The sequence below is a fragment of the Kribbella italica genome, assembly GCF_014205135.1.
Taxonomy (GTDB): Bacteria; Actinomycetota; Actinomycetes; order Propionibacteriales; family Kribbellaceae; genus Kribbella; species Kribbella italica.
Genome location: NZ_JACHMY010000001.1, coordinates 2783439 through 3242445, shown reverse-complemented (window position 1 = coordinate 3242445; position 459007 = coordinate 2783439). Strand labels below are relative to the sequence as shown.

428 protein-coding genes, 1 tRNA gene and 1 pseudogene (2 of these 430 only partly in view) are annotated in these 459007 nt (G+C 69.5%); 280 read left to right on the top strand and 150 right to left on the bottom strand.

The window, feature by feature from the left end:
• On the bottom strand, window positions 1-1364 hold the 5' portion of the coding sequence (locus tag HDA39_RS14980; protein ID WP_184795828.1) for a UvrD-helicase domain-containing protein. Its footprint begins 2302 nt before the window's first position; only the first 1364 of its 3666 coding nucleotides appear in the window; its start codon is at window positions 1362-1364; the stop codon falls past the left edge of the window.
• Window positions 1357-4452: a PD-(D/E)XK nuclease family protein gene (locus HDA39_RS14975; RefSeq protein ID WP_184795827.1), complete on the bottom strand. Its 3096-nt coding sequence runs from the start codon at window positions 4450-4452 to the stop codon at window positions 1357-1359. Before HDA39_RS14975 ends, HDA39_RS14980 begins: the two co-directional genes overlap by 8 nt.
• A 221-nt stretch (window positions 4453-4673) precedes the next feature.
• Here HDA39_RS14975 and HDA39_RS14970 point away from each other — a divergent pair, with 221 nt between their 5' ends.
• The 9 genes from HDA39_RS14970 (at window position 4674) to HDA39_RS42350 (ending at window position 11916) form a co-directional block, all read left to right on the top strand.
• Window positions 4674-4871, top strand: coding sequence for a hypothetical protein (locus HDA39_RS14970; RefSeq protein WP_184795826.1), 198 nt, complete (start codon window positions 4674-4676; stop codon window positions 4869-4871).
• Between the two features lie 7 nt (window positions 4872-4878).
• The gene (locus tag HDA39_RS14965) at window positions 4879-5274 is read left to right on the top strand and encodes a VOC family protein (RefSeq protein WP_184795825.1); all 396 of its coding nucleotides are present in this window, start codon (window positions 4879-4881) and stop codon (window positions 5272-5274) included.
• A 124-nt stretch (window positions 5275-5398) separates the two neighbouring features.
• Window positions 5399-8149 carry an FtsK/SpoIIIE domain-containing protein gene (locus tag HDA39_RS14960; protein WP_184795824.1) on the top strand — a complete coding sequence of 917 codons (2751 nt, stop codon included), beginning with the start codon at window positions 5399-5401 and terminating at the stop codon, window positions 8147-8149.
• Complete coding sequence (locus tag HDA39_RS14955; protein WP_184795823.1) at window positions 8146-8823, top strand: hypothetical protein; 678 nt, start codon at window positions 8146-8148, stop codon at window positions 8821-8823. Before HDA39_RS14960 ends, HDA39_RS14955 begins: the two co-directional genes overlap by 4 nt.
• A gap of 16 nt (window positions 8824-8839) precedes the next feature.
• On the top strand, window positions 8840-9100 hold the full coding sequence (locus HDA39_RS14950) for a hypothetical protein (RefSeq protein WP_012922179.1): 261 nt from the start codon (window positions 8840-8842) through the stop codon (window positions 9098-9100).
• Between the two features lie 11 nt (window positions 9101-9111).
• The gene (locus HDA39_RS14945) at window positions 9112-10440 is read left to right on the top strand and encodes a hypothetical protein (protein ID WP_184795822.1); all 1329 of its coding nucleotides are present in this window, start codon (window positions 9112-9114) and stop codon (window positions 10438-10440) included.
• On the top strand, window positions 10427-10888 hold the full coding sequence (locus tag HDA39_RS14940) for a hypothetical protein (RefSeq protein WP_184795821.1): 462 nt from the start codon (window positions 10427-10429) through the stop codon (window positions 10886-10888). The genes HDA39_RS14945 and HDA39_RS14940 overlap by 14 nt, the downstream gene beginning before the upstream one ends.
• Before the next feature lie 252 nt (window positions 10889-11140).
• Window positions 11141-11368, top strand: coding sequence for a hypothetical protein (locus HDA39_RS14935; protein ID WP_184795820.1), 228 nt, complete (start codon window positions 11141-11143; stop codon window positions 11366-11368).
• Window positions 11365-11916, top strand: coding sequence for a hypothetical protein (locus HDA39_RS42350; protein ID WP_238356060.1), 552 nt, complete (start codon window positions 11365-11367; stop codon window positions 11914-11916). Before HDA39_RS14935 ends, HDA39_RS42350 begins: the two co-directional genes overlap by 4 nt.
• Before the next feature lie 90 nt (window positions 11917-12006).
• On the opposite strand, the gene HDA39_RS14925 is transcribed toward HDA39_RS42350, so the two are convergent.
• The gene (locus tag HDA39_RS14925) at window positions 12007-12321 is read right to left on the bottom strand and encodes a hypothetical protein (RefSeq protein ID WP_184795819.1); all 315 of its coding nucleotides are present in this window, start codon (window positions 12319-12321) and stop codon (window positions 12007-12009) included.
• Window positions 12322-12482: 161 nt separating this feature from the next.
• On the opposite strand from HDA39_RS14925, the gene HDA39_RS14920 reads away from it, so the two are divergent.
• Both HDA39_RS14920 and HDA39_RS14915 read left to right on the top strand, forming a co-directional pair.
• Window positions 12483-13475 (top strand): NAD-dependent epimerase/dehydratase family protein, encoded by a 993-nt coding sequence (locus HDA39_RS14920; protein WP_184795818.1) that lies wholly within the window; start codon window positions 12483-12485, stop codon window positions 13473-13475.
• Between the two features lie 4 nt (window positions 13476-13479).
• Window positions 13480-13971, top strand: coding sequence for a metallophosphoesterase family protein (locus tag HDA39_RS14915; RefSeq protein ID WP_184795817.1), 492 nt, complete (start codon window positions 13480-13482; stop codon window positions 13969-13971).
• Here HDA39_RS14915 and HDA39_RS14910 read toward each other — a convergent pair.
• Window positions 13968-14123 carry a hypothetical protein gene (locus tag HDA39_RS14910; protein ID WP_184795816.1) on the bottom strand — a complete coding sequence of 52 codons (156 nt, stop codon included), beginning with the start codon at window positions 14121-14123 and terminating at the stop codon, window positions 13968-13970. The genes HDA39_RS14915 and HDA39_RS14910 overlap by 4 nt on opposite strands.
• Before the next feature lie 117 nt (window positions 14124-14240).
• On the opposite strand from HDA39_RS14910, the gene HDA39_RS14905 reads away from it, so the two are divergent.
• The 4 genes from HDA39_RS14905 to HDA39_RS14890 all read left to right on the top strand — a co-directional run bounded on the left by HDA39_RS14905 (window position 14241) and on the right by HDA39_RS14890 (window position 17084).
• The gene (locus tag HDA39_RS14905) at window positions 14241-14774 is read left to right on the top strand and encodes a hypothetical protein (protein WP_238356059.1); all 534 of its coding nucleotides are present in this window, start codon (window positions 14241-14243) and stop codon (window positions 14772-14774) included.
• Between the two features lie 85 nt (window positions 14775-14859).
• A complete protein-coding gene (locus HDA39_RS14900; RefSeq protein ID WP_184795814.1) occupies window positions 14860-16107 on the top strand; it encodes an exonuclease domain-containing protein in 1248 nt (415 codons plus the stop codon).
• A 15-nt stretch (window positions 16108-16122) separates the two neighbouring features.
• Window positions 16123-16638, top strand: a complete 516-nt coding sequence (gene pyrE / locus HDA39_RS14895) for an orotate phosphoribosyltransferase (protein WP_184795813.1) — start codon at window positions 16123-16125, stop codon at window positions 16636-16638.
• Between the two features lie 26 nt (window positions 16639-16664).
• Window positions 16665-17084 carry a hypothetical protein gene (locus HDA39_RS14890; protein ID WP_184795812.1) on the top strand — a complete coding sequence of 140 codons (420 nt, stop codon included), beginning with the start codon at window positions 16665-16667 and terminating at the stop codon, window positions 17082-17084.
• A gap of 55 nt (window positions 17085-17139) precedes the next feature.
• Here HDA39_RS14890 and HDA39_RS14885 read toward each other — a convergent pair whose 3' ends face one another.
• The 3 genes from HDA39_RS14885 to HDA39_RS14875 all read right to left on the bottom strand — a co-directional run bounded on the left by HDA39_RS14885 (window position 17140) and on the right by HDA39_RS14875 (window position 18756).
• A complete protein-coding gene (locus HDA39_RS14885; RefSeq protein ID WP_184795811.1) occupies window positions 17140-17973 on the bottom strand; it encodes a DUF429 domain-containing protein in 834 nt (277 codons plus the stop codon).
• Window positions 17909-18163 carry a hypothetical protein gene (locus HDA39_RS14880; protein WP_184795810.1) on the bottom strand — a complete coding sequence of 85 codons (255 nt, stop codon included), beginning with the start codon at window positions 18161-18163 and terminating at the stop codon, window positions 17909-17911. The genes HDA39_RS14885 and HDA39_RS14880 overlap by 65 nt, the downstream gene beginning before the upstream one ends.
• Window positions 18164-18267: 104 nt before the next feature.
• Complete coding sequence (locus HDA39_RS14875) at window positions 18268-18756, bottom strand: FBP domain-containing protein (RefSeq protein ID WP_184795809.1); 489 nt, start codon at window positions 18754-18756, stop codon at window positions 18268-18270.
• Window positions 18757-18987: 231 nt separating this feature from the next.
• Between HDA39_RS14875 and HDA39_RS14870 the strand changes: the two genes are divergently transcribed.
• Window positions 18988-19542: a YceI family protein gene (locus tag HDA39_RS14870; RefSeq protein ID WP_184795808.1), complete on the top strand. Its 555-nt coding sequence runs from the start codon at window positions 18988-18990 to the stop codon at window positions 19540-19542.
• 453 nt (window positions 19543-19995) lie between these two features.
• Window positions 19996-20502, top strand: a complete 507-nt coding sequence (locus HDA39_RS14865; protein ID WP_184795807.1) for a hypothetical protein — start codon at window positions 19996-19998, stop codon at window positions 20500-20502.
• A 157-nt stretch (window positions 20503-20659) separates the two neighbouring features.
• On the opposite strand, the gene HDA39_RS14860 is transcribed toward HDA39_RS14865, so the two are convergent.
• The gene (locus tag HDA39_RS14860; protein WP_184795806.1) at window positions 20660-21220 is read right to left on the bottom strand and encodes a hypothetical protein; all 561 of its coding nucleotides are present in this window, start codon (window positions 21218-21220) and stop codon (window positions 20660-20662) included.
• A 214-nt stretch (window positions 21221-21434) separates the two neighbouring features.
• Here HDA39_RS14860 and HDA39_RS14855 point away from each other — a divergent pair, with 214 nt between their 5' ends.
• The 6 genes from HDA39_RS14855 to pgm all read left to right on the top strand — a co-directional run bounded on the left by HDA39_RS14855 (window position 21435) and on the right by pgm (window position 27414).
• A complete protein-coding gene (locus HDA39_RS14855; protein WP_184795805.1) occupies window positions 21435-21917 on the top strand; it encodes a hypothetical protein in 483 nt (160 codons plus the stop codon).
• A gap of 9 nt (window positions 21918-21926) precedes the next feature.
• Complete coding sequence (locus HDA39_RS14850; protein WP_184795804.1) at window positions 21927-23108, top strand: sensor histidine kinase; 1182 nt, start codon at window positions 21927-21929, stop codon at window positions 23106-23108.
• Between the two features lie 8 nt (window positions 23109-23116).
• The gene (locus HDA39_RS14845; protein WP_238356058.1) at window positions 23117-23758 is read left to right on the top strand and encodes a response regulator; all 642 of its coding nucleotides are present in this window, start codon (window positions 23117-23119) and stop codon (window positions 23756-23758) included.
• 12 nt (window positions 23759-23770) lie between these two features.
• Window positions 23771-24124 (top strand): MmcQ/YjbR family DNA-binding protein, encoded by a 354-nt coding sequence (locus HDA39_RS14840; RefSeq protein WP_184795802.1) that lies wholly within the window; start codon window positions 23771-23773, stop codon window positions 24122-24124.
• 110 nt (window positions 24125-24234) lie between these two features.
• Window positions 24235-25725: a fused MFS/spermidine synthase gene (locus HDA39_RS14835; RefSeq protein WP_184795801.1), complete on the top strand. Its 1491-nt coding sequence runs from the start codon at window positions 24235-24237 to the stop codon at window positions 25723-25725.
• A gap of 63 nt (window positions 25726-25788) precedes the next feature.
• A complete protein-coding gene (gene pgm / locus HDA39_RS14830) occupies window positions 25789-27414 on the top strand; it encodes a phosphoglucomutase (alpha-D-glucose-1,6-bisphosphate-dependent) (protein ID WP_184795800.1) in 1626 nt (541 codons plus the stop codon).
• Here pgm and HDA39_RS14825 read toward each other — a convergent pair.
• Window positions 27411-27809: a DUF3037 domain-containing protein gene (locus HDA39_RS14825; protein ID WP_184795799.1), complete on the bottom strand. Its 399-nt coding sequence runs from the start codon at window positions 27807-27809 to the stop codon at window positions 27411-27413. The genes pgm and HDA39_RS14825 overlap by 4 nt on opposite strands.
• Window positions 27806-28543, bottom strand: coding sequence for a HipA family kinase (locus HDA39_RS14820; RefSeq protein WP_184795798.1), 738 nt, complete (start codon window positions 28541-28543; stop codon window positions 27806-27808). Before HDA39_RS14820 ends, HDA39_RS14825 begins: the two co-directional genes overlap by 4 nt.
• A 55-nt stretch (window positions 28544-28598) precedes the next feature.
• Between HDA39_RS14820 and HDA39_RS14815 the strand changes: the two genes are divergently transcribed.
• Window positions 28599-29654, top strand: coding sequence for a carboxylate-amine ligase (locus tag HDA39_RS14815; RefSeq protein WP_337925749.1), 1056 nt, complete (start codon window positions 28599-28601; stop codon window positions 29652-29654).
• Here the strand turns inward: HDA39_RS14815 and HDA39_RS14810 are convergent.
• Both HDA39_RS14810 and HDA39_RS14805 read right to left on the bottom strand, forming a co-directional pair.
• On the bottom strand, window positions 29651-31441 hold the full coding sequence (locus tag HDA39_RS14810; protein WP_184795796.1) for a glycerophosphodiester phosphodiesterase family protein: 1791 nt from the start codon (window positions 31439-31441) through the stop codon (window positions 29651-29653). The two genes, HDA39_RS14815 and HDA39_RS14810, sit on opposite strands and share 4 nt — an antisense overlap.
• Window positions 31442-31560: 119 nt before the next feature.
• Window positions 31561-32559, bottom strand: a complete 999-nt coding sequence (locus HDA39_RS14805; RefSeq protein WP_184795795.1) for a helix-turn-helix domain-containing protein — start codon at window positions 32557-32559, stop codon at window positions 31561-31563.
• A gap of 148 nt (window positions 32560-32707) precedes the next feature.
• Between HDA39_RS14805 and HDA39_RS14800 the strand changes: the two genes are divergently transcribed.
• Window positions 32708-36052: a S8 family serine peptidase gene (locus HDA39_RS14800; protein WP_184795794.1), complete on the top strand. Its 3345-nt coding sequence runs from the start codon at window positions 32708-32710 to the stop codon at window positions 36050-36052.
• A gap of 251 nt (window positions 36053-36303) precedes the next feature.
• Here HDA39_RS14800 and HDA39_RS14795 read toward each other — a convergent pair whose 3' ends face one another.
• Window positions 36304-36912, bottom strand: coding sequence for a hypothetical protein (locus HDA39_RS14795; protein WP_184795793.1), 609 nt, complete (start codon window positions 36910-36912; stop codon window positions 36304-36306).
• A gap of 331 nt (window positions 36913-37243) precedes the next feature.
• On the opposite strand from HDA39_RS14795, the gene HDA39_RS14790 reads away from it, so the two are divergent.
• The 8 genes from HDA39_RS14790 to HDA39_RS14755 all read left to right on the top strand — a co-directional run bounded on the left by HDA39_RS14790 (window position 37244) and on the right by HDA39_RS14755 (window position 45262).
• The gene (locus HDA39_RS14790) at window positions 37244-37642 is read left to right on the top strand and encodes a hypothetical protein (protein ID WP_238356057.1); all 399 of its coding nucleotides are present in this window, start codon (window positions 37244-37246) and stop codon (window positions 37640-37642) included.
• Window positions 37643-37731: 89 nt separating this feature from the next.
• Entirely contained in the window at window positions 37732-38850 is a 1119-nt protein-coding gene (locus HDA39_RS14785; protein ID WP_202893003.1) for a GNAT family N-acetyltransferase, read from the top strand.
• The gene (locus tag HDA39_RS14780; RefSeq protein WP_202893757.1) at window positions 38822-39772 is read left to right on the top strand and encodes a potassium channel family protein; all 951 of its coding nucleotides are present in this window, start codon (window positions 38822-38824) and stop codon (window positions 39770-39772) included. The genes HDA39_RS14785 and HDA39_RS14780 overlap by 29 nt, the downstream gene beginning before the upstream one ends.
• 292 nt (window positions 39773-40064) lie before the next feature.
• Window positions 40065-41054: a substrate-binding domain-containing protein gene (locus HDA39_RS14775; protein WP_184795791.1), complete on the top strand. Its 990-nt coding sequence runs from the start codon at window positions 40065-40067 to the stop codon at window positions 41052-41054.
• A complete protein-coding gene (locus tag HDA39_RS14770; RefSeq protein ID WP_184795790.1) occupies window positions 41051-41989 on the top strand; it encodes a carbohydrate ABC transporter permease in 939 nt (312 codons plus the stop codon). Before HDA39_RS14775 ends, HDA39_RS14770 begins: the two co-directional genes overlap by 4 nt.
• Complete coding sequence (locus tag HDA39_RS14765) at window positions 41986-42819, top strand: carbohydrate ABC transporter permease (RefSeq protein ID WP_184795789.1); 834 nt, start codon at window positions 41986-41988, stop codon at window positions 42817-42819. Before HDA39_RS14770 ends, HDA39_RS14765 begins: the two co-directional genes overlap by 4 nt.
• A 14-nt stretch (window positions 42820-42833) precedes the next feature.
• Entirely contained in the window at window positions 42834-44114 is a 1281-nt protein-coding gene (locus HDA39_RS14760) for an ABC transporter substrate-binding protein (protein WP_184795788.1), read from the top strand.
• The gene (locus HDA39_RS14755; protein WP_184795787.1) at window positions 44114-45262 is read left to right on the top strand and encodes an ADP-ribosylglycohydrolase family protein; all 1149 of its coding nucleotides are present in this window, start codon (window positions 44114-44116) and stop codon (window positions 45260-45262) included. The genes HDA39_RS14760 and HDA39_RS14755 overlap by 1 nt, the downstream gene beginning before the upstream one ends.
• Window positions 45263-45268: 6 nt before the next feature.
• Here the strand turns inward: HDA39_RS14755 and HDA39_RS14750 are convergent, their stop codons facing one another.
• The gene (locus HDA39_RS14750; protein ID WP_184795786.1) at window positions 45269-46090 is read right to left on the bottom strand and encodes a galactose-binding domain-containing protein; all 822 of its coding nucleotides are present in this window, start codon (window positions 46088-46090) and stop codon (window positions 45269-45271) included.
• A 12-nt stretch (window positions 46091-46102) separates the two neighbouring features.
• A complete protein-coding gene (locus HDA39_RS14745; RefSeq protein ID WP_184795785.1) occupies window positions 46103-47695 on the bottom strand; it encodes an alkaline phosphatase D family protein in 1593 nt (530 codons plus the stop codon).
• A gap of 74 nt (window positions 47696-47769) precedes the next feature.
• Here HDA39_RS14745 and HDA39_RS14740 point away from each other — a divergent pair, with 74 nt between their 5' ends.
• The 7 genes from HDA39_RS14740 to HDA39_RS14710 all read left to right on the top strand — a co-directional run bounded on the left by HDA39_RS14740 (window position 47770) and on the right by HDA39_RS14710 (window position 56210).
• Window positions 47770-49080 carry an ADP-ribosylglycohydrolase family protein gene (locus HDA39_RS14740; protein WP_184795784.1) on the top strand — a complete coding sequence of 437 codons (1311 nt, stop codon included), beginning with the start codon at window positions 47770-47772 and terminating at the stop codon, window positions 49078-49080.
• Window positions 49073-49957 (top strand): PfkB family carbohydrate kinase, encoded by an 885-nt coding sequence (locus HDA39_RS14735; protein ID WP_184795783.1) that lies wholly within the window; start codon window positions 49073-49075, stop codon window positions 49955-49957. The genes HDA39_RS14740 and HDA39_RS14735 overlap by 8 nt, the downstream gene beginning before the upstream one ends.
• Window positions 49954-51945, top strand: coding sequence for an SUMF1/EgtB/PvdO family nonheme iron enzyme (locus tag HDA39_RS14730; RefSeq protein WP_184795782.1), 1992 nt, complete (start codon window positions 49954-49956; stop codon window positions 51943-51945). The genes HDA39_RS14735 and HDA39_RS14730 overlap by 4 nt, the downstream gene beginning before the upstream one ends.
• Window positions 51942-53129: a CoA transferase gene (locus HDA39_RS14725; RefSeq protein ID WP_184795781.1), complete on the top strand. Its 1188-nt coding sequence runs from the start codon at window positions 51942-51944 to the stop codon at window positions 53127-53129. Before HDA39_RS14730 ends, HDA39_RS14725 begins: the two co-directional genes overlap by 4 nt.
• 187 nt (window positions 53130-53316) lie before the next feature.
• Window positions 53317-54144 (top strand): aldolase/citrate lyase family protein, encoded by an 828-nt coding sequence (locus tag HDA39_RS14720; RefSeq protein WP_184795780.1) that lies wholly within the window; start codon window positions 53317-53319, stop codon window positions 54142-54144.
• Between the two features lie 486 nt (window positions 54145-54630).
• Window positions 54631-54801 (top strand): hypothetical protein, encoded by a 171-nt coding sequence (locus HDA39_RS14715; RefSeq protein WP_184795779.1) that lies wholly within the window; start codon window positions 54631-54633, stop codon window positions 54799-54801.
• Window positions 54801-56210, top strand: coding sequence for an N-acetylmuramoyl-L-alanine amidase (locus HDA39_RS14710; RefSeq protein ID WP_184795778.1), 1410 nt, complete (start codon window positions 54801-54803; stop codon window positions 56208-56210). Before HDA39_RS14715 ends, HDA39_RS14710 begins: the two co-directional genes overlap by 1 nt.
• On the opposite strand, the gene HDA39_RS14705 is transcribed toward HDA39_RS14710, so the two are convergent.
• Window positions 56197-56349 (bottom strand): hypothetical protein, encoded by a 153-nt coding sequence (locus HDA39_RS14705; RefSeq protein ID WP_184795777.1) that lies wholly within the window; start codon window positions 56347-56349, stop codon window positions 56197-56199. The two genes, HDA39_RS14710 and HDA39_RS14705, sit on opposite strands and share 14 nt — an antisense overlap.
• Window positions 56350-56477: 128 nt before the next feature.
• Between HDA39_RS14705 and HDA39_RS14700 the strand changes: the two genes are divergently transcribed.
• Window positions 56478-58064 (top strand): phytoene desaturase family protein, encoded by a 1587-nt coding sequence (locus HDA39_RS14700; RefSeq protein ID WP_184795776.1) that lies wholly within the window; start codon window positions 56478-56480, stop codon window positions 58062-58064.
• A gap of 405 nt (window positions 58065-58469) precedes the next feature.
• On the opposite strand, the gene HDA39_RS14695 is transcribed toward HDA39_RS14700, so the two are convergent.
• The 3 genes from HDA39_RS14695 to HDA39_RS14685 form a co-directional block, all read right to left on the bottom strand.
• Entirely contained in the window at window positions 58470-58709 is a 240-nt protein-coding gene (locus HDA39_RS14695; RefSeq protein ID WP_184795775.1) for a hypothetical protein, read from the bottom strand.
• Window positions 58706-59242: a GNAT family N-acetyltransferase gene (locus HDA39_RS14690; RefSeq protein WP_184795774.1), complete on the bottom strand. Its 537-nt coding sequence runs from the start codon at window positions 59240-59242 to the stop codon at window positions 58706-58708. Before HDA39_RS14690 ends, HDA39_RS14695 begins: the two co-directional genes overlap by 4 nt.
• Window positions 59243-59400: 158 nt before the next feature.
• Complete coding sequence (locus tag HDA39_RS14685; RefSeq protein WP_184795773.1) at window positions 59401-61170, bottom strand: ABC transporter transmembrane domain-containing protein; 1770 nt, start codon at window positions 61168-61170, stop codon at window positions 59401-59403.
• Window positions 61171-61273: 103 nt separating this feature from the next.
• Between HDA39_RS14685 and HDA39_RS14680 the strand changes: the two genes are divergently transcribed.
• Together HDA39_RS14680 and HDA39_RS14675 are read left to right on the top strand one after the other, a co-directional pair.
• Window positions 61274-61873: a TetR/AcrR family transcriptional regulator gene (locus HDA39_RS14680; RefSeq protein ID WP_184795772.1), complete on the top strand. Its 600-nt coding sequence runs from the start codon at window positions 61274-61276 to the stop codon at window positions 61871-61873.
• On the top strand, window positions 61870-63117 hold the full coding sequence (locus HDA39_RS14675; RefSeq protein WP_184795771.1) for an RNA polymerase sigma factor: 1248 nt from the start codon (window positions 61870-61872) through the stop codon (window positions 63115-63117). Before HDA39_RS14680 ends, HDA39_RS14675 begins: the two co-directional genes overlap by 4 nt.
• 12 nt (window positions 63118-63129) lie before the next feature.
• On the opposite strand, the gene HDA39_RS14670 is transcribed toward HDA39_RS14675, so the two are convergent.
• A complete protein-coding gene (locus tag HDA39_RS14670) occupies window positions 63130-64683 on the bottom strand; it encodes an MFS transporter (protein WP_184795770.1) in 1554 nt (517 codons plus the stop codon).
• Window positions 64680-65114, bottom strand: coding sequence for an alpha/beta hydrolase (locus HDA39_RS14665; RefSeq protein ID WP_184795769.1), 435 nt, complete (start codon window positions 65112-65114; stop codon window positions 64680-64682). The genes HDA39_RS14670 and HDA39_RS14665 overlap by 4 nt, the downstream gene beginning before the upstream one ends.
• 121 nt (window positions 65115-65235) lie before the next feature.
• Here HDA39_RS14665 and HDA39_RS14660 point away from each other — a divergent pair, with 121 nt between their 5' ends.
• The 7 genes from HDA39_RS14660 (at window position 65236) to HDA39_RS14630 (ending at window position 73506) form a co-directional block, all read left to right on the top strand.
• Window positions 65236-66444 (top strand): alpha/beta hydrolase fold domain-containing protein, encoded by a 1209-nt coding sequence (locus tag HDA39_RS14660; RefSeq protein ID WP_184795768.1) that lies wholly within the window; start codon window positions 65236-65238, stop codon window positions 66442-66444.
• A gap of 59 nt (window positions 66445-66503) precedes the next feature.
• Window positions 66504-67823 carry an acyl-CoA dehydrogenase family protein gene (locus HDA39_RS14655; RefSeq protein ID WP_184795767.1) on the top strand — a complete coding sequence of 440 codons (1320 nt, stop codon included), beginning with the start codon at window positions 66504-66506 and terminating at the stop codon, window positions 67821-67823.
• On the top strand, window positions 67823-69034 hold the full coding sequence (locus tag HDA39_RS14650) for an acyl-CoA dehydrogenase family protein (RefSeq protein WP_184795766.1): 1212 nt from the start codon (window positions 67823-67825) through the stop codon (window positions 69032-69034). The genes HDA39_RS14655 and HDA39_RS14650 overlap by 1 nt, the downstream gene beginning before the upstream one ends.
• 105 nt (window positions 69035-69139) lie before the next feature.
• On the top strand, window positions 69140-70423 hold the full coding sequence (locus HDA39_RS14645; RefSeq protein WP_184795765.1) for an ABC transporter substrate-binding protein: 1284 nt from the start codon (window positions 69140-69142) through the stop codon (window positions 70421-70423).
• 7 nt (window positions 70424-70430) lie between these two features.
• The gene (locus HDA39_RS14640; RefSeq protein ID WP_184795764.1) at window positions 70431-71312 is read left to right on the top strand and encodes a carbohydrate ABC transporter permease; all 882 of its coding nucleotides are present in this window, start codon (window positions 70431-70433) and stop codon (window positions 71310-71312) included.
• Window positions 71302-72126, top strand: a complete 825-nt coding sequence (locus tag HDA39_RS14635; RefSeq protein WP_184795763.1) for a carbohydrate ABC transporter permease — start codon at window positions 71302-71304, stop codon at window positions 72124-72126. Before HDA39_RS14640 ends, HDA39_RS14635 begins: the two co-directional genes overlap by 11 nt.
• A gap of 9 nt (window positions 72127-72135) precedes the next feature.
• Window positions 72136-73506, top strand: a complete 1371-nt coding sequence (locus tag HDA39_RS14630) for a Gfo/Idh/MocA family protein (RefSeq protein WP_184795762.1) — start codon at window positions 72136-72138, stop codon at window positions 73504-73506.
• Here HDA39_RS14630 and HDA39_RS14625 read toward each other — a convergent pair.
• The 8 genes from HDA39_RS14625 to HDA39_RS14590 all read right to left on the bottom strand — a co-directional run bounded on the left by HDA39_RS14625 (window position 73455) and on the right by HDA39_RS14590 (window position 83140).
• On the bottom strand, window positions 73455-74438 hold the full coding sequence (locus HDA39_RS14625; RefSeq protein ID WP_184795761.1) for a LacI family DNA-binding transcriptional regulator: 984 nt from the start codon (window positions 74436-74438) through the stop codon (window positions 73455-73457). The genes HDA39_RS14630 and HDA39_RS14625 overlap by 52 nt on opposite strands.
• 65 nt (window positions 74439-74503) lie before the next feature.
• A complete protein-coding gene (locus tag HDA39_RS14620; protein ID WP_184795760.1) occupies window positions 74504-76075 on the bottom strand; it encodes a glycoside hydrolase family 88 protein in 1572 nt (523 codons plus the stop codon).
• Between the two features lie 83 nt (window positions 76076-76158).
• Window positions 76159-78306 (bottom strand): GMC oxidoreductase, encoded by a 2148-nt coding sequence (locus tag HDA39_RS14615; protein WP_184795759.1) that lies wholly within the window; start codon window positions 78304-78306, stop codon window positions 76159-76161.
• On the bottom strand, window positions 78299-78715 hold the full coding sequence (locus HDA39_RS14610; protein WP_184795758.1) for a Dabb family protein: 417 nt from the start codon (window positions 78713-78715) through the stop codon (window positions 78299-78301). Before HDA39_RS14610 ends, HDA39_RS14615 begins: the two co-directional genes overlap by 8 nt.
• Window positions 78716-78740: 25 nt before the next feature.
• The gene (locus HDA39_RS14605) at window positions 78741-79595 is read right to left on the bottom strand and encodes an SDR family oxidoreductase (protein ID WP_184795757.1); all 855 of its coding nucleotides are present in this window, start codon (window positions 79593-79595) and stop codon (window positions 78741-78743) included.
• A 30-nt stretch (window positions 79596-79625) separates the two neighbouring features.
• Window positions 79626-81026: an MFS transporter gene (locus HDA39_RS14600; RefSeq protein ID WP_202893002.1), complete on the bottom strand. Its 1401-nt coding sequence runs from the start codon at window positions 81024-81026 to the stop codon at window positions 79626-79628.
• A 79-nt stretch (window positions 81027-81105) separates the two neighbouring features.
• A complete protein-coding gene (locus tag HDA39_RS14595; protein WP_184795756.1) occupies window positions 81106-81654 on the bottom strand; it encodes a TetR/AcrR family transcriptional regulator in 549 nt (182 codons plus the stop codon).
• Window positions 81655-81712: 58 nt separating this feature from the next.
• The gene (locus HDA39_RS14590; protein WP_202893001.1) at window positions 81713-83140 is read right to left on the bottom strand and encodes an alpha/beta hydrolase; all 1428 of its coding nucleotides are present in this window, start codon (window positions 83138-83140) and stop codon (window positions 81713-81715) included.
• A 122-nt stretch (window positions 83141-83262) separates the two neighbouring features.
• Between HDA39_RS14590 and HDA39_RS43710 the strand changes: the two genes are divergently transcribed.
• The 3 genes from HDA39_RS43710 (at window position 83263) to HDA39_RS14575 (ending at window position 85933) form a co-directional block, all read left to right on the top strand.
• Complete coding sequence (locus HDA39_RS43710) at window positions 83263-84414, top strand: histidine kinase (protein ID WP_202893000.1); 1152 nt, start codon at window positions 83263-83265, stop codon at window positions 84412-84414.
• Window positions 84411-85016, top strand: coding sequence for a response regulator (locus HDA39_RS14580; protein ID WP_184795753.1), 606 nt, complete (start codon window positions 84411-84413; stop codon window positions 85014-85016). Before HDA39_RS43710 ends, HDA39_RS14580 begins: the two co-directional genes overlap by 4 nt.
• 95 nt (window positions 85017-85111) lie before the next feature.
• A complete protein-coding gene (locus HDA39_RS14575; protein ID WP_184795752.1) occupies window positions 85112-85933 on the top strand; it encodes an ACT domain-containing protein in 822 nt (273 codons plus the stop codon).
• 10 nt (window positions 85934-85943) lie between these two features.
• Here HDA39_RS14575 and HDA39_RS14570 read toward each other — a convergent pair whose 3' ends face one another.
• Entirely contained in the window at window positions 85944-86369 is a 426-nt protein-coding gene (locus tag HDA39_RS14570; protein ID WP_184795751.1) for a VOC family protein, read from the bottom strand.
• An 84-nt stretch (window positions 86370-86453) separates the two neighbouring features.
• Between HDA39_RS14570 and HDA39_RS14565 the strand changes: the two genes are divergently transcribed.
• Window positions 86454-87038: a TetR/AcrR family transcriptional regulator gene (locus HDA39_RS14565; protein WP_238356056.1), complete on the top strand. Its 585-nt coding sequence runs from the start codon at window positions 86454-86456 to the stop codon at window positions 87036-87038.
• A 23-nt stretch (window positions 87039-87061) separates the two neighbouring features.
• Here HDA39_RS14565 and HDA39_RS41840 read toward each other — a convergent pair whose 3' ends face one another.
• Window positions 87062-88000, bottom strand: coding sequence for a GNAT family N-acetyltransferase (locus tag HDA39_RS41840; protein WP_202892999.1), 939 nt, complete (start codon window positions 87998-88000; stop codon window positions 87062-87064).
• A 126-nt stretch (window positions 88001-88126) separates the two neighbouring features.
• Between HDA39_RS41840 and HDA39_RS14550 the strand changes: the two genes are divergently transcribed.
• Complete coding sequence (locus HDA39_RS14550; RefSeq protein ID WP_337925747.1) at window positions 88127-90331, top strand: penicillin acylase family protein; 2205 nt, start codon at window positions 88127-88129, stop codon at window positions 90329-90331.
• A gap of 3 nt (window positions 90332-90334) precedes the next feature.
• Here HDA39_RS14550 and HDA39_RS14545 read toward each other — a convergent pair whose 3' ends face one another.
• On the bottom strand, window positions 90335-90817 hold the full coding sequence (locus tag HDA39_RS14545; RefSeq protein ID WP_184795749.1) for a CGNR zinc finger domain-containing protein: 483 nt from the start codon (window positions 90815-90817) through the stop codon (window positions 90335-90337).
• A gap of 83 nt (window positions 90818-90900) precedes the next feature.
• Between HDA39_RS14545 and HDA39_RS14540 the strand changes: the two genes are divergently transcribed.
• Together HDA39_RS14540 and HDA39_RS14535 are read left to right on the top strand one after the other, a co-directional pair.
• Window positions 90901-91767: an alpha/beta fold hydrolase gene (locus HDA39_RS14540; RefSeq protein WP_184795748.1), complete on the top strand. Its 867-nt coding sequence runs from the start codon at window positions 90901-90903 to the stop codon at window positions 91765-91767.
• Between the two features lie 33 nt (window positions 91768-91800).
• Entirely contained in the window at window positions 91801-93159 is a 1359-nt protein-coding gene (locus tag HDA39_RS14535) for a hypothetical protein (protein WP_184795747.1), read from the top strand.
• Here HDA39_RS14535 and HDA39_RS14530 read toward each other — a convergent pair.
• Window positions 93149-93793, bottom strand: a complete 645-nt coding sequence (locus tag HDA39_RS14530) for a response regulator transcription factor (protein WP_184795746.1) — start codon at window positions 93791-93793, stop codon at window positions 93149-93151. The two genes, HDA39_RS14535 and HDA39_RS14530, sit on opposite strands and share 11 nt — an antisense overlap.
• A complete protein-coding gene (locus tag HDA39_RS14525; protein ID WP_184795745.1) occupies window positions 93778-95022 on the bottom strand; it encodes a sensor histidine kinase in 1245 nt (414 codons plus the stop codon). Before HDA39_RS14525 ends, HDA39_RS14530 begins: the two co-directional genes overlap by 16 nt.
• 159 nt (window positions 95023-95181) lie before the next feature.
• Here HDA39_RS14525 and HDA39_RS42340 point away from each other — a divergent pair, with 159 nt between their 5' ends.
• Together HDA39_RS42340 and HDA39_RS14520 are read left to right on the top strand one after the other, a co-directional pair.
• The gene (locus HDA39_RS42340; RefSeq protein ID WP_337926128.1) at window positions 95182-95490 is read left to right on the top strand and encodes a SidA/IucD/PvdA family monooxygenase; all 309 of its coding nucleotides are present in this window, start codon (window positions 95182-95184) and stop codon (window positions 95488-95490) included.
• Entirely contained in the window at window positions 95426-96229 is an 804-nt protein-coding gene (locus HDA39_RS14520; RefSeq protein ID WP_337926127.1) for a SidA/IucD/PvdA family monooxygenase, read from the top strand. The genes HDA39_RS42340 and HDA39_RS14520 overlap by 65 nt, the downstream gene beginning before the upstream one ends.
• Window positions 96230-96283: 54 nt before the next feature.
• Here the strand turns inward: HDA39_RS14520 and HDA39_RS14515 are convergent, their stop codons facing one another.
• Window positions 96284-97093, bottom strand: coding sequence for a peptidoglycan recognition protein family protein (locus HDA39_RS14515; protein WP_184795744.1), 810 nt, complete (start codon window positions 97091-97093; stop codon window positions 96284-96286).
• Entirely contained in the window at window positions 97093-97251 is a 159-nt protein-coding gene (locus HDA39_RS14510; protein ID WP_184795743.1) for a hypothetical protein, read from the bottom strand. Before HDA39_RS14510 ends, HDA39_RS14515 begins: the two co-directional genes overlap by 1 nt.
• Window positions 97252-97471: 220 nt before the next feature.
• Here HDA39_RS14510 and HDA39_RS14505 point away from each other — a divergent pair, with 220 nt between their 5' ends.
• The 4 genes from HDA39_RS14505 to HDA39_RS14490 are packed head-to-tail and all read left to right on the top strand — an operon-like array spanning window position 97472 to window position 102288.
• Window positions 97472-98908, top strand: coding sequence for a GuaB1 family IMP dehydrogenase-related protein (locus HDA39_RS14505; protein WP_184795742.1), 1437 nt, complete (start codon window positions 97472-97474; stop codon window positions 98906-98908).
• Window positions 98905-100290, top strand: a complete 1386-nt coding sequence (locus tag HDA39_RS14500; RefSeq protein WP_184795741.1) for a M14 family zinc carboxypeptidase — start codon at window positions 98905-98907, stop codon at window positions 100288-100290. The genes HDA39_RS14505 and HDA39_RS14500 overlap by 4 nt, the downstream gene beginning before the upstream one ends.
• A gap of 20 nt (window positions 100291-100310) precedes the next feature.
• The gene (locus HDA39_RS14495; RefSeq protein WP_184795740.1) at window positions 100311-101276 is read left to right on the top strand and encodes an iron-siderophore ABC transporter substrate-binding protein; all 966 of its coding nucleotides are present in this window, start codon (window positions 100311-100313) and stop codon (window positions 101274-101276) included.
• A gap of 4 nt (window positions 101277-101280) precedes the next feature.
• Window positions 101281-102288, top strand: a complete 1008-nt coding sequence (locus HDA39_RS14490; protein WP_184795739.1) for a methyltransferase — start codon at window positions 101281-101283, stop codon at window positions 102286-102288.
• Here HDA39_RS14490 and HDA39_RS14485 read toward each other — a convergent pair.
• Entirely contained in the window at window positions 102240-103583 is a 1344-nt protein-coding gene (locus HDA39_RS14485; RefSeq protein WP_184795738.1) for a TIGR01777 family oxidoreductase, read from the bottom strand. The two genes, HDA39_RS14490 and HDA39_RS14485, sit on opposite strands and share 49 nt — an antisense overlap.
• 366 nt (window positions 103584-103949) lie before the next feature.
• Here HDA39_RS14485 and HDA39_RS14480 point away from each other — a divergent pair, with 366 nt between their 5' ends.
• The 3 genes from HDA39_RS14480 to HDA39_RS14470 all read left to right on the top strand — a co-directional run bounded on the left by HDA39_RS14480 (window position 103950) and on the right by HDA39_RS14470 (window position 106016).
• Window positions 103950-104549, top strand: a complete 600-nt coding sequence (locus HDA39_RS14480) for a hypothetical protein (RefSeq protein WP_184795737.1) — start codon at window positions 103950-103952, stop codon at window positions 104547-104549.
• A 63-nt stretch (window positions 104550-104612) separates the two neighbouring features.
• The gene (locus tag HDA39_RS14475; RefSeq protein WP_184795736.1) at window positions 104613-105221 is read left to right on the top strand and encodes a hypothetical protein; all 609 of its coding nucleotides are present in this window, start codon (window positions 104613-104615) and stop codon (window positions 105219-105221) included.
• Window positions 105222-105377: 156 nt separating this feature from the next.
• Complete coding sequence (locus HDA39_RS14470) at window positions 105378-106016, top strand: SGNH/GDSL hydrolase family protein (protein WP_184795735.1); 639 nt, start codon at window positions 105378-105380, stop codon at window positions 106014-106016.
• On the opposite strand, the gene HDA39_RS14465 is transcribed toward HDA39_RS14470, so the two are convergent.
• Window positions 106013-106918, bottom strand: a complete 906-nt coding sequence (locus HDA39_RS14465) for a serine/threonine-protein kinase (RefSeq protein ID WP_184795734.1) — start codon at window positions 106916-106918, stop codon at window positions 106013-106015. The two genes, HDA39_RS14470 and HDA39_RS14465, sit on opposite strands and share 4 nt — an antisense overlap.
• A 250-nt stretch (window positions 106919-107168) precedes the next feature.
• Between HDA39_RS14465 and HDA39_RS14460 the strand changes: the two genes are divergently transcribed.
• From HDA39_RS14460 to HDA39_RS14435, 6 genes are all read left to right on the top strand, one after another.
• Complete coding sequence (locus HDA39_RS14460; RefSeq protein ID WP_184795733.1) at window positions 107169-107822, top strand: HAD family hydrolase; 654 nt, start codon at window positions 107169-107171, stop codon at window positions 107820-107822.
• Window positions 107823-107933: 111 nt separating this feature from the next.
• Complete coding sequence (locus HDA39_RS14455) at window positions 107934-108746, top strand: hypothetical protein (RefSeq protein WP_184795732.1); 813 nt, start codon at window positions 107934-107936, stop codon at window positions 108744-108746.
• A 165-nt stretch (window positions 108747-108911) separates the two neighbouring features.
• Window positions 108912-110558: a type 2 periplasmic-binding domain-containing protein gene (locus HDA39_RS14450; RefSeq protein ID WP_184795731.1), complete on the top strand. Its 1647-nt coding sequence runs from the start codon at window positions 108912-108914 to the stop codon at window positions 110556-110558.
• Between the two features lie 5 nt (window positions 110559-110563).
• Complete coding sequence (locus HDA39_RS14445) at window positions 110564-111562, top strand: ABC transporter permease (RefSeq protein WP_238356055.1); 999 nt, start codon at window positions 110564-110566, stop codon at window positions 111560-111562.
• Entirely contained in the window at window positions 111559-112452 is an 894-nt protein-coding gene (locus tag HDA39_RS14440; RefSeq protein ID WP_184795730.1) for a carbohydrate ABC transporter permease, read from the top strand. Before HDA39_RS14445 ends, HDA39_RS14440 begins: the two co-directional genes overlap by 4 nt.
• Before the next feature lie 15 nt (window positions 112453-112467).
• Window positions 112468-113457 (top strand): LacI family DNA-binding transcriptional regulator, encoded by a 990-nt coding sequence (locus HDA39_RS14435; protein ID WP_202892997.1) that lies wholly within the window; start codon window positions 112468-112470, stop codon window positions 113455-113457.
• On the opposite strand, the gene HDA39_RS14430 is transcribed toward HDA39_RS14435, so the two are convergent.
• Both HDA39_RS14430 and HDA39_RS14425 read right to left on the bottom strand, forming a co-directional pair.
• A complete protein-coding gene (locus HDA39_RS14430; RefSeq protein ID WP_184795728.1) occupies window positions 113450-114181 on the bottom strand; it encodes a hypothetical protein in 732 nt (243 codons plus the stop codon). The two genes, HDA39_RS14435 and HDA39_RS14430, sit on opposite strands and share 8 nt — an antisense overlap.
• On the bottom strand, window positions 114181-114729 hold the full coding sequence (locus HDA39_RS14425) for a SigE family RNA polymerase sigma factor (RefSeq protein WP_238356054.1): 549 nt from the start codon (window positions 114727-114729) through the stop codon (window positions 114181-114183). Before HDA39_RS14425 ends, HDA39_RS14430 begins: the two co-directional genes overlap by 1 nt.
• 118 nt (window positions 114730-114847) lie before the next feature.
• Here HDA39_RS14425 and HDA39_RS14420 point away from each other — a divergent pair, with 118 nt between their 5' ends.
• Window positions 114848-116305, top strand: a complete 1458-nt coding sequence (locus tag HDA39_RS14420; protein ID WP_184795727.1) for a glycosyltransferase family 87 protein — start codon at window positions 114848-114850, stop codon at window positions 116303-116305.
• Here HDA39_RS14420 and HDA39_RS14415 read toward each other — a convergent pair.
• The 6 genes from HDA39_RS14415 to HDA39_RS14390 are packed head-to-tail and all read right to left on the bottom strand — an operon-like array spanning window position 116302 to window position 121644.
• Window positions 116302-117228: a threonine/serine dehydratase family protein gene (locus tag HDA39_RS14415; protein WP_184795726.1), complete on the bottom strand. Its 927-nt coding sequence runs from the start codon at window positions 117226-117228 to the stop codon at window positions 116302-116304. The genes HDA39_RS14420 and HDA39_RS14415 overlap by 4 nt on opposite strands.
• A 24-nt stretch (window positions 117229-117252) precedes the next feature.
• On the bottom strand, window positions 117253-117510 hold the full coding sequence (locus HDA39_RS14410; protein WP_184795725.1) for a WhiB family transcriptional regulator: 258 nt from the start codon (window positions 117508-117510) through the stop codon (window positions 117253-117255).
• Window positions 117511-117523: 13 nt separating this feature from the next.
• The gene (locus HDA39_RS14405; RefSeq protein WP_184795724.1) at window positions 117524-118378 is read right to left on the bottom strand and encodes an ATP-grasp domain-containing protein; all 855 of its coding nucleotides are present in this window, start codon (window positions 118376-118378) and stop codon (window positions 117524-117526) included.
• 25 nt (window positions 118379-118403) lie between these two features.
• On the bottom strand, window positions 118404-119750 hold the full coding sequence (locus tag HDA39_RS14400; RefSeq protein ID WP_184795723.1) for a glycosyltransferase 87 family protein: 1347 nt from the start codon (window positions 119748-119750) through the stop codon (window positions 118404-118406).
• Window positions 119747-120988, bottom strand: coding sequence for a DUF2064 domain-containing protein (locus HDA39_RS14395; RefSeq protein ID WP_184795722.1), 1242 nt, complete (start codon window positions 120986-120988; stop codon window positions 119747-119749). The genes HDA39_RS14400 and HDA39_RS14395 overlap by 4 nt, the downstream gene beginning before the upstream one ends.
• Window positions 120985-121644, bottom strand: a complete 660-nt coding sequence (locus HDA39_RS14390; protein ID WP_184795721.1) for a glycosyltransferase — start codon at window positions 121642-121644, stop codon at window positions 120985-120987. Before HDA39_RS14390 ends, HDA39_RS14395 begins: the two co-directional genes overlap by 4 nt.
• A 111-nt stretch (window positions 121645-121755) precedes the next feature.
• Between HDA39_RS14390 and HDA39_RS14385 the strand changes: the two genes are divergently transcribed.
• Together HDA39_RS14385 and HDA39_RS14380 are read left to right on the top strand one after the other, a co-directional pair.
• Complete coding sequence (locus HDA39_RS14385; RefSeq protein ID WP_184795720.1) at window positions 121756-122454, top strand: response regulator; 699 nt, start codon at window positions 121756-121758, stop codon at window positions 122452-122454.
• Entirely contained in the window at window positions 122451-123620 is a 1170-nt protein-coding gene (locus tag HDA39_RS14380) for a sensor histidine kinase (protein WP_184795719.1), read from the top strand. Before HDA39_RS14385 ends, HDA39_RS14380 begins: the two co-directional genes overlap by 4 nt.
• Here the strand turns inward: HDA39_RS14380 and HDA39_RS14375 are convergent.
• Both HDA39_RS14375 and HDA39_RS14370 read right to left on the bottom strand, forming a co-directional pair.
• Window positions 123610-124629, bottom strand: a complete 1020-nt coding sequence (locus HDA39_RS14375; RefSeq protein ID WP_184795718.1) for an NAD-dependent epimerase/dehydratase family protein — start codon at window positions 124627-124629, stop codon at window positions 123610-123612. The two genes, HDA39_RS14380 and HDA39_RS14375, sit on opposite strands and share 11 nt — an antisense overlap.
• Window positions 124626-125549: a phosphorylase family protein gene (locus tag HDA39_RS14370; RefSeq protein WP_184795717.1), complete on the bottom strand. Its 924-nt coding sequence runs from the start codon at window positions 125547-125549 to the stop codon at window positions 124626-124628. Before HDA39_RS14370 ends, HDA39_RS14375 begins: the two co-directional genes overlap by 4 nt.
• 76 nt (window positions 125550-125625) lie before the next feature.
• On the opposite strand from HDA39_RS14370, the gene HDA39_RS14365 reads away from it, so the two are divergent.
• Together HDA39_RS14365 and HDA39_RS14360 are read left to right on the top strand one after the other, a co-directional pair.
• Window positions 125626-126114 (top strand): hypothetical protein, encoded by a 489-nt coding sequence (locus tag HDA39_RS14365; protein ID WP_184795716.1) that lies wholly within the window; start codon window positions 125626-125628, stop codon window positions 126112-126114.
• Window positions 126111-127076 carry an RNA polymerase subunit sigma-70 gene (locus HDA39_RS14360; RefSeq protein ID WP_184795715.1) on the top strand — a complete coding sequence of 322 codons (966 nt, stop codon included), beginning with the start codon at window positions 126111-126113 and terminating at the stop codon, window positions 127074-127076. Before HDA39_RS14365 ends, HDA39_RS14360 begins: the two co-directional genes overlap by 4 nt.
• On the opposite strand, the gene HDA39_RS14355 is transcribed toward HDA39_RS14360, so the two are convergent.
• Complete coding sequence (locus tag HDA39_RS14355; RefSeq protein ID WP_184795714.1) at window positions 127058-128716, bottom strand: bifunctional 3'-5' exonuclease/DNA polymerase; 1659 nt, start codon at window positions 128714-128716, stop codon at window positions 127058-127060. The genes HDA39_RS14360 and HDA39_RS14355 overlap by 19 nt on opposite strands.
• A gap of 188 nt (window positions 128717-128904) precedes the next feature.
• Here HDA39_RS14355 and HDA39_RS14350 point away from each other — a divergent pair, with 188 nt between their 5' ends.
• From HDA39_RS14350 to HDA39_RS14340, 3 genes are all read left to right on the top strand, one after another.
• On the top strand, window positions 128905-137487 hold the full coding sequence (locus tag HDA39_RS14350; protein WP_184795713.1) for a right-handed parallel beta-helix repeat-containing protein: 8583 nt from the start codon (window positions 128905-128907) through the stop codon (window positions 137485-137487).
• Window positions 137488-137581: 94 nt separating this feature from the next.
• Window positions 137582-139027: a sensor histidine kinase gene (locus HDA39_RS14345; RefSeq protein WP_184795712.1), complete on the top strand. Its 1446-nt coding sequence runs from the start codon at window positions 137582-137584 to the stop codon at window positions 139025-139027.
• A complete protein-coding gene (locus HDA39_RS14340; protein ID WP_184795711.1) occupies window positions 139024-139680 on the top strand; it encodes a response regulator in 657 nt (218 codons plus the stop codon). Before HDA39_RS14345 ends, HDA39_RS14340 begins: the two co-directional genes overlap by 4 nt.
• A gap of 80 nt (window positions 139681-139760) precedes the next feature.
• Here HDA39_RS14340 and HDA39_RS14335 read toward each other — a convergent pair whose 3' ends face one another.
• Entirely contained in the window at window positions 139761-140264 is a 504-nt protein-coding gene (locus tag HDA39_RS14335; RefSeq protein ID WP_184795710.1) for a hypothetical protein, read from the bottom strand.
• 220 nt (window positions 140265-140484) lie between these two features.
• Here HDA39_RS14335 and HDA39_RS14330 point away from each other — a divergent pair, with 220 nt between their 5' ends.
• A complete protein-coding gene (locus HDA39_RS14330) occupies window positions 140485-141840 on the top strand; it encodes an aminotransferase-like domain-containing protein (protein ID WP_184795709.1) in 1356 nt (451 codons plus the stop codon).
• Between the two features lie 79 nt (window positions 141841-141919).
• Window positions 141920-142819 carry a pyridoxal 5'-phosphate synthase lyase subunit PdxS gene (gene pdxS, locus HDA39_RS14325; RefSeq protein WP_184795708.1) on the top strand — a complete coding sequence of 300 codons (900 nt, stop codon included), beginning with the start codon at window positions 141920-141922 and terminating at the stop codon, window positions 142817-142819.
• A gap of 140 nt (window positions 142820-142959) precedes the next feature.
• Here the strand turns inward: pdxS and HDA39_RS14320 are convergent, their stop codons facing one another.
• Window positions 142960-143826: a hypothetical protein gene (locus tag HDA39_RS14320; protein ID WP_184795707.1), complete on the bottom strand. Its 867-nt coding sequence runs from the start codon at window positions 143824-143826 to the stop codon at window positions 142960-142962.
• A gap of 142 nt (window positions 143827-143968) precedes the next feature.
• Here HDA39_RS14320 and hrpB point away from each other — a divergent pair, with 142 nt between their 5' ends.
• The 10 genes from hrpB to ruvB all read left to right on the top strand — a co-directional run bounded on the left by hrpB (window position 143969) and on the right by ruvB (window position 153457).
• On the top strand, window positions 143969-146533 hold the full coding sequence (hrpB, locus tag HDA39_RS14315) for an ATP-dependent helicase HrpB (RefSeq protein ID WP_337925746.1): 2565 nt from the start codon (window positions 143969-143971) through the stop codon (window positions 146531-146533).
• Window positions 146534-146576: 43 nt separating this feature from the next.
• Window positions 146577-147140, top strand: coding sequence for a DUF6891 domain-containing protein (locus HDA39_RS14310; RefSeq protein ID WP_184795706.1), 564 nt, complete (start codon window positions 146577-146579; stop codon window positions 147138-147140).
• Window positions 147137-147757 (top strand): pyridoxal 5'-phosphate synthase glutaminase subunit PdxT, encoded by a 621-nt coding sequence (gene pdxT, locus HDA39_RS14305; protein ID WP_337925745.1) that lies wholly within the window; start codon window positions 147137-147139, stop codon window positions 147755-147757. The genes HDA39_RS14310 and pdxT overlap by 4 nt, the downstream gene beginning before the upstream one ends.
• Before the next feature lie 32 nt (window positions 147758-147789).
• Window positions 147790-148551, top strand: coding sequence for a YebC/PmpR family DNA-binding transcriptional regulator (locus HDA39_RS14300; RefSeq protein ID WP_184795705.1), 762 nt, complete (start codon window positions 147790-147792; stop codon window positions 148549-148551).
• A 52-nt stretch (window positions 148552-148603) separates the two neighbouring features.
• Window positions 148604-149065: a hotdog fold domain-containing protein gene (locus HDA39_RS14295; RefSeq protein ID WP_184795704.1), complete on the top strand. Its 462-nt coding sequence runs from the start codon at window positions 148604-148606 to the stop codon at window positions 149063-149065.
• A 30-nt stretch (window positions 149066-149095) separates the two neighbouring features.
• Window positions 149096-149890 (top strand): CPBP family intramembrane glutamic endopeptidase, encoded by a 795-nt coding sequence (locus tag HDA39_RS14290; RefSeq protein WP_184795703.1) that lies wholly within the window; start codon window positions 149096-149098, stop codon window positions 149888-149890.
• Between the two features lie 22 nt (window positions 149891-149912).
• Window positions 149913-151085: a GNAT family N-acetyltransferase gene (locus HDA39_RS14285; protein WP_184795702.1), complete on the top strand. Its 1173-nt coding sequence runs from the start codon at window positions 149913-149915 to the stop codon at window positions 151083-151085.
• A 91-nt stretch (window positions 151086-151176) separates the two neighbouring features.
• Window positions 151177-151803, top strand: a complete 627-nt coding sequence (gene ruvC, locus HDA39_RS14280; RefSeq protein WP_184795701.1) for a crossover junction endodeoxyribonuclease RuvC — start codon at window positions 151177-151179, stop codon at window positions 151801-151803.
• Window positions 151800-152399, top strand: coding sequence for a Holliday junction branch migration protein RuvA (ruvA, locus tag HDA39_RS14275; RefSeq protein WP_184795700.1), 600 nt, complete (start codon window positions 151800-151802; stop codon window positions 152397-152399). Before ruvC ends, ruvA begins: the two co-directional genes overlap by 4 nt.
• Before the next feature lie 5 nt (window positions 152400-152404).
• The gene (gene ruvB, locus HDA39_RS14270) at window positions 152405-153457 is read left to right on the top strand and encodes a Holliday junction branch migration DNA helicase RuvB (protein WP_184795699.1); all 1053 of its coding nucleotides are present in this window, start codon (window positions 152405-152407) and stop codon (window positions 153455-153457) included.
• A 51-nt stretch (window positions 153458-153508) separates the two neighbouring features.
• Here ruvB and HDA39_RS14265 read toward each other — a convergent pair whose 3' ends face one another.
• Entirely contained in the window at window positions 153509-153919 is a 411-nt protein-coding gene (locus HDA39_RS14265; protein ID WP_184795698.1) for a hypothetical protein, read from the bottom strand.
• A gap of 282 nt (window positions 153920-154201) precedes the next feature.
• Here HDA39_RS14265 and yajC point away from each other — a divergent pair, with 282 nt between their 5' ends.
• The 5 genes from yajC to HDA39_RS14240 all read left to right on the top strand — a co-directional run bounded on the left by yajC (window position 154202) and on the right by HDA39_RS14240 (window position 160739).
• Window positions 154202-154672 (top strand): preprotein translocase subunit YajC, encoded by a 471-nt coding sequence (yajC, locus tag HDA39_RS14260; RefSeq protein ID WP_184795697.1) that lies wholly within the window; start codon window positions 154202-154204, stop codon window positions 154670-154672.
• Window positions 154673-154756: 84 nt separating this feature from the next.
• Window positions 154757-156511, top strand: a complete 1755-nt coding sequence (gene secD, locus HDA39_RS14255; RefSeq protein ID WP_184795696.1) for a protein translocase subunit SecD — start codon at window positions 154757-154759, stop codon at window positions 156509-156511.
• Complete coding sequence (gene secF, locus HDA39_RS14250) at window positions 156511-157686, top strand: protein translocase subunit SecF (RefSeq protein WP_184795695.1); 1176 nt, start codon at window positions 156511-156513, stop codon at window positions 157684-157686. The genes secD and secF overlap by 1 nt, the downstream gene beginning before the upstream one ends.
• A 22-nt stretch (window positions 157687-157708) precedes the next feature.
• Window positions 157709-158248, top strand: a complete 540-nt coding sequence (locus HDA39_RS14245) for an adenine phosphoribosyltransferase (RefSeq protein WP_184795694.1) — start codon at window positions 157709-157711, stop codon at window positions 158246-158248.
• A gap of 118 nt (window positions 158249-158366) precedes the next feature.
• Window positions 158367-160739: a RelA/SpoT family protein gene (locus HDA39_RS14240; RefSeq protein WP_420488719.1), complete on the top strand. Its 2373-nt coding sequence runs from the start codon at window positions 158367-158369 to the stop codon at window positions 160737-160739.
• Window positions 160740-160851: 112 nt separating this feature from the next.
• Here HDA39_RS14240 and HDA39_RS42335 read toward each other — a convergent pair whose 3' ends face one another.
• The 3 genes from HDA39_RS42335 to HDA39_RS14225 all read right to left on the bottom strand — a co-directional run bounded on the left by HDA39_RS42335 (window position 160852) and on the right by HDA39_RS14225 (window position 164241).
• The gene (locus HDA39_RS42335; protein ID WP_238356053.1) at window positions 160852-161427 is read right to left on the bottom strand and encodes a LysR substrate-binding domain-containing protein; all 576 of its coding nucleotides are present in this window, start codon (window positions 161425-161427) and stop codon (window positions 160852-160854) included.
• Between the two features lie 687 nt (window positions 161428-162114).
• Window positions 162115-162963, bottom strand: a complete 849-nt coding sequence (locus HDA39_RS14230) for an endonuclease domain-containing protein (RefSeq protein ID WP_184795691.1) — start codon at window positions 162961-162963, stop codon at window positions 162115-162117.
• 51 nt (window positions 162964-163014) lie between these two features.
• Window positions 163015-164241: a DUF349 domain-containing protein gene (locus HDA39_RS14225; protein ID WP_184795690.1), complete on the bottom strand. Its 1227-nt coding sequence runs from the start codon at window positions 164239-164241 to the stop codon at window positions 163015-163017.
• 235 nt (window positions 164242-164476) lie between these two features.
• Between HDA39_RS14225 and HDA39_RS14220 the strand changes: the two genes are divergently transcribed.
• From HDA39_RS14220 to HDA39_RS14200, 5 genes are all read left to right on the top strand, one after another.
• Window positions 164477-165157 (top strand): MBL fold metallo-hydrolase, encoded by a 681-nt coding sequence (locus HDA39_RS14220; RefSeq protein WP_184795689.1) that lies wholly within the window; start codon window positions 164477-164479, stop codon window positions 165155-165157.
• A 4-nt stretch (window positions 165158-165161) separates the two neighbouring features.
• On the top strand, window positions 165162-166508 hold the full coding sequence (gene hisS / locus HDA39_RS14215; protein WP_184795688.1) for a histidine--tRNA ligase: 1347 nt from the start codon (window positions 165162-165164) through the stop codon (window positions 166506-166508).
• Window positions 166505-168301 (top strand): aspartate--tRNA ligase, encoded by a 1797-nt coding sequence (gene aspS / locus HDA39_RS14210; RefSeq protein WP_184795687.1) that lies wholly within the window; start codon window positions 166505-166507, stop codon window positions 168299-168301. The genes hisS and aspS overlap by 4 nt, the downstream gene beginning before the upstream one ends.
• A 117-nt stretch (window positions 168302-168418) precedes the next feature.
• Window positions 168419-169372: a glycoside hydrolase family 19 protein gene (locus HDA39_RS14205; RefSeq protein ID WP_184795686.1), complete on the top strand. Its 954-nt coding sequence runs from the start codon at window positions 168419-168421 to the stop codon at window positions 169370-169372.
• A 181-nt stretch (window positions 169373-169553) separates the two neighbouring features.
• Window positions 169554-170495, top strand: coding sequence for a glycoside hydrolase family 19 protein (locus tag HDA39_RS14200; RefSeq protein ID WP_184795685.1), 942 nt, complete (start codon window positions 169554-169556; stop codon window positions 170493-170495).
• A gap of 7 nt (window positions 170496-170502) precedes the next feature.
• Here the strand turns inward: HDA39_RS14200 and HDA39_RS14195 are convergent, their stop codons facing one another.
• The gene (locus tag HDA39_RS14195; protein WP_184795684.1) at window positions 170503-170949 is read right to left on the bottom strand and encodes a hypothetical protein; all 447 of its coding nucleotides are present in this window, start codon (window positions 170947-170949) and stop codon (window positions 170503-170505) included.
• A gap of 79 nt (window positions 170950-171028) precedes the next feature.
• On the opposite strand from HDA39_RS14195, the gene HDA39_RS14190 reads away from it, so the two are divergent.
• The 6 genes from HDA39_RS14190 (at window position 171029) to HDA39_RS14165 (ending at window position 176237) form a co-directional block, all read left to right on the top strand.
• Window positions 171029-171490, top strand: a complete 462-nt coding sequence (locus HDA39_RS14190) for a helix-turn-helix transcriptional regulator (protein ID WP_184795683.1) — start codon at window positions 171029-171031, stop codon at window positions 171488-171490.
• Window positions 171487-171915, top strand: coding sequence for a VOC family protein (locus HDA39_RS14185; protein WP_184795682.1), 429 nt, complete (start codon window positions 171487-171489; stop codon window positions 171913-171915). The genes HDA39_RS14190 and HDA39_RS14185 overlap by 4 nt, the downstream gene beginning before the upstream one ends.
• 63 nt (window positions 171916-171978) lie before the next feature.
• Window positions 171979-172854 carry a hypothetical protein gene (locus HDA39_RS14180; protein WP_184795681.1) on the top strand — a complete coding sequence of 292 codons (876 nt, stop codon included), beginning with the start codon at window positions 171979-171981 and terminating at the stop codon, window positions 172852-172854.
• The gene (locus tag HDA39_RS14175) at window positions 172854-173708 is read left to right on the top strand and encodes a hypothetical protein (RefSeq protein ID WP_184795680.1); all 855 of its coding nucleotides are present in this window, start codon (window positions 172854-172856) and stop codon (window positions 173706-173708) included. The genes HDA39_RS14180 and HDA39_RS14175 overlap by 1 nt, the downstream gene beginning before the upstream one ends.
• Window positions 173705-174058 (top strand): GntR family transcriptional regulator, encoded by a 354-nt coding sequence (locus HDA39_RS14170; RefSeq protein WP_184795679.1) that lies wholly within the window; start codon window positions 173705-173707, stop codon window positions 174056-174058. Before HDA39_RS14175 ends, HDA39_RS14170 begins: the two co-directional genes overlap by 4 nt.
• 124 nt (window positions 174059-174182) lie before the next feature.
• Window positions 174183-176237, top strand: coding sequence for a GxGYxYP domain-containing protein (locus tag HDA39_RS14165; RefSeq protein WP_184795678.1), 2055 nt, complete (start codon window positions 174183-174185; stop codon window positions 176235-176237).
• A 7-nt stretch (window positions 176238-176244) separates the two neighbouring features.
• Here HDA39_RS14165 and HDA39_RS14160 read toward each other — a convergent pair whose 3' ends face one another.
• Entirely contained in the window at window positions 176245-176841 is a 597-nt protein-coding gene (locus HDA39_RS14160; protein ID WP_184795677.1) for an AMIN-like domain-containing (lipo)protein, read from the bottom strand.
• 83 nt (window positions 176842-176924) lie between these two features.
• On the opposite strand from HDA39_RS14160, the gene HDA39_RS14155 reads away from it, so the two are divergent.
• From HDA39_RS14155 to HDA39_RS14145, 3 genes are all read left to right on the top strand, one after another.
• Window positions 176925-177722 (top strand): GNAT family N-acetyltransferase, encoded by a 798-nt coding sequence (locus HDA39_RS14155; RefSeq protein ID WP_184795676.1) that lies wholly within the window; start codon window positions 176925-176927, stop codon window positions 177720-177722.
• A gap of 69 nt (window positions 177723-177791) precedes the next feature.
• Window positions 177792-180278: an accessory Sec system translocase SecA2 gene (gene secA2, locus HDA39_RS14150; RefSeq protein WP_184795675.1), complete on the top strand. Its 2487-nt coding sequence runs from the start codon at window positions 177792-177794 to the stop codon at window positions 180276-180278.
• 41 nt (window positions 180279-180319) lie between these two features.
• Window positions 180320-181708 carry an AAA family ATPase gene (locus HDA39_RS14145; RefSeq protein WP_184795674.1) on the top strand — a complete coding sequence of 463 codons (1389 nt, stop codon included), beginning with the start codon at window positions 180320-180322 and terminating at the stop codon, window positions 181706-181708.
• Here HDA39_RS14145 and HDA39_RS14140 read toward each other — a convergent pair.
• A complete protein-coding gene (locus HDA39_RS14140; RefSeq protein ID WP_184795673.1) occupies window positions 181705-182139 on the bottom strand; it encodes a SitI3 family protein in 435 nt (144 codons plus the stop codon). The two genes, HDA39_RS14145 and HDA39_RS14140, sit on opposite strands and share 4 nt — an antisense overlap.
• Before the next feature lie 314 nt (window positions 182140-182453).
• On the opposite strand from HDA39_RS14140, the gene HDA39_RS14135 reads away from it, so the two are divergent.
• The 10 genes from HDA39_RS14135 to HDA39_RS14090 all read left to right on the top strand — a co-directional run bounded on the left by HDA39_RS14135 (window position 182454) and on the right by HDA39_RS14090 (window position 193305).
• Window positions 182454-182873 carry a DUF948 domain-containing protein gene (locus HDA39_RS14135; RefSeq protein WP_184795672.1) on the top strand — a complete coding sequence of 140 codons (420 nt, stop codon included), beginning with the start codon at window positions 182454-182456 and terminating at the stop codon, window positions 182871-182873.
• Window positions 182870-183121, top strand: a complete 252-nt coding sequence (locus tag HDA39_RS14130) for a DUF6167 family protein (RefSeq protein WP_184795671.1) — start codon at window positions 182870-182872, stop codon at window positions 183119-183121. Before HDA39_RS14135 ends, HDA39_RS14130 begins: the two co-directional genes overlap by 4 nt.
• A 5-nt stretch (window positions 183122-183126) precedes the next feature.
• Entirely contained in the window at window positions 183127-185796 is a 2670-nt protein-coding gene (gene alaS / locus HDA39_RS14125) for an alanine--tRNA ligase (RefSeq protein WP_184795670.1), read from the top strand.
• A gap of 43 nt (window positions 185797-185839) precedes the next feature.
• Window positions 185840-186334, top strand: a complete 495-nt coding sequence (gene ruvX, locus HDA39_RS14120; protein WP_184795669.1) for a Holliday junction resolvase RuvX — start codon at window positions 185840-185842, stop codon at window positions 186332-186334.
• Between the two features lie 22 nt (window positions 186335-186356).
• Window positions 186357-187547 (top strand): endolytic transglycosylase MltG, encoded by a 1191-nt coding sequence (mltG, locus tag HDA39_RS14115; protein WP_184795668.1) that lies wholly within the window; start codon window positions 186357-186359, stop codon window positions 187545-187547.
• Window positions 187547-188374 (top strand): shikimate dehydrogenase, encoded by an 828-nt coding sequence (locus tag HDA39_RS14110; RefSeq protein ID WP_184795667.1) that lies wholly within the window; start codon window positions 187547-187549, stop codon window positions 188372-188374. The genes mltG and HDA39_RS14110 overlap by 1 nt, the downstream gene beginning before the upstream one ends.
• Window positions 188361-189833 carry an FAD-binding protein gene (locus tag HDA39_RS14105; RefSeq protein ID WP_184795666.1) on the top strand — a complete coding sequence of 491 codons (1473 nt, stop codon included), beginning with the start codon at window positions 188361-188363 and terminating at the stop codon, window positions 189831-189833. The genes HDA39_RS14110 and HDA39_RS14105 overlap by 14 nt, the downstream gene beginning before the upstream one ends.
• A gap of 14 nt (window positions 189834-189847) precedes the next feature.
• Window positions 189848-190861, top strand: coding sequence for a DUF2330 domain-containing protein (locus HDA39_RS14100; RefSeq protein WP_184795665.1), 1014 nt, complete (start codon window positions 189848-189850; stop codon window positions 190859-190861).
• 54 nt (window positions 190862-190915) lie between these two features.
• The gene (locus tag HDA39_RS14095; protein ID WP_337925744.1) at window positions 190916-191614 is read left to right on the top strand and encodes an A24 family peptidase; all 699 of its coding nucleotides are present in this window, start codon (window positions 190916-190918) and stop codon (window positions 191612-191614) included.
• 101 nt (window positions 191615-191715) lie between these two features.
• Window positions 191716-193305, top strand: coding sequence for an FAD-binding protein (locus HDA39_RS14090; RefSeq protein ID WP_184795664.1), 1590 nt, complete (start codon window positions 191716-191718; stop codon window positions 193303-193305).
• A gap of 151 nt (window positions 193306-193456) precedes the next feature.
• On the opposite strand, the gene HDA39_RS14085 is transcribed toward HDA39_RS14090, so the two are convergent.
• Genes HDA39_RS14085 through HDA39_RS14070 form a run of 4 tightly spaced genes read right to left on the bottom strand, consistent with a single transcriptional unit; the run spans window position 193457 to window position 198790 of the window.
• Window positions 193457-194569 (bottom strand): ADP-ribosylglycohydrolase family protein, encoded by a 1113-nt coding sequence (locus HDA39_RS14085; protein ID WP_184795663.1) that lies wholly within the window; start codon window positions 194567-194569, stop codon window positions 193457-193459.
• A gap of 50 nt (window positions 194570-194619) precedes the next feature.
• Window positions 194620-195579 carry a cupin domain-containing protein gene (locus HDA39_RS14080; protein ID WP_184795662.1) on the bottom strand — a complete coding sequence of 320 codons (960 nt, stop codon included), beginning with the start codon at window positions 195577-195579 and terminating at the stop codon, window positions 194620-194622.
• On the bottom strand, window positions 195576-196631 hold the full coding sequence (locus tag HDA39_RS14075; protein WP_184795661.1) for a hypothetical protein: 1056 nt from the start codon (window positions 196629-196631) through the stop codon (window positions 195576-195578). Before HDA39_RS14075 ends, HDA39_RS14080 begins: the two co-directional genes overlap by 4 nt.
• Complete coding sequence (locus HDA39_RS14070; protein ID WP_184795660.1) at window positions 196628-198790, bottom strand: DUF4135 domain-containing protein; 2163 nt, start codon at window positions 198788-198790, stop codon at window positions 196628-196630. The genes HDA39_RS14075 and HDA39_RS14070 overlap by 4 nt, the downstream gene beginning before the upstream one ends.
• A gap of 290 nt (window positions 198791-199080) precedes the next feature.
• Here HDA39_RS14070 and HDA39_RS43240 point away from each other — a divergent pair, with 290 nt between their 5' ends.
• From HDA39_RS43240 to aroB, 4 genes are all read left to right on the top strand, one after another.
• Entirely contained in the window at window positions 199081-199203 is a 123-nt protein-coding gene (locus HDA39_RS43240) for a hypothetical protein (protein ID WP_273481784.1), read from the top strand.
• Window positions 199204-199297: 94 nt separating this feature from the next.
• The gene (gene aroC / locus HDA39_RS14065) at window positions 199298-200503 is read left to right on the top strand and encodes a chorismate synthase (protein WP_184795659.1); all 1206 of its coding nucleotides are present in this window, start codon (window positions 199298-199300) and stop codon (window positions 200501-200503) included.
• Window positions 200500-201264 (top strand): shikimate kinase, encoded by a 765-nt coding sequence (locus HDA39_RS43705; RefSeq protein ID WP_337925743.1) that lies wholly within the window; start codon window positions 200500-200502, stop codon window positions 201262-201264. Before aroC ends, HDA39_RS43705 begins: the two co-directional genes overlap by 4 nt.
• The gene (gene aroB, locus HDA39_RS14055) at window positions 201261-202604 is read left to right on the top strand and encodes a 3-dehydroquinate synthase (RefSeq protein WP_238356052.1); all 1344 of its coding nucleotides are present in this window, start codon (window positions 201261-201263) and stop codon (window positions 202602-202604) included. Before HDA39_RS43705 ends, aroB begins: the two co-directional genes overlap by 4 nt.
• A gap of 102 nt (window positions 202605-202706) precedes the next feature.
• On the opposite strand, the gene HDA39_RS14050 is transcribed toward aroB, so the two are convergent.
• Together HDA39_RS14050 and HDA39_RS14045 are read right to left on the bottom strand one after the other, a co-directional pair.
• Window positions 202707-203063 (bottom strand): hypothetical protein, encoded by a 357-nt coding sequence (locus HDA39_RS14050; protein WP_184795658.1) that lies wholly within the window; start codon window positions 203061-203063, stop codon window positions 202707-202709.
• Between the two features lie 36 nt (window positions 203064-203099).
• Window positions 203100-203453 (bottom strand): hypothetical protein, encoded by a 354-nt coding sequence (locus HDA39_RS14045; RefSeq protein ID WP_184795657.1) that lies wholly within the window; start codon window positions 203451-203453, stop codon window positions 203100-203102.
• 264 nt (window positions 203454-203717) lie between these two features.
• Between HDA39_RS14045 and aroQ the strand changes: the two genes are divergently transcribed.
• Both aroQ and HDA39_RS14035 read left to right on the top strand, forming a co-directional pair.
• The gene (gene aroQ, locus HDA39_RS14040) at window positions 203718-204158 is read left to right on the top strand and encodes a type II 3-dehydroquinate dehydratase (RefSeq protein ID WP_184795656.1); all 441 of its coding nucleotides are present in this window, start codon (window positions 203718-203720) and stop codon (window positions 204156-204158) included.
• A 1014-nt stretch (window positions 204159-205172) separates the two neighbouring features.
• A complete protein-coding gene (locus tag HDA39_RS14035; protein ID WP_184795655.1) occupies window positions 205173-205841 on the top strand; it encodes a helix-turn-helix transcriptional regulator in 669 nt (222 codons plus the stop codon).
• Window positions 205842-206152: 311 nt separating this feature from the next.
• Here HDA39_RS14035 and HDA39_RS14030 read toward each other — a convergent pair whose 3' ends face one another.
• On the bottom strand, window positions 206153-209368 hold the full coding sequence (locus HDA39_RS14030) for a BTAD domain-containing putative transcriptional regulator (RefSeq protein ID WP_184795654.1): 3216 nt from the start codon (window positions 209366-209368) through the stop codon (window positions 206153-206155).
• A 185-nt stretch (window positions 209369-209553) separates the two neighbouring features.
• Between HDA39_RS14030 and fxlM the strand changes: the two genes are divergently transcribed.
• Together fxlM and HDA39_RS14020 are read left to right on the top strand one after the other, a co-directional pair.
• On the top strand, window positions 209554-210756 hold the full coding sequence (fxlM, locus tag HDA39_RS14025; RefSeq protein ID WP_184795653.1) for a methyltransferase, FxLD system: 1203 nt from the start codon (window positions 209554-209556) through the stop codon (window positions 210754-210756).
• Between the two features lie 9 nt (window positions 210757-210765).
• The gene (locus HDA39_RS14020; protein ID WP_184795652.1) at window positions 210766-211200 is read left to right on the top strand and encodes a VOC family protein; all 435 of its coding nucleotides are present in this window, start codon (window positions 210766-210768) and stop codon (window positions 211198-211200) included.
• A gap of 9 nt (window positions 211201-211209) precedes the next feature.
• On the opposite strand, the gene HDA39_RS14015 is transcribed toward HDA39_RS14020, so the two are convergent.
• On the bottom strand, window positions 211210-212013 hold the full coding sequence (locus HDA39_RS14015; protein ID WP_184795651.1) for a hypothetical protein: 804 nt from the start codon (window positions 212011-212013) through the stop codon (window positions 211210-211212).
• A 139-nt stretch (window positions 212014-212152) separates the two neighbouring features.
• Here HDA39_RS14015 and efp point away from each other — a divergent pair, with 139 nt between their 5' ends.
• Entirely contained in the window at window positions 212153-212716 is a 564-nt protein-coding gene (gene efp, locus HDA39_RS14010; protein ID WP_184795650.1) for an elongation factor P, read from the top strand.
• Window positions 212717-212749: 33 nt separating this feature from the next.
• Window positions 212750-213160: a transcription antitermination factor NusB gene (gene nusB, locus HDA39_RS14005; protein ID WP_184795649.1), complete on the top strand. Its 411-nt coding sequence runs from the start codon at window positions 212750-212752 to the stop codon at window positions 213158-213160.
• A 539-nt stretch (window positions 213161-213699) separates the two neighbouring features.
• Here nusB and bldD read toward each other — a convergent pair.
• A complete protein-coding gene (gene bldD / locus HDA39_RS14000) occupies window positions 213700-214215 on the bottom strand; it encodes a transcriptional regulator BldD (protein ID WP_184795648.1) in 516 nt (171 codons plus the stop codon).
• 216 nt (window positions 214216-214431) lie between these two features.
• On the opposite strand from bldD, the pseudogene pyrR reads away from it, so the two are divergent.
• The 15 genes and pseudogenes from pyrR to coaBC form a co-directional block, all read left to right on the top strand.
• Window positions 214432-214995: pseudogene (gene pyrR, locus HDA39_RS13995) on the top strand (bifunctional pyr operon transcriptional regulator/uracil phosphoribosyltransferase PyrR); the annotation flags it as partial.
• 224 nt (window positions 214996-215219) lie between these two features.
• Window positions 215220-216164 carry an aspartate carbamoyltransferase catalytic subunit gene (locus HDA39_RS13990; protein ID WP_184795647.1) on the top strand — a complete coding sequence of 315 codons (945 nt, stop codon included), beginning with the start codon at window positions 215220-215222 and terminating at the stop codon, window positions 216162-216164.
• Window positions 216161-217453, top strand: a complete 1293-nt coding sequence (locus HDA39_RS13985) for a dihydroorotase (RefSeq protein ID WP_184795646.1) — start codon at window positions 216161-216163, stop codon at window positions 217451-217453. The genes HDA39_RS13990 and HDA39_RS13985 overlap by 4 nt, the downstream gene beginning before the upstream one ends.
• Window positions 217450-217941 (top strand): PH-like domain-containing protein, encoded by a 492-nt coding sequence (locus HDA39_RS13980; RefSeq protein WP_184795645.1) that lies wholly within the window; start codon window positions 217450-217452, stop codon window positions 217939-217941. The genes HDA39_RS13985 and HDA39_RS13980 overlap by 4 nt, the downstream gene beginning before the upstream one ends.
• Window positions 217938-219059: a glutamine-hydrolyzing carbamoyl-phosphate synthase small subunit gene (gene carA / locus HDA39_RS13975; RefSeq protein ID WP_184795644.1), complete on the top strand. Its 1122-nt coding sequence runs from the start codon at window positions 217938-217940 to the stop codon at window positions 219057-219059. Before HDA39_RS13980 ends, carA begins: the two co-directional genes overlap by 4 nt.
• Window positions 219059-222382: a carbamoyl-phosphate synthase large subunit gene (carB, locus tag HDA39_RS13970; RefSeq protein WP_184795643.1), complete on the top strand. Its 3324-nt coding sequence runs from the start codon at window positions 219059-219061 to the stop codon at window positions 222380-222382. Before carA ends, carB begins: the two co-directional genes overlap by 1 nt.
• Window positions 222383-222386: 4 nt before the next feature.
• The gene (locus tag HDA39_RS13965; RefSeq protein ID WP_184795642.1) at window positions 222387-223463 is read left to right on the top strand and encodes a quinone-dependent dihydroorotate dehydrogenase; all 1077 of its coding nucleotides are present in this window, start codon (window positions 222387-222389) and stop codon (window positions 223461-223463) included.
• A 17-nt stretch (window positions 223464-223480) separates the two neighbouring features.
• On the top strand, window positions 223481-224317 hold the full coding sequence (gene pyrF, locus HDA39_RS13960; RefSeq protein WP_184795641.1) for an orotidine-5'-phosphate decarboxylase: 837 nt from the start codon (window positions 223481-223483) through the stop codon (window positions 224315-224317).
• Window positions 224317-224763 carry a hypothetical protein gene (locus tag HDA39_RS13955; RefSeq protein ID WP_184795640.1) on the top strand — a complete coding sequence of 149 codons (447 nt, stop codon included), beginning with the start codon at window positions 224317-224319 and terminating at the stop codon, window positions 224761-224763. Before pyrF ends, HDA39_RS13955 begins: the two co-directional genes overlap by 1 nt.
• 175 nt (window positions 224764-224938) lie before the next feature.
• Window positions 224939-225307, top strand: coding sequence for a hypothetical protein (locus tag HDA39_RS13950; RefSeq protein WP_184795639.1), 369 nt, complete (start codon window positions 224939-224941; stop codon window positions 225305-225307).
• A 133-nt stretch (window positions 225308-225440) separates the two neighbouring features.
• Window positions 225441-225812, top strand: coding sequence for a hypothetical protein (locus HDA39_RS13945; RefSeq protein ID WP_184795638.1), 372 nt, complete (start codon window positions 225441-225443; stop codon window positions 225810-225812).
• A gap of 59 nt (window positions 225813-225871) precedes the next feature.
• Window positions 225872-226186: an integration host factor, actinobacterial type gene (gene mihF / locus HDA39_RS13940; protein WP_184795637.1), complete on the top strand. Its 315-nt coding sequence runs from the start codon at window positions 225872-225874 to the stop codon at window positions 226184-226186.
• Between the two features lie 44 nt (window positions 226187-226230).
• Window positions 226231-226923, top strand: coding sequence for a guanylate kinase (gmk, locus tag HDA39_RS13935; RefSeq protein WP_238356051.1), 693 nt, complete (start codon window positions 226231-226233; stop codon window positions 226921-226923).
• 2 nt (window positions 226924-226925) lie between these two features.
• Window positions 226926-227237: a DNA-directed RNA polymerase subunit omega gene (rpoZ, locus tag HDA39_RS13930; protein WP_184795636.1), complete on the top strand. Its 312-nt coding sequence runs from the start codon at window positions 226926-226928 to the stop codon at window positions 227235-227237.
• A 10-nt stretch (window positions 227238-227247) separates the two neighbouring features.
• On the top strand, window positions 227248-228723 hold the full coding sequence (gene coaBC, locus HDA39_RS13925) for a bifunctional phosphopantothenoylcysteine decarboxylase/phosphopantothenate--cysteine ligase CoaBC (RefSeq protein WP_184795635.1): 1476 nt from the start codon (window positions 227248-227250) through the stop codon (window positions 228721-228723).
• A 139-nt stretch (window positions 228724-228862) separates the two neighbouring features.
• Here the strand turns inward: coaBC and HDA39_RS13920 are convergent, their stop codons facing one another.
• Together HDA39_RS13920 and HDA39_RS13915 are read right to left on the bottom strand one after the other, a co-directional pair.
• Window positions 228863-229030, bottom strand: a complete 168-nt coding sequence (locus HDA39_RS13920; protein WP_184795634.1) for a hypothetical protein — start codon at window positions 229028-229030, stop codon at window positions 228863-228865.
• Window positions 229031-229513: 483 nt separating this feature from the next.
• Entirely contained in the window at window positions 229514-229897 is a 384-nt protein-coding gene (locus HDA39_RS13915) for a VOC family protein (protein WP_184795633.1), read from the bottom strand.
• 88 nt (window positions 229898-229985) lie between these two features.
• On the opposite strand from HDA39_RS13915, the gene HDA39_RS13910 reads away from it, so the two are divergent.
• Entirely contained in the window at window positions 229986-230993 is a 1008-nt protein-coding gene (locus HDA39_RS13910) for a WYL domain-containing protein (protein WP_184795632.1), read from the top strand.
• Here the strand turns inward: HDA39_RS13910 and HDA39_RS13905 are convergent.
• Genes HDA39_RS13905 through HDA39_RS13895 form a run of 3 tightly spaced genes read right to left on the bottom strand, consistent with a single transcriptional unit; the run spans window position 230926 to window position 233440 of the window.
• Window positions 230926-231702 (bottom strand): ABC transporter permease, encoded by a 777-nt coding sequence (locus HDA39_RS13905; RefSeq protein WP_184795631.1) that lies wholly within the window; start codon window positions 231700-231702, stop codon window positions 230926-230928. The two genes, HDA39_RS13910 and HDA39_RS13905, sit on opposite strands and share 68 nt — an antisense overlap.
• Window positions 231699-232463 (bottom strand): ABC transporter permease, encoded by a 765-nt coding sequence (locus tag HDA39_RS13900; RefSeq protein ID WP_184795630.1) that lies wholly within the window; start codon window positions 232461-232463, stop codon window positions 231699-231701. The genes HDA39_RS13905 and HDA39_RS13900 overlap by 4 nt, the downstream gene beginning before the upstream one ends.
• On the bottom strand, window positions 232460-233440 hold the full coding sequence (locus HDA39_RS13895; RefSeq protein ID WP_184795629.1) for an ABC transporter ATP-binding protein: 981 nt from the start codon (window positions 233438-233440) through the stop codon (window positions 232460-232462). Before HDA39_RS13895 ends, HDA39_RS13900 begins: the two co-directional genes overlap by 4 nt.
• A gap of 54 nt (window positions 233441-233494) precedes the next feature.
• On the opposite strand from HDA39_RS13895, the gene HDA39_RS13890 reads away from it, so the two are divergent.
• From HDA39_RS13890 to HDA39_RS13880, 3 genes are read left to right on the top strand one after another with little or no spacing between them, the layout of a single operon-like run.
• A complete protein-coding gene (locus HDA39_RS13890) occupies window positions 233495-234433 on the top strand; it encodes a helix-turn-helix transcriptional regulator (protein WP_184795628.1) in 939 nt (312 codons plus the stop codon).
• Between the two features lie 42 nt (window positions 234434-234475).
• Window positions 234476-235483, top strand: a complete 1008-nt coding sequence (locus HDA39_RS13885) for a 1-aminocyclopropane-1-carboxylate deaminase (protein WP_184795627.1) — start codon at window positions 234476-234478, stop codon at window positions 235481-235483.
• 37 nt (window positions 235484-235520) lie between these two features.
• Window positions 235521-236669 (top strand): winged helix DNA-binding domain-containing protein, encoded by a 1149-nt coding sequence (locus HDA39_RS13880; RefSeq protein ID WP_184795626.1) that lies wholly within the window; start codon window positions 235521-235523, stop codon window positions 236667-236669.
• Here HDA39_RS13880 and HDA39_RS13875 read toward each other — a convergent pair.
• On the bottom strand, window positions 236647-237207 hold the full coding sequence (locus tag HDA39_RS13875; RefSeq protein WP_184795625.1) for a carboxymuconolactone decarboxylase family protein: 561 nt from the start codon (window positions 237205-237207) through the stop codon (window positions 236647-236649). The two genes, HDA39_RS13880 and HDA39_RS13875, sit on opposite strands and share 23 nt — an antisense overlap.
• Before the next feature lie 91 nt (window positions 237208-237298).
• Here HDA39_RS13875 and HDA39_RS13870 point away from each other — a divergent pair, with 91 nt between their 5' ends.
• The 3 genes from HDA39_RS13870 (at window position 237299) to HDA39_RS13860 (ending at window position 241172) form a co-directional block, all read left to right on the top strand.
• Window positions 237299-237637 carry a winged helix-turn-helix transcriptional regulator gene (locus HDA39_RS13870; RefSeq protein ID WP_184795624.1) on the top strand — a complete coding sequence of 113 codons (339 nt, stop codon included), beginning with the start codon at window positions 237299-237301 and terminating at the stop codon, window positions 237635-237637.
• Window positions 237638-237838: 201 nt separating this feature from the next.
• Window positions 237839-239032, top strand: coding sequence for a methionine adenosyltransferase (gene metK, locus HDA39_RS13865; RefSeq protein WP_184795623.1), 1194 nt, complete (start codon window positions 237839-237841; stop codon window positions 239030-239032).
• Between the two features lie 106 nt (window positions 239033-239138).
• Entirely contained in the window at window positions 239139-241172 is a 2034-nt protein-coding gene (locus tag HDA39_RS13860; protein ID WP_184795622.1) for a primosomal protein N', read from the top strand.
• 30 nt (window positions 241173-241202) lie between these two features.
• On the opposite strand, the gene HDA39_RS43700 is transcribed toward HDA39_RS13860, so the two are convergent.
• The gene (locus tag HDA39_RS43700; protein ID WP_184795621.1) at window positions 241203-242201 is read right to left on the bottom strand and encodes a helix-turn-helix domain-containing protein; all 999 of its coding nucleotides are present in this window, start codon (window positions 242199-242201) and stop codon (window positions 241203-241205) included.
• 93 nt (window positions 242202-242294) lie between these two features.
• Here HDA39_RS43700 and HDA39_RS13850 point away from each other — a divergent pair, with 93 nt between their 5' ends.
• Complete coding sequence (locus HDA39_RS13850; RefSeq protein ID WP_184795620.1) at window positions 242295-243518, top strand: MDR family MFS transporter; 1224 nt, start codon at window positions 242295-242297, stop codon at window positions 243516-243518.
• A 12-nt stretch (window positions 243519-243530) separates the two neighbouring features.
• Here the strand turns inward: HDA39_RS13850 and HDA39_RS13845 are convergent, their stop codons facing one another.
• Window positions 243531-244199, bottom strand: coding sequence for a TetR/AcrR family transcriptional regulator C-terminal domain-containing protein (locus HDA39_RS13845; protein WP_184795619.1), 669 nt, complete (start codon window positions 244197-244199; stop codon window positions 243531-243533).
• Between the two features lie 94 nt (window positions 244200-244293).
• Here HDA39_RS13845 and HDA39_RS13840 point away from each other — a divergent pair, with 94 nt between their 5' ends.
• From HDA39_RS13840 to HDA39_RS13830, 3 genes are read left to right on the top strand one after another with little or no spacing between them, the layout of a single operon-like run.
• A complete protein-coding gene (locus HDA39_RS13840) occupies window positions 244294-244725 on the top strand; it encodes a DoxX family protein (RefSeq protein ID WP_184795618.1) in 432 nt (143 codons plus the stop codon).
• Entirely contained in the window at window positions 244722-245177 is a 456-nt protein-coding gene (locus HDA39_RS13835; RefSeq protein ID WP_184795617.1) for a hypothetical protein, read from the top strand. The genes HDA39_RS13840 and HDA39_RS13835 overlap by 4 nt, the downstream gene beginning before the upstream one ends.
• A 19-nt stretch (window positions 245178-245196) precedes the next feature.
• Window positions 245197-245820 carry an HAD family hydrolase gene (locus HDA39_RS13830; RefSeq protein ID WP_184795616.1) on the top strand — a complete coding sequence of 208 codons (624 nt, stop codon included), beginning with the start codon at window positions 245197-245199 and terminating at the stop codon, window positions 245818-245820.
• Window positions 245821-245823: 3 nt separating this feature from the next.
• Here the strand turns inward: HDA39_RS13830 and HDA39_RS13825 are convergent, their stop codons facing one another.
• Both HDA39_RS13825 and HDA39_RS13820 read right to left on the bottom strand, forming a co-directional pair.
• Entirely contained in the window at window positions 245824-246990 is a 1167-nt protein-coding gene (locus HDA39_RS13825; protein WP_238356050.1) for a TolB-like translocation protein, read from the bottom strand.
• A gap of 4 nt (window positions 246991-246994) precedes the next feature.
• Window positions 246995-248422 carry a hypothetical protein gene (locus HDA39_RS13820; protein ID WP_184795615.1) on the bottom strand — a complete coding sequence of 476 codons (1428 nt, stop codon included), beginning with the start codon at window positions 248420-248422 and terminating at the stop codon, window positions 246995-246997.
• A 211-nt stretch (window positions 248423-248633) separates the two neighbouring features.
• Between HDA39_RS13820 and def the strand changes: the two genes are divergently transcribed.
• Genes def through HDA39_RS43695 form a run of 4 tightly spaced genes read left to right on the top strand, consistent with a single transcriptional unit; the run spans window position 248634 to window position 252568 of the window.
• Window positions 248634-249182 carry a peptide deformylase gene (gene def / locus HDA39_RS13815; RefSeq protein ID WP_184795614.1) on the top strand — a complete coding sequence of 183 codons (549 nt, stop codon included), beginning with the start codon at window positions 248634-248636 and terminating at the stop codon, window positions 249180-249182.
• Complete coding sequence (fmt, locus tag HDA39_RS13810; protein WP_184795613.1) at window positions 249179-250108, top strand: methionyl-tRNA formyltransferase; 930 nt, start codon at window positions 249179-249181, stop codon at window positions 250106-250108. Before def ends, fmt begins: the two co-directional genes overlap by 4 nt.
• On the top strand, window positions 250105-251523 hold the full coding sequence (locus HDA39_RS13805; RefSeq protein ID WP_184795612.1) for a transcription antitermination factor NusB: 1419 nt from the start codon (window positions 250105-250107) through the stop codon (window positions 251521-251523). Before fmt ends, HDA39_RS13805 begins: the two co-directional genes overlap by 4 nt.
• 49 nt (window positions 251524-251572) lie before the next feature.
• A complete protein-coding gene (locus HDA39_RS43695) occupies window positions 251573-252568 on the top strand; it encodes a DMT family transporter (protein WP_184795611.1) in 996 nt (331 codons plus the stop codon).
• Between the two features lie 6 nt (window positions 252569-252574).
• Here HDA39_RS43695 and HDA39_RS13795 read toward each other — a convergent pair whose 3' ends face one another.
• From HDA39_RS13795 to HDA39_RS13775, 5 genes are all read right to left on the bottom strand, one after another.
• Complete coding sequence (locus tag HDA39_RS13795; RefSeq protein WP_184795610.1) at window positions 252575-252898, bottom strand: YciI family protein; 324 nt, start codon at window positions 252896-252898, stop codon at window positions 252575-252577.
• An 18-nt stretch (window positions 252899-252916) separates the two neighbouring features.
• Window positions 252917-253732: a phosphotransferase gene (locus HDA39_RS13790; RefSeq protein WP_184795609.1), complete on the bottom strand. Its 816-nt coding sequence runs from the start codon at window positions 253730-253732 to the stop codon at window positions 252917-252919.
• A gap of 60 nt (window positions 253733-253792) precedes the next feature.
• Window positions 253793-254449 carry a hemerythrin domain-containing protein gene (locus tag HDA39_RS13785; RefSeq protein ID WP_202892995.1) on the bottom strand — a complete coding sequence of 219 codons (657 nt, stop codon included), beginning with the start codon at window positions 254447-254449 and terminating at the stop codon, window positions 253793-253795.
• Window positions 254450-254507: 58 nt separating this feature from the next.
• Window positions 254508-255494 (bottom strand): DMT family transporter, encoded by a 987-nt coding sequence (locus HDA39_RS13780; RefSeq protein ID WP_202892994.1) that lies wholly within the window; start codon window positions 255492-255494, stop codon window positions 254508-254510.
• A gap of 65 nt (window positions 255495-255559) precedes the next feature.
• A complete protein-coding gene (locus HDA39_RS13775) occupies window positions 255560-256354 on the bottom strand; it encodes an NAD(P)H-binding protein (RefSeq protein WP_184795607.1) in 795 nt (264 codons plus the stop codon).
• 94 nt (window positions 256355-256448) lie between these two features.
• Here HDA39_RS13775 and HDA39_RS13770 point away from each other — a divergent pair, with 94 nt between their 5' ends.
• The 7 genes from HDA39_RS13770 to HDA39_RS13745 all read left to right on the top strand — a co-directional run bounded on the left by HDA39_RS13770 (window position 256449) and on the right by HDA39_RS13745 (window position 263446).
• Window positions 256449-256820 (top strand): winged helix-turn-helix transcriptional regulator, encoded by a 372-nt coding sequence (locus HDA39_RS13770; protein ID WP_184795606.1) that lies wholly within the window; start codon window positions 256449-256451, stop codon window positions 256818-256820.
• Window positions 256821-256961: 141 nt separating this feature from the next.
• Complete coding sequence (locus HDA39_RS13765) at window positions 256962-258152, top strand: cysteine desulfurase-like protein (RefSeq protein ID WP_184795605.1); 1191 nt, start codon at window positions 256962-256964, stop codon at window positions 258150-258152.
• Window positions 258153-258172: 20 nt separating this feature from the next.
• On the top strand, window positions 258173-259192 hold the full coding sequence (locus tag HDA39_RS13760; protein ID WP_202892992.1) for a hypothetical protein: 1020 nt from the start codon (window positions 258173-258175) through the stop codon (window positions 259190-259192).
• 24 nt (window positions 259193-259216) lie between these two features.
• Window positions 259217-260668, top strand: coding sequence for an alpha-amylase family protein (locus HDA39_RS13755; RefSeq protein ID WP_238356049.1), 1452 nt, complete (start codon window positions 259217-259219; stop codon window positions 260666-260668).
• Window positions 260649-260786 carry a hypothetical protein gene (locus HDA39_RS42320; RefSeq protein WP_238356048.1) on the top strand — a complete coding sequence of 46 codons (138 nt, stop codon included), beginning with the start codon at window positions 260649-260651 and terminating at the stop codon, window positions 260784-260786. Before HDA39_RS13755 ends, HDA39_RS42320 begins: the two co-directional genes overlap by 20 nt.
• Before the next feature lie 30 nt (window positions 260787-260816).
• On the top strand, window positions 260817-262142 hold the full coding sequence (locus HDA39_RS13750) for an ROK family protein (protein WP_184795604.1): 1326 nt from the start codon (window positions 260817-260819) through the stop codon (window positions 262140-262142).
• Between the two features lie 32 nt (window positions 262143-262174).
• Entirely contained in the window at window positions 262175-263446 is a 1272-nt protein-coding gene (locus tag HDA39_RS13745; RefSeq protein ID WP_184795603.1) for a glycoside hydrolase family 125 protein, read from the top strand.
• Here the strand turns inward: HDA39_RS13745 and HDA39_RS13740 are convergent.
• The 6 genes from HDA39_RS13740 to HDA39_RS13715 all read right to left on the bottom strand — a co-directional run bounded on the left by HDA39_RS13740 (window position 263443) and on the right by HDA39_RS13715 (window position 268833).
• Window positions 263443-264294 carry a PIG-L family deacetylase gene (locus tag HDA39_RS13740; RefSeq protein WP_184795602.1) on the bottom strand — a complete coding sequence of 284 codons (852 nt, stop codon included), beginning with the start codon at window positions 264292-264294 and terminating at the stop codon, window positions 263443-263445. The two genes, HDA39_RS13745 and HDA39_RS13740, sit on opposite strands and share 4 nt — an antisense overlap.
• A gap of 2 nt (window positions 264295-264296) precedes the next feature.
• Entirely contained in the window at window positions 264297-265142 is an 846-nt protein-coding gene (locus HDA39_RS13735) for an ABC transporter permease (protein ID WP_184795601.1), read from the bottom strand.
• Window positions 265132-266049 (bottom strand): ABC transporter ATP-binding protein, encoded by a 918-nt coding sequence (locus HDA39_RS13730; RefSeq protein ID WP_184795600.1) that lies wholly within the window; start codon window positions 266047-266049, stop codon window positions 265132-265134. The genes HDA39_RS13735 and HDA39_RS13730 overlap by 11 nt, the downstream gene beginning before the upstream one ends.
• Window positions 266050-266127: 78 nt before the next feature.
• Window positions 266128-266793 carry a response regulator gene (locus tag HDA39_RS13725; RefSeq protein ID WP_184795599.1) on the bottom strand — a complete coding sequence of 222 codons (666 nt, stop codon included), beginning with the start codon at window positions 266791-266793 and terminating at the stop codon, window positions 266128-266130.
• A gap of 187 nt (window positions 266794-266980) precedes the next feature.
• The gene (locus HDA39_RS13720) at window positions 266981-267640 is read right to left on the bottom strand and encodes a response regulator (protein WP_184795598.1); all 660 of its coding nucleotides are present in this window, start codon (window positions 267638-267640) and stop codon (window positions 266981-266983) included.
• Between the two features lie 14 nt (window positions 267641-267654).
• Window positions 267655-268833, bottom strand: a complete 1179-nt coding sequence (locus HDA39_RS13715; protein ID WP_184795597.1) for a sensor histidine kinase — start codon at window positions 268831-268833, stop codon at window positions 267655-267657.
• 93 nt (window positions 268834-268926) lie between these two features.
• Here HDA39_RS13715 and HDA39_RS13710 point away from each other — a divergent pair, with 93 nt between their 5' ends.
• Both HDA39_RS13710 and HDA39_RS13705 read left to right on the top strand, forming a co-directional pair.
• Entirely contained in the window at window positions 268927-269424 is a 498-nt protein-coding gene (locus HDA39_RS13710; protein WP_184795596.1) for a DUF6069 family protein, read from the top strand.
• A gap of 13 nt (window positions 269425-269437) precedes the next feature.
• Window positions 269438-269989 (top strand): class I SAM-dependent methyltransferase, encoded by a 552-nt coding sequence (locus tag HDA39_RS13705; protein ID WP_184795595.1) that lies wholly within the window; start codon window positions 269438-269440, stop codon window positions 269987-269989.
• On the opposite strand, the gene HDA39_RS13700 is transcribed toward HDA39_RS13705, so the two are convergent.
• Complete coding sequence (locus HDA39_RS13700; RefSeq protein WP_184795594.1) at window positions 269979-270764, bottom strand: FCD domain-containing protein; 786 nt, start codon at window positions 270762-270764, stop codon at window positions 269979-269981. The genes HDA39_RS13705 and HDA39_RS13700 overlap by 11 nt on opposite strands.
• Before the next feature lie 81 nt (window positions 270765-270845).
• On the opposite strand from HDA39_RS13700, the gene HDA39_RS13695 reads away from it, so the two are divergent.
• Window positions 270846-272057, top strand: coding sequence for an alpha-hydroxy acid oxidase (locus HDA39_RS13695; RefSeq protein ID WP_184795593.1), 1212 nt, complete (start codon window positions 270846-270848; stop codon window positions 272055-272057).
• On the opposite strand, the gene HDA39_RS13690 is transcribed toward HDA39_RS13695, so the two are convergent.
• From HDA39_RS13690 to HDA39_RS13680, 3 genes are all read right to left on the bottom strand, one after another.
• Window positions 272037-273188: a sensor histidine kinase gene (locus HDA39_RS13690; RefSeq protein WP_337925742.1), complete on the bottom strand. Its 1152-nt coding sequence runs from the start codon at window positions 273186-273188 to the stop codon at window positions 272037-272039. The two genes, HDA39_RS13695 and HDA39_RS13690, sit on opposite strands and share 21 nt — an antisense overlap.
• A gap of 78 nt (window positions 273189-273266) precedes the next feature.
• Entirely contained in the window at window positions 273267-273905 is a 639-nt protein-coding gene (locus tag HDA39_RS13685; RefSeq protein ID WP_184795592.1) for a pyridoxamine 5'-phosphate oxidase family protein, read from the bottom strand.
• Complete coding sequence (locus tag HDA39_RS13680; protein ID WP_184795591.1) at window positions 273905-275131, bottom strand: MFS transporter; 1227 nt, start codon at window positions 275129-275131, stop codon at window positions 273905-273907. Before HDA39_RS13680 ends, HDA39_RS13685 begins: the two co-directional genes overlap by 1 nt.
• A 119-nt stretch (window positions 275132-275250) precedes the next feature.
• On the opposite strand from HDA39_RS13680, the gene HDA39_RS13675 reads away from it, so the two are divergent.
• Complete coding sequence (locus HDA39_RS13675; protein WP_184795590.1) at window positions 275251-275736, top strand: hypothetical protein; 486 nt, start codon at window positions 275251-275253, stop codon at window positions 275734-275736.
• 690 nt (window positions 275737-276426) lie between these two features.
• Here the strand turns inward: HDA39_RS13675 and HDA39_RS13670 are convergent.
• On the bottom strand, window positions 276427-277071 hold the full coding sequence (locus tag HDA39_RS13670) for an alpha-ketoglutarate-dependent dioxygenase AlkB (RefSeq protein WP_184795589.1): 645 nt from the start codon (window positions 277069-277071) through the stop codon (window positions 276427-276429).
• Window positions 277072-277246: 175 nt separating this feature from the next.
• Between HDA39_RS13670 and HDA39_RS13665 the strand changes: the two genes are divergently transcribed.
• Window positions 277247-278578 carry an amidohydrolase gene (locus tag HDA39_RS13665; protein ID WP_184795588.1) on the top strand — a complete coding sequence of 444 codons (1332 nt, stop codon included), beginning with the start codon at window positions 277247-277249 and terminating at the stop codon, window positions 278576-278578.
• Between the two features lie 295 nt (window positions 278579-278873).
• Window positions 278874-279461 carry a dihydrofolate reductase family protein gene (locus HDA39_RS13660; protein WP_184795587.1) on the top strand — a complete coding sequence of 196 codons (588 nt, stop codon included), beginning with the start codon at window positions 278874-278876 and terminating at the stop codon, window positions 279459-279461.
• 56 nt (window positions 279462-279517) lie between these two features.
• On the opposite strand, the gene HDA39_RS13655 is transcribed toward HDA39_RS13660, so the two are convergent.
• Entirely contained in the window at window positions 279518-280069 is a 552-nt protein-coding gene (locus tag HDA39_RS13655; protein WP_184795586.1) for a nucleoside/nucleotide kinase family protein, read from the bottom strand.
• A gap of 191 nt (window positions 280070-280260) precedes the next feature.
• Here HDA39_RS13655 and HDA39_RS13650 point away from each other — a divergent pair, with 191 nt between their 5' ends.
• Entirely contained in the window at window positions 280261-281715 is a 1455-nt protein-coding gene (locus tag HDA39_RS13650) for an amidase (RefSeq protein ID WP_202892991.1), read from the top strand.
• Between the two features lie 582 nt (window positions 281716-282297).
• On the opposite strand, the gene HDA39_RS13645 is transcribed toward HDA39_RS13650, so the two are convergent.
• Window positions 282298-282663 (bottom strand): winged helix-turn-helix transcriptional regulator, encoded by a 366-nt coding sequence (locus tag HDA39_RS13645; protein ID WP_184795585.1) that lies wholly within the window; start codon window positions 282661-282663, stop codon window positions 282298-282300.
• 55 nt (window positions 282664-282718) lie between these two features.
• On the opposite strand from HDA39_RS13645, the gene HDA39_RS13640 reads away from it, so the two are divergent.
• Entirely contained in the window at window positions 282719-283984 is a 1266-nt protein-coding gene (locus HDA39_RS13640) for an MFS transporter (protein ID WP_184795584.1), read from the top strand.
• A 106-nt stretch (window positions 283985-284090) separates the two neighbouring features.
• Here HDA39_RS13640 and HDA39_RS13635 read toward each other — a convergent pair whose 3' ends face one another.
• Window positions 284091-286940 carry a S8 family serine peptidase gene (locus HDA39_RS13635; protein ID WP_184795583.1) on the bottom strand — a complete coding sequence of 950 codons (2850 nt, stop codon included), beginning with the start codon at window positions 286938-286940 and terminating at the stop codon, window positions 284091-284093.
• Between the two features lie 159 nt (window positions 286941-287099).
• On the opposite strand from HDA39_RS13635, the gene HDA39_RS13630 reads away from it, so the two are divergent.
• Together HDA39_RS13630 and HDA39_RS13625 are read left to right on the top strand one after the other, a co-directional pair.
• Complete coding sequence (locus tag HDA39_RS13630) at window positions 287100-287432, top strand: YciI family protein (protein WP_184795582.1); 333 nt, start codon at window positions 287100-287102, stop codon at window positions 287430-287432.
• 52 nt (window positions 287433-287484) lie between these two features.
• Window positions 287485-288291: a dienelactone hydrolase family protein gene (locus HDA39_RS13625; protein ID WP_184795581.1), complete on the top strand. Its 807-nt coding sequence runs from the start codon at window positions 287485-287487 to the stop codon at window positions 288289-288291.
• Here the strand turns inward: HDA39_RS13625 and HDA39_RS13620 are convergent, their stop codons facing one another.
• Window positions 288292-289509, bottom strand: a complete 1218-nt coding sequence (locus HDA39_RS13620; RefSeq protein WP_184795580.1) for an epoxide hydrolase family protein — start codon at window positions 289507-289509, stop codon at window positions 288292-288294. It abuts the gene before it with no gap.
• Between the two features lie 7 nt (window positions 289510-289516).
• Complete coding sequence (locus tag HDA39_RS13615) at window positions 289517-289948, bottom strand: MarR family winged helix-turn-helix transcriptional regulator (RefSeq protein ID WP_337925741.1); 432 nt, start codon at window positions 289946-289948, stop codon at window positions 289517-289519.
• Between the two features lie 325 nt (window positions 289949-290273).
• Between HDA39_RS13615 and HDA39_RS13610 the strand changes: the two genes are divergently transcribed.
• Window positions 290274-291236, top strand: a complete 963-nt coding sequence (locus HDA39_RS13610) for a hypothetical protein (RefSeq protein ID WP_184795578.1) — start codon at window positions 290274-290276, stop codon at window positions 291234-291236.
• A 55-nt stretch (window positions 291237-291291) separates the two neighbouring features.
• On the opposite strand, the gene HDA39_RS13605 is transcribed toward HDA39_RS13610, so the two are convergent.
• The gene (locus HDA39_RS13605) at window positions 291292-292815 is read right to left on the bottom strand and encodes a glycoside hydrolase family 99 protein (RefSeq protein ID WP_184795577.1); all 1524 of its coding nucleotides are present in this window, start codon (window positions 292813-292815) and stop codon (window positions 291292-291294) included.
• Window positions 292816-293029: 214 nt separating this feature from the next.
• Between HDA39_RS13605 and HDA39_RS13600 the strand changes: the two genes are divergently transcribed.
• From HDA39_RS13600 to HDA39_RS13565, 8 genes are all read left to right on the top strand, one after another.
• Entirely contained in the window at window positions 293030-294310 is a 1281-nt protein-coding gene (locus HDA39_RS13600) for an ROK family transcriptional regulator (RefSeq protein ID WP_337925740.1), read from the top strand.
• A 29-nt stretch (window positions 294311-294339) separates the two neighbouring features.
• Window positions 294340-295848: a sugar ABC transporter ATP-binding protein gene (locus HDA39_RS13595; protein WP_337925739.1), complete on the top strand. Its 1509-nt coding sequence runs from the start codon at window positions 294340-294342 to the stop codon at window positions 295846-295848.
• Window positions 295848-296942: an ABC transporter permease gene (locus HDA39_RS13590; protein WP_184795575.1), complete on the top strand. Its 1095-nt coding sequence runs from the start codon at window positions 295848-295850 to the stop codon at window positions 296940-296942. Before HDA39_RS13595 ends, HDA39_RS13590 begins: the two co-directional genes overlap by 1 nt.
• 44 nt (window positions 296943-296986) lie before the next feature.
• Window positions 296987-298039, top strand: coding sequence for a substrate-binding domain-containing protein (locus tag HDA39_RS13585; protein WP_184795574.1), 1053 nt, complete (start codon window positions 296987-296989; stop codon window positions 298037-298039).
• Between the two features lie 16 nt (window positions 298040-298055).
• Window positions 298056-299219: a Gfo/Idh/MocA family protein gene (locus HDA39_RS13580; RefSeq protein ID WP_184795573.1), complete on the top strand. Its 1164-nt coding sequence runs from the start codon at window positions 298056-298058 to the stop codon at window positions 299217-299219.
• Window positions 299216-300376: a xylose isomerase gene (gene xylA / locus HDA39_RS13575; protein WP_184795572.1), complete on the top strand. Its 1161-nt coding sequence runs from the start codon at window positions 299216-299218 to the stop codon at window positions 300374-300376. The genes HDA39_RS13580 and xylA (HDA39_RS13575) overlap by 4 nt, the downstream gene beginning before the upstream one ends.
• Before the next feature lie 99 nt (window positions 300377-300475).
• On the top strand, window positions 300476-305869 hold the full coding sequence (locus HDA39_RS13570) for a ThuA domain-containing protein (protein ID WP_184795571.1): 5394 nt from the start codon (window positions 300476-300478) through the stop codon (window positions 305867-305869).
• A 228-nt stretch (window positions 305870-306097) separates the two neighbouring features.
• On the top strand, window positions 306098-307042 hold the full coding sequence (locus HDA39_RS13565) for a sugar phosphate isomerase/epimerase family protein (RefSeq protein WP_238356047.1): 945 nt from the start codon (window positions 306098-306100) through the stop codon (window positions 307040-307042).
• 105 nt (window positions 307043-307147) lie between these two features.
• Here HDA39_RS13565 and HDA39_RS13560 read toward each other — a convergent pair whose 3' ends face one another.
• Window positions 307148-308089, bottom strand: a complete 942-nt coding sequence (locus HDA39_RS13560) for a DUF1996 domain-containing protein (protein ID WP_184795570.1) — start codon at window positions 308087-308089, stop codon at window positions 307148-307150.
• A 301-nt stretch (window positions 308090-308390) separates the two neighbouring features.
• Between HDA39_RS13560 and HDA39_RS13555 the strand changes: the two genes are divergently transcribed.
• From HDA39_RS13555 to HDA39_RS13545, 3 genes are all read left to right on the top strand, one after another.
• On the top strand, window positions 308391-310595 hold the full coding sequence (locus tag HDA39_RS13555; RefSeq protein ID WP_184795569.1) for a discoidin domain-containing protein: 2205 nt from the start codon (window positions 308391-308393) through the stop codon (window positions 310593-310595).
• A gap of 93 nt (window positions 310596-310688) precedes the next feature.
• Window positions 310689-311711: a LacI family DNA-binding transcriptional regulator gene (locus HDA39_RS13550; RefSeq protein WP_184795568.1), complete on the top strand. Its 1023-nt coding sequence runs from the start codon at window positions 310689-310691 to the stop codon at window positions 311709-311711.
• Complete coding sequence (locus tag HDA39_RS13545) at window positions 311666-312241, top strand: hypothetical protein (RefSeq protein WP_184795567.1); 576 nt, start codon at window positions 311666-311668, stop codon at window positions 312239-312241. Before HDA39_RS13550 ends, HDA39_RS13545 begins: the two co-directional genes overlap by 46 nt.
• A gap of 95 nt (window positions 312242-312336) precedes the next feature.
• Here HDA39_RS13545 and HDA39_RS13540 read toward each other — a convergent pair whose 3' ends face one another.
• The 3 genes from HDA39_RS13540 to HDA39_RS13530 all read right to left on the bottom strand — a co-directional run bounded on the left by HDA39_RS13540 (window position 312337) and on the right by HDA39_RS13530 (window position 314178).
• Window positions 312337-312816, bottom strand: coding sequence for an SLOG cluster 4 domain-containing protein (locus tag HDA39_RS13540; RefSeq protein WP_184795566.1), 480 nt, complete (start codon window positions 312814-312816; stop codon window positions 312337-312339).
• 12 nt (window positions 312817-312828) lie between these two features.
• Entirely contained in the window at window positions 312829-313065 is a 237-nt protein-coding gene (locus tag HDA39_RS13535) for a hypothetical protein (protein WP_184795565.1), read from the bottom strand.
• Between the two features lie 141 nt (window positions 313066-313206).
• Window positions 313207-314178, bottom strand: coding sequence for a hypothetical protein (locus tag HDA39_RS13530; protein WP_184795564.1), 972 nt, complete (start codon window positions 314176-314178; stop codon window positions 313207-313209).
• A gap of 290 nt (window positions 314179-314468) precedes the next feature.
• On the opposite strand from HDA39_RS13530, the gene HDA39_RS13525 reads away from it, so the two are divergent.
• The 10 genes from HDA39_RS13525 to HDA39_RS13480 all read left to right on the top strand — a co-directional run bounded on the left by HDA39_RS13525 (window position 314469) and on the right by HDA39_RS13480 (window position 320138).
• Window positions 314469-315773: an NsdA family TPR-like regulatory protein gene (locus tag HDA39_RS13525; RefSeq protein WP_184795563.1), complete on the top strand. Its 1305-nt coding sequence runs from the start codon at window positions 314469-314471 to the stop codon at window positions 315771-315773.
• A 10-nt stretch (window positions 315774-315783) separates the two neighbouring features.
• Window positions 315784-316731: a phosphotransferase gene (locus tag HDA39_RS13520; RefSeq protein WP_184795562.1), complete on the top strand. Its 948-nt coding sequence runs from the start codon at window positions 315784-315786 to the stop codon at window positions 316729-316731.
• Window positions 316732-316901: 170 nt separating this feature from the next.
• Window positions 316902-317069, top strand: a complete 168-nt coding sequence (locus HDA39_RS13515; RefSeq protein WP_184795561.1) for a hypothetical protein — start codon at window positions 316902-316904, stop codon at window positions 317067-317069.
• Complete coding sequence (locus HDA39_RS13510; protein WP_184795560.1) at window positions 317069-317269, top strand: hypothetical protein; 201 nt, start codon at window positions 317069-317071, stop codon at window positions 317267-317269. The genes HDA39_RS13515 and HDA39_RS13510 overlap by 1 nt, the downstream gene beginning before the upstream one ends.
• Entirely contained in the window at window positions 317266-317664 is a 399-nt protein-coding gene (locus tag HDA39_RS13505) for a hypothetical protein (RefSeq protein ID WP_184795559.1), read from the top strand. The genes HDA39_RS13510 and HDA39_RS13505 overlap by 4 nt, the downstream gene beginning before the upstream one ends.
• Window positions 317661-318065 carry a recombinase family protein gene (locus HDA39_RS13500; RefSeq protein ID WP_184795558.1) on the top strand — a complete coding sequence of 135 codons (405 nt, stop codon included), beginning with the start codon at window positions 317661-317663 and terminating at the stop codon, window positions 318063-318065. The genes HDA39_RS13505 and HDA39_RS13500 overlap by 4 nt, the downstream gene beginning before the upstream one ends.
• Window positions 318066-318245: 180 nt before the next feature.
• On the top strand, window positions 318246-318470 hold the full coding sequence (locus HDA39_RS13495; RefSeq protein ID WP_184795557.1) for a hypothetical protein: 225 nt from the start codon (window positions 318246-318248) through the stop codon (window positions 318468-318470).
• Window positions 318460-318972 carry a DUF6879 family protein gene (locus tag HDA39_RS13490; RefSeq protein ID WP_184795556.1) on the top strand — a complete coding sequence of 171 codons (513 nt, stop codon included), beginning with the start codon at window positions 318460-318462 and terminating at the stop codon, window positions 318970-318972. Before HDA39_RS13495 ends, HDA39_RS13490 begins: the two co-directional genes overlap by 11 nt.
• A 9-nt stretch (window positions 318973-318981) precedes the next feature.
• On the top strand, window positions 318982-319833 hold the full coding sequence (locus HDA39_RS13485; protein ID WP_184795555.1) for a helix-turn-helix domain-containing protein: 852 nt from the start codon (window positions 318982-318984) through the stop codon (window positions 319831-319833).
• Between the two features lie 62 nt (window positions 319834-319895).
• Window positions 319896-320138: a hypothetical protein gene (locus HDA39_RS13480; protein WP_184795554.1), complete on the top strand. Its 243-nt coding sequence runs from the start codon at window positions 319896-319898 to the stop codon at window positions 320136-320138.
• A 547-nt stretch (window positions 320139-320685) separates the two neighbouring features.
• Here HDA39_RS13480 and HDA39_RS13475 read toward each other — a convergent pair.
• A complete protein-coding gene (locus tag HDA39_RS13475) occupies window positions 320686-321456 on the bottom strand; it encodes a hypothetical protein (RefSeq protein WP_184795553.1) in 771 nt (256 codons plus the stop codon).
• A gap of 544 nt (window positions 321457-322000) precedes the next feature.
• Between HDA39_RS13475 and HDA39_RS13470 the strand changes: the two genes are divergently transcribed.
• The 5 genes from HDA39_RS13470 (at window position 322001) to HDA39_RS43690 (ending at window position 324877) form a co-directional block, all read left to right on the top strand.
• Window positions 322001-322237 carry a hypothetical protein gene (locus tag HDA39_RS13470; RefSeq protein ID WP_184795552.1) on the top strand — a complete coding sequence of 79 codons (237 nt, stop codon included), beginning with the start codon at window positions 322001-322003 and terminating at the stop codon, window positions 322235-322237.
• Window positions 322238-322324: 87 nt separating this feature from the next.
• Entirely contained in the window at window positions 322325-322759 is a 435-nt protein-coding gene (locus HDA39_RS13465; RefSeq protein WP_238356046.1) for a MarR family winged helix-turn-helix transcriptional regulator, read from the top strand.
• Window positions 322760-322831: 72 nt separating this feature from the next.
• Window positions 322832-323026, top strand: a complete 195-nt coding sequence (locus HDA39_RS13460) for a hypothetical protein (RefSeq protein ID WP_184795551.1) — start codon at window positions 322832-322834, stop codon at window positions 323024-323026.
• The gene (locus HDA39_RS13455; RefSeq protein ID WP_184795550.1) at window positions 323023-323844 is read left to right on the top strand and encodes a GNAT family N-acetyltransferase; all 822 of its coding nucleotides are present in this window, start codon (window positions 323023-323025) and stop codon (window positions 323842-323844) included. The genes HDA39_RS13460 and HDA39_RS13455 overlap by 4 nt, the downstream gene beginning before the upstream one ends.
• Before the next feature lie 76 nt (window positions 323845-323920).
• Entirely contained in the window at window positions 323921-324877 is a 957-nt protein-coding gene (locus HDA39_RS43690; RefSeq protein WP_184795549.1) for a LuxR C-terminal-related transcriptional regulator, read from the top strand.
• A gap of 38 nt (window positions 324878-324915) precedes the next feature.
• Here the strand turns inward: HDA39_RS43690 and HDA39_RS13445 are convergent, their stop codons facing one another.
• Window positions 324916-325506 carry a dihydrofolate reductase family protein gene (locus tag HDA39_RS13445; RefSeq protein ID WP_184795548.1) on the bottom strand — a complete coding sequence of 197 codons (591 nt, stop codon included), beginning with the start codon at window positions 325504-325506 and terminating at the stop codon, window positions 324916-324918.
• Complete coding sequence (locus HDA39_RS13440; protein ID WP_184795547.1) at window positions 325503-326330, bottom strand: metalloregulator ArsR/SmtB family transcription factor; 828 nt, start codon at window positions 326328-326330, stop codon at window positions 325503-325505. Before HDA39_RS13440 ends, HDA39_RS13445 begins: the two co-directional genes overlap by 4 nt.
• Window positions 326331-326456: 126 nt before the next feature.
• Between HDA39_RS13440 and HDA39_RS13435 the strand changes: the two genes are divergently transcribed.
• Both HDA39_RS13435 and HDA39_RS13430 read left to right on the top strand, forming a co-directional pair.
• Window positions 326457-326846: a YciI family protein gene (locus HDA39_RS13435; RefSeq protein ID WP_184795546.1), complete on the top strand. Its 390-nt coding sequence runs from the start codon at window positions 326457-326459 to the stop codon at window positions 326844-326846.
• Window positions 326847-326890: 44 nt separating this feature from the next.
• Window positions 326891-327505 carry a class I SAM-dependent methyltransferase gene (locus tag HDA39_RS13430; protein WP_184795545.1) on the top strand — a complete coding sequence of 205 codons (615 nt, stop codon included), beginning with the start codon at window positions 326891-326893 and terminating at the stop codon, window positions 327503-327505.
• Between the two features lie 11 nt (window positions 327506-327516).
• On the opposite strand, the gene HDA39_RS13425 is transcribed toward HDA39_RS13430, so the two are convergent.
• The gene (locus tag HDA39_RS13425; protein ID WP_202892990.1) at window positions 327517-328311 is read right to left on the bottom strand and encodes a GDSL-type esterase/lipase family protein; all 795 of its coding nucleotides are present in this window, start codon (window positions 328309-328311) and stop codon (window positions 327517-327519) included.
• Between the two features lie 76 nt (window positions 328312-328387).
• On the bottom strand, window positions 328388-328984 hold the full coding sequence (locus tag HDA39_RS13420) for a nitroreductase family protein (RefSeq protein WP_184795544.1): 597 nt from the start codon (window positions 328982-328984) through the stop codon (window positions 328388-328390).
• Window positions 328985-329063: 79 nt separating this feature from the next.
• On the opposite strand from HDA39_RS13420, the gene HDA39_RS13415 reads away from it, so the two are divergent.
• Complete coding sequence (locus tag HDA39_RS13415) at window positions 329064-332168, top strand: sacsin N-terminal ATP-binding-like domain-containing protein (protein WP_184795543.1); 3105 nt, start codon at window positions 329064-329066, stop codon at window positions 332166-332168.
• On the opposite strand, the gene HDA39_RS13410 is transcribed toward HDA39_RS13415, so the two are convergent.
• Together HDA39_RS13410 and HDA39_RS13405 are read right to left on the bottom strand one after the other, a co-directional pair.
• A complete protein-coding gene (locus tag HDA39_RS13410) occupies window positions 332165-333985 on the bottom strand; it encodes an AfsR/SARP family transcriptional regulator (protein ID WP_184795542.1) in 1821 nt (606 codons plus the stop codon). The two genes, HDA39_RS13415 and HDA39_RS13410, sit on opposite strands and share 4 nt — an antisense overlap.
• Window positions 333986-334065: 80 nt before the next feature.
• The gene (locus HDA39_RS13405; protein WP_184795541.1) at window positions 334066-334881 is read right to left on the bottom strand and encodes a class I SAM-dependent methyltransferase; all 816 of its coding nucleotides are present in this window, start codon (window positions 334879-334881) and stop codon (window positions 334066-334068) included.
• Between the two features lie 327 nt (window positions 334882-335208).
• Between HDA39_RS13405 and HDA39_RS13400 the strand changes: the two genes are divergently transcribed.
• The 15 genes from HDA39_RS13400 to HDA39_RS13335 all read left to right on the top strand — a co-directional run bounded on the left by HDA39_RS13400 (window position 335209) and on the right by HDA39_RS13335 (window position 354654).
• Window positions 335209-337041 carry an ABC transporter substrate-binding protein gene (locus HDA39_RS13400; RefSeq protein WP_184795540.1) on the top strand — a complete coding sequence of 611 codons (1833 nt, stop codon included), beginning with the start codon at window positions 335209-335211 and terminating at the stop codon, window positions 337039-337041.
• Window positions 337038-337793 carry an ABC transporter permease gene (locus HDA39_RS43685; RefSeq protein ID WP_337925738.1) on the top strand — a complete coding sequence of 252 codons (756 nt, stop codon included), beginning with the start codon at window positions 337038-337040 and terminating at the stop codon, window positions 337791-337793. Before HDA39_RS13400 ends, HDA39_RS43685 begins: the two co-directional genes overlap by 4 nt.
• Window positions 337793-338131, top strand: coding sequence for an ABC transporter permease subunit (locus HDA39_RS43210; protein ID WP_273481759.1), 339 nt, complete (start codon window positions 337793-337795; stop codon window positions 338129-338131). Before HDA39_RS43685 ends, HDA39_RS43210 begins: the two co-directional genes overlap by 1 nt.
• Window positions 338132-338136: 5 nt before the next feature.
• Complete coding sequence (locus HDA39_RS13390) at window positions 338137-339012, top strand: ABC transporter permease (RefSeq protein ID WP_184795539.1); 876 nt, start codon at window positions 338137-338139, stop codon at window positions 339010-339012.
• On the top strand, window positions 339005-339823 hold the full coding sequence (locus HDA39_RS13385) for an ATP-binding cassette domain-containing protein (RefSeq protein WP_184795538.1): 819 nt from the start codon (window positions 339005-339007) through the stop codon (window positions 339821-339823). Before HDA39_RS13390 ends, HDA39_RS13385 begins: the two co-directional genes overlap by 8 nt.
• Window positions 339820-340707 (top strand): ATP-binding cassette domain-containing protein, encoded by an 888-nt coding sequence (locus HDA39_RS13380; RefSeq protein ID WP_184795537.1) that lies wholly within the window; start codon window positions 339820-339822, stop codon window positions 340705-340707. The genes HDA39_RS13385 and HDA39_RS13380 overlap by 4 nt, the downstream gene beginning before the upstream one ends.
• Window positions 340708-341100: 393 nt before the next feature.
• Complete coding sequence (locus HDA39_RS13375) at window positions 341101-342516, top strand: family 2B encapsulin nanocompartment shell protein (protein WP_337925737.1); 1416 nt, start codon at window positions 341101-341103, stop codon at window positions 342514-342516.
• A 7-nt stretch (window positions 342517-342523) separates the two neighbouring features.
• Window positions 342524-344848 carry a terpene synthase family protein gene (locus HDA39_RS13370; RefSeq protein WP_184795536.1) on the top strand — a complete coding sequence of 775 codons (2325 nt, stop codon included), beginning with the start codon at window positions 342524-342526 and terminating at the stop codon, window positions 344846-344848.
• Window positions 344845-346236 carry a family 2B encapsulin nanocompartment shell protein gene (locus HDA39_RS13365; protein ID WP_184795535.1) on the top strand — a complete coding sequence of 464 codons (1392 nt, stop codon included), beginning with the start codon at window positions 344845-344847 and terminating at the stop codon, window positions 346234-346236. Before HDA39_RS13370 ends, HDA39_RS13365 begins: the two co-directional genes overlap by 4 nt.
• Before the next feature lie 10 nt (window positions 346237-346246).
• The gene (locus HDA39_RS13360; RefSeq protein ID WP_184795534.1) at window positions 346247-347320 is read left to right on the top strand and encodes a family 2 encapsulin nanocompartment cargo protein polyprenyl transferase; all 1074 of its coding nucleotides are present in this window, start codon (window positions 346247-346249) and stop codon (window positions 347318-347320) included.
• A gap of 15 nt (window positions 347321-347335) precedes the next feature.
• Window positions 347336-348271, top strand: a complete 936-nt coding sequence (ispH, locus tag HDA39_RS13355) for a 4-hydroxy-3-methylbut-2-enyl diphosphate reductase (protein WP_184795533.1) — start codon at window positions 347336-347338, stop codon at window positions 348269-348271.
• Window positions 348268-349374 carry a flavodoxin-dependent (E)-4-hydroxy-3-methylbut-2-enyl-diphosphate synthase gene (gene ispG / locus HDA39_RS13350; protein WP_184795532.1) on the top strand — a complete coding sequence of 369 codons (1107 nt, stop codon included), beginning with the start codon at window positions 348268-348270 and terminating at the stop codon, window positions 349372-349374. The genes ispH and ispG overlap by 4 nt, the downstream gene beginning before the upstream one ends.
• Window positions 349371-350138: a bestrophin-like domain gene (locus HDA39_RS13345; RefSeq protein ID WP_184795531.1), complete on the top strand. Its 768-nt coding sequence runs from the start codon at window positions 349371-349373 to the stop codon at window positions 350136-350138. The genes ispG and HDA39_RS13345 overlap by 4 nt, the downstream gene beginning before the upstream one ends.
• Window positions 350139-350273: 135 nt before the next feature.
• A complete protein-coding gene (locus tag HDA39_RS13340; RefSeq protein ID WP_337925736.1) occupies window positions 350274-351536 on the top strand; it encodes a DUF6923 family protein in 1263 nt (420 codons plus the stop codon).
• Window positions 351537-351876: 340 nt separating this feature from the next.
• Window positions 351877-354654, top strand: a complete 2778-nt coding sequence (locus HDA39_RS13335) for an AAA family ATPase (RefSeq protein ID WP_184795530.1) — start codon at window positions 351877-351879, stop codon at window positions 354652-354654.
• 44 nt (window positions 354655-354698) lie between these two features.
• On the opposite strand, the gene HDA39_RS13330 is transcribed toward HDA39_RS13335, so the two are convergent.
• Window positions 354699-356753, bottom strand: coding sequence for a phosphocholine-specific phospholipase C (locus HDA39_RS13330; RefSeq protein ID WP_184795529.1), 2055 nt, complete (start codon window positions 356751-356753; stop codon window positions 354699-354701).
• 201 nt (window positions 356754-356954) lie between these two features.
• Between HDA39_RS13330 and HDA39_RS13325 the strand changes: the two genes are divergently transcribed.
• Complete coding sequence (locus HDA39_RS13325; RefSeq protein WP_184795528.1) at window positions 356955-357767, top strand: amidohydrolase family protein; 813 nt, start codon at window positions 356955-356957, stop codon at window positions 357765-357767.
• Window positions 357764-358441 carry a histone deacetylase gene (locus HDA39_RS13320; protein ID WP_184795527.1) on the top strand — a complete coding sequence of 226 codons (678 nt, stop codon included), beginning with the start codon at window positions 357764-357766 and terminating at the stop codon, window positions 358439-358441. The genes HDA39_RS13325 and HDA39_RS13320 overlap by 4 nt, the downstream gene beginning before the upstream one ends.
• On the opposite strand, the gene HDA39_RS13315 is transcribed toward HDA39_RS13320, so the two are convergent.
• The 7 genes from HDA39_RS13315 to HDA39_RS13285 all read right to left on the bottom strand — a co-directional run bounded on the left by HDA39_RS13315 (window position 358377) and on the right by HDA39_RS13285 (window position 366344).
• Window positions 358377-358844, bottom strand: a complete 468-nt coding sequence (locus tag HDA39_RS13315) for a multidrug transporter (protein ID WP_238356044.1) — start codon at window positions 358842-358844, stop codon at window positions 358377-358379. The two genes, HDA39_RS13320 and HDA39_RS13315, sit on opposite strands and share 65 nt — an antisense overlap.
• A gap of 17 nt (window positions 358845-358861) precedes the next feature.
• Entirely contained in the window at window positions 358862-361519 is a 2658-nt protein-coding gene (locus HDA39_RS13310; RefSeq protein WP_184795526.1) for an FtsX-like permease family protein, read from the bottom strand.
• Window positions 361516-362274 (bottom strand): ABC transporter ATP-binding protein, encoded by a 759-nt coding sequence (locus HDA39_RS13305; protein WP_184795525.1) that lies wholly within the window; start codon window positions 362272-362274, stop codon window positions 361516-361518. Before HDA39_RS13305 ends, HDA39_RS13310 begins: the two co-directional genes overlap by 4 nt.
• A 212-nt stretch (window positions 362275-362486) precedes the next feature.
• Complete coding sequence (locus HDA39_RS13300; RefSeq protein ID WP_184795524.1) at window positions 362487-363440, bottom strand: NAD(P)-dependent alcohol dehydrogenase; 954 nt, start codon at window positions 363438-363440, stop codon at window positions 362487-362489.
• A 2-nt stretch (window positions 363441-363442) separates the two neighbouring features.
• Window positions 363443-363664 (bottom strand): helix-turn-helix transcriptional regulator, encoded by a 222-nt coding sequence (locus tag HDA39_RS13295; RefSeq protein WP_184795523.1) that lies wholly within the window; start codon window positions 363662-363664, stop codon window positions 363443-363445.
• Complete coding sequence (locus HDA39_RS13290; protein ID WP_337925735.1) at window positions 363658-364086, bottom strand: hypothetical protein; 429 nt, start codon at window positions 364084-364086, stop codon at window positions 363658-363660. Before HDA39_RS13290 ends, HDA39_RS13295 begins: the two co-directional genes overlap by 7 nt.
• A gap of 125 nt (window positions 364087-364211) precedes the next feature.
• Window positions 364212-366344, bottom strand: coding sequence for a M6 family metalloprotease domain-containing protein (locus HDA39_RS13285; RefSeq protein ID WP_337925734.1), 2133 nt, complete (start codon window positions 366342-366344; stop codon window positions 364212-364214).
• Between the two features lie 219 nt (window positions 366345-366563).
• Here HDA39_RS13285 and HDA39_RS13280 point away from each other — a divergent pair, with 219 nt between their 5' ends.
• Window positions 366564-367922: an NAD-dependent succinate-semialdehyde dehydrogenase gene (locus tag HDA39_RS13280; protein ID WP_184795522.1), complete on the top strand. Its 1359-nt coding sequence runs from the start codon at window positions 366564-366566 to the stop codon at window positions 367920-367922.
• A gap of 162 nt (window positions 367923-368084) precedes the next feature.
• Complete coding sequence (locus HDA39_RS13275) at window positions 368085-368927, top strand: phosphotransferase (protein WP_184795521.1); 843 nt, start codon at window positions 368085-368087, stop codon at window positions 368925-368927.
• On the opposite strand, the gene HDA39_RS13270 is transcribed toward HDA39_RS13275, so the two are convergent.
• A complete protein-coding gene (locus tag HDA39_RS13270; protein ID WP_184795520.1) occupies window positions 368924-370090 on the bottom strand; it encodes an MFS transporter in 1167 nt (388 codons plus the stop codon). The two genes, HDA39_RS13275 and HDA39_RS13270, sit on opposite strands and share 4 nt — an antisense overlap.
• Before the next feature lie 157 nt (window positions 370091-370247).
• Window positions 370248-371150, bottom strand: coding sequence for a hypothetical protein (locus tag HDA39_RS13265; RefSeq protein ID WP_184795519.1), 903 nt, complete (start codon window positions 371148-371150; stop codon window positions 370248-370250).
• 186 nt (window positions 371151-371336) lie between these two features.
• Between HDA39_RS13265 and HDA39_RS13260 the strand changes: the two genes are divergently transcribed.
• Together HDA39_RS13260 and HDA39_RS13255 are read left to right on the top strand one after the other, a co-directional pair.
• Window positions 371337-371957 carry a papain-like cysteine protease family protein gene (locus HDA39_RS13260; RefSeq protein ID WP_184795518.1) on the top strand — a complete coding sequence of 207 codons (621 nt, stop codon included), beginning with the start codon at window positions 371337-371339 and terminating at the stop codon, window positions 371955-371957.
• A gap of 2 nt (window positions 371958-371959) precedes the next feature.
• On the top strand, window positions 371960-372700 hold the full coding sequence (locus HDA39_RS13255) for a hypothetical protein (protein ID WP_184795517.1): 741 nt from the start codon (window positions 371960-371962) through the stop codon (window positions 372698-372700).
• A gap of 68 nt (window positions 372701-372768) precedes the next feature.
• On the opposite strand, the gene xylA (HDA39_RS13250) is transcribed toward HDA39_RS13255, so the two are convergent.
• From xylA (HDA39_RS13250) to HDA39_RS13235, 4 genes are all read right to left on the bottom strand, one after another.
• On the bottom strand, window positions 372769-373935 hold the full coding sequence (xylA, locus tag HDA39_RS13250; protein ID WP_184795516.1) for a xylose isomerase: 1167 nt from the start codon (window positions 373933-373935) through the stop codon (window positions 372769-372771).
• A gap of 21 nt (window positions 373936-373956) precedes the next feature.
• Complete coding sequence (locus HDA39_RS13245) at window positions 373957-374844, bottom strand: carbohydrate ABC transporter permease (protein ID WP_184795515.1); 888 nt, start codon at window positions 374842-374844, stop codon at window positions 373957-373959.
• 1 nt (window position 374845) lies between these two features.
• Window positions 374846-375688, bottom strand: coding sequence for a carbohydrate ABC transporter permease (locus tag HDA39_RS13240; protein ID WP_184795514.1), 843 nt, complete (start codon window positions 375686-375688; stop codon window positions 374846-374848).
• 95 nt (window positions 375689-375783) lie between these two features.
• Complete coding sequence (locus HDA39_RS13235; RefSeq protein WP_184795513.1) at window positions 375784-377130, bottom strand: extracellular solute-binding protein; 1347 nt, start codon at window positions 377128-377130, stop codon at window positions 375784-375786.
• Window positions 377131-377337: 207 nt separating this feature from the next.
• On the opposite strand from HDA39_RS13235, the gene HDA39_RS13230 reads away from it, so the two are divergent.
• A complete protein-coding gene (locus HDA39_RS13230) occupies window positions 377338-379707 on the top strand; it encodes a glycoside hydrolase family 3 N-terminal domain-containing protein (RefSeq protein WP_337925733.1) in 2370 nt (789 codons plus the stop codon).
• 4 nt (window positions 379708-379711) lie between these two features.
• Window positions 379712-380758, top strand: coding sequence for a substrate-binding domain-containing protein (locus HDA39_RS13225; RefSeq protein WP_184795512.1), 1047 nt, complete (start codon window positions 379712-379714; stop codon window positions 380756-380758).
• Here HDA39_RS13225 and HDA39_RS13220 read toward each other — a convergent pair.
• Complete coding sequence (locus HDA39_RS13220; RefSeq protein WP_184795511.1) at window positions 380755-381768, bottom strand: substrate-binding domain-containing protein; 1014 nt, start codon at window positions 381766-381768, stop codon at window positions 380755-380757. The genes HDA39_RS13225 and HDA39_RS13220 overlap by 4 nt on opposite strands.
• A 115-nt stretch (window positions 381769-381883) precedes the next feature.
• Here HDA39_RS13220 and HDA39_RS13215 point away from each other — a divergent pair, with 115 nt between their 5' ends.
• The 3 genes from HDA39_RS13215 to HDA39_RS13205 all read left to right on the top strand — a co-directional run bounded on the left by HDA39_RS13215 (window position 381884) and on the right by HDA39_RS13205 (window position 386135).
• Window positions 381884-384217, top strand: a complete 2334-nt coding sequence (locus tag HDA39_RS13215; protein WP_184795510.1) for a polysaccharide lyase family 8 super-sandwich domain-containing protein — start codon at window positions 381884-381886, stop codon at window positions 384215-384217.
• Window positions 384218-384334: 117 nt separating this feature from the next.
• The gene (locus HDA39_RS13210) at window positions 384335-384847 is read left to right on the top strand and encodes a CBS domain-containing protein (RefSeq protein WP_238356042.1); all 513 of its coding nucleotides are present in this window, start codon (window positions 384335-384337) and stop codon (window positions 384845-384847) included.
• Between the two features lies 1 nt (window position 384848).
• The gene (locus tag HDA39_RS13205) at window positions 384849-386135 is read left to right on the top strand and encodes an SLC13 family permease (protein WP_184795509.1); all 1287 of its coding nucleotides are present in this window, start codon (window positions 384849-384851) and stop codon (window positions 386133-386135) included.
• On the opposite strand, the gene HDA39_RS13200 is transcribed toward HDA39_RS13205, so the two are convergent.
• Window positions 386108-386653 carry an SPFH domain-containing protein gene (locus tag HDA39_RS13200; RefSeq protein ID WP_184795508.1) on the bottom strand — a complete coding sequence of 182 codons (546 nt, stop codon included), beginning with the start codon at window positions 386651-386653 and terminating at the stop codon, window positions 386108-386110. The genes HDA39_RS13205 and HDA39_RS13200 overlap by 28 nt on opposite strands.
• A 157-nt stretch (window positions 386654-386810) precedes the next feature.
• On the opposite strand from HDA39_RS13200, the gene HDA39_RS13195 reads away from it, so the two are divergent.
• Both HDA39_RS13195 and HDA39_RS13190 read left to right on the top strand, forming a co-directional pair.
• Window positions 386811-387776 (top strand): HAMP domain-containing sensor histidine kinase, encoded by a 966-nt coding sequence (locus HDA39_RS13195; protein ID WP_184795507.1) that lies wholly within the window; start codon window positions 386811-386813, stop codon window positions 387774-387776.
• Window positions 387773-388417 (top strand): response regulator transcription factor, encoded by a 645-nt coding sequence (locus HDA39_RS13190; protein WP_337925732.1) that lies wholly within the window; start codon window positions 387773-387775, stop codon window positions 388415-388417. The genes HDA39_RS13195 and HDA39_RS13190 overlap by 4 nt, the downstream gene beginning before the upstream one ends.
• 1 nt (window position 388418) lies before the next feature.
• On the opposite strand, the gene HDA39_RS13185 is transcribed toward HDA39_RS13190, so the two are convergent.
• Window positions 388419-391268, bottom strand: coding sequence for an ATP-binding protein (locus HDA39_RS13185; protein WP_202892988.1), 2850 nt, complete (start codon window positions 391266-391268; stop codon window positions 388419-388421).
• Window positions 391269-391486: 218 nt separating this feature from the next.
• On the opposite strand from HDA39_RS13185, the gene HDA39_RS41835 reads away from it, so the two are divergent.
• Both HDA39_RS41835 and HDA39_RS13175 read left to right on the top strand, forming a co-directional pair.
• A complete protein-coding gene (locus HDA39_RS41835) occupies window positions 391487-394429 on the top strand; it encodes a S8 family serine peptidase (RefSeq protein WP_202892987.1) in 2943 nt (980 codons plus the stop codon).
• Window positions 394430-394566: 137 nt separating this feature from the next.
• Complete coding sequence (locus HDA39_RS13175; protein ID WP_184795506.1) at window positions 394567-395343, top strand: phytanoyl-CoA dioxygenase family protein; 777 nt, start codon at window positions 394567-394569, stop codon at window positions 395341-395343.
• Window positions 395344-395449: 106 nt separating this feature from the next.
• Here HDA39_RS13175 and HDA39_RS13170 read toward each other — a convergent pair whose 3' ends face one another.
• Window positions 395450-395797 carry a TraR/DksA family transcriptional regulator gene (locus HDA39_RS13170; RefSeq protein ID WP_184795505.1) on the bottom strand — a complete coding sequence of 116 codons (348 nt, stop codon included), beginning with the start codon at window positions 395795-395797 and terminating at the stop codon, window positions 395450-395452.
• Window positions 395798-395824: 27 nt separating this feature from the next.
• Here HDA39_RS13170 and HDA39_RS13165 point away from each other — a divergent pair, with 27 nt between their 5' ends.
• Complete coding sequence (locus tag HDA39_RS13165) at window positions 395825-396130, top strand: NIPSNAP family protein (RefSeq protein ID WP_184795504.1); 306 nt, start codon at window positions 395825-395827, stop codon at window positions 396128-396130.
• Between the two features lie 55 nt (window positions 396131-396185).
• Here HDA39_RS13165 and HDA39_RS13160 read toward each other — a convergent pair whose 3' ends face one another.
• Window positions 396186-396389: an antitoxin gene (locus tag HDA39_RS13160; protein WP_184795503.1), complete on the bottom strand. Its 204-nt coding sequence runs from the start codon at window positions 396387-396389 to the stop codon at window positions 396186-396188.
• A gap of 217 nt (window positions 396390-396606) precedes the next feature.
• Window positions 396607-397533, bottom strand: coding sequence for a class A beta-lactamase (gene bla / locus HDA39_RS13155; protein ID WP_184806016.1), 927 nt, complete (start codon window positions 397531-397533; stop codon window positions 396607-396609).
• Between the two features lie 97 nt (window positions 397534-397630).
• On the opposite strand from bla, the gene HDA39_RS13150 reads away from it, so the two are divergent.
• From HDA39_RS13150 to HDA39_RS13130, 5 genes are all read left to right on the top strand, one after another.
• Complete coding sequence (locus HDA39_RS13150; protein WP_238356041.1) at window positions 397631-398545, top strand: LysR family transcriptional regulator; 915 nt, start codon at window positions 397631-397633, stop codon at window positions 398543-398545.
• Complete coding sequence (locus HDA39_RS13145) at window positions 398542-399420, top strand: serine hydrolase (protein ID WP_184795502.1); 879 nt, start codon at window positions 398542-398544, stop codon at window positions 399418-399420. The genes HDA39_RS13150 and HDA39_RS13145 overlap by 4 nt, the downstream gene beginning before the upstream one ends.
• 131 nt (window positions 399421-399551) lie before the next feature.
• A tRNA-Leu gene (locus HDA39_RS13140) sits at window positions 399552-399637 on the top strand.
• Between the two features lie 274 nt (window positions 399638-399911).
• A complete protein-coding gene (locus HDA39_RS13135; RefSeq protein WP_184795501.1) occupies window positions 399912-400499 on the top strand; it encodes an SRPBCC family protein in 588 nt (195 codons plus the stop codon).
• Between the two features lie 50 nt (window positions 400500-400549).
• Complete coding sequence (locus HDA39_RS13130; protein WP_184795500.1) at window positions 400550-401212, top strand: TetR/AcrR family transcriptional regulator; 663 nt, start codon at window positions 400550-400552, stop codon at window positions 401210-401212.
• Here HDA39_RS13130 and HDA39_RS13125 read toward each other — a convergent pair whose 3' ends face one another.
• Together HDA39_RS13125 and HDA39_RS13120 are read right to left on the bottom strand one after the other, a co-directional pair.
• Window positions 401213-401752 (bottom strand): GNAT family N-acetyltransferase, encoded by a 540-nt coding sequence (locus HDA39_RS13125; RefSeq protein WP_184795499.1) that lies wholly within the window; start codon window positions 401750-401752, stop codon window positions 401213-401215.
• A 155-nt stretch (window positions 401753-401907) separates the two neighbouring features.
• Window positions 401908-402681, bottom strand: a complete 774-nt coding sequence (locus tag HDA39_RS13120) for an LLM class F420-dependent oxidoreductase (RefSeq protein WP_337925731.1) — start codon at window positions 402679-402681, stop codon at window positions 401908-401910.
• A 76-nt stretch (window positions 402682-402757) separates the two neighbouring features.
• On the opposite strand from HDA39_RS13120, the gene HDA39_RS13115 reads away from it, so the two are divergent.
• Both HDA39_RS13115 and HDA39_RS13110 read left to right on the top strand, forming a co-directional pair.
• Window positions 402758-403441 carry a TetR family transcriptional regulator gene (locus HDA39_RS13115; RefSeq protein ID WP_184795497.1) on the top strand — a complete coding sequence of 228 codons (684 nt, stop codon included), beginning with the start codon at window positions 402758-402760 and terminating at the stop codon, window positions 403439-403441.
• A 144-nt stretch (window positions 403442-403585) separates the two neighbouring features.
• On the top strand, window positions 403586-404230 hold the full coding sequence (locus tag HDA39_RS13110; protein WP_184795496.1) for a DUF3159 domain-containing protein: 645 nt from the start codon (window positions 403586-403588) through the stop codon (window positions 404228-404230).
• 7 nt (window positions 404231-404237) lie between these two features.
• Here the strand turns inward: HDA39_RS13110 and HDA39_RS13105 are convergent, their stop codons facing one another.
• The gene (locus tag HDA39_RS13105; RefSeq protein WP_202892985.1) at window positions 404238-405353 is read right to left on the bottom strand and encodes a GlxA family transcriptional regulator; all 1116 of its coding nucleotides are present in this window, start codon (window positions 405351-405353) and stop codon (window positions 404238-404240) included.
• Window positions 405354-405697: 344 nt separating this feature from the next.
• On the opposite strand from HDA39_RS13105, the gene HDA39_RS13100 reads away from it, so the two are divergent.
• From HDA39_RS13100 to HDA39_RS43205, 5 genes are all read left to right on the top strand, one after another.
• The gene (locus tag HDA39_RS13100; protein ID WP_184795495.1) at window positions 405698-407083 is read left to right on the top strand and encodes a GDSL-type esterase/lipase family protein; all 1386 of its coding nucleotides are present in this window, start codon (window positions 405698-405700) and stop codon (window positions 407081-407083) included.
• 160 nt (window positions 407084-407243) lie between these two features.
• A complete protein-coding gene (locus tag HDA39_RS13095) occupies window positions 407244-407660 on the top strand; it encodes a cupin domain-containing protein (RefSeq protein ID WP_184795494.1) in 417 nt (138 codons plus the stop codon).
• A gap of 37 nt (window positions 407661-407697) precedes the next feature.
• Window positions 407698-409251: an alpha/beta hydrolase fold domain-containing protein gene (locus HDA39_RS13090; RefSeq protein WP_184795493.1), complete on the top strand. Its 1554-nt coding sequence runs from the start codon at window positions 407698-407700 to the stop codon at window positions 409249-409251.
• Window positions 409252-409274: 23 nt separating this feature from the next.
• Window positions 409275-410102, top strand: coding sequence for a hypothetical protein (locus tag HDA39_RS13085; protein WP_184795492.1), 828 nt, complete (start codon window positions 409275-409277; stop codon window positions 410100-410102).
• 209 nt (window positions 410103-410311) lie between these two features.
• Complete coding sequence (locus tag HDA39_RS43205) at window positions 410312-411067, top strand: ANTAR domain-containing protein (protein WP_184795491.1); 756 nt, start codon at window positions 410312-410314, stop codon at window positions 411065-411067.
• Window positions 411068-411123: 56 nt separating this feature from the next.
• Here HDA39_RS43205 and HDA39_RS13075 read toward each other — a convergent pair whose 3' ends face one another.
• Window positions 411124-411741: a CGNR zinc finger domain-containing protein gene (locus HDA39_RS13075; RefSeq protein WP_184795490.1), complete on the bottom strand. Its 618-nt coding sequence runs from the start codon at window positions 411739-411741 to the stop codon at window positions 411124-411126.
• Between the two features lie 64 nt (window positions 411742-411805).
• Here HDA39_RS13075 and HDA39_RS13070 point away from each other — a divergent pair, with 64 nt between their 5' ends.
• A complete protein-coding gene (locus tag HDA39_RS13070; RefSeq protein WP_184795489.1) occupies window positions 411806-413140 on the top strand; it encodes an MFS transporter in 1335 nt (444 codons plus the stop codon).
• A gap of 430 nt (window positions 413141-413570) precedes the next feature.
• Here the strand turns inward: HDA39_RS13070 and HDA39_RS13065 are convergent, their stop codons facing one another.
• Window positions 413571-414950 carry an MFS transporter gene (locus HDA39_RS13065; RefSeq protein ID WP_202892984.1) on the bottom strand — a complete coding sequence of 460 codons (1380 nt, stop codon included), beginning with the start codon at window positions 414948-414950 and terminating at the stop codon, window positions 413571-413573.
• Between the two features lie 338 nt (window positions 414951-415288).
• On the opposite strand from HDA39_RS13065, the gene HDA39_RS13060 reads away from it, so the two are divergent.
• The 7 genes from HDA39_RS13060 to HDA39_RS13030 all read left to right on the top strand — a co-directional run bounded on the left by HDA39_RS13060 (window position 415289) and on the right by HDA39_RS13030 (window position 420708).
• Window positions 415289-416656 (top strand): mycothione reductase, encoded by a 1368-nt coding sequence (locus HDA39_RS13060; RefSeq protein WP_184795488.1) that lies wholly within the window; start codon window positions 415289-415291, stop codon window positions 416654-416656.
• 465 nt (window positions 416657-417121) lie between these two features.
• Window positions 417122-417388 (top strand): hypothetical protein, encoded by a 267-nt coding sequence (locus HDA39_RS13055; protein WP_184795487.1) that lies wholly within the window; start codon window positions 417122-417124, stop codon window positions 417386-417388.
• Between the two features lie 145 nt (window positions 417389-417533).
• Window positions 417534-418319 carry a CPBP family intramembrane glutamic endopeptidase gene (locus HDA39_RS13050; protein WP_184795486.1) on the top strand — a complete coding sequence of 262 codons (786 nt, stop codon included), beginning with the start codon at window positions 417534-417536 and terminating at the stop codon, window positions 418317-418319.
• A gap of 121 nt (window positions 418320-418440) precedes the next feature.
• A complete protein-coding gene (locus HDA39_RS13045; RefSeq protein WP_184795485.1) occupies window positions 418441-418782 on the top strand; it encodes a PadR family transcriptional regulator in 342 nt (113 codons plus the stop codon).
• Complete coding sequence (locus HDA39_RS13040; protein WP_184795484.1) at window positions 418782-419150, top strand: DUF1048 domain-containing protein; 369 nt, start codon at window positions 418782-418784, stop codon at window positions 419148-419150. The genes HDA39_RS13045 and HDA39_RS13040 overlap by 1 nt, the downstream gene beginning before the upstream one ends.
• Complete coding sequence (locus tag HDA39_RS13035) at window positions 419147-419947, top strand: ATP-binding cassette domain-containing protein (RefSeq protein ID WP_184795483.1); 801 nt, start codon at window positions 419147-419149, stop codon at window positions 419945-419947. The genes HDA39_RS13040 and HDA39_RS13035 overlap by 4 nt, the downstream gene beginning before the upstream one ends.
• A complete protein-coding gene (locus tag HDA39_RS13030; RefSeq protein WP_184795482.1) occupies window positions 419944-420708 on the top strand; it encodes an ABC transporter permease in 765 nt (254 codons plus the stop codon). The genes HDA39_RS13035 and HDA39_RS13030 overlap by 4 nt, the downstream gene beginning before the upstream one ends.
• A gap of 50 nt (window positions 420709-420758) precedes the next feature.
• On the opposite strand, the gene HDA39_RS13025 is transcribed toward HDA39_RS13030, so the two are convergent.
• Both HDA39_RS13025 and HDA39_RS13020 read right to left on the bottom strand, forming a co-directional pair.
• Window positions 420759-420923, bottom strand: a complete 165-nt coding sequence (locus HDA39_RS13025; RefSeq protein WP_184795481.1) for a hypothetical protein — start codon at window positions 420921-420923, stop codon at window positions 420759-420761.
• Window positions 420924-420947: 24 nt separating this feature from the next.
• Window positions 420948-421346 (bottom strand): hypothetical protein, encoded by a 399-nt coding sequence (locus tag HDA39_RS13020; RefSeq protein ID WP_184795480.1) that lies wholly within the window; start codon window positions 421344-421346, stop codon window positions 420948-420950.
• A 180-nt stretch (window positions 421347-421526) separates the two neighbouring features.
• Between HDA39_RS13020 and HDA39_RS13015 the strand changes: the two genes are divergently transcribed.
• The 4 genes from HDA39_RS13015 (at window position 421527) to HDA39_RS13000 (ending at window position 423824) form a co-directional block, all read left to right on the top strand.
• Window positions 421527-421733 (top strand): CDGSH iron-sulfur domain-containing protein, encoded by a 207-nt coding sequence (locus HDA39_RS13015; protein WP_184795479.1) that lies wholly within the window; start codon window positions 421527-421529, stop codon window positions 421731-421733.
• Window positions 421734-422049: 316 nt separating this feature from the next.
• Window positions 422050-422280, top strand: a complete 231-nt coding sequence (locus tag HDA39_RS13010; RefSeq protein WP_184795478.1) for a hypothetical protein — start codon at window positions 422050-422052, stop codon at window positions 422278-422280.
• A complete protein-coding gene (locus tag HDA39_RS13005) occupies window positions 422273-422641 on the top strand; it encodes a hypothetical protein (protein ID WP_184795477.1) in 369 nt (122 codons plus the stop codon). The genes HDA39_RS13010 and HDA39_RS13005 overlap by 8 nt, the downstream gene beginning before the upstream one ends.
• A gap of 265 nt (window positions 422642-422906) precedes the next feature.
• A complete protein-coding gene (locus HDA39_RS13000; RefSeq protein ID WP_273481753.1) occupies window positions 422907-423824 on the top strand; it encodes a MerR family transcriptional regulator in 918 nt (305 codons plus the stop codon).
• Window positions 423825-423847: 23 nt separating this feature from the next.
• On the opposite strand, the gene HDA39_RS12995 is transcribed toward HDA39_RS13000, so the two are convergent.
• Together HDA39_RS12995 and HDA39_RS12990 are read right to left on the bottom strand one after the other, a co-directional pair.
• Window positions 423848-424537: a hypothetical protein gene (locus tag HDA39_RS12995; RefSeq protein ID WP_184795475.1), complete on the bottom strand. Its 690-nt coding sequence runs from the start codon at window positions 424535-424537 to the stop codon at window positions 423848-423850.
• Between the two features lie 285 nt (window positions 424538-424822).
• Window positions 424823-425284, bottom strand: a complete 462-nt coding sequence (locus HDA39_RS12990) for an SRPBCC family protein (RefSeq protein WP_184795474.1) — start codon at window positions 425282-425284, stop codon at window positions 424823-424825.
• Between the two features lie 301 nt (window positions 425285-425585).
• Here HDA39_RS12990 and HDA39_RS12985 point away from each other — a divergent pair, with 301 nt between their 5' ends.
• The 6 genes from HDA39_RS12985 (at window position 425586) to HDA39_RS12960 (ending at window position 431853) form a co-directional block, all read left to right on the top strand.
• Window positions 425586-426221, top strand: a complete 636-nt coding sequence (locus tag HDA39_RS12985; RefSeq protein ID WP_184795473.1) for an RNA polymerase sigma factor — start codon at window positions 425586-425588, stop codon at window positions 426219-426221.
• A 47-nt stretch (window positions 426222-426268) separates the two neighbouring features.
• Window positions 426269-428401, top strand: a complete 2133-nt coding sequence (locus HDA39_RS12980; RefSeq protein WP_184795472.1) for an MMPL family transporter — start codon at window positions 426269-426271, stop codon at window positions 428399-428401.
• Window positions 428401-430068 carry a cytochrome bc1 complex cytochrome b subunit gene (qcrB, locus tag HDA39_RS12975; RefSeq protein ID WP_337925730.1) on the top strand — a complete coding sequence of 556 codons (1668 nt, stop codon included), beginning with the start codon at window positions 428401-428403 and terminating at the stop codon, window positions 430066-430068. The genes HDA39_RS12980 and qcrB overlap by 1 nt, the downstream gene beginning before the upstream one ends.
• On the top strand, window positions 430052-430561 hold the full coding sequence (locus tag HDA39_RS12970; protein WP_184795471.1) for a pyridoxamine 5'-phosphate oxidase family protein: 510 nt from the start codon (window positions 430052-430054) through the stop codon (window positions 430559-430561). Before qcrB ends, HDA39_RS12970 begins: the two co-directional genes overlap by 17 nt.
• A complete protein-coding gene (locus tag HDA39_RS12965; protein WP_184795470.1) occupies window positions 430558-430944 on the top strand; it encodes a nuclear transport factor 2 family protein in 387 nt (128 codons plus the stop codon). The genes HDA39_RS12970 and HDA39_RS12965 overlap by 4 nt, the downstream gene beginning before the upstream one ends.
• 75 nt (window positions 430945-431019) lie before the next feature.
• A complete protein-coding gene (locus HDA39_RS12960) occupies window positions 431020-431853 on the top strand; it encodes a sigma-70 family RNA polymerase sigma factor (RefSeq protein ID WP_184795469.1) in 834 nt (277 codons plus the stop codon).
• A 39-nt stretch (window positions 431854-431892) separates the two neighbouring features.
• Here HDA39_RS12960 and HDA39_RS12955 read toward each other — a convergent pair whose 3' ends face one another.
• The gene (locus tag HDA39_RS12955) at window positions 431893-432147 is read right to left on the bottom strand and encodes a hypothetical protein (protein ID WP_184795468.1); all 255 of its coding nucleotides are present in this window, start codon (window positions 432145-432147) and stop codon (window positions 431893-431895) included.
• A 107-nt stretch (window positions 432148-432254) separates the two neighbouring features.
• Between HDA39_RS12955 and HDA39_RS12950 the strand changes: the two genes are divergently transcribed.
• Complete coding sequence (locus HDA39_RS12950) at window positions 432255-433427, top strand: alcohol dehydrogenase catalytic domain-containing protein (protein WP_184795467.1); 1173 nt, start codon at window positions 432255-432257, stop codon at window positions 433425-433427.
• A 13-nt stretch (window positions 433428-433440) separates the two neighbouring features.
• Here the strand turns inward: HDA39_RS12950 and HDA39_RS12945 are convergent, their stop codons facing one another.
• The 5 genes from HDA39_RS12945 to HDA39_RS12925 form a co-directional block, all read right to left on the bottom strand.
• Window positions 433441-435000 (bottom strand): FAD-dependent oxidoreductase, encoded by a 1560-nt coding sequence (locus HDA39_RS12945; RefSeq protein WP_184795466.1) that lies wholly within the window; start codon window positions 434998-435000, stop codon window positions 433441-433443.
• A 37-nt stretch (window positions 435001-435037) separates the two neighbouring features.
• A complete protein-coding gene (locus HDA39_RS12940; protein WP_184795465.1) occupies window positions 435038-435481 on the bottom strand; it encodes an SRPBCC family protein in 444 nt (147 codons plus the stop codon).
• Window positions 435482-435518: 37 nt separating this feature from the next.
• Window positions 435519-436346, bottom strand: coding sequence for an SDR family NAD(P)-dependent oxidoreductase (locus HDA39_RS12935; protein ID WP_184795464.1), 828 nt, complete (start codon window positions 436344-436346; stop codon window positions 435519-435521).
• Complete coding sequence (locus HDA39_RS12930; protein WP_184795463.1) at window positions 436343-436780, bottom strand: SRPBCC family protein; 438 nt, start codon at window positions 436778-436780, stop codon at window positions 436343-436345. The genes HDA39_RS12935 and HDA39_RS12930 overlap by 4 nt, the downstream gene beginning before the upstream one ends.
• A 104-nt stretch (window positions 436781-436884) precedes the next feature.
• Complete coding sequence (locus tag HDA39_RS12925; protein WP_184795462.1) at window positions 436885-437283, bottom strand: STAS domain-containing protein; 399 nt, start codon at window positions 437281-437283, stop codon at window positions 436885-436887.
• Window positions 437284-437573: 290 nt separating this feature from the next.
• Here HDA39_RS12925 and HDA39_RS12920 point away from each other — a divergent pair, with 290 nt between their 5' ends.
• From HDA39_RS12920 to HDA39_RS12895, 6 genes are all read left to right on the top strand, one after another.
• Window positions 437574-438206 carry a GAF domain-containing protein gene (locus tag HDA39_RS12920; RefSeq protein WP_184795461.1) on the top strand — a complete coding sequence of 211 codons (633 nt, stop codon included), beginning with the start codon at window positions 437574-437576 and terminating at the stop codon, window positions 438204-438206.
• The gene (locus HDA39_RS12915) at window positions 438203-438550 is read left to right on the top strand and encodes an ANTAR domain-containing protein (protein WP_184795460.1); all 348 of its coding nucleotides are present in this window, start codon (window positions 438203-438205) and stop codon (window positions 438548-438550) included. The genes HDA39_RS12920 and HDA39_RS12915 overlap by 4 nt, the downstream gene beginning before the upstream one ends.
• Before the next feature lie 360 nt (window positions 438551-438910).
• Window positions 438911-439552: a GAF and ANTAR domain-containing protein gene (locus HDA39_RS12910; RefSeq protein ID WP_184795459.1), complete on the top strand. Its 642-nt coding sequence runs from the start codon at window positions 438911-438913 to the stop codon at window positions 439550-439552.
• 160 nt (window positions 439553-439712) lie between these two features.
• Entirely contained in the window at window positions 439713-440480 is a 768-nt protein-coding gene (locus HDA39_RS12905) for a class I SAM-dependent methyltransferase (RefSeq protein ID WP_184795458.1), read from the top strand.
• A 77-nt stretch (window positions 440481-440557) separates the two neighbouring features.
• On the top strand, window positions 440558-441433 hold the full coding sequence (locus HDA39_RS12900; RefSeq protein WP_184795457.1) for an NAD(P)H-binding protein: 876 nt from the start codon (window positions 440558-440560) through the stop codon (window positions 441431-441433).
• An 85-nt stretch (window positions 441434-441518) separates the two neighbouring features.
• The gene (locus HDA39_RS12895) at window positions 441519-442217 is read left to right on the top strand and encodes a hypothetical protein (protein ID WP_184795456.1); all 699 of its coding nucleotides are present in this window, start codon (window positions 441519-441521) and stop codon (window positions 442215-442217) included.
• Window positions 442218-442364: 147 nt separating this feature from the next.
• Here HDA39_RS12895 and HDA39_RS12890 read toward each other — a convergent pair whose 3' ends face one another.
• From HDA39_RS12890 to HDA39_RS12875, 4 genes are read right to left on the bottom strand one after another with little or no spacing between them, the layout of a single operon-like run.
• Window positions 442365-446474 (bottom strand): TIGR02680 family protein, encoded by a 4110-nt coding sequence (locus HDA39_RS12890; RefSeq protein WP_184795455.1) that lies wholly within the window; start codon window positions 446472-446474, stop codon window positions 442365-442367.
• On the bottom strand, window positions 446471-447709 hold the full coding sequence (locus HDA39_RS12885; RefSeq protein WP_184795454.1) for a TIGR02678 family protein: 1239 nt from the start codon (window positions 447707-447709) through the stop codon (window positions 446471-446473). The genes HDA39_RS12890 and HDA39_RS12885 overlap by 4 nt, the downstream gene beginning before the upstream one ends.
• Window positions 447706-449241 carry a TIGR02677 family protein gene (locus HDA39_RS12880; protein WP_184795453.1) on the bottom strand — a complete coding sequence of 512 codons (1536 nt, stop codon included), beginning with the start codon at window positions 449239-449241 and terminating at the stop codon, window positions 447706-447708. Before HDA39_RS12880 ends, HDA39_RS12885 begins: the two co-directional genes overlap by 4 nt.
• Before the next feature lie 49 nt (window positions 449242-449290).
• On the bottom strand, window positions 449291-450520 hold the full coding sequence (locus tag HDA39_RS12875) for a TIGR02679 family protein (protein ID WP_184795452.1): 1230 nt from the start codon (window positions 450518-450520) through the stop codon (window positions 449291-449293).
• A 240-nt stretch (window positions 450521-450760) separates the two neighbouring features.
• On the opposite strand from HDA39_RS12875, the gene HDA39_RS12870 reads away from it, so the two are divergent.
• A complete protein-coding gene (locus tag HDA39_RS12870; RefSeq protein WP_184795451.1) occupies window positions 450761-452578 on the top strand; it encodes a hypothetical protein in 1818 nt (605 codons plus the stop codon).
• A gap of 24 nt (window positions 452579-452602) precedes the next feature.
• Here HDA39_RS12870 and HDA39_RS12865 read toward each other — a convergent pair whose 3' ends face one another.
• On the bottom strand, window positions 452603-454972 hold the full coding sequence (locus HDA39_RS12865) for a sialidase family protein (RefSeq protein WP_184795450.1): 2370 nt from the start codon (window positions 454970-454972) through the stop codon (window positions 452603-452605).
• 149 nt (window positions 454973-455121) lie between these two features.
• Between HDA39_RS12865 and HDA39_RS12860 the strand changes: the two genes are divergently transcribed.
• The 3 genes from HDA39_RS12860 to HDA39_RS12850 form a co-directional block, all read left to right on the top strand.
• Window positions 455122-457605: a glycoside hydrolase family 20 zincin-like fold domain-containing protein gene (locus tag HDA39_RS12860; protein WP_184795449.1), complete on the top strand. Its 2484-nt coding sequence runs from the start codon at window positions 455122-455124 to the stop codon at window positions 457603-457605.
• 147 nt (window positions 457606-457752) lie between these two features.
• Window positions 457753-458562, top strand: coding sequence for a LamG domain-containing protein (locus HDA39_RS12855; RefSeq protein ID WP_184795448.1), 810 nt, complete (start codon window positions 457753-457755; stop codon window positions 458560-458562).
• A 50-nt stretch (window positions 458563-458612) separates the two neighbouring features.
• Window positions 458613-459007, top strand: the start of a protein-coding gene (locus tag HDA39_RS12850; protein WP_184795447.1) for a helix-turn-helix transcriptional regulator. Its footprint extends 607 nt past the window's final position; 395 of the gene's 1002 nt are visible here — the first part of the coding sequence; the start codon lies at window positions 458613-458615; its stop codon lies off the right edge, out of view.

The window sequence follows — 459007 nt, the reverse complement described above, 5'->3', positions numbered from 1 at the left end:
GTGGGTTGGGCGTCTGGGGCGGGGGTGATGAGGGTGGTGAAGACGGTGTTGATCCAGGTGAGGACGGGGGTGAGGGTGCGGAAGTTGGTGGTGAGGGTGACGGTTTCGCCGAGGAGGGACTGGGCGGTGAGGTAGGTGGCGATGTTGGCTCGGCGGAAGCGGTAGATGGATTGCTTGGGGTCGCCTACGACGAAGAGCGAGCCGTTGGGGATGTCGATCTCGCGCCAGTCTTCGGCGGTGGCTGAGGCGCCGGCGGCGATGCGGACGGCGAGCTCGATCTGGATGGGGTCGGTGTCTTGGAACTCGTCCAGGAGTAGGCGTTGGTAGCGGGTTTGGAGGGCTGAGCGGACCTGGGGTTCGCGGCGGAGGAGGTTGCGGGCCAGGACCAGGAGGTCGTGGAACTCCAGGCGGCCTTCGGAGCGGCGGTGTTCGGCGGACTCGAGGACCCGTTCGGCGATCCAGTGGGAAAGGTGCCTTAGGCAAGAATCTAGGAGCAGCTCGACCAAGGAGCCGGCGACCTCGACGACTTCGGTGCAGTCGGCGCGGTTGCGGGTGATGTCGGGCCAGTTCTCCTTGCGGCCGATCTTGCCGATCTTGAGGGTGCGGAGGTTCTGCAGGATCGCGAGCTGGGTCTCGGCGTCGGTCGCGGCGGCGAGCATCAGGCCGAGGTCGCGGATCCGGTGGAGCTTGGGGAGCAGGCGGTCGTCGTCGGCTCGGCAGTCGGTGGCGGCGGCGCCGATCTGGGCCGCGGCGGCGATCAGGCCGGTGAGGTCGGGCATGGCGACCAGCTCGGGCGGGTCGACCAGGACGCGTTCGCCGATCAGGTCCCAGTCGTTGCCGAACAGGCGGGCCAGGGAGCGGAGGTGTTTGAGTTCGACCCCGACGGCCATCGCGAGCAGGAGAGGCTCGGCGATGGTGTCGTCGTCGAGGAGTTGCTGCTGGAGCTCGGACCAGCGTTCTTCGAAGGCGACGGAGGAGCCGACTTCGTCGAGGACGTCGATCAGCGGTGGCAGGCCGGCCTCGATCGGGTGGGCGAGGAGGATCTGCTGGGCAAACGAGTGCAGGGTGCCGATCGAGGCGGAGTCGAGGTCGTCGAGGGCTTCGTCGGCGCGGGCGCGGTCGGGGCCCTTGCGAGCCTTCTCGAACTCGACGCGGAGGCGGTCGCGGAGCTCGGCCCCGGCCTTCTCGGTGAAGGTGACCGCGGCGATCGTGCTCAGGGGTACGCCGTCACGGAGAACCAGGGTCGTCACCCGGTCGACCAGAGCGTGGGTCTTGCCCGAGCCGGCACCGGCTTCGACGAACAGCGTGGTCTCGGTGTCGTTGCGGATCTGTTCGCGGGCCTCCGCGTCGAGCAGTTCAGCCATCGAGGGCCACCTCCTCGAAGGCGGGGAGTGCGCCGGGGTCGATCAGGCGGACCAGGCGTTCCAGGGTCGGGTCGAAGCGTTTGCGGTCGTAGCGGGCGCGGACCTCGCTGTGGCCGATGCCGTCCGGGTTGCAGTACGGGCATTGGACCCAGAGGAAGTCCGGGATCTCGGGCGCCTTCGCGGGGAAATAGCCGGCGGCGATCGACGAGACGATCACGTCGAGGGCGTGCACGTACCGGTCGGCGACCTCGGGAGTCAGTGGCACCGGGATCCGGCGGCCGCCCTTGCGGACGAACCAGTACGACGCCTCGACGGGTGTCGACTCCTCGCCGAGTCGGGCACGGGCGGCGTACGCGTAGACGGGAAGCTGCAGCTTGGTTCCGGCGGCGACCGGGTCGGACTCGATCGCTTCGTAGCGGGAGAAGCCGCCGGTCTTCACGTCGGTGACGTAGATCGTGCCGTCCCGGCCGAGGTCGACCTTGTCGGCGGAACCGCGCAGCAGCACCCGGCCGGACGGCACCGGGATCTCCACCGGCGGCTCGCCATCGAGGCCGAAGCGCAGCTCACTGGCGACGACCGACGCGTTGTGCGCGGCGCGCCAGCGATCGTCGTCGTCGAGCAGGACCAGGAGGTCGCCCAGGATGCGCAACCGCTCGCGTTGCCACAGGCGTGGATGTCCGGTCAGGCCTTCGGCCTCGAAGCGGGCGGCGAAGTCGGCCCCGATCGTCAGGAGGAGCGAGCGCTGCTCAGCGGTCCATGGTTCGCCGAAGCCGGGGAGTGAACCGGCGAACCGGCTGACGAAGGCGTCCAGGCTGTTGTGGATCAGGTTGCCGATCTGGACCGGCGAGATCACCAGCAGGTCCTCGGGTGCCTCCAGCGGCTCGACCTGGAGGAGGCGTTCGACGAAGTACGCGTGCGGGCAGGATGCGTACGACTCCAGCGACGTCGGCGACGCGATGCGGTCCTCGACGGCGTAGTCCGGCAGGCCGTCGACGCCGGACAGGTTTCCGTCGAAGCGGGTGAACTCGTCGGTGGAACGGGCCCGCAGCAACAACCGGGCACGGTCGACGACGCCGTCCGTCAAGGTCAGTCCGGCGGTCGCGGCGCGGACCTGCCAGTCCTGCTCGGTGGCCGGCATCCTTGCCGTGGTCAACGATCCCGCGTACGACGCCGAGGTGAGTAGACGGTCGCCGTACGACGTCTGGTCCCACAGCGTGGCCGCTAGCGCATGGTCGCCGCTCAGGTCTCGTAAGGTGCCGAGCAGCCAACGGGTCGGCAGGCGGCGGCTCGAACGGCGGAGGTCGCCGCGGGGGAACGACGCCACCACCCGCGACGATCCGGCCGAGAACGCGGCGAGAAGATGCCGCTGCTTCTCGTCCAGCCGGTCCCGCGCGGATGCCAACTCGGGCGCCGCTGCCTCGCGGACGCGATGGGGGAGCAGAGCATCCTCGTGCAGACGACCTGGATAGAGGTCTTCCGCGAGTCCGACGACGTAGACCACGTCGACGGACAGCCCGACGGCCGCTGACAGCGGAGCCACCAGGACGCCGGTGCCGAACGTGCCGATGCGGGGAAGGGACTGCTGCAGCTCGAGATCGAGGACGTCGCGCAGGACGCTCAGGCTCGCCGGTGTGCCCAGCTCGTCGAGCGTCGACAGTCCGCGCAGTGATCCCTCGACGGCGACCGCGGCGTACTGCTCCTCGACGGGCAGCGACACGTAGTCGCCGAGGAGGTCGTGGAACAGCCGGAGCACGACCTCGGACAGCTGCGACCAGCTCTCCATCACCGCGGCGGCGCCCAACCTGCGACGCAGCTCGACGGCGAAGGTGTGCATGCGATGGGCGTTGGACGCGTTGTACTGCGCGCGGCGGACCGCCGCCGGGCGAGGGTCGTCCGCGAGCTGCTCCTGCTCGGCGGTCCGGCGCTCGGCCTCGGCGTACGCGCCGAGTCGGACCTCCCAGTCGTCGCCGCGGACGACGCCGGCCACTCGCGACAGCCGCTCCCACTGCGGGACCGGGATCCGCTCGCCGGTGAAATCGCGGGTCGGTGCGTTGGCCAGTGCGCGGAACAGGTCGGCCCGCGGCAGGTCGCGGTCGACCAGTGCGAGGACTTCCAGCAGCGTCCGGGCCAGGGCTCGCTCGTGCACCGGGCGGGTGCCGGGACCGTTCGCGGTGATCTTGGCGGCCGCGAGGTGCTCGTGCAGGAGTCGTGCGTACGGCGAGGCAGCGGCGTACAGGACGGCGACGCGATGGGCTGGCGTCGTCTCCAGCACCGTGACGAGATCCCTGACGACGCAGCGAATCTCGTCGTCGGCGTCGGACGCGTTCAGCACCTCGGTGGCGACCGGGTAGTTCTTCGAGATCGACGGCGGTAGCTCGATCCCGATGCGTTCCAGCGATCGTCGTACGGCGCGATCGGCACGCCGTACGTCGGTCAGGCCGACGATGACGGTCAGGTCGGCGGCCGCGATCCCGAGGGAGGCGACGAACGACGCCTCGGCCTGGCTCAGCTCCTGCGGCAGGTACAGAACCAGCGATCCGAGCTCGGTGGCCACGGCCGGCTCGGCCTCGGCGCGAGCAGCCGCGGCCCGGAGCAGGTCGGTCTCGTCGTACCAGTCGCTGCTGAGCTCGGCGCAGACCGTGCGGTGCAGACGGATCAGCGACGGTCCGAGCCCGGACGCGGCCGACACCTTCTCCAGCGCGGGATCGCTGAGGTCGCGGAGCTCCCGATGGGCTGCAGCAAGCGCTTGGATGGTGGACGGATGGTCGGCGACCTCCTCGAACACCCCTGGCGCTTTGGACAGCGCGGTCCGCCAGGTCGCCGCGACGATGGGCCGGGTGGCCGGCCGTCGGGGCGCCAGCACGCCGGCGGACAGCTGCTCGGCGAGGCGGGGCAGCGTCGCCAGATACAACGCCGCAATGCCTGTGGAGGCAAGGAATCGGCGCGCCACGACGCCGGTCAGGTTGTCCGGCAGCAGCAATGTGACGGGCTTCATCGGGTCGTCGGCCTTCAGCCGCGCGACGACCTCGGCCAGCCGCTCCAGCGCGGCCGCGCCGTACGCCGTGGTCTCGATCCGGGTCCCGCTCACTGTGCCCCCGATCCTGGTGCTTGTCGTGAAAGACGCTAAACCCTGCCACGGACAATCCTTCCGCGGCCGCGGTGGTGAGCCCATGACCTGAACCGGCATTCATCAGGAACTCTTGAGGAACCGGCCCGGAACCGCCGCAAGAACCACCGCGGAACGCCGCGGGGAAAGGCGAAGGCGCGCCGTGTCGCTGCGAGGGCGGCGATCGGCTCCGACAATGAAGTATGACCAAGGAGACCACCGTGGCGCGGGCGTTGCTGGTGCTCGTCTTCGCGCCTGCCGGTGGGCTGTTCGGGAAGGCCGTGGCGACGGCCGCGGCCGGGCAGGAGTGGTGGCCGTGGCTGGTCGCCTCGGCGGTCTGGCTGGTCGTCGCGGGGCTGGTTTCGATGGCGGTGTCGAACCGTCTCGACGAGCACAGATAATGCTCCGATGGCCGCCGCGCTGCACCACGTCGAGATCTGGGTCCCGGACCTGTCCCGTGCCGTCGAGAGCTGGGGCTGGATCCTCGGCCGCCTGGGCTGGAAGGACGGCGACAGCTGGCCCGGCGGACAGATCTGGACCGCCTCCGACGGCAGCTACCTGGTGGTCGAGCAGAGCCCCGCGCTGAGCGCCACCGAGCACGACCGGCTGCGGCCCGGGATGAACCATCTCGCGCTGAACGCGGGCAGCCGGGCCGAGGTCGACGCGATCGTTGCCGAGGCCTCCGACCAGGGGTGGACACTGATGTTCGCCGACCGTCACCCGTACGCCGGTGGGCCGCGGCATTACGCCGCGTTCCTGCACAACGGCGACGGCTACGAGCTCGAGATCGTCGCGCCGCTCTGAGGCGGCAGACGGAGGGGTCGGCAGGTGAGACTTGTGATGCCTGGAGTGACACCGGGGACTGATGGTGTGACATGGTTGACCGCGGTAGTGAAGGTCGCGGGGCGAAGGTGGAAGGACGGTGCTCGTGACGGAGGCGCCTGACGGGGGAACGACGCCCGGACCGGTTTCTCCGGAGGTGCTGGAAGCCCGGATCCGCGGTCTGCAACACGCGCTGGCGCAACTGCTCGACAACGCCCACCAGTTGACACGTGGCGAGCACCAGCGCGCCGTCCAGCTGCACCGTCAGCTGCAGGAGCAGACAGCGATCGCGCGGCGTGAGTCCAGCGGGCTGGTCGCGGCCGCGACCGCGGAGGCGTTGGCCACTGCTGAGCCGACCGCTCGGCTGCTGGCCGATCGGCTCGCTCCCGGACTCGCTTCCATTCCTCCGAACGACGCGCGCTGGCGCTCCCGCCAGCTCGTCGGCGCCGGCATCCCGTCGTACGTGCGGGTCGGTGAGCTCGACGCCGGTACGCCGGTGGTCGCGCCGCTGCTGCGGACCAACGGATGGCGGGTCACCGCGGACCGGCCCGAATCGGCGCGGCAGCTGCTGCAGAGCACAGCCCTGCGGCTGATCGCGGCGGCCGAGCCGTTCCGGTTGCGGATCGACTCGTTCGACCCGCGGCTGACCGGGATGATGGGCCTGCTCGGCCACCTGACCACGAAGTACCCGCAATTGGTGCCTAGGGCAACACACACCGCGGAGCAGCTGCACTCGGTACTGTCCAGCCTGGTCGACGTGTCGTCGCTGCGGGCCAGCCGGCAGGCGCAGCTGGGCCACAAGCGGTTCGAGGAGCTGATCCGGGAGACCGGCCGCGTCACCGATCCGTACCGGCTGATCGTGCTGTTCGACTACCCGGCCGGCATCGACACGCTCGCTCAGCGGGACCTGCTCCGGCTGGCCGCGACCGGTGGTGAGCGAGGCATCTGTTTCCTGGTGCACCACGACCCGGCGATGGCGTCGGAGTCCGACGTCGACGCGCGGCAGCTGCTCGATCTGCTCACACCGGTGTCGGTGACGAACGGCAAGGTCGAGGTGGCGCAGCTGGCCAACGTACCGGCCAAGCTCGACCCGCCGTTCGAGGCGAACGTTGCCACCGGCATCTGTGACGTCGTGGCCGAGCTGGCGGAGATCGCCGTCCTGCCGACGATCGACTTCGAGCGGACACTGCCGGACCGATTGACCTGGTGGAACCCGGTCAAGGACGAGCTGAGCACGGTCATCGGGTACGACGACCGCACGCCCGCGCTGATCCGGCTGCGCAGCGGCAACCCGGCGCTGCCGCACGTCCTGGTCGGCGGTGCGGTCGGCCAGGGCAAGTCGAACCTGTTGCTGGTGATGATCCACGGCCTGGCCGCCCGGTACGCGCCGGACGACCTGGAGATGTACCTGCTCGACTTCAAGCACGGCGTGGAGTTCTCGGCGCTCGGACCGGCCGCTGAGCGCGAGCACTGGCTGCCGCACGTCCGGGTGCTCGGTATCCACAGCGACAGGGCGTTCGGGCTCGCCGTACTGCGGCACCTGTCCGACGAGCTGGCGCGGCGCAGTGAGATCTTCAAGGCGCACGGGAACGTCGCGGACATCGCCGAGCTGTCTCCCGGGCCGGAGCGGCCGCCACGGATCCTGGCGGTGCTGGACGAGTTCCAGGTGCTGCTGGAGGACGACGACGAGCTGGCTGACGAGGCTGCGCGGCTGCTGGAGCGGCTGGTTCGGCTCGGTCGTGCGTACGGCGTCCACGTAGTACTGGCCACGCAGACGATCGAAGGGGTCAAGCGGCTGTCGACCCGGCGCGACTCGATCTTCGGCCAGGTGCCGTACCGGATCGCGCTGAAGACGACACCGGCCGACTCCCAGGCGATCCTGCGGACCGGGAACACCGCGGCCGCGGAGCTGCAGTTCCGGGGCGAGGCGGTGCTCAACGCGAACTTCGGCTCGCCGGACGACAACCAGCACGTGCTGGTCAGCTTCGCCGACAAACCGGTGCTGGACGATCTGCGGCACGAGCTGTGGCGACGGTCCGGTACGACGAGGGCGCCGCGGGTCTTCCACCTGGCCGAGCCGGCGCGGCTGACCGACACGGCGGCTGCCGTGAAGGCCGAACTCGGCCGGCCCTGGATGGGGCTGCCGATCGCGGTGACTGAGGAGCCGGTGGCTATCGAGGTGCAGCCGGAGCCGGGCGCCGGCGTACTGGTGCTTGGGGACGGGCCCGCTGACGCGCTGGGTGTGCTGACCGGGCTGGCGGTGTCCACCGCGGCTGCTGCCGCCGTGCCGCCGCGGTTCGTGTTCCTGGACGGGACGGACTCGGCCCCGGCGGTTGCTGAGGGCAAGGGCGCGCTGATCCAGGCACTGCGGTTGCTGGGTTGCGAGGTGGAGACGGTCGACAAGCACGGGGACGTCGCGCCGAAGCTGTTCGGGCTGCGGGACCAGGTGAAGGAGGGACGGGTCGGCGGTACGACGTACCTGCTGGGCTTCGGGCTGCACGCCGTACCGAAGATGCAGGTGCACGCCGAGGGGTTCTTCGAGAGCCCGGCGAACGCGCTGCAGGAGATCGTGCGTGACGGGCCGACGCAGGGGCTGATCACCTTCGGCTGGTGGAACCGGCTGCACGTCTGCACCGAACAGCTGGGGTACGGGCGGGCCAACGTGGCTACCCACCTGTTCTTGCGGCACCCGCAGGAGGGGGTGCGTGCAGTGGCCGGTCCGCTGGTGCGCTGGGCGTCGGAGCCGCACCGCAGCCTGCTGTGGGACGGGCTGCACCCGGAGGCGCAGGTCGTCGTACCGTACGCGCCGTTGCGCGTTGACGAGGTCGACCGGTACTTGGAGCTGGTGCGGCGATGAAGACCGAAGAGCAGGAGTGGGCCGAGTACGCCCGGGAGCTGCGGCGCGTGGCTGGTGCCCGTGCGGACGCGCAGCAGGAGCAGGACCGGCGTACGGCGGCCAAGACCCAGGCGGAGGCCACTGCGATGGCTGAGGCCAACGCGATGGCCGAGCGGGGGCACAAGCTGGAGGTTCGGCTCAACGGACTGGCGGAGAAGGCCGCGGTGAGCCTGCAGCGAGCAGGACTGCCCTCGGACGGCAAGCGGACGCCGGTGCCGCTGCCGGAGATCAGGGCGATCGCCGACATCGAGGTGGTGGCTTCCCGGATCACCAAGCAGCTGGCGGAGACCGTCGACCAGCTGGAGGCGGTCCGGGCGGAGGCCCTGGCTGAGCAGGAGCGACGGAAGCGCCGTACGATCAGCGCCGCCCTGACTGTGGCCGCCCTGCTCATCGTGTGGGTGGCCCAGTCGTTCTTTGCCGGCGTCGAAGCGGCCGCGATCGCGGCGGTGACGATGCTGGCCGCGTCCCGGGTGCTGGGCCTGCCCCGGCTGCCCGGAGCGCGCTGGTGGGGCTGGGGCGGGGCCGTGCTGGTCGTCGTACTGATGGCGGCCGGGCTGCCCTGGTGGCTGGCGATCGGCGTACCGGTGCTGGTGTCCGGTACGGCGATCGTGCTGCCGAAGAAGCGCAACTCCTAGGGAAGAGGCAGTCGACGTGTCGGACGTACAGCGGCTCAAGGAACAGCTGCACCAGGTATCTGCGGAGGCCAAGCAGGCAGCTGGTGGGCTGGCCGGGTTCAAGCTGCGGTTCACGCAGCACAGCGCGCAGGTGGAGAGCCTGATCGCCGGTACGGCGACCGGGGTGGACCGGGACATCTCGGAGATCCTGGACGCGGCCGGCAAGGCGGTCGAGCAGGCCGCTGAGGCGCTGGAGATCGCGTCGGCCGGCTGCAAGAGCTACGCGGACCAGATCTAGGGTCCCTGCTCGTGCCGTCTGATCTGCAGCGGGTGGCTCGGGGACTGGTCGAGTGCCTGGACGAGGTGCCGCAGGTGGTGCTGCACCTGCAGCGGACGGCCGACCGGTGCCGGGAGAACGCGGCACTCGCGATCGTGGCGTCGCAGGGGCGGGCGACGGTGGCGGCGCAGCAGCTGGATGCGGCGGCTCGGGCTTGTGAGGCCGCCGCGCACTACCTGTCCATGGCGCCGCCGAAGGCGAAGGCGTGGGCTGAGCGGTTGGTCGGGGAGGGGCGGTCCTCGAACCGGCCTGACTCGGGGTCGGCGGACCGCAACAAGGCGACCGGTGGAGTTGGCGAGCGGGACTCGCGGGGTCGGACTCGGTGGTTGGAGGCGCGGTTCAAGCCTGGGGAGGATCCGGAGGCTGGTGAGGCGCCGCTGATCCGCGTGGCGCGGAAGGCTTTCGAGGAGCTGCGGAAGCAGCAGGAGAAGGACGCCGAGGAGTGGGATCGGTCGGAGTCGCCGGAGGAGCTCGAGGTCGAGCTCGTGGTCGATCCGAAGGGGGAGCTTCGAGTTGCGGGGAAGGCGGCTGCTTCTGCTGATGAGGACGAGGATGCTGAGCGCCAGGAGCCGGCGTACGAGATCGTGGTGGATCTGGGGGATGCGGCGCGGGAGCTGCTGGAGGCGATGGCGGCGTCGGGGGAGCAGGTGTGGGAGCGCGCTGAGCTGGTGATCGCGGTGGATCGGGTGACGGCGACTTTCGAGTACGGCGAGGATGGGCCGGAGGTCGTCGTACCGGTGGTTGATGTGGAGCTGCCTGAGTTCGAGGTGGGTGAGGTGCCGGGGGCGGTCGACGTACCGGTGCTGGATGTTGAGGTGGGGGAGACGGAGTTCGATCCGGCGTTCGAGCCTCGGGCGTTGGGGGTGGATTTTGCGCCGGGGGTGCATGATCCGGGTGGTTCGTTCAAGCCGCACGAGATTCCGACGGCTGAGCGATTGGCCGAGAACGGGTGGCGAGTCGATGCGCGGCCGCCGGACCACAAAACGCAGCGTCACAAGAATCCCGACGTGATGCTGAGAAAATCTGGTCAGGATCCTGGCGTCAGGGTGGAGATCAAGGCGCCGATCAGCAGCAAGCTCAGTGCGATCAAGCGCAACATCAGAGACGCCAGCAAGCAGGCGAAGGAGGGCGGCGAGGTGGTGATCGACGGACGAACGATCGATCTCTCGGAGTTCGACATGCACGAGGCGTTTCGCAGTGCGTGCCTGCAGGAAGGGTCGCCGGTGTCTCGACGGGTGCACTTCATCCTCGGCGACGGGCGGCTCGTGACACTTCTCAAGGAGATGCATGTCCGACAGTGACGAGGTGTTCCTGGCGAGCGACAAGCCCTTGGCCGAAGTCGCGGCGCGGGCGGCAGAGGTGCTGGGGCTGGAGCTCATGGGGGAAGAGAACGGGGAGTACCAGTACCGGGCGCGGGGGAGGTCGTTCGACGGTTGGATCGGGGTGTTCATCGAGGCGAACGACTACTATCCGGAGCCCGGCGAGGTGCAGGCGATGGATCTGTATCCGGTCCGCGTGGATGTGCAGAGCCGTGCGCTGAAGGAGACCCAGCCGGAAGAAGCGCGGTTGGCGTTCGAGTTGCTGAGCGTTGGACTCCCCGAGGTGCCGGCTCTGCTGTCGCACAACCTGGAGGTCCTGGTGGCCGCGAGTCGGCCAGGGGTGGGGATCCACTACTTCGGTGAGAACGTGTGGCTCGATCCGCCTGAGGTGGAGCCGTGGCGGCCGTGGGTGTTGCTGGCCGATGATTGACGGCTGACCTGAAGGAATCGGCGTGGAGCTCTGAGTCCCGCGAGGCCCGGCGGGCGGGAGTTGGTGCTGCGGAGGCTGGGTAGGAAAAGATTTCTGGAAGTCGCGTCATGAAGCTTCGTGGGGGCCGTCACTATCTGTGAACCCATCCCCACAGGGAAGTGGAAGTGATGACGTGATGTGCGAGTTGTCGATGTCGCTGGTGGGTAGGTCATGGGGCGGTTCTCGCCTCCTGGTTTTGCGTCGGGTGCACTGATGGGCGGGGACCATGCGGGGCCGCAACGGCGGCGGGTGCGGGTCTGGTTCGGGGACCATGTGGTCGCGGACTACTGCGCCGAGGCGGAGCTGGCGGATCGGTACGCGGCGGCGATGTCGCGGCGGTTCGCGGGGCTTCGGGTGACCAGCGAGCCGGTGTCGGCGGCTGATCCGGGGTCGGGGCGGCCGTTGCCGGGGGAGCGGTTGTGGGAGGTCGCGCCGAAATGAGATCTCGCCGGTTTCGGTTGATGCGGCACGAGGACGTGTCCGGGGTGAGTGGGACCGGGCCTGTCGCGGAGGGGGTCCAGTTCACCGACGGGGCGGTCGCGCTGCGGTGGTACGGGGACTACCCGACGACCACCGTGTGGGACGGGATCGACTCGGTGGTCGCGATCCATGGGCACGGCGGTGCTACCGAGGTCGAATGGCTCGACCCGGATCCAGGGCCGGACCCGGCGGTCGCGCGGCGGGAGGACCTGCCGCCGCAGCCGTGGCCCGAGTTGCATCAGGCACCGGAGTCCGAGGACGAAGGGCCGGGTCCTAGTTTGACCAGGTCTGGCGATGCGCACGGTTCAGCCGGTACGACGGGCGCTGCGGACAGCGCGGCCGGGCCGGATGCTGACAAGCCCCGGGCGACCAGGCCGATCTTTCCCGCGGAGCACGGGTCCTGGGGGCCGGTGTTCCCGGGTGGGCGCGCCAAGGAGCCGTTCTCGGAGTTCATGGACGACTCGGCCGGTTCGGCGCGACGTCGTACCGGGTTCACCGACCTCCTCTGACCAACGACCGGGTCCGGCGCCGCGGACCTGGTCCTCCCCCCCGAGCGGGCCGCGCACCGAACTCCCTCCGGTGCCGGCCCGCTCGTAGTCTCAGGGCTTGTACTCCTCCGTTTCCAGCTGGTCGAAGTTGCGGAAGGTCGGCGGCCCGTCGCACAGGCCTGCCAGCGTGGCGGCGAACGCGCCGGTGTCCTCGCGGCCGGAGTTCTCCATCGCCTCCTCGTACGACGCGAACTCGATCACCGCGCAGTACCGGCCCTCTTCGTCGCGGTCGGCGCACGACATCGCCCGGACCGGGCTGGGGCCGTCGCCGGCCTCCTGCCGCTTCTGGCGGAAGTCGCTCATCAGCGTGGCGATCTCGTCCTGCCGGGACGTGCGGTACTCGATGAACTGCACGAAGCCAGTCATGTCATCCCCCTTGGATTAGGCCTCTTCTGCTGACAGTGCGCCGCGCCCTGGCGGTCCGCAAGGCTCTGGGCGCCCTGATGACTCGCTGCTGGCGGCAGGCAACCATCTGCTGTCAGCAGAGGTACTGGGAATCGGCCCGGCGGGCTGCTTGGCTTGGTGCCATGCAGATTCTGGTACTGGGCGGCACGGCCTTCCTGGGGCGCGAGATCTCGGCACAGGCACTCGCGCGGGGACACGCGGTGACCTGTGTGGCTCGGGGCGAGAGTGGTGGGGTCGTGGACGGCGCCACGCTCGTCACGGCCGACCGGAGCAAGCCGGGCGCGTACGACGGCGTACCGGTGCGGGAGTGGGACGCGGTGTTCGAGGTGTCCTGGCAGCCGGGCTTCGTCAGGGAGGCGCTGAGCGCACTGGGCGAGCAGGCGAAGCACTGGACCTACGTGTCGACCGGCAACGTGTACGCGGACTTCAGTACGCCGGGTGCCGACGAGTCAGCGCCGTTGCGTGAGCCGAGCGAGTCGGACTCGGCTGACCGGGACCAGTACGGCGAGGCGAAGGTCGCTTGCGAGCAGCTGTCGTCAGCGGCGGTAGGGGATCGCCTGGTGATAGCGCGGGCCGGTCTGATCGGCGGACCAGGTGACCGGAGCGACCGGGCCGGGGCCTGGGTCGCCCGTGCGGCCAGGGCGCCTGAGGAGCCGTTGCTGGTGCCGGACACGCCAGAGCTGCCCTCCTCTGTCATCGACGTACGGGATCTTGCCTCCTGGTTGCTGGACTGCGCTGAGCAGGGCGTGACCGGGACGTACGACACCGTTGGGCCGGTGCTGCCGTTCGGTGAGTGGATCGAGCTGTCGCGCCAGGTCGGTGGCCACACCGGTCCGGTCGTACTCGCGCCGAGGAGCTGGCTGGAGGAGCAGAAGGTCGAGCAGTACATGGGACCGGACTCGCTGGCCATGTGGCTCACCGAGCCGGGCTACGAGGGCTGGTCGAACCGCAGTGGCCAGGCGGCGGTCCAGGCCGGCCTGCGGCACCGGTCGCGGGAGGAGGTCGTCCGGGACACGCTGGAGTGGGAGCGTGAGCTGGGGCTCGACCGGGAGCGCAAGGCAGGGCTCAGCCCGGCGCGGGAGCAGGACCTGATCGCGCAGCTCGGCACAGACTGAGGGCATGAAGCTGCTGCTGATCTCGGACACCCACCTGCCCGTCAGGGCGAAGAAGCTGCCGGAGCCGGTCTGGGACGCCGTCGACGACGCCGACGTGGTGATCCACGCCGGTGACTGGGTGAACGTCGAACTGCTGGACGAGCTGACCGAGCGAGCGCGGCGGCTGATCGGCTGCTGGGGCAACAACGACGGCCCGGAGCTGCGGAAGCGGCTGCCGGAGGTGGCCCGGGAGACGCTCGACGGACTGCGGGTGGCCGTCGTCCACGAGACCGGCGGCAAGCAGGGACGTGAACTCCGCGCCGAGAAGGCGTACCCGGACGTGGATCTGCTCGTCTTCGGGCACAGTCACATCCCGTGGGACACGATGTCGCCGCGGGGCCTGCGGCTGCTCAACCCGGGATCACCGACGGATCGCCGTAGCCAGCCGTACTGCACCTACCAGACGGCCACGATCACCTCGGGCCGGCTGAAAGATGTTGCCCTGCACAACCTTTAGGCGTTGGCTGCTTCCTTGACCCGGGCCTTCAGACGGTCACGAACCTCTTCGGGCGTGTACGCACGCCGCTTCCGTTCGCCCCGCGCGACCACCACACCGGTCGCGGCGACACCCACCAGGCCGGCGACTCCGAGCACCTTCCATACCTTCATGAGCACTAATCTAGCGACGTGGAGACGCGGATAACGCTGGACGACGCTACGGAACTGACACGAACAGGTGACATTTGGCTGTTTCGCGGGGAGTCCGCGGCCGATCGGGCGATCCAGTTGACGACCAACAGCCCGGTCAACCACGTCGGGATGGCGATCGTGATCGAGGACCTGCCGCCGCTGATGTGGCACGCCGAGCTCGGTCGCTCGCTGCCCGACGTCTGGACCGGGAACCACCAGCGCGGCGTACAGCTGCACGACCTGCGCGACGCGGTGACCACCTGGGCGCGCAGGTACGGCCAGCGTGCCTGGCTGCGGCAGCTGGACCCGGAGGTCGGCCAGGAGATGGAGGACGCCGTACTGCGGGTTGTGGCGCGCCTGGACGGTACGCCGTTCCCGTCGACCGCCCGGCTGGCGTCGCGGTGGATCCGTGGGCGGGTGCCGGCGTTCCGGCGCGGGGACCGCGACCTGGTGCTCGAGACGGCGTACTGCGCCGAGGTGGTCGCGCTGACGTACGAGGAGATGGGGCTGCTGCCGGGCGGGCGGCGGCCGAACTGGTACGACCCAGGCCGGTTCTGGAGCGGCGACGACCTGGACCTCGGGCTCGGGGCGACGCTCGGCGAGGAGATCGCGGTCGACGTACCGGCCTGAGGTCGGGTGGACCGGAATTGTCGGTGGGCTGTGATTGGCTGGTCGCAGTAGGAAACCACGGACCGATTCCGAGGAGGCGTCGCCGATGTATGCCGTCATCGACACCGAGACGACCGGCCTGCTGCCCGGGCACCGGCACCGGGTGATCGAGGTCGCCGTCGTGCTGCTGGACGCCCAGGGGCGGTTCGAGGACGAGTGGGTGACGCTGCTGAATCCGCAGCGCGACCTCGGCCCGCAACACATCCACGGGATCCTGACCGCCGACGTGCTGGCCGCGCCGGAGTTCGTCGACGTCGCGCGGCGGCTCGGCGAGCTGCTCGCGGGGCGGATGGTGGTGGGGCACAACGTCGAGTTCGATCTCGGGTTCCTGCGGGCTGAGTTCGCGCGGCTCGGGCACGTCGTACCGCTGGTCACCGAGCGGTCGATGTGCACGATGGCGTTAGCCGGGTATCTGTTTCCTGGGTCGCGGCGGACGCTCGGGGCGTGCTGTGCGGCGGCCGGGATCACCTTGGAGGGTTGGCATTCGGCGCTCGCGGACACGCGGGCGACGGCTGAGTTGTTCAGTGCGTATCTGCGGTCGTTCCCGTCGCCGCCGCCGTGGCAGTGGGCGTACGACGAGATTCGCGAACTGCCGTGGCCGGAGTTGCCGGGGACGCATCGGGGGCCGACGGTTCGGCCGGTGCACGCGGGTGGTCGGCACGGGTGGATGAGTCGACTCGTCGATCAGTTGCCACGGGTTCCGGAGCCGCCGCAGGCTGACTCGTATCTTGCGGTGCTGGACACGTTGCTGGCGGATCGGGAGATCGACGCGGCGGGGGCCGATCTGTTGGTGCATGTGGCAACGGATCTGGGGCTGACGCGGTCGCAGGTCGATCAGCTGCACGGGGTTTATCTGGACGAGCTGGCTGCGGCGGTTTGGCTGGACCGGGAGATCAGCGACGAGCAGCGGGCGGATCTGGATCGGGTGGCGACGATGCTCGGCCGGCAGGCCGGGGATGTGGACGACGCGTTGGTTGCCGCTAGCAACGGGCAGTACGTCGTACCGGCGCGGCCTGGGGCCGGTGGGTTTCCGCGGGGGAGCACGGTGGTGTTCACGGGCGACATGGTGGAGGCGCGGGAGGTGTGGTGGGACCGGGCGGTGGCGGCCGGGTTCAGTCCGCAGGAGTCGGTGCGGGCGGAGACCACGTTCGTGGTGGCGGCCGATGTGGACAGTTTGTCGTTGAAGGCTCGGGCGGCGCGGGAGTTCGGGGTGCCGATCATCGCGGTGGAGGCGTTTCGGCGGTTGCTGCCGGCTGAGGTGCTGCCTGTTGATGACGAGCGGAAGGCGGGGTGATCTAGGGTCGTTGGCGTGGAGAGAGCAGAGTTGGGGCGGCGGATCTACGAGGTGGCGCATCTGACCGGGGAGTTCACACTGCGGTCGGGGGTGACGACCGATCACTACTTCGACAAGTACCGGTTCGAGGCGGATCCGGTGCTGCTGGAGGCTGTCGCCGAGGCGATGGTTCCGTTGGTGCCGGCGGGGACCGAGGTGCTGGCCGGGCTGGAGATGGGCGGGATTCCGGTGGTGACCGCGTTGGGGCGGCAGACGGGGTTGCCGTGTGCGTTCGTGCGGAAAGAGGCGAAGGCGTACGGGACGTGCCGGTTGGCCGAGGGCGCCGAGATCGCGGGGCGCCGGGTGCTGGTGGTTGAGGACGTGGTGACCAGCGGCGGGCAGATCGTGCTGTCGACGCGCGAACTCCGGGCGCTGGGTGCGGACGTGCGCGAGGCGTTGTGCGTGATCGACCGCGAACAGGGCGGGGCCGCGGCGCTGAAGGAGATCGACCTCGGGCTGCTCTCGTTGCTGAAGGCGGCTGACCTTGGGTAGTTGAGGGCTGAGCTTGGGTGCTGGGGGTGGCTGACGTCGGGGCGCTGGACGCCGCTGACGTCGGGGCGCTGAAGGCCGCTGAGGTCAGCTCGCTGAAGGTGGCTGGCCGCGGAATGCTGGACGCGGTTTGCTGGAGGCGGCGGGTCTCGGGTTGCTGGAGGCGGCGGGCCAGCGTCATCGGCCGGCTGTCGGCGCTCTCGTACTGCTGCCTCGGGTTGCCGAAGGTTGGTGACGTCGGGTTGGAGGAGGTGGCTGGCGTCGGGTTGCCGAAGGTTGGTGAGCTCGGGTTGCTCGAGGTGGCTGGCGCCGGGTTGCCGAAGGCTGGTGGCGTCGGGTTGGAGGTGGCCGGCCTCGAGTTGTTGCTGGAGGCCGCTGACGTCGGGGCGCTGGAGGACGCTGACCGTTGGGTCGCTGATGGCTGCTGGGGTGAGGCGTGGCGACGGTGATCCGGTCGAGCGACGGGACGCTCGGGCGGATCGTGTAGCTGCTGGCCCTGGGTGGTCAGAGACGTTCGGTGTGGAGTGCTTGGTCGTAGCGGGCTGCTTGGGCTGGGGTGACGGGGGCGAGGATTTGGCCTGACTCGGGGGTGCCGAAGGAGCGGACTCGAGCTGGGTGGGTTGCTGCGTAGGCGGCGATGTAGGCGCAGACCACGCCGTCCAGGGCGTCCTCGACGCGTTTGAGGTCGGCCTTGCGGGTTGCTTGGGTGAGGGCTTGGCGGAGTTGCTGCCAGGCGGGGTTGGCCTTGACCTGCAGGGGTGGGGAGGCGTCGGCGAGGGACTCGACGTACTCGGCCAGGCGGAGCATCTCGGTGTGCAGGTGGGTGAAGTCGCGGCCGGGTTTCGACTTGTACTGGAGGATGCGGGGGAGGTCGAAGAGGGTGACGATCGCGGGGTGGGGGTAGACCTCGGCGGCGCGGCGTTCGGCGGTGGGGGCCAGGTCGAGGTCGAGGGCCTCGATCAGGCGGAGGGCTCGGGAGCCGTTGGCGAAGCTGGGGTTCTTGGTGTTGGCGGCGTGGCAGGACGCGCCGAAGCGGCCGTAGTACTGGGAGATCAGGCGTTCGCAGGGGCGGTGGCCGGTGGCGTTGCGGACGATGATCGGCGCGTCGAACGCGACGAAGGACGGACCGGCGGTCCAGCGGCGTAGCCAGGTGAGGAGGTCGTCGTCGGTCTGCTGGACGGTGACGTCCAGCAGCTCACCGGACGCGTCCAGTACGGCGAGGCCGGTGACGCCACGCTGCCCCCAGGCGAGGTCGACGCCGACGTACCGGATCTCAGTCCTCCGCGTCCTCGCGTTCGATCTCGAAGCGGAGGCTCTTGCCGGAGCGGATGCGTTCAACCGCGGCGAGACAGGCTTCGGGGCTCATGTGGACGCCGATCTCGCCGAGGCGGTTGCGCAGGACCAGCGCGGCGTCCTCGGCCGACCGGGCGCTCGACTCGTTGATCGCGTCGATCGTCGCGGTGGTCAGCTTCTCGCGGATGTCCGGGTGGACCTCGTGGATCTCGTGGGTGATTCTGAACTCCGACATCGCGACCTCGTTCTCCCGTCCAGCCCGTGATGTGATCCCAGGCTAGGGCACGTCTCCCGATTCCCGGACCAGCCTGCCGAAGCATTCTGTCGCTCCGGACCGCGCTAGGCGAGTACCCGCGACACGAAACTCTCAAGCCGGTGGCCCAGGCGCTCGATCCGGACCTCGGAACCGACGGTCTCGCCCTGGGGGACCTCGGGCTCGCGCAGGCCGCGCAGGTAGAGCGAGCAGGCCAGGTCGGCGCAGATGTAGGTGCCGACCGTGTTGCCGGCGCGACCGGCCGAGCCGGCGCGGCGGGCGGCGAAGAGCGCGACGTCGATGACCTTGTGCGCGGTGTGGCAGAGATCGCACAGCCCGGTGCCGCGGCGGGGCTTGCCGGTGGCGGAGGTGTTGAGCGCGATGCCGAGCACACCGTCCTCGCGCGGTACGACGAGGTAGGCGCGGGCCGGAGCCTTGGCGTCCCGCCAGCCGAGGAAGTCCAGCGATTCCCAGGGCAGCTCGGTCAGCCCGGCCGGCATCGTGACCGCCTTCACCTGGCTCTTGGACGAGTTGACGAACGATCGCCGGATCTCGTCCGCGTTCAGCGCCTGCACCACGTACTCCTCACCTCGACGGTCTGCCGCCCCACTCAACCCGCGACGCGCGGTCGCGGCAACCGAATATGGGTGGCTGGAAGGACGCCTTCGTGCAGGTCGCCGGCGCCGGATCGTGACAGTCAGATGGCGATCCGGCAACATGCGTGGCGGGGGAGTGGACTTATCAACCTGAGGCTGGCAGCATGAGATGTACAAACTTCAACTAAGCGCCCCCGGAGGACACCAGCTATGAGCACGACCGACTACGCCACGCTCACCGGCGACTACACGATCGACACCGCGCACAGCCGGACCGGCTTCGTCGCCCGGCACGCGATGGTGACCAAGGTCCGCGGGTCGTTCAACGAGTGGGAGGGCTCGGCCCACCTCGACGGCGAGAACCCGGCGAACTCCTCGGTCAAGGTGACGATCCAGGCCAAGAGCATCGACACCCGCAACAGCCAGCGCGACGACCACCTGCGCAGCAACGACTTCTTCGAGATGGACGAGCACCCGGAGATCACCTTCGTCTCGACCTCGGTCGCGGCCAAGGGCGACGACGTCTTCGCCGTCACCGGTGACCTGACCATCAAGTCCATCACCAAGCCGGTCACGATCGACTTCGAGTACACCGGTACGGCGACCGACCCGTTCGGCAACACCCGGGTCGGCTTCGACGGCGCGGTCACGATCAACCGCAAGGACTGGAACGTCACCTGGAACGCGGCCCTCGAGGGCGGCGGCGTCCTGGTCAGCGAGAAGGTCACGCTCGAGATCGAGGTCTCGGCGATCAAGAACGCCTGAGCTCTCCCGTACGACGCGTCGCGCCCGGCGGGAAGCTGCGCACCGAATCGGCCGCAGCCACATCAGGCGGCGTCGCAGGCGGGAACACGTGCGCACCCGCTCGCCCAAGAACGACACCGGCCGCTCGGGCGGCCGGCGAGCAACCGGGGTCACCGATGATCGGTGGCCCCGGTTTCGTTCCAGGGACAGGAGGCGCTGGTGGGATGGTGGTGCCGGTGTCGTCGGCGGCGACAGGTCGATGCCGCGGTCCTGCCCGCAGGCCGCCGGCCGTCCACATCACCAGCACCCGTGTCTTTCTCGGTGCCGGTTTCTGATAGGCGGCGGCCCGCGGGGGTGTCGGGTTCGTCGCGGTGGGGTCACGATCGGCCTTCGGTGCGGGCGGGGAGGTTTTGCTGCCCCCGTGCGCTGGAAAACTCTTGGCTGAGTGACGACCTAGGGCCAGGGGGTCCGCCGATGATCGACACCAGGCTCTACCGATGGTTCCTGCCGCTGATCGGGCGGCGCCGGCCGGTACGGAGTACGCCGGAGTCGTTCCGCCCGCGCGGGACGAGTTCGCGGGTGAGCCGGCTCGCGGCGCGGTACGACGCCGACGTGGACGAGGCGCTGCAGCGGCTCTGGCCGAAGGCGCGGGTCTACCACGATCGCGAGTTCGCGCGGGACCGCGCCGACTTCCTGCTGGTGGTGCGCGGGCGTGGGGTGATGGTCGAGACGAAGGTGAAGAGCGATCCGGGGTTGTTCCGCGGGTCGACCTTGCCGCCGTTGCTCGACCGGTTGCAGCGGGACGGCAGGCGCCTGGTGGTCCTGCTGAACCAAGGCGATCCGACGCCGGCGCGGGAACTGGTGGCCGAGAAGCTGGGTGACAAGGCGCGGATCGTGGTGTGGTCCGGGCCGGATCAGGACTGCGAGCTGCGGGCGGCGGTCGAGGAGTTGATCGCGCAGGAGTCGCGCCACCCGCTGTGAGAGTGCGGATCAGGCCACAGTGAGGTTGGGAAAGCCGACAGCGCGGAGAGATGGACTCTCCGCGCTGTCGGCTGACTCCGGATCGCGAGGTGTGCCCGAGGGCGGCGATCAGGAGTCGTGTTCTCCTCCGGCAAGGCCCGGAGGTTGCTTCAGGGGGTCAGCACTTCTTTGCGGTGGTGCTCCCGCCGTCGACGACCCAGCGGCCGTCGCGCTGCTCGACGCGCATCTCGTCGATCCAGCGGGTCGGGGACTTGGCCGGGATCACGCCGCGGCCCTTGGCGTCGACCGTCCGGGCCGCCTTCGTGTCGTAGCAGGCGCGGATGATCACGCCCGACGCGGCGATCGTGCGCTTGGCCCAGATCACCTTGGTGGCGCCGGTGTTGCGCAGCTTGCGGGCGCGGTAGTACTTGGCCTGCTGGCTGTACGCCTTGTAGAGCCGCGGTGTCATCACCGGGGCCAGCTGCTTGGTCGCCTTGCCGCCGCTCTTCATCATCGTGTCGAGGGCGGCGCGGTAGTCGTAGTACGCGTTGACGACCGGGTCGTCGGACGCCGGTGGCGCCTCGGGCTGGGCCGCGCCGACCGGGACGTCGTTGTGCTTGGACGCCTTCTGGGCGCCGGGGGACGAGGCGGCCACGTCGGCCGATTCGCCGCCGGCGCAACCGGCGAGCATCAGGACCGGGATCAGCGTGGCGGTCACCGCCAGGTCTCGAATGCGCATGGAACGAACCTCCTGTCGGGTGCCGCCGGGAGCGGACTGCCGCTACCACCGGCACTGTTCGTGTAACGCGGCGACACGGACCGTGGTCACTGTGACCTGGGTCACATTCGACCCTGTACCGGGGTACTGGGAGCGGTTTCGCTCCCTGGCCGGATGTGCCGGGGCCCGCGAATTTCTAGCCTCGATCTCGACCACTGAGACCGAGGAGAGCGCGATGACGGACACCAGGACGAGCACAGCCGGCACGCACGGCACACCCGCAGGCCGGCCTGCGCCGCGGACCGAACCGCCGCGGACTGAACCCCCGCGGACCGAACCGCCGCCGGCTGAGCCGCGCCGGCCGTCCACGGCGTTGCGGGTCGCCCATCGGGTGATCACGGTCGCCCACGGACTGCTGGCGCTGTTCCTGATCGGCCTGTGGGGGATCGCGGTGGTCCGGGGACCGTTCTTCGGCCTGGTCGAGCACGGCCCGTTCGGGCCGGAAACGTGGGGTGGACCGACGTTGGCGGGAGCCTGGGCCGTCCATGCCGCGGTGGCGGTGCCGGTGATCGTGCTGATCCCCCTTGCCCTGTTGGGAATCCGCAGACTGCACACCACGATGACCCGCGAGCCTCTCCGCTGGTGGACCTGGCCAGTCGCGGTACTGATCGCTGTGGCCGGTGTGGTGCTCTTCGTCGCCTGGCTCCAGCAGCTCTAGGGTCGCCAGATGACGGGATGGCCGCAGGGTAGATGGGCGTGGGTCGCGGGCGCCGGTACGGCGGCGCTGTTGGTGCTCACGGCGATGGACCTCGGCCAGCACTACCAGCTCCCACTGGGTGCCGCGCTGGCACTGGGCGCGGCCCGGGCTCTGACGCTCGGACTGGCGTGGGTCCGGCCGAAGCTCAGCCTGCCCGGGTCGCTCGCCACAGCCGTCCTGACTGCCGCAGTGTGCGTGCCGGTGAGTGCGGACGAGCCCTGGCCGTGGCCGGTGACGAGTGTGTTCGGGCACTCGATCGTGCTGGCCGTCATCGCCGCGCGTGCATCGCGACGACGCGCACCGGGCGGACCTGCCGGTGATCACGTCCAACGCGGCCCTCTGGCCGGCTGGTGGGTGGCCACCCAGCTGACAGGTGTCGGAGCGATGCTGCTGGCGCCCGAGCGCGGGTCGTGGGTCGGGCTGCTCACCATGGCGGTGTTCTCCCTGGTTGCTGTGGTCATCGGCGACCTCCAGAGATCGCGTGCCGAGGCGCGGCAGCAGCTGGTGGAGCAGGAGGAGTTGACGGAGGCGGAGCGGGCCGAGCGGGCCCTGTGGCAGGAGCGGGCGCGGATCGCTCGGGAGCTGCACGACGTGGTGGCGCATCACCTGTCAGTGGTCGTCGTACGGGCGGACAGTGCGCCGCACCGACTGCAGACGCTGCCAGAGGAGGTCCGGACCGAGTTCGCAGGGATCGCTGAGGAGGCGCGGTCGTCGCTGACCGAGATGCGGCGCGTACTGCGGCTGCTGCGGTCCGAGCCGGGGGAACTGGAGCCGCAGCCGGGGCTGGAGGATCTGGCGGGGCTGGTCGAGCGGGCTCGGCAGGCGGGGGCGTCGATTGAGCTGGACGCGACGACAGAGGAGGTGGACCCTGCTGTGGCCCACACGGCGTACAGAGTGGTGCAGGAGAGCATCAGCAACGCAGTACGGCATGCACCGGGTGCCGCGATCACAGTGGTGGTGCGACAGGTTCAGAACGAGCTCAGGGTCACGGTGGCCAACAGCACGGGCGGTAGCGGCACCAAGAACACAACAGGGCATGGGCTGTTGGGCATGCGGGAGCGGGTGAGCCTGGTGGATGGGACCGTGAGAGCCGAGAGCACGCCGGACGGCGGGTTCGTGGTGGAGGCGGTCATGCCGGCGCAGGCCCGATGATCAGGGTGATGGTGGTGGACGACCAGGAGATCGTCCGCGCCGGGTTCAGCGCGCTGCTGGGATCGCACGACGATCTCGAGATCGTCGGCCAGGCCGGGGACGGCGCCGAGGCGATCGAGGTCGCGCGAGACGTCAGGCCGGACGTGATCCTGATGGACGTGCGGATGCCGGTCCTGGACGGGATCGCGGCGACCCGGCAGATCCTCGCCGAGAGCAGCGAGCCGAAGGTGATCGTGCTGACGACCTTCGATCTCGACGAGTACGTGTACGACGCACTCCGCGCGGGTGCCAGCGGTTTCCTCCTCAAGCACGCCTCGCCCGGCGAGCTGGCGGCAGCGGTCCGCGTCGTCGCCGCGGGCGACGCGTTGCTCGCGCCGTCGATCACCCGGCGCCTGGTCGAGGACTTCGCGAAGGCCCGTCCCGTCCTCCCACCGGTCGACGCGACCCTCACCCCGCGCGAGACCGACGTACTGCGACTGCTTGCCAAGGGCCGGTCGAACCGCGAGATCGCGGCCGACCTCGTCCTCGCCGAGCAGACCGTGAAGTCGCACGTGAGCCGCATCCTGACCAAGCTGGACCTGCGAGACCGGGCGCAAGCTGTTGTCTACGCGTACGAGGCCGGCGTCGTCGCGCCCGGACCGAAACGCTGAAGGGCGGAGAGTATGGACGGGTTGGAACGACTGCGGGCCCTGTGCCTGGCGTTGCCGGAGGTGACCGAGCGGCTGAGTCACGGTGAGCCGACGTGGTTCATCCGGGACAAGAAGACGTTCGTCATGTTCGCGAACCAGCACCACGACGACCGGATCGGCTTCTGGTGCGCGGCCCCCGAAGGCGCGCAGCAGGAACTGCTCACGACCGACCCGGACCACTTCTTCCGTCCGCCGTACGTCGGGCACCGCGGCTGGCTCGGCGTCTACCTCGATGTCGACGACGTCGACTGGGACCAGCTCGCCGAGCTCGTCCGCGACGCCTACCGGCAGGTCGCGCCCAAGTCCCTGGCGGCGTTGGTCGACTAGGTGGCGCTGGTGGTCGGGTCCGTCGGAGAGCTCACTCTGAGCTTGACGGATGAAAGGCGCCGGAATCGACAACGTAAAGCAGGGTTGGGTTCCACCGATAGGGTGGCGCGGTGAGTGACACTGAGGTCCGGGTCCGTGGGATCGGGGACAAGCTGGCGATCGGGCTGTCGTTCGGGAGCTCGGCGGCGGTGATGGTGCTGGAGCTGGTTTCGCTGCGGCTGGTCGCGCCCTATCTCGGGCTGACCCTGGAGACGAACACCGCGATCATCGGCGTCGCGCTGGCGGCGATCGCGACGGGTGCGGCGCTGGGTGGGCGGTTCGCCGACACGGTGCCGCCGACGAAGACGCTGGGGCCGTTGGTGATGTTCGGCGGGGCGCTGGTGCTGCTGGTGCTTCCCGTCGTGCGGTGGACCGGGGAAGCCGTGCGCGGCGGTGGCGAGAACACGGTGTTCCTCGCGGTCGCGGTCGCGATGTTCGTGCCGGCGGCGTTGCTCGCGGCGGTGACGCCGATGGTGACCAAGCTCCGGCTGTCGACGCTGACCCAGACCGGCACGGTGGTCGGCCGGCTGTCGGCGTACGCGACGGTCGGCGGGATCTTCGGGACGGTGCTGACCGGGTTCGTGTTCGTCGCGAAGGTGCCGACGAGTGTGATCGTGCTCTGCCTCGGTGGGCTGCTGGTGGTCGTCGGCGCGGTGCTGACGATCTTCCTGCGCGGTGTCCAGGCGGCCGCCCGGCCGCTGGTCCTCGCGCTGATCGGCGGTGGACTGACGCTGGTCGCGCCGCGGCCGTGCGAGGTCGAGACCGCCTACCACTGCGCCCGGATCGAGTCCGACCCGAACAGAGCCAGCGGCCGGATCCTGTACCTCGACCAGCTGCGGCACTCGTACGTCGATCTCGAGGACCCGACCTACCTCCAGTTCGAGTACATCAAGAACTTCGCGGACCTGATCGACACCGAGTTCCCGGCCGGTCAGCGGATCGACGCGCTGCACGTGGGCGGCGGCGGGCTGACCATGCCGCGCTGGCTGACCGCGACCCGGCCGGGCACGCACAACAAGGTGTACGAGATCGACCCCGGCGTGATCGCGCTGGACAAGGCCGAGCTCGGCGCCGAGTCGGGACCGGAGCTGGACCTGCAGATCCGCGACGGGCGGCTCGGCGTCCGGTCCGAGCCGACCGACAGCCGCGACCTGGTGATCATGGACGCGTTCGGCGGCGTCGCCGTGCCGTGGCACCTGACCACGCGCGAGATCGTCGCCGACGTCCACCGGGTCCTGCGGCCGGGCGGGCTCTACACCGCCAACATCATCGACTTCGGCCCGCAGAACTTCCTCAAGGCCGAGGTCCGGACCGTCGCCGAGGAGTTCGAGAACGTCGCGATCGTCTCGACCCGCGCGGCGCTCGCGGGGGAGCAGGGCGGCAACTTCGTCCTGGTCGCCTCCGACGAGGAGCTGCCGGTCGCCGCGCTGCGGACCCGGCTGGGCGCTCGCGCCGAGGTCCTGGCCGGAGCGGACGACGTCCGCCGGTTCGTCGGCGACGCACCTGTCCTGACCGACGACTTCGCGCCGGTCGACCAGCTGCTGACCCCGTTCCCCAGCTGACCGGAAGCTGGGCAACCGGCGGCCGGAGTTGTGCTCGGCGCCCCGGGCTTGTTGCATGTGCACATGCACCCACGCGCAGGTCAGCCCGCCCGGCCCGAGGATCTCGTCGACGTCGACGCGTTGCTCGCGGCGTACGACGGGATCACCCCGGACGTCGACAACCCCGCCCAGAAGGTCGTCTTCGGGACGTCGGGCCACCGCGGCTCGAGCCTGGACGGCGCCTTCAACGAGGCCCACATCCTGGCGATCACGCAGGCCGTCTGCGAGTACCGCGCCGGTGAGGGCACCAGCGGTCCGCTCCTGGTCGGCCGGGACAGCCACGGCCTGTCCGAGCCGGCCTGGCGGACCGTGCTCGAGGTCCTCGCGGGCAACGGCGTGCAGACCCTGGTCGACAGCGCCGACCGGCTGACCCCGACGCCCGCGGTGTCGCACGCGATCCTGCGGCTCAACCGCGGCGCGGGAGCAGGTGCCGACGGCATCGTCATCACCCCGTCGCACAACCCGCCGCGGGACGGCGGCATCAAGTACAACCCGCCGCACGGCGGCCCGGCCGACTCCGACGCGACCGGCTGGATCGCCGCCCGCGCCAACGAGCTGATCGCCGGCGGCAACCGTGAGGTACGCCGTACGCCGTTCGAGCAGGCCCGGAGCCAGGCCGGCGACTACGACTTCCTCGGCCACTACGTCGACGACCTGCCGTCGGTGATCAACCTGGACGCGATCCGTTCCTCCGGGCTGCGGATCGGCGCCGACCCGCTCGGCGGCGCGAGCGTCGACTACTGGGCCGCGATCGGTGAGCGGCACGGCCTCGACCTGACCGTGGTGAACCCGCGGGTCGACCCGGCCTGGTCGTTCATGACGCTCGACCACGACGGCAAGATCCGGATGGACTGCTCCTCGCCGTACGCGATGGCCTCGCTGGTCGCGCAGAAGGACCGGTACGACCTCGCGACCGGCAACGACGCGGACGCCGACCGGCACGGCATCGTCACACCGGACGCCGGGCTGATGAACCCGAACCACTACCTCGCCGCGGCGATCTCGTACCTGTTCGCGAACCGTCAGTGGGGTCCGGACGTCGCGGTCGGCAAGACGCTGGTCTCGTCGTCGCTGATCGATCGGGTGGTCGCGGATCTCGGCCGGCGGCTGTGGGAGGTGCCGGTCGGGTTCAAGTGGTTCGTGCCGGGGCTGATCGACGGGTCGGTCGGGTTCGGCGGCGAGGAGTCGGCGGGCGCGAGCTTCCTGCGGTTCGACGGCAGTGTCTGGACGACGGACAAGGACGGGATCCTGCTCGCGCTGCTGGCCAGCGAGATCACCGCGGTGACCGGGGAGACGCCGTCGCAGGCGCACGCGAAGCTGGTCGAGCGGTTCGGCGCTTCGGCGTACTCGCGGGTGGACGCACCGGCGACCCGCGAGCAGAAGGCGAAGCTCTCGGCGCTGTCGGCCGATGCTGTCACCGCGACCGAGCTGGCCGGCGAGCCGATTCTCGATCGGCTGACCAGTGCGCCGGGCAACGGCGCGGCGGTCGGTGGGCTGAAGGTTACGACCGAGTCCGCGTGGTTCGCGGCCCGGCCCTCGGGGACCGAGGACCTGTACAAGATCTACGGCGAGTCGTTCAAGGGCGCCGAGCACCTGGACGAGGTGTTCGTCCAGGCCCGCGAGGTCGTCTCGAACGCGCTCGACAGCTAACGCACGAAGGCGTCCACCAACCGGTCCAGGTCCGTGGCGGGGCTCGTGGTCAGCCCGCTGTGGATCGGACCGGGGTGGACGACGGTACTGCGTGGCGCCGCGAGCCACCGGAAGCGTTCACCGATTCGCGTCGCCGCCGCCGGTCCGCCCGCCGGGTCGCCCGCGCAGATCGCGCGGATGTGCTCCAGCGACGCGCACACCACGTCGACGTCCACGGCCGGGTCCAGCGAGCGCAGCCGGGCCGGGTCGACGTCCCAGGCAGCGCCGAGGAAGTCCATCCCGCGGCAGTAGATCACCGCGCCGACGTTGACGAACTCGCCGCGGTGGATGCGTGGCGCGGCGCGCAGGATGACGTAGTCGAAGGGGACCAGGTCGCCGGTCTCGAGGTCGTTCATCGCGCACCACCCGGCAGCCACGCGGACCGGTCGGCCAGCCGGGCGGTCAGGTGCCCGAGGTAGCGATCCCGGTCGCCGTCGGCGATCCACGCGTCCGGGACCAGCGCGATCACCTCGGTCAGCAGCTCCGGCGTGAGCTCGGCCGCCAGGGCCGCGTCGATCGCCGGTACGGCGGGAGCGTCGTCGCGGAAGACGTGGTCGGTCGCGTCGTACGGCAGGGCGGCGAAGCGCTCGGCCGACATCCAGGAGTGGTGGAAGTACAGGGCCGCGCCGTGGTCGATCAACCAGAGTTCCTTGTGCCAGACGAGCAGGTTGGGGTTGCGCCAGGAGCGGTCCACGTTGGCGATGAACGCGTCCAGCCAGAGGATCCGCGCGCGGGTCGCGGCGTCCGGCGTACCGCTGGAACCGTCGTAGCCGAACGAGCCGGGCAGGAAGTCGACCGCGAGGTTGAGGCCGGCGCTGCGGACCAGCAGGTCCTGGATCTCCTCGTCGGGCTCGGACCTGCCGATCGCCGGGTCGAGCCGGCAGAGCTTCAGCTCCGGGATCCGCAGCCCGAGCCGGCGGAACAGCTCGCCCGCGATGATCTCGGCGACCAGCGCCTTCGGCCCCTGGCCCGCGCCGTGGAACTTCAGCACGTAGGTCCCGAGATCGTTGCCTTCGACAACTCCCGGCAGCGACCCGCCCTCGCGCAACGGCAGCACGTAGCGGGTGGCGGTGACAGTCGGCAGACTCACCCGGCAGAGCCTAGAGGGCGGTTTCTCACTGGATGGCGCCGGGTACCGGCTCCGGGTGAAGCATCCGTCCATGGGCGTAGAGGAAGAGTTGCTGCTGGTCTCCGCCGCCGGGCAGCCGCTACCGAGGAGCAAGGCGGTCAAGGACGAGACCGACGGGGTCGACGTCGAGCTGGAGCTGACCCGCGCGCAGGTGGAGACCAACTCGCCGGTGTGCGAGACCTCCGACGAGCTGCACCGGCAGCTGAGCGCGATGCGGTCCAGGCTGGCCGCCGCCGCGGCCGAGCACGGCGGGCGCCTGCTGGCGATCGCGGCGCCGCCGACCGGTGCGGCCGCGCATCTGGTGACGCAGCAGCCGCGGTACGAGGAGATGGAGCAGCGGTACGGGTTGCTCGCCCGCGAGCAGGCCGTCTGCGGATGCCACGTGCACATCGACGTACCGGACAAGGAAGCCGCGATCCGGGTCAGCAACCACCTGCGTCCCTGGCTGCCGGCGTTGCTCGCGCTCAGCGCCAACTCGGCGATCTACCTCGGCGCCGACACCGGCTTCGCCAGCTGGCGGGCGATCATGTGGTCGCGCTGGCCGTGCGTCGGTCAGCCGCCGTACTTCGAGTCGGCCGCGCACTACGACGCGCTGGTGGAGACGCACCTCGCGTCCGGCAGCATCATGGACGAACGGATGGTCTACTGGGACGTCCGGCCGTCGTCGCACCTGCCGACGGTCGAGGTACGGGTCAGCGACGTACCGCTGACCGTGGCCGAGACCGTGCTGCACGCGACGCTCGTCCGCGCGCTGGTGATGACCGCGCTGGCGGACGGCACCCTCGGTCCGGAGCTCCAGCCCGAGGTGTTGCGCGCGGCGTACTGGCTGGCGGCGAAGGACGGCCTGACCGGCAACAACCTCGATGTCCGGACCACCGAGGTACTCCCGATCGAGAAGGTCCTGGACCTGCTGATCCATCACGTCCGTCCGGCGCTCGAGCTGCTGGACGAGGTCGAGCGCGTCGAATCCACCGTCGGGCGGCTGCTCCGCGAGGGCAACGGTGCGATGAAGCAGCGCCGGGCCTTCCGTGAGGGCGACGACCTGATCGCCCTCACGGAAGCCACGCGCTAGCCGCGGAGGAAGTCCTCGAGGCCGTGCAGGTCGTCGGTGTTGAGGTGGTCGACGCCGGCGGCCGCGAGCTCGGACCACAGCGCGTCGCGGGCCGCGCCGCGAGTGTCGGGGGTGGCCCAGAAGCGGACGCGGTAGCCGGCGCGGTGGGCGGTGGTGACGATCTGGCGGAGCTTCTCGCGTTCGGCGGCCGGGAACGCGCCGACTCCCTGCCAGGTGAAGTTGTTCGTCCAGTTGTCGCTGACCAGCGGCATCAGGGACGCGGGCAGCTTCGAGTTCAGGTCGGACAGGCGGCCGTCGTACCCGGCGTACCGGACCTTCTGGGCCTTCAGTACGTCGAGCGGCCGGTTGCCGCTGATCACCGCGGTGACCGGGCCGCGGAAGGTGCGGCCGGCGGCGAAGATCGTGCTGATCCCGCGGTACTTGCGCAGCGCGGCGTCGATCGCGGCGTACGTCGTCGGGCCGTCGCTCTTGATGTCGATCAGCAGCTGGAAGTCGCGCCCGCGCTGGTAGACCTCGCCGCGGTTGGCGCGGATCCGGTCCGCCAGGGGCTTCAGGTACAGGCTCTCCAGCGTGCGGCCCGGTACGACGTTCTCCAGGTCGTGCGCGACCCGCAGCTCACCGTCGACCAGCCAGACGTCGGCCTCGACCGAGTTGAACCCGCGGTCCAGCGCGTCCTGCAGCGGACGCCGGTGCTCGTAGTCGTTGTGCGCGTGCGCCGACGCCAGCGGCCGGATCGCCGGGGCGTCGTACGCCTTGGGCAGCCGGAAGCCGTTGTCCCGCGCGACCTGGCGCAGGCGGTCGGGGTAGTCGGTGATGATCCCGTCGACACCCTTGCCGATCAGCGACTCCATCGTCGCCGGGTCGTCGACCGTCCACGGCACGACCTTCAGGCCCACCTTGTGCGCCGACTTGACCATCGCCTCGGTCACGTACGGCCGGTACGCCGGGTCGCCGATCTTGCCGTCCTGCGGGAACCCGTGCACCGGCGAGATCGCGCTCGCGCCGAACGACTTGGCCGCCTTGACCAGGTCGCCGCCGAAGTCGTCGATGTCGATCCCGCCGAGCCACGGCGACTTGCCGGGCTGACCGGTCTGCAGGAAGTCGTAGTTGGTCAGCGCGACCAGCGGCAGCTCGGGAGCGACCTGGCGCATCCGCATCAGTGCGCCCCAGTCGAAGCTCTGGATCGTGACCTGCCGGGCGATCCGCGCCTTGCGGATCTCGCGGTTGACGACCTGGACGAACTGCTCGCGCGGCGCGGTCTCGGTCGGTGCGCCGGCCTCGACCTTCGTCTCGATGTTCAGCTTCACGTCGTTCGCGCGGAAGCGGTGGACGAGCGCGAACACCTCGCGCAGCTCCGGCATGCGCGCGCCCGGGTCGGGCGTCTGGCCCGGGTAGGCGGCCTGGGTGAGCGAGCCGCAGTCGAGCTGGCGGACCTGATTGAAGGTCAGCGTGTTGACGTACTTGCCGACGTACGGGTACTCGGGATCGCCGGCCGTGTACGGCGCGGTGTCCTTGCACTTGGACCCGGTGACCTTGCGGTCGTGGGTGACAACGGCGTGGCCGTCCTCGGTGATCTGGACGTCCAGCTCGAGAGTGCTGACTCCGGTCTCCAAGCCGCGGGTGAACGACGCGATGGTGGACTCGACGGTCAGTCCGAGGCCACCGCGGTGGGCCTGCAGGTCGAGCGCGCGGCCGCGGTACGCGGACGCCTCGACGGTGACCAGGCCCTGGCCGAGCAGTGCGGCGGTGAGGGCGAGCGGGAGCAGCGCGCGGGGGAGGCGGCGCATGAGGGGATCCTGTTCGTCGGCGGAGGGGATGGCTGCGATGCTTCAGGGCGCCGGGGTACCCGGCGCCTCCCGAAGGTAACCAACAAAAGGCTGACTGGTAACCGCCAGGCGTCGATCACTCACCGTGCGCAGTGGATCAGAGCCCAGCCGCGGCGGGCCGCGTGATAGCCCAGCTGCAGCCTGGTGTCGGCCGACACCAGATCCATCAATGCCCGGACCCGGCGCTGCACGGTGCGCATCGACAGGCCCAGCTGGTTCGCGGCGGCCTGGTCGGTGAGTCCGGCGAGCAGCAGCCCGAGGATCCGGGCGTCGATCTCGGGCAGCCCGTCGGCGGTCGGGCTCTCCTCGATGACGCCCTCGCTGCCGAACACCAGCGGGATCGCCTCCCGCCAGACCCGGTCGAACAGCGCCAGCAGGCCGTCGAGCATGCCGCTGCTGTGCACGATCAGCGCCCCGATGTCGCGGTGCGCGCCGGACAGTAACGGGACCAGGGCGATCCGCCGGTCCACGATCAGCAGCCGGATCGGCAGCTCGGGCACGACCCGCACCTCTTCGCCGGCCCGCAACGAGTCCGCGGCGGCCGGGAAGAAGCCGGGCCGGTCGAAGGAGTTGCGCTCGATCACCACGCGGTACCGCACGCCGCGGTTGACGGCCGCGTCCTCGGCGGTGTTCTCCTCGGCCGCGACGGCGGCGATCTCCGCCTTGACGAACCCGAGCACCTCCTCGCGGGCCGACATCTGGAGCTGCGTGAACCGCTGCCCGACGGCCTTGGCACCCCGTACGACGTCGACGACATCGCCGACCGACCGCTCGGTGTCCGTGCCGCGGTAGATCTCGGCGAGCGACTCGATCTCCCGCTGCGCCCGCCGGAGCTCCTCCTCGCGCTGCACGGCCAGCGCGGCCAGGGCGACCGACGGCGGCGAGGCGACGTACCGGTCGGTGCCGCTGCTGGAGCGCGCGGCCAGCCCGCCGCTCTCCAGCGCGGCCAGCGAGCGGGCGGCCTCCACCGGGAGACAGCCGAGCCGCTCGGCCAGCTCGGCCGCGTCGTACGACGGGACCTCGACCAGCGCGCGGTAGGCGAGTTCTTCGGTGTCTGCGAGTCCGAGCACGTCGAGCACGATGCCTCCCTGATCACTCCGGTACGGCGGCCGGCCGCTGGCGGATTCCCGAATTGTCGCAATCCTGCCAGGTGATCCCGAGATTCCGCTGGCGGTTTTGCGATGAACTGACGCCCGACATCGCCCTGCCCCCGAAGGTGGTCCTCCGATGCTTTCCCGCTTCCTGGTCGGCGCAGCCGTCACCTCGCTGCTCGCCACCGCCCTCGTCCCCGCCGCGGCCACGCCGGGCGCGGACCCTCCTCCTGGTCTTCCGCTCGGCGTCGACGGCGCCAAGGTCGTCACCCTGCTCACCGGCGACAAGGTCCAGCTCACCCCGGCCGGCGGTGGCCGCAGCAACGTCCGCTTCGTCGCCGCCGACCCCTCCGCGAGCGGGTACGAGACGCGGACGGTCGGCAAGGACCTGTACGTCGTACCCGACAGCGCCGCCGAGCTCGTCCAGAGCGGCAAGGTGGACGACGCGCTGTTCAACGTGAGCGGCCTGATCCGCCAAGGCTTCGACGACGCCGGCACCGATCGCGTGCCGGTCATCACCACCTACAAGTCGACAACGCGGTCCCAGCCGGCGGTCCCGGCCGGCTCCGAGCGCACGCGGTCCCTGCCGTCGGTCGGCGCTTCGGCGCTGCGGACCGAGAAGACACAGGCTCGCGAGACGTGGCGGGCGCTCACCTCGCCGACCGACCCGGCCGGGCGCGAGCTGGACAAGATCTGGCTGGACGCGAAGGTCACCAAGACCCTCGACGAGAGCGTCCCGTACGTCGGTGCTCCGCAGGCCTGGCGGTCCGGGTACGACGGCGCCGGCACCACGGTCGCCGTACTGGACTCCGGTGTGGACGCCGAGCACCCGGACCTGGCCGGTGCCGTCAAGGCGCAGCAGAACTTCACCGACAGCCCGGACGTCGCCGACCACGACGGGCACGGCACCCACACCTCGTCGACGGTCGCCGGTCGCGGTACGGCGTCGGGCGGCCGCAACAAGGGCGTCGCGCCCGGCGCCGAGTTGCTCTCGGGCAAGGTGCTGAACGACTCCGGCAGCGGCGCGCTGTCCTGGATCATCGCCGGGATGGAGTGGGCCGTCGCCGAGGGCGCCGACGTGATCAGCATGAGCATCGGGACCTCCGAGCCGGTCGACTGCACCGATCCGATGGCCGAGGCCGTCGACCGGATCAGCGCCGCCTCCGGCGTCCTGTTCGTGGTCGCCGCGGGCAACCTGTACGGCCCGTCCGAGACGATCACGAGCCCGGGCTGCGCGGCGTCCGCGCTGACCGTCGCTGCCACCGACCTGACCTCGAAGACCGCCGACTTCTCCAGCCGGGGTCCCGTGATGGGCAACCACGCGGTGAAGCCGGACATCGCCGCTCCCGGAGTGGACATCACCGCCGCCCGGGCCGGCGGCCGCGGCGACACGGCGTACACCGACATGAGCGGTACGTCGATGGCGACGCCGCACGTCGCGGGCGCGGCCGCAATCCTCAAGCAGCAGCACCCCAACTGGACCGGGCAGCAGCTCAAGTCCGCCCTGCAGAGCAGCGTGCGATCGGCGTCGACCACCGGGGTCTACGACCAGGGCGCCGGTGAGCTGAACGTCGCCAACGCCGTCGCGCAGCAGGTCACCGGACCGGGCACGGCCGACCTCGGCACGTTCGCCTGGCCGCACAAGCCGTCGGAGAAGGTCACCAAGCCGCTGACCTACACCAACTCCGGCAAGACGCCGGTCACCCTCCGGTTCTCCGCCGACGTCCGCGGCAACAACGGCAAGCCGCTGCCGCGGTCGGCCGTTCAGCTCGGCGTCACCACGCTGAAGGTCCCGGCCGGCAAGTCGGCCGCGCTCCCGCTGAAGATCGACCCGTCGGCCAAGCTCGACTACGGCCTGTACGGCGCGGTCAGCGCAAGGATCGTTGCTACCAGCAACGATGGACGGACCGTCGTCACCCCGGTCGGGTTCTACCTCGAGCCGCAGCACGTCGACGTCACCGTCAAGCTGATCGACCGCAACGGCAAGCCCGCCGCGTCGATCACCTCGCTGGACGTCTTCGACCTGGACAGCATCGCCGCGCAGCGGATCGGGTTCGAGGGCGCCGACCAGACCCTGCACCTGCGCGCCGGCAGCTACTCGCTGGCCGCGTCGGTCGCGACCGAGGGCGCGGACGGGCTGGTCGAGTCCTACACCTTCCTCGGCGACCCCGAGCTGAAGCTCACGAAGAACACCACGATCACGTACGACGCCCGCAAGGCCGTCCAGACCAAGGTCGTCACCGAACGGCCGAGCGAGCGCCGCGGCGGAAGCCTCACCTACGGCCGGGTGGTCGACGACTGGGTGCTGTCGAGCAGCCGCAGCTTCATCCCCTCGGTCAAGGCGGTCTACCTCGCCGACACCGGGACCAAGGCCAAGCGCGGCACCTTCGAGGTCGTCGAGGGCTGGCAGCTGGAGTCGCCCGACTGGGCGCCGGCGCCGTACCTCTACAGCCTCGCCTTCACGCACGCCGGGCAGGTCAAGGGCAACACCACGCACAAGGTGAAGGACCGCGGGCTCGCCTCGATCGACGCGACCTACTACACGCCGGGCAAGAACTACACCTACTCCGAGTACGTCGATGTCTGGCGCCCGTGGAGCCTGAACCTGATCCCGACCGGCGAGCGGGGTCAGGTGGCCGCGCCGAACCGGGTCGAGCACCTGGTCACGGCGGAGAAGAACACCAAGGTCAGCCAGATGGTCGGGCACTCCGACGCGATGGCCTGGCCGTTCGCGACGCTGATGACGTCGACGGCCAAGGCGTACAAGGCGGGCACCCGGCACCAGGAGACCTGGTGGAAGGCGGGGCTGCGGCCGGGCATGCTCCGCAACCAGTCGACCGGGCTCACCGTCGTACCGGCGGCGCGGACCGGTAACACGGTGTGGAGCAACTTCCCGACCTGGTCCGACACCGAGCCGGGGCACTTCTCGATGGGCGGCTTCCTCGACCTGGGCGGCACCGAGCTGCTCGCGAACGGCGTCTCGCTCGGTGAGTACGGGTGGTTCGGGCAGGGCAACTGGGACGTCCCGGCGCAGCCGACCGACCTGGAGCTGGTCTACAAGCTGATGCACTGGCAGCGCGGTGACTACTCCTGGGAGTCGCCGACCGACGCCGAGACGCGCTGGCGCTGGAAGTCGTCGGCGGCCGACTCGGGCAAGGCGCTGCCGCTGCTCTGGCCGGACTACGACCTGAACGTCGACGCGAACGGGCGAGCGCCGAAGGTGGCGAACTACCCGGTCTCGATCACGGTCGGCGCGGGGGAGTGGTACCAGCCGGGGCGGATCACGGGCGCGAAGGTCTGGGCGTCGTACGACGACGGCGCGACCTGGGTCGAGGTGCCGGTGAAGAACAACGGCAAGAAGGTGACCGCGACGGTCGACAACACGCCCGCGACCGGGTTCGTCACGCTGAAGACCGAGGTGACCGATGCCGGGGGCAAGAGCGTGACGCAGGTGCTGAAGCGTTTCTACGGAATTCGCTAGACGGAGTTTCTTGAGAAAAAGGAGCTGGGCGCCCGCTCTGGGGCGCCCAGCTCTCGTCACGATTGTGGTGCCGGACCGGGAAGCGCCTCACGGCGCGTGGCCGCTCGTAGCGGCTATATTTGGGACCCGGGGCTACCGCGGCCCGACACCTGCACCATTGTAGCCGGTGCCCAAACGCCTTGTCCTGTTGAGCTTTCCGGCCCGGGATCGCTTAGCACCAACGGTGGATCTGTGCAAGTGTCGTCGCCGGACTACCAGAGCTGACCGGCACGCTCCGTGCGTGCCGCGGTCGCCAGCTGGTCGGCCATCTCGACCAGCTTGGACGCCGACCGGACCTGCTCGTGCCCGTCGTCGGCCAGGTGGGCCCGGCCGGTCGCGACGATCCGGGCGAACGCCGCCGCGCGGTCCAGCGTGGTCGCGAAGTCGCCGGTCGCCACACCGCGCAGTACGGCGTCGACCATCGCGCGCACCTCGTCCGGGCCGGGCGGGTCGGCGACGCCGGCCACCACCGCGTGGACCTCGGCGTACTCGCGGCCGGTCGCGTACTCCCGGGCGACGTCCGCCGGGCTCGAGTGCACCCAGGAACGCAGCACGTAGAGCCGCCAGAGCGTGCCGGGCAGGGAGTCGGCGGGTGCGTCGGACCAGAGGTCGGCCAGCTCGTCCAGACCGTAGTCGTCGGCCAGCTTGACCACCCGCGCGACCACCTCGGCGTCCTCGCTCGACCGAGCCCCCCGGACCAGCAGCTCGGCGGTCCGGTGCGCCACCTCGGCCACCTTCGCCGGGTCGGCCGCCGCACCGGGCAACGACTCGAACAGCTGGTTACCCGGCAGGATCGGCCGGCGCGGAGTAGGAACGGTCACGCAGCCATGATCCCCGACCCACCCGCCCCTCGCACTCCGACCCGCCCCGCCAACTCCCGCCCCTCCGCCCCGACTCCCGTCCCCTCGACTCCGCCTCCACCCCGCCCCACCCTCCGCCGCCGCTTCATCCGCCGCCGCCTCCGCCGCCGCCGCTTCCTCCTCCGCTCCCGACCTGCTCCGCCCCAACCCGTACTCCCTCCGCTCCACTCCCTCCTTCGTCTTCGTGCACGGCTCAGCCACGATTTCCGCGCGGAGATGGCTGGGCCGTGCACAAAGTCGCGTGGGGGCTGTCGGGTGGGGGCTGTCGGACCAGGCCAGTACAGTCGACGGCATGGCAGCTCCTCAGCGCGGGCGACTGGCGAAGAACCTCGTGAAGTACGGCGTGCGGTACGGGCCGATGGCGTTCGAGGCGGTCAAGCACGGGCGCGAGCCGGCTCAGCAGGCGATCCAGGCCGCGCTGGCGAAGCGGACGGCGCGGAGGAAGGCGGTCGAGCACGCGCTGACCGTGCGGGACGGGTCGCTGCTCAAGGTGATCAAGGACGGCTCGGCGATCTTCTTCGTGTTCAGCGGCGACGCGATCGTCACGACGTACCCGCCGGTCCCGCAGGCGACGTACCCGGAGCTGCTCCGGCACGCCGACCTGGACCGGCGCGAGCAGGCCGCCGTCCTGGCCGCCGCGCAGCGGCCGAAGCTCACCGACCGGTTGCCGAAGCCACGCCGTCGCAGGTGAGGTTTGACAAGGGCGTAACACGGCGGACCCGGTGTGGTCACACCCTCCCCGCACAGTGGAGAGCACGATCCACGAGGGAGGGCGTCCGCATGCTCTGGAAGATCAGGACCGAACTCGCCGACCGGCCGGGTGCACTGGCCGAACTCGCTGCACGGTGTGGTGCGGACGACATCAACATCCTCAGCCTGGAGGTCTTCACCGCCGAGAGCGGAGCCGTCGACGAGCTGGTGGTCTCCACCGGCGTCGGCTGGACCGCCGACGACCTGGCCGCGCTCACCGTCGAGGCCGGCTGCGTCCGTACGACGGTCAGCCCGTGCCAGGCCGACGTACTGAGTGACGCCCCGACCAGGTACCTGCGGGCCGTGCTGCGCCTGATCGACGACCCGCTGGCGGTCGACGAGGAGCTGGAGGCGCTGCAGGGGTTCGGCGAGTACACGGCGGCCGAGTGGGCTCGTGCCGACGTACTGGTCGAGATCGCCGGCCGCTTGTCCGTCCAGTACGCCGAGGAGGTGCAGGACGCGCCGAGGCCCGGCGACGGCGCCGTACCGGACCTTCGGCGGGCGACTGTCGAGGACGCCGCGGCAGTGGTCGCCATGCACGACCGGTGCTCGTACGAGAGCCGCACCCGGCGCTACCACGTCCCCATGCCGCGGCTGACCGCCCGCACCGCTCGCCACCTGTCTGCCCCGGCCGGAGGGGTGTCGGTCGTCGCGGTGGTCGACGGTGCGGTGATCGGCATGGCCACGGCCGCGCCCTGGGAGGAGCTGGGCGGGTCGGCGATGGAGATCGCCGTACTGGTCGAGGACGGGTGGCAGGGGCAAGGACTGGGGTCGCAGCTGCTGCGCCAGGTGATCCGCGAGTCGCGGCTGCTCGGCGCCGACCGGGTGGTCTGCATGGTCCAGCCGGACAACGCGGCGATGCTCCGGACGGTCGAGGGCCTGCGGATGCGGACGCGCGTCGTACCGGACGGCGACCACCTGATGGTGGCCATCGCGCTGTCCGACCAGAGCCTGTCGCATTCCGTGGATCGGGGGCCGGTGCCCTATCGTCAGACCCGTGCCATCCCTGCCCACCGGTCGCAATCCGCACGGTCTACTGGTCAACCTGCCCGCGAGCACGCGCTCGCCGGTCCTGGAGCTGTTCCGCCGGCTCCTGATCGCGGTGGGGCTGCTGACCGTGATGGTGCTGATCGTGGTGGTCGACCGTGACGGCTACAAGGACACCTACGACGGTCACGTCGACCTGATCGACAGCATCTACTACGCGACGGTGACGCTGACCACCACCGGGTACGGCGACATCACTCCGGTGACGCCCGCGGCCCGGCTGGTCAACGCGTTCATCGTCACCCCGCTGCGCATCTCGTTCCTGGTGGTCCTGGTCGGCACGACCCTGGAAGTCCTGGCGAACGAGGGCCGTCGCATCATGCGCGACTCGCGGTGGAGGAAGCACATGAAGGACCACGTCGTTGTCGTCGGCTACGGCACCAAGGGCCGCTCGGCGGTGCAGACCCTGCTGAGCAACGGGGTGAAGCGCGAGGACATCGTCGTGATCGACCCGCGCGCGCAGGCGATCGGGGACGCGGGCAACGACCAGATGGCCGCCTTCCACGGCGACGCCACCAACCGTACGGTCCTGCGGCGGGCGGAGGTGTCGGTCGCCCGCGAGGTGATCGTGACAACGGACCGCGACGACTCCGCCGTACTGGTGACGCTGGCGGTCCGGCAGCTCAACCCGGACGCCCACATCGTGGTCGCGGTCCGCGAGGAGGACAACGTCCCGCTGCTGCGGCAGTCCGGCGCGGACGCGGTCGTCACGTCGTCCGAGGCGGTCGGCCGGCTGCTCGGGCTGTCCGCGGTCAGCCCGAACCTCGGCGAGGTGATGGAGGACCTGCTGACGTACGGCGAGGGCCTCGAGGTCGCCGAACGCCCGGTGCTCGGCCGCGAGGTCGGCAAGGCGCCGTCGTCGGTGCCCGACCGCGTCGTCTCGGTCGTCCGCGACGGCAAGGTGCACCGGTACTACGACTCGAACGTCTCGGTGCTTGCGGCCGGCGACAAGCTGATCGTCGTCCGGCCGGCAAAGGAAACCCCGTGGGCCGAGCGCCCGGGCGCCGACGACCAGGACGAGTAGCCCGCCCCGCCCCGCCCAGCCCCGGCACGCGGCCCAATGCCGGCCGTTTCCCCGACTGCTCCCTTGTTCGACGACTGCTGTGGTACATCGCGTCAGTCGTCGTACAAGGGAGCAGTCGTCGTACAAGGAGTCAGTCAACCGGCGAGCTGACGCCGCCACGTCCGCGACCGGGCATCGGGTGGTTGCGGTAGGTGTGGACCAGGTGACTGAGTGGTCCGTTCTTGACGGGGCTTGTGGGGCGTTTTAGAGTCGATCCTGTAAACGATTACAAGAACGATTACAGGAGCGCCGCGTGAGTCGTCCGACGATCGCCGCCGTGGCCCGGGCCGCGGGGGTTTCGGTGGCCTCGGTGTCGCGCGTGCTGAACGGTCTGCCGGCCACCGAGGAGATGGCGAAGCGGGTGCAGCGCGCGGTCGCCGAGCTCGGTTACGTGCCGGACTCACGGGCGCGCTCGCTGAAGGTCGGGCGGACGTTCCAGCTGACGCTCGCGGTCGCCGACGTCGGTAACCCGGTCTACGTGACGATGATGCGTGCCGTCGAGGAGGTCGTCTCCGCGGCCGGTTACCGGCTCGTGGTCACCACCACCGGCCCGGACGTCGTCGACGAGGTCGCCCTGGTCCGCGGCATGGCCCGCGGGTACGCCGACGGCCTGGTGATCAGCCCGCTGCGCGTCGACGACGACCTGATCAAGTCCATCCAGGAGTGCGACGTCCCCGTGGTGGTCGCCGGTAACGTCCCCGCCAAAGCCGGCGTCGACACCGTCCGCGCGAACTCCCCGAAGGGCATCCTGCTCGCCGTGGAGCACCTCCTCACCACCCACCGCCACAAGGTTGCCTTCATCAACGGCCCGGTCGACACCGTCCCCGGCACCGCCCGCGCCAAAGGCTTCACCGACGCGATGAAGGCCAACAGCTTGCAACCGGTCGCCCAGGTAGAAGCCGAAGACTTCACCTTCGCCGCCGGCCGCAAGGCTGGTGGTGAGTTGCTGGACCACTCCACAGACCTGGACGCGGTGATCGCGGCGAACGACCTGCTTGCGGTGGGGGTGATGCACGAGTTGGCTGCTCGTGGGCTGCGGGTTCCTGATGACGTGGCCGTGATCGGGATGGATGACAGTGAGTTGGCCGAGCAGACCTTTCCGCCCCTGACGAGTGTGAACCTCGGGTCGGCGGAGCGGGGGCGGCGGGCGGCTGAGTTGCTGCTGGCAAGGATCGAGGACGACACCCGGACCCCGCGCCGGATCGTGGTGCAGCCGTCCCTGAGTGTGCGGAGATCTTCATGACCACCCAAGCTGTTCTCGCGCCGGAGAGCGCGGCCGGGAAACCACCGGGCCGGGGCACCGGCCGCCCGAGGCAGAACCGGGAAGCGATCTTCCTGTTCCTGCCCGCGCTGCTCCCGGTGCTGCTGCTCAGCGTGTACCCCCTGGTGAGGGGTATCGCGCTCGGTTTCACCGACGCCCGCGCCGGCCTCAACGTCGACACCAACTTCATCGGCTTCGGCAACTTCGCCAAGCTGCTGCACAACGACCTGTTCTGGGACTCCTTCCGGATCGGCCTGATCTGGACGGTCTCGGTCACCGTCCTGCAGTTCGTCGCCGCGCTCGGCCTGGCCCTGCTGCTCAACACGAACATCAAGTTCCGCGGCGTCGCGCGCACCCTCGCGCTGATCCCGTGGGCGATGCCGCCGGTGGTCGTCGCGATCATGTGGCGCCTGCTGCTGGACCCGACCAAGGGCCCGGTCAACGACATCCTGCAGACCACGCACCTGACCGACCAGCCGATCAACTTCCTCGGCGACTTCAGTACGGCGTTGCCGGCGGTGATCGTGGTCGGCATCTGGGTCGGCATGCCGATGACCACGGTCACGCTGCTGGCCGGCCTGCAGGGCATCGACCGGTCCCTGTACGAGGCGGCCTCGGTCGACGGCGCCGGCGCGTGGCGCCAGTTCTGGTACATCACGCTGCCGCAGCTGAAGACGGTGATCGTCGCGATCACCAGCCTGGACATGATCTGGAACTTCAACTCGTTCGGCCTGGTCTACGTACTGACCGCGGGCGGCCCGGGCGGCAAGACGATGCTGCCGATGCTGTTCGCCTACAACGAGGCGTTCCGGTACGGCAACTTCGGGATGGCCGCCGCGATGGGCGACGTGATGGTCGTGATCATCATCGTGTTCCTGGCCTTCTACCTCCGCAACCGGCTGAGGAGCGAGGCATGAGAACGCGCCCGACCACCCGAGTGGCCCAGTACGTCGCCGTCCTGGCCTACCTGATCTTCCTCGGCTTCCCCCTGGTCTGGCTGATCTCCGCGTCGCTGAAGTCGCCGCGGGAGTTCGCCAACCTCAACCCGACCTTCCTGCCGCAGTCGCCGACGTTCTCGAACTTCACCGATGCGCTCGAGGAGCAGGGCCTGGTCCGCTCGATGCTGAACAGCCTCCAGATCTCGGTCGCCACGACCGTGCTGGTGCTGATCGTCTCGCTCCCGGTCGCGTACGGACTGGCCCGGCTGCGCAGCCGCCTGCGGCCGATCACCAACGGCTGGATCCTGGTCAGCCAGGTGTTCCCGGTGATCCTGATCGTGATCCCGCTGTTCGTGATCCTGCGTCAGCTGCACCTGACCAACACGCTCCCCGGCGTGGTGATCGTCTACATGGTCTGGTCGATGCCGTTCGCCCTGTGGATGCTGCAGGGGTACGTCGCCGCCGTACCGCGGGAGCTGGAGGAAGCGGCGTCGGTGGACGGCGCGAGCCGGCTGCGCACGATCGTCTCGATCGTGATGCCGCTGCTGCGGCCGGGCCTGATCGCGACCGCGATGTTCACCTTCATCTCGGCGTGGAACGAGTTCTTCTTCGCCCTGGTCCTGCTCCAGGACCCCGAGCTCAAGACGCTGCCGCTGGTGCTGGCCCGCTTCGTCGGGGCCGAGGGCCAGGTCCAGTTCGGTCCGCTCGCGGCCGCGTCCGTCCTGGCCACCGTGCCAAGTCTCGTGTTCTTCGCTTTCCTGCAGCGCCGGCTCACGTCCGGCCTGCTGTCCGGCGCTGTCAAAGGTTAAAAGGAGTACTTCGCATGAAAAAGCTACTTGTAGGTTTCCTGGCGGTGGGCTCGCTGGTGGCGCTCGCGGCCTGCGGCAGCGGGAACGACAGCTCGGGCGATCCCGCGCCGGGCGAGAAGATCACGCTGAAGTTCCAGAGCCTGGCCTTCCAGAAGACGACCGTCGCGGCGAGCAAGAAGATCGTCGCCGACTGGAACGCCGCGCACCCCGACGTCCAGGTCGAGTACGTGCAGGGCAGCTGGGACTCCGTGCACGACCAGCTGGTCACCCAGTTCCAGGGCTCGAGCGCGCCGGACATCATCCACGACGAGTCCGCCGACATCACCGGCTTCGCGAACCAGGGCTACCTGGCCGACCTCACGCCGTACCTGAGCCAGGAGACGAAGGACGCCGTCCCGGCGGGGGTCTGGGACACGGTCAAGTCCGGTGACGGCAAGATCATCGCCGCGCCGACGCTGCTGCAGTCGTACGTCGTGTTCGGCAACTCCGCGCTGCTCAAGCAGGCCGGCGTGTCCGCGACCGGCGACTCGCTGACCTGGGACCAGCTGCAGGCGGACGCGAAGAAGCTCACCACCGGCGGCAAGTTCGGCCTCGGCTGGGGCCTGAAGAGCCCGACCGCGACCGTGCTGAACCTCGGCATGAACTTCGACGCCGCGTTCTTCGAGGGCACCGGCCGTGACGCCAAGGCCAAGATCGGCGACGCCGAGCTCGAGGTGCCGAAGCGGATCCACGCGATGGCCTACACCGACAAGTCGATCGACCCGACCTCGCTGACCCAGAGCGGTTCGGACGTGCTGCCGGGCTTCTTCGGCGGCAAGTACGCGATGGTCGTCGCGGGCAACTACACCGCGCAGCAGATGGTCGAGCAGGCGCCGAAGGGCTTCCAGTGGGAGGTGCTGCCGCCGCTGAAGGGGACGTCGGAGAAGCAGGCCGCCAACCCGCAGACGCTGTCGGTCCCGGCCGAGGGCAAGCACATCAAGCAGTCGGCGGAGTTCATCGACTTCTTCATGAAGGCCGAGAACCTGGCCGCGGTCGGTCAGGGTGACTGGCTGATCCCGACCACGCAGCCGGCCCGGGACGCGATCCAGAAGGCGACCGGCGGCAAGAACGGCTGGGCGCAGACGCTGGCCAGCGGCACCGAGATGACCAAGGCGCCGTTCCAGAGCGTGGAGAACTACCCGAAGTGGAAGGACCAGATCGCCACTCCCGCGCTGCAGGAGTTCCTGGCGAACAAGACCGACCTCGCGACGCTCGGCCAGAAGCTGAACGACGGGTGGGGCCAGGTCAACAGCTGATGCCCGACGAACAGAAGTCACTGCTGGAGGACAAGTCGGTCGGAGCCCTGCTGGGCTCCGCCGCCGGGGACGCGATCGGCGGTGCCGTCGAGGGCTGGACCCCGGAGGCGATCCGGGAACGGCACGGCGGCTGGGTGACCGGCATCGTCGGTCCCTGGTACGACGACTGGCGCAACGCGCGCCCGATCGCGCCGTACCACAAGGGCGACGGGCACATCACCGACGACACCTTGATGACGCACGCGCTGGTCGAGGTGTACGACGAGACGCGCGCCCACCTGGACGCGTACACGATCGCCGAGAAGCTGGTGCCGAAGATGCTGGCCGGCAAGCGCTGGGTGCCGGAGCTGGAGGCGGACGCGCTGCTGCTGCAGCGGGTCTTCCTCGCCGAGAAGTGGCTCGTGGCCCGGTTGCACTACGGGCACATCGACCCGCGCGAGGCCGGCGTCGGCAACATCGTGAACTGCGGTGCGGCGATGTACGCCGCTCCGGTCGGCATCGCGAACGCCGGCGACCCGGCGGGCGCGTACGCCGAGGCGATCGACCTGGCCGGCGCGCATCAGTCGAGCTACGGGCGGGAGGCGGCCGGCGTGTTCGCGGCTGCCGTCGCCGCGGCGATGGTGCCTGAGGCAACAGCTTCGTCGGCGGTCGAGGCGGCGCTGGAGCTGGCCAAGGACGGCACTCGGCACGCGGTGGCCGCGGTCGCCGAGGTGGCCGAGGGGCTGGACGACTGGGAGCAGGCGATTCCCCTGCTGCGGAAGGCGATCGAGCCGTTCGACACGGTCGGCCCGGACTACCGCGACCAGTCGCTCGACGCGCGCCGGCCGAGCCGGACGAAAGCCATCGAGGAGCTGCCGGTCGCGCTAGGGTTCGTCCTCGTGTCCGGTGGCGATGTGCGGCAGGCGGTGCTCGGGGGGACGAACTACGGCCGCGACGCCGACTCGATCGCGTCGATGGCCGGCGCGGTCACCGGCGCGCTGAGCGGGCGGGCCGGCGTACCGGAGGAGTGGACGGCGCGGATCGCCGAGGCCAGCAAGACCGATCTGGTCGGGCCCGGCCGGGTGATGGCGTCGGTCGCGCGCGATCTGCGGACCGCCGACGCCGAGCGGTGGGCACGGCGTACGGCGGCCCTGGATGCGCTGGCCTGAGCGATGTCAGCTGTCGAACGCCTCGAGCTCGATGATCCGGGAGTACCCGTGGTCGTTGGAGTCGAGGACCACCACCTGGACGGCGTCGGCCGCGACCGGGGCGAAGGTGACTTCGAGGAGTCCCCGCGTGTTGCCCCGGAAGCTGCCGACGGTGGTCCAGGTGTCGCCGGCACGGACCCGCACGTCGACGTCGCGGACGCCCATCACGGCCGCCGGGTAGCGGGCCGAGTCGAGGGTCTGCAGCGTGATCCGGCCGACGGTGGCCGGCGCGGTGAAGTCGACGCCGTACGTGTCGGGGAAGAGGCCCTTGGTCGCGTCGTGCCAGCCGCTGGCGCCCCACTGCTCGGAGTCGGCGTTGCCGTCGACGCCGCCGCAGAGCTTCATGTTGCCGTGGGTGCTGGAGGCAACGGCCTGCTCACCGAGCAGGAGGTTGTCGCCGGGACCCTTCGGGGGAACGGGTTTGACGACGACCGGAGCCTTCAGCTTCTCGCGGCCGACCGAGAGCTCGACGGTGAAGGTGCCCGGCGCGGTGCCGCGGGGAACGGTGACGTCGAGCGGCGCCGTGACCAGTTGGTCGACGGGCAGGTAGCTGGAGAACTGGCGGCGGGACAGCACGAGCGGGCTCGCGGCGCCGACGCGCATGTCGGCGATCGCCGGTTTGCGGCCGGTGTTGGTCATGCCGAGGGTGAGGCGGCCGGACGGGAAGCAGGGGAGCGGGACGACCTCGACCGGCTGTGGGGTCGCGCTGAGCTTGATGTTGCTGTGGGCAACGGCCGGGGGGATCAGGGCGATCGGTACGACGGCGAGCAGGGCGGCGGCGCGTTTCATGGCGGGGTCCCCTCAGACCTGGTGGATTCCGGGGCGGCCGTTCTCGACGACCAGGGTGGCGCGGGTGCTCGGCGTACCGTCTCGGGTCGTGACCTTGTCGACGACGCGGTACTCCGAGGTCCACTGCCGCGCGTCGAGGCGACAGCTGAGGTAACCGCGCTGGACGTTCTGGAACTTCACGTGCGGGTTCTCGGCGAGCAGCGCGCGACCGGTTGCGTCGACGTCGACCCCGTCCTTGCCGGACGAGATGGACGTGGTGACGAACTCGCTGCCGACGACCGGGCTCGCCGGGTCGGCGAAGTCGAGCTTGAGGTCCGCGGCGACACTGCGGTGCAGGTCGCCGGTCAGGACGACGAAGTTGTCGACGCCGCGGTCGCGGACACCGGTGAGCACACGGTTGCGCGAAGCGGCGTACCCGTTCCAGGTGTCCATCGGGAGCTCGAGATCCGGTCCGGTCTTGCGGTCGAGCTGGGCCATCGCGACCTGCTGGGCGACGACGTTCCAGCGGCTGGGCGAGCGGCGCACGGTGTCGAGCAGCCAGCGTTCCTGGGCCGCGCCGGTGATCGTGCGGGCCGGGTCCAGGGAGACGGCATCCGGCGGGAGCCAGCTGCCGTCGCCGGGCTGGTCGTCGCGGAACTGGCGGGTGTCGAGCACGCTCAGGTCGGCGGTCCGGCCGAACCGCAGATGGCGGTGCAGGCGGATCGACGGGCCTTCGGCGGACTGGTCGAGGCGGAGCGGCATGTGCTCCCAGTACGCGCGGAAGCCGTTGGCCCGGCGTACGAGGAACTCGGGGCCGGGCAGGCCGTCCTCCGAGATGTCGCCGGACCAGTTGCCCTCGACCTCGTGGTCGTCGAGGGTGACGACCCAGGCCGACGCGGCGTGGGCGGCCTGGAGATCGGGATCGGTCTTGTGCAGGGCGTACCGGGCGCGGTACTCGTCGAGGGTGAAGATCTCGCCGGCGAAGTCGACCGGGACCGGCTGGTTGCGGATCCCCGCGGTCGGGCCGACGCCGACCTCGTAGATGTAGTCGCCGAGGAACAGCACGACGTCGTGGTCGCGCTGGGCGACGTCCTGGTACGCCGTGTAGAAGCCGTCGTAGAAGGCCTGGCAGGACGCGACCGCCATCGTCATCGCGGGCAGCTCGTGCGGCGCGGGCGCGGTGCGGGTCCGGCCGATCGGGCTGAGTTGGCCGTTGGCGCGGAAGCGGTAGAAGTAGTGACGCCAGGAGCGCAGGCCGCGGACATCGACGTGCACGGAGTGGGCGTACTCGGGTCTGGCGGTGGCGGTGCCGCGGCGGACGACGCGGCGGAAGTGCTCGTCCTCGGCGACCTCCCACTCGACCTTGATCGGCCGGTCGTCGAGACCGCCGAAGGGTTCGAGCGGGCCGGGCGCGAGGCGGGTCCAGATCACCACGGCGTTCGGCAGCGGATCGCCCGAGGCGACGCCGAGCGTGAACAACGGGCGATGGTCTTTCGGCTTCGAGCCCAGCGGGGCGATCCCTGGCAGCGCGCCGGTGAGCGCGAGCGCCGCGGCCGCACCGGTGGCGCTGAGGAACGTACGGCGAGTTGCGGTGGCAGCGGCGAGACCGCGGGCGGCGGAGAGCATGGCACGGAGTATCGGGCCGTGACGACAACACGAACCAGGCAGCTGTTTCACCTGGTGCAACAGGAGGATGAACGATGAGACTGACCTGGGTGCAGCCGGAAGACCTGCTGCCGCACCAGCTGGTCCAGTCCGCAGCCGAAGGCGCCGACGTACGGGACGTCAGCGCTCGCTGGCTGAAGGCCGGTGGGTCGGTCGAGGCTCCCGTTTCCGGAGCTTCGGCACAGCCGGCGGGGTCTGAGCTGCGAGCCCTTGCACGGCAACTACTTGAAGAGTTGGACGGGTTGACTCCGGTGTGGACTGCGCCGGACATCCCCTCTCTGCCTCTTCTCAGGTCTGCTTCGTTCCGTGGGGTGGAACGGCGGATCTTGGAGGGTTGGGTCGGGCGGGCGGCGGGCAATCTGCTCGGGAAGCCGGTGGAGAAGATTCCTCGGGTGGGGATTCGGGAGATCTTGGGGAGTTCGGGGCAGTGGCCTTTGCGGCAGTACGTGACGGCGGTGGGGGTGCCTGACGAGGTGCAGGCGCGGTGGCCGTGGAACCGGCGGTCCAGGCCGACGAGTTTGCGCGAGAACATCTCCGGCATGCCGGAGGACGACGACCTCAACTTCGCGATCCTCGCGTTGCAGCTGGTCGAGCGGTACGGCGACGAGCTGACCACCGAGGACGTGGCTCAAGCCTGGTTGAGCGATCTGCCGGCGGGTCGCGTGTTCACCGCCGAGCGCGTCGCCTACCGCAACCTGCTCGACGGCGTACCGCCGGACCGCGCGGCCCTCGTCCGCAACCCGTTCCGCTGGTGGATCGGCGCTCAGATCCGGACCGACGTCTACGGCTGGGTCCACCCCGGCGACCGTACGGCGGCCGCCCGCCTCGCGTTGACCGACGCCCGCCTGAGCCACACCGGCGCCGGCGTCGACGGCGCGATCTGGGTGGCGGCGATGTCCGCCGCCGCGCTCGTCCTCGACGACCCGCGCGAGGTCGCGCTGGCCGGCCTCGAGGCGATTGCCGCCGACAGCGAGATCACCCGCGCGGTCCACCTCGGCCTCTCGCTGGCCGACAGGGAGCTGGACGACGCGCTCGACGTACTGCACGCCGAGTACGGCCACCTGCACTGGGTCCACGCGATCAACAACAGCGCCCTTACGGCGTACGCGCTGACCGCCCCGGACTTCGCGACCGGTGTCGGCCGCGCGGTGATGGGCGGCTGGGACACCGACTCCGTCGGCGCGACGGTCGGGGCGGTGCTTGGCGCCGTACTGGGTGTTCCGTCAGAGTGGTCGGAACCGCTCGACAACCGGCTGACCACCAGTCTGCCCGGGATGAACCAGGTCTCGTTCGACGAACTCGCTGCGAGGACGCTGGCTGTGGCGAAGGAGGACCGGCGTGGCTGACGTCGTGGTCGTGGGCAGCGCGAACGTGGACCTGGTCCTCCCGGTCCAGCGGATCCCGCGCCCCGGCGAGACCGTGCTCGCGTCGGGCCTGACCCGCGGTCCGGGCGGCAAGGGCGCGAACCAGGCGGTCGCGTCCGCCCGGGCCGGTGCCTCGACCGCGTTCGTCGCGGCGCTCGGCGCGGACGACGGGGGAGCGCTGCTGCGCGAGGCCCTCGCCGGCGTCGACCTGTCGCTGGTGCAGACCGTCGACGCGCCGACCGGTACGGCGATCATCACCGTCGACGCCGACGGGGAGAACGCGATCACGGTCGCGCCCTCGGCGAACGCCCGCCTGGAGTTGACGCCGGAGGCGAGGGCTGCCGTGGCCGGGGCGAAAATAGTCCTTTCCCAACTGGAGATTCCGTTCGGTACGGTGCAGGCGGCAGCTCTTGCCGCGGCGAACGGGTACTTCGTCCTGAACGCCGCGCCGGCCGCCGCGCTGTCCGACGAGTTGCTGGGGCATGTCGACCTGCTGGTCGTGAACGAGACGGAGGCCGAAGCGGTGGCTGGAACGAAGCTGTCCGCCTTGCTGGACCGGGTGCCGGCCGCGGTGGTGACGCTGGGCGCCGACGGCGCGGTGATCCTGACCCGCGGGGCGGACGAGGTCCGCGTCCCGGCGGTGCGGGTCGAGGTGGTCGACACGACCGCTGCCGGCGACACCTTCTGCGGAGTGCTCGCCGCAACTTTGGCTGCGACGTCAACTACAGCGCGCGACCTGACGAATGCGGTCCGACGCGCTACCGTTGCTGCTTCATTGAGTGTCCAGACCGCGGGGGCGATCCCTTCGGTGCCTCACGGGGAAGCTATCGACGCGCGCGCTGCGGAGGTGTACCTGTGAACCCGCTGGAGCCGAGGCCCATCGATCTGCCCGCGAAGGTCGATCTCGGCCTCCGGGCCGACCTGAGTTTCCTCGACGACGCCAAGATCCTCGGCGCTCCCGAGGACCCGGCCGACCTGCCCCGCTGGCGCGGCAAGCTGGCCGAGTGGCTGATGGGCGCCTACGGGCGCACGGCGTACGACGGCGGCTCGCACTACGAGGAGCCGGGGCGCGAGTGGACGCAGACGGCGTACTCGGTGGCCCTGGTCTGGCTGTGGGACGACCAGCTGTACGACGTGGCGACGGGATCGTTCACTCCTGCGAAGTTCGTGCAGCACGGCGTGGACGACTTCGGCGGGTACGACGCGGTCGTGCTCTGGCACGCCTACCCGGTGATCGGGATCGACTCGCGCAACCAGTTCGACTTCTACCGTGACGTTCCGGGCCTGAAGCAACTGGTCGACGACCTGCACGGGCTCGGGCTGAAGGTGTTCTTCGACTACAACCCGTGGGACGTCGGCACGCGCCGCGCGGACGGGCCGGACGCCGAGGAGTTCGCGGCGCTGGTCGCCGACTTCGGTGCCGACGGCGCCTTTCTCGACACCTTGAAGGAAGGCGACCCGGCCTTCACCCGGGCGCTGAACGCGGTGAACCCGGCGATCGCCTTCGAGGGCGAGTCACGGTTGCCGCTGGCAAGGATCTCGGACCACGCGCTGTCCTGGGCGCAGTGGTTCGCCGACACCCGGGCGCCCGGCGTACTGCGGGCGCACCTGTTCGAGCGCCGGCACATGATGCACCACACCCGCCGCTGGAACCGCGACCACAGCGACGAGCTGCAGTCGGCCTGGGTCAACGGCGTCGGCATCCTGATCTGGGAGAGCGTGTTCGGGGCCTGGGTCGGCTGGAACGCCCGCGACCGGGCGACGCTGCGGCGGATGGTCGCGGCGCAGAGAGCGTTCTCTCCCGTGCTCATCAACGGCGACTGGATCCCGCTGACGCCGGAGATCCCGGACAAGGCGCGCGAGCACGGGGTCTTCGGCTCGCGTTTCGAGCTCGCCGACGTGACCTTCTGGACGCTGATCAACCGCGACGACGAGGACTTCGACGGCGTCGTCCTGCGCTCGGAGGACCAGGTCGGCGACTGGTACGACGTGACGTCCGGCGTACCGATCACCGCGGACGACGACGGCGTGCGCCTCGTCGTACCGGGGCGTGGAGTGGCCGGCATCGTGCGGGTCGGCGCGACGGCCGGTGCGACGTGCCGGGCGACCGCTCGGCGCCTCGGGACGATGTCGCGGCCGCACGTGAAGGACGCGGCGTTCCCGGTGGCTCCGGGTCGCCTGATCCCGCCGCCGATGCCGGTTGGTGAGGCGTCGTTCGGGCCGGTTGTGGTGGTGCCGGCCGGGGAGCGCTCTCTGGTGGTGCGGCACCGGCGGCGTGAGACCGGGCTGTACGACACGGCGCCGTACGTGGAGGAGTGGAAGCCGTTGCCTCCGCGCCTGCACGATCAGCAGACGCTGCAGCGCGACGTGTCGCTGGCGGAGGTGTCGGTGGCCGTCCGCGAGGTGACGAACGGTGAGTACTCCGAGTTCTTGAAAGCCAGTGGCTATCAGCCGTTGGTGGCGAACCGCTTCCTCGCGCACTGGGTCGACGGTGCGCCGGTCGCTGGCACTCTCGATGAGCCGGTGACGTACGTGGATCTGGCGGACGCTCGGGCCTATGCGGAGTGGGCCGGCGGCCGGCTGCCGACCGAGGACGAGTGGCAGGTCGCTGCTTCTTTGGTCGGGTTCACGCGTCGCGAGCCTTTGGTCTGGAACTGGACCGAGTCCGAGCACCGCGACGGCCGCAGCCGCTTCAGCATTCTGAAGGGCGGGTCCTTCTACCGCGCTGAGGGCTCGGACTGGTACTCCGACGGCGGACCGCAGGAGCCGGAGGTCAGCTTCAAGCTGGTCCTCACCGGCGGCGGCCTCGACCGCTCGGAGACCATCGGCTTCCGGTGCGCCCGGTGAGAACCGCACCGCTGGCAGGGGTGAAGGTGGTCGAGGCGGCAACTCTCTTCGCCGGTCCTCTCGCCGCGACCTTCCTCGGGGACTTCGGCGCCGACGTCACCAAGATCGAGCACCCCGCCCGCCCTGATGCGGCACGCGGGCACGGTGCTTCGAAAGACGGCATCGGGTTGTGGTTCAAGACCTTGGGTCGCAACAAGCGACTCGCGACCCTCGACCTCTCCCGCGGCCGCGAGGTCTTCCTCGACCTGATCCGTGAGCAGGACGTCCTGGTCGAGAACTTCCGCCCCGGCACCTTGGAGCGCTGGGGCCTCGGCCCCGACGTACTGCTCGAGGCCAATCCCCGCTTGGTCATCGCCCGCGTCACCGCGTTCGGCCAGGTCGGCCCGTGGTCGAGCCGGCCCGGTTTCGGCTCGCTCGCCGAGGCCATGAGCGGTTTCGCCGCGGTCACCGGCGAGCCGGACGGGCCACCCACCCTTCCGCCGTTCGGCTTGGCCGACGGCATCACCGCGCTCGCCACGGCGTACGCCGTACTGGTCGCCCTCCGCGAACGTGACCAGTCCGGCCAGGGCCAGGTGATCGACATGGCGATCATCGAACCGATCCTGATGATGCTCGGCGGCGGCATCACGGCGTACCAGCAGACGGGGTACGTCCAGCCCCGCCTGGGTAATCGCTCGTCGAACAACGCGCCGCGCAACGTCTACCAGACCGCCGACGGGCGCTGGGTCGCCGTCTCGACCAGCTCGCAGAGCATCGCCGAGCGGGTCGTCACGTTGGTCGGCCGCGCCGACCTGGTCGCCGAGCCGTGGTTCGGCACCGGCCGGGAGCGCGCCGAACACGCCGACGAGCTGGATCAGGCCGTCGGTTCCTGGATCGGAGAGCGCTCGCTCGACGAGGTCATGGTCGCGTTCGAGAAGGCCGAGGCCGCCGTCGGCCCGGTGCACGACATCCGGGGCATTCTCGAGGATCCGCAGTACGCCGCCCTCAACACGATCACCACCATTGACGACGACGAACTCGGTGGTCCGGTGGCCATGCAGAACGTTCTCTTCCGCCTGTCGGAGACGCCCGGCGAGATCCGCTGGGCCGGGCGGCCGCACGGCGCCGACACGGACGCGGTGCTCGCCGAGATCGGTGTGACACCGGAGCAGTTGGCGGCTCTTCGTGAATCGGGAGTGGTCTGATGCGGACTTCGGCTTCGGTTGCGGTTGCGGTGGCGCGTGCGGCTGCTCCGGCTGGGGCTGCTCCAGCTGCGGTGGCGCGCGCGGCGGCTGTGGCGATTGTGGCTGTGGCATCGGCCCCCAGCCGAACCCCTGCTGCCCCGGCCCCTACGGCGACCCGGCGTATGGCCGGCCGGCGTGTGGTGCCGGCGTGCTGACCGCCCTGTACGTCCCTGCCAACCGGCCTGACCGGTTCGCGAAAGCTGTTGCCGCGGGCCCCGATCTGGTGGTGTTCGACCTCGAGGACGCCGTACCGGTGGACGACAAGGCCGACGCCCGCGGCTGGGCCGTGGCGTGGATCGCGGCGCGCGCCTCGTCAGCCTTCGAGATCCGCGTGAACGCACCCGGCACTCCCTGGATCGAGGACGACCTCGCCGCGCTCGCGGCGGTCCCCGAAGTCCGCGTCCGCCTGCCCAAGGTGGAGAGCGCGGCCGACGTCCGCGCCGTCCTGGATCAGGTGCCCTCGGCAAGGATCACCGCCCTGATCGAGTCCCCGCTCGGCCTGGAACGCGCCTTCGAGATCGCCTCCGCCGACCCCCGCGTCACCGCCGTCGCCCTGGGCGAAGCAGACCTCGCCAGCTCCCTCGGCGTCGACGGCCCAGCCGGCCTGTCCTGGGCGCGCGGCCGTCTGGTCTCGGCCTCCCGAGCCGCCGGCCTCGGCGCTCCGATGATGTCGGTGTACGCCCACGTCAACGACGAGGAAGGCTTACGCCGTACAAGCCTCGAAGGCCGAGCCCTCGGCTTCGTCGGACGGACCGCGATCCACCCCCGCCAACTCGCCCCGATCGTCGAGTCCTTCACCCCGACCGCCACCCAGTTGGCCGACGCGGCAGACCTGCTTGCCGCGGTGGAGAAGGCCGGTATCGCCCAGGGCGGAGTCGTCGTCCTTCCCGACGGCCGCATGGTCGACCCCGCGATGCTCGGCCGGGCCCGGGAACTCACCGCACTCATGCAACACATCGAGTCCCGCCAGGCCTGAGGCGAGCCGATCCCGGCACTGGCCGCGGTCGGGGTCCAGGTCCCGGCGCAATGTTCACGCTGCAGGGCAGCAGTCTCCACGCTGCAGTGCAGCAGCGCCGAACGGCCGAGCAGTTCATGCTGCAGGGCAGCGGTGCCGAACGGCCGAGCAGTCCACGCTGCAGGGCAGCGGTGCCGAACGGCCGAGCGGCGCGCGGCCCTGGTCGTCGTGACGAGCACGATCGGTCCTGCCGGTGATGCCGAGGGCGGCCTGAGTTAGTCGCTCGGCATCACCCGGCCGACTCGGCGAGCGGCTCGCCTGCGGGCCTCGCGTCGCCGTACGGGCTTGTTAGGGCGCGATAGGTGCGGCCCGCGATCCAGCGCCGATGGGAAGCCTGTCGGCAGGTTCGAAAGGCTCTCGCGTGGCGGAACCTTTTGGCTTCCCGGCCGCATCTTCGCCTGAACAAGGCCCTGATCGGGCCGTTCGGACAACGGTGAGGCAGAGACGATGAATGATCTTCAACCGGTACCGGCGGCCGCCCGGCCGACGCGGCGAACTGTTCTCGGGTTCGCCGCGCTGGCCACCACGGCGGCGTTCGGTGTGACCTCTCAGCAGGCGGCGCAGGCCGCCGAGAACCGCACGGTGATCGAGTGCCTGGCCGATCTGGACGCGTTCTGATGGCGACGATCGTATGGCTGGCCGACGTCCTGCGCGCTGCCGGAGTCCAGGTGATCGAGGAAGGCGACTGGCGGGGACGGGCGGTGTCGGGGTCCTTCGCGCCGATCGGCGTGCTGTGGCATCACACCGCGGCGACCTCGAGCCCTGGGAATCCAGCACCGGCCCTTGGCACGGTCATCGACGGGCGGGACGACCTGGAGGGGCCGTTGTGCCACGCGCTCGTGGACTACAACGGCGTCTTCCACCTGATCTCGGCGGGACGGGCCAACCACGCCGGCGCGACTCGCGCGTCGGGTCCTATCCCGGCCGGCGACGGCAACACGCTGCTGGTCGGCTGGGAGATCGACTACAACGGCGTGGACCAGGTGATGACCGCGGCGCAGTACTCGGCGTCGGTCACCGCCACGGCCGCCGTATTGCGCCAGCTCGGTCGCGACGCGAGCTTCGCGCGGGGGCACAGGGAGACGAGTACCACCGGCAAGATCGATCCGTACGCCGTCGACCTCGACCGGATGCGGGCCGACGTCGCTGCCCAGCTGTCAGGGGGCTCGCCGACCGCGGCCCTCCACTCGTTGCGGCGGGTCAACGGGACGTGGACCACGTTCGGTGCCTTGGGCAAGGTCGCGAAGGATGTCGCGATTGCGGGGATGGCCGACGGGACTGCGCAGGTCGCGGTGATCGGTGGTGATGATGTGGTGTATCACCGGGTGCGTCGGGTGGACGGGACTTTCACGCCGTTTGGTGCGTTGCCTGGGTTTGGTGGGCCGGCGAAGGGTCGGCAGGTGAGTATTGCGGGGTTCGAGGATGGGACGTCGCAGGTGGTGATCACGCTGTCCGATGGTGCGGTGTATCACGCGTTGCGGAGGGTGAATGGGACGTGGACGACGTTCGGTGCGTTGGGGACGACCGCGAAGGATGTCGCGATCGCGGGGATGGCCGACGGGACTGCGCAGGTTGCGGTGATCGGTGGTGATGATGTGGTGTATCACCGGGTGCGTCGGGTGGACGGGACTTTCACGCCGTTCGGTGCGTTGCCTGGGTTTGGTGGGCCGGCGAAGGGTCGGCAGGTGAGCATTGCGGGGTTCGAGGACGGGACGTCGCAGGTAGTGATCACGCTGTCCGATGGTGCGGTGTACCACGCGCTGCGGCGGGTGAATGGGACGTGGACGACGTTCGGTGCGTTGGGGACTACGGCCAAGGATGTCGCGATCGCGGGGATGCCGGATGGGACTGCGCAGATCGCGGTGATCGGTGGTGATGATGTGGTGTATCACCGGGTGCGTCGGGTGGACGGGACCTTTACGCCGTACGGGGCGCTGCCCGGGTTCGGTGGGCCTGCCAAGGGCCGGCGGGTCGGTATCGCGGGTAGTCCCGATGCGACGTCGCAGGTCGTGATCAACGCGTTCTGAGTGGGACTTCGGTGCTGGAGAGGTTGTGGCAGCGCAGGACCTCTCCGATGCCGGCGGCGTCGGCGGCGAAGCCGGCGCCGGTTGCCGCGCTCGCCGGAGCCCACGGCTCCAGCGGCCGCTGGAGCCGGACCTGCACCACTCACTAACTCTGCGGGATCGAGGAAGCGGCGAGTGAGTTGAGCGTGGCCGCCAGCTGGTGGCTGGGTTTGGTGAGCTGCAGGTCCGGCGTACCGGGTGTGACGGGGGACATGCTTTAGGGTCGTAGGCATGCTTCCTCGCAGGGTGGACGCCGTGGTGATCGGCTCGGGGCCTAACGGGCTGGTGAGTGCGGTCGAGCTGGCTGATGCCGGGTGGGACGTACTGGTGCTGGAGGCGGAGGAGACCTTCGGCGGGGCGGTGCGGTCGACCACCGAGGACGGGTGGGTGAGCGATCGGTACAGCTCGAACTACCCGCTGGGGATGGCGTCGCCGGTGTTTCGCGCGCTGGAGCTGGAGAAGCTCGGGCTGAAGTGGGCGCACGCGCCGCTCGCGCTCGCGCACCTGCTCGACCCGGAGACCTCCGCGGCGATCCACCCGGATCCCAACGACACGGCCGCCTCGATCTCCAAGGATCACCCGGCCGACGGCGACGCGTGGCTGGAGCTGTACTCCGAGTACGTGAAGATCCGCGAGCCCTTCCTGCAGTCGCTGCTCACCACCTGGCCGCCCGTCCTGCCGGCCGCGCGACTGACGCGTCGGCTGGGGTCGGCGGGGGAGCTGATCAGGTTCGCGCGGTTCATGGCGATGCCGATGCACCGGATGGCGCAGGAGCTGTTCGAGGGTCCCGGCGGTCGCGCGTTGCTCGCCGGGAACTCGTTCCACGCTGACGCCCCGCTCAGCGGCTCGGTCAGCGGGACGATGGGCTGGTTGCTCGCGATGCTCGCGCAGGACGTCGGCTATCCGGTCGCGGAAGGCGGATCGAGCGCCCTGTCCACCGCACTCCGCCGCCGCGCCGAACGCGCCGGCGCGCTCTTCGTCGCCGGCATGCCGGTCACGGAGATCGAACTGTCGGGCGACCGCGCGACCGCCGTACGGACTGCCTCCGGTGAACGCATCGCGGTCAGCCGCGCGGTGATCGGCGACGTCTCGGCGTCCACCTTGTACGACGTACTGTTGCCCGAGGCAAGCGTCCCGGCGGGGTTGCGACGGGACCTGGCGCGGTTCGAGTGGGACTACCCGACGGTGAAGCTCAACTACCGCCTGCGGGGACCGATCCCGTGGAACTCCGACGACGCAGGCCGTGCTGGCGTCGTCCATCTCGGGGGCACCGCGGATGACCTGATCCACGTCTCGGCCGACCTGGAGACCGGAAGGTTGCCGTCGGCACCGTTCATGCTGATCGGGCAGACCACGAAGTCCGATCCGACCCGCTCACCGGAGGGCACCGAAGCGGTCTGGGCGTACTCACACCTGCCGCGCGGCATCGCCGACGACGCCTCCGCCGAGAAACTCGGCGACCGGATGGACCGGCACATCGAGCGGTACGCCCCCGGCTTCTCCGACTTGCTGATCGACCGCGACCTGCAACGCCCGTCCGACTTCGCCGGCGAGAACGCATCCCTAGGCCTCGGCGCCCTGGGCGGCGGCACAGCACAACTCCACCAGCAACTCATCTTCCGCCCCACCGTCGGCCTGGGCAGCGCCCGCACCTACATCACCGGCCTGTACCTCGGCAGCTCCGCCATCCACCCAGGCCCCGGCGTCCACGGAGCCTGCGGCCACCTAGCAGCCCGCACGGCCCTCCGCGACGCGTCCCTGCTCGGGCCGATCACGCGGGCGTTTCCCACTGCCGCTCTCCGCCGCCTCCAACGCTGACACCCAGCCGCAGTTCGCCGAAGGCCGACTCCCCGTTTCCGGTACACCGCCCGCCGGGGAGACAACACCCGCCGGGGGGACGGCGCTCGCCGGGGGGTGGAGACGGCGCTAGCTGAGAGGAGGCGCCCACTGGGGAGGCGGCGTCCGCCAAACCGCCGCTCGCGGCCCCACGACACCCCGCGGTGTTCGCGTTCCGCCGAGCCAGCCAACAGCCGACGCTGCGACCAGCCGAAGGCAGGCGGCGCTCGTCGGGGAGGCGGCGCCCGCCAAGCCCCCGCTCGCGGCCCCGCGACACCTCGCGGCGGTCGCGGAGAGGCGAGCTAGCTGATTGTTGCAGTGGTGTTGAGCGGGAGTACGCCGGATCACCCGGCGCTTGACGCGCGTGGGAGAGCGGCGTGTAGCCGATCACGGGCAGGGCCGGGGATCCGGCGGTCCGGCGTACAGCCCGGTCCGGCGTACAGGCCGGTTCGGCGTACAGGCCGGTTCGGCGTACAGGCCGGTTCGGCGTACAGGGCGGCTCGGTGGTCCGGGATCCTGCGGTCCGGCGTACAGGCCGGTCCGGCGTACGGCGCGCTTCGGCGTACGGGGCCGGTCCGGCGTACGGGGCCGGTCCGGCGTACGGCGCGGCCCGGCGTACGGAGTCAAGCGGATGGTTTGGTGGGTGGTCTTAGGCCGAGCCACTGGTCGGCGTTCCAGGCGTGGAAGCGTTCTAGTTCGGTGAAGCCTAGTTTGGTGGCGAGGTGCATTGAGGTGGTGTTGGCGGTTTGGGTGGCGAGGACGACTGGTTCGCCGGGGAGGGCGCTGTCGAACCAGTTGAGGGCTGCCGTGCACGCCTCGGTGGCGTAGCCGAAGCCCCATGCTTGCGGTAGGAAGAGGTAGCCGAGGTCGACCTTTCCGACGGCGGCGGGGCGGTGTTCTGTTGCTCTTCTGAGCAGGATCTGGCCGATCATGGCGCCGTCGAGTTCTACGACGAAGCTCCCGGGCCATTGTCCGGGGACCGCAGGCAGCGTGCGCTCTAGCTCGTCGCGTGGCTGCGGGCCGCCGAGGTAGGTGTGCACGTCTGGCGAGGACGCCAGGTCGATGAATGCCGGGCGGTCGCGGGGCTCGGACTCGCGCAGGACGAGTCGCCCGGTGCGGATTGGTTCAGGCGGCCAGGGGACGGGGCCGAGGTCAGTCACGTCGGCCAGCCAAGCGCAGGCACGTCGGCAGATCAAGCCGTGCACACCGACTGCGGATCGCAGTGCACCAACGGGCAGTCTGCCGGGTTGAAGGGCGGACAGGTCCGCTGCACCAGGCGCCCTGCTCTCCGTCGGAGTCGGCGTACCGCCCACCGTGCCTACAGGGGTGGGCCTCCGACCGGCTCGGGGGTGGAGGTGATGCGGAGGGCGGCGATCAGGTCTCGGTAGAGGGAGTCTTCGGCGAGGAGTTGTTGGTGGTTGCCTCGGGCCCTGACCTGGCCGGCTTCGAGCACGATGATTTGGTTGGCGTCGATGACGGTGCTGAGGCGGTGGGCGATGGTGAGGACGGCGCCGGAGCGGGCGATGCGGTCGATGACCTCGTGGACGGCGGCTTCGGTGAGGCCGTCGAGTTGGGCGGTGGCTTCGTCGAGGAGGAGGATCTCGGGGTCGCCGACCAGGGCTCGGGCGAGGGCGATGCGTTGGCGTTCGCCGCCGGAGATGACGGCGGTGGACAGGGACGTGTCGAGGCCGTCGGGTAGTTCGCGGACGCGGTCGTCCAGCCGGACGGCGCGCAGGGCCTCCCAGATGGCGTCTTCGTCGGCGGACTCGTGGGTGTAGAGGAGGTTCTCGCGGAGGGTGCCGGGGACGAGCGGGGTGTCCTGCTCGACGTACACGACTCGGCGGCGGAGGTCCTCCAGGGACCAGTCCGGCAAGGGGATTCCGTCGAGGACCAGGCGTCCTGAGTCCGGGTTCAGGAAGCGCAGCAGGAGCGAGAAGATCGTCGTCTTGCCAGCACCGGACGGGCCGACGATCGCGGTGTGACCGACCCTCGGGATCTCCAGCGTGATGTCCTGGACGGCCGGTGAGGCACCCGGTGCGTACCGAGCGGTGACGTTCTCGAAGGCCAAGGTCGACGTCGCGAGATCCGGCCGGCGAGGTGAGACCGGCCCGGCCGATTCGGTCGGCTCCAGGTCGAGGGCGTCGATCTCGCGGATCCGGGTCGCCGCCGCGATCCCGGCCTGCAGGCTGCTGAAGGTCATCGCGAGCGTGCTCACCGGCTCCATCAACTGGAACGCGTACAGCAGGAAGGCGACCAGGGCCGACACGGTGAGCAGACCCTCGTTGACCCGCCAGGCGCCGAGCCCGAGGATCAGCATGATCGCCAGTCCGACGCCGAACCCCGCGGCGGTGAACGCGGCCGCCTCGTACCGCACGGCCCGGATCGCCTGCCGCGCGGACTCCTCCGCCTCGACGATCACCCGCTGACTCTCGCGGCCCTCGGCTCGGCTGGCCTTCACCGTCCGGATCGCGCGCAAGGCACCTTCCAGTACGCCGCCCAGCCGGCCGACGGCACCCTGGGCCTGCTCCTGCGCCTTGGCCATCTTCGGCATCAGCACCGCCACGACCGCACCGACCACGGCGAGCGCGCCGACCGTGGTCAGGAGCAGCATCGCGTCGAGCATGCCCATCAGGATCAGCGCGCCGAACAGCCCGATGACACCGTTCACCAACGAGACCAGGCTGGAGGCCGCGGCTTCCCGCAGCAGCACCGTGTCCGACGTGACCCGGGTGACCAGCTCACCGGGGGAGCGGGACGCCAGCTCGCCGATCCGGAGCCGGAACAGCCGTCGCACCATCGAACTGCGCGCGTCGAGCACCACCCGCTCGCCCATCCGGCCGAGCAGGATCCACTGCACCATCCCGATCAGCGAGCCCGCGACCAGCAGGACGACAAGTATCGCGACGGCAGGCGCGATCGGCCGCGACGAGGACAGTCCGTCGAGCACCGACTTTGTCACCAGCGGCGTCGCCAGCGAGGCGCCGGTCGCCAGCAGACCGAGCGCGATGCCGATCCACAGCGTCCGTCGGTGGGGCCGGACGAACGACCACAAGAGACTCAGGTTCTGCCAGCGCTTGCTCTCACTCACGGGGTCCCCTCCCAGAACTTCGGCGAATCATCACGGTAGCAGAATCGGACAGTACTGTCCTATTAATATACACAGAGGCCCCAGACGTATAAGGTCGGAATCTATGACTGACACGGTCGAATCGGGCAGCCGCAGCCGCACCCGACGAGCGATCCTGGACGCCGCCGTACGGGTCTTCGCGCAGCGCCGGGCCGCCTCGCTGGCCGACGTCGCCGCCGAGGCGAACGTCGCCCGCAGCACGCTGCACCGGTACTTCCCCGACCGCGCCGAGCTCGTCCAGGCGCTGGCCGACGACCTGCTGGCCGCCTTCGACCGGGTGATCACCGAGGCGGAGACCGCCGAGGGACCGGCGCGCGACGCGTTGCAGCGGCTGATCGGCGGTTACCTCGAGCTCGGGCAGCGGATCTACTTCCTGTTCAGCGAGCCGAGCTTCAACCAGCCCGACCCGGACTCCGAGGTCGCGAAGTTCTTCGAGAAGCTCGACCGGGTCTGCAAGCCGGTCGAGGTGCTGATCGTGCGCGGGCAGCACGAGGGCGTGATCGCGACGAACATGACCGTCGACTGGATCATGCGGATGCTGCTCTGGATGGTGTTCATCGGCTGGGACGCGGTCGAGGACAAGGCGCTGACGCGGCTCCAGGCGCAGGCCACGGTCCTGCAGACGATCGAGTCCGGGATCCTCGCTCCGACGGACGGCCCATGAGCGACCACACGCCCGTGAGTGAGATCGAGCCCCTGCTGCGTGAGCTGACCCCGCAGGTGCTGGGCTTCCTGGCGCGGCGGTACGGGCAGTTCGACCTGTGTGAGGACGCCGTGCAGGAGGCCCTCCTGGCCGCGGCGACGCAGTGGCCGCAGGACGGCGTACCGGCGAACCCGCGGGGCTGGCTGATCACCGTCGCGACCCGTCGCCTGACCGACCAGTTCCGGAGCGAGAGCGCGCGGCGCAAGCGCGAGGACTCGGTCGCCGCCGAGGCCGAGCTGGTCGCGCCCGGCGCCGACCAGGACCAGTCCGCGGACGGCGACGACACGCTGACGCTGCTGTTCCTGTGCTGCCACCCGGCCGTCACGCCGGCCTCGCAGGTCGCGCTGACGCTGCGTGCGGTGGGCGGTCTCGGTACGGCGGAGATCGCGCGCGCGTTCATGGTGCCTGAGGCAACGATGGCGCCGCGGATCAGCCGGGCGAAGAAGAGCATCAAGGCGGCCGGCAGCCGGTTCGTGCTGCCGCCGGAGGAGGAGCGCGCGGACCGGCTGCGCGTCGTACTGCAGGCGCTGTACCTGATCTTCAACGAGGGCTACACGGCCAGCTCCGGCGAGGAGTTGCAGCGCGTCGAGCTGACCGCCGAGGCGATCCGGCTGACCCGGATGCTGCGGGAGTCGCTGCCGGACGAGGGCGAGGTCGCCGGGCTGCTCGCGCTGATGCTGCTCACCGACGCGCGGCGCGCGGCCCGGGCCACCGACGGCGGCGAGCTGATCCCGATCGACGAGCAGGACCGCACGCTGTGGAACCGCGAGTCCATCGAGGAGGGTGCCGCGCTGATCCTGCGGACGCTGGCCAGCGGCGAGGTCGGGCCCTACCAGTTGCAGGCCGCGATCGCGGCCGTCCATGCCGAGGCGCCGACGGCCGACGAGACCGACTGGCGGCAGATCCTCGCGCTGTACGTGCTGCTGGAGAAGCTCGCGCCGAACCCGATGGTCACGCTCAACCGCGCGATCGCGCTCGCCCAGGTCGAGGGCCCGCGGGCCGGGCTCGACCTGCTCGCCACGCTGGACGACAACAAGCACCTGGCCGACAACCACCGGCTGGACGCCGTACGGGCTCATCTGCTGGAGCGGGCGGGTGAGCCGGCGGCCGCGCGTGAGCACTTCCTCGCGGCAGCACGCCGTACGACGAGCCTGCCGGAACAGCGTTACCTCACGGCGAAAGCCGCCGGGATCGCCGACGGCTGACGCCTGCTGGTACTACGGGACGAGCTCGGCCTCCGGGTCGGCTGGCTCGGCGACGGGCTCGTCCACCGGAGTCCGGAGCCGGATCGCGGCCATCACCGCGCAGCCCAGGAAGATCACCGCACCCACCCCGGCGACCAGGTCCAGCCCGGACGAGAACGCCGCCTTGGCCGCAGCCGCGAGGTCCCCACCGAGCTGCCCCGGCAGCTGTCCAGCCGCGGCCACAGCGCCCGTCACGCTCTGCGTCGCTTGGTCCGCGACGCCGGACGGCAGCCCAGCCGGCAGGTCGAGGTTCTGGCGGTAGGCCAGCGTCCCGAGGCTGCCCAGGACCGCGATGCCCAAAGCGATCCCGCCTTCGCCGCTGGTCTCGTTGAGCGACGCCGCCGACCCGGCGCGCTCCGGCGGAGTGGCCGCCATCATCAGGTTCATCATCAGCGCCATCGGCACGCCCATCCCGAACGACGTCACGACCAGCCCAGCGATCAGTACGCCGAGCCCGCCGGAGCTGTCCGTCTGCGTGACGATCAGCAGTCCCAGGACGCTGACGACCAGTCCACCGGCGATCGCCGTCGACGTCCGCCAGCGCTGCGCGATCCGCGGCGCCAGGCTGAGCCCCGCGATCATGGCGAGGTTCTGCGGGATCAGCCAGAGCCCTGCGTGCAGCGGTGACAGGCCCTCGACCACCTGGAGGAACAGTGCCGCCTGGAACGCGACACCCGCCATCACGACCCCACCGGCGAACATGATGCCTAGCGCCGGGCTGAACCGCGGCAGCCGGAACAGCCCGAGATCCAGCAGCGGGTGCTCGAGGTGCTGCTGCCGCCGTACGAACAGCACACCGACTGCGACACCGCCTGCGATCGCGACCAAGGGCAAGGCAGCCCAGCCCGACCGGGCCAGCTCCTTCAGCCCCCAGATGACCGGCAGGATGGTGGCCAGCGACAGCACAACGCTGGCCAGGTCCAGCCGCCCGGCGTGGGGGTCCTTGTACTCCGGCAGCAGCACCGGTCCGAGGATCAGCAGCAGCACCATCACCGGTACGCCGAGCAGGAACGCCGAGCCCCACCAGAAGTGCTCCAGCATGACCCCGCCGACCACTGGGCCGAGCAGCATGCCGCCCATGAAGCAGCTGTACCAGAGCCCGATCGCCTGCCCCATCTGCTTCGGGTCGTGGAACATGTTGCGGATCAGAGCCATCGTCGACGGCATCAGCGTCGCACCGGCGACCCCCAGCAGGGCGCGGGTGGCGATCAGCATCTCCGGACTGCTGGACCAGGCCGCCAGCAACGAGGCGACGCCGAACGCCGCGCCACCGATCAGCAGCAGCTTGCGCCGCCCGATCCGGTCGCCGAGCGTGCCCATGGTGACCAGGAAGCCGGCCAGCAGGAACGAGTAGATGTCCAGGATCCACAGCTGCTGGGTGCTGGTGGCTCCCAGGTCGGAGCTGAGCTTCGGCAACGCCAGGTAGAGCACGCTGACGTCCAGCGACAGCAGGAGCGTCGGCAGAGCCAGTACGGCGAGGCCGATCCACTCCCGTCTGGTCGCCAGGGCGGTAGTTGTCTCACTCATCGGTTCGTCCTTTCCAAGGTGGTGATCAGGTCGGTGAGCAGCAGGAGCTCGGGCCAGCCCTCCTGTACGGCGATCTGGCTGACCTCGACGGCCAGGGCGAGCCCGTCGCCCCGGCCGGAGATCAGCAGGCGGGCCGGGTCCGCCTCCAGCTCCGCCGCGTGGTCCGCGGCCCAGCCGACGATCGCCCTGGCGTCTGCGAGCGCCTGGTCGTGCTCAGTCGCCGTCGGACCGGCCAGGATCACCAGACCGCCGCGTCGGCAGATCTCCCGGCACTCCTGGTCGGGGTCGTTGCTGCCGGAGCCGGGGAAGAAGACCAGCAGCGGCGGCGTACGTGCTCCGCTCCGGGCCGGCCAGTAGATCCGGGCCCAGATCGGCCCGGAGGCGCCGCGCAGCTGGACCGCGGCGCTGCGAGTCACGCGTGGTGAGGTCATGGCTGCAACGCTGGCAGCGCGACCCCGGTGAAGGGAAAGGCCGATCGTGCATGGCCGTTGTGCACCATCGGCATCACCGAGCGGGAGCGCATGGCCGTGACCTGTGGTGAGAATGGCAGGCATGAGCAACGAGTCGGCTGATGTGCTGGCGATGTCCAACACGCCGGATGCGATCGAGCTGCGCCACCTGCGAGCGTTCGTCGCGGTCGCGGAGGAGCTGAACTTCAGCCGGGCCGCGACCCGGCTGTACCTGTCGCAGCCCGCGCTGAGCCGGCAGATCCGTGCGCTGGAGCGACTGGTCGGCTGCGACCTGCTCCGACGGTCCACGCACCGGGTGGAGCTGACACTGGCCGGTGATGCCCTGCTGGACCGGGCACGGTCGTTGCTGGCCGACCTGGACAGCGCACTGGCGACCACCCGGTCGGTCGGTGGGGAGCTGGTCGGGCGGGCGAACCGCCTGTGGGCTCCGGTCGCGCTGGGCGCACCGGACGCGGAGGATCTGGTGGGCATGCGGTCGGCGTACGAGCAGATGCTGGCGCAGGCGCCGCTGCCGGCCGAGACCGTCGTACTGCCGGCGAACTGTGGGGGAGTGCCGGCGCTGCAGGTGGGTGCTGACGCGGAGCTGCCGCGGGTGCTGCACCTGCACGGTGGAGGCTTCGTGCTCGGGTCGGCGTACGGGTATCGCGGGCTGGCCGGGGCGCTGGCGGGAGCAATCGGGGCCGGCGTACTGGTTCCGGACTATCGGCTGGCGCCGGAGCATCCGTTTCCGGCGGCGCTGGACGATGCGCTGAGTGCCTACCTGTGGATGATCGAACAGGGCGTACGGCCGGAAGAGGTAATCTTTGCAGGAGATTCGGGGGGCGGCGGCCTGGTGATGTCGCTGCTCGTCGCGCTGCGGGATCAGGGGCTTCCGCTGCCGGCTGGGGGAGTGCTGCTGTGTCCTGGGGTGGACATGGGAGCGATCGCCGACGGGACGTCGCCGCTGGCGCAGCACGAGGGTTTCTCGACGATGGCGAAGGTCGTCAACTGGTACATCGGCGACCATCCGATCGACGACCCGCTGATCGATCCGTTGGTCGCGGATCTGACCGGTCTGCCGCCGTTGCTGGTGCAGATGGCGACCGGGGATCCGGTGGCGCCGGGGGCCCGGCAGCTGGTCGAGAACGCCGAGCGCGACGGGCTGCGGGTGGTGGCCGAGCTGTACGCCGTGGACACGCACATCTTCCAGCTGTTCTGGTCGTTCCTGCCCGAGGCGCAGCTGGCGCTGGCGAAGATCGGGGATTTCACGGAGGGGCTGCTGGGACAGGGCGAGGCGCGCGAGACCGTCTGAAAGGGGTTGTCCACAGCGTTCGCGTGACTTGAGTTGTAACTTCGGTTTACAGTTGCCGCATGGCGACTGACCAAGCGGTGCGCACGGGGCGGGACGCGATCGGGTACGGCGTCGCGCTGCTCAACAAGCTGGCCAGGTCGCGGGCGATCGATCGGCTCGGGCTGCGGAAGCGGACCGAGCGGGTGGTGTTCGAGGCGACGCGAACCGGGTTCCGCACGGCCGGGGCGCTGACCAGGAGCTTCACCGCGGCGACCAAGCTGGGCAAGCCGGCTCGGCTGCCGTCGGCGAAGGGGACCGGGCGGTTCGACCTGACGCCGACCGACGACCAGCAGATGGTGGTCGGGGTGGTGACCGAGTTCGCCGCCGAGGTACTGCGGCCGGGAGCCGCCGACGCGGACACCGCGGGGTCGACGGATCCCAAGGTGCTCGCGCAGTCTGCCGAGCTCGGGCTGAGCCTGATCGAGGTGCCGGAGGAACTGGGCGGGATCGTCACCGAGCGGTCGGCGATGACCGGCGTCCTGGTGGCCGAGGCGATGGCGCACGGCGACATGGGCCAGGCGGTCGCGTGTCTCGCGCCGGCCGCGGTCAGTACGGCGATCTCGCTGTGGGGCGACGAGACGCAGCAGGCGACGTACCTGCCGTCCTTCACCGGCGCTGACGTGCCGGCCGCCGCGCTGGCGATCGTGGAGCCGCGGCCGCTGTTCGACCCGTTCGCGCTCAAGACGCGGGCGACGCGGCAACGGACCGGGTACCTGCTGAACGGGGTGAAGTCGCTCGTCTCGCGGGGCGCCGAGGCCGAGGTGTTCGTGATCGCGGCGCAGCTGGAGGATCAGGGGCCGGCGCTGTTCCTGATCGAGTCGGACCATCCCGGCGTGACGATCGAGGCCGAGCCGTCGATGGGTCTGCGTGCTGCCTCGCTCAGCCGCGTGATCCTGAACGACGTACCGGCGATGCAGCTGGGGACCTTGGAGGACTACGCCGAGTGCGTGCGGTTGTCGCGGCTCGGCTGGTGCGCGCTGAGCCTCGGTACGGCGAAGGCGGTGCTCGACTACGTCACGCCGTACGTGAACGAGCGGACGGCGTTCGGCGAGCCGATCAGCCACCGGCAGTCGGTCGCCTTCATGGTCGCGAACATCGCGATCGAGCTGGAGGGGATGCGGCTGGTCACGTACCGGGCCGGATCGCGGGCCGAGCAAGGCCTTCCGTTCGCGCGCGAGGTCGCACTGGCGCGGCGGCTGTGCACGGACAAGGGCATGCAGATCGGCACCGACGGCGTCCAGCTGCTCGGTGGGCACGGCTTCGTCAAGGAACACCCGGTCGAGCGGTGGTACCGCGACCTGCGGGCCGTCGGCGTGATGGAAGGTGCGGTGCTGGTCTGATGATCAACCTGGAGACACCCCGCAAGTTCCGTGCCTTCGTCAACCAGGCGCACCAGGTCGCGGCCGAGATGCTGCGGCCGAACTCGCGCCGCTACGACCTGGCCGAGCACGAGTACCCGAAGGAGCTCGATCTGCTGGCCGCGGTCGTCGACGGGCTCGGCGCGAGCGGGACCGGGTCGGGCGCGGGGGCGGGCGGCGTACGGCGTACTGACGGCGAGGACGACGGCAAGATCAAGAACGGCTCCAACCTCTCGTCGGTGCTGTCGATCATGGAGATGTGCTGGGGCGACGTCGGCCTGCTGCTGTCGATGCCGCGGCAGGGCCTGGGCAACTCGGCGATCGCGTCGGTCGCCTCTGACGAGCAGCTGCGCCGCTTCGACGGCGTGTGGGCCGCGATGGCGATCACCGAGCCCGGCTGCGGATCGGACTCGGCGAACATCCAGACCACCGCGCGGCGCGACGGCGACCACTACGTCATCGACGGCGAGAAGATCTTCGTCACCGCCGGCGCGCGCTGCGACGCGGTGGTGGTCTGGGCGACCGTCGACAAGGCGCTCGGCCGGGCCGCGATCAAGTCGTTCGTCGTACCGAAGGACACACCCGGTCTGACCGTCGAACGCGTCGAGCACAAGCTCGGCATCCGCTCGTCCGACACCGCCACGATCCGGCTCACCAACTGCCGCGTGCCCGCCGAGAACCTGCTCGGCTCCCCGGACGTCGATGCCGACAAGGGGTTCGCCGGCGTCATGCAGACCTTCGACAACACGCGGCCGCTGGTCGCCGCGATGGCCGTCGGCTGCGCGCGAGCCTCGCTGGAAGTCACTCGCGATCTCTTGGCGGAAGCCGGAGTCGAGATCGACTACGACCGCCCGGTCCACCTGCAGTCGTCGGCGGCAGCGACGTTCCTCCAGCTGGAGGCCGACTGGGAAGCCGCCTACCTGCTCACCCTGCAAGCCGCCTGGATGGCCGACAACGGCCGCCCCAACTCACTGCAGGCCTCCATGGCCAAGGCCAAAGCCGGCCGTACGGCGAACGACATCACCCTGCGCTGCGTCGAACTCGCCGGCTCCATCGGCTACTCCGAGCACGAACTCCTCGAGAAATGGGCCCGGGACTCCAAGATCCTCGACATCTTCGAGGGGACCCAGCAGATCCAGCAGCTGATCGTCGCGCGGCGGTTGCTGGGGAAGACGTCGGCCGAGCTGAAGTAGCAAGTCAGCGGGCCTGCACGAATCTACACGTATTGACGACTCGGTGCCGGGTTGCTACGTTCCTCGGAATCTACACGAGTAGCTTCCAGGTTCCGAGGAGGAACGATGGGACGAGCGACGAGAACGAGGTGGCTGGCCGCGGCGCTGGGAACGGTGCTGGTGCTGGCCGGATGCGGCAGCGGTGACGACACCGCGGGCGGCAAGGTGACGCTCCGGTTCACCTGGTGGGGATCGGACGGGCGGCACGCGATCACGCAGCAGGTGATCGACGCGTTCGAGGCCGAGCACCCCACCATCGAGATCAAGGGCGAGTACGGCGACTGGTCCGGCTACTGGGACAAGCTGTCCACCCAGGTCGCGGCCAACGACGCCCCGGACATCATCCAGATGGACGAGCAGTACATCCGCGAGTACGCCGGCCGCGGCGCCCTGCTCGACCTGGCCAAGTACGGCGTGAAGCTGGACGACTTCGACGCCCCGGTCGCCCAGGCGGGCGAGTTCGACGACGGCCTGTACGGCGTGGTCAGCGGCGTGAACGCACCGGTCCTCCTGGCGAACCCGAAGCTGTTCGAGCAGGCCGGTGTGAAACTGCCGAACGACCGGACCTGGACCTGGGACGACTACCACCGGATCGCGACCGAACTGACCAGCAAGTCGGCCAAGGGCGTCTGGGGTTCGCAGAGCTTCAGCGGCGACACCGGTGCGCTGAAGATCTGGCTGCGGCAGCGCGGCGCCGACCTGTTCACCGCGGAAGGCAAGCTCGGCTTCACCGCCGAGCAACTGGCCGGGTTCTTCGACGAGCTGAAGAAGCTCCGGGAGGCCGGGGCGATCCCGACCGCCGAGCTGATCGAGGAGAACTCGAACGCCACCATCAACCAGAGCGGCTCGGCCACCGGCAAGTACGCGATGGGCCTGTGGAACAGCAACCAGCTGGCCCAGGTCTCCGAGGCCGCCGGGCACCAGTTCAAGCTGCTGCGGTACCCGAGCCTGACCGGCAAGAGCAAGGACGCCCAGGAGTACTACAAGGCGTCGCAGTTCTGGTCGGCCTCGGCGCGCACCAAGCACCCCGAGGAGGTCGGTGAGTTCGTCGACTTCCTGGCCAACTCCCCGCAGGCCGCCCAGCTGCTGCTGTCCGAGCGCGGCACCCAGCCGAACAAGAAGTTGCGTGAGGCAACCACGTCGAAGCTGTCGGCGACCGACCAGGTGATCAACCGCTTCATCTCCGACCTGGCGCCCGACCTCGGGCCGCCGACCCCGCCGGTCCCGGTCGGGCTGGGCGGCGCCGGCTTCCCGCTCGGCGAGTACTCCAGCGAGGTGCTGTTCGGCCGGATGTCCTCCCTCGATGCTGCGGGCAAGCTCATCGAGGAAGCCAACAACAACATGAAGTAGGCCCGTCATGCCCTACACCCGACGCGACACCAAGGCGGGCTACCTGTTCCTGGCCCCCTGGCTGATCGGGCTGGTGGTGATCACCATCGGCCCGATGCTCGCCTCGCTGTACCTGTCCTTCACCGACTACAACCTGATCCAGGCACCGCGGTGGATCGGCCTGGACAACTTCGCCGAGATGCTGTCGGACGAGAAGCTGCACAACTCGCTGAAGGTCACCTTCGTCTACGTCGCCGTCTCCGTGCCCCTGCAACTGATCGTCGCACTCGCGACCGCACTGCTGCTCGATCGCGGGATGCGCGGCCTGGCCTTCTACCGCTCGGTCTTCTACCTGCCGTCACTGCTCGGCTCCTCGGTGGCGATCGCCGTGTTGTGGAAGCAGATCTTCGGCACCACCGGCCTGGTCAACCAACTGCTGGCACTGGTCGGCATCGATGGCCCGGGCTGGGTGTCGAACCCTGACACCGCGCTCGGCACCATCATCTTGCTGCACATCTGGACGTTCGGTTCGCCGATGATCATCTTCCTGGCCGGCCTGCGGCAGATCCCGCGGACCTACTACGAGGCGGCCCAGGTGGACGGTGCGAGCCGGTCACGGCAGTTCTTCTCGATCACCCTGCCGCTGCTCAGCTCGATCATCTTCTTCAACCTGATCCTGCAGATGATCGGCGCCTTCCAGAGCTTCACCCAGGCGTTCATCGTCTCCGGCGGCAGCGGCGGACCGGCCGGGTCGACCACCTTCTTCACGCTCTACCTGTACCAAGAGGGCTTCGGCAAGTTCGACATGGGTTACGCGTCGGCCATGGCGTGGCTGCTGATGGTGATCATCGGCCTCTTCACCGCGATCAACTTCCTCGGCGCGAAGTACTGGGTGTTCCATGAGAACTAAGACGATCGTCAAGCACACCGCGCTGATCGGAGTCGGGGTGGTGATGCTCTACCCCCTGCTGTGGATGATCGTGTCGTCGCTGCGCCCGGACGACCTGATCTTCCGGGCACCGGGGCTGTGGCTGCGCGACCTCGAGGTGTCCAACTACACCGGCGGCTGGACCGCGCTGACGCACCCGTTCAGCCGCTACCTGCTGAACTCGGCGATCGTGGTGTTCGGCGCGATCATCGGCAACCTGGTGTCCTGCTCGCTCGCGGCGTACTCGTTCGCCCGGCTGGAGTACCGCGGCCGGAAGTTCTTCTTCGCGATCATGCTGGCCACCTTGATGCTGCCGTTCCACGTCGTCGTGGTGCCGCAGTACATCTTGTTCTCCGAGCTCGGCTGGACCAACACCTTCCTGCCGCTGATCGTGCCGAAGTTCCTGGCCACCGACGCGTTCTTCGTGTTCTTGATGGTGCAGTTCATCCGCGGCCTGCCGCGCGAGCTCGACGAGGCCGCGGTGATGGACGGTGCCGGGCATCCACGGATCTTCTTCCAGATCCTGCTGCCGCTGATGGTGCCGGCCCTGGCGACCACCGCGATCTTCACCTTCATCTGGACCTGGAACGACTTCTTCGGCGCGCTGATCTACCTGACCTCTCCCGATCTCTACACCGTCCCGGTCGCGTTGCGGGCCTTCATCGATGCCCAGGGCAGCAGTTCCTGGGGGTCGCTGTTCGCGATGTCGATCGTCTCCCTCCTGCCGGTCTTCGTGGCGTTCCTGTTCGGGCAGCGGTACCTGCTGCGCGGGATCGCCACCACCGGCCTCAAGTGAAAGGACCCCATGACCACCCCACTGCGCTACGCGGTCGCCGGCACCGGTAGCCGCGCCCGCGACTACGTCCGGGCCCTGCTCGGCGACCACCGCGACGTCGGCGACCTGGTCGCCCTGCTCGACCCGAACCCGGGGCGGCTGGCCTACTACGACCGGCTGATCGCCGGGTTCGGGCACGGCGGCGTCCCGCACTACGACGTGGCCGGACTCGAACAGATGGTGAAGGACAACGCCGTCGACCGGGTCCTGGTGACCAGCCCGGACCACACGCACGCCGAGATGGTCGCCCGGGTCCTGCGGGCCGGCGCGGACGTGATCCTGGAGAAGCCGCTCACCATCGACGCGCCCGGAACGCGCACGATCGTCGAGGCGGTCGAAGAGACCGGCCGTTCGGTCGTCGTCACGTTCAACTACCGCTACTCACCCCGGAACAGCGCACTGCGCCGTCTGATCGCCGACGGCGCGGTCGGCCAGGTGACCAGCGTCGAGTTCCAGTGGGTGCTCGACACCCGGCACGGCGCCGACTACTTCCGCCGCTGGCACCGGGACAAGCTGAACTCCGGCGGACTCCTGGTCCACAAGGCGTCCCACCACTTCGACCTGGTCAACTGGTGGATCGACGGAGTGCCGACCCGGGTGTTCGCCTCCGGCGGTCTCGCCTTCTACGGCGCCGACAACGCCGTACGGCGTGGGCTCGGTGAGCGCCCGGCGCGCGGATCGGTGGACGGCGCCGCGACCGACCCCTTCCTGCTCGATCTTCGCGAGGACGAGGCCAACCGGCTGCTGTACTACGAGTCCGAGCAGTACGACGGCTACCTGCGCGACCAGGACGTGTTCGGTCCCGGAATCACCATCGAGGACAATCTCGCCGTGATCGCGGAGTATGCGAACGGGGCACGCCTGAGCTACTCGCTCAACGCCCACTCGCCGTGGGAGGGCTATCGGGTCGCCGTCAACGGGACGCAGGGCCGGGCCGAACTGGACGTGGTCGAACGGTCGGAGGTCCTGGCCTCCTCGGCCCAGGTCGATCCGAGCTACCCGACGGCGTCAGCCACTGGGGACGCGGTCCGCGTCGATGGTGAGCGGCTGGTTCTGCAACGGCACTGGTCGCCGGCGATCGAGGTCGAGATCCCTGCGGGGGTGGGCGGGCACGGCGGCGGTGACCGCTTGCTGTTCGAGCAGCTCTACCGAGGTACCACCGATTCCCTGGGCCGGGCCGCGGACTTCCACGACGGACTGCGGGCCGTTGCCGTCGGCATCGCGGGCAACGACTCGCTCGTGTCGGGAGCGCCGGCGACCGTCGACGCGCTCGAGCTCGGCGGCTGGGCTCAGGCTTGCGCGCAACCGCAGGACCGGCGCAGGATCAGCTCGGTCGGATAGGTCAGCTGCTCGATCGCGGTCTCCCCGTCGACCAGACGGGCGACCGCGTCCCGGGCCATCCGCTCCAGGGGCTGGCGCACCACGCTGAGCGGCGGCCAGCTGAACTCGGACTCCGCCGTACCGTCGAAGGACAGGACGGCCACGTCACCCGGGACGTCGAGGCCTGCTTCGTGCAGAGCACGGAGTACGCCGACGGCCTGCAGGTCCGAACTCGCGAAGATCGCCGGTGGCGGCCCTTGCTCGATCAGCTGCTGGGCCGCCTCGTATCCTCCCTGCCGAGTGAAGTGGCCCCACGCGACCGGCCCCTCGGGGAGCCCGGCCGCGGTCAGCGCGTCCCGCCATCCCAGCTCGCGTTCCGGGCTCCAGCCGCTTCGGTCGACACCCATCACCAGGCCGATCTGCTCGTGCCCGTGGCCGATCAGGTGTTCCACTCCCGTCCGGGCGCCGATCCGGTACTCCGGGCACAAGGTCGTCGCGCCGGTCACCGGGCGGTTCAGGGCGATCACCGGGACATCGCTGTCGCTCAGGTCGGGCTCCTCGGTCGGCGTGGCGAGGATGAGTCCGCTGACCCGCCGGGCCACCAGTTCGGCGATCTTGGTCCGCTCGATCGCGGGCCGGCCGTCGGCGTTGGTCTGCAGGACGACGTATCCACGGGCCGAGGCTTCCTTCTCGATCGCGCGGGCCAGCTCGGCGTACAAGGGATTTCCGCTGTCCGGGACGATCAGGCCGAACGTCTGGGTACTGCCCATCCGCAGCGCACGGGCCGTCGCGTTCGGCCGGTAACCGAGAACCCGAATCGCCTCGAGCACCCGCTCGCGTGTCTGCGGCGCAACCCGTCGCGGCCCGTTGTTCACGACGTAGCTGACCACCGCCGAACTCACCCCGGCATACTCCGCCACATCGTTGCGCGTGACTGGGGACGCCTTGCTCATGCGGCGAGCTTACGCGGTACCGGCGGCTGCCGGCGGCGCCCCGGTCGTCCCGGGGCGCCGTCAGGTCAGCCGTTGAGCTGTTCGTTCATGATCAGGAACGCGCCGAGCCCGTGGAAGTCGTTCGTGGCTCGCGTCCGATCGGCGTAGTACTGGTAGTCGCCGACGTTGGTCCCGACGCTGATGTCCTTGAGGCTCGTGCGTCCGTCGGTGCCGAGCGAGATCTTCGCGAGCACGCCTTGGTAGCCGCGATCCGCGACTGCCTTGTACGACGGATCGACGTACCCGCGCTGAACTGCCCGGGAGATGGCGAAGGTGTACATCGACGAGCAGGAGGTCTCGGTCCAGTTGTCGGTCCGGTTGCCCTTGTCAACGACCTGGAACCAGCGGCCGGTGCTGGGATCCTGGTACTGCGCGTACCCGGCCACCAGCTTCCGCAGTACGGCGATCAGTTCGGCCCGGCGCGGCTGGTTGGCCGGAACCGCTTCGAGGACGTCGATGACCGCCATCCCGTACCAGCCCTCGGCGCGGCACCAGACCTCCGGTGCCAGCCCGGTGGTGGGATCCGCCCAGGTCTGGGCACGCGCTTCGTCGTACGCGTGCCGTAGCAGGCCGCTCGGACGCTGCAGGTGCTTCGCGTAGGTCAGCAGTTGATCGACAGTCTCCTTGCCGGTGTACGTCGAGTCGCCGAACTCGCGACCGTACTCGGCCAGGAACGGGTCGACCATGAACACCCCGTCGCCCCAGAGCTGGTGCTGGCGGTAGCCCGCGTGCCAGAAGCCACCGTCGGCGGTGCGTGGGTAGGTGTTCAGCCTGGTACGGATCTTGCCGGCGGCAACCTTGTAGCGGTTGTCCGCGGTCTCGTGATGGAGCAGGACCAGCAGGCGACCGGAGAGCATGCTGTCGAGGTCGTTGAAGCTGTTGTTGATGTTCCCGGACGAGTCGACGAACCTGTCCACCCAGGACTTGATGTAGGCCAGGTACTTGGGGTCGTGCGTGCGCTGGTAGACCAGGTACTGCCCGTAGAGGTAGAGGCCGACCGGATAGGACCAGCCGCCGATCGTTGTCGGCGTGTAGCGAGCCATGGTCGAGTCGACCATCGCCTTTGACCAGTCCGTCGCAGCCGCGGTGACGTCGAGGTAGTCCAGGTTCGGAGCGCCGTTGGCGGTTGTGGCCGTCGCCCGGATGGTGTTCGGGCCGGCCTTGAGGTTCGCTGTGATGACGAGAGTGCGCCACCGCGTCCAGGCGCCGGTGGACGGGACTGCGACGTTCTTGGCGGTCACTGTCCCGCTGACTGCGATGTCCAGTGCCCGGTTGGCCGTGGTGCCGTTGGCGTGGCCGAAGGCAAGGGTGGCCGGCCCGGCCTGTGCGCGGTTGACGGTCCATTGCACGGCGCTGCCGACTTTGTTCGGCGTGTTGACGAAGCCGGTGCCCGAGAAGCCGGAGTGGTCGGTATCGACCGTGCTGCCGGCCGAGTACGTCGCGGCCTCCGCCTCGTACCGGGTCGCCGATTCTCGGAGGGACTGCTGCTGGGGGCGCCGTACCTCGGCGGTGGCCGAGGGGAGTGCGACCAGGGAGGTGATCAGGACGGAGAGAGACAGGAGCGCCGTCAAGGCGCGGCGCAGTGCTGGTGCACGCATATCGAGCTCCAAATCCGGGGGCGGTCGGACACCTCGACTGTGATTGGGGCGTCACGCGTTGTCAATAAGATAATACGTATTAGCTATACGTCCTGCCGCCGGAAAGCCGAGCTGACGAAGAAGGAGGTGAAGCGTGCGACGGCGCGTGCGCGGCGGGTACAGGTGAACGCGACGCCTCTGAAGGAGGTGCCCAGCCGGGCGAGGTCGCGAGCACCGATGGAGAGTACGAAGTGCTGGATCTCCTCGGGGCCGGATCCGACGGGTGCGATCTCGGTCCGAAGGTTGGTCAAGCCGGTCAGTAGAGCCAGCGGTGTGCGGGACCGGACTGTCTTGGTGCCCGACAGTTGCCAGGGGCGGCCCTGGTCGTCGTCGAAGCGGAGGGCGTACGACATCGCCTCGTCGCCGGCGTCGGGGAAGATCGAGAGTGTTCCCGTGACCGAGGCCTGCGTGGCGACTCCGCCTACGTCGATCACTCCGGTCATCGACAACTCGTGCGCGGTATCGGACAGGAAGTGATCCATGCTGGGGATCTGCGCCGCCAGCGACATGACCACCTTCGGCGTACGGCGCGATCTGGTCGCCATGCGCTCCTGGAAGGTGAGGCCGTCGCCCTTGGCCGACGCGTGGCGCTCGGACATGAAGGTGAAGGCGGCGTCTTCGGGAACGGCGGTCGGTGTCACCGCGTTCCACTCGGGCGCTCGCCATGCGGGTTGGCCGGAGCGGCGGATCATGAGCTCCACCGCCCTTTCGGCCGCCGCGAGGATCGTGGCTGAGGGATTCACCCCGGTCGCCGCCGGAAGAACGGCGCCGTCCATGACGTACAGCCCTGGGTAGCCATGCACCTCGCCGGCCTCGTCGACGACACCGGTGGCCGCATCAGGGCCAGGACGTACGCCGCCGAGTGGGTGGACGGTGACGGTGCGGCGCAGTACGGACCAGGAGAGTGGCTGGTACACGCGTGCGCTGAGCCGGCCGGCGAGCATCGGGCCCACGCGGCCCTGGGATCGGTAGAGGTGGGCCTGCCATCGGTTGCGCCAGGCCAGGGTGGCCCGGCCCTTGTGGTCGAGACGCAGTTCACCGTTGCCGGAGTCCTTGCCCATGGCAAGCACGCTGAACATCTGGCGTCGGCTGGTCCGCTTGACCTTCCGCCGCCACCACTCGCGGGCCTTCGGCGCAGGCAGGAGGGTGTCGAGCAAGTTGTGCAAGGCAACGGGAATGGCGCCGTCCTGCACCTGGTACCAGACCGAGCTGCGTCGTTCGGGGAAGTCCAGGACGGTGCTGGTCGTGATCGTCGGTCCGGTCGTCAGGTCCTGGTCGGGCGTCTTGAGTTCGGCCAGGGTGAGGAAGTCTCCGTTGCCCGAGAACCCGCGGCCGAGCTGGGGCGACAGACCGGGCAACGTGCCGTGCACGTCGCGGCTCCTCAGCAGAAGTTCGGTGGTCGCGACTGCTCCTGCGGCGAGCACGACCTTGGGAGCGGTCCAGCGGCGGAGTGAGGCGCCGGGATCAGACGGGGTCGACGCGACCACGGCGTACCCGTGATCCAGTGGTTCGATGCGCTGTACTTCGGCGTCGAGGACGGCCCGGGCACCGTGCGTCTCCGCGACGGCGAGGTAGGTGTGGTCCAAGGTGTTCTTCGCTCCGTGGTTGCACCCGATGACACATTCCCCGACGAACGCGCAGCCTCGCCGCGGCACCCCGTGCAGGTTTGGTTTCCAGGTTTCCGGGTCCCCGAAGGTGACGGCGAGGTTCGGCCGCACGGTTCCCTCCGCCATGTCCAGGTCCTGGGTGAGTCCTTCGACGAGCCTGGTGCGCGGCGGGAGTTCGCCGGTCCGCGGATCTTCGGCAACCGGCGAGACACCGATCATGTGCGCGGCCAGGTCGTAGTACGGGTCGAGCTCCTTGCGGCGCAGGTGAGGTGCCCACCGCTCGTCGAGCGTTTCGTCGAAGGGCCGCGCGAACACGTTGGCGTAGACGAGGGATCCGCCTCCCCAGCCGGCCGCCTGGACAGTGCTCATGCCGCCCAGCCAGCGGACGTCGTACAGGCCTTGTCCGACGGCCCAGACCCAGCCGGCGTTCAGGTCCGGGCGGCGGGGGAAGGTGCCGGGGTGCCAGCGCCGGCCCCGTTCGACGACGAGGACGGACAGGCCGGCCTGAGCGAGGCGGGCCGCCGCCACCGCGCCGCCGAACCCGCTGCCGATGACGATCGCGTCGGCGTCGAAGCGCTCAGTCATGGTCGTTCGCGGTGGGACCGGCGCTGCCGGAGTAGTTGATCTCGGTGACGAGGTCGGCGATGTCGGGCTGCTGCTGGTAGCGGCGCTCGTGGATCGCGGCGATCTTGGCGCTGATCTCCGGATCCGGGTCGTCGACGATGTCGAAGGACATGAAGGTGTCGATCAGCGGGAGCCCGGCGCGGTCGATCTCGAGGTGGGCGGGGTGGTTCATCATCTCCTCGTAGCCGTCGAGGTCCTCCATCACGGAGATGGCGGCGTACTCGAAGTCGCCGCCGATGTCGCGGCCGACGGTCCAGGACTTGATCGCCGGGATCCGGGCGCTGGCGTCGCGCATGCGCTGGATGGCCGCGGCGGCCTCCGCCTCGGTGACCTCGGGCTTGGCAGTGAAGCGGATGGTGTGATGGATCATCGTGCTGTCCTTTCGGTGGGTGCGGTCAGGCCTGGGTGAACGCAGCGGCGTGGTCGCGGGCGAAGTCGGTGAGGTCGCGCGCGGGCTTGCCGGTGAGATCGGTGACGCTGCTGTGTACCTCGGCGGCCTCGCCTCTGGCGTAGTGCGCGTAGTCCTCGATCAGTCCTTCGAGCTGCCACTGCGGAAGGAGACCGGTGAGGACGTCGGCGAAGTGGTCGGCGGGGGTGTCCTGGAAGGTGATCCGCCGCCCGGTGGCCGCGGCCAGGGCCCGGGCGATCTCTTCGTGGGTTACGGCGCGAGGCCCGGTCAGGGTGTAGGTCTTGGCGGTGTGGCCGGAGCTGGTGAGTACGGCTGCGGCGGCTTCGCCGATGTCTCTGGTGTCGATGGCGCTGACTGCCGCGTTGCCGATGGGCGCTGCGAACCAGCCTTGGGCGATGGTCGCGGCGAAGGCGAGCAGCGCCTGCAAGTACAGGTTGGGGCGCAGCACGGTGTGGTCGAGGCCGAGGTGTTCGACGTGCTTCTCGACTTCGGCGTGCCAGCGCAGGTAGCGCACCGGGGAGTCGCTGCGTGCGCCGTACTGCGAGAGCACGACCAGCCGGCGTACGCCGTTGTCGCGGGCGAGGTCGGCGAACTGGATCTGCAGCGCGGCGGCATCTTCGGAGGACGGGGTGTTCAGGAAGGCCGCGTCGACGCCTTTCAAAGCCGCGGCGACCGACTGCGGGTCCTGGAGGTCGGCCACGACGTTCTCGGCTCCGGCGACGAAGCGTTCGGGGCTGCGGGTCATGGCGCGGACGGTGACGCCGCGGGCCTGCAGGGCGGGAACCAGCGAGGACCCCACGGTTCCTGTTGCGCCGGTGACGAGGACGGTGGATCGGTTCATGGTCAGGTTTCCTTTGGTTGAGTAGAGGTTTCAGGCGGTGGCGCGGTCGGGCTTGGTGAGCAGCGTCGTCGCGAAGGCGATGACGAGCAGGGCCGAGGCACCCAGGAAGGCCGTCGTGAAGGCGACATCGCCGTGTTCGCCGCCGGCACCGATCGCGATCCCGGCCAACGCGGCCAGCCCGATCGCTCCACCGAGCTGCTGGGTTGCGTTCACCAGTCCGCTGAGCAGGCCGGCCTCCCCATCGGCGCTGTCCCGGACCGCCATCGCGGTGGCATTGACCAGGCCCAGGCCCAGCCCGGTGCCGATCAGCAGGAACGAGCCGACCAGGTGCACCGACAACCCGGTCGCCGGATTCGCCGTCAGCCACAAGATGCCGGCCAGCTCGACGATCAGGGCGATGCGCAGGGCGTTCGGAACACCGACGCGCTGGGCGAGCAGTGGGGCCAGGCCGCTGGCGATGATGATCGACACCGCGATCGGGATCTGCGCCATCCCGGCCGCGAGGGCGCTCATCCCGAGTTCGTCCTGCTGGTACAGGGGCAGGAAGAAGAACAGGCTCGACAGAGTGGCACCCAAGAGCAGCGTCACCGTGCCGGCCGTCGCGACCGGCTTGCGGCGGAACACCCCGAGGGGGACCAGCGGGTGGGCCGAACGGTGCTCGACGACCACGAACGCGGCGAGGAAGGCGAGTCCGGCGACGATGCCGATGACGGCGACGGGGGAGTCCCAGCCGACCTCGGACGCCGCGATCATGCCGAGCGCCAGCGCCGAGATCGCGACGGTGATCGTGATCGCGCCGAGCGCGTCGAACCGGCCCGGACGGCCCCCGATCGACGGCACGGAACGCCACACGACGATCCCGGTGATCACCCCCAGCGGCACCGGAGTCCAGAACACCGACTGCCAGCCGACCGCGTCGGTTAGCAGACCACCCACCGAGACCCCGAGCAGGCTCCCCAGACCGGCCACGGCACCCCAGGTTCCCAGCGCCCGAGTACGTTCGGCCGCCGTCGTGTAGAGCGCCAGGACGATCGCCAAGGCCGACGGAATCACGATCGCCGCACCGGCCCCCTGCCCGATCCGGCCCGCGATCAGCATCGGCGCGTTGACCGCGAGCGCGCAGACGACGGACGCGGCCACGTAGAGGGCCATGCCGGTCAGGAACACCTTCCGGCCGCCCAGTACGTCGGCCAACCGGCCACCCAGGAGCAACAACCCGGCGAACGCCACCAGATAGGCGTTCACCACACCGGTCAACTCGCCGGCCGAGAGCCCGAGGCCATCGCGGATCGACCGCCCGGCCAGGTTCACCATCGAGCTGTCCAGCAGCACGACGCACATCGACCCGGCCAGCGCCAGCATGGCCACGCCGCGCGGAATCCTCAAACCGGCCTGCATCGGTGTCAGAGAAGCTGCACTACTACTCGTCATCGGTCCTCACCCCAGGTTGTCGATTTTGGATAGTGAGTGGTCACTATCACCAGGTCAAAAAAATAACGGTCTCGGTCGGTCAGCGCCCCGAATCCAGAAAGCGACCGGCCCACTCGTCCTTCTCGGCGCGAGCAGGCAGGTCCATGGCTGCGGCCACCATGTAGAACATGCCGGCCGCGAGAAAGTCGTGGGCCAGGTCGGTGCCGATCGCCGGCAGGACCTCCGTCCGCTCGAACACCTCCTGCGTGCGCTCGTGCATCAGCTCGCGAATCTCGGGATCGTCGCAGGCCGCGTAGCCCTGCAACAGGATCAGCATCAGGTCGCGGTCCTCCATCAGAACGCCCCAGGCATCCGTCATCACCTGGAGCGCCTCGTCGCCGGCAGCCTCACCGGCGACGACCATCCGCTGCACGATCTGATCGAAAGCCTGCTCCAGCACGGCCCTGAACAACTGCTGCTTGGTCGAGAACACCCGGAAGAGGTTCGGGTGGGAGATCTCCACGTCCTTGGCGATGGTCACCGTCGAACCACCGTGCAGCCCCTTGTGGCTGAACTCCCGCAGCGCCGCGGCAAGAATCTGCTCGCGCCGCTGCTCGAGTGCGACCCGAGGTCTGCGCGCGGTGGTCATGTTGATAGTGAACACTCACTACCAACGTGGTGTCAACTCGTGCAGGGCAGCTGATCACCTACTGAGCAGGGCAGAAGGTGTCGTGCGGCGGGCGTTGGCCTGTGGTGAGGAAGGTGTCGACGGCTGCCTTTCCGCACCGGTTCGCGGCGGTGTAGACGCCGTGGCCGCCTTGATCGACGGTGACCATGCGCGCGCGATGGCCGAGGGCGGCGCGCATACGGCGGGCGCCGGCCAGTGGGGTGGCAGGGTCGCGGAGATTCTGCATGATCAGGACGTTCGAGGGGCCGGCGCCGGTGATCCGCACCTTTGGGGTGCTGGGGGACGGCCAGTAGGCGCAGGCGCGGATGTTCGCGGCGAGCGGGCCGTACATCGGGGACCGGACGCGGTCGATCGCGACGTTGGCCTGGTAGGTCGCGACGGAGCGCGGCCAGCGGGAGTCGCCGCAGATCACGCCGAGGTAGGAGGCCTGGAGGTTGTCGCCGTGGTCGACGACGGGGTCCTCGGGCAGGGTGTTCGTGTCGAGCTTCTGCCAGATGTCCGCGAGGTACGGGAAGACGCTGTCGTCGCGGATCAGGCCGCTGGTGGTGGCGCGGAACGCCGTGCCGTCGACGCCGCTCTCGGCCCTCTTGTCCAGGCGCTCGGCGAGCTCGAAGTACTTCGCCCGGACGGCGGCCGGCGTCGTACCGAGCGACTTTGCGTTCACGGTGACCCAGCGGGCGAAATCCGGGAAACGGGTCTCGAAGCCAGAGCCCTGTGCGCGCAGTGCGCCGACGGTGTATCCCTCCGGAGGCAGGCTGCTGTCGAGAACGATGCGGTCGCTCCGGCCCGGGAACAGGGTGGTGTAGACGGCGCCGAGGTAGGTGCCGTAGGAGGCGCCGTAGTACGAGAGCTTCGGCGCGCCGACCGCTTCGCGGATGCGGTCCATGTCGCGGGCGGTGTTCGCCGTGGTGATGGACGGCAGCAGGCCGGCGGTCTTCGAGGTTGCACATTGGCGGGCGACCACCTTGGCGAACGCCGCCGCGGCCGTCACGTCCCGCGCGTTGTGCGGGAACGGCGGGTTGGAGGTGTCGGCCTGCTGCTGCGGGTTCAGGTCGCAGGTCAGCGGCGTACTGCGGCCGACGCCGCGCGGATCGAACCCGATCACGTCGTAGGAGTCCTGGATCTGCTGGGAGAGCTTGATCAGGTTCGGAGCGGTCAGGCCGGCCAGACCCGGACCACCGGGGTTGACCAGCAGGATGCCGCGCCGCTTCTCCGGGTGCCGACTGGCCTTGCGTGAGATCGCGACCTCGATGGTGCCGCCGCCAGGGTGCCGGTAGTCGAGCGGCACCCGCAAGGTGGAGCACTCCAGCCCTTCCAGGTCCTTGCCGACACACCTGCTCCACTGCGGTCCGGCGATGACCTGTGGTGCGGACCTCGGCATGCCGGCCACCGCGGCGCCGGCGGTCACCGCGGTCATCGCCGCCACCATGATTGCTGCTGGCAACATCCTGCGCACGGTACGTCCTTTCGTCGGTTGACAACGGGCTCCACGCAACCACCGCCCGATCGCGGTGACCCATGCCATTTGGTACGGGTCTACGCAGGGCCGGCCGACGTACGATGACGAACGTGACCCACCGCGCCACTGACGAGTTCTCCGTCCGGCGCTGGCCGGACTGGACCTTCCTCGGCGAACGCGGATCGATTCAGCGGACCCGCGTGGCCGCCTCGCTGTCCCTCGGTGTTCCACTCGTCCTCGTCAGCCTGCGCACCGCGGATCTCGTCGCCGACCGGTACGACGGTCCGCACGTCGTTCTCGCTGCCGCTCTGATCGGCTGCTACGTCGTTGCCTGTCTGTCGGCGCTCTGGTTCGGGCCCTTGGCGCCGCGCCGGGTGCGGGTGGGCCTGGTCGCGACGATGTTCGGATTCGGCGCGGCCCCGGCGGCGCTGCTGAACGCGCCGGTGCTGCTGACGGATCTGACGTTCGCGATCGCCCTCGCGCTGATGTTGCTGCCGCTGCGCGGATCGCTGCCGCTCGGACTCGCGACCGCCGCAGGACAGGTCTGCTGGATGTGGGCCGGCCCGGGCCCGGTCGACTGGCGGGCCGTGGTCATGCTCGTCGCGGTGACCGTCGCGCTGGGCTTCGTGCTCGCACTGTCGTTCACGATCGGGCAGCTCCGCGCGGCCCGGGCCCAGGTCCGGCAGCTGGCGGTCGACGCCGAACGGGAGCGTCTGGCGCGCGACCTGCACGACATCCTCGGACACAGCCTCTCGACCATCACCGTCAAGCTCGGCCTCGCCCGGCGGCAGCTCGAGGTGGCCGCCGACCTCGACTCCGCGCTGAACGAGCTCCGTGAGCTCGAGTCGCTGTCGCGGCAGGCCCTGTCCGACGTCCGGGCGACCGTCTCCGGCTATCGCGACGTCTCGCTGACCGCCGAGCTGGCCGGCGCCCGGCTGGCCCTTCGCGCCGCCGGAGTCCGCGCCGACCTCCCCACCGCGGCCGACAACGTCCGTCCCGACCTGCAGGCCGTCTTCGCCTACGTCCTGCGCGAGGGGGCGACCAACATCCTTCGGCACTCCAACGCCACCCGCTGCACGCTCCGGCTCGGCCCGCACCACCTCGAACTGATCAACGACGGGACCGCCGCCGCCGACCCGAAGCCCGGCAACGGCCTGACCGGCCTGGCCGGACGGCTGGCCGCCGTCTCCGGCACCCTCGAACACGGTCCGACCGCCGACGGCGGGTTCCGCCTTCGCGCCGAAGCCCCGAGCAGCTCGTGATCCGTGTGCTGGTGGCGGACGACCAGGCGCTGGTGCGGGGTGCGCTGGCCTCGATGTTGCGGCTCGAGTCCGATCTCGACGTGGTCGCCGAACTCGGCGACGGCACTGAGATCGTCGAGGCCGTTCGCCGTACGAGTCCCGACATCGCTCTGCTCGACGTCCAGATGCCCGGCCGGGACGGCCTGTCGGTCGCGGCGGAGCTTCGGCACGCCGTACCGGGATGCCGCGTGATCATCTGTACGACGTTCAGCCGCCCCGGTTACCTGACTCGCGCGCTGGACGCGGGCGCCGCCGGCTTCGTCGTGAAGGACTCGCCGCCCGAACAGCTCGTCGACGCGATCCGGCGCGTGCACAGCGGGCTGCGCTTCATCGACCCGGCCCTCGCGGCTCAGGCCCGCGGCCTCGCGGTCAACCCGCTCACCGACCGCGAGGCCGACGTACTGCGGGCGACTGCCGAAGGCGGCTCGGTCGCGGACATCGCGCGAACCGTCGGACTGTCGACCGGAACGGTCCGCAACCATCTGGTGTCGGCGATCGCCAAGACGCAAGCCCGCACCCGCGCCGAAGCCGCCCGGCTGGCCGAACTCAACGGCTGGCTCTGACCTCCCGCGGCGCGCGGTCAGGTCCCGGCCTGTCCGCCGGAGAACTTCATCGCTGTGCAACAGGTGGGCAACGACCAGGCCGCACGCTGGGCGGCATGGAATCGTTGCGTACGACACTCACCGGCGGAGTCGCCTGTGAGGTGTGTGGACGTTTGCCGCGGCCCCGGCGGTTGCGGTTGACGCTGGCGAAGCTGGTCGCGATCGCGCCGGTGGAGCTGGTCCTTCATGCGGTGGTCCTTGCCGTTCATCCGCCGTACCTGGTGTCTGTTGCTGTGCTGGCGAGCGTGACGACCGCCTTGGTGATCTGGGTGATCGAGCCGTCCACGATGCATCTGCTGCGGAGCTGGCTGCACGCACCGAAGCCCCGCGGCGGTCCAGGGCTCGAAGCGTTGTGGCGCATCCGGGTCACCCTCGACGACCGCGCCGGTGCGCTGGAACGTCTGACGGGCCGGCTGGCGGAGCTGGACGCCAACATCCTCGGCCTCCATGTCCATCCGGTCGTGGACGGCGTACGGGACGAGTTGGTCGTGTCGGCACCCGGGGCGGTCGCGTCCGGTGACGTCCTCGACGCGGTCGAAGCAGCTGGGGGTCGTGACGCCCATGTCTGGCCGACGACGGCCTTGGCGCTGGTCGACGGGCAGACCAAGGCCTTGAGCCTGTCCGCGCGCGTGGTCGCGGACCCGACCGAGCTCCCGCACGCCGTCGCCGAGCTCCTCGGTGCCCGACCGGTGGTCGACCGCGTCGCGCTCGGCGAACGCCTTCCCAGCGGCGGCACGATCCTGAAGATCCCGTCGCCGTGGACCGGCCTGTTCGCCTTCGAGCGGCCGGGCGAGCCGTTCACCCCCGCGGAATCGGCCAGGGCTCATCGTCTTGCGGAGCTCGCAGAACTGACGGTCCTGTCGAGGGCGCAGGGATGAGGTGAAGTAGTTACTGCGTGGCGGTTTCGGTGAAGCCTTGGGCGTACTCCGGGGTCGGGGGGATCTCGGTGATGACGTCGATCAGGACGCCGCCGGGGTCGGCGACGATGAAGTGGCGTTGGCCGAAGTCCTCGCTGCGGATCGCGAGCTTGGGGTCGAGGCCCTGTTCGACGACCAGGCGCTGCCACTCGGCGTCGACGTCGGCGACCTCGAAGTTGAGAAGTAGGCCCTGGATCGGCCGGCGGTAGCCGTCGGGGATGGTCGGGTGGGTGGGGTCGAGCAGGGCGAGTTCGTACGTCGGGTCGCCGGGGCGCTTGAGGCTGACGTACCAGTCGGCCTCGAAGACGGTCTCGAACCCGAACAGCCGGGTGTAGAAGTCCTGCGACGCGCGCAGGTGCTCGGTCGCGATGACGGGGTAGAAGCTCGACAGGTGCATGCCCACTCCTCGATTGACATACCGACGGTATGTGAAAACGGTAAATGGCGTACCATCGGTATGTCAATCGAGGAGTGGGCGAGCTTGGGACTCAGAGCAGAGCAACGGGAACGCACCAGGTCGGTGCTGCTGGACGTGAGCCGACGGCTGTTCGCGGCCCGCGGGTACGCCGGGGTCGGGCTGGCCGATCTGGTCGGCGAGGCCGGCGTCACCAAGGGGGCGCTGTACCACCACTTCGAGGGAGGTAAGAGCGACCTCTTCCGGGCGGTGGTGGAGCAGGTGCACGAGGAGATCGGTACGACGGTCGCCGCGGCGGCCGATGCCGAGAGCGATCCGTGGGATCAGCTGACGGCGGGTTGTCGCGCGTTCCTCGTCGCGGCGACCGATCCCGCCGTACGGCGGATCCTGTTGATCGACGGGCCCGCTGTGCTCGGCTGGCGGGAGTGGCGTGCGATCGACGACGCGCAGTCGGCCAGTCATCTCGTCGAGTCGCTCGAGTTGCTGGTCGAGACGGGGGTCATCGCACAGCAGCCGGTCGTGCCGCTCGCCCGGCTGCTCTCCGGCGCGATGAACGAGGCCGCGCTCTGGCTCGCCGAGACCGACGATCCGGGAGCGCTGGACGACGTCACCACAGCCCTGTTCCGCCTGCTCGGCGCCCTGCGGACCTAGAGGTCCTACCCTGACCTTGGCTTTCAGAAATCGATGCGTACGACGGCCCGGCGGTTGCCGGGCCGGCTCACGACGGCGTACTCGGCGGCGATGAACATGGCGAGCGTGCCGACGGAACCGCCGTCGACGAGATCCGGATAACCCTCCACGGCGCGAGCACCGCGGTCGCGGGCGAAGCCGACGGTGGCGCGGGCCAGCGCGCGACCGATGCCTCGGCGCCGGTAGCCCGCGCGGGTGACGAAGCAGGTCACCGCCCAGACAGTGGGGTCGGTCTTGTCCTCGGTGCGGCCGAGCCAGGGGACGCGGTTGTCGCGGAGCAGCCGCGGGTGATCCGCCCGTGGAGCGACAGCGCACCAGCCGACGGGCTCGCCGTCGAGGTACGCGACCAGGCCGCTGGTCGTCTCGGCGTTGGGCTCGCCGCAGGCGGTCTGCTCGCGGAGCCGAGCGGCGAGTTCCTCGGGTCCCTCGGAGGCCCAGCTCTCCTTCGGCAGCATGCGAAACCGCTGGCACGAGCAGGCCGCCGTTGCGCCCGTCGTACCGAAGACGGCCTCGAGGTCTGCCCTGGTCGCCTGGTTGGCCGGGACGATCGTGAGCTGCTCGTCGGTGACCGGCTCCCGCGAGCCCGTCGGCCGCGGAACCCGCTTGGTCCGAGGCTGCTTCGGCTTGCGCGGCGGCGGGTCGAAGGTCAGCCGAAGCTCGACCGCGTCCCCTGCGTCCAGTCCCTCCGGCTTGCGCACCGCGTCCTTCAGTGGAAGCCAGTAGCCACCGTCCTTCGACCACAGCGACGTCGTCCACTCGGTGCTGCCGATCCGCGCCCGGATCGGGAGCATGCCCCAGCTCGTGTACCCGGCCGTGGAGGCGGCGGCTCGCAGCGCGGCGCTCTCCCGCTCGGGGAGCGGCACGAAGTAGTACGGCGCCGGCCCGCGCCACTCGACGATCTCCCCACTGAACTCCTGGTCCATGCCGCGAGCCTAGGCCAGATCCAGGACGTCTCACTTCCGGAATGTTGTATACGTCAGGTGTTGTCACGGTCACCGGCAGCACCTAGCGTGGCTGCGGTCCTGGTCCCGCAAGAGACGGAGCGACGCGTGGACGACGTACGCAACGACGGAGTCAGCCGGCGCCGGGTGCTGGGCGGCGCGGCGGTGGGAGCCGTCGCTCTCGGCCTGCCGGCCGGTACGGCGAAGGCCGGGACCGAGGGATGGCACGAGCAGGCGCGGCGGGTCCGGATCACGCGCGACGACTGGGGCGTCGGGCACGTGGTCGGGAAGACCGACGCGGACGCGGTGTTCGGCATGATGTACGCCCAGGCCGAGGACGACTTCAACCGGATCGAGAACAACTACCTGATCAGCCTCGGCCGGCTTGCCGAGGCGCAGGGGGAGAGCGCGATCTGGCAGGACTTGCGGCAGCGGCTGTTCGTCGACCACGCGTTGCTGAAGCGCGACTTCGCGCGGAGCCCGGCCTGGTTGCGGACCTTGATGCGCGCCTGGGCCGACGGGCTGAACTACTTCCTCGCGACCCACCCCGACGTCCGCCCGCGGGTGATCACCCGGTTCGAGCCGTGGATGGCCCTGAGCTTCTCCGAGGGCAGCATCGGCGGCGACATCGAGCGCGTTCCGCTCAGTCAGCTCGAGGCGTTCTACGGCCGGCGCGACGTCCCGATGACCGACGACGAGCGCGGGCTGCTGTTCAAGGAGCCCAAGGGATCGAACGGGATGGCGATCGCGCCGAGCCGCACGCGCGACGGCCGGGCGCTGCTGCTGATCAACCCGCACACGAGCTTCTTCTTCCGCGCCGAGCAGCACGTGACCAGCGGCGAGGGACTCAACGCGTACGGCGCGGCGACGTGGGGGCAGTTCTTCATCTACCAGGGCTTCAACGCGAACGCCGGCTGGATGCACACCTCCAGCGGTGTCGACAACGTCGACGAGTTCGCCGAGACGATCGTGACCGGTGCCGACGGCAACCATTCCTACCGGTACGGCGGTGCGCTGCGCCCGGTGACGACCAAGCGGATCACCCTGTCGTACCGCACCGCCGACGGGCGGACGGCGGAGCGCGGCTTCACCACGTACGCCACGCACCACGGCCCGATCGTGCGCGAGGCGGACGGCCGGTGGATCGCGTTCGCGCTGATGAACCGGCCGGTTGAGGCGTTGCAGCAGAGCTTCCTGCGGACCAAGGCCCAGAACTACCGGGAGTTCATCGAGGTCGCGGGCTTCAAGGCGAACAGCTCGAACAACACGTTGTTCGCCGACTCGCGGGGCAACACCGCGTTCCTGATGCCGCAGTTCATGCCGGTCCGCGACGACCGCTTCGACTACCGCAAGCCCGTCGACGGCAGCGATCCGGCGACCGACTGGCGGGGCGAGCACAGCCTGCGCAGCCTGCCGCAGGTGGTGAACCCGAGGAACGGCTGGGCGTTCAACTCCAACAACTGGCCGTGGACGGCGGCCGGTGCGGACAGCCCGAAGGCGGCCGACTTCCCGAAGTACTTCGACCAGGCCGGTGAGAACCCGCGCGGCCCGCAGGCGATCCGGGTGCTCAGCGCGGAACGCCACTTCACCCCGCAGAAGCTGATCGACGCGGCGTTCGACCCGTACCTCACGGCCTTCGCGCGGCTCGTACCTGGCCTGGTGGCGGCGTGGGACAAGCTGCCCGATCGCCAACCGCAGAAGACGAAACTCGCCGGACCGATCCGCCTCCTCCGTCGCTGGAATTACCGGTGGAGTGCTGACTCGACCGCGACGTCCCTGGCCGTGTTCTGGGGCGAGGCCCTGTGGGCGCCGCTGGCCCAGGCCGCCAAGGACGCCGGACTGTCGATGTGGGACTACCTCGCCGAGCGAGCGACCGACGAACAACGCCTGACCGCGCTCGAAGAAGCCCAACTACGCCTCACCCAGGACTTCGGCAGCTGGCAGGTCCCGTGGGGCCGGATCAACCGCTTCCAGCGCAACGACGGCGCGATCGTCCAGACCTTCGACGACGCCTTGCCGAGTACGCCGGTGCCGTTCACCTCGGCGCAGTGGGGTTCGCTGGCGTCGTTCGGCGCCAAACGCTACCCAGGCACGAAGCGCTACTACGGCACGAGCGGCAACAGCTTCGTCGCGGTCGTCGAGTTCGGCCCGAAGCTCCGCGCCTGGGCGGTCACCGCCGGTGGCGTCAGCGGCGATCCCGCGTCGGAACACTTCGACGACCAGGTCAAGCGCTACGCCGGTGGCAACCTCCGCCGCGTCTACTTCTACCCCGACGACCTCAAGGGCCACGTCGAAAGCACCTATCGCCCCTAGCCGTCAGGCGGTGCCGCGGGTCTTCGCCTCGTAGTGGCGGCGGGCCTTCAGGCGGTTGCCGCAGGAGGCCATCGAGCACCAGCGGGCGGTGTTCGCCTTGCTGCGGTCGATCAGGAACAGCTGGCACTCGGGGTTCTCGCAGGGGCGGAGACGGCCGGGTTTGGTTGCCTTCAGCTCGTTCCAGGCGAGGATCGCGCGGATCGCCGTACGGTGTGCCGCCGGTGCTTCGAGGGTCCACGTGACGCCGTCAGGAGTCATGGCCGGGACCTGCCGGACGTCGCGCAGGAACGGGGTCAGGGCACTCGGCGCCTCCTCACCCCGTACGACGTTCTGCAGCGCGGACCGCACCGCCACCAACGCCCGCCGGCCGTCCCGGCCCGGAGTCTCGGCCCACGCCGCCGTCTCCTTCAGCCGGTCCTGCTCGACGCCCGCCACCAGGGGCGTGCTGTTCAACAGGTCCAGCAACAGCTGCTCGTCCGTCGTCATCTTCTAACTCCCTTCGGCACGTTGACAGGTTACACGATCAGCTGTTTTCATCTAACCATCAAAACCGATTAAAGGAGTTAGTGATGACGATCGTGCACCACCGGTACCTCGAGGTCGACGGCCGGCGGCTCTTCTACCGCGAGGCCGGGCCGAAGGACGCGCCGGCGATCGTGCTGCTGCACGGGTTCCCGACCAGCTCGTACATGTTCCGCGACCTGATCCCGCGGCTGGCCGATCGGTACCGGGTGATCGCGCCGGACCTGCTCGGCTTCGGGCTGTCCGACGCGCCGACGGTCGAGGAGTTCGACTACACCTTCGACGCGCTGGCCGACCTGACCGACGGTCTGCTGCAGGCGATCGGCGTCGGCAGGTACGCGATGTACGTGCAGGACTACGGCGCCCCGATCGGCTGGCGGCTCGCGCTGAAGCGCCCCGAGTCGATCACCGCGATCGTCACCCAGAACGGCAACGGGTACGACGCGGGCTTCATCGAGGAGTTCTGGCGTCCGGTCTGGGCCTACCAGGCCGAGCAGAACGCCGAGACGGAGCCGGCTGTCCGCTCGGCGCTGACGCTGGACGGGATCAAGTGGCAGTACATCACCGGTGTCGCCGACGAGACGGTGGTCAGCCCCGACACCTGGAACCACGACTTCCAGAAGGTCGCGCGACCGGGCAACGACCTGGTCCAGCTGAAGCTGTTCCGCGACTACGCGACCAACTCTGTCCTGTACCCGAAGCTGCACGAGTTCCTGAGGGCGTCGCAGGTCCCGGTGCTGGCCGTCTGGGGCAAGAACGACCCGATCTTCGCCGCCGCCGGCGCGGAAGCCTTCGCGACCGACGTACCGGACGCGGAGATCCACCTGCTCGACGGCGGTCACTTCCTGCTGGAGAGCCACCTGGACGAGGCGAGCGAACTGATCGGGAAGTTCCTGGACCGGCGTCTACGGTGACGGGTTGACCCGTCGGCTGGGGAGAATCGCGGGATGCGGATCAGCCGGCGGGGGTTGGGGACAGTGGCGGTGGGCGTCGCCGTCGGTCTGGTCGCGGGCTGTCGCAGCACAGATCCGGGGCAGGAACGGCTGGAGTGGTTGTCGGGGCTGGACGGGGTCGAGCGGGCTGAGCTGGTGAAGGATGGCGACGACGACCTGATCCTGCTGACGCTGGTGAAGAAGTTGCCGCAGGACGACGTCAAGGCGCTGGCCGACAAGGTGAAGTGGGAGTTCCGTTCGTACGACAAGGGCTACTTCCGCAGCATCGAGGTGGACCTCGACGGCTTCCACGGGCGCTTCTACCCGTCCGCCTCGACGAAGAACGACCCCGATCTGGCGCGGGCGCTGTGGCTGCGGGAAGACGGCCGGGCGACGGCGTCGGCGTACGGCGCCTCCGGGCTGGTGATCACGGCACCGGCCCGATCGGTGGCGGCGGTGGCGCTCGGCGTCGACGGGGCGGTGCCGAGCGAGGATGGTCGGCGTACGCATCGCGTGGAGTCCTCGGACCGGTTGGTCGTCGTCGAATGGACGAACAGCGTGAACCTCGGCTTCCGGCTCGATCGTCGAGCCACGCAGGAGTTCGCCGACCTGCAGGCGCGGTACGCCGGGCTCACCGGGTGGATCGAGGGTCCCGAGCACCGCGCCGGGATCTACTTCGCTGCGTCGGACCTCACGCTCGACGTGCTGCTGGCCGCGCCGCCGAAGGCCGAGGTGTTCGGGAAGCTGGAGCTCGGCTGGGGACTGGTCCGGGCGCCGCACACTGTTTTCGCCACAGCCTTCACCCCGCAGGTCCGCGCGCTCACGGCAGAGCTGGCGAAGGTCCCGGGCGTCACCAGCCTCGACATCCGCGACGACGAGGGCGAACCGGACCCTGCGTCGGTCACGGTCAAGGATCGCGCCGGGTACGTCGCTGCGGTGACCACGCTGCGCAGGCTGTGGGACTCGTACCTCCCGATCCAGCTGATCAGAGAGCCGTCCCCGTACGTCGGCCGCACGCGGGAACCGGTCTTCCGGACCTCCGCCTACGATCAGGACCGCGAGTTCCGGATCCACGCGGCGCTCGCCGACCTGGCCGGCCTGGTCCGGGTCCAGATCGGACCCGAGGCCGCGAACCTGACCATCCTCCCGGACATCTCCGACCCGGAGCTGACCGCGGCACTACGGGCGATGGCACAGCTCGCCGCGACCCACACCATCCGCCTGTACGCGAGCTACGGCGCGGACGAGACCCGGCTGACGCAGCTCGGCAAGATCGTCAACCGCAAGTACAGCGGCGTGAATCCGGTGCCGCCCGCGGTCGGCCCGGCGCTGATCTCCCGCCTGACCACCACCTGGGCCCTGGTCAGTCGTTGAGATAAGCCAGTACGGCGAGCACCCGGCGGTTGCTGGAGTTGTCCTCGGCGAGGCCGAGCTTGGCGAACAGCGCCGTGGTGTGCTTGCTGATCGCGCCCTCGCTGAGGAACAGGAGTTGCCCGATCGCCTGGTTGGACAGGCCTTCGGCCATCAGGCCGAGTACGTCGCGCTCGCGCTCGGTCAACGCGCCGAGCCTGCGGGTCGACGGGCCGCCGGCGAGCAGCTTGGCGATCACGGCCGGGTCCATCGCCGTGCCTCCGGTCGCGACGCGTTCGAGGGCGTCGATGAACTGGTCGGCCTCGAAGACGCTCTCCTTGAGCAGGTAGCCGATGCCGCCGGTGCCGTCGGCAAGGAGTTCGCGGGCGTAGAGCTGCTCGACGTGCTGGGACAGGATGAGGACGGGCAGCCCGGGGATCTCGCGGCGGGCGGCGAGTGCGGCGCGCAGGCCTTCGTCGGACTGCGTCGGAGGCATGCGTACGTCGATCACGGCGACGTCCGGTCGCAGGGTGAGCAGTGCTTCGAGGGTCTCCGGTCCGGTGGCCGCGGTGGCGACGACCTGGTGACCGTACGCCTCGACGAGGCGGACCAGGCCGTCGCGCAGCAGGTACAGGTCTTCGGCTACGAGGATTCGCATGGCACCGTCATCGTCACACGGGTCGGTCCGCCGGCCGGGCTGGTCGTCGTGATGGTGCCGTCGAAGGCGGCGAGCCGGCGCTGCAGTCCTTCGAGCCCACCACCCGGCCGGACGGCGGCGCCGCCACGGCCGTTGTCCTCGACAACGATGCCGAGGGCACCGGCGCTGCGCACGATCGAGATCGACGCGCTGGTCGCCGAGGCGTGCCGGATCGCGTTGGTGACCAGCTCGACGATCGCGAAGTAGACCGCGGACTCGATCGGTGGGTCCAGCGTCAGTGGCTCGGCATCGACGGTGATCTCGAGCGGACTGTCCAGCGCGAAGGCGCGCACGGCGTCGGCGAGTCCCCGTTCGTTCAGCACGGGCGGATTGATGCCTCGGACCAGTTCCCGCAGTTCGGTCAGCGAGGTCGCGGCGCCGGTCCGGGCTTCCTGCAGCAAGGCTTTGGCCTGCCGGGGATCTGTGTCCATCAACTTCTCCGCGGTCGCCAGGGAGAGGCCGAGGGCCACCAGCCGCGCCTGGGCTCCGTCGTGCAGGTCGCGCTCGATCCGCCGGATCTCGGCAGCCTGCGCGATCGTCGTGTCCGCGCGCTGAGCGGTCAGCTCGGACACCCGCTCGGTCAGCGAGGTCACGGCCGGCGGCCGCAGGAACCGTACGGCGACCGGCTCGAGCAGCCTCCATCCGTACGGCGAACTGCCGATCCCGACGAGCAGACCGGCGCCGCCGGCGACGTACGACGAGGTCGCGAACCCCAACGCCGCAAGGGCGATCCCCACGAGCGGAATCATCGAGGCGACACCCGCCGTGAGCGCCACGATCTCCACGAACCGCAGGTCGCGCCAGGTTGCCGGATCGCGCAGCTTGTGCCGCCACTCCTGCTCCTCGCGCGCCTGCTTCGCGGTCTTCGCGTAGGTGTACCCGTTCCACCAGAAGCCGGTCGACAGTTGCGTGACCGGCGGCGGCTCCCGGTAGCCGGGCGGGACGACCGTGCCGGTCCACCGCGTGACGAGGGCTCGCACCCAGCGGCACACCGGTCGCGACAGCCCGAGCGTCCCGACGCCCGCCACCACGAAGAGCGGGATCCAGGTCCAGGGGTCCTCGACCCACAGGACGGCGAGCACGACAGCGGCCGCCCACAGTGCCGGCACGAGCATCGTCACCGCCGTCACCGCGCACGCCCGCCAGAACCCGACGCCGGCACCGGCCACCCATCGCATCATCGTTTCCATGCTCCCACCGTGCACCCCGCGGCGCCCGGAACAGGGCGGCTCGGACCAGAAGTGGGTCCAGGCCCACCGACTCGTGGGGCCAGGCCTGTCAGCAGCCGGTGGTTAGGTAGCCTCGCCTAATACGACGCCGATGCTGGCTCCCTTCGACCGAGGGCGGCCATCGCGGCCCAAGAGCTGGGGGCCGCGCCGCGCCGGGTCTTCCTGGAGCGCCAGCGCGGGTTCGGCTGGCACCGGGGGATGCTGATCGAGGACGCGACGATGCAGGTCTCGTTCCTCAAGGACCTGGTGACGCTGCGCAATCCGGCCAGCGAGTTCACCTTCCTGACCTACCTGCACAGCAAGGGCCGGCTGGTCGACTTCATCAACCACAAGACGCTGTTCCCGCCGGAACGTCGTCCTCGGCATCGGGCTCAGCCCGTACCTGCCGGACGGCATCAGCGGGTCCGACCGCGTCTGGCACAACCGTGACCTGCTCAACCGGGTCGGCGAACTCCAGGGGGGTCGCCCGCGACGCTTCGTGGTCGTCGGCGCCGGTCAGAGCGCCGCCGAGGTGACCGCGTTCCTGCACGAGAGCTTCCCGGAGTCCGAGGTCTGCGCGGTGTTCTCGCGGTACGGGTACAGCCCGGCCGACGACAGCCCGTTCGCCAACCGTGTCTTCGACCCCAACGCGGTGGACGAGTTCTACTCCGCGCCGGAGGACGTCCGCGCGATGGTGCTCGGCTACCACAGCAACACCAACTACTCCGTCGTCGACTCCGAGCTGATCAACGACCTGTACGCCAAGCTCTACCGCGAGCAGGTCCTGAACCGGCAGCGCCTGCGGTTCTTCAACGTCTCCCGTGTCGTCGACCTGACCGTGTCCGAGGACAGTGCGACCGTCACGATCGAGTCGCTCAGCACCGGCGAGAAGACCCGCCTGGACGCCGACGTCGTCGTCTACTGCACCGGCTACCGCCCGGCCGACCCGGCGACACTGCTCGGCCCGCTGGCCGAGCACTGCCGTCGCGACCCGTCCGGCCGCGTCCGGATCGGCCGCGACCACCGGGTGGTCACCACGCCGGAGGTGCGCGCCGGGATCTACCTGCAGGGCGGCGGCACCGAGCACAGCCACGGGCTCAGCGCGTCACTGCTGTCGACGACCGCCGTACGGGCCGGAGAGATTCTCGAATCGCTCACCAGAGGTGTGGTGCTCGCCGCCGAGAACTGAGAAGGCGCGTCACCCACAAGGGGTGACGCGCCTCATCTGCTGCTGGAAGAGGCTCTAGCAGTTGGGAATGCCGGGCAGCTGGGCGGCCGGGTGGTCGATGTAGATGTTGCTGATGTAGCCGCCCTGGTCGCGCAGGCGGGACCACCAGTTGTTGGTGGTGCCCTCGGCGGTGACCGTGTCGCCCTGCTTCTGGCACTGGACGAAGACCTGGGTCGGACCGGCCAGAGTGGCAACGATCGGCGCGCTCAGGCGGGCGTCCGCCCGGACACGGACGCCGGTGCCGTACGTGCTGAAGTTGTACGTCGGGGGAGGCGTGCCACCGAGGATCGCGGCGACCTCGCTGCGCATCGTGTCGAGGTTGACGCCGTACGGGTCGATCTTGCCCGTCGTACTGGTCTCGCGGTGGCCGCGGGCGTACGACGCGTCCTTGCCGAGCTGGCGCAGGACGGCGGCGGTCGCCTTGAGCGAGGCCTGGTACTGCGCCGGGCTCATCGTCTGGCTGACCCCGTTGTAGTCGATCTCCCAGCCGATCAGCATCGTGTTGCCGTCGCCGGCCGGGATCGGGCCGCTGACCCGCGCGGTACCGGCGTGGTTGCAGCGGCCGGCCGAGATGATGTGGAAGACGCCGTTGTAGTCGACCAGCGCCTGAGCCAGCGGGCCCGCCAGGTCGGGGCGGCCGTTGATGACGATGTTGAGCGCCGGGTGCGGGTTGCTCGGGCTCGTGGTGGACGACGCGGTGTGGTGCCAGAGCACGCCGATCGGGTTGAACGATCCCGGGCGCATCCGGCCTTGCCAGTTACCTTCTTCGATGACCTGGACACCGGCTGCCCGCAGCACGTCGGCCAGCCAGGGAATGGTGGCCATCAGCGGGCCTGCAGCAGGTCGGCGACGCACTCGATCACGTGCGGCTGGTTGCCGGCGGCGGTCGCGGCGCGGGGGGCGAGGGTCGCGGCGGCGACAACGGCCGGTACGCCGAGCAGTAGACGGCGGCGGGCGACCAGGTGGGGGCGGGTGTTCCTCATGGAACTCTCCTTCAGGGCGGACTGGGGAGGAGTTGTTAGTAAAGCGGTTGGGCAGTGAGTTTCCAAGACCTTCAGCACTGATGAAAACTTCTCACGCTTCGTGTTGAGGGGTCCGTCCACTGTGTGAGTGCCTTTGGTCTCCGATCGCCCGCTGACCGGAACAGGTCACGTAGCCTCGGGTCCTGAACATGTCCGGGCGAGGGTTTGTGAGGTGGTCGGCATGCGCTTCATCCAGGGACCGGTACCAGGGCAGGACCTGACGTTCAACGACGTCTTCCTGGTCCCGAACCGGTCGGCGGTGGCCTCGCGGCTGGACGTCGACCTGTCGACGAACGACGGCAGCGGGACGTCGATCCCGATCGTCGCGGCGAACATGACCGCGGTCTCCGGCCGCCGGATGGCCGAGACGATCGCGCGCTGCGGGGGACTGGCCGTGATCCCGCAGGACACTCCCGTCCAGGTGGTCACCGAGGTCGTCTCCTGGATCAAGGAACGCCACACCATCTACGACACCCCGCTGGTGATGACGCCGACCGACACCGTCGGCGAGGCGCTGAACCTGCTGCCCAAGCGCGGCCATGGCGCCGTGATCGTGATCGACCAGGGCCGGGCCGTCGGCGTGGTCACCGACGCCGACTGCCACGGCGTCGACCGGTTCACCCAGCTCGAGAACGTGATGTCGCGCGAGCTGCTCACCCTCCCGGCCGGGATCGACGCCGAGGCCGCCTTCGACCAGCTGTACGACGGACGCCACCGGCTGGCCCCGGTCGTCGACGGCGACGGGCGGATCGTCGGCATCCTGACCCGCCAGCGGGCGGTCCGGGCGACCCTGTACGAGCCGGCGCTCGACGCCGCCGGCCGGCTGCGCGTCGCCGCCGCGATCGGGATCAACGGCGACGCCGAGCAGAAGGCGAAGGCGCTGCTCGACGCCGGCATCGACGTCCTGGTGATCGACACCGCGCACGGTCACCAGGAGCGCATGCTCGACGTACTGCGGACCGTGCGGGCGCTCGATCCGCAGGTGCCGGTGGTCGCCGGGAACGTGGTCACCGCCGAGGGGGTGTCGGACCTGGTCGAGGCCGGGGCCGACATCGTGAAGGTCGGGGTCGGGCCGGGCGCGATGTGCACGACCCGGATGCAGACGGCGGTCGGGCGGCCGCAGTTCTCCGCCGTACTGGACTGTGCCGCGCGGGCGCGTGAGCTCGGGAAGCACGTGTGGGCCGACGGCGGCGTCCGGCACCCGCGCGACGTCGCGCTCGCACTGGCCGCGGGGGCGTCGAGCGTGATGATCGGGTCGTGGTTCGCCGGGACGTACGAGTCACCGGGGGACCCGCACCACGACAGCGACGGGCGGATCTACAAGGAGAGCTTCGGGATGGCGTCCGCACGGGCGGTCGCGTCCCGGACCGCCGACGACACACCGTTCCAGCGGGCCCGGAAGAGCTTCTTCGGCGAGGGGATCTCGACCGCCCGGATGTACCTCGATCCGGAGCGCCCGAGCGTCGAGGACCTGCTCGACTCGATCGTGTCGGGCGTCCGCAGCTCCTGCACGTACGTCGGCGCGGGCACGCTGGAGGAGTTCCACCAGCGCGCTGTCGTCGGCATCCAGACCGCCTCGGGGTACGCCGAGGGTAAGCCGCTCGACAAGAGCTGGTGACGGCCCGCGTGCTGAGCCCCTGGCTGGAAGCCGAACTGCGCACCGTCCCCGAGATCGAGGTCTTCAGCACCGTCGACGAGCTCGCCGAGGACCTGGCCGACCTGGCCCGCCGCCACCCCGACGTCGCCACGCTCCGACGGGTCGGTACGTCGCGACTCGGTGAGCCGCTGACCGCACTGACCGTCGGCGACGCCGAGGCCGACGCGCTGGTCTTCGGGCTGCCACATCCCAACGAACCGATCGGTGGGCTGAGCGCGATCCACCTCGCGCGCCGGCTGTGCGAGGACAGCGCTCTGCGGGACCGGCTCGGGCTGCGCTGGCACATCATCGCCTGCATCGACCCGGACGGCCTGCGGCTGAACGAGGGCTGGCTCAAGGGGCCGTTCACGCGGGAGCACTACGCGCGCAACTTCTACCGCCCGGCCGGTGACGAGCAGGTCGAGTGGACCTTCCCGCTCGACTACAAGTCGGCGTACTTCGATGCCGCGCTGCCCGAGACGACCGCGATCATGCGGCTGATCGACCAGACCCGCCCGGCGCTGATGGGCTCGCTGCACAACAGCGAGGTCGGCGGCGTCTACTACTACCTGTCCCGCCCGGAGCCGGCGCTGCACGAGGTGCTGCAGGCGATCCCGGCCGCGCTCGGGCTGAGCCTCGACCGGGGTGAGCCGGAGTCGCCTTCGATGCAGCGGTTCGCCGACGGGATCTTCCGGATGCCGGACCTCGAGACGCTGTACGACTACTCCGAGCAGCACGGTCACGAGCTGCCGGCGTCGTTCGGCGGCAACAGCAGTGCGTCGTACGCGCGGCCGTACGAGACGCTGACCGTGCTCAGCGAGCTGCCGTACTGGGACGACCCGCGGATCGCCGACGACTCGGCCTCGACCGTCTCGTACGCCGCGGCGCTGCGCGAGCAGGCGGCCGGGTTCCGGGAGCTGTTCGGGTGGCTGGACGGGGTGATGTCGGCGACCGAGGCCGACCTGACGCCGACGTCGGCGTACGTGCGCGCGAGCCGGTTCTACACCCGGCTGCTGGAGCCCTGGCCGGAGCGGATGGAGGAGCGCGCGGCCGAGCCCGGATCGTTGCGGCCGGCCACTGTCGCGGAGGTCGTGTCGTTGCGGGGATCGGTGCACATGTTCCGGCTGCGGTACGCCGGGATGCTGCTGCGGGCCCTCGACGCGGAAGTTGCTCTGGGCAACGTGACCCGGGCGGTCCGGGAGCAGCGGGCGCGGCTGGCCGCGCAGTACGACGCGTGGGTGGCCGAGGACGGGGCGGTGACGCCCGCGCGGGTGCTGCCGATCCGGGCGCTGGTCGCGAACCAGTACGGCGCGTTGCTGGCGGCGGCGGATCATCTGGCGACCCACCGAGGCGCAGGCAGTTAGGGCAGCCTATCCTTGGTTCCATGCGCAGACTCGTTGCTTTCGTGCTGGTTGCCGTCGTCGGTGGGTCCTTGGTGGCGTGCGGGAGTGATTCCGGCGGCGCGACCGGTGGCGGAGCGCCGTACGCGAAGGTGGCGACGAAGTTCGGGGAGGTCTCGATCCCGGCGGAGCCGAAGCGGGTGGTGGCGCTGGGCTGGGGCGACGCGGAGACCGCGCTGGCGCTCGGGGTGCAGCCGGTCGGGGCGAGCGACTGGCTCGCCTTCGGCGGGGAGGGTGTCGGGGTCTGGGCCAAGGGCAAGTACCAGCAGGCGCCGCAGCTGATCGGGACGCTGGAGCCGGAGTACGAGAAGGTCGCGGCGCTGACGCCGGATCTGATCCTGGACACGAAGTCGAGCGGGGACCAGGACCGGTACGACACGCTGAAGGAGATCGCGCCGACGGTCGGCATCCCGACCGGTGGTGAGTCGTACAAGGTCTCCTGGGAGCAGCAGACCGAGATGGTCGCCGCGGCGCTCGGCAAGGTGGAGCAGGGCAAGGAGTTGATTGCCGCGACCAAGCAGAAGTTCGAGCGGGCCGTTGCCGCGAACCCGGAGTTCGCGGGCAAGACGATCACGCTCGGCGCGAAGACCGGTGAGGGCTACGGCGCGTACGTCAGCGGGACCGGGCGGGTGAACTTCGTCGAGCGGCTGGGGTTCAGGAACAACCCGACGATCCAGGCGAAGGCGACGGAGAAGTTCTCCGTGCCGGTCTCGCGGGAGAACCTCGACCAGCTGAACGCGGACCTGGTCGTGATGGCGCCGATCGGGGTCAAGGCGCAGGACATCACCGGCGATGCGCTGTTCCAGGCGGTGCCGTCGGTGAAGGCCGGCCACTCGGTGGTGTTCGACGACAAGACGATCAGCTCGGCCTTCGCGACCGACTCGGTGCTGTCCACCAGCTACGCGCTGGACAAGGTGGTTCCGCTCTTCGCGGCGGCTCTGAAAGGCTGACCGGATGACACGGACGCCGGAGGAAGTCGCCCAGGCCTTGCAGGAGCTGCACCGGACGGCGGATCTCACGACGCCGTACGCACTGCGGGCTGCGGTGACGCTCGATCTGGCGTCGCGGGTCGCCGGAGGACCACTTGGAGCCCCGGAGCTGGCGGGGGCCGTGGGCGCTCAGGTCGCCGGGGTCCGCAAGTTGGTCCGGCTGCTGGCTCGGGACGGGTACTTCACCCTGGACGACGACCAAGTCGGCCTGGGACCGCGCGGGTGGTTGCTGCTCGAGGACGCGACGCGGGCCCGGCTCGATCACGGCCGGGGATACGCACGGGTGGACGACGCGTGGCCGGGGCTGGTCGAGGCGATCCGGACCGGCGGATCGGGGTACGAGGCGGCGCGCGGCAAGTCGTTCTACGCCGAGCTGGGCGACGACGAGCAGCTGGTGGCGTCGTTCGACGGGCAGTTGGCGGAGTGGTCCGGGCACTGGACCGGGCGGCTGGTCGAGGCGCTGGGGCTCAGCGACGAGCACGTCGTCGATGTGGGTGGCGGGACCGGCGCACTGCTCGGTGCCGTCCTGCTGGCGTATCCCGAGACTCGGGGGACGCTGGTCGAGCTGCCGTCGACGGCTGAACGCGCCGGACGTTCCTTCGCCGAGCAGGGGCTGAGCGACCGGGTCGCGATCGCCACGCAGAGCTTCTTCGAGCCGCTACCCGCGGGAGCCGATCTCTACCTGATCGCCCAGGTGCTGCACAACTGGCCCGACGGCGAGACGGTGGCCATCCTCGAGCGTCTGTCGCAGGCCGCCGGAGACGCGCCGATCGTGATCGTCGAACGGCTGACCGGCGGCGCGGAGAACGACGCCGACCTGGCCTCCGACCTGTTGATGTACGCCGTGTTCGGCGTCGGCGAGCGGTCGGCGGCGGAATTCGCGGCGCTGGCCGGGGAGGCCGGGCTCGACCTGGTCGGCACCCGTCAGGTGCTCGGAGCGCTGTCCACGCTGGAGTTGCGGCCGAGCAGATGACGCAGGGCCGGCTCTAGCTCCGGGTAGCGGAACGTGTGGCCGAGCTGGTCCAGTACGGCGGGGACGACGCGCTGGGACGCCTCGGCGAGCTCCTTCGCGCCTTCGGGGCCGAGCAGGACGCGCGGGCCGAACGACGGGACGCGGAGCAGCGCCGGGCGGTGGACGACGCGCGCCAGCGTGGCCGTGTAGTCGCGGTTGCGGACCGGGTTGGGACCGACGCCGTTGACCGGACCGGACAGCTGGTCGTCGTACAGGGCGCGGTGGTAGATGTCGAGCAGGTCGTCGAGGCCGATCCACGGTTGCCATTGGTTGCCACTGGCAAGCGGTCCGCCGAGCCCGACGGCGAACATCGGGTACTGGAGGCGGAGGATGCCGCCGGCCGGAGTCTGGACCAGGCCGGTGCGGAGGTTGACCACGCGGACGCCGCCGTCGCGGGCCGGGTCGGTGGCGCGCTCCCAGTTCTCGACCAGCTCGGCGAGGAAGCCGGTGCCGCGCTCGCTGTGCTCGGTAAGGAGCTCGTCGCCGCGGTCGGCGCCGTACCAGCCGATCGCCGAGGCACAGACGAAGACGCGCGGGTCACTGGCCGCGGCGAGTGTCGCGAGCGCGGTGGTCGGGCCGATCCGGGACTCGACGATCGCGTTCCGGTGGGCGTCGGTGAACCGGCCGGCGATCGACGCGCCGGCGAGGTGAACGACGGCGTCGACACCCTGCAGCAGGTCGTCGGCGGGATGGTCGGGGTTCCACCGGCGGTCGGACGGGCTGGAGGGTTCGCCGCGGACGAGCTTGATGACCGTGTGGCCCGCCGTCCCGAGCAGGGCGACCAGGGCGCGGCCGATGGTGCCGTGGGTGCCGGTCACCGCGACGGTCAGTGGATCGCCCTGCGCGCGGCGCCGGGCGGCCAGGTCGTCGGCGAGCTGCTGGTGCCGGTAGACGAGCATCGAGCGGAGCAGGAAACCGGGCACGTTGCTGTCGACCTGGTCGGTGACCCGGGTCTGGTCGTTGCCGACAGCATCGAACTGGTGGGTGTGCCGCCAGTTCACCGCCCAGCGCAACGGGGCCGAGGTGAGCTCGTCGACGAAGTGGTCCGGCGGCACCGACTCGCTGTGCTGCGCGACCCAGTCGATCCCGAACGGGAATCCGAGCACCGCGCGGCCGGCGCCGAGGTCGTCGGTCTCCTGCTTGATCCGGACCGGCATCCACGGGGGCGTCAGCCGCTCGATCGCGCCCGGGCGCTCGTGCCAGGCGAACACCTCGTCACGTGGTGCCGGAACGATGCTGCTGAGGCTCAGACCCACCGGTGTCTCCTCCGCTCGTTGTCCTGGCGTCCAGCATCCCACGCGCCGGTTGTGCATAAGTTTCGGAGCGAGGGCGCGGCCGGCGCGCGTGGCCGGCCGCGCTTCCTTCGGGAGCTGAAGAAATAGGAAGCGTTTGCGCAAACGGTTCCGGATGTCTCGGTGATGTTGCGGTCACTTTGCGTATGGGTCTCCGGGCGGGTCACCGGAAATCGTTGTCTGCCGCGTGAAACCAGGAATAAAGGGTGACTAGGCAACTACTTTACGCTCAGATGAGCTGTCTGGAACCGATGAGAGCGGGCACATGTCCCGGCGGCGGAGTGAATCGCCCGCCACCGTCCATCAGTCCGACGTTGGAGTTGAGTTCAGATGCGCAAGGCAACCGCCCTGGCAGGAGTCGCCACCTTGGGAATCTCAGGACTGCTTTCCATACCGTCCGCGGAGTCCGCCGCACCGCCGTCCGCCCAGCACTGTGTGGGGAGCTTCAGCGGTGGTGCCCAGCAGTGCTTCGCGACCTTCACCGAAGCGATCAGTACGGCGACGCACGGCGCGGTGACGACGGCGCCGGCCCAGGTCCCGGACGCGGCCGGCAAGGCGGCGCTGGACCGTCAGGTCCAGCAGACCGTCGCGGCCCAGACACGGGCCTTGGGCAACAAGTCGGGCCGGGACGCGGCCGCCGGCGAGGTCATCCAGGGCACCTTCTTCGACAACCGCGACTTCGGCGGAGACTCCTTCACCGTCACCGGTGCGGGGCTGTGCGACGGCTCCGACGGAGTGATCAACTACGAGTTCACCTTCCCCGGCGACTGGTTCAACCGGATCAGCTCGGTCCAGCCCTGGGCCAGCTGCAAGATCTGGCTCTACCCCGACGCCAACCTGACCGGCGACCGGGACGGGCCCTTCACCGCCAACACCGGCTGGATCGGCCAGTTCATGGACGACCGGACCGACTCGGTCGGCTTCAGCTGAGCAGCACGTCCCCCTTCCCCTGCGACGGTTTCGCCCCAACCCACCAAGTGAGGAAGTAGAACCATGTCGAAACGAGTGATCGCCCTGACCGGTGCCGCGTTCCTCGCGGCCGCCACCACCCTGACCGCCTCGTCGGCGTACGCCGCGGACGGACCGACCGGACGCGAACTGCTGGACAAGTGCAACAACGGGACCGACACCTGCGTGTTCCACCCGTACGGGCCGCCGGAGACCTTCCGCGGAGACATCCACCAGGTCGGCGACACGGTGTTCAACTGCACGGCCGACCTGCAGCGCTCGACGGTGAAGTGGTCCGAGACGACCGGTGAGTCGAACAGCTTCGGCGTCTCGCTGTCGGCCGAGTACGGGTTCTCCGACGTGTTCAAGGTGTCGATCGAGACGTCGTACCAGCACACCTGGGAGAGCTCGAGCACGGTCGGCCAGGACGACAGCATCGACGTCAAGCCCGGCGAGAAGGGCTGGGTCGAGCGGTCCACCGAGATGAACCGGGTCAAGGGTCAGTACGAGATGCACTTCCCGGACCGCTTCTACGACCACTACATCTGGTACCAGGAGTTCGAGGCGGTCGGTCCGGTCAAGGACGCGCCCGGCCTGATCACCAAGAAGACCGCCGTGATGAGCCCGGAGGAGAAGAGCCAGCACTGCGGCTGACGCCTCCGGCAGTCCACTAGGTGACTGAACGGTGTCGATTTCTCTCAGGGGCTTGCCGAATCCCTGCTGGAATCGATACCTTCCTTCCGGCTCGACCTGGCCGTTCCCCCCGTGACGGCCAGGCCGAGCCTTCACTTGTTCCAGTACCGTCGGCGCATGCGGATCCTGTACGTCGGCAACAGCTTCACCTCACGCAACAACCTGCCCGGCACGGTCGCCGCGCTGGCGTCGGCGCGGGGGATCGAGGTCACCCATCAGTTGATCTCCGCCGGTGGGGCGTCGTTGCGGCAGCACCTGAACGCGGGGAAGGCGCTCGCCGAGATCGCGTCCGGTGAGTACGACGTCGTCGTCCTGCAGGAGCAGAGCACGCTGCCGGTGAAGAGCCCGGCGCGGATGCGCGACAGCGTCCGGGACTTCCACGCGGCGATCGAGGCCGCCGGCGCGCGGACCGCGCTGTACCTGACGTGGGCCCGCCGCAACCAACCCGAGGCCCAGGTTGCACTCACCACCGCGTACGCCGCCGGCGCGGCCGAGACCGGCGCCACGCTGATCCCGGTCGGACTCGTGTGGGAGCGCTTCTTGGCGACGTACGACGAGCCGGCCCTGCACGACGCCGACAACAGCCACCCCGCGCCGGCCGGCAGCTATCTCGCGGCCTGTGTCTTCCTGATCGCGTTGCTGGAGGAGAACCCGGTGGGGATCGAGTTGCCGGTCAAGGGCGTGGACTCCGAGACGGCGGAGCTGATCAGGCGCGCGACCTGGCGCATTTGTACAGACTTGGTCGAAGGGCGTTAGCCGGCGAGGTCGGTGGCGGCGGTCAGGTCGCCGGAGATCGGAGCCGGGGCGGTGTCGGCGGGGGCGACTGTCGGGAGGTGGATGCGGCGGGGGCGACGGTGGGGAGACTTCAGGTAGGTGTGCCAGCACCAGGTGGCCACATCCGTCGCGTTGGGGCGGTCGGCGGGGTTCTTGGCGAGCATGCGGAGGAGGTACCGGCGGAAGTTGCGGTGGACCTGGTCGGGCTGGGCCGGGCACTGGTGGAGGTGCTGGCGGAGGACGCCGGTGGGAGTGTCGGCGACGAAGGGCGGGTCGCCGGTCAGGAGTTGGTAGAGCACGCAGCCGAGGGAATAGACATCGGCGGCGGGGCCGGACGGTTGCGCGCTCGCGCGTTCGGGGGCGAGGTAGTAGCTGGTGCCGAGGATGTGGCCCGGGGGAGTGTCGTCGGCGGTGGGGTCGGCGACGAAGCGGGCGATGCCGAAGTCGGCGATCTTCACCGTGCGATCCGCGGTGATCAGCAGGTTGCCGGGCTTGATGTCGCGATGGACGACGCCCTCGTGGTGGGCCGCGGCCAGACCTTCGGCGACCTGGGCGGCGATCCACGCGGCGGCGGCCGGCTCGAAGCAGCCCTCGCGGCGCAGCTCGGCGGCGAGGTTGTCGCCGTCGACGAGTTCCATCACCAGGTAGCAGCTGTCGCCGTACGGGCCGAAGTCGTGGACGCCGATCACGTGCGGATTGTTGACCACGGCACCGGCATGCGCCTCGCGGCGGAAGCGTTCCATCGCCTGGGCGCCGCTGTGCTCCGGTGGCAGCAGCTTGACGGCGACCGGGCGGCCGAGCAGCTCGTCGGTGGCGCGCCAGACCTCGCCCATCCCGCCCCGGCCGATCATCGTCTCCAGCTCGTACCGATTCGCGATCCGCATCATGGCCTCCCGCGTCCCCGTGAGACTCCCCAGGTACCCCAAGGCGTGACCGGGCATGCGCGGGCCGCGATCTTGTGCAGCGTTTGCCGCGCGGGTCGGTGGTTGGCGATGATGAGTGCGGTCGCGCGCGCTGGTTGGTTCAACGCGCGCGACCTGGGTGATTCGACTGCCCGCGGGTCGTTCCAACCACCTGTCCACTCGGTGCCCCTTTGCGGTGTTCTCACACCCACCTTCTAGGGTGACGGCTGTGATGAGGCTCAAGGTGTCGCACATCGTCTGGGACTGGAACGGGACGCTGCTCGACGACAACAAGGCGGTACTGGCCGCGGCGAACGAGGTCTGCGCGGGCTTCGGGCGCCCCGCGATCACCTGGGACGAGTGGCGCGAGGTGTACGCGCGGCCGATGAAGCTGTCGTACGAGAAGATCCTCGGCCGGGAGCTCGGCGAGGAGGACTGGGCGCGGGTCGACAAGCTCTACCACGAGCGGTACGACCTGCAGCTGCACACGTGCGGGCTCGCGATGGGCGTGCCGGACGGTCTGCAGGCCTGGGGTGCGTCCGGACGGACGCAGTCGTTGCTGTCGATGTGGTTCCACGCCCAGCTGGTCCTGACCATCGACGGGTTCGGGCTGACCGACCTGTTCCAGCGCGTCGACGGGCTGCAGAGCGCGGTCGGCGGCGGGTCGAAGGCCGAGCACCTGGCCCTTCACCTCCAGGCGCAGCAGCTGGACCCCGCGGACGTCGTCATGATCGGTGACGTGGTGGACGACGCCGACGCGGCCAGGGCCGTCGGCGCGCAGTGCGTGCTGGTGACGACCGGCGCGATGTCCCGTACGGCGTTGCAGGCGACCGGGTTCCCGGTCACCGACTCGGTGCCGGACGCACTCTCACTTCTGGCCGACTGACAACAGCCGCCGACCACGACAGGCCGGCGACAGCGGCGTGCAAGGCCCTTTCCCGAGAATCGAACCGGCCCGGGGGAGCCGTTCCCTCGGGTTCTCGGGGAGGGAACAGAAATGGCATTGTGCAGATTGCTGGGCGGGGCCGTTCTCGCGCTGGTCGGGCTGGTGGGGAGCCCGCTCGCCGCGCAGGCGGCCGGCGGACCGTCGAACGACGGCTACGCGGGTGTGGTCGCGGTGGGGGTTCCGTCGGTTCACACGGTTGACACCACAGGGGCGACCCGTGGGGCTGATGACGAGCGGGCGGAGCAGGCGTGCTCGTGGATGCAGCCGATCTCGGCGTACCGGAGCGTCTGGTACGAGTACAAGCCGACGAGCACCGAGCAGGGACTGCGGATCTCGACCGCGGGGTCGGACCACGACGTGGAGATCGCGGTCTTCTCCGGGTTCGACCAGTCGGAGTTCACGCCGTATCCGTGGGTGTGTGGTGGCAGCACTCGCGACCTGCAGGTCAACGACGGAAACCGCAGCTACACCATCGTGGCCTTCTCGAGGGACCCGCAGGCGGGCGGTGGCAAGGTCCGGCTCAGTGTCACCGAGTCGCCGGCCGCCGACATCTCGGTGGCCGTGGATGGCACAGGCGTATTGAGCGCGGATGGTACGACGGTGGGCCTGAGCGGCACGGTGGAGTGCAACCAGGGCTGCATGTACCGGATGCAGGCCGACGTGACGCAAGCTCGGGCGACGGCCACCGGCAGGACGGGTGGGGAGCTGGCGATGGAGACGCCGGGGGAGTGGGCGCTGCAGGCGACCGTGGTCAAGGGCGTCGTGCGGCCTGGACAGGTGAAGGTCAAGCTCACGGTCGAGGGCGAGGGGACGACGGGGGTGTTCCGGCGGACGGTGACCCGGTGGGTGCGGTTGACGCGGTGAGCTAGGCGCGCGATCACCGGCGGCGGTCGGTCCTTGGTGGACCGGCCGCCGTTTCCTCTTGCGCGGATCCAGGTCGGCAGTCTACGGTCCCGGTTAACGTTTAAGTGATCGTTGGTGAGCATTAAAGCCGCCAAAAGATCAGAAACAGTCACCGAGGAGGCAGAGATGTCAGGTACGACGGAGCGCAGGTTGGGCCGGCGACGGTTCCTGGGGTTGAGTGCCGCCGCGGTCGGGTCGGTGGCGTTCGCGTCCGCCTGCGGCGACGGGGGTGCGCAGGCGGGCGGCGCGCAGGCGTCCGGGGACGTCGCGCTGCCGACGTACAAGCCGTTCGGTGGGCTGACGGCGGACCTGCCGGGCGCCGAGTCGGGCCTCGAGCCGGGCTTCCTGAAGTTCCCGGAGAACGCGATCGCGAGCGTGCAGTCGCCGCCGATCAAGAACGCGGTGACCGCGCTCACCGAGACGTTCGCGACGCCACCGCCGCCGATGGGCAGCAATCCCATGTGGCAGGCGCTGAACCGCGCGCTCGGCGCCGACCTCAAGCTCACCATCGGCACCGACCCGGGCTACCCGGAGAAGTTCGCCACCCTGCTGGCCGGCGACTCGCTGCCCGACCTGATGTGGCTGCCGCCGAACCAGGGCATCCCGAACGTCGGGCCGATGCTGGAGGCCAAGTTCCAGGACCTGACCAAGTACCTGTCCGGCGACGCCGTGCTGGAGTACCCGAACCTCGCCGCGCTGAAGCCGGCGTCGTGGCGGACCGCGGTCGTGAACGGCAAGATCTGGGGCGCGCCGATCCCGTCGACGCCGTTCGGCCAGGTGATGATGGGCAACCCGAAGACGTGGGCGAAGGTCGGCGGCCTGCAGTGCACGAGCGCCGAGGAGTTCTTCGGCAAGTGCAAGGAGCTGACCAGCGGCACCAACTACGCGCTCGAGCCCGCGATCGTGAACATGCTGCACATGTTCGGCGAGTGGTTCGGCGCCCCGAACGGCTGGCGGGTCAACTCCGACCGCTCGCTGACCCACTTGTACGAGACCGACAACTACAAGGCCGCCGTCGAGTACGCCGCCAAGCTGTGGGCCGCGAAGGTGTTCTACCCCGACCTCAACCTGGCCGACGCGACGCCGAAGACGGTCAACGGACAGATCGCCGCGCAGGTCACCGTCGGTCCGCGCGCCACGTCGGACTTCCGGGCGCTCGACCCGTCGCTGTTCGTCGACACGCTGATCCCGTTCGGGCACGACGGCAAGGCCAAGCCGGTCTACGACATGGGCTACGGCACGGTCGGGTTCACGCCGTTCAAGAAGACCGACGAGGGCCGGATCCGGGAGCTGCTGGCCCTGGTCAACTACCTGTCGGCGCCGTTCGGCACCAAGGAGTTCCTGCAGAAGAACTTCGGGACGGCGGGCGAGCAGTACCAGCTCGACGGCCAGAAGAATCCGGTACTGACCAAGGCCGGCACCCAGCAGGCGCCCGGCCTGGTCAGCGCGCTGCAGATCATGACCGCGCCGGAGAGCGTGATCTTCAACCCGGCGTTCCCCGACGACACCCGCAAGGTGCACGCGACCGAGCAGCAGCTGCTCAAGTTCGCGATGCGCAACCCGACGGCCGGCACCTACTCCGACACCAGCAGCAAGGCCGGGCCGAAGCTCACCGAGGCGTTCCGGGACACGATCATCGACATCGTCACCGGGCGGCAGAAGCTCGACGCGTACGACGAGGCGCTGAAGCGCTGGAAGTCCGGTGGCGGTGACAAGATGCGCGGCGAGTTCGAGGCCGTGCTGCCCGCGAGCGTCCCGGTCACCGGGTCCTGACGCCGATGGAGACGCTCGTCGCGACCCAGCGCCCCGAGACCGCCGAGCCGGCTCCGCGGCCGCCGGACGTCCGGCGTACGGCGAAACTGCCGTTGTCGGTGCGGTGGCGCCGGGACTGGCAGATGGTGCTGCTGATGATCCCCGGCGTGCTGTTCCTGCTGGTGTTCTTCTACCTGCCGGTGATCGGCAACGTGGTCGCCTTCCAGGACTTCCAGCCGTTCCTCGGGATCATGCACAGTGAGTGGAACGGCGTCCAGAACTTCGTCAACCTGTACGCCAACCCGGACTTCTGGGACGCGCTGCGCAACACGCTGGTCCTCGCGCTGGTCCAGCTGGTGCTGTTCTTCCCGGTCCCGCTGGCGCTCGCGCTGATCGTGGACTCGCTGGTCAGCAACCGGATCCGGCGCGCGTTCCAGACCGTCGCGTACCTGCCGCACTTCCTGTCCTGGGTGCTCGTGATCGCGCTGTTCCAGCAGTCGCTCGGCGGCGCCGGGTTCGTCAACAACCTGCTCCGGCAGGCCGGGCTCGACCCGATCCCGTTCATGACGAACCCGGACACCTTCCCGCTGCTCGTCGTCGCGCAGCTGGTCTGGAAGGACGCGGGCTGGGCGATGATCATCTTCCTGGCCGCGCTGACCAGCGTCGACGTCGCCCTGTACGAGGCCGCGGCCGCGGACGGCGCGGGGCGCTGGCGCCGGCTGTGGCACATCACGCTGCCGTCGATGCGGACCGTCATCGTGCTGCTGCTGATCCTGCGGATCGGCGACGTCCTGAGCGTCGGCTTCGAGCAGTTCATCCTGCAACGCGACTCGGTCGGACCGGGCGCCGCGGAAGTGCTCGACACCTTCACGTACTACGCCGGAGTCGTCGGCGGTGACTGGAGCAGCGGTGCCGCGGCCGGTCTGGCCAAGGGAGTGATCAGCGCGCTGCTGCTGTGGGGTGCGAACACGATCGCGCACAAGCTGGGCGAGCCCGGCATCTTCCAGAAGAGAGGTCAGCAATGAGCATCGCCGCCTCCCGCCGGCCGATCTGGAAGGAACGGCCGTCGCCGTTCTACCAGTCGGTGAAGACCCTGGTCCTGGGCGGATTCGCGGTCGCGATCATCGTGCCGATCATGGTGGTGATCTCGACGTCGCTGGCCAGCGACCAGGACATCATCGACGCCGGCGGGTACGTGCTGTGGCCGTCGCACCCGACGGTCAAGGCGTACGAGACGTTGTTCAGCGGCGGGCTGATGGCCCGGGCGATCGGGGTCAGCGTGTTCGTCACGCTGGTCGGTACGGCGATCGCGCTGGCCACCACGATCGCGCTGGCCTACGCGACGTCGCGGCCGGTCCTGTTCGGCCGGCCGGTGCTGCTGATGGTGCTGTTCACGCTGCTGTTCGCGCCGGGCATCATCCCGATGTTCCTGGTGGTCAAGCAGCTCGGGCTGATCGACAGCCTGTGGTCGCTGATCCTGCCCGGCGCGCTGGGCGCGTTCAACTTCATCGTGCTGCGGACGTTCTTCATGAACGTGCCGGCCGAGCTGCTGGAGAGCGCGCGGATCGACGGCGCCAGCGACTTCACCATCCTGCGCCGGGTGGTGATGCCGCTGTCGAAGGCGGTGATCGCAGTGGTCGGGCTGTTCTACGCGGTCGGGTTCTGGAACGCCTTCTTCAACGCGCTGCTCTACCTGAACGACACCTCGAAGTGGCCGGTCCAGGTGATCCTGCGGACCTACGTGCTGCAAGGCAAGTCGTTGTCGGCCGACCAGCTCGGCGTCGAGCCGCTGCCGCAGCCGCAGTCGCTGCAGATGGCGGTCGTCGTCGTCGCGCTGGTCCCGATCGCGCTGGTCTACCCGTTCCTGCAGCGGCACTTCACCAAGGGCGTCATCACCGGGGCAGTCAAGGGTTAGTAGACAATGTCCCTCATGTCCGACCGACCGACTCTGCGCACGGTCGCGGCCGAGGCCGGCGTCTCGATCGCGACCGTGTCCTACGTACTGTCCGGCCACGAGCGCGGCCGGACGATCTCCGCGACCACGGCCGACCGGGTGCGTGACGTCGCGACCCGGCTCGGCTACCGGCGCAACGACGCGGCGCGGGCGATCCGGACCGGCAAGTCGGACCTGGTGCTGCTCTCGCTGACCGTCCTCGCCGATCCCTGGTCGCAGGCGGTCGCGGCGACGGTCAACGACCGCGTCACGCCGCTCGGCAAGACCGCGCTGATCGTGGCCGACGGCGACTGGCGGACCGTGCTGTCGAACCGTACGCCGGACGTCATCTTCATCGACCACGTCGATCCCGCTCCGGAGGTGGTCGCCGAGCTCGAGCGGTTCGCGGAGCGCGGCGTGCAGATCGTCGCGTTCAGCGAGGTGCTCGAACCGCGCGGCTTCGACGTGATCCGGTCCGGCGCCGAGCCGACCTGCCACCTCGCGGTCGAGCACCTGCTCGAGCGGCACACCCGGATCGGCGCGCTCACCTCCGAGACCCACCGCTCGACCCGCTTCACGGCGTACGTCGACGGCCTGGCGGCGGCCGGCCTGCCGTACCGGGAGGACGACGTCGCGATCTTCGAGCGGCACCCCGAAGGCGCGTACCGGGCGGCGATGTCCCTGCTGACCAAGGAGGATCGCCCGACCGCGCTGTATTGCACGACCGACTTCGCCGCGATCGCCGCGGTCCGGGCCGCGCACCGGCTGCGGCTCGACGTACCGGGTGACCTCGCGGTGATCGGCGTCGGCAACACGCCGGACGGCGAGCACCTCGATCCGTCGCTGTCGACGGTCGGCCCGGTCGGCTTCAACGCCGCGCTCGCCGATATCCTGACCGGCCGCCTGACTGACCGGGAAGGGGCCCCGGGCAAGGTCTTCGACTTCCCCTGGCAGCTGATCGTCCGCGAGTCGACGCGGGTCACTTGAGGCTCGGCACCTTCGGGTCGGTGACCAGGGCCGTGACGGCCTGCTGGTCGACGGGACCGAACAGCATCGGCTTGCTGCCTTCGAAGGGCGTGGAGCCGTCCCTGTCGAACAGCGCCAGGATCAAGGTTCCATCCGGGCGCAGTGTGCTGGCGAAGAAAGCCCGGTCGCCGCGCTGCCCGATCCGGACCGACTGACTGCCGACGGCCATGACCTGGCAGTCGCTGACCTCGGAGGGCACGCCACGCATCGCGCAGACGTCCGGCGAGTCGGGCGCGGGATTCTGCGGTGAAGAGATCGGGCGGGTGAGCCGGAGGCTCGCGGTGGTGCCGTCGGTGGCCCGCACCGTCAAGGTGTAGGTGTTGACTCCGATTCCGATGTCAGGGGCGGGTCCGTACGTCTGGTCGACGACCGGGAGCCCGAGGTGAGTACGCATCGGCTCGTCCAAGTACCGGACCTTCGTCATGCCGTTGAAGCCAGGGTCGATGCTGCGCTCGACCTGGAGGGGCGGTCCGGCGACCTGTGGCGCGGACGTGCGGAGGTTGCCCACGCTGATCGCGGCGACCGCGGACAGCGTGACGAGACCGGCGGCCGCCGTGACGGCCGCGGCCCGGCGGCGGCGTACTCGCTTGCGACCCGCGGCGATCAAAGTCGTCGGGTCGAGCTGGTGGTGATCGGTGCGGTGGGCGCTGGTGGTGATCTGGTCGATCAGGTCTTGTTCGGACATCAGCACTCCTCCGTCAGCAGGGCGTAGCGGGAGTCGGACAGGTGGGTTCTGAGGTTCTGCAGCGCCTTGGCGCTCTGGCTCTTGACCGTGCTGGCGGTGATCTGGAGGTCGGCGGCGACCTCCTCGATCGGGAGGTCGAGCCAGTAGCGCAGGACGACGATCCGGCGTTGTCTCGGGGCGAGCAGGGCGAGGGCGGTGACGAGTTCGTCGCGGTCCTCGACGCCGTGGTCCGGGGGTTCGGCGATGTCCGGCAGGTCCGCCGTACTGCGTTCGCGGTGCCAGGCGCGGCGGCTGGAGTCGATCGACGCGTTGACCAGGATCCGGCGGACGTAGGCGTCCTCGGTGCCGGAGCGCTGGACGCGCGGCCAGGCTACGTACAGCTTGATCAGGGCGGTCTGGACCAGATCCTCGGCGGCGTGCAGGTTGCCGCAGAGCAGGTAGGCGGCGCCGAGCAGGCGTGACTGTCTGGTCAGCACGAACTCGGTGAACTCGCGGTCGCGGCGTTCGCCCATCGGCGTCCTCTTCTGCTTCTGCTGCTGCCTGGTCAACGGTAGATACGGATCAGGTCAGCCCCAGGACGCCCCGGTGCCGGTGGAGCATGGCGTGACGGTTCCTGGGTAACCTTGCGGGCGCCGCCTGGCCCGGCGGTCGATCGGATAGGAGACGATGTCCCCCGTGACCTCACGTGACGCCCAGGACGCGCAGGCCCGGCCGGCTCCGTCGGAGGCCGATCCGGCGGTCGCCGGCCTGACCGTGGGGCTCGGTGGCCCGTCCGGGCGGTTCGCCCGGTTGAGCTCGTCGTGGTGGACGCCGCTGCGGATCGCGCTGGCGGTCTGCACGATCACCTTCGCGCTCGGTGTGCTGCAGAAGGCGCCCTGCATGGAGGCCGGCTGGGACCGGCAGAGCTGGCGGCCGTTCAAGGCGCTGTGCTATTCCGACATCGGCTACCTGTACCAGGAGCGCGGTTTCGCCGAGGGGAACCGGCCGTTCCTGGACACCGGCAACTACCCGGTGCTGGAGTACCCGGTGCTGACCGGTGGGTTCATGGAGGCCGCGGCACAGATCACCTGGGTGATCACCGGCGACCCGAAGCAGGACGTCACGGTCGAGCAGAAGCGCGACACCGCCGGCGTCTTCTTCGTGGTGAACGTCGTGCTGCTGTTCCTCTGCGCGCTGCTGCTGGTCGGGCTCACGATGGCGACCGCTCGCGGCATCGCCTCGCGTCCGGGCGCGGCCCGGGGGCAGCCGCTCGACGCCTTGTACGTCGCGGCCGCGCCGGTGCTCGCGCTGACCTCGACGATCAACTGGGACCTGTTCGCCGTCGTCCTGACCGCCGGTGCGATGTGGGCGTGGTCGCGCGGCAAACCGATCTGGTTCGGCATCCTGCTCGGACTGGGGACAGCGGCCAAGTTCTACCCGTTCCTGCTGCTCGGCCCGCTGCTGATCGTGTGCCTGCGCGGGCGGAAGCTCTGGCCGTGGTTCCAGGCGACGGTCGCCGCGGTGGTCGCGTGGGGTGTGGTGAACGCGCCGATCTACCTGCTGGCCAAGAACGAGTGGATGTCGTTCTGGGTCTTCAACGACGAGCGCGAGAGCGACTACGGCTCGATCTGGTACGTGCTGAAGCTGGCCGAGCACGAGGTCGCCGACGTCAACAAGCTGAACATCGTGATCTTCGCCGGGCTGTGCCTGTCGATCGCGATCCTCGGGTTGATGGCACCGCGTCCACCACGGTTCGCGCAGCTGGCGTTCCTGGTGGTCGCCGCGTTCCTGCTGATCAACAAGGTGTACTCACCGCAGTACGTGCTCTGGCTGCTGCCGCTGGTCGCGCTGGCCCGGCCGAAACTGCGGGACTGGCTGATCTGGCAGGCCTGCGAGTGCTTCTACTGGATGATGGTCTGGCTGCATCTGGCGCAGTTCCTGGCGCCCGGGCAGCCGGACGCGCCGGACAAGATCTACTGGTTCTCCGTCGTGCTGCGGATGGCCGGCACGCTGTACCTGATGCTCGTGGTGTCGCGCGACATCCTGCTGCCGGAGCGGGATCCGGTCCGGCAGGGTGAGCTGGTCGACGATCCGGGCGATGGCGTGGTGTCCGACCTGCCGCCGCGGGAGCGCGTCCCCGTTTAGTACAGCTTCGAGACGTCCAGGTTCCCGCCGCTGACGACGCTGGTGGTGGGGCCGGTGAGCTGGAGCTTGCCTTCGAGCAGCGCGGCGAAGGGTGCCGCCGCGGCGGGTTCGAGGGCGAGCTTGGTGCGGGACATGACCAGGCGGGTGGCGTCCAGCAGGGCGTCCTCGCTGACGCGGACCACCTCGTCGACGTACTGCTGGATGATGCCGAAGTTGTGCGTGCCGCAGACCGGCGCGGCCAGGCCGTCGGCGATGCTCTTGGCGGTCGGCAGCTTCTGCGGTGTGCCGGCCGCGAGGCTGCGGCTGACCACGTCGGCGGTCTCGGGCTCGATGCCGACGACGCGGATCGACGGGTCGACGAGTTTGACCGCGAGCGCGACGCCGGAGATGAGTCCGCCGCCACCGACCGGGACCAGGACGGTCCTGGTGCCCGGTGCGTCGTCGAGGAGTTCGAGGCCGAGGCTGCCGTGCCCGGTGATCACGTCGAGGTCGTCGAACGGGTGGACGCCGGTCAGCTTCCGCTCGTCGCGGATGCTCTCGTACGCCGCGATCAGGTCGCCGTCGACGAGCTCCACCTGTGCGCCGTACGCGCGGGCGGCGTCGATCTTCGCCTGGACCGCCGTCGTCGCCATCACGACCGTCGCGGGCACCTGGGCGTTGCGTGCGGCCCAGGCGAGCGCGCCGGCCGCGTTGCCCGCGGACACCGTGATCACGCCGCGCTCGCGCTCCTCGGCGGTCAGCTGCAACGTCTTGTGGAGCAGGCCGCGCACCTTGAAGCTGCCGGTCTTCTGGAACAGTTCGGCCTTCAGCGTGAGCGGCGCGCCGAACAGCTCGTCGAGGGCGGTGGACGTGACGACCGGGGTGCGGTGGATCCGTCCGGCGAGTTGAGCGGCGGCACGGCGTACGTCCTCGAGAGTCGGCATGCCGCCGAGCCTAGGGTGTGTCCGTCAGGCGGCGGAGTTGGGCTTGCCGCGGCGGCGTCCTTCGAGGAAGCGTTCGCCGGCGGCGGTACCGGTGAACTTGGTCCGCCGCGCCCACGCGTGGCACTCCGCGAGCACCGGGCACTCGGACAGGCACAGCCGCAGGGCCGCCTTCTGCTCCCACTTGCTCGCCGTCTCGTCGTACGACGTCCCCTGCCCGATACAAGCTGCCCGGCTCATCCACCGGTCAGCAGGATCCACGATCACCGTCAGTGCCGGCCTCATGGCCGAAAGTCTACTAATTCAGTGCACTTACAACGCTCTGTGTCAGATGCTGGTACGCGGCCGGGTGGTCGGGCAGGAAGAGGTAGGGCTCGATGAGTTCGAGCTCCATCAGGAGGAAGCGGCCGTTGGACACGATGCCGTCGACGCGGGCGTACGGCGCGGTGGCGGCGCCGGCGGCGGTGAGGGCGGCGATGGCGCCGGAGAGGATGGCGGGCGAGGGGTCCGCCAGTTCGACGCTGCCGCCGAACTCGTGCTGGACCCGGTAGTCGCCGGCGACCGGGCGCTTGACCACGGCGTGGGAGTAGGCGCCGCCGAAGTACATCAGGGACCACTCGCCGTCGGTCTGGATCTCGGGCTGGAACGGCTGGACCAGGTAGACCGCGTCCGGCAGGTCGTCCATCGCGCGGCTGAGCTGCTCGGAGCCGGCCAGGCCGCGGACCGTGTGCAGCGCGCTGGCGCTCACCGTCGGCTTGATGACGATCTCCCGGCCGGACAGGCCGCCGACGACCTCGCGCAGGCAGTCCCCGGCCGCGACCTGGGACGGCACGATGGCGACGCCGCGCTCACGCAGCTCGAGCAGGTAGGACTTGTCGGCGTTCCAGCGGACCAGTGCCGAGTCGTTCAGCACCCGGACGCCGGCCTTGTCGAGCTGGCCGAGCCACTCGGTGAACTCGAGGTAGCGGGTGTGGTAGTCCCAGACCGACCGCAGCAGGACGGCGTCGTACGACGACCAGTCGACCGACGGGTCGGTCCACAGCTCGGCAACGGGCTCGAGCCCGGCGGTGCGGAGCGCGGTGACGAGCGGGAGGTCGTGCTCGTGCAGGTCCGGGTGCTCGGCGGAGGTCGCGAGAGCGATACGCACGGTCACGCTGGCTGCCTTTCAGGAGGGCCGACTAAGGCCCCGTGGCTGGATTGTCGTCGGGTGCCCGGATCAGTGTCGGAGCGGTGCGGCCAGAAATCAACCGGGAATCCGCGTCCGGACGGTGACGCAGCGTGATCGTTATGACAACGACGGCCAGCGCGCCCAGCTGGATCAGGCCCTGCCGGAGGTCGTGGCCGTAGCTCGCGTAGGACCAGTACGCGGCCAGCGGTACGGCGACCCATTCGATCCGCCCGGCGAGCACGGCGAGGGCGATCAGCGGCAGGCCGTACCAGGGGTACGTCGGGGTCGCGACGAGCAGCGCCGCGCCGTACAGCCAGCAGCAGGTGACGGCCACCGGTTCGCGGCCGTGACGGCGAAGCGCCAGCACCGCCAGCCCGACCGCGAGGACTCCGGCGACGAGCTGACGGGCCTCAGGAGGCAGTACCAGCGCGAGAATCGCGAATCGCGAGCTGCCGTCGGAGAAGCCCTCCTGGTTCAGGTAGCCCGGCAGGAAGCCGACGACCAGCGTGCCGGCGACGGCCAGATGCGGGAGGTAGCTCGCGAGAAAGGTGCTGACGGCAACGAATTTCGGCCGGAGCCGGGGGATCGCGGGCAGCAGGAGCAGCGGGAGCAGCTTGACGGCGCCGGCCGCGCCGAGGAACAGGCCCACCAGCCAGGCGCGACGGCGGGTGAGCGCCACGATGACGAGCAGCGCCGCGAGCACGTCGATGTGGGCCGCGCTGCCGGCCTCCAGCGCGACGATTGGTGACCAACCCCACAGCGCCGCCCAGCGTGGATCACGCCCGCGCCGGCGGAGTTCTACGGCGAGTAACCAGGTGAGGGCGACGGCGATCGCTGCCGCGGCCAGTTGGAGTCCGAGGGTGCCCGCTGACCAGGGAGTGACCAGAGCGACGAGAGTGAAGTACGCCTGCGCGACGGGTGGGTAGATGGTCGGCACTTGGGGGCGGTTGATCCTGGTGCGCGGGTCGTCCTCGAGCGGTGCATTGGCCGTCGGTGGACCAGTGACGCCGCTGCGGTCCTGCGGTGTGAGGCCGGGGAAGAGGATGGGGTCGCGGAGTTCGGCCAGGGCGTCGTCCAGGGGGACATGCGAGTACGGCGAGGAGCCGGAGAGCTGGACCCGGCCGTCCCAGACGTAGCGGTAGGCGTCGGTGCTGGTGATGGGGGCGTGGGTGAGACCGGGCAGTTGGCAGAGAGCGGCGCCGGCTACCAGCAGGAGGACGGACTTGGTGCGGGCGTACCTGAGGAGTACGAGGAGGAGCACGGTGGTGCCGATGAGGAAGAGGTTGGGGTGCCAGTCGTGCGCGGCGGTGACGATGACCGCTGTGCAGCAGGCGACCGCGGCCAGGAGCAGCCTCATCGGCGGAAGGTGAGGAACGCGCGGTGGTTCGTGCGCCAGTCCTCGGTCGGGTGCAGGCCTGCGGCGTAGGCGTGGCGCAGGACGGCCCGGGTGCCGAGACGGGCCCAGGGCAGCGGATGGGACCGGCGGCCCGTGGTCGTGCGGAGGACGATCGGGTGGGTGTCGTCGAGGTCGTCGTCCGGATCGACCTCGACCAGGACGATGCCGTCGGGGCGGATCAGTTCGGCGCAGCGGCGGAGCAGCGACTCGGGACGGCCGCCGATGCCGATGTTGCCGTCCATCAGCAGCACGCTGCCCCACCGCCCTTCGCCGGGCAGAGCGGCCTCTACCGGCCGAAGCAGGGCGGGGGCTCCACGCTTCGTCGTCAGCCGGACGGCCTGTTCGGAGATGTCCACACCGAGTGCCGCGATGCCCTGCTCGGCAAGGGCTGTCACGATCCGGCCCGGGCCGCAGCCGATGTCCAACACCGGGCCTTCGCAGCGGCTCAGCGCCAGCCGGTCCGCCTCGTCGGCCGGAGCAGTCCAGCGGTCCACCTCGCTCAGCGACGGGACCATCCGCCCGTCGGTGCCGGTAGCGACGACCTCCACGCCGTCCAGCGCCCGCTCGAACAGCAGGGTTGGGTGAGCCGATGTCTGCAGCCGCCGGTGCAGCCGCGAGACTCGCAGCTCCGGGTACGCCGCTGCGATGACCGCAGCGTCCACCGGGGTGTCCATGTCGCGCAAGGTCGGCAGCAGCTTCACCTTGTAGCCCAGTGCCTGCAGGCGGATCAGCTGGTCCCGTCCGGTGTGGTCGGTCGACATCGGTACGCCGACCAGCGCCCACCGGTCAGGTGCACGCAGTCCGAGACACCAGTAGCCGCCGTCCTCGGTCAGCCCGAGTACGGCGTCGTGGCCGTCCCAGTCCGCGCCCAGCAGCGCCGGAGTCAGCTGCGGGGTGTCCATGCCGACCAGGAGCATCGGCGACCCGTCGTACGCGTCCTCGAAGGCACCGGCCAGGCGCTCGTCGAGCCCGTTGCCGCGTTGGGTGACGACGGCGTAGTGGTCGGGCAGCCAGGGACCGGTCTCGCCGTCGAGCGCGACGACGTACCGCTGCGCCGGTGTGGCGCTGACGGCGGCCAGGGTGTCGGAGAGCGAGGCCCTGGCGAGCGCGGCAGCCTCCTTCGGGGTGAACTCGGACTGCAGCCGGGTCTTCACCTTGCCGGGCCGCGGCTCCTTGGCGATGACGATCAGCGTGGTCACCGGGCCAGCACCTTCGACATGTCCATCACCGCACGGGCCGCGCCGAGCGGCGTACCGGTGACCTTGGAGCGTCCGGAGCGGGGCAGGTAGTCCACGTCGACCTCGGCGATGCGCCAGCCGGCGTCGGCAGCCTTCACCACCGTCTCCAGCGGATAGCCGGAGCGCCGGTCGACCAGCTGCAGCCCCAGCAGGGCCTCACGCCGGGCAGCGCGCATCGGACCGAGATCATGCAGCTGTACGCCGGTCCGGCGGCGGATGCGGCGGGACAGCTCGGCGTTGGCCAGCCGCAGGTGCCACGGCCAGACACTGCGGCCGACAGGCCGTCGCCGCCCGACCATCAGGTCGATCCGGCCGGACAGAACTGGTGCGGTGACCCGAACCAGCTGGCGGGGGTCCAGCGACGCGTCGGCGTCCAGGAACGCGACCACCTCGGCAGTAGCGGCCTCCAGACCGGTGTGGCAGGCCGCGCCGTACCCGCGGGTCGTGCACGACACCACGGTGGCTCCCAGCTCCGCGGCGATCTCCGCCGAGCCGTCGGTGGAACCGTTGTCCACGACAACAGCCCGTACGCCGTCCGGCAGCCGCCCCAGCACCCAGGGGAGCGCAGCGGCCTCGTTGAGACACGGCAGGATCAGGTCGACCTCGGCAACAGACACCTCTCGACCGTAGGGAGATTTGGGCGGCTTGCGGCGGATCTGGTGGCTACAGGTCGCTTACGGACGGTTCCCGCGGTCGGGCCGGTGCGGCCGACGACCTAGGCTCTGACCGTGGCTACTCGTGTGCTCGTGGTGGACGACGACCCGACCGTGTCGAATGTCGTTTCGGCGTACCTGACCAAGGCCGGGTACGACGCCCGCGTGGTCGCGGACGGTGTGAAGGCGGTGGAGGTCTGGCAGCAGTGGAAGCCGTCGGTCGTCGTACTGGACGTGATGCTGCCCGGGCTGTCCGGCCTGGAGGTGCTGCGCCGGCTGCGCGCTGCCGACGACGGCGCGGCGGTGATCATGCTGTCGGCGCGCGGCGAGGAGGAGGACCGCCTGGTCGGGCTGGAGTTCGGCGCTGACGACTACGTGGTCAAGCCGTTCAGCCCGCGGGAGCTGACGCTGCGGGTGCAGGCCATGCTGCGGCGCGAGGAGCGGCTGGCCGGTCTGGACCTGACGCCGACCAAGCTGCACTCCGGACCGATCATCGTCGACACGGCGGCCCGGACGGCGACGCTGGACGGCGGCGAGCTGTCGCTGACGCACCGCGAGTTCGACCTGCTGGCGTTCCTGGTCGCGCATCCCGGCAAGGCGTACACGAAGGCGGAGCTGCTGCGGCGCGTGTGGGGCTGGGACTTCGGCGACTCGTCGACGGTCACCGTGCACATCCGCCGGCTGCGGGAGAAGATCGAGGCCGACCCGTCCGACCCCAAGCTGGTGCTGACCGTGCCGCGGACCGGCTATCGCTTCGCGGGTGACGCGCAATGAACCGCGACCAGGTCACGATCCTCGCGCTGACGGCGCTGTGGACCCTGGTCGTCGGCGCGATCGGCGCGGCGGTGCTGTGGCAGTTCAGACGGCGCTCGTTGCGGGTCACGATCATCGTGGTGGCCCTGGCTCCGCTGGCGGCCGCGCTGGCAGCGGTCGGGCAGAGCGTGCGGGCGATGTTCATCTCCGCGCACGACTCGCTGGTGGTGCTGTGGACGCTGGCGTTCTCCGGGCTGCTCGGGCTGGCGATGTCGGTGGTGCTCGCGCACTGGATCAGCGCAGGGTCACGGGACGTCGGACGCCGCCTGCGGGACCTCGGTACGTCGTACGAGTCAGTGGGCGTGGCGACCAACGGCAACGTGCCTGCTGAGCTGGCTGACCTGACTGACGAGCTGGAGTCGACCAGGTCTCGCCTGGCGGCCTCCCGCGAGCGAGAGCGTGCGCTGGAGTCCAGCCGGCGGGAGCTGGTCGCGTTCATGTCGCACGACCTCCGTACGCCGCTTGCTGGGCTGCGTGCGCTGTCGGAGGGGCTGGAGGACGGCGTCATCGAGGACGCGCCCGGTGCGCTACGGCAGATGCGGACCACCGTGGACCGGATGACCGGGCTGGTGGACGACCTGTTCGAGCTGTCCCGGCTGTCGGCCGCTCCGCCGCCGCGGCGCCGGTCGGCGGTCAGCCTGCGCGAGCTGGCCGACGACGTGGCGGGGGAGACCTCCGAGCACGCTCGTGCCAAGGGCGTGACCGTGGCCGTGACCGCACCGGCCGACGAAGACCGCCTGGCTGTTCACGGCGACGCGGACGAGCTCACGCGGGCCGTGACGAACCTGGTGGGCAATGCGATCCGCCACACAGCTCCGGGCGGCACGGTGAAGGTGGCGGTCGACCGCGAGGCCGACGGCCGGGTGCGGCTGGCTGTGACCGACGGCTGCGGCGGCATCCCGACCGACGACCTGGAGCGGGTGTTCGACATCGGCTGGCGCGGCGACGAGCAGCGGACGCCCGCCACGACTTCCGCCGACAGCGGCAGCAGCGGCGGGGGTCTGGGGCTGGCGATCGCACGGGGAGTGGTCGAGTCGCACGAAGGCACGATCGCGGTCAACAACGTGCCGGGTGGGTGCGCGTTCAGCATCGATCTGCCGCAGGTGAACACACCCGTCAGCGGGTGACGAGGTCCGCGATGCCGGTGGCGAGGTCGTAGGTCGGCTTCCAGCCGAGGGTGTCGCGCAGACGCTGTGAGCTGGCCGTGATGTGCCGGACGTCGCCGAGGCGGTACTGCCCGGTGACGACGGGCTTCGGCCCGTTGAGGGCCGTGGCCAGCTCGGTGGCCAGGTCCGCGATCGTGTGGACCGTGCCGCTGCCGACGTTGTACGCCGTGAAGGCGGGCGCGTCCTGCACGGTGGTGGCAGCCGTGGTGACCGCGGTGGCGATGTCGTGGACGTGGATGAAGTCGCGCCGCTGCCCGCCGTCCTCGTAGACCCGCGGGGCCTCGCCGCGGGCGAGTGCCGAGCGGAAGAGCGACGCGACTCCGGCGTACGGGGTGTTGCGGGGCATGCCGGGGCCGTAGACGTTGTGGAAGCGCAGCGCGGCTACGCGGCCGCCGGTCTCCCGGGCCCAGGTGGACGCGAGGTGCTCGCCGTTCAGCTTGGTGGTGGCGTAGGTGTTGCGCGGGTCGGCCGGTGCGGTCTCGTCGACCAGGCCGGGGCGCAACTGCTCGCCGCAGATCGGGCAGGGCGGTTCGAAGCGGCCGGCGTCCAGGTCCTCGGTACGGCGGGGGCCGGGGGCGACCAGGCCGTGGCGGTCGCACTCGTAGCGGCCTTCGCCGTACACGACCATGGAGCTGGCGTAGACGAGGTTGCGGACCTTGCTGTGGGCGAGCTGCTTGAGCAGTACGGCGGTGCCGAGGCTGTTGCTCGAGACGTAGTCGTCGATGTCGTCGAGGTCCACGCCGAGGCCGACCTTCGCGGCCAGGTGGATCACTACGTCGACGCCTTCGAGGGCGGCGGCGACGGCGTCGGGGTCGCGGATGTCGCCGACGGTCAGGTCGATCGCGGGTGGGGTGATGTGGACGTCGGGGCGGAGTGAGTCGAAGACGACCGGGTTGTGGCCCTCGGCAAGCAACTGGGTGCGGACGTGCTGCCCGATGAAGCCGGCGCCGCCGGTCAGCAGGACTCTCATCGGGCCGCCTCGGTTGTCCACAGGTGCTCGGCGGCGGTGCCGTCGAGGGAGTGGTGGCAGGTGCAGTCGCCGGTCGGGAGCCGGCCGATCACGTCGGTGAGCAGCGCCTTGAGACGCTCGATGCTGCGGCCGAAGACCTCGAACACCTCGGCCTGGGTGACGCCCTCGCCGGTGGTGACGCCGGCGTCGTGGTCGGTGACGACGGCGACGGAGGTGTAGCACAGCGCCAGCTCGCGGGCGATGGATGCTTCGGGGGCGCCGGTCATGCCGACCAGGGACCAGCCCTGGGCGGCGTGCCACTGGGACTCGGCGCGGGTGGAGAAGCGCGGGCCGTTGATGACGACCATGGTGCCGCCGTCGACGACACCGCCGCTTCCCGCGCTCCCGCTTCCCGCGCTCCCGCTTCCCGCGCTCCCGCTTCCCGCGCTCCCGCTTCCCCCGCTCCCACTCTCCCCGTTCTGGTCCCCACCCCCGCCGGAGGCGGGGACGTTGCCTGCGGCAAGCACTGTCTGGCGGGCGATCGGGCAGTACGGGTCGGCGGGGCTCGTGTGGACGACCGGGCGCGGGTCGCCGTCGTACAGGGTGTGCTCGCGGCCCCAGGTGCGGTCGACGTACTGGTCGGGGACGACGATCGTGCCCGGTGTGAGCTCGGGGCGCAGGGAGCCGACCGCGCACGGGCCGAGGACGTTGCGGACGCCGAGGGAGTGCAGGGCCCACAGGTTCGCGCGGTAGTTGACGCGGTGCGGCGGCAGACGGTGGTCGGCGCCGTGGCGCGGGATGAAGGCGACTTCGCGGCCGTTCACCACGCCGACCACGGGCGGCTCGCTGGGTGGGCCGTACGGCGTCTCGACCGCGACGGGGCGCGCGTCGGCCAGGAACGAGTAGAAGCCGGAACCACCGATCACACCGATCTCTGCCATGCCTTCGAACCTAGGGGGTGGTCGCCGGGCCTTCGGCCGATTCCCGGGGATTGTCAGCGGGCCGTAAGAATGGGGCGTGGAGTTCACTGGCGTCCTGCTGCTGGCCGGCGCGGTCGTGCTGCTGCTGGTGGTCTTCTACGGCAGTTGGACAGCCGGCCGGCTCGACCGGCTGCACCACCGGGTGGCTACCGCGAGGGCCCGGCTGGAGACTGAGCTGGCCCGCCGGTCCGCGCTGGTCGCCGAGCTGGCCGGCAGCGACGTGCTGGATCCGGCGTCCTCGCTGCTCCTGCTGGACGCCGCCCACCGGGCCAGGACCGCGCCGGACGAGGAGCGGGAGCAGCGGGAGTCCGCACTGACCAGGGCGATCGCAGCGACCGGGACTGACGAGCAGCCGTGGGCGGCGGAGCTGGCGGCCGCCGTACGGCGCGTGCAGTTGGCTCGGCGGTTCCACAACGACATCGTGGTGTCGACGCGCAACCTACGGACCCGGCGGCTGGTGACCTGGTTCCGGCTGGCCGGGCACGCGCCGATGCCGAGCACGATCGAGCTGGAGGACGGCAGTTGACCGACTTCATGGCGGAGGCCGAGCGCTACCGGCACGAGCTGCGGGTGCACTGCTACCGGATGCTCGGCTCGTACGACGACGCCGAGGACCTGGTCCAGGAGACCTACCTGCGCGCCTGGCGGGCCCGCGAGGACTTCGAGGGCCGGTCGAGTCTGCGCGCCTGGCTCTACCGGATCGCCACCAACGCCTGCATCGACGACGTACGCCGAGCGCGGGTGCTGCCCTACCAGCTGGAGCCGGAGTCGTTCCCTGCCGAGGCGCTGCCGGCCCGCGACGACCTGCCGTGGCTGCAGCCGTTCCCGGACGTGCTGCTCGACCGGGCCGAGGAGCCGGACGCGCAGGTGATCCGGCGGGAGACGATCGAGCTGGCGTTCCTGACGGCGATCCAGCAGCTGCCGCCGCGGCAGCGGGCGGTGCTGATCTTTCGGGACGTGCTCGGGTGGTCGGCGAAGGAGACCGCTGAGGTGCTCGACCTGTCGGTGGCGGCCGCGAACTCGGCGCTGCAGCGAGCGCGGCCGGTGCTGCGGGAGCACTTGCCGGTACGGCGTACGGAGTGGTCGGCTGATCCCTCGGCTGACGAGCAGGCGCTGGTGGCGAAGTACATCGCGGCCTTCGAGGCGGGGGACGCTGCCGGGCTGGCGGCGTTGATGCACGAGGACGTGCGGGTCAGCATGCCGCCGTACCCGTTCTGGTACAGCGGGCGGTCCCGGGCCGAGCAGGTGTTCGCCGCGAACTTCGCGCCGGCTGGGCCGGTCAACCGGGGGTCGTGGCGGTTCCTGGTGGCCGGGTTGAATCGGCAGCCGGCTGCCGCGGCCTACCTGCGGACGACGGGGGACGACCGCTTCCGGCCGTTCGCGGTGACCGTGTTCCGGGTCGAAGGCGAGCTGGTGGCCGAGATGACCGCGTTCGAGGGCGTGGACTTCGCGCTGCTGGGACTGCCCGCCTACTTGGCGTCGGCGTAGCACTCGACGATCGCGGTACCGAACGGGAAACGGGTCGGCGTCGTCCCGAAGCAGAGCGTGCCGGCCAGGTCGCCGGCGGCCTGGATCGCGGCGGCGACCTGCTCGGCCTCGTCGGCGGGGCAGTGCACGATCACCTCGTCGTGCTGGAAGAAGACCAGCTCGGCCTTGAGCGAAGCGATCGACTGCCGCAGCGCGGCCATCATCAGCACGGCCCAGTCGGCCGCACTGCCCTGGACGACGAAGTTGCGGGTGAAGCGGCCGCGGGCGCGGGCCCGGCGGCCGTCCACCTGCGGCTCGTCGGCGGGTGGCCCCTCCAGCTGGGCTGCGTCGAGCTGCGAGCCGGACGGGGGACAGGTGCGGCCGAGCCAGGTGCGGACCAGGCGCCCCTCCTCGCCGGCGCGGGCGGCGTCGTCGACGTACTGGACGGCCTGGGGGAATCGCTTGCGGAGGTCGGCCAGGTTCTTCAGGCCGTCGCCGGAGGTCTGGCCGTAGATCGCGCCGAGCACGGCGAGCTTGGCCTTCGCGCGGTCGCCGGAGAAGGCGGAGTCCGAGACGGCCTTGTAGAGGTCGGCGGCGTCACCGGCGACCCGCATGAAGGCGTGGTCGCGGGAGATCGCGGCCAGGATGCGCGGTTCGAGCTGGGAGGCGTCGGCGACGACCAGTCGCCAGCCGGGGTCGGCGACGACGGCGCGGCGGATCACCTTCGGGATCTGCAGGCCGCCCCCGCCGTTGGTGATCCAGCGGCCGGAGACGGTGCCGCCGGGGACGAAGCCCGGGCGGAACCGGCCGTCGTGGACCCAGTCGTGCAGCCAGGCCCAGCCGTTGGCGGTGTAGATCCGGTAGAGCTTCTTGTACTCGATCAGCGGCTCGACCGCCGGGTGGTCGATGGTCTCCAGCTCCCAGCGCCTGGTCGAGCTGACCTGGTGCCCGGCCTGCTTGAACGCCTTCAGTACGTCGGCCGGCAGGTCCGGCCGCACGCGGCGGCCGAACGCGGTGGACACCTGCTCGGCCAGCTCGGTCAGGCGGCGTGGCTCGCCGCCACCGGCGTACCGCTCGCCGAGGAGCTCGCTCAGGAGGGCCCGGTGGCTCTCGGCGCTCCAGGGGAGGCCTGCTCGGTCCATCTCGGTGGCGATGAGCCAGCCGGAGGACTCGGACGCGGTGAGCAGGCGCATGCGGTCCGGGTGCTCGGTGTCGTGGTGGCGGCGGAGCTGGTCGGCGTACACGCGGAGGAGTGCTTCGAAGGGGAGTGATTCGGTCTCGATGTCGAAGAGCGAGGACTGCTCGCCGCCTGGCTCGGTGGCGCGCATCGGTGGGTCGGGTGGGACGGGCTGGTTGGTGATGCGGGCCCACGCTGCAGCGGCCGACCGCGGTTCACCCAGTCGGCCGGCATGCCCCAGCAACAACCCTTCAGCCGTCTCGATGTCGTAGCAGCGCTCAACTCGCACCCCCGCGGCTAGTAGGCGGGGGTAGATCTCCGCCGTCGACCTCCAGACCCACCTACTGACTTGGGGACGGGAAGCGACAGCGGTGGCCAGGTCGGCTTCTTGGACGATGTCACCAGCAGGCTGACCGTCCGGGTGGAGGGCGACGAGCAGCGCACCGCCGCCTTCAGCCGGAGCAATCGCCCATCTCTCGTCCACAACAGGATCTTCCCAGGAGCCACCGACAGTTCCATGAGAATCACCTCATGTCGGTGAGAGTCTCCTCATGATCACTCCGCGCCGCAGAGCGCGCTCCTAGGATCCGGAGCGTCGGGCAGCACCGGTGGGGGCCGGGTCCGGCGCGCAAGGGGGGTGGGGAATCCCCCTGTCAGGAGGGGGATACAGCCATGTCCAGTTCTCAGCGCACCCGCCGTACCTTGGCCGCGGTCGTCGCCGCTCTCGCGCTCGTCGTCGCACTGGTTGCCGTACCCGCGACCCCGGCCGTCGCCAGTTCGGTGTACGCCGTGACGACGACGGCCGACCAGGTCGACGCGGTCCCCGGCAACGGGATCTGCGCCACCGCGGCCGGCACCTGCAGCCTGCGGGCGGCGATCCAGGAGGCCAACGCGACCACGGTCGCCGACACCATCCAGGTCCCGGCCGGGACCTACCCACTCACTCTCACCGGGCAGAGCGACACCACCGGTGACCTCGACATCATCAGACCGGTCAGCATCCTGGCCACCGGCTCGGCGATCGTCGACGCGAACGGCATCGACCGCGTCCTCGAGATCCACCCGGACGCCGGCGCAGTCACCCTGTCCGGCCTGACCCTGCGCGAAGGCAGCCACGGCGAGCTGGGCGGTGGCCTCTACAACACCTCCACCGGCACCGTCCGCCTGCAGAACGGCGCCGTCCTCGACAGTACGGCGACCACCACCGGCGGCGGCATCGCCAACGAGGGCACGGGCCGGCTCGAGCTGACCGGCGTCACCGTGCAAGGAAACCGGACCGACGGTGAGGGCGGTGGCATCGCCACGTCCCTTGGCGCCCTCACCGTCACCGGTACGGCGGCAGCGCCCAGCCGGATCGCCGACAACGAGGCCCGCACCGGCGCCGGCCTGTTCAACAGCGGCGAGCCCGGTCCCGACGGCCAGCCGAGCGTCGCCACCCTCACCCACACCACCTTCACCGGCAACGCCGCGACCGGGGCCGGCGGCGGCGCCTTCGTCGGTCACGAGGGCGAACTGATCGTTGCCGACAGCACCTTCACCACCAACACCGCGGTCGAGTACGGCGGCGCCGTCGCGACGCTCGCCAAGACCACCCTCAGCATCACCCGCGGATCGCTGGACCAGAACTCGGCCGGTGGCGCCGGCGGTGGCCTCTACACCGACACCGAGGGCCCGGTCACCGTGACGAGCGTGGCGGTCACCGGCAACAACGCCACCGAGTCCGGCGGCGGTCTGTCGCTGAACAGCAGCGGCTCCGTGACCGTCCGGGACAGCCGCATCACCGGAAACACGACCGCGGCCGACGGCGGCGGTGTCGCGAACGGCGGACAGCGCGTCAGCCTGGAACGCCTGGTGATCCAGGACAACCGCGCGACCGGCAACGGCGGTGGTGTCGCCAGTGACGGCAGCGGCGACTTCACGCTGCTGGAGAGCGCGCTGAGCGCGAACACCGCGGCCAGCGGCGGCGGACTGGCCAACGAGGCGGACGGAGCGCTGCGCGTCGTCCGCTCCACGATCTGGAACAACAGCGCGCGGACCAGCGCCGAGGAGGACAGCGGTCTGGGCGGTGGCGTCTACGGTCTGGGTGACGCCGAAGCGACGTACGAGAACACCACGATCACCGGCAACTACGCGCAGGTCCGCGGCGGTGGGCTCTACATCGACTCCGACTCGTCCGTCCGCGTGGTCAGCTCGACGATCGCGCAGAACAGCGCGCCGACCGCGAGCGGGGTCGGCGGCGAGGTGACCTCGCAGAACTTTCCGATCGAGCCGAGCCAGTCCGTGCTGTTCCGCAACACCGTTGTCGGTGGCAACCGGTTGGGGGCCGGCTGCAACTTCGCGATCGGTTCCGAGGGCGGCAACCTCGACTCGGCCGACTCCTGCTACTTCCGCGGTCCGCGGGACCGGGCGAACGCCGGCGACCCGCGGCTGGACGCCGTCGCGGACAACGGCGGCCCGACGATGACGCAGGCGCTACAGAACGACAGCTTCGCGGTCGACGGCGGGGTCTCGCCCTGTCCGGCGACCGACCAGCGCGGGGTGACCCGGCCGAAGAGCACGACCTGTGACATCGGTGCGTACGAGCACGAGGGTCCGTTCGGCCCGCCCGACACGACGGCGCCGGACACCAGCCTGGTCGACCCGCCGGCGGCGGTCGGCGAGACGGCGACGTTCCGGTTCAGCGGCACGGACGCGGTCACGCCGTTGAGCGAGCTGCTGTTCGAGTGCCGGGTCCTGCACAACGACCCGACCGACCCGCCGGACCCGACCGATCCGACCGAGCCGCCGGACCCGGAGTTCGCGTGGCTGGGCTGCCCGAACCCGTACGTCGTACAGGTCGAGGAAGGGGACAACCGGATCGAGGTCCGCGCGGTGGACCGGGCCGGCAACGTCGACCCGAGCCCGGCCGTGCACGAGTTCGTGGCCGGCCAGGACACCACTCCGCCGCAGACCAGCTTCACCCTGACTCCGCCGAACCCGAGCAACGGCCGGACGGCGACCTTCGGCTTCACCGCGACCGACGACCTGACGCCGTTGCTGCTGATCGAGTTCGAGTGCCGGATCGACAGCACCGACGAGGAGGCGTGGGTCGAGTGCTTCCACCCGACCACGTTCTCCAACCTGACGCCCGGCCAGCACACCGTCCAGGTCCGCGCGACCGACGAGCTGGACAACGTCGACCCGACGCCCGCGTCGTACACCTGGACGGTCGCGTCACCGGCCGACTGCGACGAGGCGAACGTGACGCTGACGCCGGTCGCCGACAGCTGGGTCGACGAGGAGAGCCCGCTCGAGAACTTCGGCACCCAGCCGGACCTCACCGTCAGATCCAGCAGCCCAGGTGCCGACGCCCGTGCCCTGGTCCGCTTCGGATCGCCTGGTGCACTGCCGAGCGGCTGCGAGCTGACCTCGGCGACGCTGCGCCTGCACTCCGAGAGCGGTGATCCGGGCCGCACGCTGGCCGCCGTTCCGATCGCCGCGGCGTGGAACGAGACCGCTGTCACCTGGAACACCCAGCCGATGACAACCGGTACGGCGGTCGACGCGTCCTCCGGGTCCGGCTTCCGTGAGTGGAACCTGACCAGCCAGGTCACCGCGATGCTCGCGGGCGGGCCGAACCACGGCTTCCTGATCCGCGACACCGCGGAGGAGGCCGAGGACCCCGGCGCCGAGCAGAGCTTCACGAGTCGCCAGGCCGACCAGGACCCGGCCGCGCCGCCGACGCTGCCGCAGCTCGTCCTGCGCTTCGGCGGACCCGGTACGCCGCCACCGCCACCACCGGCCGTCCCTGAGCCGGCGACGGTGAGCTGCGGTCAGGTGCTGACCCAGAGCACGAGGCTGCTCAACGACCTGACCGATTGCCCGCTGGACGGCCTGATCATCGGCGCGCCGAACATCGAGGTCGACCTGAACGGCCACACCGTCGACGGCCCGGGCTACTTCCCGGACCAGCCCGGCTCGCCGATCGAGCTTCCGGAGGGCGGTCTCCCGGCCGGCGTCCGCAACGTCGGGTACGCCGGAGTGGTGGTCCGCAACGGCACGATCACCGAGTTCGGGTACGGCGTCCAGCTGATGGCCGGCTCCCGCTTCGGGACCGTCCAGGGGCTGACCCTGCGCGGCAACGCGACGGCCGGGATCGAGCTGTCCGACGCCGACGACGGCCGCAACGGCAACAAGGTGCTCGGCAACACGCTGACCGGCAACGAGATCGGCATCGCGCTGGTCAACGGCAGCGAGCACAGCGTCGTCGAGAACAACACGCTGACCGGCAACCTCGCCACCGCGATCCACGCGTGGTCGGGCGGTGGGCACCGGATCGCGGACAACCGGATCAGCGGGGTCACCGAGGACCCGCTGCTGAGCAGCGACGGCGGCATTCTCGTGCAGTCGTCGACCGGCAACGTGCTGGTGGACAACGCGCTCTCCGACACCGGGGACGCCGGCATCCTGATCACCGAGGGCGCGCACCGTAACCGCGTCCAGGACAGCACCTTCAGCCGGACCGGGGACGCCGGGGTCGCGATCGAGGAGTCCGACGGCAACCAGGTCCTGGACAACGCGGCGTACCTGGCCTCGGACAGCGGTGTGAGCCTGTCCGGCGCGAGCGCGTCGGTGGTCCGCGGCAACGACGTCCGGTTCAACCCGTCCGGGGTCGAGCTCGACGCCTCGTCCGACAACCTGATCGAGGCCAACAACGCGAGCCGTACGTCGGGCAACGGGATCACCGTCGGCCACGACTCGTTCCGCAACCGGATCCTCGACAACCTCGCCACCGCGACCAGCGCCGACGGCATCGTGCTGCTCGGCGAGGCACTCGACGCCAACGGCGACCCGGCGGCCGGGAGCCTGGTCCGCGGCAACACCACGCACAGCAACCTGGGCGACGGCCTGGCCTCGGCCGCCGGGCACACGCTGACCGGCAACCGTTCGCACAACAACGCCGCCTGGGGCATCGACGCCGCCGAACCGACGGTCGACGGCGGGGGAAACCTTGCCAATGGCAACGGTCAGGTGGAGCAGTGCGCCGGCGTGGTCTGCCTGCCCGGTACGCCGGTCCCGCCGGAGCTGCCGGACACGACCGCTCCGGACACCACGATCAGCACGCGTCCGGCCGACCCGAGCAGCAGCATGGCGACCGCGACGTTCACCTTCACCGGGACCGACAACCTGGCTCCGGCGGGTGCGCTGCGGTTCGAGTGCCGGCTAGACGCTCCGGCCGGGAGCGAGACCTGGGCCGACTGCCCGACGCCCACCAGCTTCGGCTTCCTGCCCGCTGGTGAGCACACCTTCGAGGTGCGCGCGATCGACCCGTCGGACAACCCCGACCTGAGCCCGGCGAGCTACACCTGGACCGTCGTACCGGCTCCGCCCGGGCCCGACACCAAGCCGCCGAGCACGACCATCCACACCGGGCCGGAGCTCAACGGGACGAGCACGACCGCGACGTTCGGCTTCCGGGGCAGCGACAACCTGACGCCGGGCCCGAACCTGCGGTACGAGTGCAAGCTCGACTCCGGCGCGTACGCGGCCTGCACCAGCCCGAAGACGTACACCGGTCTGGCGCTCGGCCAGCACACCGTCGAGATCCGCGCGATCGACCTGGCCGGCAACGTCGACCCGACGCCCGCGACCCGGATCTGGACGATCGGGGAGGCGCCGGCCGACACGACCGCGCCGGACACGCTGATCAGCAGCGGTCCGGACCCGACCACCGTGGCGACGAGCGCGACGTTCGCGTTTACCTCCACCGAGGCCGGCTCGACGTTCACCTGCGCGTTGGACGGCGCGGCGTACACGACCTGTACGTCGCCGCACACGCTGACCGCCGTACCGGTCGGTGACCACACCTTCCGGGTCCGGGCGACCGATGCCGCGGGCAACACCGACGCGAGCCCGGCGGCGTACGGGTGGACGGTGAGCGCGGCGCCGGTGCCGGTCACCGCGACCTGCGGGCAGGTCCTGACGCAGAGCAGCCTGATCGTCAACGACCTGACCAACTGCCCGAACGACGGGCTGGTGGTCGGGGCGGCCAACATCACCGTCGACCTGGACGGCTCGGTCGTCGACGGCAGCGGGCAGGGCGCCGGCATCCGCAACCCCGGCTTCGACGGGGTGACGATCACCGGCGGGACCGTGCAGGAGTTCGACCACGGTGTCCAGCTCACCGCCGGTACGGCGCTCGGGATCGTCGACGAACTGACCGTCCGGCTCAACCAGGAGACCGGGATCCAGCTCGTCAACGCGGACGACGGCAGCAACGGCAATGTCGTCCGGGAGAACACGCTGACCGGCAACGGCGCCGGGGTCAGCCTCGAGGGCGGGACCCAGGGCGCGTCGGTTCTGCGCAACACGATCGGCGGCAGCACCCGGGAAGGTCTGCGCGTGCTCGCCTCCAGCGGCAACACGCTGGAGAGCAACACCGTCACCGGATCGGGTGAGGGCGGTCTGCTGCTCGATGCCTCTGGCAACAACACGGTGGTGAGCAACTCGCTCACCGGCAGCGCCAAGAGCGCCGTCCTGGTCCAGGCCGGCTCGAACGCCAACCGGCTGGAGGGCAACACGCTGCGCGACGGTGAGACCGGCATCGAGCTGGTCGACTCCGACGACAACCAGGTGATCGCGAACATCGCGAACCAGATGGACAAGGCGGCGGTCGCGCTCGAGCAGGCCGACGACACCGTGGTCCGCGGCAACGACCTGCGCTTCAACGGCGGCGGCGTCGACCTGCAGGAGTCCGGCACCAACCGGATCGAGCAGAACAACGCCAGCGAGAACTCCGACACCGGGATCGCGATCGGCGCGTCGTCGCTGGGCAACGTGGTGGTGGGCAACAACGCCACCGCCAACGACTCCGAGGGGATCGCGGTCGAGGCCGACGTCCTGGCCGGGTCCACGCTGCCGGGCAACCTGCTCGACCGCAACACCGCTGACGACAACTCCGGCGACGGCATCGCGGTGACCAAGGCCGGCCACACGGTCACGGCCAACAGTGCGAACAACAACGACGGCTGGGGCATCCACGCCGAGATCGGCACCATGGACGGCGGCAACAACCGCGCCGTCGGCAACACCGAGCTCGCCCAGTGCTACAACGTCGAGTGCAACGGCGGGCCGCCGGTTCCGCCGGAGGTCTCGCCACCGAACACCGAGCTGCTGGAGTTCCCGGCCAACCCGAGCGGCAGCCGCTCGGCCGCGTTCCTCTTCACCGGGATCGACGACAACACGCCGCTGGCGGAGCTGTCCTTCGAGTGCCGCATCGACACCGCGGCCTTCACCGACTGCGAGAACCCGCGGCTGTACTCCGGCCTGGCGCCGGGCACGCACACCTTCCAGGTGCGGGCCGTCGACCTCGCCGACAAGGTCGATCCGACCCCGGCCAGCTACGTCTGGGTGATCGACCTGCCGCCGCCCGGCGTACCGCCGGACACGACCGTGCTGTCCGGGCCGGCTGCTCAGACGCCGCTGGAGGAGGCGCTGTTCACCTTCAGCAGCAACGAGCCGGACACCACCTTCCAGTGCTCGCTGGACGGCGCGGCCTTCACGGCGTGCACGTCACCACGGGAGTACCCGGAGGTCGCGTACGGCGCCCACGAGTTCCAGGTTCGAGCAGTTGACCCGGAGGGCAACGTCGACGCCAGCCCGGCCGTACACAGCTGGACCAGGACCGGCCCGCCGGTCGTCACCATCCAGTCCGGCCCGGCCGACCCGACCACGGACACCACCGCGACGGTGACCTTCATCGCGAACGAGCAGGTGACGAAGTACGAGTGCTCGCTCGACCTGGCGCCGTTCACCGAGTGCACCTCGCCGGTCTCGTACGACGACCTCGCGGTCGGTGACCACTCGCTGCGGATCCAGGCGACCGACCTCGACGGGATCGTCTCCGGGCCGGACGAGATGGGTGTGCACGAGTGGCAGGTCGACCCACCGGTCGACACCGTCGCTCCGCAGACGGTGCTCACCAGCGGCCCGGCCAGTCCGAGCGGTACGTCGACCTTCGTCTTCACCGGCAGCGACAACGTCACGTCGCCGCAGGGGCTGACCTTCGAGTGCCGGCTGGACAGCGACAACGAGGCGGACTTCGCCGAGTGCACCAGCCCGTACACCTATCCCAACCCCGACCTGCCCGACCCGCTGTCGATCGGCCAGCACACGGTCGACATCAGGGCCCTGGACGTCGAGGACAACGTCGACCCGACCCCGGTCCGGCACACCTGGACCTTCACCGGGGACACCGTCGCACCGCTGACGGCGTTCGCGTCGGGGCCGCCGGCAACGACCACCGCGACCGAGGTGACGCTCACCTTCGCCGCGAACGACCCGTACGCGACGTTCGAGTGCTCGCTGGACAACGCTGCCTTCGAGACCTGCGAGTCGCCGTACCAGATCCAGGGCCTGGAGCCCGGTCCGCACCAGTTGCGGGTCCGTGCCACCGACCTGTCCGGCAACACCGAAGCCGTCGCGGTCGCCCGCAACTGGACGGTCGTGGTGGCACCGGAGACGACCATCACCTCCGGGCCGGCCGCGACCACTCCCAGTACGACGGCGACGTTCGTGTTCAGCTCGAACCGGCCGGGGTCCACGTTCACGTGCTCCCTGGACGGCGCGGACTTCGCGGCCTGCACCTCGCCGGTCACGGTGAACGCGCTCGCGCTGGGTAGTCACACCTTCCATGTGTACGCCGCCGCGGACGGTCTCGTGGACACCACACCGGCCGTCCACGGCTGGACGGTCACCACCCCACCACCGGTCTGTACGCCGGGCACGGTGACGGTCGGCGCGGCGGGTGACAGCTGGCTGCTGCAGAGTTCGGGCGGGCAGAACTACGGCACGGACTCGGTGCTGAAGGTCGACACGAAGTCCGGGGCGAACGCCCGCGCCGCGGTCCGGTTCAACCTGCCGGCCGTACCCGCCGGGTGCGAGATCACCGACGCCAAGCTGCGGCTGTACGCGTCGTCGTACAAGGCCGGGCGCACGCTGCACGCGCTCCGGCTGAACGGCCCCTGGACCGAGCCGAACGTGACCTGGAGCAACCAGCCGGCCACCACCGGGACAGCGGCCGCGGCCACCTCGCCGAACACCAACCGGTACGTCGAGTGGGGCGTGGTGCCGCAGCTGCAGAGCATGTACGCCGGGTCCAACCACGGCTTCCTGATCCGCGACAGCGCGGAGAACGGCGGCGGGCTGGACCAGGCCTTCCACAGCCGCGAGAAGGGCACCGACAACCCACCCAGGTTGGTGATCACCTTCGGCTGACGGGCCGTCACCGGCCGGCGTAGTTCACGGACTGTTCGCCGGCCGGTGACCGCTCCGAGATGGACTACGCACAGTGATCAGGTGACGGTGAGGGATGACGGGGATCGGACGGTTCTCGGATCTGACCCGGTCGGTCCGGGCGCGGATCCTGGCCTGGGTGCTGCTGCTCGCGGCGCTCGGCATGGCGGGCGCGGCCGGTACGGCGTACGTGCTGGAGCGGGAGCGGATCGACGTACGGATCGAGCAGGCGCTGGCGCAGGAGGTCTCCGAGTTCGCCGAGTTCCGGCGGTCGGCGGTGGATCCACGCGACGGCGGGCAGTTCACCACGCTGGAGCGGCTGTTCGAGGTGGCGCTGCGGCGGAACGTTGCCGACCACCACCAGACGCTGGTCGCGTACCTGCAGGACGAGACGTTGTCGCCGTCCGGCGGGACGGTGGCGCTGCACGACGACCCGGTCTTCCGCGACCTGGTCACCGCCTCGCGGCAACCGTTGTCGGGCGCCTACGAGTCCGCCAGCGGGCCGGTCCGGTACTCGACCGTGCCGATCACGCTCTCGACCGAGCGCGGGACGTTCGTGGTGGTGTACTTCACCGGTCCGGAGATGGCCGAGCTGACCGAGGTTTTCCAGATCTACTCGGCCGTCGCGGTCGCCGCACTGGCGGTGATCGCGGTGGTCGGCTGGCTGGCGGCCGGACGGTTGCTGCGGCCGATCCGCGACGTCCGGCAGGCCGCGCAGCAGATCGGCGAGACCGACCTGTCCCGCCGGATAGTTGCTCCAGGCAATGACGATGTGTCGTCGCTGGCCCGGACCTTCAACGCGATGCTGGACCGGCTGGAGGAGGCGTTCGCGACCCAGCGCCGGTTCCTCGACGAGGTCGGGCACGAGCTGCGGACGCCGATCACGATCGTCCGCGGGCATCTCGAGGTGCTGAACACCGCGGACGCCGAGGAGACCGCCGAGGTCCGCGGCCTGCTGCTCGACGAGCTGGACCGGATGAGCCGGTCGGTGGAGGACCTGATCGTGCTGGCGAAGGCGGAACGGCCGGACTTCCTGCGGACCGACCTCGTGGACATCGGCCTGCTGACCGACCACGTGCTCGACAAGGTCCGGGCGCTGGGGGACCGCCGCTGGCGGATCGACCGCCGGGCCGACGCGTGGGCAGTCGCCGACGCGCAGCGGCTGACGCAGGCGCTCGTCCAGCTCGCGGAGAACGCGGTGAAGTTCACGAGGCCGGGCGATCGGGTGCTGATCGGTTCGGCCGCGGACGGGCGGATGGTCCGGCTCTGGGTGCGGGACAGCGGGCCGGGGGTCGCGCCCGGCGATGCCGAACGGATCTTTCGCCGGTTCGAGCGCGGTGCCGGGCGCGCGGAGGGTTCGGGGCTGGGGCTCGCGATCGTCCGCGCGATCGCGGAAGCCCACGGCGGCTCGGCCCGGCTGGAGCCGACGCCGGGCGGTGGGGCGACGTTCGTGCTGCTGATCCCGCAGGCGGTCGCGCCCGTGCCGGCGACCGCCGTACCGCGGGAGGAGGTGGTGCTGTGAACCGGGTGCTGATCGCCGAGGACGAGGAGCGGATCGCGTCGTTCGTCGCCAAGGGCCTGCGGGCCAACGGGTTCACGCCGACCGTCGTCAGCGACGGCCGGACGGCGCTGGACCACGGGCTGACCGGTGAGTTCGACCTGATGCTGCTCGACCTCGGGCTGCCGGAGCTGGACGGGTTCACCGTGCTCGGCCGGCTGCGGACGGCGGGCAGCGCGATGCCGGTGGTGATCCTGACCGCGCGCAGCTCGGTGCAAGACACCGTGGCCGGGCTGGAAGGTGGCGCCGACGACTACCTGTCGAAGCCGTTCCGGTTCGAGGAACTGCTGGCGCGGATTCGGCTGCGGCTGCGCGACGACCGCGGGGCCGAGCCGGCCATCCTGCGGCGCGGGTCGCTGGCGCTCGACCTGCGGTCGCGGTGCGCCGTGGTGGACGGGCGGATGGTGCCGCTGACCGCGCGGGAGTTCGTGCTGGTGGAGGTGTTCCTGCGCAACGCCGGGCAGGTGCTGTCACGCGAGATGCTGCTCAGCCGGGTCTGGGGGTTCGAGTTCGACCCGACCTCGAACGTCGTCGACGTCTACGTCCGGTACCTGCGCCGCAAGCTGGGGGTGGACCGGTTCGAGACGGTGCGCGGCGCCGGGTACCGGCTGGTCTAGGGCAGGGGCGCCCTGTTCCTGGCCGGTCCGCGCCGCGCACCGCTCCCTCCGGGGGGTTGGAGGTCAGGTGCTCACCGGGGTCAGAGCCGGCGGCACTGGTCCTGCTTGTTGCCGCCGACAACGTTGCCCGACCCGGTCGGCGCGGGGACGTTGGACTTGCACTGCAGGTTGCCGTTGACCCGGTTCGCGGTGAAGTTCTGGGCGCCCCGGTTGGTGAACGACTGCACGTCGCCCTTGACCTGGTTGGAGCGCAGCGCCGCCGTCCGGCCCTGCTTGAGCTGGACGCTGCCGCCGATCGTGGAGGCGTACAGGTAGACGTGGGCGTGGCCCTCGGTCTGGACGTTGCCGTTGATCCGGGCCGCCGACGTGCTCAGCTTGGCGTTCCGCTCGACCTTGACGGTGCCCTTGACCGTGGTCCGGTTCAGCGTGCAGGTGGCGCCGGTGGGGACGCGCACGTTGTCGACGGTGACGGCGCCGAGCGTGCCGCGGCAGACCCGCTCTTCGGCGTACGCCGCGGGGGCGGTCAGTACGCCGCCGGCGAGCGCCAGCGCGCCGGCTCCGGCGACGATGATGGAGCGCTTCATGGGATGTCCTCCGGGGATCGGCCGGCCCTGGCGGCCGGCTTGCTGATCACTGTCCGCCCCGGGCATGAGAGGCCGATGAAGACTCGATGAGAGACGGTTCATGCGTCTTTGTGCACCCACCAGCCACCGGGAGGGCGATTTCGTGGCTGGTGGGTGCACAAAGTTGGAGGAGGCGAGGCGGGGCGGCGTGGGATGAGGCCAGTGGTGGGAGACTGGACTCATGTGGCGGGGGAGTGATCTGGACCCGGCGGACGGGAACCGGACCGAGCAGGTCGAGGCGCTGGTGCTGCGGCGGATCGAGCGGGGCGACCTGTCGATCGGGTCGCGGCTGCCGTCGGAGCGGGTGCTGGCGGAGCGACTCGGGGTGAGCCGGGTGACGGTGGTCAGGGCGCTCGACCAGTTGCGGGCGGACGGCGTACTGGAGACCAGGCGGGGGTCCGGGACGCATGTGCGGCCGCTGGACCGGCTGCTCGATCCGATCGCTCCGGTGTCGACGGTGACGCCGGGGGACCAGCCGTTGCTGGATCTACGGTTCGCTACGACCGCGGCGCCGCACGATGTCGCCGAGGTGGCGGCGCAGATCGTGGCGGAGGGGCTGCCGCAGGCGATGGGCGGGGACGGACCGCCGTCTGGAGGGTCGCTGGAGTTGCGTACGGCGTTGGCCGCGCGGCTGACCTCCGAAGGAGTTCCGACTGAGCCGGGCCAGCTGACGCTGACCGTTGGCGCGGCGGCTGGGCTGAACGCGGCGCTGGCCGGGCTGGACCTCGGGCCGGGTGTCGCGATCACCGAGACCCCGACGTACCCGGCGGCCTTCGACCTGCTGCGCAACCACCGCCTGGACGTCGTCGGCTGGCCTGCGGGTGTCTGGGACACCGACCAGCTCGCCCACCTCTGCCGGCGCCACAAGCCCAAGGTCATCTACCTGCAGGCCGACAACCACAATCCGACCGGGCTGAGCCTTCCGGCGGACCGGCGTACGGCGGTGGTGGAGATCGCCCGGCGGTACGGCGCCGCTCTGATCAGCGACGAGACCATGCGGCCGCTCTGGCTCGCTAGCGGCAAGCAGGCCGACCCCCTGAGCCGGTACCCGCGCACTGTCAGCGTCGGGTCGCTCAGCAAGACGGTGTGGGGAGGCCTGCGCGTCGGCTGGGTCCGGACCGGTCGCCAGCTGCGCAGGAGGATCAACACCTCGGCCCAGCTGAGTGTGACGTCGCCCAGTGCGCTGGACGACCTGCTGGCGTTGGCGATCCTGGACCGGCTCGACCGGGTGATCTCCCGGCGCAAGACCCGGCTCCGGGCGAACCTGGCCGCCCTGGAGACCGGACTGAAGACAGTGCCCGGAGTGGCCTGGGCGACGCCGACCGGCGGGATGACGCTGTGGCTGGAGCTGACCGACGTACGGGCCCGTCGAGTGCTTGAGGCAGCGCGGGAGCAGGGGCTGCTGCTGGGGGCCGGGGACCTGTTCACGCCGGACGGCACCGACCGGCGGCACCTGCGGATCCCGTTCACCGCGCCGCCCGCGACGTTGCGGCTGGTCGTGGCCCGGCTGACGGCCGCGATCGATCAGTCCAGCTGATTCAAGGTGGACTGATCCTGGCCCGGTGCGTGGTCCTAGGCTGGCGGCGTACCCCAGCTCTGACCAGGAGGACCCCGAAGTGACTGAGACGACCGCACCGCAGACCGGTACCGCGAAGGTCAAGCGTGGCATGGCGGAGATGCTCAAGGGCGGCGTGATCATGGACGTCGTCACCGCCGAGCAGGCCAAGATCGCCGAGGACGCCGGCGCCGTCGCGGTGATGGCGCTCGAGCGGGTCCCGGCCGACATCCGTGCCCAGGGCGGCGTGTCCCGGATGAGCGACCCGGACATGATCGAGAGCATCGTCAGCACCGTGTCGATCCCGGTGATGGCCAAGGCCCGGATCGGTCACTTCGTCGAGGCCCAGGTGCTGCAGAGTCTCGGCGTCGACTACATCGACGAGTCCGAGGTGCTCACACCGGCCGACTACGCCAACCACATCGACAAGTGGAACTTCACCGTTCCGTTCGTCTGCGGCGCGACCAACCTGGGCGAGGCGCTGCGCCGGATCACCGAGGGCGCGGCGATGATCCGCTCCAAGGGCGAGGCCGGCACCGGCGACGTCTCCAACGCCACCACGCACATGCGCCAGATCCGCCAGGAGCTCCGCAAGCTGCAGAACCTGCCCGAGGACGAGCTGTACGTCGCGGCCAAGGAGCTGCAGGCGCCGTACGAGCTGGTGCGCGAGGTCGCGGCGGCCGGCAAGCTCCCGGTCGTGCTGTTCACCGCCGGCGGCATCGCCACCCCCGCCGACGCCGCGATGATGATGCAGCTCGGCGCCGAGGGCGTGTTCGTCGGCTCCGGCATCTTCAAGTCCGGCAACCCCGCCCAGCGCGCCGAGGCGATCGTGAAGGCCACCACCTTCTACGACGACCCCGACGTGATCGCCAAGGTCTCCCGCGGCCTGGGCGAGGCCATGGTCGGCATCAACGTCGATGAAGTGCCCGTCGCCCATCGACTCGCAGAACGTGGCTGGTAGCCGACCGGACCTCGTCCCGATTGCCTCATAACCCAGCGTAATTCGGGTGTGAGCTGTTGATCTTGCCGACATGGGCGGCTGGTCGATCAGGGCGTAGCGATTTTGGACCACGGCACGGGGAACCGACGGGGTTCAGTGGATCATCGGGCGTGCTCCATCTTGTAGTGCAGGCGCATCATCCAGGTGCGCCTGATCCGCAGCTCGTGGTCGGTGCGGAGCACCCCGTACGGGTCGCAGTACAGGCGGAAGGTCTCGTGGAGCGGGATGCGCGCCGCGAAGTCCCGTCCGCCGTCGTGCACAACGACGTACGCGCCGTCCTGCCCGAACCGCCCTGGGGGCGACTCCAGGACGAGCCCGCCCCCGTCACTGATGACCGGGCGCAGGAAGACCTGGACGTTCCCGGATTCGAGCGGGAACGCGACGTGAACGCTCGGCTGTGCCGCGCCGGGGAGACGCCGCGCGGAGTAGCAGCCGCTGAACACGTAGCGGCCCGACGGCCGGAGCGTCCGCAGCCACGCGGCGCCCACCTGCTCGCCGTCCCGGTCGCGGATCACCCGGACCCGGCTGTCCATCCCGTACGCGACATCAAGCGGGCGCATCGGGAGAGACAGCTGCTCTACCCGGCGGCCGAACAAGCGGGCGATCAGCTCACCTGCCGGCCAGAACAGCGGTGACCATCCGGTCCACACCTCCATGTGCCAGGCGGCGGTGTGCTCATAGAAGTCGCGGATCCGTGGATCCAGTCGGGAGGCGTCGAACCCGGGGCCGTCGAGGATGGTCATCGCAGGGAGCAGGCCGGGTGCTGGGCCCGCTGAAGGATCTGTGGTCGCGGCATCCTCGTCGACCGTGCCGCCGTGGTGCGTAGCCTCGGCGGAAAGCCATCCGTCCCCGACAGCGGAGGAGCGACTCATCGGGGCGCGCAGCCAGGAGTGATCCACGGCGAGGTCGACAGGCTTGCCGACCAGTCGCCAGAATTTCCGGGACCCGAGGTCCAGCAGATGGTTCACGACAACGCATTGTTGCAGGGGGCCCGCCGATGAACTCGCCTGCGGATGGGTGAGGGGCTCACGAGTTCGGCGTGAGCCGTTGGGCTGAATCCGCTCGCGGGTGCATGAGGGGTCGGCGGCAGCGGTCGGTTAGCGTCGGGGCGTGTTGTTGCCTGAAGCGTCGGTGCCGGGGGCGGATCTGCCTGTTCGGGCGGTGCTGGCTGCTGCGATCGATGCGGTGCGTTCGCGGGGGACTGCGGTGCTGGTTGCGCCGCCTGGGTCGGGGAAGACCTCGTTGTTGCCGTTGGCGCTGGGGGATGCGCTCGGGGGGACGATCGTTGTTGCCGAGCCGCGGCGGATGGCGACGCGGGCGGCGGCGGCTCGGCTGGCGATGCTGGTTGGGGAGCCGCTCGGGCAGCGGGTCGGTTATGCGATGCGTGGTGAACGCAGTGGCGGCAAGGGGCTCCGGGTCGAGGTCGTGACGACCGGGCTTCTTGTTCGGCGGTTGCAGCAGAACCCGGAGTTGCCGGGGGTGGCCGCGATCGTGATCGACGAATGTCATGAGCGGCATCTCGATGCCGATCTGCTGCTCGCGTTCTGCGTCGACATCCGGGCGAATCTGCGGGAGGACCTGGCGATCGTCGCGACCTCGGCGACGGCGGACACGGTTCGGCTGAGTCGCGCTTTGGGTGCTGAGGTGGTCACGGCTTCTGCCGCGCTGTTCGACGTGGCGATCGAGTGGGCGCCGCCGCCGGTGCCTGTGCCGTTGCTTCCGGGTGGGCGGGTCGATCCGCGGTTGCTCGATCACGTTGCGGACGTCGTACGGCGGGCTGCGGCTGAGAACGAAGGCGACGTACTCGTGTTCGTGCCGGGGGAGGGCGAGATCAACGGGGTGGCTCGGCGGTTGGGTGACTTGAACGTGCTGCCGTTGTTCGGTCGGCAGTCGAGGGCTGAGCAGGACCGTGCGTTGGCGCCGGGGGCCGCGCGACGGATCGTGGTCACTACGTCGGTGGCGGAGAGTTCGTTGACGGTGCCGGGGGTTCGGGTGGTGGTCGATTCGGGGCTGGCTCGGGAGCCGCGGACCGATCAGTCGCGGGGGCTGGGTGCGTTGGTCACGTCCAGAGTTTCGAAGTCGTCGGCCGAGCAGCGGGCGGGGCGTGCTGGGCGGGAAGCGCCTGGGCGGGTCTATCGGTGCTGGTCGGCGACCGATCACGCGCATCTCGACGACCATCCGGCGCCGGAGATCGCGATCGCGGATCTGGCCGGCTTCGCGCTTGATCTTGCGGCGTGGGGTGCGCCCGCCGGTGACGGGCTGACGTTGCTCGAGGCGCCGCCGGTGGTGGCGATGAGCGCGGCCACCGAGTTGCTGCGCCGCCTTGATGCCATTGACGGCAACGGCCGGATCACTGAGCGGGGACGGCGGATGGCGGCGATCGGGGCGCATCCCCGGTTGGCCCGCGCGTTGCTGGACGGGACGCCGCGGGTCGGCGCCGACCGGGCCCGCGAGGTGGTTGCGATGCTGTCGGACGATTCCGGGCGCGACTTCGGCGACGACCTGCCGGCTCGCTGGCGAGCCCTTCGCCGGGGTGACGACCGTGGCGCGACGGCCCGCTGGCGAGAAGAGACCAAGCGCCTCGGCCGAGGTACGACGGTGGATGGACTTGGAGCGCGGTCGGCGGTCGGGGAGGAGGTGCGGCCGAAGCGTGGGGCCGCAGCGTCGTCGGCGGTTGGTCGGGGGACACCCGCCGTACCGGATGATCTTGCGGCGGGGATCGTGGTGGGGCTGGCCTATCCGGATCGGATCGCGCGGGTCCGGGGAGCTGACTCTGCGACGTACCAGATGGCCGGCGGGACGGGCGCCGCGCTGGATCCGCAGTCGCCCTTGCGGACCACACCGTGGCTGGCGATCGCGGTGGCCGATCGGGCACCCGGTCGCGCCGACGCCAGGATCCGTTCCGCGGCGCCGATCGACGAGCAGACCGCGCGCGACGTCGCCGGCGACCTCGTCGCGACCACCGACCAGATCCGCTGGGACGACGGCCGGGTCGTGACGCGGCGCGTCGAGGCGTTCGGCGCGATCGTGCTCAACGACGTACCGCTGACCAAGCCCGACCCGCTGCTTGTCCAAGCCGCCGTCCGCGACGGGATCCGCCGCAGCGGGCTGTCCGTACTGCGCTGGTCCGAGGCCGCGCTCGCCCTGCGGGAGCGGCTCGCGTTCTGCCACGCCCACCTCGGTGCGCCGTGGCCCGCGGTCGACGACGATGCACTGCTGGCCAACCTGGACGAATGGCTGGGGCCGGAGCTCGCCTCGGTACGACGCTCGGGCGACCTCACCCGCATCGACGTGGCCACAGCGCTCCGGCGACTGCTGCCCTGGCCCGCGGCAACCCGGTTCGGCGAACTCGCACCGGAACGGCTCCGCGTCCCCTCGGGCTCCGAGGTGCGACTCGCGTACGACGGCGTCGAGCCGCCGGTCCTCGCCGTGAAGCTGCAGGAGGTCTTCGGCTGGACTGCCACGCCGGCCGTCGCGGACGGCCGGGTCCCCGTCGTTCTGCACCTGCTGTCGCCCGCCCGGCGCCCGGTCGCGATCACGAGCGACCTCGCGTCGTTCTGGAAGCAGGGTTATCCCCAGGTCCGGGCCGATCTGCGCGCCCGCTACCCGCGCCACCCGTGGCCGGAGGACCCCCTCACCGCTGTCCCGACGAAACGCGTCAAGCCGCGCCAATGAAACGCGTGAAGCCGCGCCGATGAACGGAGCTAACCTGAACACCATGGACGTACTTGCTGCGGCGGGCGAGCGGACTGCTCGCGAGCTGCGTGGTCTCGCGCGCGTACTCGTTCGATCGGGCTACGCGGACCGTGCCGCGGTGACGGCCACGTTGACCGAGGCCGTCCAGGAGGACGCGCCCGCGGCGGACGCGGCGGTCGTCGTACCGGAGCTGATCGCCGAGGCCGCGGCCGACCTGCGCGGCGATGCTGAAGGCTGGCCGGCTGAGACTGCGCCGGACCGGCTGGACGCCGTACTGGCCGAGCTTGAGTCGCTCGGGATCGTGGTTGTGCGGTACTGCGCGGATCACCACGACGCGCGCCGGGCGCTCGAGGCCGCGACGGATCCGAAGGGGCTGGTGTTCTTCACCGACACCGATGTCTGGCACGCGGTGGACTTCGGGATGCTCGAGCTGAAGGTCTGGCACCCCGACACCGCCAACGTGGCGCCCGGTGAGCCGCTGCTGGACGACGTACTGGCCCTGCTGACCGAGCGGGATTTGCCGGCGACCTTCGACGAGGGGCGTATCGAGGTCACCGTCGACTGGCAGCGGAGGGTCGCGCTGTGATCGGCGTCTTCGCGCTGCAGGGCAACGTCCGCGAGCACCTGGCGATGCTGGCTCAGGTCGGCGAGCAGGCCGTGCCCGTACGCCGGCCGTCCGAGCTCGACGCGGTCGACGCGCTCGTGCTGCCCGGTGGCGAGTCGACGACGATGGACAAGCTGGCCCGGTCGTTCGAGCTGTTCGAGCCGCTGCAGAAGCGGATCGCGGACGGCATGCCGGTGTTCGGGACGTGCGCCGGGATGATCATGCTCGCGGACCGGATCACCGGCGGGATCGAGGGGCAGGAGACGCTCGGCGGGCTCGACATCACCGTACGGCGGAACGCGTTCGGGCGGCAGGTGGACTCGTTCGAGGCCGATCTGGAGTTCGCCGCTTTCGACGCGCCGTACCACGCGGTGTTCATCCGGGCACCGTGGGTGGAGCGGGTCGGGCCCGGCGTGGAGGTACTGTCGACGGTGAGGTCCGGACCGGGGACAGGGTGGGACTGGGTGGGGCCGGAGGCAGAACGCAGTAGGATCGTCGCGGTTCGCCACGATCGGCTGCTGGCCACGTCGTTCCACCCTGAGATGACGGGGGACGCCAGGCTGCACGGGTACTTCGCCGACCTGGTGCGTGACCTCTAAGTCTGTTCGGCGGTAGAAGGGTTGGGTTCGCGATGTCAGGCCACTCCAAATGGGCCACCACCAAGCACAAGAAAGCGGTCATCGACTCGAGGCGCGCCAAGCTCTTCGCGAAGCTGATCAAGAACATCGAGGTGGCCGCCCGCACCGGCGGCGGTGACCTGGCCGGGAACCCGACCCTGTACGACGCGGTGCAGAAGGCCAAGAAGTCGTCGGTCCCGAACGACAACATCGACCGCGCGGTCAAGCGCGGCTCCGGGGCCGAGGCCGGCGGCGCGGACTGGCAGTCGATCACGTACGAGGGCTACGGCCCGAACGGCGTGGCGATGCTGATCGAGTGCCTGACCGACAACCGCAACCGCGCGGCGGCCGACGTCCGGACCGCGATGACCCGCAACGGCGGCTCGCTGGCCGACCCGAACTCGGTCGCGTACCTGTTCAACCGCAAGGGCGTCATCGTGGTGAACAAGGAGCAGGACGGCAAGTCGTACTCCGAGGACGACGTGATGGAGGCCGTGCTGGAGGCCGGCGCCGACGAGGTCAACGACCTCGGCGAGGCCTTCGAGGTGATCAGCGAGGCGACCGACCTGGTCAAGGTCCGGACCGCGCTGCAGGACGCCGGCATCGACTACGAGTCGGCCGACGCGTCGTTCGTGCCGTCGATGACGGTCGACCTGGACGCCGACGGCGCGAACAAGATCTTCCGCCTGATCGACGCGCTCGAGGACAGCGACGACGTGCAGAACGTGTACGCGAACTTCGACGTGTCGGACGACGTCATGGCCGAGGTCGGCTGACCTTCGAGGCTCGTGCTTGGAGCTTTGTTAACTCGCGGGTAACATCTGCCGCATGGCGACTCAGGTACTGGCGATGTGGGAGCGGTTGCGGACTGTCCCGGGCGGTCCGCGACTGTTCTCGTTCGCGTTCAGCCGGCGGGCGCCGTACTTCGGGTCGATCCGGCCGCGGTTCGTCCAGGTCAGCCCGAACTTCGCGGCGCTGGTGCTGCCCAAGCGCCGCGCGGTGCAGAACCACATCGGCACCGTGCACGCGATCGCCGTCTGCAACGGCCTGGAGGCCGCGATGGGCGCGCTCGCCGAGGCGACCGTCCCGGCCGGCAAGCGCTGGCTGCCGAAGGGCATGGACGTGGCGTACCTGGCCAAATCCACCTCGGACCTGACCTGCACCGCCGAGACCGACCCGGCCGCGTGGACCGTGGGTCCCGACGTACCGGTCCGCGTGAAAGCGACGCGGGACGACGGGACGGTCGTCGTCGAGGGCACGATCAACCTCTGGGTCACCGACAAGAAGTAGCTGACCTGCCCGCCTGGAACAATCCGCCCGATGAGGCGATGGGTTCTGGCCGGGGGAGTCCTCGTCTACGTGGTGGCAGTGGTGGTACTGGTTGCCACCGGCAACACCGAGGTGCGCTACACCGGCGACAGCGACGCCACCCAGCCGATGTGGCTGCGCTGGATCCCGGCGGCGGTCGGCATCCTGCTGATCCGGCTGACGCCGCCGCAGCTCGAGCGGCAGCCCGGGGGAGTGCCGGATCGTCGCCAGGCCTGGATCCTGACCGGTCTGGCGATCGCGTTCGCCGTACTGCTGAAGGTGTTCGGGCTCTTCGAGGTCTGGAAGCTGCTCCTGCTGCTCCTGGTCCCGCTGGCTGTGTTCCGCTGGCTCGGTGGCAAGCCGACTGCGCAGTGGCCGACTGCAACGCGCTGGGCTCCGGCCCTGCCGGTCGCAGCCTGGCTGCTGCTCACGTACGTCGGTCCGCTGGCGCAGGAGAGCTCCCGGCCCGACCTGGCCGCGCTGGAGCTGGTGGTGACGATGCTGGTGGTCTTCCTGATCAACAGCGTGCTGGAGGAGGTGTTCTACCGGCGCTGGCTGCAGACCCGGTGGGAGCAGCTGCTCGGGCCGTGGCCGGCCATCGTGATCGCCTCGCTGCTCTGGGCGGCTTGGCATGTCGGCATCCAGGGGTCCGGCGAGCTGGGTGTGGACCTGGCGGGAGCTGTGGTGAACCAGGGGGTGTTCGGGCTCTTCCTGGGCTACCTGTGGAGCCGGTACCGGCGGATGTGGCCGGTGATCACTGTGCACGGCGCGGTGAACGCGATGGGGATCTTGGTGTCGCTGGTCTGAGGGCTCGTCGTAGGGTCTGGACGTGACCGATGCGCTGCGACTTGTCGACATCACCGAAGACCAGCTGGACGACGTACTGCGGGTGCGGGCTCGCTCGTTCGGGCCGTTGCCCGCCTCCTCGCGGGAGGAGTGGCGCAAGGACGCGGTGGAGTTCCTGGAGGACGGCCGGTACGTCGGGGTGGTGGACGGCGACGAGGTGGTCGCCGCGGCGCGGATCTGGGACTTCCGGCAGTGGTGGGGCGGGCGTCAGGTGCCGATGGCCGGGATCGCCGGCGTGGTGGTGTCGCCGGAGTACCGGGGGCGTGGCGTCGGCAGCATGCTGATGCGTGGGGTGCTGCAGCGGAGCATCGACCGGGGCTTCCCGCTCACCGCGCTGTACCCGGCGACCACGGTGATCTACCGGAAGCTCGGCTACGAGTTCGGCGGCGGGCGGTACCGGTTCTCCTTCCAGGCGGCGGATCTGCGCGCGCTGGGTGGTCGCGGCGTCGACCTCCGCCGGGCCGGTCCTGCTGACGCCGGGCGGTTCCTGGAGCTGGTCGGTCAGGCGCACGAGGGCGGCCGGGCCAGCGGCGTACTGGGTTGGCCGGAGGCGAAGGTGGCCGAGTGGCTGGCCGACGACGAGGACACCTTCGCGTACCTCGCCGACGACGGGTTCGTCGTCTACACCTGGGACGGCAACAACCTGCGGGTCGACGAGCTCATCGCCCACTCGGAGGCGACCGCACGCGCTCTCTGGGCGACGGTGGGTTCCGGCTCGTCGACCGCCCGGACGGTGCACGCCTACATCTCGCCGAACGACCCGGTGCACCTGCTGGCCCAGCTGGAGGCGGACAAGGAGACGCACGTCCAGCACTGGATGCTGCGGCTGCTCGACGCCCCGGCAGCGATCGCCGCGCGAGGCTTCGCACCCGGTGTGGTCGCCGAGGTCGACCTGCAGCTGGACGACGCCGAGGTGCCGGCCCACTCCGGTCGCTGGCACCTGTCCGTGGCCGACGGGTCGGGCAAGCTGACGCCGTCCTCCGGCTCCGGCGACGTACTGCGGCTCGGCTCCCGTGGCCTGTCCGCCCTGTACGCCGGTACGCCGCTGGCCACGCTGCGCGGCTCGGGCCTGGCGTCAGGGGGATCGGTGGCGGCCGACGGCGTGCTCGACACGGCGTTCGGTGGCGCTCCGGCGTACATGCTCGACTTCTTCTGACCGGCGTTGTCCACAGAGGCGCGGCGCGTCGATTTCGTGCCGGTGGGACCACCTGCATAGTCTTTGTCGAACAAACGTTCGGAGGTGGTCCATGCGCGTGCTCGGCGTCGACCCGGGGCTGACCCGGTGCGGTCTCGGCGTGGTCGAGGGTGCGCCCGGACGGCCGCCGACGCTGGTCGCCGTCGGCGTGATCCGGACGCCGACCGATCTCGACGTCGCGCGCCGGCTGGTCCAGATCGAGGCCGGGATCGAGCAGTGGATCGACGAGCACGCGCCGGACGCGGTCGCGGTCGAGCGGGTCTTCGCGCAGCACAACGTGCGGACCGTGATGGGCACCGCGCAGGCGTCCGGGATCGCGATGGTGGTGGCCGCGCGGCGGGGGCTGCCGGTCGCGCTGCACACGCCGAGCGAGGTGAAGGCGGCGGTGACCGGCTCGGGCCGGGCGGACAAGGACCAGGTGACCACGATGGTGACCAGGATTCTGCAGCTGCCCGAGCGCCCGACGCCCGCGGATGCCGCGGACGCGCTGGCCCTGGCCATCTGTCACGTCTGGCGCGGGGGAGTGACCAACCGGTTGCAGGACGCGGCGAAGTCCCAGTTGGAGGCCCGCGCCCAGGCACAGTCCAAGGTCCAGTTGGCGAAGGTGCAAGCGGCGCTGGCGCAAGCGACCGAGGCCCGGGAGGCACAGCTCCGGGCCGTTCGAGGAGGTAGGCGATGATCGCGTTCGTGCGGGGCCCGGTGGCTGCGATCGGGGTGGACAGTGCGGTGATCGAGGTCGGTGGGATCGGGCTGCAGGTGTACTGCCACCCGGGCACGCTGGCCGGACTGCGCCCCGGCCAGGAGGCCCGGGTGTCGACCTCGATGGTGGTGCGCGAGGACTCGCTCACGTTGTACGGGTTCGCGGACGACGACGAGAAGAGCCTGTTCGAGCTGCTGCAGACCGCGTCGGGGGTCGGGCCGAAGCTGGCGCAGGCCGCGCTCGCCGTGTTGAGCCCTGACCAGCTGCGGCAGGCCGTCGCGTCCGAAGACCTGGTGATGCTGGTGAAGGTGCCGGGCATCGGGAAGAAGGGCGCGCAGCGGATCGTGCTGGAGCTGAAGGACAAGATCGGTGCGCCGTCCAAGACGGTCGCCGGGCGTCCGTTGCAGACCACCGAGGCGTGGAAGGACCAGGTGCAGGCCGGTCTGGTCGGCCTGGGCTGGTCGGCCCGCGACGCCGAGGACGCGGTGATCGCCGTGTCGCCGCTGGCCGACGAGGGCGAACCGTCCGTACCGAACCTTCTGCGCGCCGCGCTGCGCGTGCTGTCGAAGGCCTAGGAGAGATGGACGACAACGTCAGGCCGCTGGTCTCCGCGGACGCGGCCGACCTCGAGGAACGCAAGATCGAGTCCGCGCTGCGGCCGCGCACACTGGCCGAGTTCGGCGGGCAGCGCCGGGTCAGCGAGCAGCTCGAGCTGGTGCTGCACGCGGCCCGCGGCCGCAACCGCGCGCCCGACCACGTGCTGCTGTCCGGACCGCCCGGGCTGGGCAAGACCACGCTGGCGATGATCATCGCGGCCGAGCTGTCGGCGCCGCTGCGGATCACCAGCGGTCCGGCGATCCAGCACGCGGGCGATCTGGCGGCGATCCTGTCCGGGCTCAGCGAGGGCGAAGTGCTGTTCCTCGACGAGATCCACCGGATGTCGCGGCCGGCCGAAGAGCTGCTCTACATGGCGATGGAGGACTTCCGGGTCGACGTGATCGTCGGCAAGGGACCGGGCGCGACCGCGATCCCGCTGGAGATCCCGCCGTTCACGCTGGTCGGCGCGACCACGCGGGCCGGGCTGCTGCCCGGGCCACTGCGGGACCGGTTCGGGTTCACCGGGCACCTGGAGTTCTACGAGGCGGTCGAGCTGGAGAAGATCGTCAACCGGTCGGCCGCGCTGCTCGACGTCGACATCACCCCCGAAGCCGCCGGCGAGATCGCGTCGCGCTCCCGCGGCACTCCCCGGATCGCGAACCGGCTGCTCCGCCGGGTGCGCGACTTCGCCGAGGTCCGCGCCGACGGCATCATCACGATCGCGCTGTCGAGGTCCGCGCTCGACCTGTACGAGGTCGACAAGATGGGCCTGGACCGGCTCGACCGCGGCGTGCTCGACGCGCTCTGCCGGCGGTTCGGCGGGGGACCGGTCGGGCTGTCCACCTTGGCAGTGGCGGTCGGTGAGGAACGCGAGACGGTCGAGGAGGTCGCCGAGCCGTTCCTGGTCCGCTCCGGCTACCTGGCCCGTACGCCGCGCGGCCGGGTCGCCACGCCCGCCGCCTGGCGTCACCTCGGCCTCAGCGTCCCCAAGAACGCCACCTTCGCCGACACCCTCTTCGACGCCGAGGACGAGTGATCGGCGCGGGGGCGACGACTCGCCCCGCGCCTCCGACCTCTGGCAAGAGGCTCAGATGGACCAGGAGAAGACCCCGCCGGTGAAGGTGATGGAACGGGCGCGCATCTTCGGGACGCTGAGGACGTTGCCCCACGGGATCAGCGCGGTGCCGCTCTTGCCGCAGCCGGCGTCGAACCAGGTGCCCTTGGTGTGCGACGCGTCGAAGCCCCAGGCCTGGGTGCAGATCGAGGTGTTCGAGCCCGGCTGGACCGACCACGCGTACGGCTTCTTGTACCCGGGGTGGCCGAACGTCCCGGTGTCCGACACCGAGTCGGCGCCGTACTTTCCGCCGGGCGGCGCGTAGCCGACGTAGTACGTCTCCGGTTGCGGTGCGGGCGCTGCCTGCGCGCTGTGCGCCTCCAGACCTCCGGTGGCCAGACCCAGCCCCGCGATCGCCAGTCCCGCGACCCAACGATTCTTCATGTAAGCCTCCCGTGCCGAAACCCGATATGACCTTACGTGATCGAACAGTAGCTGATAGTGATCAATTAGCCCAGAGTGATACCGGCGGGAACTCGGGCCACCGACCCGGCGTTCCTCTGGTGAGAAGCAAGCAGGTAACGCAAACGTGACCCGGTGTCATGCGGCGGTTGTCGCCGCCCAGGGTTAGACTCCCCGGTGGCCTGACCTCGGGCCATCCCGTGACGACCTGCGCGCGCAGAGCGTGCCGGGCCCCCGCATATCGACGAAGGATTCTGAGTCCCGATGGAACTGCTCGCCGTACCGATGGCCTCCTCCGGGGGTGGCTCGGGCTTCACGCTCCTGCTCCCGCTGATCCTGATCGTGGGAATGATCTGGTTCATGAGCCGCACGCAGCGCAAGCAGCGCCAGAAGCAGGCCGACACGGTCGCTGCGCTGTCGCCCGGCACCAAGGTGGTCACCACCAGCGGCATGGTCGGCGTCGTCGAGGAGGTTGACGACGAGTACGTCACCCTCGAGATCTCCGACGGCATCCTGGTGCAGTTCGTCAAGGCCGCGGTCGGCCGGGTGATCCCGGACGACGCGAGCGACGAGGACGAGCTGACCGCCGACGCGGCGGCCGACGAGCCGACCGAGGCGCCGGTGGAGGACCGGGTCACGGACGAGACGCCGGAGCGCGACACCGTCGACGTACCGGAGACGGGCGACACCAAGGCGCAGGACAAGAAGCTGCCGCCGACGCACACCGAGAACTGAACCTTCCCCGTCCTATCGGCGTGAAGCGCCCCGGCGTCACCCTGACACCCCGGCGCGCCCAGAAGCGCAAAGGTTGAATCTGACGTGGCATCAACGACGACATCCCGCCCAGGGCGGCTCCTGATCGTTTTGGGAGTCATCCTGGTCCTGCTGTTCGGGATCATGGGGCTGACCAAGCACTGGGAGCCCAAGCTCGGCCTGGACCTGCGCGGTGGAACCACCATCACGCTCACCGCGAAGTCCCTGGCAGGTGGCGGTACCGTCACCGCCGAGCAACTGTCCGAGGCGAAGAACATCATTTCGCAGCGGGTCAACGGCGCGGGCGTCGGCGAAGCCGAGATCACCACCGCCGGTGGCAGCCACATCAACGTGGCTGTCCCCGGTGCCAACCAGGACAGCCTGGTCAAGCAGGTCGGCCAGACCGCCCTGCTGTACTTCCGGGTCGTGTACGACGCGCAGCAGGCGGCGCCGCCACCGCCGGCCCCGACGACGACGCCGACCGGCAAGCCGTCGACGACGCCGAAGCCGAGCACCACGCCGAAGCCTTCGACCACGCTCAAGCCGTCGACCACGCTCAAGCCGAGCACCACCCCGTCGCCGAACGGCCGGGCCTGGAGCAGCGCGCTCGGCGAGGCCGACGCCCCGTCTCCGACGCCGTCCGCGAAGCCGAGCACCCCGGCGACCCCGCCGGTCACGCCGCCGGCGAGCGGCGACCCGCTCAGCTTCCAGCCCGACGCAGCCACCACCGCGGCGTTCGCGACGTTCAAGTGCCCGGACGCCAAGACCACCAAGCCCGTGGACGACCCGGCCAAGCCGCTGTTCTCCTGCAGCCAGGACGGCAGCAGCAAGTACCTGCTCGGCCCGGCGATCCTCAAGGGCACCGACCTGTCCGATGCCAGCGCGGGCATCCCGCAGGGTGGCTTCCAGTGGCAGGTCAACCTGAACTTCAACAGTGAGGGTGGCGAGAAGTTCCTCAAGGCCACCACCGCGATCGCCCAGCGCGGCCAGGGCCAGAACCTGTTCGCGATCGTGCTGGACGGGGAGACCATCTCGACGCCGAGCGTGGACAACCCGATCCCCGGCGGCCAGGCCCTGATCAACGGCAGCTTCACCGAGACCGAGGCGCGCGACCTGGCCAACGTCCTGAAGTACGGCGCGCTGCCGGTCTCCTTCGACGTCTCGTCGGTGGAGACCATCTCGCCGCAGCTCGGCGGAGACCAGCTGTCGGCCGGGATCACGGCGGGCATCATCGGCCTCGCGCTGGTGATCATCTTCTCGTTCCTGTACTACCGCGGCCTCGGCCTGGTCGTGGTCGCCTCGCTGGCGGCCGCGGCGGCGCTGACGTACGCGTCGGTGGTGCTGCTCGGCCAGGCGATCGGGTTCACCCTGACGCTGGCCGGCATCGCCGGTCTGATCGTGGCGATCGGTATCACCGCGGACTCGTTCGTCATCTACTTCGAGCGACTCCGCGACGAGGTCCGCGAGGGCCGCAGCCTGCGGTCCTCGGTGGAGACCGGCTGGGCCCGGGCCAAGCACACGATCATCGCGGCCGACTCGATCTCGCTGCTGGCCGCCGTCGTGCTGTACATCCTCGCGGTCGGCGGCGTGAAGGGCTTCGCGTTCACGCTCGGCCTGACCACGCTGATCGATCTGCTGGTGGTCTTCATCTTCACCAAGCCGCTGGTCACGCTGCTGGCCCGGACCGACTTCTTCGGCCACGGTCACAAGCTGTCCGGCCTCGACCCCGAGCACCTCGGCGTCGAGCGCCTGCCCGGCCAGATGAAACCGTCCGCCCGTCCGGCCAAGTCGACGCGCAAGCCCGTGGGAGGGGAGGTCTGATGTCGAAGCTCGGAAACATCGGTGCGAAGCTGCACCGCGGTGAGGTCTCCTACGACTTCATCGGCAAGCGCAAGGTGTGGTTCACCGTCTCGCTGATCCTGGTCGCCGTCTCGGTGATCGGCCTGGCCGTCCGCGGCCTCGCGCTGGGCATCGAGTTCAAGGGCGGCACCGAGTACCAGACGTCGGTCAAGGTCACCGACAGCACCATCGACGACTTCACCAACGCGGTGAAGGCGACCAACGCCCAGGACCTCGGCGACCCGGTCGTCACCACGGTCGGCAGCGACAAGGTCCGGATCCAGACCCGGCCGCTGAGCCAGGACGACATCACCAAGGTCCGGGTCGCGATCGCCGACCAGGCAGGCGTCGCGGAGAACCAGGTCAGTACGTCGCAGATCGGCGCCTCCTGGGGTGACCAGATCGCGAACAAGGCCGTGCTCGCGCTGATCGTCTTCCTGGTCCTGGTCTTCGGAGTGATCTGGATCTACTTCCGCGAACCCAAGGCCTCGATGGCCGCGATCATCGCGCTGCTGCACGACGTCCTGATCACGGTCGGCGTTTACGCGCTGATCGGGTTCGACGTGACCCCGGCCACCGTGATCGGCGTCCTGACGATCCTCGGCTACTCGCTGTACGACACCGTCGTGGTCTTCGACAAGGTCCGCGAGAACACCCGCGGCATCACCGGCTCGAACCGCTTCACCTACAGCGACGCGACCAACCTGGCCGTCAACCAGACCGTCGTCCGGTCGATCAACACCACGCTGATCGCGCTGATGCCGGTCGGGTCGATCCTCGTCGTCGGCACGGTCGTGCTCGGCACCGGTCCGCTGAAGGACCTGTCGCTGGCGCTGTTCGTCGGCATCGCCGTCGGCGCGTACTCCTCGGTCTTCATCGCCCCGGCGCTGCTGGCCACCTTCAAGGAGCGCGAGCCGGGCATGCAGGCGCTGCGCCGCCGGGTGCTCGCCAAGCGGGCCCAGCAGAGCGGTTCGGCCGCTGCCGCCGCGGCTCCCGCCGCCGCGCTGGTCGGCGGCGGCGGCACGGCGACCGCCGTACGGCCTCAGGACCGGCCCAAGGCCGGTACGCCGGTGCCGTCGAGCCGCCCGGTGAAGTCGACCGGTGCGGCCGGCCGGCCGCAGCCGAGCCGTAAGCCGCGCTCCAAGCGCGGCAAGTGAACACGTTGACGAAGGGTTGCTGATGCGCTCGCTGGATGAGGTCCTGACCCAGGGCATCCGCGACATCCCGGACTACCCGCAGCCGGGGGTGCTGTTCAAGGACATCACCCCCCTGCTGGCCGACCACACCGGGTTCACCCAGGTGGTCGAGGCGATGGCCGCGTTCGGCAAGGACGACGACGGCGAGGTCGTGGTCGACAAGGTGGTCGGGATCGAGGCCCGCGGCTTCATCCTGGCCGCCCCGGTCGCGCTGGCGCTCGGGGCCGGGTTCGTCCCGGTCCGCAAGCAGGGCAAGCTGCCGGCGGCGACGTACGCGGAGTCGTACGCGCTGGAGTACGGCGAGGCGACGATCGAGGTGCACCAGGACGCGTTCGCGCCGGGCGACCGGGTGCTGGTGATCGACGACGTGCTGGCCACCGGCGGCACGGTCGAGGCGTGCCTGCGGCTGATCCGGCGCTGTGGGGCCGACGTGGCCGGTACCGCCGTACTGATCGAGCTGTCGTTCCTGCCCGGCCGCAAGCGGCTGGCCGACGAGCGCGTGGATGCTCTCGTCACTGTCTGAAGTCGGACGGTTCGTCAAATCGGCGTGTTGTCCACAGGCCGTGTCCACCTCGCTGGTCGGGACCCCCTAGACTGGTGGTCTGTCGGCGGAGGGACACAACGTGGGCGAAGACCCGGCGATGACGTCAGCGGTACCCGATGTGGTGCCGCACGAGCCCCCGCGCGCGCCCGCACCGGTGCGCCCGGTCAGCTCGGCGCCGCCGCCTGCCGCCCAACCGCCGCGGATCGCGCCCGCCCGGGTGCGCGCCCGGCTCGCCCGCCTGGGTGGCACCCGCCACCCGAACCGGGCGCCCATGCTGGAGCCGCTGTTCCGGGTCGTTCGCGCGACCCACCCCAAGGCCGACCTGGCGATGATCGAGCGGGCCTACCGGACCGCCGAGAAGCACCACACCGGCCAGCTGCGCAAGAGCGGCGACGCGTACATCACGCACCCGCTCGCCGTCGCGACCATCCTGGCCGAGCTGGGCATGACCGCGCCGACGCTGTGCGCCGCGCTGCTGCACGACACCGTCGAGGACACCGACTACACGATCGCCGAGCTGACCAAGGACTTCAGCGAAGAGATCGCCATGCTGGTCGACGGCGTGACCAAGCTGGACAAGGTCAAGTACGGCGAGTCCGCGCAGGCCGAGACGATCCGCAAGATGGTCGTCGCGATGGCCAAGGACATCCGGGTGCTGGTGATCAAGCTCGCCGACCGGCTGCACAACATGCGCACGCTCGGCTTCCTGCGGCAGGAGAAGCAGGAGCGGATCGCCCGCGAGACCCTCGAGATCTACGCCCCGCTGGCCCACCGGCTGGGTATGAACACGATCAAGTGGGAGCTCGAGGACCTGTCGTTCTCGACCCTGCACCCGAAGGTGTACGACGAGATCGTCCGGCTGGTCGCCGAGCGCGCGCCGTCCCGCGACGAGTACCTGGCCTCGGTGATCGACCAGGTGCACGAGGACCTGCGCGCGGCGAAGGTGAAGGCGACCGTCACCGGCCGGCCCAAGCACTACTACTCGATCTACCAGAAGATGATCGTCCGCGGCCGCGAGTTCGGCGACATCTACGACCTGGTCGGCATTCGCGTGCTGGTCGAGTCGGTCCGGGACTGTTACGCCGCGCTCGGTGTGCTGCACGCGCGGTGGAACCCGGTCCCCGGCCGGTTCAAGGACTACATCGCGATGCCGAAGTTCAACATGTACCAGTCGCTGCACACCACCGTGATCGGCCCGCAGGGCAAGCCGGTGGAGCTGCAGATCCGGTCCTTCTCGATGCACCGGCGCGCGGAGTACGGCATCGCCGCGCACTGGAAGTACAAGGAGGACCCGAACGCACCGACCCCGGAGATGGGCGCCCCGGCCGTCGCGGACGTCAGCACGCCGAACGAGATGCCCTGGGTCCGGCAGCTGGTCGACTGGCAGCGGGAGACCTCCGACCCCTCGGAGTTCCTCGACTCGCTGCGGTTCGAGATCAACAACTCCGAGGTCTACGTCTTCACCCCGCGCGGTGACGTGATGTCGCTGCCGACGGGGTCGTCGCCGGTCGACTTCGCGTACGCGGTCCACACCGAGGTCGGGCACCGCTGCATCGGCGCCCGGGTGAACGGCCGGCTCGTCCCCCTGGAGAGCACCCTCGAGAACGGCGACGTCGTCGAGGTCTTCACCTCGAAGGCGCAGGGCGCCGGCCCATCGCGTGACTGGCTGGGCTTCGTCAAGAGCCCGCGGGCGCGCAACAAGATCAAGCACTGGTTCTCCAAGGAACGCCGCGACGAGGCGATCGAGCACGGCAAGGACGCGATCGCCAAGCAGTTGCGCAAGGAGGGCCTGCCGCTGCAGCGTCTGCTGTCGCACGAGACGCTCACCGCGGTCGCCAACTCGCTGCGCTACCCCGACGTCACCGGCCTGTACGCCGCGGTCGGCGAGAGCCACGTCAGCGCGCAGGCCGTCGTACGGCGATTGATCGAGACGTACGGCGGGGAAGAGGGCGCGGCCGAGGACTTGGCCGAAGGCCTGCGGCTCCCGCAGACGCGCGAGCGGCGGAAGCGGGCGGCCCGCGGCGACGCCGGTGTCATCGTCAAGGGTGCGACCGACGTGCTGTCGAAGCTCGCCCGGTGCTGTACGCCGGTGCCGGGTGACGAGATCATCGGCTGGGTCACCCGAGGGGCCGGCGTCTCGGTGCACCGGGCCGACTGCGCCAACGTCGCGGACCTGCAGACGCAGCCCGAGCGCATCGTCGAGGTCGAGTGGGCGCCCACCGCCCAGTCCGTCTTCCTGGTCGCGATCCAGGTCGAGGCGCTGGACCGGGCGCGGCTGCTGTCGGACATCACGCGGGTCCTGTCGGACTACCACGTGAACATCCTGTCGGCGGCACTGACCACGACCCGCGACCGGATCGCCAAGTCGCGCTTCACCTTCGAGATGGGCGACCCGACGCACCTGGGTCATGTGCTGAAGGCAGTGCGGTCGGTCGAGGGTGTGTTCGACGTCTATCGCGTGACGCAGTAGCGGCGACCGGTGGTGCTGGTTCTCGCCCACTCCGGGTCCTGTGGCGGGCCTTCCACCTCCACAGGCGCCGGGCGCGTCGTCGACACCGGCAGCCGCCGCCCACCCGCACCGATCACGCCGGCCGGCGACATGGTCGAACCGCGGCCGGGCCGGTACGCCGCATTCGCGCGACTGTGCGGCGTTCCTCAGTCTCCTGCTGCCGCCTCGGGGCCGGTGCGTCGCCACGGTCGAGGTCGGCGAGGAAGGCCTCGGCGGCCGGCGTACGGGTGAAGCGGTTCCAGACGACGTACTCGACGCGGCCGGGGGCGTCGGTGACCTCGATCGTCGTGATCCCGCTGAGCTGCGGCACGTAGGCCGACGGGAGCAGCGCGATGCCGAGGCCGTCGACGACCAGCCGGGCGATGAAGTCGGCGTTGGTCACCTCGTAGGCGACGTCGCGGGTGAGACCGGCGGCCGCGAACGCCTGATCGGTCTGCGCGCGTCCCGCCGTCCTGGCCGGGAGGTCCACGAAGACCTCGGAGGCAAGCCTGCTCAGGCTGACGGCTGATTCGCCGGCCAGGGGATGGTCCGGTGCGACCGTGGCGACCAAGCGGTCGCGGCCGAGCTCCCAGGCGTCCACACCGTGCGGCAGCGCCTTTAGATGCCTGAAGCAACTACCAGCACGCCGCCGCCGCAAGGGCGCCGACATAGGCATAAATCGCCCTGCCCCCGCGACAGCCACCACACCCGCCACCGCGATTGCCCCCTGCCCACAACAGCCTCCCCACAACCACGGCCCCTGGCGATGCGACGAGCCGCCGACGTCGGCGCGGACGATCGCCGTACGGCGAGGAGCGATCGCCTGGAGCGTCGTCGTGAAGTCAGTACTGCAGTGCCACCCCGCCCCCACCCGAGACCGCACCCCGGGCCGGACGTCTGGCTGCACGGCGGGACGGTGGTGAGCTACGACCTCGCGCGCGCGACTTTGCCTGGCCACGTGTCCCGGCCCGCGTGCTGAACAAACTGACTGGCGATCCACCTCCCAGGCCATCCAGCGTTGGTGAACGCGCCGCGGCGGGGTGGATGCAATCTCGACCCAGGACGACTGGGGCAGGGTTCCGCTCGGGCAGAGACCCTCGCGTCGAGGGCAGGTTGAGCGGTTTGAGGACCGGTACGACGATCGGCGCCGCGACGCGCCACGGAGGTTTGGCTGTGTCTTCGCCGGCGGTGGGAGCATGCGGACGCCTCAGCCGGCGGCTACGCGTGCTGAACGGCCAGCGTGCCCACCATCAACTGAACGGCGGGCGAGCCCACAACCAGTCGAACGGTGGGCGTACCCCATCACCTGTCGAACGGTGGGCGTGCCCTACTACCAGCCGAATGGCGGGCGTGCCTGCTACCAGCGGCGGGGGAGGCGGGGTTGTTGGCTGAGGTAGCTGCCTACGGCAAGTTCCAGGGCGGGGTAGCGGCCCCAGAGGTCGGGGCGGCGGACGGAGATGATGTGCCAGCCGAGTTTGGCGAGTTCGTCCTGGCGGCGTTCGTCGCGGGCTTGCTGGCGGGGGCGGGAGTGCCAGCGGTCGCTGTCGTACTCAAGGCCCAGGCGGCGGCCGTCTTCTAGCGGGGTGGGGTAGGCGAGGTCGAGGCGGTACCTGCTGACCTGAACCTGCAGGGTCGGGCGCGGGAAGCCGGCGTCCAGCAGGCGGAGGCGCAGCCAGGACTCGCCGGGGGACTCGGCGCGAGGGTCGGCGTAACCGACGATCTGGCGGGCCTGATAGCCGCGGGGGTGGTCGTTGGCGGCTGCGAGGGTGTGGAGTGTCGGCAGGTCGGTGGCGCCGGAACGGAGGATCGCGTCGACGGCCGAAAGAGCGAACGGACGAGGCAGGTGAGTCGCGAGGGCTATGGCAGTGGACGCGGGGGCTGTGACTTGGAGTCCTGCAAGTTCGACGGTCTCGGTTGGCTCAGTGGTCCAGTGCAGACCGGGTTCCTTGGACTCGCCAAGGGCTGTGGTGTTGATGCCGTGGATCCACGCGGCCGTTCGGCCGCAGGCGGCGGTTTCGGGTGGGAGCAGGAGTGCGACGGCTGCGGCGCGGAGTTCGGGGGAGTCGGGGACGCGGGCGTCGACGTACGCGCCTTTGAGGACCGGCCGGATGTCGCCGGAGCTCAGCAGCCAGTGGAGTTTGCGACCGACCTGGCGGCCTGTGAAAGGCAGGCCGCAGAAGTACAGCGGAGCGTCGTACGGGAGCATCACCGCAGGATGACTGAAAGCACCCGGTGGGTGCTTTCAGTCATCCACAGGTCAGCTGAAGTCTGACAGTGCGTTCTGGGCCTGGGTGAGCCATTCGCGGCGGGCGGCGATGGCTTCTCGGGCTTCTTTGGCCTTGCGGGCGTTGCCTTGGGACTCGTGCTTGGTGGCTTGTTTCTCCAGGTCGGTGATGAGGGACTGGAGCTGTTTGACCGTGGCCTCGGCGCGGGCCCGTGCCTCGGGGTTGGTGTTGTTCCAGACCTCGTCCTCGGCGGACTTGACGGCCTGTTCTACGGCGCGCAGGCGGCCGTCGATGGAGCGCATCGAGTCGCGGGGGACCTTGCCGATCTCGTCCCAGCGGTCGAGCAGGCCGCGGAGCTGGTCGCGGGCGGCCTTGGCGTCGTTGACGGGCAGGATCGCCTCGATCTCGACCAGGAGGGCTTCCTTGGCCTGCAGGTTGGCCTGCTGCTCGACGTTCTCCTCGGCCTGTACGGCGTCGCGCGCGCCGAAGAAGGTGTCCTGGGCGCTGCGGAAGCGGGCCCACAGTTTGTCGTCGACCTCGCGCGGCGCGGGGCCGGCGGCCTTCCACTGGCGCATCAGGTCGCGGAAGCGGCCCGACGTCGGGCCCCAGTCGGTCGACGTCGCGATCGTCTCGGCCTCGGCGGCCAGCCGCTCCTTCACGGTCGCGGCCTCGTCGCGCTTGGAGGACAGCTCGGCGAAGTGCTGCTTGCGGTGCCGCGTGTACGTCGTCCGCGCCGACGAGAACCGGTGCCACAGCTCGTCGTCGCTCGACTTGTCGAGGCGCGGTAGCGCCTTCCACTCGTCGAGCAGCTCGCGCAGCCGGGTCACGCCGTGCCGCCAGTCGGTGCCGGCGGCGATCGTCTCGGCCTCGGTGGCGATCTTGGTCTTGGCCTCGCGGGCCTCCTCGACCTTCGCCGCGCGCTCGGCCTTCTTCTTCTCGCGCTGCTGGGCGACCAGCGGGGTGAGGGCCTCGAGCCGGGTGAGGAGACCGTCGAGATCGCCGACCGCCTGGGCGTCGGTGATCGAGCTGGTCACCTTCTTCACCGCGGCGCGGGCGTCGTCGGGTGACACCGTGCCGGCCTGCACCCGCTTCTCGAGCAGGTCCACCTCGAACGCCAGCGCGTCGTACCGCCGGGTGTAGAAGGCCAGGGCCTCCTCCGGGTTCGCGTCCGGCCACTGGCCGACCGTCCGCTCGCCGTCCTTGGTCCGGACGAACACCGTTCCGTCGTCTGCTACCCGGCCCCAGCTTTCCTCGGCCACAACTCGCCCCTTCCGGCGGTATGCACTGCGCTCGTGCCCATTCTGGTCGGCCCGTGGTTCAACCAGGTGAACAGGGCTGCCCTGGGCGCGTCGGGAGCTTGTCCCGACAGCTATCACTGAACAATCACAAACTCCCCGCCTCCGCGCAACGGTGTTGCGTCACAATCCGGTGCGAGATCGGGGTCGGACGACCGGTAACCTTGGATGGTCCCGCACCCGTTCAGGAAGGTCAGTCGTGCTCATCGCCGGGTTCCCCGCGGGGTCGTGGGGTACGAACTGCTACGTGGTCGCCACCGGCCAGGGCGCTGAGTGCATCGTGATCGACCCCGGTCAGGACGCCGCGAGCGGCGTCGACCAGGTGGTCCGGGAGAACAAGCTCAAGCCGGTCGCCGTCCTGCTCACGCACGGTCACATCGACCACATGTTCTCGGTCCTGCCGGTCTGCGGCACCTACGACAGCACCGCCTGGATCCACGCCGACGACCGCCACCTGCTGGCTGACCCGATGGCCGGGATCAGCGCCGAGAGCGCGCGGATGCTGCTCGGCGGTGACCACAAGTTCGCCGAGCCGGACGACGTCGCCGAGCTGAAGGACGGCCAGGCGCTCGAGCTGGCCGGGTTGCAGTTCACCGTCGACCACACGCCCGGGCACACCCGCGGCTCGGTCACCTTCACCACGCCGTACGACGGACCGGAGGACGTCCCCGCCGTCCTGTTCTCCGGGGACGTGCTGTTCGCCGGGTCGATCGGGCGCACGGACCTGCCCGGCGGCGACCATCCGACGATGCTGCATACGTTGGCCACCAAGATCCTCCCGATGCGCGACGAGATCGTCGTCCTGCCGGGTCATGGTGGCCAGACGACCATCGGCCGGGAGAAGGCGACCAACCCCTACCTGCAGGACCTGGAGAGTTAAAGCAATGAGCAAGGTGACCCCGATCAGTGGGTTCCCCGAATTCCTTCCCGCCGACCGGATCGTCGAGCTGCGGTTCCTCGACTCGATCCGGGAGACGTTCGAGCTGCACGGTTTCGCCTCGCTCGAGACCCGCGCGGTCGAGCCGGTCGAGCGGCTGTCGAACCAGGGCGAGGACGCGGACAAGGAGATCTACGGCGTACGCCGGCTCGCGGCCGGCCCCGACGACGACGGCCCCGGCCTCGGGCTGCACTTCGACCTGACCGTGCCGTTCGCGCGGTACGTGCTGGAGCACGCCGGCAAGCTGGCCTTCCCCTTCCGCCGGTACCAGGTGCAGAAGGTCTGGCGTGGTGAGCGCCCGCAGGAAGGCCGGTACCGCGAGTTCACCCAGGCCGACATCGACGTCGTCGACAGCGGCGAGCTGCCGAACCACTACGAGGTCGAGCTGCCGCTGGTGATCGCCGACGCGCTGCGCAAGCTGCCGGTGCCGGAGTTCGTGATCAAGGTCAACAACCGCAAGATCCCCGAGGGGTTCTACCGTGGGCTCGGCCTGGACGACGTGACCACCGTGCTGCGGATCGTCGACAAGATCGACAAGATCGGCCCCGACAAGGTCGTCGAGCGCCTGGTCGAGTCCGGTGCGAGTGACAAGCAGGCCAGGCTGGCGGTTCAGCTGGCCGACATCTCCAGCACCGACACGTCGTTCGTGGAGCAGGTGCGGGCGCTCGGCGTCGAGCACGAGATCCTCGACGAGGGCCTGGAGCAGCTCAGCCAGGTGATGGCCGCCGCGGCCGAGCACGCGCCCGGCCTGCTGATGGCCGACCTGCGGATCGCCCGCGGTCTGGACTACTACACCGGCGCCGTCTACGAGATCTACCTGGTCGGCCAGGAGTCGTTCGGCTCGGTCGGCGGCGGTGGCCGGTACGACGCGCTCGCGTCCGACGGCAAGACGACGTACCCCGGTGTGGGGATCTCGATCGGTGTCTCCCGGCTGGTGCACCGGCTGGTCAGCCAGGGCCTGGTCAAGGGCAGCCGCAGTACGCCGACCGCCGTGCTGATCGCGTTGACCGCCGAGGAGGACCGCGCCGAGGCGATGCGGACCGCCGCGGCGCTGCGCGCGCGGGGCATCCCGGTCGAGGTCGCGCCGGCCGCGGCCAAGTTCGGCAAGCAGATCAAGTTCGCGGACCGTCGCGGCATCCCGTTCGTCTGGTTCAGCAACACAGCGGACGGGCCCCTCAAGGACTCAGTGAAGGACATCCGCAGCGGCGACCAGGTCCCGGCCGACCCGGCCACCTGGACCCCGCCGCAGCACGACGTACGACCCAGCATCGAAACCCCACAGGAGAACTCGTGATCCGTACCCATTCCGCCGGCTCGCTCAGGGCCGAGCACACCGGGCAGACCGTCACCCTGGCGGGCTGGGTGGCGCGGCGGCGCGATCACGGCGGCGTGGCGTTCATCGACCTGCGCGACTCCAGCGGCACCGTCCAGGTGGTCATCCGCGACGAGGAGGCCGCGCACGGCCTGCGCTCGGAGTACTGCCTGAAGATCGTCGGCACCGTCGCGGCACGCCCCGAGGGCAACGCGAACGCCGACCTGCCGACCGGTGAGATCGAGATCATCACCGAGGAGATCGAGGTCCTCAGCGAGGCCGCGCCGCTGCCGTTCCCGGTCGAGGAGCACCACGCGACGCCGGTGAACGAGGAGGTCCGGCTCAAGTACCGGTACCTCGACCTGCGCCGTCAGGGCCCGGGGGCCGCGCTTCGCCTGCGCAGCAAGGTGAACAAGGCCGCTCGCGACGTCCTGGCCGAGCACGACTTCGTCGAGATCGAGACGCCGACGCTGACCAAGTCGACGCCGGAAGGCGCGCGCGACTTCCTGGTCCCGGCGCGCCTGCAGCCGGGGTCCTGGTACGCGCTGCCGCAGTCGCCGCAGCTGTTCAAGCAGCTGCTGATGGTGGCCGGCATGGAGCGGTACTACCAGATCGCCCGCTGCTACCGCGACGAGGACTTCCGCGCCGACCGGCAGCCGGAGTTCACCCAGCTCGACGTCGAGATGAGCTTCGTCGACCAGGACGACATCATCGCGCTGTCCGAGGAGATCCTGGTCGCGCTGTGGAAGCTGGCCGGGCACGAGGTGCAGACGCCGATCCAGCGGATGACGTACGCCGAGGCGATGGCCCGCTTCGGCTCCGACAAGCCCGACCTGCGGATGGGCCTGGAGCTGGTCGAGTGCACCGACTACTTCAAGGACACCCCGTTCCGGGTCTTCCAGGCGCAGTACGTCGGTGCCGTCGTGATGCCGGGCGGCGCGGACCAGCCGCGCAAGCAGCTGGACGCGTGGCAGGACTGGGCCAAGCAGCGTGGCGCCAAGGGCCTGGCGTACGTGCTGGTCGGTCAGGACGGCGAGCTGGGCGGCCCGGTCGCCAAGAACCTGTCCGAGCAGGAGCGCGCGGGGCTCGCGGATCACGTCGGCGCCAAGCCGGGCGACTGCATCTTCTTCGCGGCCGGCCCGGTCAAGAGCTCGCGGGCGCTGCTCGGTGCCGCCCGGCTGGAGATCGGCCGTCGCGGCGGCCTGATCGACGAGTCGGCCTGGTCGTTCCTGTGGGTCGTCGACGCGCCGCTGTTCGAGCCGGCCGACGACGCGACCGCCGCCGGTGACGTCGCCGTCGGTTCGGGCGCCTGGACGGCCGTGCACCACGCGTTCACCTCGCCGAAGCCGGACTCGCTGGCGACCTTCGACACCGACCCGGGCTCGGCGCTGGCCTACGCGTACGACATCGTCTGCAACGGCAACGAGATCGGTGGCGGGTCGATCCGTATCCACCGCGAGGACGTGCAGAAGCGCGTGTTCAAGGTGATGGGCCTGACCGACGAGGAGGCGACCGAGAAGTTCGGCTTCCTGCTCGACGCGTTCAAGTTCGGCGCCCCGCCGCACGGCGGCATCGCGTTCGGCTGGGACCGGATCACCGCGCTGCTGGCCGGCGCGGACTCGATCCGGGACGTGATCGCGTTCCCGAAGTCCGGCGGCGGCTACGACCCGCTGACCGCGGCGCCGGCGCCGATCACCCCGGAGCAGCGCAAGGAGGCCGGCGTGGACGCCAAGCCGGAGGACAAGTCCGAGGCGAAGGCCGACGCCAAGAGCTAGACCCGGTTGTCCACTTGAGCAACACGCTCTCGGCAGTGGGAAAGTGACAACGCCGTGGGAATCTCCTGACAGATTCCCACGGCGTTCCCGTCCCTCCTCCCGCCCCAGGAGAACGTCATGCTCAAGCGCACGCTGTCCGCCGCCCTCGCCCTGGCCGGGCTCGGTGCCGGCTCGCTGATCGCCGCCACTCCAGCTCATGCCGTCGGCTTCCGGACCACCGCGACCAACCTCAACATCCGGTCCGACGCCTTCCTCTCGTCCTCGGTGGTCAAAGTGCTCGCCGGGCCGGCCAACGTCGACGTCGACTGCCAGAAGGCCGGCGATACCGTCACGGTGGCCGGCCGGCCCGCGACCCGGTGGTGGGCGCACCTGCCCGCCCACAACGGCTACGCGACCGTCGCCTACCTGGACACTCCCGGCGACAAGCTCCCCGGCGTACCGGAGTGCATCGTCGATCCCAATCCGCCGACCGGTGACGTGACGCTGGCCGACGTCCAGGCGATGTTCGGCAGCCGGATCGCGAACCCGACCCTGGTCAACACCGGGCTGCCGTCGCTCAACCAGGCGATGCGGGACGCCAGCATCAACACCCCGCGGCGCAAGGCGGCGTTCCTCGCGACGCTCGTGCACGAGTCGCGGCTGGAGTACAACATCCGCGAGATCGGCGACACCCGCGTGTACGGCGGACGCGGGTACATCCAGCTGACCGGTGACTTCAACTACGGCCCGGCCGGCCGGTACTTCGGGATCGATCTCCTGGGCAACCCCGAGCTCGCGCGCTCGCTGCAGTGGTCGGCGCCGATCGCGCGCTGGTACTGGACGGTCGCGCGCAACATCAACCCGATGGCCGACGCGCTGAACATGGGCAAGGTGAACGCCGCGATCGGCTACCCGGCCGGTGCGGAGGACGGGCGCCGGTGCGACTCGTTCAAGAACGCGCTGCGGTACCTGACCGGTTCGGTGCCGTCCGGGGTGATCTGCACCCGGTCGAAGGCGTACGAGGGTGACACCAGCAAGCTGACGCGGGCGCAGTTCGACGCGCTCGGGCAGGCGCCGGGCACGGTCGGCTGACCGTCGTACCGGCTCCCAGGGCACGGTGTCGTGGCAGTGACCTGTCACGGCACCGTGTGACGGGCATGGAAAGGCTTGAGTGTCAGCCAGCGTCGGTGGAAAGTGACTACGTCGCCTCGTGGGGTAGACAACTTTTCACGACGCGACGCTCCGTCCGCCCTTCCCGCCCCGGGAGCACGTCATGCGCAGATTCCGTCATCTCCTCACCGCCGCCCTGGCGCTGACCGGCCTGACCGCCGCCGGCCTCGTCACCGCCCTCCCCGCCCACGCCGCCGTCTTCCAGACCTACGGCACCGGCGTGAACGTCCGGGCCGACGCCTTCGTCTCGTCGCCCGTCGTCCGCACGCTGCCCGGCCCCACCGCGATCGACGTCGACTGCCAGAAGCTCGGTGACCTGGTCACCGTCAGCGGCGGCTCCAGCCGGTGGTGGGCGCACGTGCCCGCGCTCGGCGGGTACGTCACGGTCGCGTACGTCGCGATCCCCGAGGACAAGCTGCCCGGTGTCCCCGAGTGCGGCGGCAACCCGAACCCGCCGGCCGGCGACATCACGCTGGCCGACGTCCAGGCGATGTTCGGCAGCCGGATCGCCAACCCGTCGCTGGTCCAGACCGGCCTGCCGTCGCTGAACCAGGCGATGCGCGACGCGCAGATCAACACGCCGTACCGCAAGGCCGCCTTCTTGGCCACGCTCGTGCACGAGTCGCGGCTGGAGTACAACATCCGCGAGATCGGCGACACCCGCCCGTACGGCGGTCGCGGGTACATCCAGCTGACCGGTGACTTCAACTACCGGCCCGCCGGGCAGTGGCTCGGCGTCGACCTGATCGGCAACCCCGAGCTGGCGCGGGACCTTCGCTACAGCGCTCAGATCGCGCGCTGGTACTGGACCGTGGCGCGCAACATCAACCCGTACGCCGACCAGCTGAAGATGGGCCGGGTCAACGCGGCGATCGGCTACCCGGCCGGTGCCGAGGACGGTCGCCGCTGCGCGACCTTCCAGACCGCCATCGCGTACCTCACCGGTCAGCCGGCGCCGGCCGTCAACTGCAGCCGCACCGGCAAGCTCGCCGAGGACACCAGCAGGTTGACCAGGGCGCAGTTCGAGGCCATCGCGGGCAAGTAGACACGCCCTAGGGAAGTCGAGTGGTGAGCCAGGTGTGGTCTGGGGTGAGGTAGTCGACCTTCCCCAGGCCCGCCTCGGCGAGCAGGATCTCCAACGCGTCGTCGGTGAAGTTCTGGACGACGACGCGTTGGCTCCAGGTGCGCCCGGCCACCGTGTGGGTCATCGTGGCCGCGTCGATGTCGCCGGGCAGGTGGTCGACCTCGTGGATCTCCAGGCGGTGGTCCGGGCGTTCCATCACGCGAGGCTCGGCGAAAGAGGCTCGGTCGTGGCGTTGGAGGACGACGACTCCGTCCGGGCGTACGTGGTGGACGCAGGTCGCGAGCAGGCGCCGGCGTACGGCCTCGTCGGGGGCGTTGATCAGGAACGACATCATCAGGACGACGCCGAAGCGGCGGTCGAGGCGGAGCTCCTCGATCGACGCGCAGACGGCCTCGGTGGGGACGTGGGCGAGCATGTCGGGCGACTCGTCGACGGCGACGAGTTGGTGGCGCCGGGCGAGCGATGTCCATGCCGGTCACGTTAACCTCAACAGCATGACCTCGGTGCCGGTCGACCTGTTACCGCACCTGCGGCGGGCGCGGGATGTTGCTGACCGCAACTATGCCGAGCCGCTCGACCTGGCCGGGCTGGCGCGGGCCGCGGGCGTGTCGAAGTACCACTTCCTGCGCTGCTTCGCCGCCGAGTACGGCGAGACGCCGATGCAGTACGTCACCCGCCGGCGGATCGAGCGCGCCACCGACCTGCTCCGGGCGACCAACCTGACCGTGACCGAGGTGTCGATCCTGGTCGGCTACTCGGCGCTCGGATCGTTCACCCGGCGGTTCACCGAGCTGGTCGGGGTCAGTCCGTCGGAGTACCAGCGGACGCAGGCCGGGGCGCGGATCCCTGGGTGCTACGTGTTCATGCTCGGGCTGAGCTCCGCAATTCCGGCGAAGCCGGACGAGGCCCTGGCGCCGTACGGTCGAAGGACCAACGACCCCGAGGAGCAGCAGTGATCACCAACGTCCACCTGGTCACCGTCTACGTCAACGATCTCGACGAGGCGAAGGAGTTCTACACGACCACCCTCGGCTTCGTGCTGCGCAACGACATCACGCTGAGCCCCGAGTTCCGCTGGGTGACGGTCTACCAGCGCGACCACCCCGAGCTCGAGCTGGCGCTGATGATCCCCGGCCCGCCGATGGACGAGGAGTCGGCGGCCGCGATCCGCCGGATCATGGCCAAGGGCATGATGCACGGCGTCGGCCTGGCCGTCGACGACTGCCGCAAGACCTTCGACGAGCTGGTCGCCAAGGGTGTCGAACACATCCAGGAGCCGTCGGAACGCCCGTACGGCGTGGAGGCGGTCCTCAGAGACAACTCCGGCAACTGGCTGGTCCTCGTAGAGCAGCACCCGTACGCCGCGGAGGACTTCGCCTGATCCTGCTTGACACTCTCCGTTTGTATCAATACATTTAATACAAACGGAGGGAGCGTGGTGGAGATGGATCTGTTGTGGCTGATCGGGGTCATGGTCGTTGCCTTGGCCCTGCTCTGGGTCTTTCGCAAGAAGTCAGCGAAGGCGGAAGTCGATCGGCTGGTGCAACGCGGCGGGCTTCCGCCGGAGCCGGAGCTGGTCGCCGGGGCTTTGCGGTGGCACGAACGCCGGCAGGGAGTCCTGGTGGGTGGCACGCTGATCGGTGTCCTGGTGGGTGGGGCGATCATCGTGCTCGCCGACCAGGCGCTGGAGATCGACCTCGTCGCCAGCGACGGGCTGGATGTCCGCCTGCTCACCTGGATGCTCGCGGCCGCGGCCGCTGCCGGTGGGGTGACCTCGCTGCTGCACAGCTACCGGTCTGTCTTGGCGGTCCGCGACGACGGCCCTCGGATCGCCGCGCTGCGGCAGCGCCGGCTGACCGACTACCTCAGTCCGGTGGAGGTCGCGGTCCACTACAGCGCGGTGCTGCTGCCGTTGGTCGCGGTGGCGCTCGGGCTGGTCGTCCTCGGGAGTGACGATCATCCGTCGAGTGGCTGGATCCTGATCGTCAGTGGGCTGATGGCTGTTCCGCTGTGCGTGGCCGGTCTGTGGCTGCAGCGGCTGGCGTTGGAGGTCAACCAGACCTCCTCGGGTGAGGCGGAGCTGCGCTGGCAGGAGGCACTCCGGGCCGCGACCCTGCGCGATCTCGGGGTCGGGGTGGTGTCCGTCAGCTGGCTGCTCGGGGCGTCGGTCCCGCTGTCGTTCGAGTGGCCGAGCGACGTCCCCGGCTTCGTGGAGCCGATCGCGGCCGGGCTGTTCGTGCTGGCGATGGCGGCGCTGTGCGTGGTCTGGTCGATCGCGGCGAGCCGCCGCGGCCTGCAGAGAGCGCAGCGGGTGGCCTGATGGGAACCTCACTGGTGGTCTTCGGTGTGGCGCTGGCCCTCGGGTTGGTGGCCGTGGTGTGGGTCTGGCGTGACCGCAAGGCGACCGGTCTCAGGGACGCGTACCGCCTGGTGGAGGCGGGACTGCCGAACGAGCGCGAACTGATCGACGCCGCGGCGGCCCGGTTCGAGCAGCGGCAGATGGTGTCGACGGTCGGTGGCGCGCTCGGCGGTGCGGTCGGTCTGGGAGTGGTCGCGTACGTCGGGGCCGCACTGCCCGGGATGATCTGGTCCGCACTGATCGCCACCTTCGGTGTCGGCCTCGCGATCTGCTGGATGCACTTCAGGTCGGTCTCCGCCGCCCGAGCAGCCGGCCCGCGGGCAGCGTCGCTGCGGCCGCGCCGGCTGACGGACTTCCTGGTGTGGCCAGAGGTCGTCGTCCAGTACGGCGCGCTGGTGCTACCGCTGGCTGCCATCTGGCTCGGCGTACTGGTGGTGACGGGCGGTGACCGCCCAGGTCGTGGATGGGCGCTGCTGGGCGGGGCGGCTGTCGCCTTGGTGATCTACGTGATCGCGCTGGCGCTGCAGTCGCGCGTGCTCAGGCTGAGCCAGGCGGCGACCGGTGAACTCGAGCTGCGCTGGGAGGAGGCGATGCGAGCGGCTACGCTGCGGGAACTGCGTGAGGTGATGACGTGGTCGTGCTGGTTCCTGGGGGCAGGGGCGGCCATCTCGTTCGAGTACCCGGCGTCGGTGCCGTCCTTCGTCGAGCCGCTCATGCTTGTCCTGTTCGGGCTGGGAGTCGTGGTGATGGGAGTCGCGCAGGTGTTGGGCGCAACCAAGTGGGGGCTGCGGCGTTCGCAGCGTGCGTTCGGATGATCATCACGGTGGATCCGGCCGCCACTCGGCCGCCGTACGAGCAGGTGCGTGGTCAGGTCGAGCAGTTGATCCGGCGTGGTGAGCTGGCGCAGGGGACGCGGTTGCCGACCGTGCGCCAGCTGGCCGGGGATCTCGGGCTGGCGGTGAACACGGTCGCCCGGGCGTACAAGGAGCTCGAGGCGGACCGGCTGATCGAGACCCGCGGGCGCAACGGCACCTTCGTGCTCGCCTCGCGCAGTGAGGTCGACGACGAGGAGACCCGGGCGGCGGCGACGGTGTTCGCCCGTGCGGCCCGCCGCGCGGGCCTCAGTCTGGCCGAGGCAAGCCGGGTTCTGGACGAGGCCTGGTAGCTCACCTCGGAAACGATTCCAAATTTCTCTCCGGACAACGTTGTCGAGCTCTGTACAGCGTGTAGTGCCGTTGTTACTGTCGCCCGCATTTGACAGCGATGTCAGCGACAGGGGAGTGGTCACGATGGTCTCGAGACGAACGTTCCTGGCGGGTAGCGGCGCCGTGGCGGCCGGTGGACTGGGCTGGTTCCAGACCGGATCCGCCGCCGCGGCCGGCCAGGCCGGCCAGGCTTCCGGTCAGGTCGGCAGCGGTCTGGTGAGCGCTGCGACCGAGAGCGGAGGACGGCGGTTGCTGCCGTCCTTCGCCCGCCCGAAGCACCTGCACTACGGCGATGTCACCAAGCTCAGCGGTGGCGATCAGACCCTGCTGACCACCTTGCAGGGCGTGGTCAACCGCAGCCGCCCGGAGCTCTACTTCTCCTTCTCCACCATGGACAACGACGGAGTGGACGCGCGCTGGCTGCGCGACTCCGGCGTCCCCAGCACCCGGTACGCCGATCCGCTGGACCTGGTCGCGAAGTACAAGCGCCGGATCCGCGGCGCGATCCTGCACGACCCGGAGGTGCCCGACTCGCTCAACGTCGCGACCACCCTGGCCGGTCTGGAGAACGCCGTCGTCGCCGACGCGGCCCAGGCCAAGGCGCACGGACTCCGCGTCGTGAAGGACCTGCGCGGGATGTTCGACGACGACCGGGTGAAGACCTACCGCTGGCAGCTCACCAACCTCTTCCCGCGCTGCTCGCACCAGCTGCTCGCCGGTCTGCCGCCGACCATGGTCGTGCAGACCGAGAACGTGAACTGGCGCGAGATCGCCCGGGAGACCCGGCAGATCCGCGACGAGTCCAACCGCGGCACGTTCACCCTCGACGTCTCGCCCGCACTCGGCCAGGACGTCGTGTACGTGCGCTTCCAGGACTCCTTCGGCAACGACGGCTGGGGCCCGTCGGTGCTGTCGGTCTCCGCGAAGGCGAACGGAACGACCATCGCCACGTTCGCGCCCGGCACGCCCGAGGAGGCGCCGTACCTGTTCGACGGCCTGAACTCCTCGATCGGTGCCTCCGGCAACCGTTTCTCCGACGGTGGTGGCTACTTCATCTACCAGTTCACCCCGCCCGCCGGGACGACGAGCCTGACCGTCACGGTCGAGATGTGGAACCAGTACCTGGTCACCGCCACCGACACCGCGCCGACCCGGATCGAGCCGTTCCCGTACTTCCGCGACTACGTCGTCGCCACCCGGTCCCTGGTCAGCTGGCTCCCGCCGAACGGCCCGACCGGCGACCTGCTGCGCGAGCACTTCGCCAAGGTCGGCCCGACCACGCCGTACGCCGGCTGGTTCGCGAACGACGTCGCGGGGGAGTGGAGCGGGGTCGACCTGGCCGCGCAGGGCGGCTCCGAGGTGCTGCCGGCCGACTTCTACATGAACGGCACGGTCCACTCCGGTGTCGTGGCGCCGATCTCGGACAAGGTCAGGAAGTTCACCCCGGTCAAGCCGCAGAAGAAGATCTACGTGACGCTGACCTTCGGCGAGGGCGACAACGTGCAGTACTGCCAGCGGCACATGCGCGACCTGTGGGACGACCCGCGCCGTGGCGACGCCCCGGCGAACTGGACCGTCAGCCCGCTGCTGGCCGACATCGGTCCGGGCATCCTGAGCCACTACCAACGCACCGCGACCAAGAACGACCTGCTGGTCTGCGGCCCGTCCGGCGCCGGGTACACCTACCCCGGTGCCTGGCCCGCCGACCAGCTGGACGCGTACCTCGAGCTCTCCGGGACCTACGTACGCCGTACCGGCATGGACCTGGTCTACGCCTACAACCACCGTGTGGATGACGAGTGGGTGCCGTTCTCGGAGGCGATCGGGCGCGCGTACGCCAAGCACACGCCGATCCGCGGCATCATCCAGTCGTGGGAGAAGGGCGACCTGCTCGTCCGCCGGGGAGGCCTGCCGGTGATCGGCAACTTCTCCGCGCCCGGCAAGGCCGCCGAGTACAAGGCGGCCCTCGACGAGCACACCAAGGCCTGGACCGGCGACGCCCCGCTGTTCATCGCCGGCGGGGTGAACGCGTGGTCCTGGACCCCGACCGATGTCGCCGAGCTCGCCGAACTGCTCACCGCGCCGTACGAGCTGGTGCTGGGCAACGTGTTCTTCGACGCGCTGAACAAGGTGCTCTGACCGGCGCCTACCAGCGGTGGGCGACGTCCACGACGAGACGGTGGGCGTTGCCCGGGCCGGTCAGCAGGTGGGTCCGGAACGGCAGCCGGGCCCGGACGCCGAGCGCCAGGGTCGTCCGGCCCTCGAAGCTGCCGGCCCAGGCCACCTGGCGGAAGGTGTCGTAACCGCTGACGTTCGACACCTCGCGCAGGCTCTTCAGCGGGTACGTCGGGCGGCCGGCGTCGTCGTACGCGGGGGCCTCGACGTCGATCCGCAGCGTCGCGCCGCCGCGGGCCGGGATCGGGTCGCCGGAGCCCTCCTGGTAGACGGTCGGGACGTAGTACACCTGGTACGCCGTGGCCGGGCCGGCCAGGTCCACCACCAGCCGGTCGAAGCACGCGTGCCGGCCGGTACGGATGTTCTCGACCGTCGCCCACCGTAGCGTCTTGGTTGCCTCAGGCAATGAACCCCAGCCGGTGGCGCACTCGGCGGACGGCCGGGCGGCGGTGGTGTCGGGGGCCCCGCCGACGGCGGAACCCGCGGGGAAGGCGGCGACGGCCAGCGCCGCCAGGCCGGTCACGATCGTGGTGCGGACAGGGTGTCGAACGCTGCTGAACATGGTCATGGTCGTTCTCCCTTCCGATGCTCACTGGGTAGACGCCCTAATAGGGATGACGGTTGACATCGCGGCGAGGAAGATGGCTCCCGATGACACAATCCGCTGAGCTCCTCGACGTCTTCCACCGCCGCATCCGCCTTCCGGACGCCGACACGATCCCGGGCTGGAAGGTCGAGCACGACGGCCCGGTCCACCGCTCGTACGCCGAGGGGCCGGGTGGCGGCGGCTTCGTCGAGACCCCGCGCGGCCTCGGCGACGACCCGGACGCGGTGATCGGGCGCGAGCTGGGGTTCTTCCGTGAGCGCGGTCTGGCCTTCGAGTGGAAGACCTACGCGTACGACGAACCGGCCGACCTCGGCGAGCGGCTGGTCCGGCACGGGTTCGTCGCCGAGGACCCGGAGACGCTGATCCTCGGGGACGTCGAGACGATCCTCCAGCGGCCGCCGGCGCTGCCGTCGAAGATCGTGATCCGCGACGTCGAGGACGCGGCGGACTTCCACCGGATCGCCGTCCTGACCGACAGCTTGTGGAACAACGGTCTCGAGCGGATCGAGGAGCAGTTGGCGGGGGAGGCGCGGATGTTCCCCGACCGGCTGGTGGTCAGCGTGGTGGAGAACGCTGTGGACGCTGATGGCCCAGTGCTGACCTCAGGGTGGATCCGGTTCCATCCGGGGACCGGGTTCGCGAGCCTGTGGGGTGGCGGGACGCTGCCGGAGTGGCGGCGGCGCGGGCTGTACTCGGCGATGCTGGTGCACCGGGCCCGGATCGCCCGGGAACGCGGGTACGAGTACCTGCGGGTCGACGCGTCGCCGGGCTCGAGCCCGATCCTGCAGAAACTGGGGCTGCACGCGGTGACCACGACCACGCCGTACACCTGGACGCCGTGAGCGCCCCCGCGCGGTAACACGCGGGTCGCCGTACGGAACGACCGGGTCACGTTGTACGTTGCGGAGATCATGGCTCTGAAACTCACCTCGCGCTTCCGCCGGCTCCTGCAGCGCCCCGGCTCGATCGACCTCGGCCCGTACGAGAAGCTGACCGTCGCGGTCGGTGAGGCGGGCGAGTCCTCCACCGGGCTCACCGACGAGGAGCTGACCGAGGTGGTCGCCGAGATGCGGACCGAGGGCGGCCTCGACGAGGACGGCCTGATCGAGTTCCTCGCGCTGGCCCGCGAGGCCGGTGAGCGCGCGATCGGCGAGCGGGCCTTCGACGGCCAGATCGTCGGCGCGCTCGCGCTGCTGCAGGGCCGCGTCGTCGAGATGGCGACCGGTGAGGGCAAGACCCTGGCCGGCGCGTTCGCCGCCGCCGGGTACGCGATCGGTGGCCGCAAGGTGCACGTGCTCGCGGTCAACGACTACCTGGCCGAGCGTGACGCGGAGTGGATGGAGCCGCTGTACAAGCTGCTCGGCGTCACGGTGAGCCACGTCGGACAGGCCTCGTCGCCGGAGGAGCGCCGGGCGGCGTATCAGGCCGAGGTCTGCTACGCGCCGGTCAGCGAGGTCGGGTTCGACGTACTGCGTGACCGGCTCGCCGGCGACGTCGCGGACCGGGTGTCCGCCGAGCCGGACGTGGCGCTGGTCGACGAGGCCGACTCCGTGCTGATCGACGAGGCCCGGGTGCCGCTGGTGCTGGCCGGTGCGACCCGGTCCGAGGAGTTGGACGACGACGTCGTCCAGCTGGTCCGGACGCTGCGCGCGGGCGTGGACTACGAGGTGGACGGCGACGGCCGGTCCGTCGCGCTGACCGACAAGGGCACCGACACCGTCGAGGAGCACCTCGGTGGGATCGACCTGTACGACGACGCGAACCTCGACAAGATGACCCAGGTGAACGTCGCGCTGCACGCCGAGGTGCTGCTGCGCAAGGACGTCGACTACCTGGTCCGCGACGGCAAGGTCAACCTGATCAACAACAGCCGCGGCCGGATCGCCAAGCTGCAGCGCTGGCCCGACGGGCTGCAGGCCGCGGTCGAGGCCAAGGAGGCCGTGCCGGTCAGCGAGAGCGGCGAGGTGCTCGACAGCATCACCGTCCAGGCGCTGATCAAGCGGTACCCGAAGCTGTGCGGCATGACCGGTACGGCGGTCGTCGTCGGCGAGCAGCTGCAGGAGTTCTACGACGTCGAGGTCGCGGTCGTCCCGCCGAACACGCCGAACATCCGGATCGACGACACCGACCGGCTCTACCTGACCGTCGAGCAGAAGAACACGGCGCTGGTCGAGCACATCAAGGAGATCCACGAGACCGGGCGGCCGATCCTGATCGGGACGCACAGTGTCGAGGAGTCCGAGCAGCTCAGCGACCGGCTCGAGGCGGCCGAGGTTCCGCACGTCGTACTGAACGCGAAGAACGACGCCGAGGAGGCCGCGATCGTCGCCGAGGCCGGTGTGCCGGAGACGGTCACCGTGTCGACGCAGATGGCCGGGCGCGGTACGGACATCCGGCTGGGTGGTCGGGACGGATCCAACGGGCGCGAGCGGGCTGCCGAGCTGGGCGGTCTGTACGTCGTCGGGACCGGTCTGCACGCGTCGCGGCGGTTGGACGACCAGCTGCGTGGACGCGCCGGGCGGCAGGGTGACCCGGGTGGGTCGCTGTTCTTCGCGAGCCTGGCCGACGAGCTGGTGACGCGGTACTCGATCACGTCCGGGCTGCGGCCTTCGCCGGACAAGGCCGGCCGGCTGACCGACAGGAAGGCCGTCGGGACGCTGGAGCACGCGCAGCGGGTCGCCGACGGTGCGAACGCCGAGCTGCTGCGGACGACGTGGTCGTACAGCCGGCTGACCGAGCAGCAGCGGGCGATCGTGCTGGACACGCGGGAGAAGATCCTGGTCGACGATCTCGCGGCGGAGAAGCTGGCGGCCTCGTCGAAGGAGCGGTACGACGAGCTGGTCGAGGCGCACGACGAGGACGTGGTGAAGGACGCGGCTCGCCGGATCGCCCTCCACCACTTCGACCGCCGCTGGACCGACCACGTCGCTTATCTGGCCGACCTGCGCGAAGGCATCCACCTGCGGTCGCTGGCCGGTGGCATCGTGCACCTGAAGCCGATCGACGAGTTCAACAAGTCGGCGATCGCGTCCTTCGACACCCTGATCGACGACGCCTGGAAGGACGCCGCCGAGACCCTCTCGACCGCCGAGATCGGCGAGTCCGGCCTCGACGAGGAAGCCTCCGGCGTCCCCCGCCCGACCGCGACCTGGACCTACCTCGTCAACGACAACCCCTTCGGCACCGAAGCCGACCGAATCCTCGGCCGCCTCCGCAACGCCATCAAGGGCGACGAGTTGGTCACGGTAGAGGACAACACCCCGGTGGAACTCGCCGACGAAGACCTCCCCGAGGAACTCCGCGACCTCGACGAGGACGACCTCTCCGACGAGCTTCCGGAGGAACTCCGCGAAGCGGAGGACGACGAGGACGACGACGAGGGCGGGAAGAAGAAGTAGCTGCCGCTCGACCTGTCGGTGGGCGTAGGTAGGCTCGACGGGTGACCGAAGGCCTGTTCGATCTTCCTGGTGCTCCTGCTCCCGCGCGTGGGGGTGGGAGTCTGGCGGACGCCGATCACACGTCGGCGCCGTTGGCGGTGCGGATGCGGCCTCGGAGTCTGGACGAGTTGGTCGGGCAGCAGCATCTGCTGGCGCCGGGGTCGCCGTTGCGTCGGTTGGTCGAGGGCGACCAGCCGATGTCGTTGCTGCTGTGGGGACCGCCGGGGACGGGCAAGACGACGATCGCCGCGGTCGTCTCGCACCAGACGAATCGGAAGTTCGTCGAGTTGTCCGCGGTGACGGCTGGTGTGAAGGACGTCCGGCAGGTGATCGACGCTGCCCGGCGGGAGCTGTCGCGGCCGGGTGGGGCTGTCGAGACGGTGCTGTTCATCGACGAGGTGCACCGGTTCACGAAGGCTCAGCAGGACGCGCTGCTGCCGGGCGTGGAGAACCGGTGGGTCACGCTGGTCGCCGCGACGACCGAGAACCCGTTCTTCTCGGTGATCTCGCCGCTGCTGTCACGCTCGTTGCTGCTGACGCTGGAGTCGCTCACCGACGACGACATCGCCGTACTGCTCGACCGCGCGCTGATCGACGAGCGCGGATTGAACGGCGAGTTCGACCTGGCGGCGGACGCGAAGGACCACCTGCTGCGGATGGCCGGCGGCGACGCCCGGCGTGCGCTGACGTACCTGGAGGCCGCCGCCGGTGGTGCCAGGGCGAAAGCAGGAGCTGAGCCCGATGGTGACAAATCCGTACTGATCGATCTGAAGACCCTGGAGACCGCCGTCGACCGCGCCGCCGTGCGGTACGACCGCGCGGGAGATCAGCACTACGACGTGACCTCCGCGATGATCAAGTCCATCCGAGGCTCCGACGTCGACGCGGCGATGCACTACCTGGCGCGGATGGTCGAGGCCGGCGAGGACCCCCGCTTCATCGCGCGCAGACTGGTGATCTCCGCGAGCGAGGACATCGGCATGGGCGACCCGACCGCGCTCGGGGTCGCGATCGCGGCGGCCGAGGCGGTGCAGCTGATCGGCATGCCGGAAGCCCGGATCAACCTCGCGCAAGCCGTCGTCGCCCTCGCGCTCGCCCCGAAGTCGAACGCCGTCATCACCGCGATCGACTCCGCGATCGCCGACGTGAAGGCCGGCAAGGTCGGCCCGGTCCCGCCGCACCTGCGCGACGCGCACTACGCCGGCGCGAAGAAGCTCGGCCACGGCTCGTCGTACCAGTACTCGCACAACGACCCCCGCGGCGTCGTCCCGCAGCAGTACGCGCCGGACGTCGTCGACCAGGTCGACTACTACCAACCCACCCGCCGCGGGGGAGAAGCCGCGTACGCCGACCGCGTCGCCGCCATCCGCAAGATCCTCCGGGACCGTTAGTCCTCGGGGTAGGGCATCGAGCGGCGTTCGTACGGCGACGTCAACTGCGCCAGCAGCTCAGACGTCCAGAACGTCTCGCCGACCGTCAGTTCCGGGCCGCGTCGCAGCAGCAGGATCCGTTCGAAGTCCTGCTGCAGGACGGCGTCGCCGTCCTCCGCGTCGAGCAGTACGACGACGAGCCGCACCATCTCGGCGTTCTGCACCGCGAAGTCCGCGAACTTGTCGAACCGGAAGCCGACCGCGATCTCCGGCTCCTCCAGGACCAGGTTGGCCCGGCCGTCGAAATGGACGGTGACCAGCAACCCACCAACACTCTTGTACGCCGAGACCGGCCCGGTCCACTCCACCGCGGTCAGTGGCGGGACGAGCAGCGCACCGATGGCGTCCGGCGCCGTCGTACTGCACAGCTGAAAGGTGTACTCGATCGCCACCCGGCCGACTGTAGGCCGCCCCCGGGCCACACTTGGGCCGGGTTGTGACCGTCCGCACTCACATGTCCCGGTTCGCCATGACGCACACCTCCCATCGGGCTGCCCCAGCAGTCAATCCGGTGTGGCGGCGACCCGGCACTGTGTTCGACGGGCGAGCAACTGATGGACAGTCGCCGGTTGTCCACAGGAGGCGAACAGCCGAGTTGGTGAGGGACTGTGATCTGGGGGATGGTGTCCTGGAGCGGAGTGCGGTAGGGGCGCGCGATAAGGTCGGGCGGTCCACGTGGTCGCAACGGGAAGGTGGATCGTTTCCAATGAGCGTCGGTGAAGTCGCGGGGCTGATAGCGGCCTGCGCGCTGCTCGTCCTGGTGGGCCTGCTGGCCTACCCGATCCTGAAGCTGGGCAAGGTGCTCGACGAGACCCGGCTGATGGTGAAGGGCGTGTCCGACTCCAGTATCCCGTTGCTCGGCGAGGTCACCGAGACCGTCGCGACGACCAACGCGCAGCTGGCCAAGGTGGACACCATCACCGACAACGCGACGACCGTGACGACCAACGCCGCGGCGCTCGCGTCCTTGTTCGCGGCGACCGCGGGTGGTCCGCTGGTGAAGGCGGCCGCGTTCACGTACGGCGTGCGCAAGGCGCTGGGCGACAACCAGCGCCGCGACGTGGCCCGCCGGGTGAAGGACGACATGAAGTCCGAGCGCAAGGCGCGCAAGCGAGGTGACCTGTGATCAAGCGGATCCTGTGGTTCGTGATCGGCACCGCCGTCGGCGTCTACGCCGTCACCCGGCTGAAGAAGCGGGCCCAGGTGCTCGCGCCGGAGAGCCTGCAGGCCTCGGCGGACAAGATGGCCAGCGCGATCCGGCACTTCGGCGACGAGGTCCGGGCCGGGATGGCCGAGCGGGAGACCGAGCTGCGGGACGCGCTCGGGATCGACACAGCGGCAGCACACCAGACACAGCGTGAGGACGACCGGTAACACCCATGGAAACCAGTGAGATCAGGCGGCGGTTCCTGCAGTACTTCGAGGACCGCGGTCACACCGTGGTGCCGAGCGCGCCGTTGCCGTCGCCGGACCCGAACCTGCTGTTCAACGTGGCCGGGATGGCCCAGTTCGTGCCGTACTTCGTCGGCCAGCAGACGCCGCCGTACGCGCGGGCGACCAGCGTGCAGAAGTGTGTCCGGACCCTCGACATCGAGGAGGTCGGCAAGACCACCCGGCACGGCACGTTCTTCCAGATGAACGGCAACTTCTCCTTCGGCGACTACTTCAAGGAAGAAGCCGTCCAGTTCGCCTGGGAGCTGGTCACCAAGCCGCAGAGCGAAGGTGGCTACGGCTTCGACGAGTCGGTCCTGTACGCCTCGGTGTACTACGAGGACGACGAGGCGATCGACATCTGGAAGCGGGTCGCCGGACTGCCCGACGACCGGATCGTCCGCCTGGGCATGAAGGACAACTTCTGGTCGATGGGCATCCCGGGCCCGTGCGGCCCGTGCTCGGAGATCCTGATCGACCGCGGCCCGCAGTTCGGCGCCGACCGGGACTGGGAGGCGGGCGACCGCTACCTGGAGTTCTGGAACCTGGTCTTCATGCAGAACGTCCGCGGCGAGGGCGGCGGCAAGGACGGCTACCCGATCCTCGGTGAGCTGCCGAAGAAGAACATCGACACCGGTCTCGGCCTGGAGCGGGTCGCGTACCTGCTGCAGGGCGTCGACAACATGTACGAGATCGACGAGATCTTCCCGGTGATCGAGAAGGCCTCGGAGCTGAGCGGCCGCAAGTACGGCTCCGAGCACGTCGACGACGTGCGCTTCCGCGTGGTCGCCGACCACGTCCGCAGCGCGCTGATGCTGATCGGCGACGGCGTCACCCCGGGCAACGAGCAGGGCGGCTACGTCCTGCGCCGCCTGCTGCGCCGCGCGATCCGTTCGATGCGCCTGCTGGGCTACGAGGACCCGAGCCTGGTCGAGCTGCTCCCGGTCAGCCTGCAGCAGATGAAGAAGTCCTACCCCGAGTTGGAGGCCGACTTCGGCCGGATCAGCCAGGTCGCGTACGCCGAGGAGGAGGCGTTCCGCCGCACCCTGACGGCCGGGACGACGATCTTCGACCTCGCCGTCCGCGACACCAAGGCCGGCGGCGCGCACCAGCTCGAGGGCGCGAAGGCCTTCCAGCTGCACGACACCTACGGCTTCCCGATCGACCTGACCGTCGAGATGGCCTCCGAGCAGGGCCTGAACGTCGACACCGAGGGTTTCCGCTCGCTGATGAAGGAGCAGCGCGAGCGGGCCAAGGCCGACGCGCGGGCGAAGAAGGCCGGCCACGCGGACACCTCGGGCTACCGCGAGCTGCGCGAGTCCGGGACGACCGAGTTCACCGGGTACACCGAGCTCGCGACCGACTCGCGGGTCCGCGGTCTGCTGCGCGACGGCGTCGTGGCGAATGTGGCCGAGCAGGGCGAGACCGTCGAGGTCGTGCTCGAGAAGACCCCGTTCTACGCCGAGTCCGGTGGCCAGATCGCCGACGCGGGCCTGATCGTCGCCGACGGTGTGAAGCTGAAGGTGCTCGACGTCCAGCGGCCGGTCAAGGGCCTGATCGTGCACCGCGTCGAGGTGCTCGAAGGAGTCCTCCAGCCGGGCACGGACGTGCACGCGCAGGTCGACCACGACTGGCGGATCCAGGCCTGCCAGGCGCACTCGGGCACGCACGTCGTGCACGCCGCGCTGCGCCAGGTGCTCGGCCCGAACGCGTTGCAGAGCGGTTCGTACAACAAGCCCGGTTACCTGCGGCTCGACTTCGCGTGGTCCTCGGCGCTGGACCAGGCCACCCGGTCGGAGATCGAGGAGGTCGCGAACCTCGCCGTACGGCAGGACCTCGCGGTCTCCGCGCAGTACATGACGCTCCCGGAGGCCCGGGAGTGGGGCGCGCTGGCCCTGTTCGGCGAGACGTACGACGAGCAGGTGCGCGTCGTCGAGATCGGCGGCCCCTGGTCGCGCGAGCTCTGCGGTGGCACGCACGTGAAGCACTCGTCGCAGGTCGGTGCGCTGACCGTGACGAGCGAGTCGTCGGTCGGTGCGGGCGTCCGCCGGATCGAGGCGTTCGTCGGCATGGACGCGCTGCACTACCTCGGCCGTGAGCGGTCGCTGGTCCGGCTGCTCAGCGAGAACCTGAAGACCCGTCCCGAGGAGCTCCCGGCCAAGGTCGCCGACCTGGCCGAGCGGCTGCGGGCGGCGGAGAAGGAGCTGGAGAAGGTCCGTGCGGGCCAGGTGCTGGCCGCGGCGGGCGACCTGGCGAAGAGCCCGAAGGACGTCTTCGGCGTCGCCTTCGTCGGAGCCCGTACGCCGGACGGCGTCGGCGGTGGCGACCTGCGCAAGCTGGCGCTGGACGTCCGCGGCCGGATGCCCGCCGACAAGCCGGCCGTGGTCGCGCTGGTCGGCGTGAACGACGGGAAGCCGGCCGTCGTGGTCGCGCTGAACGACGTCGCCCGCGAGTGGCGGCTCAAGGCCGGTGACCTGGTCCGGGTCGCCGCCGAGCAGCTCGGTGGCCGAGGCGGCGGCAAGGACGACGTCGCCCAGGGTGGTGGCACTGACCCGGCCGGTACCGACAAGGCGCTGTCCGCGGTCGAGCACGCCGTCGGCCAACTGGTCACGGGCTGACCAGCATGAACGGATCCGCATGCCCCCCGGCTGAGGCACACTGATGCGCCGGGGGGTGCGGATCGCGCTCGACATCGGGGACGCCAGGATCGGCGTCGCCAGTTCCGACCCGCACGGGATCCTGGCCACCCCGGTGGAGACCGTACGGCGTGGGCCCGGGGACCTTGACCGGATCGTTACGCTCGTACACGATCTCGAGGCGTTCGAGGTCGTCGTCGGGCTGCCTCGTTCGTTGAACGGGGGTGAAGGGCCGGCGGCGGTCAAGATCCGGGAGACCACGGAGCTGATCCGCCGGAAACTGGCGGCCGGCCAGGACAACCCGATCGGGACGGACGGAGTGGAACAGGTGCGGACGGCGACGGTGCGGATGGTGGACGAGCGGTTCACCACGGTCACCGCCGAGCGGATGCTGCGGGAACGGGGTAAGAAGGGCGCCAAACGGCGCGCGGTGGTCGACCAGGCCGCGGCGGTCGTGATTCTGCAGCACGCGCTCGACTTCGAGCGGGAGACCGGCAACCCACCCGGGAGGCCCCTGTGAACGGAACAGCGGTGGTCGAAGGATGAGCAGGACGTACGGCGACGTGGACCCCGGTGACGACCTCGACGTCGATCTGGGCCTGCGCCCGGAGAGCCGGACCGAGCGGCGCGCCAACCGCAAGAAGCAGCGCGCCCGGCGCGGCTTCGGCTGCTTCGCGGGCATCGTCTCGCTGGTGGTCGTCGCCGGGCTGATCGGCGGCATCATGTTCGGTTTCGGCAAGGGCCGCGACTACCTGGAAGGCCTGTTCGCCGCGCCCGACTACGAGGGCGAGGGCACCGGCTCGGTCCAGGTCGAGGTGACCAAGGGCCAGAGCGCGCAGGCGATCGCGGACACGCTGGAGAAGAAGGACGTGGTGAAGTCGGCCCGCGCCTTCGAGCGGGCCGCCCGCGAGGACCCGCGGAGCACGCAGATCCAGGCCGCGACGTTCACGCTGCGCAAGAAGATGTCCGCCAAGGCCGCGCTGGCGCTGATGCTCGACCCGGCCAAGTCGATCCGGGTCACCCGGGTCGGGGTGAACTCCGGCTGGACCAAGGAGCAGGTCGCGCAGAAGCTGCAGGAGAACAAGACGGTCAAGCTCCCGCCGGGCTCGGTCGCGGCCGCGCTGGCCAAGCCCTGGTCGCTCGGGCTGCCGTCGTACGCGAACAACAACCCGGAGGGCTTCCTCTACCCGGGCACGTACGACGTCCCGAAGAACGCGACGGCGTACACGATCCTGAAGCTGATGACCGCGCAGTTCGCGAAGACGCAGGCCGAGCTGAAGCTGCCGCAGGTCGCGCAGCGCAAGAAGCTCGACCCGTACCAGGCGGTGATCGTGGCCAGCATCGTCGCGGCGGAGACCAACCGCTCCGACGACTACGGCAAGGTCGCCCGGGTGATCTACAACCGGCTGGCCCGCGACATGCGGCTGCAGATGGACTCGACCGTGCACTACGTGACCGGTCGCAGCGGTGGGGTGTTCACCAGCGACGAGGAGCGCGACTTCGACTCGCCGTACAACACCTACAAGTACCGCGGGCTCCCGCCGACGCCGATCAACTCGCCGGGCAAGGACACCCTGCGGGCGGCGCTGAACGCGACACCGGGGCCGTGGCTGTACTTCACGCTGGTCAACCTCGACACCGGTGAGACCGCGTTCGCGACCACGGACGATGAGCACCAGGCCAACGTCGCCAAGCTGCAGGCGTGGTGCCAAGCCCACAAGGGTCGCTGCTGATGGTTCGTTGTGCCGTGCTGGGTTCGCCGATCGCGCACTCGTTGTCGCCGGCGATGCACCGGGCGGCGTACGCCGAGCTCGGGCTCGACTGGCGGTACGACGCGTTCGAGGTCGGCGAGGACGAGCTGCGCGGATTCCTCGCCACGCTGGGTGACGACGTCCGCGGGCTGTCGCTGACGATGCCGTTGAAGCGGGTCGCGCTGGACCTGGCGGACACCGTCGACCCGGTCGCCGAGCTGATCGGCGCGGCGAACACGATGCTCTTCGAGCCGGACGGGTCACGCTCGGCGCACAACACCGACGTACCGGGTCTGGTCTCGGCCTTCGCCGAGCGGGGGATCACCGGCGCCGACACGGCCGTGGTGCTCGGTGGTGGCGCGACGGCGGCCTCGACGCTGGCGGCCTTGCGTGGCGGGTTGAAGGTCAGCGAGGTGACGCTGGTCGTCCGGGACCTGGCGAAGGCCGAGCGCCTGCTCGACCTGGCGGCTGCGCTCGACCTGAAGACCTCGGTGACCGACTTCCAGCAGGTCGAGCAGATCGGCGGCTTCGACCTGTGCGTGTCGACGCTGCCCGGTGGGGCGGTCGACCCGTGGGCGGAGCACTTCGCCCAGGTCGCGCCGGTGGTCTTCGACGTCGCGTACCACCCGTGGCCGACCCAGCTGGCGCTCGTGGCGCACCGGATCGGTACAGAGCTGTTGAACGGCCTTGATCTGCTCGTGCATCAGGCGACCTTGCAGGTCGAGATGATGACAGGTAGGTCGCCCGCGCCGCTGGCGGCCATGAGGGCCGCCGCGCGTGAGGAGCTCGACGATCGTGAGCCACAGTGAGGATCTCTGGAACCGCCGTACCGTCCTGAAGGCTGGTGGACTGCTCGCCGCCGGGGCACTGGCGACCGCCGCGGGAGCCGAGGCGGTGCACGCCGCGTCAGGCGCCACCGCGGCGCCTGACTGGGCCGCGCTCGATCGCGCGCTGAAGGGTGCGCTCTTCCGGCCGGGCCAGACCGGGTACGCCGCGTCGCACCAGCTGTTCAACCCGCGCTTCGACTCGGTCCAGCCGGCCGGCGTCGTCCGGGCCGGCAGCGTCGAGGACGTCCGGCAGGCGATCCTGTTCGCGAAGAAGAACAAGCTGATCTGCGTCCCGAAGGGCGGCGGTCACTCGTACGTCGGCGCCTCGGCGGTCACGAACGGGCTGATGGTCGACGTCGGCCCGCTGCGCGGACTCACCTACGCGAGCAACGCCGTCCAGATCGGCGCCGGCGCCCGCCTGTACGACGTCCACGCCTACCTCGACAAGTTCGCCCGGTCGCTGCCCACGGGGACCTGCCCGACGGTCGGCATCGCCGGCCTCGCGCTCGGCGGCGGGATGGGGATCCACACCCGGACGTACGGGCTGACCAGCGACCGGGTGCTGTCGCTGCAGGTGGTGACCGCGGACGGCGTCGTCCGGACGGCGAGCCCGACGCAGAACGCCGACCTGTACTGGGCGCTGCGCGGTGGAGGCGGCGGGAACCTCGGCATCGTCACGTCGTTCCGGCTGGCCACGATCGGTGCCGGCAAGCTCGGGTTCTTCCGGCTGACCTGGCCGGAGTCGCAGGCCGCCGCCGTCGTGCGCGGCTGGCAGCGCTTCGCGCAGGAGGCCCCGGCGTCGTCCTGGGCGAACCTCCACATCACCGGGAACAGCAATGGCACGGTCTCGATCCACGTGGTCGGTGTCTCGACCACGGGCTCGGCGACCGCCGCCGCGGCGCAGCTGGAGTGGTTCATCGGTGCCAAGGGCGCGACCCGCTCGATCTCGGTGAAGACGCACATGGAGGCGGTGACCTACCTCGGCGGCGGCACGACCAGCCCGCGGCAGGGCTGGCTGGCCGGTTCCGACGTACTGCGGGGGCCGATGGACACGGCGACGATCAACAGCGCGATCGGTGCGGTGCGGACGGCCGCCAAGGCGAAGGTCGCCGCGTCGGCGATCCTCGACCCGCTGGGTGGGCAGGCGGCGAAGCAGCCGCCGGGTGGTTCGGCCTGGCCGTGGCGGTCGGCGCTCGGCGTCATCCAGTGGTACTCCGGGCTGCCGTCACACCCGACGACGGCTCAGCTGCGCGCTGCTCAAGGCTTCGTCACCAACGGGCATCACGCGGTGACGAAGTTCTCGGCCGGTGGGTACATCAACTACCTGGAAGCCGGTCGCTCCAACCCGTCGTACTACGGCGGCAGCCTGGCACGGCTGCACGCGATCAAGGTCAAGTACGACCCGACGAACTTCTTCCACGCTCCGTACACCTTCGCCTGAGTACTGTCCTCGCCATGAAGACGTGGCGTGTGGTCGCAGGGATGCTCGCGATCGGCCTCCTGCTGGGCGGGATCACTCCGGCGTGGGCCTGTGCCTGCGGCGGGTACCTGGCCGACGCCGAGTCGCGGGCCCGCGCCAACGGTGAGCAGGCGCTGGTGAGCTTCGACGGCACGACCGAGGAGATCGTGCTGTCGATGGCGATCCAGGGCTCGTCGAAGAAGGCCGCCTGGATCATGCCGGTGCCGGCCGCGGCGCAGGTGACGCTGGGGGAGTCGTCGACGTTCGAGGACCTCGCGCGGATCACCAGACCGAAGGTCGTCGAGCGGACGACGTACTGGCCGTTCAGGGATCTCGGGATCTTCGGCGGCCGCGGCGGTGACACCGCGGGCGCGGCGCCGGGGGCCGGGGTCGACGTGCGGGAGCAGATGGTGCTCGGGCCGTTCCAGGTCGTCCGGCTCGGCGGGTCGAGCGCGGCGGAGGTGACCGGCTGGCTGCGGACCAACGGGTACACCGTCCCGCAGACGCTCGGCGACAACCTCACGCCGTACCTGGCGGAGAAGTGGGAGATCGTCGCGGTCAAGCTGGCGCCGAAGGAGACCGGCGGGTCGCTGGGCGGGGAGACGCCGCCGCTGAAGCTGTCGTTCGCGTCGAAGCGCATCGTGTACCCGATGCGGCTGAGCAAGGGAGCCACGACGAGCCAGGCGGTCACGGTGTACGTCGCCGCGCCGTACCGGGTGGACGCCTCGACCGTGCCGGACGCGTCGCTCACGCCGGAGCTGCTGTACGCCGGGCGGGTCGAGGATCTCGCGGCGCCCGCGAACTTCCTGACCGCCTACTCGGCGTACTTCGCGCAACCGGGGCGGGTCACCAGCGACTACGAGTTCACCAGGGCGGCGACCGACGACGCCTTCCAGCGGACGACGTACGTGACGCACAACGAGACGTTCTGGAGCACGCTCGGCGTGATCGTGCTCGGGCTGCTTCTGCTCGGCGGCGGCGCCGCGGCGGTCGCACGGCGGATCCGCTGAGTTGTCCACAGGGGTCCCGCGGGCGGGGTTCCCGATCGTCTAGGCTGCGGCATCGTGCCTGATCTGATCGCCGGAGTCGTCGCAGCGGTGGTCTGTGCCGTGGCCGCGTACCTGATCGGGCCCTGGCTGCTGCGCCGGATCCCCGAGCCGATCCTGGACGAGGGACAGACCAAACTCCTGTACGCCGAGCTCGCGACGCCGCGGGCCGCGGCGTGGTGCGCCGCGCTCGCCGGCGTCGCGGGTGGGCTGGTCGGCTGGCGGATCGGGTTCTCGGGTGGCTACGCGGCGTGGATAGCGCTGGCGGTTTCGGGGGCGGTGCTCGGGTACATCGACGCCCGGACGCGGTACCTGCCGTCGGCGATCATCTGGCCGACGTACGGGGTGGTCTCGGGGGTGCTCGTCGTCACGGCGGCGGTGACGGGGGAGTGGGGGTCGCTGCGGCGGGCCGCGATCGCGGGGCTGATCGGCTTCGGGGTGTTCTACCTGCTGTGGTTCGTGTTTCCGCGCGGCGTCGGGTTCGGCGACGTGCGGCTGTCGGGGCTGCTCGCCGTCGCGCTGGGCTGGCTCGGGTGGGGCGAGTTCGTCACCGGCCTGTACGGCGGGTTCTTCCTCGGCGCGGTGCTCGGCATCGTGCTGACGGTCGCGAAGGTCTTCAAGCGCAAGGAGATGTTCCCTTTCGGGCCGTTCATGCTGGCGGGCGCGGTGGCCGGCGTCCTGGTCGGTGGACCGCTGGAACGCCTGTACCTGGGGTGAAACAAGCCTGATGGCTGACGGCGCGAGTCCGCCGTCCGGTTGATGCCGCGGCCCGGTGGCGCCGACTACGGTCGATAGCTCCACCGACCTAGGAGTCCGTCGTGCCGAACCTCAGTCGTCGTGGGCTGCTCGCAGGCAGCGCCGCCCTGATCGCCGTCCCCGCCACCGCAACCACCGCGTCCGCCGCCGCCGATCGCGGGCCGAGCGGCGAGAAGATCCTTCCCGGCGACGTCCGGTTCGCCGACCTTGTCCAGCGCGGCACGAACCGCCGGTTCGTCGCCGCCCCCGACTACGCCCGGGTCGTCCGCTCGCCGCAGGACGCCGTCGCCGCCGTGCAGGACGCGGTCCGCGCGAACAAGCGGATCGCGGTCCGCGGCGGCGGCCACTGCTTCGAGGACTTCGTCGACCACAGCGACGTCGAGGTGCTGATCGACCTCTCGCAGTACGACGAAGTGACCTTCGACGAACGCCGGCGCGCCTTCTCGATCGGCGCCGGCGCGACGCTCGAGACCGTCTACAAGGCGCTGTTCTACGGCTGGGGCGTGACCGTGCCCGGCGGCGGCTGCCTCGGTGTCGGCGTCGGCGGCCACTTCAGCGGAGGCGGCTACGGGCCGCTCTCGCGCCGGTACGGCTCGGTCGTCGACCACCTGTACGGCGTGGAGGTGGTCGTCGTGGACGCCCGCGGCCGCGCCCGTCTCGTGCTGGCGACCAGGGACAACGAGCACCGCGACCTGTGGTGGGCCCACACCGGCGGTGGCGGCGGCAACTTCGGCGTCGTCACCCGGTACCTGCTCCGGACCGCCGGCGCGCGCGGCGCGGACCCCGCCAAGTTGTTGCCCAAGGCCCCTTCGTCGCTGCTGTCGACGATCACGGTCTACGACTGGAACACGATCACCAAGGCCGGCTTCCTGCGGACGCTGCGCAACTTCTTCGACTTCTACGAGCGCAACAACGCGCCGGGTTCGCCGTACGCGACGCTGTACAGCCCGTTCATCCTGACCCACAAGTCGGCCGGCGGGTTCCTGCTGTCGACCCAGATCGACGCCGGGGTGCCGAACGCCGGTCAGTTGCTGAAGGACTTCAACGCGGCGATCGTCGAGGGCGTGTCGCCGGCGCCGCAGGTGGTCGACCAGGGCGAAGGGCCGTTCCTGCAGCGGACGATCCAGCGGTCGATCGCGGAGGACATCGCGCCGAGCCGCGCGAAGTACAAGGCGGGCTACCTGCGCAAGAGCTACACCGCCGCGCAGTTCGAGACGATCTACGAACACCTGACCGACCCGACGTACCAGGGGCCGGAGAGCAGTCTGCTGTTCGTCCCGTACGGCGGCCAGGTGAACACCGTGCCGCCGGACGCGACCGCGACCGCGCAGCGCGACGTGGTGATGAAGATGGTGATGGCCGCGAGCTGGGAGGACCCGGCGCAGGACGCCCGGCACCTGGAGTGGGTGCGGGCGACGTACCGGGACATCTACCGCGAGACCGGCGGCGTACCGGTGCCGAACGCGGTGAACGCCGGGTCGTACATCAACTACCCGGACGGCGATCTGGCCGACCCGGCGCAGAACACCTCCGGCGTACCGTGGCACGCGTTGTACTACCTCGGCAACTATCCGCGACTGCAGCGGATCAAGAAGGCCTGGGACCCGCGCAACGTGTTCCGGCACCGGCTTTCCATCGAACCCGCCGAGTGAGAAGCTGTCCCGGCCCTTCGATCGGAGGGCCGGGAGGCCGGCAATCGGGCGGACCGCCTCGGCGGGTGGTTGACGCACGAGCCGGCCTACTGACCGGCCGGGGCGCCGGGCCTGATCCTCGGGGGACGGGCCGGACGCCCCGGCTGCCGGTTCACCAGCCTGGGTAGCGGTTCCGCCACGCGGTCTCGGGGCCGTACTCGCCGTGCAGGCGGTCGCGGCGGGTGTACTCGAGCACGAGATCGTCGGCCAGCTGGAGGATCACGCCGCGCCCCTCGACGGCGAACACGAGCTCGGCCGGCAGCGCGGTCTCGCCGTGCAGCGCGCCGAGGAGGTTGCCGCAGATCGCGCCGGTGGAGTCGCTGTCGCCGGAGTGCGTGACGGAGAGCGCGAGCGCGTCGAGGAACTGGCCCGGCTCGGGCCGCGCGAGCGCGGCGTACACGCCGATCGCGAGGGCCTCCTCGGCGATCCATCCGCCCCCGAGCAGCTCGACGGTCGCCGGACCGGGCGCCGGCACGGGCCCTGCCGCCAGCTCCCGCGCCCTGATCAAGGCCGCCGTGGTCTCCTCGTGCGCTTCCTTCCGTGCAAGTAGTTCCAGCGTCGCATCCAGTGCACTGTCGAGGTCGGCCCCTTGAACGATCTGATGGATCAGCAGCGCCAGTGCCCCGCTCGCCAGCTTGCCGGTCGGATGCCCGTGCGTGTACCCCGCCGACTCCGCGGCGGCATCGAAGACCCACTCCGCGTTGCCGTCGTACGGCAGCAACCCGAACGGCGCCGACCGCATCACGCCACCGCATCCTTTGGAGTCGTTCACCGCCTGTACGCCGAACTTCCCACTCTTGCGGGCCTCGGTCAGCGCACTCAAACACGTGTTCCCCGGCGCCCGCCGCGCATACAACCACTGCTCACCCTGCAACCACCCGTCCCGCTCCCCGCTCGGCCCCGGCAGCAGCTGCGTGTCCAGCCACCGGTCGAACGCATGCTGCGTGACGGCCACGGTCAGCCCCAGCCCCCGATCGGTCCGTACGCCGGCCCGAATCAGCCCTTCGACCGCGAACAGCGTCATCTGCGTGTCGTCGGTCACCGTCCCCGGCGGCCAGTTGTTGCTGCCAGCAACGAACGTCCGAACCCCGTCCGGGTGCTCGGCGACGATGCTCCGCCCGTCCCGGAACTCCACCGGCCCACCCAGCGCGTCCCCGATCGCCCCACCGAGCAGACAACCACGGACGCGCGCCCGGTACTCCTCTTCCACCCGCCGCTCAACCATGCGAGCGACTGTAGTGGTGGGGGAGGCCGGACGCGCCCGGCCTCGGCTGCTCAGTCCGGGACGGGCTCGAAGCCGCCCGCGGCCCAGCGGCGGTGCGAGACGTCCTTCACCCGCTCACCCAGCGACTGCTCCCGGCAGTTGCGCAGTGCCTCCTCCAGTGCCTCCGGCAGTTGCGCCGTCAGGACCTGGCCCGGTGCCTCGACCCGTGCGGGCGCGGCGATCTCCCCGGCCAGCAGCTCCAGCCGCGCGCCCGAGTTGACCAGCGTGCGCGGATCGAGATCAGCCAGCAGATCCTCCAGCTCGTACTCGACCTTGTGCTCGTCTCTGGGCACGCCGATGTTCACGCTGGTCGCCGGGCGCCGCCCGCAGTTCTCACCCACGTGGTAGTAGCTCGACGGCCAATACAGCAAGTCGCCCGGCTCCACCTCTACCGCGAAGGATGACGGCACGAAGCGCGCGTAGTCGACGACACTGCTCACCGGTTCGTCCCACGGCCGCTCGGCCCAGAACCGCATCCGCTTGCGCTCCCGCAGCCCGAACATGAACGTCGCGAACCGGTCCTTGTGCACACCGACCGGGCTGTGGTCGTAGTTGCCGTGGAACATCGTCGTGATCGCCCCGGTGAGCGGCAGCCCGACCTGCGCCCACAGCCCGCCGAAGAACTCCTTCTCGCGCGACCACAGCGCCCGGTCGAACGCGTGGAACCCGCTGACGATCAGCGCGTACCCACGCTCCCCGAGCCGCTCCGCCAGTCGCTGCTCGTACTGGTCGAACGAGCCGTCTGCGGCCGCCGGCAGCAGCTCCTGCCGCTCACCCTGCTGTGTCCGCTCGACGGTGAACTGCGCCGTCGGCTGCCCGTCGTACTCCTGAGCCCGTACGGCGGCCGCGAAGACCTCCTCCGCGACGAAGGGCATCGGCCGCACCCCACGGACGAGGACGGGCCGCTTGTCCCAGTAGTGCTCCGCGAACTCGGCCCAGTCCAGCCGGTCCACGGTCACCAGCTCGGTCATGCCACCACCTCCACAGCTCGCAGCGAGTGCAACCGACGCAGCAACGGCAGGTAGGCGTCGTCCTTCACCAGCACCTCACCTCGCTCCAGCTCGGCCAGCAGCGCATCACCGCCGCCGATCGCGAACGCGTGCCCGTTGACCGCCCACAACCATCGCTCGCCGTCAGGCATCCGGTAGACCCGCGCGGCCGAGCGCACGCGGAGTCCGGCGACCAGCTCCGACCGCTGCGGCGCCGGGACTGGCTCCAGCGCCGCCGCACTGACCCGGCTCGCCCACTGCACCCGCAGGCTCCGCTCCACCTCAGCGCTGCTGCTCAACTCGGCCAGCCCGTCAGCAGTCTCCACCAGCGGCTGCATGAGCTGACCGGCCTCTGCCATCCGCAGGTACGGCGTCGCATCCGTCCCGCGTTGTCGGTCCAGGCCCGCGAGCAGCAGCTCGGTCACCTGCCGCGCCGCCAGCTTCCCGTCGACCGGCACCAGCAGCCGCAGCCACAGGCAGTCAGTGCCGATCACGTCTGCCCCTCCGGCCGGCCAGGACAGCAGGTCGCCCTCCTCGCCGGCGAGCGACGCTCCTCCGACCGCTACCTCCAGCCGGCCGTGCAGCACCCAGACGAGGGTCACGTACCCGTCAGCGCTCAGGTGCTGCGACAGCCCGTCCGTCACCACCAGCTCCGACGCCACCGGAACCACCGGTACGCCGATCCGCTCCCACAGCGGCTCGATCAGCGCTCGCACCTGCGACCAGACCGAGTAGTCGAGCACGAGCGGCTCCCTCACCCGCAGGAGGAACGGCTCAGCCTGGCGATGCAGGTACTGCTTGAGGAACTCGTCCTCCGGCCCGGGCAGGAGCTCGCCCGGTGCTCCGACCCGCCCGCTGGGCTGCTGGAACCGCACCTCCGGCAGCGCCAGGAACCGGGTCCCTTCCCGGAACGGCGTCGCGGCCGCCAGAACAGCGCAGTACGCCGTACTGACGTCGAGCGGTGTCCGGCCGCCGGTGACGCGCAGCGGGTCGGTCTGCCAGGGGAGTGCCGTGAAGGCTGTCCAGTCGGTCATGAAACCTCCGAGGTGGCGAATCTGCGCCGCAGCCGCGCGGCATAGTCGGCGAGCGGCTCCAGCCCGAGCGCGGCGCGGCGTCGGTCGACAGTGACGGGCTCGGCGAGCGGACACGGCACGAGCTGCCCGTCGACGGCGTGGAACTTGGTGCCGTAGACCTGTGGCCGGTCTTCGGTGATGCAGAGCGCGTCGGTCAGGTAGGCGACGTGGCGACCCGGTACGTCGACCGCCGCGGTCAGCAGGTCCAGGCAGGTGCGCTGGAACTCGGCGTGGGACTCCAGGTGCTGCACGAGTCGGCAGGCGGACTCGGCGGCTTCTTCACCGACCATCAACGGCCCGGGCCAGCCGTGCTCGTCGATGACCTGCCGGAGCCAGGCGCACGCGGTGGAGGTCAGCTTGGTGAGTCGCTCGGCGATCGTGTCGTCGGTGAAGCGGGTGTCGGCCCACTGCGATCGCCAGCCCGCGTCGACGCGGTCGAGCTTCAGCAGACGCTCCCGGATCGCCACCACCTGGTCGAGCGCTGCCAGCTGCAGCGTCACCTTCTGGCCGGTCCAGCGGTAGCAGATCCATCGGTTGGCCCACTCGAAGGCCACGGCGCCGTGGTCGGCGTCCTTCACGGCGACACGGGTCTCGTCCTCCAGCAGGAGCCCCTCGGTGGCGATCGGGGCGACCGCGTCGCGCAGGGCGACGCCGAGGCGCGACAGGGTGAGTCCCTTGGCCCAGTCCGCCGGTGGCGGGCTCGGCTGGTCCGTCTGCACGGCCGGGCCTTGGTCGTTCAAGTAGTGGAGGCGCCCGTCGGTCCTGAAGTAGTACGGGACGTCCTGCCTCGCCAGCTGTTCCCACTCGCTCGCGCTGACGTCCTCGGGGAACGGTGTGCCGTCGAGCAGCCAGTCGTCGAGCATGTCGCTGTAGCGGTCGGTCGAGCGCAGCAGGACCCGAGCAGTCGCCGGCTGCTCGAGCACGGCGTGCAGCTTCGGCACGTTGCTGCACATCAGCGTCCAGGCGTCGAACATCCCGCGCAGGAAGCGCGTGAGGTGGGCGCCGTAGCCGATGCCGCCTGCCGTGTCAGCGACGACTGTCCTGGTCTCCTTCCTGGCCCAGGAGCTGGTCCGCCGCCAGGCCTGCGGGCCCTCAACCCCTTCGACCAGGCAGACGGTCGGTCCGTCGGCGGCGCAGGGGCGCGGCTCGGTCTCCAGCCCGACGTGGTGGTGCTGAGCGCCCTCCCCGGCGACCAGTCCGGTCTCCGACAGACGCCGTACGTCGACGAAGGCCAGCTCCAGGTCGATCGGGTACATCAGTGGGTCGGCGCCGCCGGCGTACAGGTTGCCTTCGCTGAGATCGGTGATGCCGAAGGCGAAGCAGGCGGCCGCCAGCGAGCCGGCCCGGTGCCAGAACAGCTCGGGCTCGGTCAGCACCGTCCCGGCGAGCCCTTCGCGGATCTCTCCCCACTGGGAGGGGCGGTCGATCCACTCGTGCCACGAGTAGCCGTCGCGGGGGAGGAGGTCCATCACCGGGAGCCTGATCTTGTCCGACAGGCCGTTGAGCACGGCGAACGCGGATTCCTCGCGCGCGAGGAAGAGGTGGTCGACGTCGGCCGGGCGCGGCTTGTAGACGACCGTGTGCCCGGGGAAGTCGACGCGCAGCACCCGGCGGCCGCCGTTGTGGGTCTCGCCGTCGTGCGCGGTCAGGCCGGTCACCGGCCGCCGCGTGTCGAACCAGAGCAGCTCGGCATCGCGCTCCAGGCGGTGCAGGAATTCCCGCAGAAATGCGAGGAAGTCGTCCGCCGCGCGCCCGGCGTGAAATCTTGGTGCGGCACCGGAAAGGCAGGCGAGAAATGCCGGACCGATCACCGGCCCGAACAATGCACCGTTCATCGGGTGCAGAATTCCGGGGTCGAGCTGGTGCGGGAATTCTCGCCGCAGGCTATCGCAGCCGGTGGTCAGGGTGGCAACCATTTCGAGGAGACTCGAAAAGCCTGCCCGATCGAGCAGACCCGCGACCAGGCCGGCATCCGCCGGGCCGCCGAGGTGCCGCTCGACCCGGACCAGGCCGTCCGGCCCGGTCGTCACCACCGGTGGGAGCAGTCCGGCCGCCGTGCGGGCGTGCACCGCGAACACCAGTGCGTCCCGGGCCGCTCGCACGGCGGCCGGATCGGTCACCGGGTCAGAAGTCGCAGTAGACCCGGACGCAGGTGCCGGCGGCACCTTCCGCGCCGGTGGCGGGCAGTTCCTGCTCCAGCTCGCCGATCACCAGGTCGAGCTCGTGGGCGTTGTCCATGAATCCTCCTCGGTCATTCTTTCCAGAAATCCTCTGACACCGCACCGACGTTCGGCAAGCACGGAAAGTTTCCGGTTGGCAGCAAGCGGTCATTATCTGGATTCCGGCCCGGAGTTCTGTCTAGTCTTCGAAATCCTGTCATCCCTATCCGGCGATCCCGAAGGAGTCAGACATGGACAGCATTCACACCGACGAGGCCCGCGAGCTCGACCTGGTGCTCGGCGACCTGGAGACCGAACTGCCCGCCGCCGAGGCCAAGATCGGTACCTGCCGCGGCGGGATCTACTGCATCTGATCCCAGCGTCCGGACCGGGATCTTGCATCCCGGTCCGGGCCTTCGGGTGAGACTGGCGACGGGCCGTCACCGGCCGCGTGAAAGAATCGGCCCCATGCTGCGCTGGCTCACCGCCGGCGAGTCGCACGGACAAGCGCTCGTCGCCGTACTCGAAGGTCTTCCCGCAGGCGTTCAGGTCACCACGGATCACGTGGCCGACGCCCTGGCTCGTCGTCGGCTCGGCTACGGCCGAGGCGCCCGGATGAAGTTCGAGCGGGACGAGGTGACCTTCCTGGGCGGATTCCGGCACGGGCTGTCACTCGGCAGCCCGATCGCCATCCAGGTCGGCAACACCGAGTGGCCGAAGTGGGAGCAGGTGATGGCTGCCGACCCGGTCGACCCGGAGACGCTGGCCGAGCTGGCCCGCAACGCGCCGCTGACCCGGCCGCGGCCCGGTCACGCGGATCTCGCCGGGATGCAGAAGTACGGGTTCGACGAGGCGCGGCCGGTGCTGGAGCGGGCGAGCGCGCGGGAGACCGCCGCCCGGGTCGCGCTCGGCGAGGTCGCCGCACGGTTCCTGCAGCAGGCGTACGGCGTGACGATCGTCAGCCACGTGGTCGAGCTCGGGACCGTCAAGGCGCCGTACGGCGTACTGCCGTCGGCCGCGGACGTCGAGAAGCTGGACGCCGACCCGGTGCGCTGCCTGGACGCGGACGCGAGCAAGGCGATGGTCGCCGAGATCGACGCCGCGCAGAAGGCCGGCGACACGCTCGGCGGAGTCGTCGAGGTCGTCGTCGACGGTCTGCCGCCCGGCCTCGGCAGCTACGTGCACTGGGACCGGCGGCTGGACTCGAAGCTGGCCGGCGCGCTGATGGGCATCCAGGCGATCAAGGGCGTCGAGCTCGGCGACGGGTTCGAGCTGGCCCGGACGCCGGGGTCGCAGGCGCACGACGAGATCGTCGCCGAGGACGGGACGGTACGGCGGACGAGCGGCCGCTCGGGCGGCACCGAGGGCGGTATGAGCACCGGCGAGACGCTGCGCGTGCGCGCCGCGATGAAGCCGATCGCGACCGTGCCGCGGGCGCTGCGGACGATCGACACCGCGACCGGCGAGGCCGCGGCGGCGCATCACCAGCGGTCGGACGTGTGCGCCGTACCGGCGGCCGGGATCGTCGCCGAGGCGATGGTCGCGCTGGTGCTGGCCGACGTGTCGCTGGAGAAGTTCGGCGGGGACTCGCTGGTCGAGACGACCCGCAACCACCGGTCGTACCTGGACGGCCTGCCGGGCACGATCCAGCCGCGTGCGTGGGGTGCGGAGTGAGCGACGCGAGTGTGCCCGGCGACGCCCGTTCCGGTGAGGCCCGTTCCGGCGAGGTCCGGTCGGGCGAGGTCCGGTCGGGCGAGGTCCGGTCGGGCGAGGTCCGGTCGGGCGAGGTCCGGTCGGGCGAGGTCCGGTCGGGCGAGGTCCGCTCTGGCGAGGCCCATTCCGGTGAGGCCCGCTCCGGCGAGGCCCGGTCCGGCGGCGCCGGCTCCGGCGAGGCCCGCTCCGTCGGCGACCCTTCGGCGCCCGCCGGCGCTTCGGCTGGGCCGGTCGTCGTACTGGTTGGTCCGCCCGGCTCGGGCAAGTCGACGGTTGCGGAGCTGCTGTCGGCCAAGCTCGGCGCTGTCCATCGCGACACCGACACGGACGTGGAGACCGGGGCGGGCAAGCCGATCTCGGACATCTTCGTGGACTCCGGGGAGCCGGTGTTCCGGGAGCTGGAGCGGGCGGCGATCGTCGCGGCGCTGAAGGCTGACGGCGTCGTCCTGTCCCTGGGCGGCGGCGCGATCCTCGACGCCGACACCCGCGCGGATCTGGCGGGACACACGGTCGTCTTCCTCGACGTCTCGATCGGCGAGGCCGCCAAGCGCGTCGGTCTGGGGGTTGCCCGGCCGCTGCTGCTCGGCAACGTGCGGACCCAGCTGAAGAACCTGATGGACGCCCGGCGACCGCTGTACGCCGAGGTCGCCAAGCACACGGTGACCACCGACGGCCGGTCCCCGGAAGAGATCGCGCGCGAGATCGTGGAGCACCTCGGATGACCGACAGCACCACCGGCCCAACGCCGCCCGCGTCCGGCTCGGCCGGCTCCGCCCCGGCGGCTTCCGGGTCCGTCACCACCCCGGCCGGCTCCGCCCCAGCGACCTCCGGGTCCGCCACCACCGCGGGTGGTTCCGCCCCGGCGACCTCCGGGTCCGCCACCACCACGGGTGGTTCCGCCTCCGCCCCGGCTGCGGTGGGCTCCGCCCCGGGCGCGGCGCCTGCCTCTTCCCCGTCCGCGGGCTCCGGCGTCGCCCGGCGGATCACCGTCGCGGCGGCCGCGCCGTACGACGTTGTCATCGGCAACAACCTGCTCGGTCAGCTGCCCGGACTGCTCGGCGACGACGTCCAGCGGGTCGCCGTGATCCATCCGCGCGCGCTGCGCACCAGCGGGGACGCGATCCGCGACGACCTGGTCTCGGCCGGGTACACCGCGCACGCGATCGAGATCCCGGACGCCGAGGAGGCCAAGTCCGCGGAGGTACTCGCGTACTGCTGGACGGTGCTCGGGCAGGCCGGGTTCACCCGGTCGGACGCGGTGGTGTCGATCGGTGGCGGGACGACCACCGACCTGGCCGGGTTCGTCGCGGCGACCTGGTTGCGCGGGGTGAAGGTCGTGCACATCCCGACCACGCTGCTCGGCATGGTCGACGCGGCCGTCGGCGGCAAGACCGGCATCAACACGGCCGAGGGCAAGAACCTGGTCGGCGCGTTCTGGGAGCCGGCCGGCGTGCTGTGCGACCTGGCCGCGCTCGAGACCCTGCCTCGCAACGACTACGTGAGCGGGCTCGCCGAGGTCGTGAAGTGCGGGTTCATCGCCGACCCGGTGATCCTCGACCTGGTCGAGAAGGATCCGGCGGGCGCCGTCAGCCCGGCGTACGAGCACACCGAGGAACTGATCGCCCGCTCGATCCAGGTGAAGGCCGACAGCGTCGGTGCCGACCTGCGCGAGCGGACGACCACCGCCGGGGGAGCGATCGGGCGCGAGGCGCTCAACTACGGCCACACGCTCGGCCACGCGATCGAGCGCACCGAGCGGTACAAGTGGCGCCACGGCGCCGCGATCAGCATCGGCATGGTGTTCGTCGCCGAGCTCGCCCGCGCGGCCGGGCGGCTGGACGACGCCACCGCCGATCGCCACCGCGAGGTCCTGCAGTCCCTCGGCCTGCCGGTCACCTACCGCCCCGACGCCTGGCCCCACCTGCAGGACGCGATGAAGCTCGACAAGAAGACGAGGGCGGACCGCCTCCGGTTCGTCATCCTCGACGCGCTCGCCAAGCCGACGATCCTGGAGGCGCCCGACCCGAGCCTGCTGGTCGCGGCATACGCCGAAGTCAGCTAGCCGGTACGACGACCGGCCCGGTGCCTGGCGCGGTCCCCGGCCTCGTCTTCAACCCGCCGCCCTCCCGGCCGAACTGCTCCAGCCACGGAGCCGTGCCGTCTACTAGCAGTGCGGCACTGACTTCTGGTTTCTGACATCGTTTCCCCACACGTTCACCATTGATCCATCAAATCTGCCGGACGGGATTTTTCCGTGGAAATACCTTCCGTGCAAAGGAGGCATGGTGAATCCGTCGTACCAGCACCACATCTGAAACTTGGTGCCTCCCTTGACTTCGAGAGCGACACCATCATCCCGGCTGACAATGACTTCCCAATCGGTCCCGATGGTTGAACCACCACCCGCGGCCGTAGCCGGTACAGATCCACGCTCTGCCGGGGTGCTCGCACCTGCGGATACAGGAGTCAGCGCCGAGCCGGCAACCATCCCGGCCGCCAGTAATCCTTGCATGAGCTTCATCGTTTCGATCCTCCTCGTGTCAATGGCGTCTGCGAATTACTTGCAACGATCTACGACGATCTCGTCCTTGACCCACTTCAGATCTATGTTTCCGAACTTGCCGGAATGCTTACCTGACTTGATCTCGCCGTACGAGCGCCGCTCGAACCCCGGCCACTGGTACCAGCAGATCATCTGAAACTTTGTGGTCGACGTGAGGTACAGGCTCTCCTTCTTCGGATGTTCTGCCATGAACACTGCGTAGAATCCAATGGGGTCGATCACCGACAGGTCGGACGCGCGCGTCGAGCTTTCAGAAGTTTGACCGGCCTGTGCGACAGCGGGACTTCCCAAGAGCAATCCTGCGGAAACGAGAACCGTAGACCCCGCGTGAATCATCTTCATCTTCATCAGACCGTCCTTTCGTCAGAACTTCTCATTAAAGAATAAATTGCTACTGGATTTACCTGGTGCTTGTTGACAGTTAGGCACGGCAGGCATTCATGACGCTTTCGTGGCACTTTCATGAGAGGCCGGTCCGGCACCACCTCACAGACGGCCGCGCCGCCCGTCGCCTGTCATCCGCTCGCAGTCACCGAGCGCGCCCAGGCCCTCGCCGCCCCGAACTGCTGGGTCGCCCGGGCGATCACAGGACCGGGCACTAGGGTTGACCCCGTGACCGCGCGCAAGGTGCTAGTACTCAACGGACCCAACCTCGGCCGCCTCGGCTCCCGGGAGCCCGACGTGTACGGCGCGACGACGTACGCCGACCTGGTCGCCGACTGCGAGAAAACCGGCGCCGACCTCGGCCTGACCGTAGAGGTCCGCCAAACCGACGACGAGTCCGAACTCGTCGGCTGGCTCCACGAGGCCGCCGACCACAAGTACCCGGTTGTCCTCAACCCCGCCGCGTTCACCCACTACTCGTACGCCCTCCGCGACGCCTGCGCCCAACGCACCGCCCCCCTGATCGAAATCCACATCAGCAACCCCGCAGCCCGCGAAGAGTTCCGCCACACCAGCGTCGTAGCCGCCGTAGCCACCGGCACCATCGCCGGCTTCGGCCTGAACTCCTACCGCCTGGCCCTGCGCGCCCTCACCACCCTCACGGACTGACCCCCTCAGCGCCCAGCCGAGCCGCTCTCCAGTCCGCGCGGTTCCTCACCCGCGCGACCTCGCGCCGCCCGAACCCCGAGCAGCAGGCGACGCCCCCGGACCTTGCCCCTGAACGCGCACCACTCACCAACCACTCCCTGAGGCTCCCTCGACGCCACTCTCACGCGGGACCGCGGCGCCCGGCCCGAGCTTGGTGAGTGCTGCAGGTCCGTTCCACACGCCAACAATCCGTTCCGGCGCAGGCTGAAAGCCAGCGTCTCCACCCGAACGCGCACCAACCACTTCCCCAGCTCGATCGACGCACTCTCACGCGAGCCCGCCGCGAACGCGGGCGCTGAGGCGACTGTCTGCAGGCGGCCGCCCAGGGGAGTCCGGCCCGGCCGAGCACCGGGCTGAGCCGGTCAAGCGGACGCTCACCACTCACTAACCACTCCCCGCGGCTGCCTCGACGCCACTCCCACGCGGGCCGGCGGCGTACGGCCCGAGCTTGGTGAGTGCTGCAGGTCCGCTCCACACTCCAGGAGCACAGCCCAGCCCAGCGCAGGCGCAGGCGACGCCCGACGGGGTCCGTGTGAACACGGCCCGCGCCGACGACTGGCTGCAGTGCTCCCCGCACTCCAAGTCCGCGCGGATCCTCACCCTCGCGCGACCTCGTCTCCAAGAGATTGCACCGTGCTGTCCGGCTGCCCGAACGGCTGGCCATGGGGGCAGGCCTCCCGGGCAGACCTGCGTTCCGGGAGGGCATGAAACGGGTGTGAGACGCCGGTGAAACGGGGAGCGGGCAGGCTGGTTTTTGGGTCGGGGTCCCGGGGGAACGGCGCAAGCCGCCGGCCGCGGCGGTCGAACCTTGCGGAGGTCCTTCGGGGGACCACAGGGCACGACCGCGGCGGCCGGCGGTGAGCGCCGGAGTTGCCTGAAAGGGCAGCGCCGCTCGGGGCCACGACGGATTCGACGAGCTTGGGGGTTCCTGTGACTGCGGATGCGATCCGTTCCGTTCAACGCGCTGGGGGAGTGATGCCTGTGAAACAGCGCCGGATACCCGTCTGGGTGAAGGCGGCCGATCCGCTCTCGCAGTTCGGCCTGGTGCACGCGCTCAGGCCGCGGCCGGAGATCGCTCTCGTGAGCGAAGCCGACCTGCCCGGGATCCAGCAGCCGAATGACCAGCGCCCCGCCCCGCCAGTGGTCGCGCTGATCGCCGTCGACTCGCTCGACCCGGTCGCGGTGCAGGTACTCCGGTCGGCGACGCAGCGCGGCTGCCGCCGTACGGTACTGATCAGCAGCACGATCGACGACGACGCGTTGATGGCCGCGGTCGAGCTGGGCGTCTCCGGCGTACTGCGGCGAGCCGAAGCGACGGCCGACCGGATCGTCCACCTGCTGCAGACCGCCGCCGCGGGTGACGGCAGCCTGCCGCCGGACCTGCTCGGCCGGCTCCTCGGCCAGGTCTCCCGCATGCAGCGCCACGTACTCGCGCCGCGCGGTCTGTCCCGGACGGGGTTGTCGGACCGCGAGACCCAGGTCTTGCGACTCGTTGCCGACGGCAAGGACACACAGGAGATCGCCCGCGAGCTGTCGTACTCCGAGCGCACGGTGAAGAACGTCCTGCACGACATCACCAGCCGCCTGCAACTCCGCAACCGCTCCCACGCCGTCGCCTACGCCCTGCGCGAAGGCCTGATCTGACCTCGCGGCCGCCGGCCATCACCGGCGGCCGCACCCTGATCTCCACCCGGCGTTGGAGGGTGCCGCCGGGAGGAGCAAACCAGTACGACGCGGAGCGCGCGCTCCGGCCCGTACGCCGCTCGGCCCGCGGGCGGGCGCCAGCTCGCGGTGCGGCGTGCGGGTAGGTGGCCCGCCGCGCTCGGGCGGTGCCGGTGTGTTGGGTGGTGGGCGTTGCGAGGGGCGGGGTCGCCGCGACCTCGCGATCGCGGGCTGTGGGGAGGTTGGCGCGGGCGGCGCTGGTCTCGTGAGAGGGCGGGGGAAAGCAGGGGCCGTCAGGTGAGGTAGCGGTCGGCGAGGGTGTTGAGGGGGAGGTCTTGGGAGGCCTCGGTGATCTTGGGGGCAGTGGGGCCCAGGGCGTCGTACGCCGTGGTGCGGGCGGTGGACAGGTCGTCGAGTTCGTCGGGGACCTGGACGGGGAGGCCCAGTTTGTCTCGGTGGTGGGCGGTGGCGGCCAGGAGTTCGAGGGCCTCCTCGGGGCGGCCCTGGGCTACGGCCAGGCAGGCGATGGACTCGAGGGCGCCGCACATGCCCATCGAGAACGCGCTCTCCCGGGCTCTGCGGAGGCTCTCGATCGCCCAGGTGCGGGCGACGTCGTGCTGGCCGGTTTGGCGGGCGACGATGGCCAGGTTCTCCATCGCGATGGCGACGCCGCCGAAGTCCTCGATCTCCTGCCAGTGGTCGCGGGCGGCCTCGAAGAGAGCGGTTGCTTGCGGGGCGTGGCGGAGGTTGCGGTGGGCCAGGCCCATGTAGTTGAGGGCTGAGGCGCGGGCGCGGCGGGTGACGCGGTCGTCGGCTCGGCAGCGCTGCTCGACTTCCTCCGCGTGCGTGAGCGTCGCGACCATGTCGCCCTGGGCGAGGCAGGTTCGGGTGAGGGACATCAGGCCGATGGTCACGCGTTCCTCGTCGCCGAGTTCGCGGAATGCTGCGAGGGAGCGCTCTCCGATTGCGCGCGCTTCGGGGATCAGGCCGCGGTTGCGGGTGAGACTGGCGAGCGTGCTCAGGCCGCCGGCGTACTCCTCGGAATCCGGCGCGAGCTCGGCCAGGGATCGCTCGAGCCAGTGGGAGGCTTCGAGCATCAGGCCGCGGCCGGGCCAGTACCACCAGAGGGGTGAGACCAGGGCGCTGACCTTCTCGGCTTGGGCGCCTTCGCCCAGGCACCAATCGACGGCGGCGAGCAGGTTGGCCTCTTCGGCGCCGACGCCCGTGTTGTTCCGGGCGCCCATGCCCTCGTACTGCCGGACGAAGAAGCCGTACCACTCCACGTGCCGCCCCCGCAGCACTTCCTCCTCGGCGGCCTCGCGCAACCGCTCGAACGCGTAGTCGCGCACTGTCTCCAGCAGCCGGAAACGGATCCCCTCGGCGCCACTCTCAACGGTCAGTACGCACCGCTCGACGAGCTCGGCCAGGATCCCGCCGATGTCTTCCGGGGCCAGTACGTCGGAAGGCTCGGCCTCCGCCGAGGTGCGGGGGAGAGCGCTCCCCGCTTGGAAAGCGGCGTCGCCTCGCGTCGGGGTGTCGCGGCGGCCATCCGCGGGGTCGCTGGCGGTGGTCGCCGGTTGGGCTTCGTCGGAGGGTGAGGTCGCCGGGGCCGGGGACGTTCCGGGGAGAGCGCTCACTGCTCGGGCTCCACCGGAGGGTGAAGTGGCCGGGCGCGGGGAGGTGCTGGGGAGAGTGCTCGCCGGTGGGGTTCCGTCGGATGGCGAAGTCGCCGGGCGTGGGGTGATGCCGGGGAGAGCGGTCGTCGCTCGGGTGTTGGGGTCGGCGATCACCGCGTGGGCGGCCTCTGCGGTGAAGCCGCCGGCGAAGACGGCTAGGCGTCTGAGGGCTACTCGTTCGGGGGTTTCGAGGAGTTCGTGGCTCCAGTCGAGGGCCGCGCGGAGGCTGGTGTGGCGGATGCCGGCGTCTCGGGGGCCGCGGACGAGGAGGCGGAGGCGGTTGTCGATGCGTTTGGCGAGCTGGGCGACCGAGAGGGTTCGGGTGAGACCGGCGGCCAGTTCGATGGCCAGGGGGAGGCGGTCGACGGCGGCGCAGATGGCGTCGACCTCGGGGCCGGGTTCGGCGGCGCTTCGGTCGCAGAAGAGTTCGGCCGCGGCGGCGGCTTCGAGGGGGCCGACGCGGCGTTCTTCCTCGGCGGAGATGCGTAGCAAACGCTGGGACGTGACGATGATCGACGTCGCTTCGCCGTACTTGAGCAGGGCCTCGACCAGCGCCGCGGTGTTCTCGACGAGGTGCTCGGCGTTGTCGAGGACGAGCAGCCCACCGGCCAGTTCGTCGGCGCAGCGGGCGAGCGGATCCTCGGAGCTGCCGTCGACTCCGAGGATCGCGGCCAGTACGGCGACCAGGCTGTCGGACGTTCCCAGCGAGCCCAGGTCGATCCAGCCGACGCGGCGGCCGCGCGCGCTCTCGCGCCAGGCGACCTCGCGGGCGAGGCGGGTCTTGCCGACGCCGGCGCCGCCGGTCAGCGTCACCACCCCGGCGTACGGCGTCTCGCCGCTGACCTGCGCCAGCAGATCGGCGTACTCGAGGTCGCGTCCGACGAACGCTTTGTGGGCCTGGGGCAACGAGACGGTGATCGGTGGTTGGCGAGGTGCCGCGGGGGAGGAGCCGTGGCGGAGCTGGTTCTCGAGGGCGACGGTCTCCGGGGACGGGTCGATGCCGAGCTCGTCGGCTAGGCGTTCGTGGAGGTCGGAGAGCCGGGAGAGCGCTCCCTGGAGGTCTCCGGCGCGGACGGCGGCGGTCGCGGCGAGGCGGACCAGGCGTTCGTGCAGCGGGTACTTGCCGATCAGCAGTTCGAGCTCGTCGTCGATGCCGGTGGCACCGATCTCGAGGCCGCTCTCGACGCGGTCGAGGCGGAGCTCGACCCAGAGGGACTCCAGTCGCTGGCGTTCGGCGATGACGAAGGGGAGGTCGGGCAGGTCTTCGAGGGGGTCGCCGCGCCAGCAGTCGAGGGCGGCGGCGGCTGCGTTGTGGACGTCGGTCCAGTGGTTTGTACGGCGGGCTGTTTCCAGGCGAGCGACCTGGTGCTCGACCTCGGTGAGGTCGGCGGCGGAGGCGTCCAGGCGGAACCCGGCCGCGGTTCTGTCCAAGGTCGCGCTCTCTTCGCCGAGTGCGCCGCGTAGGCGGGAGGCGAGGACGCGCAAGCGGGCCGACGGGCGGGACAGCTCCTCGTCGCCCCAGAGGTCGCGGACGAGGATCTCGTCGGAGACCGCGTCGCCCCGAGCCAGCGCCAGGCGCACAGCCAACGCCCGCACCAACGGCTGCCGTACGACGACGCCGGGGGAACTGGGGGAGGACGCGGGGGCGCCGACGGGAAGCGGGGAGGAGCCGCCGGTGGGCTCCGAGGTGCCGTCGGGAAGCGAGTTGGTGGCAGCGCCTGAGGTATCACCGGCAGGCCCCGAGCTGTCGCCGGATGCTGAGTCGGCGGTGATCTCGACCGGGCCGAGGACCCGGACAGCGAGTCGGTGATTACCTGGTTGCACTGTGCTCACCACCTAGCCGGGCCGCCATCTGGAGATCCTCCCACGGGTGGCGGTGGGGGAGTCAGGGGTCACCGCGTCATCTTCGTCACGGGGCGCGGCGCGCCGGTCGCGCGCGGTCAGCGCGCGAGAACACCGCACCGTACTACTAGGCTGGACCGTTCGAGGGAACACCCCGAACCGGTCTGGTGAGCGTGATGGATGCTGTGGGCAACGACTCCGAGTACGCCGGGGCGTTGCGCGCGGGCCTGGTCGTGGGGTTGAGGGAGCAGGGAGCGCTCTCCGACGAGCGCGTCGCGGCGGCGTTCGGGGCCGTGCCGCGGCACGTGTTCATCCCGGAGGTTTCCGTCGAGACCGCGTACGCCGACGACGTCGTCCTGATGAAGCAGAACGCGGCAGGGATCGCGATCAGCTCGGTGTCGCAGCCGTCGATCGTCGCGCTGATGCTGCAGCAGGCCGGCGTCGAGCCGGGGCACCGGGTCCTCGAGATCGGCTCCGGCGGCTACAACGCGGCGCTGCTGTGGGAACTGGCCAAGCCCGACGGCGAGGTCACCACGATCGACATCGACCCGGACGTCACCGACCGGGCGTCGGCAACACTCCAATCGGCGGGGTACGAGCAGGTCAAGGTCGTGAGGACCGACGGCATCGAAGGCTGGAAGCCCCACGCGCCGTACGACCGGATCGTCGTCACGGTGACGGCGAACGACATCGCCCCGGCCTGGGTGGAGCAGCTGGCGACCAGCGGCCGGATCGTCGTCCCGCTCCGCGTTCGCGGCCAGACCCGCTCACTCGCACTGGACCTCCAGGCCGACGGGACCCTCGAGAGCCGCTCCAGCGTGATCTGTGGATTCGTCGAGATGCAGGGCACCGGAGCCGCGCACGAGCGCGCGGTGCAGGTCGCGGGGGAGGACGTCGTACTCCGGATCGACGCGGACCAGGAGATCGACCAGCCGGCGCTGGACGGCGCGGGGTTCGTCCGATGGACGCGCGTTCTGATGGATCGCGAGGAGCCGTTCTGCCAGCTCGACCTCTGGCTCGCGTCGGTGTTCGAGGAGTACTGCGTGATGTCGGCCGGCCGCGCCGCGGTGAAGAAGCGACTCGTCCGGCCGGCGCTGCGCTGGGGCGGCGCGGCCGTCGTCCGCGACGGGACGCTCGCCTACCTCACTTCGCAGCCCGGCCCGCAGCGCAACCTGATCGAGGTCGGGGTTCGCGCGCACGGCCCTGCGGCGGTGCTGCTCGCGGAAGAGGTCGCCGGGCAGGTCCGCGCCTGGGACGCCGTACGCCGGGGCAAGCCCGACCCGGTGTTCCTCGTCCATCCAGCCGGTACGACGGACCTGCCGGCCGGCCCGCACTTCCGGACCAGAAACACCGTCGTCACGCCGATCTGGACCGAATAGGCTGGCCCGATGGCAGAGGTCAAGCAGTTCCAGGTCACCTTCGACTGCGCGGATCCCGAGCGCGTCGCTCGCTTCTGGTGCGAGGTGCTCGGGTACGTCGTACCGCCGCCTCCGGAAGGCTTCGCGAGCTGGGAGGAGTTCGCCGCCTCGCTGCCGCCCGAGGCTCAGGGCTCGGCGTTCGCCTGCGTCGATCCGGCCGGCGTGGGGCCGCGGTTGTTCTTCCAGCGGGTTCCCGAGGGCAAGGTCGTCAAGAACCGCGTGCACCTCGACGTACGGGTCGGCACCGGGCTCGTGGGTGCGGAGCGCCTCGCCAAGCTCGAGGCCGAGTGCACCCGACTGGTCGCGCTCGGCGCGGTCCGCGAACGGCTGCTGAAGGCCGACGGCATCAACGAGTCCTGCATCGTGATGCAGGACGTCGAGGGCAACGAGTTCTGCCTGGACTGAGCGCGGGCCCTACTGGGTCCGGCCGTGGTCGCGGACCGTCTTCCACAGCTCGTCCATGTCGGAGCGGTCCTCGGCCTCGGGCTTGTCGATCCAGCCGCTGGCCCAGGCCTCGTTCTCGTCGCGGTTGGTGTCGAAGAGCGAGTCGGCGAACGCCGCCGAGCCGACGTACCGGGTCTCCCGATCCTGCGCGGTCTCCTTCGCCGGAGGCGCCTCGCGCTCGGGCGACCCGCCTCCGTTCCGGCCGACGTTCCCACCGGCTGGCGCGGCCAGCGACCGCGCCCGCTTCTGCGCGTCGATGATCCCCAGATCCTGCTCGTCACACAGCAGCCGCACCGCGCCGACCTCGTTGCCGGCCTTCATCAGCTCGCGCACCCGGCTGTCCAGGTCGCGCTGTGCCGGCTTCGGCTGTACGGCGCGCTGCGGCTGAGCCTGCGGCGGGTACCAAGGCGCCGGCTGCTGGAACTGCCCCGGCTGGAACTGACCCATCTGGGCGTACGGCATCGCCTGCGTCGGAGCGCCCGCGTACGGCGCCGGCCCGTGGTACTGGTTGTTGTGCTGACCCGCCATCTGCGCCGAGCTCTGCACGGTCGACCCCGCGTGTCCCGGGCTGCCGTGGCCTGCGGCCGGCTGCGTGTACTGACCCTGCGGCGTGGGCGGCTGGAAGCCCTGCTGGGCCTGCATCTTCTCGATCATCCGCTGCATCCGCGGCGTGAGCGTGCCGGACTGCTTGCCGTTGTTGGCCTGCGCGTTGAGCCGCCGGGTGACGATCATGATCACGATCACGACGATCACCGGAACGAAGAACGAGAACATCGGTGGACCCTCTCTCGGCGGTGCTGACAGACCTGCCGCCTCCAGCGTAGGGCCCGCCGGGTCCGGACGAATCGGCCGATCGGCATCCCGACCGCTACAATCCGGTGTACCGCTGATCGATTTCGAAGGGTTCCCACGCGTGGCATCGACGAACGACCTCAAGAACGGCATGGTGCTCAACCTGGATGGGCAGCTGTGGTCCGTCGTCTGGTTCCAGCACCACAAGCCCGGTAAGGGCGGTGCCGTGATGCGGACCAAGCTGAAGAACGTGCTGTCCGGCAAGGTGGTCGACAAGACCTTCAACGCCGACGTCAAGGTCGAGGTGGCCAACGTCGACAAGCGCGACATGACCTACCTGTACAACGACGGCGCGGCGTACGTCTTCATGGACAAGCAGACCTACGAGCAGCTGACGATCCAGCCGGACACGGTCGGCGACGCCTCGCACTTCCTGCTGGAGAACCAGGACGCCATCGTCGCGGTGCACAACGAGCTCCCGCTGTACGTCGAGCTGCCGGCCTCGGTCGAGCTCACCGTGGAGTACACCGAGCCTGGCCTGCAGGGCGACCGCTCCACCGGCGGTACCAAGCCCGCCAAGCTGGAGACCGGGTACACGATCAACGTCCCGCTGTTCCTGACTACCGGCGAGAAGGTCAAGGTGGACACCCGGACCGGGGACTACCTCGGCCGCGTCACGTCCTGACCGCCCGTCATCGGCTGGAGCTGACAACCGAACATGTCTGCCCGTAGCAAGGCCCGCAAGCGCGCCCTCGACGTGCTGTACGAGTCGGAGGTGCGTGGCCTGCCGGTCGGCGGCACGCTGTCCGACCGCGTGGCCGACAACGACCCGCCGGTGAACGAGTTCACCGTGGCGCTGGTCGAGGGGGTCGCGGAGCACATCTCCGCGATCGACGACCTGCTCGGGACGCACTCGGTCGGCTGGACGCTGGACCGGATGCCCGCCGTCGACCGCAACATCCTGCGGATCGGCGTGTACGAACTGCTCTTCGACGAGCAGGTGCCGGACGTGGTCGCGGTGTCCGAGGCGGTGTCGCTCGCGCGGGACCTGTCGACCGACGAGTCGCCGGCGTTCGTGAACGGGCTGCTGGCGCGACTGCTGCAGCTGAAGCCGACGCTGGGGGTTTGAGCGCCCGAAGGTGATGGCCGCCTGAGTTGGATCGGGTGGCAACTACTTGGTGCCGGCGAGCGCGGGTCGGGCGTCGGCGCGCCCGGCGAGCTGGCGAACCGCGTCACCCTGGCGGTCACCGAAGCGCTGGTTCGGCGTACGGCGTACGAAAAGGATCGGGCCCGGTACCGCCTCGGTGCGGTCCCGGGCCGACTCTGCGTCCCCGTGTGCGGCGCGGGGGGAACGGCCCCGGCCTGATCGAGCTGCCACCGCGAACGGTGCCGGCTCGTGCTGCCTGTGTGCAGCTCTTCCTCACTAGGTCCTGCGTCAACGGCGACCCGTGCGTCGCGGCGCGGATTCAGGGTCTGCGCCTGGCGTGCGACAAAGGTGGTTCCCCGGCCGTGGAGCGCCGAGGACTTGCGGGTCAGCTGGGCGTGCGACGGGCGCGTCCAGCTGCTGACTGCAGATCGTTCAGGTGGCCCACCACAGTGAAGTGAGGCGGGCAGGCGGCCGTGGGCAAGCTGCTACGAGCCCCGACCGTCATGGTCACGCCGTACTGCTCAGGCGCCGGCGGCCTCGGACGCGTCGTCGACGTCGCCCTTCGCCTCCGGGTTCAGCACGCCCCACGAGATGAAGCGCTCGGTGAGTGTGGTCGGCGACTCGTCGTAGATCACGGCGAGCGTGCGCATGTCGTCCTGCCGGATCGACAGCACCTTTCCGTTGTAGTCCCCACGCTGAGCCTGGATCGTGGCCGCGTACCGCGTGAGCGGACCGGCCTCGCTCGCGTCGAGGTGCTGCAGAGCCTCCAGGTCGAGCTTCAACCTGGGCGGAGCGGCTGCCGCGGCGGCCGCGCTGGCTGATCCAGGAAGCAGCTCACGGATCGGCACGCCGTAGAAATCGGCGAGCTCCGCGAGCTTCTGGACCGTGACGGCCCGATCGCCGCGCTCGTACGAGCCGACGACGACCGCCTTCCAGCGACCCTTGGACTTCTCTTCCACGCCGTGCAGCGACAGTCCTTGCTGCTGGCGGATGGCGCGTAGCTTGCCACCCAGTGTCTTCGCGTATTCGCTAGGCACGCTGGTTCTTCCCTCCGACTTGTGGTCATTTCGCGGTGAAAACCAACGGCCCCTAGGTATGGGCCGTTGGCCGAACCCCCCACGGTTACACAGAGTAACAATATTCCGGGCCGGAGGCCAGCGTCAAGACGGCGTGTCACTTCCGATAGCATGTCAAGTGGTCCGAACGTCCTTTAAAGACCCGTCCGGTGAGGCGGGAAAGGAGGAACGGTTGCGATGAACCCTGCCCCGACCACGCACGAGTCGAACGACTCGCACGCGGCGCCGCGCACAGTTCTTGATGCATCCGACATTTCCCGGGCACTGACCCGGATCGCGCACGAGATCCTCGAGCGCAACCGGGGTGCCGACCCGGTCGTCCTGCTCGGCATCCCCACCCGCGGAGTGGGTCTGGCGACCCGCATCCGCGACCGCATCGCCGCGGTCGAGGAGCGCAGTGTGCCCACGGGCTCACTCGACGTGACGATGTACCGCGACGACATCGGCCTGAAGCCGGCTCGCGCGCTCGAGCACACCGACATCCCGCCGGGCGGGATCGACGGCAAGGTGGTCGTCCTGGTCGACGACGTGCTGTTCTCCGGCCGGACGATCCGCGCCGCGCTGGACGCGATCGGTGACATCGGCCGGCCCAAGGCGGTCCAGCTCGCGGTCCTGGTCGACCGCGGCCACCGCGAGCTGCCCATCCGCGCCGACTACGTCGGCAAGAACCTGCCGACCTCCCTGGTGGAACGCGTCACGGTCCACCTGAGCGAGTACGACGAAGAAGACGCCGTCGTCATCGCCGACAAGCCGGCCCCGGAGCGCCGCCCCGCCGGTGCGGGTCCGACCGCCTCCGGCGGCCGGACTGTGGGGGGAGAGGGGCAGGGTGCGTCGGCCCCGGGCTCCGCCGGTGCGGGTCCGACCGCCTCCGGCGGCCGGTCTGTGGGGGGAGGGGCGCAGGACGCGCCCGTCCCCGCCTCCGGCGAGGGGACGACGGGCAAGGCTGACGAGGAGGTTCAGGCGCGATGAGGCATCTGTTGAGTGCGGGAGATCTCTCCCGCGATGACGCGCACCTGATCCTCGACACCGCCGAAGAGATGCGGTCGCTCGCGGATCGGCCGATCAAGAAGTTGCCCGCGTTGCGGGGGCGCACGGTGGTGAACTTGTTCTTCGAGGACTCCACCCGGACGCGGATCTCGTTCGAGGCGGCGGCGAAGCGGTTGTCGGCGGACGTGATCAACTTTTCCGCCAAGGGGTCCAGTGTCAGCAAGGGTGAGAGCCTCAAGGACACCGCGCTGACGCTGCAGGCGATGGGGGCCGATGGCGTCGTCTGTCGGCACGGGTCGTCCGGGGCGCCGCATCTGCTGGCGACGTCCGGCTGGCTGAACGGCTCGGTGGTGAACGCCGGTGACGGCACTCACGAGCACCCGACCCAGGCGCTGCTCGACGCGTTCACGATGCGTCGTCACCTCGGCTCGCTGGAAGGGCGCCGGATCACGATCGTCGGCGACGTCCTGCACTCCCGGGTGGCCCGCTCGAACGTGCTGCTGCTGTCCACGCTCGGCGCCGACGTCACGGTGGTCGCGCCGCCGACGCTGCTGCCGGTCGACATGACCAGCTGGCCCTGTACGACGTCGTACGACCTGGACGCCACGCTGCCGAAGAGCGACGCGGTGATGATGCTGCGGGTCCAGCGCGAGCGGATGGGCGACGCGTTCTTCCCGAGCGCCCGTGAGTACACGCGCCGCTACGGGCTCGACGTGCACCGGATGGCGCAGCTGCCCGACGAGGCGATCGTGCTGCACCCCGGCCCGATGAACCGCGGGATGGAGATCAGCGCCGAGGTCGCCGACTCGACCCGCTCGGTGATCGTCGAACAGGTCACGAACGGCGTGGCGATCCGCATGGCCGTGCTCTACCTGCTGCTGTCAGGAACGAACGAAACCACGAACGAGGAGCCCACCGCATGACCGCCTACCTGATCACCGGAGTCAAGATCGTCGGCGGTGAGGTGGCGGACATCCTCCTGAACGACGGCGAGATCGTGGCCATCGGCAACAACCTCGACGTACCGCAGGACGCCGAGCACATCGACGCCCAAGGCCTGATCGCGCTCCCCGGCCTGGTCGACCTGCACACCCACCTGCGCGAGCCCGGCCGCGAGGACGCCGAGACGGTGCTGACCGGCACCCGCGCCGCCGCCGTCGGCGGGTTCACCGCCGTGTTCGCGATGGCCAACACCGACCCGGTCGCCGACACCGCCGGGGTCGTCGAGCAGGTCTGGCGCCTGGGCCGCGAGGCCGGGTACGCCGACGTCTTCCCGATCGGCGCCGTCACGGTCGGCCGTCAGGGCACGCAGCTCGCCGAGCTGGGCGCGATGGCCGACTCGGCCGCGCGCGTCCGGGTGTTCTCCGACGACGGCGACTGCGTCTGGGACGCCGCGCTGATGCGGCGCGCGCTGGAGTACGTGAAGGCCTTCGGCGGCACGATCGCGCAGCACGCGCAGGAGCCGCGGCTGACCAAGGGCGCGCAGATGAACGAGGGCGCCCTGTCCGGCGTCCTGGGGCTGACCGGCTGGCCGAGCGTGGCCGAGGAGTCGATCATCGCCCGCGACATCCTGCTGAACGCGCACGTCGGTTCGAAGCTGCACATCTGCCACCTGTCGACGAAGGGCTCGGTCGAGATCGTCCGGGCCGCGAAGAAGCGCGGGCTGGAGGTGACGGCGGAGGTCACGCCGCACCACCTGCTGCTCACCGAGGACCTGGCGGCGTCGTACAACCCGGTCTACAAGGTGAACCCGCCGCTGCGGACCAAGGCCGACGTCGAGGCGGTCCGCGAGGGCCTGGCCGACGGCACGATCGACATCGTCGCCACCGACCACGCGCCGCACCCGGTCGAGGACAAGGACTGCGAGTGGAGCGCGGCCGCGTTCGGCATGACCGGGCTGGAGACCGCGCTGAGCGTCGTCCAGCACGCGATGATCGACACCCAGCTGCTGACCTGGGCCGACCTGGCCGACCGGATGAGCTACCGGCCGGCCGCGATCGGTCAGATCAGCGACCACGGCCAGCCGCTCGAGGCCGGCGCCGCGGCGAACCTGACGCTGGTCGATCCGGCGGCGCAGCGCGCCGTCGTACCGGCGGAGAGCACGTCGCTGTCGCGGAACACGCCGTTCGAGGGGATGACCCTGCCGGGCCGGGTGGTCGCGACCTTCCTGCGGGGGACGCCGACGGTGCTAGACGGGAAGCCCACCAAGTGAAGACCGTCCTGGGCATCGCCGGCACGCTGCTGGTGATCGCCGTCGCGTACTACGCGATGCTGCGCGGCTGGCGGAACCGCAAGGCCCGCCAGGCCGACCTCGCGCCACTGCCCACAGTGCCGGGCGACGACCGGACCGAGGGCATCGAAGGCGTGTACGTCGCCACGACCACCGCCGGCGACTGGATGGACCGGATCGCCGTGCACGAGCTGGGCGTCCGCAGCAACGCGGACCTGGCCGTGTCACCGGCCGGTCTGATCTTCCACCGCCAGGGCGCGGCGGACGTGTTCATCCCGGTCGGCCACCTGACCGGCGTACGGACCGACAAGGGCATCGCCGGGAAGGTCACCGCCGACCGCTCCGGGCTGCTCGTCGTCACGTGGCAGCACGACGGCCGGGACCTGGACACCGGGTTCCGCCCCCGGCACAAGGCCGACACCGCCGCCCTGACCGCATCCATCACCACCCTGATCGGAGCCGAGAAATGAGTCAGAACGCACTGCTGGTCCTCGAGGACGGCCGCGCGTTCGCGGGGACGTCGTACGGAGCGACCGGTGAGACCTTCGGCGAGGCCGTCTTCACCACCGGGATGACCGGGTACCAGGAGACGCTGACCGACCCGTCGTACCACCGCCAGATCGTCACCCAGACCGCGCCGCACATCGGCAACACCGGCGTCAACGACGAGGACGACGAGTCGCAGAAGATCTGGGTGGCCGGGTACGTCGTGCGCGACCCCGCCCGCGTCTCGTCGAACTGGCGCGCCACCCGCTCGCTCGACGAGCAGCTGAAGGCCCAGGGCATCGTCGGCATCTCCGGGATCGACACCCGGGCGCTGACCCGGCACCTGCGCGAGCGCGGCGCGATGCGCGCGGGGATCTCGACCGAGGTCCTCGACCCGCAGCAGTTGCTGGCCAAGGTGCTCGAGCAGGCGCCGATGGCCGGCGCGGATCTGGCCGGCGAGGTCACGGCGACGCAGACGTACGTCGTACCGGCCGAGGGCGAGAAGCGGTACACCGTGGTCGCGCTCGACCTGGGCATCAAGTCGATGACGCCGAAGCGGATGGCCGAGCGCGGCATCGAGGTGCACGTGATGCCGGCCACCACGACGCTGGAGGAGGTGCTGGCGGTCGACCCCGACGGCATCTTCATGAGCAACGGGCCGGGCGACCCGGAGACCACCGAGCACCCGACCACGCTGCTCAAGGAACTGCTGCAGCGCGGCAAGCCGTACTTCGGGATCTGCTTCGGCAACCAGGTGTTCGGCCGGGCGCTCGGACTCGGCACGTTCAAGCTCAAGTACGGCCACCGCGGCATCAACCAGCCGGTGCTCGACCGGGCCACCGGCAAGGTCGAGATCACCTCGCAGAACCATGGCTTCGCGGTCGACGCGCCGATCGACGAGAAGGTCGAGACGCCGTACGGGACCGCCGAGGTGAGCCACGTGTCGCTCAACGACAACGTCGTCGAAGGGCTCAAGCTGACCGGCAAGGACGGCCGCGTGCTGGCCTTCTCGGTCCAGTACCACCCAGAGGCCGCCGCGGGTCCGCACGACTCGGCGTACCTGTTCGATCGTTTCGTTGAACTCATGGAAGGGCGCAACTGATGCCACGCCGTACAGATATCGAATCGGTGCTGGTGATCGGCTCCGGCCCGATCGTGATCGGCCAGGCCTGCGAGTTCGACTACTCCGGGACCCAGGCCTGCCGGGTGCTCAAGGAGGAAGGCTTCCGGGTCGTCCTGGTCAACTCCAACCCGGCCACGATCATGACGGACCCGGAGTTCGCCGACGCGACGTACGTCGAGCCGATCACCCCGGAGTTCGTCGAGAAGGTGATCGAGAAGGAGCGCCCGAACGTCCTGCTCGCCACCCTGGGCGGCCAGACCGCGCTGAACGCGGCGATCGCGCTGCACGAGAACGGCGTCCTGGAGAAGTACGGCGTCGAGCTGATCGGCGCCTCCGTGGACGCCATCCAGCGCGGTGAGAACCGGCAGTCGTTCAAGGGCATCGTCGAGAAGCTCGGCGCCGAGACGGCCCGGTCGGTGATCTGCCACACGATGGACGACGTGCTCGGCGCGGCCGGTCAGCTCGGCTACCCGCTGGTCGTCCGGCCGTCGTTCACGATGGGCGGCGTCGGCTCCGGCATGGCGTACGACGAGCCGGACCTGCGCCGGATCGCCGGGGCCGGCCTGGCCGCCAGCCCGACCACGGAGGTCCTCATCGAGGAGTCCATCGTGGGCTGGAAGGAGTACGAACTGGAGGTGATGCGCGACAAGGCCGACAACGTCGTGATCATCTGCTCGATCGAGAACGTCGACCCGATGGGCGTGCACACCGGCGACTCGGTCACGGTCGCCCCGGCGATGACGCTGACCGACCGCGAGTACCAGACCATGCGGGACCTGGCGATCGGCATCATCCGCGAGGTCGGCGTCGACACCGGCGGCTGCAACATCCAGTTCGCGGTCAACCCGGCCGACGGCCGGCTGATCGTGATCGAGATGAACCCGCGGGTGTCGCGCTCGTCCGCGCTGGCCTCGAAGGCGACCGGCTTCCCGATCGCCAAGATCGCCGCCAAGGTCGCGATCGGCTACACCCTCGACGAGATCCCGAACGACATCACGAAGCAGACGCCGGCCAGCTTCGAGCCGACCCTGGACTACGTCGTGGTGAAGGTGCCGCGGTTCGCGTTCGAGAAGTTCCCGGCCGCCGACGCGACGCTGACCACGCACATGAAGAGCGTCGGCGAGGCGATGGCGATCGGCCGCAACTACACCGAGGCGCTGCAGAAGGCGCTGCGGTCGCTGGAGAAGCCGGAGGCCCGGTTCTCCTGGCTCGGCGCTCCGTCGACCGACCTGGAGTCGTTGCTGGAGGCCGTCAAGACGCCGCACGACGGCCGACTCCGGACGGTCATGGACGCGATCCGCGCCGGCGCGACGCCCGAGCAGATCTTCGAGGCGACCAAGATCGACCCGTGGTTCGTCGACCAGATGTTCCTGATCCACGAGACCGCGCTGCAGGTCGCGGCCGCACCCCGGCTCACGCCGGACGTGCTGAAGCTGGCCAAGCGGCACGGCTTCTCCGACCTGCAGCTGGGCGAGATCCGCGACCTCAGCGAGGACGTCGTCCGCGGCGTCCGGCAGGCACTCGGGATCCGGCCGGTCTACAAGACCGTCGACACCTGCGCGGCCGAGTTCGCCGCCACCACGCCGTACCACTACTCCTCGTACGACGAGGAGACCGAGGTCGCGCCGCGCACCGAGCCCGCCGTGCTGATCCTGGGCTCCGGCCCGAACCGGATCGGCCAGGGCATCGAGTTCGACTACTCCTGCGTGCACGCGTCGATGGCGCTGCGCGAGGCCGGCTACTGCACCGTGATGGTGAACTGCAACCCCGAGACGGTCTCCACCGACTACGACACCTCGGACCGGCTGTACTTCGAGCCGCTGACCGCCGAGGACGTGCTCGAGATCGTGTACGCCGAGCTGCAGGCCGGCCCGGTCGCCGGTGTGATCGTGCAGCTCGGTGGCCAGACCCCGCTCGGCCTGGCCCAGCGGCTCGCGGACGCCGGAGTGCCGATCGTCGGGACGTCGCCGGCCGCGATCCACCTGGCCGAGGAGCGCGGCGCGTTCGGCAAGGTGCTCGCGGACGCCGGGCTGCCGGCGCCGAAGCACGGCACCGCGATGTCGTCGGACGAGGCGCTGCGGATCGCCGAGGAGATCGGCTTCCCGGTGCTGGTCCGGCCGTCGTACGTGCTGGGCGGACGCGGGATGGAGATCGTCTACAGCGAGGCGGAACTGACCGCGGCGCTCGGGCGGCTCAGCGGCGGGCTCGGCACCTGGGAGCACCCGGTCCTGATCGACCGGTTCCTCGACGACGCGGTCGAGATCGACGTCGACGGGTTGTTCGACGGCGAGGAGCTGTTCCTCGGTGGCGTGATGGAGCACATCGAGGAGGCCGGCGTGCACTCCGGCGACTCGTCCTGCGCGCTGCCGCCGATCACGCTCGGGAACGCCGACATCGAGAAGATCCGGCAGTCCACCGAGGCGATCGCGCGCGGCGTCGGCGTACGGGGTCTGCTGAACGTGCAGTACGCGCTGGCCGGGGACGTGCTCTACGTCCTGGAGGCCAACCCGCGCGCCTCGCGGACCGTGCCGTTCGTGTCGAAGGCGACCGCGACGCCGCTGGCCAAGGCGGCCGCGCGGGTGATGCTCGGCGCGACCGTCGCCGAGCTGCGCGCCGAGGGGATGCTGCCGGCCGAGGGCGACGGCGGGACGTTGCCGCCGTCGACGCCGATCGCCGTGAAGGAAGCGGTGATGCCGTTCAACCGGTTCCGGACCATCGACGGCGGGTCGGTCGACACGCTGCTCGGGCCGGAGATGCGCTCGACCGGCGAGGTGATGGGCATCGACGACACCTTCGGTACGGCGTTCGCCAAGTCGCAGGCCGGGGCGTCGCAGCCGCTGCCGGGCGAGGGCAAGGTCTTCGTGTCGGTCGCCAACCGCGACAAGCGGCACATGATCTTCCCGGTCAAGCGGCTGGCCGACCTGGGCTTCCAGATCTACGCGACCGAAGGGACGGCCGACGTCCTGCGGCGCAACGGGGTCGAGGCGGTCACGGTCCGCAAGAGCTCGCAGGGTCCGGGGCCGAACGGCGAGCCGACGATCGTCCAGATGGTCCAGGACGGCGAGCTGAACCTGATCGTCAACACGCCGATCGGGATGACCCAGGGCGGGTCGCCGCGGATCGACGGGTACGAGATCCGCAGCGCGGCGGTGGCACGGAACATCCCGTGCATCACCACCGTGCAGGGGCTCGCGGCCGCGGTCCAGGGCATCGAGGCCCAGCGGGCCGGCGACATCGGCGTCCGGTCCCTGCAGGACTGGGTGCCGCGGATCCGGGGTGCGGCTGCTCCGGCCGGGGACTGAGCGCGTGTACCGCAAGCTGATCCGCCCGGTGCTGTACCGGCTGGGCCGCGGGGACGCCGAGGTGGCGCACGAGCAGACGCTGCACGGGTTGCGGCGGCTCTCGCGGGTGCCGGGCGCGGTGCCGGTGCTCGCGTCGACGTACGGCGCGCTGCCGGCCGGTGTGGACCGGACCGTGTTCGGGGTGCGGTTCCCGAGCGCGGTCGGACTGGCGGCCGGGATGGACAAGAACGGGGTCGCCCTGCCGGCCTGGCGCGCGCTCGGGTTCGGGTTCGTCGAGGTCGGCACGGTGACGGCGTTGCCGCAGCCGGGCAACGAGAAGCCGCGGCTGTTCCGGCTGGTCGACAGCGAGGCCGTGATCAACCGGATGGGGTTCAACAACCTCGGGTCGGCGGCGCTGGCCGAGCGGCTGGCGGCGTACGGCGATCTCGGGTACCCGCTCGGGATCTCGATCGGGAAGTCGAAGGTCACGCCGCTCGCGGACGCGGTCGAGGACTACGTCACCTCGCTGCGGCGGCTGTACGCGTACGGCGACTACTTCGCGGTGAACGTCAGCTCGCCGAACACACCGGGGCTGCGGGAGTTGCAGGACGCCGGGCATCTGCGGGAGCTGCTGACGGCGCTGCACTCGGAAGCTGCATCACTGGGTGATCCGAAACCCATTCTGGTGAAGATCGCTCCTGATCTCACCGAGGCGGCGATCGACGAGCTGCTCGGGGTCTGCACCGATGTCGGCGTCGCCGGGATCATCGCGACCAACACGACCATCGGCCGGCCGGGGCTCGCTCCGGCCGACCAGGCGCTGGCGGCCGAAGCCGGCGGGCTGTCGGGCCGTCCGCTGGCGGAGATCTCGGCGAAGACCGTCGCCCACATCCACGCCGAGACCGGGGGAGCGCTGCCGATCATCGGGGTCGGCGGCGTGCTCGACCCGGCCGACGCGACCCGGTTGCTGGATGCTGGGGCTAGCCTGGTGCAGCTCTACACCGGCCTGATCTACCGCGGCCCCGGGCTGGTCCGGGCGACCAACCGACGGCTGGCCGCGGCCTCCGACTCCCACTCGGCGACAACGGGTGATCCTTCTTGAGAGAGCGTGATCTTGCGATGAGCAACCAGCCCTTCGGGACGCGTCTGCGCGCGGTGATGAACGAGCGCGGCCCGCTCTGTGTGGGGATCGACCCGCACGCCCACCTCCTGGACGCGTGGGACCTGCCGGACACGGCCGAGGGCCTGGCGTCGTTCACGGACGGCGTGGTCGACGCGCTGGCCGACCGGGTCGGTGTGTTCAAGCCGCAGTCGGCGTTCTTCGAGCGGTTCGGCTCGGCCGGTATCGCCGTTCTCGAGCAGGCCACGATCCGGCTGCGCGCGGCCGGCGCGCTGGTGATCATCGACGGCAAGCGCGGCGACATCGGGACGACGATGGCCGGGTACGCCGCGGCGTACCTGGCGGAGAAGGCGCCGCTGGCGTGCGACGCGCTGACCGTGAGCGCGTACCTCGGGTTCGGCTCGCTGCAGCCGGCCTTCGACGTGGCGCGGGAGTCGGGTGCCGGGCTGTTCGTGCTCGCGCTGACGTCGAACCCGGAGGGCCCGCAGTTCCAGACCGCGCGGACCGATGACGGGTCGACGGTGGCGGGCGCCGTACTGGACGGGCTGCGGGACCTGAACGCCGGCGCCGAGGACCTGGGGTCGTTCGGGGCGGTCGTCGGGGCGACGATCTCGAAGACCACCGAGAACCTCGACATCCGGGGGCCGTTGCTGGCGCCCGGGCTCGGGGCGCAGGGGGCGACCGCTGAGAGCCTCGCAGACGTCTTCGGGCCGGCCGTGCGCAACGTCGTACCGTCGAGCTCCCGGGAGATCCTGGGAGCCGGTCCGGACGCCGTGGCGCTGCAGGACGCGGCCGCCCGCGCCAACGACGCCTACCGCACCGTCCTGGGCTACTGATGGCCGCCTCGGACCGGACCCGGAAGGTCGCGGCCGGTGTGGCCCTCGTGGTCGCCCTCGCGATGGGCGTGACGGCGCTGATCGGCCCGGTCGCCGGTAGTGGAGGTGGCGGCGGACAGAGCAGCCGGGAGCAGTACTGCGCCGGGCTGCAGACCTACGTCGGCCAGCTGAACTCGTTCCAGGACCCGAGCGACGTCGCGCTGCTCGACCGGTTGATCGCGGACGGCAACAACCTGTCGAAGTCGGCGCCGGACGAGCTGACCGACGACTGGGGGCTGCTGGTCAAGTACCTCGAGCAGATCAAGGCGACCGGCGGCGACCAGGCCAAGCTGCAGGAGCTGAACGCGACCATCGACCCGGCGATCGGGCAGGCGCTGCAGGCGATCCCCGCGGACGGCCAGCAGAACTGCACGGGCGCGGGCTCAGGGTCGGGCGAGGACACCTGAGGCGTTCCCCAGGGGACGGTACGGACGATGCCTGACGCGTCACGTCACGGGCTGGTTCCGGTTGCGGCGTGCGACGTTGTTCACGGCGCGCCGGGGCCGGTGGTGACCCCGGCGTTCGGAACTGTTGCGTCGACGGGCGGCGAGGGGCCGCTCGCGAGCGACAGTTAGGAACGCAATGCGCAAGATGGCAGCCCTGGTGGCAGCGGTGACGATGAGCGCCGGGGTACTGACGGCGTGCTCGGGCGGCGACTACTGCAGCGAACTGCAGAACTACGCCGAGGCGGTGAAGAACCTCGACGTCAAGGACACCGACGCGGTGGACAAGATGCAGGGCGAGGCGAAGAAGCTGTCGAAGTCGGCCCCGGACGACCTCAAGGACGACTGGAAGACCGTGCTCGACTACGCCGACAAGGCCAAGGAGGCCAAGGGCGACAGCGCCAAGCTCCAGGAGCTGGCCAAGTCCGACGGCACCAAGATCGCGGCCGCCTCCGAGGCGATCGCCAAGCAGGCCAAGGACACCTGCAAGGTCAACATCGAGGGCTGATCGCTCTCAGCTATCAACTTTCACCCGCTGGTACGGCGTACCGGCGGGTGAAAAGTATCTGTTCCCGATGGTTTGGTGACGGCCGGTAGCGTCGTCGCCAACACCGCTCCCGAGCCCCCAGAGGACCCGAACGATGCGCACCGCAGTGATGACCGCGACGATGCTCGCCGTGGCCGCCGGCCTGACCGCCTGCACCGAGGAGCAGGCCTACTGCGTCGATCTGGCCGGGTACGTCGCCTCCGCCGCCGAGGTCGACCCGACCAACGTGGCCGACTACCCGAAGATCCTGGACGACGCCAAGAAGGTCCGCGACAGCGCGCCGGCCGACGTCAAGGACGACTGGGCCGTGGTGATCGCGTTCGCCGAGAAGGCGCAGAAGGCGGGCACGGATCGTGTCGAGCTGGCTCGGCTGAGCAAGGAGACCGGCTCGGTCACCACGGCGTACTCCGCGATCGCGGCACACGCCAAGGACGCGTGCAAAGTCGACGTCCCGGCACTGGGTTGAGCGTGCCTGGTGCCGTGTTAGGTTCACCTGCGAAGCCATACAACGGGACAGGTGAAACGGTGCCACTTCCTTCTTTGACCCCGGAGCAGCGCGCGGCTGCTCTGGACAAGGCCGCGGCCGCACGGCGTGAGCGTGCGGAGATCAAGAACCGGATCCGGCACTCCGGAGCGTCTCCCACCGAGGTGCTGCACGAGGGGCAGACCAACGAGGTGATCGGCAAGATGCGGGTGAGCGCGCTGCTGCAGTGCGTTCCCGGCGTCGGCAAGGTGCGGGCGCAGCAGATCATGGAGCGGGCCGGGATCTCCGAGACCCGCCGGGTCCGCGGCCTCGGTTCGAACCAGATCGCCGCGCTGATGCGCGAATTCGCCGAGTGAGCCGGACCGAAATCCTCGCTGCTTCGTTGGACACTGGTGTGAAGATGACCATGGACAGGCCCAACGACACATCGGCCACCCCGGAGACCGACGCCGCTGACGGCGTACAGAACGCTGCCCAGGAGGGCAGTGGGGCTGCCCCTACGGGTAGTGGTGAGGCGCCGGGGGAGGCTCGGCTGACGGTGCTCGCGGGGCCGACCGCGGTGGGCAAGGGGACGGTGGCCGCCGAGATCCGCGAGCGGTTCCCCGACGTCTGGATCTCGGTGTCGGCGACCACGCGCAAGGCGCGGCCCGGTGAGCAGCACGGTGTGCACTACCTGTTCGTCTCCGACGAGGAGTTCGACCGGATGATCGCCGACGGCGAGCTGCTCGAGTGGGCCGTCGTCCACAAGGCCGCCCGGTACGGGACGCCGAAGCAGCCGGTGCTCGACAAGCTGGCCGACGGCCGCCCGGCGCTCCTGGAGATCGACCTGCAGGGCGCCCGCCAGGTCCGCGAGACGATGCCGGAGGCGCACTTCGTCTTCCTGGCCCCGCCGAGCTGGGACGAACTGGTCCGCCGGCTGGTCGGTCGCGGCACCGAAACCGCCGAGGAGCGGGAGCGTAGGCTGGAGACCGCGGTGCTCGAGCTGGCCGCCGAGAAGGAGTTCGACGTGACGATCGTGAACGCCTCGGTTCGGGAGGCGGCCGATCAGTTGGTAAAGTTGATTCGATCACCCAACATCTCTGGAAAGAGCTGACTTTGTCTGGCAACCAGCCTGTCGCCATCGGCATCACCTCCCCGCCGATCGACGACCTGCTCACCCACACCGACTCCAAGTACAAGCTGGTGCTGTACTCGGCCAAGCGTGCGCGGCAGATCAACGCCTACTACTCCCAGCTCGGCGAAGGCCTGCTGGAGTACGTCGGTCCGCTGGTCGAGACCCACGTCCAGGAGAAGCCGCTGTCGATCGCGATGCGCGAGATCAACGACGGCGTGCTGACCTGCACCGACATCGACCCGGAAGCCGAGGCGGAGGCCGCGGCCGCCGCTGCTGAGAAGTCCTCCGAGTAGTTTCGCGTCAATGAGCGCGACCGGGGGCACTCCCCACGGCCCTGGTGACCCCACGCCCACTTCGGCGGAAGGCGTCACCGGGGCTTCTGGTGTTCCCGGACCACAGGCAGGTGCGGGTACGCCGGGAGCAGACGATCAGGTCGCGCACGAGACCAGCCCCCTGGCGGGCTCCGCCGCCGACACCTCCGTGAGCCCGGCGGGCGGGCCCAAGTCTTCCCCCCACTCCTCGGTCACCGCTGGATCGGGAAGCGCACCGAAGCGGCCTTCGGTAGTCCTCGGGGTCGGCGGCGGCATCGCGGCGTACAAGGTCTGCGATCTGCTCCGCCGGCTGACCGAGTCGGGGCACAGCGTGCGCGTCGTACCGACCGCTGCCGCGCTTGAGTTCGTCGGTGCGGCGACCTGGGCGGCGTTGTCCGGGCAGCCGGTGACCGCGGACCCTTTCGACAACGTCCAGGAAGTGCCGCACGTGCGGATCGGGAAGGGTGCCGACCTCGTCGTCGTCGCCCCCGCGACGGCCAACCTGATTGCCAAGGCCGCGCACGGACTGGCCGACGACCTGCTCACCAACACGCTGCTCACCGCGCGCTGCCCGATCCTGTTCGCCCCGGCGATGCACACCGAGATGTGGGAGCACCCGGCCACCCAGGCGAACGTCGCGACCCTGCGGTCGCGCGGCATCACCGTGCTCGACCCCGCCGTCGGCCGCCTCACCGGCGCCGACACCGGCCGCGGCCGGCTGCCCGAGCCGTCCGAGATCTTCGCGATCAGCCAGCTGATGCTCGCCGACTCCGCCGCCCGCGCCGCCGGCGAGCGGGTCGCCGACCTCACCGGCAAACACGTCCTGATCAGCGCCGGCGGCACCCGCGAACACCTCGACCCGGTCCGCTACCTGGGCAACTCCTCCTCCGGCAAGCAGGGCTACGCCCTCGCCCGGATCGCCGCCGCCCGCGGCGCCAAGGTCACCCTGGTCGCCGCCAACTCCGAGCTCCCCGACCCGGCCGGCGTCCACGTCGTCCCGGTGACGTCGACCCGCGACCTGTACGACGAGATCACCGGCCGTGCCGCCGACGCCGACGCGATCGTGATGGCCGCCGCACCCGCCGACTTCCGGCCCGCGGAGTTCGCCGAGCACAAGATCAAGAAGACCGACGACGGCGCCGTCCCGGCGGTCAGCCTGATCCAGAACCCGGACATCCTCGCCACCGTCGCCCACGACCGCCAACGCGACGGCCAGGTCATCGTCGGCTTCGCCGCCGAAACCGGCGACGCCCAGCACTCCGTCCTCGACCTCGGCCGCGCCAAGCTGGAACGCAAAGGCTGCGACCTCCTGGTCGTCAACGACGTCTCCGGCGGCAAGGTCTTCGGCAGCGACATCAACGAGGCAGTGATCCTCGACCGCGACGGCACAGCGCTGCCGGTCCCGTCGGGCAGCAAGGACGCCTTGGCCGGCGTCATCTGGAACCTGGTCGCCACCCACTGGCACTGACCCGCCCCCCGCGGCGGTGAGCCCCGGGCGGTGGTCAGCCCGGGCGGTGGTGAGCCTCGGCTGCCGGCCCGCGGCTCCCGCCCCGCCCGCGCTCGACGGTGACTGACGCCGATTGTGACGACTGCTGCGATGTACCGGATCAGTCGTCAGCAACGGCGTCAGTCGGGTCGCGTAGGTCCGGCGCTGTCATCGACGCTGGCGGGGTTAGATCGACAGCGGCCTTGACCCGGTCACAGAGCACGTCGAGGGCGATGACGTGCCGGCCCTCGGCCTCGACGTACTGGCTGGCGGTGCGGACACTGCGCACTGCCAGTGAGGATCGGCCGCAGCTCGTCTCGCCCGGCTCCTACCCCGCTCGCCTTCACTCCGACCGAGGCTTGCGTCCGAACTTCCCGGTTGTGTCCGAAAGAAGGTGCGCTATAGGCCACGTGTCTTCGGACGCATGCAGAAGATTCGGACGCATGGGGCCGGGGCAAAGGGGAGCGGGGGCGCAGTGGAGCGCCGGGGCTACCCGGCTCAGGAGGTGCGGGAAGAGGCGCGGGCAGATGTTTCGCGTCCGAGCAGGATGGCAGTCGGCGGCGTCGTGGTGTCGTCGGGTCGGTGGCGCACAGGATGTCTGCGTACTGGCTGAGCCGGGCACGGCCTCGTTGGCTGACCGGGGTGGCTGACGCCTATTGTGACGACTGCCGCGATGTACCGGATCAGTCGTGCGATAGCGGATCAGTCGTCACAATGGGCGTCAGTCGAGCGGTACGGCGTCAGGCGGGCCGCGGAGATCCGGCGGCACCGGTCAGGTGGCCACCGGTGTGGCGGGGGCGAACAGGTTGACCAGGTTCCCGTCCGGGTCGCGAAGGATCGCCGACCGGTTGCCCCACGGCATCGTCGTCGGTCGCTGCACGAACTCCAGCGCGCGCAGCCGGTCGTACTCGGCGTCGACGTCCGGCACCTGGAACTCCAGGAAGACGCCCCGGTTGGCCACCGCCTCGACCACGCCCTCGCCGTACAGGGTCGTCGTCAGTTGGCTGCTGGAGATGGCGAGCGTGCCGGCGGATGTGCGGAGCTCGGCGAAGACCGGTGCGGGGCGGGTCGCGGCGAGGGTCGTGACGTGTTCGTAGAAGGCGGTCAGGCGGTCGACGTCGTCGGTGACGATGCGGATCGAGGCAAAGGTCGTCATGTCGGGTTCTCCAATTCTCGAGGTCTCTGCCGAGGCTATGAGCAATACCGGACAGCATCCGCCCGGTATCCGTGAGAATCTGAGCAGTGTGACGAGGCCGACGTCCCGCGTGCTCGCCCTGCTGGAACTGCTGCAGGGCGGCGGGACCCGTCGCGTTGGCGACCTTGCCGAGCGGCTCGGCGTCGACGAGCGGACCGTCCGCCGGTACGCCGAGCACCTGATCGACCTCGACATCCCGGTGCGCTCGATCCGCGGCCGGTACGGCGGCTACCGGCTCGCCCCCGGCTACCGGATGCCGCCGCTGATGCTCACCGACGACGAGGCCGTCGCGCTGGCGATCGGTCTCGTGGTCGGCCGGCGCGCGGGTCTCGTGCCGGAGTCCACGGCGTCGGAGAGCGCGCTGGCGAAGCTTCGTCGCGTGCTCCCGGTCCGCCTGGCCGACCGGCTCGGCGCCCTGCTCGCGACCTCGTCGTTCACCGCGCCGCCGCGATCGGCGCTCCCCACCGACACCGGCGTACTGCTCACCCTCGCCGAGGCCGCCCGGGATCGTTTGGCGGTCGAGCTCGCCTACACCGATCGCCAGGGTCGATCCAGCACCCGCACGATCTCCCCGTACGGCGTGGTCGCGCACTCCGGTCGCTGGTACGTCGCGACCGCCGACCGCACCTTCCGCCTCGACCGGATCACCTCGGCAACGTTGCTGACAGCAACGACCGGCGAGGCGCCGGCCGACGACGCGGCGCACGCTGTGCTGAAGTCGCTGGCGACTGCACCGTGGGCCCACCAGGTCTCCGTCCTGGTCCAGGGCGTTGCGGACGAGGTCGAGCGTCGGCTCCCACTCGGCTTGGCGATCGTCACTCCACTCCACGAAGAACCGGCCCAGGTACGGATCGAGTTTCGCGCGGAGCGGCTCGACTGGGTGCCGGCGTTACTGGCCGGGCTCGATCGGCCGTTCGTCATCGAGCAGCCCGCCGAGCTGCGGCACCAGGTCGCCGATCTGGCCCACAAGCTCGCCAGGTGGGCGGACTCTAAGACGTCGCTCCCGTATACCGGCGAAGACCCAGCCGCCAGCAAACGACGGCAAGCGAACAGCTGACGCCGGCTCCGACGACCGTCGACACCAGTACGAGAACCCGCGGTCCGTCGAGCAGCGTGCTGGTGGGGACCGTCGCGATGAGTGTCAGCGGCAACAAGTACGTGAGCACCAGCCGGAGCGGTCGCCGGTAGATGTCGGTCGGGTAGCCGCCGAGCTGCCAGGCCGAGCTGTAGAAGACCTCGAGCTGCAGCCGCGGGGCCCAGAACGCGAGGCAGGCCAGCAGTACGCCCATCGCCCAGGTCACCGTCAGAGCGGCGGCGAGAGTGACCAGCCAGGCGACGATCGCCGCCGGCGCGGGAAGTTCGGTCAGGCCGAACGCGATGACACCGAGCCCGAGCACCGACTGGACCAGCGACAGCGGCGTCGACTTCCCCAGACTGGCCAGGTAGAGCGTCGGTGCAGGCTGCAGCATGAACGTGTCGAGCATGCCTCGGCGAATGCCGTTGTCCGGGAACCAGGCGAGGTTCGGGTCGATGAACGTGCTCTTGAGGCTGCTCAGCACCTGGAACGTCCCGATCAGCACGTAGGTCTCGGCCTCGGTCCAGCCGGCCAGCGAGTCCGTTCGTGCGTACACGATGAACACGGTCGCCAGGCTCGCGACCATCCCGATGATCGACAGGCCGACATCGAACAGCAGGTTGACCCGGAACGCGAGCGTCGCCTGCACCGACCTGGCGAAGCCGGCGGCGGAGAGCCGGAGCAGCTTCATGCGCCCACCACCGTGTACCGACGGATGCCGGCCCGCCACAGCCACACGGCGAGACCGGCGAACGCCGTGATCCACGCCGCCTGGTAGGCGAGCCCGGACAGCAGGCCTTCGGTGCGTCCGGCAACGATGTCGGCCGGCAGCCCGAGCATCCCGTAGAAGGGCAGCACCTGACCGATCTCGCGCAGCGGCCCGGGCAGGAACGCGAGCGGCGCGATCGTCCCGCCGAGCAGCGAGGTCAGCGTCCAGCCGAAGCCCGCGATCGCGTGCACCCGTTCGGTCCAGAACGCGGCCATCGACAGCAGGAACACGAAGCAGAACCTGAGCACAGCGCCCAGCACGAGCACCGGCACAGCGGCGACAACCGAGACCCAGGTCAGCGAAACACCGAAGGCCACACCGGCCAGCAGCGCGAGCGGAATCCCCATCACCGTCATCCAGATCCGGATCGCGAGATTGGCGCCGATCACGTCGACGACCACGGGCTGCGGCCGGAGCAGGTCGTGGCTGATCGTCCCGTCGTACAGCTTCTCGGAGAACGTGTGCTGCTCGAACGACTCCGTCATCACGGTGACCAGCAGCAGCGCCACGTAGTACGTCGCGACGTACGGATCGGCCGGGTAGACCGCCGACCAGACGAACATGCCGATGAGCGGACCGACCGCGGCCTGGATCGTCAGGGTGAGCAGGAACCACCACGTGCCCGACCACTCGAGCACCTCGCGGCGGATCCGCAGAGCGATCAGGAGCAGCAGCCGGCTCATTCGACACCCTCCCGGTAGGCCTGGTCGATGACGACCTCGAGCGGCGCCTCTTCGACCGACAGGTCCGCGACGTCGAGGTCGGTGAGCAAGGCAGCGGTCGTCCGGGCGACCTCCGCGCGCGGGACGCGGATCACCCACGTCCCGTCCGCGTGCTCGACCAGTTCGCCGGCCGCGCGCAGGCGTTGTTCGTCGGCGCCGGGCGCGGTGATCCGGAGCAGCTTGTACGGCGAGAGCTTGGCGGCGAGCTCGTCGAGCTTGCCGTCGTACCGGATCGTGCCCTTGTCGATCAGAACGAGCCGTGGGCAGAGCGTGGAGACGTCGGCCATGTAGTGGCTGGTCAGGAGGACGGTCGCGCCGGTCTGCTCGGCGTACTGGGCGACGAAGCGGCGCATCGTGGTCGCGCCGGTGACGTCGAGGCCGAGGGTCGGCTCGTCGAGGAACATCACCTCCGGGCGGTAGAGCAGCGAGAGCGCGAGGCCGGCGCGCATCTTCTCGCCGAGGCTCAGGGCTCTGAGCTGGCGCTCCAGCAGCTCGCCGAGGTCGAGCATCTCGGTCAGCTCGTCGAGGTTCTCCTCGTACTGCGTCAACGGCACCTCGTACAGCAGGCGTTGGTACTGGAGGGTGTCGAGCACGGTGAGTTCCTGCGGACCGCCCACCGGCTGGCTGCCGCGGATGAACGCGATCCGGCGGAGGAAGTCGGTCCGGCGTTGCCAGGGGGAGTGGCCGAGGACGCGGACCTGACCGGACGTCGCGTGCAGCAGGCCGGAGAGGATCTTCATCGTGGTCGTCTTGCCGGCGCCGTTCGGGCCGATGAAGCCGACGACCTCGCCGGGGCTCAGGCCGAACGAGATGTTCTGGACGGCGGGAACGTCCTTGTACTGGCGGTTGAACACCGAGCCGAGCGTCGCCTTCCAGCCGGATCCGCGGACCGGCGCGCGGTAGGTCATGCAGAGGTCTTCGACCACGACAGCTGTCATGAGAAGGACCGTAGGAAGAAAAGACGCCACCTGTTGGCTTGTTTTCCTGCGATCATGCCTGACATGCGTGCGGAACGGTTGCTGCGGCTCCTGCTGCGTCTGCAGACGCGCGGTCGATCGACCGTGGCGGAGCTGGCGCAGCACCTGGAGGTGTCGCCGCGGACCGTTCAGCGTGATCTGGACGCGCTGAGCCTCGCGGGTGTGCCGGTGTACTCCGTGCGCGGACGGGGTGGTGGATGGGCGCTGCTGCCGGACTACCGCACTCGCCTGACCGGGCTCACGCCGTCCGAGGTGATGTCGGTGTTCGTCGGCGCGACGGCGCATGTGCTTGCGGATCTGGGCGTCGATGCGTCGAGTGATCAGGCGATCGCCAAGCTGATCGCGGCGCTGCCCGATCCGGCGCGGCGCGATGCGGAGTTCGCGCGGCAGCGGCTGCTGATCGATCACGCCGGGTGGGACGACCGGCGGGAGACGCCGCGATGGCTCGACCTGTGCCGGCAGGCGATCTGGGAGGAACGGCTGATCGCGATCACCTACAGGGATCCGGCCGAGCCCTTCGTGGTCGCGCCGCTGGGGTTGGTGGCCAAGAGCAGGACCTGGTACCTGGTGGCGGCCCGGGCGGACGGGGCTCTTCGTACGTACCGGCTGAGCCGGATCGGTCTGGTCGACCTGACCGAGGAGACGTTCAGGCGGCCGGGCGGGTTCGAGTTGACGGCGTACTGGGCGGAGGCGCAGGCGCAGTTCCGGGCCAGCCGGCCGTCGTACCCGATCGTGCTGCGGGTGCGAGGGACCGCTCTTCGGCGCTTTCGTCCGACGGCTCCGGTGACGGACGACGGGGACGGCTGGTTCGTCGTCGAGACCGACCTGGAGAACGCCGCCGAGGCGTGCGCGGCCGTGCTCGCCCAAGGCGGCGACGCGGTCGCGCTCGCGCCGCCGGATTTGGCGGCCGCCGTACGCCGGGCCGCGGACCAGGTTGCCGCAGCTCACATCTGACAGCACTGGACAGGCCAGTGTTTGCAGTGTGCAATATATTGCATGCCAATCACCGATTTCGATCGCTACCCGTTGCTCTTCGGCCCGAGCCCGGTGCACCCGCTCGACCGGCTCACCGCGCACCTCGGCGGCGCGCGGATCTGGGCCAAGCGGGAGGACGTCAACAGCGGTCTGGCGTACGGCGGCAACAAGACGCGCAAGCTCGAGTACCTGCTCCCGGAAGCACTCGCCCAGGGCGCCGACACGTTGGTGAGCATCGGCGGCATCCAGTCGAACCACACCCGCCAGGTCGCCGCCGCGGCCGCGAAGTCGGGCCTGAAAGCCGTGCTGGTCCAAGAGAGCTGGGTCGACTGGCCGGACCCGGTCAACGACAAGGTCGGCAACATCCTGCTCTCGCGGATCATGGGCGCCGACGTGCGGCTGGTCCGCGCCGGGTTCGGGATCGGGTTCAAGGAGAGCTGGCAGCAGGTGCTGGACGACGTCCGGGCAGCAGGCGGTACGCCGTACGCGATCCCCGCCGGTGCTTCGGACCACCGGCTCGGCGGGCTCGGGTTCGCGAACTGGGCCGACGAGGTCGCGGCGCAGGAGCGCGAACTCGGCGTCTTCTTCGACACGATCGTCGTCTGCAGCGTCACCGGCAGCACGCACGCCGGGATGATCGCCGGGTTCGCCGGGCAGGACCGGCCGCGCCGGGTGCTCGGGATCGACGCGTCGGCCAAGCTCGACGAGACGCGGGCGCAGGTCGCGAAGATCGCGCGCGCCACCGCGGAGCTGATCGGGCTCGGGCGGGAGCTGCGCGACGACGAGATCACGGTGCTGGAGGGGTGGGCGGGGGAGAAGTACGGGATCCCGGTCGAGTCGACGATGGATGCGATCCGGCTGAGCGGGCGGCTTGAGGCGATGATCATCGATCCCGTGTACGAGGGGAAGTCGATGGCGGGGCTGATCGAGTTGGTACGGTCCGGCGAGATCCCGAAGGACTCGAACGTGCTGTACGCGCATCTCGGCGGGCAGCCGGCGCTCAACGCGTACAGCGGGCTGTTCCAGTAGGTCAGGCTGCGACCGCTACTGCTCATAGTCTGACCGCATGAAGATCACCTGGCCCGCCGTTGTCGCGCGACGGATGCGGCGGCATCACTTGGACGCCGGTACTGCGGGCGCGAATCTGGGCCCGGTCGACGTCGTACGGGCGATGTCCGGTGCGCACGCGCAGGTGTTGTCGGCGGCGGAGATCTCCGTGGCACTCCGGTTAGAGAAGGCGACGCGGACCGAGGTGCAGCAGGCGCTCTGGGAAGAGCGCTCTCTGGTGAAGACCTTCGGCCCGCGCGGGACCGTGCACCTGCTGCCGACCGAGGACCTGCCGCTGTGGACGGGAGCGCTCTCCGCGTTGCCGCGGTCGGGCGCTGTGGGGACTCCTGAGATGCGGATGACGCCGGAGCAGACGGCCGAGGTGATCGAGGCCGTCGGGGGAGCGCTCTCCGAGGACGATCTCACCGTCGACGAACTGACCGACGAGGTGGTCGCGCGGACCGGTCCGTGGGCGGGGGAGCTGGTGATGCCGGCGTTCCAGGAGTACTGGCCGCGCTGGCGTCAGGTGATTCCGGCGGCTGCGACCGCGGGCGTGCTCTGCTACGGCCCGAACCGCGGCCGCAAGACGACGTACACCAATCCGCATCGCTTCACCCCGCCGTTCCAGCCCGAGAACGGTGAGAGAGCGCTCCCCGAACTTCTCCGGCGCTACCTCCACTCCTACGGGCCGGCGACGCCGCAGCAGTTCGCGAAATGGCTCAGCACCTCGCCCGCGTTCATCACCGAACTCTTCGACCAGGACGGCCTCGAGCAGGTCGAGCTCGACGGCCGGCCCGCCTGGGTGATCGAGGGGGACACCGACTTCCCCGAGGACCCGGTGCGCGGCGTACGCCTGCTCCCGTACTTCGACGCGTACGCCGTCGGAAGCCATCCGCGGGAGCTCGTCTTCCCCGGCGAGGCCTCAACCCGGGCCCTCGCCGGCGGCCAGGCCGGCAACTATCCGGTGCTCCTCGTCGACGGCGTCGTCGCGGGCGTGTGGCACCAGCGCCTCTCCGGCCGGAAGCTCCAGGTCACCGTCGAACCCCTGCGCCCGTTGAAACCGGCCCAACTCCGTGCCCTCGGCAACGCAGTGGATCGACTCGCCGAGATCGTCAACGCCCGCCCGACACTCACCCTCGACAAGATCACCGTCGGCCCGCACGCGTGAACGCCCGAGAGCGCGCTCCCCAGCTCTCCAGCGGGAGCTCCAACGCGTTGATCACCGTCGACAACGTCCGGTACCAACCCGCCAGGAGCAGCAGCTCGACCACCTGCGCGTCGTCGTACCGCTCCCGCACGGCAGTCCAGGTCGCCGTACTCCAGGTCGCCTCGTCGTGCAGCTCGTCGACCGCCGTCATGAGCACCGGATCAGGCCACGCCTCGCCAGACGCAACGGCGTCGAAGACCTCCCGATCCAGCCCGACCACCGGCCCGAAGACCACCACGTGCACGCCCCACTCGTACTCCGCGCCGGCGCGCGCGGTGGCCCGCGAGATCACCAGTTCCCGGTCGCGCGCGGGCAGCAATCCCTTGTTCAGCAGGCCCGACGCCATCGGCCGGGCACGGTCGGCCAGCTCCGGGTGCAACGCCAGCACGCGGAACAGCAGCAACGGCTCGTACGGCGAACCAGGTGGCATCAGCTTGCCGAGCAGGGTCTGGATCCGTTCTGGATAAGGCGGTTCGACCGGTCGTAGACGGGCGGACATGCGGCCTCCTCAACTGGCGCTACGGAATACGTAGCACTATGATGCTACTGAATCGATAGCGCAAGACCCCTGCAGGCCAAGGAGGCCGACGATGGCGGCTGGTACGCCGGTGCCCGGACGCCCGGTACGCGGTTCGCAGACCGGGCGGCCGATCATGGCCGCGTTCGACCTGCTCGGCCGACGGTGGGCGTTGCGGGTGCTCTGGGAACTGCGCGACGGTCCGGTCGGGTTCCGTGCCCTGCAGGAGCGGTGCGACGACGTGTCGCCGACGGTGCTGAGCGCGCGACTGGCTGAGCTGAGGGAGGCCGGGCTGCTCTGGCAGGACGAGTCGAAGGCCCACCAACTCACCGCGACCGGTCGCGATCTGTCCCGTTCGCTCAAGCCCTTGCTGGCCTGGTCCGAGCGCTGGGCGGCCGAGACGCGTGGTTGAAACGTTCGCCTCAGGGCGCTCGTTCAGGCGGCCGTGGCCGCGATGTGAGACACGAGTCCCACGAAGTGGATGATTCCGGTGTTCGGCTCTTCCCCCGGCCCGAACTGCTGGCATACTGCCGAGAAGCATCGCCGGAGGCGGTGCATGTGGGGCGGGGCTCAGGCTCCGCCGTGTGGACACCAGCAACCCTGAGGGAGAACCGTGGCACGGCGCCTTTTCACGTCCGAGTCGGTGACGGAAGGTCACCCGGACAAGATCGCTGACCAGATCAGCGACTCCATCCTCGACGCCCTTCTGGCCGAGGACCCGAAGAGCCGCGTCGCGGTGGAGACCCTGATCACGACCGGACTGGTGGTCGTGGCCGGCGAGGTCACCACGTCGGCGTACGTGGACATCCCCGGGATCGTCCGCAACCGGATCCTCGAGATCGGTTACGACTCGTCGCTGAAGGGCTTCGACGGCGCGTCCTGCGGCGTGCAGGTCGCCATCGGCAGCCAGTCGCCCGACATCGCGCAGGGCGTCAACACGGCGTACGAGACCCGCGCGGACGCCTCGGTCGACGCGCTGGACCTGCAGGGCGCCGGCGACCAGGGCCTGATGTTCGGCTACGCGTCGAACGAGACCCCCGAGCTGATGCCGCTGCCGATCACCATCGCGCACCGGCTGTCCGAGCGGCTGTCCGCGGTCCGCAAGGACGGCACGATGGCCTACCTGCGTCCCGACGGCAAGACCCAGGTCACGGTCGAGTACGACGGTGACAAGGCGGTCCGGATCGACACCGTCGTGGTCTCCAGCCAGCACGCGGCCGACATCAGCCTCGACGAGATGCTGACGCCGGACGTGAAGAAGCACGTCGTCGACCCGATCCTCGAGCAGTTCGAGATCGACTCGTCGGACTACAAGCTGCTGGTCAACCCGACCGGCCGCTTCGAGATCGGCGGCCCGATGGGCGACGCCGGCCTGACCGGCCGCAAGATCATCATCGACACCTACGGCGGCATGGCCCGCCACGGTGGCGGCGCGTTCTCCGGCAAGGACCCGTCGAAGGTCGACCGCTCCGCGGCGTACGCGATGCGCTGGGTCGCCAAGCACATCGTCGCCGCCGGCCTGGCCTCGCGCGCCGAGTGCCAGGTCGCGTACGCGATCGGCAAGGCCGCTCCGGTCGGCTTCTACGTCGACACCTTCGGCACCGAGACCGTCGCGATCGACAAGATCACCACGGCCGTCCTCGAGGTCTTCGACCTCCGCCCGGCCGCGATCATCCGCGACCTGGACCTGCTCCGCCCGATCTACACCCAGACCGCCGCCAACGGCCACTTCGGCCGCACCGGCGAAGACTTCACCTGGGAGAAGCTCGACCGCGTCGACGCCCTCAAGGCCGCCGCCACGAAGTAGTCAGTACGCCGTACGACGCCCGCATCCCCGGTTGGGGGTGCGGGCGTTCGTCGTGTTGTCCACAGGCCTCCGGCAGGTTCCACGGCGATCGGACTAGAGTTCCCGAGTGGCACCGACCGGGGAATCTCCTGAGCAGCTGACCTTGCTGCGCGAGACCGTCCGGCGCTCCCGCACGAAGGCCCCCGCCGACATCACCGACACCCTCCCGATCGCCCGGGTCGCGGTCGACGTCTCGTTGCCGCACCTGGACCGCGCGTTCGACTACCTCGTCCCCGAAGACCTCGCCGCGACCGCACAGCCGGGCGCCCGGGTGAAAGTGCGATTCGCGGGCAAGGACCTCGACGGATTCATTCTGGAACGCCTGGCCGAGACCGAGCACGCCGGCAAGCTCGCGCGCATCCGCAAGGTCGTTTCCCCCGAGCAGGTCCTCACCCCCGAGGTCGCCGATCTCTGCCGCGCCGTCGCCGACCGGTACGCCGGCGTCCTGGCCGATGTCACCCGCCTGGCCGTGCCGCCAAGACTCGCGAAGGTCGAGGCCGAAGCGCTCCGCTGCAACCAGCCCACGCGCCCGGTCGAGTCCACCTCCCGCGACGAGTGGTCGCCGTACCCGCATGCCGAAGGCTTCCTCGACGCCGTACGCCGTACCGAAGCCCCCCGCGCCATCTGGACCGCGATCCCAGGCGCCGACTGGGCGCTCGCGTTTGCCCAAGCCGCCGCCGTCTGCGCCTCGACCGGCCGCGGCGCACTCCTGCTCGCCCCGGACGCCCGCGACCTCGAGCGCCTCGCCAAGGCCTGTACGACGGTCCTCGGCCCCGACGGCTTCGTCACGCTCTCGGCCGACCTCGGCCCGACCCCTCGCTATCGCGCGTTCATCTCCGCCCTCCGCGGCTGCACCCGCGTCGTCATCGGCACCCGCGCGGCCGCGTTCGCACCGGTCACCGACCTCGGCCTGGTCGCGCTCTGGGACGACGGCGACGACTCGTACGCCGAACCGCGCGCGCCGTACCCGCACGCCCGCGAGGTCCTCCTCCTCCGCGCCCACCGCCAGAAGTGCGCCGCGCTGCTCGGCGGATTCGCCCGCTCGGCCGAGACCGCCGCGCTGCTCGAGTCCGGCTGGGCCAACGAACTGATCGCCGACCGCGCCGTCACCCGCGCCGCCGCGCCCGCCGTCCACATCGCGGGGGAGTCGGACCGCGACCTCGCCCGCGACCCCGGCGCTCGCGCCGCGCGGCTGCCGCACCAGGCGTTCGAGGTCGCGCGCGAAGGGCTCAAGACCGGGCCGGTCCTCGTGCAGGTGCCGCGCGCGGGGTACCTGCCGAGCCTGGTGTGCCAGACGTGCCGGACGCCGTCGCGCTGTACGACGTGCGGCGGTTCGCTGCGTCGTACGGGCTCGTCCGGCCCGGCGAGCTGCACCGTCTGCGGCCGCCCGGCGGCGGACCACCGGTGCCCCGAGTGCGGCGACACGAGGATGCGCGCGGCCGTCGTCGGCGCCCGGCGTACGGCGGAGGAGCTGGGCCGGGCGTTCCCGGGCGTCGTCGTCCGCACCTCGGGCGGCGACAGCATGCTCGACGAGATCCCCGGCGATCCCGCGCTCGTCGTCACGACCCCCGGCGCCGAACCCGTCGCGGAGAACGGCTACGCGGCAGCCCTTCTCCTGGACACCTGGCTGCTGCTGGCCCGGCCCGACCTGCGCGCGCCCGAGGAGGCCGTCCGGCGCTGGTTCAACGCGGCCGCGATGGTCCGCTCCGCCCGCGAAGGCGGCAAGGTGATCATGGTCGGCGAACCCTCCGCGATGCCGCTCCAGGCCGTCGTCCGCTGGAGCCCCGAGGGCTACGCAACCCGCGAACTGGAAGAACGCCGCACCGCCCGCCTGGCCCCCGCCGCCAAACTCGCCGAACTGGTCGGCTCCGCCGACGCCGTAGCCGACCTGATCACCCGCGTCCGCGACCTCGTCGACCCCACCGCAGGCCTCGAAGTCCTCGGCCCGGTCGACGTCGACGAAGAAACCGTCCGCGCCGTAGTCCGTACGCCGCGCGCCTACACCCTCGCCCGCGTCCTCAAAGAAGCCCTGGCCGCCCGAGGCACCAAGAAACTCCCCGGCCCCCTCCGAGTCCAAGTAGACCCCGCAACCTTCGGCTGACCCCGCCCGATCGCCCCACCACCGACCGAATCAAGCCGTCTCGGACAGCTGGCTCGTCCCCGACGCCGTCAGCAGGTGATTGCCCAGCGACGTCCGGAAGTACAGCACCGTACGACCGTCGCGACGCGAGTCGACCACGCCGGCGTTGCGCAGGATGCCGAGGTGGACGCTCAGGGTCGGCGCCGACACGTCCAGTGCGTGCGCCAGGTGCGTCGTCGACATCGGCAGATCCAAGTGACTCACGATCGCCGCCCGAGTCCGCCCGACCAGTTCGGCCAGTGGCGAGCCGGCGGTTTCCTGCTGGCTCTCCCACAACCGCCCGAGCCCGCGTGGGGGATAGGTGATCGTCGGTACGTGCGGCGCACCGGTCACCGGCAGCGCCGCCGGCCAGGTGAACACGCACGGCACGAGCAGCACACCCTGACCGGCCGTCGGCACTCCGTCGGGGCACACGAACGGGCGATCGATCTCGATCCGGTCGCCGCTCAGTCGTACGGACGGATGCAGGTTCCGGAACAGCCGGTCAAGCCCGCCCGCGGCCAGTTCGTCCAGCCGGAACGCGAGATCCTCCTGCAGCAACGCGCGCATCCGCCGCCAGTCCGGCTCGACCGCGCGCTGCCAGTACGTCCGCAGCGCGCCGGTGATCCGAGAGAGCGCTTCCCCGGGATCAGCGATCAGCGGCGGCAGCAACGGGTTCGGGTTTCCCCGGTGCACTCTGCTGAGCTCGTCGACCACCAGCTCGTACGGCGTCGCCTCGATCGCGGCCAGCCCGGCGTCGAACCCGGTCGACCGCCGCGGCGGCGCCGGCGTCATGAAGTCCGCGATGTACCCGATCCGCGGAATGAGGGCCCGGAGCAACTCCAGGTCCTCGCCCTCGGCGACCGGACGCACCTTGCGCAGCCACGGTCCGTGCACGCTCCCGGACGAACTGTTGCTCAGGGCCCGCACACTGGTGACCGTCTCCCAGACCGGCGAGAACGCGAACCTGATGCGGCTGACGTCGTCGGCGTTGAGCCTGATGCTGATCACGTCGACGACTCTAGTCACCGTCCGGCGCGAGCGCGAGGATTAGTGCAGAAACTAATGTTCGACAGCGCCGGTGGTCCCCGCCAGGCTGGATCCATGACATCGATCGGTGCTCCCAGGGAGCGCTCTCCGCTGCCCCGCGCGTTCTGGGCGCTCTGGGTCTGCCAGCTGGTCAACCGCCTCGGCAGCTTCGTCCAGCCCTTCCTCGTGCTCTACCTGACCCAGGACCGGCACCTGTCCGCCGGTACGGCGGGCGCCGTCGCCGCGGCCGTCGGTGCGGGCTCGGTCGTCTCGCAGCTCGTCGGCGGCTGGCTGTCCGACCGGATCGGCCGCCGCCGGACCATGCTGATCGGGTTCCTCGGCACCGCCGCCGCGCTGATCCTGCTCGGCTCGGCACGGTCGCTCGCGATGATCGCGGTCGCCGCGTTCGTGGTCGGCCTGATGGGCGACCTGTTCCGCCCGGCGGTCCAGGCGACGGTCGCCGATCTGCTCCAGCCAAGAGAGCGCGTTCGCGCGTACGGGCTGCTGTTCTGGGCGATCAACCTCGGCTTCTCGGTCTCGACCGTCAGCGCCGGCGTCCTGGCGAGCATCGGTTACAACCTGCTGTTCTGGATCAACGCCGGTACGTCGGTGGTCGCCGCCCTCGTGATCTGGCGGATGGTCCCCGAGACCCGGCCGGTGCTCGACGAAGGCACGTCACGCCGTGCGCTGTTGCCCGTCGTACTGCGGGACACGACGTTCCTGCTGATGGTCCTGCTCCAGATCGGCTACGCCACGATCTACTTCCAGGGCTACTCCACTCTGCCGCTCGCGATGGCGGCCGACGGGCTGCCGAGTTCGACGTACGGGTTGGTGATCGCACTGAACGGCGTCGTGATCGTCGTCGTCCAGCCCTTCGTCAACCGCCGGCTCGCCACGCTGGATCGTCCGAAACTGCTCGCCGGTTCGATGCTGATCGTCGGGGTCGGGTTCGGTGTGGGGGCGGCGGTCGACAGCTGGTGGGGTTATGGGCTGTCGGTGGTCGTCTGGACCGTCGGCGAGATCGGCTTCGCGGCCGTGATCGGCGCGGTGTTCGCGGACCTCGCGCCGGTCGATCTGCGCGGCGGGTACATGGGGCTGGCCGGCAGCATGTCCTTCGGCCTCGGCAGCGTCATCGGCCCTCTCCTGGGCACCATCACCCTCGAACACGCCGGCCCCACCACCGTCTGGCTGGCCTGCGCCGCCCTGGGCCTGATCCTCTTCACCGCCCAACTGTCCCTGGCCCCATCCCTCCACGCCCGAGCCACCACCAGCACCTCACCGCAACCCACAAGCCCTTGACCCCACCCCTTGCTAGGGCGGAGAGCCGGTTGGGGGGCTGTAGGCCCGGTAGAACGCTCGGGCGCCGGATTCTGCGCGCTCCTCGGCGTGGATCAGCGAGATGTTGTGGTCGAACAGCGCACGGTCGAGCGAGGCGCCGATCACCAGGAACGCGAAGTGTTCGGCGGCCGTCGGCGGATCCTGGACGAGCAGGGCGCCGGAGTCATGGAGTTGCCGCAGCGTCTGGGCCAATCGATCGAGGACCAGCCCAGGAGCTCGCCGGTAGTAGTCGACGGCCAGGTCGGGGACGCGGTTGGCCTCGCCGATGAGCAGACGCCTGAGCGTGATGACCGGACCGCCGTGGATCGAGCGGGCGAGATCGAGGGCGACGTCGACCAGCCGGTCCTCCAGGCTGGGCTCGTTCGCGCGACCGCTCGCGTGCTGGGTCAGCCCGCTGGTCTCCAGCCGCACGGCGTAGGACGACGCGGTGTCGATCGCCTCCTTCAGCATCTCGCGGAACAGCCGTTCCTTGTCGCCGTAGATGTTGTAGACGGTTCGCTTGGCGACGCCGGCGGCCACGGCGACGTCGTCGATCGTCGCGCCGGCGAATCCTTTGTCCGCGAACACCGTGATGGCGGCCGTCACGATGATCGTCCGAGATCGGGTGATCCGTGGATCTTCGTACGGAGTTACCTCAGCCACGCGGGATTACCTCTCTTGCACTCAACAGGTTAGTACTGCATCATACAGGTTATTAGTGCACTTGCAGTGCAGTAGACCGAAGGAGTGGACGCTCATGAAAGCCAATCTCGTCACATCGCGGCCGGCAGCAGCCCTGTCCACAGCAGGTGGGCCGCGAATCCGGCTGAGGACCGCCGGTCGCTGGGTCCTTCAGATCGCACTGGCGGCACCGATCGCGATCGGTGGAATCGCCAAGCTGACAGGCGACCCGCAGATGACCGCCATGTTCTCGACCCTCGGCGCCGAGCCGTGGCTGCGGATCGTGATCGGCGTCTTGGAGCTCTTGGGCGCTGTCGGACTTCTGATTCCCCGGACGGCCGTGTGGGCCGCCACGGGCCTGGCTGTGCTGCTCGCTGGGGCGTCGTTCACGAATGTCGCCCTCCTGCACACCAGTCCGGTCCTTCCGCTGGTCTTCTTCGCGATCGCCGTCTCGATCGTGCTCCTGCGCCGCCGTGAACTGACCACGTCCATCAGGGAGCGTCGATGAGTTCCCAACCCCAGCCCTTTGACCGTCAAGCCGCCGAGCGACAACTCCGCACCCTGGAACCCCTCCTGGGAACCTGGCGAATCGGCGGGGACGCACCAGGCACCGTTACCTATCAGTGGGCCGACATGGGCGGCTGGATCATTCAGCACGTCGAGCTGGACTCCGAAGACGGTCCGACGCGAGGTGTCGAGTACATCGGGTACGACACCGAAACCAGCACTCTGCGGTCGTACTACTTCAGCGGCACGGGTGAGCTACTTCGCTACACCTATCGCCTCGACGGCACCACCCTCAGCATCTTCTTCGGCGATGAGACCTCACCCGCCAAGTACGTCGGAACCTTCGACCCCGACTTCACCTCCAGCACCGGCGGCTGGCAGTGGCCGGGTGGCGGATACCAGACCACGATGACCAGAATCGACGGTGGCGACCACCATTCCGGTCGTGTCTGAGGTTTCGTAGGGTGCGGGTATGAGTGAGCGCAGCGTCGACAACGTGGTCTTCGATATCGGTGGGGTCCTGCTGGACTGGAATCCGAACTACCTGTACGCCGAACTGATCCCCGACGAGGAGCAGCGTCGGCACTTCCTGACCAACGTCACCACGCCCGAGTGGAACATGCGGCAGGACGCCGGACGGCCCTGGGCCGAGGCCGTCGAGGAGCTCACCGCGCTGCACCCGCAGCACGCCGAGTGGATCGCCGCGTACGACACCGGCTGGCTGAAGATGGTCAAGGGCCTGCTGACCGACACGGTCGACCTGCTGACCGAGCTCCAGGCGCTCGGCGTCCCGACGTACGCGCTGACCAACTTCTCCGGCGAGAAGTGGGCGGTCGCGAAGGAGACCTTCCCGGTCCTCGACAGTTTCACCGGCGAAATCGTCTCCGGCCACGAGCAGGTCGTGAAGCCCGACGAGAAGATCTACCGCCTGCTCGTCGACCGCTTCACCCTCGACCCGGCCCGCACCTTCTTCACCGACGACGTCCAGCGCAACGTCGACGGCGCCCGCGCCGCCGGCCTCGACGCCGAACTCTTCACCACGGCCGCCGACCTCCGCACCCAACTCCACACCCGAGGCCTTCAGCTGAAGCCCTAGGCCTCAGGTGGTGCCGGTCGCCAGGGCTTCGGTGTACTTCGTTCCGCCGCCCAGATGGGCTGCTTCGACGATGAGAGTGTTGTCCTGGCAGACCGGCGCCGTGATCGCCGTGTCCGGGGGAGTGGTGTAGATGACCTGCGGCCGGGCCAGGCCCGGCTGCCAGCGGTGGAGCTGGTACGACTCGGCACCGTTGGTCATCGTGCGGACTTCCCAGTGGATCCAGTTGCCACAGGCAACGATTGTGTCGGTGACGATCGAACCCAGCGAACGCGCCGCACCACCGGGAGCGTCACGGACGTAAGCGCGGCTCGAGTACTGATCGGGATCGTCCGCTCCGATCTCCGACCAGACGGTCGCCCCGCGCAACGTCGCCCCGCTCCACTGGATGCAGTTGCGACTGGCAACGACGGGCTGGGCGGCGCCGCCCGCGAGCGGCGCCGTGAACAGCCGCTTGCAGCGTTGCGCGCTCTGCGGCGCGGTGATCGCGCTGTACGTGACCGAGTCCGCCGACACGACCGGATCCGCGATGTACCCCGGATCCGCCACGCACGTCACCGTCCGCGCCACCAGCGTGTCCAGCGAGGCGACGACCAGGCACGACCGCTTGCGAGCGTCCGTGCTGCTGTACGCGAACGTCCCGTCGTACGCGCCGATCTCGGGCTCGGAGATCCGGGGGAGCGCTTTCTGCGTCGCCAGGTCCGTCTTCGCGCCGGTGCTGAGGTCGTAGCGGAACACCCGGATCTGCGGGTTCGGCCCGTCGGACCGGATCTCCTCGATCAGCGCCCAGCGGTCGTCGATCACCACCGGCGACTGCGCGACGAACCCGGCCGGCGGAGCGTGCCGTACGACGACCTTCCGGCTGACCCGGTCGGTCACCGTCGTCGTCCCGGCCTCGTCGCTGCCGCGCGTGACGACGTACTTGCGCTGCTGCGTGACGATGTGCTGACCGTCGACGGGCTGCCGCAGGATCTTCGTCCACACCGGCTTGCCCGGCGGCGTCCCCGGCGAAGACGTAGGCGGCCGGCTCGGAGTGTCGCGCGGCGGCGTGCTGCTCGGCGTACCGGAGGACGGGACGGGAGACGGCGAGGGAGCGCTCTCCGGCGATCCCGAGCACCCAGCCGCCAGCAGGGCGACCGCGGTGACCGGGACCAGCAGGTGACGACGACGCATCGGCCTACAGACCGATGTTCTTGAACGAGTTGGCCAGCGTCGCGTTGAACATCGCGGTGGCCGGGATGTTGCGCGGCCCGTCGGTGACGTTGCCGCGGCTGTTGAAGCGGCGCTCGTTGAACACCTCGTAGATGCCGATCGTCTTGGCCTTCATGTTGTAACCGCGGCCGACCTGGTAGTGCCCGCTGTGGTTGAAGGCGAGGTACGGGAAGTACCGCTTCAGCAGCTGCACGTGCTCGATGATCGGCGCCGGGGCGCCGTCGCCGAGGTGGTTCTGGTGCACCTGGAGGAACTTGGCCGGCGTCCAGTGGCCGACGCTCTGCACGATGTAGGTGCCGGCGGCAAGGTCCCAGTTGGTCTTCAGGTTGGTCTGCTTGACCATCGCCGAGATCGCCGTGCCGGACGTCGTCGCGCCGAGGTCCTTGGCCCAGGACGCCTGGGTGTCCTTCTGCTTGTCGTCGGCCCAGTCGATCGACTGGAAGGTCGCCGGACCGCACCAGTACCCCTTGTCCTGCGAGGTCTGGAAGCCCTTCATGATGGAGTTCGCGACCGGCTTCGGCTTGGTCGCGGCCGGCGGCTTCAACGGCGGCGGCGTCGGCTTGGTCGACGGATCACCAGGCTTCGGCACGACGGTCTGCCCACCGCTCGGCTCACCAGCGGCCGGTACGCCGGTCCGCCCGGAACCGGTCGCCGGACCGGATCCCGGCGCCGTCGACTCGCCCGAACCCGGCGCGCTCGCCGGCGGGTTGCCCTCCGCGTCGAGCTCACGCAGCGCGCGCGCCTTGTCCCGCCCGTCCCACGCCGCCTGCATCTCCTCCAGCTCGGCGCTGGTCCGCTGGCCCTGGGTCATCTCGGCCCGCTCGGCCACGAACGCCGCCGGGGTCAACGCCCCGGTCGCGATGTCCTGCTCGGCCGACACCCCGGCCCGCAGGTCGTCCCGCGCGACATCCGGCTCGACGACCGTCGAGCTGATCTCCGCGCCGGTCGGGATCTTGTCCACGAACCCGAGCCCGAGGCAGTAGTTCTCGGTCTCGAGCTTGAAGCAGCGCATCACCTGCTGGGACTGCTCGGCCGCGGTGACCCGCAGCGTGAGGTTGCTCGGCGACGTCTCCGCCACCTGACCCGCCAGCTCACTCCAGCTCCGCGCGGCCGGCCGCTCGGTGGCGGGCTCGTCATCGGCAGGCGTCGGTACGGCAGGCGTCGGTACGGCGGTCGGCGGGATCGACGGGTCGGTCGGGGTCGAGTCGTCGGACGGCTCGGCCCGGTCGGAGACCTCACTCGAAGGCGCGACGGCCTCAGGAGGCCCGCTCGTCGGCGCCGCCCCCACGGCGCTGTCCCTGGGCACGAACTCGTAGGCCCGGGCCAGAGGAGCCTGTGAAAGCAGGACCCCCAGGGTGATCAGTGCCGCAGCCCCCCGTGTCGCTGTGCGCATTGTTAACTCCCGTTGGGCGTGTGGCTTGTGTGACTGTAGGTACGCCTGAGAACACACTACGTGCTGAAGGCAACAACTGGGAGTGGGGTCCGCGAATTACAACGGTGTGATCACCGGCCACCCACGCTCAGCGGACACCCGGCGGAGCCGCCGTAGCCCGTCGTACGGCCGCCACTAGACTTAGTTGGTCCTGCGCTGCGAAGGAGTCTGTGTGTCGGTCCAACCCATCCGCCTGTTCGGCGACCCTGTTCTGCTGACCAAGGCGGACCCGGTCGTCGACTTCGACGCCGAGCTGCGCCGCCTGGTCGCCGACCTCACCGACACGATGCAGGCCGCGCCCGGCAGCGGCCTGGCCGCGCCGCAGATCGGTGTCGGCCTGCGGGTCTTCACCTACAACATCGAGGGCGAGATCGGGCACCTGGTCAACCCGGAGCTCACGCTCGGCGCCGAGGAGCAGTTCGGCCCGGAAGGCTGCCTGTCGATCCCCGGCCTGACCTTCGACTGCCGCCGTGCCGAGCACGTGATCGCCCACGGCTTCAACATGTACGGCGACCCGGTGGTGATCGAGGGCGACGACCTGCTGTCGCGCTGCATCCAGCACGAGACCGATCATCTCGACGGCGTCCTGTTCGTCGACCGGCTGGACCGCGAGACCCGCAAGGCCGCGATGAAGGCGATCCGCGAGGCCGAGTGGTCGGGCCTGTCCGGGCCGCCGCAGATCAAGGTCTCACCGCACGCGATGAACGGATTCGGCCTGTGAGACTCGTCTTCGCCGGCACCCCCGAGGTGTCCGTCACCGCACTCGAGGCGATCGTTGCCAGCGGCCATGAACTCGTTGCCGTCGTCACCCGTCCCGACGCGCCCGCGGGTCGCGGCCGCAAGCTCGTCGCCTCGCCCGTCGCCCAGTACGCCGAACAGCTCGGCGGCGTCGAGATCCTCAAGCCGGTCAAGCCGAGCGACCCCGAGTTCCTGGCCCGGCTCCGGGAGATCGCGCCCGACTGTTGCCCGGTCGTCGCGTACGGCGGACTGCTGCCGCAGGCAGCGCTCGACATCCCGGAGCACGGCTGGATCAACCTGCACTTCTCGGTGCTGCCCGCGTGGCGGGGCGCGGCGCCGGTGCAGCACTCGATCATCTCCGGTGACGACGTCACCGGCGCGAGCACGTTCCGGATCGTCAAGGCGCTCGACGCGGGTCCCGTGTTCGGCGTACTGACCGAGCCGATCGGCGCGAAGGACACGTCGGGTGACCTGCTCACCCGGCTGTCCGTGTCCGGCGCGAAGCTGTTTGTCGACACGCTCGACGGCATCGCGGCCGGCGTACTGCAGGCGGTCGAGCAGCCGGCCGACGGTGTCACGATCGCGCCGAAGCTGACCGTCGAGGACGCCGAGATCAATCTCAAGCACCCGGCCCAGCAGATCGATCGGCTGGTCCGCGGCTGCAACCCGGCGCCCGGCGCCTGGACGACGTTCCGGGGCGAGCGGCTCAAGGTGCTGGCGACGGCACCGACCGACGACGAGCTGGCGCCAGGCGCCATCAGCGCAACGAAGTCCTCGGTCACGGTGGGCACCGGGAGCAAGGCGATCGAGCTGGTCACCGTCCAGCCGCAGGGCAAGAAACCGATGGCCGGGGCCGACTGGGCCCGCGGCGTACGCATCACCGCAGACGATCAGTTGGGTACCGAGTGAGCGACCGCAGTCCGAGGAACCGCGCCCCGCAACGGCGCCCCGACAAGGTCCGGCAGGTCGCGTACCGGGTGATCCGGCAGGTGAACGGCGAGGACGGCTACGCCAACCTCACCCTCAACAAGGCGCTCCGCGACCAGCGCGTCGGCGGCCGCGACGCCGCGTTCTGCACCGAGCTCGTGCACGGCACACTGCGCTGGCAGGGCACGTACGACGCGTTCCTGGCCCGCAGCGTCTCGCGCCCGCTGGCCGACCTCGACCCCGAGCTGCTCGACCTGCTCCGGCTCGGCGCGCACCAGCTGCTGCGGATGCGCGTCGACTCGTACGCCGCGGTGAACGAGATGGTCACGCTGACCCGTTCCGAGGTCGGCCAGAGCCGCAGCGGTCTGGTCAACGCGGTGCTCCGCAAGATCAGTCAACGGAACCTCGACCAGTGGATCGCCACGGTCGCCCCGAAGCCCGAGGAAGACCTGCTCGGCTACCTGGCGATCGCGAAGGCCCACCCCCGCTGGGTGATCGAGGCGTTCGCCGACGCTCTGGGCGAGCGGGCCTCCGCCCCAGCTCTCCCCGCCGAATCGGTCGAGCAGGCCGTCGAGGACCTGCTCGACGCCGACAACGAACCTCCCAAAGTCACCCTCGTCGCGCGCCCCGGCCTGTCTGACGTCGACGAGCTGATCGAGGCCGGCGCGAGCCGCGCCCGCTGGTCGCCGTACGCCGCCGTCCTGCAAGGCGGCGGCGACCCCGGCCGCATCCAAGCCGTCGCCACCGGCCGCGCCGGCGTGCAGGACGAAGGCTCCCAACTTGTCGCGACCGCGCTGGCCATCGCGAAGGTCGACGGCAAGGACGCGCGCTGGCTCGATCTGTGCGCCGGCCCGGGCGGCAAGTCCGCCCTGCTCGCCGCGATCGCGAACCAGGGCGAGGCCGTCCTGACGGCGGTCGAGCCGCTCGAGCACCGCGCCCAGCTGGTCCGCTCCAACCTCCGCGCCATCCCGGGCGACCACCAGGTGCTCGTCGGCGATGGCACCAAGCCGACCTGGCCGTCCGGTTGGTACGACCGCGTCCTCGCCGACGTCCCGTGCAGCGGCCTCGGTGCGCTGCGCCGTCGACCGGAGGCCCGCTGGCGTCGGACGCCCGAAGACGTCGACGAGTTGCGCCCGCTGCAGGAGGCGTTGCTCGCGTCGGCGATCACGTCGGTGCGGCCGGGCGGGGTCGTCGCGTACGTGACGTGCTCGCCGCATCCGGGGGAGACGCGCGAGGTGGTCGAGGCGGTCCTGGCGAGCCGGCCGGACGCCGTACTGGAGGATGCGCGAGAACTGTTCCCCGGCGTACCGTCGCTCGGGGACGGCCCGGACGTGCAGCTGTGGCCGCACGTGCACGGCACGGACGCGATGTACCTCGCGCTGATCCGGCGATCCTGATCCTTGGACCGGTGTCAGGCGCGTTGGTTCGAACGGTCATGATGGTGGGGTGACAACGACCGGCACCCGTCCCGTCCGCAGCGCCCAGCAGTACCAGCTTCTCGGGCTCGCCGCGTCCTTCGGGATCGGCATGCTGGTCGCGCTGCAGTCGCGGGTGAACGGGGAGCTCGGTCACCGGCTCGGCGACGGCGTGACCGCCGCGCTGATCTCGTTCGGGACCGGGCTGGTCATCCTGCTGCTGGCCACCGCGCTCGTGCCGCGGATCCGGCAGTCGCTCGCGACCGTCTGGCACACGATCCGTACGCCGTCCGCAGGCGCCGGCGGCCCGTTGCGCTGGTGGCAGTGCATCGGAGGTCTCGCCGGCGCGTTCCTGGTGGCGACGCAGTCGATCACGGTCGCGACGATCGGCGTCGCCGTCTTCACCGTCGCGGTCGTCGGCGGTCAGGCGGTCAGCAGCCTGGTCGTCGACCGCCTCGGCTTCGGTCCCGCCGGTCCGCAGGCGTTCACGACGCTCCGGGTGGTCGGCGCGATCGTCGCGCTGATCGCCGTCGTACTGGCCGTGTCGGACCGGCTCAGTCACCCGTCGGGTCTGCTGCTCGCCATCCTCCCGGCGCTGGGCGGAATCGGGACCGCGGTCCAGCAGGGCATCAACGGCCGGGTCGCCCGCACCGCCTCCGGCGACTCCTACGGCGCGGTCGCGGCCGGTGTCATCAACTTCCTCGTCGGCACCAGCGCGCTGCTGGTCGTCTTCGTCGTCGACCTGGCGCTGCGCGGCGCACCGCGGTCCCTGCCGACCGACCCTTGGCTGTACGTCGGCGGTGCCTGCGGCGTCGTCTTCATCAGCTCCGCCGCCGCGGTCGTCCGCATCGTCGGCGTCTTCGTCCTCGGTCTCGGAACCATCGCCGGCCAACTGATCGCCAGCCTGTTCCTCGACCTGTTCGCCCCGGCCGCCGGCACCGAGGTCACCGTCCCGGTCGTGGCCGGGACCCTGCTGGCTCTGGCCGCGGTCGTCGTCGCCGCGATCCCGAACCTGCGCCGAGCCTGAACCAGCTCACTGGAACGGGCGCAGCTCGATCTTCCGGTCGCAGGCCTTGGAGGCCTCGGTGGCGAGCCTGCGTGCGGTCTCCAGATCGGGGACCTCCCACACCCAGACACCGGCCAGGTACTCCTTCGACTCCACGAAGGGCCCGTCGGTGAACACCGGCTGCTCGCCCCGGTTGTCGACCACCGCGGCGTCGTCGGTGTCCGTGAGCCCGCCGGCGAACACCCAGTAGCCGTCGGCGATCAGCCGCTCGTTGAACTCGCTGATGACCGGCAGCCGGTCGGTGCTGCCGGGGTCGACCTTGTCGTCGATGACGGAAACCAGGACTCGCATCCGCAGATCATCTCCTGCCTAGAGGTCTTCGCGCAGCGCCGTACGGAGGTCGTCCAGCCATTCGATCCCCACCCGGCGGCCGTCGGGGAACTGGTCGGCCTTGTCCCAGCGCCAGGTGGTGATCATGGCGAGAACCAGCAGACGGCAGTCGCGGAGCACGGCCTGATCGAGGTCGGGGTAGTGCGCGCTGACCTCCTCCGGAGCATGGGCGAGGTCGAACTCGACCGGCCCGCGGCAGCAGGTCTCGAAGTCGATGAACACCGGCCCGTACGCCGTACTCAGGAGGTTGCCCGGATGCGGCTCGCCGTGCAGGAGCTGCTCGGCGCCTTGGCGCTCCACGATCCCTTGGCTGAGACGCCGCAACGTGTCGCTGAGAAGCTCCCGGTCGGCGTCGGCCAGCTCGGGGGTGCGGTCGCGATCGGCCAGCAGCCGCTGGGCGTCCTCGACGCGATCCGTGAAGTGCGGCGTCGGGAACTCGACCTTGCGCATCCCGGCGTGCAGTTGCTCGAGCGCTTCGGCGTACGACGCCGGCGCCATCGGCCCGTCCGGTGCGTAGTACTTCCACAGCGTGACCGTGAAGCCGTCGCGCTCGAAGACCCGCGGTTCCACGAGCGAGGCCACCGGGCTGTCCACCGCCGCGAGACTCTGCGCGAGGTCCACCTCGAACTGCGCGATCTGTTCGGCGACCGGGGCCACCCGTGCCAGGACGTCGCACGGCACCAGCCGCAGCGTCAGCTTGTTCGAGTTGTTGAGCTCGATCGCCTCGTCGACCGGCAGCCCGAGCGACGACGCGATCGACACGGCCGAGGTCACCGCGGGTTCAGTCGGCTGCATGAAGCCCCTCTCCAGGAATCGACAGCAGCCCCGATCCTGGCAGAGGTTCTCCACGTTGGCTCAGTAATTTCTGATCAGCCGTGTGTACCCGCCGTACGCCCGCCGTCCTGCGATCCTCCACAGCAGCCGCACCGGCGGCGGCAGCTCACCCAGGAAATCACGCTGCTCCTGCGGTGAGGCGTCCTCGAGGATCGCGCCCAGGAAGAGCAGCCGTTTGCGCTTGTCCTGAATGGACTTCCCAGCGCGCTCACCGACCTCGGCCCACTCCTCGACGCTCAGGTGCTCGGTGATCACCGGCAGGATCTCGGTTTCCTCCTCGCCCATGTGCTCCCGCAGGATCGCGGACGCCTCCCGGACCGCGGCGGCCAGCTCGCGACCCTCCACGAGACTCGCGCCGCGACGCCACTGCGGCGTCAGCTTCTCGATGCGATCGAGCGCGGCGCCGAGCGCCGTGTGCTGCGCCTCCATCCGGTGCACGAGATCGACGTGCAGCGTCGCGCGCTCCAGCAGCAGCGGCCAGACCAGGTCGTCCTCGGCCTGGTGATGGTGGTGCAGCGCGGCGACGACGTCGGTCAGGTGCTCGGCCAGTACGGCGGCGCGCTCGGTGTCACCCGCACGCACCCCGTCGATCAGGTCCGGCAGCAGGTCGAACTCGCGGCGGAACACCCGGTGCACCACGACCATCGTCTGCGTGTCGGGTTTCGTGTCAGTGCTCATCGTGTCGCCCCCTGTGCGTGAAGCCGGCGGCAGCCCACCCCGGGAGCCGCCGGTCACCTCACGGTACCGGCGCGACCTCTGGCTGTAGAGGCTTTTTCGGCTTCCTGCCCGAACGGACCGGACGCCGTACGACGCCCTGTGACACCGCGACTCCGGTGAGCACCACCAGCGCGCCGACCGGCTGGTACCAGGTCAGGTGCTCGTCCAGGATCAGGACGCCGACCGCGATCGCGAAGATCGGCATCAGGTAGGTCACCATCGACGACATGCTGGCGCCGATCAGCCGGATGTTGCGCATGCTCAGCACGAACGCGATCCCGCTGCCCAGCCCGCCGAGCGCGAGCACGCTGCCGAGCACCTCCGGTGACAGGGTCCACGGCATCGGCGGCGCCGCGCCGGTGACGATCGGCGCGACGACCGCCAGCTGGATCGTTGCGCACAGCAACAAGCTGGCGGACAGCGCGGTGCCCGACACGGTGCTCCCGGCCACGAAACGCTTCTGGTACGGAACGGCGAGCCCGTAGCAGACGGCCGCCGCCATGCAGAGCAGCTGGCCGGTCAGGTCCGCGCCGCCGTCGAGGTTCCAGGCGCCGAGCACGACGAGCATCCCGAGGAACCCGATCAGCAGGCCGGCCACCCGCTGCGCGGTGAACTTCTCGGTCCGGAACACCAGGACGGCGACCGGCAGCACGATCAGCGGGGTGATGCCGTTCCAGATGCCGGCCAGCAGCGAGGGGACGCGCTGCTCGCCGTACCCGAACAGCGTCCACGGGAGCGCCGAACCGATCGCGCCGATCACGAACGTGTGAGCCCACAGGCGCGGATCGCGGGGGAGCGGTTCCCGTTTGAACGCCAGGAAGACCAGCAGCACCGCGGACCCGGCGACCACCCGGCCGAGCGCGAGGTACATCGGGTGCAGCTCGCGCACGCCGACCGAGATGAACAAGAAGCTGCAGCCCCAGATCGCGGCCAGCGTCAGCATGGTGGGAAGCCAGGCCCGGACCGGCGGCTTGTCAGGAGTCGTCAAGGTGCTCACTCCTGACATCCTGCAGTACGCCGAGGACGTTTTCCGCTTTTGGTCCGAAATTGGGCAGGATCTGGCCGCTGAGCTCAGCGGAACACGTCGAGGTACTCGCTCAGCCAGTCGGCGTACCCGCGGGCGGGCCGGCCGAGAACGCGCTCCACGTCGCCGCTGACCGTCTGCTCGGCCTGGGTCGGGGACCCGAGAATGTCGAGCGTGCTGTCCGCGACCTGCTCCGGCATGAACCGCAGGAAGCGCTCTCTCGCGCTCTCCCGGGTCAGCTCCACGAACCGCACCGGCTCGCCGAGCGCCGCCGCGATCAGCGCGGTCTGCTCCCGTGGTGAGACCGGCTCCGGCCCGGTGAGCAGCCAGGTCGTCCCGGCGTACTCGGGCTCGCGCAGCGCCACCGCGGCCACCTCGGCGATGTCCGCCGGGTGAATCTGGGGGAGCGCGATCTCGCCGAACGGCGCCTCGACCGTCCGCTGCTCCTTCACCGACTGGCTCCACCCGAGCGTGTTGCTCTGGAAGCCGCCTGGTCGCAGGATGCTCCATTCGAGGCCGGACGCCTTGACCGCCTCCTCGGCTGCGGCGGGATGACGGCCGGTGCCGACGCCTTGCGACGACACCAGCACGATCCGCCGTACGCCGGCCGCTCGAGCCTTGGCCACAAAGACTTCCGCGTCGGTCCGCCCGCCCGGCAGCAGGAGGAAGAGCGCATCCGCGCCGGTCAGGTCCAGCGCGGACGGCTCGACCACTTGATGCTGTACGCCGGCCGGCAGGTTCGCCGCCTTCCGCGACACCGCGGTCACGTCTTCGCCGGCGGCGGTCAGGGCGCGGACCAGCGGCCGGCCGATGTTTCCAGTTGCTCCAGTCACCACGATCACGTCGTACTCCAGTTTCTGTAGGGGACTGGTGGAGACGCTACTGTCGCCGTGATAGTAGGTACCTAGGAGAAAGTATTGGCCGAAAGGGGATCTGGTGACCGACGTCACGCCCGAGCTCGCCTGTCCGATCGCACCGGTGGTCGACATCGTCTTCAGCCGCTGGACGACGCCGATCCTGTGGGCCCTGAACGAGTACGGCCGCCAGCGCTTCGTCCAGCTGGAACGCCGGATCGACTCGATCACCCCGAAGGTTCTGACCCAGCGCCTCCGCCAGCTGGAACGCGACGGCCTCGTCGTCCGCACCTACCACCGCGAGGTCCCCCCGAGAGTCGAGTACGAGATCAGCCCCCTCGGCCTGACCCTCGCCCCCCTCTTCGCCAACCTGGCGGACTGGGCCAAGGCCAACCTCCCCACCGTGGAAACCAACCGCACCACGTACGACGACAGCAACCGCCCCCGCCCCTGAGCAGGGCCCACCCGCTCCCGCCCCTCCACTTCCTCTCTCCTCTTTCCGGCCGCAGCGGCCCCAGCCCCCGCCACCTTCCCGGCCGCATCGCCGCCAACAGCACCCCTCGCGCTCTTCTCCCGAGCAAGGAAGGATGGCTCCATGCCCGACTTCGACGTGGATGCGGTCCGCAAGCAGTTCCCGGCACTCAGCGAAGGCGCCGCGCACTTCGACGGCCCCGGCGGCTCCCAAACCCCTCAGGTGGTAGCCGACGCAGTCGCAACCACCATGACCTCCGCCCTCGCGAACCGCGGCCAACTCACCCCCGCCGAACGCCGAGCCGACAAGATCGTCCTCGACGCCCGCCAGGCCATGGCCGACCTCCTCGGCGCCGATCCGCAAGGCATCGTCTTCGGCCGCAGCATGACCCAGCTGACCTACGACTTCTCCCGCGCCCTCGCCAAGACCTGGTCGCCCGGCGACGAAGTGATCGTCACCCGCCTCGACCACGACGCCAACGTCCGCCCCTGGGTCCAAGCCGCCGAGTCCGTCGGCGCGACCGTCCGCTGGCTCGACTTCGACCCCGCGACGACAGAGCTCGACGACATCGCCCCGCTGCTGAACAACCGCACCAAACTCGTCGCCGTCACCGCCGCCTCCAACCTCCTCGGCACGCGTCCCGACCTCGACGCGATCGCCGCCGCCGTCCGTACGACGAACGCCCACCTGTACGTCGACGGCGTGCACCTCACCGCCCATTCCCCGATCGACACCTCGCTCGCCGACTTCTACGCGTGTTCGCCGTACAAGTTCTTCGGCCCGCACTGCGGCGTCCTCTCGGCCTCGCCGGCGCTGCTCGAGACGATCCAGCCGGACAAGCTCCTCCCGTCCAGCAACGCCGTGCCGGAACGCTTCGAGCTCGGCACCCTGCCGTACGAACTGCTCGCCGGCACCACCGCCGCGATCGACTTCATCGCCGGCCTCGGGGGAGTGGGCGAGACCCGGAGAGAGCGGTTGCTGAGTTCTCTCGTGCACCTGGAGATCCACGAGGACGCGCTCCGTGCCGAACTCGAGACCCGGCTGGCCGCGATCGACGCGATCACCCTGCACGGCAAGGCCCGACGCCGTACGCCGACGCTCCTGTTCACCGTCGCCGGCCACGCGCCGGTCGCGGTCTCGACCAAGCTCGCCGAGTACGGCGTGAACGCGCCGTCGGGTTCGTTCTACGCGATCGAGACCTCCCGTCACCTCGGCCTCGGCGACACCGGCGCGACCCGCGCCGGGCTCGCGCCGTACACGAACCAGTCGGACGTCGACCGGCTGGTGGAAGCAGTCGAACGACTGATCAGCTGAATCCCAGGAGGCACCGCCCCATGCCGACCAAACCGATGCTCGTCGCCGCCCTCGCGGCCGCCCTGCTCGCCACGGCCTTGACGACCCCAGCCGAGGCAAAACAAGCAGCACCCTCCGACCCGGCCCGGGCCGAACTCCGCGGCCTGCTCGAGAACGTGGTCGGTGCCACCGGCAAGCGTTACAACACCCGCGACGACGCCGGCCACGTGATGGACACCGTCAAGATCATCCAGGACACCACCGGCGGCTACCTGGCCGTCTCGCACCACCTGGCACCCGACGGCCACTTCCGCGTCAACCTGGCCACCTCGACCGACCTGCTCAACTGGCACTGGGAACGAGAACTCGCCGGAAGCAACACCGGCCCCGCCTCGCAGCCCACGATCGCGCAGGCCCCGAACGGCGGCTTCGTCCTGGCCTGGGAGCAGGAGAAGCCCGGGGGCGGCGACAACCATCTCGCCTTCCGCTACTACGCCAACCGCGCCGACCTCCTGGCCGGCCGGGTCGGCCGTTCCTTCGACGCACCGCGACGCCTGTCCTCCTGCGCCGAGGGAACGCCGAACATCTACAAGATCACGCTCTCCCCGGACATCGACCACTCCACGATCGACCTCGGCGGCCACTTCTGGTGGAACTGCGACCGCGACCGTCAGCAGCGCGGCACGCTGACCAACTTCAACTCCTGGTCGACCGCGGCCCAGCCGAACGTCGACAACGCCCTGCTGCACTGGGGAGTCGGCGGCAACATCGGCGACCGCGACCAGGTCGCCTTCCGCGACTTCGGCTTCGGCCTGATCGAGGGCCAGTTCACCAAGGGCGACTTCGGCTCCTGGCGGACCTTCGTCTACGACTACCAGACCGGCAACGCCGACCAGACGACGATCCGCACCGACGGCGGCAGTACGGCGTTCGCGAATCCCACGGTGACGGCTCTCCGGGCGCCGAACGGCGCTCCCGCCCTGGTCTTCACGCTGTTCGTCCCGAGCGAAGGAGCCGCCCCGGGAGAAGCAGGAGAACTCGTCTACTACAAGACTTACTAAAGTCTGTGGGGTAAATTCGCGCAGGTGAACGAACCGACCCACGTCTTCGTCCAGCCCGGCCCGGCCGACGGGCCGGTCCAGGCCGTCCGCGACGGTCACCGCTGGACGGCGAAAGCGTCCGAGGTGACCTGGTCGGACGACGGCCAGGTCACCGTCACCGCGACCACGATCTCCCGCGTCGCGCTCCGCTGGGAGCGCGCTCTCCCGGAGAGCGCGCTCGTTCTCGGCGACGCCTGGGAGCGCTCGTACGGCGATCTCCAGTGGCGCCACCTCCAGCCCGAGCGTCTGCTCCCGTGGTACTGGCTCGCTCACGACCAGCAGACCGGCGCGACCACCGGCATGGGCGTCGACGTCCACCCCGGCGCCTTCTGCTCGTGGACCGTCGACCGCACCGGCGTCACCCTCTGGCTCGACCTCCGCAACGGCGGCGGCCCGACCCAGCTCGACGGCCGCGCCCTCCCAGCGGCAGTCGTCCGCGAGTTCGCCGACGCCGGTACGCCGTGGAAGACCCTCGAAGCCGCGACCGCAAAGATGAGCGCGCACCTGCCCGACCGACCGGACATCGGCCCGGTCGTCGGCGCGAACAACTGGTACTACGCGTACGGCGAAGGCTTCGACGAGAAGGCGGTCCTCCAGGACGCCGCCACGATCGTCGAGCTCGCCGACGGCCACCCGGTCAAGCCGTTCAGCGTCGTCGACGACGGCTGGAACCCGGGCGGCAACGGCTCCGGCGGTCCCTGGGAGAGCGGGATCCCGGGGCTCTTCGACGACCTGGCGGCGACCGCCGCCGCGGTCAAGCAGCTCGGCGCGCGGCCCGGCCTGTGGTTCCGCCCGTTGCTGTCCAGGGAGACCGGTCCGTGGGGCCATCCGCTCGGCGGCGAGGCGCCGGGGCGCGCGCTTGATCCGACGTACCCGGAAGTCCTCGATCTGGTCCGCGGCGATCTCCAGCGGTTCAAGTCCTGGGGCTTTGAGCTGGTGAAGCACGACTTCAGCACGTACGACGTGTTCGGCCGCTTCGGTCCGGCGATGGGCGCGCGGCTGACCGACGCCGGCTGGCAGTTCCACGACCCGACCCGGACCACTGCCGAGATCGTGCTCGACTTCTACCGCGCGATCCGGGCCGCCGGCGAGGACCTGGTCCTGATCGGCTGCAACACCGTCGGACATCTCGCGGCCGGCCTCGTCGACGTACAGCGCAGTGGTGACGACACGTCCGGTCGCGAGTGGGAGCGGACCCGCAAGATTGGGGGTCAACTCGCTGGCCTTCCGGCTGCCGCAGCACGGGCGGTTCTTCACGCTCGACGCGGACTGCGTCCCGTGCACCCCGCAGACTCCGTGGGAGCTCAACGCGCGGTTCCTCGACCTCGTCGCTCGCTCGGGGAGCGCTCTCTTCGTCTCCGTCGATCCGGCCGCTCGCACCGCGCGGGCCGATCGTCAGCTTGGCGACGGTATACGGTTGGCGCTCAGTGGTGGTGACCAGCTCGAACCGCTGGACTGGCTCGTGAACACGACGCCCAACACCTGGGGGACCGGCACCGGCACCATCCACTACGACTGGTCGCTGCCGTGGGGCGCAGACCCGGGTTCCGGGTGAGGTGAGCGCGGTGCGAGGACAGGGGGAGTGGTGAGCACCGATCAGCCACCGGCTGTGGTCCGCCGGGGGACGAATCTGGACCGCGTCGGAGGGTTCAACGACAGCGTCGTCCTGGACGCGATCCGTCGCGCCGAGCAACTCCTGAGCCGCGTCGAGCTGGCCGCCGCGACCGGATTGTCCGGCCAGGCCATCTCCAACATCACCCGCCGCCTGCTCGACGCCGGCCTGGTCCGCGAGGCGGGCCGCCAGAGGAACGCCGGCCTGGGCAAACCCCGTACCCTGCTGGAACTGGAACCCACCGGCCAGTACGCCGTCGGCGTGCATCTGGATCCCGCGGTCGTCACCGTCGTCGTACTGGATCTCACCGGCCAGGTGGTCGCCCGCCGCCGGGCCGAGACCGAGGTCATCGCCAACTCTGCTCTTGAGCCCGACGCGCTCATCGAGGGCATCGCGGCGATGATCGAGCAGACCATCACCGAAGCCGGCGCACCCCGCGACCGGGTGGTCGGCGTCGGCATCGCCGCTCCCGGCCCGATCGACGTCGCGCGCGGCGCCGTCGTCGACCCACCCAATCTCACCGCCTGGCACCGAGTCCCCCTCCGCGACGCCCTGCGCGACCGCACCGGCCTCCCCGTCCTGCTCGACAAGGACGTCACCGCGGCCGCCTCCGCCGAGAAGTGGGCCGGCGGCCCGAACGGCCGCGGCAGTTTCGTGTTCTTCTACCTCGGCACCGGCGTCGGCGCCGGTCTCGTGATCGGCGACGAGGTCGTCCGCGGTACGTCGGGCAACGTCGGCGAGATCGGCCACGTGATCGTCGACCCCGACGGCCCGCTCTGCTTCTGCGGCCGCCGCGGCTGCGTCGGCGAGACCAGCCGGCCGCGGTACCTGGTCCAGCAAGCCGTCCAGGCGGGAGTGATTGCCCAAGGCATCGATCTCGACGACCGGCAGGCCGTCGACGTCGCTTTCGGCCGGCTCTGCTTCCAGGCCGCCGAGGCACCGGGCGCGGCCCGCGCGATCGTCACCGCCCTGGCCGGCCGGATCGCGAAGGTCGTCGAGGACATCGCGAACCTGCTCGACCTGGAGCGCGTCGTCTTCGGCGGACCGTACTGGGACCGGCTCGCACCGTTCTTCGGCGACGCCGTCCGGGAAACGCTGAGAGAGCGCTTCCTGGTCCGTTCCGTGCACCCGTTCGACGTCGCCGGTACGGCGCTCGGCGCCGACGTCGGCGCGGTCGGGGCCGCGAGCCTGGTCCTCGACCACACCTTCTCCCCGAACCCGTCCGTCCTCCTGCTCGGACCTCCGGAGAGCGCTCTGTCCGGATCCCGTCCGGTGCCCGCCGTGAATACTGCCGGATGAGAGATCCGGTCCCGCTGAAAGGTGAAGTGTTGATGATCGACCCCGACGTGCTGGCCCGCGCCACCGAGGAGGTCCGCCAGGCCACCGGCGACCCGGTGATCGCGACCATGTTCCAGCAGTCGATGACGCAGAACCTCACCGCCGTGGCCGAACGGCTCGCCGACGGTACGACGTTCGTGCTGACCGGTGACATCCCGGCGATGTGGCTGCGCGACTCGGCCGCCCAGCTGCGCCCGTACCTGGTGCTGTGCGCCGACGACCCCGGCCTGCAGGACGTGCTGATCGGCGTACTGCACCGGCAGCTCGAGTACGTCGCCCTCGACCCGTACGCGAACGCCTTCAACCGCGAGGCCAACGGCGCCGGCCACACCACCGACCTGACCGAGATGTCGCCGTGGGTGTGGGAGCGCAAGTACGAGATCGACTCGCTGTGCTTCCCGCTCGACCTGGCGTACAAGCTGTGGAAGCTCACCGGCCGCGACGACGTGATCGACGAGCGGTTCCGGACCGCCGCGATCGCGACGCTGGACCTGTGGACCGTCGAGCTCGACCACGAGGCGCGGTCGCCGTACCGGTTCGAGCGGCACGGCGAGCCGGTCACCGACACGCTGGTCCGCGAGGGCCGCGGCCGGTGGACGCAGCCGACGGGCATGACGTGGAGCGCTTTCCGGCCGAGCGACGACGCGACCGAGCACGGGTTCAACGTGCCCGGCAACATGTTCGCCTCGGTCGTGCTCGGGTACGTCGAGGTGATCGCGACCGAGGTGCTCGGCGATCCGGCGCTGGGTGCTCGCGCCAAGGAGCTGCGGGTCGGCATCGACGAGGGCATCTCCCAGCACGGCACGGTCGACCACCCGACGTACGGGCGCGTTTTCGCGTACGAGGTGGACGGCGCGGGGGAGCGGTTGCTGATGGACGACGCGAACATGCCGAGCCTGCTGTCGGCGCCGCTGAGCGGGTACGCCGCCGTCGACGACCCGACGTACCTGGCGACGCGCAAGCTGCTGCTGAGCCCGGACAACCCGTACTACTACAGCGGAACGCACGCCTCCGGAATCGGCAGCCCGCACACCCCGCCGAACTACATCTGGCACATCGCGCTGGCCGTCCAGGGCCTGACCGCGACCTCGGCCGAGGAGCGCGCGCAGATCCTGGACACCCTGCGCGACACCACCGGCGGGACCGGGCAGATGCACGAGGGCTTCCACGTCGACGACCCGAACCAGTACACGCGCGAGTGGTTCTCCTGGGCGAACGCGATGTTCTGCGAGCTGGCCCTGGCTCACGCCGGCCGACGCCTCTAACCGCGCTCGAACAGATCCCGGTCCCAGCCGGCGACATCGAGGACGGCTCGGAGCAGCACCGAGTCCCCGAGCCGTCCTCCGAGCACCTGCTCGAGCGGCAGCGTCCCCAACCCGGGTTGGTAAACGTCCAGCGCCCGCCGCCGACGCTCCGCCACCTCCCGCCGGCGCTCCTCCGCCTCCCGCCGGCGCTCCGCCGCCTCCCGTCGACGGTCCGCCGCCTCCCGTCGACGGTCCGCCGCCTCCCGTCGACGGTCCGCCGCCTCGCCGCCGACCCGCCAACCATCGCCGGGGACCTCTTCCAGCACGACTTCGTTTCCTACTCCAAGTACCCGCCCCGATCCCACCTGCCGCTCGCCGCTCAGGTACTCCCTGATGCGCTCCTGAGCCACCTGAACATCCGCCGCTCTCACCCGAGCCCCCAGCACACCATCGGCCGCCTCCCGCACCGCCGCCCCGATCGCCACATGATCCGGATGCCCGGTCAGTCCGTCGCTTCCAACGGTCAGCACCAACTCCGGCCGCACCTCACCCAGCGCCCGCCGTACGGCGTCAACCAAGACCGCGCTCTCCTCGTCAGCAACAGTCCCCGGCCCAGCACCCCCACGATCCACCCACTCACCGAGCCACGCCCACTCAGCAATCCCCAGCAACTCACACGACCGACTCAGCTTCTCGCTCCGCACCCGCCGAGCCTCGACCTCACCCAGCGCCGGATCCTCCGAAGCCTCCCCGCCCGTGGCCACCCGCAGCACCACGCGCCAGCCCGCGGCGGAGAGCGCGATCGTCGCCGCTCCCGTCGCGAACACCTCGTCGTCCGGATGGGCGTGCACCACCAAAGCCGTCCTCACGCTCACACCACATCACGCCGCCGGGTCGTGAACATCGCGAGCCCGGCGAAGACCAAGCCGTAGGCCACCAACGTCGCCAGCGCCCGTCCACCACCCACCGCATCCCGTACGCCGGGCGGCGCGTCAGCCGCGACCATCCCCGTCACGCTGAACACCAGTGCCCCGGCACTCGCCCCGGGCAACGCATCCGTCAGCACCTCCAGGTCCGGCAACAGACTGCTCGCGACACCGGCCAGCAACGTCTCGATCCCGAGGATCCACACCACCCCGAGCCCGATCGGCAACGCAACGTTGCGGAAGGCAACAGCCAGGACGGCGCCCGCGAGGCACCACATCGCCAGCACCAACCACCCGCCGGCCAGCGCCTCGACGGTCTCCAGCACACCCGGCCACGCCATCGACCCACCCTCGGCCGCCGCGATCCCCACACTGCACAGCGCGCACGCGACGAAGATCCCGAGCACCCACACCGCGAGCATCGTGAACAATCCGAGCAACTGCCCGCCCAGCACCGAGATCCGCCCCGGCCGCTGGGTCAGCACGGTCTTCAGCGTGCCCCACGTGTACTCGCCGCCGACCACGATCGCCCCGAGCACGAGAGCGAGCGCTCCCGCGAAGACCGGGAACCCGCCGATCGTGTTGTCCAGCACGCGTTCCGGCAGCAGCCCGCGCAGCACCTCGGCCCGCGGGATCCCGTTGGTCTGCGGGTTGTCGTCGCCGGTCAGGTAACCGACGTACGGCAGCACGTACCCGAAGATCAGGCTCAGCACGAGGCCGGCCCCGAACAGCACCCAGACAGCCGACCGCTTCCGCAGCTTGATCAGCTCCGCGCGATAGCTACCCAGCATGAGTCTTCTCCTCCGTGGTCAGCTCGAAGAAGACGTCCTCGAGCGCTCGTTCCGTACTGCGCAGTTCCGACACCGCGATGTCCGCCCGCACCAGCAGGCGATTGAGCTCGGCCGCGCGGTCCGGCGAGACCTTGGCGCGCAGCGTGTCGTCGTACAGGTGGACGGCGTCGGCCCCGAGAACCTCCCGGAGCACCGAGTGAGCGCTCTCCAGCGGTTTCGCGCGGATCACCAGCTCCTGCTGCCCGCGTAGTTCCTCGACGTCGTGCTCGGCCACCATCCGGCCGGCGTTGATGATTCCGACCCGGTCGCAGACCTGCTGGACCTCGCCGAGCAGATGGCTCGACAGCACCACGGTCCGCCCGTCCGACCCGAGCTCCCGGATCAGCCGCCGCATGTCCCGCATGCCGGCCGGATCCAGCCCGTTCGTCGGCTCGTCGAGGATCACCAGCTCGGGGTCCTTGAGCAACGCCGCCGCGACGCCGAGCCGCTGCTTCATCCCCAGCGAGTACGTCGAGAAGCGGTCCTTGGCCCGCTCGGCCAGATCCACCAGCTCGAGCACCTCGCGGACACGGGCGCGCGCCACCTCGGCGTACTCGGCGAGCAGCCGCAGGTTGTCCAGCCCCGACAGGTACGGGTAGAACGCGGGCGACTCGATCATCGACCCGGTCCGGGCCAGCACTTTCGCCTGCCCGGGCGAACCGCCGAGCACCTCGACGCTCCCGCTGGTCGGAGCGATCAGTCCCGTCAGGATCCGCAGGGTCGTCGTCTTCCCGGCGCCGTTCGGCCCGAGGAACCCGTAGACCTCACCCGGCCGGACCTGGAGATCCACCCCGTCGACCGCGACGGTGTCCCCGTAGCGTTTGGTGAGCCCCTGCACCTGGACCATCGGGGCAGCTGTTGTCGTCATACCCCGAGCGTCCCGCCAGACCGCCGGTCTCCGCGTCGCCCACAAGGAGTGACCCGCAGTACCGCCGGGGGAGTAGTGCTAGCCCAACCAGCCCGGTCGTACCAGCCCGGTCTGGTAAGCCAGTACCACCAACTGCGCGCGATCCCGCACACCCAGCTTCACCATCGCCCGGCTGACATGCGTCTTCGCCGTCGCCGGGCTCAGCACCAGCCGGGCCGCGATCTCGTCGTTCGACAGCCCCTCGCCGACCAGCGCGACGATCTCCTTCTCCCGCTCGGTCAGGACGTCGAGCTCCTTGCTCGCGTGCGGCTGCCGGCTCCGCGTCGCGAACTCGGCCACCAGCCGCCGCGTCACCCCCGGCGACAACAAAGCGTCGCCCCGTGCGACCACCCGAACGGCCTGCAGCAGCTCCACCGGCTCGGTGTCCTTCACCAGGAACCCGCTGGCCCCGACCCGCAACGCCTCGAACACGTACTCGTCCAGGTCGAACGTCGTCAGGATCACCACGTGAACACCGGAGAGCGCTTCATCGGTCCCGATCTGCCGCGTCGCCTCCAGCCCGTCGGTCCCCGGCATCCGGATGTCCATCAGCACGACGTCAGGCTTCTCCGCCCGCGCCACCACGACCGCCTCGGCCCCGTCCGACACCTCACCGATCACGGTGATGTCGTCCTCGGCGTTCAGCAACGACCGGAACCCCGCCCGCACCAACGCCTGATCGTCCGCCAGCAACACCCGAATCATGCGCCCACGCTAAAGCATCCGGCGGTCAGCGCAGCTCCCCACGATGCACAGCCTCGCGCCGGCTCCCTCCCTCGCGCCGGCTCCCTCCCTCGCGCCGGCTCCCTCCCTTGCGCCGCGCCTCGCGCCGCGCCTCGCGCCGCGCCTCGCGCCGGGGCTCCGGCCCCCATCCCCTCGCCGGGCGATGCCGTCAGGCGAGCCCGGCGTCGTGCGCGAGCAGCGCGATCTGGGTCCGGTTGCCCAGCTCCAGCTTCGTGAGGATGTGCGAGATGTGCGCCTTCACCGTCGCCAGACTCATGAACAACTCCGCCGCGATCTCCGCGTTCGCCTTGCCCTGCGCGACCGCCAGCATCACGTCGTACTCCCGCGGACTCAACCGCGCCAGCGCCCCCTGCGCCTCCGTGTGCGCATCGGCCTGCGTCGCCGCCCGGTCCATCAACCGCCGCGTGATCGCCGGCGACAGGATCGGATCCCCAGCGGCAACCCGCCGTACGGCGTCGACGATCTGCGCCGGCGGCGTGTCCTTCAGCAAGAACCCACTCGCCCCCGCCCGCAGCGCGTGCAGCACGTTCTCGTCGGTGTCGAACGTGGTCAGCACGATCACCTCCGGCGGGTTCTTCCGCGCCCGCACCCGCCGGGTCGCGACGATCCCGTCGACCCGCGGCATCCGTAAATCCATCAGCACCAGATCGGGGAAGTGCGCGTCGATCGCACCCGGCACCTCGTCGCCGTCGGCCGCCTGCGCGACCACGGCGATCCCGTTCGCCCCGTCGAGCATCATCTCCAGGCTGGCCCGGACGAGCGCGTCGTCGTCCACCACCAGCACCCGAATCGCCGCACGCTCACCCATAGGCGTCACCGTAGTCACTCCGGCCACGGCAACGCAGCATGCAGCCGGAACCGGCCCGCCGCCCTTCCGTGGTCCAGCGTGCCGCCGGCCAGGTTCACCCGCTCGGTCAGCCCGACCAGTCCGGTCCCACTCCCAGGAGCAGCCGGTACGCCGTCCCCGCCGGGATTCGTCAGCTCGATCACCAGCCCGTCACCCGGCCGTCCGCGCACGACGACCCTCACCGGCCGCCCGGCCGCGTGCTTGCGCGCGTTGGTCAGCCCTTCCTGCACCACCCGGTACGCCGTCCGCCCGGTGGCCGGCGGCAACGTCTCCGGCGCGCTCACCTCAGCGTCGTACGAGATCGCGCTCCCCGCGTCCCTCGACTCCTGCACCAACGCGTCCAGATCCCCGAACGTCGGCTGCGGCCGCCCACCCGGCAGCTCGTCCATCTCCCCGTCGCGCAGCACGCTGATCACCTCGCGCAGCTCCTCCAGCGCCTGGTGCACCCCGGTCCGGATCACCCCCGCCGCCTGCGCGAGCTTCTCCGGCGACGAGTCCGGCCGGTACTCCAGCGCCCCCGCGTACGTCGCCAGCAACGACAGCCGATGCGCCAGGACGTCGTGCATCTCGCGCGCCATCTTCGTCCGCTCCAGCGTGCGCGCCTCAGCGACCCGTCGGCCTTGCTCGCTCTCGGCCCGGAGAGCGCGTTCTCGCAGGGAGGCGACCAACGCGCGCCGGGCCTGCGCCCACTGGCCCCACGCCAGCAGAGCGGCATGGACGGCGGCGTCCAGGATGACGTACCAGAACAGGTTCAGCCCGTCGATCGGCCGCCAGCTCCACTGGACCAGGTGGCCGACCGTCCCGGCGAGCGCGACCAGCGTGGCGACCTTCAACGGCCGGAACTGCGCCACCGTCAGCGTCCCGACCGTGGACGGCGGCGTCGCGGCGGGGGAGAGGGCAGCGAGCGCGGCCAGGACCAGCGCCGACTGCACCGGTCGCCGGCCGAGCGGCAGAATGAGGCCGACGGCAACGATCCCGACCACGACGTCGAAGACCAGGAACCGGCCGGCGCCGTCCCCGGACTGTCGCCCGAGGACGGTGGCGGCGGTCAGCACGGCGACGGAGCCCAGCCCGATCACGTTGCCGACCCACCGTGGTGGCTCACCCGGGATCCGGAGGCCGGCGCCGGCATCGTTGGAGCAGTCCGCAGTCATGGGCCCGAGCCTAGAGGCGGTGCGCTGGTGCGACCACCGACCAAAGTCGATGCCCGACCGACTTCCGGGCAGGCGGCCGCAGCCGCGCGGCCGATGCCCGAGAACGCGCTCTCCCGCGACGCTGGGTCGCACATCGACCAGCTCACGGAAGGCATCACCATGACCATCACCGCCGGCAAGCCCATCACCCGAGTTCCCGGCAAGAGCCGCCTCGCAGTCGTCGGCGCGACCTCGGCCGCGGCCCTCGTCGCCTGGGCGGTCCTCGGCCCGCTCGCCGGTATCGAGCTGCGGGCCGAGCAGGGCACGTCCACGACCGACATCACCGGCGTCTCGGTCTTCGTCTCGGCGACCCTGATGGCCTTCGCCGGCTGGGGGCTGCTCGCCGTGCTCGAACGGCGTACCGTCAACGCCCGCAAGGTCTGGACGATCCTGGCCGCGTCGGCCTGCATCCTGTCGCTCGGCAGCCCGCTCGTCGCCGGGATCGGCGTCGGCGCCAAGCTCGGTCTGGCGTCCCTGCACCTGATCGTCGGCGCCGTGGTCATCGCCGGCCTTCACCGCACGGCCCTGTCCGCCTGCGACCGCTGCAACTAGCATGACGACGGAGATGAGGAACTGGAGCGGTTACCAGACGGCAAAGCGGGACCTGATCCGTTCGTTGTCCGGCACGGTCCTCGAGATCGGCGCCGGCAGCGGCGCCAACTTCGCCGACCTGCCCGGCACTATCGAGTGGATCGGCCTGGAGCCGCATCGCCGCGCTCGCGCCCAGCTCGTCCGTACGGCGGCCGGGCGGCGCGTCCTGGCCGCCGGCGCCGAGCAGATCCCGTTGCCCGAGGCAAGCGTCGACGGCGTGCTGTCGACCGTCGTACTGTGCTCCGTCGCCGACCTCCCGGCCACGCTGGTCGAACTGCGTCGCGTCCTCCGCCCCGGCGGCCGCTTCGTCTTCGTCGAGCACGTCGCCGCACCTCGCGGGACGTGGACCTATCGCCTGCAGAGGCTGGCCGCGCCCTTCACCCGCCGCTTCGACCGCGGCTGCAACCCGGCCCGCGACATCGCGGCCGCCATCGAGGCCGCCGGTTTCACCACGATCGAGCTGGACCACTACACGATGCCGGGCCTGATCCCGATCCCGTTCATCGCCGGCGCCGCTACCAGGTAGGCGACGACAACCGGGCCGCGCGGTAGAACCCCTCGATGTGCTCGGTCACCAACCGCGCCGCATCCTCACCCCGACCGCCACGAATCGCCGCCACGATCCCGTGATGCTCGGCCCGGAGCGCAACGGCCGTCGCGTCCCAGTCCGGCAGATTCGGTACGGCGGCCAGCACGTACCCATGGATCGCCGACCGCAACGACCCCATCACCGCAGCGATCAACACGTTTCCCGCCAACCCCGCCAACGCCACATGAAACTCCGCGTCGAGCACGTGAAACTCCTCCGGCGACAACCCCTCCACCTCCATCCGCCCCAGCAGCTCCTCAGCGACCGCCAACTCCCCAGCGCCAGGCCGTACTGCGTCCACCGTGCCAGCAAGTAGTCCGGCGCCTTCCGCACCAGCCAGACCGCCGGGCTCTCCCGCTGAAGCTGCAAACCGCCCAGCCGCCTCCCGCGCCGACCAGGACTCCAGCAGCACCCGCGTCTGCACGATGTCCTCCATCGGCAGATGACTGGTCGCCAGGTGCAACCGCAGCAACGCCGTCAACGGCGCCGACGGCTCAGCAACGATCACGGCCCCCGCCTCCGGCCCAGACCCAGTCGCCGTCCGCACCACCCCCAGCGCCTCCAGCACCCGCACCGCCTCCCGTACCGACGGCCTGCTGATCCCGAGCTGCTCGGCCAGCGCCCGCTCCCCGGGCAACCGCCCACCCAGCCGCAACCGCCCCGCCGCAAGGTCCGCCTCGACCTGCTGCAGCACCAGCTCGTAGTTCTTCACAGCCGCGAGTCTAGCTGTGTGGTCGGACCACAGGCTATGCTGTGGTCCGACCACACCCGCGCGAGCTGTGAGGACGCCCCGATGACCGACCGCCAGATCCCCCGCTGGTCCGAGCTGAAGCCTCTGCTGCGCGCCAAGCCGATCACCACGAACCCGACCGAGCGCCGCCTGGAGAAGGCCCTGACGATCGCGGACCTCCGCAAGATCGCCAAACGCCGTACGCCGCGCTCGGTCTTCGACTACACCGACGGCGCGGCCGAGTCCGAGATCAGCTTGCAGCGGGCCCGGCAGTTGTTCGCCGAGATGGAGCTGCAGCCGTCCATCCTGCGCAACGTCTCTGACATCGACCTGAGCACCGACATCCTCGGCCGCCGCTCCGAGCTGCCGTTCGCGTTCGCACCGACCGGCTTCACCCGGATGATGAACCACGAGGGCGAGAGCGCGGTCGTCAAGGTCGCCGAGCAGATCGGCATCCCGTACGCGCTGTCCACCATGGGCACCACCTCGATCGAGGACGTCGCCACGGCCGGCCCGGACGCCCGCAAGTGGTTCCAGCTGTACGTGTGGCGCGACCGTGACGCGGGGGAGGACCTGGTCAAGCGCTCGGCCGCCGCCGGGTACGAGGCGCTGATGCTGACCGTCGACGTGCCGGTCGCTGGTGCGCGGCTGCGCGACGTCCGCAACGGCTTCACCATCCCGCCGTCGCTCACGGCCAAGACCGTGCTCGACGCGTCCATGCACCCGGCCTGGTGGGTCAACCTGCTCACCACCCGGCCGCTGACGTTCGCCTCGCTGTCCAGCTGGGACGGCACGGTCGCGGAGCTGCTGGACCAGCTGTTCGACCCGACCATGACGCTGGACGACCTCGCCTGGATCCGCTCGATCTGGGACGGCCCGCTGATCATCAAGGGCATCCAGACCGTCGACGACGCGCGGCGGGTGGTCGATGCGGGCGCCGACGCCGTCGTCCTGTCCAACCACGGTGGCCGCCAGCTGGACCGGGCGCCCACGCCGCTGCGCATCCTGCCGGACGTCCGCAAGGCCGTCGGCACCGACGCCGAGGTCCACCTCGACACGGGCATCATGAGCGGCGCCGACATCGTCGCGGCACTCGCGCTGGGCGCCGACGCCTGCCTGGTCGGCCGTGCCTATCTGTACGGGCTGATGGCCGGCGGCCAGCGCGGTGTCGAGCGTGCTGCGCAGATCCTGACGACTGAAGTACGCCGGACGATGGCGCTGCTCGGCGTACCGAGCGTGAAGGACCTGAACCCCTCACACGTCCGCTTGCCCTGACACCCGAGCCTCCAACGGCAGGTGGGCGACAATGCGCAGCCCACCTGTCGGCGTACGACTGGCCGTCAACGTCCCGCCGAGAGCCGTCGCGCGTTCCCGCATCCCGATGATCCCGTTGCCCTCGTGCGGCGGCCCGGTCAGCGACTCCCCGTCGTCGTCCACCTGCAGCACCAGCGACTCCTCGCCGTACTGGATGCGCACGGTCGCCGCGGTCGCCTTCGCGTGTCGCACGATGTTGGTCAGCGACTCCTGAATGATCCGGAACGCGGCCCGGTCCAGCCCGGTCGGCAACGGCCGCGGGTCGCCGTGCACGATCGTGTGCACCTCCAGCCCGGCTCGCGACGTACCGGTGATCAGGTGATCGAGCCGCTCGAGTCCGGCGACTGGTTGCCTGGGCGCTGACTCGTCGTTCTGCCGCAGGATCCCCACGATCGACCGGAGCTCGACCAGCGCCTCCTTGCTCGCGTCCTTGATCGCCGACAGCGCCGGCCCGGCCTGCTCCGGCTTCCGATCGACCAGGTGCAGCGCCGTCGAGGCCTGCACGTTGATCAGCGAGATGTGGTGCGCGACGACGTCGTGCAGCTCCTGCGCGATCCGCAGCCGCTCCTCCCCGGCGCGGCGCAGTTCCTCTTCCTCGCGGGTCTTGTTGGCCGCCGCGACCCGGTCCCGGTGCGCCCGGAACAGCTCGGCGAGGAATCCGAGGACCAGGAAGCAGGTGCCGACCAGAAGGATCTGGTAGACGTTCTGGTCGTTGATGCCGAGCACGAACCGGCCCAGCACATGGCCGGTGTAGAGCGCGGCGATCGCGATCCAGCCGGCCGAGCGGTGACCGGCCCGGATCGCCGCGAACACCGCGATCACGAAGGCGAAGATCACCGGGCCGTACCCGTACTCGCGCAGCATGTAGACGAGCGACGAGGCCGCCGTGGCCCACAGGACCGGCACGGGATGGGTCCTGAGCCAGTAGAGCGACACCGACCCGATCAGGACGAGCACGACCAGCAGCCAGTCGGCATCACGCCGGTCCGGCTGGTTGTTGCTCGAGCCGATCGACCCGACCACGGCCACGACGGAGATGACCGCCGGCAGGGCGATCCGTCTCACCTGAGGCCAGAACGTTGTGGTGCTCACCCTCAGAACCCTAGAGCCCGTGGTGACCCGCTGTCGTCGTCGCCACGGAGTACTCGCGGCTGCTTCACCCGGAGTACGTCAGTACTTGACGTTGTAGATGCCCTTCTCGTACTTCGGTCCGTAGTACTGCTCGAGCTCGGCCAGGTCGTCGTCCGGCCGGTCCAGCGCCTTGGCGATCTGCGCCCGGCTCGGTACGGCGTCCGGCTCCCAGGTCTCCGGCTTCCAGATCTTCGACCGCAGGAACGCCTTCGAGCAGTGGTGGAAGATCTCCTCGATCTCGACCAGCAGGGCCAGCTGCGGGCGGTTGCCCTTGACCACCATGTCGTCGAAGAACGGCGCTTCGCGGACGATCCGCGCCCGGCCGTTGATCCGCAGCGTCTCGCCGCGGCCCGGGATCAGGAAGATCAGCCCGACGTTCGGGTTGCTGACGAGGTTGATGAAGCCGTCGATCCGCCGGTTGCCGGCGCGCTCGGGAACGGCGATCGTGCTGTCGTCGAGGACCAGCGTGAATCCGGCCGGGTCGCCCTTGGGGGAGACGTCGCAACTGCCGTCGGCCGCGGAGGTCGCGATCAGGCAGAACGGCGACGCGGCGAGCCACTCCTTGTCGAGGTCGTGCAGTTCCTTGCGCACCTTGCCGGAGACGCTCGCCAACGGCTCCGGGACGACCTCGCGCAGCTCTTCGTAGGTAGTGATCTCGACCAGTCCGGGGATGTCCATCAGGCGGCGTACTCCTCTACCGAAGAAGGCTGGACCGCCTTGCTGGCGGGCCGAGTCCGTGCAGCCCATCGTACGGCGGGACCAGTTGCACAACTGGTCCCCAGGAACAGCGCACCGACGATCATCCATCCGATCGGACCCCATCCGAGCACGAGCGTGGTGAGCAGCACCGGACCCAGCATCCGAGCAACGGCAGGACCGGTTCCGAAGAATCCCTGGTACTGCCCCTGCTGCTCGGCCGGGGCAAGACCGAAGCTGATCTCCCACGCACCGGACGCCAGTTTCATCTCGCCGAAGGTCAGCAGCGCCGCAGCCGCAGCCAGTACGACGGCCGTCGCGGCCGGGGGAGCGCCGCTCGCGGAGAGCGCGAAGACGGCGCAGGCCGCGAGCATCGCGACCCCGGCCACTCGCACCGATCGCGTCGCGGTCTTCAGGTTGGTGACGCTGCGAGCGACGCGGACCTGGAACGCGGTGACGCCGAGGGTGTTGATGACGAGTAGGGATGCGACGACCCAGCCGGGAGCGTTCGTCCGCTCGACGATCCACAGCGGCACCACCAGGCTGAGCAACGGCATGAACATCAACATCACCGCGTTCAGCAGCGCCAGTACGGCGTACGGCCGATCGCGCAGCACAGCCAGCCGCGGCTCACCTTGCGTCCTGGCCTTGACCGCCGGTACCGCCGGCACTCTGTGGATGAGCGCCGCCGCTGCCAAGAAACTCACCGCATCGATAGCAAACACCGCCAGGTACGCCTCTGAGGTGTCGAACTTCAACGCCACCCCGCCAAGCGCGGCCCCCACCGCAAGCCCACCGTTGGCCGTCGCCTGCAACGTCGCCCGGATCCTCGTCCGCTCCGCAGGCGACACCAACCCAGCCAGCAACGCCTGCCTCGCAGCGGTCAACCCGGTCTGACTACTCGCGTAAGCGATCGCCGCCACCAGAAACAGCGGAAAACTCCGAACCACCAAGAACGACCCCACCGACAGCGCCGTAGACACCGCCAGCACCATCGCGACCCCGCGCGGCCCTCGCCGATCCGCCAGATGCCCCAGCGGAACCCCGGTCAAGAACCCGACCAGCCAAGCAATAGTCAGCCCAAGCCACACCTGGGCGGTCGACAACCCCACCACCCGGGTGAAGAACAACGCCGACGTGACGATGAACGCGCCATCGCCCACCGAGTTCGCCAACTGCGCCGCCGCAAGCCGCTTCGAGGTCGTCATGAGTCGAGCCTAAGGCGCAGCGGCCCATCAGTCAGGGCCACTTTAGGCCACATCTTTTGGGCCAATATTCCCCTGTGGACAACCGCCGAAGCACGTCCCCGCAACGGCATCTTCTAGGCATGACCTTCTTCGACCTACCCCAGAACTGGCGCGACCGGCCCCTCACCGAGCAGCCCCTCGCCACCAACGTCGCCGACCTCTACTGCACCGCCGGCGACCGCAGGCGCGGCGCCCTGACCCTCATCATCTGCGACGAGAAAGACCGCTTCAAAGGCGCCATCGCCATCGACCTCCGCGACCTCACCCCCGACCCGCCATCCCCGAACACCCCCAAAGCCAGCGCCTCAACCCCAATCAGACGAGCCGCCGCTCTCCGCCCAGTCATCCGACCACTCCAGGTCTACCCCGGCGGCGCCCTAATCCTCACCCTCGGCCGCAAAGGCCCCTCCGCAACCACCACCACCGACCGCGAATGGGCCGAAGGAGCCACCCGAGCCTGCCGCTCCCTAGGAGTCCGCCTCCTCACCTTCTACATAGCCTCCCGCGACCAAGTCTTCCCCGCCGACCTCACCACCTCCATCACCAACCTCCCCACCGCAGCCTGACCCGTGGGCCGGCGGACCCCCACCCCCCACACCACCGCCCATGCCACCGCCCATGCCACCGCCCATGCCACCGCCCATGCCACCGCCCATGCCACCGCCCATGCCACCGCCCATGCCACCGCCCATGCCACCGCCCATGCCACCGCCCATGCCACCGCCCATGCCACCGCCCATGCCACCGCCCATGCCACCGCCCATGCCACCGCCCATGCCACCGCCCATGCCACCGCCCATGCCACCGCCCACACCACTCCTCTTTTCTCTTTCTCCGGCCGAAGCGACCTCAGCCCCCACCAACCCCACCGGCCGCATCCCCAACCACCCCAGCCACAGCCGACCCAGGAGCACCCCATGTCGACCTCACCACACCCCGCACGACTCCCGTCCTCACCAGCCCCCGCACAAACACCGACCGCACCCCGGGGGGCCTGACCCGCCAACCTCCCCACGTCCGTCGCCAACCTCCCCACCTCAGCCTGCCCCCCGGGGGCTAGCGGATCCCCACCGCCCACCTCACCGCGCACTCCGCTCCTCTTTCTCCTCCTCCGGCCGAAGCGACCTCAACCCCACCAACCCCACCGGCCGCATCCCCAACCACCCCAGCCACAGCCGACCCAGGAGCACCCCATGTCGCCCTCACCTGACCCCGCACAACCACCGTCCTCACCACACCCCGCACAACCACCGCCCTCACCGCACCCCACGCGGCCTGAACTGAACGCTGATCCGCGGCCCAATCCGCCCGGAAGCCTTCGGAATCGCATGCTCCCAAGTCCTCTGACAGGACCCACCCATCACAATCAAATCCCCATGCCCCAGCGGATACCTGATCGTCGACCCCACCGGCCCACTCACCGACCCCGGCCGTGGCCGCAGCGCGAGCACCCGCGGCTCACCCACCGACAGGATCGCCACCATCGTGTCCTCACGTTCCCCACGCCCGAGCTTGTCCCCGTGCCAGGCCACGCTGTCCCGCCCGTCCCGGTAGTAACACAACCCAGCCGTCCGGAACGGCTCACCCAACTCCTCCGCGTAGTGCTCGCTCAGCAACTCCCGCGCCTCGTCCAGGATCGACAGCGGCAAGGTGTCGCTCTCCCCGTAGAAACAGAGCAACCGCGGCACCTCGACCACCCGGTCGTACATCTGCCGCCGCTCATCCCGCCACGGCACGTCCACCGCCAGCCGTTCGTACACCTGATCGGCTCCCGACAACCACCCCGGCAGCACGTCGATCCATGCCCCGTGGCTCAGCTCCGTCCGCTGCAGCGCGTCCAGCGACCCCAGCTCCGGATCAGCGAACGCATCCAGCAAGGACGCTTGAAGGTCAGCACCCATGCCGCCACTGTACCCGAGATTCGAACATATGTTCCCCTGACTCCAACCCCTCTCTCCGCCGCCCACGCCCACCTGAAACCAGTGGTGCCAGTGAGACCAATGAGGCACTTCCCGCGCTGGCCCTCACCTGCGAAAGACTGCCCTCACCATCGCCACGGACCGCAGTGGAGCCCCCATGTCACGCTTGCTGATCCAGAACTGCTCGGTCCTGGTCGTCCCCGCCACCGGCGAGTGCCGCGTCGACGAGGCCCAGGACATCCAGATCACCGACGGCAAGATCACGTCGATCACGCCCACCGCGCAGACCCCAGCCGGTGACCTCGAGGTCCTCGACGCCACCGGCCTGCTCGCGGTCCCCGGCCTCACCAACGCGCACACCCACAGCCCCATGGTCATGATGCGAGGTGCCGCCGAGGACCTCTCGATCGACAACTGGTTCAACCAGAAGATCTGGCCCATGGAAATGAACCTCACCCCCGACCGCGTGAGAGTAGGCGCGCGCCTGGCCTGCGCCGAAATGCTGCTGGCCGGCGTCACCACCTTCGTGGACCACTACTTCCACGCCGACCAGATCGCCCAAGCCGCCCTGGAACTAGGCATCCGAGCCGACCTGGCCCCCACCTTCTTCACCTCCACCGGCCCGGCCGCCCGCGAAGCAGCCTTCGACACCGCCCGCCAAATCCGTGCCCTAGGCAACAACCGCATCACCGCCAGCCTGGGTCCCCACGCCCCCTACACCGTCTCGGAAGAAGACCTGCGCCGCACCGCAGAGGTAGCCCAGGCCGAAAACTTCCGCATCCACCTCCATGCCGCCGAGACGATGGACCAAACCGCCTCATCCCAAACACAGTACGGCGCCACCCCCATCCAGATCCTCGACCGCACCGGCATCCTCGCGTCAGGCTCCTTGATCGCCCACGGCTGCGGCATCGTGGACTCCGACTACGCCCTCCTCCAAGCCCACGCCGACCGCACGGTCGTGGCCACCTGCCCCAAGGTCTACCTGAAACTTGCCATGGGCAACATCACTCCCATCAAGCAACTCCACGCCGCCGGCATCCCCGTAGCCATCGGCACCGACGGCGCCGCGGTCCACAACACCCTCGACGTCTGGGAGTCCCTCCGCCTGGTGGCGCTCACCGAAAAGCACCAACAAAACAATGCCGAATGGATGCCCCTCTCGGAAACCCTCCGCCTGGCCACCCACAACGGCGCCAAAGCCTCAACCCACAACACCGGCACCCTGCAACCAGGCCACCAAGCCGACCTAGCTCTGGTAGACCTCTCCGCTCCCCACAACCAACCCCTCCACAACCCCCTAGCAGCCCTCGTCTACTCAACCCGCCCCACCGACGTGGTCCACGTAGTAGTAGACGGCAACCTGGTAGTCAAAAACCGATCCCTGACCACAGCAGACCTCACCGAAATCCTCACCCAAGCCAACGAAGTAGCCCACACCCTCACAGACCTCACCAACCCCGGCGCCATCCAGCACTACGCCCCATGACCCAGCTGGCGCCGACCGAGTCCTGTCGACGTTTGCCGAACGAACCGCCTCCATCACCGCGGCGCTGGTCGGCTGTCCCGTGAATGCTGGCAGCACCGACCCAGCAGTTCTCCCGACTAGCGATCTCCTGGGCAACCAAGCCCCGAACTCACCAGGTTCCCGCAACGCTCGCCGTACCCGAACAACGAAGCCGCGCGCCGAGTGGTCCGGTCCGCAGGCTCGTGATTGGACCTTCAGACCAGACCGGTGATCGTCGAGGATCGAGGGACCGACCGACGATCAGCAGGAGGCTCCGATGACCACCGCACTTCCCGACACCGAACCACAGACCGCAGCAGGCAAGGTGCTGTGGCACTTCACGATGTCGCTCGACGGATTCATCGCCGGCCCGAACCACGCCATGGACTGGATGGGCGGCATCACCAACGTGCGCCCCGACATCACCCAGGAGTACATGCAAACCACCGGCGCGATCCTCGGCGGCCGGGACGGCTTCGACGCCTTCCCCGACGCCGACTCCACCTACGAAGGCGCCTGGCAGGTCCCCGTGTTCATCCTCACCCACCATCCCGAAGACGCCCCGCCCACACCCAGTACGACGTTCCTCAACTGCGACGTGGCCGAAGCGGTCCGGATCGGCCTCGAAGCGGCCGGCGGGAAGAACCTGGAGATCCTCTCGGCCTCGATCGGCCGGCAACTCCTCGACCGCGGCCTGATCGACGAGATCGACCTGCACATCGCACCCGTCCTGCTCGGAGACGGGATCCGCCTGCTCGACAACCCCGGCGGTTCGCCCGTCAAGCTCCACCTCCTCAACGGCACCAACCCCACCACCGAAATCAACGTCCGCTACCGCCCGGTCCCCACCAACCAACACGCATGAGAGGAGTCACCGCTGGAAGACCAGTCACCTGACAGAGATTCCGTCGCACGCAAGACCTAGGAGTCCGCCAGCAATCCGTGGATCTCTCCATCACCCGACTGCACCAGGCAAGCGATCCTCTGCAGCGTCTCCAGTGGGGTGAGCACCGAATTGTCGACGGCTGCCGACCAAGGTGAACGCGTGGCCCGCGGAATCCGGAAGTCGTTCATGAGATCGGACGGCGACCGGTCCGGATCGTCGGCTGTACGCCGAAGTACTGCTTCGGCGCTGGGATCCAAGGTGACGTGGAAGACCCGGCCGAGTTGCAGGAGGCACGGGATGACCGGGTTCAGGTCGACGGCGTCGTGGATGCTGTTGCCCGCGATGAGGACGTTCTCGCAGCCCGCTCCGAAGAACGATTCCGCGAGCTGTGCGGATTGGCGCAGGACGAGGGCGGTGCGGGCATCGTCGTACGGCAGGTCCCAGTGCGGGTCGACCATGAGGAACAGTTGGTCGGTGTCGACTGCGGCGGTCCGGCCCCAGATGGCGAGCTTCTCGTCGTGGCTCAACCGGAGGACGGTCGTCTTGCCGGAGCCGGCCGGCCCGGAGAGAAAGACGGTTCTAGGCATCCGCTCAGCTTGCCCTACCGGGAGGATCGCTCAGGCCCGCTGGGCACAGTTCGACGGCCGGCCGTATCGGTGCTTCCACACCACAGGTTGGAGTCGAGGCCTGGCCTCGGGAAGTCCGCCAGTGGTTCGGCTTTGCCGTTGTGCGAAGTGGCATTTTATGTCTTCAGCGGCAGGCGATTAGCGTCGGAAACATGGTGGAGACAGAGTTTCAGACAGCTGAAGAGCAGGCGTCCGCGTTGCGGGCCGGTGACGTGAGCTCGGTGGAACTGACCGACGAGGCGATCGCCCGGATCGAGCGGGACGACCAGGCGATCAACGCGATCTGTGTGCCGGACTTCGATCGTGCGCGGGCGGCCGCACGTGATGCCGACCAAGCGCGTGCTCGCGGTGAGGATCGCGCGCTGCTCGGGATTCCGGTCACGGTCAAGGAGTCCTACGACGTCAGCGGGCTGCCCACGACCTGGGGCATGCCTGCGCACCGGGACTTCGAACCGGCCGAGGACGCAGTACAGGTGTCGCGGCTGAAGGCCGCCGGCGCGGTGGTGCTCGGCAAGACCAACGTTCCGTTGGGGCTGCAGGACATCCAGACCTTCAACGAGATCTACGGCACGACCAACAACCCGTGGGATCACACCCGTACGTCGGGTGGATCCTCCGGCGGATCGGCGGCGGCCCTGGCCTCCGGATTCGGCGCCCTGTCCATCGGCTCCGACCTCGCCGGCTCGCTGCGTACCCCCGCGCATTTCTGCGGCATCTACGCGCACAAGCCGACACTCGGCCTGGCGGCAACCCGCGGCATGGTCGCGCCACCGGGACCGCCGTTGCCGGTCGACCTCGACCTCGCCGTTGTCGGCCCGATGGCGCGCAGCGCCGGCGACCTCACACTCCTGCTCGACGTGATGGCCGGACCGGACCCGCTGACGCACGGCAAGGCGTACGGCGTGAAGCTGCCGCCCGCGCGCCACGAACGGCTCGGCGACTTCCGGGTCCTGGTCATCGACGACCATCCGCTCATCCCGACCGGTTCCGCCGTCCGGGCGGGCGTGAACCGGGTGGCCGACGCGCTCGTCGACGGCGGCGCCCGCGTCGAACGGCACAGCCCGCTTCTGCCCGACCTGACCGAAGCCGGCACGCTCTACATGCAGTTCTTGTTCTCGGGCTCCGTTGCCCGTTTCCCCGTCGAAGCGTACGAACAGCTCCGGACCCGCGCGGCCGCTCTGAGTGCGGACGACCAGAGCCTCGACGCGACGCGGCTGCGCGGGATGGTGCTCAGCCACCGCGACTGGATCGAGGCAACCAACCGTCGTGAGCTGCACCGCCACAGCTGGCGGCAGCTCTTCGCCGAGTTCGACGCCGTGGTGTGCCCGATCACGCCGACTCCCGCGTTCCCGCACGACCACAACCCCGACGTGCTGGTACGCCGGATCGACATCGACGGCGCCAAGTCCCCGTACTTCGACCAACTAGTCTGGGCCGGCCTGGCCACCATGCCCGGCCTACCCGCCACGGCCGTACCAACAGGCCGTTCCCCCGAAGGGCTGCCGGTAGGCGTGCAGCTCATCGGCCCAATGTACGAGGACCGCACCCCACTACGCCTGGCCGAACTACTCGAGCAGAATCTCGGCGGCTTCCAACCACCGCAGTAGACCCACGACCAGAGAGGGCGGCGGTCGCGACCGTGGGGGATGCGATGAACGATGGCGGCAAGGATCGCGTGTCTCACCGCAACGAACCGCGCGGACAAGGAGTTGCAGCACCGGATGGAGGACGCGCTGTCGTCGACCCGGGCGGCGGTGGCCGAAGGGACCGTGGCCGGCGGCGGGTGGCGATCCTGCCCCAGGTCGCCGGCGCGGTTGGTCGCGCCGGCGCGCGCCGACGGTCCCGCGGCCGCCGAGCCCTCGCTCCGCCGAGCCGCCGAGCGTTCGACCGTCCCGCGGCCGCCGCTCCGCCGGACCGTCGCGCACTCGCCGGTCCCGCGGCGGCCGCTCCGCCGAGCCGTCGCGGGCTGGACAACCAGGCCCCACCCACTCCCGCGCTCTCCGGCCGCAGCGGCCTCCACCCCCGGCGACCTTCCCGGCCGCATCAACACTCTCCGACACCCCACATGTGCTGACCTTCGACGCCCGCGCCACAGTCCCGCGGCGGCCGACCCTGTCACTCCGCCGGGCCGTAGCGTCGTCGCGCCGTACGTCGGCTACCGCCGCCTCACAGGTCCGGCGGCTGCCTCCTCACGTGCCCGGCGTCGACCTTGCCGCGCGGGCCGACTCGATGGCCGGCACATGGGTCTCGGCCCACTCACGAACCGCCCGCAGCGGAACGAGGAGCGAATCCCCGAGTGGCGTCAGCGCGTACTCCACGTGCGGCGGGTTGCCGCCGTGGTCCGTGCGCGAGACCAGTCCGTCGTACTCCATCGCGCGCAGCGTCTCGGTCAAGGCCTTCGGGGTGATGCCACGGATGTGCGCCTTGAGTTCGGTGAATCGCATCGGCCCCGCGGCCAGGGCGTTGACGACGAAGACCGTCCACCGGGCGCCGATGCGGTGCAGCACGGTGCGGCTCGGACAGGTCGCCGCCATGACGTTGTAGGCCTTGCTCATCGGCTCCCACCAGTAGCGTTGTAGATACCGGTATCAAATCTATACTGTCTCGCCCATGACAGCCACCGTCCCCGCCGCCACGGCTCGTGCCGGGCTCGGCGCGAGCTACTGGCGGCTCCTCAGCGCCGCCTCCCTGTCGAGCCTGGCCGACGGTACGCTCAAGGTCGCCCTGCCCCTGCTGGCCCGCTCGTTTACCGATGCCCCGCTCGCGATCGCCGGGGTCGGCTTCGCGGCGATGCTTCCCTGGCTGCTGCTCTCGCTCCCCGCAGGCGCGATCGTCGACCGCGCGGACCGCAAGACCGTCCTCCTCGCCGTGAACCTGGTCCGAGCGGCGGTCCTCACGCTGTCCGTGGTCCTCGCCGTCGTCGGCTTCGGCTCGATCGCCCTGATCTACGTGGTGGCCTTCAGTGCAGGGGTGGCGGAGACGTTCTACGCGACCGCGGCGTCGGCGATCGTGCCTCAACTCGTCGACCGGACCCAGCTTGACCGGGCCAACGCTCTCCAGCAGATCGCCGATCAGGCCACGAACCAGTTCGCGGGCCCGGCGCTCGGCGGAGTGCTGGTCGGCGTCGGCGTCGGCCTGGCACTCGGCGGGCCGGCCGTGGTGTGGACCCTTGCCGTGGTGATGCTGATCGCACTCACGGGCACCTTCCGGGCCCGTCGTGGCGAACTGACGGAGGCCGCATCGCTGCGGTCCGACATCGCCATCGGCCTGCGGTTCCTGGCCCGCAGCGTGGCGCTGCGCGCGGTGTGCGTCTGCGTGGCCATCACCAACTTCGCCGGCGCTGCCGCTGCCGGCGTCTTCGTGGTGTACGCCGTCGGTCCCGGCTCGGCGCTCGGGCTGAGCCCAAGCAGGTTCGGGCTGTTGATCGCAGCCTCGGCCGTCGGCAGCGTTCTCGGGTCGCTGCTGATCCGGGCAGCAACCAGGGCGCTCGGCCTGCGGATTCTCCTCGCGATCAACGCGGTGACCCAGGCCGGTCAGATCGTGATGCCCGTGCTCACCCACAATCTCGTCGCGATCGGCACGGCGTACGCGCTCGGCGGACTCGGCGTCGCGCTCTGGAACGTCGGAACGGTGACCATGCGCCAGCGCATCGTCCCCCTGCACCTCCTCGGTCGCGTCATCAGCACCCACCGACTCGTCGCCTGGGGAAGCCTCGCCCTCGGCGCCCTCACCGGCGGGCTGGTCGCCCAGACCGCCGGACTGATCCCCTTGTTCTGGGGAGCCACCGCCATGACCTTCGCCGGCGCACTCGCCCTCCTACCGCTGACAACACCAAGGATCGACAAGGAGGCACTAGACGCCGCCATGACCCCTTAGGTCCGCGAAGCCAAGTAGACGCGGTCCGGCAAGGAGCTTCCGCAGATACTCGACGCGCCCCGCCCGAGGAGTCCCGGACGAGGCGCGTCGTGTAACCGCAGGGAGGTCAGCTGACCGTGAAGCTCTTGGCCGGGCTGACGCCGGTGGCATGGTCGCCGTCGGACTGGAAGACGACTCGGTAGGTGTAGCTGGCTCGGGTGGTGGGCTTGATGGAGAAGCCGTAGTTGCCCGTGGAGTTGAGCTTGGTCGACGTGATGGTCGTCCAAGTGGCGCCGGTGGAGCGCTGGAGGTAGACCGGCGAACCGGCGTGCTGGGGGCGGACGTAGCCGTAGAACGTGGTCGAGGCGCCGAGTTTGATCGACGTCGCGGACAGGTTCGCGGTCAGGGTCGGGCGGACGTCCGTGGTCCAGTTGCCGGTGCGGGAACCGAGCAGCTGCGACGAGCCGTTGTAGCCCCAGGCAAAGATCGTGGAGTACGTCGGCTGGTAGGTGACCGAGTACGTGCCGGTGGCGCTCGTCGTGACGCGGGTGATCTCGCGCCAGGTGGAGCTGTTCTTGTTCCGGCCGTACAGCGAGACCGGTACGCCGGCCAGCGGCGCCTTCGTGTCGACGCGCACGACACTGCCGTTCAGCGTGACCTTGCCGCCGAAGTTCAGCGCGGTCGCGTTGCCGGTCATCGTCGTATAGGTCCCGGTCAGGTTGGCCGCGACCGGCGAGCTCCACTTGCCGCTGCGATCCTTGACCCAGGCGCGGAACGCGTAGCTCGTCGCGTTCGCCAGCCCGGTCGCGGTGGCGCTCGAGGCCGGACCCGTGTACGCCGAGGTGCCGGTGTTCGGAGCACTCGGAGCGACGGTGCCGGCGTTGCGCCGGACGACGACCTGGTCGAGGTCGGTGATCCCCGGCAGCGTCCACTTCATCCCCGCGGCGGCGTACTGGCCCGTCACGGTGAAGTTCGTGATCGGCGCCGGCGCGACGTCGACGGTCCGGAAGAAGACCAGGTAGCCACCCGGCATCGCCGTGCCGCCGGTGTTCTTCAACCCGCGCACCACCACCCGGTACGGCGTGTTGTCCTGCAGAGTCGGCGTCGGGTCGATCGTGATCTTCCGCGTCGCCGGATCGTAGGACGATGTGGTCGGCACTACCGCGCCGGTCTTGCCGTGCAGAAGCTGAACGTTCGTGGAGTTGATGGTGGCCGGGGCGGCGTTCTGGCTCAGTGTCACGGTCGGCGACGCAGTCTGCGAGACGCCCGAGGCCAGATCGGCAGGGAACGTGTCACGCACCCACTGCGACTGCCCGATGCCACCGCTGGGCAGGCCGCCGGCGGTCACCGACAAGGTGTAAGGACGGCTGTCGCGCGACGGGTTGTAGCTGCGGATCATGAAGTACGCACGGCCGGCGGGCAGCTTGAGCTGGACGGACTCCGAACCGCCGAAGGTGTTGTCCGCGTACCCGATCAGCTGGAGCTGGTCGTTGTAGATCGCGAGCACCGGGTCGAAGTTCTGGGCCCGGTTGTCGTCGTCGTACGTCGGCGGAGCGACCCGTACCGTCACGTCGCGAGCGGTGGCGGACTGCGCGGCGTACCAGTCCTCCTCACCCTCGGTCCCGATCGAGCCGGGCGCGGTGGCGTGGTTCATGAAGGTCGCGCGGGCCGGTACGTCGTTGCCGTCCGGGCCGGCGGCCCAGAACTTCGGCGCCCAGCTGCCGCCGAGCGCCTCGGTGGCGTCGAGCACACCGGCACCGTAGAACGGGTCACGCCCGTGCGGACCGGCGTCGCGCGCCGTCGCCTCGAGCCGGGACTCGACCTGCGCCGGGGTCCAGCTCGGGTACTTGTTGCGCAGCATCGCCGCGACGGCGGCCACCATCGGGGCAGAGAACGAGGTGCCGCTGCCACCCCAGTACGGCAGGTAGCCGGGGTCGGTGAGCGCACGCGGTCCGGTGGAGAGGATCCTCCAGCCGGGCGCGGAGATGTCGACCGAGTCGCCCCACGAGCTGAACGTGGTCAGTACGCCGTTGTTGTCGGTGGCACCGACCGAGACGGTCTCCGGGAAGGCGGCGGGGTAGCGAGGTGAGGAGTTGTAGTTGTTTCCGGCCGCGGCGACCACCAGGACGCCCTTGGCCACAGCGTTCTTCACCGCGGCGTGCATGACCGGGTTGTAGCTCGGACCGCTCAACGACATGTTGATCACCCGGGCGCCGTGCGAGACCGCCCAGTTGATCCCGGCAACGACCGACGAGTCCGAGCCGTTGCCTTCGGAGTCGAGCACCTTGACCGGCAGGATCCTGGCGTTCCAGGCGACACCGGCGACGCCGCGGGCGTTGTTCGTGTTGGCGGCGATGATGCCTGCCACCATCGTGCCGTGGCCTTCGTCGTCGTTCGCCGACGCCTTCGGGTTGATCGCGTTGTACCCCGTGTAAACCCGGCCGGACAGCTCCGGGTGGCCGCCGTCCACACCTGTGTCCAGTACGGCGACGGTCTGGCTGCCCGCGGTCTTGGACAGGTCCCACGCCTGCGGCATCCGGATGGTCGACAGGTACGCCTGGTCGGAGCGGTAGTACTCGTCGTTCGGTGTCGCGGCGCTGGTCCGGACGTAGTTGAGCGAGGCAACTTCGACGCTCGACTCGGCCCGCAGCTTCTTCAGCAGCTCGGGTGCGGTGGCGTTGCTGGTCACGGTCGCGTAGTCGCCGTCGACGGGTACGGCGGCCTGCCGGCTGTTGTGCTTGGCAAGGACCGTCGACCGGGCGGACGCGCTCGCCTTGGGCGAGAACTTCACCAGGACCGAGTGCGGGTCATAGGCCTCAGGAGCCGCGGTGACCTGACGGTCCGGGACCTGGAAGGCGTCGTAGAAGGGCTTCGGCTGGGCCGCGGACACCGACGAACCGGTGACGGTGACCAAAGTGGTCGCGACCAGCGCGGCCGGTAGGCCCAGTTTCAGGAGATGGGACGGGCGGATGGGCATTGCGGGACCCCCCCAAGGGTCTCAGAGTGACATTCTGGGGCGGAGTATGTCAGAGCCGAGGGACGGTTTCGGGGCCGCTGGGATGTCAATAGATGCAATGTTGTCCCGACGTTACCGGTGGGACGCCCGGAGGGGGCCGGTCCCGGGAAGAGGGTGGCGATGAAGTACATGCTGTTGATCCGGCCGGACCTCGAGTTCGACGGGCCGGTGCCGGCGGAGATGGTGGCCGCGACCGAGGCGTGGGTGGCCGAGATGTCGGCTCGCGGGGTGCGGCTGTACGGCGACGCGCTGCGGCCGCCGGCGGAGGGGACCGGCGTGAGTCGGCGCCGGGGCCGCGTGGTGACCACCGACGGGCCGTTCGCGGAGTCGAAGGAGCAGATGGGCGGGTACGACCTGATCGAGTGCCGCGACCTCGACGAGGCGATCGAGATCGCGTCCAAGCACCCGGTCGCGGAGATCGGCATGGTCGAGATCCGCGCGATCAAGGAGTAGTACGGCGCTCAGTGGCCCTAGGGTGGGAGTCCACCTGTTGGGGAGTGCGTCGATGGCTGATGGTTCTGCACCGAGGTCCGAGCTGGCCGGGTGGCGGAAGGCGCCGTTCACCGGCGGCGGGCTGACCTACGACTGCTACGAGAAGGGCTCCGGGCCCGGCGTCGTACTGATTCCGGAGATCCCCGGGATCACCCCGGAGGTGCTTGGGCTCGCGCAGCATCTCGTCGACGAAGGGTTCACGGTCGTCGTTCCGTCGCCGTTCGGTACGCCCGGGCGGGAGGAGTCGGCCGGATACGCCGTGAGCGTGTTCGCGCGGTTGTGTGTGTCGAAGGAGTTCCGCGCGTTCGCGGTCGACGCCGAGCGGCCGATCACGCGGTACCTGCGCGCGGTCGCCGCCGACCTCGCAGCCCGTACGCCGGGACGCGGTGTCGGCGTGATCGGCATGTGCTTTACCGGTGGGTTCGCCCTGGCGACGGCGGTGGACGACGTCGTCCTGGCGCCCGTGATGAGCCAGCCGGCGACTCCCGGACCGATCAGCCCGGCCCGGCGGCGCGATCCGGGGCTCTCGCGCCAGGAGTTGGAGCGCATCGCCGAGCGCACGCGGGCCGACGGCCTCTGCGTCCTCGGCCTGCGCTTCACGAAGGACCGGGCCGTACCGGCCGAACGCTTCGCGACCCTGCGCGCGAGCCTCGGCGACGCCTTCGAGGTGATCGAGCTCGACTCCGGCCCGGGCAACCCCGGCGGGTTCAAGTCCTCCGCCCATCAGGTCCTCACCGCCGAGGTGCGCGACACCCCAGGTCACCCGGCCCTCGCGGCCCGCGCTCGGACCGTCGAGTTTCTCCGCGAGCACCTGACCTGATCAGCGGAGGTCGCGGAAGGTTCGGCGTACGTCGTCCGTCCACTCCGCCGGGATCTCCCACGGGATGAAGTGCCCGCCCCGCGGATGACAGGTGATGTTCGTGTGGTTGTACCAGTCCGCGCGGTCACTCGCCAGGAAGTTGGCGATGCGCTCCGCGCCCGTCCGGACGCCGGGCGGGTTCTCGTAGTCGACGAAGGTGATCCCGGTCGGTGTCTCCACGACCGGCCGGCGATCGTGCGACGGCGTCCACGGGTAGCGGTTGTTGTTGGCGTACGTGCGGATCGAGGTCTCGATCGAGTCGCCGGCCCAGAAGATGGTCGCGTGCGTGAGCAGCTCGTCCTTCGAGAACACGCTCTCCACGTCGCCTCCGTCGTCGGACCACTTGTCCCAGCGCTCCAGCAACCACGCGAGCAACCCGGCGGGGGAGTCGGACAGCCCGTACGCGAGCGTCGACGGCGCGAGCATGTGCGCGGACAGGTGGACGGCGAACTGTCGTTCCACCGCGAGGATTCGGGACCGGACCTCCTCCGGGGCACCAGAAGGGATCGCCCGCCCGCCCGTGATGTCCCACGCGCGGTCGCCGGTGAAGAACGACAGCTTCAGCGCCGACCCGATGTGGATCCCGTACAGCTCGTCGGCGTACTTGTGCCCGAGCTGCCCGGTCACCAGCGCGCCCACGTCGTTGCCCGCGGCGGCGTACCGGTCGTGGCCCAGTACGCCGGTCATCAGCGCGTGCCACACGTCGGCGATCTTCCAGTAGTTCATGTCCGGCCGCTCCAGCGGCGTGGAGAACCCGAAGCCGGGCAGCGACGGCACGATCACGTCGAAGGCGTCGGCCGGATCACCTCCGTACGCCGCGGGGTCGGCGAGCCGGTCGATCACCTTCGACCAGTGCCAGAACGTCCACGGCCAGCCGTGACTCAGGATCAGCGGGACCGGCCGCGGCCCGACGCCCGCCTTGCGCAGGAAGTGCACCGGTACGCCGCCGACGTCGACCCGGTAGTTCTCGTAGCTGTTGATCGCGCTCTCCGAGGCTCTCCAGTCGAACCCGTCGGCCCAGTACGCGACCAGCTCCTGCAGCTCAGTACGCCGTACGCCGTAGTGCCCGTCGTCGTTGCCGGCGTCCAGCGGCCACTTGGTCGCGCGCAGCCGGGCCCGAAGATCCTCGAGCACCTCGTCGGTGACGTGGACCGGGGTCTGGTCGAAGGGGAAGGTCATCGTGTCCTCACAGGGTGGCGATCTCGGTCAGGCGTTTCAGGACTCGGACGGAGTCGCTCAGGAGAGCGCGTTCTTCGTCGTTCAGCTGGTCCACGAGCTCGGCCAGGCGCTCGACGCGGCTGACGCGGCGGGAGGCGACGATCGCCTGCCCGGCGTCGGTGAGCGAGAGCAGGACCGCGCGTCCGTCCCGAGGGTCCGGGGCCCGCGAGACCAGGCCGTCGCGTTCGAGCTTCGCGACCAGGCTGGTGAGGGCCGGCTGCTTGAGCTGCTCGGTGGCGGTCAGGTCGGTCAGCCGCAACGGGCCCCGGCGCGCGAGCGTGTGCAGGACCGACAGCGTCGAGAAGTTGAACCGGCGGACCGACGGCAGCCGGATGAAGATCGTGGTGAAGTCCTCGATCGCGGTGGTCAGGTCGTCCAGGTCGGGCGCGGGTTCCGGCACGCGACAGACCATATCAATTTTCGATGTAACTCACAGCGGTGGCCCGGGGAGCGGTTTCGGTGCGTGTAGTTACCGACACGTGCTGACGGCAAGTGTTAAGGGCGCGTTGGGAATTCCGCGGCTGCGGTTGGGGCGTGAGCGCCAAGGGCATCTGTCCCGGTGGACGAGGTGTCTGTCGCGCCACGGCGGGCTGCACCGGCTGGGGTCGTTGCTCTGCGCAAGGCTTGTTCAGCCCTGTGTGACGCTCGGTGATTTGCTCTGGTCGCACCCCCTGCGGGCATGGCACCATCGGCCACCGGGGAGACACGTCATCAGGGGGCGGCGAATGGCGAGAGCCAAACGAGCGAACCGCGGCGACACCGAGAGGTCGCGCTGGTCGAACGGCACGGCTGACGCCGGCCACCGGGACGAACCCGGGTGGGGCGCGCAGGTGATGGTCGGCGGCAGTCAGGCTCGTCCGAACGGTCCCGGTACGCCGGGCAACGGCTTCTTCGGCGATCCCGGCAGCGGCCCGAACGGCGGTCCTGGTGAGACCGCCGCTCAGCCGACCGCCGCTCAGCCGACGGCCGCTCAGCCGACGGCCGAGCACCGGACGGCCGCGGGCCAGAACAAGAAGACGGACGAGACCGCCGGAGCCAAGACCGGTCAGGCCGCCGCAGCGAGAACAGGTGAGACCGCCGCAGTGAGCACGGTAGAGACGGCCGGCGTGAAGCCGCCCGAGAACACGGGGGAGCGCCCTCCCGAGACCCCCGGCTGGCAGCAGATCGCCCTGGCCAACGGGCGCCCGGTCACCGTCGCCCCACGCCAGGCAGGATTCGGTACGCCGGTCCGCGTGGACGAGATCGCGCTGGCCGCGAAAGCGCTGTCCGAGGATCTGCTCGCCGCGACCCAGGGCATGCCCGAGACGGTCGCGTCACGCCAGCTCCGCCGGGACCTCGACAACGCCGTCGAGACGTTCCGGGCGGTGGCGAGCGAGCTGCAGTCGACGGCCGGCAGCTTGGTCCGGCTCGCGGCCAGCGAAGGCCAGGTCTGTGGAGTGACGTGGGGTGTCTGCCCCGACCACGGCCTCACGCTGATGAACGTCGGCGAGGTCGCGACCTGTCACGTCCTCGGCTGCCACCACGAGCAGCAGGGGCCGACCGATCGCTGCGCACAACCCGTTGCCTACAAGGTCGTCGACGTCGCCGGTCCGGCGCTGTTCACCTGCGCCGGCCACGCCATCGCCTGCCGCCTGCACCTCGACGGAGCCGTCATCACGCTGGCCACCGACAGCCTCGAACTCCTGTAGCCACAGGCGAACCCGACCTCCGGTGAAGGTCGGGTTCGCCTGGCGCAAACAGAAGCTACGAGATCCGGCAGGACGTCAGATGATCGTTCGCGTTCGGTGACAGCGTCGTGAAGTTGGGCGTGTTCGACGACCACGTCCACGACTGCCCGCCGAAGTTGTCCTCGGCGTACGCCGTGACCGTCCACCCGGACGGGATCCGCACCGACGACGCCCAGTTGTCGTGGACACCCGCCGCCTGCAGCTGCGCCCGCGTGTAGTTGCCCTTGGCAAGTGCAGCCCCGGCAACGCCCAGATAGTCGACGTGCTCGAAGAACACCACACCACCAGCACCCGGGGAAACCACGGGCGGCGTAGGCCGGTTCGGCGTCAATGCGAGCTGCCCCTTGAACATCCGCCCGCCGTCGTTCGTCAGCCGCAGGTAGTAGTCCGAAGAGCACGCCGTACCGTCCTCGTCGAGCGCCCGAATCCCTGACCCACCAGGCACAAAGGCCGAGCTCTCAGCAGTCTTCGCGATCTGGTTGCCCTCGTTGTACTCGTCGAACATCGAGATGTACAGGCCCTGTACGCCGACCCGCGTCAGGTTGTAGAACTGCCGCCACATCAGGTCGCCGTGCCGCCGGTGCCCCGACTGCAGATCACCAGGAATCACGCACGGCTGATAGTCGATCCCGAACGCGTTGCAGTCGGCCTGGTCCTGCTGGTTCACGTTGTTGTAGTAGTGATCCGCGCCGGCCACGTCCTGGATCCGGCCGACCATCCACGGCGACAGCATGTCGAACGCGTGGTAGACGTCCAGATACCCGGCCCGCGAGTCCTCGACCCCACGCCGCCAGTGCGTCGGCACACCACCGATCACGTAGCAGCCCTGGCCCTTGAACCAGTTCACGACGTCCAGGCAGACCGAGGCCGGCCACGCCTTGTTCGCCTCGTTGAAGCCGAAGCCCCAGATGCAGACGACCGGCTTGCCGTTCTGCTTCGCGTACGCCGGGGACGCCGTGTACGCGCGCATCTTGTCGATCCAGTCCTGCTTCATCTCCGGCTGCATGTTCTGCCACGCGGTCGCGTCGTACATGATGTAGAACTTCCGCCCGTACTGCTCGGCGGCCTGACGCACCTTCACCGCCATCGCGTCCCGGGTCGGGCCCTCACCACCGAACGGGTTGAACCGCTGCAGCGCGGCCGTGTCACAGCCGTTCTGTTGCATCCACTGGAAGTGCGTGTTCACCGTCTGCTGGTCGTACGACGAGAACAGCTTCGCGGGCTGGCCGTTGCCGAGGTTCGCGTACGCCGTCTGGTACGTCGCCGTGTAGTCGCGGACGTCGGGCCAGCTGCCGAGCGCGTTGTTGGTCGGCGAGGGCGGCTGGCCCCAGTTGTTGCTCCAGTGCCACCAGCCGTTGATCGGGGCGCCGTCGCCGGCGCAGGCGAACCAGCCCTGGTAGCCGACGGTGATCTTGCCGACCACGTCGCCGGGCGGACTGGCCAGGGTGCTGGCGGACGCGGAGAGCGCACTGCCGACGGAACTGGCGGTGGCTGCGGTGGCCGCGGAGGCGACCAGGAAGGTGCGTCGAGTGAGAGTCATGGTGTGCAGGCTCCTGGTTGGGGCGGACAGGACTGCGGAGAGTGGCCGCAAAATATCAACAATCAGATGAAAGACCAAGACCAAAATCTCTTGGAGCTGACATCTTGACGCGGCGTGACGCTGTACTTAGTTTGTTGGCTCAACAGACAAAGTCTGTGACCGGCGTCACAACGCCGGTGCCGTTCTCCTGTCGGGGGAGAAGGGGTGGGGTTCTGTGACGCTGACCGACGGCAGTCGGCCGGGCGGTGGTGTGGTTGCCGCCGACCACGTTTCGCTGCGCCGCAACAACCTCTCCGTCGTTCTCCGGCACGTGCGCTCCGACGGCCCCAAGTCGCGGGCCCGGATCGCCGCGGACACCGGCCTGAACAAGGCCACCGTCTCCAGCCTGGTCGCCGAGCTCGTCGAGCGCGGTCTGCTCCGGGACGGCCGGGCCGAGTCCGAGCGCGGCGCGCTCGGTCGCCCCGGGCAACTGGTCGAGCTCGACGGCAGCGCGGTCTGCGGGGTCGGCGCCGAGATCAACGTCGACTACCTCGCCGTCACCGCGCTCGACCTCAGCGGCGACACCGTGATCGAACGCCGCGTCCCGCTCGACGTGGCCCACCTCGCACCCGGTACGACGCTCGACCACCTCGCCGAGCTCGTCCAGCACGCCGTGACCGCTGTCACCGCCCGAGGCGGCCAGACCGCCGGCGTGACGCTGGCGGCGCCGGGTCTGGTGCAGGGTACGACCGGTTCGCTGAAGCTCGCGCCGAACCTGGGCTGGGGCGAGCTGCAGATCGTCGACGAGATGCGCGAACGGCTCGGCGGACCGGCGTACGCCGTGCGCGTGGACAACGAGGCGAACCTCGCCGCGCTGGCGGCGTACTCGGAACTGCGCAAGGAGTCCGGAAGCAACGTCGAGGACATCGTCCTGCTGACCGGCGCGATCGGTGTCGGTGGCGGCATGGTCGCCGGCGGGCACCTGCTGCGCGGCGGCCGCGGGTTCAGCGGCGAGGTCGGGCACATGCCGGTCGCGCCGGCCGGTGGGATCTGCGGCTGCGGCCGGACCGGATGCTGGGAGACCGTCGTCGGGCTGACCGCCCTGCTCAACAAGGCGACCGACGCCGACGACCCCGTCCGGGACCCGTCGCTCGACGTCGAGCAGCGGCTGGCGGAGATCACCCGCCGGGCCGAGGCCGGGGGAGCGCGGACGCTGCGCGCTCTCGCCGACGTCGGGACCTGGCTGGGCATCGGCGGCGCGATCCTGGTGAACATCCTGAACCCGGACGTCCTGGTGCTGGGCGGGTACTTCGCCGTCCTCGGCCCCTGGCTGAAGGAACCGCTGGAGAGCGCGATCCGCGACCGCGTGATCGCTCCCGACGGTGGCGGCTGCCGCGTGGTGCAGTCCGAGCTCGGGTTCACCGCGGCGGTCCGGGGCGGGGCGCAGATCTCGCTCGACCAGGTCTTCCTGGACCCGACCCTGATCGGCCGCGACGCCACCGGGGTCGCGCAATGAGCAGTCAGAACACCAGGAAAGGTGATGGGGTGGCCGACGAAGAACTGTTGCGGATGACCGGGATCGTGAAGGAGTTTCCCGGCGTCCGGGCGCTGGACGGCGTCGATCTCGACGTACGGCGGGGGGAGGTGCACTGCCTGCTCGGCCAGAACGGCGCCGGCAAGTCGACGCTGATCCGCGTGCTGACCGGCGCGCACCAGCCGGACGAAGGCACGATCGTTGTCAACGGCAACGAGGTCGCGCTGAACAGCCCGACCGCCGCGATCGATCTCGGCATCGCCGCGATCTACCAGGAGCTCGACCTGGTGCCGGACCTGACGGTCGCCGAGAACGTGTTCCTCGGCCACGAGCCGGCCCGGTTCGGGCTGACCCGGCGGCACGAGACGAACACCAGGGCGCGCGAGCTGCTCGAGGGCCTCGGCCACGGCGAGATCCCCGTCGGCCGCACAGTCGGGCTGCTCCCGGCCGCCGGCCAGCAGGTGGTGAGCATGGCCAGAGCGCTCTCCCGGGACGCGCAGCTGATCGTGATGGACGAGCCGTCCGCCGTGCTCGACTCCGAGGAGGTCGGCAACCTGTTCCGCGTGATCCGCGACCTGACGTCTCGTGGTGTCGCGGTCATCTACATCTCGCACCGGCTGGAGGAGATCCGCGAGATCGGCGACCGGGTCACCGTGCTCAAGGACGGCGCCACCGTCGCCACCGGCCTGGACGCGCGCCAGACGCCGACGTCCGAGCTGATCCGCCTGATGACCGGCCGCTCGATCGAGTACGTCTTCCCGCCCCGGGCCACCATCCCCCAGGACGCGCAGACGGTGCTCGAGGTGACCGGCCTGTCCCGGCCGCGCGAGTTCGAGGACATCGGCTTCGAGGTCAAGGCCGGCGAGATCCTGGGCCTGACCGGACTGGTCGGCTCCGGCCGGTCCGAAGTACTGGAGACCGTGTACGGCGCCCGCAAGGCCGCCACCGGCGAGGTCCGCGTCGACGGCGTCACGCTGCGCCCGGGCCGGGTCCAGGCGGCGGTCAAGGCCGGCGTCGGGCTCGCGCCCGAGGAGCGCAAGAGCCAGGCGCTGCTGCTCGACGAAGCGGTCTACAAGAACATCACGGTCTCCACCATGCAGCGGTTCGCCAGTGGTGGGTTCCTCAACGGGCACGCCGAGAAGAAGGCGGCCGAGGAGCTGACCAAGGCGCTCGACGTCCGCCCACCTGGGGTCGAGCACCCGGTCCGCAACCTGTCCGGCGGCAACCAGCAGAAGGTCGTCCTGGCCCGCTGGCTGCTCCGCGACTGCCGGGTGCTGCTGCTCGACGAACCGACCCGAGGAGTCGATGTCGGGGCGCGGTCGGAGATCTACGCGCTGGTTCGCAAGCTGGCCGCGAACGGCGTCGCGATCGTGCTGGTCTCCAGCGAGGTCGAGGAAGTGCTCGGTCTGGCCGACCGGGTCGTGGTGATGCGGGAGGGGCGGGCCGTGCACACCGGTCCCGCGCACGAAATCGACGAGCACCAGGTGCTCGACCTGGTGATGGAAGGAAGTGCCGTGTGATGAGTGAGGAAGTCGCACGACCGGAAACGGCAACAGCTGCGGGGGACAAGGTGCAGGACGCGGTACCGGCCACGGCGTCGACCCAGTCGACCACCCGCCAGCCCGGCGCGCCCCGCAACGGCGGGGGAGCGGCGAGCATCCTGCGCACCGGCCTGGGCCGCAACGTCGGGCTCGTCGTCGCGCTGGTGCTGCTCTGCATCGTCGGGGTGATCACGGCCGGCGACACCTTCGCCACCAGCGCCAACGTGCTCACCATCCTGCGGCTGGCCGCGGTGGTCGGGGTGGTCAGCATCGGGATGACCTTCGTCATCACCGGTGGCGGGATCGACCTGTCGGTCGGCGCGATGCTCGCGCTGGCCTCGGTCTGGGCGACCACGCTGGCCACCCAGCAGATGGCCGCCGACTACGGCATGATCTTCATGGTCTCCACGGCCCTCCTGGTGGGTGCCGCGTGTGGCCTCGTGAACGGCCTGCTCATTGCCTACGGCAAGATCGTGCCGTTCATCGCGACGCTGGCGATGCTGGCCGGAGCGCGCGGTCTGGCCGAGATCATCTCCGATCGCAAGACCCAGATCATCACCGTCAACCCGTTCCTCGACCTGTTCGGTGGTTCGTTCATCGGCGTACCGGTCCTGGTCTGGATGTTCGTGATCGTCGCCGCGCTCGGCTGGGTGCTGCTCAATCGGACCACGTTCGGCCGCCGCACGTTCGCGGTCGGTGGCAACGCCGAAGCGGCCCGCCTGGCCGGCATCAAGGTCCAGCGGCACACCGTCGCGCTCTACGTGCTCGCCGGCCTGTGCTGCGGCATCGCCGCCGTCATGCTGATGGCCCGTACGACGACCGGCAGCTCGACCCACGGCCAGCTGTACGAGCTGGACGCGATCGCGGCCGTGGTGATCGGCGGCACGCTGCTGTCCGGCGGCCGCGGCACGATCGTCGGCACCGTGTTCGGTGTCCTGATCTTCACCACCCTGAACAACGTCTTCACCCTGAACAACCTGAGCATCTCCGCGCAGTCGGTGGCGAAGGGCCTGATCATCGTGATCGCGGTCCTCCTCCAGCAGCGCCTGGCCGCCCGCGCCACCACACCATGAGTTTCGTAACCCCTGTAGAGCAGTTCGCACATTGGAGGACGATGATGTCCGCACGACCCGCGCGGTTCCTGAAGGTTGCCGGTATCGCCGGCCTGAGCTCGCTGGCGCTGATCGCCTGCACCAGCAACACCCCGGAGGCCGAGAAGACCTCCGACACCGGGGCCACCCAGGCCGTGGCCGGTGGCAAGAACGACGAACCGGGCCAGAAGGTCAAGATCGGCTTCTCCGCGCCGGCCGCCGACCACGGCTGGATGGGCGCGATCACCAAGGCCACCCAGGCCGAGGCGAAGAAGTTCTCCGACGTCGAGCTGATCGTGGCCGAGGGCACCAACGACGTGAACCTGCAGATCAGCCAGGTGGAGACCTTCATCAACCAGAAGGTCGACGCGATCGTGCTGCTGCCGTTCGACGGCGCCGCGCTGACCGCGGTCGCGACCAAGGCGATGGACGCCGGCATCACCGTGGTCAACGTCGACCGTGAGTTCGGCAGCACCTTCGCGGCCCGGACCACCGTGCTCGGTGACAACAAGGGCATGGGCGTCTCGGCCGGGACCTACATCTGCAAGGAACTCAAGGGCAAGACCGACGCGGTGGTCGCCGAGATCGCGGGCATCGACTCGCTGCCGCTCACCCAGGCGCGCAGCCAGGGCTTCAAGGAGGCGCTCGCCGACTGCGGCCTGAAGGTCAGCAACCGGGTCGCGGCCGAGTTCACCGTCGAGTCCGGTGAGAAGGCCGCGGCCAACCTGCTCCAGGCCGCGCCGAAGATCGACGCGATCTGGAACCACGACGACGACCAGGGCGTCGGCGTGATGGCCGCGATCAAGAACTCCGGCCGCAAGGAGTTCTTCGTGGTCGGCGGCGCCGGCTCGGCCAACGTGATGCGCGACATCAAGGCCGGCAACACGCTGATGCGGGCCACCGTCATCTACCCGTCCACCCAGGGCGCGGACGGCGTCCGCCTGGCCCGGCTGCTGGTGCAGAAGAAGTCCCTCGGCGACCTGGTGGAGGTCGAGGTCCCGCGCACCGTCCAGCTGTACGCCCCGGTCGTCACCAAGGACAACGTGGACCAGTATCTCCCGACTGCCTTCGAGAGCTGAGAAAGGGACACACGGTATGACGAACCTGGGCATCGGCCTGATCGGCTACGCCTTCATGGGGGCCGCCCACTCGCAGGCCTGGCGCAACGCACCGCGCTTCTTCGACCTGCCGCTGCACCCGGACCTCAACGTCCTGTGCGGCCGTAACGAAGAAGCAGTACAGGCGGCAGCCGGCAAGCTCGGCTGGAGCACGACCGAGACGGACTGGCGCGCGCTGCTGCAGCGTGAGGACGTCCAGCTGGTCGACGTCTGTACGCCGGGCGACAGCCACGCCGAGATCGCGATCGCCGCGCTCGAGGCCGGCAAGCACGTGCTCTGCGAGAAGCCGCTGGCCAACACCGTCGCCGAAGCCGAGGCGATGGCCGCCGCGGCGGCGAAGGCGGCGGCCGGCGGGATCAGGTCGATGGTCGGGTTCACCTACCGGCGGGTCCCGGCGATCGCGCTGGCCCGCAAACTCGTGGCCGAGGGCAAGCTCGGCACCGTCCGGCACGTCCGGGCGCAGTACCTGCAGGACTGGATCGCCGATCCGGAGGCGCCGCTGTCGTGGCGCCTGGACAAGGAGAAGGCCGGCTCGGGCGCGCTCGGTGACATCGGCGCGCACATCGTCGACCTGACCCAGTTCATCACCGGCGACCGGATCGCCGAGGTGAGCGGCCGGCTGGAGACGTTCGTCAAGGAGCGTCCCAAGGCCGAGGCGCACAGCGGCCTGTCCGGTACGGCGAGCGCCGAGCGCGGCCCGGTGACGGTCGACGACGCCGCGGTGTTCATCGCGAACTTCCGTAGCGGTGCGCTCGGCGTCTTCGAAGCGACCCGGTTCGCCACCGGCCGCAAGAACGCGATCCGGATCGAGATCAACGGCTCGTTGGGCAGCCTGGCCTTCGACTTCGAGGACCTGAACCTCCTGCACTACTACGACGCGACCGAGGACGCCGAGACGGCCGGATTCCGGCGCATCCTCGCCACCGAACCGACCCACCCGTACGTCGCCGCCTGGTGGCCCCCGGGCCACCTGCTCGGCTACGAGCACGGCTTCACCCACCAAGTGGTCGACCTGGTCACGGCGATTGCCGAGGGCAAGGACCCGGAGCCGTCGTTCGCCGACGGCCTGCAGGTCCAGCGCGTCCTCGCGGCCGTGGAAGACAGCTCGGCCTCCCGACAATGGCAGGAGATTCCTGAATGAACGCATACGAACCGACCAAGGCCGACAAGTTCTCGTTCGGTCTGTGGACGGTCGGCTGGGAAGGTGTCGACGTCTTCGGTACGGCGGTCCGCGCGCCGCTCGACCCGGTGCTGGCGGTCGAGAAGCTCGCCGAGCTGGGTGCCGCCGCCGTCTCCTTCCACGACGACGACCTGGTCCCGGACGACGCGCAGCGCCAGGCGGTGCTCGCCCGGTTCGGCAAGGCACTGGCCGACACCGGCCTGGTGGTCGAGATGGCCACCACAAACCTGTTCGCCCACCCGGTCTTCAAGGACGGCGGCCTGACCGCCAACGACCGCGACGTCCGCCGGTACGCGCTGGCCAAGATCTTGCGCAACGTCGACCTGGCCGCCGAGCTGGGCGCCACGACGTACGTGCTGTGGGGCGGTCGCGAAGGCTCGGAGTCCGGCGGTTCGAAGGACGTCCGGGCCGCGATGGACCGGTACAAGGAGTCGATGGACCTGCTCACGACGTACGTGCGTGAGCAGGGCTACGACCTGCGGTTCGCGCTGGAGCCGAAGCCGAACGAGCCGCGCGGCGACATCCTGCTGCCGACCATCGGGCACGCCCTTGCCTTCATCAACGACCTCGAGCACCCGGAGCTGGTCGGGATCAACCCCGAGGTCGGGCACGAGCAGATGGCCGGCCTGAACTACGCGCACGGCATCGCCCAGGCGCTGTGGCACGGCAAGCTGTTCCACATCGACCTGAACGGGCAGCACGGGCCGCGGTTCGACCAGGACCTGCGCTTCGGCGCCGGCAACCTGCGCGAGGCCTTCTGGACCGTCGACGTACTGCAGGGGGCCGAAGGCCAACCCGGGTACGACGGCTACGTCCACTTCGACTACAAGCCGCCGCGCACGGAGAACCTGGACGGCGTCTGGGAGACCGCGCGCGGCTGCATGCGCAACTACCTGATCCTGCGCGAGAAGGTCGCCGCGTTCCGGGCCGACCCCGAGGTCCACGAGGCCTTGGCCGCCGCACGGGTCGGGGACCTGTCCCAGCCGACGCTCGGCGCGGGCGAGTCCCTCGACGAGTTGCGCAAGGCAACCTACGACCCCGAAGCGCTGGCGGCTCGTGGCCTCGGCTTCGAGAAGCTCGACCAGCTGGCGATGGACCACCTGCTCGGCGTCCGCTGACGCACCTGAAGTAAGTAGCTGTACCAGGGCCGACGCCCGGGGACCCGCCCCGGAAACCGATGGAGCGCGCACCTTATCCGACCCATAAGGAGCACCCTCATGCACCAGCTACGCAGGCGCTTGCACGGCACGGTTGTCCGTGCCGTGCTGCTGGCGCTGATCGCCGCCTTGGCGATTCCGCTCAGCGCCGTTCCCGCGCGGGCCCACCCGGGCCACGGGGACGAGACGTTCAACGCACTGATCTTCAGCAAGACCGCCGGGTTCCGGCACGACTCGATCCCGGCCGGGATCCAGGCCGTGAAGGACCTGGCGGCCGCGAACAACTTCACCGTCACCGCGACCGAGGACGCGGCGATGTTCAACGACACCGAGCTGGCCAAGTACGAGGTGGTCATCTGGATGTCGACCACCGGTGACGTGCTGAACGCCGACCAGCAGGCCGCGTTCGAGCGCTACATCCAGGGCGGCGGCGGGTACGCCGGCGTGCACGCGGCCTCGGACACCGAGTACGAGTGGCCCTGGTACGGCAAGCTGGTCGGCTCGTACTTCGACAGCCACCCGCCCGGAACGCCGAACGCGAACGTCAAGGTGGAGGACCATGCACACCCGTCGACGGCGAACGCGCCGACGACCTGGAACCGCACCGACGAGTGGTACAACTACCGGACCAACCCGCGCGACACCGTGCACGTGCTCGCCTCCATGGACGAGTCGTCGTACACCGGCGGCAACATGGGCGCCGAGCACCCGATCGCGTGGTGCCAGGACTACGACGGCGGCCGCGCGTGGTACACCGGCATGGGCCACACGATCGAGTCGTACGCCGACCCGGTCTTCCGCGAGCACCTGCTCGGCGGCCTCAAGACCGCGGCGGGCGTCCAGCCGGCCGACTGCGGCGCCTCGCTGAGCGACAGCTACCAGAAGGTCGCCCTCGACGACGACACGTCGAACCCGATGGAACTGACCATCGCCAAAGACGGCCGGGTCTTCTACATCGACCGCAACGGCGCCGTGAAGATCGTCAAGACCGACGGCTCGGTGGTCACCGCCGGGACGCTGAACGTCTACACCGGTCAGGAGTTCGGCCTGCTCGGCATCGCGCTCGACCCGGCCTTCGACACCAACGGCTTCCTCTACCTGTACTACTCACCGGCCGGCGCCGAGCCGTTCGACCGGGTTTCCAGGTTCAAGGTGAACGGTGACACCCTCGACCTGGCCAGCGAGAAACAGGTCATCCGCATCGACACCCAGCGCGACCAGTGCTGTCACGCCGGTGGTGCGCTGGAGTTCGACAACAATGGCAACCTGTTCGTCGCGACCGGTGACAACAGCAACCCGTTCGACTCCGACGGCTACTCGCCGATCGACGAGCGGGCCGGCCGCGCCGCCTGGGACTCCCAGCGCAGCAGTGCCAACAGCAACAACCTGAACGGCAAGGTCCTGCGGATCCACATCGAGGCCGACGGCTCGTACACCGTTCCCGACGGCAACCTGTTCCCGGCCGGTACGGCGAAGACGCGGCCCGAGATCTACGCGATGGGCTTCCGCAACCCGTTCCGGATCGGGATCGACCCGACCACCAACCACCTGTTCGTCGCGGACTACGGTCCGGACGCCGGGCAGGTCTCGCCGACCCGTGGCCCGGACGGCCGGGTCGAGTGGGACATCCTGGACAAGCCGGGCTTCTACGGCTGGCCGTACTGCGTCGGCAACAACACGCCGTACAACGACCACGACTTCGCCACCGGGACCTCGGGCGCGACGTTCAACTGCGCGGCGCCGGTGAACAACTCGCCGAACAACACCGGTATCACCCAGCTGCCGCCGGCCATCCCGGCCAGCCTGTGGATGGGCAAGTCGACGACCGGCGTACCGGAGATCGGTGGCAGTGGCGCGCCGATGACCAGTGGTGCGTACCAGTTCGACCCGGACAGCGACTCCGACCGCAAGTGGCCGCAGTACTTCGACGGCAAGGCGGTCTTCGCCGACTGGAACGACAGCCGGTTGTTCTCGGTGCAGCTCGACGACGACCGCTCGAAGGTCACCGACGTGTCGCGGATGCTCGGCAAGCTGAACTTCATCCGCCCGCACGCGCTGCAGTTCGGTCCGGACGGCGCGCTGTACGTGATCGAGTGGGGGAGCGGGTTCGGCGGCAACAACGCCGACTCCGGCGTCTACCGGATCGACTACGTCCAAGGCAACCGCGCGCCGATCGCGCAGTTCACCACGGACAAGACGTCCGGCCCGGCACCGTTGACGGTCGCCTTCGACAGCACGGGATCGCGTGATCCCGACGGGCAACCGATCACGCTGGCGTGGGACTTCGACGGCAACGGGACGACGGACTCGACCGAGGCCAAGCCGACGTACACCTACACGACGGCCGGGGTCTTCACGGCCCGGTTGACGGTGACCGACGGCGATGGTCGTACGGCGGTGTCGAACCGCTCGATCACGTCGGGCAACACGGCGCCGACCATCTCGATCGAGGCGCCGGTCGACGGCGGCTTCTTCGACTTCGGCGACACCATCAAGTACAAGGTGACCGTCACCGATCCCGAGGACGGGACGGTGAACTGTCAGGACGTGATCACCCAGCCCGCGCTGGGCCACGACGAGCACGCGCACGGGTACGAGCAGTACCGCGGCTGTGAGGGGACGTTCCCGCTTCCTGGTGACGAGGGGCACGTCGGCGCGAACATCTTCGGCATCGTGACGGTGAAGTACACCGACAAGGGTGCCCCGGGCACCGGGGCGATCACGACCGAGAAGGTCGTGCAGCTGCAGCCGAAGACGCGCGAGGCCGAGTACTTCAACGAGACCGGTGGGCCTGGTGCGACTCCCGGCGTACAGGTCGAGGACACCGGTGACACCGCCGGTGGCGGCAAGAACATCGGGTTCATCGAGGACGGCGACTGGTGGGGCTGGAAGCCCACCAACCTGACCGGGATCGACCGGATCGAGCTGCGGGCGGCCTCGCCCGACGCCGGTGCGACCGTCGAGGTCCGGCAGGGTTCACCGACCGACGGCGCGATCGTCGCGACGATCCAGGTGACGCCGACGGGGGCCTGGCAGACGTACGGGAACTTCTCGGCGGCGGTCAGTGGCGCTTCGCTGACCAGCGGTCCGCTGTACTTCGTCAAGACGACGGGGCAGCTGAACGTCAACTGGGTGAAGTTCATCGGCAAGGGGGTGACCGACAACCAGCGGCCGGCCGTGACGGCGACCGCGTCGGTGCTCCAGGGCAAGGCGCCGCTGAAGGTGGACTTCACCTCCTCGGCGACCGACCCCGAGGGCGACCTTCCGCTCTCGTACGCGTGGAGCTTCGGCGACGGCGCGACGGGGACGGGCCAGAACCCGAGCCACACCTACACGGCGGCCGGTACCCACACGGCGACCGTCACCGTGACGGACGCGCGCGGCGCGAAGGGCACCGCGAAGCTGACGATCAAGGTGGACACCCCGGCACCGCCAACCTGTCTGACCGGGCGCTCGGACGGCTTCGAGGGGACGACTCTCGACACCGGCCTGTGGAGTGAGGTTGTCCGAGGCAACCAGGAGCTGTCGGTTGCTGGTGGCAACCTGGTGCTGCCGTTGACGGCGACCGACATCTACGGCACCGGCAACACCGGTACGCCGAACATCGTGCTGCAGCCGTTGCCCGCCGGCGCTTGGCAGGCGACCGCCAAGCTGACGTTGCCGGCCCGACTCGCCTACCAGCAGGCCGGGTTGATCGTGTACGGCGACGACGACAACTACGCCAAGATGGTGCTGCAGGGCCGGTCGACCGGCGCTCCGTCGGCGGCGGACCGGATCTTCCAGTTCATCCGGGAGGAAGCCGGTACGCCGAACGAGGTGGCCGCGTCGAACACGGCCAACCTGGGCGCGACGTACCCGGACACGGTCTGGGTCCGGTTCACCAGTGACGGCGCGAACCTGAAGGCGGCGTACAGCGCGGACGGCGCGACCTTCACCGAGATGTCCGAGACCAAGCAGCTGGCCGGGATCAGCAATCCCCGGATCGGGCTGTTCGGCCTGGCCAACCGGACCGAGGCGCTGCCGCTGGCGGCGCAGTTCGACTACTTCAGCATCACGCCGGACGACACGGCCGAGGTCCCGACCCCGGACGACGAGTTCACCGGTACGACGCTGGACGCGTGCCGCTGGTCCGCGATCGTGCGGCCCGACCCGGCGGCGTACCGGGTGACCGGTGGCGCGGTCGAGATCGACACCAGCAACGGCGACATCTACCAGGGCACGGCCACGAACCCGAAGAACCTGCTGCTGCAGCCGGCTCCCGACGGTGACTGGACGATCGAGACCAAGGTGGACGGGTCGGCGTTCAACGAGGCCTACCAGCAAGGTGGGCTGATGGTGTACGGCGACGACGCGAACTACGTGAAGCTGGACTACCTCACCAGCAACGCTCCTGGCTCCGCGGTGACGCGGGGGATCGAGCTGCGCAGCGAGGTGAACAACGCGGTCGTGTCGCCGCAGCCGAACGCTCCGGCACCGACGCAGGGCGTCTGGCACCTGCGGCTGGCCAAGAGCGGGACGACCTTCACCGGTTCGTACAGCGCGGACGGACTGGCCTGGACCGCCCTCCCGGCCGTGACGAACCCGGCGCTGGCGTCGGCGAACTTCGGCATCTACGCCTTCGGGGTCGACCAGGTCGCCTCGAAGACAGCGAAGTTCGACTACTTCAAGATCGTCCGGGACACCGTGGCTCCGCAGGTCAGCCTGTCGCTGAACCCGTCGGCGCCGTCGGGCCTGAACGGGTGGTGGACCGACGCGGTCGTCGCGACCGCGATGGCGACCGACAACCAGCCCGGTCAGGTGTACCTGGAGCAGAAGGTCGGCGACGGCGACTGGTCGGAGTACACCGCTCCGGTCAGCTTCGGCACCGACGGGACGCACACGCTCCAGGTCCGGGCCTCGGACACCGCGGGCAACGTGTCGGCGCCGGAGTCGGTCACCGTCAAGGTGGACCGGACGGCTCCGAAGTCGACGGTGACCGGGCTGGCGTCCGGCGGGAAGCTCGGCGTCGCGTCGACGGTCGCGGTCTCGGCCACGGCGACGGATGCGCTCTCCGGGCTCGCCGGAGTGACGCTGAAGGTCGACGGGAAGGCGCTCCCGGCCGGCGGCAAGCTGGACGGGGTCGCGCTCGGGCTCGGTGCGCACGAGCTCGCGGCCACGGCCACGGACAAGGCCGGCAACACCTCGATCACCAAGGTGCCGTTCACCGTGGTGGCGTCGTACGCCGAGGCCCAGAAGCTGGTCGAGCGGTACCGGGTCGCCAGGACGTTGCCGCTGGCAACGGCCACGGTGATGAAGGTGCAGCTCGCGCTGGCCGAGCAGGCACAGCGCAAGGGTCTCAAGATCGTCGCGACCGTTGCGCTGGACCTGTACCTCAAGCAGGCGAAGACCGTGCGGGACGTTCCCGCCCGGACCTTGCTGACCGCTGTCGGGCAGGACCTGAGGAAGAAGATCTGACCCGATGAACACGTCGCTGTGCGAGACCGCACCCTGTCCGACGCGGAGAGGCGTGCAGGAGCTCCCGAACGCCCTGGTGGTTCGGCCCCACCCGGACGTCCGGGAGAGCGGTCTCGCACAGCGCCGGGGGACCGCCCAGTGGTCCTCGTCCCCGGCGCCCGGCCAGGCGCTCCGGCCGTGCGCCGGGGACATCCCCTGGACTACCTCAGCTTGTTAAGGAGTGGAGAGATGGCTCGACCGATCACCCTGTTCACCGGCCAGTGGGCCGACCTGCCGTTCGAGGAGGTGGCCCGGCTGGCCTCGGAGTGGGGGTACGACGGCCTGGAGATCGCCTGCTGGGGTGACCACCTCGACGTCCGGAAGGCGGCCGAGGACGACGCGTACGTCCAGGACCGGCTCGACATCCTCGAGAAGCACAACCTCAAGGTCTGGACCATCTCGAACCACCTGCTCGGCCAGGCGGTCTGCGACGACCCGATCGACCAGCGGCACCAGGCGATCCTGCCCGCGCACATCTGGGGCGACGGCGATCCCGAGGGCGTGCGGCAGCGCGCGGCCGAGGAGATGGGCGTCACCGCCCGCGCCGCGCGCCGGCTCGGCGTCGACGTCGTGGTCGGCTTCACCGGCTCGGCGATCTGGAAGACCGTCGCGATGTTCCCGCCGGTCCCGCAGTCGATGATCGACGCCGGGTACGCCGACTTCGCCGACCGCTGGAACCCGATCCTGGACGTCTTCGACGAGGCCGGCGTGAAGTTCGCGCACGAGGTGCACCCGTCGGAGATCGCCTACGACTACTGGTCCACCACCCGAGCCCTGGAGGCGATCGGGCACCGCGAGGCGTTCGGCCTGAACTGGGACCCGAGCCACTTCGTCTGGCAGGACCTCGACCCGGTCGGTTTCCTGTGGGACTTCAAGGACCGGATCTACCACGTCGACTGCAAGGACGCCAAGCGCCAGGTCGGCAACGGCCGCAACGGCCGGATGGGGTCGCACCTGGCCTGGGGCGACCCGCGGCGCGGCTGGGACTTCGTCTCCACCGGGCACGGCGACGTCCCGTGGGAGGCGTGCTTCCGGATGCTCAACACGATCGGGTACGCCGGACCGATCTCGGTCGAGTGGGAGGACGCCGGCATGGACCGCCTGGCCGGTGCCGCCTGGCCCTGGAGTTCGTGAAGCGGCTGGCCTTCGACCCGCCGACCGCTTCGTTCGACGCGGCCTTCTCCTCGTAGTACGCGCCTGTGGTGCCGGGTCCTGCCCAGACCCGGCACCACAGGTGTTCTAGGGGCGTCCCGGCAAGCGGTAGTTGTCGCCGAGGACCTGCCCGCGGTCGGGCTTGTAGAGGTCGAAGCCTCTCGAGTTGCACTGCAGACCACCGTTGATGCAGTGGCTCACCAGGGCCGCCAGCGTCGGGACGTCCCAGGCGTTGAAGAAGTCGTAGTGCCAGGTGTAGCCCCGTCCGCTCGCCAGCCGGACGTCGGTCACGTCCCCGTCGGCGGGGAACGCGATCTTGAACTCCAGCATCGGCACCGGGTTCGGGTGACTGGCCGGGCAGGAACCGTTGACCGGGTACGCCATGTGGCTCTTGTGGTCCGGAGTGTCCAAGTCACGTCCGTTCCAGCAACTCGGGGCCTGGTACCGGATGTTGAGCTGGGTCCCGGCGGGACAGTTCGACGGGAAGTCCCAGTTGTGCGTGCTGTCGCCGCACTCCCATCCCTCGACGGTGCCCGGTGAGGTCCGGAACTGGTCGAGCGTGGCGGTCGGGCTGCCGACGACGTACCGCAGTCCCGGCGGGAACGGCCGGACCGCCGCGTAGTCGAGGATGCCCGACTTGTAGTAGATGGTCTGGTGCCAGGTCTGCTGCACCGGCTGGCTGGTGCCGGACCCGCGGAACATCGTCGGCCACCAGTACGCCGACAGGTCGTCGGGGTTGAGGCAGGTGGTCGCGTACGGGCCTGGCGCGTTCAGGCTGTCGAGCGTGGTGGCCGCGTTCGTCGTCTTGTTGCCGACGAAGCTGTGCTCGTGCGATGCGCCGGGCAGGTTGGGGAACACGATGGGGTCGTCGTTGGCACGGTGGTTGACCGTGCAGTTCACCTGGAACTCGTGATGGGTCACGAGGTCGTCGGCCTGTGCCTGGGTGCCGGCGACGGCGGTGAGGACAGCGCTGAGGGTCAGGGCGGCGGTGCCGCCGGCGAACAGGATCTTCTTCCTTCTGCTGAACACGGATCTCCTCCTGTCGGGGGATTCCGCGGGGCGGTGGGCAGGAACTGGGTACTACGCGGCCCGCGGTCTGGAATCGCGGGAGAGCGCTCTCTGGAACAGCGTCGATCGGGCCGTCCGTGCTGTCAAGAGCTGCCCGGTTCCGGAACCGGCCGAGCGTGAACGAGCCGTTGACAAGCCGCCGGGCAGGCTCCACGATCAGTTCGCGAGAGAGCGCTCTCTGACTCTCGCGCACCGTGGTCCGCCAGGGCCGCGGTCGCTGTGCCGTACCGCCCTAACGCACACAGCGAAGGAGCACTCCCCGATGATTTCCCCCACTCCAGCCACTCCGCCGGACGGCCGCGCCGGCCCCGGGCGTCGCGTCCGGCGGCGCGGGCGGGTGCGGTCGTTGCTCGCGGCGACCGTTGCCGCCTCCACCCTCCTGCTCGGCAACCTCGTCCTGCAGGCCGCGCCTGCTCAGGCGGCGACTCTGCTCTCCCAAGGCCGTCCGGTCACTGCCTCTTCGTCGGAAGGCGCGGGCACTCCCGCGTCGGCCGCCGTCGACGGCGACCTGAACACCCGGTGGTCCAGCGTCTTCAGCGATCCGCAGTGGCTGCAGGTCGACCTCGGCTCGGCCGCGACGATCAGTCAGGTCGTGCTGCGGTGGGAGGCCGCGTACGCGACGGCGTACCGGGTCGAGGTCTCCGACGACGCCCAGAACTGGCGGCCGCTGGCCAGCACCGCCGCGGGCGACGGCGGCACCGACTCGCTCACCGTCAACGGCGCCGGCCGGTACGTCCGGCTGACCGGCACCCAGCGCGTCGGCGGCTACGGCTACTCGCTCTGGGAGCTCGAGGTGCACGGGACGCCCGGCACCGGCGGACCGCCGCAGGGCAACGGCACCGTCCAGGTCGCCGGCAGCCAAGGCAACTGGCAGCTGCTCGTCAACGGCGCGCCCTGGCAGGTCAAGGGCCTGACCTGGGGACCGGCCGCGGCCGACGCCCCGCAGCACCTCCCGCAGCTCAAGTCGATCGGCGTCAACACCCTGCGGACGTGGGGAACGGACGCGAGTTCCAAGCCGCTGTTCGACTCCGCGGCCGCGAACGGGATGCGCGTGATCGCCGGCTACTGGCTCCAGCCTGGTGGTGGACCCGGCAGCGGCGGCTGCGTCAACTACGTCACCGACACGACGTACAAGCAGACGATGCTCGGCGAGATCCGGCGCTGGACGACCGAGTACAAGGACCACCCGGGCGTGCTGCTGTGGAACGTCGGCAACGAGTCGGTGCTCGGGCTGCAGAACTGCTACTCCGGCGCGGAGCTGGAGACGCAGCGGATCGAGTACGCGAAGTTCGTCAACGAGGGCGCCAAGGCGATCCACGCGATCGACCCGAACCACCCGGTCACCTCGACCGACGCGTGGACCGGCGCCTGGCCGTACTTCAAGCAGTACTCGCCGGACCTCGACCTGCTCGCGGTCAACTCGTACGGCAACGTCTGCCAGGTCAAGCAGGACTGGATCAACGGCGGCTACACCAAGCCGTACATCCTGACCGAGGGCGGACCGGCCGGTGAGTGGGAGGTCCCGAACGACGCGAACGGCGTACCGAACGAGCCGACCGACCTCCAGAAGCGCGACGGCTATCTGCAGGCCTGGAACTGCGTCACCGGGCACAGTGGGGTCGCGCTCGGTGCGACGCTGTTCCACTACGGCAACGAGAACGACTTCGGCGCGGTCTGGTTCAACATCGCGCCGGGTGGCGAGAAGCGGCTGTCGTACTACGCGATCCGGCAGGCGTACGGCGGTGCCGGCGGCGGGAACACGCCGCCGGTGATCACGGCGATGTCGTTGAGCCGCACCACCGACGTACCGGCCGGTGGGACTGTGGAGGTGAACGTCGCGGTGTCGGATCCGGATGGCGACGCTTTGACCCACGAGTTCAAGGTGGGCGGCAAGTACATCGACAACAACGGGGCGCTGGTGACCACACCGTCGTCGGGCAACGGGCCGTTCACGGTCACCGTGCCGCAGCGGCTCGGGGTCTGGAAGCTGTACGACTACGTGCGCGACGGCAAGGGCAACGTGGGGATCGAGACACGGTCCTTCCGCGTCGTCGCGCCGCCCGTGTCCGGAACGAACGTCGCCCGGGGCAAGCCGGTGACGGCGTCGTCGTACCAGCAGGTCGGTGACGGTGCGCCGTTCCCGCCGTCGAACGTCACCGACGGGAACAACACGACGCGCTGGGCCAGCGACTGGGCCGACCCGCAGTGGATCCAGGTGGATCTCGGCTCGGTCCAGGAGTTCGACAGCCTGCAGCTGATCTGGGAGGGCGCGTTCGCGCGGTCGTACCGGGTCGAGGCGTCGGACGACGGGGCGAACTGGCGGCAGGTCTACACCACGGCCGACGGGAACGGTGACGTCGACGACCTCGGCGTGGCCGGCTCGGGCCGGTACGTGCGGCTGACCGGGACCCAACGGGGGACCGGGTTCGGCTACTCGCTGTACGAGTTCGGCGTCTACCGGCGCTGAGTCGAGTGGGGTACGGCGGTCCGCGGGGCGGGCCGCCGTACCTGTGGATGAAGAACAGGGGCCCGGCCGTTGACAGAGCTACGATCCGTTGCCATGAAGTCACCAACTCGTACGCCCACCTTGGAAGACGTCGCCAAGGTCGCCGGCGTCTCGCGTGCGACGGTGTCCCGCGTCGTCAACGGCCAGGCGTCGGTCGACGAATCCTTGAAACGCAAGGTGCTCGCAGCGGTAGAGAAGACCGGCTACCGGCCGAACAACGCGGCCCGGCAGTTGGCGGGACGACGGACGGGCACGATCGCCCTGGTCCTGTCCGGTTCCGACGGCTCGGCGGAGGAGGTCCTCAGCGACCCGTTCTTCGGACGGATCACCGGGGGAGTGGTCAAACACCTGCGTACGAAGGGCAATCACCCGACGCTCTTCCTGGCGGACTCCGAGGCCGCGCGTCTGGAAGCGGTCGACCACGTACGACGCGGTTCGTCGGACGGCGCGCTGCTGGTCTCGACCCACGCGGACGACATCCTCCCCGGGCTGTTCGTCGAGGCGGGTCTGCCTGCCGTCCTGTTCGCCCGGCCCGCACTGCACGCCCCGATCAGCTACGTCGACCTGGCCCACGAGGTCGGCGCCGCGCTGGCCGCCGACCGCCTGATCTCCCGCGGCCGCCGCAAAGTCGTCACGATCGCCGGCCCGACCGACGTCCCCGCCGCCCAGGACCGCCTCACCGGCTTCCGCCAGGCGATGGCCAGGCACGGCCAGCCCCACATCCCAGTTGCCTACGGCAACTTCACCCAGGACTCCGGCGAGGCGGCCATGCTGCACCTCCTCACCCAGGTCCCCGACCTGGACGGCGTCTTCGCCGCCAACGACCTGATGGCCGCCGGCGCCCTCCGAGCCCTCCGCGACGCCGGCCGCACGGTCCCCGACCAGGTCGCCGTCATCGGCTTCGACAACAGCACCCCCGCCAGGGCCGCCGTCCCACCCCTCACCACCATCGCCCAGCCGTTGGAAGAAATGGCCGCAGAAATGTCCCGCCTCCTACTCGCCCAGATCGACACCCCAGGCCAGGGTCCCCAGTGCACCATCTTCGACCCCCACCTGGTCGAACGAGCCTCAGCCTGAAACAGAAGAACAGAAGAACAGAAGAACAGAAGAACAGAAGAACAGAAGAACAGAAGAACAGAAGAACAGAAGAACAGAAGAACAGAAGAACAGAAGAACAGAAGAACAGAAGAACAGAAGAACAGAAGAACAGAAGAACAGAAGAACAGAAGAACAGAAGAACAGAAGAACAGAAGAACAGAAGAACAGAAGAACAGAAGAACAGAAGAACAGAAGAACAGAAGAACAGAAGAACAGAAGAGAAGAACAGAAGAACAGAAGAACAGAAGAACAGAAGAACAGAAGAACAGAAGAACAGAAGAACAGAAGAACAGAAGAACAGAAGAACAGAAGAACAGAAGAACAGAAGAACAGAAGAACAGAAGAACAGAAGAACAGAAGAACAGAAGAACAGAAGAACAGAAGAACAGAAGAACAGAAGAACAGAAGAACAGAAGAACAGAAGAACAGAAGAACAGAAGAACAGAAGAACAGAAGAACAGAAGAACAGAAGAACAGAAGAACAGAAGAACAGAAGAATTATATATTAGCTGCCTGGTTGCTGTTGGCTGTTGGGCTAAGGAAGTCTGTGGTTTCGTGTGGCCGCTGTCTCACTCGACCAAGCGCGAGTTGAACATCTGGTAGTTCAGTCGATGGTCGGAGTGAGGGCAAGATCAACAGCTGCTCGGGGACTGTCGGCAATCTTGACGCCCGGCACTGGCTGCCCCTCTGCATCGAGTATTTTCCATCCGCCGAGTTGAATGACCGGCACACCGCCCCGGCGCTTCGCGAGTGCAAGCTCGCTGAGCGTGCCCCACGAGCCACCAACCACAATGACAGCGTCGGCGGACCAGACGATGATCGCGTTGCGGGCCTCGCCCATGTTGGTCACAAGCACGGCGTCCAGGTCGGGTGAGGCGCCCTCGCGGTCGGCGCCGGGGCGGATGCCGATCACTAGACCGTCGCGGCTGCGGCCGCCGGCGGCGACGGCGGCCATGACGCCGGTTCCGCCTCCGCAGAGGATGACCGCGCCGCGCTCGGCGAGCAATTCACCGACCCTCCGTGCGGCGACGACATCCGCCTCGGTCGCATCGCGCGGACCACAGACTGCTACTTGGAACGGCATGGCTCGTTCCTATCAGTTCGGCAGCCGAGGCAGCTCTCGCGCCGCGGGGTAGGCGACGAACTGGTCGAGCTGATCGCGCAGCTCGGCCGCCACCCGCGAGTCGGCATACCTGCCCGTATTCAGGGTGGCGCCGATCTTGGTCGACCTCTCGATGACTGGCACCGTGCGACTGGCCGCGGGAAGTTGGAGTACTTCGGCAAGGCCGGCGGCGCCGGAGTCCAGGTCGTCCAGACCGACATGCGCGGTCACCAGATCCAGCTGTGCGGCGGCAATCCACTCCGGTGAGCTTCCTGACGTCGACGCGAACAGGTTGAGCGATTCCTCGGCGTCGGCGACGGCCTGGCGCAGGTGGCCGGTTCCTCCGAGGGCGATGTGCGCCTCAGCCGAGTATTACGCGGCCTTCCCCGGCGCGAAGTCGAAGATTCCGGGCTGAGCGCGCTCCCCCAGTGCTTGCTCGCGAGCGTCGGCCGCGTACTGCAGCACCAGCGCGGTCTCACGCTCGTCACCCAGAGCGGCGAGTGCGCGTGCCTCCTGGCTGGTGAGACGCAGTACGTCGCTGCCGCTCAGTGCTGCGGAGTCCAGGCCGCGTCGAGCCAACTCTGCCGAGCGCTGGTACTCCTTCTGCCAGTATGCGACCTGAGCCTGGACCCAGTAGGCGTAGCCGCGGAGCTGGTCGGCGCCGGACAGATCAGCGCAGGTCAGCACCATCCGGGTGTGCGTCTCGACGCCGTACGTGTATCCGAGATCGCTGCTGACGTGCCCTAGCAACGCGCTGACCAGGCCGGCGATCCGGTACAGGTCCTTCGTGTACTCCGGTCGCGGGTGGCTGTCGATCAGCTCGAAGACGTCCTTACGCAGCTCGGCCAGCGGGCGGAACATCTGGTACGGCGTGGTCCCCAAGTACTGCTCGGCCAGGTGGACGACATCAGCGTTGAGCTGTTCGAGCACCTCCGGGCTGAGGACGGTTCGCGCGCGGCGGACGAACCGCGCTGAATCATCGGCGGCCATCGCAAGCTCCTCAAAGATCCCGTGCGTGGGTAGGCGGCCCAGATCGTTCACGGGTGGGTGGGCAACGGACCGCCGCCGCTCTGCGACGGTCGGCACGGCCGGTGCCTCCGCCGAGGGCGGCCCGAGCAGGTCCTCCAGAGGCGCACCCCACAGCTGGCGGGCGACTCGACGTGAGGCCGGGTAAGCGTCGGAGGCTTCGCCGTTCATCCAACGGCGGAGGTGGCGCGGCGACAGGGTGGCCGGCTCGTCGAGTTCACGAGCTTTGGCCTTGAACTCGCTGGCTGCCTCCGCGACGGTCTGGTCACGCTGCTGGATGAGCTGCTCCAGCAACGTGCGGGGCGCTCCGCGATTCACGTCCCTACCGCCTTCCCCAGGGGATATGGCTTCCAGACTAGGTCTCGACCAGCTCCACTGTGGCCCGCCCGGGCGAGGCTGGTCGAGTCGCCCCGGCTGCTTGTCCGCGTCCTGTCCGCCTCCTGTCCACCAGACGTCCGCCGCCTGACATAGCGAAGTCCGGGACAAACAGTGACCATCGGTGACGTACCGCAACTAATTGTAACCGGCAATAGGTGGGAGGGCTACGGCAAATGACGCCACCACAACTCGGCGACCGCTGGTGGCTCGCCAGCTACGAGGGCCGCCCATTGGCGACCTACCTGGCCGGGCAAGACGTGGGCGCGTTGTTCAGATTCCTGCGTTCCCGCGGCTTCAGCCGAAGTGTGATCTCGTCCAAGACCGGCTTGGCCGAGACCCGTGTCCGCAGTATCGCCAATGGCACTCAGATGGTTGAGAGCTATCAGGTACTGGTGAGGATCGCGGACGGGCTGGGTCTGGACCGCGGTCTTCTCGGCGTCGGATCACGCCCCTCACTCGCTGGCTCCGGTAAGGCGATCGTCGGTGACCCCGGCGCCGACGCGGAGTTCGTCGGCTCTCTGGCGGTCCTGGCAGTCGGTCCGGCACCAGCGCGACTGGAGCAGTACTTGCAGCCGCAGCGCCTGGACGCGATGAGCGTTCCGGCGGTTGTGACCTCAGCGCAGGTCGAGCTACTCCAAGCGATCCGCGATCATCACCGGCTGATCGACGCCACGTACGGCGGCGGGTCGTGCCGCAGCTCTGCAGTGAGTCATCTCGCCTGGGCAGCTGAGATGCTGCACAGCCGATTCGAGACGCCACAGGTCGAGCACGGGTTCAAGGCGGCGCTCTCGGATCTCTACCAGGTCGCCGGATGGGCCAGCCACGATCTCGGCGATCACGCTGCAGCGCGGCACTACCTCACCGCCGGGCTCGTCCTTGCCAGAGACATCGACGAGCTCGCGCTGATCGCCGGCGGGTTCTACCGGCTCGGTCGGGTGTCGATCCATCAGGGCCGGGCGAAGGAGGCGCTTCGCCTCTGGCAGCTGGGCCAGATCGTCGCGCAGGACAGCGGCAATCTGGCCGCCGTCGCGGTCCTGCACGCCAATGAGGCGTGGGCGTACGCGATGCTCGGCGATTCGCCGAGGGTTTGTGATGCCCTGTCGCGCGCGCAGGACGAACTCGGCCGGGTAGAGCCGGGAGCGGTCCCGGCGTGGGCCCGGTTCTTCGTCGCACCTGCGGACCTCGACGGCATCTCCGGCGTCGTGTACGGCTCGCTGGCCTCGCACAGCGAGCACCGAGAACGCTTCGCGGCCAGGGCTATCGAGCATTCCGAGCGCGCTTACGCGCGGCGTACGCCTGGCGAGGAACGCAGCAGAGCCTTCGACGCAATCTCAGTTGCTACCGGCTACGTCCTGGACGGCCAAACCGATCTCGCCGCCGAGGCTGGTCATCGCGCAGTCGACCGCGCTGTCGAGACGGCATCGCGCCGCGCGAACGACCGGCTCCGGACGATGGCCGCGATGGCCCGCCCGCTTGCTTCCGACGACGGTATCCGCAGCGTCCTCGATCGTGTCGCAACGCTGGCGAACGGATAGTTTCTATGGCGTGACGACTCTCAGCGCCGACGAGCACGACCGCCTCCAGTCGGCGCTCCAATCCATCAGTACCGTCGCCGGACTCGACTTCACCGGCGCTGAACTCATCCGCTACACGATGAACGCCGTCTACTACCTCCCAGCGGCGAAGGTCGTCCTGCGGATAGCTCCGGCAACCAAGTCCGCCGCCGTCTCCCGCGTCGCGAGGGTGGCCACTCGACTGGCCGATCTCGACCAGCCGACAGCCCGCCTTGCCATCGGCATGGACAAGTCGATCGAGACGCCTGGGTGGGCGGCCACCGCATGGACATATCTGGAGCAAACTCCAGGGCACCGCCATCGTCAGCGTGACCTCGCAAAGCCATTGCTCGCCATGCACGGCCTTCACGACCTCGGCATCAGCTTGCCCGACTGGGATCCGGTCGGACGTTCGCGAGGCCGCGTCGAAGAGGCCGCGGTCGGGTCAGACCTCGACTTCCTGAGTGATTGGTCCTGTCGAGAGCTTCGGATCCCACTGACCGATCTCCTGGATCAACTCTTACGGCGCTGCTCGGAGCTGGAGACCGCTGTCGCGAGCGCCGAGTGGGCACTCCCCATCGCGGTGATCCACGGCGATGCGCATGCAGGGAATCTGCTGACGTCGCCGGACAGGGGGGTAGTGCTGTGCGATCTCGATTCAGTGACCCTCGGCCCACCTGAATGGGACCTCGTCCCCTCAGCACATGGTGTTGAACGCTTCGGCGACCCTCGCGATCACTACGGCGCCTTCGCAGCCGAGTACGGCTTCGACCTGCTCCACTCTCCCAACTGGCCCCTGCTCCGCGATATCCGAGAGCTGCAACTGGTGACGAGTGTGATCGCCGGACTCCGCGGCCGGCCCGAGGTCGCCGTGGAGCTCGGCCACCGTCTCCGCAGCTTCATCGCGCGAGACGACCAGACCTGGCACCGGTATCGCTAGAGGGGTCCGTCATGGACCCCCATCCCGGAGTCGTCCTGAACCCCCTCGCTGGGCTGATCACCATCGTCTTCCCACCGCAACACTCGATCTCGTAGCGCCTCACCGCTACCCCGGGACCACCGGCTCAACGGCCGGAGTCCCGGGCCGAGCCCGCTCCACGGGAGACGAACGTGAACGGTCAATGGAGCTTCATAGACCACCTCGCCGCCGTACCGACAATAATCGGCACCGCACCTGCCTGGAACAGCGATTTGGCGGTGTGTGTCCTGGCCCTCATCGCGATCACCGCGTACGTGCAGATCGGCCGTGACATCGCGGTTGAGCTGAGGGGCGAGTGATGACCGCCGCAGGAGAGACAGCGCTTCGAGTTCAGGTCTGGTTCGGTGAGTACACGATCGCGGACTACATCGAGACGCCAGCTCTGGCGGCCCGGTACGCCGAAGCGATGTCGACTCGCTTTCCCAGCCTGCGCATCACCGTCACCCCGCTGCCCGCCGCCGATCAGATATCGACCCCGACCGCAAGGCTCTGGACATGACCGGCGGCCTGGCCATGGGCCGGCGTGGTCCCGCGCTCCTTCCGGCCGTACTGACATTCGAACTGACTGCATTGGGCGTCTATCCACAGCCGTTCGTACTCGGCTACGTCGACGCAGCACGGTTGCCCACGGCCGACGCCGTACCGGAGACCCGAGCCGCCATCTCCCAGTACGCCGCTGCCGAGGCGCTAACCCTGGGCAACATCTACGTCGACTATCCCGGCTTGGGCGAGTCTTCGTTTCGGGCGCTGCTGATCGCGGTTCAGCGGTACAACCCTCTGCAGGTTCTGGTTCCGAGTCTCGACCACGTCGACGACCATTCACCGGGCGGCAGGCTCGAGATTCTCCTGCACACCACGGTCGCGGTCCGGCCGTTGGACGGTGGTCGTCGGTGATCACTCCATGTCTCGTCGCGGACGACCCGAGCGAGGCAGTCACAGCTCTGCTGACGGCCGCCGCAACCCCGGCACCGCCCCGCCCGCCGGGAGCGTGGACCCTCGGATACGTCGACGCCGCCGGGATCCAACGGACAGCCGACCTGGCCAGTCACACCGCCCGCATCCGCGAGTACGCCGAACGACACCACCTCAGCCTGATCTCCACCTACGTCGACCGACCGGACGAGATGTTGGGATTCGGGGCCCTCCTCGCCGCGATCGAACGTCATCACCCAGATCGCGTCCTCGTGACGGCCCTCGCGCATCTCGACGCTCCCGCGCCTGATCCACACGCCACCGAGACCAGACACGATCGGCTCCGGAAACTCGGAGTTCGGATCGAGCAGGTCTTTCCCTGAGACCGGAGTCCCCGGCACCTCGACGCGCCTGATCGGACCCCTGTCCGGTGGTCGAGGAACCTCCCCCGAGAGCCAGGGGCTTCGCCGCCGGCGGGCGACCGCATCGACCGTGCATCTGCGGTCGCCCGCCTTCCTACCACCAAGACCCACAATCCACTAACTAGAAGCAAGGAGAGCAACATGGCGCTACGGTTCATCGGTAAGGACCCCAACTCGCCGAACACCAACTCGCCCACCGTGTGGGTCGACGAGGCTGACGGCAGCATGGTCATCCAGGGCTGGAAGCTGGACGCGGAATCGACCGCCGAGGTCAACGCCGCGGCACCGATCCCGGACCACGAGACCGTCGTCCGGATTCCCGCCCGGATGGCGCCGTTCCTGAAGGAGGCAATGGGTGACGGCTGAACCAGTCGCGTTCCAGTTGTTCCGGAGCGCCGTACGAAGCGCTCTCCACCTCGAGGCACGCGATCTGTACGAGCCCGGCGATCCGGACTGGAACGAGTGGAAGTCAGGCGGACGGTTCGACCCGGCCGAGCGGTGGCGTGCGTTCCACGACCTGGTGCGCGAAACCACCGGCCGCGGAGTTGAAGTGCGACGGGCCCGGATCGTGTCGGAGCCGGTGAGCGACTACGTCAGGTTCGAGTACGACGTGACGGAAGCGCACAACCTCGCCGCGGGCGAGCAGGTGCGATGGCTGCCACGTCAACACAGCGGTGGCCTGCTCGTCCCGGCGAACGACTTCTGGGTCTTCGACGAGCAGATCGTCCTGTGGAACTTCTTCGACGGTGACGGAACCTGGATCGGCGAGGAGCGAGTCGACGATCCTGAGCTGGCGAGGCTCTGCGTAACATCGTTCGACGCCGTCTGGGAGCGAGCGATCCCGCACCAGCAGTACCAGCCGACCTGAGAGAGCTAGTTGCCGACACCACCGACCTTCTCCAACGCACAGAAGGCGAAGCGCGACTTCGGTGCCCGCCTCGGTGAGATCCGGAAGACAGCCGGACTCACCGGGCGGGCACTCGCTACGTCCTGCGGGTGGCACGAGTCGAAGGTCTCGCGGATCGAGAACGGCCGGACGGCACCGTCCTCCGACGACGTACGAGCCTGGGCTGAGCTGTGCGGTGCCGCGGACCAGATCCCCGATCTCCTCGCCTCCCTCGAGGCGATCGAAGGCATGTTCGTGGAGTGGCGCCGGATCGAGCGCACCGGCCTCAAACGGGCTCAGCAGGCTGTTCAGCCGTTGTGGGAACGCACCCGACGGTTCCGCACGTACTCCCCTTGGCTGATCCCAGGAGCTGTACAGACCGAGGAGTACACCCGCGCAGTCCTCGGCGGGACGTCAGCCCGTCGCGGACTCCCGGACGACGTCGACGCGGCAGTTGCCGTACGCAAAGAACGCCTCCAGCTGCTCCGCCGCGGAGATCGAACCTTCGCCGTACTGATCGAGGAATCGGTTCTGCACAACGTCATCGGCAGCGCTGACGTGATGGTGGGCCAGCTCCGTCACCTCCTGGCTATCGGCGAGCTTCCCTCGGTGTCAGTGGGGATTCTTCCGGCCGGCCTCGACCGAACCGCTATGCCTCCCGTCGAGGACTTCTGGATCTTCGACGACCGCCAGGTGAACGTCGAGTTGATCTCCGGGTACCTGACGATCACTCAGCCTGGCGAGGTCGCGATGTACGCCGATGCGTTCCGAAGACTCGCCGAACTCGCCGTCGTCGGACCTGCGGCGAAGCGTCTGATCACTGCTGTCGCAGCCACTCTCTGACTGCCGTGCAAGTCCGTGCAAGTTCATCGCTTGCACAGTCCCCAGACTCATAGCGTCGCACCATGAAGACCGGCACGGGGACCGAACGACGCAGTAGCAACGAGTCGTCTCCCGAAGAGAACCGCCAGATTCAGGTCGACGACCGGATCAGCCATCCCGAATACGGCAACGGCACCGTCGTCCTTTTCAACCACACAAGGCTGCAGGTCGTCTGGGACATCCCGTTCTCTGCGGACTCACCCAACCGGATGCTCGACCACAGCCCGTCGTTCGTAGATCACCTCACCCTCCTACCTGCCGAGTGATCGGCACCTGACCTGTCCGGTGTCCCTTTGCACGTGGGCTTGCACCCGGACAGACAACGGCACCCACCCACAGACCCCTGCTGGGTGGGGGCCGTTGTCTGTCGTATGAGGTCAGCTGCCTGCTGCGATCTCAGGGCGGTGAGCGATCCGGGCCGCATCCAGTCCGCGAGTTCCATTCCCGGAGCTGGCGCAGCGAGCAGTTGGTGCGCTGAGCAATCGTTGGGGAGCGTGGACATGACGCGACGCTGCACCGCGAACTGGAGCACGTCGCCTCGGCGCAGCAGAAGCCGACCTGGTCGTCGTCCTGAGGTCGTGAGCACGGCCAGCGGCATGCGGCGTGCCAGTCCGTGACCGATAAGCGACGTGGGACTTCTTGCTCCTGCTTCACCGGCCCGGGCTCGACGATCAGATTCGATGCAGCCAGCCGGAGTCGCACCTGAGGGCGCGGGCTAAGAGAGCTCCACGTTTGACGACGCGTGCGACAGCTCTCTGATTGGAACCATTCTGGACCGCTGGCAGGACCACCATGGCGTTCCACGAGGAGTGGTCAAGCACGAGGTTGCCTGCGAAAAGGTACGGCAAGCCTTGCTTTCGAGATGCGCTCTCCCGTCACTTTAAGGTTTTCCACCTCAGTTAAAATTCGGTCACGTAACCGAGTACCTTCAAGGAGCATCTTCTCAAGTTCTTCAACCTTCTCCCTATCACCTTCTCGGCGAGCTTTTTCGATCTCTTCACTCAACACCTCTATTGCCGGATCAAAAGCATCCGATAAATTGTCGAGTTTTGCTAGCATTTTCGCGGTAGTGTCGAACGATTCCCTCAGAGCAGGATAGTCCGGCACATGCATCTCGTAGCCAACAACTTGTGGAGTCGACGATTCCCACTCGATCATCGGACTCGGCGTCCTGCCCCTATCGATCTGGACACCCTGAGAGTCGAAAGCTTTGGACAGCCTGAATCCAGCAGCGAAGGACGCCCTAATCACAGCCTCGACGTCATCTTGAATATCCTGCATCCCCCAACCTTTACCGACAGCGTTCGGATTCCACCCCTCCGGATCTGAATCGCCAGCGCTCTCCAAGCCTGTTCGAACTGTCTCAACGAGCGTGCTTGCCGATTCTGTGATGCCCTGATTAGATCCTGCCTGATCACTAGGATCGAATCTCATTGTCCCAACCGGCGTGTCCGCCTCTCTCAACCGTTGCACGACTTCACCAAGCTTGGTCCGGAACAATACGAGGCCAAGCACAACAACCACTGGCCAAACCACCACTCGTGCCGATTCGTTGACCTGATTCCAGATCTCAACTCCCTGCATCCGCCGAGTCTGACGCATCGGTCCATGCGGCAGCATGTGGATTACGGCACACGTCGCCCGCTAGGCGATTCGAGGGCAAGCGATACGCTCTCAGCGCTGGACGCTGCCGTTGACAGAGGCCGCCGGCACATCCCCGCCACCAGACGCCAGACTCTCGAACGCTTGATGGATCGCGGCGGTGGAGACCTGGGGGTGGCTGTCCGCGGACGGCGGGTTGGGACTGATGTCGGTGCCGTCGGGTGGAAGTTTGGCTGGTGGAATTGGGGATCTACGCCTGGTGAACCAGTACGGCGGTTTGGCTGGTGATGTAGGTGAGGTTCAGTCGGCGGGCCCAGCGGTTGGTTTCGGTGGCGATGGTCTGGGCGGCGGCCTGGTTGCCCTCGTCTCGGGCCAGGACTGCGAGTAGGGCTTGCTGGGCGAGGGTGGCGGGGACGTGGCCGGCTGACTGGCGTTGTTCGGTGGAGAGTTCCCAGTGGCGCCGGGCCTCGGGGAGATTGCCGGCGGTGTGGGCGTGGTCGCCTAGGTGGCGGTGGGCGTAGGAGGCTTGGAGGGTGTCGCCGGTGGACTCGCAGAGGGCGAGGGAGTCTGTGTAGTGCTTGAAGGCTTCGTCGGGGAGGGTGTTGAGGTTGTCGGCGATCAGGCCCCGGTAGAAGAGGACGGCAGCACGGCGTACGTCGTCGGGGGCCTCAGCCTCGAGCGCTTCGGCTTGTACGGCGAGGCCGTCGTCGGTGGTCGCGGCGACGACGAGCTTGGTGAAGTAGGCGTTGCGGAGTTGGAGTAGGGCCAGGTCCCACTCAAGGGTCTTGTCGGGGTAAGCCGCGACTGCAGCAGCGAGGTCAGCAAGCGCCGCGGGGGAGTGCGTGGTGGATTGCGCGAAGTCCTGGCGGCCTCACTCCGGATGCAGGTGCTGACGCGGCACCTGGACCGGCAGCGGGACGCGGTGCTGGCGTCGCACGGGCTGCAGTGGTGGGAGTTCAAGACGCTGCACATGCTGCGGCGTGGCGGTACGCCGTACCGGGCGACGCCCGGAGCGCTGGCCAAGCAGCTGAGCATGTCGCCGGCGGCGATGACGAATCGCCTCGACGCGCTGGAGCGGCACGGGTACGTCGTCCGCGGCCACGATCCCGATGACCGGCGCAAGGTGGTCGCGACGCTGACCCGCGCCGGGCGGGCGGTCTGGGAGCGGGGGATCGACGACATCCAGAAGCTGGAGCAGGACCTGGTGCGCGCGCTCCCGGCGAAGGACCAGGACGTGCTGGAGGACCTCCTCCGACGGCTCGTGAAAACCACCGAGCCCGAGTGATGTCAAGACGGTGGGCTCAGCTCCGACGTACCAGTGAAGGCGCCGCAACGGCGCCCCGAGCTGGAGGGCCGGATGATGGATCCGCTGAACCTGCTGGTCGCACGACAGAACGCCGCCGATCAGGTGCGGGAGACGGTCGCGGGTGGACCCGGCGACGCCTCGACGAAGGACGCGAAGCTCGGTCCCGTCGTGCACGTCGGCTGGTGGCGTCGCCTGCAGGAAATCACGCGCGCGGCGACCCGCCGCCGTGTCACAGTCCTGCGGTGACGGAAACGACGCGAGACGAGCAGATCGCCACCTTGCTGGCGGCGTACGACGATCAGTTGCGCGGTGGCGCGGAGACCTCGGGCGTCCCGAGTACGACGGACGGCCCGGTGATCCGGGTCGAGTACCCGACCCGCGGGTTCGTGAGTTACCGCTCTCTCGAGGGTCTCGACGGCGCCGAGCTCGACGCGCTGATCGCGCGCCAGCGGGACTTCTTCGCCGCCAAGGGCCAGGCGATGGAGTGGAAGACGCGCGGCCACGACCTCCCGGCCGATCTGCCCGAGCGGCTGGCCAAGGCCGGCTTCGTGCCCGAGGAGCGGGAGACGGTCGTGATCGCGGAGAGCGCGACTATCGCCGCTCGCCTGCAGGGCCGGGAAGCGGTCGACGGGGTGACGATCCGCCGGACGACCGAGCTGAGCGACTTCGAGCGGATCGCGGCGATGGAGTCGACGGTCTGGGGCGAGGACTGGTCCTGGCTCACCGGCGACCTGGTCAGCCGGAACGCCGCGGGGCAGACGGACATCTACGTCGCGGAGGCCGGCGGCGAGGTCGTGTCCGCGGCCTGGGCGGTGCACAAGGCCGGCACCGATTTCACCGGCCTGTGGGGTGGATCGACGCTCGCGGAGTGGCGTGGCCGCGGGATCTACAAGGCGCTGGTCGCCGTACGGGCCGCTCGTGCGATCGAGCTCGGGCATCGCTACCTGCAGGTCGACGCCTCCGACGACAGCTCCCCGATCCTGCAGCGGCTCGGGTTCCTGCCGGTCACCACGACCACGCCGTACGTCTTCACTCCGGCCGGTAGCGACAGTCACCAGCAGTAGCCGGTACGACGGTCGCCCGAGCACGGCACACGGGAAACCTGCGGTGGTACGGCGTTCAACTGGTAGACAGGACGGTGTGAACCAACTCCGCGCGCTGGGGATCTCCGCCGAGGCCGAGGCGATCTACCTCGACCTGATCGCGCGGGGTGCTCTCGACCGGGCCGAGCTGGTCGACCGTCACGGCGCCGAGCTCGAGGCGCCGCTGGACGAGCTCGCCGCGATCGGGCTGGTCGAACGCTCCGACGGCAAGGTCCTGCCGCAGCCGCCGCACCTCGCGATGGAGGCTGTTGCCCAGCGGCGTACGAAGGAGGCCGAGCTCGCCCGGGAGAGCGCTTCCTTGCTCTCCGACCTGTGGACCGCGGGCATCGGCCGGCAGACGTACGTCGAACTGCTGCCGTCGCTGGAGGTCACCCGCTCGGTGATCAACTCCGTGCAGGTCGACGCCGAGCACCAGGTGCGCGCGATGACGGTCGGCAGCATCGCGACGCCGGCGAATCCCCAGATCGTCGGCGGCCTGTTCGACGCGCTGGCCCGCGGTGTCACGTACGAGGTCATCTACGGCACCCGCGTGCTGCAGGACCCGGACGCGCTGCGGATGGTCCAGCAGTGCGTCGACGCCGGCGAGCAGGCCCGCGTCTTCCCGGAGGTCCCGCTCAACCTGACCATCGTGGACGACCGCTGGGCGTTGCTCGCGGCCCGTACGACGGTCGGCGAGATCGTGAACTCCGCCGCGATGGTCGTGCACCACTCGCCGTTCCTGACCGGCCTGGTCGGCATCTTCGACGCGTTGTGGCGGGTCTCGGTCCCGATCACCGGCGGCACCGAGAACACCGAGGCGATCGGCGCGCCCGCGCTGGAGACGAAACGGCTGCTCACCTACCTGAGCGCCGGGCTGACCGACGAGTCGATCGCGCGCGAGTTCGGCGTCAGCGAGCGGACCATCGCCCGCCGGATCAGCCGGCTGCAGGAGACGCTCGGTGCCCAGACCCGGTTCCAGCTGGGCGTCCAGGCCTCCCGGCAGAACTGGCTCTGACCCCGGTCGCCGCGGCGACCGGGGCCAGAGGCAACGATTCAGCGGAGCCGGTCGTAGACGACCGCGATCTCGCCCAGGTCGCCCGCCTCCTGGTACGACAGCTTCCACTTGGTGGCCGGCAGCCCGTCGTCGAACAGCCGCGCGCTGCCGCCGGCGATCTCGGGCAGGACCGTCAGGTACAGCCGGTCGATCAGGTCCGCCGCGAGCAGCGGCTTGATGATGCTGGAGCTGCTGTTGACGAGGATGTCGCCCTCGCCGGTCGCCTTCAGCTCGGTGAGCACCTCGGCGACCGGCGCGTTCACCAGCCGGGTGCGCTCCCACGGTGCCTCGGTCAGCGTGGTCGAGAAGACGACCTTCTCGACGTCGGTCAGCCACTTCGCGTACCCGCGGTCGCGCGGGTCGGCGTTCTCGTCGCCGGCCACCGAGGGCCAGAAGCCGAGGAAGCCCTCGGCGTTGAGCCGGCCGAGGACGGCGGTGGTCGCGTGCTCCCACATCCGGCTCATCTGGTCCCGGGCGACGTTCGAGGTCACGTACGGCGCGATGGCGGCGAAGTCGGCCGGCCCGCCGGCGCCGTGGTAGCGCCCGTCGAGGGTCAGGGCCAGGTTCGCGGTGATGGTGCGGTTGCTCATTTCGGTGAGTCCTTCGTGGTTGGTGGTGTGGCGGTGGATACGGCGTGGAGCAGGTTGTCGAGCACTTGTCCCCAGCCGGCGCCGATGCCGGCGATGTACGGGACGGCCTCGACGGTCGTCTCGGTGATGCGGAGGTCGAGGCGCAGCCGGGTCCCCTGTGGGTCGGCGGCGAGCGACAGGTCGTGGTCGGAGGTGAAGGAGATCGCGCTCTCGGAGTCGAGCACCGAGAGCGTGAACCCGAGCTGCTCGGGTTCCTGGACGGCGTGGACGGTGCCTTCGGAGCGGTACCGCCGCCCTTCGGCGTCGGCGTACTCGAGGACGGACCGGCCGCCGATCGTCGGCTCGATGGCGCAGTCGACGACCTTCATCGACGACGGCACCCACCACGCGGCGAGCAGGGTGGGATCGATCCAGTGCTGCCAGACGACGTCCACCGGTGCCGGCAGCAGCCGCTCGAACGAGAAGACCCGGCCGTCGGCCCATCGGTCCTTGTCCGCCGCCGCGGACTCCGTGTCGATGGCGGTCCGGTAGCGGGCGATCACGTCCCGCTCGTCCGCGTGGGCGACGGTCGTGTCGACCAGCTCGTTCAGCCGGCGGACGAGGGCCTGCAGTGGTTCGGTCTCGAGCGCGTACACCCGGCGCTGGCCGAGCGGGAAGACGGTCACGAGCCCGGCCTTGGCCAGCGTCTGAAGGTGCTTGGTCGTCTGCGGTTGCCGGAGCCCGGTCAGGCCGGCCAGCTCACCGACCGATCGGGGTCGCTCGGCCAGCAGCTCGACCAGGCGCCACCTGGCGCTGTCCCCGAGTACTGCGGCGATCTGTTCCATGGCCTGAAGTATTCACCACCAAGAATATTCTTGTCAATGAATATCTTGACCTGTCGAGAATGGGACAGTGACTCCGACGTTGCTGACGACAGGCGCCGGGGTGGCGTCGAATCAGGAGGAGCTGGGATGAAGTACATGCTGCTGATCCACTCGAACAAGCAGGGCTGGGACGAGATGCCCACGCAGTGGACGGAGGACGACGTCAAGGCCATGGTCGGCTACATGGACGCCATCAACCGCGACCTGCAGGCGGCCGGGGAGATGGTCGAGGGACGCGGCCTGGCCGGGCCCGACCAGATGAAGAACGTGCGGGCCGGCGACAACGGCGAGCCGCTGGTCACCGACGGACCGTTCAGCGAGACCAAGGAGGTCCTGGCCGGCTACTGGGTGGTCGACGTCGCGAGCGAGCAGCGCGCCCTGGAGATCGCTCTCCGGATCTCCCTGGCGCCTGGCCCGGGCGGTCGCCCGACCAACCAGAACGTCGAGGTCCACCCCGAGGGCGAAGCACCCGCCTGATAACCGGTGGCTCGACGGGGCCGGCGTGGCTAGCGTCGACGTCCATGGACCCGAAGGAGATCGTCAGGCGCGGGTACGACGCCTTGTCGGTGCGGTACGACGAGGCGTACGGCGGTGAGTCGAAGTACGGGCCCTGGATCGACCGGCTGCTCGAGCGCCTCGACGACGGCAGCCGGGTCCTCGACATCGGCTGCGGGAGCGGACTCCCGCTCGCTCGCGACCTCGCGGCCGCCGGGCATGCCGTCACCGGAGTCGACCTCAGCGAGGTGCAGATCCGCCGCGCGCGGGAGCTGGTGCCGGAGGCGGAGTTCGTGCACGCCGACGCGGCGTCGCTCGCCTTCCCGGCCGAGTCGTTCGACGCCGTGGTGTCGTTCTACGCGCTCATCCACCTCCCGCAGGACGAGCAGCAGGAGCTGCTGCGGAAGGTCGCCCGGTGGTTGCGGCCTGGTGGCTGGTTCGTCTGTACGACGGGTTCGCAGGGCTGGACGGGCGTCGATGGCGACTGGCTCGACAGTGGCGTGAGCATGTGGTGGAGTCACGCGGACGCCGACACCAACCGCGCGTGGATCACGGGGAGCGGGCTGGTCGTGGAGGAGCAGGAGTTCGTGCCAGAAGGTGCCGGTGGGCACACGCTCTTCTGGGCGCGCCGGCCCTTCTAGGGTTGATCTACTTAGCGCTCGAGTTGCCGTACGACGTGGTCGGCGACCGCGGTCATGCCTGCCTCGGTCGGGTGGTACGGCACGAAGCCGCCGAGCGCTGGTGGGCGGAGGGTGAAGCCGGTGGTCCACGGCTCGGCCGAGCCCACCGCGTGCTGCTTGCTCAGGCCGGAGACCGCGACCAGCTCCGCGCCGGACTTCTCCGCGGCCGTCGCGAAGGCGGCGGCCAGGCGGTCGGCCATCAGGGCGATGCTGGGGAGCTGCTCCTCGTTCAGCGGTACGTCGAGCCGGGGGCGGGTCGCGGGCCCGACCACCGCGAGGTAGTCGACCAGCAGGACGCGCGCCGAGGGAGCGCGATCCCGGATCTCGCGGACGAGTTCGGCGAGTTGTCCCGCGGCCGCGTCGTACGCGCTGTCGTCGCGCAGGTAGCTGACCCGCGCGCGGATCCGGTTCGCGACGCGGCGGCCGAGGATCGTGGCGGGCTTGGCGAGTGTGTTCATCAGGCTGCCGCGGATGAACGCGCCGATGTACTCGAGGTCGTTGCCGCCGGCCGTCACCGTGACCAGCGCGGTGTCGGGGCCGACGGCATCGATCTGCGGGGCCGCGTCGTCCTGCCGGTCGGTGAGCAGGTGCGCGGTCGTCGCGCCGGAGTACGTGACGTCGACGAGGTCGAGCCCGAGCCGCTCGGCGACCAGGTGCGGGTAGTTGCGCCCCGACCGGCCCGCGGCCTTGTCCAGCACGGGCGCGATGCCAGGTCCGGCCGCGAAGGAACTGCCGAGCGCGACGTACCGACTGCCAGGTGAGATCACACCCGCCAACCTACCGCGAGCGCTCCCGCCGGGCAGCGGGATCGCCGCGCGGTAGGCGGACGCGGGGAGCGCTCTCTCAGCTGGTCCAGCGGCCGCGGTGGACCAGGTCACCGGTCGGCTTGCGGCGCTTGCTCAGGTTGCGCGGCGGTTCGTCGGAGTAGCCGATCGAGATCGCGCCGATCGGCATGAAGTGGTCCGGTACGCCGAACTGCTCGCGGTACACCGGGATCCGGTCGGCCGGCAGCCCGAAGAAGCACGCGCCGAGCCCTTCGTCGACCGCGGTCTGCAGGATCAGCAGCGCCGACATGCCCGCGTCGATGTCCCAGTACGGCACCGGCCACCAGTCCTCGGACCGGTCGTCGTGCCCCTTGTCCGGCTCGGCGTACCGGTCGAGGTAGGCGTCCTTGTTCGAGTGCACGACGATCAGCAACGGCGTCTCGACGTTCGCCGCCAGCCAGTTCTCCGGCTCCTCGTCGGGCCGGGCCGCGTCCCGGAACCGCGCGATGTCGTCCTGCGTGTCCAGCACCAGGTACCCGAACCCCTGCGAGAACCCCGCCGACGGCGCCCGCAGCGCGTTGTCGAGGATCCGCTCGACGATCTCCTCCGGCACCGCCCGCCCCACGTCGTACCGCCGAACCATCCGCCGCCGCCGCACCACATCCTGAAAGTCCATGCGTGCAAAGTACGTGCTCGCGGGCCGCTTCGGTACAGCAATTCCGTGGCTGGGTCGCCGGGCGCATAGGCTCCGGCCCGTGAGTGAAGACTTCGGGAGTTCCGGGATCAGGGAGCGCGTTCTGGCCGGCTGGGCGGCGGCGCCGGTGCGGTTTCGGGAGGATGCGAACGCCGAGGAGGATCTGGCGCTCGGCGGGTACCTGGATCGGGTGGTGGTCGAGCTCGCGCAGAACGCGGCGGATGCTGCCGTGCGGGCGGGGGTGCCGGGGCGGGTGCGGTTCTCGCTGCGGGACCAGACGCTGGTGGTCGCCAACACCGGTACGTCGCTGACGGCGGCCGGCGTCGAGTCGCTCGCGACGCTGCGGGCGTCCGCGAAGCGGGACGACGACCTGGAGCGCGCGGGCGGGGACCTGCGGCAGCTGGATCCGCGGGCGGTTGCGGTCGGGCGGTTCGGGGTCGGGTTCTCGGCGGTGCTCGCGGTGACGGACGAGCCGGTGATCTTGTCGCGGAGCGGTGGGGTGCGGTTCTCGCGGGCGGACACGGCGGCCGCGGTGGGGGCGCTGGGGTCGGACGGGCTGGATCTGGAGGTACGGCGGCGCGACGGGCAGGTGCCGGTGCTGCGGTTGCCGTTCCCGGCCGAGGGGGAGCCGCCGGCTGGGTTCGACACCGCGGTGATTCTGCCGCTGCGGAACGACGCTGCGCGGGAGCTCGTACGGCGGCTGCTCGCTGACGCCGGTGACCCGCTGCTGCTCGCGCTGCCTGGGTTGGAGCGGATCGAGATTGACGTTGACGGCGAGGAACGGGTGCTCGCCGACGTCACCGAGCGCTGGACGGTACGCCGGGCCGCCGGGGTGCTCGACGAGGATGCGAGAGAGCGGTTGCTGGCGGATCGCCCGACCGAGGAACGCGCGCGGCCGTACTGGTCGGTGCTCTGGGCGCTGCCGCGGTCCGGTGACGCCGACGTACCGCGGACTGTCTTCGCGCCGACGCCGACCGACGAGTCGTTGTCGCTGCCGGTGTTGCTGTTGGCAACCTTCCCGCTCGATCCGTCGCGGCGGCATGTTGCCAAGGGCCCGCTCACTGATCACCTGGTGGAGAAGGCCGCACAGGCCTATGCCCGGTTGCTGCAGACCCAGGCCGAAGCCGGAGCGAACGTCCTTCCAATGGTGCCGACCGGACTGGCTGCCGGACCGCTGGATCGCGCTCTCCGCGAGGAGATCATGAGGGTCCTGCCTGGTACGCCAATTCTTGCCGGCCTCGGGGGCCGGTACTTGGAAGAAAGTGGCGGCCAGGCTGCTCCGGAACTGCTGGCACCGCGGGACGCGGTGGTGGTGGCGGGCGCTGATGAGGCTTTCGAGGTGGTGCTGGCGCCGATGATTCCTGGGCTGGTGCGGGAGCGGCGGCAGGATCGGACGGCGTTGGAGGCGTTGGGCGTACGACGCCTGGACCTGGCCGAGGTTGTCGATCAGCTGGGAGCGGCGGGGGAGTCGCCCGAGTGGTGGCGGGAAACGTATGGAGCGCTCTCCGGGATGGTCACGGATCCCTTGCTGCGTGAGGCTTTGGGGACGTTGCCCGTGCCGCTGGCGGACGGCCGACTGGTCCGAGGCGTGCGGGGGCTGCTGCTGCCGGGACGGGAACTGCCGAGCGACGTACTGGCGACCTTCGGCGAGTATGGCGTCCGCGTGGTCCACCCGGAGGCCGCCCACGAAACCCTGGAGCGGCTGGGAGCGCTCCCCGCAACGCCCCGGACGTTGCTCGAGGACAGCGCGGTCCGCGCCGCCGTGGAGAACGCCGACGACCCCGAGCTGATCGCGGCCGCGGTGCTCGGGGTGGTTGCCGTGGATCCGAGCCAGGCCGACGGGCTGTGGTGGTTGTCCGACCTCGTCCTGCGCGACGCCGACGGCGAGCTGGTCCCGGCGAACGCGCTGGTGATCCCCGGCTCCGAGGCCGAGGCGGTGCTGGACGCGGACGAGGTCGCGCCGATCCAGCGCGACCTGCTGGACCGGTACGGCGTCGAGGCGCTGGCCGCGGTCGGCGTACTGAGTTCGCTCGGCGTGGTCGCGGCTGCCGACGTCGTGCTCGACGAGTTGCCGGAGGAGCTGGCGGATCTCGACGGGATCGAGGACTGGGCCGACGACGTCGCGCCGGACGGTTCGCGGTACGGCGTGACCGTCGGCGAGCTGGTCGCCGTACGGGATCTGGACTGGATCACCGACGACGCCTGGCCGCGGGTGCTGGACCTGTTCGGGTCCTCGCCGGAGCTGCGGCGCGCGCTGGTGGATCGGCCGCGCGTGGTCGGGCCGGACGATCGCGCGTTCGGCGTACCGTCGTACGCGGCGTGGTGGATCAGAGAGCGCGTTCTCCTGGAGGACGGCGAACCGCTGGCCGGCCGGGCGGATCCTGAGGTCGATCCGGTGCTGGCGAGTCTGCTCGATCCCGCGCCGGAGTGGACGGCGCGGCTGGATCCGGAGGTGCGGACCGCGGTCGGGCTGGTGCGGACGGTGGCCGACCTGGATGTCGACGGGGTGGGGGAGCTGCTCGACCGGTTGGCGGAGCCGCGGCGGGCGATCGGGGAGAGCGCGATCCTGAGTCTCTGGCAGCAGTTGGGGACGCTGACCGTGTTCCCGGACTCGGCTCCCGAGTACGTTCGCGTGCTCGGTGGGGCGGCGGAGCAGACCGCGCGGGCTGATGAGAGCGCGGACGCCGCGGTCGAGCTGCTGAGCCAGGTGGTTGCTGCCGGCAACGCGGTGGTCGCGGATGCTCCGATGTGGTTGCAGCGTGAGGATCTGGGCGGATTCGTGGTGGCGTTCGGAGCGGTCGCGGACGGGCTGAGCGATCTGCTCGAGGTGCCGATGGCCGGGGAAGTTGCCGCGGGCAAGGTCGAGGGGGAGGGTACGGCGGCCGACGTACCGGCGATCGTCCGCGAGCTGGTGCCGCAGGTCCCGGACACCTGGTGGGAGCACGAGGAGCTGATCGTCGACGGCGTCGAGGTCTCGTGGTGGGTCAGTGAGGACGGCGCACCGCACGCGGCGACGTTCAACGGACTGGCGAAGGCGCTCGCGTGGTCGGCCGGTCGGTGGGACCAGCGGCACGTCATCCTGGCGATCCTGAACAACCCGAGTCGCGCGTCGGAGCTGCGGATCGACGCGACCTTCGACCCACCGCCGACGAGTGGTGAGGGCTAGGAGTCGTCCCCGGTAAGGACAGCTGAGCTCTCGTCGACCAGTCTGGCCAATTGCGGATTGTCGATCTCGGCCGCCATCAGCCGAGCGGACGTGATCGCATGCGGATCGCCCAGTCGGCCGAGATGCAGATTCGCCCGGACGACAAGCTCCCGAAGATCGCAGCGCGCCGCCAACGCACCCAACTGCACCACCAGCGGCCGGGCCCGCGCGTGATCGCCCTCGTCGAGCGCCGTACCGACAGCCGTGTCGAGCACGTGTGCGTGGACCCACTGATACCGATCCGGTTCCCGGCTGGCTCGCCGGGCAGCCTGGTCCAGCCAGTGCACGACCCCTTGATAGTCCCCGCGCTCAGCCGCGAGCAGGCCGAGCCCGCGCGCCGCAATCCCTTCCCAGCAAGGGTCGTTGACCTGACACCCTAGCGCCCAGGCCTGCTCGAACCCCTCCGCCGCAGCGCCCACCTCCCCGGCGTACAGGTCCAGCTCGGCCTGCAAAGCCTGCGGCCAGGGCAGGAACGCGACCCACCGCTGCTGCCTGACCAAGTCGAGCGACTGCTCGACCACCGCACGGGCCTGGCTGTAGTCGCCGCGCAGCAGATGCGCCCGCCCGAGGATCGACAACGACCACGCCTGCTGGCGCGCATCCCCACACCGGCCGGCCAACGCGGCCGACTCCGCGAGCTGCCGCGACGCCGCCGGGTAGTCGCCGAGGTCCGACGAGTTCATCCCACGCACACCGAGGATCGCCGCGTTCTCCGCGTCCGTCTCGGCCAGGGCGGAGGCTCGCGCGAGCCGGCTCTCGGCCGTCGTACGACGCCCGGCCTGCACCTCGACGAACCCGAGCTGCCGGTACGCCGTGACAACGGTCGCCCGGTCGCCGGCGCGTTCGGCGACCAGGATCGCCTCCTGCAGCGTGATCGCGCCCTCCTCGTCCTGTCCGCGGACGGCGTGCACGAGCGCACCCCCGAGGGTGACGAGAGCGCGTCCCTGCAGCTCGACGTCGCCGCAGCGCGCTGCCTCGGAGACCGCTCTCCGAAGGCACTCCAACCCGGACTCGACGACGCCCGCGGAGACCGCCGCGCGGCCAGTCTCGTACGAGCTCAACGCCGCCGCCCGGCTCCCGACGAGGCCGAGCGTCGGCCGCTGTTCGACGGTCGAGGCCTGCCGCAGCGAGGCGGACGCCTCGATCCCCAGCTCGCGGCGCAGCATGTCCTCGCAGACCGCGACCTGCCGCAACGCGCCTGAGTGATCGCCGGAGACCGCGAGGCTGCGGACGAGCAGCTCGTGATTGCCTTGCTCCAGAGGATTCGCCGCAACCGCCTTGCTGGCAAAGGGAATCGCGTCCTCGGCGCGTCCCGCGGCGACCAGCCCGACGGCGGCCTCCCGCAGGCGGGCCTCGACGGCCGACGCGACGCGGTGACGCTCGATCGACAACCAGGACTCGAAGTCGGGGCAGGCCTCGAGCTCGACGCCTTCGAGCAGTTCCCCTTCGAACTCCAGCAACCGCGCGGGATCTGTCGCGTCGAGCACCTGGAGCACGTCCACCGTCAGCCCGTCGAGTGAACTCCTCACGGGATCACCAGAGAGCGCTCCCCGTACGCCGAGCGCCCGGCGCAGCTCCGCCAACGTCCAGCGCAGCGCACCAAGCGGATCCTCGGCGTCCGCAAACAGCAACTCCGCCAGGCGTTTGCGCGTCGGCGGCCGCTCCGCGAGCAGCACGTAGGCAAGCAACGCCCAACTCTTCCGCCCCCGCGGCGCGCGGATCAGCACCCCGTCATCCGCAATCGAGGGCCGCCCGAGCAGCCTGATCGTCCCAGCCATCACCCACCCCCGAGCCTCAGTGTGAACCCCGCCACCGGCCGGCGCCATCCCTTCTCAGAGTGGTGCCGGCCGATGCCTTGTCAGCGGCGTACGCCTACTGCCTCCAAGTACTCCGCGTGGGCCGCGATCGTGCCGTCGTCGGCCTGGTTGAAACTCCGCGGTACGTCGGCCAGCTCGGCGGCGAACCGCGCGCGGTCCGGCTCCGGCAGCGCGGCGGCCAGCTTGGTGATCGGGCCGTAGAACTCGCGGAACCACTCCGAGAAGTGCTCGGCCGAGTGGTAGCGGAACACGTACTCCCGCTTCTCCAGCGCGGTCCACTCGACCCGCTCGCCGAACAGCTCCGCCAAGTGTTCCTCGGTGCCCCACAACACGGCAGGCTTGACCCCGGCCGGCGGCGGCGCCCACTTGCCGACGACCTTGAACATCTGCCCGACCATCCCGCTCGGCGTCCAGCAGGAGAGCGCGATCTTGCCGCCCGGCTTGGTGACCCGGACCAGTTCGTCCGCGGCCCGCTGGTGGTCCGGAGCGAACATCACGCCGACCGTGCTGAGCACGAGGTCGAACGCGGCGTCCGGGACCGGCAGGTTCTCGGCGTCACCCTCGGTGAAGGTGACCGGCAGGTGCTCGGCGGTGGCGCGTTCGCGGCCCTGCTCGAGCAGGTTGGTGGCGTAGTCGATCCCGGTCGCGTCGGCGAACCGGCGGGCGGCCGCGAGAGCGGCGTTGCCCTGACCGCAGGCGACGTCCAGCGCCCGTTGCCCGGCCCGTACGTCGGCCGCCTCGACCAGCAGCTCGGCGATGATCTGCAGCGTGTTGCCGACCCGCGGGTAGTCCCCGGTCTGCCAGCCGGCCCGTTGCTTGTGCTTGATCGCGTCGAAATCGACAGCGGTACTCGTCATGGTGCTCCCCCTGCAAGTGGTTGATCGTGGGCCCAGGCAATCCGGTCACCGTGTGAAAGACCGTGTGACACCAGGGATCACCGAGAGCGAGCCATCGTTGTCAGAGGTTGGTATATCGACTGAGCAGCGCAAACCGGCGATTTCCTCAAGCGTGGCAGCAAAGTCTTGCCATCGTTGTCATCGCTACTTATAGTCCGAGAAACGTTTCAATCAGTGATTTCCACTCCGAGCAAGTGAAACGGAGATGCCTTACGTCACACCGGCCGGGCGCGATGAAGCGCGCCGACTGAGGCCGAGCCACACCCTCGGACCGAAGGAGATCCGATCGTGAACGACGCGCCGCGCCCGCAGTTCGAGAACGTCGCCGACGTTCTGCGCCACCAGATGAGCCGCCGCAGTGTGGTCGGGGGAGGTGCCGCGATGGGACTCACCGGTCTGCTCGCCGCCTGTTCCGGCAGCGGCTCGTACTCCGACAAGCCGGCCGACAAACCGGCCGGCACCAGGTCGGTGCAGATCGGCAAGGCGAACATCCCCACGCCGCGCGACCAGACGGTCGTGATCGGCCAGGTCGAGTACAACGTGTTCGACAGCTTCAACACGATGATCCCGAACGGCTGGCAGTCCGGCGCCGGCTTCGAGTCGGTCTGCCGCGAGGCGATGTTCTACCTCAACCTGGCCAGCGGCGAGCTGAAACCCTGGCTGTGCACGGGATACGAGTACAACGCCGACCACACGGAGCTGACCTTCAAGTTCGACCCGAAGGCGAAGTGGAGCGACGGCAAGCCGCTGACCGCGAACGACTTCAAGTTCACCGTGCTGCTGCTCAAGGACCGCAAGGACCTGTTCGGCGGCGGCGGTGACCTGGCCGAGTTCGTCCAGTCGGTCGAGGTACCGGACGCGCAGACCGCGGTGATGAAGCTGAAGAAGCCCGGCCCGCGGATGCACTACAACTTCGTCGCGGCGATCGCGAGCGCGTTCGACATCCTGCCCGAGCACATCTGGAAGACCCAGGACCCGACCAAGTTCAAGGAGAACCCGCCGACCCGCAGCGGCCCGTACAAGCTGAAGCAGACGATCCGCAGCCAGCGGATGTTCGTCTGGGAGAAGAACCCGGACTACTGGGCCAAGGAGCAGCTCGACCCGGCGCCGCAGTACGTCGTGTACCAGAGCACGGCCAAGCAGCTGGACTCCGCGGCGCTGGCTTTCGAGCGGGCGGAGTTCGACGTCGGCTCGATCGACGAGCAGCACGCCAAGCAGCTGCGCAACACCGGCTACCCGGCGATGGTCACCACCCAGTTCCACGACCCGAACCCGCGGATCATCTGGCCGAACTGCGACCCGGCCCGCGGTGTGATCGCCGAGCCGAAGATGCGCCAGGCGATCAACTACATGATCGACCGGGAGAAGATCGGGACGTCGATCTGGCCGGTGAAGGTGCCGCCGGCGATCTACCCGTGGGCGGACTACCCGAGCAACGACGCGTGGAAGAACGACGAGCTGGCCGAGAAGTACAAGTTCGAGTACAGCCCGGACAAGGCGAACGCGCTGCTGGACGAGATCGCGCCGAAGAACGCGGCCGGCAAGCGGACGTACAAGGGCAAGGAGGTCAACCTCGAGTTCATCACCGCCTCGCCCGTCGACGGTCCTGAGTACGCGATCGCCAACGTGATCAAGACCGATCTGGCCAAGGTCGGGGTGCCGGCGACGCTGCGCAGCCTGAGCGGTCCGGTGCACAGCGAGAAGTTCCAGCGCGGCGAGTTCGACCTGGACTCCAACTGGGACGGTATTTCCTTCGATCCCCAGCAGCTGTACACGAACTGGACCAGCGACAAGGCCCAGCCGATCGGCAAGAACGCCGCCGACAAGAACAAGCAGCGGTTCAAGAATCCGGAGTTCGACGCGGTGTCGGCCAAGCTCGCCGTGCTGGACCCGAAGAGCGCCGAGGCCAAGCCGCTGCTGGACCAGGCGCTGGAGATCTACTTCCAGCAACTGCCGCAGATGCCGGTGATCCAGACCGGTTACCCGTCGTACTTCAACACCAGCTTCTGGACCGGGTGGCCGACCGACGAGGACCTGTACCAGGTCCCGCTGAACTGGTGGTCGCACTTCATCTTCGTGCTCGGAAGGTTGAAGGCGACCGGCCAGAAGGGTCCGGCGTGACGGCGACCGCGCCGTCCGCGACCGTCGTGGAGGAGAGCGCCGAGAGCGCTCCCTCCCGCGGTCTGCGGCCCTGGCTGGCGCGGCACCCGCTGGCGGCGTACGCGATCCGGCGGTTCGGCCTGTACCTGATCGAGCTGTGGGGCGCGCTGACCATCGCGTTCTTCTTCTTCCGGCTGATCCCGGGTGACCCGATCCAGACGCTGATCCAGACCCTGCAGCAGAACTACGTCTACAACCAGCAGGCCAGTACGGAGGTGATCGCGCGCTACCAGGCCGAGTTCGGGCTCGACGGCAACATCTTCGTCCAGTACCTGAAGTACATGCAGAACCTGATCTTCCACGGCGACCTCGGGCCGTCGCTGATCAACTACCCGACCCCGGCCCAGGACGTCATCCTGCGGTCGTTGCCGTGGACCATCGGTCTGCTCGGCATGGCCGCGGTGATCAGCTGGGTGCTCGGCGTGCTGATCGGCGCGATCGTCGGCTGGCGGCGCGGCAAGCTCGGATCGACGATCGTCACGAACCTGTCGATCGCGTTGTCGCACGTCCCGTTCTTCTTCGTCGCGCTGATCCTGGTCTACGTGTTCGCCTACACGCTGGGCTGGCTGCCCGCGCGGTCGGCGTACGACTCGACGATCAGTCCGGGCTTCAGCCTCGACTTCATCGGGAGCGTGATCAAGTACGGGTTCCTGCCGGCGATGTCGATCGTGCTGATCGGGACGTTCAGCTGGATCCTGTCCACCCGGAGCTGATGGTGCCGGTGCTCGGCGAGGACTACCTGGTGTACGCCGAGGCGAAGGGCCTCAAGCCCTGGCGGGTCCTGACCCGGTACGCGCTGCGCAACTGCTACCTGCCGCAGATCACCGCGTTCGGCATCTCGCTCGGGTTCATCTTCAACGGCAACGTCCTGGTGGAGCAGCTGTTCAACTACCCGGGGCTGGGATCGACGCTGGTGACGGCGATCCAGCAGCTCGACTTCAACACCATTCTCGGTGTGACCGACATGGCGATCTTCTCCGTGCTCACCGCCGTCCTGCTGCTCGACCTCCTCCTGCCTCTGCTTGACCCTCGGGTCAAGTACTGGAAGTGATCGCGATGAGACTACTGACCGCGACCGGACAGACGATCCGGCACAGTCCGCGGCTCGCGACCGGGCTGGGGGTGCTGGCGGCGATGATCCTGCTGGCGATCTTCAGCCCGCTGATCGTCGATGCCATCGGCAACGGCAAGGACCCGCTCGAGTTCGCGGCGTACGAGAAGTGGCTGGTGCCGGGACCGGACCACCTGCTCGGCACCGACCAGTTCGGCCGGGACGTGCTGGCGATGGTGGTCAGCGCGACCTCGGTCTCGCTGCAGATCGGCGCGATCGCCGGCGTCATCTCGACCGTGGTCGGGGTGGTCGTCGCGTTCGTGGCCGGCTACAAGGGCGGCTGGGTGGACAACGTGCTGTCCACCTTCACCGGGATCCTGCTGGTGATCCCGACGTTCCCGCTGCTGATCGCGCTCTCGGCGTACGCCAAGAACGTCAGCCTGTTCCAGGTCGGCGTGATGATCTCGATCTTCAGCTGGCCGTTCGCGGCCAAGACGATCCGGTCCCAGGTGCTCAGCCTGCGGTCACGCCCGTACGTCGACCTGGCGCGGGTGAGCAAGGCCCGCGACCTCGAGATCATCGTCACCGAACTGCTCCCGAACCTGTTGCCGTTCATCGGGGTCGGGTTCGCCTCGTCGGCGCTCGGCGCGATCTTCGGCCTGGTCGGCCTGGAGGTGATCGGGCTCGGACCCGGTGGCGTGATCGATCTCGGGCAGATCATCTTCAACGCGATCAACACCGGCGCGCTGACCCTCGGCGCCTGGCCGATGTTCGTGGTCCCGATCGTGTTGCTGACGGCGCTGTTCGCGGCGCTGAACATGATCAACATCGGTCTCGAAGAGGTCTACAACCCGCGACTGAGAGGAGTGGCCGGTGAGTGACGACGACATCGTGCTGGAGATCTCCGGCCTGGAGGTCGGCTACTCCACCACCAAGGGCGAGGTGAAAGCGGTCCGTGGACTCGATCTCGCCGTCCGGCGGGGCGAGATCCTCGGGATCGCGGGAGAGTCCGGCAGCGGCAAGAGCACGCTCGCCGTCGCGCTGCTGCGGTTGCTGAAGCCGCCGGGCAAGGTCACCGGGGGAAGCGCGATCTTCCGTCCCCGCGGGCGTTCTCCGGTCGACCTGCTGAAGGTCGACGGCGAGGAGTTGCGCGTCCTGCGCTGGAGCGCGCTCTCCTACCTCCCGCAGGGCTCGATGAGCTCCCTGAACCCGGTGATGCGGATCGGCGACCAGTTCCGCGACGTCATCCTGGAGCACGCGCCGGAACGCAAGAGCACGCTCTCCGAGCTGATCCCGCGACTGCTCGCGCAGGTGGGGCTGGACACCGACGTCGCGCGGATGTACCCGCACGAGTTGTCCGGCGGGATGAAGCAGCGGGTGCTGATGGCGATCTGCGTCGCGCTCGAACCCGATCTGGTGATCGCCGATGAGCCGACCACCGCGCTGGACGTGACGATCCAGCGCGTGATCCTGCAGAGCCTGGTCGACCTGCAACGCGACTTCGGCGTCACGCTGGTGGTGATCTCGCACGACATGGGTGTGCACGCGCAGCTGGTCGACCGGGTCGCTGTCATGTACGAGGGCGAGCTGGTCGAGGTCGGCGACGTACGGCAGGTCTACAAGCAGCCGAAGCACGAGTACACCCGGCAACTGATCGAATCGATTCCGCGGCTCGGCAGGAGGGCATCGTGACCAAGACGATCGAGCTCAGTGGCGTCCAGCAACGGTTCCACGCCCGCGGCGCGGCCGGCGGCTACCTGACCGCGGTCGAGGACGCGAGCTTCACGCTCTCCCCGGAGCCGCCGCAGGTGGTCAGCCTGGTCGGCCAGAGCGGCAGCGGCAAGAGCACCATCGCGCGCAACGTGCTCGGACTGCAGAAGCCGACCAGCGGCACCATCAAGTACGGCGGCAAGGACATCTTCAAGCTCGACCGGGCCGAGTACGACGACTACCGTCGCAACGTGCAACCGGTCTTCCAGGACCCGTACGCGATCTTCAACCCCTTCTACCGCGTCGATCGGGTGCTCTGGAAGGCGGTCAAGAAGTTCGGCCTGGCCAAGACCCAGGCCGAGGGCCTGGCCATGATCGAGCGCTCCCTCGAAGCGGTGAAGCTGGAGCCGGAGCGCGTTCTCGGCCGGTACCCGCACCAGCTGTCCGGTGGCCAGCGGCAACGGGTGATGCTGGCCAGGATCCACATGCTCCGGCCGGCTTTCGTGATCGCCGACGAACCGGTGTCGATGCTCGACGCCCAGGTCCGCCGGCTGTTCCTCGACATCCTGCTGGACTTCCAGCGCGAGCACGGGATGACGACGCTGTTCATCACCCACGACCTGTCGACCGTCTACTACCTCGGCGGCCAGGTGATGGTGATCAACCGCGGCCGGATCGTCGAACGAGGCCCCGTCGACACCGTCATGCACGAGCCGTCGCACCCCTACACCAAGTTGCTGCTGGACTCGATCCCACAACCCGATCCCGACCTGCGCTGGACCGGCCGGATCGAGGTCGACGAGCTGTCCGGTACGGCCGAGGCCGGTACGCCGAAGGCGAGTGCGCCGGAGACCCCGATCATCTGAACGACGTATTGAGTCGGGGTCCGGCGGCCATTAATTCGGGGTCGTCAGGGCTTTGCAAGATCGTCACTGTGTGCGTCTCTTGACGCGTGAGGTGAGGGCTCGGTTACGGTGAGTGCGTATCCAGCCGGACTGGCCGAGCGTGGGGCGAACTGGGCGCCCCGAGCAGTCGTCCGCCGGCCAGTTCCGTCCCGCGTCGGTGTTGCCGCCGACGCCTGGGCGGGGTGTCGGCTGGAAAGTCATCCCTCTCCGACGAGTCGTTGACTGCCGCCTGCGCACGATGCGTTTCTGCATACCCGAGTAGAGCTGTCCGTCCGATCGCCGACCTGACCCCGGGGTTCCCGGGGCGCTGTGTGCTGCGATCGGGCGGTCCAACCGAATGGTGGTGCATTCCGCGTGACCCTGACCGAACCGGCGTCCTCCGACGCCCCAGCGCAGCGACCGCAACTCAGCCTCGGGACCGCCGCCGCGCGGAACCTGGCGACCACGACCAAGTCCGAGCCGCAGATGCAGGGCATCACCTCGCGGTGGCTGCTCAAGATGCTGCCCTGGGTGCAGGTGAACGGCGGCGCGTACCGGGTGAACCGGCGGCTCAGCTACGCCGTCGGCGACGGCCGGGTCACCTTCACCACCAGCGGTGCCGAGGTCCGGGTGATCCCGCAGGAGCTGTGCGAGCTCGCGCTGCTGCGCAGCTTCGACGACGTCGAGGTGCTGGCCGCCCTGGCCGACCGGTTCGAGCAGCAGGAGTTCCAGCCCGGTGACGTGATCGTCGAGCGCGGGCACGCCGCGGACCGGATCTGCCTGATCGCGCACGGCAAGGTGAGCAAGATCGGCGCCGGCAAGTACGGCGACGAATCGGTGCTGGAAACCCTGGCCGACGGCGACCACTTCACCTACCGCGCGATCCTGGAGTCCGAGGACTACTGGGAGTACACCGTCAAGGCGATCACGCCGTGCACGCTGCTGACGCTGTCGCAAGACTCCTTCGAGGAACTGGTCGGCCGGTCGGACAGCCTGCGGGCGCACATCGAGGCGTTCCGGGCCAACCCGCAGCCCGACCAGGACGAGTTCGGAGAGGCCGAGATCGCGCTCTCCGCGGGGCACGAGGGCGAGTCCGACCTGCCCGGGACGTACGTCGACTACGAGACGACGCCGCGGGAGTACGAGCTGAGCGTCGCGCAGACCGTGCTCCGGGTGCACACCCGGGTCGCCGATCTCTACAACCACCCGATGGACCAGACCGAGCAGCAGTTGCGGCTGACCATCGAGGCGCTGCGCGAGCGCCAGGAGCACGAGATGGTGAACAACCGCGACTTCGGGCTGCTGCACAACGCGGACCTGAGCATGCGGGTCCCGACCCGCACCGGGCCGCCGACGCCGGGCGACCTGGACGAGCTGCTCGGGATGGTCTGGAAGGACCCGGCGTTCTTCCTGGCCCACCCGCGCTCGATCGCGGCGTTCGGGCGGGAGTGCACGAAGGCCGGGATCTACCCGGACAGCGTGGACTTCGGCGGGCACCGGGTCCCGGCCTGGAGGGGTGTGCCGATCTTCCCGTGCAACAAGATCGGCATCAGCGAGACCCGGACCAGCTCGATCCTGCTGATGCGCACGGGGGAGGACAGCCAGGGCGTCGTCGGTCTGCAGCAGACCGGTCTGCCCGACGAGTACGAGCCGGGGCTGTCGGTGCGCTTCATGAACATCAACGAGAAGGCGATCATCAACTACCTGGTGAGCGCCTACTACTCGGCCGCCGTACTCGTCCCGGACGCGCTCGGAATCCTCGAGGGCGTCGAGATCGGGCGCGAGGGCTAGGCCCGAGATGGCAGTGCCGTCACCACCGGGAGCCGCCGCCCGGCTCGTCTCCCGCGTCGGGCGGGACGCGACAGACGAGCCGGGCGGCCCACCACCTGGGGCCACGCAGCAGCCGTACCAGCTTCCTGACTTCTACGTTCCCTACCCGGCGCGGCTGAACCCGCACCTGGAGCAGGCCCGTGAGCACAGCCGCGCGTGGGCGTACGCGTTCGACATGATCGACGTACCCCAAGCAGGCAAGGCGATCTGGGACCTGCACGACTTCGAGTCCCACGACTACGCCCTGCTGTGTGCCTACACCCATCCGGACGCGAGCGCGGCCGCGCTCGACCTGGTCACCGACTGGTACGTCTGGGTCTTCTACTTCGACGACCACTTCCTCGAGCTCTACAAGAAGACCCAGGACACCGCCGGCGCGAAGGCCTACCTGGACCGGCTGAACGCGTTCATGCCGGTCGAGGGGCCGATCACGGAGACGCCGGAGAACCCGGTGGAGCGCGGTCTGGCCGATCTGTGGAACCGGACGATCCCGTCGATGTCGGCGGGCTGGCGGCGCCGGTTCGTGGACACGACGGAGGCGTTGCTGGCCGAGTCGTTGTGGGAGCTGTCCAACATCACCGCCGGCCGGCTGGCCAACCCGATCGAGTACGTCGAGATGCGCCGCAAGGTCGGCGGCGCGCCGTGGTCGGCGAACCTGGTCGAGTACGCCGTGCAGGCCGAGGTCCCGGACGAGGTCGCGCACCTGCGGCCGATGAAGGTGCTCAGCGACACGTTCTCCGACGCGGTGCACCTGCGTAACGACCTGTTCTCGTACCAGCGCGAGGTCGAGACCGAGGGCGAGCTGAACAACGGCGTACTGGTCGTGGAGCGCTTTCTCGGGTGTTCCCCGCAGCGCGCGGCCGATCTGGTGAACGACATCCTCACCTCGCGGTTGCACCAGTTCGAGAACACGGCGCTGACCGAGGTCCCGCCGTTGCTGGAGGAGCATGCGGTCGGTCCGCAAGGACGCCTCGACGTTCTGAGCTACGTGAAAGGCCTGCAGGACTGGCAATCCGGCGGTCACGAATGGCACCTGCGGTCGAGCCGCTACATGAACGACGGCGGTCAGGCCGCGACGCTCGGGCCGAGCGCGTTCCTGGACGGGCCGAAGGGCCTGGGCACGTCCGCGGTCCGGATCCTGCAGTCGCTGGTGACGTCGGCGCCGTACCGGATTCGCACGCACACGCACCGGCCGTACGAGGTGGTGGAGCCGTACACACCGCCCGAGCTGTACATGCCGTACCAGGCCAAGATGAGCCCGTACCTGGAGAGAGCGCGAGCCAACGTTCTCGAGTGGGGCGAGCGGGTCGGGATCACGGACGGCCTGGTGTGGGACCGGCATCTGCTGGAGATCGCGGATCTCGCGCTGTGTGCCGGCGGCATCCATCCGGACGCCGATCCGGACGCGCTGGACATCTCGACGCAGTGGCTCGCGTGGGGTACGTACGCCGACGACTACTACCCGGTGGTCTACGGCAGAACGCATGATCTGGCCGGTGCCAAGGTGGCCAACCAGCGGCTGTCGGCGCTGATGCCGCTCGACCTGAGCTTGGGGATCGTTCCGGTGAACGGGCTGGAACGCGCTCTCTCCGATCTCTGGTTGCGGACCGCTGGGCCGATGACGCCGGAGGCCCGCACGTCGTTCAAGGAAGCGATCGACTCCATGACCGACAGCTGGCTGTGGGAGCTGGCGAACCAGGCGCAGCACCGGACCCCCGACCCGGTCGACTACCTGGAGATGCGCCGGCGCACGTTCGGGTCGGACCTGACGATGAGCCTGTGCCGGCTCGGCCACGGCCGGACGGTTCCGCCGAAGATCTACCGGACCCGGCCGATCCGGGCCCTGGAGAACGCGGCCGCGGACTACGCGTGCCTGCTGAACGACGTCTTCTCGTACCGCAAGGAGATCCAGTACGAGGGCGAGCTGCACAACGGCGTCCTGGTCGTCCGGAACTTCCTCGACTGCGACCTGCCGACGGCGTTCGCGACCGTGAACGCGTTGATGACCGCGCGGATGCGGCAGTTCGAGCAGTTGGTCGCGGTGGATCTGCCGGTGCTGTTCGACGACTACGACCTCGACGAGAACGCCCGCCGCGTGCTCACCGGGTACGCCGAGGAGCTGCAGAACTGGATGTCCGGGATTCTCGTCTGGCACCAGGGCTGCGGCCGGTACGACGAGGCCGAGCAGCTGCACGTCCCGCGCAAGCTGCTGGGCGGCACTTCTGAGGTGGGTAGGTCGGCGCTGCGGATCCCGCGGCCGGCCGGTGCGAAGCGACTGGAGGGTGCATTGTGACGACGTCCGACACCGAAGTCAAGCCGCAGCTCAGCCTGGGAACCGCGGCGGCGCGGCAGCTGGCGAGCACGACCAAGTCCGTCCCGCAGATGCAGGGCATCTCGCCACGCTGGCTGCTGCGGGTGCTGCCCTGGGTGGAGACCAAGGGCGGCGCGTACCGGGTGAACCGCCGGACCAGCTTCGCGATCGGCGACGGCCGGCTCAGCTTCTCGGTCACCGGCGCCGACGTCCGGGTGATCCCGCAGGAGCTGACCGAGCTGCCACCGCTGCGCGAGCTCGCCGACCCGGAGCTCCTGCAGGAGCTGGCGAACCGCTTCGGCGTGGAGGAGTACGAGCCGGGGTACGCGCTGACCGAGTTCGGCAGCCGGATCGACGACGTACTGCTGGTTGCCCACGGCAAGATCAGCAGGATCGGCGTCGGCCGGTACGGCGACGGAACGGATCTCGGGACGTCGGCCGACGGCGACTACCTGGGCGAGCAGTTGTTCCTCGACCCGCCGGAGAGCATCTGGGAGTACACCGCCCGGACGACGACCCGGTGCACGGTGCTGCGGCTGACCCGGCAGTCGCTCGACGAGCTGAAGGACCGGTCCGAGACGCTGCGGGCGTACCTGGACGACGTCCGGTCCCGGCCGCGGCCGGCGCAGAACAAGAACGGAGAGGCGGAGATCGCGCTCTCCTCGGGGCACACGGGCGAGGACGACCTGCCGGGCACGTTCGTGGACTACGACTCGGCGCCGCGGGAGTACGAGCTGAGCGTCGCGCAGACGATCCTGCGGGTGCACACCCGCGTGTCCGATCTCTACAACCACCCGATGAACCAGACCGAGCAGCAGCTGCGGCTGACCATCGAGGCGCTCCGCGAACGCCAGGAGCACGAGCTGATCAACAACCGCGACTTCGGGCTGCTCCACAACGTGGACTTCAAGCAGTGCCTCTACCCGCGCAGTGGTCCGCCGACCCCGGACGACTTCGACGAGCTGCTCACCCGGCGGCGCAAGCCGCGAGCGCTGCTGGCGCACCCGCGGGCGATCGCGGCGTTCGGCCGGGAGTGCACGAAGGCCGGCGTCTACCCGGAGAGCGCTCTCGTCGAAGGGCAGCGGGTCCAGTCCTGGCGCGGCGTCCCGATCCTGCCCTGCAACAAGATCCCGATCGCCGCGGACAACACGACGTCCGTGCTGGTGATGCGGACCGGGCTCGAGGACGAAGGCGTCATCGGCCTGCGCCAGACCGGCCTGCCGGACGAGGTGGAGCCGGGCCTGAACGCCCGCTTCATGGGCATCAACGAGAAGGCCCTCACGTCGTACCTGGTCAGCACCTACTACTCGGCCGCGGTCCTGGTCCCCGACGCCCTCGGCGTCCTCGAGCACGTCGAACTCGGCGGATGAGGAGCCTGCGATGACGACAGTCGAACAGACCGGTCCGTCCACGGACCCTCCGGTCCAGCGCCTGCAGAGCGCGGGGATCCCGGCTCAGCAGTTGCTGGCCTGGTCGCGGGACCAGGTGGAGCCGGCCCTGCGGGAAGCGATCGGAAGGATGCCGCTGGCAACGCAGCGGATCACCAACTACCACTTCGGGTGGGAGGACGAGGACGGTACGCCGACCCGCGCGGACGGCGGGAAGGCGCTCCGTCCCGCCCTCGCGCTGCTCGCCGCGCAGGCCGTCGGCGGTACGGCGGCCGACGGCGTCCCCGCGGCGGTCGCGGTCGAGCTGGTGCACAACTTCTCGCTGCTGCACGACGACGTGATGGACTGCGACACGACCCGCCGGCACCGGCCCACGGCGTGGACCGTCTTCGGCCTAGGCCCGGCGATCCTGGCCGGGGACGCCCTGCTCAGCTTGGCGTTCGACGTACTGGTTGCCAGCGGCCACTCTTCCGCCGACGAGGCCGCGAAGACGCTGGGCCAGGCCGTACAGGAGCTGGTCGAGGGACAACTGGCCGACGCGCACTTCGAGACCAGGAACGAGGTCGCGCTCTCCGAGTGCGTCCGGATGGCGCAGCTGAAGACCGGCGCGCTGCTCGGTTGCTCGACCGCTCTCGGCGCCCTTCTCGGTGGAGGCCGGCCGGAGCAGGTCGATCACCTGCGGCTCTTCGGCGAGGACCTCGGTCTCGCCTACCAGTACGTCGACGACCTGCTCGGCATCTGGGGCGATCCCCGGGTCACCGGCAAGCCGGTCCACTCGGACCTGCGACGGCGCAAGGAGTCCTTGCCGGTGGTCGCAGCGCTGAGCTCGGGCACGGAGGCCGGGCAGGCACTGAGCGTCCTGTACGGCGGGACGCACGACCTGTCCGGCGACGAGTTGGTCCGCGCGGCCGACCTGATCGAGCAAGCGGGATCGCGCGCCCAGAGCCAGGCCCAGGCCGATGCCCTGCTCACCGCGGCCCTGGGGGAACTCCGGTCGGCGACGAGCGGGCGGCCGGCGGACGACCTGGAGCGGCTGGCGCGATTGGCGACCCGCCGGGACCGATGAGCGTGGGGGAGAGCTATGCGGAAGAGAACTGTGTTGCTGGCGTCACCGCGGTCGTTCTGTGCCGGGGTGGAGCGGGCGATCGAGATCGTCGAAGTACTGCTCGAGCAACGTCGCCCACCGGTCTACGTGCGTAAGCAGATCGTCCACAACAAACACGTGGTCGCCGACCTGGAGAGCCGCGGGGCGGTCTTCGTCGAGGAGCTGGACGAGGTTCCGGACGGCGCGACGGTCGTGTTCTCGGCCCACGGGGTCGCGCCCGCGGTCCGGGCCGAGGGGGAGCGGCGCGGGCTCGACGTGGTCGACGCGACCTGCCCGCTGGTGACGAAGGTGCACGCCGAGGCCCGCCGGTACGCCGCGCGCGGCGACACCGTCGTACTGATCGGGCACGCCGGTCACGAGGAGGTCGAGGGCACGATGGGGGAAGCGCTGGACCGGACCGTGCTGGTGGAGAGCGTCGAGGACGTCGCGGCGCTGGAGGTCGAGGATCCGTCGCGGGTGTCGTACCTGACCCAGACGACCTTGGCAGTCGATGAGACGACGGCGATCCTCGATGCCCTGCGCAACAAGTTCAAGGGGTTGCGGGGACCGGACTCCGCGGACATCTGTTACGCGACCACCAACCGGCAGGAGGCGCTGGGAGCGCTCTCCGAGGATGCCGATCTCGTGCTCGTGGTCGGGTCGGTGAACTCGTCCAACTCGGTGCGCCTGGTCGAGCTCGCCGAACGCCGGGGCACTCCGGCGTACCTGATCGACGATGCTTCCGGCGTTCGGGAGGAGTGGCTGGACGGCGTCGAGGTGATCGGACTGACCGCGGGAGCGTCGGCGCCGCCGCGACTGGTCGAGGGCGTGATCGCCGCTCTGCGTGAGCGCGGGCCGGTCGAGGTGATCGAGCGGGAGGTCGCTCAGGAGACCATCCACTTCACCCTGCCGGTGGCGGTGAGGAACCCATGACCGCGGTGTCGCTGGGGATGCCGCCGCTTCCCGTCGTACGGCGGAAGTCCCGGCAGGTGATGGTCGGATCGGTGCCGGTCGGCGGAGGCGCGCCGGTGTCGGTGCAGTCGATGACGACCACACCGACCGCCGACGTGAACGCGACGCTGCAGCAGATCGCCGAGCTGACCGCGGCGGGCTGCCAGATCGTGCGGGTCGCCGTACCGTCGCAGGACGACGCGGACGCGTTGCCCGCAATCGCCGAGCGCTCGCAGCTGCCGGTGATCGCGGACATCCACTTCCAGCCCAAGTACGTGTACGCCGCGATCGACGCGGGCTGCGCCGGCGTCCGGGTGAACCCGGGCAACATCCGCAAGTTCGACGACCAGGTGGCCGGGATCGCGCGGGCCGCGTCGGCGGCCGGCGTACCGATCCGGATCGGGGTGAACGCGGGATCGCTGGACCCGCGGCTGCTGGCCAAGCACGGCAAGGCGACCGCCGCCGCGCTGGTCGAGTCGGCGTTGTGGGAGTGCTCGCTGTTCGAGGAGCACGGGTACCGCGACCTGAAGATCTCGGTGAAGCACCACGACCCGCTGGTGATGATCGCGGCGTACCGGGAACTGGCCCGGCGCTGCGACTACCCGCTGCACCTCGGCGTGACCGAGGCCGGGCCGTTGCTGCAGGGAACGATCAAGTCGGCGGTCGGGTTCGGCGTACTGCTGGCCGAGGGCATCGGGGACACGATCCGGGTCTCGCTGTCCGCGCCCGTGGTCGAGGAGGTCAAGGTCGGCGCGGGAATCCTGGAGTCGCTGGGGTTGCGGCCGCGCACGCTCGAGATCGTCTCCTGCCCGTCGTGCGGCCGCGCGCAGGTCGACGTCTACACGCTGACCGAGAAGGTCGCGGCGGCCTTCGAAGGATTCCCGGTCCCGTTGCGGGTCGCGGTGATGGGCTGCGTGGTGAACGGGCCCGGAGAGGCCAGAGAAGCCGATCTCGGGGTCTCGTCGGGCAACGGGAAAGGACAGATCTTCGTCCGGGGCGAGGTGGTCCGGACCGTGCCGGAAAGCCGGATCGTCGAGGCACTGCTCGAGGAGGCGCTCGGGCGTGAGTGGGGAGCACCGGAATGACGATGACGTTGCGCGGTCTGTTCTGGGTGCTCGGGCTGATGATCGTCACCGCCGTCCTGGCGGTGATCCTGCGCAAGGCCCGGCAGCGGTTCGGGCGGGAGGCGAACAACGAGGTCGCCGGGCAGGTGTTCACCATCGTCGGCGGAGTGAACGTCGTGGTCGCGGCGTTCGTGCTGATCTCGCTGTTCGACGCGACCGACACCGCCGACGACAACACGTACCAGGAGGCGAACTCGCTGGTCGCCGTCCAGTGGGCGAGCGACTCGCTGGCCGAGCCGGCCCGGACGAAGATCGGCGAGCTGACGCAGGCCTACGCGACCGAGGTCGCCGAGAAGGAGTGGCCGGACCTGCGGTCGGGTACGCCGGTGAACGACCGGGGCTGGGAGCTGCTGACCCAGCTGCAGAACGAGATCGAGCGCGTGCCGACCAGGACCGACCGGGAGGAGGACAGCCGCGTCGAGGCGTCGACGCAGCTGTGGAACGTGTACCAGGCCCGGCAGGTGCGGCTGAACTCCGCCGGCAGCGGGGTGAGCGCGGTGGTCTGGTTCGCGATCCTGGTCGGGAGCGCGATGTCGATCGGGCTGATGTTCATGTTCGGCGGGCCGGGCGTCTACTCGTACGCCGTGATCGTGTCGATGCTGTCCGGGGCGATCGCGCTGCTGCTGTTCGCGATCTACCAGCTGCAGAACCCGTTCAGCGGCGGCGCGAACATCGGGCCGGATGCTTTCGTCGCGGCGCTGTCGCGCCTGACCCGCGGAGGATGAGTGCGGCTGCGAGGGGGAAGGCCTGAGGAGGTGGGGCCGGCCGCCCCGACCCCGGCCAGCCGGCTGCCGGGTGCCCGGGCCCTCCACCTGCGCGCTCGCCGAGGCGGGGCATTGGTGGGGGCGGCGGGGCTTGCGGTGCTGCCTGTCGTGCTGGTGGTGCGGGAGTCTTCGGCCGAGGCCGGGTGCTCGGTTCTGCAGGTGGACCAGAGCGGGCCGACGTCGCTGTCCCGGTTGCGGCGGGTGGAGTTTCCGTCGGGGCGGACCAGCGATCTGGGCAAGCTCGACTACCAGGTCGACGCGATGGGGTACGCGCGCTCGCAGGATCTGGTCTACGGGATCGCGTCGCGGGACCGGCACGGCTGGTTGCACCGCAAGCCGCATCTGGTGTCGATCACGCGGCGGGGGACGGTGACCGATCTGGGCGAGGTCCGGCGCGGGGTCGGCGGGATCGCGGATTCGGTCGCCGGAGCGATCTCCGGGAACCGACTCTACCTGCGGGACGCGCTGCGGCTCTACACGCTGGACATCGACCCAGGCAGTCCGACGTACAAGAGTGTGCTGCGGGTGGTCCGGCTGAAGACGCTGATCGGGACGTTGACGCTCGACGACTTCGCGGTCGATTCGTCGAGCGGACTGCTGTACGGCGTGTCCACGCTGGGGATCGGGCCGGCGAAGGTGGTCAGCATCGATCCGGGCAGTGGGGTGATGAAGGCGGTGGCGACCGTCCGCGGCGTGCCGTCGATCGCGTCGTACAGCTCGGTGGTGATGTCCGGGAGAACGCTGTACGCCGTGCACACGCACCCGGGGCTGAGGAGCCGGATCGTGCGGATCACGCTCTCCGGGGACGCGCGCGAGGTGAGTACGGGGCCGGCGGTCTGGAGTGGGGACGCTGCTGGTTGCCTGCAGCAAGCACCTCCGCCGCCTCCGCCTCCGCCTCCGCCGCCTCCTCCACCCCCGCCTCCGCCGCCGCCGACGCCATCTCCGACGCCGACTCCGACGCCGCGGCCGCCGAAGGTGACGCCTGAGCCGCCGGCTCCGCCGACCGCTCGGCCGCCGGTGCCTCGGCCGCCGACGCCGACACCGGCGCCGAGTCCGACGCCGACGCCCACGCCTCGGCCGACGCCGACGCCGTCGCCGACGCCCGGTCCGACGCCGACGCCGACGCCGACCGAGGCGATCGAACTGCCGGTACCACCGACGCCGACCCCTGCACCGACGTCCACGCCGACACCGCCGGAGGTGACACCGCCAGTGATCAGCGTGGAGCCGCGGATGGCGTCCGTCCCCGACGACGAGGACAGGACCGTGCAGGTGCTGCGCCGATGGTCGTTGGCGACGCTGCTGGTGATCCTGACCAGCGGCGCGGCGATGGCCGCCCAGCGCCGGATGCGCCGATGAGGAGGAGCCGGCGAACGACGCGCCGGCTTGCAGGAGCTGCGGCTGTCGCTGACGGCGGCGACCGCGGAGTGACCCAGGAGCTCGGCCGGGCGGGCCCTTAGAAAGGCCCTGGCCACCAGGGCGGATCCGCGAGCGGGTCGCATGGCGCAGGGAGATTGAAGGTGAAACCGACTCAGTTCGACCGGGGGTCGGCGGTGCTCGGAAACAGGGAGCGGTCACACTATGTGCGTGATGCGGTTGACTGAGCGTAGTTGGAACGAAACAAACGGCCACCGGGCCGCCGTACGGAGACGGAGGGTGGCCACGGGTCGCCTGGCGGGGACGTACTAGGCGAGTGGCGGTGCGTACGGCGAGCGGGGACCGGCCGGAGAGGCTGCGGCTGGTCGGCAGGGAACGGGAGACCCGGATGGTGCGAGCCGCGCTGGCGGCGGCGCCGAGTCTGGTACTGGTGGTCGGCGAGGCGGGGACCGGCAAGAGCAGGCTCGTCGCCGAGGTCGCGCGGGATCATCCGGCGCGATGGCTGACGGGTCAGTGTCATCCGGTGCAGGACCAGGCGCCGCTGGCGCCGGTGCTGGAGGCCTTGGCGCCGGTGCTGGACGCGCGACCGGGGACCGGTACGCCGTGGCGCGGCGAGCTGGTTCCGGGGATGCGGCACTCGGTGTTCGCGCGGGTGACCGAGGTGCTCGGTTCGCTCGGGCCGGCGGTGCTGTTCGTGGAGGACCTGCAGTGGGCCGATCGGGGGACGCTGCAGTTGCTGCGGTTCCTGGCGAGCCGGCTGCCGCGCGAGGTCCGGCTGGTGGGGACGTACCGGCCGGAGGATCTGCGGTCGGCGGGGGAAATCACGGCGCTGGCGGGATGCGTACGGGCGGGGACGCGGACGACGGAAGTGCGGGTGCAGCCGTTGCCGGCGGTCGCCGTACGGGAGATGGCCACGCAGCTGCTCCGTGTGGAGTCGTTGCCTGAGGCATTGACCGGCGAGCTGTTCGAGCGGACGGGTGGGCTGCCGTTCGTCGTGGAGGAGTTCCTGCGGGACATGGCGGTGGGTCCGGACGGGCTGGTCTCCGCGGTGGAGCGCGCTCTCGCGGAGACCAGGGCGCCGGTTGCGTTGCGGGCATCGGTGACGATCAAGCTCGAGCAGGTGCCGGAGGCTTGCCGGCGCGTGGTGTGGGCGGCCGCCGTACTGGATTCGCCGGCGTCGGACAGCTTGATCGGTGCGGTCGCCGAGGTCCACGGGATGGAGTTGACCGAGGCGGTCGACGTCGGGTTGGCGCGCGGGCTGCTGGGGCAGGTGCGGCCGGGGTTGTACGACCTGCGGCATGCGTTGGCCCAGCGGGCGGTGTACGAGACGATCCCGTCGGACGAGTTGCGGCGGTTGCATCGGCGCGCGGCTGAGGCCTTGGCGGCGCGGGAGCCGGGGGCCCATGCGCGGATCGCGGATCACTCCCGGCGGGGTGGGTTGATCGACGTGTGGTTGGCGCAGGCGGAACTTGCCGCCGGGCAGTTGGTCGCGGCGGGAGAGGCGGAGAGCGCGATCTCGCAGTTGCTGGAGATGCTGCGGGTCGAGGTGCTGCCATGGGCGGACCAGGCGCGGTTGGCGACACGGCTCGGGCATGCGGCGGTCGAGTCGTCGCTGTGGTCCGAGGCGGTCGTCGCGATCCGGATGGTGCTGGACGAGGCGCTGGAGCCGAGTGCCGACCGCGGGCGGCTGCGGCTGGCGCTGGGGGTGCTGCTGCACGATCGCGCGGGAGAGTTCGGTACGGCGCGACGCGAGCTGGCGGCGGCCGTCGCGGAGCTCGCGGACGATCCGGCGAGCGCGGCCTGGGCGATGTCGGCGCTCGCGGTCCCGACGTCGGGGATGGAGGAGATCGCCGAGCACCGCGCGTGGATGCACAGAGCTACGCGGTTGCTGGGGGAGACAGGGGATGGCGTCCTTCGGGGCGAGCAAGGTCGGCTTGTCGGCGGGGGACGCGGCGTCGGTGATGACGGTCGCGCCGGGGAGGACTTGCGGGGAGGGCAGACGTCGAGCACACCCTGGTCGAATTCGCGGGGCGGGGGCGTGAGCTCCGACGGGGTTGCGCGGGTGATGGTGCGGCGGAACCGGGGGCGGTTGGGGGTGGCGTTGGGGGACTTGTCGGACCTGGACGAGTCGTCGTACTCGGCGCGAGGGCTCTTGTGGTTGGGGCACGATCGGCGGAGTGCGGCGTTGCCTGCGGGAGTGGGGACTCGGTTGTGGCAGGCCTGGCTTGCTGGGGACTGGGCGTTGTTGCCGGAGAGGTTGCTGAGGGCAAGGGCTGTGGGAGAGTCGGCGCCGCTGGTGCAGGCGGAACTCGATCTCGTCGGCGGGCGGATGCGCCTGGCCCAGGGGGATGTTGCCGGGGCCAAGGAGTTGCTGCTGTCGGTGGGTGGCGAGCTGCCGGTGCGTGCGGCGGCCTTGGCGACCGTCGGCCGGCTGCAGCTCGCGGCCGAGCAGGGTGGCGCGGCGCTCGAGGCGATGGAGGAGTTCCTGGAGGTCGTCCGGCGCAAGGACGGGTGGGCCTGGGCGAGTGAGTTCGTGGCGACGACTTGTCTGGCGCTGGACGCGATCGGGCGGCGAGACGATGCGGTCGGGTTGCTGACCGAGTTCGAGGCCGGGCTGGTGGGACGGGACGCTCCGGCGTCTGTTGCTGCCGGCAAGTTGGTGCGGGCGTTCGTGGTCGGCGATCTCGGCTTCGACGAGGCGGCCGCTGCCTACCGGGCGATCGGACGGCCGTACGACGAGTGCCTGGCGCTGGAGGAGAAGGCGCGACGGGCGCTCGACGCGGGGGACTCGGCCCAACTGGTCGCGCTGGCGTCGACGTACGAGAAGTTCGGTGCGCGATGGGACGCGCGCCGCTGCCGGGACGCATTGCGGGACGCGGGGGTTGCGGTGACGACACGGCGGGGGCGGCGCGGGTACGGGAACGCGCTCTCTCCGCGGGAGACGGAGGTCGCGCGGCTGGCGGCGCGCGGGTTCAGCAACAGCCGGATCGCGGCGGAGCTGTCGGTGTCGGTGAGCACGGTCGAGGACCACCTGACCAACGCGATGCGCAAGCTGAAGATCCGGTCGCGGCGCGACCTCGGTCCACTGGTCGATCCGTGAACCCGGACCCGCCGCACAACGTTGGGGTTGTGCGGCGGGTGGGGTCAGCGGGTGTGGATGCCGGGGTCGGACAGGCTCGGCCTGCCGGTTTCCACGTGACCCGCGAGGCGGCGGTGCCAGACGTCGTCGGCGGTGCTGGTCAGCTCCACGTCGTACCAGCTGTGGCTGTGGTGCAGGTCGACGGTGTACTTCGCCGACGTCCCGGCGCGGACCTTGAGTTGCTTCGGCCGTCCGCCGTACGCGTTGGTGACGGTGAGGTGGTGGTCGACGGCCGACGAGTTGGTGATCGTCAGGTCGAGGTCACCGGTCCGCGCGTTGTGCCGCGCCTTCACCTCCGGGCCGGGGACCGGCTTGCCACGGAAGCCGCGCAGGAAACCGTTCGGCCCGTAGACGTCCAGTTCGTAGACGCCGTGCGAGTACGTCGTGTTCCAGCTGTCCGCGAGCGTCTTGCCGGCGCCGGTGGTGTAGGTCCACGGCCCGTCGGTCCGGTTCGGTCCGGCGACGTGGAACTGCGCGGCCGCCTCCGGCCCGGACTCGAAGGAGAGCGTGTACTTGCCGGTGCTCGGCGTCACGGTGCCGTCGACGATCGGTGCGTACGGCAACGGCCTGGTCTTCCGGCTGCCCCGCTCCTGCACCGGCAGCTTGCCGACCGCGGGCGGCGTCGGCTTGTAGTCCGGGTGCCGGTCGCCGTCCGGCGGCTGGTACGACGAGGTGTCGGGCAGCCGGGCCGGCCGGCTGTGCTCGGTGCCGAAGTCGAACGCCGACGTGAGGTCGCCACAGATGGCGCGCCGCCAGGGCGAGATGTTCGGCTCCTTGACGCCGAACCGGCGTTCGATGAACCGGATCACCGACGTGTGGTCGGAGACCTCGGAGTTGACGAACCCTCCGGTGCTCCACGGCGACACGACCAGCATCGGAACGCGCTGCCCGAGCCCGTACGGGCCGGCGGCGTACTTGCTGCTGCCCGGGAACAGGTCGGGGCCGACGGCAACGGTCGACAGGCCCTGGTTCGCCGAGGCCGGCGGGAACGGCGGGACGACGTGGTCGAAGAAGCCGTCGTTCTCGTCGTACGTGATGAAGAACGCGGTCTTGCTCCACACCTCGGGGTTCGAGGTGAGCGCGTCGAGGACCTGCGAGATGTACCAGGCGCCGTAGTTGGCCGGCCAGTTCGGGTGCTCGGTGAACGCCTCGGGCGCCGCGATCCAGGAGACCTTCGGCAGCTTGTTCGCCTTCACGTCGGCACGCAGCCGGTCGAACAGGCCGTCGCCCTCGGCAACGTTCGTCCCGGTCCGCGCCTTGTCGTACAAGGGGTTCCCGGGCTGGGCGTTGCGGTACTTGTTGAAGTAGAGCAACGAGTTGTCGCCGTAGTTGCCGCGGTAGGCGTCGTCGATCCAGCCCCAGCTGCCGTCCGCGTCGAGACCGTCGCCGATGTCCTGGTAGATCTTCCACGAGACCCCCGCGCGCTCCAGGCGTTCGGGGTACGTCGTCCAGTCGTAGCCGAGCTCGTCGTTGCCGAGCACCGGGCCACCGCCGGTGCCGTCGTTGCCGGTGTACCCGGACCACAGGTAGTACCGGTTCGGGTCGGTCGAGCCGATGAACGAGCAGTGGTAGGCGTCGCAGATGGTGAACTTGTCGGCCAGTGCGTAGTGGAACGGGATGTCCTCGCGGGTCAGGTACGCCATCGTGGTCGCGGTCTTGGCCTGGATCCACTGGTCGTACTTGCCGTTGTTCACCGCCTGGTGCCCGTCGCCCCAGCTGTGCGCGAGGTCCTGGATGAACTGCAGGCCGAGATCGTTGATCTGCGGCCGGAACGGCAGGACCTCGCGGGCACCGTCGGACTGGTGCCAGACCGACTTGCCGTTCGGCAGGTTGACCGGGCGGGGGTCGCCGAAGCCGCGGACACCCTGCAGCGAGCCGAAGTAGTGGTCGAACGACCGGTTCTCCTGCATCAGGACGACGATGTGCTCGACGTCCTCGATGGTGCCGTGCCGGCGGTGCGCCGGGATCGCGGCGGCGGTCTCGATACTGCTCGACATCGCGGCCAGGGCGGCGGAACCACCGGCCAGTTGCAGGAACCTGCGACGGTTGACTTCTGCCATGCTGCATCTCCTTGTGGGCGGTCGGATCGGAGTTTTCACCATCAGCACTGCGTCGCAGACACCCGTTCGCGAACAGTTCGAGGACGGCACGTGAACGGGCGCCGCGCAGGACGCTACGCGCGAAACTGTCCGTTAACAAGATTAAACGTGCAGTGAATTGCATCCCGGCCGGTCGGCCCGCCGATGGGTACGGTGAGGTCCGTGGACATCGTCGACGCATGGATGCAGCACCCGACCGAGCGGATGCTGGCCCAGGACTGGCTCACCTCGCTGCGGCGGTGGGTCGGCACCGAGGAGGTGTCGACCGCGCTGCCGCTGGAGCGCACGATCGCCGCGATGGACGCCGGCGGTGTGTCGACCGGGCTGATCAGTGCGTGGTACGCCCCCGAGGGCCCGCTCGTGTCGAACGACGAGGTCGCGGACTTCGTCGCGCAGTACCCCGACCGCCTGGTCGGCGTCGCGTCGGTCGACCTGCGCGAGCCGATGAACGCGGTCCGCGAGCTCCGGCGGGCGGTCGGAGAGCGCGGTCTCCGCGCCCTCCGCGTGGTCCCGTGGGTGTGGGGCCTGCCGCCGAACGACCGTCGCTACTACCCGTTGTACGCCGAGTGCGTGGAGCTGGGGATCCCGTTCTGCACCCAGGTCGGCCACACCGGCCCGCTCCGGACGTCGGAGACCGGGCGTCCGATCCCGTACCTCGACGACGTCGCGCTGGAGTTCCCCGAGCTGACGATCGTCGCCGGGCACATCGGGTACCCGTGGACCGCCGAGATGATCGCGCTGGCGACGAAGTACCCGAACGTCCACATCGACACCTCGGCGTACACCGTCCGGCGCTACCCGCCGGAGCTGGTCACGTATCTCCGAACCAACGGCCGTCACAAGGTCCTCTTCGGCACCAACTACCCGATGATCACCGCCGAGAAAGCGCTCTCGGACCTGACCACCCTCGACCTCGACCCCGAGACCACCAACCTCTTCCTGAGCGCCAACGCCCGCCGGGTCTTCGGCCTGTGAACCTGGTCTGGTACGTCGCCTACGGGTCGAACCTGGCGAGTGACCGGTTTCGGTGTTACCTCGCGGGCGGCCAGCCGGCCGGCGGACGCCGGGTGTACCCGGGCTGCCGAGATCCTCGGGATCCCCACAGGGTCGCCGCTGTCGAGGTGCCCGGAGGTCTGGTCTTCTCCGGTGAGTCAGCGGCATGGGGTGGCGGCCGCGCGTTCTACGACCTGACGGCGCCGGGCCTGGTCGCCGGGCGCGCGTACTTGCTGACCGCGGAGCAGTTGGGCGACGTCGCCGCCCAGGAGATGTACCGCGAGCCGGGGAGCGCGTTCGCACAGGATCTGACCGAGGCGCTCGACGACGTCGACGAGGTGCGGGTGCTGGGCCCGGGCCGGTACGAGACGATCGCGCGCCTGGGCGAGCGGGACGGCGTACCGATGTTCACGGTGACGGACGTGAACGCGGGTGACCTCGAGCCGTCCACGCCGAGTGCTGCCTACCTGTGGTGGATCGCGGCCGGTCTGCGGGAGGCGCACGGCTGGGATGCCTCGCGGGTCGCCGAGTGTCTGAGCGAGGCTCGTGGTGTTGCGGGGGCCTGGGACCCGGGTGAGTTGGCCGAGATCGCTAGCGCCAAAGGTCCCGCCAGAGGTGGGCCCGCGCCAGGCGGCCGGTGCGGGACAGGCGGGTGAGGTCGGTGCGGTTGTCGTACATGAGTTGCCAGTGGAAGTAGTTGACGTACTCGGCGGCCGCCAGGAGCAGGAGGACCAGGCCGGCGACGTACTCGGAGGGTGGGTTGGCCAGCGCTGAGGCGACGAGGATCGCGGCGGCCAGGACGACGAGGGCGCAGACCAACCGCAGCCGGCGGAAGGTCATGGCATGGGGGAGGCGGGGGAGACCGGCGCGCACCTGACCCAGCTTCACCAGCCAGTACGACGCTCCGACGGCGAGCAGGATCGCCGTGGCGCAGTACCCGGCGAGGTTGGCGGCCGTGCGGGGTGCGTCGAGGGCGGAGAACACGAACCAGCCGATCAGTGCGATGTTGATCAGCTCGAGAACGGCGAGAGAGCGCATTCTCGAGCTGACCTTTCGCATCCGGACATTCTTGCGTACTACTCGTACTGCAAAGCCTCCAAGGGGTTGAGGCGGGCGGCTCGGCGGGCCGGCCAGATGGCGGCGAGGATGCCGACGACGATGGACAGGACGCCGAAGACCACCACCTGAGCGACCGGTACGGCGAACGCGACCTCCTCCAGCCGCGCGGCGAGCAGCAGCGCGAGGCCGAGGCCGAGCACGATGCCGATCGCGGCGCCGATCAGGGCGGTGATCACGCTCTCGTGCCGGATCATCTTCTTCACCTGCCCGCGCGTCAGCCCGACCGCACGCAGCATCCCGAGCTCGCGGGTGCGCTCGAACACGGTCAGCACCAGCGTGTTGACGATGCCGAACAGGCTGACCAGCACCGACAGCGCCAGCAGCACGTAGAGCACGTTGAGAATGCTCTTGATGCCGTCGGTCTGCGACTTCTTGAACGCGTCGCGGTCGAGCGCCTTCGCGTTCGGGAACGTGCTCAGAGCACCTTCGAGCGCGGCCGTGTTCGCGGCCGTGACACCACCGGACAGATTGACGAACGTGTAGACGGTCAACGGCTGCGGGTTGTTCGCGTCGAACGTCGGCGTCGAGATGGTCACGTTCCCGAACGGCGACCCGCCGGCCGGCGGCCGGAACACCCCGAGCACCTTCAGCGGCAGCGCCTTGCCGGTCACCGTGGTCAGCGCGAGCTGCGATCCCACGGAGAGCGCGTGCTGGTCGGCGTAGTCCGCGTCGACGATCGCGCCGCCGGCCCCGAGCTCGGCGAGCGACTGCTGCGAACCCGACCGCCAGTCGAAGGCCAGCAACTCCGGCGCGGCCGCGTCGACGCCGGTGATCGTGATCCTCTCGCCGTACGCCGACGCCTGCCCACCGCGCACGCTGGTCACCGCGGAGACGCCCGGAGTCGCGGCGACCGCCGCGGCGACGTCAGGCGGCAGCGGGCTGAAGTTGTTCTGCGCCGTGATCGCGTAGTCGGCGCTGAAGATGCCGTCGACCGCATCCTCGAACGGTTTGATGATCCCGGCCCCAAGCGTCGCGACCAGCGTCACGAGCGCGAGCCCGATCATCAGCGCCGCCGCGGTCGAGGCGGTCCGCGCCGGATCGCGCCGGCTGTTCTGCCCGCCGATCGCGGTCGCCGGTCCGTCCGGCAGCACCCGCGGGAACTCCGCCGTACGCCGGAACACGCGCTTGACCACCCACCCCAGCACCAGCACCGGCCACACCAGCACCGTCAACGTCACCACGGACCACCGCGCGACCGGATCCGACGCCGCGGCGAGCGGCTTGACCAGCCGGGACGAGAACAACGCGACCCCGACGAACAGCAGCAGCACACCGCCGCCGAGCATCGCCAGCAACGCCGCCGTCGGCAGCCCGTCGACGAACAACCCGACCACCACCAGGGCGACCCCGGCGATCGCGAGCAACGCGGCACCGATCGGCCGGTACCGGTTGAAGCGTCCCGGTATCGGCGTCGCACCTTCCCGTACGGCGGCGATCGGCGGCACCCGCGTCGCGCGCCACGCGGGCCGCAGGCTCGCGACGACGGTGACGAGAATGCCGACCAGCAGCCCGACCACGATCGTGCGCGTCTGGAACACGAGCCCGTTGTTCGGCAGCGTGAACCCGACCGCGTCGAACAGGTTGAACAGCCCGGTCGCGATCGCGAGCCCGAACAGCAGCCCGGCGATCGACGCGAGCACGCCGGTGATCAGCGCTTCGAGCACCACCGAACCGAGGATCTGCCGGCGCGAGGCGCCCAGTGTCCGCAGCGTCGCGAACTCGCGGGTGCGCTGAGCGATCGTGATCGACAGCGAGTTCGCGATCACGAACGAACCGACGAACAACGCGATTCCGCCGAAGACGAGCAGGAAGGTCCGGAAGAAGTCGAGGAACCCGCTGGTGTCCTCGGCGTCCGCGGCGGCCTGCTCCTCCGCCGTACGGACTTGGGTGCCGGCGGGCAGAACCTTGCCGACGGCATCGACCAGTTGGTGCTGCGGCACCCCGTCCTTGGCGGAGATCAGGATCTGGTCGTACTGATCGGTCTTGCCGAACAGCTTCTGCGCCGTCCCGAGGTCGAAGCCGGCCAGCGTCGCGCCGCCGATCGACGACACCTCGCCGAACTCGACCAGCCCGGAGACCCGCATCCGCTCGGCCGGGCCGCGGGCCTGGACGGCGATCTCGTCGCCGGCCGCGAAGCCCTTCTTCTCGGCGCTCTGGGTGTCGATCACGACCTCGCCGGGCCCCGGCCAGCTGCCGCCGACCAGGGTGAGCGCGTTGAACTGCGGCAGCTCCGGGTTGACGCTGAAGCCGAGGTTGGGCGCGCCGCCGAAGACGATCGCCTTGCCGTCGCGGCCGATCAGCTGGACCTCGCCGAACACGCTGCCGTCGGCCGCGTCGACCTCGGGCAGCTTCTCGATCTCCGGCAGAGCGCTCGCGGCGAACGGCGGCGCGACGCCGCCGGCGGAGTCCGTCGTGGTGTCGAACGCGGTCTTGCCGGTGACGGTCGCGTCGGTGTTCTTGTAGTTCTCGGAGAAGATCGAGTCGAAGGCGCCGGTGATCGAGTCGGTCAGCACGTACGTGCCGGAGATCAGCGAGACGCCGAGGACGACGCCGATCGCGGTGAGCGCGGTCCGGAGCTTGCGGCTGAGCATCCCGGCCAGCGCGAACCGGATCACTGCAGGTCCAGCGTGTCGATCACCTGCAGGATGTCGTGCTGGCTGATCCGCCCGGTCTCCTTGACGATCCCGCCGTCGGCGAGGAAGAGGATCCGGTCGGCCATCGCGGCCGCGCGGGCGTCGTGGGTGACCATCACGGTGGTCTGCCCGTACTCCTCGACCGATTGCCGCAGCAGTTCGAGGATCTCCTTGCTGGTGCGGGAGTCGAGGTTGCCGGTCGGTTCGTCGGCGAAGACGACGGTCGGCTGCGACACCAGCGCGCGGGCGATCGCGACTCGTTGCTGCTGGCCACCGGACAGCTCGGCCGGCCGGTGCGTCAGCCGGTCGGCGAGGCCGACCCGCGCGACGAGCGCGTCGAAGTACTCGGGATCCGCCCGCCGCCCCGCGATCGTCAACGGGAGCAGAATGTTCTCGCGCGCGGTCAGCATCGGCAGCAGGTTGAAGAACTGGAAGATGAAGCCGATGTGCTCGCGCCGCAGCTTGGTCAGGTCGTCGTCACCGAGGGTGGTGATCTCGGTACCGGCGATCCGGACCGAGCCGGTCGTCGGCTTGTCCAGCCCCGCCAGGATGTGCATCAGCGTCGACTTGCCCGAGCCGGACGGTCCCATCACCGCCGTCAACTGCCCCGGCTCGATCCGCACACTCACCCCGTGCAGCGCGCGGACCGCGGTGTCGCCCTCGCCGTACACGCGGACCAGATCTTCGGCCTGTACGACGTCGGTGGTTCGGTTCGTTGGTTCTTCCGTGCCGATCATTGCCCCTCCCGGCTGATCAGCGGCCCCCAGCCGAGCTTGTTCCCCGTCCCTGCGCCGAGTCTGCTCCTGCGCACCGCACGACCACAACGGCTTTCCGGCGAACTCGGGGATCGCTCAGGGATCATCCCGGGGAGATGGCGGCATGGACAACGTGCTGAGCGACTGGGTGCCGTCGTGCACACCTGGTGAGAGCGCGCGGGTGAGGCTCGCGGTCAGATGGTGATCACGAGCTTGCCGCGCGGATGTCCGTCGCGGAGGTGGTGGATGGCGGCGGCGGCCTCGTCGAGTGGGTAGGTGCGGTCGATCGCGGGGGTGACCTTGCCGGACTCGATCAGGGCGCGGAGCTCGGCGTAGTCCTCGGCGCGTTCGGTGCTGATCAGGCCGCGGAGTTGCTGGCTGACGACGAGTGAGAGCAGCGCCGCCCACAGGATGCGGCTCATGCCGCCGAGCGGGCCTTTGGTCTCGCTGCCGATGATCACCACGCGGCCCTTGGGTTTCAGGGCACGCCGCAAGATCTTCAGAGAGCGGTTCCCGCCCGTGTCCAGGATGAAGTCGTACGCCGCCGCCGGCAGCTCGTCGCGGGTGTAGTCGAGGGCCTCGTCGGCGCCCAGCTCCCGGACCAGGTCGAGCTTCGCCGTACTGGAGACGCCCGTGACGTGAGCGCCGGCCGCCTTCGCCAGCTGGACGCCGTACGAGCCGACGCCCCCGGCCGCGCCGAGCACGAGAACGCGCTCTCCCGGCTTGATCCCGCGCAGGCCCTGCAACGCCGTACCAGCAGAGATCGGTACGGCGGCTGCCTGCTCGAAGGTCAGGTTGGCCGGCTTGCGGGTGAGCTGGCCGGTCCGACCCACGGCATACTCGGCGAAGGAACCGCTCTCGCACGTCCCGTACACTTCGTCGCCGACGGCCAGCGACGTCACCCCCGGACCGACCGCCTCGACCACCCCGGCGACGTCCCGCCCACTGACCCGCATCCTCGGCCGGCGCAGCCCGATCGCGAGCCGGACCATCCGCGGCTCGCCGGCCATCAGGTGCCACGTTCCCTGATCGACGCCCGCCGCCACCACCTTCACCAGCACTTGGTTGCCCCCAGCAACCGGCTGGTCGATCTCCTCGACCCGGAGTACCTCCGGTGGTCCGTACCGGTCCTGAACCACTGCCCTCATGATCACTCCTCCCCTGGATACTGGAAAACCTCTTCGAGCCGTACGCCGAACACGCCCGCGATCTGGAACGCCAGCTCCAGCGACGGCGAGTACTTGCCCTGCTCGATCGCGATCACCGTCTGCCGCGTCACCCCGATCCGCCGCGCCAGCTCGGCCTGCGTCATCTCGTCCTGCCCGAACCGCAACGCGCGGATCGCGTTCGTCACCCGCGTCGGCTTCACCACGGCAGCCCCCGCCGGTAGGCCGCGATCCGCGCGACCGACCCGAGCACCGCCGACAGGAAGAACGCCAGGTACACCGCGTTCGCGATCCAGAAGTGCGGCACCTCGAGCATCGCCAGCCCCATCGCGGTGACCCCACCGATCACCACGAACGACTGCCCCACCTGCTCCCCGAACCGCGCGATCTCCCGGTCCCGCTGATCCATCTGCGGCCCGTCGTCCTTCCCCGCCGTCGCCGCGACCACCATCTCCAGGGCGATCGCCGCGACGATCGCCGCCCCGATCGTCCAGAGCATCACCGCGATGTACGGCGTATCGCCCCAGCCCCCGTCGACCCGGCGCAGCACCACCACGGCGTACACGACGTACCCGATCACCGACACGATCATGAACACCCAGGCCCGCTTCTCCTGAAACGCCACCACGACCCCCTGAGTAAAGAATCTTTGACACCTCGAAGGTAAAGCACACCGGACACCATGTCAAAGATTCTTTACAGCCCACGCCAAGAAGAAGCCGGGCGGGAAGACCCGCCCGGCCGAAGGACGAGCTACTTGGCCAGGGCCACGCAGCTGGTGGTGGACTTCTTGGTGGGGTCGGACTCCGAGACCGCGGTCAGGGTGACCTTGGCGAGGGAGGCCGAGCGGCCGTCGTACTTGGCCTGGACGGGGACGGCGACGCTGGTGCCGGCCTTGGCGGTGGTGAGGGCGTTGGGGAGGTTGACCGACCAGCCGCGGCCCTCGATCTTGGCGGTGAGGCGGTAGACGTCGCTGGTCAGGTACTTGCTGACGTCCTCGGGGTGCTGGCCCTGGGCAGCGGCCGCCTTGCCGGTGTTGGTGAGCGGGAAGTTGCAGGTCGCGACGCCGCCGCGGCCGGGGAGGCCGACCGTCGGCAACAGCCGTACGCCGCGCTTGGCGGGGCCCGAGCCGTCGAGGGAGCGGACGGCGACGGTGTACGACAGGATGCCCTTCTTGTCACGCTTCACGTTGGTGACGTAGAAGTGCAGCCGGTTCGCCTGGTCGACGTACTCGTACTCGCTGCCGGAGTTCGTGCCGGCGTGGAAGAGCGCGTCGGACAGCTGCCGGTAGTCGCCGATCGTGATCGGGACCTTGGTGCCGTCGGGCAGGACGTAGTCGGTCATGTTGATGTCCTGCGGGTTGGCGTCGATCACCCACTCGAACGGCGCGCGGTCCTGGTCCTTGGTCTTGGCCAGCAGGACGCCGGAGTCCGGCGTGAACGAGTCCGTGCCCATCCGGTCGACGACCTCGACCGTGTAGTTCTGGTAGCCGCGGCCGTCGCACAGCGGGTCGGTCGCCGTGTCGCACGCGGGCGCGAGGTCGCCGCCGCCGAGCGTGATGTTGACGCCTGACAGGCCGGTCGGCCCCGGCTGGGCGACCCGCGCGGTCACGTCCGCGACGACGACGCCGGACTGCGCGAGCGCGGCCCGGTCGAGCCGGAGCACGTTCTGCTCGTCGACCATCTCGAGCTTGATCTTGTTGCGCAGCATGTGTTGCGCGCCCATCGACGCGCCGCCGGTCGCGGGGATCATCCACCGGCTGTGCGGACCGCCCGGGCCGTTGAAGCTGCCGCGGCTGAGCATCTCCCAGATGCCGGTGTACGCGCGACGGGCCGGTACGCCGTACGGGTTGTTGTAGTTGTCACCGATACCCAGGATGTGGCTGAACTCGTGGGCGAAGACGCCCATGCCGGAGCTCTCGGCCTGGGTCGACGAGCCGCCGCCGGCGTTCGGCCAGATGGACGAACCGGCCTGCCACGACGTCCAGTCGACGTACCGGGTGTCGGACCAGTTGCGCTGCTCGGGGACCGGTCCGCCGAACTCCTCGGTGACGTCCTCCTTGGTCGGGAACTTCATCATCCCGAACTCCTGCCAGGTGGACGACTCGTCCTGGCCGGCGCTCATGAAGAAGACGAAGTCGAACCCGGCCGGCACCTCGGCGCCCTGGTCGGCGACCCAGGCGGCGCGGCCGTCGGCGCGGATGTCCTTCGAGCAGTCCGAGCCGGCCGGGCAGTCCTCGTCGCTCTGGAACTCCATCGCGTACTCGTACGACTTGCCGGGCATCTTGTACGGGCCGAAGGCGTCCAGCTCGACGCCGTACCGGCCGCCGGAGTCCTCCATCCAGTACTCGTGCAGCGTGTGGCCGCGGTTGAGCGCGCCGGGCTTGTTGAGGAAGTCGTGGTAGAACTGCGCGACCTGGTCGCGCGGTACGCCGTTGGCCTCGGCGCTCGGATTGCCGAACGGCGTCGAGTTCTTCGGCTGGGTGACGACGAAGTCCTTGTCCGGGTAGTCGACCAGGACCAGCGCGCCCTTGAAGGTCCGGTCCGAGCCGGTCTTCGTGGGGTCGGCCCAGTTGGTGCCGGGTGGCTTCTTGTAGTCCGACCACGTCATGTGGTCGGGGTTCTCCCAGTTCTGCGGATCGATCGGGGCACCGAAGGCCCCGGTGCCGTTGGCCGGGCCGGCCAGACGGTTGGCCGCGGGCGCCGGCTGCGACTGCTGCCACGGCTGCTGCTGCGGCCAGTGGTCGAACTGCCAGGCGTTGGCGGGATCGGGCTGGTCGGCGACGGTGGCCGGCGCGGGGGACGCGAGGGCCACCGCGGCGACGGCCGCTGCGGTGAGCACGGTCATCAACCGCAGGACGGGACGGGACTTCCGTTGAACGGGCACGGGCGGTATCCGATCGACGATGGGCGGGGAGTGACCCCGCCGGCCGGGCCGACGGGGAATTTCTTGCCCAAGCATGCCCTCTTCGAACCACTGGCGAACAGGAGTGATCTGCGGGTTTTCCCCTGTCTTCTGAATCTGAGATGACTGTATACAGTATGTAGGGAAGTCGCTAGCCTGTGCTCTTGCGCACTGTCGTAGAGAACGGAGGACTCGTCCCCCATGTACTCAGTCACAGACCCGGTGACGGGTGAACTGGTCGAGGAGATCGAGAACGCCAGCGACGAGCAGGTCCGGGACGCGATCGGGCGGGTGCACGCCGGGTTCGCGGCCTGGCGGCGGCGGCCGGTGGCCGAGCGGGCCGCGATCGTCGCGCGGGCCGCGGAGTTGTTCGCCGAGCGGGCCGACGAGCTGGCGGCGGTCATGACGCTGGAGATGGGCAAACGGATCAACGAGGGCCGGGGTGAGGTCGGCATCGTGGTCGAGATCTTCAAGTACTACGCCGAGCAGGGCCCTGCCCTGCTCGCCGACGAGCCGCTGGCGATCAAGGGCGGTGACGCGGTGATCACCAAGGAGCCGATCGGCGCGCTGCTCGGCGTGATGCCGTGGAACTTCCCGGTCTACCAGGTGGCCCGTTTCGTCGCGCCCAACCTGGTGCTCGGCAACACGATCCTGCTCAAGCACGCCTCGATCTGCCCGCGTGCCTCGGTGGCGATCGCGCAGATCCTGAGCGACGCCGGCGTACCGGACGACGCCTACGTCAACGTGTTCGCCTCCAGCCGGCAGGTGCCGTGGATCCTGGCCGACCCGCGGATCGTCGGCGTCTCACTGACCGGTAGTGAGGCGGCCGGGATCTCGGTGGCGGCCGAGGCGGGCAAGAACCTGAAGAAGACGGTGCTGGAGCTCGGCGGGTCCGACCCGCTGATCGTGCTCGACACCGACGACCTCGACGAGACCGTCAAGGCGACCGCGACGGCCCGGATGCGCAACTGCGGTCAGTCCTGCAACGCGCCGAAACGGATGATCGTGCTGGCCGATCTGTACGACGAGTTCGTCGACAAGCTGACCAAACGGATCTCCGAGTACTACGTCGCGGGCGATCCGTCGGACCCGAAGACGACCCTGCCGCCGTTGGCGTCGGTCGCGGCCGCCGACGAGGTGGCCGGGCAGGTCGCGACGGCGATCGAGCAGGGCGCGACCCTGCGCACCGGCGGGCACCGGATCGGCCCTGGCGCGTACCTGGAGGCGACCGTACTGACCGACGTCACGCCGGAGATGGACGCCTACCGCGACGAGATCTTCGGCCCGGTGGTGCTCGTCTTCAAGGCCGAGACCGAGGAGGAGGCGATCGCGATCGCCAACGACTCGCCGTTCGGGCTCGGCGCGAGTGTTTGGGGCACGGACCGCGAACGCAACACCCGCGTCGCGCGGCAGATCGAGGCCGGCATGGTCTACCTGAACAGCGCGGGTGGGTCGCAGGCGGACCTGCCGTTCGGTGGCATCAAGCGCAGCGGGATGGGCCGAGAGCTGGGGCCTGCGGGGATCGAGGAGTTCATGAACAGGAAGTCGATCCGCCTGTAGTCCGTACTGACCTCGTCGCCCGCCACCTACCAAGTACCGGCCACCACTCGGGTACCGGTACTTGGTAGGTCCTGGACGAGCTGATCGACTCGATGGAGCCGGACGCCGCGACTGAGGTGCAGGCCCCGTTTGGTGTTGAGGGTCCCGGGAGATGATCGACGGGTGGCGGACGGTGACTGGCAGCGGGTTCAGCGGTTGGATGCGGCGTGGGCCGCGAGGGAAGTCGAGCGGATCGCGGGGGTGAGGTTGGTTGTCGAAGGGCCGTGCGGCGGGGGAGAGGTGGGCGCGGCATTCGTGCGGTGGGAGGACGGGCGGCGGTCGGTGCTGAAGTGGCGGCCTGGGATCCGGCTGGAGGAGCTGGAGCGCGGGCCGCTGGCGGTGGTCGACGTACTGCGAGAGAGCGGGTATCCGGCGCCTCGGACCGAGTTGGCGGTGCAGGTCGGTACGGCGGTGGTGACCGTGCAGGAGTTGATGCCGGGGGCAACCGTTGACCAGCTCACGCCCGAGCTCCTGGACCAAGTGCTAGCCCTCAACGAGCTGCAGGCCGGCCGACTGGCCGGGTCGGCGGTGCCGTCGTTGCCGCTCTACCTTCAGACCGACGGGCCGGGGTTCTGTCTGCACGAGCCGCTGAAGCAGCGCGACGCGCGGACGGCGGCGTTGGAGCGGCGGATCGCGGCCGTGGAGGTGGAGACGCTGGTCGGCGACGATGCCGTGCACGTCGACTTCCATCCGGGGAACCTGTTGCAGACCGACGGCCGGATCACCGGCGTGATCGACTGGGACGGCGCCGGGCGGGGGCATCGTGGGTTCGACCTGGTGACGCTGCGGTTCGGCGTCCGCGGACCGATCGCCGTGCCACTCGACCACCTGCTGGACGAGTTGCCGTCCGACGTACTGCGGGCGGCCTGGGCCAGCATGAGTCTGCGGATGGTCGACTGGGCGATCCGGCACTTCCCGGCCGGCGAGGTCGACTACTGGGTCGACCTCGCCGAGCAGAGGATCTAGGCAGCGACAAGTGCGGGAGCCGAGCGGCGGTCGAGTGCTCCCGAGATCACGGCCAGGATCAGCGCGCCGACGGCCATCGCAGCGCCGGCCCAGTTGGTTGCCGCGTACCCGTAACCGCCCGCGATGACCAGACCACCGAGCCAAGCAGCCAAGGCGTTCCCCAGGTTGAAGGCGCCGATGTTGACCGCCGACGCGACCGTCGGAGCCGACGACGCGCTGGCCAGCGTGCGCAGCTGCAGCGGTGGCGTCGTCGAGAACGCGAACCCGCCGAGCAGGAACAGCGTGACGATCGCAGGCACCGCCCAGTGCACGGTGAAGCCGAAGACCACCAGGACCAGCGCGAGCGAGCCGAGCGACGTGTAGAGCGTCGGCATCAGCGCGCGGTCGGCGAAGCGCCCGCCGAGCAGGTTGCCGAAGACCATGCCGATCCCGAACAGCACCAGCAACCACGAGATCGCGCTCTCCGGCAGTCCGGCCTCCTCGGTCATCATCGGCGCGATGTAGGTGAACGACGCGAACACGCCGCCGAAGCCGAGCACCGTCGTACCGACGGCGAGCCAGACCTTGGCGCTCCGGAAGACCGCGAGCTCGGAGCGCAGGTTCCCGCCCGCGGGCCGGGCGATCTCGGGGACCAGCGCCGCGATCCCGATCAGCCCGATCACACCGAGCCCGGCGACCACCCAGAACGTCGCGCGCCAGCCGAGGTCCTGGCCGATGAAGGTCCCGAGCGGGACGCCGAGCACGTTGGCGACGGTCAGTCCGGTGAACATCAGCGCGATCGCGCTCGCCTTCTTCTCCGGCTTGACCAGGTCGGAGGCAACCACGGCGCCGACCCCGAAGAACGCGCCGTGGCACAGCGCGGTGACGATCCGGCCGGCCATCATCACGCCGTACGACGGCGCGAGCGGCGACACGATGTTGCCCGCGACGAAGATCGCCATCAGCAGCAGGAGGAGCTGCTTGCGGCGCATCCGGTTGCCCAGCGCGGTCATCGGCAGGGCGCCGACGGCAACGCTCAGCGCGTACCCGGTGATCAGCCAGCCGGCCGCGGGGATCGAGACGCCGAACTCGGTCGCCACCTCCGGCAGCAGCCCGGCGATGACGAACTCCGTGGTGCCGATCCCGAACGCGCCGATGGCCAGCGCGAGCAGAGCGAGCGGCATGACTGTGCCTCCATCAATCAGTACGACTGTTACCGGCGTCGACAATACTTGCAAACGCGGACTAAAAACAAGCGCGGGTTAACGATGCAAGCAAGGAACTGTGGCGAAGGGGAAGACTTGAAGAAGGTGAGGCGCGGGAGCTGGCCGGCGGAGCGGGCTAGTCCCACTCCCAGGCGATGCCGATCAGGCCGGGATCGGTCGTCGGCGCGACGACGTGCACGCGACCGTCGGGGCTCATCATCAGGTCCTGGTGAACCAGATCCGGCCCGCTCGAGTGCCGGCGCCGGAACTCGATCACCCGCACCGGCATCGCATCCCGGTGGAACTGGACTTCCAGCACGTGATGCGTGCCAGGCCACTCATGGAAGCGGTAGTACTGCGTCGACGGCATCCGGCTGCGGTCGTCGATCTCGTAGTGCACGACCGCGGTGTCGCCAGGATGCAGCGTGCGGTCGAGCAGCAGCTCGCCGAGGATCGCCCCGGCCTCGGGGTCGCGAGCGACCCGTCCGGTGCGGCAGCCGTTCAGGCCCTGAGGGGTGATCAGCGCGACGTCGCAGCCCGGTTCGCCTTGGTGCACGACGATCTGGCGGTCGACCTCCTTCACCGCGACCACCGTCTGCACGACCCGCTTCGACCGCATGCTGCGGTCCGCGCCGATGACGATCTCCTCGACGACCGTGACGCTGCGCAGGCGCCCGTGGGCATCACCGCGTACGACGTCCAGCAGCCGCGTCAGCGTCGCCGCGTAGTCGACCACGGCGTACGGGCGATGGCTGACCGCGGTCTCCGGGCGAGCCGGCGGAATCCGTACGGCGAGCCAGCCGGTCGGCAGCTCGAGCAGCTCCTCCAGCGCCGTGACGACGGCCAGCGACGCGGCGCGGGGGAGCCGGCGGCCGCTCTGCCAGGTGCTCAGCGTCGCGATCCCGACGCGCAGTCCGCGCTCGGCGAGCCGGGCCTGGATCCGGTTCAGCGCGAGGCCGCGATCCGCGATCGCGATCCGGAGCGCGTCGGCGAACGGCGTCTCCGGTCCGATGTCCGGCACGTGAAAGCGCGTCTGCATCCGGTCCGATCCTCCTGGGCAGGAAGTGTAAACGTTCACAGTCGGCGACCGCAGCACCGCACAGGGTGGTGTTCACCCCGGAGAGCGCGTTCACACCGTGTACGACGGCCGCCGTCGACCGCTTGCCCGGCTGTGAGGGGTTGATCACGATGAGTGGCCTCACCCCGCCCCAGAGAAGGAGGCCCCATGAGGAGGGTCAGTACGCACCGCCCCTGGTCATGGCTCGTGGCAACGATCATCGGGTTGACACCGATCGTCCCGATCGCCGCGACGGCCGCGCCCGAGCCGGTCGCTCCCGCCGCCCAACAGGTCGGACAGCAGGTCGCCGCGAGCCGGTACCTCGACGTGAACGGCCAAGCCCAGGAGAAGTCGAACTGGTGCTGGGCCGCCACCGGCAACAGCATCGCCAGGTACTACGGCAAGAACTACTCGCAGAACCAGTTCTGCAACCTGGCCTTCGGCTACAACCAGAACGCCGCCTGCCCGAACGACCAGGCCACGCTGGCCAACGACCAGCGGGCGTTCCGCAGCATCGGGATCAGCCAGGGCAGCTACATCAGCGGCACGCTGAGCTTCGGCAGCCTGCAGACCGAGATCAACGCCAACCGCCCGGTGATGACGCGGATCGGCTGGAAGTCCGGCGGCGGTCACATGATGGACATCATCGGGTACGACGCGTCGAACTCCACGATCGAGTACTACAACCCGTGGGGCTCGGACCCGCGCTACAACACCTCCACCTACAACTGGTACCTGAACAACTCCCAGTTCCAGTGGACCCACTCCCTCTACCGGATCGGAGCCTGAGCATGAAGAAGCTTCGTGTACGGCGCTCGGCCGGCCTCCTCGTCGCCTCCCTCGTCCTCGCGGGTTCTGCGGCCGGTACTGCCGGTGCCGCTGCGCCCGGACCGGATCTCGCCGCCGCCAAGGCCGCGGCCCACTCCGCGGCCGCCGGTCAGCTGATCGCCAAGGCCGCTGAGCGGCTCCCGCAGACCGCCGCGAAGGCGGGCACGGTCGTGCAGCAGGACGCCGTACCGGTGTACGCGCTGAACCCGGAGTTCGTGGCCGGGAAGTCCGCTGACGTGGCGTCGCTGTGGTACGTCGCGACCTCGGCGTCGAAGGGCGGGGCCGCGATGACGGTCTACACCGCGCCCGACGCCGCCGGGACGTGGCAGGCGGTGAACGTTGCCAGCGGCAACACCGAGTCGAAGATGGCCGGTGCGGCCAAGGGCGCGAAGCTCTTCACCGAGCCGCAGATCGGCGCGTGGTACGCGCTGTCCGGTGATCGGGTCCGCGCGCTGAACCCGTCGGCGACCGAGGCGATCGGTGCCCAGCCGATCAGCGTCGCGGCGTACCAGGAGAAGGTCACCAGCCGGTACGGCGACAAGCAGGCCGGCAGTGCGTACCACGCCAACGGAACCGCGGGCGGGTACGACGTCAACGCGGCGACCGCCGACTCCAGCTTCCCGCTGGTGCAGGTCGCGGCCGGCGGGGGCGTACTCCTGCTCGGTGCGTACACACTGGTGCTCTACCGCAGGAAGAACGCCTAGAAAAACAGTAGGTGCAGGCAGGCGATCGCCTGCCTGCACCTCCCTGCGCACTCGGTCCGGATGTCGGGTCAGGACCGGGTGCCGTACAGGTGCTCGATCGCGAGCTGGTCGAGCTGTTCGAAGGCCATCCCGCGCCGCCCGGCCTCTTCGGGGTCGAAGTCCTCGGCGCGCAGCGTCGCCAGGTTCTCGCCCGCGGCCAGCGTCGGCTGGGCGAGCTGGTCGAGGCGCGCGTCGAGCAACGCCTGCTGGACCTCGGGATCGTTGCGGAAGGCACGGACCTTCGCGCGCAGGATCAGGTAGTTGCGCATGCACCCGGCCGCCGACGCCCAGACGCCGTCCATGTCCTCCGTGCGCGGCGGCTTGAAGTCGAAGTGCCGCGGCCCGTCGTACCCGCCGTGCTCCAGTACGTCGACCGTCCAGAACGCGCCGCGCGCGTTGCCGGCGCCGAACCGCAGGTCCTGGTCGTAGCGCGGGCCGTTCTGGCCGTTCAGGTCCGCGTGGAACAGCTTGCCGTGCCACAGCGCCTGGGCGATCCCGTGCGCGTAGTTGAGCCCGGCCATCTCCTCGTGACCGACCTCGGGGTTGAGGCCGACCCGCTCGGAGTGCTCCAGCGACTCGATGAACGCGAGCGCGTGGCCGATCGTCGGGAGCAGGATGTCGCCGCGCGGCTCGTTCGGCTTCGGCTCGATCGCGAAGCGGATGTCGTAGCCCTGCTCCAAGGCGTAGGACCCGAGGATGTCGAAGGCTTCCTTGTACCGGTCGAGCGCCGCCCGCACATCCTTGGCCGCGCCCGACTCGGCACCCTCGCGACCGCCCCAGGCGACGAACGTCTCCGCGCCCAGCTCGGCCGCGAGATCCAGCTGGTCGGCCGTCTTGCGGATCGCGTACCGCCGGACGTCGCGGTCGTTGTTGGTGAAGCCGCCGTCGCGGAAGACCGGGTGCGAGAACAGGTTCGTCGTCACCATCGGGACCTTGAGGCCGGTCTCCTCCAGCGCGGCGCGGAACGGCTTCAGGTGCGCGTCGCGCTCGGCCGCCGTACTGCCGAAGGGGAACACGTCGTTGTCGTGAAAGGTGATGCCGTACGCGCCGAGTTCACGCAGCTTGTGCACGGCCGCGGCCGGGTCCAGCACCGGCCGGACCTCACCGCCGAACACGTCGACGCCCTGCCAGCCGACCGTCCACAGCCCGAAGGAGAACTTGTCCTCTGGGGTGGGGGTGAAATCGGCGTTCGTCATAGGGGTGGTCCTCTCGAGGGGTTAGCGGCTGAAGCCGGCCGTCAGGCCGCTCAGCAGTTGCCGCCGCCCGATCGCGTACAGAATCACGATCGGCAACGTGGTCAGGACGACCGACGCGAGCACGGCCGGCACGTTGACGGAGTACTGGCCCTGGAAGGTCCACAGCGCCAGCGGGAGCGTGCGTTTGTCGGGGCTCTGGGTCAGGATCAGTGGCAGGAGGAAGCCGTTCCAGACGCCGAGGCCGTTGTAGATGCTGACGGTGACGAGCGCCGGCCGGGTCAGCGGCAGCGCGAGGCTGCGCAGCATGCCCCACTCGCTCGCGCCGTCGACCCGCATCGACTCGAACAGTTCCTTGGGCACGTCGCGGATGAAGTTGGTCAGCACCAGCACCGACAGCGGGATCGAGAACGCGATCGACGGCAGCACGATCGCCAGCAGGCTGTCGTACAGGTGCAGCTTGATGATCAGCAGGTACACCGGGATGATCGTGGCCTGCAACGGGATCGCGAGGCCCATCAGGAACAACCCGTTGACCCCGGCAAGGAACCGGCTGCCCGCGCCGCGGACGATCGCGTACGCCGCCATGAACGCGATCGCCACCGCCGGAACGATCGTCCCGGCCGTCACGAGCACGCTGTTGACGAAGTACCGCGGGAAGTCCGACTTGATCACCAGCTGGTAGTTGGCGATCGTCGGGTCGGCCGGCAGCGCGAACGGGTTCTGGGTGAAGAACGCGCTCTGGTCCTTGAACGACGTGACCACGATCCAGTAGATCGGCACGATCACGATCACCAGCCACAGCCAGCCCGCCGTACCGCCGAGCCAGTTCAGCCGGATCAGCTTGCGCCCGTACGACGTACCGCCGCGGGCCGGGGCGGTTGCCGTCCGAGCGCTCGTCGCGACCGCCATCTCACGCACCTTCCTGCTGGCTGGCCGTCGTGCTGCCGCCGACGCGGCGCAGGATCAGGGCCAGCGCGAGTCCGATCAGCACCAGCAGGACGGCGATCACGCTGGCCGGTCCCATCAGGTTGGCCTGGAAGCCGCGCTTGTACATGTCGAGTGCCAGCACCCGGGTGGCATCGCCTGGGCCACCGGCGGTCAGCACGAAGATCAGGTCGAAGAAGGTCAGCGAGCCGACCACCATCAGCGTGGACGACGTGATGATCGTGTACTTGAGCTGCGGCACGGTGATGCTGAAGAACTGCCGGACCCGCCCGGCGCCGTCGATCGAGGCCGCCTCGTACATCGTGGTCGGGATCTGCCGGACGCCGCCTTGGTAGATCAGCGAGTGGAACGGGATGAACTGCCAGGACACCACGAAGATCACCACGCCGAGCGCGAGGTTGTCCTTGCCCAGCCAGTCCTGGGTGAGGAACCCGATGTGCAGGCCGGCGCCGAGCCCGAAGTTCGGGTCGAGCAGCGCCTTGTAGGTGATCGCGATCGCCGCCGAGCTGAGCAGCAGCGGGACGAAGTACAGCACGGCCAGGAGCGCGCGGTACCGCTGACGCCCGGCCAGGAACACCCCGAGCAACAGGCTCAGCGGAGTCTGCACCGCCCAGGACAGGATCATGATCTCGAACGTCACGAACAACGCGTGCGGCAGTCCCGGATCGCTCAGAACGCTGCTCCAGTTGGAGAAACCGGCCGGGTTGATCGCGCCGAGGCCGTCCCACTGGGTGAAGCTCAGGACCAGGACGCCGACCAGCGGGACGACGCCGAAGGCCAGGAACATCGCGAGGGCCGGCAGGACCATCCACGCGACCGGGCCGCTCCGCCCGACCTGCCCGGAACCAGCGTGGGAACCGGTCCGCCCACCGGCCCGCGCAGGAGCCGGGGGAGCGGCCGCCGTCACTTGCCGATCACCGCGTTCATGCTGTCGGCGAACTGCTGCGGGCTGATCGACAGCTGGAACAGCTTGGCGATGTTGTCCAGCAGCGCCTCGGCCTGGGACGGGCTGAGTGCCTGGTCCCACGACTGCCCGAAGGTCTTCGCGGTGCTGGAGGTGTCGTACACGAACTTCAGCCACGCGGCGTCGTTCTTGTCCGGTACGGCGGCCAGCTTGGACTCGGTGCCCTTGACCACCGGCACGCTGCCGGACGCGATCCACGCGTCGACCGAGGCGGAGTCCAGGGTGTTGTTCGCGAGGAACTTCTTCGCGACCTCCTTGTCGGCGTCGCTGGCCTTCGACGAGATCGACAGGTACTGCCCCGGGTTGCCGACCGTGCTGGTCGGGTCGCCCTTGCCGCCGTCGACCGGCGGGAAGTTCATGTAGCCGAGGTGGCCGCCGGTGACGAAGTCGCCGCCGTCGGCCTTCATCCCGCCGTACGTCCAGGCGCCGTGCAGCATCATCGCGGCCTTGCCGGTGTAAAGCAGAGCCTGGTCGGCGTTGGAGTCGGCCGTGATGGAGGAGAAGCCCTTGATGAAACCGTTCGCCTTGATCAGTTTCTGCATCTCCTCGAGCGCCTTGAGCGAGGAGGGGTCGGACCAGGCGTTCGCCTTGCCGTCGAAGATGTTCTGGAAGACCTCGCTGCCGCCGATCCGGTCGTACAGGAACTCCAGCCACATCATGTTCGTCCAGCGCGACTGGCCGCCGAGCGAGAACGGCGCGATCTTGGCGTCGTTGAACTTCGGTACGAGGTCGAGGATGTCGCCCCACGACTTCGGCGGCTCCGCGCCGACCTGCTCGAAGACCTTCTTGTTGTAGAACAGCACGATCGGCGTCGTGGTCTCCACCGGCATCGCGTAGATCTTGCCGCCGACGGTGGCGGCGCCGAACGCGGCCGGGAAGATCTGGTTCTTCAGCTCGGCGTTCTGGCCGAACCAGCTGGTCAGGTCCTCGACCTGGTTGGCGTCGACGTAGCTCTTCAGGCCTCCGCCGCCCCAGCCCCAGATCAGCGTCGGACCCTGGCCGGCGCCGATCGCGGTCTTGATCTTCTGCTTGAACGCGTCGTTCTGGAACTCGTTGGTCTTCAGTTGCGTGCCCGAGTTCGCGTCGTTGAACCGCTTGACCTGGGCCGCGCGGATGCCCTGCTGCGGCTGGCCGGTGAGGAACCAGTACGTCGCACCGGTGCCGGTGCTGCCGCCACCGGTCGAGCCACCGGTGCTCTGTGGACCGGAGGTGCCGCAGGCGGCCAAGCCGGCCGCGACGGCGCCGGCACCGGTCAGGCGGAGGAACGTGCGCCGAGAAGTCGTCATGGGATCCACCCTGATCTCCGAAATCCTGGCCGCGAAGACTTCACGGCGGTTAAGACTGTGTTTCGTAACGTAGGTTTCGGTGATGTGGCTGTCAAGGTCTTGAAACTTTCGACTTCAAGGCTGCACTGTTGGCGATACACACCGAGTTCAGTAGCGATAGTTTTCGATACCGCGCGGTGACTTTGATCGATCAAGAAGGAGACTTTCGTGGCAGCTCGAGACGATCGGCCGTGGCTGGACACCGCGCTCACGGCGGAGGAGCGGGCCGGGCTGCTGCTGGACGCGATGACGCTGCCGGAGAAGGTCGCGCAGCTCGGCAGCCGCTGGATCGGCAACGACATGGCCGAGGAGGAAGAGTTGCCGGCCGAGGAGACGCTGAACGTCGCGCCGATGCAGGACGTCTTCGCCCAGGGCGGTTCGGTCTCCCTCGAGGAGGCGAGCCGGAACGGACTCGGTCACCTCACCCGCGTCTGGGGCAGCGTCCCGTTGACGGTCGATGAGGGCGTCGCCGAGGTCGTGCGGCAGCACAAGGTCGTGCTCGCGGGATCGCGGCTCGGCGTACCGGCGCTGGTGCACGAGGAGTGCCTGACCGGCTTCACGACGTACGGCGCGACCGTCTACCCGACCGCGCTGGCCTGGGGTGCGACCTTCGATCCCGATCTGGTCGAGCGAATGGCCGGCGCGATCGGGCGTGACCTGGCCGCGGCCGGTGTGCACCAGGGGTTGTCGCCGGTGCTCGATGTCGTGCGCGACTACCGGTGGGGTCGGGTCGAGGAGACGATCGGTGAGGATCCGTTCCTGGTGGGGATGGTCGGGTCGGCGTACGTGCGGGGGCTGCAGAGCTCCGGAGTCGTTGCCACGCTCAAGCATTTCGCCGGGTACTCGGCGTCGCGGGCCGGACGCAACCACGGTCCGGTGTCGATCGGGCGGCGCGAGCTGCTCGACGTCGTGCTGCCGACGTTCGAGACGGCGATCGCGACTGGTGGTGCCGGGTCGGTGATGACGTCGTACTCCGATCTGGACGGGCTGCCGGCGGGGGCGGATCCGTGGCTGTTCACGGAGTTGCTGCGGGACGAGTGGGGTTTCGACGGGACGGTCGTCTCCGACTACTGGGCCGTGCCGTTCCTGGCGACGATGCACCGGGTTGCGGCGGACACCGATGCTGCTGGTGCGCTCGCTTTGAGTGCGGGGACGGATGTCGAACTGCCGGACACGATCGGTTTCGGGGACGGGCTGGTGAAGCTGGTCGAGTCCGGTGAGGTGCCGGAGGAGCTGGTCGATCGTGCCGCGCGGCGGTTGCTGGTGCAGAAGGTGAAGCTCGGGCTGCTCGATCCGGACTGGACGCCCGAGTCTTCTGTGCAGGCCGTCGATCTGGACTCGTCGGAGAACCGCGCGCTGGCGCGTGAGGTCGCGGAGCGCTCGATCGTGCTGCTGGACGCCGGTACGGCGTTGCCGCTGCAGGGCCATCGACGCATTGCTGTCGTCGGCCCGTGTGCCGCGGAGCCCAAGTCGTTCATGGGCTGCTACGCCTTCCCCAACCACGTGCTTCCGCGGTACCCGGACCGTGCCCTCGGCATCGAGGTGCCCTCGGCCCTTGATGCCCTCCGCAACGAACTTCCCGGGCCCGAGTTGCTGCACGCCCCTGGTTGCGAGGTGCTGGGCAACGATCGCTCCGGCTTCGCGGCCGCGGTCGAGGCGGCGCGCGCTGCCGACCTGTGCATCGCGTACGTCGGAGACCTGTCCGGTCTGTTCGGGCACGGCTCGTCCGGTGAAGGGTGCGACGCCGAAGATCTGCGGCTGCCTGGCGTTCAGGCCGAGCTGCTCGACGCGCTGCTGGACACCGGTACCCCGGTCGTCGTGGTGGTCGTGTCAGGTCGGCCGTACGCGCTGGGCGGCATCGCGGATCGTGCGGCGGGGTTGGTGCAGGCTTTCATGCCCGGTCAGGAAGGTGGCGCCGCGATCGCCGGCGTACTGAGTGGGCGGGTGACGCCCGGCGGCAAGCTACCGGTCCAGGTCCCGCGGCACGTCGGCGGGCAGCCCGGTACGTACCTGCAGCCGGCGCTCGGGAGCGCGGAGAGCGCGGGGATCAGCGGACTGGAGACCGTGCCCCTGTTCCCGTTCGGGTTCGGGGCGTCGTACACGACCTTCGAGATCGGCGCGCTGCGGCTGAGCGAGACCGAGATCCCGACCGACGGCGAGCTCACCGCGACCGTGCAGGTGCGGAACACGGGGGAGCGGGCCGGTGACGAGGTCGTTCAGCTGTACCTGCACGATGTCGTGGCGCAGGTCGCGCGGCCGCTGAAGCTGCTGATCGGGTTCGCGCGGGTGTCGCTGGAACCGGGCGCTGCCGTCGACGTGACGTTCCGCGTCGACGCCGACCGGACGGCGTACACGGGTCCGGACCTGCGCCGGATCGTCGAGGCGGGCGACATCGAGCTGCTGGCCGGAACTTCCTCGATCGACCTGCCCGCGCGCGGTACGGTGCGGGTCACGGGGGCGACTCGGGTGGTGGGGCACGATCGTACGATGGTGACCCCCGTCGGCCTGACGCCCGTCAGCGCAGCAGGAGGAGAGTGAGCAGGTGCCGTCGTTGAGAGGCCGGGTCACGCTGGCCACCGTCGCGGCCTCCGCCGGGGTCTCGGTCGCGACGGTCTCCAAGGTGCTCAACGGACGCAGCGACGTGTCGGAGTCGACCCGCGCACGGGTCCAGGAGATCCTCCGCGAGCACGAGTACGTCGGCCGCCGGCCGGAGCCGGTCGTCGACCGCGCCGCCGTCGAGCTGTTCTACCAGGGCGTGCTCAACAGCTACTCGCTCGAGGTGATCCAGGGCGTCGTCGAGGCCGGCCAGGCCGCCGACGTGGACGTCGTGGTGAGCGCGCACCCGGAGCGTGCGCAGGCCCGGTCGGCCTCGACCGGCCGCGCGGCGCCGTGGATCCGGGAAATGACCGCCAACGGGCGGCGCGCCGTCATCGGGATCACCTCGGAGCTGACCGCCGCCGACGTGGCCGCGCTCTCGCGGGCCCGGCTGCCACTGGTCGTGGTCGACCCGATGAACGTCGTACAGCCTGATGTCACCAGCGTCGGGTCGACGAACTTCGCGGGTGGGATGGCGGCGACGCAGCATCTGCTGTCGCTCGGGCACCGGCGGATCGCCTACCTGGGTGGGCCGCCGACGTCGGGCTGCAACCAGGCCCGGATGAACGGGTACCGCGGCGCGATGGAGGCCGCGGGAGCTCCGGTGCCGAAGGACTACGTGTGGATGCGGGAGTTCCTGTACGACGACGGCCTGGCGGGCGGGGCCGCGTTGCTCGACCTGCCGGATCCGCCGACGGCGATCTTCGCCGGGAGCGACGAGGTCGCGCTGGGTGCGATGGAGGCCGCGCGGGCTCGGGGGCTTCGGGTGCCTGAGGATCTGAGCGTGGTCGGATTCGACGACACGCAGGTCGCGCGGCTGGCTTCGCCGCAGCTGACGACTGTGCGGCAGCCGATCCGGGAGATGGGTGCGGTTGCGCTTCGGACGGCGTTGCAACTGGCGGCGGGGGAGAAGGTCGACTCGCATCACGTGGAGCTGGCGACCCAGCTGATCGTGCGCGACTCGGCGACGGAACCGGCGCGGGTCAGCTCCTAACTCGGTGCCGGGCCGGTGGACTCGCGGATGATCAAGCGAGGCACCAACGAAATCTGCTGACGCGGAGCTTCTGGGTGCTTCAGTCGTGCGCGGAGTACGTTGACCGCGAGCCGGCCGACCTCAGACTTGGCCGGTGAGACCGCAGTCAGCGGTACGTCGGACAGATCGGCGACCTCGTCGTCGTAGCTGATCACCGAGAGCTGCCGGGGGACCTCGATCCCGCGCGCGAGCGCCGCGGTGAGCAGCAGGTTGGCCTCCCGGTCGGCGAAGCAGATCACGCCCGTGACGTCGGCGCCGAGGACGTCGTCGAGCAGTCGGTCCGCGTCCGCGGTGCTCCAGCGCTCGGTGGACCGGGTCAGGACGACGTCGTCCTTGAGCCCGGCGTACACCTGTGGTGCGGTGTGCGGCCCGGGCCTTTCGAGGTAGCCGATCCGGGTGTGGCCGAGGCTCTTCAGGTGGTTGACCGCGGCTCGTGCCCCCGCCGCGTGGTTGGAGCCGACGAACTCGTGCACGGTCGCCGGATCCTCCAATCCGCGCTCCACCAGCACCATCGGCAAACCGAAGTCGTCGTGCACCGGTTCGTCGGGTGCGACGATCAACCCGGCAACGCCTGCCTTGACGAGGCTTTCCAGGGCCTGGCGTTCCTCGGCCTGGTCCCACTCCGTGCTGCGCAGCATCATCTGGCCGCCGTGCTCGGCGAGCTCGCGCTCGATGCCGACGATGATGCGCGGGTAGTAGTACGTCATCGACGGTACGGCGACGCCCACCACCGGGCCGACGACCTGGTCGGCGATGTACATGCCCGAGCCCTGCCGCCGGTAGACCAGCCCGTCCTGCACCAGCAGGTCGACCGCCCGCCGTACGGTGTTGAGACTGACGCCCTGCTCGACGACCAGTTGCTGCTCGGTCGGCAGCTTGCCGCCCGGCCAGCGCAGCCCGGCGATCCCGCGCCGCAGCTCGTCGGCGAGATGACGCGCCTTCTGCCCGCGCGCGACCGGCTCTGTGCTCACACGGAGGAGCCTAGCGGCGCGCCTAGGCAAAGTCATTAGAATGAATCTATTGACCAAAGGAATGACTAGGGCCAGACTCGTTCGACAGTGACCCCGCCGACCCCGAGGAGACACTGTGCGACGCCGGACCTTCCTGACGCTCTCGACCGCTGCTGCCGCGGCCACCACGCTCACCCTGCCGACCGCCGCCTTCGCGGCGCCCGCCGACTTCGCCGCGCTGCGCGCGAAATGGGCCGCCGACCTCACCGGCCGCGACGTGATCGACCCCGCCGACCCGGACTTCAAGGCCGCGCTCGACCGGATCGACGCCGCCGTCGCGTCCTCGCTCACCAAGCTCGACCGGTCCGCCGGCCGCAAGCTCGTCTTCACCGACCAGCCGCTGACCGCCGACCCGTCCGTGGCGAACACCTATGTCCGGCTCGAGCAGCTGGCCACCGCCTGGTCGACGCCCGGCTCGGCGTACTACCACGCGCCCGCGCTGCTGGCCGACGTACTGGCTGCTCTGGAGTCGATGAACACCCTGATCTACAAGGTCGGAACCGTTGAGTTCGGCAACTGGTGGTCGTGGGAGATCGGCGCGACGCGACCGCTCGCGTCGACGATGGTGCTGCTGTACGACGAGCTCCCGGCCGAGGCACGAGCGCGCTACTGCGCCGCGATCGATCATTTCGTCCCCGACCCGTACTACATGTTCCCGCCCGCGCGGCGCGCTCTCTCGACCGGAGCGAACCGCGTCGATCTCTGCCAGGCGATCATCGTCCGCGCGCTGGTGACCGACGACGAGGCCAAGCTCGTGCACGCGCGCGACGGTCTGAGCGACACGTGGCAGTACGTGACGAGCGGCGACGGGTTCTACCGGGACGGATCGTTCGTGCAGCACACGTGGGTCGCCTACACCGGGACCTACGGGCACGTGCTGCTGAGCGGGATCGGCAAGCTGCTCGCTCTCCTGGCCGGTTCGCCGTGGGAGGTGACCGACCCGAAGCGGCAGATCCTGTTCGACTCGGTCGCGAAGGCGTACCTGCCGGTGGTGCACGACCTGCGGATGACGGACTTCGTCCGCGGGCGGGCGGTGTCGCGGTCGAACGCGTCCGACCACGACGACGGCTACACCGCGGCGGAGGCGATCCTGCGGCTCGCCGGCGGGGTCGACGCGGCGCTGGCCGCGCGCTGGCGGTCGGCCGTGGCCGGCTGGGTCCGGCGTGACACGTACGGGAACATGTTGACCGGGGCAACGATCCCGCGGGTGGCGCTGGTGAAGTCGCTGGCCGGGGTGACGCCGGCGGCGGAACCGGACGGGCACACGCTGTTCGCGAGCATGGACCGGTCGATCCACCGGCGCGGCGGGTGGGCCTACGCGATCTCGATGGCGAGCCAGCGGATCTCGTACTACGAGGCCGGCAACGGCGAGAACGACCACGGCTACCACACCGGGTCGGGGATGACCTACCTGTACGACCGGGACAACGGGCAGTACGCCGACGCGTTCTGGCCGACGGTCGATCGGTACCGGCTGCCTGGCATCACGGTCGACAAGCTGCCGCTGCCGCCGAAGGCCGGGGGCGAGTGGGGTGCTGCTCGACCGGTGAACGCGACGTGGGTCGGTGGGGCGACGCTGGGTGGGTATGCGGCGGTCGGTCAGGATCTGGAGGGACCGTCGTCGCCGATGCGGGCTCGAAAGTCCTGGTTCTGCTTCGACGAGTACGTGGTTGCCCTCGGCGCCGGGATCACCGGGTCCAGCGGGCATGCGGTGGAGACGGTGGTCGAGAACCGCAATCTGCATGCTGGGGGCACCAACAAGCTGGTGGTGGACGGTGCTGTCCGCGTTGCCGGCTTGGGTGACACAGTGTCGTTGCCGCGAGCACGCTGGGCGCATCTGGAGGGCGTCGCCGGCTACGTGTTCCTGTCCGGGGCTTCGGTGCGTGCGGTGCGGGAGGCGCGGACGGGATCGTGGCGGGACGTCAACACCGGTGGTTCTCCGACGCCGATCACGCGGCGGTACCTCACCCTTTGGATGGACCACGGGGTCGATCCCACCAACGCGTCGTACAGCTATCTGCTGGCACCTGGTGCGAGCCTCGCGAGAACGCGGGAGCTCGCGCGATCTTCGGCTCTCCGGGTGCTGGCCAACACGGCAGACGTCCAGGCGGTCACGCGGTCCGGTCTGACCATGGCGAACTTCTGGCGCGCGGGGCGCGTCGGCAATCTGTTCGCCGACAATCCTCTGTCGGTGGTCCAGCGGCAGCGCGGCAGAGACTTCGAGTTCGCGCTCTCCGACCCGACCCAACTGGCCACCACGATCCGCCTGCGACTGCTCCTGCCAGGCGCGCGAGTCCTCCAGGCCGACGAGGGAGTAACCACCCGCCGTACGCCGCTGGGCGTGGAGATCACCGTGGACGTGAAGGGCGCCGCCGGCGCCACCCGCGTCGTCAAGGTGCGCCTGGGGTAAGCGAACGAGATGGGGTCTGGACCCCATGGGCCGGCGGTGCGGCGGCGGCGAGACTCGACGGACAAGGTTTGTTGCCGTCGGCGTGGATCGCCGGCGGGACGAGAGTCGAGGTGACTGATGTCCGCACCGCTGGTGATCGACGGGAAACGGGACGGTGTCATGCAGGCAGGTGATATCGCTGTCGGCGTGCCGACCGTGACCGTGACGGACCCGGTGGCCAAGGCGGTGCGGATGATGGCGGTCGGGCGGCTCCCGGGGCTGATCGTCGTGGACGAGCAGTCCCGGCCGACCGCCGTCCTGCCCGGCTCCCAGGTCCTCCGGCTGGCGATCCCCGGCTCCTTCCAGGAGGACCCGATGCTCGCCCGGACCGTCGACGAGGCGAGCGCCGACTCGTTCTGGCGCGAGCTCGGCAACTTGACCGTCGGCGACTGCCTCCCGCGCCAGCCGTTGCGCCCGGCCACGGTTGCGCCCGACGCGACCCTCCTGGAGATCGCCGCGTTGATGGCCCGTCTGCGCAGCCCGCTGGTCGCGGTCGTCGGCGCGGACGGCGTACTGCTGGGTGCTATCACCCTGGAGCGATTACTGACCAGCTTGGCGGTCACCGGTCCCGGCGAGCCGCCGCCGGTCTGACGTGCGGCCGTACCTCGCGCTGGCGATCTTCGCGCTGGCGTTCTTCTTCATCGCCACCGAGAAGGCGAACAAGGTCAAGGTCGTGCTGCTGGCGGCCGCCGCGATGGTCGTGCTCGGGCTGGCGCCCGGCTCGGAGGTCTTCTTCTCCGAGCACGAGGGCATCGACTGGAACGTCATCTTCCTGCTGCTCGGGATGATGATCATCGTCGGGATCATCAAGCAGACCGGCGTCTTCGACTACCTCGGCATCTGGGCGGCCAAACGTTCCCGCGGCGAGCCGTACCGGTTGATGGTGATGCTGATGGTGATCACCGCCATCGCCTCGCCGTTCCTCGACAACGTCACCACGATCATGCTGGTCGCGCCGGTCACGGTGGTGATCTGCGACCGGCTCCGGATCCCGGCCCAGCCGTACCTGATCGCCGAGGTGCTGGCGTCCAACATCGGCGGCGCCGCGACGCTGATCGGTGACCCGCCGAACATCATCATCGGCAGCCGTGCCGGGCTGACCTTCAACGACTTCCTGGTGCACATGGCACCGATCGTGGTGGTCGTGTTCGTCGCCTTCGTGCTGCTGAGCCGGTTCCTGTTCCGCAAGTCGTTCCGCTACAACCCGGACGAGGTCGCCGCGGTGATGGCACTGCAGGAACGCCGGGCGATCAAGGACGGCCCGCTGCTCGTGCGCTGCCTCGTCGTACTGGCCCTGGTGGTCGTCGGCTTCGCGCTGCACTCGGTCCTGCACCTGGAGCCGTCGATCGTGGCGCTCGTCGGAGCCGGAACGATGATCCTGGTCTCGAAGGTCGACGTCCCGGAGGTGCTGCGCGAGGTCGAGTGGGCGACGCTGGTCTTCTTCATGGGCCTGTTCGTGATGGTCGCCGGCCTGGTGCACACCGGGGTGATCGAGACGATCGGTCACTGGGCGGTCGAGCAGGTCGGCGACAACTACCTGGTCGCGGCGACCGCGCTGCTGTTCGGCTCCGGTGTGCTCGGCGCGTTCTTCGACAACATCCCGTACGTCGCCACGATGACGCCGGTGGTCGAGGGAGTCGTTGCCGAGGCCCCGGATCCGGCGACCGGGCAGTCGTTGTGGTGGGCATTCGCCCTGGGCGCCGACTTCGGCGGCAACGGTACGGCGGTGGCCGCGAGCGCCAATGTGGTTGCCCTCGGCATCGCGACGCGGACCGGTCACCACATCACCTTCTGGCAGTTCACCCGGTACGGCATCGTGGTGACCGCGCTGAGCATCGCGATGGCCTGGGTCTACGTCTGGCTGCGGTACTTCGCGTGAACCAGCTCGAGGTCGATGGCGTCGACCAGCACGCCCTCGATCTCCACGCCGTGCCCGGCCTCCCATGCGCTGCGCTCGATCGTCGTCCGCACCCGCAGTACGTCCTCGACGTCGTGATCGGCGAGCAGCCGGCGCAGCAGGTCGCGCACCTCGGCGAGCGTCGTACCGATCGGGTCGGCGAGGGAGCCGGCGACGACCGGGTCGGCAACGCGCAGTACGGCGGTGACCAGAAGCTGGACCTGGACGCCGTCGCGGGTCAGCGCCGAAACCCCGATCGGCAGATGCTGGGCGTCGCGCGGCAGAAGCCGGCACGCGTCGAGGCCGGGGATCCGCAGCGCGAGGCCGGTGGTGACCACCCGACGGACCTGTCCACGCCGAGTGATCACCAGCCAGTGCCGGTTCGGTGCCACCCGCAACGACCCGACCGCCAGCGCCGCCAGGCCGACGACGCCGGTGACAACGAGCCGGTCAGCGGAGTCGCTGGGCGGCAGGGTGGACAGAATCGGAAGGAGACTCATGGTCAGCTCCTCGCTTGGTGCGGCGAGACGGTCGGAGTCCAGGACCGCCCGCCGCGCCTCCAGTCTGGCCGGGCGCGACGGGCAGCGCCATGAGTGCTACCACCCACCTTCGGCGGGCTGCGTGGACAGGACGGACCCGCTGGGCGAAGGTGGAGCGATGACCTCTGGGATGCGGCTACCTCTGTACTGGCGGGTCTGTCTGATCAACGGTTTGCTGTTCGTGGTCGGGACGATGGCGCTCGCGTTCCTGCCGGTGACCGTGTCGGCACGGGTCCTGGTGTCCGAGGCGATCGTGCTGGTGCTCGGGCTGACCGCGATCGTCGGGCTGAACTCGTTGCTGCTGCGGACGTCGCTGGCGCCGCTCGACCGGCTGGTGCGGATGATGGACGAGGTGGACCTGCAGCGGCCGGGGCAGCGGTTGCCGGAGGGCCGCAGCGGGGTGGCGACGAAGCTCGTGCGGAGCTTCAACGCGATGCTGACCCGGCTCGAGACCGAACGCGGGACGAGCAACGCGAAGGCGCTCGCGGCCCAGGAGGCCGAGCGGCATCGGATCGCGCAGGAACTGCACGACGAGATCGGGCAGAGCCTGACCGCCGTACTGCTCGGGTTGAAGCGGCTGTCCGACCGGGTGCCTGCGGAGTTGGCCGACGAGTTCCGGCTGGTGCAGGAGACGACGCGCGCCGGGCTGGACGAGGTCCGTGAGGTCGCGCGGCGGCTGCGGCCCGGCGTACTGGAGGATCTTGGACTGCACAACGCGCTGGCCGCGCTGGCGACCGAGTTCTCGTCGCACGGGATGCGCGTCCGACGGGTGTCGTCGCCGGGGCTGGCGCCGCTGGCGCCGGAGACGGAGCTGGTGATCTACCGCGTCGCCCAGGAAGCGCTCACCAACGCGGCCAGGCACTCGGGCGCCACCGAGGTCGAGGTCTCGCTGCTCCGGCAGGGGAACCACGTGGTGCTCGGTGTCGAGGACAACGGCAGAGGCTTCCGCGGTGGAGCCGAGGGAGGAATCCAGGAAGGCGCCGGCATGCGTGGCATGCGGGAGCGCGCTCTTCTCGTCGCCGGAGAGCTGCGGATCGGGCCCGGGCAGCGTGGAGGAGTCCGGGTGGAGTTGAGGGTCTCGTGATCCGCATCCTGCTGGCCGACGACCACGCGCTGGTACGGCGTGGCGTCCGGCTGATCCTCGACAGCGAGCCCGACCTGACGGTCGTCGCTGAGGCCGGCGACGGCGCGGAGGCGGTCGAGATCGCGCGGACGACGCCGATCGACCTCGCCGTACTGGACGTCGCGATGCCGCGGATGACCGGCCTGCAGGCCGCCCTGGAGCTGTCGCGACGCCGCGAGCCACCGCGGATCCTGATGCTGTCGATGTACGACCACGAGCAGTACTTCTTCGCCGCGCTCAAGGCCGGCGCTTCCGGCTACGTCCTGAAGTCGGTCGCCGACCGCGATCTCGTCGACGCCTGCCGCGCGGCCGGCCGGGGCGAGTCGTTCCTCTACCCGGGCGTGATGAGCACGCTCGTCCGCGACTACCTCGATCGAGTACGCCGGGGGGAGCGGTTGCCCGGCCAGGTCCTCACGCCCCGCGAGGACGAGGTGGTCAAGCTGATCGCCGAAGGCCATTCGTCCAAGGAGATCGCCGGGGCGCTCACGATCAGCGTCAAGACCGTCGAACGCCACCGCGCGAACATCCTGCAGAAACTCGGCATGCGCGACCGCACCGAACTCACCCGCTACGCGATCCGCGCCGGCCTGATCGAGCCCTGACTCACCGCGCCAACTCGGACCGAGAGCTCACCCCAAGCTTCCGCAACACCTTCGCCACATGCTGCTCCACCGTCCGCGGCGACAGGAACAGCACCTCGGCGATCTCCCGATTCGTGTGCCCGCTCCCGAGCAGCCGGGCGACCTCCTGCTCCCGCGGCGACAACTCGGTCCCGTACCCCTTGCGCCCTCGCCGCGACGGCGCCGTCGCACCGCGGCTGCGCAGTTCGTGCCGGCACCGAGCAGCGTCGTACGTCGCGCCCAGGTGATCGAACGAATCCGCCACCACCGCAAGCTCCCTCAGCCCCACCGACTCCTCAACTACAAGCTGACAGCCCGCCGCCCGCTCGGCGACCAGGGCAGCGAAGTACGGCGCCAACACCTCGTCGTACTCCCGCTGAGTCGCCCGATAGAGCGCGATCGCTGCCGTCAGATCGCCGTCGGCCTCGGCCACCTGCGCCCGCCCGCACCCCACAGCGATCCGGCTCAGCGGCGCATCCAGCCCATCGACCTCGAGATCCAACTCATCCAGCACCCGCTGCGCGTCATCCCGCCGTCCGACGGCAAGCAACGCGCCCATCGCCGCCGGCACGATCTCGCCCGCCCAGGCCCAGACCTGCTTGCGCCGAAGCAGCCCCAGCCCACGCTCGGCCGAGTCCACCGCAGCGGGAAGCCGACCGCGCGTCAACTCCATCCACGCCTGCAACGCGAACCCACCCAGCGCCACCGGCGCAATCGCGTCGGCCGGATTAGGCACACCAGTCGCGGCCAGGTGCTCCTCCGCCTCACCCCACTCGCCGCGTGCGACCGCCAACCCGGCCAGGGCGAGCGACACCTCGCTGGTCACCGGGAACAGATCCCGGTACTCGTCGAGCAACTGCCCGGCCCGCTCGTCCAGCCCGGCCCACTGCCCGGTGATCCAATCGACCCGGGCCTGCGTCGACCGCGCCGTACTGACGACGAACGGCGCACCGGAGTCCGTCGCGAACTGCATTCCGCTCCGCAGCAGCTCACCGGCCGTCGCCAGATCGCCGATCGCGGCACAGGCATCGGCCAGGTTGCAGTGCAGCCGGGCCAGCTGCCGCTGCTCGGCCGGTTCCTCGGTCGGCCGGTTCAGTACGGCGAACGCCTCCCAGACCCGCCCGTCGCCGGCGTGCAATCGCGACGCCAGCAGGTTGGCCTGCAGCGACGTGGTGAGCACGGGATCGGTCGTCGTCCGCAGGCCCTCTTCAGCGCGGACCGACCAGCGGCGGGTCTGCTCGAGAGACGCCGTACCGAGCCAGGGCTGCGCCAGCACCGCGACGCCCTTGGCCACCAGGTCGGGACGCGCGCCGAGATCGGGGATCGCGCGTTCGATCTCGGCGCGGCCGGCCGCGACTCCGCCGTCGGCGCGGATCAGCAGCAGACCGGCGTAGAGGCGTACCTCACCGCGTACGGCGGGGGAGAGGCGGTGATCGATGAGCAGCCGGCGGAGCGTGTCCATCGGATCGGTCTGGTCGAGTCCGGTGTACGCCGCCAGACCGAGCTTGGCGGCGAGCCGGTCGACGGCGGCGCTCGGCAGATCCGGCTCGGCGAGCAGGCGCTGGAGCAGCCGGGTCGCGGTCGAGGTGTCGCCGATCTCGGTGCCGCGGTCGGCGGCTGACTCGGCGTACCGGCGCCAGTCCTCGGTCCGGCCGGCGTGCCGGCTGTGCTCGGCCAGCTGCAACTGCGGTTGGGGATCGGCGGTGGCGAGCAGATCCGCGATCCGCCGGTGCAGTCCCTGGCGACGCGGACCTGGCAGGCTGTCGTACACGGCCTGCCGGCCCAGGGCGTTCCGGTACGCGTACCGCCCATCGCCCGCCTCCCGCAGTACGCCGGCCGAGAGCGCTTCGGTGAGCGCTCTCTCGACGAGCTCCGGCGGCAGCTCGGTGATCCCACCCAGCAGCTCGATCGTGACCGGTACGCCGAGCACCGCGGTCGCGCAGCTGACCGCGCGGGCCTCCGGGGCGAGGCTCGACAACCGCTCGTTCATCGCGTCCCGCAGCAGCGCCGGCACCTCGACGTGGTCGAGCAACCGCTGGGTCGTCCGGCCGTCGATCGGTTGCGGCAACGTCCGAACGGCCTCCTCCACGACGAACGGGATGCCCGCGGTCCGCTGGTAGAGCAGCGTGGCCAGGTCCGTGCCGATCGTCTCCGCACCGAGGATCGCGGCGGTCAGCGCGCGGACGCCCGCGACGTCGAGGGGCTCCAGGGCGACGATCGCGCTGGGCAGGCCGATGGGCGGCCGGTACGCCGTACCGAGTGGTGGTCCGGTGGTCAGATCCTCGCGGCGGTAGGTGACCACGACGGACAGGTTGTCCGGCGGATCGGTCATCAGGAAGCGCAGCAGCTGGCGCGACCCGTCGTCGGCCCAGTGCAGATCCTCGATCACCAGCAACGCGGGGCCGGCCGCCGTCAGCAGTTCCCGGACCGCCCGGAACACCTGATGCCGCTCGGTCGCGGGATCGCCGGCGGGCCGACGAGCCTCGGGGAACCGGTCGGCCAGCTCCGGCAGCAGCGGCCGGAGCACGGCGGTGAGCGGCGAGAAAGCGCTCTCTGTACGCTCCGGGAAGTCTCTCAGCGCCTCGATCACTGCGCCGTACGGGAACGGTTCGCGCAGGGGCTGGCAGTAGCCGATCAGCCGGTGGAGTCCGGTGGTCTCCGGCTGCTGCAGCAGCTCCCGGACCAGGCGGCTCTTGCCGATGCCGGCCTCACCCTCGATCAGCGCGACCGACGCGCCACGGCCGACCGTGCCGGTGAGCAGGCGCAACTCGGCCTCCCGGCCGACCAGCACCGGTGAACTCGTTCGGACCAACCGATCGATCGCGCGGGCCATGGGCAGCTCCCGGTCCAGGTGGAGTGAGCCTAGACCGCGGCGGCGGCAGGGGAAACCGATCACGCGTGTCCAAAAGTCGCGTACCCCTACCTACTGCCGCCCGGATTGTTCGGCTCCGGGCCCCGGGCAACAGTGTCCGGACCGGTCGCCCGCCCTCCCGTCCCCGGCGGCCGCGCTCCGGCGGCCGCCCGCCGCCGGGTGGAACGAACGGAGATGACATGACCGCCCATCTGTCTGTGCGTCACGGGGCCTTCGGCGCGATCGCGTGCGTCGGCCTGGCGTTGCTCGGCCCGCCCACCGCCGGCGCGGCCACCGTGCCCGAAAACCTGAGTCCTTCGATCCGCAGCGCCGGAGCCCCCGGCGCGATCCCCGGCCAGTACATCGTCGTCCTGAAGGACGGCGCCCGCAGTACCGCGTCGACCTTGGCCACCCGGTACGGCGGCCAGGTGAAGCTCACCTACACCACCGCCCTGCGCGGCTTCTCCGCGCGGCTGTCCGAGGCCGAGGCGCTCCGCCTGGCCGCGGACCCCGAGGTCAAGTACGTCGAGCAGGACGGCATCGCCAAGGCCGTCGACACCCAGCGCAACCCGACCTGGGGCCTGGACCGGATCGACCAGGCCAACCTGCCGCTCAACCAGGCCTACACGTACACGACGAAGGCCACGAACGTCACGGCGTACATCGTCGACACCGGGATCTACAAGACGCACTCCGACTTCGGCGGCCGCGCCACGGACGGCTACGACTTCATCGACAACGACGCCGTCGCCCAGGACTGCAACGGCCACGGCACCCACGTGGCCGGGACGGTCGGCAGTACGACGTACGGCGTGGCGAAGGGCGTCGCGCTGGTCGGCGTCCGGGTGCTCAACTGCCAGGGCCAGGGCGAGTGGTCGCAGGTGATCGGCGGCATCGACTGGGTGGCGAAGAACGCCAAGAAGCCCGCGGTCGCGAACATGAGCCTCGGCGGCGAGGCGAACTCGTCGGTCGACGACGCGGTCAAGCGCGCCGTCGCCACCGGGGTCAGCTTCTCGGTTGCTGCGGGCAACGACAACGGCGCCAACGCCTGCAACACAACCCCGGCCCGGACGCCGGAGGCGATCACCGTCGGCTCGACCGACAACCAGGACAACCGGTCGGGCTTCTCCAACCTGGGCTCGTGCCTGGACCTGTTCGCGCCCGGCTCGGGCGTCACCTCGACCTGGAACAACGGCGGGACCAACTCGATCAGCGGTACGTCGATGGCCACCCCGCACGTCGCCGGCGCGGCCGCGCTCTACCTGGCGGGCAATCCGACCGCCACCCCCTCCGCGGTCGCCTCGGCGCTGACCACCAACGCGACCCCGAACGTGGTCAAGAACCCGGGCAGCGGCTCGCCCAACAAGCTGCTGAACACGACCTTCATCGGCGGCGGCGACCCCGAGCCGCCGACCTGCGCAGGCGGCGCGAGCACGGAGGACGCCGCGATCCCGGACGCCGGCGCGGCCGTCTCGACCGCGACCACGATCACCGGTTGCGACGGCAACGGCACCAGCGCGACCAGCGTCAAGGTCGACATCAACCACACCTACACCGGTGACCTGCAGGTCGACCTGGTCGCGCCGTCGGGCGCCGTACTGAACCTGCGTCGTCCCGGCGGCGTCGGATCGGCCGACGGGCTGCACCAGACCTTCACCGTCAACACGTCGGGGGAGAAGCGCAACGGCACGTGGAAGCTGCAGGTCAAGGACGTCTACCGCTTCGACACCGGCACGCTCGACGGCTGGTCAATCAACTTCCAGCCGACCGCGGTCAGCTACGAAGGCGACGTCGTACCGGCTCGGCACGACGGTCCGGGGGCGTCGTTCTACAACGGGCAGAACGCGACGGTGAGCGAGTTCCCCGCGATCATCGCCGGACTGCGGGCCGGTGGGACCCGGCCGCAGGGCCAGACCTGCACCGGCTCGGTCGTTGCCCCGCGCAAGATCCTGATCGCCGCGCACTGCGCCGACGCGGCGGGGGAGAAGAGCTTCCTGTACGGGCTCGACGACCTGAACGCCGGCGGCGGCACGCGGGTCGCGGTGGTCGACTACAAGAAGCACCCGCGGTACGTGAACTTCGACCAGGGGTACGACGTCGCGGTGGTCACCACGGCTCAGGACATCCCGGTGGCCGGTGGCCAGTACGCGCAGGTCGCGACCTCGGCCGACGCCGGACTGGAGCGGCCGGGCGGCAGCGGGCTCGGCTTCGGGTACGGCAAGAAGGACTTCGACGACACCAGCCGCGACGTCACGCTCGACAAGGCGACGCTGCCGGTCGTCGACGGATCGCAGGTCTGCAACGGCGTCGGCGCCGGGTTCAAGCCCGCGACGATGGTCTGTGCCGGGTACGCCGACGGCCGCACCACGATCCTTCCCGGCGACAGCGGCGGCCCGTTGATCGTCCAGGGCAAGGTCATCGGGGTCGCGTCCTGGAGCCGGTCGGACTTCCGCTGGTACAGCGTCTACGGGCGGCTGACCAACGAGATGGGCGACTGGGTCAAGCAGCAGATCGGCGACGCGCCGCCGCAGGCCGACTTCCGGGTCGGTGTCCAGCCGGCCGCGGTGAAGGTTGCTGCTGGCAAGTACATCTCGACCACGGTGACCAGTACGGCGGGGCAGAGCGGCGCCGAGAACGTCAGCCTGACCGCGTCCGGTGTCCCGTCGGGGGCGAAGGCAACCTTCCAGCCCGAGTCGATCAGCACCGGCGCGGCGGCCAAGCTCACGCTGGAAGCCGGTACGGCGCCCGCAGGGAATCACACGGTCACGATCACCGGGACCAACGCCGCCGGCAAGACGTCGACGGCGACGCTCACCCTCACCGTCGAGGGTGATCAGCCGCCGACCGGCGACGTACAGGTCACTGCCACGCCGTCGAGTGGTTCGGTCGCTCGGGGCCAGCTGGCCCAGACGACGGTGAAGGCCTCCGGTGGCACCGGCAACCTGACGCTGACCGCCACCGGCGCTCCGGCCGGCACGCAGGTGTTCTTCAACCCGGCGACGATCGGGCAGAACGGGTCCAGCAACGTCTGGTTCTTCACCAACTTCCAGACGCCCGCGGGCACCTACCCGATCACGGTCACCGCGCGGTCGGCGGACGGGAAGACCGGTACGACGAGGTACACGCTGACGGTCACCCGCTGACGGTTCGGGTTGCTGTGTGAACGCCGGGTCACCCTTCGGGACGGCCCGGCGTTCGGGTCGCGCCGCGGGCGTCGTACGGGCAAGCTTGGACACGATCCGGAAATCCCTTTCCGACCGTGCGCAGAGAGGACCGACCGATGCTCGAGCCCGTCGTCGCCAAGGGTCAGCTGACCGAGACCGACCGCTTCATCTTCGAGTCGTGGGGCTACTTCGTCATTCCGAACGTCCTGAGCAAGGAGGAGGCGGCCGAGGCCTACGACGTTTCGCAACGGCTGCACGAGAGCCGCGACCGCGAGTTCGGCCAGATCGGGCGGACCTACGAGAGCGAGCCGGCGCTCGAGCGGCTGATCGACCATCCTGACGTGCTTCCGAAGGTGCAGGGACTGCTCGGCGATCGATTCGTGCTGCAGGCCGGCTGGAACACCATGCAACCCGCGCACGCGGGCAACGGCGGCTGGCACCAGGACGGATCGTCCGCCTTCGACTTCAAGGACCTGGGCTACCCGGTGCCGCTGATCCAGCTCCGGGTGTCGTACCTGCTCACCGACCAGACCGTGCCCGGTATGGGCAACATGGAACTGATCCCCGGCAGCCACCGTTCACGGGTCCCGCTGCCCGACTCGATCCGTCAGAGCAAGGGCGACATCGGGATCGGTCATGTCATCTGTGCCGAGGCCGGGTCCGCGCTGGTGTTCCACAACGGCGTCTGGCACCGGACCTTCCGCCACGACGGCGATTACGACCGCTTCACCACTCATTACGTCTACAGCCCGCCGTGGGTCCGCGCGGCGGACCGCTTCGGCAACGACCCCGAGTTCCTCGAGCGCACGACACCCCTGCGCCGCGCCCTGATGGGAGAGTTCGCCCGCCCGGACGCACCGTTCGGCGCCAACTACGAGCCACTCCCGATCTGACCGACCCCGATCAGCCGGCCTCCCGCTCGGGAGGCCGGTGCACCAGCACCCGTCCTTCAAGTACCGGCCACCGACTCAGTTCTGTCGGGTTCCCGGTGAGTCGCGGTCAGATCGCGCACTCGATACAAGCAGTCGCCGTCGGCCGGGCCAACAGCCGCTCGACGGCGATCGGCCGTCCGCAGTCCGAGCACACGCCGTACCCACCCCTCTCCAACCGCCCCAACGCACCGTCCAACTCCTCCAACCGCTGACGCGCGTCCTTCAGGAACGTCCCCGTCTGCGACCGCTCGAACGCGATCGTCGACCCCTCCGGATCGTGCTCGTCGTCGGTCGACACCAGCCGCGACGCCTCGACGATCGCCTCGAGATCACCGGAGAGCGCGCTCACCCGATCCGCCGTCCGGGCACGCTCCGCGGTGAGCAGCGCGCGCAACTCGTCGTCGGCCGGTGGCATTCGGATCTCCTTCAGTACTCTGCGCCCATGATCACCTGTGTTGTCGAGTACGTCATCGACCCGGCGAAGATCGCACAGTTCGAGGAGTTCGCGCAGCGCTGGATCGAGCTGGTCAACCGGCACGGCGGGACCCACCACGGCTACTTCCTGCCCTCGGAGGGTTCGTCGGACAAGGCCCTGGCGCTGTTCAGCTTCCCGAGCCTGGCGGCGTACGAGGAGTACCGGCAGCTCTTCGGCGTCGACCCCGACTTCGTCGCCGCCGACCGGATCCGCGACGAGTCGGGCTGCGTCCTGCGCTACGACCGGTCGTTCATGCGGCCGTTGCTGCCGTAGACGAGCGGACGGGCCGCAGGCGTGGTGCCTGCGGCCCGTCCGAGAGGTGGCGCTGCTACTGGATGTCGTCGTCCTGACCGTCCAGCCCGTCGAGCTTGTCCTTGGCGAAGTCCGTGCCCTTGTCGATCTTGTCGCCGTGCTCGCCGCCGGTCTTCTCGTCGGCGAAGTCACCGGCCTTGTCGAGCCCGTCGCTGACCTTGTCGCCGTGGTCGTCGACCGCGCCGGTGGCCTTGTCCTTGAGGTTGTCGAAAACGCCCATGTCGCCGGACTTCCTTCCTGGTTGTCGCGCCCGGCCGGTTCATCGCCCCCTCCGCAGGGCAGCGAGACCGGACGCTGCTGACAGGTCGTACGACGGTCTGGTGCCCATCCGACCCGTTGCCAAACGCAAGCGGATGAACCCGCTGGTCAGAGCGGAACGCCTCCTGTCCGAAGGGTTTCCGTGGGCAGATTGTTGCCTGTTTCATCAGGTTTCCGCGCTAAAAGGTGGACGCGACAACCTTCGCGGCGCCGGCCACCAGCCGGTCGTCCTTCTCCGCCTCGGCCGTGCGCCGGTTGGAGAACACCGCGACCACGATCGGCGCCCGTCCCGGCGGCCAGACGACGGCGATGTCGTTGCGGCCGCCGTACGTCGAGGCCGAGCCGGTCTTGTCGCCGATCACCCACCCCTTCGGGAAGCCGGCCCGGATCATCGTGTCGCCGGTGGTGTTCGTCTTCAGCCAGGTGGTCAGCTGGGTGCGCTCCGGTGCGTCCAGCACGTTGCCGAGCACGTACGCGCGCAGATTCTTGGCGAAGGCGCGCGGCGTACTGGTGTCGCTGGTGCTCTTCGGGTCCCAGTTGCTCAGCGTCGGTTCGATGTTCTCCATCTGGGTCACGGTGTCGCCGAGGCCCTGCAGGATGGCGTCGAGTGCCTTGGGGCCGCCGAGCTCGGTGAAGAGGAGATTGGCGGCGGCGTTGTCGCTGTAGCGGACGGTCGCGTCGCAGAGCGCCGACAGCGTCATGCCGGTCGCGACGTGCTTCTCGGTGACGGGGGAGTTGGGGACCAGATCCGCTGTGGAGTACTTGATCAGCTTGGTCATGCCGGGGAGCTTCTTCTGCCGGAGAACGGCGCCGCAGGCAAGGGCCTTGAAGGTCGAGGCGTAGGCGAAGCGGGCGTCGGCGTTGTAGGCGATCTCCTGACCGTTGCCGGTATCAACGGCGTACACGCCCAGGCGCGCGTCGAACTGCTTCTCCAGCTGCTTGAACTGACTTGTGTACGGCGTGGCCGCTGCTGTCGCCGTACTAGTAGTACTGCTGACAGGTGCTGCGGGGGAGGAGCTGTCCGAGGTGTCGGCGCCACACCCTGCGACAGGCGCCACCGTCAACGCGATCACCGTCGTGACGATCCTGCGAGTCCTCTGCTGAATGGTCGACCTCCCGTTCTGGCTCGTCCACCGCGACGAGCTTCCCCGCTACTCCACCCGCCCGGACCCATGCAGGTCCAATGCGCAAACGCTTGTTCTGATGCTGGTTCGGCATACCATGATGCAGGTGGATCTGGTCGGAGCATGTCGCGCCTTCGTCAGCGTGAGCGAACGGGGGAGCTTCACCGTGGGCGCCGCCGCGCTGCGGATGTCCCAGTCGGTCGCGTCCCGCCGCGTCGCCGCCCTCGAGGAGCGGTACGGCGAACGCCTCTTCGAACGCACGGCCCGCCGAGCCGTCCTCACCCCGTTCGGTCGCGAGCTGCTGCCCGCGGCCCGCCAGCTCGTCCGCACCGCCGACGTACTCGACCATGAAGCCGAGGTCGCCAAGCGGCGCCCGTGGCGCCTCGCCGTACCGGGTGTCTGCTCCACCGCCTCGCTGGCCCAGCTGATCGCCGAGGCGCGGCTTCACGACGTCGTACTGGAAGTCCAGGTCGCGTCCGCCTCCGAACGAACCGACCTCCTGCACTCGCAACAGGTCCGAGCCGCCCTGCTGGCCACCCCGCCCGACGAGTCCCAGTGGTCGGTTCCCTTGGGTCTGGCCGGCGACCTCGAGGTCACCCGCGTCTTTATTGCCACCCTGCGCCCACCCCGTACGACGACCGCCCGGTCGCGGACGTCCTCCCCGCCCGCGCGGCGGATCTGGATCCAGCCCGAGGACGACGTACCGCACATCCGTGACCCGCTCACGCGGCTCCGCGACGCCGCCGGCCTGCGCCCCACGCAGGTCGCGATCGCCCCCGACCTGACCACCGCCGTCGCCGAGACCCTCTGCTCCCGCGACCTCCTGCTCTGCTCACCCGACCAGGCCGCAGGCCTCGGCCTGACCTGGCGCCCGATCGGCGACCTCACCCTGACCCGCGGATTCGCCCTCACCGCAGCCCCCGCGGTCGACGTCGACTTCTTCCACACGCAGCTGTCCGACGCCGTCGCCCGATGCCTCGGAGTACAACCATGACCGAAAGCCTGCTTCGCGCCGTACGCCAAGAACTCACCGACGGTGGTCTCGAGGCCGGCCTCCTCGTCCGCGATCTGCAGACCGGCGACGAGCTCGGCCTCGACCCCGACGTACCACTCCCGTCGGCCTCCCTCGTCAAGGTCCCGCTGGCGCTGGCCACCCTCGAACGCATCCACCGCGGCGACCTCGACGGCGCCCGGACGATCGAAGTCCCACCCGGCCAGATCGCCGTCCCCGGCCCGACCGGGCTGAGCCGGTTCCGCCACCCGTCCTGGATCGCGATCGACGACCTGATCTACCTCAGCACCTGCCTCAGCGACGGTACGGCGGCCGACGCGCTCTTCGACCTCACGCCACCGTCGTACGTCACCGATCTCCTCCGCAGCTGGGGCCTCGACGGCATCTCGGTCCGCCACCCGATGAGCGACCTCACCGACACCCCCGCCGACCGCCTCGACGAGACCCACCTCGCCCACACCCTCGCAATAGATGCCGCCAGCAACATTCCACAGCTCGACCCCACCCGCGCCAGCTCCGGCAGCGCCCGCGCGTACACCGACCTGCTGCAAGCCCTCTGGACCCCGTCCGCCATCCCGGCCCCGATCGCAGCGTCTGTCAGGAGTCTGATGGCCCACAACCTCCACCGCCAGCGCCTGACCCCCGACTTCTCCTCCGACGCCACCACCTGGTCCTCCAAGACCGGCACCCTCCTCAACCTCCGCCACGAGATCGGCGTCGCCGAACACGCCGACGGCACGTCGTACGCCGTCACCGTCCTCACCCGCTCCACCGTCCCCGCCGCCACCCAACCCGCCGCCGAGTCCCTGATGTCCACCGCCGCCCGCACCCTCCACGACCACCTCCGCCAACTCTGACCCACCACCACACCCGCCCCACCAGCCCCACCCTCCTCCCCACGACACCCCCAGCCCCCCGATGTGAATTTCCCCCAGAACCTTTGCTACTGTTCTCCGGTCGGCGCCACTAACTAGTGCGCGGACCACCCGTCCGGGTGGCGGAATAGGCAGACGCGCTAGCTTGAGGTGCTAGTGCCCTTTACGGGGCGTGGGGGTTCAAGTCCCCCCTCGGACACGCAACTTTGTTCACACGCGGGTTGATGGAGACATCAGCCCGCGTTTTTGCGTTGTCGTACGTCATCGCGCTTCAACGGCCCTCTTCTCGGCGGCCGTGGCCGTTGTGCTGACTCGCCGGCCCCTCGGGGTCCCAGCCGGCTTCGAGCGCCCGCTGCAGCCGCACTCTGGTCGCCTCGGCCGCCTCAGCTTGCGCGACTAGACTTACATACGTTAGTTTACGGGTGTATCACCGATCGGTCAGATCGCGAGTCCCGTGAGGAAGGAAGATCCTGATGAGCGCACGAGGCAAGCTGTTGAAGTGTGTTGGGGTTGCCGCACTCGGTGCGGTGGTGTCGGTGGCTGTCCAGCCGGCGGCGATGGCTGGTGGGAGTCGTCCGGCTCCCCGGAACCTGCAGGCCTGCGGTGGGGTGACGGTCGACAGGAAAGCCCCGGTGATCAGTACGGCGAGCGTTGTGGTCAAGGCGCCGCTGACGAAGATCTGGAGGCTGCACACCGACGTCGACCAGTGGTCGCAGTGGATTCCCGAGATCACTCCGGCCAAGAAGAAGACGCCGGGTCCGCTGCGGGCGGGATCGGTGTTCGAGTGGTCGCCGCAGAACATGAAGGTCGAGTCGAAGGTCGTGAAGGTGAAGACCCTGCGGTGTACCGCGTGGGGCGCTCCGGTGAACGGCATCACCGGCGTTCACCTGTTCACCTTCAAGCCGGTGCGCGGCGGTGTACTCGTCACTACTGAGGAGTCCTGGGCCGGCCCTCCGGTCGACGCTGACGTGGCCGGTGCCCAGGCCAGTCTCGACGCCGGTCTGAAGGACTGGGTGCTTCGCCTGAAGACCACTGCCGAGAAGGGATCCGTCTGCTCCTGATCACGACAGGAGAAGACGCAACCTCGCCTTCGCGGTGTAAATTTACGCAGATGAACCCAACCGGCGCGACCGAGCCCACTGCGGTCGAGCGAGCGCACGTTCGCAATCGTCGAGGCCAGGGCGGCCGCCTGCGGGAGGACATCATCGACGCGGCCGTGGCGCTTCTCGACGAGACCGGAGACGAGCGGTCGATCACCTTGCGGTCGGTCGCTCGCAAGGTGGGCATCGCCGCTCCGTCGATCTATCCGCACTTCTCCGACCAGCCGAGGATCATGCTCGCGGTGGTGCAGCGGGAGTTCGCCGGCTTGGAGGCCTATCTGCGGAAGGCTGTCGAAGAAGCCGGTGACGAGCCACGGGATCGCTTGCTCGCCATCTGCCGGGGCTATCTCGAGTTCGCGCGAAAGTATCCTCAGCGGTATCGCACCATGTTCGGCGGTCTGTGGATGCCGCCTCTGGGTGAGGGCCACTCGTTGTCCGAAGAGGACACGTTGACCCTTGGCCAAGGCGCTATCCAGCTCCTCGTCGACGCCTTGGCCGAGTGTGTCGCTGCCGGGCAGTCCGAGATCACGGACCCGCCTCTGGATGCCGTGGTGTTGTGGATGAGCCTGCATGGTCTCGCGCACCAGCGGGCCGTCAGTCGCGGCTTCCCCTGGCCCGAGCACAGCATCGCTGACGCGATGGTGACCCGGATCGCGCGCCTGACAGAAGCCTGATCAGGCGGAGCCGGTGCGTGCGGCTGACCTGTCGCTTCGGAGAATGCTGTACGAGACCATGTCGTGGTACTCGCCGCTGCGGAACTGGGCGCCTCTGAGGATGCCTTCACGAACGAACCCGGCCTTCTCCAGAGCGCGTTGCTCGGCGAGGTTCAGGATGTTGGTCTGAGCATCGATCCGGTGCACCTCGGTGTGGTCGAAGAGGTACTCGACCAGAAGTTCCTGGGCGCGGGTACCGATGCCCGCGCCCTGCGCTTCGGGGACCAGGCCGATGCCGATGTTCCAGCCGCGGTTGAGTGGACCGAAGGGCGTCGACCGCCAGGTGACCGAACCCACCGCCTCTTCGCCGCGCCGGACCATCAGTGTTCCCGAGTCCGCGCCGAGCAGCCCGTCCTGTGACCACCGGCGCTGTGCCCGGGCGGGATCGGCGTACCCGAACCACTCGAAGGCTGAGCCGGCCGCCGGCCAGGTGTTGTGCAGCCGTGCAAGGAGGGACAGGTCAGCCTCTGTGACCGGATACAGCTGTACCTGTTCAGCCATAGTACGGAATCCTCTCCGGGCGTCGTGACGACGTCTTGTTGGTCCAGTTGGCGGCGATCCGTCTGACGGCGTGTTCGGCGATCATAATGGCCGGGCCTTGCGTGTTGCCGCGGGACCGGTTCTGGTCCTGGGCGTAAGTACGGCGGGCCGTCTTGTCAGTTGTTCTGCTCGTCGCGCCAGGAGATCCAGCGGCGGATGGTGCCGAGGTCGTAGTCGGGGCCGCTGGTGGTGATGGTGAAGAGACTGGCGCCGAGCTCACGCAGGCGCGGGCCGGCTTCCCAGGGATCGCCTCCGGTGTGGACGGAGATTTCGATCGTCGAGAAGTCACGGTCGATCTCGGCGCAGTAGCGTTCGAGCAGGCCGAGCTTGCGCACGAGGTCCTCGCCCTCGGCGAAGGTGTTCCAGATGTTCGCGTGCCGGGCGACGATGCGGAGCATCTTCTGCTCACCGCCTCCGGCGACGAGGATCGGCATCGGGCCCGTCGGCGGCGGGTTCAGCGCGGTGAGGCGCTTCTCGATCCGCGGTAGAGCGGCGGCGAGGTCGGCGATCCGTCGACCGGGCGACGGGAAGTCGTAGCCGTACTCGAGGAATTCACGCTCCTTGAAACCGGCGCCGATCCCCAGGACGACGCGACCACCGCTGATGTGGTCGACGGTTCTGGCCATGTCGGCCAGGAGGTCGGGGTTGCGGTAGCTGTTGCAGCTGACAAGCACCCCGAGACCGATCCGGGTGGTCTGCTCGGCCCAGGCGCCGAGGACGGTCCAGCCTTCGAAGTGCGGGGCGTCGGCTTCCTTGCCCAGGGGGAAGAAGTGGTCCCAGGTGAAGAGGATGTCCGCGCCCACGTCCTCGACCGCGGCTGCGGCGCTCCGGATGTCGGCGTACGCCGCTCGCTGTGGCGCGACCTGAGCACCGATACGGACAGGTTTCACGGAGGGCTCCACCACTCTCGGGTCGCAGACGCTTTATGCCGTAAAGCTAGGATGCGTCGGGGTGTACGGTGATCCGGTGAGCAGGAATTCTCCGGATGCGTCGAAGCCCACGCTGTCGGCGGCGCAGATCCTGAAAGTAGCGGTGTCGCTCGCCGATCGCGAAGGCCTGGAGTCGGTGTCGATGCGCCGGCTGGGGCGCGAACTGTCGGTGAGCCCGATGGGGTTCTACTGGCACTTCAAGGACAAGGACAGTCTGCTCGACGCGATGACCGAATCGGTGATCGCGATGGGTCGGTTCGACGACCTGCCGGGAGCGGCCTGGGACGAGAGGTTGCGCCGGGTCCTGCTCGCGCTGGTGACCCAGCTGCGCGACCACCCCTGGGTGGGCCGGCTGGTGATCGAGCGACTCGTTCCGTTGCCCAGGTTCCTGGCCGCACTGGAGATCATGCTCGACAGCGCCCGGCAGGCAGGTCTCAGCCCGCAGGACGGCGCGACGCTGATCCAGCTCGCGACGCAGTCTGCCGTGGCGCTCGTCGAGCACGCGCCGGATCTCAAGACGAAGCCGCCGAAACAGTCGAGCCAGTACGCCGCGGAACGCGACGAACTCGCCGGGCCGGCCTCCGAGCAGTACCCGAACATCCGGGCCGCGGCAGGACCGTTGACCGGCCGGCAGAACGTCGAGGACTACTACCGGCTGGGCATCGACATGATCGTCCTCGGCATCGGCGCGGTCGCGCGCCAGTCGAACCGCGCCTCGTAGTCCATCGCCCGCCGGGACGAACAAGCCGTCCCGCCCCGGGGACGGCCGGCGCCACGTCCGGGTCCGTGTTTGACGACGGCTTGAACTTTACGGCGTACGGTGTTGTAGTAGCTTTACGCCGTAAATGACTATCTGGGGGATGCCGTGCCCGCTCGGACACAGAACGATGCGCGCCTGTCCGACGCGGTGCGGACCGCAGGGCAGTCTCTGCGCCGCTCGGGCCTTCTCGCGCCGGAGTTGCCACCGATCTTGTTCATCGCGGTCGCCAGCAGCACGGGCTTCTGGTGGGGGATGGGCGCCGGAGTCGTGGTGCTCGGCTGCATCGTGGTCGTGGCGCACCGCCGGCGCTGGCCGAAGGCAACAGTCGTCAGCGGCGCCGTCGGGCTCAGCATCGCGGCGACCATCGCCCATGTCACCGGAGTGGCCGCGGGCGGTCTCGTCGCCGACATCTGCATCGACCTGGCGCTGGGGAGCGTCCTCGTCGGATCTGTCGCCGTACGACGTCCTCTGTTCGCAGTGCTGTGGGGCCTCGTACGCCGTCGATCGCTGCTGCGTCAGGTCGATCGCCGGGCCCGGGCCGTTTTCAACCTCACGACCATGACAGCCGGGGCCGCCCTAGTGGTGCGTGCGGTCGCGCTGGGCGTCGTCTACCTCAACGAGGAACCTGTTGCTTGGCTGCTGATCGTCAGGATCGCCCTGGGTCTGCCCGTGACACTCATCGTCATCGCAGCCGCGTACGCCGCCGGTGGTCTCGAGAACACCCGTGCAGTCAGGGAAGGAGAGGACTGACGGTTCGTCAGACGTGTTTGGGTGCGGCTCGGCGTAGGGCGCTGATCGTGGTGCCGCGGCGCCGGTGGAACAGGTCCCGGAGAGTGCTGACGTTGAGATAGCCGACTCGGGTGGCGATCTCGGCTGCCGTCAGGTTGGTGGTTCGCACCAGCTGGGTGGCCTTGTCGAGACGGATCTCGTTGATGAAGTCCACCGGGCTCATGCCCAGGACGTCGGCGGTCGTCCGTTGCAGGGTGCGCTCGGAGACGCCGAGGTGGTGGGCCGCGCTGGCGATCTGGATCGGCTGAGCGAGGTGATCGCGGACCCAGCGTTCGAAGGCGCTGGTGATCGGGTCGTAGCCGGCCATGACCGCGGGGATCGCGAACGCGGCCTGACTGGCCTTCGATCCGATCAACAGGTAGCGATCCACCAGGTCGGCCAGGGCGGGGTTATGCGACCTGATGATCGCGAGGCCCAGATCGATGTGGGAGAAGGCCGCCCCTGCTGTCGTGACCCCTTCACTCTGGCTGATGACCAGGCCCTCCTGCAGGTCGACTTTCGGGTAGCGGCGTCTGAACACCGGCGCCAGCCACCAGCTCGTGGTGGCCGTTTCGCCGTCGAGAACACCGGACTCCGCGAGGAAGAAGGTCCCCGTGCACGCCGCGGCGATCTCGACGTGCTCCGCGCGGGCCTCGCAGAGCAGCTCCAGGATCGGCCGGTTCCGCGCACTGGTGACCCGTTCGAGCAGCCCGGTGGCCTCTTTGGTGTTCACCGCCGGCATCACCAGGACGTCCGGCAGCCGCGTGAGGCTTGGGATCGGCGTCGTCGGAGCGCGGTGCCCGAACCCGGTCCGCACCTCGGCGCCGAGGCCGATCGGCGTCACCGTCCACGGCTCGGAGCCGGCGTCGGTCTCCAGCCGCAGCGACGCGGCCGTGCCCAGGACCTCCAGGAGCGCGGTCAGACCGAAGTCGGCCACGTCGTCGACTGCGATCAGCCCGACCTCCACAACCGTTCCTCCCCGTGACCGGCAACCTGCGATGAAGTGACCGTAGCCCGGATCGGACGCGAATGGTGTCAAAAGCGTCGCATTCACTGCTGCCGATTTCGCCGGACGGCTCCTATCGTTTGTCTCGGAGTACAGCAAACCGCTCCCCATCTCGTTGCGACATCTCTCACGCCGGCGCGTCGAGCACCGCCCCAATGTCGCGAGGAACTCCTCTCTTGCAGCCCACCGGTTGCCCAGCCTGTTCGTGGCATCTCTGTGCCCTCTGGCAGGAGGCCTCTCCGCGTCTTCTTCCGCCTGCTTACCGGCGGTTCCGTTCCGGTCTTTCCCACCGGAAATCAGCCGTTTAATTCACCCGAATTCACGGCGGCATCAGTTCACAACGCCACCACGTGGCAACGAAGGAGTCCCCTGTGTTCCGACACGGAACGGCACCGCCATCCCTCTCGGCAATCCGGCGCAGGTGGGGAGTACTTGTCCTCACCTTGTCGCTGACCGCCCTCGGCCTGACCGCGGCGGAGTCCACCGCGACCGCGGCTCCGCTCGAAGCGACGCAGACGACCGCCGACAACTGGGTCGGCAGCTGGTCGGCCACCCCGATGACACCGCTCGGCCCGGACAACACGCTCGGCATGCCCCTCACCTTCGTCAACCAGACCCTCCGGCAGATCGTGCGCCCGCACCTCAGCGGTGAGGTGGCCCGCGTGCGACTCACCAACCGGTACGGCACCCAGCCGATCACCTTCCAGGACGCGAAGATCGCCAAGCAGGTGCCCGGAACGGACAACCTGCCGGCCGGTCTCGGCCTCCCGCCGCTGCCGACCAGCATCACCGACTTCCCCGGTCAGCTGGTGAGCGCCGCGACGCTGGCCGGAGCTGTGCAGGGAGCGGCCTTCGTGCCCGGTTCCAGCAAGCCGCTGACGTTCGGCGGCGCCACCTCGGTCACCATTCCGGCCGGCCAGGACCGTTACTCGGACCCGGTTCCTTTCGCGGTCCGCGCGCTGGAGAACCTCGTCATCGACTTCTACGTCCCGAACCTGACCGGGGCGTCGACGCAGCACACCATCGGGAACCAGATCAATTACCTCGCGCTGGGAAATGTCAGCGGGGTGAACCCGGTCCTGCCGTTGACGTCCGTTCCGTTCTTACCGAGCGGAATCTCGTACTACTTCCTCAGCGGTGTCGACGTGGTCGGTGCTCCGACGGCCCGCAGCGTCGTCACGCTCGGCAACTCGCTCACCGACGGACTGATGTCCACCATCAATGCCAACAACCGCTATCCGGATTTCCTGACCGAACGGCTCCAGAATTCCGCGGCGTACAAGGACGTGTCGGTTCTGAATGAAGGAGTTGCCGGTCAGCGGCTGCTGTTCAGCAACATCGGCCCGAGTACCCTGAATTCACTCGACCTCAATGTGCTCTCCCGGCCCGACGTGAAATACATCGTGCTGGAGACCGGGATCAACGACCTGGCCAATCCGCCGTTCATCGGAATCCCGGGCCGGCACCCGGAACCGATCACCGCCCAGCAGGTCATCAACGGCATGCAACAGGTCATCACGGCCGCGCACGCCCGGGGCATCAAGGTCTACGCCACCACGATCACCCCGGCCGGGGACCTGACCCGCCCGGCTCGCGGCCTGTTCACCACCTACTCGCTGCCTGACGTCGTCGCCAAGCGGCTCGCGGTGAACAACTGGATCCGCACCAGCGGTGCGGCGGACGCCGTCATCGACTTCGACGCGACGATCCGCGACCCGCTCAACACCAACTCGCTGAGGATCCCCTTCGCGAGCGTCGACAACCTGCACCCCAACGACGCCGGCTACAAGCTGCTCGCCGACTCGATCGACCTGTCCCTCTTCAACTAAGCACCACGGCACGCTGCCCGCGGGGCGCGACGCGGCCAGCGTCGAGCCCCGTGGGGCGCTGTCGGAAACGCTGTTGAACACGTCGTATCCGCCACTGTTGGACGGGGGTACCGGATTCCTACTGTGAGTCCGGTACCCGCAACTATGAGAGGAGTCACCAATGGACGAGTTCGCCACCGCTGACGCTGCCGAAGGCGGCCCGGTGCCCGACGCACTGAAGGCCTTGTTCAACGACGCCGACGGCGTGAAGGTGCAGCCGCTGCCCTGCGCGCTGCCGGACGAGAAGTCGATGGGCGTGCACTTCACCGCAGGAGCCCGAACGGTGCCGCACCGCCACGAGAACGGTCAGCACCTCGTCATCACCGACGGAATCGGCATCGTCGCCGACGAGAACGCCGTCCACATCGTCCGGGCGGGCGACGTCGTCACCAACCCACCGGGCGGCTGGCACTGGCACGGCGCCACGCCCACCACGGCGATGTCGCACGTGACCGTGGAGGGCGAGGACGCCGGACTGGACCTCGACGTGGAGCAACGCGACTGGGAGTCGTCCTACTCCTCTGACCTCGGCGCCTGATCGAGCCGCGATCAACGACCTTCAGGAGATCGAACCCATGGCACTTCCGTACCCGACACAACCCGGCGACGTCGACCACATGATCGCCAACGACCACGCCGCGGTGAACCGGCTGTTCGAGCACGTCGAGGCCGGTCGCGGAGACCGGCAGATTCTCGCCGACCAGATCTGTTTCCAGGTCGCTCTGCACGCCGACGCCGAGGAACGCACCTTCTACCCCGAGCTCAAACGACTCGGCCGCAACGACGACGCCGAAGAACTGATCGCCGAGCACGCGGAGGTCAAGAAGCTGGTCAAGACCGTCGAACAGTCCGCACCCGGTGAGCCCGAGTTCGAAGACGCCCTCGCCGCAATCATCAAGGACATCCGCGAGCACGCCAACGAGGAGGAGACCATCTTCCTGCCGAAGATCCGCGAGGGAGCGGGCCCGGAGCGAATGGCCGAACTGGGCGGCGAGTTCCTGGCGGCGAAGCGCACCGCGCCGACGTACTCGCACCCGGCCGCGCCCTCCAGCGGTCTCGGCCACAAACTGGCCGACGCGGGCGCCGCGGTGATCGACAAGTTGCGCGACAAGGCCAGCGGACGTGTCCACGTGCTCGGGACGGATGCATCCGGTCTGCTCGATCCTCAGGCGCAGCGACTCATCGACACGTTCGCGGGTCTGGATCCCAAGCCGCTCGAGATCCTGAAGCCCGACCAAGCGCGTCGCCAGCCGACGTTGGTGGATGCGGTCCACGCAGTCCTCCAGGCCGACGGCAAGCCGACCGATCCCGAACCGGTGGGCTCGGTCGAGGACGTCAACCTGCTCGGTGACGACGGCGAGCTTCCGGTACGGATCTACAAGCCGCAGGACGCGGGAACGGCACCGTTGCCGGTCATCCTCTGGGTCCACGGCGGCGGCTTCGTGCTGTACGACGTGGATACGTACGACGCCTCCTGCCGCGGGCTGGTCAACAAGTCCGGCGCGATCGTCGTTTCGCCCGAGTACCGCCGGGCACCCGAGCACGTGTTCCCGGCCGCGCACGACGACGTACTGGCCACTTACCACTGGCTCCAGGCCAACGCCGCTCAGCTCGGTGGCGACCCGGCCCGCATCGCCATCGGTGGCGAGTCGGTCGGCGGAACCATGGCGGCAGCCACCTCCTTGCAGCTGAAGGAGTCCGGTGCGCCGTTGCCGGTCGCCCAGGTGCTCGTCTACCCGCTGACGACGGCCGAGCAGTGGGGTGACTCGTTCGCGGACGCGGCGGACTCCCGCCCGCTGAGCAGGCCGCTGCTGTCCTGGATGGCGATGCACGCCTTCGAGGGAGTTCCCGAAGCGGCCACCGATCCCCGGATCGCCTTGCTGGACGTGGGTAAGGAGGAGTTGGCGGGACTACCGCCGACGCTGGTGATCACCGACGAGCGCGACGTACTGCGCAGCCAGGGTGAGCAGTTCGCCACGAACCTCGAGACGGCCGGTGTCCCGGTCGTCCACAGCCGCTACGACGGCATGATGCACGAGTTCTTCGGCGCCGCCGCGGTACTCGACAAGGCCGGTCAGGCCCAGCAGGAAGCTGCCGATCACTTCACGGCTGCTTTCCGCACCCACTGAGTCGACGAACGAGGGAGATCGAAATGTCCGATACCAACGAAGTCAGACCGGTCACGGCGCGGGACTACGCCGCCGTGGAGGAGGCCTTCGACGCTGCCGTCCCGCATACCCGAACGCGGCGAGCTCTGCTGGACCGGGCCGGCAAGGCCCTGGCAGCGGTTGGTGGTGGGGCGCTGCTCGCCTCCGCCGCGACTCCTGCACTCGCGGCGACGAACGTCTCGGACAGCAAGTCCAGCCGTGCCGACTCCATGCACCGGATCAAGTCGGTGCTGGCGACCTTCGAGGTCTTCGGCGTGACCTTCGTGAGCGAAGCCGTACGCCGCGCTCCCGGCACGCCGTCGGCGAAGTTCCTGCCGGTGCTGAAGTCGGCCAACACCTCGGAGTACTACCACCTCCGAGGGTTGCAGCGGGTCGGCGGCGAGCCGATCGCCACCCGCATCTGGATCCCGGAGGAGTTGTTCGGCAAGGGCGGCGCCGGCCTGTTCCAGTCGATCGAGAAGGACGAGGACATCGAGATCAGCGCCTATCTCGTCGGCGTGACCTCGGCTGCCCGTCACGGTGACGCCTTCGGTGCCCGGCTGTGCGCGGAGGCGCTGGGAACCGAAGCCGTGCACCGGGCCCTGGCCCGCGACGCGCAGGGCAAGCTCGGCGCGCCCGTCGTCAACGCCCCGAACGACAGAGGCTTCGAGTCCTTCCTCCAGAAGACGGGCGGCGACGCGCTGCGCGCCTTGGAGGAGGTCGGGGTCGGCTTCGGCAAGAAGGGCAGCAAGCCCGGCAAGTTCTACAACTACCCGGGCAACCCGCTGGAGAACGGCACCGGCCTCCCGCTGCTGTCGACCAAACCGCAGTAGTCCCACCGCTCGATCTCGCCACCGCACGCGCAAGTCCTCTCGAGGACCGTTGTGATGCTGCCCCAGACCCCGGCGGCACTCCACGCACTACAGGGAGTGTTCCCCAGAGAGTCAGGCCGATGCAGATCACCCGCGACCGCGCGGAGCTTTCAGCCCCGACCAGCAGCACGCGGCCCCCGCGCCGTACCGAGACACCTGATCAACCAGTTGTGGACTCCGAACGTGCCCACGCAGCAGGGTTCGGTCTGCTGGCGATGGATCTCCACAACGCGCCCGGTTTCGACGAGACCGTCTCCCGGGTTCTGCGGTTCGCCCACGAAATCGTTCCCTGTGACTTCACCGGCGTCATGCTTCGCGATGACAGGAGCCGGTGTCACCCGGTCGGGATCTGCGATCCGCGCTTCGCAGCAGCCGTCGAACTGCAGGTCATTACCGGCGAGGGCCCGTGGCAGCCGGACGGCTCGGCACCGCGCAGCATTCTGATCCAGGACGCCGTCGACGATCCCCACTGGCCGCGGTGGGGGCCGCGGGTCGCCCGGATCGGGCTGAGAAGCCTGCTGAGCATCCGCCTGTCGACCGCTCGATCGGAACTGGGTTTCCTGAACTTCTGCTCGACCAGCCCCGGCCGGCTGGCCGTTGCGGACAACGCGGTCGCTTACTTGCTCGCCTGCCACACGGCCATCGCGATCGATTCGGCCCAGCAGGCGGCGACCCTGACCCGAGGGATGGAGGCACGCACTGTGGTCGGTCAGGCGCAGGGGATCTTGATGTCCCAGTTCGGGATGGACGCGGCCCAGGCGTTCGCGGTCCTCCGGCGCTACTCCCAGGATGCCAACGTCAAGCTGCGCGACGTCGCCCGCCGCGTCGTGGAGACCCGCCGGCTTCCCGCGTACGACGCCGCCCAACTCCGAAGCAGAGGACAGGGCCGGCGGCGCTATGGACGGCAGCAGTACGAGCCGGAATGACCAGCACACCGGCGAACGGATCGGCGTCACCGGCGGGCCGAGATGATCGCGGACGCCTACCGGCGGCTGCCGGCGCGCTTGGCGACGTACAGGTTGATCTTGTGGTCGGTGCCGCACAGTTCCATCGAGCACCAGCGGCGGCTGCCGTTGCGGGACTGATCGAGGAAGAGCCAGGGGCAGCCGGCGCAGCGTTTGAGTCTGCGAAGGGCCGCCGGTCCGGTGAGCAAGGAGTAGGCGCTGTCGGCGATCGGCCACAGCGGCGATTCCAGGTCGGTGAAATCCCAGGTCGGCTCCGGACTCGAGTCGGTCGCGTGCTCGATCGCCGCCGAGACGAACGGCCGGAGCCGAGGCCAGCTCTCGGCGGTACCCGTGCCATCGACGACCGCGCCGAAGACAGCGTTGAGAGCGTCGCGCAGTACTGCGGCTCGGCGAGCCGTGGCGATCGCGCGCCTCGGATGCCGGGAGGCTGTCGATCGCAGTGTGTCGACGTCGGACAGGACGCCGCGTCGCGCCGCCCAGTCCAGGAGGCCCGGATAGTCGATGACGTGATCGAAGCGCTGCGGGCCGTCCGGGTTGTCCACGGTGTTCGCGAAATCGAGCGCGAGGTGCCCGGCCACGATCGGCAACTCACGGACACCGGCCGGGCGACGGCTCGTACTCTGCGCTGTTTCCATCAAAACGGACTTTACCAGGTTTGCTCACCGGCTCCATCGGGCACTTGTTTCCCCCATGAGGGCGTTGAGTGGAAACAAGGTGATCGGCCAGGCCGTGGTGTGCGTCGCCCAGTTCGTCGTCGTCCTGGATGCGACGATCGTTGTGACCGCGTTGCCGGTGATCGGGGCCGAACTGGGGTTCTCACCCGTCCAGTTGCCGGCGGTACTGACTGCCTACACGGTGATGCTGGTCGGCCTGCTGGTGCTGGGCGGAAGGCTGGCGGATCTGGCCGGAGCACGACGGATGTTCGTCGTCGGCCTGGTGATTTTCGCCGGGGCGTCGCTGGTCTGTGCTGTGGCCTGGGATCCCGTCGTACTGATTGTTGCCCGTGCTCTCCAAGGGGTCGGGGCGGCCTTGCTCTCGCCGGCGGCGCTGGCTGCGCTCGGCGAATTGGACGCGGGCGATCGAGCGATCGGCTGGTGGACCGCCGCCGCGGCGGGAGGAGGTGCCAGCGGCTGGGTGCTCGGGGGTCTGATCACCGAGCTGGCCGGTTGGCGGTGGGTGTTCGCCGTCAACCTTCCGATCGCGGTGGCGGCGCTCGTCCTGAGCCAAGTGCTCCGGCGCTCTCCGGCGCGCTGGTCCGAACGGCGCAGGTCCCTTGATCTCGCCGGGGCCGCCTCGATCACGCTCGGGATCGGTCTCTTCGTCCTCGCGACGAGTCTGATCGCGAGTGACGCCGGCCAGTGGACCGGCTGGGTCCTGCTGGCCCTCACCAGCGGCGTCGTCGGCTGGTTCGTTCGCATCGAGCGCCGCGCCGACGACCCACTGATTCCGGGTCAGCTGCTGCGTACGCCGGGCGTTGCCACCGGCAATCTCGCCGCGGCGGCGCTCACGGGCTCGACCACACCGGCCATGCTGACCGTCGTTCTCTACGTGCAGACCACGCTGCACCTTTCGCCCAGCCGTGGCGCGGCACTCTTCCCGATCTTCAACCTTGCTGTGATCGCCGGATCTCTGCTTGCTCCCGGCATCCTGCGGCGAACCGGCATCAGACCGGCCATGGCCGGAGGTTTCGCCGGGGTCCTCTTCGGAACGGCGGTGCTGGCGGTCCTACCGCAGGACGGTCTCCGAGCGCTCGCGCTGCTGTCGGCCTTCGCCATGATGGGCTTCGGACTCGGTGTCGCTTCGGTGTGCTCGACAACGTCCGGTACGGCGGACGTCAGTCCCGGCGACCGCGGGGTGGCCGCCGGCCTGCTCAACTCGACCGCCCAGCTCGGCACAGCCGTCGGCCTCGCCATCGCCGGTCCGCTCGTCGCCTCCAACGCTCCGATGACCGGCTATCGACTCGGCTACCTGACGGCCGCCCTGATCGCGGCCGCGGGAATCGTCGTTTGCACACGGCTCTGGTCCTGGGAGTAGCGGCACAGAGCCGTATGGGAGCAACCGGGCAACATGACGAGCGGCTGGCAGGGGCTCCGGGCTCGCTTGCCGTGGAACGGGATCGCGACCATCAGCGACCCCATCGGACGGTGGCTCTACGCGTACGTCAACGTGCGACCCACAGGTACGACTCAGCGCGACCACTCTTCAACCTTGGCGGTGCTGCTTGTCGGCCTCATCACCTACCAGGGCTACCAGTGGCGACACCTGAAGCGACGCGTCAAGCTGCTCACGCCGGACGACGACGTGGTCTAGGAGCGGCTTGATGGTCCGGGGAATCAAGGGCAGGTGAGGAGAGCCTTCGGTCGACGAGCAACTGCCCAGGCCCGCTCCGATGCTGGGCGGTTTGAGGTCGGACATCTGTAGCCCCGCCGGATCCCAGGTGTAGTCCAGCGATCTGCTGCGGTCGTCAGTCTCGTGGCTGGATGCGGGTGCTGTTGAGGGCCGCGAGGAGAAGGAGGGCGGCGGCTGAGGCGAGGCTGATGCGCAGGCCGGTGAGGAAGGTGTCGGGGTTGGCGATGAGGGCGCCGAAGACGGCGATGGCGACCGCGCCGCCGATTTGCCGGAAGGTGTTGAACACGGCGCTGGCGGTTCCGGCACGTTCGGCGGGGACACCTTCGAGGACGACGCTGGTGATCGAGGGCATGGCCAGTGAACCGCCGGCTCCGATCGGGATGACGCAGAGCGCGGTGATGACCGGTGACTCCAGTGGTGCTGTGAGGAGCAGGGCCAGGAGGCCGGCGGTCATCGACAACAGGCCGGTCACGACCGGGACGCGGGCGCCGAATCGGTTGGTGACCGGTCCGCTGGCGAGGTTTCCGGCGATCGCGAAGAAGGCGGACGGCAGGAACGCGAGCCCGGCGTGGAGTGGGGACAGTTCGAGGTGCTGCTGGAGGAAGAGGCTGACGACGAACACGTTGCCGTAGTTGCCGACCATGAAGGCGAACCCGACGGGGAGGGCCAGCCGGAAGCCGTACGCCTGGAACAGTTCCAGCGGCATCATCGGGTGCCGGCCGCGGGCCTGGACGGCCAGGAAGGCGGCGAGGGTGATCACGGCGGCCGCGAGTGCGACGACGACGGTGGGGTGGGTGAAGCCGCGGTGGCCGCCTTCGATGAGTCCGTAGACCAGGGTGGACAACGCGACGACGGCAAGGATCTGACCGGCCCAGTCGAATCGGGAGGGCCGGGTGGGTGAAGGTGCGACCGCGGCGAGGAAGGCGACCATGGCGGCGCAGACGGGCAGGTTGATGGTGAAGACCCAGCGCCAGTCGAGGGTCGTGAGCAGGCCGCCGAGTGGTTGTCCGACCAGTCCGGCGACGGCACCGCCGACCGCCCACACGCCGAGCGCGCCGGCTCGTCGGCGCGGGTCGGGGAATGCCTCGCGGACCAGGGCCATTGATGCCGGCAGCATGATCGCCGCGGCGGCGCCCTGTGCGCAGCGGGCAGCGACGAGCACTTCGATGGTGGGCGCGGCCGCGCAGGCGGCCGAGGTCAGTCCGAAGCCGACGATGCCTGCACCGAGGGCCTTCTTCGCGCCGATCCGGTCGGACAGGGTGCCCGCGAACAGCAGGAGCGCGGCGAACAGCAGCGTGTAGCCGTCGATCGTCCACTGCTGACCGGTTGTTCCGCCACCGAGCCCGCTCCTGATCCGGGACCGGGCGACGTTGACGATCGAGATGTCCAGGGTGATCAGGAAGAAGCCCAGCGACGCGGTGGTGATGACGATCCTGGCGTGGGGCGCATCAGGAATGGTTGATGCAGCCGCCGGCACGGCGTCGGTCTGGGGCAAGGCACTCCACTCTGGCGGCACAGTGTTCGGTCCCTGTGCTTCTGATCGCCGAGTCTGCCAAATTCGTTCGTGACGAGTCAGGTACTGCCATTACCCTCGACGACTGGCAAGCGTCGCGAAGCTTGTCCGACGTTCGGCTCAGGCTTCACTGGGGATTTCCGGCAAAGTGGCCGACGTACTGGCCAACGACAAGGACGCCGCACGGACGTCGATCACCGGAGTTGCGGGCGACCTGAGGATCTGGCCGATGCATGGCTCGACGAAGGTGGGTACTGGTGCATCATGCCTCGTCTCGCAGCCGGTCTCAGCGCCCTCTTCGTCGGACGGGTCGGACGACGGTGAGGACCCACGATGTGGTCGTCATCGGTGCCGGCTCCGGCAACGCGGTGATCGACGAGGGCTTCTCGAGCCTCGACGTGGCGATCGTTGCCGACGGCCCGTTCGGCGGGACGTGCCTGAACAGAGGGTGCATCCCGAGCAAGATGCTGATCCGGGCCGCCGAGGTCGCCGACACCGTGCGCGATGCGGGACGGTACGGCGTCGATGCGCGCCTCTCGGGAGTTCGCTGGCGCGACGTGCGGGATCGGATCTTCGGCCGTCTCGACGAGCAGTCCGCGCAGGGGCGTCAGGGCAGGGAGGACGAGCAGAACATCACGGTGTACGACGGGACAGCGCGTTTCGTCGGATCGCATCGGTTGAGGATCGAGACCGCGGACGGTCCCGTCGATGTCACCGCCGAGAGGTTCGTGATCGCGGCCGGCGGTCGTCCCGTCGTACCGCCGCCGGTCGCCGAGTCCGGACTCCCGTACGAAACGTCGGACACCGTCATGCGTCTCGACGAGCTGCCGCGGACGATGGTGGTCGTCGGTGGCGGCTACATCGCGGCCGAACTGGCCACGGCGTTCTCCGCCTTCGGCGTCGACGTGTCCATCGTCGAGCAGACTTCGGCGCTGCTCGCCGGGCAGGACGAGGACGTCGTTGAGACGTTCACCTCCGAGGCGCGCAAGCGGTTCGATCTCCACCTCGGTCGGGAGGTGGTCGGTGTCGAGGGTCAGCCAGGAGCTTTGCAGGTGAAGCTCGACGACGGCTCGATGCTGGCCGCGGAGTTGCTGCTCGTGGCGGTCGGGCGGCAGCCGAACAGCGATCGTCTCGCTGTGGACAAGACCGGGGTCGAGACGACCGAGGACGGCCGCGTGGTGGTCGACGAGTACCAACGGACGGCGGCCGACGGGATCTTCGCCTTGGGCGACATCTGTACGCCGGTACCGCTCAAGCACGTCGCGAACCGGGAGGCCGAGGTCGTCTCGCACAACCTGAAGCATCCCGACGATCTGATCCGGGCTGCCCACGACGTCGTACCGTCCGCGATCTTCACACGGCCGCAGATTGCTGCGGTGGGCTTGACCGAGCAGGAGTGTCGCGATCGGAAGCTTGCCCACCGCATCGGGAAGACGGCGTACGCCGATGTCGCCTACGGCTGGGCGCTCGAGGACGAGACCGGGTTCTGCAAGGTGATCGCCGAGCCGGACACCGGGAAGTTGCTCGGGGCCCACATCGTCGGGCCGCAGGCGGCCACGTTGATCCAACCGCTGGTGCTGGCCATGACGCTCGGCCTCGACGCCACGGCGGTCGCGAACACGCCGTACTGGCCCCATCCGGCGCTGACGGAGGTCGTCGAGAACGCCCTGCTGGACTTGGCCGACTGACGAGCCCCCGGGGCCGAATGGCAGGCCGGGCGGGTCCAGGTTCGAACTGAAGTGGGGCGGCTTCCTTCACCGAACTCGTCAAGTCTGCGCTTGCTCCCGAGATCTCTCGGGCGCGGACCACGACGGTGCGAGCGCTTGGCCGAGCAGGGTGACGATCCAGACAGGAGCGCCATTGATCAGCACGAGAAGCCACCAGGGGGCCTTCTCTGACAGGTAGGTGCGCATGCCAGAGTTATAGCTGGAGCAGAGGGCAACTCCCGGCTCCCGATATCCGGCAGTACCGGTCCCGCGTCGGACTCACGTGCCTGAAGTCGAGGTGGATCGAACCCGCAGTAGCTTGCCGGTGGCGGCGGACAACCGAGGGCCCAAACGGTCGAGCCTGCGATGCCACTTGCTTCGCTCCCGCGGCCGGGCTGACCCGGGAGCAGAACGCTGCTGCGTTTCGCGCTGCTCAATTGGGGGCCGGTGCCGGCCGATCCGGAGGTTCGTGCGGCTGCGTTGGCATCCGCGCAGCGCCAGTTGCAGTGGATGAGCGCTCGGTGGGTTCGCGTGGTGCTGGGCTTCATGACGGGATCCGCCGTGCTGAGCTTGGTGCTGGAGGTTCTCGATGACGACCGCGGGTGGCGCTTGCTTCCGCGCGTCGGCACGCTGGTGGTGTTCGGTTTCTTGGCGCTGCAGCCTCGCCTTCTGCGTCGGCGCGTCAAGGCGCTGTCGCTCGACGATGCCGGCTGATCTGTGTCGACGCCGGAGCCAGGGCCCGCAGGCGTTGTGCGCAGGCCGACCGCCTGCCCGTTACGACGTCTGGGGCGGTGTGAAGCTCTGACGGTGTCAGCGGGATGTCAGCGGCGTGTCTGCGAGACCGGAGATCGTCAGTGGCATGGAGATCTTGACGAAGACCCCGATCGCTGATCGGTTGCTGGCCGAACGGCACTCGTGGCCGTTGACGATTGCCTTGCATCTGGCGCCCGGGGCGCTGGTTGTTGCGGCGTACTTCCTGATCGCGCACCCGTTGGTGCAGGCGATCAACTATCCGGCGTTCCTTGCGTGGGCGATTGCGCTGTTCGTGGTTCTCGTACCGGCGGAGCTGGGACTGCTGCTGTGGTTGGGCCGTTGCCGCAACGGGCGGTGGTCGTTGCGTGGAGTGGTGCACTATCTGGACAGGCCGGTGCCGCGGCGGCGCCTGGTGCCGGTTGTCGTTCTGCTGATCGTGCAGTTCCTGGTGATCAGTCTGGCGCTGGTCCCGTTCGACAATCTCGTCTACGACACCTTCTTCACTTGGCTGCCCTTCGAGGGTGCCGGCGGAAGCGTCACGACGTACCTGGACGGCTATCCGCACTCGGTGATGGTGATTGCGCTGGCGTCAGGCATCCCGCTGACCGGTCTGTCGCTTCCGCTCATCGAGGAACTGTACTTTCGTGGGTTCTTGATGCCGCGGCTCCCGCATCAAGGGCGCCTTACCCCGCTGCTGAGCAGCGCGCTGTTTTCGCTCTACCACCTCTGGGCGCCCTGGCCGATCATCTCGCGGGTGATCTTCATGCTGCCCGGTGCCTGGCTGGTGTGGAAGAAGAAAGACCTGCGGCTGTCGATCGGGATGCACGCGGGTTCGGCGTTCATCCTGCAGACCCTCGGCACACTGGCGCTCCTGCTGAACCTGGCGCCGTAGAACCAGCGCCGGTCATCGTCGCACCGGGCTTGGTTCCACCGGTAGTCAGTGTTGCCAAGTACCGGTAGCTAGCGATACAGTCTAGTAGTACCTAGTGTCGCTGAATAGATCGGCGGGGCCGATGAGAAAACAGATGACGGAGATGCTGAAGGGGACTCTCGAGGGCATCGTGCTGGCGGTGCTGTCCGGGCGTTCCGCCTATGGCTACGAGATCACCGCGCGGTTGCGGGAGCAGGGCTTCTCCGACCTGGTCGAGGGGACTGTCTATGCCCTCCTGGTCCGGGTCGAGCAGCGGGGATTCGTGGACGTGGAGAAGATCCCGTCGGAGAAGGGGCCGCCGCGCAAGGTGTACTCGCTCAACGCGCAGGGCCGCGAGCAGCTCGACGAGTTCTGGCACAGCTGGACCTTCCTCGCGGAACGAATCGAACAGCTCCGCCTCACACAGACTGAAGGAGACAAGTGATGGTCGCCCGATGGATCGAGTCCCTGACCGGGGCGCTGGAACAGAAGAAGGAGTACCGGCGCGACAAGGCCCGGCTCGACGCGCTCCCCGAGCCGTACCGAAGCGCGGCGGCCGCGATGCACCGATACCTCAACTACTGCGGCGGGATCGTCGACGGTGAGACCCTCATCGCGATGATCGGCGATCTGGCCGATCTGTGGGAACGCGCCGCCGCTGACGGCACACCACTGCGCGAGATCGTCGGTGCCGACCCGGTGGAGTTCGCCGAGGCGTTCGCGCAGGCCTATGAGGGACAGCACTGGATCGACAAGGAGCGTGCCCGGCTGACCGAGGCGATCGACCGCGCAGAACGGGAGGAGGGGAAGTGACCACAGAAACCGCGATTCGTGTACGAGGTATCGAGAAGTCCTTCAAAGACCTGTCCGTGCTGCGAGGTGTCGACCTCGACGTGGCCCCCGGCAGCATCTTCGCGCTGCTCGGCTCCAACGGCGCCGGCAAGACCACGCTGGTGCGCATTCTGTCGACCCTGCTGAAGGCCGACGCCGGCACCGCCACGGTCCACGGCTTCGACGTCGCTGCCGAACCCCGCGACGTCCGCCGGTCGATCAGCCTGACCGGGCAGTTCGCCGCGGTCGACGGCGTACTCAGCGGCCGGGAAAACCTCGTCCTGGTGGCCAAGCTCCGTCACCTGAGCGATCCCGGCGGTATCGCCGACGCCCTGCTCGCCCGCTTCTCCCTCACCGAGGCCGGCCGGCGCCGGGCGGCGACGTACTCAGGTGGCATGCGCCGCCGGCTCGACATCGCCATGAGCCTCATCGGCGACCCGCCCGTCGTCGTCCTCGACGAGCCGACCACCGGACTCGACCCGCAAGCACGGATCGAGGTCTGGCAGACCATCAAGAAACTCGCCGAAGGCGGCACGACGGTGCTGCTCACGACCCAGTACCTCGACGAAGCAGAGCACCTCGCCGACCGGATCGCGATCCTGCACCAAGGCCGGATCATCCAGAACGGCACCCTGTCCGAACTCAAACAGCTCCTGCCGCCGGCGAAGGTCGAGTACGTCGAGAAACAGCCCTCGCTCGAAGACGTCTTCCTCGCCCTCGTCGGCACCGGCAACGACAGTCCCGACGTCACCTCCCCGACCGGAAAGGATGCTCGATGACCATGCACGCTCTCTCCGACACCGGCGCTCTCACCGGCCGGTCATTGCGGCACATCCTGCGCAGCCCGGACACGATCATCACCACCGCGATCACGCCGATCGCACTGATGCTGCTGTTCGTGTACGTCCTCGGCGGCGCCATCGACAGCGGGACCGACGAGTCCTACGTCAACTACCTGCTGCCCGGGATCTTGCTGATCACCATCGCATCAGGCATCGCCTACACCGCGTACCGGTTGTTCCTCGACCTGCAGGGCGGGATCTTCGAGCGGTTCCAATCGATGCCGATCGCACGGTCGAGTGTCTTGTGGGCCCACGTCCTCACCTCCCTGGCCGCGAACCTCGCCTCCATCGCGGCCGTGGTCGGCGTCGCCCTATTGATCGGGTTCCGGACCAGCGCCTCCGTCGGCGCGTGGCTGGCGGTCGTGGGCATCCTGATCCTGTTCACCCTCGCCCTGACCTGGCTCGCCGTGATCGCCGGCCTCTCGGCAACGACAGTCGACGGAGCCAGCGCGTTCAGCTATCCGTTGATCTTCCTGCCGTTCATCAGCTCCGCGTTCGCTCCGACCGACTCGATGCCCGGCCCGGTCGCCTGGTTCGCCGAACACCAGCCCGTGACCTCCATCGTGAACACGATCCGGGCGCTCTTCGCCCAACAGCCCGTCGGTAGCGAGATCTGGACCGCCCTCGGCTGGCTCGCCGGAATTCTCGTCGTCGCCTACGCCGTCGCCATCGCTACCTACCGCCGCAAGATCAGCTGACCAGCGAATCCCAGCCCGACCACCCGACAGCACCAGCACGTGGAGATCGCTCAGTCGCGCGGAAGCTGTTCGTTCGGGTCGGCGTCGGGCTCGGGTTCAGGCTCCGGGTACGGCGTGGTGTCGGGGTCGTCAGGGTCGTTCTGGCCCGGGAAGGGACGGTCGGGGTCGACCGGATCCGGCAACGGCGGCACGGGTGGGATCGGTGTGGTGCTCATCGGCAGTGCCTTTCTCTTGGTGTGTCAGACATCGACGACGCAGAACTCGTTGCCCTCGGCATCCCGGATGCATTGCCCGGTGTCGCCGGGCATGCCGCCCGAACCACGCTGATCTGCGGGACCTGTGGTGCCCCCGGCCATGCTGTGCGAGCGACGACCGGGGACGATCCTTCGGTACCCGGGCCCATGCGCCGTACGCCGACCAGGGCGCGGAATCGGAAGCGCTTCGCAAGCTACGGCCTTCGCGGCGCCATCCAGTCGCGGAATGCCGAAGCTGTGCGGATCGGCCTCCTTCAGCTGATGGACGGACCGGTGCGTCACGAACTCGGCGAACTGCTCGCGATCCGCGTGGCGCTGACGGTACGCCGCCAGTGGTGGGCCGTCGTCGTTGTTGACCATCTCGCGCAACTGGGCCGACACCATCGTCCACCCATGGTTCGTTGCGATCGATCGATGGTGACGGATCGGTCCCGCCGTCGAGCCGACTGATCAGCCAACCGGTCAACGGCCCCCAGGTGGTACTCGCATCGTCAACTCACTCCTTGCCGTCCAGGCGCACCGGTACCCGAACTCAACCGGCGTTGGCCTGGGTACCGGGTGGTCATGAGCGAATCTTCGAAGACCGTGATCCGGACCTACCCCGACGGTCCGATCCTGGTTCGCGGCGACTTCCAGCTGGAGGACGAGGACGGCAACCCGATCGACGCCCATCGTTCGACCGTCGCTCTGTGCCGCTGCGGAAAGTCGACCATCAAACCCTTCTGCGACGGCACGCACGCCATCGCAGCCCAGGCGAAGGCCGCAAAATGATCCCTGTACCGCTCACAGGGGCCGGCGGAACTTCGGCAGATCGACCCGCGATCTTGTGCACCGGGCTGTACCGGGACCGCTGGACCGTCCTATAGTCGAGGTCCGGGCCGCAGGCTGGCTCGGCCTTATGCCCCGGACCCTGGCGTATCGGCTGGATGGTTCCCTCCGGAGGCTTCATCGTCGTTCAGCGGTCGGCCGCTGACTGGCACAACCCGACTGGCCCAACGGTCAGGGTGGTCTCGGACGGAAGCTCCGGTGACGTTTGTCTTCGCTCTCGACGAGGGCGAAGGTCGCTACGACACGGAAGAGGAACTCCATGACGACGACAGCCACGAACGGCACGACCGACATCACCGAGATCGGTCAAGAGATGTGGTCCTATCTGACTGGTAAGGGCGCCAGCGTCGAGTACACGTTCGAGAACCTGCAGATCGAGGTCCCGAAGACGACGGGGCCGGAATCGCCGAGTGCCGTCTGGCGGTTGAACGGAACGCTGCGCATCAAGACCAGCGACAACGACGACACTGGCTCGGCAGGCGGTGCCTGAGTTCAGTCTGGACGCGGACCTGCGACTGGAACTGACCACAGCCACCGGTGAGGCGGCCATCGCCCAGGTCCGTGGCACCGGATTGTGTCTGACGGTCGAGGTCGACCGGCCGCAAGTGCTGCTTGACGCTGTCGAGCGTGCCGAGCTTGCCACAGTCGCCGATTTCCTCGCAGCGCAAGGTGTTTCGGCGGCGGTTGTCGGCCCCGACGGGCAGTTGGCCCGGCTCGGGGCCGGGATCCGCAGCAGGCTCGGGCGCCTGGTGACGGGCAGCGCGCGGGTGGAGCCGGCTCGGCGTGCTGCGGTCTGGCTGGTCGTGAGTTCCAACCCAGTACGCGCGCTTCGGTGGCGGTTGCGCCGGTAACCACACCACCGGTGGCCTGTCGTGGGTACGGGCGGCCGGCGCTGCTTTCTCGATCGTCCACGATGGGGAGGGGTAGTCTGGCCCGTTGGTACGCAGCAGCTACGCATCAGTCGTCCGTGCGAGTCGGCTTGTCGCTGCGCCGAGACGGGTACCGGCGGGTGATGGCGGGAGTTGTGATCGACAGGATGGACCACAGGCTGCCGCCAGAAGAGACCGGATCGGCCTGGGGACGATTTCCAACTGACTTGTTGCACTGTGGAACCTGATGACTGGCTCACCGAGTAGAGATTCCCAACTGACCGAGTCCCGGTGGCAGGTCGGGCAGGTCGCAGCGCTGCTCGGCGTACCGGCGGTGACCTTGCGGAGCTGGGAGCGTCGTTACGGGGTTGGTCCTAGCGGGCGCTCGGTCGGCGGGCATCGCCGCTACAACCGCCTCGATGTGGAACGTTTGCAGCGGATGCGAAACCTGATCGCAGCGGGGACACCGGCTCGTGAAGCCGCCGGACGGTCGGTGTCCGCCACCAGCAGTACCGAGCACGACGGTCCTGAGCTGTGGACTGAGCTCGAGGCGCGGTATCTGGTCGATCTCGCCTCGGCGTCGCGGACGCAGTCTCTGGCCGACGAACTCCACGTTTGTTTGGCACAGCGGGGTCTGTCCTCAGTGTGGGATCAGGTAGTCCGCCCGGCGCTACGGCTGCTGGAGGACCAGTACCTCGCGGCCGCCGACTGTTCTGACATCGAACTGGTGCTGACCCAGGCGGTGTCCGAGTCCGTCGACCGCCATGTCGATTCGGTCCGGCCACGGGCCGGAGATGCGGCCAACCCTGTGCTCTTGGTCTGCTGCCCGGGCGAACGACACCATCTGCCGTTGAAGGTTCTGCAGGGAGTGTTGCTGGACCAGGCCATCCCAACAATCGTTCTCGGCCCAGGCCTGGCAGCTGATGCGGCCGCTGCGGCGATCTCTCGCATCGCGCCGTCGGTGGTCGTGTTGTGGGCTGTGGTCCGCCGCCGAGAGCTCATGGGGTTCCATCGCACGGTCGTTGCGAGCGAGTTCGTCTGCTGCGCGGCTGGTCCCGGCTGGCCACGGACCACTCGTCCAGTGACCAGTTTGGAAGGCGCCGCTGCTGAGATCAGCGGACTGTGGCTGAGCGCGACCTCCAAGAGCAGCAGTTTCCGGCCCTGAGCAGTCAGCTTGTGAACTACCCCTCACGTGCTTTCGTCGTGGCGTTGTTGATCGGCCTCGGTGCAATCCGCCACGGATCTTTGCGGTGGTGCCGGCGGCCGCAGCAGATAGCGGGCGGGGTCGCCGGCTGCACGCGCGCCGCTGGTGAGCCAACGGTCGAAGTTGGCGGAGTCGTGGTGCTCGAGAGCGTCGAGATAGCCGGCGCGGACTTGGACGAGAAGGGCTCGATCGGTGGCTGTCTGAGCACGCTGCAACGCGGTATAGCTGGCGCGCCAGGCCAGGCAGAGTTGCTGGACGGTCAGGGTGTCCGGAGCAGGCCAAACGATCGGCCCCGGAACAGTTGCCGAATGGACTCGTTCCGGACGCACTGACGGCGAGGCCGCAAGGTTCTCAGGGTGCCGAGGCTGTTGCCGGCGGCGGTACCGATCCACCACAGCCGGCGAGGACACCACGAGGAGGGCGGTCAGTGCGAGCCCTCCGGTTCCGCCGACGACGAGCATGCCCACAACGGCCACCAGGCCTCCAGCGGCTCGCAAGGCCCATGTCATGTATCGGGCGGCCTCGGCTCGTCCGCTACGGTTTTGGGGATCCGGGACGGTGCCGGCCGCCGCGAGACCGACTACTCCCGCCATCACAGCCAACGCCACCACAGAGCCGGCCGGTAAGGCCAGTAGTGCAGCAGCCCAACCAATCACACCGAACGCGATCGCCACGCCGGTCCATGTCATTCGATACATCGATAGTCACCCTCGCGGGCCGATTGCGGTTCCCGGCCCTTGCACTGCCGACTGTGACGGGCTGTGCTCGAAGCGCCTGGGAGACGGTGGCCGCGGCAGCGCGGCTCGAGGCGGCCAGATCGCGGCGACAGTCGAGCCCCGATTCGGCTGCGTGGTACCTCTGCGCCGATTCAACGTGTGACACGAAGCGTCGCCGGGGGCTGGGGCGACGATCCAGGTGAAGTGTGGTTGGTGCGTGAAATGCCGACCTGTCAGGGAATCCTAGGCGCCGGGACGGTCGACGTCGCCGCGCCAGGCTCCCGTCTCGTCGTTGCGCGCTTCGATGAACTTCTTGAAGCGTTGCATGTCGCCCTTCACCTTACGGTCGATGATGCCGGCGGCGTCCGCGACCTTCTCGGCGATTCCTTCGGCCTCGATGTCCATCTGCGCGGTGACTCGGGTCTGGGTGGCGCCGAGGCGGTGGAAGGTGATGACGCCGGCGTGGGTCGTACCGGCTTCGGTGGTCCAGGCGACGCGCTCCTCGGGGTGCTGTTCGGTGATCGTGGCATCGAACTCGCGGGTGATGCCGCCGATGCTGGTGATCCAGTGGGTGTGGGTGTCGTCGAGCTGCTTGATCTCGTCGACACCGTCCATGAACTGGGGGAACGACTCGAACTGGGTCCATTGGTTGTAGACGACGTTGATGGGGACTTCGACGTCGACCGATTCGGTGATGTTGCCCATGGCGTCACGCTCCAAAGTGTCGAGCTTGGCCGGCCTGTTTGCCTGAGATCACTTGCGCCCCTGTACCCGGCGCGATGCGACCCAACCCGGCACCTGCCAGGACCCGCGAGCAGGTCTCGCCGTCTGTGCTTGCTGCCAAGAGATCTTGTGCAGCTGTTGGATTCGTAGGCGATGCAGGTATAGATTCGGCTCACCGGATGCATAAGTTCGTCCGGATCGCGTGTCAATCACTGCTGCCCCAGACCTCGGCGGTACTCCAGGCAGGACCCGGAGCGACAGCCCACCGAGAGTCAGGTGCCTCATGCATCTCGCCCTGCAAGGCAACACCCAGGTTTTGAGTCGGCGCATGCACGGCCGCGCATCGCATCCCGAGCCCTCTGCGGCGGTGCTCTCGCGATCGCAGGAAGTGACACTGGTAGCGGCGGCACAAAGCGGTCAGGACGAGGCGGCCGGGGAGATTTTCGATCGCCACGGCACTGCATTGCTGCAGTTGGCGTTGGCGATCCTGCGCGACGGTGACCAGGCGGAGGCAGTAGTTGCCGACGTCATCGTTCAGGTGTGCACGGAGTCCGTCGACCTCCTTGGGGACAAGAGCCTGCGGCTCGAGTTGGCCCGGCGTACTTACCTGCACTGTGTTCAGCGCCTGCCCGCGGTAGCCGACATCTCGGGGATGCCCGCGGGCCCGGCCGGGGCTGTCGTTGCGATGACCAAACTGAAGGAGCTGTCCCGGCAGCAACGCGCCACGATCGCGTTGGTGATGGCCGGCGATCACAGCTACGTCGACGTCGCGCAGCTCCTGAGGCTGTCGCCGGCTCGGGTACTGGCGCTGCTGTGTTCATGCCTGCGCGAACTCGCGACGACCGAGAAGACCGGCTGCGACCAGCGACCACTGATCAAACGCCGTCACAGCAGCTGGGCTCAGTCGGAGTACCACTAGTGGATGCCGCTTGCGAGGCCAAGTCATCGTCCGGGCGGGCGTGACCGATGGCTCGGTGGACGGCAGCTGTACTGCGGTTGCGGTGGCTGATTGTCGCTGTCTGGATCGCGGTCGCGGTCGCCGGGGGAGTGCTGGCGCCGAAGACGATCGACGCGCTGTCCTATGACTTCGGTCTGCCCGGACAGCCCGGTTACGAAACGAACCAACAGATCCAGCAAACCTTCGGAAACGGTGGCGCGACCGACCCGTTGGTGCTGGTGGTGTCGCTGCCGCCGGGCTCGACGGTCGATCAGCCGGCCGTTCGCGACCAGTTCGCCGCGGTACTGCAGCGCGTGCAGCAGCCCGGCTGGCGGACCGTATCCGTTCTCAATACAGCCGGCGAGGCCGCGGCTCTGGTGAGTTCCGATCGTCGTACGACGGTCGCGTTGGTCTATCCGCCGGTCGTCGAGGGCCCGGCGGCCTACGCGGCCGCGCTGCCACAACTGACCCAGACCGTCGCTGACGCGAAGGTCGCAGGTGCACCGGTTCAGGTGACCGGTGTCGAGGCGCTGGTCGAGGCCGGCGGTGGGTCGGATCGGCCGATCATCGTCGAGATCGCCTTCGGTGCCGGTGGCGCGATGATCGTGTTGTTGCTGGTGTTCGGCTCCGCGCTCGCCCTCGTTCCGCTGCTGATGGCAGGCATCGCCATCACCACGACTTTCTTGCTGGTCCTGGGCCTGACGACCTTCACCGAGATGTCCTTCATCGTCCAGTATCTCGTCGGGCTCATCGGCCTGGGTGTCTCGATCGACTACGCGCTGCTGGTGGTGATGCGGTGGCGCGAGGAACGCGCGGCCGGCGCCGGCAACACCACCGCGATCACGACCGCCATGGCCACCGCCGGGCGTGCGGTGCTTTTCAGTGGCGTCACGGTCGCGATCTCCCTGCTCGCGCTGGTGGTTCTGCCGGTGCCGTTCCTGCGCAGCGTCGGCTTCGGCGGCCTGCTGATCCCGCTGGTGAGCGTCGCGATCGCGCTCACTCTGCTACCGGTGATCCTTGCGACCATTGGGCCGCGACTGGAGTGGCCGCGGCGCCGTACGGCGAAGAGCGGCGAGAGCCGGTTGTGGCACTGGATCGGCAGCACCGTCGTCCGGCATCGCGTCGTCGCGGCAGTGCTGGCCGTCGGGGTTCTGGTGGTGTGTTTCTTGCCTGTGTTGGGTTTGCGCCTCGGTTCGCCTCAGCTGTCGGCGATCGCGACGGGGTCGGGACCAGCCGCCGAGGGCTATCGGACGATCACCGACGCCGGGCTCAGTCCCGGCCTGTTGCGGCCGGTCGAGGTGCTCAGCGCTACAGCGTCGGGCCAGCTGCCCATCACGATTGCCGCCGATGACAGGGTTGCGGCGGTTCTCGAACCAGCCGGCGACCCCTGGCGAAGCGGCGGCCAGCGGATCGCCGAGGTGGTCCTCCGTACCGACCCGTCCACCGCCGAAGGACGGGCGACCGTGGAACAGGTCAGAGCGCTGGCCGTCGCCCAGCCAGGCACGTCGGCCGGAGGGAGCGCAGTCGAGGACGCCGACTCGGTGACCGCGATCTACGGCAACATCGGCTGGGTCCTGCTGCTGGTCGTGGCCGTCACCTTCGCCCTGCTTGCCGCGGCGCTGCGATCGATCTGGCTTCCCGTCAAAGCACTGCTGCTCAACGTGGTGTCCATCGGGGCGGCGTACGGGCTGACTGTGCTGGTGTGGCAGGAGGGCTACGGCGCCGACGCGCTGTTCGGGGCGCAGGCCAGCGGCACGATCACCGTGTGGGTGCCGCTGGCGGCGTTCTCGTTCCTGTTCGGGCTGTCAATGGATTACGAACTGTTCATCCTGTCCCGGATCCGGGAAGGGCACGACGCCGGACTGGCCACGCCTGATGCCACCGTGCGGGGCATCACCTTCACCGGGCGACTCGTCACTTCCGCCGCGCTGATCCTGTTCCTTGCGTTCATCGCGCTGTCGACGGTGCCGGTGGTCGACGTGAAGATCTTCGCCACCACGCTCGCGCTCGGTATCGCGTTGGACGCCACCGTCGTCCGCGGCGTACTCACACCTGCCCTGGTCGCGCTGTTCGGAGACCTGAACTGGTGGTGGCCGCACCGCAGCCGCAAGGCGAGGCACTCGACCGCGAGTCGGCCCGAGCTGGAAGGGAGCGTCAAGTAGTGGGTACCAAGGAACTGCCGCCCAGCCTGAGCTGGCTCGATGATCGCGTCGGCCTGGCCAAGCTCGGCAAGAAGAACCTGCGCAAGGTGTTTCCCGACCACTGGTCGTTCATGCTCGGCGAGATCGCCCTGTACAGCTTCATCATCTTGATCCTCACCGGGGTCTTCCTGACGTTCTGGTTCCGGCCTTCGATGGCCGAGGTCGAGTACCAGGGCACCTACAGCCTTCTCAAGGGCCTGCCCATGTCGGAGGCCTACGCCTCCAGCCTGGACATCTCGTTCGACGTCCGCGGTGGGCTGCTGATGCGCCAGATCCACCACTGGGCGGCGATCTTGTTCATCGCCGCGATGATGGTGCACCTGCTGCGGACCTTCTTCACCGGCGCCTTCCGCAAACCCCGCGAGCTGAACTGGCTCCTCGGGATCGGGATGTTGTTCCTGGGCATCGTGGAGGGGTTCATCGGCTACGGGCTGCCCGACGACCTGCTGTCGGGAACCGGCCTGCGCATCACCGAGGGACTGATCCTGTCCACGCCGGTCGTCGGAACCTGGCTGTCGTTCTTCATCTTCGGCGGCGAGTTCCCGGGCGACGACTTCGTGTCCCGCTTCTACACCGTGCACGTCCTGCTGATCCCCGGGCTGATCCTGGCCTTGGTCACTGCCCACCTGATGCTGGTCGTCTACCACAAGCACACGCAGTTCCCCGGGCCCGGCCGGACGGAGAAGAACGTCGTCGGCTATCCGCTGCTGCCCGTGTACGTCGCCAAGGCCGGCGGGTTCTTCTTCGTCGTGTTCGGCGTCCTTGCGTTGATGGGCGCGTTGCTGCAGATCAACCCGGTGTGGTTGTACGGGCCGTACAACCCAGCCGAGGTCACCGCCGGCTCCCAACCCGACTGGTACATGGGCTGGCTCGACGGCTCGGTGCGGCTGATGCCCGGCCTCGAGTCGACGGTGTGGGGCGTCACGATCAGCTGGAACGTGGTGATCCCTGCCCTGGTCGTCCCGGGAGTCTTCGTGACGCTGGTGGCGCTGTATCCGTTCATCGAGCAATGGGTCACCGGCGACAAACGTGACCACCATCTGCTCGACCGGCCCCGCAACCAGCCGGTCCGCACCGGACTCGGCGCCGCCATGGTCACCTTCTACGCCGTACTCTGGCTCAACAGCGGCAACGACATCCTGGCCACCCGGTTCAGCAGCTCGATCAACACGATCACCTGGTTCTGCCGCATCGCGGTCTTCGTCGGCCCGGTCGTCGCCTTCTGGATCACTCGCCGCATCGCCATGTCGCTGCAACGCGCCGACCGCGACAGGCTGCTGCACGGACGCGAGACCGGGACCATCCAACGAGATCCCGATGGCCAGTACAGCGAAAAGCACGCCGCGATCTCCACCGCCGAGGCCTACACCCTCACCACCCACGAACAACCCACGCCGTACCAGGTAGGGCCGGCCACCGACGACAACGGCGTAGAGACCACTGTGCGCCGTCGCGACCGACTGCGGGCGCGGCTGTCGGCGTTCTACTTCGCCGACCCGGTCAACAAACCCACCCGTGCCGAGCTCGACCAGGCACAGGTCGACAGTGCCGACGCGGATCAAGACAGCACCCTCTCACTCACCAGCACCACCAAACCGGAGGGAACGACCGATGACCGAGAACCGTGACGCCGTACAGCATGTCGCTGAGCTCGTCGATCGCGCGAAGATCAGCATGCTGACCACCATGACCGGTACGGGGAAGCACGTCAGCCGGCCGATGGCTGTGCAGGAGGTCGAGTTCGACGGTGACCTGTGGTTCTTCGCCTACGACCGGTCCGACAAGGTGACCCAGCTTCAGGCGAATCCGCAGGTCAACGTGAGCTTCTCCAACGACAAGGCCAGCGAATGGACGTCGATCTCGGGCAGCGCCGAGATCGTCCACGACCGGGACAAGGCCGAAGAGCTGTGGTCCGCGCCGCTCAAGGTCTGGTTTCCGGACGGCCTCGACACCCCTGGGCTGACGTTGATCAAGATCCACGCCGAGAGCGCCGAGTACTGGGACAGCCCCAAGAGCAAGGTCGTTCAGCTGATCGGCGCCGCACGCGCAGCGGTCACCGGAGATCCGGACAAGTTCCCCGGCACCAACGAGGAAGTCTCACTGAAGGGCGACCCCTCATGACGGCCCGCGCAGACCAGTTCGCCGTCGCGCTGAACAAGCTCGACGAGACCGGTGACGCGCGACCGATCGCGCAACTGTTCGCCGACGACGCCGAACTGACCAGGCCCCAACTCCGCGACGATCCGGCCGGGGGACCGGAACCGTTCTGGACCGCCTACCAGCAGCAGTTCCACGACCTCGCGACCAGCTTCACCCGGATCGAGGAGGTCGGTGATCTCGCCGTACTGGAGTGGTCCTCCCAGGGCCGGCTGGCCACGGGCCGACCGATCCAGTACGCCGGGGTGTCGGTGCTGAACTTCGACGACACCGACCGGATCGTCCGCTTCGCTACCTACTTCGACACCGCCGCCTTCACCATGCCGACTTCACAGGACACCGACTGAAAGCAAGCTCGACGAACCTGACAGTGGTCCAGAAAAGAGGCCACGCCGTGACTTACTTCGTGAGAGGTCACGCTTGTGTTTACCGTTCAAGAACTCGATCAATCTGTTGTTCCGGTCAACTGTTCGACGCCTCGGCAGCGCGCGCTGCGAGAAGCGGCGACGCAGGAATTGCTGCGGGCTCGAGCTGCAGCTGCCGATGAGCTCGAGCGGCAGCAGCTGCTGGAGCAGGCCGTCGAACTCAATCTGGAAGTCGCGCGCGCGATCGCGCGTCGCTTCCGGGGGCGTGGCGCCGAGGACGACGACCTCGAGCAGGTCGCATGTCTCGGTCTGATTAAGGCGGTCCGCGGCTACCGGATCGGTGACGGCGTGCCGTTCATCGGGTACGCCGTACCGACGATCCGCGGCGAGGTGAAGCGGTTCTTCCGTGACTGCAGCTGGACGGTTCGCATTCCCCGCCGGCTGCAGGACTTGCAAGGCAAGATCGCGCGCACATTGCCGTTGCTGGCGCAGGAGCTGGGTCGTGAGCCCACGCCGGAAGAAGTCGCCGGACGCCTCGGCGTGGACAGCAAGGAGGTGCGCGAGGCCGATGCCGCCAGAGGCTGCTTCAACGTGCTGTCGCTGGACCGGCCAGGCGGCTCGGGGGACGGTGACCTGTCACTGCTCGACATGGTCGCAGACGAGGAGGATCCTCACCTGCGCCGGTTCGAAGCGATCGACCAGCTGGGCCCGTTGATCGATGACCTCAGTGCGCGGGATCGGCGGATTCTCGAGCTCGCCTTCATCGAGAACTGGCGTCAGGTCGACATCGGGCGTGATCTGGGGATCAGCCAGATGCAGGTCTCGCGGCTGCTGTCCAAGATCCTCACCGGGCTCCGAGAACGACTGCAGCCAACCGGAGCCGTGGCCTGAGCTGGGTACCGGCGGCGGCACTGTGCTCACGTCTTCCGCTCAACGTGATTTGCCGTCTGCGTCGTTCTTGATGCCGGCTCGTGCTTCGGCGCCGCTGATGCCGACGTCCGGTTCGTCGCCTGCGACCCGGCCGACGAACTCTTCGCTTGCGCCGGTACCGGTGGTTGCTGGTGTCGTCCCTTCGGGATCGCCGCCTTCAGTACGCGTCATCGCCGTGCTGGTGTCCGCGGGAGCGTCTGCCTCGTTGAGAGAGTGCGACAGACGCCAGCGCTTGAAGCGATCCAGGATCGACATGTTCACAACTCCAACCAGCCGGCAACGATCTGACTGCTTCCGGTGCCCTGGAGGTGCAGGTCGAAACCAGGTCGGGTTGATTCGATGGTCCGCGGGTATCGGTAGGTATGAGAGCACTGACTTGGCAGGGCAAGCGGAAGATCGAGTACTCCGAGGTTCCGGATCCGGTGATCAAGGAGCCGACCGATGCGATCATCGAGGTCACGTCGACCGGCATCTGTGGATCGGACCTGCACCTGTACGAGGTGATGGGGCCGTATCTGGAGCCTGGTGACGTGCTGGGCCACGAGCCGATGGGCGTTGTGGTCGAGACGGGCAGCGCGGTGCCGAACCTGAAGGCCGGGGATCGGGTGGTGATCCCGTTCGGGATCGCCTGCGGGAGTTGCTTCATGTGCGATCGCGGCCTGCAGTCGCAGTGCGAGACGACGCAGGTCCGCGACGAGGGCATGGGCGCGGCGTTGTTCGGTTATACGCGTCTCTACGGACAGGTGCCAGGCGGGCAGGCGGAGTACCTGCGGGTGCCGCAGGCGCAGTACGGGCCGATCGTCGTGCCCGCCGGGCCGGCCGATGATCGGTTCGTGTTCTTGTCGGATGTCCTGCCCACGGCCTGGCAAGCCGTTGAGTACGCCGCAGTTCCCGACGGCGGCACGTTGGCCGTGATCGGTCTCGGCCCGATCGGTGACATGGCCGCGCGGATCGGCCTCCATCGTGGCTACCGGGTGATCGGGATCGACCTGGTGCCTGAGCGCCTCAGCCGCTCGCGGGTGCGCGGAGTGGAGGCCTTGGAGTACTCCGACCAGGTGGCCGATCAGGTGCGCGAGCTCACGGCCGGCCGCGGTCCGGACTCGGTGATCGACGCCGTAGGGATGGAGGCGCACGGTTCGCCCAAGGCGCAGGCTGCTCACAAGCTGGTCGGGCTGATGCCGGGCGGGGTGGCCGAGAAGATGATGGAGACCATCGGCGTCGATCGGCTGGCCGCCTTCTACCTGGCGATCGAGCTGGTACGTCGTGGCGGCACGATCTCGCTGAGTGGTGTGTACGGCGGCGCGGCCGATCCGTTGCCGATGCTGACCATGTTCGACAAGCAGATCGCGTTGCGGATGGGGCAGGGCAACGTCCGCCGTTGGGTCGACGACATCCTGCCGTTGCTGACCGACGACGATCCGCTGGGTGTCGACGGGTTCGCGACTCACCGGGTGCCGCTGTCCGAGGGGCCTGCGGCGTACGAGATGTTCCAGAAGAAGCAGGACGGTGCCGTGAAGGTGCTGCTGACGCCGTGACGAGTCGTCGTCGCTAGCGGGCGTGGAGGAGGGCGGCGCGGGCTGCGTTGGAACCGCAGACACCGTGTACGCCGCCGCCCGGGTGCGCTGACGCCGAGGCGAGGTAGAGCGAGTTGATCGCTGTCTCGGCGCGGCCGAGGCCGGGCATCGGGCGTAGGACAAGTTGCTGTCGCAGGCCTGAAGTGCCCCCGTTGACTGCGCCGCCGACGAGATTGGCGTTGCGGCGCTCGAGCTCGAGCGGGCCGAGGATTCGGCGGGCGGTGACTCGCTGAGCGAATCCTGGGGCGTACTCCTCGATCCGTGCTTCGATCCGCTCGGCCATCAGTTCTGACTCAGGCCCGTTCCAGGCACCGGTGAGTTGGCCGGCGGCGTCGCCGAGCGTGTGGTGCGGCACGTGGGTATAGGCCCAGGCCGACTCTGTACCGGCGGGGGAGCGGGTCGGATCGGCGGTGGACATCTGCCCCATCAGCAGGAACGGCCGGTCGGGAATCCAGTGGGAGGCCAGCTGCCGTGACCACCGACGCAGGTCGTCGACCGAGTCGGCGATGTGGACGGTGCCTGGGGCCAGGTCGGGTGCGTCTTGCCAGGGGATCGGCGAGCTGAGCGCCCAATCGACCTTGATCGTGCCCGGATCCCACCTGAAGAAGCGCAGGCGTTGACGTACTCGGGCGGGGAGATCCTCGCGAGGAATCAGGTGGGTGTACAGGGCCGGAGCCGAGACGTCGGCAAGGATGGCGCGGTTGGCGGAGTACTCCGTGCCGTCGTCGATCCGGACGCCGGCCGCTCGCCCGTCACGGATGACGATCCGGTCGACCCGGGCCTGGCAGATGATCGTGCCGCCGCGGGAGGTGAAGCGGTCGGCCAGTGCCTGGGAGAGGCGACCGGCACCGCCACGCGGTACGGGATAGCCGTACTGCTGGGCGATCATCACCAGCAGCCAGCCCATCAGTCCCGAACCCGGCGCGGTCGGTGCGATGTCCGCGTGCTGGGAGTTGGTGGCCAGAAGCAACTTTGCGGCCTCGCCGGTGAACCTGGTGTCGCCGAGCGATCGCACTGGTCCGACCAGGAGTTGCAGGCGTTTCAGACCTCGCTGTCCCAGGAGGTGCCGGAGCAGGCCTGCACCTGCTCGGACCGGCGGGAACGGGCTGAACAGCGCGTCGGTGATGGCGGGACCGATGCGCTGCCAGTCGGCGTACAGATCGAGCCAGGCTTGTCCGTCGCCCGGTGTTTGCCGGTCGAGGGCGGCGGCAGTGTCGGCTGGATCGGGATGGACGAGCGACCAACCACCCCTGCGCAACGGGTTGCCGACCGGTGACGGTGGATTGGACCACTCGAGGCCGTAGTCATCGAGATTCAGGTCCTTGATCGTCGGCGACACGGTGGCGAGTGGATAGAAGGAACTGAAGGTGTCGTGGACGAAGGCACTGTCGAGGTCGTTCGAGCTGCGGACAGCGCCGCCGATCGCATCGTTCGCCTCCAGGACAGTGACGTCCCAGCCGGCGTCGACCAGCAGGTTGGCCGCCACCAGTCCGTTGGGTCCGGCCCCGATGACGATTGCATCCGTCCCGCTCACGTCGCCAACTCACCTGCAGAAGGAGGGCGCAACCCGATCAGGCCTCTCGGGCCAGTCCGTTGAGTACGTCGGTCAGTTGCTTCTCGACGTCGTTGCCGACCTTCTCGAAGACGACCTTGGCCAGCGGGTTCGCGACCTTGGCGATGCCCTGGAAGTCGATCTCGTTGGTGTAGGTGATGCTCGATCCGGCGCCGCTGGGGGTGATTTCGATGGTCTCCGTGGAGGTGGCGGTGTCGTTGCGGCCCACCAGGACGACGCGTGTGCCGGACATCTCTTCCAGGGTGTAGGTCAGTTCCGTGCTGACGCCGGCGATCTTCGAGGTGTTGTGCCACGAGGAGCCGACCTTGACCGGTCCGGCGTCACTGCGCGTGCAGCGCTCGGTCCCGGGATCCCACTGCTCGGCGTTGCTGAAGTCCGCCAGGTACGGGACGACCACCTCAGGGGAGGCGTCGACGGTGAAGGTTCGTGAAACGGTGGGCACGAGAATCGACCTCTTTCGTAGACAATCGGCGGGAACGTCAGCTCGGCTCGAAGATGTTGCCTGGGGTTGGTCCGGTGGGAGTACGGGACAGGCCGAGGCGTCTCATGAGCGGTACGACGAGGACGTCGTACACGGCGGGCACGTAGCGGAAGCCGAAGACCATCAGGGGGTTGGCCGGTCCGACCGAGAGGTCTCGGCGGGGGCGCGTGGTCAGCGAGAGGATCGCCTTGGTGACCTTGTCGACGTCGCTGACCGGCGGCGGTGGTTGGCCGACCCGGCCGATGTAGTTGCCGGCGCGTTGGTAGACGGGGGTGTCGATGCTGCCGGGGGACACCAGGCTGACGTCGACGCCAGGGATTGACCGAACCTCGGCCTGCAGAGCGCGGGCCAGGCCGTGGACCGCCCACTTGCTCATCACGTACGAACTCATGAACGGCGGCGCCATCTTGCCGATGACCGACCCGACCAGGATCAGGTGTCCCGCGCCTTGCTCGGTGAAGCGCTGGAGCGCCGTACGGGCGACGTTGACGGTGCCGTCGATGTCGACGCGCAGGACGCGTTCGAAGACCTCGGGTGGGACCTGCGTGAATTCGCCGTACGCCATCACGGCCGCGCAGTGCAGTAGTACGTCGATGTGACCGCAGCGCGCGACGGTGAGGTCGACGAGTACCTCGACCTGCTTGCTGTCCGACACGTCGGTCGGCGCGACGACGGCATCGCCGCCGAGTTCGCGGCACTCGGCGGCGACCCGGTCGAGGCTGGTGCGGGAACGCCCTGCCAGTACGACGGTATCGCCGCGCTCGGCGAGCGCGAGGGCTGCGGCTCGGCCGATACCGCTCGATGCACCGGTGATCGCGACGATCATGTCCGGCGCCCTTCGACCATGAGCCGCAACCGACGGAGCGTCTCGGTGTTTCGCAGGCTCAGCGCCGGATCGATCACCACCTGAGGAACCAGGGCGGCCGGTCCCTTCACGGCGCGTTCGCGCATCACCAGGTGGCAGCCGCCGTCCTTCTCGGTCGCCTCGAACTCGACCCGGCCCTCGCCGGTCGGCCAGGCGCGGACGCGCAGGCGGAGGAACATCAGCGGGACGTACTCCTCGACCGTCGTGGTGTCGTCGAGGAGCAGCGGCCAGGTGCCGACCGAGTGATGAATGCTGAAACCGGGCTGCGGCCACTCGGCATCGACGTCCCGCACCCGGGACGCCCCGACCACCCATCCGGCGTACGACCAGCCATCGGTCAGGACGGCGAACACGTCGTCGAGGGACGCCTCGATCATGCACTCGTTCTCACTCATCCCTGACCAGTACCCACCGCGCATGAGCCGACCGGACCGCAGACGTCCCGATCGATCGCAGTACGCAGGTGCACGTGATGCTGAGCGAAGAGCATCCAACGAGCTCAGCTCGGCGCAGCGGTGCTGGTGGCGAACGGCGAGCCGCGGCGAGCAGAACTGCCGCTGGCGCGGATCCGAGGAATGTTGGCGTCGTCGAGAGCTGTGACGACGTCGGGATGGTTGGCCAGGACGCGGAGTTCGCCGCCCGCGCGGGTGGGGCGGCGCCAGATCTCCTGCAAGGTGCGCACGGCATCGACGCTGAGGTAGGTGCAGGCCGAAAGGTCCACGGCCAGGATTCCTGCGCAGGCCGGCCAGATCTGGAGCAGGTCGTCGCGCAGCTCCGCGGCGACGAACCGGCCGATCCGGCCGGTCGCGGCGACGACGATCATGCCGTCGGCGACCTGGACGGTGATCTGAGGCGTCTGCTGCCGAGTGTCGCCCGTGACCTGCTTCTGCACGGCCATGGGGGAAGCCGCAGCCGCACCCTGAATCGAAATCGGTCTCGTGGACATCTGCACCCCAGGTCCTTCGACAACACACGGAGGTGTGCCGCCTAGGTCTGGGGCAGCGTCGCCGGCCATCGGACCGGCGAACCCGCCAACGACAATACAAGCGTTCCCTCGGAAGATCTCGCGGCCCGCACAAGTTTCGGCGCAGTTTTGCGACGACCCCGAGGGGTACTACGTCATCATCACTGTCGCTGCCCGAGCCCCCGGCGGCGCTCCATCGAGTGCCCGTCTGGGGATGTGAGGCAATGGCATCACTGCGCGTGCGGCAGATCCTGCTCGAGGTGCTCTCCGTCGCCCAGCCCGACCCGCCTGGCCTCAACGGCTCTACGGCCTGGACGAGATTGTGTGCTTCGGCAACAAAGTCGGTACCGGTCAGCGGAGCAGGCGTTGCGCTGATGACACCGACAGGCCACGGTGGCACCCTCGCCGCCACCGCAGGGCCGGCCGAAGTGATGGAGAACCTGCAGCAGACCCTTGGCGAAGGCCCGTGCCTGAACGCCTCTCGTGACCGGCGCCCAGTCCTCGAGCACGACCTGGCCCGGGCCGCAGCGCGCTGGCCGGCCTTCGCTCCCGCTGCCTCCGAATCGGGGATCGCAGCAGTCTTCGCGTTCCCGCTTCAGGTCGGCGCCATCCGGCTCGGCGTACTCGACCTCTATCGCGACGTTCCAGGTCCGCTGGACAGCCTGCAGCTGGGCGAAGCACTCGACTACGCGGCCGCTGCGACGACCATACTGCTGGACCTGCAGTACGACGCGTCGCCGGACGGGCTGCATCCGCAGCTCGCCGAAGCCGCCGACAGCCCTGATTCCGCGCCGCGACGGCAGCCGCGGGGTACCGGTCCACCCACGCCATACCGCTGCGCCTGCGCGGTCGGGTGATCGGGGCGCTCAACCTGTTCTGCGTCGACCGCGTCACCCTCAGCGACGCCGACATCTCGTTGGCGCAGGCGCTCTGCGATATCGCGACCGTCGGCATGCTTCAGGAACGCACCGTGCGCCGAGGCGAAGTGCTGGCCGAACAGCTCCAGTCCGCGCTCAACAGCCGCATCCTGCTCGAGCAGGCGAAAGGCGTGTTGTCCGAGCGGGCCGGGGTTGGCGTCGACGACGCGTTCGCGCTGATGCGGGCCTATGCTCGACGCAACCATGAACAGCTCAGCGCCGTCGCGAGCAGCGTCATCGACGGCACCATCGCCGCTTCGGAACTCACCTCCAGCGGCGCCTGATCACTATCGGCCGCGCAGTGGATGCTCGGCGCGCGAAGGACCGGGCCGTCAGGGCCCGGTCCTTACTGGCTGCCAGCGAGTCCGCGCCGACATCTCGCCCCGCGGGGTGGGGGCCGAGGGGCGCGGGTTCGTTGAGCACGTACGCCGCACCCCTCTGGGGCCGGTGATGAACACCGGAACCTTGCTCGGGCGGTGCCCACAGCCGTGTAGTCCGAAACCTTGAGGCCGGTCTTGTGCGATCTCGAGCCGTCTGATCTACGCTCGGTTGTAGGTGAGCGCCCAGCCCCCGCGCCGAGGTCTCTACAGGCATGCCCGGGCGGGAGAGGACAAGTGACGGATCGAGCCGGCAGCTTCGGTGAGATGGCGATGAAGCTGCATGAACAGGTCGGCGTACTGGCGACGGTCGAGGCAGTGCTGGAATTTGCTGTCGAAGCGCTCCATTACGATTCCGCTTCAGTCATGCTGATGCATCGACGGCGCCCTGAGACGATCGCCGCCACCGATCCGCTGGTCACCATCGCCGATCAACTGCAGATCGATCTCGGTGAAGGCCCGAGCCTGCTGGCCATCACAGAGGTCGACGACGTCCTGGTCGAGGACACCGTGACCGACGATCGGTGGCCGAAATGGGCACCCACCGCGGCCGCGAACGGGATCCGTAGCGCTCTCGCCATCCGGTTGTCCACCACACACTCGGTCAGTGGAGTGCTGAACCTGGTCTCGACGCGGCCCCACAGCAGCGGCGAAGCCGATCGGGATGCCGCCGCGTTGCTCGCCCTGCACGCCTCGATCGCGGTCGCGTCAGCCCGGCTCGAGGCATCCCTGACCCATGCCATCGATGCCCGCAAAGACGTCGGCCAGGCGGTAGGGCGCTTGATGGAGCGGTACACGATGGATCCGATTCAGGCCTTCACGGTGCTGCAGCGTTACTCCCAAGATCGCAACCAGCGCCTTCAGGGGGTCGCGCAGCATGTCATCGCTACCGGGAATCTTCCCGACTGACCCCGTTGGGTGCTGAATTTGCGTGCTGGACGATTCGGTGTGGGCACAGGAGTTGCACGAGTACCTGACTGCGTACGCGGTGAAGGAATTCGAGGTCCCGGATGTTCGGCCCAGTAGCTCCGGGACCGCCCCCAACTGTCAGAGCTGGAGCCACGCTGAGATGAGCAGCGAGAAGATGGACGCCGAGTTCGACGTGGCCGCAGATTGGACGCGGGTGGCGGTCGAGCAACTCGGCCGCGACCATGCCGTGCCGGCTGCTTGTCGCGGCAGCGCGAGTCCGTCCGCGCTCGCTTGGCTGGCCGAAGCCATGGAACTCACCGATGGCGAGACACTGCTCGACCTCGGAGGCGGTATCGGTGGGCCTGCGATCTGGGCGGCCAGACGGTACGGCGTTCGCCCGATTCTCGTCGATCCGATGGAAGGTGCTTGCCGGTCGGCGGCCCGGCTGTTCGGGCTGCCGGCGATCCGTGCGAACGGTCAGGCGATTCCGATGCGCGCGGCCTCCGTCGATACCGCATGGTGCCTCGGTGTTCTGTGCGCCGCCGCGAGCAAGTCCGCGCTGCTCGGTGAGCTGCACCGCGTGCTGGTGCCGTCCGGGCGACTCGGCCTTCTCGTCCTCGTCGCGCAGACCGACGATCTCGACGACGTTCCGGAAGGCAACTCGTTTCCGACGCAGGCTGAACTGGTCGCCGTACTGAAGGAGACCGGTTTCGTCATCGAGGACCAGATCGACGACCCCGGCAACGCCCCGGTCTCCTGGACGCGACTGTCCGATCGTGTCGATGCGCTCATCCGGCAGCAGCACCAGCACGAGAAGGCGTTCCGGCAGGAAGCAGAACAGCAGGAACGCCTCGATCACCTCTTGTCCACTGGTCAGCTCAGCTCTCAGATCCTGTTGGTCGAGCGAGACCGACGTGAGGATTCCTGAGCGAGCTGGCTGCTGCCGTCGTCAACTACTGATCCTTCCCATCCGTTGCCTGATTCAACGGTGGGCACCGGGGGTGGGTGCGAGACATCGAGCAGGTCGCGGTCGCCGGGGCTTCCGGGTTCGTCGGTGAGAAGTTGTGCGAGGTGCTGAGCAGCGGGTACGACGTCGTGGCGCTGACCAGGCGTCCGGACCGGTACGGGGGCGCCGGGCGTCCGGTGTATGCCGACATGCTGGACCCTGAGACGCTGGCCAAGGCGCTGCGCGGAGTGTCGGTCGTCTACTACCTGGTGCACTCTCTGGCCGTCGATGATTTCGCCGCCGTCGATGCGACAGCTGCGAGGAATCTCGGTGCGGCGGCTCGGCAGGCCGGCGTCCGGCAGATCGTGTACCTCGGGGGCTTGGGGCGCGACGACGACGAGTTGTCGCGGCACCTGGCGTCGCGGCGCCAGGTCGAGGGACTGCTGGGTGCGGCCGGCGTACCGGTGACCGTACTGCGGGCGTCGGTGATCATCGGCCGCGGCGGCCTGTCGTGGGAATTGATCAACACCTTCGCCGCACTGCCGGTCCTGGGAGCCCCGGCGTGGATCGAGACCAGGGCACAGCCGATCGCACTGAAGGACACGCTCGCCTATCTGGCCGGCGTTCTCGGCCGGGAGGAAACGTTCGGCCGGACCTTCGACATCGGCGGCCCCGATGTGTTGACCTACGCGGAGATGCTGCGGCGGACCGCACGGCTTGTGCACGATCGGTTTCTTGCCATCGTCGCCGTGCCGCTGGTTCCGAACGAGTTGTCGGCTGCCGGGATCTCGCTGATGTGTGGTGTCGATCGCCTGGTCGTCCAGCATCTGCTCGACTCGATGGTCAACGAAACGGTGGCCCACGACGAGGCGATCACCGATCTTGTCCCACTGGCGCGCACCACCTTCGTCGACGCCGTCCGCGCCGCGACCTGACTCGCCCGATCGGCGGTGAGAATGACTCGATCACGGTTGTCGCCTAGGAACGTTGGCGAAACTGGGAATGTGCGAGGGTGCCTTCATGCAGGAAGAACGGGCGGGGCAGGCGCATCCGGGCGAGCCGCGGCTGCCGGCGGCGGTGGGGGTCGTGGCGGCGATCGCGCTGTACGCCGTACTGCCCAGCCATTTGCAGATCGGGCCTCGCTTCGTGATTCCAGCGCTGGAGTCATTGCTGTTCGTCCCACTCGTGCTGGCCAATCCGCGCCGGATGACGCGGGAGAACCGGTTGTTGCGGCGGCTCTCGATCGGTTTGGTGCTGTTGATCGCGTTGTCGAACACGACCGCGCTCGTGCTGCTCATCCGTTCGTTGGTCACGGGAGAGGCGACAGCGGGCGGCCAGTTGCTGGCGGCGGCCGCACAGGTCTGGCTCACCAACGTCCTGGTTTTCGCGCTGGCGTACTGGGAGCTTGACCGGGGTGGACCGGTCACGCGGTTTCGGGTGGCTCGACCTGGTCTGCCCGATGCCGACTTCCGGTTCCCGCAGGACGAGGACCACGACGCGATCAGCGAGGTGGCGAAGAGGTCGTCGGCCAAGTCCGGGTGGGCGCCGGGTTTCATCGACTATCTGTACGTCTCGGTGACCAACTCGTCGGCGTTCAGCCCGACCGACACCATGCCACTGTCCGTCCGCGCCAAGCTGTTGATGGCCGTCGAATCGGTCTCGGCCTTGATGCTGTCGGTGCTGGTCGTCTCCTTCGCCATCGGCCTGCTCGGTCCGTGAACCCTAGGTTGGTTCCATCATGTGGAGGTGATCACTGCCCAGGACGAGATCCGACGCATGGCTACCTCTCGCGCACCAGGATCAGCAGTTCGACCCGATCAGGACCCGGACCGTCGTCGATTCACCGGCACCGTTGGCCTGGGTCTGTCAGCGGGGAATGTCGCCGGTGAGTTCGTGGCCGTTCCAGGTGAAGCGGGCGGTTGTGACGGCATCGTCGCCGTCGCCGTAGCCGTCGGTGGCGGTGACGAGTTGATGGATGCCGATCCCGGGAAGTTCGGCGTACGTGCACCACTCGTGGTCGGAGGTGAGGACAAGGTCGAGGTCGAGCGCGGTCAGCAGTGCGAAGACCTGGCCACGGTTCGTGCTGTCGACACCGACGAAGACCTCGTCGAGGAGGATGACCCGGGGAGCGTCGGGGACGGTCTGGTAGTGGGCGGCGACGACCGCGAACAGCGGCAGATGAAGAGCGATGGCCTTCTCGCCCCCGGAGAGCGCGCCGTGCAGCTTCCTGGTGAGCGTCTGATAGCCGTCTCCCTTGCCACGGTCGACCTTCACCACGAAGTGGTGCCAGGCGGTGTAGTCGAAGACGTGCGCGAGTTGTTCGGCCCACGTGGCCGCGGTGTCATCGGCTCTGGCCTGCTCGACCCGATCCCGCAGGAACCGGTGCAGCGAGTCCCGGTCTTCGCCGGACAGCGTGACCGGATCCTTCAGGAGGAGGTCGCGGGCTGTCCTCGTTCCGGCGTTGAGGTCGGGGATCGGTTGCCAGGCCAGTTGGACGGCCACTTTCGAAGCGGTCCGGACCTGGTCGAGCCGCAAGTTCATCTGGTCCACGAGTTGGTTGGCCTGCCGGATCCGGGCCGCGAGATGGCGCCGGGTGGCGCCGGTGAGCGTCCGGTCGAAGAGTTCGCGTTCGCGGTCGGTGATCTCGGCCCGGCTGGTGTCGGCGTCGGATTTCAGGCGGCGCAGGAGTTCGGCCGCGCCGACCCTGAGCCCGTCGATCACCGCGGTGAAGACCTGGACGTCCTGATCGGCCTCGAGGTCCAGATCAGCGCGCGTCCTTAAGGTCTCGCGGCACTCGTGCACGCTCTCCGACAGTCGTCGCACGGCGTCGGCCAGGTGGTTGGGAGCGTGCGGGAGATCGGGCCATACGCCGGTCACCAGCCGAGCCGCGTCCAGCGTCGCCCGGACCCCCTCGGAACCGGCCACGAGTCCATGAAAACCGGCCAGGTCGGGCAGTTCGCTGTCCAGCGGGAACGTCCCGGAGGACAGCCATCGGAAGCGGTGCGCGATCAGGTCCCGGCTGGTCGATGCCTTGTCCCGTGCGGCGGCCTCCGCCGCGTGGCGACTGCTCAGTTCACCGATCCGACGGGCGAGCGCCGTCTTCTCCTCACGGGCGGAGGCCTGGTCCGCCGCGAGCTGTTCGAGTCGTCCGCGGAGCTGTTTGATCTCGTCGAGGACGGCGCGATAGTCCAGCCCGACCGTTTCCTCGATCGTGGTCAGCTGGGTCTGGAGACTCTCGTGGGCCGCCGCTGCCTCGGTTGCCTCCTCGACGCGTTCCCGCGCGTCCTGCGCGGAGCGATCGGCTCGCCGGCGCCCCTCGCCGGCCGAGCTTCTGGCCGCCTCCAGGTGGCGCTGCTCGTCCATCCACGCTTCGGTGAGTTCGGCGAACGAGCGGAGCCCGCTGGTCAATCCGGTCAGGGCTGATCGTTCGGTCGGCAGTCCCGCTTCGGCGGCTTGGAGGGACAGATCACGCAGCGCCGTGGACACCCGGCTCTCGGACAGTGTGACCGCTGACAGCCGATCCCGTACGACGCTCTCAGCCGCAGCGACGTCGGCCTGCCGTCTCCTCAACGTGTCGCCGGCTTCACCGACTGTCTCGTACGACGGCCTTGCCGCCAGGTCCGCGTCGAGCACCTCCCGACGCCGGGCGAGTGCTTCCACTGTGGCTCGCCGAGTCTCGATGCCTGTGGCAACAGCGGTGAGCCGCGCGCGGAGTTCGGCCGCGTGGCGATCCCTGGCGCGTTGCCGCGCGGCGGTACCGATGTGCGCGGCCTCATCCTTGGCCCAGCTTCCGCTCAGGACACCCATCCGCCATGAGCCGTCCAGCCCGACGAGGATCGGGTCCCGGCGACCGTCCTCGATCGCCGCTCCGTACGAGTCGACGGCGACCACGGCGAGCAGACGCCGTACGACGTCGGCGCTGACCACGGACCCCGGCTCGGGGATCAGCAGGTCCGCGAGTGACCGATGGCGGACCGGTGGCAGACCGTCGGCGCTCGCGAAGGTATCGTGCCGGTCCGGTCCGATCCAACGACCGTGGTCGCCGTTGTGAATCCAAGCCTCGCCGGCCGGCGTCACCCAGGCGTCCAGCAGGCCGGACGCCTCGAGTGCGGCCTCGAGCGGAGCACGAACGTCCGGCGGTACGGAGTCGGCGAAGTCGATCAGCTGCCACAGCGGTGCTCCGGCGAGTGATCCACGATCCGTGGTCCGGTACGGAGAAGCGACCGGTGGAAGGTCGCGGTGGTCGATGACGTGGCGCAGTTCCGATTCCAGCTCGGACTGCGTCGCCGTCAGTTCGTCGAGCCCAGCTTGTGCCGTCGTCCTCTGCGCGGCCAGTTCCGAGGTCACCGCTGTCGCCAGCTCGGTCAGGAGAGCGAGCAGTTCTGTCTCCGAATCGGCGTACTCCGGCAGCGCGGTGAGGTCGGGAAAGATCAGCTCGCGGCAGCTGCCGGCCCAGTCGAGCAACTCCGACGACAGGTCGGCGAACACCAACTCGTACTGGGCCGAGGCCGCGGCCGAAGCCCGCTGGGTCTCCTCAAGGGCGGCACGCGCCACGTCCAGTTCGCCTTCGGCGTCTTCGCGACGTTCGATCGCGCGTTCGTGGACCTGCAGGCAGGCGACGATCTGCTCGATCTGCTCCTCACGGCTGCGACCGGATGCCCTGAGCAGGGCCCTCGCCTCCCGGCGCTCCGCCGCCGGCCTGGACAAGGCGTCGTCGGTGACCGCGACCAATCCGACCCTCACGGCGGACTGCCGTAGTTCGTCCACAGCCCGGCCCGTCGCGGCGGCTGCTCGCTGCTCGTCCTCCTGCGCTTCCTCGAGTGCCTGCGCATCACCCTGCGCCCGCTCCTCGTCCCTGGCGGCCACGCCCTCCAGGCGTCGGGCGTCGTACAGCGCGGACTCGGTTCTTCTGCGCAGCCGATCCAGTTCGAGACCGCTCTTGTAGGCGTCCTTTTCGGTCAGAGCTTCGCGTGCGGCTTCGGCGCGCCGGACCTCCCCGGTCAGCCGGTCGATCTGATGATTCAGCTCTTCGTCCCGGGTGAGCGCCAACTGGTACTCCTGCTCGGAGTCGCGGGCGCGGCGACTCAAGGTGTCCAGCTCTGAAGCGGCAGTGGTGAGTTGGCCCGCGCCCGCGCGGAGTACGCGCTGGGCATAAGTCCGCTGCCGTCTGGCCAGGCCGCGGGTCGCGTCGACCTCGGCCTCGAGCGTCCGGAGACGCTCTCGCTGGGCGTCGAGGCGCTCGAATCCTTCGGCCAGGTCGGTGATCTCCTGCGGATCGAGCGGTGGCAGGGCGCGCGAGAGCAGCGTGGACAGCAGCGCCGGGTCGAGGCGCTGGGAGAGTTTCGGTGTCCGGAGCTGAAGCAGTGCGGTGATCAGCGCGTCGTACCGTTGCTCGTTGAGGCCCGGGAACAGCACCGAGCGAAGGGCTGTCCGATACGCCGTGGCGTTGGGATGGACGGTGCCTCGCTCGCCGAGTCGTTCGTCCAGGGCGGCGCGGGTCAATGGTGCGCCCGAGTCGTTGAGCAGCGTCATTTCGCCGGGCTCGATGCTGAGATCGGTGGTGAAGTAGTCGGCGCTGACGGTGGTCGTGTGTGTGCTCGCCTGTAGCCTGGCGCCGCAGGTGAACCGGGTCGTTGTCTCGCCTTGCTTGGTGAACTCCAACCAGACATAGCCCACCCGGGTGGTGCCTGAGGCGCCTTCACCCATCAGGTTCCAGTGCATGGTGCGCTCGCCGGTGCCGAAGGTCGACAACCGGCCGGCCCGAAGGTTCGCGTCGAACAGGTACGGAAGCAGCAACTCGAGGGCCTTGGACTTGCCGCTTCCGTTCGGGCCGCGGAGCAGCAGGCGGCCGTCGTGGAAGGTGAAGACCTCGTCGTAGTAGCGCCAGACGTTGAGGATCCCCGCCCGGCTCGGCACCCAGCGATCCGGCCGCCGTACCGGCGCCGGGAGACCGGGCTGCAAGGTCGCGATCGTCATGGGGCATCCTCCTGCCGGGTTACCTCGGGCGGCTGTACGCCGTACCGGCTGCTTGCGGGGAGCGGCGTGATGACGCCGCCGGCCTCGCGGACCAGACCGAAGTCACGCAGTACCGCGACAGCTTCGCCGGCTAGTCGTGCTGATCCGTCGTCCTGGAATGCCTTGGCCCAGTTCGGTTCCCGGGACAGCAACCGGCCAGTGGCCAGGCGCACTTGCTCGATGGTCATCGGCTCCGTCAACCGGTCGAGCAGAAGCAGCGCGGCGACGTTGGCCGTTCTGGCGTCGTCAGGGAACCGGACGTCCGTGGACAGGCTGTCCGGATCGACGAGCAGGACACCTTCGGCGCGTTCCTCCAGGACGAACCCTCCTTGTTCGGCCGCCCGGCGCAGCAACTGGCGACCGGTCGGTGACGTGAGGTAGGCCAGTTCGTCCGGCGACAGGTCCGAGAAGTAGAGGACCGGATCGTCGATCAGCCGCCGGAAGACGCTGTGCCGCAGCCACAGATTGTGCTGGGTCGGAGAGATCTCCACCTCGTCGGTGTCCGGAGCGTTGGCCGGCCCGTAGCGGTGCTCACGGGTGATCAGGACCAGAAGTTCTTCGAAGCGCTCGGCGACCTCTCCGATCGGTAGCGCGAGAGTCGAGGGACCGATGGGTAGGGCGAGCAGGCGGATGAGCAACGTGGTGTTGACCCGGTAGAGCACCTTGGCGTCCTCTGTTTCGACGTAGTTCTCGGTGGAACCGTCGACGATCTCCAGACCGCCGAGGTTCTCCAGCAAACGCAGGGCGTCGACCAGCGCCCGTCGTTCGCTCCGGCTCGCCGTGTCCAGAGTGGGTATGACGTCATCCGTGGCCGTGGCCTGGCGGGTCCGCTCGGCGACCTGACCGATGGTGATGACGGGGACGGTGAGCAGTTCGGCGCTGACCACGCACAGCAGGACGTAGCGGCGGCGGTCGAACGGCGCCCGGCCGGTCCGCAGGCGTCGAGCCGGCCGACTGGCGTCGGTCGAAGGCCGGACCTTCACCAACCGGGCATACCCCAGACGCGGCTCGACCCGGACGGCCCACCCACAGTAGTAGTCGAACCAGCGGCGGATCGGTTCCTGCCGGCGGCGGACCAGGTCGAAGATCTCGGGAACACCGCGCTGCGTGACCAGTGGGGCACCGAGCAGCCCTCGGATGCCGCGGGAGACTTCTTCCCGCTCGGCGATCGCGAGCTGGTTGGCCAACTGACTCATCCTGAGTCTCCTGTCCTCCGGCCGGGGGCAGACTCGACCGGCCGGATGTTCACGATGTAGTCCAGGCCACGGAAGTCGCCGCGTGGTGTCCGCAAGGTGGTGATGGTCCGGTCTGCCGGTTCCCACAGCAGGATCTCGATCCGGCCGTCGGACGTGGTCGCCGCGCGGTGGCCGGAACGATTCGGGGTAGTGGCGAGGGCCGCTCCCAACAGGTCGCGGAGATGATTGAAGAGGAAGTAGTCGAGCCGGTCGAAGTGCGACAAACGGATCGGGCCGCCGGTGTCGAGAAGGGCCAGGGCCGCGTCCAGCTCGGCCCGCTCGGCGGCGATTCGCTCGGCCCGGGCAGCCCTGACCTGCGCCACGTCCCGGACACGGGCGGTTCGGCTGAATCGTTCGACCCTTCCGCTGGAGCGCAGTAGTGGTGACACCTCAACCGGCGCGGCCTCGTGCCAGGAGGCCGACGCCGGAATCAGCTCCGGGTCGGCCGCCGCCAGATGGGCGTGCCGCGCGGAAGTCAGGCCGAAGGCCGTGGCCCAGAGGCGGTGCAGGTCGTCCTGAGCCGGTACGACGCTGAACCAGCGGGCCAGTTCACGGAAGTCGGCCACGGCGCTGCTGGCGCGACGTCTCGTCTCGGTGATCCTGTCCAGCACCTGCAGCAAGGTGACGATCGCCTTGCGGCCGACGGTGTGCAGCTGCTCCACGCGGGGCGGCGCCAGTTCGGAGCCGACGAACCAGGCCAGCAATCCCTCCCAGCGCGCTTGCCGGCGATCGAGCCAGGCCGGCCCGGGATCGGTTCCGGACAGTGACGGGAGTTCGGCACCGGTCAGCGCTCGGCGCTGCAGGCGCGCGACACCGCGGTCGAGGACGTCTTCGATCCGTTGGCGGATCACGTGGACGCGCTGCTCGAGGTTGGTGAGAAACTCCTCCAGGTACGCCACCGTCGCGAGCTTGACGTCGTGGAAAGTGGCCAAGTCGACGCCTTCCACCCGCAGGAGGCGCTGGAGCTCGCCGTTGAACTGCTTGGTGTTGGTCCGGAGCGCCTCCAGGTGCCCTTCGAGCTCCATCAGCGTGGTGAAGATCCGTCGGTCGGTTCCGCCGTCCAGTTCGGCCACCAGGTCGCGCAGCCGATCTCCGATCGCGTCCAGCACCGCCGTCTGCAGGGCCCCGGTGGACGCCAGGACGCTCATCGCATGGGTCACGCCGGCGAAGGCCGCCTCACCGCGCCGGCTCAAGGAGTACCGCACGTTGTTGCGCTCGTAGTCCGCAGCGGTCCGGTAGTTCTCCGTGTGATCCTGGATCGGGTCGACGAGTTTCCAGTCGCCCAACTGCTTCAGCGCGGCGACCAGCAACTCGTCGGACAACGGCTGCCCCCAGCCGATCGAACGCAGCCAAGCGGTCAGGTCGTCGAGGCCGAGGGCGGTGTCGAGCCGATCGTTGGCCTCGGCGAAGGCGTGCAGGATCGCGACGTACAGCTCGGACCGATCGACGGTGCTGAACTGGAACAGGTCTGCAGGAATCCGGAGCGGTGCCACCGGGCCTCCGTTCTCGCGAGTCCGAACACGCTAAAGGAGACGCACGATGTCAGGCCAGACCCGTCGGTGAAGATGACGGCCCGGCGTACTCCGCTGCCATCGCGTCGAGGAGCGCGGTGGCAACTCGTTCCTCTGGTACGGCTATCCCGTGCCGGAGCAGGCTCCCGGCGAGGGACTCGTCCCAGGGAGCGGGCGAGACTCGACCGACGGGCGGACCTTGCGGGCCGACAGCGGCCAGGTAGTCGACACTTCGCAGGTGCCACGGAACTGCTCCGACGCGAGCGATCATCGAGGCGGTGATCCGAAGGCCCTCACCGTCGAAGTCGCCGTGGTAGTAGATCTTGGTCCGGGCCTCACGAAGCTGCTGAAGCAGCAGGATTCCCGCGCCGCTCGGCCACCCCGAGAGACAAACCAGCGGAGGACACGAAGGACCGAAGCGGCGCAGTGCGAGGGCGGCGATACTCGGATTCTCGAACACCCAGACCGCAGGCGGCGATCCGGAACGGAGCGGGCTTCGCCGCAGTTGCCGCAAGGTCAGCACGGTCGCCTCACCCGCCTCGGCGCAGATGCGCAGTACGACGTCCGATGGTGCAGCGCCGGTTGGGTGAAAACCGGCGATCAGAACCGTTGATGAGAGTTCGTCGTCGGAGACGCCGGCCAGCCTCCACAGCTCTCTGCGCGCCGCCGCGTCGCCGGGGACCGGCCGGTCGAACATCGACGCCAGCGCCTTCAGGACCGAGGTCGAGTGTGCGGTCCCGTCGTCCAGCGCATGCGGATCGCCGAGGACGCTTTCCGCGAACACCGGCAGCGGAGATCCGGCGGCGGGCAGGGCCCCCAGGACGAGGAGTCTCTTCTCCAGCTGGGACCGGGTTGTCTCGACCGTTCCACCGATCAGACCGGACCGTCGTACCGACTGGGCCCAGGGCAGGAGCGCGGGCTGAGCAACGATCACCGGGTGGGTGGTGAACCAGTCCCACAGTCGTGCTCTTCGCTCGTCCGCCGTCCGCCGGGCCTCCGACAGATTGCCGATTGGACCAACCGCGGCGGTGACCACCCGACGTAGGTCCCCGCCGACCGCCTGCTCCAGATCGGCCAGCTTCACCGTGGTCCGGGCCGCAGGAAGCCGATCGAGCCCGAGCAGATCAGCCAGGGCCTCACGTTCTGGTTCGGCCAGCGGCCCGAGACTGATCCGGCGGACCGGGTGACCGCTGGACAACCGCTCGTGTACAGCTCGCCACACCGGCGCCAGCGCCGAGGAGAAGAAGCGAGAGGGGTCCACAGTGTCCAGGACGATAGCGAACGCGCGGTTCGTCCGTGTCTGGTCCGCCGTCGATCCGTCGGAGCCGGTGAGGGACGCGCCGACAAACTCGTCGGGTCGGCCGTCACTCGGAGTAGCGTCGAGTCAGCACCGGGCGGCCGGTGTCACGAGTGCTCCGGGGGGAGAACAGTGATTGTGGGAGAACCTGATCCGGGACCGCAGCCGTTGCGATGGGGTGGGCTGCGTCCGTACATTTCCGTGGTGGTGATCGAGTGCACGGGTGACGATCCCGGCGCGACCTTCTCCACCGCTTATGCCAGGATGCGGAGTCCCGGTCGCTCGAGCCCTGGGCGGGTCGAGCGGATCGCGCGCGAGACAGCGGTGGATCCGACCTTCGACGGGGAGCTTCGGGGGCTGGCGGACTCCGGGATCGAGCAACTGGCCGCGTTTGTTCGTGAGGTACACGGGCCGCCGGGCTGGTCGTATCCGGACGCGGGCTTCGCGGACACGTCGAACTACCTCACGGTCCTGCTGCGGATCGGCCGGCTGATCGCGGTGCATGCGGATCCGCTCGTAGTCGACCGTCTGCAGCGATGGCTCGACAAGGCGCCCCGGCCGGCTGCTCGGCGAGTCCCGCCCGAGGTACTTGAGACGGCCCTGCTGCAAGGGGCGTCGAAGGGGTTGTGGTTGCGCAACACCCATCGGCGCCGGGCGACGAAACCGGACACCAAAACCATCAGCGGCTTGAGCTTGCGGGACGCGTTGAGTCCGTTCGAGGACGCGGGCTACGCGATGGGGTCCGCTCGGGCGCTGCTCGACGACGATCCGGATCGGACCGCGTTGCAGGGGACCGTCGGTACGACGCCCCGCAAGTCGTCGGTGTGGTTGAAGGCGTCGACGGACTTCGTCAGTTTCGCTGCCGCAGTCGGCGAGTTGCTGAGCTTGCTGGAGCAGGAGTTGGCCGCCGGCGTGAGCTTCGGCCACGGGCTTCCCCACCTGGCCCGTGCGGTTGACGACCTGACCGGTGTGTTCGGGGCCTACGAAGTCCGCACCCCGCCGCCGGAAGACCTACCAGATCTGCCGGGGATCGGTGAGGAGCTGATCGCGGCTGCTGAGATCCTCGAGGACTCGGTGATCGGCGTACACGGCAAGGACAACTCGGCCGATCTCGTCGTGGACGTCGGATTCGGCGGCTCGATCAGCGGCGCCTTCGCGATCGTCCCCAAGCCCGCTGACGACGGGTTCCAACTCAGCGTCGGGTACGCCGACCGGCCGAACAATCCCAGCGACCCGCAGGTCGCTTGCCAGATCATGGACGCGCTCGAGCACACCGAGCTGCTGACGATCTACTACCGCTCGGGTCATACCTTCACCGACGGCAGGATCTGGCGCGACCAGGTTCCGGTGGCTCCGTTCGGCAACTGGGCCTTCGAGGACTTCACGACGTTCGCCCTCGACCGTGAGAAGCCGATCCGTCCCCAGGACGGCCGGAGATCCGCAACGCCGCAGGAGATCCACGACCTGATCGGCCGGCCTGAGGACCAGTCCCTGTTCGGCTGGGTCGTGCGGCATTTCGGCGCGGGATGGCTGACCTGTGACGACGGCTCCGGCGAGGCCGCGGACTTCTTCCACATCAGTCCCGGCGGCACGTTGAGTGCGATCCACGTCAAAGGCGCCCACAGCGCCTCTCCCCGACGGCGCGTCGCAGCTTCGGCGTACGAGGTCGTGGTGGGCCAGGCGGTGAAGAACCTGAGCTTCAACGACGTCGAGCGGCTCCGGAGCAGACTCCATCGGGCGCCGGTCGGGCGGCCCGCCTGCTGGACCGACAGCACCCGGACGCCCGACCGATCCGACTTCCTGGAGGCGCTGGAGCTGCGCAACGCGACCGATGACCATCGGGTTGTCGTCGTCCAGCCGCATCTCAGCTACGCAACTTACCAGCGGCTGAGAGCGGACTCGGTGCCGACTGACAGCCCGGATCTGTTCCGCCTGCACCTGGTCGAGAACATGCTGAACTCCGCCCGGGCTTCCGCGGTCGGTATCGGATCGGATCTGGTGGTCATCGGAAGCCTGGTATAAGGCCTCGGCGAATCCGTTGCGTGGCTACGGGACTACTGTGTCTGCCGGTCCGGGGCCTGGGGCGTTGCTCAGGTCGATGATGCGGGACCAGATGCGTGGGACGGCCGGGCGGACCGGTGCCCAGTCGGCGCCGCGGTCGCCGAAGGCGACGAGCTGGTTCGGGCCGGTGGCCACGATCGTTCCGTTGCCGGAGTTGCGGTAGTCGATCGTGATCGGGTCCGTCCAGGTGGCGCCGTTTCCGTCGTCGGAGACCAGGAGCGACTGGCCCGGGCGGCCGATGGACAGCACGAGCTTGCCGCTCGGCATCGAGAGCAGGGTCGGGTAGATGCCGGTGACTGTGAGGGCGGCGGGTCCGGCGCGGAGCAGGGTCGGTGTGGTCCAGTGGAATCCGTTGTCGGTCGAGCGGGACACGTACATCGGCTGGAAGCTCCCGGTGCGCATCACCGCGAGCAGAGATCCGTCGGCGACACGTTCGATCGCCGCTTCGTCGAAGCCTTCGTACCGCGGATCGGCGGACAGTCCCGGGTTGACGGCGATCGTCGCCCGCAGGCTCCAGTTGACTCCTAGGTCGGTCGACGCCAACAGGATCTGCCGGTACTTCGAGTCGCCGTCCAGATAGCCGTAGGCGGACTGGTAGAGCGTTCCGTCGGGATCCTCGACAGCGTTGTGCACCAGGACGAAGCCACCCATGGTTCGCCCGGGTCGGCTCGAGTGCGGATCGATGGGCCGCATCGGTTGGGGACTGGTCATGGTGCCGGTCCGCTGGGTCCAGGTTCGGCCCTGGTCCCGCGAGACGGCCGTCACCACGTCGGCCTTCCGGTTCTGCGAGTTCGGCGTCATGAAGGTGTGGTAGAGCACGGCCATCAGGTCGCCGTTGCGCAGCCGGGTGAAGTTGAACGACTGTTCGTTGCTGAACGGATTGCGAGCATCCTGACGCTGCCACGTCCGTCCCACGTCGGTGCTGGCCGACAAGCGGGTTCCGACGGCTCCACTGGCGTCACCGTGGGCGGCGTAGGTGGTCAGAAGTTCCGGAGCAGCGCCGGTGATCGAGACCGCGGAGTGCGGCATCTGCAGTACTGATCCCGTCGTCTGCTCGACGGTCACGTCCGGTCCGACCTCCAGGAGTGATCCGCCGGCCGGTGGAAGTTGTACGGCGGCGCCCGGTGTCAGGTCGTCGACGAAGACCTGGTCGCCTGTCGTCGCAGTGCCGTAGCTCGCGAACTGGTAGCCGGTGATCGAGCCGACGGCGCGGACGCCGACCGGCCCGAGTACGCCGACAGCAGCTCCGTCGACCATCACCTGAGCACGTTCCTGATCCGGCGCGACCCGAAGCCGCAGCGTGCTCCAGCTCCCGGTCGGTACCGTCCCTGGTGGAGTCAGAGCGGTCCAGCCGAGCCAGTCGAACCATCGGACCGACCCATCGGCGAACACCGCGACGTGGTAGACCACCCGAGGCTGTCCCGCGACACCGTCGAGTGCACCCAGCAAGGCGAACGAGAAACCGTTGGTCAGGCTCACGGGATGCACGGCGAACTCGAGATCGACACCGCGCTGAGGAACGACCGGGCAGACGACGACGGTCTGTGCGGTGGTCGACCGGTCGTCGACGAGCAGCGATCTCCGGCCTTCGTGAGCTCTCGCCTCGCTCACCGTCGCGGCCGACTTGCCCGAAGGTGTCGCGCAGCTCGTCGGCACGCTGCCCACCGGCTCGGTCTCGAACCCCCGCGTTTCGTCGACCGAGAGGTCGTCGAAGTACACCTCGTCGCCTTGGGTCGCCGTACCGTAGCTGGAGAGTTGGTAACCGCTGAGGTCGAGCGCGGCCGCGCCGGCCGGCCGGCCGGTGCCGACCACCTGATCACCGATCGAGACGGAGACCGACAGCTGGTCCGTGGGTACCTGCAGGCGAAGCAGGCTCCAGTTGCCAAGAGCAACTGTCCCGGCAGGGGCGAGCAGAGTCCACTTGATGCCGTCGTACCACTGGACGGCACCGTTCGCGAGCACCCCGAGATGGAAGGCCAACCGGGACTGGCTCAGTAGCGAGACGGTGAAGCCGTTCGCGAGGCTCACGGGCAGGACGGCCAGCTGCAGATTCAGGCCGCGTTGAGGGGCGAAGGGACACTGGACGACGGTCTGCAGGCTGGTCGACCTGTCGTTGATCCACAGCGACCGTACGCCGGTGTTCCCTCGCGCTCCACTGACGGTCGCCGCCGCCTTGCCTGCCGGCGTTGTGCATCCGGTCGCGACCTGGCCGACGGTTTCGGTCTCGAAGGTCCGCACCGAGGTGGCGGGCCACGCGGTCACCTCAGCTGCGGCCGGAGTCCACTGCTGGAGCGTGCACAGCAAGGCGATGAGGACGAGTAGGCAGAGTGACGATCTGGGGCGCGCAGTACTCATCGGTGGTTACCTCCGGCTCGGGTGTTCGCTGTGAGTGTGATCCAGGCGAACGTGGGCGGGCCAGGGTTTCGTCTGCGTTCGAAGGGGCTGCGGTCCACGACGGATGACGGTTCGATGTCGGCACGAGCCGACCACCAGGGGTGATCACGATGACCGAGCTGAACCGCCGTACCGTGCTGGGCTCGATCGGCGCCGTCGCCGTCGGCCCGATGATCGGGCACCTGCCTGGCTCTCGGTTGCCGTCGTCCGCTGCCGTCGTGGCGGCCTTGCCGACGATCCCGGCCGTCCAGAGCTGGACACCGGGTGCGGGCACCTTCCGGTTCACGTCGACGACCAGGCTGATCGTCGACATCACCACCGCGAGCGGCCTGGGTACGACGGCCGCCACCTTCAGCGACGACCTGGTCGAGGTCTGCGGCCGCAGGCTGAGTCCGGTACAGCTGGCCGCGCCGGCGGCCGGGGACATCTTCGTCTCCTTGTCCACCGCCGATACCGGTCTGGGCCCCGAGGGGTACCGGATGACGATCGGCGACACGATCCGGATCGAGGCCCGGACCGCCAGGGGAGCCTTCTACGGCACCCGGACCGCGCTGCAGCTCCTCCGAACCTCCTCGACAGTTGCCGCAGGCACCATTCGCGACTGGCCACGCTACGCCGAGCGGGGTCTGCTGATCGCCAACGAGAACAAGCAGTTCAGCAGCCGGTGGTGGCAGGACCAGATCCGCGAGCTGGCCTTCCTCAAGCTCAACCTGCTCTGGCTGTACGTCGGCTACCCGAAGGCCCCTGCCGGCGAGATGGCGGCCGTGGCCGAGTTCGCTCGGCGCTATCACGTGACCGTCGTGCCGCAGTTCAACATGCCCGGTCACCTGGACGGAGTTCCGGGCCGGCCCTACCTCAAAGGCAATCCGGCGCGCGGCATCCCGGACCGGCCGCAGAGCCTGGACCTGTCGATCCAGGCAGGATACGACTGGGCCGACGCCAAACTCTCGCAACTGGTGCCGGCCATCGAGTCGCCGTACTGGCACACCGGCGCCGACGAGTACATGATCGGCGCTCGCTACGAGGACTACCCGCAGCTCGCGACGTACGCACGGCAGCACTACGGACCCTCCGCGTCGGCTCGCGACACCGTGTACGGGTTCATCAACCTGGTCAACGACACAGTGCGCGCCCAAGGTCGCACCCTGCGGATCTGGAACGACGGCATCCATCCGAACGCCGTCGTCCCGATCGCCACGAACGTCCAGATCGAGCACTGGCTGGACTCCGGCCGGTCCGCGGCAGACCTGCTGGCCGCCGGGTACCAGCTGCAGAACTGCCACCTCAAGCAGCTGTACTACGACGTCGGCGGCGTGAACGCTTTCGAGCCCGCTGTGGTCTACGACCAGTTCAAGGTCGGCACCTTCCACGGCAGCTCGGTACCGGACGACCATCCCGGCCTGCTCGGAGCGAAGGGTCATGTCTGGATCGGGGTGGGGACGACGGTCGGCGAGGCCGAGATCGGCCGGTCCATCGCGCCCTCACTGCGATCGCTGGCCCAGGTCACCTGGGGTTCCCCGAAGCCAGCGCCTCGGTACGTCGACTTCGCGCCTCTGGCCGGTCGCGTCGGCCACGCACCCGGCAGCGGCTTCTGGCTGTCCGACGCCGCCGGGCTCCCTGGCCGGGCCTTCGTCAAGCCGGATGAGCAGCACGTCCTGGCTGCTGCGGGGCCGGTCGGAGGCGTTCTGCACTGGCGCTACCGCGAGAGTCTGGTCGCGGAACGCTGGCCCGGTCCGGTCGTCACCGGACAGCCGGTCGGCTACCGGCACGGCGAAGAGCACCACGTCTTCGCGCGTCTCACCGACGACTCGTTGGCGCACTGGACCGGTGGGCCGGGGCAGCTCGACGAGCTTCCGCACCTGGACAGCTGGGGCACTGTCGCCGGATCGGTGCTTTCCGATCCGGCCGGCTGTGCTTACTCGGATCAGCAGCACGTCTTCTACCGCGGTTCGACCGGCGCTCTGGAGCACCGCTTCCGGGATCGGTCGTCGGGCACGGTGGTGTCCGAGAGCTGGGGTGGCGAGCTCACCGGCGCGCCGATCGTCATCACCTTCCTCGACGAGCTCCACGTCGTCGGAGCCGGACCTGATGGCGCCGTACGGCACTGGTGGTACACGCCGAGGCAGACCACTTCGCCTCAGCGGGAGACGTGGGGAGCTGGTGCCGCGGTGGCGAGCGGCCTGGCCGGCTACGCCATCGGCGATCAGTTGCACGTCTACTTCCGCAGCCCGGCCGGTCATTTGATGCACTACTTCCACGACCGGTCCGACAACCGGCTGCTGCAACAGGACTGGGGTGGTGAGCTGACCGGCGATCCGGTCGCCTACACGTTCGGTGCCGAACAGCACGTCTTCGGCCGCGGTCCGGACGACTCCCTCAGACACTGGTTCAGTACGCCGGGAATGCCGCAACCGCCCGCGCGCGACACGTGGACCACCCCCGGAGTGGTCACCTCAGGTCCGGCCGGGTATGCCGTCGGCAACCAGCAGCACGTGTACTTCCGCGCGAACGACGGCCGGCTGGGGCACCGCTTCTGGGACTCGGTCGGGCGACGCATCGTCGTCGACGACTGGCCCGGAGCCATCCCGGTCTGAGTCCACAAGAACCTCGTTGGTGGCCTGTTCCTGCCAATCTCCGGGCACCGCGAGTATCCGAGGCTGTACTGAGCGTCAGAGTTTCGCCCGGTGCGGCCGCCTATCCATCCAGGAGGAATGATGTTTCGTAGTACACGGAAGAGGATCGTGGCACTGACGGGCGGACTGGCCGCTGCCGCGCTGCTGACGGCCGGCTCTCTCACCGCCCAGCCGGTGACAGCGGCCGAGGCCGGGCCGGACGTGGTTCAGGACGACGGCGTGACGGCGGCCGCGACCTTCGGGTGGGGTACTCCGCTGCCCGGATCGGACGAGTTCGACTACACCGGTGCGCCGGACAGCTCGAAGTGGAACCAGGCGGGGGAGTGCTGGCCGGGTCACGCCGGCAACGGCCGGCGCTGTGCCTCGAAGTCGGCTGTTGCCAACGGCTTCCTCCGCCAGACCGGTCTCGCGAACGGTGACTCGGCGTGGCTCGCCTCCAAGGTGGAGAAGCAGTACGGCCGGTGGGAGGCACGCATCCGGTCGACGCCCCAGGGAAGCAACAACGGCCGTCAGTACCACCCGTTGCTGATCGTCTGGCCGTCGTCGGACCGCTGGCCCCAGGACGGCGAGTACGACTTCCTCGAGAACGGCGTACCGGGTCAGGCCTGCGCCGAGTCCTTCATGCACTACCCGCACGACGCGGGGATCGCCACCCAGCAGATCTTCGCCAAGGAGACGAACTGCGGCTCGGCGTTGACCGAGTGGCACAACGTGGCGCTGGAGTGGACGCCGGACCTGGTTCGAGGGTTCATCGACGGCAAGCAGTGGTTCAGCTACTCCGGCGGCGCCAACAGCGTCCGCAAGTGCATTCAGTGCATGCCGTCCGGCCATCTGACCATCCAGCTGGACAACTTCTACGGCACCAACCTGCAGCCGGCGACCTACGACATCGACTGGGTCCGGATCTACAACCTCTGACCTCACAGTGACCGGTCGCCGAATCCCAGCCGCCCCGCGGGAGGAACGCCGTGCTTCGGATCCACTTCACCGGCCAGGACCTGCGGCGCATCACCTTGGCCGCCGGCCCGGCGCCGATGTGGGAACTGTTGCTCAGCCTGCACATGGTTCAGCAGCGCGACGGCAGGCTGGTGTTCGGCGACTGGCGCCGTGACGTCCGGGCGAAGGTCGCACCGGATCAGCTGAGGCTGCTGCTCGAGCTCGCGCCGGCCAGCGGCTACTCACCCGATTTCCTCACTCCGGCCGAGCCGCTGGCGGGCTTCGAGGCCGCGCTGCAGACCGTCCTGTCCACACCGCGACAGTCCCTTCGGCAGCAGTTGTCCATGATCGGTGGGCGGCGGCCGCCGTCGACGTGGATCCAGGCGCTGGCCGGCGGCGAACCACAGGCCCTGCGAAAGCTGGCCGA

Coding starts and splice junctions, on each gene's coding strand:
- HDA39_RS14970 (WP_184795826.1), top strand. CDS start 4,674: ATGACCAAGGAGACCACCGTGGCGCGGGCGTTGCTGGTGCTCGTCTTC.
- HDA39_RS14965 (WP_184795825.1), top strand. CDS start 4,879: ATGGCCGCCGCGCTGCACCACGTCGAGATCTGGGTCCCGGACCTGTCC.
- HDA39_RS14955 (WP_184795823.1), top strand. CDS start 8,146: ATGAAGACCGAAGAGCAGGAGTGGGCCGAGTACGCCCGGGAGCTGCGG.
- HDA39_RS14940 (WP_184795821.1), top strand. CDS start 10,427: ATGTCCGACAGTGACGAGGTGTTCCTGGCGAGCGACAAGCCCTTGGCC.
- HDA39_RS14935 (WP_184795820.1), top strand. CDS start 11,141: ATGGGCGGGGACCATGCGGGGCCGCAACGGCGGCGGGTGCGGGTCTGG.
- HDA39_RS42350 (WP_238356060.1), top strand. CDS start 11,365: ATGAGATCTCGCCGGTTTCGGTTGATGCGGCACGAGGACGTGTCCGGG.
- HDA39_RS14925 (WP_184795819.1), bottom strand. CDS start 12,321: ATGACTGGCTTCGTGCAGTTCATCGAGTACCGCACGTCCCGGCAGGAC.
- HDA39_RS14920 (WP_184795818.1), top strand. CDS start 12,483: ATGCAGATTCTGGTACTGGGCGGCACGGCCTTCCTGGGGCGCGAGATC.
- HDA39_RS14915 (WP_184795817.1), top strand. CDS start 13,480: ATGAAGCTGCTGCTGATCTCGGACACCCACCTGCCCGTCAGGGCGAAG.
- HDA39_RS14910 (WP_184795816.1), bottom strand. CDS start 14,123: ATGAAGGTATGGAAGGTGCTCGGAGTCGCCGGCCTGGTGGGTGTCGCC.
- HDA39_RS14900 (WP_184795814.1), top strand. CDS start 14,860: ATGTATGCCGTCATCGACACCGAGACGACCGGCCTGCTGCCCGGGCAC.
- HDA39_RS14880 (WP_184795810.1), bottom strand. CDS start 18,163: ATGTCGGAGTTCAGAATCACCCACGAGATCCACGAGGTCCACCCGGAC.
- HDA39_RS14870 (WP_184795808.1), top strand. CDS start 18,988: ATGAGCACGACCGACTACGCCACGCTCACCGGCGACTACACGATCGAC.
- HDA39_RS14865 (WP_184795807.1), top strand. CDS start 19,996: ATGATCGACACCAGGCTCTACCGATGGTTCCTGCCGCTGATCGGGCGG.
- HDA39_RS14860 (WP_184795806.1), bottom strand. CDS start 21,220: ATGCGCATTCGAGACCTGGCGGTGACCGCCACGCTGATCCCGGTCCTG.
- HDA39_RS14855 (WP_184795805.1), top strand. CDS start 21,435: ATGACGGACACCAGGACGAGCACAGCCGGCACGCACGGCACACCCGCA.
- HDA39_RS14850 (WP_184795804.1), top strand. CDS start 21,927: ATGACGGGATGGCCGCAGGGTAGATGGGCGTGGGTCGCGGGCGCCGGT.
- HDA39_RS14845 (WP_238356058.1), top strand. CDS start 23,117: ATGGTGGTGGACGACCAGGAGATCGTCCGCGCCGGGTTCAGCGCGCTG.
- HDA39_RS14840 (WP_184795802.1), top strand. CDS start 23,771: ATGGACGGGTTGGAACGACTGCGGGCCCTGTGCCTGGCGTTGCCGGAG.
- pgm (WP_184795800.1), top strand. CDS start 25,789: ATGCACCCACGCGCAGGTCAGCCCGCCCGGCCCGAGGATCTCGTCGAC.
- HDA39_RS14825 (WP_184795799.1), bottom strand. CDS start 27,809: ATGAACGACCTCGAGACCGGCGACCTGGTCCCCTTCGACTACGTCATC.
- HDA39_RS14810 (WP_184795796.1), bottom strand. CDS start 31,441: ATGCGCCGCCTCCCCCGCGCGCTGCTCCCGCTCGCCCTCACCGCCGCA.
- HDA39_RS14800 (WP_184795794.1), top strand. CDS start 32,708: ATGCTTTCCCGCTTCCTGGTCGGCGCAGCCGTCACCTCGCTGCTCGCC.
- HDA39_RS14790 (WP_238356057.1), top strand. CDS start 37,244: ATGGCAGCTCCTCAGCGCGGGCGACTGGCGAAGAACCTCGTGAAGTAC.
- HDA39_RS14785 (WP_202893003.1), top strand. CDS start 37,732: ATGCTCTGGAAGATCAGGACCGAACTCGCCGACCGGCCGGGTGCACTG.
- HDA39_RS14780 (WP_202893757.1), top strand. CDS start 38,822: ATGGTGCTGATCGTGGTGGTCGACCGTGACGGCTACAAGGACACCTAC.
- HDA39_RS14770 (WP_184795790.1), top strand. CDS start 41,051: ATGACCACCCAAGCTGTTCTCGCGCCGGAGAGCGCGGCCGGGAAACCA.
- HDA39_RS14765 (WP_184795789.1), top strand. CDS start 41,986: ATGAGAACGCGCCCGACCACCCGAGTGGCCCAGTACGTCGCCGTCCTG.
- HDA39_RS14760 (WP_184795788.1), top strand. CDS start 42,834: ATGAAAAAGCTACTTGTAGGTTTCCTGGCGGTGGGCTCGCTGGTGGCG.
- HDA39_RS14755 (WP_184795787.1), top strand. CDS start 44,114: ATGCCCGACGAACAGAAGTCACTGCTGGAGGACAAGTCGGTCGGAGCC.
- HDA39_RS14750 (WP_184795786.1), bottom strand. CDS start 46,090: ATGAAACGCGCCGCCGCCCTGCTCGCCGTCGTACCGATCGCCCTGATC.
- HDA39_RS14745 (WP_184795785.1), bottom strand. CDS start 47,695: ATGCTCTCCGCCGCCCGCGGTCTCGCCGCTGCCACCGCAACTCGCCGT.
- HDA39_RS14740 (WP_184795784.1), top strand. CDS start 47,770: ATGAGACTGACCTGGGTGCAGCCGGAAGACCTGCTGCCGCACCAGCTG.
- HDA39_RS14715 (WP_184795779.1), top strand. CDS start 54,631: ATGAATGATCTTCAACCGGTACCGGCGGCCGCCCGGCCGACGCGGCGA.
- HDA39_RS14710 (WP_184795778.1), top strand. CDS start 54,801: ATGGCGACGATCGTATGGCTGGCCGACGTCCTGCGCGCTGCCGGAGTC.
- HDA39_RS14700 (WP_184795776.1), top strand. CDS start 56,478: ATGCTTCCTCGCAGGGTGGACGCCGTGGTGATCGGCTCGGGGCCTAAC.
- HDA39_RS14680 (WP_184795772.1), top strand. CDS start 61,274: ATGACTGACACGGTCGAATCGGGCAGCCGCAGCCGCACCCGACGAGCG.
- HDA39_RS14675 (WP_184795771.1), top strand. CDS start 61,870: ATGAGCGACCACACGCCCGTGAGTGAGATCGAGCCCCTGCTGCGTGAG.
- HDA39_RS14670 (WP_184795770.1), bottom strand. CDS start 64,683: ATGAGTGAGACAACTACCGCCCTGGCGACCAGACGGGAGTGGATCGGC.
- HDA39_RS14665 (WP_184795769.1), bottom strand. CDS start 65,114: ATGACCTCACCACGCGTGACTCGCAGCGCCGCGGTCCAGCTGCGCGGC.
- HDA39_RS14660 (WP_184795768.1), top strand. CDS start 65,236: ATGAGCAACGAGTCGGCTGATGTGCTGGCGATGTCCAACACGCCGGAT.
- HDA39_RS14655 (WP_184795767.1), top strand. CDS start 66,504: ATGGCGACTGACCAAGCGGTGCGCACGGGGCGGGACGCGATCGGGTAC.
- HDA39_RS14650 (WP_184795766.1), top strand. CDS start 67,823: ATGATCAACCTGGAGACACCCCGCAAGTTCCGTGCCTTCGTCAACCAG.
- HDA39_RS14645 (WP_184795765.1), top strand. CDS start 69,140: ATGGGACGAGCGACGAGAACGAGGTGGCTGGCCGCGGCGCTGGGAACG.
- HDA39_RS14640 (WP_184795764.1), top strand. CDS start 70,431: ATGCCCTACACCCGACGCGACACCAAGGCGGGCTACCTGTTCCTGGCC.
- HDA39_RS14635 (WP_184795763.1), top strand. CDS start 71,302: ATGAGAACTAAGACGATCGTCAAGCACACCGCGCTGATCGGAGTCGGG.
- HDA39_RS14630 (WP_184795762.1), top strand. CDS start 72,136: ATGACCACCCCACTGCGCTACGCGGTCGCCGGCACCGGTAGCCGCGCC.
- HDA39_RS14625 (WP_184795761.1), bottom strand. CDS start 74,438: ATGAGCAAGGCGTCCCCAGTCACGCGCAACGATGTGGCGGAGTATGCC.
- HDA39_RS14620 (WP_184795760.1), bottom strand. CDS start 76,075: ATGCGTGCACCAGCACTGCGCCGCGCCTTGACGGCGCTCCTGTCTCTC.
- HDA39_RS14615 (WP_184795759.1), bottom strand. CDS start 78,306: ATGACTGAGCGCTTCGACGCCGACGCGATCGTCATCGGCAGCGGGTTC.
- HDA39_RS14610 (WP_184795758.1), bottom strand. CDS start 78,715: ATGATCCATCACACCATCCGCTTCACTGCCAAGCCCGAGGTCACCGAG.
- HDA39_RS14605 (WP_184795757.1), bottom strand. CDS start 79,595: ATGAACCGATCCACCGTCCTCGTCACCGGCGCAACAGGAACCGTGGGG.
- HDA39_RS14600 (WP_202893002.1), bottom strand. CDS start 81,026: ATGACGAGTAGTAGTGCAGCTTCTCTGACACCGATGCAGGCCGGTTTG.
- HDA39_RS14595 (WP_184795756.1), bottom strand. CDS start 81,654: ATGACCACCGCGCGCAGACCTCGGGTCGCACTCGAGCAGCGGCGCGAG.
- HDA39_RS14590 (WP_202893001.1), bottom strand. CDS start 83,140: ATGTTGCCAGCAGCAATCATGGTGGCGGCGATGACCGCGGTGACCGCC.
- HDA39_RS14575 (WP_184795752.1), top strand. CDS start 85,112: ATGGAATCGTTGCGTACGACACTCACCGGCGGAGTCGCCTGTGAGGTG.
- HDA39_RS14570 (WP_184795751.1), bottom strand. CDS start 86,369: ATGCACCTGTCGAGCTTCTACCCCGTCATCGCGACCGAGCACCTGCGC.
- HDA39_RS41840 (WP_202892999.1), bottom strand. CDS start 88,000: ATGGACCAGGAGTTCAGTGGGGAGATCGTCGAGTGGCGCGGGCCGGCG.
- HDA39_RS14545 (WP_184795749.1), bottom strand. CDS start 90,817: ATGACGACGGACGAGCAGCTGTTGCTGGACCTGTTGAACAGCACGCCC.
- HDA39_RS14540 (WP_184795748.1), top strand. CDS start 90,901: ATGACGATCGTGCACCACCGGTACCTCGAGGTCGACGGCCGGCGGCTC.
- HDA39_RS14535 (WP_184795747.1), top strand. CDS start 91,801: ATGCGGATCAGCCGGCGGGGGTTGGGGACAGTGGCGGTGGGCGTCGCC.
- HDA39_RS14530 (WP_184795746.1), bottom strand. CDS start 93,793: ATGCGAATCCTCGTAGCCGAAGACCTGTACCTGCTGCGCGACGGCCTG.
- HDA39_RS14525 (WP_184795745.1), bottom strand. CDS start 95,022: ATGGAAACGATGATGCGATGGGTGGCCGGTGCCGGCGTCGGGTTCTGG.
- HDA39_RS14515 (WP_184795744.1), bottom strand. CDS start 97,093: ATGGCCACCATTCCCTGGCTGGCCGACGTGCTGCGGGCAGCCGGTGTC.
- HDA39_RS14510 (WP_184795743.1), bottom strand. CDS start 97,251: ATGAGGAACACCCGCCCCCACCTGGTCGCCCGCCGCCGTCTACTGCTC.
- HDA39_RS14505 (WP_184795742.1), top strand. CDS start 97,472: ATGCGCTTCATCCAGGGACCGGTACCAGGGCAGGACCTGACGTTCAAC.
- HDA39_RS14495 (WP_184795740.1), top strand. CDS start 100,311: ATGCGCAGACTCGTTGCTTTCGTGCTGGTTGCCGTCGTCGGTGGGTCC.
- HDA39_RS14490 (WP_184795739.1), top strand. CDS start 101,281: ATGACACGGACGCCGGAGGAAGTCGCCCAGGCCTTGCAGGAGCTGCAC.
- HDA39_RS14480 (WP_184795737.1), top strand. CDS start 103,950: ATGCGCAAGGCAACCGCCCTGGCAGGAGTCGCCACCTTGGGAATCTCA.
- HDA39_RS14475 (WP_184795736.1), top strand. CDS start 104,613: ATGTCGAAACGAGTGATCGCCCTGACCGGTGCCGCGTTCCTCGCGGCC.
- HDA39_RS14470 (WP_184795735.1), top strand. CDS start 105,378: ATGCGGATCCTGTACGTCGGCAACAGCTTCACCTCACGCAACAACCTG.
- HDA39_RS14465 (WP_184795734.1), bottom strand. CDS start 106,918: ATGCGGATCGCGAATCGGTACGAGCTGGAGACGATGATCGGCCGGGGC.
- HDA39_RS14460 (WP_184795733.1), top strand. CDS start 107,169: ATGAGGCTCAAGGTGTCGCACATCGTCTGGGACTGGAACGGGACGCTG.
- HDA39_RS14455 (WP_184795732.1), top strand. CDS start 107,934: ATGGCATTGTGCAGATTGCTGGGCGGGGCCGTTCTCGCGCTGGTCGGG.
- HDA39_RS14450 (WP_184795731.1), top strand. CDS start 108,912: ATGTCAGGTACGACGGAGCGCAGGTTGGGCCGGCGACGGTTCCTGGGG.
- HDA39_RS14445 (WP_238356055.1), top strand. CDS start 110,564: ATGGAGACGCTCGTCGCGACCCAGCGCCCCGAGACCGCCGAGCCGGCT.
- HDA39_RS14440 (WP_184795730.1), top strand. CDS start 111,559: ATGAGCATCGCCGCCTCCCGCCGGCCGATCTGGAAGGAACGGCCGTCG.
- HDA39_RS14435 (WP_202892997.1), top strand. CDS start 112,468: ATGTCCGACCGACCGACTCTGCGCACGGTCGCGGCCGAGGCCGGCGTC.
- HDA39_RS14430 (WP_184795728.1), bottom strand. CDS start 114,181: ATGTCCGAACAAGACCTGATCGACCAGATCACCACCAGCGCCCACCGC.
- HDA39_RS14420 (WP_184795727.1), top strand. CDS start 114,848: ATGTCCCCCGTGACCTCACGTGACGCCCAGGACGCGCAGGCCCGGCCG.
- HDA39_RS14415 (WP_184795726.1), bottom strand. CDS start 117,228: ATGCCGACTCTCGAGGACGTACGCCGTGCCGCCGCTCAACTCGCCGGA.
- HDA39_RS14410 (WP_184795725.1), bottom strand. CDS start 117,510: ATGAGGCCGGCACTGACGGTGATCGTGGATCCTGCTGACCGGTGGATG.
- HDA39_RS14400 (WP_184795723.1), bottom strand. CDS start 119,750: ATGAGGCTGCTCCTGGCCGCGGTCGCCTGCTGCACAGCGGTCATCGTC.
- HDA39_RS14380 (WP_184795719.1), top strand. CDS start 122,451: ATGAACCGCGACCAGGTCACGATCCTCGCGCTGACGGCGCTGTGGACC.
- HDA39_RS14375 (WP_184795718.1), bottom strand. CDS start 124,629: ATGAGAGTCCTGCTGACCGGCGGCGCCGGCTTCATCGGGCAGCACGTC.
- HDA39_RS14370 (WP_184795717.1), bottom strand. CDS start 125,549: ATGGCAGAGATCGGTGTGATCGGTGGTTCCGGCTTCTACTCGTTCCTG.
- HDA39_RS14350 (WP_184795713.1), top strand. CDS start 128,905: ATGTCCAGTTCTCAGCGCACCCGCCGTACCTTGGCCGCGGTCGTCGCC.
- HDA39_RS14345 (WP_184795712.1), top strand. CDS start 137,582: ATGACGGGGATCGGACGGTTCTCGGATCTGACCCGGTCGGTCCGGGCG.
- HDA39_RS14335 (WP_184795710.1), bottom strand. CDS start 140,264: ATGAAGCGCTCCATCATCGTCGCCGGAGCCGGCGCGCTGGCGCTCGCC.
- HDA39_RS14330 (WP_184795709.1), top strand. CDS start 140,485: ATGTGGCGGGGGAGTGATCTGGACCCGGCGGACGGGAACCGGACCGAG.
- HDA39_RS14310 (WP_184795706.1), top strand. CDS start 146,577: ATGGACGTACTTGCTGCGGCGGGCGAGCGGACTGCTCGCGAGCTGCGT.
- HDA39_RS14300 (WP_184795705.1), top strand. CDS start 147,790: ATGTCAGGCCACTCCAAATGGGCCACCACCAAGCACAAGAAAGCGGTC.
- HDA39_RS14295 (WP_184795704.1), top strand. CDS start 148,604: ATGGCGACTCAGGTACTGGCGATGTGGGAGCGGTTGCGGACTGTCCCG.
- HDA39_RS14290 (WP_184795703.1), top strand. CDS start 149,096: ATGAGGCGATGGGTTCTGGCCGGGGGAGTCCTCGTCTACGTGGTGGCA.
- ruvC (WP_184795701.1), top strand. CDS start 151,177: ATGCGCGTGCTCGGCGTCGACCCGGGGCTGACCCGGTGCGGTCTCGGC.
- ruvA (WP_184795700.1), top strand. CDS start 151,800: ATGATCGCGTTCGTGCGGGGCCCGGTGGCTGCGATCGGGGTGGACAGT.
- ruvB (WP_184795699.1), top strand. CDS start 152,405: ATGGACGACAACGTCAGGCCGCTGGTCTCCGCGGACGCGGCCGACCTC.
- HDA39_RS14265 (WP_184795698.1), bottom strand. CDS start 153,919: ATGAAGAATCGTTGGGTCGCGGGACTGGCGATCGCGGGGCTGGGTCTG.
- yajC (WP_184795697.1), top strand. CDS start 154,202: ATGGAACTGCTCGCCGTACCGATGGCCTCCTCCGGGGGTGGCTCGGGC.
- secF (WP_184795695.1), top strand. CDS start 156,511: ATGTCGAAGCTCGGAAACATCGGTGCGAAGCTGCACCGCGGTGAGGTC.
- HDA39_RS14245 (WP_184795694.1), top strand. CDS start 157,709: ATGCGCTCGCTGGATGAGGTCCTGACCCAGGGCATCCGCGACATCCCG.
- HDA39_RS14240 (WP_420488719.1), top strand. CDS start 158,367: ATGACGTCAGCGGTACCCGATGTGGTGCCGCACGAGCCCCCGCGCGCG.
- HDA39_RS42335 (WP_238356053.1), bottom strand. CDS start 161,427: ATGTCGGCGCCCTTGCGGCGGCGGCGTGCTGGTAGTTGCTTCAGGCAT.
- HDA39_RS14230 (WP_184795691.1), bottom strand. CDS start 162,963: ATGCTCCCGTACGACGCTCCGCTGTACTTCTGCGGCCTGCCTTTCACA.
- hisS (WP_184795688.1), top strand. CDS start 165,162: ATGAGCAAGGTGACCCCGATCAGTGGGTTCCCCGAATTCCTTCCCGCC.
- HDA39_RS14205 (WP_184795686.1), top strand. CDS start 168,419: ATGCTCAAGCGCACGCTGTCCGCCGCCCTCGCCCTGGCCGGGCTCGGT.
- HDA39_RS14200 (WP_184795685.1), top strand. CDS start 169,554: ATGCGCAGATTCCGTCATCTCCTCACCGCCGCCCTGGCGCTGACCGGC.
- HDA39_RS14195 (WP_184795684.1), bottom strand. CDS start 170,949: ATGCTCGCCCACGTCCCCACCGAGGCCGTCTGCGCGTCGATCGAGGAG.
- HDA39_RS14190 (WP_184795683.1), top strand. CDS start 171,029: ATGACCTCGGTGCCGGTCGACCTGTTACCGCACCTGCGGCGGGCGCGG.
- HDA39_RS14180 (WP_184795681.1), top strand. CDS start 171,979: ATGGATCTGTTGTGGCTGATCGGGGTCATGGTCGTTGCCTTGGCCCTG.
- HDA39_RS14175 (WP_184795680.1), top strand. CDS start 172,854: ATGGGAACCTCACTGGTGGTCTTCGGTGTGGCGCTGGCCCTCGGGTTG.
- HDA39_RS14170 (WP_184795679.1), top strand. CDS start 173,705: ATGATCATCACGGTGGATCCGGCCGCCACTCGGCCGCCGTACGAGCAG.
- HDA39_RS14165 (WP_184795678.1), top strand. CDS start 174,183: ATGGTCTCGAGACGAACGTTCCTGGCGGGTAGCGGCGCCGTGGCGGCC.
- HDA39_RS14160 (WP_184795677.1), bottom strand. CDS start 176,841: ATGACCATGTTCAGCAGCGTTCGACACCCTGTCCGCACCACGATCGTG.
- HDA39_RS14155 (WP_184795676.1), top strand. CDS start 176,925: ATGACACAATCCGCTGAGCTCCTCGACGTCTTCCACCGCCGCATCCGC.
- secA2 (WP_184795675.1), top strand. CDS start 177,792: ATGGCTCTGAAACTCACCTCGCGCTTCCGCCGGCTCCTGCAGCGCCCC.
- HDA39_RS14135 (WP_184795672.1), top strand. CDS start 182,454: ATGAGCGTCGGTGAAGTCGCGGGGCTGATAGCGGCCTGCGCGCTGCTC.
- alaS (WP_184795670.1), top strand. CDS start 183,127: ATGGAAACCAGTGAGATCAGGCGGCGGTTCCTGCAGTACTTCGAGGAC.
- ruvX (WP_184795669.1), top strand. CDS start 185,840: ATGCGCCGGGGGGTGCGGATCGCGCTCGACATCGGGGACGCCAGGATC.
- mltG (WP_184795668.1), top strand. CDS start 186,357: ATGAGCAGGACGTACGGCGACGTGGACCCCGGTGACGACCTCGACGTC.
- HDA39_RS14110 (WP_184795667.1), top strand. CDS start 187,547: ATGGTTCGTTGTGCCGTGCTGGGTTCGCCGATCGCGCACTCGTTGTCG.
- HDA39_RS14100 (WP_184795665.1), top strand. CDS start 189,848: ATGAAGACGTGGCGTGTGGTCGCAGGGATGCTCGCGATCGGCCTCCTG.
- HDA39_RS14085 (WP_184795663.1), bottom strand. CDS start 194,569: ATGGTTGAGCGGCGGGTGGAAGAGGAGTACCGGGCGCGCGTCCGTGGT.
- HDA39_RS14080 (WP_184795662.1), bottom strand. CDS start 195,579: ATGACCGAGCTGGTGACCGTGGACCGGCTGGACTGGGCCGAGTTCGCG.
- HDA39_RS14075 (WP_184795661.1), bottom strand. CDS start 196,631: ATGACCGACTGGACAGCCTTCACGGCACTCCCCTGGCAGACCGACCCG.
- HDA39_RS43240 (WP_273481784.1), top strand. CDS start 199,081: ATGGACAGCATTCACACCGACGAGGCCCGCGAGCTCGACCTGGTGCTC.
- aroC (WP_184795659.1), top strand. CDS start 199,298: ATGCTGCGCTGGCTCACCGCCGGCGAGTCGCACGGACAAGCGCTCGTC.
- aroB (WP_238356052.1), top strand. CDS start 201,261: ATGACCGACAGCACCACCGGCCCAACGCCGCCCGCGTCCGGCTCGGCC.
- HDA39_RS14050 (WP_184795658.1), bottom strand. CDS start 203,063: ATGAAGCTCATGCAAGGATTACTGGCGGCCGGGATGGTTGCCGGCTCG.
- HDA39_RS14045 (WP_184795657.1), bottom strand. CDS start 203,453: ATGAAGATGAAGATGATTCACGCGGGGTCTACGGTTCTCGTTTCCGCA.
- HDA39_RS14035 (WP_184795655.1), top strand. CDS start 205,173: ATGCCTGTGAAACAGCGCCGGATACCCGTCTGGGTGAAGGCGGCCGAT.
- fxlM (WP_184795653.1), top strand. CDS start 209,554: ATGGATGCTGTGGGCAACGACTCCGAGTACGCCGGGGCGTTGCGCGCG.
- HDA39_RS14020 (WP_184795652.1), top strand. CDS start 210,766: ATGGCAGAGGTCAAGCAGTTCCAGGTCACCTTCGACTGCGCGGATCCC.
- HDA39_RS14015 (WP_184795651.1), bottom strand. CDS start 212,013: ATGTTCTCGTTCTTCGTTCCGGTGATCGTCGTGATCGTGATCATGATC.
- nusB (WP_184795649.1), top strand. CDS start 212,750: ATGTCTGCCCGTAGCAAGGCCCGCAAGCGCGCCCTCGACGTGCTGTAC.
- HDA39_RS13990 (WP_184795647.1), top strand. CDS start 215,220: ATGAGGCATCTGTTGAGTGCGGGAGATCTCTCCCGCGATGACGCGCAC.
- HDA39_RS13985 (WP_184795646.1), top strand. CDS start 216,161: ATGACCGCCTACCTGATCACCGGAGTCAAGATCGTCGGCGGTGAGGTG.
- carA (WP_184795644.1), top strand. CDS start 217,938: ATGAGTCAGAACGCACTGCTGGTCCTCGAGGACGGCCGCGCGTTCGCG.
- carB (WP_184795643.1), top strand. CDS start 219,059: ATGCCACGCCGTACAGATATCGAATCGGTGCTGGTGATCGGCTCCGGC.
- pyrF (WP_184795641.1), top strand. CDS start 223,481: ATGAGCAACCAGCCCTTCGGGACGCGTCTGCGCGCGGTGATGAACGAG.
- HDA39_RS13955 (WP_184795640.1), top strand. CDS start 224,317: ATGGCCGCCTCGGACCGGACCCGGAAGGTCGCGGCCGGTGTGGCCCTC.
- HDA39_RS13950 (WP_184795639.1), top strand. CDS start 224,939: ATGCGCAAGATGGCAGCCCTGGTGGCAGCGGTGACGATGAGCGCCGGG.
- HDA39_RS13945 (WP_184795638.1), top strand. CDS start 225,441: ATGCGCACCGCAGTGATGACCGCGACGATGCTCGCCGTGGCCGCCGGC.
- gmk (WP_238356051.1), top strand. CDS start 226,231: ATGACCATGGACAGGCCCAACGACACATCGGCCACCCCGGAGACCGAC.
- coaBC (WP_184795635.1), top strand. CDS start 227,248: ATGAGCGCGACCGGGGGCACTCCCCACGGCCCTGGTGACCCCACGCCC.
- HDA39_RS13915 (WP_184795633.1), bottom strand. CDS start 229,897: ATGACGACCTTTGCCTCGATCCGCATCGTCACCGACGACGTCGACCGC.
- HDA39_RS13905 (WP_184795631.1), bottom strand. CDS start 231,702: ATGAAGCTGCTCCGGCTCTCCGCCGCCGGCTTCGCCAGGTCGGTGCAG.
- HDA39_RS13900 (WP_184795630.1), bottom strand. CDS start 232,463: ATGAGCCGGCTGCTGCTCCTGATCGCTCTGCGGATCCGCCGCGAGGTG.
- HDA39_RS13895 (WP_184795629.1), bottom strand. CDS start 233,440: ATGACAGCTGTCGTGGTCGAAGACCTCTGCATGACCTACCGCGCGCCG.
- HDA39_RS13890 (WP_184795628.1), top strand. CDS start 233,495: ATGCCTGACATGCGTGCGGAACGGTTGCTGCGGCTCCTGCTGCGTCTG.
- HDA39_RS13885 (WP_184795627.1), top strand. CDS start 234,476: ATGCCAATCACCGATTTCGATCGCTACCCGTTGCTCTTCGGCCCGAGC.
- HDA39_RS13880 (WP_184795626.1), top strand. CDS start 235,521: ATGAAGATCACCTGGCCCGCCGTTGTCGCGCGACGGATGCGGCGGCAT.
- HDA39_RS13875 (WP_184795625.1), bottom strand. CDS start 237,207: ATGTCCGCCCGTCTACGACCGGTCGAACCGCCTTATCCAGAACGGATC.
- HDA39_RS13870 (WP_184795624.1), top strand. CDS start 237,299: ATGGCGGCTGGTACGCCGGTGCCCGGACGCCCGGTACGCGGTTCGCAG.
- HDA39_RS13850 (WP_184795620.1), top strand. CDS start 242,295: ATGACATCGATCGGTGCTCCCAGGGAGCGCTCTCCGCTGCCCCGCGCG.
- HDA39_RS13840 (WP_184795618.1), top strand. CDS start 244,294: ATGAAAGCCAATCTCGTCACATCGCGGCCGGCAGCAGCCCTGTCCACA.
- HDA39_RS13835 (WP_184795617.1), top strand. CDS start 244,722: ATGAGTTCCCAACCCCAGCCCTTTGACCGTCAAGCCGCCGAGCGACAA.
- HDA39_RS13830 (WP_184795616.1), top strand. CDS start 245,197: ATGAGTGAGCGCAGCGTCGACAACGTGGTCTTCGATATCGGTGGGGTC.
- HDA39_RS13825 (WP_238356050.1), bottom strand. CDS start 246,990: ATGCGTCGTCGTCACCTGCTGGTCCCGGTCACCGCGGTCGCCCTGCTG.
- HDA39_RS13820 (WP_184795615.1), bottom strand. CDS start 248,422: ATGCGCACAGCGACACGGGGGGCTGCGGCACTGATCACCCTGGGGGTC.
- HDA39_RS13795 (WP_184795610.1), bottom strand. CDS start 252,898: ATGCGAGTCCTGGTTTCCGTCATCGACGACAAGGTCGACCCCGGCAGC.
- HDA39_RS13790 (WP_184795609.1), bottom strand. CDS start 253,732: ATGCAGCCGACTGAACCCGCGGTGACCTCGGCCGTGTCGATCGCGTCG.
- HDA39_RS13785 (WP_202892995.1), bottom strand. CDS start 254,449: ATGAGCACTGACACGAAACCCGACACGCAGACGATGGTCGTGGTGCAC.
- HDA39_RS13780 (WP_202892994.1), bottom strand. CDS start 255,494: ATGTCAGGAGTGAGCACCTTGACGACTCCTGACAAGCCGCCGGTCCGG.
- HDA39_RS13765 (WP_184795605.1), top strand. CDS start 256,962: ATGCCCGACTTCGACGTGGATGCGGTCCGCAAGCAGTTCCCGGCACTC.
- HDA39_RS13760 (WP_202892992.1), top strand. CDS start 258,173: ATGCCGACCAAACCGATGCTCGTCGCCGCCCTCGCGGCCGCCCTGCTC.
- HDA39_RS13745 (WP_184795603.1), top strand. CDS start 262,175: ATGATCGACCCCGACGTGCTGGCCCGCGCCACCGAGGAGGTCCGCCAG.
- HDA39_RS13735 (WP_184795601.1), bottom strand. CDS start 265,142: ATGCTGGGTAGCTATCGCGCGGAGCTGATCAAGCTGCGGAAGCGGTCG.
- HDA39_RS13730 (WP_184795600.1), bottom strand. CDS start 266,049: ATGACGACAACAGCTGCCCCGATGGTCCAGGTGCAGGGGCTCACCAAA.
- HDA39_RS13725 (WP_184795599.1), bottom strand. CDS start 266,793: ATGATTCGGGTGTTGCTGGCGGACGATCAGGCGTTGGTGCGGGCGGGG.
- HDA39_RS13720 (WP_184795598.1), bottom strand. CDS start 267,640: ATGGGTGAGCGTGCGGCGATTCGGGTGCTGGTGGTGGACGACGACGCG.
- HDA39_RS13715 (WP_184795597.1), bottom strand. CDS start 268,833: ATGACTGCGGACTGCTCCAACGATGCCGGCGCCGGCCTCCGGATCCCG.
- HDA39_RS13710 (WP_184795596.1), top strand. CDS start 268,927: ATGCCCGAGAACGCGCTCTCCCGCGACGCTGGGTCGCACATCGACCAG.
- HDA39_RS13705 (WP_184795595.1), top strand. CDS start 269,438: ATGAGGAACTGGAGCGGTTACCAGACGGCAAAGCGGGACCTGATCCGT.
- HDA39_RS13695 (WP_184795593.1), top strand. CDS start 270,846: ATGACCGACCGCCAGATCCCCCGCTGGTCCGAGCTGAAGCCTCTGCTG.
- HDA39_RS13685 (WP_184795592.1), bottom strand. CDS start 273,905: ATGGACATCCCCGGACTGGTCGAGATCACTACCTACGAAGAGCTGCGC.
- HDA39_RS13680 (WP_184795591.1), bottom strand. CDS start 275,131: ATGACGACCTCGAAGCGGCTTGCGGCGGCGCAGTTGGCGAACTCGGTG.
- HDA39_RS13675 (WP_184795590.1), top strand. CDS start 275,251: ATGACCTTCTTCGACCTACCCCAGAACTGGCGCGACCGGCCCCTCACC.
- HDA39_RS13670 (WP_184795589.1), bottom strand. CDS start 277,071: ATGGGTGCTGACCTTCAAGCGTCCTTGCTGGATGCGTTCGCTGATCCG.
- HDA39_RS13665 (WP_184795588.1), top strand. CDS start 277,247: ATGTCACGCTTGCTGATCCAGAACTGCTCGGTCCTGGTCGTCCCCGCC.
- HDA39_RS13660 (WP_184795587.1), top strand. CDS start 278,874: ATGACCACCGCACTTCCCGACACCGAACCACAGACCGCAGCAGGCAAG.
- HDA39_RS13655 (WP_184795586.1), bottom strand. CDS start 280,069: ATGCCTAGAACCGTCTTTCTCTCCGGGCCGGCCGGCTCCGGCAAGACG.
- HDA39_RS13650 (WP_202892991.1), top strand. CDS start 280,261: ATGGTGGAGACAGAGTTTCAGACAGCTGAAGAGCAGGCGTCCGCGTTG.
- HDA39_RS13645 (WP_184795585.1), bottom strand. CDS start 282,663: ATGAGCAAGGCCTACAACGTCATGGCGGCGACCTGTCCGAGCCGCACC.
- HDA39_RS13640 (WP_184795584.1), top strand. CDS start 282,719: ATGACAGCCACCGTCCCCGCCGCCACGGCTCGTGCCGGGCTCGGCGCG.
- HDA39_RS13635 (WP_184795583.1), bottom strand. CDS start 286,940: ATGCCCATCCGCCCGTCCCATCTCCTGAAACTGGGCCTACCGGCCGCG.
- HDA39_RS13630 (WP_184795582.1), top strand. CDS start 287,100: ATGAAGTACATGCTGTTGATCCGGCCGGACCTCGAGTTCGACGGGCCG.
- HDA39_RS13625 (WP_184795581.1), top strand. CDS start 287,485: ATGGCTGATGGTTCTGCACCGAGGTCCGAGCTGGCCGGGTGGCGGAAG.
- HDA39_RS13620 (WP_184795580.1), bottom strand. CDS start 289,509: ATGACCTTCCCCTTCGACCAGACCCCGGTCCACGTCACCGACGAGGTG.
- HDA39_RS13610 (WP_184795578.1), top strand. CDS start 290,274: ATGGCGAGAGCCAAACGAGCGAACCGCGGCGACACCGAGAGGTCGCGC.
- HDA39_RS13605 (WP_184795577.1), bottom strand. CDS start 292,815: ATGACTCTCACTCGACGCACCTTCCTGGTCGCCTCCGCGGCCACCGCA.
- HDA39_RS13590 (WP_184795575.1), top strand. CDS start 295,848: ATGAGTGAGGAAGTCGCACGACCGGAAACGGCAACAGCTGCGGGGGAC.
- HDA39_RS13585 (WP_184795574.1), top strand. CDS start 296,987: ATGTCCGCACGACCCGCGCGGTTCCTGAAGGTTGCCGGTATCGCCGGC.
- HDA39_RS13580 (WP_184795573.1), top strand. CDS start 298,056: ATGACGAACCTGGGCATCGGCCTGATCGGCTACGCCTTCATGGGGGCC.
- xylA (WP_184795572.1), top strand. CDS start 299,216: ATGAACGCATACGAACCGACCAAGGCCGACAAGTTCTCGTTCGGTCTG.
- HDA39_RS13570 (WP_184795571.1), top strand. CDS start 300,476: ATGCACCAGCTACGCAGGCGCTTGCACGGCACGGTTGTCCGTGCCGTG.
- HDA39_RS13565 (WP_238356047.1), top strand. CDS start 306,098: ATGGCTCGACCGATCACCCTGTTCACCGGCCAGTGGGCCGACCTGCCG.
- HDA39_RS13555 (WP_184795569.1), top strand. CDS start 308,391: ATGATTTCCCCCACTCCAGCCACTCCGCCGGACGGCCGCGCCGGCCCC.
- HDA39_RS13550 (WP_184795568.1), top strand. CDS start 310,689: ATGAAGTCACCAACTCGTACGCCCACCTTGGAAGACGTCGCCAAGGTC.
- HDA39_RS13540 (WP_184795566.1), bottom strand. CDS start 312,816: ATGCCGTTCCAAGTAGCAGTCTGTGGTCCGCGCGATGCGACCGAGGCG.
- HDA39_RS13510 (WP_184795560.1), top strand. CDS start 317,069: ATGACCGCCGCAGGAGAGACAGCGCTTCGAGTTCAGGTCTGGTTCGGT.
- HDA39_RS13505 (WP_184795559.1), top strand. CDS start 317,266: ATGACCGGCGGCCTGGCCATGGGCCGGCGTGGTCCCGCGCTCCTTCCG.
- HDA39_RS13495 (WP_184795557.1), top strand. CDS start 318,246: ATGGCGCTACGGTTCATCGGTAAGGACCCCAACTCGCCGAACACCAAC.
- HDA39_RS13480 (WP_184795554.1), top strand. CDS start 319,896: ATGAAGACCGGCACGGGGACCGAACGACGCAGTAGCAACGAGTCGTCT.
- HDA39_RS13475 (WP_184795553.1), bottom strand. CDS start 321,456: ATGCAGGGAGTTGAGATCTGGAATCAGGTCAACGAATCGGCACGAGTG.
- HDA39_RS13460 (WP_184795551.1), top strand. CDS start 322,832: ATGATGGATCCGCTGAACCTGCTGGTCGCACGACAGAACGCCGCCGAT.
- HDA39_RS13445 (WP_184795548.1), bottom strand. CDS start 325,506: ATGAGCAACCGCACCATCACCGCGAACCTGGCCCTGACCCTCGACGGG.
- HDA39_RS13440 (WP_184795547.1), bottom strand. CDS start 326,330: ATGGAACAGATCGCCGCAGTACTCGGGGACAGCGCCAGGTGGCGCCTG.
- HDA39_RS13435 (WP_184795546.1), top strand. CDS start 326,457: ATGAAGTACATGCTGCTGATCCACTCGAACAAGCAGGGCTGGGACGAG.
- HDA39_RS13430 (WP_184795545.1), top strand. CDS start 326,891: ATGGACCCGAAGGAGATCGTCAGGCGCGGGTACGACGCCTTGTCGGTG.
- HDA39_RS13420 (WP_184795544.1), bottom strand. CDS start 328,984: ATGGACTTTCAGGATGTGGTGCGGCGGCGGCGGATGGTTCGGCGGTAC.
- HDA39_RS13410 (WP_184795542.1), bottom strand. CDS start 333,985: ATGGCTGGGACGATCAGGCTGCTCGGGCGGCCCTCGATTGCGGATGAC.
- HDA39_RS13405 (WP_184795541.1), bottom strand. CDS start 334,881: ATGACGAGTACCGCTGTCGATTTCGACGCGATCAAGCACAAGCAACGG.
- HDA39_RS43210 (WP_273481759.1), top strand. CDS start 337,793: ATGGTGCCGGTGCTCGGCGAGGACTACCTGGTGTACGCCGAGGCGAAG.
- HDA39_RS13390 (WP_184795539.1), top strand. CDS start 338,137: ATGAGACTACTGACCGCGACCGGACAGACGATCCGGCACAGTCCGCGG.
- HDA39_RS13370 (WP_184795536.1), top strand. CDS start 342,524: ATGGCAGTGCCGTCACCACCGGGAGCCGCCGCCCGGCTCGTCTCCCGC.
- HDA39_RS13360 (WP_184795534.1), top strand. CDS start 346,247: ATGACGACAGTCGAACAGACCGGTCCGTCCACGGACCCTCCGGTCCAG.
- ispH (WP_184795533.1), top strand. CDS start 347,336: ATGCGGAAGAGAACTGTGTTGCTGGCGTCACCGCGGTCGTTCTGTGCC.
- ispG (WP_184795532.1), top strand. CDS start 348,268: ATGACCGCGGTGTCGCTGGGGATGCCGCCGCTTCCCGTCGTACGGCGG.
- HDA39_RS13345 (WP_184795531.1), top strand. CDS start 349,371: ATGACGATGACGTTGCGCGGTCTGTTCTGGGTGCTCGGGCTGATGATC.
- HDA39_RS13330 (WP_184795529.1), bottom strand. CDS start 356,753: ATGGCAGAAGTCAACCGTCGCAGGTTCCTGCAACTGGCCGGTGGTTCC.
- HDA39_RS13315 (WP_238356044.1), bottom strand. CDS start 358,844: ATGCGAAAGGTCAGCTCGAGAATGCGCTCTCTCGCCGTTCTCGAGCTG.
- HDA39_RS13305 (WP_184795525.1), bottom strand. CDS start 362,274: ATGATCGGCACGGAAGAACCAACGAACCGAACCACCGACGTCGTACAG.
- HDA39_RS13300 (WP_184795524.1), bottom strand. CDS start 363,440: ATGAGGGCAGTGGTTCAGGACCGGTACGGACCACCGGAGGTACTCCGG.
- HDA39_RS13280 (WP_184795522.1), top strand. CDS start 366,564: ATGTACTCAGTCACAGACCCGGTGACGGGTGAACTGGTCGAGGAGATC.
- HDA39_RS13270 (WP_184795520.1), bottom strand. CDS start 370,090: ATGCCGCTCGCTCTGCTCGCGCTGGCCATCGGCGCGTTCGGGATCGGC.
- HDA39_RS13265 (WP_184795519.1), bottom strand. CDS start 371,150: ATGCAGACGCGCTTTCACGTGCCGGACATCGGACCGGAGACGCCGTTC.
- HDA39_RS13260 (WP_184795518.1), top strand. CDS start 371,337: ATGAGGAGGGTCAGTACGCACCGCCCCTGGTCATGGCTCGTGGCAACG.
- HDA39_RS13255 (WP_184795517.1), top strand. CDS start 371,960: ATGAAGAAGCTTCGTGTACGGCGCTCGGCCGGCCTCCTCGTCGCCTCC.
- xylA (WP_184795516.1), bottom strand. CDS start 373,935: ATGACGAACGCCGATTTCACCCCCACCCCAGAGGACAAGTTCTCCTTC.
- HDA39_RS13245 (WP_184795515.1), bottom strand. CDS start 374,844: ATGGCGGTCGCGACGAGCGCTCGGACGGCAACCGCCCCGGCCCGCGGC.
- HDA39_RS13240 (WP_184795514.1), bottom strand. CDS start 375,688: ATGGTCCTGCCGGCCCTCGCGATGTTCCTGGCCTTCGGCGTCGTCCCG.
- HDA39_RS13235 (WP_184795513.1), bottom strand. CDS start 377,130: ATGACGACTTCTCGGCGCACGTTCCTCCGCCTGACCGGTGCCGGCGCC.
- HDA39_RS13210 (WP_238356042.1), top strand. CDS start 384,335: ATGTCCGCACCGCTGGTGATCGACGGGAAACGGGACGGTGTCATGCAG.
- HDA39_RS13200 (WP_184795508.1), bottom strand. CDS start 386,653: ATGAGTCTCCTTCCGATTCTGTCCACCCTGCCGCCCAGCGACTCCGCT.
- HDA39_RS13195 (WP_184795507.1), top strand. CDS start 386,811: ATGACCTCTGGGATGCGGCTACCTCTGTACTGGCGGGTCTGTCTGATC.
- HDA39_RS13185 (WP_202892988.1), bottom strand. CDS start 391,268: ATGGCCCGCGCGATCGATCGGTTGGTCCGAACGAGTTCACCGGTGCTG.
- HDA39_RS41835 (WP_202892987.1), top strand. CDS start 391,487: ATGACCGCCCATCTGTCTGTGCGTCACGGGGCCTTCGGCGCGATCGCG.
- HDA39_RS13175 (WP_184795506.1), top strand. CDS start 394,567: ATGCTCGAGCCCGTCGTCGCCAAGGGTCAGCTGACCGAGACCGACCGC.
- HDA39_RS13170 (WP_184795505.1), bottom strand. CDS start 395,797: ATGCCACCGGCCGACGACGAGTTGCGCGCGCTGCTCACCGCGGAGCGT.
- HDA39_RS13165 (WP_184795504.1), top strand. CDS start 395,825: ATGATCACCTGTGTTGTCGAGTACGTCATCGACCCGGCGAAGATCGCA.
- HDA39_RS13160 (WP_184795503.1), bottom strand. CDS start 396,389: ATGGGCGTTTTCGACAACCTCAAGGACAAGGCCACCGGCGCGGTCGAC.
- HDA39_RS13150 (WP_238356041.1), top strand. CDS start 397,631: ATGCTGGTTCGGCATACCATGATGCAGGTGGATCTGGTCGGAGCATGT.
- HDA39_RS13145 (WP_184795502.1), top strand. CDS start 398,542: ATGACCGAAAGCCTGCTTCGCGCCGTACGCCAAGAACTCACCGACGGT.
- HDA39_RS13135 (WP_184795501.1), top strand. CDS start 399,912: ATGAGCGCACGAGGCAAGCTGTTGAAGTGTGTTGGGGTTGCCGCACTC.
- HDA39_RS13130 (WP_184795500.1), top strand. CDS start 400,550: ATGAACCCAACCGGCGCGACCGAGCCCACTGCGGTCGAGCGAGCGCAC.
- HDA39_RS13125 (WP_184795499.1), bottom strand. CDS start 401,752: ATGGCTGAACAGGTACAGCTGTATCCGGTCACAGAGGCTGACCTGTCC.
- HDA39_RS13095 (WP_184795494.1), top strand. CDS start 407,244: ATGGACGAGTTCGCCACCGCTGACGCTGCCGAAGGCGGCCCGGTGCCC.
- HDA39_RS13090 (WP_184795493.1), top strand. CDS start 407,698: ATGGCACTTCCGTACCCGACACAACCCGGCGACGTCGACCACATGATC.
- HDA39_RS13085 (WP_184795492.1), top strand. CDS start 409,275: ATGTCCGATACCAACGAAGTCAGACCGGTCACGGCGCGGGACTACGCC.
- HDA39_RS13075 (WP_184795490.1), bottom strand. CDS start 411,741: ATGGAAACAGCGCAGAGTACGAGCCGTCGCCCGGCCGGTGTCCGTGAG.
- HDA39_RS13050 (WP_184795486.1), top strand. CDS start 417,534: ATGGAGATCTTGACGAAGACCCCGATCGCTGATCGGTTGCTGGCCGAA.
- HDA39_RS13045 (WP_184795485.1), top strand. CDS start 418,441: ATGAGAAAACAGATGACGGAGATGCTGAAGGGGACTCTCGAGGGCATC.
- HDA39_RS13040 (WP_184795484.1), top strand. CDS start 418,782: ATGGTCGCCCGATGGATCGAGTCCCTGACCGGGGCGCTGGAACAGAAG.
- HDA39_RS13030 (WP_184795482.1), top strand. CDS start 419,944: ATGACCATGCACGCTCTCTCCGACACCGGCGCTCTCACCGGCCGGTCA.
- HDA39_RS13025 (WP_184795481.1), bottom strand. CDS start 420,923: ATGAGCACCACACCGATCCCACCCGTGCCGCCGTTGCCGGATCCGGTC.
- HDA39_RS13020 (WP_184795480.1), bottom strand. CDS start 421,346: ATGGTGTCGGCCCAGTTGCGCGAGATGGTCAACAACGACGACGGCCCA.
- HDA39_RS13015 (WP_184795479.1), top strand. CDS start 421,527: ATGAGCGAATCTTCGAAGACCGTGATCCGGACCTACCCCGACGGTCCG.
- HDA39_RS13010 (WP_184795478.1), top strand. CDS start 422,050: ATGACGACGACAGCCACGAACGGCACGACCGACATCACCGAGATCGGT.
- HDA39_RS13000 (WP_273481753.1), top strand. CDS start 422,907: ATGACTGGCTCACCGAGTAGAGATTCCCAACTGACCGAGTCCCGGTGG.
- HDA39_RS12990 (WP_184795474.1), bottom strand. CDS start 425,284: ATGGGCAACATCACCGAATCGGTCGACGTCGAAGTCCCCATCAACGTC.
- HDA39_RS12985 (WP_184795473.1), top strand. CDS start 425,586: ATGCATCTCGCCCTGCAAGGCAACACCCAGGTTTTGAGTCGGCGCATG.
- HDA39_RS12980 (WP_184795472.1), top strand. CDS start 426,269: ATGGCTCGGTGGACGGCAGCTGTACTGCGGTTGCGGTGGCTGATTGTC.
- HDA39_RS12970 (WP_184795471.1), top strand. CDS start 430,052: ATGACCGAGAACCGTGACGCCGTACAGCATGTCGCTGAGCTCGTCGAT.
- HDA39_RS12965 (WP_184795470.1), top strand. CDS start 430,558: ATGACGGCCCGCGCAGACCAGTTCGCCGTCGCGCTGAACAAGCTCGAC.
- HDA39_RS12955 (WP_184795468.1), bottom strand. CDS start 432,147: ATGTCGATCCTGGATCGCTTCAAGCGCTGGCGTCTGTCGCACTCTCTC.
- HDA39_RS12950 (WP_184795467.1), top strand. CDS start 432,255: ATGAGAGCACTGACTTGGCAGGGCAAGCGGAAGATCGAGTACTCCGAG.
- HDA39_RS12935 (WP_184795464.1), bottom strand. CDS start 436,346: ATGATCGTCGCGATCACCGGTGCATCGAGCGGTATCGGCCGAGCCGCA.
- HDA39_RS12930 (WP_184795463.1), bottom strand. CDS start 436,780: ATGAGTGAGAACGAGTGCATGATCGAGGCGTCCCTCGACGACGTGTTC.
- HDA39_RS12925 (WP_184795462.1), bottom strand. CDS start 437,283: ATGGCCGTGCAGAAGCAGGTCACGGGCGACACTCGGCAGCAGACGCCT.
- HDA39_RS12920 (WP_184795461.1), top strand. CDS start 437,574: ATGGCATCACTGCGCGTGCGGCAGATCCTGCTCGAGGTGCTCTCCGTC.
- HDA39_RS12910 (WP_184795459.1), top strand. CDS start 438,911: ATGGCGATGAAGCTGCATGAACAGGTCGGCGTACTGGCGACGGTCGAG.
- HDA39_RS12905 (WP_184795458.1), top strand. CDS start 439,713: ATGAGCAGCGAGAAGATGGACGCCGAGTTCGACGTGGCCGCAGATTGG.
- HDA39_RS12895 (WP_184795456.1), top strand. CDS start 441,519: ATGCAGGAAGAACGGGCGGGGCAGGCGCATCCGGGCGAGCCGCGGCTG.
- HDA39_RS12890 (WP_184795455.1), bottom strand. CDS start 446,474: ATGACGATCGCGACCTTGCAGCCCGGTCTCCCGGCGCCGGTACGGCGG.
- HDA39_RS12885 (WP_184795454.1), bottom strand. CDS start 447,709: ATGAGTCAGTTGGCCAACCAGCTCGCGATCGCCGAGCGGGAAGAAGTC.
- HDA39_RS12865 (WP_184795450.1), bottom strand. CDS start 454,972: ATGAGTACTGCGCGCCCCAGATCGTCACTCTGCCTACTCGTCCTCATC.
- HDA39_RS12860 (WP_184795449.1), top strand. CDS start 455,122: ATGACCGAGCTGAACCGCCGTACCGTGCTGGGCTCGATCGGCGCCGTC.